Source organism: Nocardia sp. NPDC019395 (assembly GCF_040632335.1).
Classification (GTDB): domain Bacteria; phylum Actinomycetota; class Actinomycetes; order Mycobacteriales; family Mycobacteriaceae; genus Nocardia.
In genome coordinates this window covers 461,009-922,381 of sequence record NZ_JBEYBT010000001.1, presented here as the reverse complement: position 1 = coordinate 922,381, position 461,373 = coordinate 461,009, and the positions used below count along the sequence as shown (strand labels likewise).

The 461,373-nt window shown below is 66.8% G+C and carries 337 protein-coding genes and 4 pseudogenes (2 of these 341 only partly in view); 181 read left to right on the top strand and 160 right to left on the bottom strand.

Going from position 1 to position 461,373, the window contains the following annotated elements; translation table 11 throughout:
* A protein-coding gene (locus ABZ827_RS03825) for an AraC family transcriptional regulator (protein WP_357232434.1) crosses the window boundary here: on the top strand, nucleotides 1-327 show its final stretch. It extends 612 nt beyond the left edge of the window; the window shows 327 of its 939 coding nt (coding positions 613-939); the start codon falls outside the window, past its left edge; it ends in the stop codon at nucleotides 325-327.
* Nucleotides 328-366: 39 nt separating this feature from the next.
* Here the strand turns inward: ABZ827_RS03825 and ABZ827_RS03820 are convergent, their stop codons facing one another.
* From ABZ827_RS03820 to ABZ827_RS03810, 3 genes are all read right to left on the bottom strand, one after another.
* A complete protein-coding gene (locus tag ABZ827_RS03820) occupies nucleotides 367-795 on the bottom strand; it encodes a pyridoxamine 5'-phosphate oxidase family protein (protein WP_357232431.1) in 429 nt (142 codons plus the stop codon).
* Nucleotides 796-914: 119 nt separating this feature from the next.
* Complete coding sequence (locus ABZ827_RS03815; protein WP_357232428.1) at nucleotides 915-1,655, bottom strand: SDR family oxidoreductase; 741 nt, start codon at nucleotides 1,653-1,655, stop codon at nucleotides 915-917.
* 25 nt (nucleotides 1,656-1,680) lie between these two features.
* Nucleotides 1,681-2,553, bottom strand: coding sequence for a TIGR03619 family F420-dependent LLM class oxidoreductase (locus tag ABZ827_RS03810; protein WP_357232425.1), 873 nt, complete (start codon nucleotides 2,551-2,553; stop codon nucleotides 1,681-1,683).
* A 160-nt stretch (nucleotides 2,554-2,713) separates the two neighbouring features.
* Between ABZ827_RS03810 and ABZ827_RS03805 the strand changes: the two genes are divergently transcribed.
* The 4 genes from ABZ827_RS03805 (at nucleotide 2,714) to ABZ827_RS03790 (ending at nucleotide 6,142) form a co-directional block, all read left to right on the top strand.
* Nucleotides 2,714-3,388 carry a hypothetical protein gene (locus tag ABZ827_RS03805; protein ID WP_357232422.1) on the top strand — a complete coding sequence of 225 codons (675 nt, stop codon included), beginning with the start codon at nucleotides 2,714-2,716 and terminating at the stop codon, nucleotides 3,386-3,388.
* Between the two features lie 141 nt (nucleotides 3,389-3,529).
* Entirely contained in the window at nucleotides 3,530-4,384 is an 855-nt protein-coding gene (locus ABZ827_RS03800) for a TauD/TfdA family dioxygenase (RefSeq protein WP_357232419.1), read from the top strand.
* A 186-nt stretch (nucleotides 4,385-4,570) separates the two neighbouring features.
* The gene (locus ABZ827_RS03795) at nucleotides 4,571-4,702 is read left to right on the top strand and encodes a hypothetical protein (protein ID WP_357232416.1); all 132 of its coding nucleotides are present in this window, start codon (nucleotides 4,571-4,573) and stop codon (nucleotides 4,700-4,702) included.
* A gap of 231 nt (nucleotides 4,703-4,933) precedes the next feature.
* Nucleotides 4,934-6,142, top strand: coding sequence for a cytochrome P450 (locus ABZ827_RS03790; protein ID WP_357232413.1), 1,209 nt, complete (start codon nucleotides 4,934-4,936; stop codon nucleotides 6,140-6,142).
* A gap of 54 nt (nucleotides 6,143-6,196) precedes the next feature.
* On the opposite strand, the gene ABZ827_RS03785 is transcribed toward ABZ827_RS03790, so the two are convergent.
* The gene (locus ABZ827_RS03785) at nucleotides 6,197-7,486 is read right to left on the bottom strand and encodes an amidohydrolase family protein (protein ID WP_357232410.1); all 1,290 of its coding nucleotides are present in this window, start codon (nucleotides 7,484-7,486) and stop codon (nucleotides 6,197-6,199) included.
* 526 nt (nucleotides 7,487-8,012) lie between these two features.
* Here ABZ827_RS03785 and ABZ827_RS03780 point away from each other — a divergent pair.
* From ABZ827_RS03780 to ABZ827_RS03750, 7 genes are all read left to right on the top strand, one after another.
* Nucleotides 8,013-8,813, top strand: a complete 801-nt coding sequence (locus tag ABZ827_RS03780) for a CbbQ/NirQ/NorQ/GpvN family protein (protein WP_357234456.1) — start codon at nucleotides 8,013-8,015, stop codon at nucleotides 8,811-8,813.
* Nucleotides 8,814-8,915: 102 nt separating this feature from the next.
* Nucleotides 8,916-10,034 carry an ABC transporter substrate-binding protein gene (locus ABZ827_RS03775; RefSeq protein WP_357232407.1) on the top strand — a complete coding sequence of 373 codons (1,119 nt, stop codon included), beginning with the start codon at nucleotides 8,916-8,918 and terminating at the stop codon, nucleotides 10,032-10,034.
* 98 nt (nucleotides 10,035-10,132) lie between these two features.
* On the top strand, nucleotides 10,133-11,179 hold the full coding sequence (locus ABZ827_RS03770; protein ID WP_357234453.1) for a spirocyclase AveC family protein: 1,047 nt from the start codon (nucleotides 10,133-10,135) through the stop codon (nucleotides 11,177-11,179).
* On the top strand, nucleotides 11,176-12,201 hold the full coding sequence (locus ABZ827_RS03765) for an SDR family NAD(P)-dependent oxidoreductase (RefSeq protein ID WP_357232404.1): 1,026 nt from the start codon (nucleotides 11,176-11,178) through the stop codon (nucleotides 12,199-12,201). Before ABZ827_RS03770 ends, ABZ827_RS03765 begins: the two co-directional genes overlap by 4 nt.
* Nucleotides 12,202-12,213: 12 nt before the next feature.
* Nucleotides 12,214-13,440 carry a cytochrome P450 gene (locus ABZ827_RS03760; RefSeq protein WP_357232401.1) on the top strand — a complete coding sequence of 409 codons (1,227 nt, stop codon included), beginning with the start codon at nucleotides 12,214-12,216 and terminating at the stop codon, nucleotides 13,438-13,440.
* A gap of 44 nt (nucleotides 13,441-13,484) precedes the next feature.
* A complete protein-coding gene (locus ABZ827_RS03755) occupies nucleotides 13,485-14,744 on the top strand; it encodes a cytochrome P450 (RefSeq protein WP_357232398.1) in 1,260 nt (419 codons plus the stop codon).
* A 112-nt stretch (nucleotides 14,745-14,856) separates the two neighbouring features.
* Entirely contained in the window at nucleotides 14,857-16,551 is a 1,695-nt protein-coding gene (locus ABZ827_RS03750; RefSeq protein WP_357232395.1) for a VWA domain-containing protein, read from the top strand.
* A gap of 54 nt (nucleotides 16,552-16,605) precedes the next feature.
* Here ABZ827_RS03750 and ABZ827_RS03745 read toward each other — a convergent pair whose 3' ends face one another.
* The gene (locus ABZ827_RS03745; protein WP_357234450.1) at nucleotides 16,606-17,820 is read right to left on the bottom strand and encodes a TetR/AcrR family transcriptional regulator; all 1,215 of its coding nucleotides are present in this window, start codon (nucleotides 17,818-17,820) and stop codon (nucleotides 16,606-16,608) included.
* A gap of 407 nt (nucleotides 17,821-18,227) precedes the next feature.
* Between ABZ827_RS03745 and ABZ827_RS03740 the strand changes: the two genes are divergently transcribed.
* Nucleotides 18,228-19,421: an FAD-dependent oxidoreductase gene (locus ABZ827_RS03740; RefSeq protein WP_357232392.1), complete on the top strand. Its 1,194-nt coding sequence runs from the start codon at nucleotides 18,228-18,230 to the stop codon at nucleotides 19,419-19,421.
* Nucleotides 19,418-20,335: an RNA polymerase sigma-70 factor gene (locus ABZ827_RS03735; RefSeq protein WP_357232389.1), complete on the top strand. Its 918-nt coding sequence runs from the start codon at nucleotides 19,418-19,420 to the stop codon at nucleotides 20,333-20,335. The genes ABZ827_RS03740 and ABZ827_RS03735 overlap by 4 nt, the downstream gene beginning before the upstream one ends.
* A 162-nt stretch (nucleotides 20,336-20,497) precedes the next feature.
* On the opposite strand, the gene ABZ827_RS03730 is transcribed toward ABZ827_RS03735, so the two are convergent.
* Both ABZ827_RS03730 and ABZ827_RS03725 read right to left on the bottom strand, forming a co-directional pair.
* Nucleotides 20,498-20,833 (bottom strand): YnfA family protein, encoded by a 336-nt coding sequence (locus ABZ827_RS03730; RefSeq protein WP_357232386.1) that lies wholly within the window; start codon nucleotides 20,831-20,833, stop codon nucleotides 20,498-20,500.
* A 158-nt stretch (nucleotides 20,834-20,991) separates the two neighbouring features.
* Nucleotides 20,992-21,591, bottom strand: coding sequence for a hypothetical protein (locus ABZ827_RS03725; protein ID WP_357232384.1), 600 nt, complete (start codon nucleotides 21,589-21,591; stop codon nucleotides 20,992-20,994).
* 154 nt (nucleotides 21,592-21,745) lie between these two features.
* Here ABZ827_RS03725 and ABZ827_RS03720 point away from each other — a divergent pair, with 154 nt between their 5' ends.
* Nucleotides 21,746-22,231: an SgcJ/EcaC family oxidoreductase gene (locus tag ABZ827_RS03720; RefSeq protein WP_357232381.1), complete on the top strand. Its 486-nt coding sequence runs from the start codon at nucleotides 21,746-21,748 to the stop codon at nucleotides 22,229-22,231.
* Nucleotides 22,232-22,352: 121 nt separating this feature from the next.
* Nucleotides 22,353-23,252: a hypothetical protein gene (locus tag ABZ827_RS03715; protein ID WP_357232378.1), complete on the top strand. Its 900-nt coding sequence runs from the start codon at nucleotides 22,353-22,355 to the stop codon at nucleotides 23,250-23,252.
* A gap of 20 nt (nucleotides 23,253-23,272) precedes the next feature.
* Here the strand turns inward: ABZ827_RS03715 and ABZ827_RS03710 are convergent, their stop codons facing one another.
* Genes ABZ827_RS03710 through ABZ827_RS03700 form a run of 3 tightly spaced genes read right to left on the bottom strand, consistent with a single transcriptional unit; the run spans nucleotide 23,273 to nucleotide 25,232 of the window.
* The gene (locus ABZ827_RS03710; protein WP_357232375.1) at nucleotides 23,273-23,686 is read right to left on the bottom strand and encodes a hypothetical protein; all 414 of its coding nucleotides are present in this window, start codon (nucleotides 23,684-23,686) and stop codon (nucleotides 23,273-23,275) included.
* A gap of 14 nt (nucleotides 23,687-23,700) precedes the next feature.
* Nucleotides 23,701-24,765 (bottom strand): ACR3 family arsenite efflux transporter, encoded by a 1,065-nt coding sequence (arsB, locus tag ABZ827_RS03705; protein ID WP_357232372.1) that lies wholly within the window; start codon nucleotides 24,763-24,765, stop codon nucleotides 23,701-23,703.
* Nucleotides 24,762-25,232, bottom strand: coding sequence for an ArsI/CadI family heavy metal resistance metalloenzyme (locus tag ABZ827_RS03700; protein WP_357234448.1), 471 nt, complete (start codon nucleotides 25,230-25,232; stop codon nucleotides 24,762-24,764). Before ABZ827_RS03700 ends, arsB begins: the two co-directional genes overlap by 4 nt.
* Nucleotides 25,233-25,329: 97 nt before the next feature.
* On the opposite strand from ABZ827_RS03700, the gene ABZ827_RS03695 reads away from it, so the two are divergent.
* Nucleotides 25,330-25,689: an Rv2640c family ArsR-like transcriptional regulator gene (locus ABZ827_RS03695; protein WP_357232369.1), complete on the top strand. Its 360-nt coding sequence runs from the start codon at nucleotides 25,330-25,332 to the stop codon at nucleotides 25,687-25,689.
* 116 nt (nucleotides 25,690-25,805) lie between these two features.
* Here ABZ827_RS03695 and ABZ827_RS03690 read toward each other — a convergent pair whose 3' ends face one another.
* The 3 genes from ABZ827_RS03690 to ABZ827_RS03680 all read right to left on the bottom strand — a co-directional run bounded on the left by ABZ827_RS03690 (nucleotide 25,806) and on the right by ABZ827_RS03680 (nucleotide 27,849).
* The gene (locus ABZ827_RS03690; RefSeq protein ID WP_357232366.1) at nucleotides 25,806-26,243 is read right to left on the bottom strand and encodes a DoxX family protein; all 438 of its coding nucleotides are present in this window, start codon (nucleotides 26,241-26,243) and stop codon (nucleotides 25,806-25,808) included.
* A gap of 140 nt (nucleotides 26,244-26,383) precedes the next feature.
* On the bottom strand, nucleotides 26,384-27,193 hold the full coding sequence (locus tag ABZ827_RS03685; protein WP_357232363.1) for an SDR family oxidoreductase: 810 nt from the start codon (nucleotides 27,191-27,193) through the stop codon (nucleotides 26,384-26,386).
* Nucleotides 27,190-27,849 carry a hypothetical protein gene (locus ABZ827_RS03680; protein WP_357232361.1) on the bottom strand — a complete coding sequence of 220 codons (660 nt, stop codon included), beginning with the start codon at nucleotides 27,847-27,849 and terminating at the stop codon, nucleotides 27,190-27,192. Before ABZ827_RS03680 ends, ABZ827_RS03685 begins: the two co-directional genes overlap by 4 nt.
* Nucleotides 27,850-27,960: 111 nt before the next feature.
* Here ABZ827_RS03680 and ABZ827_RS03675 point away from each other — a divergent pair, with 111 nt between their 5' ends.
* The 5 genes from ABZ827_RS03675 (at nucleotide 27,961) to ABZ827_RS03655 (ending at nucleotide 33,303) form a co-directional block, all read left to right on the top strand.
* Complete coding sequence (locus ABZ827_RS03675) at nucleotides 27,961-28,632, top strand: TetR/AcrR family transcriptional regulator (protein WP_357232358.1); 672 nt, start codon at nucleotides 27,961-27,963, stop codon at nucleotides 28,630-28,632.
* Between the two features lie 193 nt (nucleotides 28,633-28,825).
* Complete coding sequence (locus ABZ827_RS03670) at nucleotides 28,826-29,338, top strand: MarR family transcriptional regulator (RefSeq protein ID WP_357232355.1); 513 nt, start codon at nucleotides 28,826-28,828, stop codon at nucleotides 29,336-29,338.
* Nucleotides 29,335-30,576: a Bcr/CflA family efflux MFS transporter gene (locus ABZ827_RS03665; protein ID WP_357232352.1), complete on the top strand. Its 1,242-nt coding sequence runs from the start codon at nucleotides 29,335-29,337 to the stop codon at nucleotides 30,574-30,576. The genes ABZ827_RS03670 and ABZ827_RS03665 overlap by 4 nt, the downstream gene beginning before the upstream one ends.
* A gap of 212 nt (nucleotides 30,577-30,788) precedes the next feature.
* The gene (locus ABZ827_RS03660) at nucleotides 30,789-31,865 is read left to right on the top strand and encodes a hypothetical protein (RefSeq protein WP_357232349.1); all 1,077 of its coding nucleotides are present in this window, start codon (nucleotides 30,789-30,791) and stop codon (nucleotides 31,863-31,865) included.
* Nucleotides 31,866-31,926: 61 nt separating this feature from the next.
* Entirely contained in the window at nucleotides 31,927-33,303 is a 1,377-nt protein-coding gene (locus ABZ827_RS03655) for an NAD-dependent succinate-semialdehyde dehydrogenase (protein WP_357232346.1), read from the top strand.
* Between the two features lie 109 nt (nucleotides 33,304-33,412).
* Here ABZ827_RS03655 and ABZ827_RS03650 read toward each other — a convergent pair whose 3' ends face one another.
* Nucleotides 33,413-35,653, bottom strand: coding sequence for an MMPL family transporter (locus ABZ827_RS03650; protein WP_357234445.1), 2,241 nt, complete (start codon nucleotides 35,651-35,653; stop codon nucleotides 33,413-33,415).
* A 422-nt stretch (nucleotides 35,654-36,075) separates the two neighbouring features.
* Entirely contained in the window at nucleotides 36,076-37,263 is a 1,188-nt protein-coding gene (locus tag ABZ827_RS03645) for a lipase family protein (protein WP_357234442.1), read from the bottom strand.
* Nucleotides 37,264-37,552: 289 nt separating this feature from the next.
* On the opposite strand from ABZ827_RS03645, the gene ABZ827_RS03640 reads away from it, so the two are divergent.
* From ABZ827_RS03640 to ABZ827_RS03620, 5 genes are all read left to right on the top strand, one after another.
* Nucleotides 37,553-37,876 carry a hypothetical protein gene (locus ABZ827_RS03640; protein ID WP_357232343.1) on the top strand — a complete coding sequence of 108 codons (324 nt, stop codon included), beginning with the start codon at nucleotides 37,553-37,555 and terminating at the stop codon, nucleotides 37,874-37,876.
* Between the two features lie 15 nt (nucleotides 37,877-37,891).
* Nucleotides 37,892-38,365, top strand: coding sequence for a YbaB/EbfC family nucleoid-associated protein (locus ABZ827_RS03635; RefSeq protein ID WP_357232340.1), 474 nt, complete (start codon nucleotides 37,892-37,894; stop codon nucleotides 38,363-38,365).
* A 36-nt stretch (nucleotides 38,366-38,401) separates the two neighbouring features.
* Nucleotides 38,402-41,956: a hypothetical protein gene (locus tag ABZ827_RS03630; RefSeq protein ID WP_357232338.1), complete on the top strand. Its 3,555-nt coding sequence runs from the start codon at nucleotides 38,402-38,404 to the stop codon at nucleotides 41,954-41,956.
* An 87-nt stretch (nucleotides 41,957-42,043) separates the two neighbouring features.
* A complete protein-coding gene (locus ABZ827_RS03625; RefSeq protein WP_357232335.1) occupies nucleotides 42,044-43,717 on the top strand; it encodes a hypothetical protein in 1,674 nt (557 codons plus the stop codon).
* A complete protein-coding gene (locus ABZ827_RS03620; protein ID WP_357232332.1) occupies nucleotides 43,714-44,496 on the top strand; it encodes an ESX secretion-associated protein EspG in 783 nt (260 codons plus the stop codon). Before ABZ827_RS03625 ends, ABZ827_RS03620 begins: the two co-directional genes overlap by 4 nt.
* A 172-nt stretch (nucleotides 44,497-44,668) precedes the next feature.
* On the opposite strand, the gene ABZ827_RS03615 is transcribed toward ABZ827_RS03620, so the two are convergent.
* The 8 genes from ABZ827_RS03615 to ABZ827_RS03580 form a co-directional block, all read right to left on the bottom strand.
* On the bottom strand, nucleotides 44,669-44,977 hold the full coding sequence (locus tag ABZ827_RS03615) for a hypothetical protein (RefSeq protein WP_357232329.1): 309 nt from the start codon (nucleotides 44,975-44,977) through the stop codon (nucleotides 44,669-44,671).
* 55 nt (nucleotides 44,978-45,032) lie between these two features.
* Entirely contained in the window at nucleotides 45,033-45,380 is a 348-nt protein-coding gene (locus tag ABZ827_RS03610) for a WXG100 family type VII secretion target (protein WP_357232326.1), read from the bottom strand.
* Nucleotides 45,381-45,517: 137 nt separating this feature from the next.
* Nucleotides 45,518-46,300: an ESX secretion-associated protein EspG gene (locus tag ABZ827_RS03605; RefSeq protein WP_357232323.1), complete on the bottom strand. Its 783-nt coding sequence runs from the start codon at nucleotides 46,298-46,300 to the stop codon at nucleotides 45,518-45,520.
* 34 nt (nucleotides 46,301-46,334) lie between these two features.
* On the bottom strand, nucleotides 46,335-47,297 hold the full coding sequence (locus tag ABZ827_RS03600) for a PPE domain-containing protein (RefSeq protein ID WP_357232320.1): 963 nt from the start codon (nucleotides 47,295-47,297) through the stop codon (nucleotides 46,335-46,337).
* A gap of 15 nt (nucleotides 47,298-47,312) precedes the next feature.
* Nucleotides 47,313-47,609 carry a PE family protein gene (locus ABZ827_RS03595; protein WP_357232317.1) on the bottom strand — a complete coding sequence of 99 codons (297 nt, stop codon included), beginning with the start codon at nucleotides 47,607-47,609 and terminating at the stop codon, nucleotides 47,313-47,315.
* 13 nt (nucleotides 47,610-47,622) lie between these two features.
* A complete protein-coding gene (locus ABZ827_RS03590; RefSeq protein WP_357232314.1) occupies nucleotides 47,623-48,897 on the bottom strand; it encodes a hypothetical protein in 1,275 nt (424 codons plus the stop codon).
* Entirely contained in the window at nucleotides 48,894-49,211 is a 318-nt protein-coding gene (locus tag ABZ827_RS03585) for a hypothetical protein (protein WP_357232312.1), read from the bottom strand. The genes ABZ827_RS03590 and ABZ827_RS03585 overlap by 4 nt, the downstream gene beginning before the upstream one ends.
* Before the next feature lie 161 nt (nucleotides 49,212-49,372).
* On the bottom strand, nucleotides 49,373-49,699 hold the full coding sequence (locus ABZ827_RS03580) for a YbaB/EbfC family nucleoid-associated protein (protein WP_357232309.1): 327 nt from the start codon (nucleotides 49,697-49,699) through the stop codon (nucleotides 49,373-49,375).
* On the opposite strand from ABZ827_RS03580, the gene ABZ827_RS03575 reads away from it, so the two are divergent.
* From ABZ827_RS03575 to ABZ827_RS03565, 3 genes are all read left to right on the top strand, one after another.
* On the top strand, nucleotides 49,661-51,982 hold the full coding sequence (locus ABZ827_RS03575) for a hypothetical protein (RefSeq protein ID WP_357232306.1): 2,322 nt from the start codon (nucleotides 49,661-49,663) through the stop codon (nucleotides 51,980-51,982). The two genes, ABZ827_RS03580 and ABZ827_RS03575, sit on opposite strands and share 39 nt — an antisense overlap.
* Complete coding sequence (locus ABZ827_RS03570; protein WP_357232303.1) at nucleotides 51,979-52,761, top strand: ESX secretion-associated protein EspG; 783 nt, start codon at nucleotides 51,979-51,981, stop codon at nucleotides 52,759-52,761. Before ABZ827_RS03575 ends, ABZ827_RS03570 begins: the two co-directional genes overlap by 4 nt.
* Nucleotides 52,762-53,167: 406 nt before the next feature.
* Entirely contained in the window at nucleotides 53,168-53,428 is a 261-nt protein-coding gene (locus ABZ827_RS03565; protein WP_357232300.1) for an NUDIX domain-containing protein, read from the top strand.
* Here the strand turns inward: ABZ827_RS03565 and ABZ827_RS03560 are convergent.
* The 6 genes from ABZ827_RS03560 to ABZ827_RS03535 all read right to left on the bottom strand — a co-directional run bounded on the left by ABZ827_RS03560 (nucleotide 53,361) and on the right by ABZ827_RS03535 (nucleotide 154,491).
* Nucleotides 53,361-54,458, bottom strand: a complete 1,098-nt coding sequence (locus ABZ827_RS03560; RefSeq protein WP_357232297.1) for a CapA family protein — start codon at nucleotides 54,456-54,458, stop codon at nucleotides 53,361-53,363. The genes ABZ827_RS03565 and ABZ827_RS03560 overlap by 68 nt on opposite strands.
* Nucleotides 54,459-54,681: 223 nt before the next feature.
* Nucleotides 54,682-150,861: a LuxR C-terminal-related transcriptional regulator gene (locus ABZ827_RS03555; RefSeq protein WP_357232294.1), complete on the bottom strand. Its 96,180-nt coding sequence runs from the start codon at nucleotides 150,859-150,861 to the stop codon at nucleotides 54,682-54,684.
* 27 nt (nucleotides 150,862-150,888) lie between these two features.
* The gene (locus ABZ827_RS03550; protein WP_357232291.1) at nucleotides 150,889-151,398 is read right to left on the bottom strand and encodes a YbaB/EbfC family nucleoid-associated protein; all 510 of its coding nucleotides are present in this window, start codon (nucleotides 151,396-151,398) and stop codon (nucleotides 150,889-150,891) included.
* Nucleotides 151,399-151,451: 53 nt separating this feature from the next.
* Nucleotides 151,452-151,793, bottom strand: coding sequence for a hypothetical protein (locus ABZ827_RS03545; protein WP_357232288.1), 342 nt, complete (start codon nucleotides 151,791-151,793; stop codon nucleotides 151,452-151,454).
* Between the two features lie 101 nt (nucleotides 151,794-151,894).
* The gene (locus ABZ827_RS03540; RefSeq protein ID WP_357232285.1) at nucleotides 151,895-153,418 is read right to left on the bottom strand and encodes a hypothetical protein; all 1,524 of its coding nucleotides are present in this window, start codon (nucleotides 153,416-153,418) and stop codon (nucleotides 151,895-151,897) included.
* Nucleotides 153,419-153,483: 65 nt separating this feature from the next.
* Nucleotides 153,484-154,491, bottom strand: coding sequence for a LysR family transcriptional regulator (locus tag ABZ827_RS03535; protein WP_357232282.1), 1,008 nt, complete (start codon nucleotides 154,489-154,491; stop codon nucleotides 153,484-153,486).
* A gap of 71 nt (nucleotides 154,492-154,562) precedes the next feature.
* Here ABZ827_RS03535 and ABZ827_RS03530 point away from each other — a divergent pair, with 71 nt between their 5' ends.
* The 3 genes from ABZ827_RS03530 to ABZ827_RS03520 all read left to right on the top strand — a co-directional run bounded on the left by ABZ827_RS03530 (nucleotide 154,563) and on the right by ABZ827_RS03520 (nucleotide 156,977).
* Nucleotides 154,563-155,849 (top strand): MFS transporter, encoded by a 1,287-nt coding sequence (locus ABZ827_RS03530; RefSeq protein ID WP_357232279.1) that lies wholly within the window; start codon nucleotides 154,563-154,565, stop codon nucleotides 155,847-155,849.
* A 251-nt stretch (nucleotides 155,850-156,100) separates the two neighbouring features.
* On the top strand, nucleotides 156,101-156,511 hold the full coding sequence (locus ABZ827_RS03525; protein ID WP_357234438.1) for an Rpn family recombination-promoting nuclease/putative transposase: 411 nt from the start codon (nucleotides 156,101-156,103) through the stop codon (nucleotides 156,509-156,511).
* Nucleotides 156,459-156,977: a hypothetical protein gene (locus ABZ827_RS03520; protein WP_357232275.1), complete on the top strand. Its 519-nt coding sequence runs from the start codon at nucleotides 156,459-156,461 to the stop codon at nucleotides 156,975-156,977. The genes ABZ827_RS03525 and ABZ827_RS03520 overlap by 53 nt, the downstream gene beginning before the upstream one ends.
* Nucleotides 156,978-156,988: 11 nt before the next feature.
* Here ABZ827_RS03520 and ABZ827_RS03515 read toward each other — a convergent pair whose 3' ends face one another.
* Nucleotides 156,989-158,533, bottom strand: coding sequence for an acyl-CoA carboxylase subunit beta (locus tag ABZ827_RS03515; RefSeq protein ID WP_357232272.1), 1,545 nt, complete (start codon nucleotides 158,531-158,533; stop codon nucleotides 156,989-156,991).
* 301 nt (nucleotides 158,534-158,834) lie between these two features.
* Here ABZ827_RS03515 and ABZ827_RS03510 point away from each other — a divergent pair, with 301 nt between their 5' ends.
* Genes ABZ827_RS03510 through ABZ827_RS03500 form a run of 3 tightly spaced genes read left to right on the top strand, consistent with a single transcriptional unit; the run spans nucleotide 158,835 to nucleotide 162,027 of the window.
* Nucleotides 158,835-159,755: a crotonase/enoyl-CoA hydratase family protein gene (locus ABZ827_RS03510; protein ID WP_357232269.1), complete on the top strand. Its 921-nt coding sequence runs from the start codon at nucleotides 158,835-158,837 to the stop codon at nucleotides 159,753-159,755.
* A complete protein-coding gene (locus tag ABZ827_RS03505; protein ID WP_357232266.1) occupies nucleotides 159,752-161,359 on the top strand; it encodes an AMP-binding protein in 1,608 nt (535 codons plus the stop codon). Before ABZ827_RS03510 ends, ABZ827_RS03505 begins: the two co-directional genes overlap by 4 nt.
* A complete protein-coding gene (locus tag ABZ827_RS03500) occupies nucleotides 161,356-162,027 on the top strand; it encodes a TetR family transcriptional regulator (RefSeq protein ID WP_357232263.1) in 672 nt (223 codons plus the stop codon). Before ABZ827_RS03505 ends, ABZ827_RS03500 begins: the two co-directional genes overlap by 4 nt.
* 3 nt (nucleotides 162,028-162,030) lie before the next feature.
* Here ABZ827_RS03500 and ABZ827_RS03495 read toward each other — a convergent pair whose 3' ends face one another.
* A complete protein-coding gene (locus ABZ827_RS03495; RefSeq protein WP_357232260.1) occupies nucleotides 162,031-163,272 on the bottom strand; it encodes a cytochrome P450 in 1,242 nt (413 codons plus the stop codon).
* A 131-nt stretch (nucleotides 163,273-163,403) separates the two neighbouring features.
* Here ABZ827_RS03495 and ABZ827_RS03490 point away from each other — a divergent pair, with 131 nt between their 5' ends.
* Complete coding sequence (locus ABZ827_RS03490; protein WP_357232257.1) at nucleotides 163,404-164,267, top strand: LLM class F420-dependent oxidoreductase; 864 nt, start codon at nucleotides 163,404-163,406, stop codon at nucleotides 164,265-164,267.
* A 181-nt stretch (nucleotides 164,268-164,448) separates the two neighbouring features.
* On the top strand, nucleotides 164,449-164,757 hold the full coding sequence (locus ABZ827_RS03485) for a hypothetical protein (protein ID WP_357232254.1): 309 nt from the start codon (nucleotides 164,449-164,451) through the stop codon (nucleotides 164,755-164,757).
* 58 nt (nucleotides 164,758-164,815) lie between these two features.
* Here the strand turns inward: ABZ827_RS03485 and ABZ827_RS03480 are convergent, their stop codons facing one another.
* From ABZ827_RS03480 to ABZ827_RS03465, 4 genes are all read right to left on the bottom strand, one after another.
* Nucleotides 164,816-166,762 carry an acyl-CoA dehydrogenase family protein gene (locus ABZ827_RS03480; protein ID WP_357232251.1) on the bottom strand — a complete coding sequence of 649 codons (1,947 nt, stop codon included), beginning with the start codon at nucleotides 166,760-166,762 and terminating at the stop codon, nucleotides 164,816-164,818.
* A gap of 161 nt (nucleotides 166,763-166,923) precedes the next feature.
* Nucleotides 166,924-169,410, bottom strand: coding sequence for a DUF2156 domain-containing protein (locus ABZ827_RS03475; RefSeq protein ID WP_357232248.1), 2,487 nt, complete (start codon nucleotides 169,408-169,410; stop codon nucleotides 166,924-166,926).
* A complete protein-coding gene (locus ABZ827_RS03470; RefSeq protein WP_357232245.1) occupies nucleotides 169,407-170,741 on the bottom strand; it encodes an alpha/beta hydrolase-fold protein in 1,335 nt (444 codons plus the stop codon). Before ABZ827_RS03470 ends, ABZ827_RS03475 begins: the two co-directional genes overlap by 4 nt.
* Before the next feature lie 111 nt (nucleotides 170,742-170,852).
* A complete protein-coding gene (locus ABZ827_RS03465) occupies nucleotides 170,853-171,278 on the bottom strand; it encodes a DUF302 domain-containing protein (RefSeq protein WP_357232242.1) in 426 nt (141 codons plus the stop codon).
* Nucleotides 171,279-171,561: 283 nt separating this feature from the next.
* On the opposite strand from ABZ827_RS03465, the gene ABZ827_RS03460 reads away from it, so the two are divergent.
* Nucleotides 171,562-172,020, top strand: a complete 459-nt coding sequence (locus ABZ827_RS03460; RefSeq protein ID WP_357232239.1) for a hypothetical protein — start codon at nucleotides 171,562-171,564, stop codon at nucleotides 172,018-172,020.
* Nucleotides 172,021-172,201: 181 nt separating this feature from the next.
* Here the strand turns inward: ABZ827_RS03460 and ligA are convergent, their stop codons facing one another.
* Nucleotides 172,202-174,193, bottom strand: a complete 1,992-nt coding sequence (gene ligA, locus ABZ827_RS03455) for an NAD-dependent DNA ligase LigA (RefSeq protein WP_357232236.1) — start codon at nucleotides 174,191-174,193, stop codon at nucleotides 172,202-172,204.
* A gap of 228 nt (nucleotides 174,194-174,421) precedes the next feature.
* Between ligA and hrpB the strand changes: the two genes are divergently transcribed.
* Complete coding sequence (gene hrpB, locus ABZ827_RS03450; protein ID WP_357232234.1) at nucleotides 174,422-176,881, top strand: ATP-dependent helicase HrpB; 2,460 nt, start codon at nucleotides 174,422-174,424, stop codon at nucleotides 176,879-176,881.
* Between the two features lie 67 nt (nucleotides 176,882-176,948).
* Here the strand turns inward: hrpB and ABZ827_RS03445 are convergent, their stop codons facing one another.
* The gene (locus ABZ827_RS03445; protein ID WP_357232231.1) at nucleotides 176,949-178,763 is read right to left on the bottom strand and encodes an MFS transporter; all 1,815 of its coding nucleotides are present in this window, start codon (nucleotides 178,761-178,763) and stop codon (nucleotides 176,949-176,951) included.
* A gap of 73 nt (nucleotides 178,764-178,836) precedes the next feature.
* A complete protein-coding gene (locus tag ABZ827_RS03440; RefSeq protein WP_357232229.1) occupies nucleotides 178,837-179,295 on the bottom strand; it encodes a MarR family transcriptional regulator in 459 nt (152 codons plus the stop codon).
* A gap of 202 nt (nucleotides 179,296-179,497) precedes the next feature.
* On the opposite strand from ABZ827_RS03440, the gene ABZ827_RS03435 reads away from it, so the two are divergent.
* Nucleotides 179,498-180,016 carry a DUF4232 domain-containing protein gene (locus tag ABZ827_RS03435; RefSeq protein WP_357232226.1) on the top strand — a complete coding sequence of 173 codons (519 nt, stop codon included), beginning with the start codon at nucleotides 179,498-179,500 and terminating at the stop codon, nucleotides 180,014-180,016.
* A 182-nt stretch (nucleotides 180,017-180,198) separates the two neighbouring features.
* On the opposite strand, the gene ABZ827_RS03430 is transcribed toward ABZ827_RS03435, so the two are convergent.
* The 5 genes from ABZ827_RS03430 to ABZ827_RS03410 all read right to left on the bottom strand — a co-directional run bounded on the left by ABZ827_RS03430 (nucleotide 180,199) and on the right by ABZ827_RS03410 (nucleotide 185,099).
* Complete coding sequence (locus ABZ827_RS03430; RefSeq protein ID WP_357232223.1) at nucleotides 180,199-181,068, bottom strand: potassium-transporting ATPase subunit C; 870 nt, start codon at nucleotides 181,066-181,068, stop codon at nucleotides 180,199-180,201.
* A 1-nt stretch (nucleotide 181,069) separates the two neighbouring features.
* Nucleotides 181,070-183,130 carry a potassium-transporting ATPase subunit KdpB gene (gene kdpB / locus ABZ827_RS03425; protein ID WP_357234435.1) on the bottom strand — a complete coding sequence of 687 codons (2,061 nt, stop codon included), beginning with the start codon at nucleotides 183,128-183,130 and terminating at the stop codon, nucleotides 181,070-181,072.
* A gap of 115 nt (nucleotides 183,131-183,245) precedes the next feature.
* Complete coding sequence (kdpA, locus tag ABZ827_RS03420; RefSeq protein WP_357232221.1) at nucleotides 183,246-184,916, bottom strand: potassium-transporting ATPase subunit KdpA; 1,671 nt, start codon at nucleotides 184,914-184,916, stop codon at nucleotides 183,246-183,248.
* Nucleotide 184,917: 1 nt separating this feature from the next.
* The gene (locus ABZ827_RS03415) at nucleotides 184,918-185,004 is read right to left on the bottom strand and encodes a potassium-transporting ATPase subunit F (RefSeq protein WP_357234432.1); all 87 of its coding nucleotides are present in this window, start codon (nucleotides 185,002-185,004) and stop codon (nucleotides 184,918-184,920) included.
* Entirely contained in the window at nucleotides 185,001-185,099 is a 99-nt protein-coding gene (locus ABZ827_RS03410; RefSeq protein ID WP_357232218.1) for a potassium-transporting ATPase, read from the bottom strand. The genes ABZ827_RS03415 and ABZ827_RS03410 overlap by 4 nt, the downstream gene beginning before the upstream one ends.
* 305 nt (nucleotides 185,100-185,404) lie before the next feature.
* On the opposite strand from ABZ827_RS03410, the gene ABZ827_RS03405 reads away from it, so the two are divergent.
* The 3 genes from ABZ827_RS03405 (at nucleotide 185,405) to ABZ827_RS03395 (ending at nucleotide 190,165) form a co-directional block, all read left to right on the top strand.
* On the top strand, nucleotides 185,405-187,957 hold the full coding sequence (locus ABZ827_RS03405; protein ID WP_357232215.1) for a sensor histidine kinase KdpD: 2,553 nt from the start codon (nucleotides 185,405-185,407) through the stop codon (nucleotides 187,955-187,957).
* 46 nt (nucleotides 187,958-188,003) lie between these two features.
* Nucleotides 188,004-189,074: a magnesium/cobalt transporter CorA gene (corA, locus tag ABZ827_RS03400; protein ID WP_357232212.1), complete on the top strand. Its 1,071-nt coding sequence runs from the start codon at nucleotides 188,004-188,006 to the stop codon at nucleotides 189,072-189,074.
* 143 nt (nucleotides 189,075-189,217) lie between these two features.
* The gene (locus ABZ827_RS03395; protein WP_357232209.1) at nucleotides 189,218-190,165 is read left to right on the top strand and encodes a peptidase; all 948 of its coding nucleotides are present in this window, start codon (nucleotides 189,218-189,220) and stop codon (nucleotides 190,163-190,165) included.
* A gap of 107 nt (nucleotides 190,166-190,272) precedes the next feature.
* Here the strand turns inward: ABZ827_RS03395 and ABZ827_RS03390 are convergent, their stop codons facing one another.
* Together ABZ827_RS03390 and ABZ827_RS03385 are read right to left on the bottom strand one after the other, a co-directional pair.
* Complete coding sequence (locus ABZ827_RS03390) at nucleotides 190,273-190,701, bottom strand: hypothetical protein (RefSeq protein ID WP_357232206.1); 429 nt, start codon at nucleotides 190,699-190,701, stop codon at nucleotides 190,273-190,275.
* A 171-nt stretch (nucleotides 190,702-190,872) separates the two neighbouring features.
* Nucleotides 190,873-192,198: a DUF2236 domain-containing protein gene (locus ABZ827_RS03385; RefSeq protein WP_357232203.1), complete on the bottom strand. Its 1,326-nt coding sequence runs from the start codon at nucleotides 192,196-192,198 to the stop codon at nucleotides 190,873-190,875.
* A gap of 86 nt (nucleotides 192,199-192,284) precedes the next feature.
* Here ABZ827_RS03385 and ABZ827_RS03380 point away from each other — a divergent pair, with 86 nt between their 5' ends.
* Nucleotides 192,285-192,875, top strand: coding sequence for a TetR/AcrR family transcriptional regulator (locus ABZ827_RS03380; RefSeq protein ID WP_357234429.1), 591 nt, complete (start codon nucleotides 192,285-192,287; stop codon nucleotides 192,873-192,875).
* Between the two features lie 36 nt (nucleotides 192,876-192,911).
* Here ABZ827_RS03380 and ABZ827_RS03375 read toward each other — a convergent pair whose 3' ends face one another.
* Genes ABZ827_RS03375 through ABZ827_RS03360 form a run of 4 tightly spaced genes read right to left on the bottom strand, consistent with a single transcriptional unit; the run spans nucleotide 192,912 to nucleotide 196,462 of the window.
* Nucleotides 192,912-193,712, bottom strand: a complete 801-nt coding sequence (locus ABZ827_RS03375; RefSeq protein ID WP_357232200.1) for an inositol monophosphatase family protein — start codon at nucleotides 193,710-193,712, stop codon at nucleotides 192,912-192,914.
* Between the two features lie 53 nt (nucleotides 193,713-193,765).
* Nucleotides 193,766-195,229, bottom strand: coding sequence for an aldehyde dehydrogenase family protein (locus tag ABZ827_RS03370; protein WP_357232197.1), 1,464 nt, complete (start codon nucleotides 195,227-195,229; stop codon nucleotides 193,766-193,768).
* Nucleotides 195,226-195,618, bottom strand: coding sequence for an AraC family ligand binding domain-containing protein (locus ABZ827_RS03365; RefSeq protein ID WP_357232194.1), 393 nt, complete (start codon nucleotides 195,616-195,618; stop codon nucleotides 195,226-195,228). Before ABZ827_RS03365 ends, ABZ827_RS03370 begins: the two co-directional genes overlap by 4 nt.
* On the bottom strand, nucleotides 195,599-196,462 hold the full coding sequence (locus ABZ827_RS03360; protein WP_357232191.1) for an IclR family transcriptional regulator: 864 nt from the start codon (nucleotides 196,460-196,462) through the stop codon (nucleotides 195,599-195,601). Before ABZ827_RS03360 ends, ABZ827_RS03365 begins: the two co-directional genes overlap by 20 nt.
* A gap of 255 nt (nucleotides 196,463-196,717) precedes the next feature.
* Here ABZ827_RS03360 and ABZ827_RS03355 point away from each other — a divergent pair, with 255 nt between their 5' ends.
* From ABZ827_RS03355 to ABZ827_RS03285, 15 genes are all read left to right on the top strand, one after another.
* Entirely contained in the window at nucleotides 196,718-197,605 is an 888-nt protein-coding gene (locus ABZ827_RS03355) for a DUF6282 family protein (RefSeq protein ID WP_357232188.1), read from the top strand.
* Between the two features lie 65 nt (nucleotides 197,606-197,670).
* Complete coding sequence (locus tag ABZ827_RS03350; protein ID WP_357232185.1) at nucleotides 197,671-198,381, top strand: aldolase/citrate lyase family protein; 711 nt, start codon at nucleotides 197,671-197,673, stop codon at nucleotides 198,379-198,381.
* A complete protein-coding gene (locus ABZ827_RS03345; RefSeq protein ID WP_357232182.1) occupies nucleotides 198,378-199,427 on the top strand; it encodes a hypothetical protein in 1,050 nt (349 codons plus the stop codon). Before ABZ827_RS03350 ends, ABZ827_RS03345 begins: the two co-directional genes overlap by 4 nt.
* A gap of 30 nt (nucleotides 199,428-199,457) precedes the next feature.
* Entirely contained in the window at nucleotides 199,458-200,540 is a 1,083-nt protein-coding gene (locus tag ABZ827_RS03340) for a zinc-binding dehydrogenase (protein WP_357232179.1), read from the top strand.
* A 46-nt stretch (nucleotides 200,541-200,586) separates the two neighbouring features.
* Nucleotides 200,587-201,981, top strand: coding sequence for an MFS transporter (locus tag ABZ827_RS03335; RefSeq protein ID WP_357232176.1), 1,395 nt, complete (start codon nucleotides 200,587-200,589; stop codon nucleotides 201,979-201,981).
* A 237-nt stretch (nucleotides 201,982-202,218) separates the two neighbouring features.
* The gene (locus ABZ827_RS03330; protein ID WP_357232172.1) at nucleotides 202,219-203,532 is read left to right on the top strand and encodes an MFS transporter; all 1,314 of its coding nucleotides are present in this window, start codon (nucleotides 202,219-202,221) and stop codon (nucleotides 203,530-203,532) included.
* A 94-nt stretch (nucleotides 203,533-203,626) separates the two neighbouring features.
* A complete protein-coding gene (locus ABZ827_RS03325; protein ID WP_357232168.1) occupies nucleotides 203,627-204,316 on the top strand; it encodes a GntR family transcriptional regulator in 690 nt (229 codons plus the stop codon).
* The gene (locus ABZ827_RS03320; protein ID WP_357232165.1) at nucleotides 204,313-205,101 is read left to right on the top strand and encodes a 5-oxoprolinase subunit PxpA; all 789 of its coding nucleotides are present in this window, start codon (nucleotides 204,313-204,315) and stop codon (nucleotides 205,099-205,101) included. The genes ABZ827_RS03325 and ABZ827_RS03320 overlap by 4 nt, the downstream gene beginning before the upstream one ends.
* Nucleotides 205,098-205,748, top strand: coding sequence for an allophanate hydrolase subunit 1 (locus ABZ827_RS03315; RefSeq protein ID WP_357232162.1), 651 nt, complete (start codon nucleotides 205,098-205,100; stop codon nucleotides 205,746-205,748). Before ABZ827_RS03320 ends, ABZ827_RS03315 begins: the two co-directional genes overlap by 4 nt.
* Entirely contained in the window at nucleotides 205,745-206,662 is a 918-nt protein-coding gene (locus ABZ827_RS03310) for a biotin-dependent carboxyltransferase family protein (RefSeq protein WP_357232159.1), read from the top strand. Before ABZ827_RS03315 ends, ABZ827_RS03310 begins: the two co-directional genes overlap by 4 nt.
* Nucleotides 206,663-206,923: 261 nt before the next feature.
* Nucleotides 206,924-208,237, top strand: coding sequence for an MFS transporter (locus ABZ827_RS03305; RefSeq protein WP_357232156.1), 1,314 nt, complete (start codon nucleotides 206,924-206,926; stop codon nucleotides 208,235-208,237).
* Nucleotides 208,234-209,010: a DUF1445 domain-containing protein gene (locus ABZ827_RS03300; protein WP_357232153.1), complete on the top strand. Its 777-nt coding sequence runs from the start codon at nucleotides 208,234-208,236 to the stop codon at nucleotides 209,008-209,010. The genes ABZ827_RS03305 and ABZ827_RS03300 overlap by 4 nt, the downstream gene beginning before the upstream one ends.
* Nucleotides 209,007-210,446: an aspartate ammonia-lyase gene (locus ABZ827_RS03295; protein WP_357232150.1), complete on the top strand. Its 1,440-nt coding sequence runs from the start codon at nucleotides 209,007-209,009 to the stop codon at nucleotides 210,444-210,446. Before ABZ827_RS03300 ends, ABZ827_RS03295 begins: the two co-directional genes overlap by 4 nt.
* A 21-nt stretch (nucleotides 210,447-210,467) precedes the next feature.
* On the top strand, nucleotides 210,468-210,917 hold the full coding sequence (locus ABZ827_RS03290; protein WP_357232147.1) for a VOC family protein: 450 nt from the start codon (nucleotides 210,468-210,470) through the stop codon (nucleotides 210,915-210,917).
* Between the two features lie 5 nt (nucleotides 210,918-210,922).
* A complete protein-coding gene (locus ABZ827_RS03285) occupies nucleotides 210,923-211,588 on the top strand; it encodes an XRE family transcriptional regulator (RefSeq protein WP_357232144.1) in 666 nt (221 codons plus the stop codon).
* 64 nt (nucleotides 211,589-211,652) lie between these two features.
* Here the strand turns inward: ABZ827_RS03285 and ABZ827_RS03280 are convergent, their stop codons facing one another.
* The 4 genes from ABZ827_RS03280 to ABZ827_RS03265 are packed head-to-tail and all read right to left on the bottom strand — an operon-like array spanning nucleotide 211,653 to nucleotide 215,526.
* Nucleotides 211,653-212,795: a zinc-binding dehydrogenase gene (locus ABZ827_RS03280; RefSeq protein ID WP_357232141.1), complete on the bottom strand. Its 1,143-nt coding sequence runs from the start codon at nucleotides 212,793-212,795 to the stop codon at nucleotides 211,653-211,655.
* Nucleotides 212,792-213,814 carry an ABC transporter substrate-binding protein gene (locus ABZ827_RS03275; protein ID WP_357232138.1) on the bottom strand — a complete coding sequence of 341 codons (1,023 nt, stop codon included), beginning with the start codon at nucleotides 213,812-213,814 and terminating at the stop codon, nucleotides 212,792-212,794. Before ABZ827_RS03275 ends, ABZ827_RS03280 begins: the two co-directional genes overlap by 4 nt.
* A 22-nt stretch (nucleotides 213,815-213,836) precedes the next feature.
* Nucleotides 213,837-214,688: an ABC transporter permease gene (locus tag ABZ827_RS03270; RefSeq protein WP_357232135.1), complete on the bottom strand. Its 852-nt coding sequence runs from the start codon at nucleotides 214,686-214,688 to the stop codon at nucleotides 213,837-213,839.
* A gap of 10 nt (nucleotides 214,689-214,698) precedes the next feature.
* On the bottom strand, nucleotides 214,699-215,526 hold the full coding sequence (locus ABZ827_RS03265) for an ABC transporter ATP-binding protein (RefSeq protein WP_357232133.1): 828 nt from the start codon (nucleotides 215,524-215,526) through the stop codon (nucleotides 214,699-214,701).
* 230 nt (nucleotides 215,527-215,756) lie between these two features.
* On the opposite strand from ABZ827_RS03265, the gene ABZ827_RS03260 reads away from it, so the two are divergent.
* The 5 genes from ABZ827_RS03260 (at nucleotide 215,757) to ABZ827_RS03240 (ending at nucleotide 219,933) form a co-directional block, all read left to right on the top strand.
* On the top strand, nucleotides 215,757-216,377 hold the full coding sequence (locus ABZ827_RS03260; protein WP_357232130.1) for an amino acid synthesis family protein: 621 nt from the start codon (nucleotides 215,757-215,759) through the stop codon (nucleotides 216,375-216,377).
* Entirely contained in the window at nucleotides 216,374-216,925 is a 552-nt protein-coding gene (locus ABZ827_RS03255) for an amino acid synthesis family protein (protein ID WP_357232127.1), read from the top strand. Before ABZ827_RS03260 ends, ABZ827_RS03255 begins: the two co-directional genes overlap by 4 nt.
* A 12-nt stretch (nucleotides 216,926-216,937) precedes the next feature.
* Nucleotides 216,938-217,669 (top strand): alpha/beta fold hydrolase, encoded by a 732-nt coding sequence (locus tag ABZ827_RS03250; RefSeq protein WP_357232124.1) that lies wholly within the window; start codon nucleotides 216,938-216,940, stop codon nucleotides 217,667-217,669.
* The gene (locus tag ABZ827_RS03245) at nucleotides 217,662-219,152 is read left to right on the top strand and encodes an aldehyde dehydrogenase (RefSeq protein WP_357232122.1); all 1,491 of its coding nucleotides are present in this window, start codon (nucleotides 217,662-217,664) and stop codon (nucleotides 219,150-219,152) included. Before ABZ827_RS03250 ends, ABZ827_RS03245 begins: the two co-directional genes overlap by 8 nt.
* Before the next feature lie 109 nt (nucleotides 219,153-219,261).
* Nucleotides 219,262-219,933, top strand: a complete 672-nt coding sequence (locus ABZ827_RS03240) for a GntR family transcriptional regulator (protein ID WP_357232119.1) — start codon at nucleotides 219,262-219,264, stop codon at nucleotides 219,931-219,933.
* A gap of 109 nt (nucleotides 219,934-220,042) precedes the next feature.
* On the opposite strand, the gene ABZ827_RS03235 is transcribed toward ABZ827_RS03240, so the two are convergent.
* Genes ABZ827_RS03235 through ABZ827_RS03225 form a run of 3 tightly spaced genes read right to left on the bottom strand, consistent with a single transcriptional unit; the run spans nucleotide 220,043 to nucleotide 223,016 of the window.
* Complete coding sequence (locus ABZ827_RS03235) at nucleotides 220,043-220,792, bottom strand: SDR family oxidoreductase (RefSeq protein ID WP_357232116.1); 750 nt, start codon at nucleotides 220,790-220,792, stop codon at nucleotides 220,043-220,045.
* Nucleotides 220,789-221,811 carry a phosphotransferase family protein gene (locus tag ABZ827_RS03230; RefSeq protein ID WP_357232113.1) on the bottom strand — a complete coding sequence of 341 codons (1,023 nt, stop codon included), beginning with the start codon at nucleotides 221,809-221,811 and terminating at the stop codon, nucleotides 220,789-220,791. The genes ABZ827_RS03235 and ABZ827_RS03230 overlap by 4 nt, the downstream gene beginning before the upstream one ends.
* On the bottom strand, nucleotides 221,808-223,016 hold the full coding sequence (locus tag ABZ827_RS03225; RefSeq protein WP_357232110.1) for an acyl-CoA dehydrogenase family protein: 1,209 nt from the start codon (nucleotides 223,014-223,016) through the stop codon (nucleotides 221,808-221,810). The genes ABZ827_RS03230 and ABZ827_RS03225 overlap by 4 nt, the downstream gene beginning before the upstream one ends.
* Before the next feature lie 131 nt (nucleotides 223,017-223,147).
* Between ABZ827_RS03225 and ABZ827_RS03220 the strand changes: the two genes are divergently transcribed.
* Entirely contained in the window at nucleotides 223,148-224,065 is a 918-nt protein-coding gene (locus tag ABZ827_RS03220; protein WP_357232107.1) for a TetR family transcriptional regulator, read from the top strand.
* A gap of 315 nt (nucleotides 224,066-224,380) precedes the next feature.
* On the opposite strand, the gene ABZ827_RS03215 is transcribed toward ABZ827_RS03220, so the two are convergent.
* Together ABZ827_RS03215 and ABZ827_RS03210 are read right to left on the bottom strand one after the other, a co-directional pair.
* Nucleotides 224,381-224,701: a peptidoglycan-binding domain-containing protein gene (locus ABZ827_RS03215; protein WP_357232104.1), complete on the bottom strand. Its 321-nt coding sequence runs from the start codon at nucleotides 224,699-224,701 to the stop codon at nucleotides 224,381-224,383.
* Nucleotides 224,702-224,830: 129 nt separating this feature from the next.
* The gene (locus tag ABZ827_RS03210) at nucleotides 224,831-225,910 is read right to left on the bottom strand and encodes a BTAD domain-containing putative transcriptional regulator (protein WP_357232101.1); all 1,080 of its coding nucleotides are present in this window, start codon (nucleotides 225,908-225,910) and stop codon (nucleotides 224,831-224,833) included.
* Nucleotides 225,911-226,133: 223 nt separating this feature from the next.
* On the opposite strand from ABZ827_RS03210, the gene ABZ827_RS03205 reads away from it, so the two are divergent.
* Nucleotides 226,134-227,459: a serine/threonine-protein kinase gene (locus tag ABZ827_RS03205; protein ID WP_357232098.1), complete on the top strand. Its 1,326-nt coding sequence runs from the start codon at nucleotides 226,134-226,136 to the stop codon at nucleotides 227,457-227,459.
* Between the two features lie 115 nt (nucleotides 227,460-227,574).
* On the opposite strand, the gene ABZ827_RS03200 is transcribed toward ABZ827_RS03205, so the two are convergent.
* Nucleotides 227,575-228,714, bottom strand: coding sequence for an acyl-CoA dehydrogenase family protein (locus ABZ827_RS03200; RefSeq protein WP_357232095.1), 1,140 nt, complete (start codon nucleotides 228,712-228,714; stop codon nucleotides 227,575-227,577).
* Between the two features lie 99 nt (nucleotides 228,715-228,813).
* Between ABZ827_RS03200 and ABZ827_RS03195 the strand changes: the two genes are divergently transcribed.
* Together ABZ827_RS03195 and ABZ827_RS03190 are read left to right on the top strand one after the other, a co-directional pair.
* Nucleotides 228,814-229,392: a TetR/AcrR family transcriptional regulator gene (locus ABZ827_RS03195; protein WP_357232092.1), complete on the top strand. Its 579-nt coding sequence runs from the start codon at nucleotides 228,814-228,816 to the stop codon at nucleotides 229,390-229,392.
* 177 nt (nucleotides 229,393-229,569) lie between these two features.
* On the top strand, nucleotides 229,570-231,684 hold the full coding sequence (locus ABZ827_RS03190) for an FAD-dependent oxidoreductase (protein ID WP_357232089.1): 2,115 nt from the start codon (nucleotides 229,570-229,572) through the stop codon (nucleotides 231,682-231,684).
* A 192-nt stretch (nucleotides 231,685-231,876) separates the two neighbouring features.
* On the opposite strand, the gene ABZ827_RS03185 is transcribed toward ABZ827_RS03190, so the two are convergent.
* Nucleotides 231,877-233,550: a bifunctional 3'-5' exonuclease/DNA polymerase gene (locus ABZ827_RS03185; RefSeq protein ID WP_357232087.1), complete on the bottom strand. Its 1,674-nt coding sequence runs from the start codon at nucleotides 233,548-233,550 to the stop codon at nucleotides 231,877-231,879.
* A gap of 251 nt (nucleotides 233,551-233,801) precedes the next feature.
* Between ABZ827_RS03185 and ABZ827_RS03180 the strand changes: the two genes are divergently transcribed.
* Nucleotides 233,802-235,217: a lipase family protein gene (locus ABZ827_RS03180; RefSeq protein WP_357232084.1), complete on the top strand. Its 1,416-nt coding sequence runs from the start codon at nucleotides 233,802-233,804 to the stop codon at nucleotides 235,215-235,217.
* Nucleotides 235,218-235,269: 52 nt separating this feature from the next.
* On the opposite strand, the gene ABZ827_RS03175 is transcribed toward ABZ827_RS03180, so the two are convergent.
* The 6 genes from ABZ827_RS03175 to ABZ827_RS03150 all read right to left on the bottom strand — a co-directional run bounded on the left by ABZ827_RS03175 (nucleotide 235,270) and on the right by ABZ827_RS03150 (nucleotide 243,637).
* Nucleotides 235,270-235,620 (bottom strand): hypothetical protein, encoded by a 351-nt coding sequence (locus ABZ827_RS03175; protein ID WP_357232081.1) that lies wholly within the window; start codon nucleotides 235,618-235,620, stop codon nucleotides 235,270-235,272.
* Nucleotides 235,621-235,675: 55 nt separating this feature from the next.
* Nucleotides 235,676-236,926 (bottom strand): oxygenase MpaB family protein, encoded by a 1,251-nt coding sequence (locus ABZ827_RS03170; RefSeq protein ID WP_357232078.1) that lies wholly within the window; start codon nucleotides 236,924-236,926, stop codon nucleotides 235,676-235,678.
* A 566-nt stretch (nucleotides 236,927-237,492) separates the two neighbouring features.
* Nucleotides 237,493-239,469 carry a neutral/alkaline ceramidase gene (locus ABZ827_RS03165; RefSeq protein WP_357232075.1) on the bottom strand — a complete coding sequence of 659 codons (1,977 nt, stop codon included), beginning with the start codon at nucleotides 239,467-239,469 and terminating at the stop codon, nucleotides 237,493-237,495.
* Between the two features lie 317 nt (nucleotides 239,470-239,786).
* Entirely contained in the window at nucleotides 239,787-241,004 is a 1,218-nt protein-coding gene (locus tag ABZ827_RS03160) for a cytochrome P450 (protein ID WP_357232072.1), read from the bottom strand.
* 21 nt (nucleotides 241,005-241,025) lie between these two features.
* A complete protein-coding gene (locus ABZ827_RS03155) occupies nucleotides 241,026-242,093 on the bottom strand; it encodes a radical SAM protein (protein ID WP_357232069.1) in 1,068 nt (355 codons plus the stop codon).
* 449 nt (nucleotides 242,094-242,542) lie between these two features.
* On the bottom strand, nucleotides 242,543-243,637 hold the full coding sequence (locus tag ABZ827_RS03150) for a cytochrome P450 (RefSeq protein WP_357232066.1): 1,095 nt from the start codon (nucleotides 243,635-243,637) through the stop codon (nucleotides 242,543-242,545).
* Nucleotides 243,638-244,363: 726 nt separating this feature from the next.
* Between ABZ827_RS03150 and ABZ827_RS03145 the strand changes: the two genes are divergently transcribed.
* Entirely contained in the window at nucleotides 244,364-244,801 is a 438-nt protein-coding gene (locus tag ABZ827_RS03145; protein WP_357232063.1) for a VOC family protein, read from the top strand.
* A gap of 20 nt (nucleotides 244,802-244,821) precedes the next feature.
* On the opposite strand, the gene ABZ827_RS03140 is transcribed toward ABZ827_RS03145, so the two are convergent.
* Together ABZ827_RS03140 and ABZ827_RS03135 are read right to left on the bottom strand one after the other, a co-directional pair.
* A complete protein-coding gene (locus ABZ827_RS03140; RefSeq protein ID WP_357232060.1) occupies nucleotides 244,822-245,277 on the bottom strand; it encodes a VOC family protein in 456 nt (151 codons plus the stop codon).
* Nucleotides 245,278-245,283: 6 nt separating this feature from the next.
* Nucleotides 245,284-247,122 (bottom strand): bifunctional 3-(3-hydroxy-phenyl)propionate/3-hydroxycinnamic acid hydroxylase, encoded by a 1,839-nt coding sequence (locus tag ABZ827_RS03135; protein WP_357232057.1) that lies wholly within the window; start codon nucleotides 247,120-247,122, stop codon nucleotides 245,284-245,286.
* On the opposite strand from ABZ827_RS03135, the gene ABZ827_RS03130 reads away from it, so the two are divergent.
* The 5 genes from ABZ827_RS03130 to ABZ827_RS03110 all read left to right on the top strand — a co-directional run bounded on the left by ABZ827_RS03130 (nucleotide 247,121) and on the right by ABZ827_RS03110 (nucleotide 254,560).
* Nucleotides 247,121-249,220, top strand: a complete 2,100-nt coding sequence (locus ABZ827_RS03130; RefSeq protein ID WP_357232054.1) for a hydantoinase/oxoprolinase family protein — start codon at nucleotides 247,121-247,123, stop codon at nucleotides 249,218-249,220. The two genes, ABZ827_RS03135 and ABZ827_RS03130, sit on opposite strands and share 2 nt — an antisense overlap.
* Nucleotides 249,221-249,283: 63 nt before the next feature.
* Nucleotides 249,284-251,683, top strand: coding sequence for a hydantoinase B/oxoprolinase family protein (locus tag ABZ827_RS03125; RefSeq protein WP_357232051.1), 2,400 nt, complete (start codon nucleotides 249,284-249,286; stop codon nucleotides 251,681-251,683).
* Nucleotides 251,680-252,438, top strand: a complete 759-nt coding sequence (locus tag ABZ827_RS03120) for an SDR family oxidoreductase (protein ID WP_357232048.1) — start codon at nucleotides 251,680-251,682, stop codon at nucleotides 252,436-252,438. The genes ABZ827_RS03125 and ABZ827_RS03120 overlap by 4 nt, the downstream gene beginning before the upstream one ends.
* Nucleotides 252,439-252,476: 38 nt before the next feature.
* On the top strand, nucleotides 252,477-253,316 hold the full coding sequence (locus ABZ827_RS03115; RefSeq protein WP_357232045.1) for a glucose 1-dehydrogenase: 840 nt from the start codon (nucleotides 252,477-252,479) through the stop codon (nucleotides 253,314-253,316).
* A 209-nt stretch (nucleotides 253,317-253,525) separates the two neighbouring features.
* Entirely contained in the window at nucleotides 253,526-254,560 is a 1,035-nt protein-coding gene (locus tag ABZ827_RS03110) for a cytochrome P450 (RefSeq protein WP_357232042.1), read from the top strand.
* Here ABZ827_RS03110 and ABZ827_RS03105 read toward each other — a convergent pair.
* Nucleotides 254,536-256,227: an NAD(P)/FAD-dependent oxidoreductase gene (locus ABZ827_RS03105; RefSeq protein WP_357232039.1), complete on the bottom strand. Its 1,692-nt coding sequence runs from the start codon at nucleotides 256,225-256,227 to the stop codon at nucleotides 254,536-254,538. The two genes, ABZ827_RS03110 and ABZ827_RS03105, sit on opposite strands and share 25 nt — an antisense overlap.
* A 204-nt stretch (nucleotides 256,228-256,431) precedes the next feature.
* The gene (locus ABZ827_RS03100) at nucleotides 256,432-258,255 is read right to left on the bottom strand and encodes an NAD(P)/FAD-dependent oxidoreductase (RefSeq protein ID WP_357232036.1); all 1,824 of its coding nucleotides are present in this window, start codon (nucleotides 258,253-258,255) and stop codon (nucleotides 256,432-256,434) included.
* A 99-nt stretch (nucleotides 258,256-258,354) separates the two neighbouring features.
* On the opposite strand from ABZ827_RS03100, the gene ABZ827_RS03095 reads away from it, so the two are divergent.
* On the top strand, nucleotides 258,355-258,477 hold the full coding sequence (locus tag ABZ827_RS03095; protein ID WP_357232033.1) for a hypothetical protein: 123 nt from the start codon (nucleotides 258,355-258,357) through the stop codon (nucleotides 258,475-258,477).
* Between the two features lie 162 nt (nucleotides 258,478-258,639).
* On the opposite strand, the gene ABZ827_RS03090 is transcribed toward ABZ827_RS03095, so the two are convergent.
* Nucleotides 258,640-259,353 carry a helix-turn-helix domain-containing protein gene (locus ABZ827_RS03090; RefSeq protein WP_357232030.1) on the bottom strand — a complete coding sequence of 238 codons (714 nt, stop codon included), beginning with the start codon at nucleotides 259,351-259,353 and terminating at the stop codon, nucleotides 258,640-258,642.
* Between the two features lie 450 nt (nucleotides 259,354-259,803).
* On the opposite strand from ABZ827_RS03090, the gene ABZ827_RS03085 reads away from it, so the two are divergent.
* Complete coding sequence (locus ABZ827_RS03085) at nucleotides 259,804-261,585, top strand: thiamine pyrophosphate-requiring protein (protein ID WP_357232027.1); 1,782 nt, start codon at nucleotides 259,804-259,806, stop codon at nucleotides 261,583-261,585.
* A 68-nt stretch (nucleotides 261,586-261,653) separates the two neighbouring features.
* Here the strand turns inward: ABZ827_RS03085 and ABZ827_RS03080 are convergent, their stop codons facing one another.
* Entirely contained in the window at nucleotides 261,654-262,064 is a 411-nt protein-coding gene (locus tag ABZ827_RS03080) for a DUF5997 family protein (RefSeq protein ID WP_357232024.1), read from the bottom strand.
* Nucleotides 262,065-262,125: 61 nt separating this feature from the next.
* On the opposite strand from ABZ827_RS03080, the gene ABZ827_RS03075 reads away from it, so the two are divergent.
* Nucleotides 262,126-263,061 carry a LysR substrate-binding domain-containing protein gene (locus ABZ827_RS03075; RefSeq protein ID WP_357232021.1) on the top strand — a complete coding sequence of 312 codons (936 nt, stop codon included), beginning with the start codon at nucleotides 262,126-262,128 and terminating at the stop codon, nucleotides 263,059-263,061.
* Between the two features lie 56 nt (nucleotides 263,062-263,117).
* On the opposite strand, the gene ABZ827_RS03070 is transcribed toward ABZ827_RS03075, so the two are convergent.
* Genes ABZ827_RS03070 through ABZ827_RS03060 form a run of 3 tightly spaced genes read right to left on the bottom strand, consistent with a single transcriptional unit; the run spans nucleotide 263,118 to nucleotide 265,611 of the window.
* On the bottom strand, nucleotides 263,118-263,468 hold the full coding sequence (locus ABZ827_RS03070; protein WP_357232019.1) for an MmcQ/YjbR family DNA-binding protein: 351 nt from the start codon (nucleotides 263,466-263,468) through the stop codon (nucleotides 263,118-263,120).
* 21 nt (nucleotides 263,469-263,489) lie between these two features.
* A complete protein-coding gene (locus ABZ827_RS03065) occupies nucleotides 263,490-264,284 on the bottom strand; it encodes a fumarylacetoacetate hydrolase family protein (RefSeq protein ID WP_357232017.1) in 795 nt (264 codons plus the stop codon).
* A 52-nt stretch (nucleotides 264,285-264,336) separates the two neighbouring features.
* The gene (locus ABZ827_RS03060) at nucleotides 264,337-265,611 is read right to left on the bottom strand and encodes an MFS transporter (RefSeq protein ID WP_357232014.1); all 1,275 of its coding nucleotides are present in this window, start codon (nucleotides 265,609-265,611) and stop codon (nucleotides 264,337-264,339) included.
* A 167-nt stretch (nucleotides 265,612-265,778) separates the two neighbouring features.
* Between ABZ827_RS03060 and ABZ827_RS03055 the strand changes: the two genes are divergently transcribed.
* From ABZ827_RS03055 to ABZ827_RS03045, 3 genes are read left to right on the top strand one after another with little or no spacing between them, the layout of a single operon-like run.
* A complete protein-coding gene (locus ABZ827_RS03055) occupies nucleotides 265,779-266,447 on the top strand; it encodes a hypothetical protein (RefSeq protein WP_357232011.1) in 669 nt (222 codons plus the stop codon).
* Entirely contained in the window at nucleotides 266,440-267,285 is an 846-nt protein-coding gene (locus ABZ827_RS03050) for an IclR family transcriptional regulator (protein ID WP_357232008.1), read from the top strand. Before ABZ827_RS03055 ends, ABZ827_RS03050 begins: the two co-directional genes overlap by 8 nt.
* Before the next feature lie 33 nt (nucleotides 267,286-267,318).
* Nucleotides 267,319-267,504 carry a tautomerase family protein gene (locus ABZ827_RS03045; RefSeq protein ID WP_357232005.1) on the top strand — a complete coding sequence of 62 codons (186 nt, stop codon included), beginning with the start codon at nucleotides 267,319-267,321 and terminating at the stop codon, nucleotides 267,502-267,504.
* A 57-nt stretch (nucleotides 267,505-267,561) separates the two neighbouring features.
* Here ABZ827_RS03045 and ABZ827_RS03040 read toward each other — a convergent pair whose 3' ends face one another.
* Nucleotides 267,562-268,560 (bottom strand): MBL fold metallo-hydrolase, encoded by a 999-nt coding sequence (locus tag ABZ827_RS03040; protein ID WP_357232002.1) that lies wholly within the window; start codon nucleotides 268,558-268,560, stop codon nucleotides 267,562-267,564.
* 171 nt (nucleotides 268,561-268,731) lie between these two features.
* Here ABZ827_RS03040 and poxB point away from each other — a divergent pair, with 171 nt between their 5' ends.
* The gene (gene poxB / locus ABZ827_RS03035; protein WP_357232000.1) at nucleotides 268,732-270,468 is read left to right on the top strand and encodes a ubiquinone-dependent pyruvate dehydrogenase; all 1,737 of its coding nucleotides are present in this window, start codon (nucleotides 268,732-268,734) and stop codon (nucleotides 270,466-270,468) included.
* Between the two features lie 46 nt (nucleotides 270,469-270,514).
* Here the strand turns inward: poxB and ABZ827_RS03030 are convergent, their stop codons facing one another.
* Nucleotides 270,515-271,351: a mycofactocin-coupled SDR family oxidoreductase gene (locus ABZ827_RS03030; protein WP_357231997.1), complete on the bottom strand. Its 837-nt coding sequence runs from the start codon at nucleotides 271,349-271,351 to the stop codon at nucleotides 270,515-270,517.
* A gap of 126 nt (nucleotides 271,352-271,477) precedes the next feature.
* Complete coding sequence (locus ABZ827_RS03025; RefSeq protein WP_357231994.1) at nucleotides 271,478-272,092, bottom strand: TetR/AcrR family transcriptional regulator; 615 nt, start codon at nucleotides 272,090-272,092, stop codon at nucleotides 271,478-271,480.
* A 224-nt stretch (nucleotides 272,093-272,316) separates the two neighbouring features.
* On the opposite strand from ABZ827_RS03025, the gene ABZ827_RS03020 reads away from it, so the two are divergent.
* Nucleotides 272,317-273,588 carry a cytochrome P450 gene (locus ABZ827_RS03020; RefSeq protein ID WP_357231991.1) on the top strand — a complete coding sequence of 424 codons (1,272 nt, stop codon included), beginning with the start codon at nucleotides 272,317-272,319 and terminating at the stop codon, nucleotides 273,586-273,588.
* Nucleotides 273,589-273,714: 126 nt separating this feature from the next.
* On the opposite strand, the gene ABZ827_RS03015 is transcribed toward ABZ827_RS03020, so the two are convergent.
* Entirely contained in the window at nucleotides 273,715-274,392 is a 678-nt protein-coding gene (locus ABZ827_RS03015) for a TetR/AcrR family transcriptional regulator (protein WP_357231988.1), read from the bottom strand.
* Nucleotides 274,393-274,502: 110 nt separating this feature from the next.
* On the opposite strand from ABZ827_RS03015, the gene ABZ827_RS03010 reads away from it, so the two are divergent.
* From ABZ827_RS03010 to ABZ827_RS03000, 3 genes are read left to right on the top strand one after another with little or no spacing between them, the layout of a single operon-like run.
* Complete coding sequence (locus ABZ827_RS03010; protein ID WP_357231985.1) at nucleotides 274,503-275,225, top strand: carboxymuconolactone decarboxylase family protein; 723 nt, start codon at nucleotides 274,503-274,505, stop codon at nucleotides 275,223-275,225.
* A 16-nt stretch (nucleotides 275,226-275,241) separates the two neighbouring features.
* Nucleotides 275,242-276,072 (top strand): mycofactocin-coupled SDR family oxidoreductase, encoded by an 831-nt coding sequence (locus ABZ827_RS03005; protein ID WP_357231983.1) that lies wholly within the window; start codon nucleotides 275,242-275,244, stop codon nucleotides 276,070-276,072.
* 41 nt (nucleotides 276,073-276,113) lie between these two features.
* Nucleotides 276,114-277,592 carry an aldehyde dehydrogenase family protein gene (locus ABZ827_RS03000; RefSeq protein ID WP_357231980.1) on the top strand — a complete coding sequence of 493 codons (1,479 nt, stop codon included), beginning with the start codon at nucleotides 276,114-276,116 and terminating at the stop codon, nucleotides 277,590-277,592.
* 11 nt (nucleotides 277,593-277,603) lie between these two features.
* Here ABZ827_RS03000 and ABZ827_RS02995 read toward each other — a convergent pair whose 3' ends face one another.
* Genes ABZ827_RS02995 through ABZ827_RS02970 form a run of 6 tightly spaced genes read right to left on the bottom strand, consistent with a single transcriptional unit; the run spans nucleotide 277,604 to nucleotide 283,606 of the window.
* Nucleotides 277,604-278,581 (bottom strand): cyclase family protein, encoded by a 978-nt coding sequence (locus ABZ827_RS02995; RefSeq protein ID WP_357231977.1) that lies wholly within the window; start codon nucleotides 278,579-278,581, stop codon nucleotides 277,604-277,606.
* Nucleotides 278,578-279,747, bottom strand: coding sequence for an alpha/beta hydrolase (locus ABZ827_RS02990; RefSeq protein ID WP_357231975.1), 1,170 nt, complete (start codon nucleotides 279,745-279,747; stop codon nucleotides 278,578-278,580). The genes ABZ827_RS02995 and ABZ827_RS02990 overlap by 4 nt, the downstream gene beginning before the upstream one ends.
* Before the next feature lie 12 nt (nucleotides 279,748-279,759).
* Nucleotides 279,760-280,509: an SDR family oxidoreductase gene (locus tag ABZ827_RS02985; protein ID WP_357231972.1), complete on the bottom strand. Its 750-nt coding sequence runs from the start codon at nucleotides 280,507-280,509 to the stop codon at nucleotides 279,760-279,762.
* Nucleotides 280,506-281,489, bottom strand: a complete 984-nt coding sequence (locus ABZ827_RS02980) for a fumarylacetoacetate hydrolase family protein (RefSeq protein WP_357231969.1) — start codon at nucleotides 281,487-281,489, stop codon at nucleotides 280,506-280,508. Before ABZ827_RS02980 ends, ABZ827_RS02985 begins: the two co-directional genes overlap by 4 nt.
* Nucleotides 281,489-282,427, bottom strand: coding sequence for a VOC family protein (locus ABZ827_RS02975; protein ID WP_357231966.1), 939 nt, complete (start codon nucleotides 282,425-282,427; stop codon nucleotides 281,489-281,491). Before ABZ827_RS02975 ends, ABZ827_RS02980 begins: the two co-directional genes overlap by 1 nt.
* A gap of 48 nt (nucleotides 282,428-282,475) precedes the next feature.
* Nucleotides 282,476-283,606 (bottom strand): FAD-dependent monooxygenase, encoded by a 1,131-nt coding sequence (locus ABZ827_RS02970; RefSeq protein WP_357231963.1) that lies wholly within the window; start codon nucleotides 283,604-283,606, stop codon nucleotides 282,476-282,478.
* 136 nt (nucleotides 283,607-283,742) lie between these two features.
* On the opposite strand from ABZ827_RS02970, the gene ABZ827_RS02965 reads away from it, so the two are divergent.
* Entirely contained in the window at nucleotides 283,743-284,663 is a 921-nt protein-coding gene (locus ABZ827_RS02965) for a LysR family transcriptional regulator (protein WP_357231960.1), read from the top strand.
* Nucleotides 284,664-284,819: 156 nt separating this feature from the next.
* Here ABZ827_RS02965 and ABZ827_RS02960 read toward each other — a convergent pair whose 3' ends face one another.
* From ABZ827_RS02960 to ABZ827_RS02940, 5 genes are all read right to left on the bottom strand, one after another.
* Entirely contained in the window at nucleotides 284,820-285,218 is a 399-nt protein-coding gene (locus ABZ827_RS02960) for a cupin domain-containing protein (protein WP_357231957.1), read from the bottom strand.
* 33 nt (nucleotides 285,219-285,251) lie between these two features.
* Nucleotides 285,252-286,136, bottom strand: a complete 885-nt coding sequence (locus tag ABZ827_RS02955; RefSeq protein WP_357234426.1) for an aldo/keto reductase — start codon at nucleotides 286,134-286,136, stop codon at nucleotides 285,252-285,254.
* A 218-nt stretch (nucleotides 286,137-286,354) separates the two neighbouring features.
* A complete protein-coding gene (locus ABZ827_RS02950) occupies nucleotides 286,355-287,341 on the bottom strand; it encodes an aldo/keto reductase (RefSeq protein ID WP_357231954.1) in 987 nt (328 codons plus the stop codon).
* A 163-nt stretch (nucleotides 287,342-287,504) separates the two neighbouring features.
* Nucleotides 287,505-287,660: a hypothetical protein gene (locus ABZ827_RS02945; RefSeq protein WP_357231951.1), complete on the bottom strand. Its 156-nt coding sequence runs from the start codon at nucleotides 287,658-287,660 to the stop codon at nucleotides 287,505-287,507.
* Between the two features lie 40 nt (nucleotides 287,661-287,700).
* The gene (locus tag ABZ827_RS02940) at nucleotides 287,701-288,801 is read right to left on the bottom strand and encodes an NAD-dependent epimerase/dehydratase family protein (protein WP_357231948.1); all 1,101 of its coding nucleotides are present in this window, start codon (nucleotides 288,799-288,801) and stop codon (nucleotides 287,701-287,703) included.
* A 351-nt stretch (nucleotides 288,802-289,152) separates the two neighbouring features.
* On the opposite strand from ABZ827_RS02940, the gene ABZ827_RS02935 reads away from it, so the two are divergent.
* From ABZ827_RS02935 to ABZ827_RS02895, 9 genes are all read left to right on the top strand, one after another.
* Nucleotides 289,153-289,314, top strand: a complete 162-nt coding sequence (locus ABZ827_RS02935) for a hypothetical protein (RefSeq protein WP_357231945.1) — start codon at nucleotides 289,153-289,155, stop codon at nucleotides 289,312-289,314.
* A gap of 159 nt (nucleotides 289,315-289,473) precedes the next feature.
* Nucleotides 289,474-291,120, top strand: a complete 1,647-nt coding sequence (locus tag ABZ827_RS02930; protein ID WP_357231942.1) for an alkaline phosphatase D family protein — start codon at nucleotides 289,474-289,476, stop codon at nucleotides 291,118-291,120.
* A 33-nt stretch (nucleotides 291,121-291,153) separates the two neighbouring features.
* Complete coding sequence (locus tag ABZ827_RS02925) at nucleotides 291,154-291,435, top strand: metalloregulator ArsR/SmtB family transcription factor (RefSeq protein WP_357231939.1); 282 nt, start codon at nucleotides 291,154-291,156, stop codon at nucleotides 291,433-291,435.
* 2 nt (nucleotides 291,436-291,437) lie between these two features.
* Nucleotides 291,438-291,839 (top strand): VOC family protein, encoded by a 402-nt coding sequence (locus ABZ827_RS02920; protein WP_357234423.1) that lies wholly within the window; start codon nucleotides 291,438-291,440, stop codon nucleotides 291,837-291,839.
* Nucleotides 291,840-291,934: 95 nt separating this feature from the next.
* Nucleotides 291,935-293,023, top strand: coding sequence for an ABC transporter substrate-binding protein (locus tag ABZ827_RS02915; protein ID WP_357231936.1), 1,089 nt, complete (start codon nucleotides 291,935-291,937; stop codon nucleotides 293,021-293,023).
* Entirely contained in the window at nucleotides 293,020-293,883 is an 864-nt protein-coding gene (locus tag ABZ827_RS02910; RefSeq protein ID WP_357234421.1) for an ABC transporter permease, read from the top strand. The genes ABZ827_RS02915 and ABZ827_RS02910 overlap by 4 nt, the downstream gene beginning before the upstream one ends.
* Nucleotides 293,859-294,608, top strand: a complete 750-nt coding sequence (locus ABZ827_RS02905; protein WP_357231933.1) for an ABC transporter ATP-binding protein — start codon at nucleotides 293,859-293,861, stop codon at nucleotides 294,606-294,608. Before ABZ827_RS02910 ends, ABZ827_RS02905 begins: the two co-directional genes overlap by 25 nt.
* Entirely contained in the window at nucleotides 294,605-295,951 is a 1,347-nt protein-coding gene (locus tag ABZ827_RS02900; protein WP_357231930.1) for an LLM class flavin-dependent oxidoreductase, read from the top strand. Before ABZ827_RS02905 ends, ABZ827_RS02900 begins: the two co-directional genes overlap by 4 nt.
* Nucleotides 295,952-296,117: 166 nt before the next feature.
* A complete protein-coding gene (locus ABZ827_RS02895) occupies nucleotides 296,118-296,546 on the top strand; it encodes an SDR family oxidoreductase (RefSeq protein ID WP_357231927.1) in 429 nt (142 codons plus the stop codon).
* Between the two features lies 1 nt (nucleotide 296,547).
* Here the strand turns inward: ABZ827_RS02895 and ABZ827_RS02890 are convergent.
* The 3 genes and pseudogenes from ABZ827_RS02890 to ABZ827_RS02880 form a co-directional block, all read right to left on the bottom strand.
* Nucleotides 296,548-296,703: pseudogene (locus ABZ827_RS02890) on the bottom strand (LLM class flavin-dependent oxidoreductase); the annotation flags it as partial.
* 99 nt (nucleotides 296,704-296,802) lie between these two features.
* A pseudogene (locus ABZ827_RS02885) lies at nucleotides 296,803-296,922 on the bottom strand (nuclear transport factor 2 family protein); the annotation flags it as partial.
* Between the two features lie 68 nt (nucleotides 296,923-296,990).
* Nucleotides 296,991-297,659 (bottom strand): nitroreductase family protein, encoded by a 669-nt coding sequence (locus tag ABZ827_RS02880; protein WP_357231924.1) that lies wholly within the window; start codon nucleotides 297,657-297,659, stop codon nucleotides 296,991-296,993.
* A gap of 157 nt (nucleotides 297,660-297,816) precedes the next feature.
* Between ABZ827_RS02880 and ABZ827_RS02875 the strand changes: the two genes are divergently transcribed.
* Nucleotides 297,817-298,797: a hypothetical protein gene (locus ABZ827_RS02875; RefSeq protein ID WP_357231921.1), complete on the top strand. Its 981-nt coding sequence runs from the start codon at nucleotides 297,817-297,819 to the stop codon at nucleotides 298,795-298,797.
* A 163-nt stretch (nucleotides 298,798-298,960) separates the two neighbouring features.
* Nucleotides 298,961-299,686: an alpha/beta hydrolase gene (locus ABZ827_RS02870; RefSeq protein ID WP_357231919.1), complete on the top strand. Its 726-nt coding sequence runs from the start codon at nucleotides 298,961-298,963 to the stop codon at nucleotides 299,684-299,686.
* Between the two features lie 28 nt (nucleotides 299,687-299,714).
* Here the strand turns inward: ABZ827_RS02870 and ABZ827_RS02865 are convergent, their stop codons facing one another.
* Nucleotides 299,715-300,479: a MerR family transcriptional regulator gene (locus ABZ827_RS02865; RefSeq protein WP_357231916.1), complete on the bottom strand. Its 765-nt coding sequence runs from the start codon at nucleotides 300,477-300,479 to the stop codon at nucleotides 299,715-299,717.
* Between the two features lie 158 nt (nucleotides 300,480-300,637).
* Here ABZ827_RS02865 and dinB point away from each other — a divergent pair, with 158 nt between their 5' ends.
* On the top strand, nucleotides 300,638-301,864 hold the full coding sequence (gene dinB, locus ABZ827_RS02860; protein WP_357234418.1) for a DNA polymerase IV: 1,227 nt from the start codon (nucleotides 300,638-300,640) through the stop codon (nucleotides 301,862-301,864).
* 43 nt (nucleotides 301,865-301,907) lie between these two features.
* On the opposite strand, the pseudogene ABZ827_RS02855 reads toward dinB, so the two are convergent.
* Nucleotides 301,908-302,003 (bottom strand): annotated as a pseudogene (locus tag ABZ827_RS02855) (oxidoreductase); the annotation flags it as partial.
* 34 nt (nucleotides 302,004-302,037) lie between these two features.
* Between ABZ827_RS02855 and ABZ827_RS02850 the strand changes: the two are divergent.
* The 5 genes from ABZ827_RS02850 (at nucleotide 302,038) to ABZ827_RS02830 (ending at nucleotide 306,693) form a co-directional block, all read left to right on the top strand.
* Nucleotides 302,038-302,130 (top strand): hypothetical protein, encoded by a 93-nt coding sequence (locus tag ABZ827_RS02850; RefSeq protein WP_357231913.1) that lies wholly within the window; start codon nucleotides 302,038-302,040, stop codon nucleotides 302,128-302,130.
* A gap of 380 nt (nucleotides 302,131-302,510) precedes the next feature.
* Nucleotides 302,511-303,404, top strand: coding sequence for an SDR family NAD(P)-dependent oxidoreductase (locus tag ABZ827_RS02845; protein WP_357231910.1), 894 nt, complete (start codon nucleotides 302,511-302,513; stop codon nucleotides 303,402-303,404).
* A 1-nt stretch (nucleotide 303,405) separates the two neighbouring features.
* Entirely contained in the window at nucleotides 303,406-304,329 is a 924-nt protein-coding gene (locus tag ABZ827_RS02840) for a ferritin-like domain-containing protein (protein WP_357231907.1), read from the top strand.
* Between the two features lie 11 nt (nucleotides 304,330-304,340).
* Nucleotides 304,341-305,849, top strand: coding sequence for an NAD(P)/FAD-dependent oxidoreductase (locus tag ABZ827_RS02835; protein ID WP_357231904.1), 1,509 nt, complete (start codon nucleotides 304,341-304,343; stop codon nucleotides 305,847-305,849).
* A gap of 70 nt (nucleotides 305,850-305,919) precedes the next feature.
* Complete coding sequence (locus ABZ827_RS02830) at nucleotides 305,920-306,693, top strand: MerR family transcriptional regulator (RefSeq protein ID WP_357231902.1); 774 nt, start codon at nucleotides 305,920-305,922, stop codon at nucleotides 306,691-306,693.
* Nucleotides 306,694-306,874: 181 nt separating this feature from the next.
* Here ABZ827_RS02830 and ABZ827_RS02825 read toward each other — a convergent pair whose 3' ends face one another.
* On the bottom strand, nucleotides 306,875-307,186 hold the full coding sequence (locus ABZ827_RS02825) for a DUF202 domain-containing protein (protein ID WP_357234415.1): 312 nt from the start codon (nucleotides 307,184-307,186) through the stop codon (nucleotides 306,875-306,877).
* Between the two features lie 5 nt (nucleotides 307,187-307,191).
* The gene (locus ABZ827_RS02820) at nucleotides 307,192-307,542 is read right to left on the bottom strand and encodes a DUF202 domain-containing protein (RefSeq protein ID WP_357231899.1); all 351 of its coding nucleotides are present in this window, start codon (nucleotides 307,540-307,542) and stop codon (nucleotides 307,192-307,194) included.
* Between the two features lie 256 nt (nucleotides 307,543-307,798).
* Here ABZ827_RS02820 and ABZ827_RS02815 point away from each other — a divergent pair, with 256 nt between their 5' ends.
* The 8 genes from ABZ827_RS02815 (at nucleotide 307,799) to ABZ827_RS02780 (ending at nucleotide 317,388) form a co-directional block, all read left to right on the top strand.
* Nucleotides 307,799-309,988: an arylsulfatase gene (locus ABZ827_RS02815; RefSeq protein ID WP_357231896.1), complete on the top strand. Its 2,190-nt coding sequence runs from the start codon at nucleotides 307,799-307,801 to the stop codon at nucleotides 309,986-309,988.
* 13 nt (nucleotides 309,989-310,001) lie between these two features.
* Entirely contained in the window at nucleotides 310,002-310,829 is an 828-nt protein-coding gene (locus tag ABZ827_RS02810) for an ABC transporter ATP-binding protein (RefSeq protein ID WP_357231893.1), read from the top strand.
* Nucleotides 310,826-311,692 (top strand): ABC transporter permease, encoded by an 867-nt coding sequence (locus ABZ827_RS02805; protein WP_357231890.1) that lies wholly within the window; start codon nucleotides 310,826-310,828, stop codon nucleotides 311,690-311,692. Before ABZ827_RS02810 ends, ABZ827_RS02805 begins: the two co-directional genes overlap by 4 nt.
* A gap of 91 nt (nucleotides 311,693-311,783) precedes the next feature.
* On the top strand, nucleotides 311,784-312,776 hold the full coding sequence (locus ABZ827_RS02800) for an ABC transporter substrate-binding protein (protein ID WP_357231887.1): 993 nt from the start codon (nucleotides 311,784-311,786) through the stop codon (nucleotides 312,774-312,776).
* 99 nt (nucleotides 312,777-312,875) lie between these two features.
* Nucleotides 312,876-314,351, top strand: a complete 1,476-nt coding sequence (locus ABZ827_RS02795) for an aldehyde dehydrogenase family protein (RefSeq protein ID WP_357231884.1) — start codon at nucleotides 312,876-312,878, stop codon at nucleotides 314,349-314,351.
* Nucleotides 314,352-314,358: 7 nt separating this feature from the next.
* Nucleotides 314,359-314,826, top strand: a complete 468-nt coding sequence (locus ABZ827_RS02790; protein WP_357231882.1) for a nuclear transport factor 2 family protein — start codon at nucleotides 314,359-314,361, stop codon at nucleotides 314,824-314,826.
* A complete protein-coding gene (locus ABZ827_RS02785; protein ID WP_357231879.1) occupies nucleotides 314,792-315,130 on the top strand; it encodes an FAD-binding protein in 339 nt (112 codons plus the stop codon). Before ABZ827_RS02790 ends, ABZ827_RS02785 begins: the two co-directional genes overlap by 35 nt.
* Nucleotides 315,131-315,453: 323 nt before the next feature.
* On the top strand, nucleotides 315,454-317,388 hold the full coding sequence (locus tag ABZ827_RS02780) for an FAD-dependent oxidoreductase (RefSeq protein ID WP_357231876.1): 1,935 nt from the start codon (nucleotides 315,454-315,456) through the stop codon (nucleotides 317,386-317,388).
* Between the two features lie 214 nt (nucleotides 317,389-317,602).
* Here the strand turns inward: ABZ827_RS02780 and ABZ827_RS02775 are convergent, their stop codons facing one another.
* From ABZ827_RS02775 to ABZ827_RS02765, 3 genes are read right to left on the bottom strand one after another with little or no spacing between them, the layout of a single operon-like run.
* On the bottom strand, nucleotides 317,603-318,625 hold the full coding sequence (locus ABZ827_RS02775) for an NADP-dependent oxidoreductase (RefSeq protein WP_357231873.1): 1,023 nt from the start codon (nucleotides 318,623-318,625) through the stop codon (nucleotides 317,603-317,605).
* Between the two features lie 28 nt (nucleotides 318,626-318,653).
* Nucleotides 318,654-319,025: a hypothetical protein gene (locus ABZ827_RS02770; RefSeq protein WP_357231871.1), complete on the bottom strand. Its 372-nt coding sequence runs from the start codon at nucleotides 319,023-319,025 to the stop codon at nucleotides 318,654-318,656.
* Nucleotides 319,022-319,405, bottom strand: a complete 384-nt coding sequence (locus tag ABZ827_RS02765) for a nuclear transport factor 2 family protein (RefSeq protein WP_357231868.1) — start codon at nucleotides 319,403-319,405, stop codon at nucleotides 319,022-319,024. The genes ABZ827_RS02770 and ABZ827_RS02765 overlap by 4 nt, the downstream gene beginning before the upstream one ends.
* A 93-nt stretch (nucleotides 319,406-319,498) precedes the next feature.
* Here ABZ827_RS02765 and ABZ827_RS02760 point away from each other — a divergent pair, with 93 nt between their 5' ends.
* The 16 genes from ABZ827_RS02760 (at nucleotide 319,499) to ABZ827_RS02685 (ending at nucleotide 333,341) form a co-directional block, all read left to right on the top strand.
* Nucleotides 319,499-320,641 (top strand): acyl-CoA dehydrogenase family protein, encoded by a 1,143-nt coding sequence (locus tag ABZ827_RS02760; RefSeq protein ID WP_357231865.1) that lies wholly within the window; start codon nucleotides 319,499-319,501, stop codon nucleotides 320,639-320,641.
* A 99-nt stretch (nucleotides 320,642-320,740) separates the two neighbouring features.
* Entirely contained in the window at nucleotides 320,741-321,529 is a 789-nt protein-coding gene (locus tag ABZ827_RS02755) for an enoyl-CoA hydratase/isomerase family protein (RefSeq protein WP_357231862.1), read from the top strand.
* Nucleotides 321,530-321,565: 36 nt separating this feature from the next.
* On the top strand, nucleotides 321,566-321,940 hold the full coding sequence (locus ABZ827_RS02750) for an OB-fold domain-containing protein (RefSeq protein ID WP_357231859.1): 375 nt from the start codon (nucleotides 321,566-321,568) through the stop codon (nucleotides 321,938-321,940).
* Nucleotides 321,937-323,088, top strand: a complete 1,152-nt coding sequence (locus ABZ827_RS02745) for a thiolase family protein (RefSeq protein ID WP_357231856.1) — start codon at nucleotides 321,937-321,939, stop codon at nucleotides 323,086-323,088. Before ABZ827_RS02750 ends, ABZ827_RS02745 begins: the two co-directional genes overlap by 4 nt.
* Before the next feature lie 16 nt (nucleotides 323,089-323,104).
* A complete protein-coding gene (locus tag ABZ827_RS02740) occupies nucleotides 323,105-324,313 on the top strand; it encodes an acyl-CoA dehydrogenase family protein (RefSeq protein ID WP_357231853.1) in 1,209 nt (402 codons plus the stop codon).
* Nucleotides 324,310-325,260 carry a phosphotransferase family protein gene (locus tag ABZ827_RS02735; RefSeq protein WP_357231850.1) on the top strand — a complete coding sequence of 317 codons (951 nt, stop codon included), beginning with the start codon at nucleotides 324,310-324,312 and terminating at the stop codon, nucleotides 325,258-325,260. The genes ABZ827_RS02740 and ABZ827_RS02735 overlap by 4 nt, the downstream gene beginning before the upstream one ends.
* A 30-nt stretch (nucleotides 325,261-325,290) precedes the next feature.
* Nucleotides 325,291-326,493: an acyl-CoA dehydrogenase family protein gene (locus ABZ827_RS02730; protein ID WP_357231847.1), complete on the top strand. Its 1,203-nt coding sequence runs from the start codon at nucleotides 325,291-325,293 to the stop codon at nucleotides 326,491-326,493.
* Nucleotides 326,490-327,245, top strand: a complete 756-nt coding sequence (locus tag ABZ827_RS02725) for a glucose 1-dehydrogenase (RefSeq protein ID WP_357231844.1) — start codon at nucleotides 326,490-326,492, stop codon at nucleotides 327,243-327,245. Before ABZ827_RS02730 ends, ABZ827_RS02725 begins: the two co-directional genes overlap by 4 nt.
* Nucleotides 327,246-327,257: 12 nt before the next feature.
* The gene (locus tag ABZ827_RS02720) at nucleotides 327,258-328,028 is read left to right on the top strand and encodes an SDR family oxidoreductase (protein ID WP_357231841.1); all 771 of its coding nucleotides are present in this window, start codon (nucleotides 327,258-327,260) and stop codon (nucleotides 328,026-328,028) included.
* On the top strand, nucleotides 328,028-329,068 hold the full coding sequence (locus tag ABZ827_RS02715) for an NAD(P)-dependent alcohol dehydrogenase (RefSeq protein ID WP_357231838.1): 1,041 nt from the start codon (nucleotides 328,028-328,030) through the stop codon (nucleotides 329,066-329,068). Before ABZ827_RS02720 ends, ABZ827_RS02715 begins: the two co-directional genes overlap by 1 nt.
* Nucleotides 329,069-329,138: 70 nt before the next feature.
* The gene (locus ABZ827_RS02710; RefSeq protein ID WP_357231835.1) at nucleotides 329,139-330,653 is read left to right on the top strand and encodes a class I adenylate-forming enzyme family protein; all 1,515 of its coding nucleotides are present in this window, start codon (nucleotides 329,139-329,141) and stop codon (nucleotides 330,651-330,653) included.
* Nucleotides 330,654-330,698: 45 nt separating this feature from the next.
* On the top strand, nucleotides 330,699-331,322 hold the full coding sequence (locus tag ABZ827_RS02705) for a TetR/AcrR family transcriptional regulator (RefSeq protein WP_357231832.1): 624 nt from the start codon (nucleotides 330,699-330,701) through the stop codon (nucleotides 331,320-331,322).
* A 128-nt stretch (nucleotides 331,323-331,450) separates the two neighbouring features.
* Complete coding sequence (locus ABZ827_RS02700; RefSeq protein ID WP_357231829.1) at nucleotides 331,451-331,786, top strand: EthD family reductase; 336 nt, start codon at nucleotides 331,451-331,453, stop codon at nucleotides 331,784-331,786.
* Nucleotides 331,783-332,802 carry an MBL fold metallo-hydrolase gene (locus tag ABZ827_RS02695; RefSeq protein ID WP_357231826.1) on the top strand — a complete coding sequence of 340 codons (1,020 nt, stop codon included), beginning with the start codon at nucleotides 331,783-331,785 and terminating at the stop codon, nucleotides 332,800-332,802. The genes ABZ827_RS02700 and ABZ827_RS02695 overlap by 4 nt, the downstream gene beginning before the upstream one ends.
* Before the next feature lie 104 nt (nucleotides 332,803-332,906).
* Nucleotides 332,907-333,068: a hypothetical protein gene (locus ABZ827_RS02690; protein WP_357231823.1), complete on the top strand. Its 162-nt coding sequence runs from the start codon at nucleotides 332,907-332,909 to the stop codon at nucleotides 333,066-333,068.
* Nucleotides 333,069-333,341, top strand: a complete 273-nt coding sequence (locus tag ABZ827_RS02685) for a nuclear transport factor 2 family protein (protein WP_357234412.1) — start codon at nucleotides 333,069-333,071, stop codon at nucleotides 333,339-333,341.
* Nucleotides 333,342-333,417: 76 nt separating this feature from the next.
* Here ABZ827_RS02685 and ABZ827_RS02680 read toward each other — a convergent pair whose 3' ends face one another.
* From ABZ827_RS02680 to ABZ827_RS02645, 8 genes are all read right to left on the bottom strand, one after another.
* Complete coding sequence (locus ABZ827_RS02680; protein ID WP_357231820.1) at nucleotides 333,418-334,182, bottom strand: SDR family oxidoreductase; 765 nt, start codon at nucleotides 334,180-334,182, stop codon at nucleotides 333,418-333,420.
* Between the two features lie 47 nt (nucleotides 334,183-334,229).
* The gene (locus tag ABZ827_RS02675) at nucleotides 334,230-335,927 is read right to left on the bottom strand and encodes an iron ABC transporter permease (RefSeq protein ID WP_357231817.1); all 1,698 of its coding nucleotides are present in this window, start codon (nucleotides 335,925-335,927) and stop codon (nucleotides 334,230-334,232) included.
* Entirely contained in the window at nucleotides 335,927-337,090 is a 1,164-nt protein-coding gene (locus ABZ827_RS02670) for an ABC transporter ATP-binding protein (protein WP_357231814.1), read from the bottom strand. Before ABZ827_RS02670 ends, ABZ827_RS02675 begins: the two co-directional genes overlap by 1 nt.
* Nucleotide 337,091: 1 nt before the next feature.
* The gene (locus ABZ827_RS02665) at nucleotides 337,092-337,874 is read right to left on the bottom strand and encodes an SDR family oxidoreductase (RefSeq protein WP_357231811.1); all 783 of its coding nucleotides are present in this window, start codon (nucleotides 337,872-337,874) and stop codon (nucleotides 337,092-337,094) included.
* Nucleotides 337,875-337,914: 40 nt separating this feature from the next.
* Complete coding sequence (locus tag ABZ827_RS02660) at nucleotides 337,915-338,952, bottom strand: extracellular solute-binding protein (protein WP_357231808.1); 1,038 nt, start codon at nucleotides 338,950-338,952, stop codon at nucleotides 337,915-337,917.
* 259 nt (nucleotides 338,953-339,211) lie between these two features.
* Nucleotides 339,212-340,465 carry an arginine deiminase gene (locus ABZ827_RS02655; protein WP_357231805.1) on the bottom strand — a complete coding sequence of 418 codons (1,254 nt, stop codon included), beginning with the start codon at nucleotides 340,463-340,465 and terminating at the stop codon, nucleotides 339,212-339,214.
* 48 nt (nucleotides 340,466-340,513) lie between these two features.
* On the bottom strand, nucleotides 340,514-341,953 hold the full coding sequence (locus tag ABZ827_RS02650; protein ID WP_357231802.1) for a basic amino acid/polyamine antiporter: 1,440 nt from the start codon (nucleotides 341,951-341,953) through the stop codon (nucleotides 340,514-340,516).
* A 244-nt stretch (nucleotides 341,954-342,197) separates the two neighbouring features.
* Complete coding sequence (locus ABZ827_RS02645) at nucleotides 342,198-343,340, bottom strand: MFS transporter (protein WP_357234409.1); 1,143 nt, start codon at nucleotides 343,338-343,340, stop codon at nucleotides 342,198-342,200.
* A gap of 286 nt (nucleotides 343,341-343,626) precedes the next feature.
* On the opposite strand from ABZ827_RS02645, the gene ABZ827_RS02640 reads away from it, so the two are divergent.
* Nucleotides 343,627-344,457, top strand: a complete 831-nt coding sequence (locus ABZ827_RS02640) for an alpha/beta hydrolase (RefSeq protein ID WP_357231799.1) — start codon at nucleotides 343,627-343,629, stop codon at nucleotides 344,455-344,457.
* A gap of 39 nt (nucleotides 344,458-344,496) precedes the next feature.
* On the opposite strand, the gene ABZ827_RS02635 is transcribed toward ABZ827_RS02640, so the two are convergent.
* From ABZ827_RS02635 to ABZ827_RS02625, 3 genes are all read right to left on the bottom strand, one after another.
* Nucleotides 344,497-345,546 carry a homogentisate 1,2-dioxygenase gene (locus ABZ827_RS02635; protein ID WP_357231796.1) on the bottom strand — a complete coding sequence of 350 codons (1,050 nt, stop codon included), beginning with the start codon at nucleotides 345,544-345,546 and terminating at the stop codon, nucleotides 344,497-344,499.
* A gap of 126 nt (nucleotides 345,547-345,672) precedes the next feature.
* The gene (locus ABZ827_RS02630) at nucleotides 345,673-346,524 is read right to left on the bottom strand and encodes a crotonase/enoyl-CoA hydratase family protein (RefSeq protein WP_357231793.1); all 852 of its coding nucleotides are present in this window, start codon (nucleotides 346,522-346,524) and stop codon (nucleotides 345,673-345,675) included.
* Between the two features lie 25 nt (nucleotides 346,525-346,549).
* A complete protein-coding gene (locus ABZ827_RS02625) occupies nucleotides 346,550-347,455 on the bottom strand; it encodes a LysR family transcriptional regulator (protein WP_357231790.1) in 906 nt (301 codons plus the stop codon).
* Nucleotides 347,456-347,513: 58 nt separating this feature from the next.
* On the opposite strand from ABZ827_RS02625, the gene ABZ827_RS02620 reads away from it, so the two are divergent.
* On the top strand, nucleotides 347,514-348,578 hold the full coding sequence (locus ABZ827_RS02620) for a putative sulfate exporter family transporter (protein ID WP_357231787.1): 1,065 nt from the start codon (nucleotides 347,514-347,516) through the stop codon (nucleotides 348,576-348,578).
* Between the two features lie 389 nt (nucleotides 348,579-348,967).
* Here ABZ827_RS02620 and ABZ827_RS02615 read toward each other — a convergent pair whose 3' ends face one another.
* The 6 genes from ABZ827_RS02615 to ABZ827_RS02590 form a co-directional block, all read right to left on the bottom strand.
* Nucleotides 348,968-349,702, bottom strand: coding sequence for a hypothetical protein (locus ABZ827_RS02615; protein ID WP_357231784.1), 735 nt, complete (start codon nucleotides 349,700-349,702; stop codon nucleotides 348,968-348,970).
* Nucleotides 349,703-349,784: 82 nt separating this feature from the next.
* Entirely contained in the window at nucleotides 349,785-351,038 is a 1,254-nt protein-coding gene (locus tag ABZ827_RS02610; protein WP_357231782.1) for an ABC transporter substrate-binding protein, read from the bottom strand.
* Complete coding sequence (locus tag ABZ827_RS02605) at nucleotides 351,028-352,077, bottom strand: branched-chain amino acid ABC transporter permease (protein ID WP_357231779.1); 1,050 nt, start codon at nucleotides 352,075-352,077, stop codon at nucleotides 351,028-351,030. Before ABZ827_RS02605 ends, ABZ827_RS02610 begins: the two co-directional genes overlap by 11 nt.
* Nucleotides 352,078-352,232: 155 nt before the next feature.
* Complete coding sequence (locus ABZ827_RS02600) at nucleotides 352,233-353,120, bottom strand: branched-chain amino acid ABC transporter permease (protein ID WP_357231776.1); 888 nt, start codon at nucleotides 353,118-353,120, stop codon at nucleotides 352,233-352,235.
* Nucleotides 353,117-353,842 carry an ABC transporter ATP-binding protein gene (locus ABZ827_RS02595; RefSeq protein WP_357231773.1) on the bottom strand — a complete coding sequence of 242 codons (726 nt, stop codon included), beginning with the start codon at nucleotides 353,840-353,842 and terminating at the stop codon, nucleotides 353,117-353,119. Before ABZ827_RS02595 ends, ABZ827_RS02600 begins: the two co-directional genes overlap by 4 nt.
* A 112-nt stretch (nucleotides 353,843-353,954) precedes the next feature.
* Nucleotides 353,955-354,713, bottom strand: coding sequence for an ABC transporter ATP-binding protein (locus ABZ827_RS02590; protein WP_357231770.1), 759 nt, complete (start codon nucleotides 354,711-354,713; stop codon nucleotides 353,955-353,957).
* A gap of 230 nt (nucleotides 354,714-354,943) precedes the next feature.
* Between ABZ827_RS02590 and ABZ827_RS02585 the strand changes: the two genes are divergently transcribed.
* The 4 genes from ABZ827_RS02585 to erm all read left to right on the top strand — a co-directional run bounded on the left by ABZ827_RS02585 (nucleotide 354,944) and on the right by erm (nucleotide 361,263).
* On the top strand, nucleotides 354,944-356,248 hold the full coding sequence (locus ABZ827_RS02585; protein ID WP_357231767.1) for a helix-turn-helix domain-containing protein: 1,305 nt from the start codon (nucleotides 354,944-354,946) through the stop codon (nucleotides 356,246-356,248).
* A gap of 402 nt (nucleotides 356,249-356,650) precedes the next feature.
* Nucleotides 356,651-358,303 (top strand): hypothetical protein, encoded by a 1,653-nt coding sequence (locus tag ABZ827_RS02580; RefSeq protein ID WP_357231764.1) that lies wholly within the window; start codon nucleotides 356,651-356,653, stop codon nucleotides 358,301-358,303.
* A 155-nt stretch (nucleotides 358,304-358,458) separates the two neighbouring features.
* Nucleotides 358,459-359,997 carry an MFS transporter gene (locus ABZ827_RS02575; RefSeq protein WP_357231761.1) on the top strand — a complete coding sequence of 513 codons (1,539 nt, stop codon included), beginning with the start codon at nucleotides 358,459-358,461 and terminating at the stop codon, nucleotides 359,995-359,997.
* Between the two features lie 444 nt (nucleotides 359,998-360,441).
* On the top strand, nucleotides 360,442-361,263 hold the full coding sequence (gene erm, locus ABZ827_RS02570) for a 23S ribosomal RNA methyltransferase Erm (protein WP_357231758.1): 822 nt from the start codon (nucleotides 360,442-360,444) through the stop codon (nucleotides 361,261-361,263).
* A 68-nt stretch (nucleotides 361,264-361,331) separates the two neighbouring features.
* On the opposite strand, the gene thpD is transcribed toward erm, so the two are convergent.
* From thpD to ABZ827_RS02515, 11 genes are all read right to left on the bottom strand, one after another.
* Nucleotides 361,332-362,201 carry an ectoine hydroxylase gene (gene thpD / locus ABZ827_RS02565; RefSeq protein WP_357231755.1) on the bottom strand — a complete coding sequence of 290 codons (870 nt, stop codon included), beginning with the start codon at nucleotides 362,199-362,201 and terminating at the stop codon, nucleotides 361,332-361,334.
* Between the two features lie 18 nt (nucleotides 362,202-362,219).
* Nucleotides 362,220-362,615, bottom strand: coding sequence for an ectoine synthase (locus ABZ827_RS02560; RefSeq protein ID WP_357231751.1), 396 nt, complete (start codon nucleotides 362,613-362,615; stop codon nucleotides 362,220-362,222).
* Nucleotides 362,616-362,629: 14 nt separating this feature from the next.
* Nucleotides 362,630-363,889, bottom strand: a complete 1,260-nt coding sequence (gene ectB, locus ABZ827_RS02555; protein WP_357231748.1) for a diaminobutyrate--2-oxoglutarate transaminase — start codon at nucleotides 363,887-363,889, stop codon at nucleotides 362,630-362,632.
* Nucleotides 363,886-364,524, bottom strand: a complete 639-nt coding sequence (gene ectA / locus ABZ827_RS02550; protein ID WP_357231745.1) for a diaminobutyrate acetyltransferase — start codon at nucleotides 364,522-364,524, stop codon at nucleotides 363,886-363,888. The genes ectB and ectA overlap by 4 nt, the downstream gene beginning before the upstream one ends.
* Nucleotides 364,525-364,602: 78 nt before the next feature.
* The gene (locus ABZ827_RS02545; protein WP_357231742.1) at nucleotides 364,603-365,691 is read right to left on the bottom strand and encodes a HAMP domain-containing sensor histidine kinase; all 1,089 of its coding nucleotides are present in this window, start codon (nucleotides 365,689-365,691) and stop codon (nucleotides 364,603-364,605) included.
* A 3-nt stretch (nucleotides 365,692-365,694) separates the two neighbouring features.
* A complete protein-coding gene (locus tag ABZ827_RS02540) occupies nucleotides 365,695-366,405 on the bottom strand; it encodes a response regulator transcription factor (RefSeq protein WP_357231739.1) in 711 nt (236 codons plus the stop codon).
* Between the two features lie 160 nt (nucleotides 366,406-366,565).
* A complete protein-coding gene (locus tag ABZ827_RS02535) occupies nucleotides 366,566-366,871 on the bottom strand; it encodes a hypothetical protein (protein WP_357231736.1) in 306 nt (101 codons plus the stop codon).
* A 212-nt stretch (nucleotides 366,872-367,083) separates the two neighbouring features.
* Entirely contained in the window at nucleotides 367,084-368,139 is a 1,056-nt protein-coding gene (locus tag ABZ827_RS02530; RefSeq protein ID WP_357231733.1) for a protein phosphatase 2C domain-containing protein, read from the bottom strand.
* 187 nt (nucleotides 368,140-368,326) lie between these two features.
* Nucleotides 368,327-369,700, bottom strand: a complete 1,374-nt coding sequence (locus ABZ827_RS02525; protein ID WP_357231730.1) for an FAD-dependent oxidoreductase — start codon at nucleotides 369,698-369,700, stop codon at nucleotides 368,327-368,329.
* 48 nt (nucleotides 369,701-369,748) lie between these two features.
* Nucleotides 369,749-371,290, bottom strand: coding sequence for an NAD(P)/FAD-dependent oxidoreductase (locus ABZ827_RS02520; RefSeq protein WP_357231727.1), 1,542 nt, complete (start codon nucleotides 371,288-371,290; stop codon nucleotides 369,749-369,751).
* Nucleotides 371,291-371,449: 159 nt separating this feature from the next.
* A complete protein-coding gene (locus tag ABZ827_RS02515) occupies nucleotides 371,450-372,331 on the bottom strand; it encodes a TIGR03621 family F420-dependent LLM class oxidoreductase (RefSeq protein ID WP_357231725.1) in 882 nt (293 codons plus the stop codon).
* Nucleotides 372,332-372,454: 123 nt separating this feature from the next.
* Here ABZ827_RS02515 and ABZ827_RS02510 point away from each other — a divergent pair, with 123 nt between their 5' ends.
* The 6 genes from ABZ827_RS02510 (at nucleotide 372,455) to ABZ827_RS02485 (ending at nucleotide 377,376) form a co-directional block, all read left to right on the top strand.
* Nucleotides 372,455-372,763 (top strand): hypothetical protein, encoded by a 309-nt coding sequence (locus ABZ827_RS02510; RefSeq protein WP_357231722.1) that lies wholly within the window; start codon nucleotides 372,455-372,457, stop codon nucleotides 372,761-372,763.
* A 303-nt stretch (nucleotides 372,764-373,066) separates the two neighbouring features.
* The gene (locus ABZ827_RS02505; RefSeq protein WP_357231719.1) at nucleotides 373,067-373,471 is read left to right on the top strand and encodes a DUF779 domain-containing protein; all 405 of its coding nucleotides are present in this window, start codon (nucleotides 373,067-373,069) and stop codon (nucleotides 373,469-373,471) included.
* A 114-nt stretch (nucleotides 373,472-373,585) separates the two neighbouring features.
* Nucleotides 373,586-375,964: a nitrate- and nitrite sensing domain-containing protein gene (locus ABZ827_RS02500; protein ID WP_357231716.1), complete on the top strand. Its 2,379-nt coding sequence runs from the start codon at nucleotides 373,586-373,588 to the stop codon at nucleotides 375,962-375,964.
* Nucleotides 375,965-376,384, top strand: coding sequence for a roadblock/LC7 domain-containing protein (locus tag ABZ827_RS02495; protein ID WP_357231713.1), 420 nt, complete (start codon nucleotides 375,965-375,967; stop codon nucleotides 376,382-376,384).
* 16 nt (nucleotides 376,385-376,400) lie between these two features.
* Entirely contained in the window at nucleotides 376,401-376,775 is a 375-nt protein-coding gene (locus ABZ827_RS02490) for a DUF742 domain-containing protein (RefSeq protein ID WP_357234406.1), read from the top strand.
* On the top strand, nucleotides 376,756-377,376 hold the full coding sequence (locus ABZ827_RS02485; protein ID WP_357231710.1) for an ATP/GTP-binding protein: 621 nt from the start codon (nucleotides 376,756-376,758) through the stop codon (nucleotides 377,374-377,376). Before ABZ827_RS02490 ends, ABZ827_RS02485 begins: the two co-directional genes overlap by 20 nt.
* Nucleotides 377,377-377,413: 37 nt before the next feature.
* Here the strand turns inward: ABZ827_RS02485 and ABZ827_RS02480 are convergent, their stop codons facing one another.
* A complete protein-coding gene (locus ABZ827_RS02480; RefSeq protein ID WP_357231707.1) occupies nucleotides 377,414-377,818 on the bottom strand; it encodes an NUDIX domain-containing protein in 405 nt (134 codons plus the stop codon).
* A 227-nt stretch (nucleotides 377,819-378,045) separates the two neighbouring features.
* Here ABZ827_RS02480 and ABZ827_RS02475 point away from each other — a divergent pair, with 227 nt between their 5' ends.
* The 17 genes and pseudogenes from ABZ827_RS02475 to ABZ827_RS02395 all read left to right on the top strand — a co-directional run bounded on the left by ABZ827_RS02475 (nucleotide 378,046) and on the right by ABZ827_RS02395 (nucleotide 397,001).
* Entirely contained in the window at nucleotides 378,046-378,381 is a 336-nt protein-coding gene (locus ABZ827_RS02475; RefSeq protein WP_357234403.1) for a hypothetical protein, read from the top strand.
* A gap of 283 nt (nucleotides 378,382-378,664) precedes the next feature.
* Complete coding sequence (locus ABZ827_RS02470) at nucleotides 378,665-379,045, top strand: NADH-quinone oxidoreductase subunit A (protein ID WP_357231704.1); 381 nt, start codon at nucleotides 378,665-378,667, stop codon at nucleotides 379,043-379,045.
* Between the two features lie 68 nt (nucleotides 379,046-379,113).
* On the top strand, nucleotides 379,114-379,668 hold the full coding sequence (locus ABZ827_RS02465; protein WP_357231701.1) for an NADH-quinone oxidoreductase subunit B family protein: 555 nt from the start codon (nucleotides 379,114-379,116) through the stop codon (nucleotides 379,666-379,668).
* A complete protein-coding gene (locus ABZ827_RS02460) occupies nucleotides 379,665-380,390 on the top strand; it encodes an NADH-quinone oxidoreductase subunit C (protein ID WP_357231698.1) in 726 nt (241 codons plus the stop codon). Before ABZ827_RS02465 ends, ABZ827_RS02460 begins: the two co-directional genes overlap by 4 nt.
* Nucleotides 380,390-381,772, top strand: a complete 1,383-nt coding sequence (nuoD, locus tag ABZ827_RS02455; protein WP_357231695.1) for an NADH dehydrogenase (quinone) subunit D — start codon at nucleotides 380,390-380,392, stop codon at nucleotides 381,770-381,772. Before ABZ827_RS02460 ends, nuoD begins: the two co-directional genes overlap by 1 nt.
* On the top strand, nucleotides 381,769-382,485 hold the full coding sequence (gene nuoE, locus ABZ827_RS02450) for an NADH-quinone oxidoreductase subunit NuoE (protein ID WP_357231692.1): 717 nt from the start codon (nucleotides 381,769-381,771) through the stop codon (nucleotides 382,483-382,485). Before nuoD ends, nuoE begins: the two co-directional genes overlap by 4 nt.
* Nucleotides 382,482-383,810, top strand: a complete 1,329-nt coding sequence (nuoF, locus tag ABZ827_RS02445) for an NADH-quinone oxidoreductase subunit NuoF (protein WP_357231689.1) — start codon at nucleotides 382,482-382,484, stop codon at nucleotides 383,808-383,810. Before nuoE ends, nuoF begins: the two co-directional genes overlap by 4 nt.
* On the top strand, nucleotides 383,807-386,290 hold the full coding sequence (locus ABZ827_RS02440) for an NADH-quinone oxidoreductase subunit G (RefSeq protein WP_357231686.1): 2,484 nt from the start codon (nucleotides 383,807-383,809) through the stop codon (nucleotides 386,288-386,290). Before nuoF ends, ABZ827_RS02440 begins: the two co-directional genes overlap by 4 nt.
* Nucleotides 386,283-387,548, top strand: a pseudogene (gene nuoH / locus ABZ827_RS02435) (NADH-quinone oxidoreductase subunit NuoH); the annotation flags it as partial. The gene ABZ827_RS02440 and the pseudogene nuoH, both read left to right, overlap by 8 nt.
* Nucleotides 387,534-388,088, top strand: a complete 555-nt coding sequence (nuoI, locus tag ABZ827_RS02430; protein ID WP_357234400.1) for an NADH-quinone oxidoreductase subunit NuoI — start codon at nucleotides 387,534-387,536, stop codon at nucleotides 388,086-388,088. The pseudogene nuoH and the gene nuoI, both read left to right, overlap by 15 nt.
* Nucleotides 388,085-388,954 carry an NADH-quinone oxidoreductase subunit J gene (locus tag ABZ827_RS02425; RefSeq protein ID WP_357231683.1) on the top strand — a complete coding sequence of 290 codons (870 nt, stop codon included), beginning with the start codon at nucleotides 388,085-388,087 and terminating at the stop codon, nucleotides 388,952-388,954. The genes nuoI and ABZ827_RS02425 overlap by 4 nt, the downstream gene beginning before the upstream one ends.
* Nucleotides 388,951-389,250: an NADH-quinone oxidoreductase subunit NuoK gene (nuoK, locus tag ABZ827_RS02420; protein WP_058855693.1), complete on the top strand. Its 300-nt coding sequence runs from the start codon at nucleotides 388,951-388,953 to the stop codon at nucleotides 389,248-389,250. Before ABZ827_RS02425 ends, nuoK begins: the two co-directional genes overlap by 4 nt.
* A 77-nt stretch (nucleotides 389,251-389,327) precedes the next feature.
* A complete protein-coding gene (nuoL, locus tag ABZ827_RS02415; RefSeq protein ID WP_357231679.1) occupies nucleotides 389,328-391,214 on the top strand; it encodes an NADH-quinone oxidoreductase subunit L in 1,887 nt (628 codons plus the stop codon).
* Nucleotides 391,211-392,833, top strand: coding sequence for an NADH-quinone oxidoreductase subunit M (locus tag ABZ827_RS02410; RefSeq protein ID WP_357231676.1), 1,623 nt, complete (start codon nucleotides 391,211-391,213; stop codon nucleotides 392,831-392,833). Before nuoL ends, ABZ827_RS02410 begins: the two co-directional genes overlap by 4 nt.
* Nucleotides 392,823-394,445, top strand: coding sequence for an NADH-quinone oxidoreductase subunit NuoN (nuoN, locus tag ABZ827_RS02405; protein WP_357231674.1), 1,623 nt, complete (start codon nucleotides 392,823-392,825; stop codon nucleotides 394,443-394,445). Before ABZ827_RS02410 ends, nuoN begins: the two co-directional genes overlap by 11 nt.
* A 389-nt stretch (nucleotides 394,446-394,834) precedes the next feature.
* Nucleotides 394,835-395,329 carry a MarR family transcriptional regulator gene (locus ABZ827_RS02400; protein ID WP_357231671.1) on the top strand — a complete coding sequence of 165 codons (495 nt, stop codon included), beginning with the start codon at nucleotides 394,835-394,837 and terminating at the stop codon, nucleotides 395,327-395,329.
* 34 nt (nucleotides 395,330-395,363) lie between these two features.
* The gene (locus tag ABZ827_RS02395; protein WP_357234398.1) at nucleotides 395,364-397,001 is read left to right on the top strand and encodes an MDR family MFS transporter; all 1,638 of its coding nucleotides are present in this window, start codon (nucleotides 395,364-395,366) and stop codon (nucleotides 396,999-397,001) included.
* A gap of 74 nt (nucleotides 397,002-397,075) precedes the next feature.
* On the opposite strand, the gene ABZ827_RS02390 is transcribed toward ABZ827_RS02395, so the two are convergent.
* Together ABZ827_RS02390 and ABZ827_RS02385 are read right to left on the bottom strand one after the other, a co-directional pair.
* Nucleotides 397,076-397,426: a hypothetical protein gene (locus ABZ827_RS02390; protein WP_357231668.1), complete on the bottom strand. Its 351-nt coding sequence runs from the start codon at nucleotides 397,424-397,426 to the stop codon at nucleotides 397,076-397,078.
* Between the two features lie 359 nt (nucleotides 397,427-397,785).
* Entirely contained in the window at nucleotides 397,786-398,718 is a 933-nt protein-coding gene (locus ABZ827_RS02385) for a zinc-binding dehydrogenase (protein WP_357231666.1), read from the bottom strand.
* 94 nt (nucleotides 398,719-398,812) lie between these two features.
* On the opposite strand from ABZ827_RS02385, the gene ABZ827_RS02380 reads away from it, so the two are divergent.
* The 4 genes from ABZ827_RS02380 (at nucleotide 398,813) to ABZ827_RS02365 (ending at nucleotide 402,832) form a co-directional block, all read left to right on the top strand.
* A complete protein-coding gene (locus ABZ827_RS02380; RefSeq protein ID WP_357231663.1) occupies nucleotides 398,813-399,409 on the top strand; it encodes a TetR family transcriptional regulator in 597 nt (198 codons plus the stop codon).
* Nucleotides 399,410-399,659: 250 nt separating this feature from the next.
* Complete coding sequence (locus tag ABZ827_RS02375; RefSeq protein WP_357231660.1) at nucleotides 399,660-400,523, top strand: helix-turn-helix domain-containing protein; 864 nt, start codon at nucleotides 399,660-399,662, stop codon at nucleotides 400,521-400,523.
* Between the two features lie 910 nt (nucleotides 400,524-401,433).
* Nucleotides 401,434-401,703: a hypothetical protein gene (locus ABZ827_RS02370; protein ID WP_357231657.1), complete on the top strand. Its 270-nt coding sequence runs from the start codon at nucleotides 401,434-401,436 to the stop codon at nucleotides 401,701-401,703.
* Nucleotides 401,704-401,752: 49 nt separating this feature from the next.
* Complete coding sequence (locus ABZ827_RS02365; protein WP_357231654.1) at nucleotides 401,753-402,832, top strand: phosphotransferase; 1,080 nt, start codon at nucleotides 401,753-401,755, stop codon at nucleotides 402,830-402,832.
* 22 nt (nucleotides 402,833-402,854) lie between these two features.
* Here the strand turns inward: ABZ827_RS02365 and ABZ827_RS02360 are convergent, their stop codons facing one another.
* Both ABZ827_RS02360 and ABZ827_RS02355 read right to left on the bottom strand, forming a co-directional pair.
* On the bottom strand, nucleotides 402,855-403,652 hold the full coding sequence (locus ABZ827_RS02360; protein WP_357234395.1) for an SDR family oxidoreductase: 798 nt from the start codon (nucleotides 403,650-403,652) through the stop codon (nucleotides 402,855-402,857).
* A gap of 174 nt (nucleotides 403,653-403,826) precedes the next feature.
* Nucleotides 403,827-405,029 (bottom strand): helix-turn-helix domain-containing protein, encoded by a 1,203-nt coding sequence (locus ABZ827_RS02355; protein WP_357231651.1) that lies wholly within the window; start codon nucleotides 405,027-405,029, stop codon nucleotides 403,827-403,829.
* A 168-nt stretch (nucleotides 405,030-405,197) separates the two neighbouring features.
* On the opposite strand from ABZ827_RS02355, the gene ABZ827_RS02350 reads away from it, so the two are divergent.
* Both ABZ827_RS02350 and ABZ827_RS02345 read left to right on the top strand, forming a co-directional pair.
* The gene (locus ABZ827_RS02350) at nucleotides 405,198-406,913 is read left to right on the top strand and encodes an aldehyde dehydrogenase family protein (protein ID WP_357231648.1); all 1,716 of its coding nucleotides are present in this window, start codon (nucleotides 405,198-405,200) and stop codon (nucleotides 406,911-406,913) included.
* 38 nt (nucleotides 406,914-406,951) lie between these two features.
* Entirely contained in the window at nucleotides 406,952-408,532 is a 1,581-nt protein-coding gene (locus ABZ827_RS02345; protein ID WP_357234392.1) for a GMC family oxidoreductase N-terminal domain-containing protein, read from the top strand.
* Nucleotides 408,533-408,773: 241 nt separating this feature from the next.
* Here ABZ827_RS02345 and ABZ827_RS02340 read toward each other — a convergent pair whose 3' ends face one another.
* The 5 genes from ABZ827_RS02340 to ABZ827_RS02320 all read right to left on the bottom strand — a co-directional run bounded on the left by ABZ827_RS02340 (nucleotide 408,774) and on the right by ABZ827_RS02320 (nucleotide 413,085).
* The gene (locus tag ABZ827_RS02340) at nucleotides 408,774-410,600 is read right to left on the bottom strand and encodes an alpha/beta fold hydrolase (protein ID WP_357231645.1); all 1,827 of its coding nucleotides are present in this window, start codon (nucleotides 410,598-410,600) and stop codon (nucleotides 408,774-408,776) included.
* Complete coding sequence (locus tag ABZ827_RS02335) at nucleotides 410,597-410,764, bottom strand: TetR/AcrR family transcriptional regulator (protein ID WP_357231642.1); 168 nt, start codon at nucleotides 410,762-410,764, stop codon at nucleotides 410,597-410,599. Before ABZ827_RS02335 ends, ABZ827_RS02340 begins: the two co-directional genes overlap by 4 nt.
* Before the next feature lie 80 nt (nucleotides 410,765-410,844).
* On the bottom strand, nucleotides 410,845-411,024 hold the full coding sequence (locus tag ABZ827_RS02330; RefSeq protein WP_357234390.1) for a hypothetical protein: 180 nt from the start codon (nucleotides 411,022-411,024) through the stop codon (nucleotides 410,845-410,847).
* Nucleotides 411,025-411,114: 90 nt separating this feature from the next.
* Nucleotides 411,115-412,212 carry a DUF4185 domain-containing protein gene (locus ABZ827_RS02325; RefSeq protein WP_357231639.1) on the bottom strand — a complete coding sequence of 366 codons (1,098 nt, stop codon included), beginning with the start codon at nucleotides 412,210-412,212 and terminating at the stop codon, nucleotides 411,115-411,117.
* Nucleotides 412,213-412,386: 174 nt separating this feature from the next.
* The gene (locus tag ABZ827_RS02320; RefSeq protein WP_357231636.1) at nucleotides 412,387-413,085 is read right to left on the bottom strand and encodes a class I SAM-dependent methyltransferase; all 699 of its coding nucleotides are present in this window, start codon (nucleotides 413,083-413,085) and stop codon (nucleotides 412,387-412,389) included.
* A gap of 378 nt (nucleotides 413,086-413,463) precedes the next feature.
* Between ABZ827_RS02320 and ABZ827_RS02315 the strand changes: the two genes are divergently transcribed.
* On the top strand, nucleotides 413,464-414,216 hold the full coding sequence (locus ABZ827_RS02315; RefSeq protein ID WP_357231633.1) for an MHYT domain-containing protein: 753 nt from the start codon (nucleotides 413,464-413,466) through the stop codon (nucleotides 414,214-414,216).
* A 65-nt stretch (nucleotides 414,217-414,281) separates the two neighbouring features.
* Here the strand turns inward: ABZ827_RS02315 and ABZ827_RS02310 are convergent, their stop codons facing one another.
* The 7 genes from ABZ827_RS02310 to ABZ827_RS02280 all read right to left on the bottom strand — a co-directional run bounded on the left by ABZ827_RS02310 (nucleotide 414,282) and on the right by ABZ827_RS02280 (nucleotide 419,889).
* Nucleotides 414,282-414,941: a GAP family protein gene (locus tag ABZ827_RS02310; RefSeq protein WP_357231630.1), complete on the bottom strand. Its 660-nt coding sequence runs from the start codon at nucleotides 414,939-414,941 to the stop codon at nucleotides 414,282-414,284.
* Nucleotides 414,942-415,026: 85 nt separating this feature from the next.
* Nucleotides 415,027-415,350, bottom strand: a complete 324-nt coding sequence (locus ABZ827_RS02305; protein ID WP_357231627.1) for an SHOCT domain-containing protein — start codon at nucleotides 415,348-415,350, stop codon at nucleotides 415,027-415,029.
* 11 nt (nucleotides 415,351-415,361) lie between these two features.
* Entirely contained in the window at nucleotides 415,362-415,787 is a 426-nt protein-coding gene (locus ABZ827_RS02300; protein ID WP_357231624.1) for a DUF6325 family protein, read from the bottom strand.
* A gap of 109 nt (nucleotides 415,788-415,896) precedes the next feature.
* A complete protein-coding gene (locus ABZ827_RS02295) occupies nucleotides 415,897-416,310 on the bottom strand; it encodes a hypothetical protein (protein ID WP_357231622.1) in 414 nt (137 codons plus the stop codon).
* A 90-nt stretch (nucleotides 416,311-416,400) separates the two neighbouring features.
* Nucleotides 416,401-417,366 carry a DUF389 domain-containing protein gene (locus tag ABZ827_RS02290; protein WP_357231619.1) on the bottom strand — a complete coding sequence of 322 codons (966 nt, stop codon included), beginning with the start codon at nucleotides 417,364-417,366 and terminating at the stop codon, nucleotides 416,401-416,403.
* Nucleotides 417,367-417,466: 100 nt separating this feature from the next.
* Nucleotides 417,467-418,129, bottom strand: coding sequence for a GAP family protein (locus ABZ827_RS02285; RefSeq protein WP_357231616.1), 663 nt, complete (start codon nucleotides 418,127-418,129; stop codon nucleotides 417,467-417,469).
* Nucleotides 418,130-418,212: 83 nt separating this feature from the next.
* Nucleotides 418,213-419,889: a solute carrier family 23 protein gene (locus tag ABZ827_RS02280; protein ID WP_357231614.1), complete on the bottom strand. Its 1,677-nt coding sequence runs from the start codon at nucleotides 419,887-419,889 to the stop codon at nucleotides 418,213-418,215.
* A gap of 411 nt (nucleotides 419,890-420,300) precedes the next feature.
* Between ABZ827_RS02280 and ABZ827_RS02275 the strand changes: the two genes are divergently transcribed.
* Nucleotides 420,301-420,534: a hypothetical protein gene (locus ABZ827_RS02275; protein ID WP_357231611.1), complete on the top strand. Its 234-nt coding sequence runs from the start codon at nucleotides 420,301-420,303 to the stop codon at nucleotides 420,532-420,534.
* Nucleotides 420,535-420,588: 54 nt separating this feature from the next.
* On the opposite strand, the gene ABZ827_RS02270 is transcribed toward ABZ827_RS02275, so the two are convergent.
* Nucleotides 420,589-421,437, bottom strand: coding sequence for a hypothetical protein (locus ABZ827_RS02270; RefSeq protein ID WP_357231608.1), 849 nt, complete (start codon nucleotides 421,435-421,437; stop codon nucleotides 420,589-420,591).
* 351 nt (nucleotides 421,438-421,788) lie between these two features.
* On the opposite strand from ABZ827_RS02270, the gene ABZ827_RS02265 reads away from it, so the two are divergent.
* Nucleotides 421,789-422,667 (top strand): phosphatase PAP2 family protein, encoded by an 879-nt coding sequence (locus ABZ827_RS02265; protein ID WP_357234388.1) that lies wholly within the window; start codon nucleotides 421,789-421,791, stop codon nucleotides 422,665-422,667.
* A gap of 36 nt (nucleotides 422,668-422,703) precedes the next feature.
* Here the strand turns inward: ABZ827_RS02265 and ABZ827_RS02260 are convergent, their stop codons facing one another.
* Nucleotides 422,704-423,309, bottom strand: a complete 606-nt coding sequence (locus ABZ827_RS02260; RefSeq protein WP_357231605.1) for a TetR family transcriptional regulator — start codon at nucleotides 423,307-423,309, stop codon at nucleotides 422,704-422,706.
* A gap of 103 nt (nucleotides 423,310-423,412) precedes the next feature.
* Here ABZ827_RS02260 and ABZ827_RS02255 point away from each other — a divergent pair, with 103 nt between their 5' ends.
* From ABZ827_RS02255 to ABZ827_RS02245, 3 genes are read left to right on the top strand one after another with little or no spacing between them, the layout of a single operon-like run.
* Nucleotides 423,413-424,225, top strand: coding sequence for an SDR family NAD(P)-dependent oxidoreductase (locus ABZ827_RS02255; RefSeq protein WP_357231602.1), 813 nt, complete (start codon nucleotides 423,413-423,415; stop codon nucleotides 424,223-424,225).
* Nucleotides 424,222-425,049 (top strand): TIGR03619 family F420-dependent LLM class oxidoreductase, encoded by an 828-nt coding sequence (locus tag ABZ827_RS02250; protein ID WP_357231600.1) that lies wholly within the window; start codon nucleotides 424,222-424,224, stop codon nucleotides 425,047-425,049. The genes ABZ827_RS02255 and ABZ827_RS02250 overlap by 4 nt, the downstream gene beginning before the upstream one ends.
* Nucleotides 425,050-425,071: 22 nt before the next feature.
* A complete protein-coding gene (locus ABZ827_RS02245) occupies nucleotides 425,072-425,539 on the top strand; it encodes a nuclear transport factor 2 family protein (protein ID WP_357231597.1) in 468 nt (155 codons plus the stop codon).
* 30 nt (nucleotides 425,540-425,569) lie between these two features.
* On the opposite strand, the gene ABZ827_RS02240 is transcribed toward ABZ827_RS02245, so the two are convergent.
* Nucleotides 425,570-427,117 (bottom strand): acyl-CoA carboxylase subunit beta, encoded by a 1,548-nt coding sequence (locus ABZ827_RS02240; RefSeq protein ID WP_357231594.1) that lies wholly within the window; start codon nucleotides 427,115-427,117, stop codon nucleotides 425,570-425,572.
* Between the two features lie 111 nt (nucleotides 427,118-427,228).
* Between ABZ827_RS02240 and ABZ827_RS02235 the strand changes: the two genes are divergently transcribed.
* From ABZ827_RS02235 to ABZ827_RS02225, 3 genes are all read left to right on the top strand, one after another.
* Entirely contained in the window at nucleotides 427,229-428,914 is a 1,686-nt protein-coding gene (locus tag ABZ827_RS02235) for a hypothetical protein (RefSeq protein ID WP_357231591.1), read from the top strand.
* A gap of 362 nt (nucleotides 428,915-429,276) precedes the next feature.
* Nucleotides 429,277-429,576: a hypothetical protein gene (locus tag ABZ827_RS02230; RefSeq protein WP_357231588.1), complete on the top strand. Its 300-nt coding sequence runs from the start codon at nucleotides 429,277-429,279 to the stop codon at nucleotides 429,574-429,576.
* Nucleotides 429,551-430,252, top strand: coding sequence for a glycosyltransferase family 9 protein (locus tag ABZ827_RS02225; RefSeq protein ID WP_357231585.1), 702 nt, complete (start codon nucleotides 429,551-429,553; stop codon nucleotides 430,250-430,252). The genes ABZ827_RS02230 and ABZ827_RS02225 overlap by 26 nt, the downstream gene beginning before the upstream one ends.
* 21 nt (nucleotides 430,253-430,273) lie before the next feature.
* On the opposite strand, the gene ABZ827_RS02220 is transcribed toward ABZ827_RS02225, so the two are convergent.
* Nucleotides 430,274-430,591, bottom strand: a complete 318-nt coding sequence (locus ABZ827_RS02220) for a metalloregulator ArsR/SmtB family transcription factor (protein WP_357231582.1) — start codon at nucleotides 430,589-430,591, stop codon at nucleotides 430,274-430,276.
* A 185-nt stretch (nucleotides 430,592-430,776) separates the two neighbouring features.
* Here ABZ827_RS02220 and ABZ827_RS02215 point away from each other — a divergent pair, with 185 nt between their 5' ends.
* Together ABZ827_RS02215 and ABZ827_RS02210 are read left to right on the top strand one after the other, a co-directional pair.
* Entirely contained in the window at nucleotides 430,777-431,475 is a 699-nt protein-coding gene (locus ABZ827_RS02215) for a M23 family metallopeptidase (RefSeq protein ID WP_357231579.1), read from the top strand.
* A gap of 108 nt (nucleotides 431,476-431,583) precedes the next feature.
* A complete protein-coding gene (locus ABZ827_RS02210) occupies nucleotides 431,584-432,711 on the top strand; it encodes a hypothetical protein (RefSeq protein ID WP_357231576.1) in 1,128 nt (375 codons plus the stop codon).
* Here the strand turns inward: ABZ827_RS02210 and ABZ827_RS02205 are convergent.
* Nucleotides 432,662-432,985: a hypothetical protein gene (locus ABZ827_RS02205; protein WP_357231573.1), complete on the bottom strand. Its 324-nt coding sequence runs from the start codon at nucleotides 432,983-432,985 to the stop codon at nucleotides 432,662-432,664. The genes ABZ827_RS02210 and ABZ827_RS02205 overlap by 50 nt on opposite strands.
* A 424-nt stretch (nucleotides 432,986-433,409) precedes the next feature.
* On the opposite strand from ABZ827_RS02205, the gene ABZ827_RS02200 reads away from it, so the two are divergent.
* Nucleotides 433,410-433,745 (top strand): RNA polymerase-binding protein RbpA, encoded by a 336-nt coding sequence (locus ABZ827_RS02200; protein WP_357231570.1) that lies wholly within the window; start codon nucleotides 433,410-433,412, stop codon nucleotides 433,743-433,745.
* 103 nt (nucleotides 433,746-433,848) lie between these two features.
* On the opposite strand, the gene ABZ827_RS02195 is transcribed toward ABZ827_RS02200, so the two are convergent.
* The 5 genes from ABZ827_RS02195 to ABZ827_RS02175 form a co-directional block, all read right to left on the bottom strand.
* A complete protein-coding gene (locus tag ABZ827_RS02195) occupies nucleotides 433,849-434,631 on the bottom strand; it encodes an ABC transporter permease (RefSeq protein WP_357234385.1) in 783 nt (260 codons plus the stop codon).
* 122 nt (nucleotides 434,632-434,753) lie between these two features.
* Nucleotides 434,754-435,743: an ATP-binding cassette domain-containing protein gene (locus tag ABZ827_RS02190; protein WP_357231567.1), complete on the bottom strand. Its 990-nt coding sequence runs from the start codon at nucleotides 435,741-435,743 to the stop codon at nucleotides 434,754-434,756.
* Between the two features lie 79 nt (nucleotides 435,744-435,822).
* A complete protein-coding gene (locus ABZ827_RS02185) occupies nucleotides 435,823-449,337 on the bottom strand; it encodes an amino acid adenylation domain-containing protein (RefSeq protein WP_357231564.1) in 13,515 nt (4,504 codons plus the stop codon).
* A 374-nt stretch (nucleotides 449,338-449,711) separates the two neighbouring features.
* Nucleotides 449,712-451,304 carry an apolipoprotein N-acyltransferase gene (gene lnt / locus ABZ827_RS02180; protein WP_357234383.1) on the bottom strand — a complete coding sequence of 531 codons (1,593 nt, stop codon included), beginning with the start codon at nucleotides 451,302-451,304 and terminating at the stop codon, nucleotides 449,712-449,714.
* Between the two features lie 207 nt (nucleotides 451,305-451,511).
* A complete protein-coding gene (locus tag ABZ827_RS02175; protein ID WP_357231561.1) occupies nucleotides 451,512-453,110 on the bottom strand; it encodes an amidohydrolase family protein in 1,599 nt (532 codons plus the stop codon).
* Nucleotides 453,111-453,205: 95 nt separating this feature from the next.
* Here ABZ827_RS02175 and ABZ827_RS02170 point away from each other — a divergent pair, with 95 nt between their 5' ends.
* The gene (locus ABZ827_RS02170; RefSeq protein ID WP_357231558.1) at nucleotides 453,206-453,607 is read left to right on the top strand and encodes a PPOX class F420-dependent oxidoreductase; all 402 of its coding nucleotides are present in this window, start codon (nucleotides 453,206-453,208) and stop codon (nucleotides 453,605-453,607) included.
* A 78-nt stretch (nucleotides 453,608-453,685) separates the two neighbouring features.
* On the opposite strand, the gene ABZ827_RS02165 is transcribed toward ABZ827_RS02170, so the two are convergent.
* The 3 genes from ABZ827_RS02165 to ABZ827_RS02155 all read right to left on the bottom strand — a co-directional run bounded on the left by ABZ827_RS02165 (nucleotide 453,686) and on the right by ABZ827_RS02155 (nucleotide 456,128).
* Nucleotides 453,686-454,207: an FxsA family protein gene (locus ABZ827_RS02165; protein ID WP_357231555.1), complete on the bottom strand. Its 522-nt coding sequence runs from the start codon at nucleotides 454,205-454,207 to the stop codon at nucleotides 453,686-453,688.
* Nucleotides 454,208-454,271: 64 nt separating this feature from the next.
* Entirely contained in the window at nucleotides 454,272-454,931 is a 660-nt protein-coding gene (locus ABZ827_RS02160; RefSeq protein ID WP_357231552.1) for a response regulator transcription factor, read from the bottom strand.
* A 27-nt stretch (nucleotides 454,932-454,958) separates the two neighbouring features.
* Nucleotides 454,959-456,128, bottom strand: coding sequence for a histidine kinase (locus ABZ827_RS02155; protein WP_357231550.1), 1,170 nt, complete (start codon nucleotides 456,126-456,128; stop codon nucleotides 454,959-454,961).
* Nucleotides 456,129-456,215: 87 nt separating this feature from the next.
* Between ABZ827_RS02155 and ABZ827_RS02150 the strand changes: the two genes are divergently transcribed.
* From ABZ827_RS02150 to ABZ827_RS02140, 3 genes are read left to right on the top strand one after another with little or no spacing between them, the layout of a single operon-like run.
* Nucleotides 456,216-456,983: a TSUP family transporter gene (locus ABZ827_RS02150; protein ID WP_357231547.1), complete on the top strand. Its 768-nt coding sequence runs from the start codon at nucleotides 456,216-456,218 to the stop codon at nucleotides 456,981-456,983.
* A gap of 59 nt (nucleotides 456,984-457,042) precedes the next feature.
* Entirely contained in the window at nucleotides 457,043-458,593 is a 1,551-nt protein-coding gene (locus ABZ827_RS02145; RefSeq protein ID WP_357234381.1) for a TldD/PmbA family protein, read from the top strand.
* A complete protein-coding gene (locus tag ABZ827_RS02140) occupies nucleotides 458,590-459,996 on the top strand; it encodes a metallopeptidase TldD-related protein (protein ID WP_357231544.1) in 1,407 nt (468 codons plus the stop codon). Before ABZ827_RS02145 ends, ABZ827_RS02140 begins: the two co-directional genes overlap by 4 nt.
* 7 nt (nucleotides 459,997-460,003) lie before the next feature.
* On the opposite strand, the gene map is transcribed toward ABZ827_RS02140, so the two are convergent.
* Nucleotides 460,004-460,768, bottom strand: a complete 765-nt coding sequence (map, locus tag ABZ827_RS02135; protein WP_357231541.1) for a type I methionyl aminopeptidase — start codon at nucleotides 460,766-460,768, stop codon at nucleotides 460,004-460,006.
* A gap of 74 nt (nucleotides 460,769-460,842) precedes the next feature.
* Between map and ABZ827_RS02130 the strand changes: the two genes are divergently transcribed.
* A complete protein-coding gene (locus tag ABZ827_RS02130; protein ID WP_357231538.1) occupies nucleotides 460,843-461,106 on the top strand; it encodes a helix-turn-helix transcriptional regulator in 264 nt (87 codons plus the stop codon).
* A gap of 78 nt (nucleotides 461,107-461,184) precedes the next feature.
* Here the strand turns inward: ABZ827_RS02130 and ABZ827_RS02125 are convergent, their stop codons facing one another.
* Nucleotides 461,185-461,373 carry the end of a helix-turn-helix domain-containing protein gene (locus ABZ827_RS02125; protein WP_357231535.1) on the bottom strand. It continues 747 nt past the right edge of the window, so the window shows 189 of its 936 coding nt (coding positions 748-936); the start codon falls outside the window, past its right edge — the gene reads right to left on this strand; it ends in the stop codon at nucleotides 461,185-461,187.

Below are 461,373 nucleotides of genomic sequence, written 5' to 3'. Positions count from 1 at the left end.
GTGGTCGGCGGCGCGCTGCGCCTGCTGCACGACGAACCGGCGGCGCCCTGGACGGTCGGCTCGCTGGCCGACCGGGCCGGAGTATCGCGTTCCACGCTGGCGAAACGCTTCGCCGACCTGGTCGGCGAACCGCCGCTGACCTACCTCACCGTCTGGCGCATGACCCTCGCGGCGGACCTGCTCACCGAGCGCGAGTCGGCGACCGTCGCCGAGATCGCCCGCGCCGTGGGTTATTCCGACCCCTTCGCGTTCAGCGTGGCGTTCAAACGGATCCGAGGGGTCAGTCCGAGCGAGTTCCGGCGCACCGGCGCGTTGGTTCGCGCGTGACGACCGCGAACCCTCACCCACTACCGGCCGGACCCCGGATCACAGCGCATAGCGGTGCACTGTGTCCGGGTGGATGACGACACGGAGAAGCTCGCCGGTCAGTATCTCGGCGAGAGTATCGGCCCGGGCCGGGTCGTCGAGATCCCAGTAACGAGCGGCGAGGCGGGAACACAGGTCGTGTGCCCCGTCGGGTTCCACTGTGGAGCGGCCTGCGACGCTCACCCAGCGCTCTCGTTCACCCACCGGGGCCGCGACAACGATCGAGGCGCGGGAGTCGCGGCGCAGGCGTCGTATCTTCGCCGACTCGGGTTCGGTGAAGAACTCGATCGTGCCCGCGGCGGTGGCCTCGAACCACACCGGCCGGGGTTGCGGCGGCTGCGCACCTCCGGCCACGGACAGGAACCCGTGCAGGGGGCGGCCGAGGAATTCGAGATCCGCGGCGGTCAGCAGGCGAGTGTCGTTGCTCATGGCAGTGATTCAACGGCACCCACGCGACCGAATCCATCGGTGAAACGCCGAACCACCTGCGCCATCGTCCAACGTCGACGCCACGCCCGGCCCGCAGCGACTTCGGTGAACCCGGGAAGCTACCCCGCGGTCTTGCCGTTATCGGCCAGATAGACAGCACCGTGGATAGCCGAGGCTTCATCGCCGGCCAGAAACGCGATCACTGTGGCGACTTCCTCCGGCTCGTTCATACCCCGCGGGGCGGCAGCGCGCATGATCAGGTTCGGGTCGGCGCCGTCGGGCAGGGAGAACTCGCTGATCTGCGGGGTGAGCATGCCACCGGGACAGACAGCGTTGACGCGGAGACGATCGGCGGTGAACTCCACGGCCAGTGCCCGTGTCAGACCCACCAGACCGTGCTTGGCGGCGCAGTAGCCCGCCGAGTACGCCTGGCCCTCGACCCCGGCGATGGAAGCGACGTTGACGATGTTGCCGCCGGCCCGCAGCAAATGGGGCAGCGCGGCGCGGCAAAGGTAGAACGGGGCGTTGAGATTCACCGCCAGATCGGCGTCCCAGTCCTCGTCGGCGACCTCACCGGTCCGGCGCATCCGGTGCGAGCCGGCCACATTGACCAGCACGTCGAGGCGCCCGAATTCGGCTACACACCGCTCGACCATCGACCGGCATGCCGCCGACGTGACGATATCGGCGGTGGCGAACCGCCCACCGGGCACATCACCGAACACCTCGGCCAGGCGTTGTTCGTCGCGTGCCACCCCGAAGACCGAGGCTCCGCGCTGGGCGAACAGGCGCGCGACCGCCGCGCCCAGCCCCGACGAGGCACCGGTCACCAGCGCCACTTTGCCCGATAGGCTGCTCATTTCGATTCCTTCACTCTGCTGTCCGCTACTGAGTGCGGGCGATGACCTTGTCCGCGAAACGGGACAGGTTGGCGATCTTGGTGTCCAGGCTCTCGGTATCGGGCTCCCGGCCGTAGGGATAGCGGAAGCCGACGATGACGTCGGTGACTCCCTTGTCCTCCAGCCGCTTCACACCGTCCACGGTGAAACCGTCCAGCGAGATGACGTGCACCTCGAAGTCCTCGCGCGTGCCGTATTCGGCACGCATCGCCGTGAGCTCGGTGAGCAGACGGTCGAGTTCCGCCGGGTCGCCGCCGGCGTGCATCCAGCCGTCACCACGCTGCGCCGCGCGACGCAACGCGGGTTTGCTGTGCCCGCCGATGAGCAGCGGAATCGGCTCGGTGGGCACCGGCGAGATCTTGATCGGCGGCAGATCGTAGAACTCGCCGTGGAACTCGAAATACCCGCCGGCGGTGAGGCCGCGGACGATATCGAGGCATTCGTCCATCCGGCGGCCGCGCTTCTCGAACGGCACACCGAAGATCTCGAAATCGTCCGGCCACGGACTGACGCCCACGCCCAGACCGAGGCGGCCGCCGCTCAGCGCCGCCACCGACGCCGCCTGTTTCGCCACCAGCACCGGCGGCCGGATCGGCAACTTCAGCACGAACGGGGTGAAGCGCAATGTGGTGGTCGCCGCGGCCAGTGCTCCGGCGAGGACGAAGGTTTCGACAAACGGCTTGTCCTCCAGGAACTCCCGGCTACCGTCCGGCGTGTAGGGGTAGGTGGAATCGGAGTCGCGCGGGTAGGCGATGCTGTCGGCGAGCACCATCGAGGTGTACCCGGCGGCCTCGGCGGCCTGCGCCAACGGCACGTAGTAGGACGGGTCGGTCATGGTCTCGGCGTAGGTGAATCTCATCGATCGGCCTTTCTGCGGTTCGGTTTCCAGCGTGCGGCGATCCATGGTCCCAGCCGGAACAGCGCGATCCCGGAGTGTGGCACCGGCTGCATCCGCCCACATTAAGCGCTACTGCTTAATTGGTCGATAGGCGAATCAGAACACGTGCTAGTTTGCGGCCATGACCAAGCTGATCCTCGCCCTGCACGGCACCGGCCTCGGAACCCGGCTCACCGCTCCGGCGTTTCGGGAAACGCTGGCCGCGGGTGGAGCGACCGCGGTCCAGGTGAACCTCGATGATGCCGACGTGGCCTCCGCGATGATGCGGTTCGGCCCCGCCGAACCGATCACCGCGCTCGTCTCGGTGTGGACCGACGGCGACCCGGCCACCGCCGTCGGCATTGTGGCCGAAGCCGCGGACGAACCCGCACCCCACGCCTACCGCGTCTCCGAGCGGGTACGCCTCGACCCGATACCGGTTCCGGACGGCATCCGCTCCGATGCCCTGGTCAATATCGCCCTGCTCCGCAGGCCCGCCTCGATGCCCCGGGACGAGTACCTGCGGTACTGGCAGATCGAGCACACCCCGATCGCTATTCGCACTCAGAACACCGTCGGCTACATACAGAACACGGTCGAAGAAGTGCTGACCCCGGCGGCGCCCGAAGTATCGGCCGTCGTCGAGGAGCATTTCCCCATGGCAGCGATGACCGACCCACATGTCTTCTACGGCAGCCGCGGCGACGGAGCCGAACTCGATCGCCGAATCACCGAACTCCTGGCCAGCGTGGCCCGTTTCGGCGCGGATACCGGCTTGGACCTGGTACCCACCAGCCGCTACCACTGGATTCTCTGAACCTGCCGGCCGCCCGCCGCGCCGGCGCCCCTGTGGCCGATCGCGTACTGCCGCTCGACAAGCGATTCGACCCATTTCACCCGCTACATACGTATCGTTGCTATCGGAAACATCATCGAAGCGGGGGCACCGGGAGAACGTATGGTCGGCGTATCGCAGCACATCACCGAATCCGTGGGACTGGAGATCACGGGGGTGAAACCGGACGATCTGCTCACGCCGCACGCCGCCGGCGAATGCCGCGCGGCACTGGAACGCCACGGCGTGCTCGTGTACCGGGAGATCGGCATCGGCGACGACGATCTGCTCGCCTTCAGCCGGATGCTCGGCACGGTCGTCGTCCAGCCCACCGGCGAACACCGGCTTCCGGAGATCCAGACGATCACGATGAATCCGGCCAAGACCAATGCCGTCATGGCCTCCTATCGCCAGGGGAATTTCCACTGGCATATCGACGGCACCACTTCCGAGATCCCGCAGAAAGCAACCTTGCTCACCGCCCGGCAGATTGACCCGGCCGGCGGGGACACCGAGTTCGCGAGCACCTACGCCGCCTACGACAGGCTCAGCGACTCCGACAAACGAGAAATCGCCACACTGCGGGTACGCCACAGCTTCGCCCACGCGCAGTCACTGGCCAACCCCGATCCGACCGACGCCGAACGCGCGGGCTGGGCACGCGTACCCGAACGGGTGCATCCACTCGTATGGACCCGCCGCAACGGCCGGAAATCTCTATTGCTCGGCGCTACCGCGGCCGAGGTGATCGACTGGCCCGCCGACCGCGGACGCGCGCTCCTCGACCGGCTGCTGGACTGGTCGACCCAGCCCGAATTCACACTCCGCCAGACCTGGCGCGTCGGAGATCTGGTGGTGTGGGACAACACCGGGATGCTGCACCGCGCGCTGCCGTTCGCTCCGACCTCCCTGCGCCTGATGCACCGCACCACCCTCGCCGGTGAAGAGACAGTGGACGGGCAACTCGCGGCCACATAGGCACGCGGCCGCCGCCGGACCGGCTCATTCGGTAACGCATCGGGGCCGGCCGCGGTCCGTATCCCCTGCTCCGGTACCCGGCGACACCACGGATTCCCGGGTCTGCGTTCCGATGAATGCTCGCCGGTGTCGCGTACGGTCGAGGCAAAGGGGCCGCGAGGGTCCCCCCGGCAAAAGGACGCGCCGATGTCCGATAAGTCTCCGCGCAGTTCCACATCGAAAAAGTCCGGAAAGTCCTTGAAGGAGAAGCGGGCCGACAAGAAGGCCAAGGCCGATAAGAAAACAGAGGTCGAGTCCACTCTCGAACCCAAACGCTAGGACCCCATCCACGAGCTCGGGCGGCGACCGCTGCCCGGGCTCGTGCGTTGTGCACGGACTCTGCGCCCCAGCAGGCCGCGGCTCATCTCCGCGCTCGGCAGAGCAACAGCCGATATACAGAAATCCGAGCGCTCCCCGTGCAGCCCATGGTGAAGGTCCGCTCGTTTCTCCCGATAACGGACGCCCTGTGCAAACCTGGAGGCGCACGCCACCGACTTCCAGGGATGGACGATGACCACCAGCCATAACGTTGAGCCGCTGCATCTCGACCGGTCGTTCTACGACGACCCGGCCGCGCTCTACCGCGATCTGCGGGTTGAGCGACCGGTGGCCCGCGCGACCGGCCCGAACGGCCTCCGGTTCTGGATGATCACCCGGTACGCGGACGCCCGGGCCGCCCTCAACGACGCGCGGATGACCAAGGATGCCGAGCGAATCCCGGGATCCATCGCCCGGGACAACGACGTCCCCCAGGCTCGGGTGATCACCGAATCGCTTGTACGGCATATGCTCAACGCCGACCCGCCGGACCACACGAGGTTACGCAAACTGGTCGGGCGAGCCTTCACCATGCGCGCGATCTCCCGGTTACGTCCACGGATCGAGGAGATCGCGACCGAACTCGCCGACGCCATGGCTGCGGCCGGGCCCACGGTCGACCTGCTGGACCATTTCGCCTTCCCGCTGCCGATGACGGTCATCTGTGAGATTCTCGGCGTCCCGCAGAGCCGCCGCGACGAGTTCCGCACGTGGTCGAATACGTTGCTCTCCGGCGAGGCGGACGAAGAACGAGCCGCCGCGGCAGGCGCGATGGCGGCGTTCTTCGCCGATCTCATCGCCGATAAGTCCGCTCACCCCGGCGAGGATATGCTCTCCGATATCGTGCGCGCGGCCGAGGACGGCGATTCGCTCAGCCACTCCGAGACGATGGCGATGGCATTTCTGCTGCTCGTGGCCGGTCACGAGACGACGGTCAACCTGATCGGCAACGGTATGCTCGCGCTGTTGCGGAACCCGGACCAGCACGCCCTGTTACGCGGCGACCCGGACCTGATACCGAACGCGGTCGAGGAGTTCCTCCGTTACGACAGTCCGGTCAACCTGGCGACCATCCGGTTCACCACCGAGCCGGTCGAGTTCTCCGGCACGATCATCCCGGCCGACCAGTACGTGCTCGTATCGCTGATCGGCGCGAACCGCGATCCCGAACGCTTCGCCGACGCCGACCGGCTCGACGTCGAACGAGACGCGTCCGGCCATCTCGCCTTCGGCTACGGCATCCACCATTGTCTCGGCGCACCGCTGGCTCGACTGGAGGGCGAGATCGCCTTCCGTACCCTGCTGGACCGATTCCCGGGTATGACGCTCGACCGCGAGCCCGGCCCACACCGCGTGAGCACGCTGATCCACGGTCTGACCGGGCTTCCGGTCCGGCTCTGATCTATACCGCCCGGCTCGAACGCCGATTTCGCTCCGCCACCGTCCCGGACGGACCTACGGCGTGGCCGTCGGCAATTGCTGGGTCAGGTTCAGCACTGTCACAGTGTCGGTGCCGGTCTTCTTGAGACGCTCGGACGACCGGAACCCCAGATCGACATCGGCGGCCTCGGCGCGCAACGCGCCGACCGTGACGTCCTCCTTCCGCACGTGCTGGAACATATCGAAGGAGTACAGCCGTAGTGCGTTCTCGTGGGTGATCTTGTTGATCTCGTCGTCCGGTACACCGTCGAGCTGGCCGGCCAGCGTCTCCGGCGCCAGCGGCCACGTCGAATCGGAATGCGGGTAGTCGCACTCCCAGTTCACCATGTCGAGGTTGAGCTTGTGCCGGCTCTCGACACCGAAGCCGTCGTCGATGAAACACAGCGCGATACGGTCGAGGAAAACCTCGCTGGGCAGTTTGCCGCCGAAGTTCTGATGGGTCCACGCCCGGTGCATCTTGTACACGCGGTCGATCCGTTCGAGAAAATACGGCACCCAGCCGATCCCGCCCTCGGACAGGGCGAAGGTGAGATCCGGGAACCGTCGCAGTGTGGGCGACCAGATCAGATCCGCGGCTGCCTGCACGATACTCATCGGCTGCAGGGTGATCATCGTGTCGATCGGAGCGTCGACCGAGGTGATCACCACGCTCGACGACGACCCGATATGCAAGTTGACCACGGTGTTCTCATCACTGCACGCCTGCCAGAACGGGTCCCAGTGCGGATCGTGCAGCGACGGATAGTTCAGTTTGGTGGGGTTCTCCGAGAAGCTGACCGCATGGCATCCCTTGGCGGCCACGCGCCGCACTTCGGCGGCCATCGCCTCCGGGTCCCAGATCGGCGGCAGCGCCTGGGGAATCATCCGCCCGGGGTAGGCGCCACACCACTCGTCGATATGCCAGTCGTTGTACGCCCGCAGTACCGCCAGGCCCAGATCCTTGTCCCGGGCGCGTGCGAAATACTGGCCGCAGAACTGGGGATACGACGGAAAGTTCAACGCCGCGGCAACGCCGTTGACGTTCATATCGCGGATGCGCTCGTGGATGTTGTAGCACCCGTCACGGATCTCGCTGAGTTTGGTCGGCTCGGCACCGTACTCGTCCGGCGGACGCCCCGCGACCGCGTTCAGGCCGACGTTGGTGGCTTCCTGCCCTTCGAAAACCCAGGCGTCCGTACCGTCCTCCCGCTGGACAAGTTTGGGCACGTCGTCCTTGTACTTGGCCGGGATGTGCTTATCGAACATATCCGGTGGTTCGACGAGATGATCGTCGACCGAGACGAGTACGAAATCGTTCATGTCCATACCGCGCTCCTTGTCTCAACCGCATGGCACGGCGTCGCCCGTGCGCATACGCCCCGATTTCGCAAAACTGTAGTCCGGAACAGATTTTTGGTCAATATCGGAGAGCAACGCTGGTAGCGTGCGGTGGAAACCACCCGGGTGACTGAAGATCCCCAGCTACAGTGGACATTCGGACATACCGGTGACCACCTGCCCGACCGGCGGATCGACAGAATCCGGGCGACCATTGACCGCGCTCGTCGGGTCCGGCTACGCTCTGAACAAACGTTAGGTTCGCAGCTCGCGAAAGTCGCTGTGGGAGCATTACGCTCATCGCGCACTCCCCGGCCGGTCCCGGTGTCACTGCGCCCGAACGGCCGACCGCCGCAGGAGCAGATCAGGAGGCGTCGCATATGGGGAACGCCCAACCGGCGCCACATCCCGGCCGGCCGGATATGCCGGCCTTCCAGCGTCCGGAGGTCGGCAGAACGACCCACAGAGAGAAAGTGGTGATGCGTGTGATGGGGTGCCGACGTTGAGTACAACAATGGAGTTGGAGACAGCAGAGCCTTACTACCTCCCCGTCGCCAACGAGGTGGCGGTCTTCCGGGCGGCCTATCGCCAGGGGTTGCCGATCATGCTGAAGGGCCCGACCGGCTGCGGTAAGACCCGCTTCGTGGAGGCAATGGCACACCGGCTGGGGCGGCCCCTCGTGACGGTGGCATGTCACGACGACCTCACCGCGGCCGACCTGGTCGGCCGCTATCTGCTGCGCGGTGGTGAAACCGAATGGGTCGACGGGCCGCTGACCCGGGCGGTCCGGGAAGGCGCACTCTGCTATCTCGACGAAGTGGTCGAAGCACGACAGGACACCACTGTCGTCCTGCATCCGCTCGCCGATCACCGCAGGCAGCTGCCGATCGAACGACTGGGCATCACCTTGGACGCGAAACCCGAGTTCGGCCTGGTGGTTTCGTACAATCCCGGATATCAGAGCGTGCTGAAGGATTTGAAGGACTCCACCCGGCAGCGAATGGTGGCGATTTCGTTCGACTATCCGGAACCGGAAACCGAGAAGTCGATCATCGTCGCGGAATCGGGGGTAGATCCGGGCCGCGCGGCCGAGTTGGTGCGTCTGGGGCAGGCGATTCGCAGGCTCGACACCGGAGCACTACGCGAAGTGGCTTCGACCCGTGTCCTGATCGCCACGGCGCGATTGATCACCGAGGGGCTACCGGTCCGCGAGGCGGCGCACGCGGCGGTGGCCGGCCCGCTCACCGATGATCCCTTGACCGCGCGCGGATTACGCGAACTGATCGAGGCCTACGTCTCCGAACTGGCGCCGTAACCGGACTTGCCGACTTCCACGACGAACACAGTCATTTGTTCAGAACAAATATTAGGTTGCACTGCGGCCCTGCTGCTACGAGTGACCAGAGGAAGGCACGCCATGGCCTACGAGAGCACGGCGGAACCGATCAAAATCGGCTATTTGATGGATTTCCGGTTACCGGAGTCCTATCCCACGGAAATGTTCGACGACTTCTCCCGGCCGTTCGAGCTGGTCTTCGACGAAGCACTCCAGGCGGGTGTGATCGACCGGCCCGTTCAGATCGTCTACAAAGAAGTCGAAGGATTACCCAAGGGCAGCGTCAAGGCGGTGATCGATGGCTTCGGTGAGCTCGTCGACGAAGGCTGCGTACTGGTCTTCGGCCCGAATATCACCGATAATTGCGTCGCCGTCAAAGAGGCGATCGAGGATCGGTTCCGTGTTCCCGCCATATCGGTGACCGGTACAGACGATTGGCTCGGTGAATGGACCTTCTCGTTCCCTCAGGGATCGATGACCGACGAGCCGATCTTCTGGGCGGATCTCCTCGCGAAGAAGGGCTATTCGACTGCCGGCATCCTCATCGAGAACTCCCTGATCGGCGAAACATACTCCCGTAACTTCCGCCGCGCGGCCCACGCGAAAGGTATCCGCGTCGTCGCCGAAGCGCCGATCGCACCGACCGCGCAGGATATCTCCGAAGCGGTGAAGACACTGCACAGCGCCGCACCCGACGCGCTCATCCACTGCGGCTTCGGTTTCGGCATCGTCTTCATCAATCCCGCGCTCGAGGCACTCGACTGGGACCCGCACCGGTACACCAGTACTGCCTTCCAGAACGCCTGGGTCGATCCGATCATGTGGAAGGCCTTCACGGGTTGGATCGGGGTCGATCAGTACGACGAGCACAATCCGGTCGGGCAGGCCTACCTGGATCGATACGAGAAACGATTCGGGCGCCGGCCGCAGTACTGCGTTCCGATGGTCAATTACGATGTCGCGCGCACCGTGCTGGCGGCGCTGACCGATGCCCACCCGCTGAGTCCGCGGGGGATCAAAGAGGCGCTCGAGCGAGTGAAGATGCTGCCCGCCGCCTCCGGCGCCCCGGGCACCCGGGTCTCGCTCGGGAAGTACACCCGGCGGGCCTGGATGGGTGCCGGCTACCTCGTCGCCCGGCGCCTCGACCCCGACGGTGTCAATTCCCATCTGGTCGACCGATTCGGCGAGGACCTGCCGTGACCGCGAACGAATCGGTATCCGAGCGGACCGGGGCCGGAAACCCGGCACGCGCCGGCGGTACCGAACCCCCGGTGAAGAAGAACTACCTGCGCTGGAGCCTGTTGGCACTGGCGCTGCTGATCGTCGCGCTGGTCGCCGCGAACGCCCGGCAGGGCGCGGTCTCGGACCGTATCCGCAATCCCGAGGTCACCGGGGCACCGCGTCCGGTGGAGCCGTTGTTCGGTTTCGATCACTGGATGGATGTGATCCATATCGGAACCCTCGTCGCGGTACTGCTGGTGATCGCGATCTGGGTGCGGATGTTCCGCCGCAATCCGCGCGATCCGGTGCTGCTCATGGGCTTCATGACCACCATGATCGTCTGGCAGGACCCGATCATGAACTGGGCGCCGTTCGCGGTCTACAACCCCGAACTCTGGCACTGGCCCGAGGACTGGCCGCTGGTCTCCCTCTCCCCCACCGTCGAACCGTTCGTCGTCTTCGGCTACGTGCTGTTCTACCTGGGCCCGTACTTCCCGGCGATCTGGGTCCTGCGCAAATTACAGGCCCGGCGGACCCCGGATTCGTTCGTGTGGAAACACCCGCTGATCAGTCTCACTCTGCTGATCCTGCCGATCGGCTTCGTATTCGACATGATCCTCGAGGTCTCCCTCGTGCGGACCGGGATGTACATCTATTCACAGGTCATTCCGATCGGGTCGCTCTTCGCCGGCTCGACCTACCAGTTCCCGCTGCTCTGGGAATCGCTGTCGGTGACCTTCGTGATGATCCCGGCGGGCGTCCTGATCTATCGCGACGACACAGGTAAGACGGTCGCCGAGAAACTCGCGCAGCGAGCCGAGATATTCGCCGGGCGGCCGTTCCTCGGCATGGTGCTCGTGATGTTCCTGGTGATGAACCTGTCCTACTTCGTGTACGGCGGCTGGTTCGCCGTTATCAAGTGGACCCGGGTGGCGACGTCGGTCGCCTGTCCTTGGCCCTATCCAGAGGCCAAGGTGTACGACCCCCAGGGGTTCTACGAGGAGAGCGGGGAGCCGGGGCCGTATTCGGCCGGCATCTGGTCGACCTGGATGAGCGCACAGCCCGACGGCCGGCCCGATGTCGAGCCGCCGGCCGATGGCGGACGATGTGGAGCACAACAGTGAGCGAACAGCGCAGTGTCGTCATCACCGGCGCGAGCCGGGGCCTCGGACTGGCGTCCGCCCAGTATCTGTACGCGCGGGGGTGGCGAGTGGTCGCGGCTGTCCGGTCCGTCGATACCGGGCTCGCCGCCCTGCGTGAGGCCACGGGCGCCGACGTGGACGATCCGCGGGTGATCGGGGTCCGGCTGGACCTGCTCGATCCGGACTCGATCACCGCCGCGGCCACCGCGATCCAGAAGGCGGTCGGCGCGCCGGACGCACTGGTACACAACGCCGGTATCGCCGCCGCCGGCATGCTCGAGGAGACGCCGATGGATCTGTGGGAGCGTATGTTCGCGACCCATGTGTTCGGTCCGGTCGCGTTGACCCAGGCACTGCTGCCCGCGATGCGGGCGGCGGGACGCGGACGCGTCGTACTCATCTCGAGTGCCGGCGGTGTCCGCGGTATGCCCGCGATCGCGGCGTACTCCGCGGCGAAAGGTGCCGTGGAACGCTGCGGCGAGGCGCTCGCGGGCGAGATCGCACCATTCGGCCTGGGCGTCACGGTACTGGTCACCGGCGTGTTCGATACCGAGATCATCACCGACAGCGGCGCATACACCTTCCGTGATTTCGACGGGCCCTATGGGCAGCACCACGCCACCATCGACCGCCGGGGCCGGGCGGCGATGAAGATCGCGAGCCCGCCCGCGAAATTCGCCGCCGGTCTGGCCGCCGCGCTCGGCGACCGCGGACCCTACGTCCGGCGCGCGATCGGAATCGATGCTGCGGCACTGCTGGTATCGAACAGGCTGCTCTCGTCCCGGACCATGCACCAGATATCCCGTATCGCCATGGGTCTACCGAGGTTCGGGAGGTTACGGCCTTCCGCCCCGAAGGCGAATCTCACCACCCGCGCCATGATTCGCGGAGCCGAGAGGCTCCCCGAACCGATCATGATGCGAATCCGATCACTGGTCCTGCGATTTCAGAAACCGTCACCCGCCGCATCGGCCGGTGGAACGGAACAGGATCCGGCAATCTAGGAGACCACGCTCATGCAACTATTCGACGACCTGGAAGATTTCGGCGCTTTCGACGATGTCGTCTCCGGCGATGTCCGCGACCCCTACACCGAACTGGCACGATTGCGCCGGGAAGATCCCGTGCAGCGTATCGAGACCTCGACGATGCCGGGCGACGACACGAAACCCCTGTTCATCGCCTATCGTTTCGACGATATCCGCACGATTCTGCGGGACAACGAAACATTCTCGTCCGCGATCATCATCCAGGCGTTCGGCGATGTGCTCGGCAAGCACGTCATGCTGGGCATGGACGAACCCGAACACGGACGCCACCGCGCACTGGTATCGAAAGCGTTCGCGCAGAAGGCACTTCAGAAATGGGAGGACAGTCTCGTCCGCGAGGTAGGCGACGGTCTCATCGACCGTTTCGCCGCCGCGGGCAACGCGGACCTGGTAAAGCAATTCACCTTCCCGTTCCCGACCCAGATCATCGCCGGTCTGCTCGGCCTGCCCAGGGAAGACTACGAGCAGTTCCAGAAATGGTCGATATCGCTGCTGAGCTTCACCATCAACCCCGAACGCGGTAAAGCGGCGTCTATCGCGCTCGAGGAATATTTCACCCCGATCCTGGAGGCCCGGCGCGCCGAACCACGCGACGATCTGATCAGCCGGCTCGCCGTCGCGGAGATCGACGGAGAAAGGCTGTCGGACCCGGAGATCTTCTCCTTCCTGCGACTGCTGCTGCCGGCCGGTGTCGAGACCACCTACCGGTCCCTGGGCAACCTCCTGTTCGGCCTGTTCAGCAATCCCGACCAGCTCGAGGCGGTCCGCGCGGACCGTTCGCTGGTTCCGCAGGCGATCGAGGAAGCGGTCCGCTGGGAACCGCCGCTGCTCACCATCACCCGGGTGGCGACCGCGGAGACCGAACTCAGCGGGGTGCCCATCCCCGCGGGCTCGTCGGTCATGCCGATGCTGGGTGCGGCGAACCGGGAGGAGGACCGCTTCGACGATCCGGATACGTTCGATATCTTCCGCCCGGCCAAACCGAATATCTCCTGGGGCCACGGCGCCCATGTATGCCTCGGTATGCACCTCGCGCGCTTGGAGATGCGGGTCGCGATCAATCTGCTGCTCGACCGGCTACCGGAACTGCGGCTCGACCCCGCTGCCGAGGACCCCCATATCCGCGGTCAGGTCTTCCGCTCCCCGGCTGCCCTGCCGGTGTTGTTCACCGCCGGCGCGCGGGTCGCGTCATAACGGACGTGCCCGAGACGTATCACCGACTCTTCCAGGAGAATCTCGTGTCCGACTTCGAATCCGTCGACTATTTCACCGACGCGTCCCTGATACCCGATCCCTATCCCTATTTCGACCATTTGCGAGACAGATCGCCCGTTCTCCCCGATGGACCGAACGGCGTGGTCACGATCACGGGCCACGCCGAAGCTCTTGCCGCCTACAAGGATCCCGCCTTCTCCTCGTGCAACGCCGTCGTGGGACCTTTCGCGCCGCTGCCGTTCACCCCCGAAGGCGACGACATCACCGAACTGCTCGAACTCCATCGCGACGGCATCCCCATGGCCGAGCATGTGGTCACGATGGACGCCGACCAGCACGTTCGCACCCGGGGCCTGCTCAGCAAGCTGCTGACCCCGAAACGTCTCAGCGAGAACGAAGAGTTCATGCTGAAACTCGCCGACCGGCAACTCGATACATTCACCGGCGCGGGCCGGGTCGAGTTCCTGTCCGGCTACGCCAAACCGTTCGCCACGCTCGTCATCGCCGACCTTCTCGGGGTGCCGGCCGCTGATCACGACGAATTCCGCGCCGTACTGGCCGGCCAGACGGTCGGCGAACTGGGTGGGACGATGGAGCACAATCCACTCGAATGGCTGGACGACAAATTCCGGAACTACATCACCTCGCGACGGGAACGGCCACGAGCCGATGTACTCACCGCGCTCGCCCAGGCGACCTACGCGGACGGCTCCGTCCCCGAGGTCGAGGAGGTCGTCAAACTCGCGACGTTCCTGTTCGCCGCCGGACAGGACACCACAACGAAGCTCCTGACCGCGGCGGTACGTAATCTGGCCGATGATCCCGGCGTGCAGGCCAGGGTGCGGGCGGAGCGCGGCCTGATCCCCACCTTTCTGGAGGAAACGCTGCGTCTCGAAAGCCCCGTCAAGAGTCACTTCCGGATGGCACGGACGACCACCGAGATCGCGGAGTGCCCGGTCGAGGCGGGCACCACCATCATGCTGCTGCCCGGTGCGAGCAACCGCGATCCGCGAAAGTTTCCGGACCCCAACAGGTTCGATGTGGACCGCCGCAATGCGCGCGAGCACATCGCTTTCGGCCGTGGTGCCCATTCGTGTCCGGGAGCGCCACTCGCACGGACCGAAGCGCGTATTTCGATCAACCGCATCCTGGACCGGATCGCCGACCTGCGTATCGACGAATCACAGCACGGGAAGGCCGGGGAGCGCAGATACGACTACGAGCCCACCTTCGTAATGCGCGGTCTGTCGGAACTGTATATCGAGTTCGATACCGCCCTCTGACAGTGACGTGAAGGGTGGGGCGGCTAATGCCGCCGAAATCCTGTCGTGGAACAGATATTTGGTGAACGCACGGCCGAGGTGTCCGGCCGAGTCCCGAGGCAGGAGTGGCAGCATGTCCACCGACGACGAGACAACCGGTGATTCCCCGGACGGTTTGGCGATCCTGGCATCGGCGATCGCGGGCCGGTCGCTGCAGGTCGCGTACGCGCCCAGCGGGGAGCCGACCTGGACCGACGGCCACTGCATCTACCTCGACCCGGCCGCGCCGCTGCCCCAGCAGCGACAGTCCCTGGCACTGCACGCGTCGGTCATCGCCGGCGGCGGCCTGGATCCGGGAATCATGCGTTCCCTGGGCCGTCGAACGTCCCTCGCGGCCCGGTATCTCGCCGTCGAAGGTCACCGCGCGCTGTTCGCCAACGAATCGGTCCTCCCCCGCGAAGCGCTGCTATCGGCCGACCGCGCCGTCGCCGCGATGTCCGATTCCGCCGAGACCTCGCGCGAGATCGCCTCGACACGAGCACAACTACCCGCCGCGCCACCGATCTTCGGCGTCGTACGCCCCCGATCCGTATTGTCGACGCACAGTTCCGCGGAACAGACCGACGCCGCGGCGGCACATCGCCCACGGTCGCGGCGATCGAGCGATCTGGAGGTGCGCAGTGATGACGACACCGTCGAAGACGATCTCCCCGACCTGTTCAGCAGCCCGATCGGCGGCGGGAGCCGGCTCGGCAAATGGCTCCAGAAGTTACTCGGCGCATCACGCAAGGCCGGGGGAAACGGTTCACCCGGAGCCGAATCGGCCGGCTATCTGGGCCGGCAGGGTACCCGCGGAGCCGGCGCTGTCGCTTCCGGTGCGAGCGCCGAGGCGCCGGATTCGGCGGATACCGCCGGCCCACACACCTACCCCGAATGGGATGTGCACCGCCGCCGGTATCGCCGGGAATGGTGTTCCGTAGTCGAGACCGAGCCCGACGCGAACGCCGATCTGTGGATGCCGCACTGGGACAGGACGAGTCTGCGGCAGCCACTCGCCCGGATCGCGACCGCCCCGGCGCTCTTCCGCCGGCAACCACAGGGTGACGACCTCGATATCGACGCTGTCGTCGAAGCACGGGTCGATGTTCTGTCGGGGTCGTCACCGGACGAGACCGTGTATCTCGATACGCTGCGCCGGCGGCGCGACCTGTCGGTGCTGATCCTGCTCGATATCTCCGGATCGGTCGCCGAACCGGGCGGCGGCGGGAAACCGGTCCACGACCAGCAGCGGGCCGCCGCCGCGACGCTCATATCGGCCCTGCACGAGCTCGGCGACCGGGTCGCCCTGTACGCATTCCGCTCCCAGGGCCGGTCCGCCGTCCACGTCGTACCCGTCAAACGTTTCGACGATCGGCTCGGGACACGGGTCCTGCAACGCCTGCACGGTCTGGTGCCCGCCGCGTACTCCCGCCTGGGCGCGGCTATCCGCCACGGCACCTCTGTGCTGCGCACCGATGGCGGGACCTCGCGCCGCCTGCTGTTGGTTCTGTCGGACGGCCTGGCCTACGACCACGGCTACGAACGCGCGTACGGCGCCGCGGACGCCCGCCGCGCGCTGGCCGAAGCACGGCGGGAAGGTATCGGCTGTCTCTGCCTCACCATCGGAGCGCACACCGGTGACACCGACCTCACTACGGTGTTCGGCAGCGCCGCGCACGTCACGATCCCCGATACCGACCATCTGCCGGGCGTCGTCGGGCCGCTGTTCCGCAGCGCGCTGCGCGCGACCCGCACGCGAACTGCACGACGTCCCGGTCCGGCCGGATAGCCGACCGAATCCGGCCGGCCCCCGGTCCCGTCATACCGGGCAAGCCACCGGCGATCAGCCGGGTCGCTGGACCACGCCCCGGAGCATGGTGTCCCGGATGTGGACCTGGGAGGCGCGTGTACCGAGCTCGCGCACTATGTTCTCCGGAAACCAGCCGAGGGCGATCACACAGCGCGCCGACATCTCCTTCGACGGGCCGTCGATGCGGATCTCCCCCGCGCGGACACCTTCCGCGAGGAGAGCCTTCATCTGCCGAATCCGCGTCGTGAACAACCAGCCCGGATTCGGGGTGTCGGGCGGGGACTGCCGCATCCACGCCAGCTGAATGCGGAACTCGTCGCCGAACCGATCCAGCGCATTGGTGTTGATCCAGCTCAGCGCGTCGAGCTTCTCGATCGACGAACCCTCCGACCGCAGCACACTCGTCCAGCCGAGGGCGACCTTCTCCCCGAACGATCGCATGATCGTGGCCAGCAGTTCTTCTTTGGATCCGATGAGCCGGTACACGGTCCCCGTCCCGAAACCGGCCGCCGACGCGATATCGCGCACCGTCGTGCTCTCGTATCCCCGCCGCCCGAACTCCGCCCGTGCGACAGCACGCACATGCGCGGCTTTGTCTCCGGCCTCCTCCGAATTGTCGGTCCAGGTTCGCACTACCTCGTCGGCAGCCCGGAAGGCGACAGAACCGTCGAGTTCGGCATCGGTGGGCGGGCGCGTCGCCAGGCCCTCGAGCAGGATCCGGCACAGCAGAACAGCCACCCGATCGGCAGAAGCGTTGTGCCGGATGACATCCAGGCCCACCTGCAGCATCGATTGACAGATCCGGTCGGCCAGCACCGGCAGATCGACATCCGGGCTCAGGTAGCCGCTCCATTTGGCGGCGCGCAATGTCTCCAGCATCGCCTGCAGCACCGCTGTGGGCTGTTGCCGGGTCATGGCGATGAGGTCCGGGTGAGCGCTGGGCCCCTCGTAGAACGACATCTGCAACGCCGCTCGATGCGCCACCGCGCAGCGCGCGATAGCCGAGCCGAGATCGGCGATCCGATCGAACGCGGCCCGGTTGTCCGGGCCGTTCAGCCGTTCCTGAGCCTGCGCGGCGACCCGGTCCATATCCTCGTGGTACCGGCGCAGCAATTCGACGAGAATCGCTTCTTTCGACGTGAAGTGGTGGTACAAACTACCCGGCAGAATCCCGCACGCGTCGGCGATCTCCTGCAGCGATGTACGCAGCCCCGAACCGGCGATCAGCGTCGCGGCTGTCTGGAGAATCTCGGCGCGCCGAGAACCGGGATCGTCGGTGTGGGCTTTCCCAGCAGCCGGACTCGTCCGTTCTGCACCGCCGTGCTCGAGTGTCACTTGCGCACGTCCCACAACTCCTCCACAGCGCCTGCTCCGCGCGTCGAAATACCCGCCGAGCATCGATACCGCCGATCACCGTGACCACCGGAAGGTACCGCTACCAAGTATTTGTTCAAAATTACCAGAGCACCGGTGCCGCGAACTCGTGCCATCGGTGAGCAGAGAGGAACTGGCCCGGTGTCACGGACCCGGTCCACCACCGTCGAAAGTTCAGTGATGCAGGTCATATCGGCACCGTGTCACGAACGGGAGGGCAGCTTGCGTCTGGTGGTTGTCCGCACGGCGGGAACGACCGACACGAAAGAGACAGCAGAGCGATGAACACAACAGCAGAGCAGCAGCATGAGGTCCTGGTCCTGGGCGCCGGTTACGCCGGGCTCGCCGCCGCGATCCAGCTCGCGGCTCGTACCAGGAAGCGCGGCGACCTGCGAGTGACGCTGGTCAACCCCTACGACACCTTCACCGAGCGGCTCCGACTGCATATGACCGCCACCGGTCAGCAGACGGCCGAAATGAACATCCCGGAGCTGCTCGACGGCACCGAGGCGGGCTTCGTCCGCGGCTGGGTCACTGCCGTCGATACCGAGGCGAAAACCGTCCGGATCGACGACGACCGGGTCCTGCGCTACGACACCCTGGTCTACGGCCTGGGCAGCATCGCGGATACCGTCACCGTCCCCGGCGTGGACGACCACGCCTATACCCTCAACAGCCCGGAGGACGCCGCAGCCCTTGCCGACCGGCTGACCCGGCTCGACGGTGGGACCGTCGTGGTAGGCGGCAGCGGCCTCACCGGTGTCGAGGCCGCCGCGGAGATCGCCGAGCGGCACCCGGAGCTCGAGGTGGTGCTGCTGGGCCGGGGGGAGCCGGGCGCGGGCATGCACCCGAAGGCCAAGGCCTACCTGGACGCGGCGCTCACCCGGCTCGGTGTGCGGGTGCGCAGCGGCGTCGAAGTGGTCAAGGTGCTGCCGGACAGCGTCGAACTCGCGGACGGCGCCGGTATCCCCGCAGCCGCGGTGCTGTGGACCAGCGGCACTCGCGTATCGCCGCTCGCTGCCGCCGCGGGCCTGACCGTCGACGAGCGCGGCCGGGTGGTCACCGACAGCGCGCTGCGTTCGGTCTCGCACCCGGATGTCTATGCCGTGGGTGACGCGGCGGCGATCCGTCAGGGCTACGGCATAATGCACGGGACCTGCCAGGGCGGCATGCCCACCGGCGTGCATGCGGCTGTCTCGATTCTGCGGGTGCTGGCCGGCAAGGAGCCCGAGCCCTTCCGTTTCGGGTACTACCACACGCCCGTCAGCCTGGGCCGCAACGACGCCGTCGTACAGTTCACCCACCCCGACGACAGCCCGCGCCGGATCATGTTGACCGGCAAGCGAGCCGCGAAGTACAAGGAAACGGTTACCGCCGCACCGTGGTCGACCTTCGCCCGCATGAAGAAGATGCCCGCCTCGGGTGCCTTCTGGCCGCGCGGCGGCCGCTACACCCGGATACGGAGCGCCAAGTGACCCAGCCGCGACAGACCGACCCCGACCAGCTGGCCTTCCAGCAGTACCGCACCCTGCTCTTCTCGGTCGCCTACCGGCTCCTCGGCTCCGCCGCCGACGCCGAGGACGTGGTCCAAGACACCTGGCTCAAGTGGTCGGCGGCCGACCGTTCCCAGGTCGCCGACCCCAAGGCCTACCTGACCCGGATCGTCTCGAACCTGGCGATGGAGCGGCTTCGGTCGACCCGCCACCAGCGCGAGACCTACGTCGGGCCGTGGCTGCCCGAACCGATCCTCACCGATCCCGACACCGCGGACGGCGTCGCGGCGGCGGACTCGGTCTCGATGGCCCTGTTGGTCGTCCTGGAGACGTTGAGTCCACTGGAGCGGGCGGTCTTCGTACTCAAGGAGGTCTTCGCGTTCAGCTACGCGGAGATCGCGGACGCGGTGGAACGTTCGGAGCCGGCGGTCCGGCAGGCCGCGCACCGCGCGCGGGAGCACGTCCAGGCCCGGCGGCCTCGTTTCACCGCGGACCGAGCCCGCCAACGCGAGGTCTCCGAGCGTTTCTTCGCGGCGGCGACGGGCGGCGATATCAACACGCTCATGGAACTGCTCTCCCCGGACGTGACGCTGTGGACCGACGGCGGCGGAAAGGTCCGTCAGGCCCTGAAGCCGGTCATCGGCCTCGAGACCGTGGCCGGTTGGTTCGCCACGCTCGGGACCGCGACCTACCAGGGCATCGAGCCTGGACAGATGCGGGCCGAGCTCACCTGGATCAACGGCGGCCCGGGGGTGATCTTCCGTGGCCGGGACCGCGTGATCGCCACGCTGACCTTCGACTTCGACGCGGAAGGACGCATCTCGACCATCCACAACGTGGCCAACCCCGACAAGCTCCATGCCGTCGCCGACGGCACTCGGCACGGCCTCCCCTGAGCCGCCCACCCGATATCGACGCCCGCCGGAACCCCGTGCGCGCCTGGCTCGCCGCCCCCGGCACGGGCCAGGGCGCGGAGGCGGCAGGCCGTGGCCATCGCGATCCACTTCAGCACCAGAATCTGCCACCGACCCCGTCAAGACCGACGGGATCGTCCGGGGTCAGGCCGACCGGGGTGCGTACATGATGACCGCGACACCGATCAAGCAGATCACCGCACCGGTGATATCCCAGCGGTCGGGCCGGAACCCGTCCAGCGCCATCCCCCACAGCAGCGATCCGGCGACGAACACTCCACCGTAGGCGGCGAGGATGCGGCCGAAGTCGGCGTCGGGTTGCAGGGTCGCGACGAACCCGTAGACGCCGAGCGCGATGACACCCGCACCGATCCAGGCCCAGCCGCGCTGTTCGCGCACACCCTGCCAGACCAGCCACGCCCCACCGATTTCGGCGACGGCCGCCAGGACGAACAGCAGGATCGAGCGCAACACAGTCATGCGCAGAGCCTAAAAGACACGGTCACGCGGTGGTCGTGGCATACCCGCAGCGAGGATGCAGCGATTCGTGTTCGAGGTGGCACCGGTTGCCTAACAACGGCTGTGGTCCACCGGAACGCGGCGGGCCACAGTCACCGGAGATGTAGTAGCCGGTTCAGCTACCCGGCGATACGGTGTGACCCGAAGGTGGTGTCCAGGCGCCGCACGCGCTGTGCCACCGTGGGACTATATGCGGCGAGGAAGAGCCGCGCGAGACCGGGAAGCAAGGGGTGGTTGCGGATATCGTGGTCGATCATCACGTCCACGACCGGTCGCCCCATGACCTCGGCCACCCGGTTGTCGACGCGGTAGATAATCCGTCGGGCTCGCAGCGCGAATGTCAGCAGGTGACCGCACACATAGAGCGCCGCGAACACGGACACGACCGCCCATACCGGAATGCCTTGGAAGACAGCGACAACGATCAACGGGTAACCGACGGCTACGAAAGGCAGGCCGAAAGCCAGGGCGGTCTTGGCCTGCCCGGTCCGGACGAGGTCGCCCACCACGATCGCATTCGCGAGCGCACCGTCCTGCTCGGTCGCCGAGAGGTCCTCGAATCCGGCACCGACGGTGAGAACCGGCTGCCGCTTCCGGCCCGAGCACCGCAGCCTCTCGGTCACCCATGCGGGCACTTCTCCCGCCACGACGCGGGGCGCCCGCACCTCGAAACTTGCGGCGAGTTCTGCCGCCCGGGTACTGATTCGATCAAGATCCACGCGTACATGATCACTCACCGGACTCCATAAAAACAGACCAATTGGTACTTCGGGGCTGTCTCACCCCTGTCTCCGATTCGTGGGCGCCGAGATCCGTCCCGCGTTGTCCGACGAGGAACCAAAGGCGGGAACGCGGTCGCGTAGCGTGCGACGAGTGACTTCTCATGAGCACGCCTCGTCCGGCGCCCGTCCCACAGCCGGAATCTCCGACGCCGACCCGGCCACGGTGGCCGAGATCGAAGCCCTGTTCCGGACACTGGAATCCGCGCTGGAAGCCAAAGACGCAGCGGCCTTCGACCAGCCGTTCACCGAAGACGTCGTCTTCATCACCCCGGCGGGCGCGATCTTCCGCGGCTGGCACGAAATGCACGGTTACCATCGCAAACGCCTCGCCGACAGCCCGGACGCCCGTGCCCACTTCGAGCTACTCGCCGTACGTCTCCTGACACCCGAACACGCAGTGGTCAACGTCGAGCAAACACTGCACACCGCGAAGTTCTCCGTCACCAATCGAGGCACCTGGGTCCTGCTCAAACGCAACGAGACATGGTGGGCCTGTTCGGTGCACAACACCAACATCGCTGGTCGGCCGAAGCCTGACCCACTCTCCGACGCCCCACCGGTTCGACTTCTTCGCTGACTCGCCCGCTGATCGAGCCCGAACCGGGGCTTGACAAAGCGTGGGGAGACTTTTACTAGAGGAGCTCGCTCGCCGCTCGGTAGCTTCCGGAGCGACCGCCGCTACCCCGAGGAGCCGAGAGTTGATCCTGCTCACCGCCATGCCCGCTTCCCGAATGCCGGGTGCTGTCCCCACCGTCCCCGTGGTCCGTGCCGCGGCGCACTTGCTCCGCGACCGCGGCGAGCGGGTGCGTGTGCTCGTGCCGGCCGTCGAGTCCTCTGGTTGGCCCGATGATGTGGTCCTGCACATCGGTGCCGTCACCGATCCCAGCGCGTTCGCGGCCGCGGCCGCCGGGGTCGAGCGTGTCTTCCTGGCCGGTCTGGTCGGCACACCCCTCACGGGGCTGCGCGAACTGACCGAGGCGCTGGTGCGGAACCGAGTACGGCGCGTCGTGACCCTCGACTCCCATGGGTCGGACTTCGACGACGGAGTCTCGGAGGAGACATGGCAGTGGGCGGCGTTCGACCAGACTTTGCACCGGCACCAGATCGGGCGGGTGAGCCTGCGCCCCACCGCCGTGATGGCCCATGCGGTGACCGGTGGATACCCGATCCCGGGGTCCGCGGTCGTGGCAGCGATCCGCGAGGGCCGTGAGGTCGCCGAGTATCTTCCTGACGCACCGTATGCCTTTATCCACGAAGACGACCTCGCCGAGATCGCCGCGAATCTGCTGTTCGACGACCGGGTACACGGCACCGTCGACGTGAGCGGTACGACAGTCACTGCCACCGGGCGTCTCACCGAGCTCGGGGCCGCACTGGATACCGAGGTGGCGATGATCGAGCTCACGGCCGAGCAAGCGGTGCACCGTTGGCGAGCAGAGGGCTGGCCGGCCGACACGATCGCGGTGACCCTGTACACCACCGCGGCATTCGCCGCCCACCCCGACAACCCGGCTCTCCGGGAACAGGAGGAAACCGCCCGGAAGCTGCTCGGACGCGAGCCGCGCAGCTTCCGGGAATGGGCGAGCACGCTCCGTTGATGGATACCGCTTTTGCGTGACTAACCCACCGGGGCCACACCGAGTTCGGCGAGTAGACCGCGGACGCGGTGCTCGATATCGTCGCGGATCCGGCGCACTGTCGCGATATCGGCGCCGGCGGGGTCGTCGAGTTGCCAGTCCAGGTAGCGGGTTCCGGGGAAATGGGGGCAGCTGTCGCCGCAACCCATGGTGATCACCACGTCGGAGGCCTCGACTGTTCCGGCAGTCAAGACCGTCGGTGTCCGGGCGGAGATATCGATCCCGGCCTCGCGCATCGCTTCGACCGCGACCGGGTTCGCGGCGGCGGCGGGCGCGGTACCGGCGGAGCGGACCTGAACCCGGTCCGCGGCGAGGTGGGTGAGGAACGCGGCGGCCATCTGGGAGCGCCCGGCGTTGTGGACGCATACGAACAGCACGCTCGGAGCAGAGGACATGGGGCGCAGGCCTTTCAGTGCACCGGCACCGGGGCTAGCCGGCGGCGCAGGGCGAGGGACAGGTAGACGAGGGCGAGTAGGACCGGGACCTCGATCAACGGCCCGACCACACCGGCCAGGGCTTGTCCGGACGTCGCGCCGTAGGTGGCGATCGCGACGGCGATGGCGAGTTCGAAGTTGTTGCCCGCGGCGGTGAACGCCATGGTCACGGTCCGTGCGTATCCGAGCCGCAGTGCGGCGCCGAGGGCGATACCGCCGCCCCACATCAGCGCGAAGTAGATCAGCAGTGGCACCGCGATCCGCACGACATCGAGGGGGCGGCCGGTGATCTGCTCGCCTTGGAGCGCGAACAGGATCACGATCGTGAACAGCAGTCCGTAGAGCGCCCACGGCCCGAGCCTGGGCAGCAGACGGGTTTCATACCAGGCCCGGCCGCGGGCCTTCTCCCCTATCCGGCGGGTGAGATACCCGGCGGCCAGCGGGATCCCGAGGAATACGAGCACCGACACCGCGATATCGACCGGTGAGGCCTCGATCGTGGCCTGCTCGAGGCCCAGCCACCCCGGCAGCACCGACAGGTAGAACCAGCCCAGGACCGCGAACATCAGCACCTGGAACACCGAGTTGATCGCGACCAGCACCGCGGCGGCTTCCCGGTCTCCGCAGGCGAGGTCGTTCCAGATGATGACCATCGCGATACAGCGCGCGAGCCCGACGATGATCAGCCCGGTCCGGTATTCGGGCAGATCCGGCAGCAGCAGCCACGCCAGCGCGAACATCACCGCCGGACCGATCACCCAGTTCAACAGCAGCGAACCCGCGAGCAGGCGCCGGTCGCCGGTGACAGTGCCGAGGCGGTCGTAGCGGACCTTGGCCAGCACCGGATACATCATGATCAGCAGACCGGCCGCGATCGGCAGGGAGATCCCGTCGACCTCGACCGCCGACAGTGCCCCGCCCAGCCCGGGCACGAGTCTGCCGAGCGCCAGCCCCGCGGCCATCGCGATACCGATCCAGACGGGCAACAGCCGGTCCAGTATCGGCAACCGCGCGGCCGGCGCCTCCACAACCGTGCTCACGCCGGGGTGCAGCAGACGGTATCGGTTTCGCCGCGGCCGTCGGTGCCGCAGCAGGCCTGCACGGCCTCATCGTCGGAGAGCTCGGGGGCGGTACCGAAGGACTCCGAATCGGCCAGCACGGTGTACACCTCCCACCGCTCCGCACCGGGCCCGGTCACCCATACCTTGTCCTGCGTGGCGAAACAACACGTCGTCGCGATCTGCTCTTCGGTGAACAACCCCGCCTCCGACAACCGGGCGATCTCCGAACGGACCTTCTCCGAGGACTCGACCTCGACGCCGAGGTGGTTGAGACTGCCGCCGTGACCGGGGTTCTCGATGAGAACCAGCTTCAACGGTGGTTCGGTGACGGCGAAGTTGGCGTAGCCGGGCTTACGCTTCGCCGGTTCGGTGCCGAACAGGGTCGAGTAGAATCCGACCGCGGTTTCCAGATCGTCGACGTTGAGTGCGAGCTGTATCCGAGACATCATGATCACCACCTGTGTGACATATATCGAATATCTGACGGCGGCCAGTCTGCCACCTTTTCGACATAAGTCAATAAGCGCGGGTAGAATCGGATACATGCCGAAAGCACTGCCCGTCCTCGATATCACCGCCCCTGTCTGCTGCGCCCCCGTGGCGGCCGGGCCGGTCGACGACGAGGCCGCCCTGCACGTCGCACTGCGGCTCAAGGCGCTGGCCGACCCGATCCGGGTCAAGCTCATCTCCCTGCTGCTCGCCGACCCGGACACCCGCCGCACCGGCGGCGACCTGGCCGCGACGGTCGGGTTATCGGAATCGACTGTCAGCCACCACCTCACCCAGCTTCGCAAGGCCGGGTTCATCGACTCCGAACGCCACGGGATGAGCGTGCTCCACCAGGCCCGCCGCGATGCCCTCACCGCACTGTGTACCGTCCTCGACCCCAACTGCTGCTGCTGACCACCGCAGACCGCATGGCCGCTGGATCGATTGCCGCCAACCCGACAGGCGATCGATCGAGAACACGCGACCGCGATCGGTGGGAGCCACCGATCGCGGTCGTACTTATGGATTTGTCATCGCGAGAGCGAGTCGCGCAGATCGGTGACGGTGGCGCGGCGCTCGTAGGCGATCCAGGCGAAGATCGCGGCGAGCACCAGGGGGAAGATCGCCATCGCGGGCTTGTCGGCGATAAAAGCCTGCGTCGCGGCGGCGAGCACGGTGAGAACCGACAGTCCCGCGGCAGCAAGGGCACTGAGCCGTGGCACCATCAGGCCGATACCACCCGCGACCTCGACAACTCCGATGAAGATGAGCAGTCCGAAGGGGATGGTCAGATTCTCGGGGGCGTTGTCCGTCAGGGCGTTCGGCATAACGAGCTTGGGCCCGCCGGAGGCGATGATGAAGAAAAGACCGAGCAGGATCTGCAGGGCCCACAGCACGCGGTTGCGGATCTTGCCGGGACGGTAGGTGAGGTCGTCGGAGAAGTCGGCGGTGAGGTCGGCGGTGGTCATCTCGGATCCTTCTGGTCGGTCGCGCCGGGTTGGTAGCGCGTTCAACCGATAGGACGGGGCACCGTCCGAGGAGTAATCGCTGTCCGCGAAGATTTTTCGGCGGGCGCGGTTGCGGGGTCACCGGGCGACCGAGGATCACGTCACCGTTGCTGAACGCGGTCCAGGTAGCCCTTTCGTTCTGCCGCGTCGTATCCGCCGTACTCGGTGCCGCCCACCAGGCGTTTGAGCCACCACAGGACCGGAGTGGGAGTCAGCTCTTCGACCAGACCCATAGGCGCGAGCCATCGGGGCACGGTCACCTCGCCGCGGCCGTGGGAGGCGCTGTCGGCGATGGAGGTCGCGACCTGCCGCGGTGTCAGAGTCGGCTGCAGCCGCAATCGGACGCCGGAGATGAGGTCGGTATGGGTCGCGGCGGGCAGTACCGCGGTCACGGTGACGCCCGAACCTGCGAGTTCGGCTCGTAACGCCCGGGAGAAGGCGACGACACCGAACTTGGACGCGCAGTAGGTGGCGATCCCGGGTGTGGTGATCTTGCCCGCCATGGACGCGAGGTTGACGATATGCCCGTGCCGGCGCCGGCGCATCCCGGGCAGCACCAAGTGCACACCGGTGAGTACAGCCCCGAGATTCACAGCGAGTTCACGGTGCATCGCGGCCAGGTCTTGGTCCGCGAAACCGCCCATGAGCTGGATACCGGCGTTGTTGACCAGCATATCGATCGGGCCGTCTTCTTCCGCGGTGGCCAGGAAGGCGCGGAAGCTGTTCTCGTCGGTGACATCGAGAATATGAGCGGTAGCACCGATTTCGGCAGCCGTCTGTTCGGCGGCGGGTAGATCGCGGTCGCCGATCCATACCCGGGCGCCGCGAGCGATCAGTTCCTCGGCAGTCGCCCGTCCGATCCCGCGCGCCCCGCCGGTGACGCATACCCGGGCGCCGCGCACCTCGATCACAGCGGGCTGCCGATCGGCTCGCGCAGCGCGAAGTAGGCGATCAGCCTGATCGCGCCGCTGTTCATCCGGAGCAGTGCCCGGCCCAGATATACACCGGGGATGATTTCCACGATCTCGTCGCGCGTCCTCCCGATCGGAAAGGTTCGAACGCCGGGGTTGCGGTACTCGGGTACTGCGTAATCCAAGCCACGCACAACCTTGTCCGGTTCGATCCAGCTCGGAGCGAGAGCATGAGCGAAATCGAAACCCTCCATTTCCGCGCCGACTCGGCGTAGACCGAGATAGCCACCGGCGACGACCGGCATCACGAACCGGGCGATCGGTGAAAGCCTGTTCCAGCCGACACCGCCCGCCAGATCGAAGGTTTTGCCCCGCCATGTCGGGTCGATCCGCATCAGTGGGTTCGCCAGCCTTGCTTCAGGGATCCCGAAAAGCTTCCCGACAATCAGGCCCTCCATCTTTCCGTCCGGCCCCTCGGGCGCGACCCCGGCGGCGAACACCTCCGCCAAAGCTGCGTGGTCGTCACGCGCGCCGAGACCTGCGAGGTAATCCCACGCCTGGGCGCGTGCCGAAACCGGATGCGTCGCCGCTCGGTCTTTCAGCTCGTCCGTCATCGCGCGCGGCGCGGACGTCTGTTGTTGCAGTTGCGCTGTCATCACCCTCTCCAATCTGGCACTACTCTGTACCAGTTTATTTGGTACGAGACTGTGCCAGATTGTTGAGGGCTGTGTCAACGGGGGCTGTCCCGGGAATGGGAGGATGACCGCATGTCGACCACCGAACGCAAGTACGCGGGAGATTCCGCCCTTACGCGGACCCTGCGCCGGCGCGCTGCCCTGGTCGACGTCGCACTCGCCGAAATGGCCGAGAACCGCTGGCGCACAGCGACAGTGGAGGCGCTGTGCCGAGCGGCGAAACTCAACAAGCGCTACTTCTACGAAAGTTTCGACAGTCTCGACACCCTCGCGGACGCGGTGATCGAATCGATCGCGACGGAGGTGACCGAGGCGGCAGTCGGCGGCTATCTCCCGCTACTCGATCGACCTGTTCAGGAGCAGGCCCGTGGCGCGATCACCGCCGTCGTCGACGTTCTCGCCGACGATCCACGTAAAGCACTCGTACTCTTCGGCGGCGCCCCCACCACACCGGTGGCGCACGAGAAGCGCACCGCCGTCATCGCCGGACTTACCGCCGCGGTGATCGCACACGCCCGCACAACCCACGACGTGTCACTCGAACAGGACTCCCTCGCCTCCACCGCCCCCGCATTCGTCATCGGCGGCACAGCACAAGCGATCCTGTCCTGGGCCAGTGGAGACCTGTCGGTCACCCGCGAACGCCTCGTCGACGACATCACCGCACTGTGGATGACCATCGAACACGGAGCCACCGAACTGGCCCGTTCACGCCTCTCCGGCTCCGCCACCGAACCGGCGTGAACGCAGTGTTCAGCGGATAGTCGACCGGCGGATATTACATTTCCCGGCCCGTCGACACTTGCCAGCCGCGTGCGGCCTACAGCAGGCGCGGAGCCGCATCGAACCCAGGAACACACAACGAAGCATCCGATTACCAATAAGGACGATAACCCCCTGTTGACACCACAATTTACTACGCTATAGCTTGGTATGTATGGCCGCTGAAGACGTGTACCGTGCAGATGATCTGCTGTTGGCCGAATCGGTGCGGTGGGCGGTATCGCGCTTGTCTTCCCGTCTCCGAGCCGAGCAACCCGGTACCGGCCGGCCGTTGACGCGTCTAGCGGCGTCGGTTCTGGCGAACCTCGCACACAGCGGCCCGCTGACGGCTTCGAAGCTGGCGGCCATCGAAGGGCTACAGGTCCAGTCGCTGACCCGGGTGCTGAACGAGCTCGACGAACTCGGGCGAATCCGCCGCTCACGCAGCGAGATCGATGCCCGGCAGCAGGACATCGTCATCACCGAAGCCGGACGGGACGCCCTGCGCGAGCACGTGCACGACGGCAACGCATGGCTGGCGGCCGCGCTGCGTCACTCGCTGACCGATGCCGAACGCGGGGTTCTCGAGATCGCGGCCGGGCTTCTCGGCACCGTCGCCGCATCGACGGTCACCGGCGATGCGCCACCGGCGCTGTCGCACGACGACGGTGCGGCGCCGGCACTGTGACCACCGGGCGCACCGACAGCGCGGCAGCCCCGAGCCTGGCGGTGCGCCGGGGACGGCTGCTCTCGGTGCTGGCCGGGCTGAGCGGGGCAGCGCCATTGGCCACGGATATGTACGTGCCCGCGCTGCCGGAAATGGCCCGATCGCTGAGTACCGATACCTCCGGTGCCCAGGTGTCGCTGACTGGATTCCTGGCCGGAATGATCGTCGGCCAGTTGATGCTGGGGCCACTCAGTGACGCGAGCGGCCGACGCCCGGTGCTGCTGTCGGGAACGGTCGGATTCGCCGCGTTGTCGGTGGCGTGCGTGCTCGCACCGACCGTGGTGATCCTGGATATCGCGCGTTTCGGCCAAGGCATCGCGGGCGCGGCGGGAATCGTGGTGGCCCGCGCGGTGGTCACCGATATCTTCGACGATCACGAAATCGCGGGTGTGTACTCACGGTTGGGTGCGATCACCGCCGCGGCCCCGGTGCTGGCACCGCTGGCGGGTGGTGCGCTCTTGCTGATCATGCCCTGGCGCGGTGTGTTTCTCGTTCTCGCTGTTGTCGGATTGCTGCTGGCGGTGGGCGTGTGGCGGTGGATTCCGGAGTCGGTCCCGCCGTCCGCGCGGCGCCCGGGCGGCATCGCGGCCGGGCTGCGCTCGATCGGCACACTGGCCGCCCGCGGCGCAGTGCTGGCACCGGTGGCGGCGTTGGCGTTCGGTGGTGCCGCGGTTTTCGCCTATATCGCCGGTACCACCTTTGTGTTCCAGGAGATCTACCACCTCACCGCCACCGCGGCGAGCCTGGTCTATGGCGTCAACGCGATCGGGAACATGCTGGGCAGCCTCGCCTACGGTCGGCTCGTCCGGCACCGGCCCCCGGAAACGCTGCTGTGCGCGAGTGCCGCCGCGGCTCTGGCCGGGCCGGTACTGCTGGTGCCGGTTGCGGTCACTGTCGGCAGTCCGATCATTTGGACCTGGCTGTGTCTGCTGTTGTCGCTCACCGCGTTCGGTGTTTTCTTCCCCGCGGTGGTCACCATCGCTCAACAGCGTGGACGCAGTGCACCGGGCGCAACCTCAGCGTTGCTCGGCGGCGGGCAGTTCCTGCTCGGTGCTACCGTCTCGCCGATCGTCGGCCTGTCCGGCGCTACCAGCCCTGCACCCATGGCAACCGTGATGGCCGTGGCCCTGGCCGCGGCGGTTCTCGCCGCTGTAGCCACCGCGCGCGGCCGCAACCCGAGACCGCCGGGGGTCGTCTGAACCGGGCCGTGGCACCGACACTATGTTGTCCGACCCTGAGCCGATCGGTTACCCGAGTTTCGCCGGATATCGGGTTATGGTCGGCTTCCGGCGCGTATGGCGGTCGTGCGAACGACGAGGTCCGACGACAGGGGCGTGCAGTGGTTCGGGATGGCGGGCAGCGCGACAGTCCGATGTTCGTTCACGTTCCGGGAGACCCCGCGGTGGGTGCGATGCCCGAGACCCGCGCCGCGCGGCACCGCACCGGAATCGTGCGTAACGCCTATGGCAGCGCGTCCGCCGAAACGTTCCTGGTTATCGCGATCATTACCATCCTGGTGACCCGCACGTATCTCGCGATCACCGATTATCCGCAGGTAGGCGGTGGTTCCCTGCATATCGCGCACGCCCTGTACGGCGGTGCGGCGATGATGGTGGCGCTGCTGGTGGGCTGGCTGCTGCTGGGATTCAGCGCGCGGGCGGTTGCCGTGGTGATCGGCGGTATCGGGTTCGGGTTGTTCCTCGACGAAGTCGGCAAATTCGTCACCGCCGACAACGACTATTTCTACGGGCCGGCGGCCGAGATCATGTATGTCCTGGTGCTCGTGATCCTGGTCGCGAACCGGCTGATGCGGGTCCTGCGGGCGCCCACGGTGGACGAATATCTCGCCAATGCCGCGGCGATCGCGGCGACCGGGATGGTCGGCGGGCTGCCCGCCAGGCGGCGGAGTGCCGCGCGGGCCATGCTGGTACGCGCCGAGGAAGGCGGTGCCGACCCGAGCGCTGTGCACGGTGTCCGGCTACTGCTCGACTCGGCCGTTCACAGGGTGGATCGGTTGTATTCGGTCCAGCAGTTCCTGCCGCGTCTGGTGCCCGGCTTCCTGCGCAGCCCACGATGGGTGCCGGTCCTCGGCTGGATGCTGGTGGCGGCCTCGGCGGCGGGCGTGATCGGCGGGATCATCGCGATGCTGGCCGGCGGACTCTCGCTCCGGACCTCCGATACCGATTTCGATATCGACCGGATGGGTATCGCCGAACTCATTCTCTTCGTCAGCGCCTGCCTGACCTTCGTCACCGCGACTCCGGCGATGATCCGCTATCGCCGTACGGGCCCGCTGTGGCCGCTGCAGACGCTGCGTATCGCGGCGCTGATCTTCACCGTTCTGAACGCGTTCGCCGATTTCGCGACCGAGGGGTTCGGCGCATTGGCGGCTGTGGCGGTGGGTGTGTTCACGATGGCCGTCCTGTCCTACCAGATCTCGGTGCGAGTCGGCACTCCCACAATGGCGGGCGGCCACTCGACCGGATGAACGCAGCGAGACCTACCCGGACGAACCACCTGCACCATCCCGGCATCCGTAGCATTGTGGGATGAGTACTTATGTGACGACGAATCCGGCCACAGGTACTACAGAACACGAATTCCCTGGATTGGCCGACGACCAGATTTCCGATATCGCCGAACGTTCCGCCCGGGCATTCGCCACATGGCGACTCACTCCGGTAGCCGAACGCGCCGCCGCGCTCGCGCGCACCGCCGATCTCTACGAAAAACGGTCTGTCGAACTGGCTGCCGCCATCACGAAGGAAATGGGCAAACCCACGAAGCAAGCGGCCGGGGAGGTGCAGCTCGCCGCGGATATCTACCGCTGGTACGCCGAGCACGGTCCCGAATTGGTAACGACCGAACAGCTCGACCCTCAGGGTGCCGACGAATCGGTGGTTCAGAAACTACCGATCGGGCCGCTGGTCGGCGTCATGCCATGGAATTATCCCTACTATCAGGTGGCCCGTTTCGCGGCGCCCAACCTGCTGCTGGGCAATACCGTAATTCTCAAGCACGCCTCCATCTGCGCCGCCTCGTCGAAACTCATGGCCGATATATTGCACGATGCATCGGTTCCCGAGGACGCGTATATCAATGTGTACGCAAATTCCGATCAAGTTGCCGAACTCCTGGCACATCCGGCGATCCGCGGAGTGTCTCTGACAGGTAGCGAACGAGCCGGCGCCGCGGTCGCGGCGGAAGCTGCGAAGAATCTCAAGAAATCCGTCCTCGAACTGGGCGGGTCCGATCCGTTCATCCTGTTGGACACCGACGATATGGCGAAAACGGTCCGGACAGCCGCGCAGGCGCGGCTGGCGAATGCGGGCCAGGCGTGCAACTCACCCAAACGGTTCATCGTCCTCGACGACCTCTACGACGACTTCGTAGCAGGCCTGGTCGGTGAATTCGATCGCGCGGTCGTCGGAGATCCGGCCGACCCCGCGACCGATGTGGGCCCGTTGTCATCCGTTTCGGCACGCGACACCGTTGCCGACCAGATCAGCACCGCCGTTCGGCAGGGAGCGACACTCCACACGGGTGGCTCTCCCATCGAGGGTGCCGGAGCATTCCTCCGACCTGCCGTTCTCACCGGGATCACCCCCGAGATGGACGCCTATTCCGAGGAGATCTTCGGTCCGGCCGCGATGGTCTACAAGGTCTCTTCCGCCGACGAAGCGGTACGCCTCGCCAACGACGTCGACTTCGGCCTGAGTGGGTCGGTCTGGAGCACCGACACCGCTCGGGCAGCGGAAATCGCCGATCGCCTCGAAGTCGGAATGGCCTATATCAACGAACACGGAACGACGCTGCCCGGTCTGCCCTTCGGTGGTGTCAACCACTCCGGTTACGGACGTGAACTGGGACGTTGGGGAGCGGGCGAGTTCGTCAACACCAAACTCCGGCGCACCTCGGCGCACTAGGAACCCGCCCGACCTGCTGACCGACCTCGACCTCGTACCGGGACAGGCCCGGGCCCGCTGCCCACGCCGATACGAGGTCGAGGCCCCGAGAAGAGGTCGAGGACAATGCCTACCGTCGGCCCGCCTCGGCCAGCGGCTGCTCGCTTTCCCCGACGGGTTCCGAGGATCCACCCCGCGGTTCGGCGACCTCGGCAACAGCGCCCGGCGGCTTTTCGCGACGTGCCGTCCGGCGCCCGGGCCAGGGAGCCCACCACGAAACAGCGCCGGATATTTTCATGGCTGCGGGAACCAGCAGCATCCGCAGGATCGTGGCGTCGATGAACAGCGCCGCCACCATGCCGACCGCGATGTACTGCATCATGACCAGGTCGGACAGTGCGAACGCACCACACACCACCAGCAGGACGAGGGCGGCGGCGGTAATGATCCAGCCGGTGCGCGCGATACCGGTGCGCACCGCCTCGGTGGTCGAGGCACCCGCGGTCCGCGCCTCCACGATGCGGGCCAGCAGAAACATCTGGTAGTCGGTGGACAGTCCATAGATCACCGAGATGATCAGCACCAGCACAAGCGCCATGATCGGCTGCGGCGTGAAACCCAGCAGGCCGGCGCCGTGCCCCGCCACGAATATCCACGTGAGGATGCCCAGCGTGGAGCCGAGTCCGAGCAGGTTGAGTAGGCCCGCCTGCAGCGGCAGCACCACCGACCGGAAGGCGAGCACCATCAGTACGGTGGTGATCAGGAAGACCAGCGCGATCATCAGCGGCATCCGGTCCAGCAGCGCGTCGACGCTGTCCCGCTCCACAGCGGACTGCCCGCCGACCAGCACCGTCGTCCCCTTCGGCGCCGGCATGGACCGCAGATAGTCGAGGGTCTCGTCGGCATCGTGCGCGTCCCGCACGGCGGTCGAGGTGGTGAAGACGCCGAGATGCGATTGGGCCTGCAGGGCGGGCGGGAACGGAGCGTTCAGGCCGGGTGCCCCGTTCGCCCCGGCCACCACCCGGTCGATATCTCTGGTGTCGTGCGTGATCACCACCAGATCGACCGGGTTGATCTGGCGCAGCGGGAAGATCTCGTCGAAATGCTGCTGCGCGGTGCGGGTCGGATGCTCCGGCGGCAGGAAGCGTTCCGAGATCCCGCCGAACGCCACATCGCGTACCGGGGCGATCAGCAGCACCAGGACCGCCACCACCGGAACCGCGACGAGCAGCGGCCGGCGCATAACCCACCCGGCGGTACGACCCCACGGATTGTTCCGCTGGTCGGTATCCGCGCGGCGGGAATGGAACCGATTGAATCCCAGCCGGTCCACCCCGCGGCCGAGCACCGCGAGCACGGCGGGCAGCAGGGTGACCGAGACGGCGGCGGCCAGCGCCACCGCCACCATGGCGCCGAGCGCGAACGAACGCAGGAACCCGTGCGGGAACAGCAGAATGGCGCTCGACGCGAGAACCACGATGGTCGCAGAGAACACGACGGTCCGGCCGGCGGTGGCCACCGAGCGGCGTACCGCGTCCGGCACATCGTGCCCCGCGGCCAGTTCCTCGCGGAACCGGCTGACGATGAACAGCCCGTAGTCGATGGCCAGGCCGAGGCCGATCATCGATACCACCGGCGAGACGAACGAATTCACCTCCATGACGTGGGTGAGCAGCCGGACGATTCCCCAGGCCCCGAGCACGGTCAGCCCGCCCACGATGAGCGGCAGCGCGGCGGCCACCACACCGCCGAACAAGAAGAACAGCAGCACCGCTACCGCGGGGACCGCGACCAGCTCCATCCGCCGCTGATCGTGGGCCATGGTGTCGTTGAGGGCGAGCGCGATTGGTTGCCCGCCGGCCACCTCCATATCGATACCCGGGGTCGTGAGCTGCTCCGCGACCTTCCGGTAGTTGCTCAGCACCGCGGTATCGTCGTCGCCGTGGATCGCGACCGAGGCGAAGGCGTGATCCCGCTGCTCGGTGCCGAAGATATCCGGCAGGGCGAGTCCGGTGTCGGTGGGCCAATAGGCGCCGTTGATCCCGGCGATCTCATCCGGGAACCGCTCCGGCAGGCTGTTCAGGTGGCCGGTCACGGTCGCCGAGAATTGTGGATCGTCGACGGTCACGCCCGCTGGGGCGTGGAACAGCAGGATCACGTCGGCGACGTGATTGCGGCCGTAGGCCTCGTCCTTCAACTGGAGGGCACGTGCCGATTCCGAACCCGGGTCGTCCCAGCCGCTGACACTGAGATGATCGTCCAGTCCGAGACCGTATCCGCCGAGCGCCAGCAAACCCGCGACGATCACCCCGATGACGACGAACCGCCGCCGGACGATCAGATCGATCCAGCCGGTGAACGCGCCGGACAAAGCCACCTCCAGCCGATGAAACCTGGTCCCGGCACGGGTCGCCGGACAACCGGACCATAGGCCAAATCCACCGGTTCCACAGACGATACGTACCGCGGTTCGAGATCCCCACAAACAGGCCCGCGATCGGTTGTGAAGTACCCCTGACTGAATGCGCCGAACCGATACGAATCGGACGATGCCTCAGCCGGTCCCGCTCAGCAGGGCACTGTCGACGGCCGCGTGCGCGAACGGGATCGTCAGGGTGCCGGTGAGGTCAGGGAGCAATCGGCGCCGGGTGCGACCGTCACCGTATCGGCCTCGGTCACCGGCCACTGCCCGCAGACACAGCGCTGGTAACGCACCGTGACGTGTCCGGACAACAAGATCCGGGCACGACCCGCATCCCCGTATCGGGCAGGGCGTGAACGCGGAGAACTCCGTCAGCAGTTGGACGGTGCCGGATCGCCGCGGAACCGGCCTTCGAGCCAGATCAGAACCGAGGGGATACCGAGCACCGCCGCGGACATATGTTCCGGTGATAGCGTCCGCTCCGCGTGTAGCGGGACACCGGCATCGCAGTACCGCCGGTTCGTCCGGACAATGGAATCCACCGGAATCAACGGGTCGGACGCCGAATGCCATTCGAATACAGGCATATTCGGCACTCCGTCGAACAGTTCGAGACTGTTCTCCTCCACGACAGCCCGCGCCTCCGGGTCATCGACGAGTGACATGCTCTGCGCGTATTCGGCCACACTGCGTCCCGCCCCGGCGGTCAAGATCTCGTTGGTACAGCCGTTTGCCACGGCTCCACGGGTAACGAGACCCCGGGCGTTCATCGAATCACTGATCGGAAACCGGTCGGGATACTCACGTTCGAGCCCGATCCCGGCGGCCATGACCAGTCCGAATGCCGGATGAGGGTTGGTATCGAGCGCTTGCAGCATCCGCACCAGATTCGCCGGGACCCCGCCCGCCGCGGCGCCGGCGATCTCGAGCTCGGGTGCGTACCGCGGGGCGAGCGCGGCGGCCCAGGCTGTCGCCATCCCGCCACCGGAATACCCGGCCATGGCGATGCGGCTTTCGTGTAATCCGAGTCCGGCGGCCCGCACCGCCCTGATGCCGTCCAGCGTGATCTGACCGCCGAGCCGGGCCGCGCCGTAGGCGAAGGTCGGCCCGAGATGGTCGGGTAGCGCCACACTCCAGCCACGGGCCAGCACCGCGTTCAATGCCACGGCCTCGCGGACCTGCAGGGTCGGGTCGGCGGTGTAGAGCACCCGCGAGACCGCGCAGCGGGGCCCGAGACCGTTGATGATGTGCTGATATGAGAGCAACGGCCCACCAGGGGATCGCCCCGGTGGAGTGAGCACCGTCGAGGTCGCCGCGATCGGCAGACCTTGCGAATTGGTCGATCGGAATTTCACCAGCGTCACGGTGGTCGCGGGGAATATCGCCAGTGGCGGCATTACCCGCGCGGCCAGCACCTCGCCCGGCGATTTCTCCGCGATATCGGCAGGACTGGCGTAGAAGGGATCGGGATCGGGAACGGGATAGAGCGGCCCGGCCGTGGCCGGACCCGTAACAGGGGCGAAAACCGCGGTGGAAATACCCAGAATTGCGGCGCCCATGGCGCGGAGAACAAGATTTCGATCGATCGTCGGAATCTGCACGCGATCAGTATCAGCGTATTTCCCCCGGATCGGCAGAACATCTGCATTCCGGTCGTCTGTGTCGCCGGAACCGGAGAGGCCCGGCCGGCTACACCGGAACCCTGATCTCACCGGCGGCCGCTACACCGCTGCGCGCGGCCCCACGCACAGCCAACGCGTGGGGCCGGCGAGTGTGCGGCCGAAAGTTTGCGCAATCTCACTGCCGCCCAGGTAAACTCCCGCACGGGAGGATACGGGAGGACTCGCCATGGGCAACGACATCGAATTCGATCCCGCACGGATGCGTGAAGCAGCCACGGGTATGGCCGGCGTCGCCGGCCGGATAGACGAGGTGCTGAGCACGCTACGCTCGTCCACCGCGGCGGAAGGGGAACCGTGGGGCACCGGCAAGATCGGCACACAGTTTGCCCACGGTGACGACAAGGGTCCCGGATATCTGGAGGTCCGGGACGGTCTGGACGAGGTAGTCGGTGAGATCTCCACGCTGCTGGACGACTATGCGACCGGACTCGACGACAGTGCGGCACTATTCGAGGACAGCGAACAGGGATCCGCCGCGGAGTTCTCCTGATCAGGGACTGTCGATATGGCGAACGAAGCTGCGAAGGAACGCCTGACCGAGCTGCTGGATACCGTCCAGCGACAGATGCGGGCATTGGCGATCGCACATCAGGAGCGCGCGGCGCTCACCGCGCGGGCGTCCGCCGGTGACGGCCGGGTAACCATCACGGTGAATGCCGACGGTGTCGTGATCGAAACCAGGTTCGCCCCCGATATCGCGGAGCTGACCTACGACGAGATCGAAGAGGCGGTCACCGCGGCCACCCAATCCGCGGCTCAGGAGGTGTCCCGGCGGGCGGCCGAGGTCTTCGCGCCGCTGCACTCCGACTCCACCCGGCGGCCGGACCTCTCGGAGATCGTGCCCGGAATGCCGAACCTGGCCGATCTGCGTGTCACCCCGCCGCCGGTATCGATCCGGCCGCCGGCGCGGCGCGGTGGCCGGAACAGTGGGAGATATCGTGCGGGCGGGAACTCCCCTGTCGCGGACAATGATTGGTGATCCACGCGCGATAGCGCGAACAGGGGGATTACGGCGGTGACGATCGAAATTCCCGGCTACCTGCAGTGGCTGAGTTATGTCGCCGTTGACGAATGGCCGGACGCCGATGAGGACGCGCTGTGGCGGATCGCCGGCCACTGGCGAGACGCCGCGAGCGGCTTGACCGATATCGTTCCGGACTTACGGGGCGTGATCGACCAGGTCGCCGACTGCTATACCGGTGAGGGCGCCGAGGCGATAGCGAAGCAGTTCGCGCCGCTCCTCGACGGCGACTACTCGATCGATACGATCGCCGCCGCGCTGTCCGAGCTCGCCGACAATGTCGAAAGCGCCGGAACCCAAGTCGAATACACCAAGATCCAGATCATCTCGACGCTGGCGATCCTGGCCACCGAGATCACCATAGCGATATCAACCGGGTACGGATCGGCGGCGACGCCGGCATTGGTCGCAGCGAGCCAGGCCACTATCCGTTCCATCGCTCTTGCGCTGCTGCGGAAGCTGGCGTTCACGGTGGCGTTCGAATCCGTCCTCGGGATGGTTCAGGAACTCGGTATTCAGGGATTTCAACAGCTCGCCGGCCATCGCCATATGGACGCGGACGGCGATATGACCACGGATATCAGCTGGGATCAAGTCGGTATGGCCGGTCTGTCCTCGGGGCTGTCGGCGCTGATCGCGTTTCCGGCGGCCAAAGGCCTGGACGCGGGGTTGGGGAAACTGTTCGGGACACCCGGCAACCGGTGGGGCAGGATGGGTCTGGACGTGCTCGCCGATACCGGCGCCGATACCGCCGGGTCGTGGGCTTCCACCGGTCTGCTGACCGGGAACTGGGGCTTCGACCCCCGCATGCTCACCGGAGCGCTCGCAAGTTCCTTGGCCGGTAATGCCTTTCAGCCCAATACATTCCACTCGAACGCCGACGCCATCGCCGGTGACGGTACCGCGGGATGGTCACTGGACAAGCAAGTATTGCCGTCCCAGCAGCAGCACGGTGCCGCCGAACCGCTCGAAGCTGCGGAAGCCGAGTCGGCCCCGCGGGCCGAGCTCGCTTCTGTCCAATCGGATACGGAATCTGTTTCCGAATCCCTGGAGCCATCGCAGACGGACACTTCGCCAGAAGGCCGCGGCAAGAATCAGGCACCGCACGAAGGCCCGGCCGCAGCGGCGGACAGCCCGGACATGGGCCACAAGGATTATGCCGGTGCTTCCACAGCCGGTATAGGTGCCGAGAATTCGCGGGAGGTTCCGCTCGCGGCGCACGGCTCGCCGGAACCGGAAGGCCGGGTCGAACACCCCGCCACAGCCGGTGCCGCAGCGCATGAGTCGATCCGGGCAGAAAACTCCGCCGGTCTCCCGGCCGATGTTCCGGGTCACCGCGGTGACGAGGTATCCACGGGCCTCGCTGCCCATGTCGAGGGTGACCGCAGCGATATCACGGTAGCAACGCCAGCGCAGAATCCTCCAGTATCCAGCCACGCACCGTCGGCACCCGTGACGGCGTCAGTACCCGCGACGGGGTCAGCACCCACCGCGACCTCAACGCCCGCCGCGGCGTCAGCGTCAGCGGCGGCGTCAGCGTCAGCGGCGGCGTCGCCGTCAGCGCAGTCCGCGTCGTCAGCGGCGGCGCCCACGTCCGGGTCATCGTCGGCCGCGGACAGCACCGGACGAACCCGCGGAACTTCCAGCGGTAGCGGGTCGTCCCGTACCGATTCCCCGGGCACGCGGCCACGGTCGAATGTCGAACCCGAAGCCGGCGACGATCTGTCGACCGCGCTGCCGCAGCCCGAATCCGCCGGGCCGAGCCGCGCCGGCACCTCATCGGTGCAGCCGGGATACCACGCCGGAGTGCATGCCGGTGCCACCGACAGCGACGCAGCGCCGACCGCCGACAGAAGGAGTGCAACGCCCGAATCCGAGCCCTCCGGCGAGCAGCCGCTCGTCGGCCCGGGCGGGCCCGGTGATACGGGTGGACCCCCTCCCCCGCCCGTCGGAGGTTTCGCCGACGGCGACGATGCCGATAACGGCGACGGCGACGGCGACGGCGACGTCTGGGCCGAGCCCACCGCTGCGTCGGCTATCGACGCCCCGTCGGGAATTCCGGCACCGACGGACGGGAGCGCCGCGCAGGTGCTGGGCGTTGTCGACGAATCCGCGGTGCTCAGGGATGGGAACGGATTGATCACCCATATCGCCGGGCAGCCGATCGCCGACTACACCGCCCGGCTGGGCAGCGAACGGGCCGAGCAGTATCGCAACGCGGAACAGCTACCGGAACCACGGCAGCTTTCCCGTGACCGGCAGGGCACCTGTATGTCCGTGGGAATCGACCGGCTCACCGGCCGGGTTTATGAGGCCGCCAATGGCAACGCCGATGCTGTGATCCCCGAATCACGGCTGCATCCCACCTTGAAAGCGAACCTGGACCGGATGCGCGCCGAGGGGCCGTACTCACACGGGCCACACCGGGAAAGCACCTACTCGCGCAGTATGGACCGGAGAACCCGGCACGAATTCGAATCGGTACCCGTACATACTCACCCGCATTACGACCAGCCGTTGCGGCACGCCGAGGTGAAAGCCACCGATCTCGCGTTGTGGGACCGTCGCGAAGCCGGTCTCCCCGATGGACCCGAGATGCTGGGGCAGATTGTTCAGGCCCCGCAGTTCCAGTTCGACTCCACCCCGGCCCCGTATTGCGCGAACTGCCATCGGATTCTCGCCGGAACCGAAAGTGCCACCGGTCGTTTGCCGGAGCATCCGTCCACGGTGATCACCGAAGACCGGCTACGCCGCGATCTCGCCCAGATCGCCGGCCGGGAGCCGCCCACGGGAGACTTGACTCCGGAGCAGGTCGAGAACCATTACGGGATCAGCCGGGCAGATCAGGAGAAGATCCGCCACGCGGCCACGGTCCGGCGCCTCATCATCGATGTGCGTGCCGCCAATCCGGACGGCGTTCGCTGGACGGAAACCGGCACAGTGCATCCGAAACCGGAAACCATCAAATACAAGTCGGTCAATCGGCTGGATGTACTCCTCGGCGCGAATCCGGCCAATCTCGGCATCGTCGCGTTGTTCGACCCGGTGCTGCCGGCAAGACCCGACAATGTGCCGGACGCTCATTGGCAGAAGCTGGAGGGGCGTTGGATGCAGCGCGCAAAAGAATGGCACGACAGCGCGGGCGATCGTGCGCAGTGGTCCGCGGACAACGGGAGGATCGACTCCACCGGAGCGGTTTACGATATCGACGCCGACGGCCGGCAGCGCCCGGTGGGTTCCGACTACGACCTCGGCATGTTGTCCGACCTCGAGGGGAATCCGCTCAGCGGCAACACTGCCGAGCAGGTCGTGGAGTACGAGGCGCATATCGACATGCTGCGCCGATATCACGATGTCAGGGTCACGCATGGTGCGACCGTGCATTGGCTGCCGTCGACAGCCAAAGGGCAAGCGCTGCGGAAGCGCCTGCTCGAGCAGTACATCGAGGACGACGAGCCGCTCATCAGGTTCGAGCCGGGAAAGCCCGCGCGGCGGGTCGATTGGCTGCCGCTGAGCGTGACAGCTCATTTGGGGATCAGCGAAATATGAGAGACCCGAATATATGGAAAATATTCTCGGGGCGAACTTTTCCTACCACCACGAGATCGGTAATACAATCGACAAGGGGCAGTACCGATGGCCGATGATTCGGTGACCTGGCAGGCCATCCAGGATCAGGTGAACAATGGTGTGATTCAGGTGCCGCCCGGAGTGGCGGAATCGTGTGCCGAGATGTGCCGTTCCGTGGTCGGCCGGATCATCGCCGTCAAGAACGCAATCGTCGACGACAGTGATGTGACCGAGCGGAGTGGCAAGTACAGGCTCGGTGGCCGTGCGTACGGGGAAGCGCTGGCGATCAAGCTTTCCCGGGGAACCGAATTGTCGGATGTGCTGGATCAGCACCGCGACGTGGTCAATACCATTCAGGATACTTTCATCATGGCCGGAAAGGCTATGGCCTGGGCAGACGGTGATTCGGCGAAGGCCCTCGCACTGGATGAAATCGGACACAATACCGAACCGGGCGCCTGGAATGACAAACTTCCGACCAAAGACGACCTCTACATCGGACCGGAGGTGTTCACACTCGAGGATTCCCACTCGGAGGAGCTGAAGACCTTCCTAGAATACAGCGATTCCTATGCGGATGTTACCGTCGCTCCCGAGGAACTCGCCGGTTATCAAGGGGAACTCGACAGTTCAGTCGTCGGCACGGAGACACCGGAGAGTCTGAGTTACGCCGATTTCTATCAACTGGGTCAGGATATCGATGGGACGTATGTTGCCGATAAGGCCGCACTCTGGCGATTCTGGGCCGGTCAGTTGGGTGACCAGATCGGATTGGTCCGGGCGAAGCTGATCGAATACGCGGAAGACTGGAAAGGGGAAGGCGCCAAAGGCGGTATCACGGCGCTCGGCCAGAGTTACGGTACGGATGCCGATAATCTGGTCGGCAGCATGAACCAGCTCGGCGGTAATCTTCAGTTCACCGCGGGATGGCTGGAGCAGACCAAGATGTTGATGCCCACCTCCGCGGCCCCTGGGGGCTATGAGCCGGCCTCCGCCGATGAAAGTGCCCGTGAACCCTATATCGAGGTGATGCGCACGATCTACAACGGCGGCATGTCGGAATCCGATGTGACGGTGCCGAAACTTCCCATTCCCGAGTATCGTCCCGCCGGCGACGAATCCGGTGGCGGCGGAGGATCCACGAACGACTTCCCGATTAGTTCCGGTCTCCCGGGGGGATCGTCGCTTCCGACGTCCGGCACAGTCGCCCCGGGAACTTCTGCCGCGGACACAGCGGCAGATCCCTCCGCATCGGGAAGTGCCGCGATGCAGGGATTGCAGACGGCCGCGGATGCGGCCAAGGCATTGGCCCCCGGCGGTGAGAACCGATCGGAAACCCGTGGCGCCGGTCCACGGACGACACCCACCGCCGCGAACTCCGGAACCGCGAAAACGGGTGCCGGTGCCGGTGTCGGGGCCGGTGCCAGAAGCGCCGGTGCCCCGAAAGACACGGCACCACAGTCGAAGTTGTTTCCCCGCGCCGGCCTGCCCGGGACGAACGCGTTTCCCGTGGCCGCGGTGCGGGCCACATCGGCGACGCCTGGCGCGGCCGGAACACCGGGCGCGGCGGGAACACCCGGCCGTGGCGGCCAGGGCCAGGACGACGGGGAACGCAAGCGGTCACGTTCACTGAATTCCACCGATCATCTCGACGACGCGATAGGACCGTTGCCCGCCGCGGTGCGGCCGGTTGCCGAACCGGCGCCGGAGCCGCAAACGATGCCGTCGCCGGAACGATGAGCCGCACGTGGTGCCTGACAGATGTCGAATTCGTCGCGCTCTGGGAAGAGCTGCGGGAGGGCCTCGTGCCGCGCCCGTTCGAGTTCACCAGCCGCACGAGCCGCAATGACGAGTATCTCCAGGAAAAAGCAGAAGCCCGGCAACGGGCCCGGGATCGGCACGGCCGTAGTATCGACGAGGTGCTCGAGCTGGTGGCGCGACCGGATATCCGGATCGTCGCACACGGCTGGGACCGCCGGAACCCGGACGATCCCACCACGCGGGTTCGGCTACTCGCGGCACGTCGCGGCGACCGCGGCTATCTGCTGACCCAACTGCCGGGTGAAACCATTTGGCACAGCGGTGGTTACACGATTGTCGAAGTCAGCGCGCGCGGCTTGGCAGACGCCGTGGTGAAAGCTTTGCCGGAATGCGCCACCGGAAGGCTCGGGGAACTCGTGTTCGCCTCCCGCGACGGATCGCGGCTGGACTATTCCTATCAGCAGTCGATCGTCGGCGATCCTGTCGACGATCCGGACCGGGAGCGCGCCCGGCGATTCTCCGCGGCGACGGTGGCAGGGGTCGGGCGGATCCGCCTCAGCCAGGGGTACTCCCGGTTCGGCCCCCGCGGTATCGCAAGTCACGAGCTGCATTGGCGGGACCTGGTGGACGATGGCAGATACGCCATCACCACCGAGAATCCGCCGGTCGCGGTGGGAGTCGGAACCACGGCCCTGACTGCATTACTCAACGACCGGATCGCCGCGATCGTCCGATCCATCAAAGATGAACGTGAATAGCCGATCATCGTGTGGCGGTCTCGTGACCGCTCGGACCGGAAAGACCCGGCCCACCCGATCGGTGATATACCGCCCGGAACCGACGAACCCACCGCTGAAAAACACCGGCGGCAGACGTTCGTCAGTTCCGGGCCGACAAAAATGAGACTGTCCGGCTGTTCTTTCTTCCCATTCAGCCCAGGGAGGCGAAACCGTCACCGATATGCTTATCGGTGCCGAGCGCCCTTTCCAGCGCCTCCTCGACAGCGGCGGCGAGGTTGTTGAGCTTTACCTTCGTATCGCCCAATGCCTCGTCGACGAGCTTCTTATGGGCCTGTGCGATACCGGAAGCCGCGCCCTCGCTGTTCATTGCTACCAGAAGATTGTTCTTCGCGCCCTCGATCGCGTCGATCTCCCGGAAGATATTTCCTGCCTCCGTGTTGAGAGTTTCGAACAACCTCACCATATCGGGGCTGCTATACGTAATCTTGCCGTCGCTCATTTTTCGATTCCTCCTCGAGCGTATTCGTACGAAATGTCGGATTTGGCAACCAGGCTCAGAGGTTGGTGTACGCCGCGTTATCGGTGTAGGTGTTCTGGCCGTTGCTGTAGCCCCCGCCCCCGATGAAGTCGTCTTCATCCATATTGAGGATTTTCTGGGTGGAGTCTTCGACCGTCCTGGTGAACTCGTCCAACTTGTTGTTGACCTGGACGGCTTCGTCCTGCCAATCCGCGGCGGCCTTCTGGTACTGAGTGGCCGCGGCGCCCGTGAACCCTTTGCGTACTTCCTCGCTGGCCATGAGCACCTGGTCCACGGACTTCCGCAGATTCTCGATCGACTGGAAAAGGTCACCGGCGGCAGCCTTGCAGGCTGCCGGATCAGCATCGATACCTTGAGTTGGCATTTCTGGGTCCTTTCATTTATTACGTGTCATCGATTACGTCACAGAGATAGCGCTGTGGACGCCTGCGCCGAGAGGGGGTGATGCATCGAGAGAATTGCGATTCCGGCCGCCCTGGCGCTGTCGGGTCTTTCCGTATTTCAGCGAGGCATCCAGCCTCCTCCCGGCAGGGAGCCGACGAGCGCGGACACCGCCTCGGCGAGGCGGTGATCGGTGCCCGGCGCGAAGGTGGACCAGACACTCGAGTCCGGGGAGACCCCGGGGCTGGCGACGATCCGGCCGCGGTCGGTGTCATACACCGCGACCGCACCGGCGGACCGCTGCTGTATCCCGTCACCGTGGGCGTACGCAACGATCTCGGCGTGGGTGGAACAGGTCGCGATGGCCAGGCCGAACTCGATAGCCGTCCGCTCCTCGATTCCGAGCTCGTACAGGACCTGGGCGTAACCGTCGGCGCCGGCTGCCGCGTCGAGGCGTTCCCGCACGTCCGTGGACGGGGCGCTGAAACTCGTGATCGGCGCCGGTTCCCCGGCGCCGAGAACGGTCAGCAGCGGCCGTGTCAGTGCGGCTGGGTCGTCGTCGGCCCAGGTGGTCCGGATATCGAAGGTGTCGCCGATCCGGGTGGCCACCGCGTGCCCGGCTCCGCGACGCGCCAGGCATACCCGCCGAGCGCCCTCCGCGGTGTACACGCGCGACACCAGTTCACGATCCGGGTTCGACAGGATATACAGCGCCGCGGCGAGATCGGGTTCCACCTCGTCGTAACTGTCCACGAGGCCCACGCCGCGCAGCGCGGCCAGGGCCTCGTCCTGCGCGGCAGTCCAGTCCGCCACCGAATCCTGCTGCGGGCCCACCCCGAGAACCAAGGGCAGTGTCTGCACCCCGAGCAACCCGCTCGCGGCCAGCACCCCGTCATTCGTCATCGCCGGCATAACAGCCCCCTTGATCGAGGCGTTGTCATGATGTACCCGCTTCCGGGACAGACCGCGGCTCGTGGCCACCCAGCACCGCCGGCGCCACCTGGATACCGGCCTCGAGCTGCATTTCGTCGCCACCAACCGATTCGGCGGCTCCGGCCCGAATCGCCCGATCGCCGCCGCCGGCTCCAGCGCCGGCGGGCATTCCGCCGGGCACCATACGTCCTGCGTCCGATTGGGCTCCGGCCGGCGACGACTGGAGGGGCGCGGGTTCCGCGGCAGCGACCGCTGACGGGGCCACCGAGCGAATCTGATACGGCGACATCGCCCGCGGCACCGACGGCACAGCGAATCGGCCGCCCGCAAGGGCAGGCACACCACCGCGGGCGGCCGGCGCGGATTCACGCTGGGCGGCCTGCCGCTCGGCGGCCAAGGCGGTATCCGAAACAATTGTCGGGGGTTGCGGCTGTTGCGGAGGTACCGCCAGCTCGGTCGCCGCGGCCTCATACCCCTGCATAACCCGCGCGGCATCGGCTTTCGCCAGATGCTGTTCGGCGTCCACATCGGCCACCGCGGCCACCAGCGGCGCACCGAGTGCGGCGCCGGCTTGTTCGAGCCCGCGTAACGTCTCGGCAAGCGCCGCGAGATCAGCCGTATGCGGCATGGCCAGCGCCGCTACCTCATAGGCGACCGCGTGACCAGCGGCCAACGAAGCATTACGGCCCGCCTCGGCGGCAACGTCCACCAGCCAATGCCGCAGCGTCGCGAACCGATCGATAACGGGACCGCTCTCGGTCGAACCCCACGCTTCCCGCATCCGGGCGATGATCCGGTCGTAGTCGACAACCGCTGTGCCGAAGGCCGCGGCGATCCGCCCCCATGCGGCCGCGGCGTCCGCCGTGGCACGCACACCAGGCCCGGTGGTGAGGTCGTGCGCCAATTTCTCGGCGGGGCGCGATTCCCAGATCACACCCGTGAATCCCACTACTGGCGGTTCGATCATCTGCTGTCCCGCCTGTCAGTTCCCGGCAGGGAAACCACTGGCGTTATCGCCGTCCATGCGCAGGACCTGATCGCTCTGGGAACGCAATGCCGCGGCCAGTTTCCGGATCTCGTGGACACCCCGGGCGGCGGCATCGTCGTATGAGGACGCGATACCGGTGAGGGTGTCCGCGGCCCGTATCGATACCTCGTCCAGCGCCACCGGCGCGACAGCGAGGGCGGGCGAATTCACCTTCAGCACGTCCTCGAGCCGGCCGGCCAGCGCATCCAGATCGGTGCTGGACCGGTGTGCCTGAATCGGATCGAAATGCATGACCATCTCCCTGTCAGAGGTCGAGCTTCTTGTCCGGCGATATACCGTCCACTGGTTCGGACACTCGCTCGGCCGCGCCTACCACCGGCAGCGACACCCCCGCGATATCACCGACGACCTCCTGGCCGAATTCCGCGTTCACCAAGTGGGAGCGCATCCCGTCAGCGGTCGCGGCGTCCCGCGCACCGGCCATACCCGCACCGGCCATACCGCCGCCCCCCATCGGCATCATTCCCCCGGTCGTGGTGGTCGTCTGGCGCGACGAGCTGCTGTTGTTGCCGTTTGCCGGGGAACTCGCGGGGCTCCCCGCGGCTCCCGCACCGAGACCACCCGTCGCCCGCGTTCCTGGATAGGCTCCCAGTGGTTGCCCAGCCGCAGGGGCTCCAACCGCTCTTGCCCCACCGACCAGCGGCGCACCGCCGGCAGCGGAGGGTGCGCCCCGCCCGGGGCCCGTCTTCTCCTGATCCGCGATCGGTTTCACCGGCTGGAACGTCTCATGGAGCTGGCTGATCGACTGGGCACCGGTGGATACCGCGTTCATCAGACTCGGCACGACCTGCACCAACTGCTGCACGATCTGCATCGGGTCCACGCCCTTCGGCGCGTTGGTGACCGGCACCTTCTGGCCCGTCTCCATCATCTTCGCGCTCTCGATACCGAGCTCGGTGCGGGTCTTTGCGGTGACAGCGGCCGCCTCGGCCAGGGTTTCGGTGGTCATCGCCAGCAGAAAGACCTGGCCGGTGCCGGTCGCCAGGAAGGGCGTCGCGGCGGCCAGCGAGGCCATATATTTCGCGACGATCGCCGACATCAGGGTGGCACCGGTGAAAACGGACGTCGCGGCCGTCGCGGTGCCCACCGACGTTTCGGCACTCTGACTCGATATCGCTGCACCATCACGTTGCGCTTCGCCGGCCTTGTTCCCGGCCTCGGTCGCGCCCATCCCCTGCCACAGGGACATCGCTACCTGGGCTGCCGACGCCCCGATCTGCAGTGCCGACTGCAGTACCGCGGAGACCTGGGAGAACACCTGTGTGGGATCGGCTCCGGCGCCGCCGGGCAGCTGGCCGGTGCCGAAGCTGGAGGCCAGATCGGTGAGTGGTTTGGCCAGCAACGACAGATCCAATGCCGGGAGCGGTGGCAGCTCGGGCAACGGGAACTCGGCCGGGAGTTGCGGTAGCGGGCCCAACCCCATATCCGAGAGCACATCGTTGACCGGCCGGTCCAGTGCCGGGCCCAGCGCACTGTGCCGCAACAGGTCCAGCACGCTCTGGTCTATCGGGGCGTTCATGATTGTGCGCCGAGGGCTCCGAACTCGGCGGCGGTGACGTCCTCGTTCAGGTCGTAGGCCGCGGCCCCTTCGTAGGAGGTCAGCGCGCTACCGGCATGGACGGCGGCGAGTTCCTGGACCGACAGCAGGTTGTTGGCCTGCGCGAACGCGAAGGCGGCCAGGAAATCCTGGCCGATCAACCCGAACACCGGGATCGCGGCAGCCATCATCGCCACTTGGTCCGCGGCGCCGGCCATGGCGGTTTCCACCGCCATGGTGGCCGACGCGTCGCCGTAACGGCGGACGACTTCTGTATTGGCAACAAGATAGGGCATCGAATAACTCCCGGGGCCGGGCGAGGAAAGAGTTCGTGAAGCAAAGGTAGCCAAATACTAGGGAGCTCAACGGATCACGACTTACCCTCGCTGGGAAGCCCTGGACAGAGGCAGTCACCTGCCCGGACTTGCGGATCCACTGACACGCCGCCGGGCCGCGTTCAGTGTCCGGGTTCGACTCCGGGTAGCGATTCGGCGAGTTCACGGTTGAACGCGGTCACCATCTCGCCACGCCGGGCGATCGCTAGATGCGCCGCCCGCCCCGCGGTGGCCACCACAACCGCCTCGAACTCACTCGGCGACATTTTCGAGATCGCCTCGGTGAACGCCAGATCGCACAGCGAACCGTTACCGTCCACCTCGGCGGTCACCGTGCCGTCCGGGGAGGTTTCCCGCACCCGGATCCCCGCGAGCTGGTCACCCAGGTCGCGCATCATATTCAACTGGCGGTGCACCCGCGCCTCGAGCGCGTCCATCGCCTCGTTCATATCGACCTGTCCTCTTCGCTGTATACCGGCCCGGGATTCTACGGCGGACCAGGGATTCGCCCGAATTCCGGCCACCCACGAATGGGAAGCGACAGACCGGCACGCTGCCGGGGTCATGCCACGATTGACCCGATCGGCGATGACGGCAGGAGGCCGGACTCGGGCACTACTCCTCATCGTTGCCGTGAGAAGGAGGCGGAGGCAGCAATGGATCACGACAAACTCGGTGTACACATACCTGTCGATCGAGCCGATCCGGTCGTCAAGGGATCGGGCAAGGATCCATGGACAAAACTCGCGAACCAGGCGCGCAACGGGGACCTCGAATTCGAGCCGTATGCCGCCCTGGACGCCGCGAACGGATGCGCGGATGCGATCCGCAGAATCACCGGGCTCCAGGCCAAGATCGACGATATGGACAACCTCCAGGCCCTGAGTCAGCTCCCCTCCGGCCGCGACCTGGCGGTTCAGTTCAACAAGACGCGCGATGGATTGCGCGATGTACTGGGCAGCCACAAGAACAGGCTGGCTACCATGATGGAAACCTTCAAGGACGCCGGGAGACAGTACGTCAACAGCGAGTGGGATTCGGCGGCCGGCTTCTCCAAGGCAAACCGAGACGACATGCTCGGCAGTTTGAATAAAGTCACTGTGGGAAACAAGGCCCCCAACTTCGACACCGACGCGCCGACGGAAAAAGAAACGAAGATATCGAAGGCGGACGGCAAAGACGAGGTCGATGCGACCATCGCAAGCGGCAGACGCAATTTCACCGACCTCACCGCGGATTCGCCGGACAAACAGACGAATCCGGCGTTCGGCCGGGCGGGCGGCAAAGCGGCTGACCTGCTCGGCCCGGCCTCGCAACTGTACGGCGCCTCGAACTTCCCGGGCCGCGCCCAGACACCTTCCGACTATTTGACATCTGTAACGAACTCGAAGCTGGGAGTCACTCCCTCCCCGGAGAATCCGTACAGTCAGTTGTGGGCCGATCTGCACAAGCTGGGCCTCAGGACCGGGGCTGCGGTCGATCCCGTGGGCCACACGGCCAAAATGTGGGAGTGGATGGCCGGCGAATTGGACGGAGCGACGGGGGAACTGACCAGCAGACTCGTCGATCGGCCCCGTGGGGCATGGAAGGGTGCCGGAGCCGACGACGCCAAGAAAGCGGTCAGAAGCTACGGCACGAAAGCCGATGATCTCCACAAGCAGATGAAAGCCTTCAGCGAGACCCTCGCCGATACCGCGGGGTGGCTGGCGAAAACCAAGAAGCACATGCCCCCAACCGAGAAGCCGCCGAAGCCGGCAGCCTACGGCTACGACATTGATTCGCTACCCGTCGAAGCACAGCCGATGGCGCCGCCCGCCGTCAACGCCAAGGAGGTGAACGACGCACAGAACGAGCGGGATCTGGAGACCTACCGCCAGAACATGGAGAACCTCTACATCGACGGTATTCATAACTCGTCGACGAGGATTCCCGCCTTGGAAGATCTTCCGACGACCGGTTCGAAGAACAAAGGAGGCTCGGACAATCCGGGCGGCGGCGCGGATACTCCGACAGGCGGCGGAACAGGCCCGAGCGCTCCTGGCGCCGGGGCGCCCAACTACTCCACCACCGGCCTCACCGGAGGCGGAATCGCCCCCTCCGCGAGCCCGGGATCAAACCTTCAGGCCGGCTACGACCGACCCGCCGCACCGAGCGTCGGCGCCGGCCCGACCGTCCCCTCGGCAACCGACCCCACTTCCCCCACCGACCCCACGGCCCCCACCGCCCCCGGGGCGGACGGTCTCGGCCAGGCCGCCGGCATGGCCCAGCAGGGGCTCGACGGCGCACAGTCCGCGGCCCAGCAAGCCGCCCAGGCCGCCCAGCAAGCCGCCCAGCAGGCCGCCGGTATCGCCCCCGGCCTCGGTGGCCTACCAAAACCCGGAGACCTCCCCCGCGCGAATACATCCGGGCTCGGCGGCGCCCCGCGAACCGGCGGCGGGATCGGGGCCGGCCAGTCCAGCGCCGCCGCCCAGGCCCCCCTCAAGGGGCCGGACACCTCGCGGCTGTTCCCGCGGGCAAGTATCGCGGGCCCCGCGGCCGCCCCCTCGCTCGGACGGATGGGTGCCCCGATGGCGGGTATGCCAGGATCGCCCGGCCCGGCCGGGGCCGGTGCCGGCAATCAGGGCGGGCAGGAAAAAGACCATAAGCGCGCCACCTACCTCAATTCCAAGGAGCATTTGGAAGAGGCGCTGGGTGAGCCACAGACCACCTCCAAGGCCGTTGTGGAGCAATGACCCGAACCTGGAAATTCACCGATCTCGAGTTCGTCGTCGCATGGAAATCGGTGCAGGCCGATTTCCTGCCGGCCCCGTTCGTCTTCACCAGCCGGACCCCGCTCTACGACGACTACCAGCGGGAGCAGCGAGAGATACGGGCGCAGGTCCGTCCCACGCTGGAGGCGGGGTTCGACCGGGTCCTGGACGTGGTCGCCCAGCCGGATATCCGGATCGAACTACACGGCTGGGGTAAGGACCACGAGGACGCGGAAAGCCAGATCCGGTTGCTCGCGGTACGACGCGACGGGGATGGGTATCTACTCAAACAGTTACCCGGTGAAACCGCCTGGCACAGTGGCGGGTACGTCGTCACCGAATGCCCGCCGCGTGAGCTCGCCGATGCTCTGATCGCCGAGATCCCCGAACTCGAGGCGGGCACCGAAGGCGATGTGGTGCTCGCTCGCGGGTCCGATCGAGTCGAGGTCGACTACGCCTACGGGCGTTCGAAGGTGCACGATTCCCTCGCCGACACCGTCGAACAACAGACCAACCGATTCCTCCGGGCCACGACCGCGGGCCAGGGCCGGATCAAGGTCGCGCAAGGGGTGTCCCGTTTCGGCCCCCGCGGGGTGGTCGCGATACCCCTGCACTGGCGCGATGTCGAGGACGACGGACGCTACGCGATCACCCCCGGCCCGCCACCGGTCGCTGTCCCCGCAAGCAAGCTCCGATTCATCGGTCTGGTGAATGATTCTGTCGCAGAGGTTATTTCCGCTATACGCGACGATCGCCGATAACGGGCTCAGCTGATCGGAGATTTCATGGCCGAACGGACTCGGCACCACCGCCGACCCCGCACCACCGGCCATCACCACATCGACCACTTCGGCGAGTGCGCGCCACTCCCGGCTCACCCACCCATCCCGCGTGCGTAGATGTGGCACAAGGACTGCTTCGGCTTCGTGGTAGACGAATTGCCCCTTGGCGATCATCACCGCCAACTGCGGCACGGTCTATCCGTGACCGCCGTGCAAAATCCGCTCTACGCCAGGCACGCCCTGCACGCGTCGTCAGTGGGGAGTGAACGCCTACGGTGCTCCCGTCTGGCATCTGCGCCGTACCCCCGACTGTGGCACGTTCGAGCCTACACCGACAGTTTCAACGCGGTCTGGGCAACATCCCGGTCGCCGGAGGGGTAATCCGATGGGGCGCAACGAGTTCTACGACGACCCCGCCGCGTCGCAGCCGAACAGTCTCGTGGTCGCTGCTTCCGCCGTGGTGTGCGACGACAGCGGCCACATTCTGCTACAGCGGCGCGCTGACAGCGGTCTGTGGGCGCTTCCCGGAGGCGGAATGGAGATGTCCGACAGTCTCCTTGGCTGCGCCGTGCGAGAGGTCAAAGAGGATGTGCGGTCAAGAGATCGTCGGGCCCGGCGTCGACCCGGGTGCCGAATCGGCGGCTGATTTCGGTGAGGCGGTTTTGTAACCACTCGCACTCCGCGTGGGCCGCGCGCTCCAGCCGCAGGCGACGGATGCGCAGCGGCAGCATGCGTAGCGTGGCCGGGCCGGCAGGGTCGAGGGTTACGAGATACAGCAGCCGGAGGTCGGGCCGGTAGGACTCGTGGCCGCCGATCCCCTCGTAATCGTCGATCACATCACCGCAGCCGTACAGGATGGGTTTGCCCCGGTAGATCTCGATCGGCTGGGGATGGTGCGCGGAATGGCCGTGCACAATATCGATACCGGCGTCGACGAGGTGGTGTGCGAATTGCTGCTCGCTCAGACCGGTTCCGTACCCCCAGTTGGGTCCCCAGTGCACGGAGACGATCGTCAGGTCACCGGACTGCCGATGGACCGAGGTCTGCGCCGCGAGCTCGTCGGCATTTTCCGCGGATGGGTGCGTGATAACCCGGATTCCCGGCCGGTCCACGGTCGCGGCCCAGTCCGGCGAAACTCCGCTGGACAGTGTCGAGACGGAGTGGATCACCACCCGAGACCCGTCCGGCAACGGCACCACAGCGGGCTGCTGCGCCGCGGCGAGATCCCGCCCCGCGCCGGCAGTACGGATATTCGCCTCGGCCAGCGCAGTGAGGGTATCCAGCAGCCCGGTTATACCGAAGTCGAGGGAATGGTTGTTACTCAGTACGCAAACATCGGGGCCGATCGCCGTGAGTGCGGGGAGATTGTCCGGCCGCATCCGGTAGTGCACCGCCTTACGCGGAGCGAAGGAGCTGTCCGTCGTGATTGTGGTTTCCAGGTTGAGCAGTCGAACATCGGGCGCGAGGGTGTCCAGCAGGCCGATGACCTCGCCCCACGGCCAGTCGTAGCCACAGGTCCGCGGTACCGGGCCGCTGACCTGTTCGGCCAGGTCGACGTACCGTCGGGCGTCTCGGACGCATGGTTCCTGCAGCGACGGATTACCCGGGTTCGGCAGGATCTGGTCGACGCCGCGACCCAACATCACGTCGCCACCGAGGAGAACCGTGACCGTCATCGTTCCGCTCTCAGGTCCGGCACCGGTTCACCCCGCATCCCGCGCCGCTGGCCTGATAATGACTGCACCAGGTCTATCGCACATCGTTCGAATCCTTATCGGATCCATAGTTCGACGCTATCACCGCGCACGCGCCGGGGCACAGGTCCCTGTGCCACCGCGAAGAGGATCTCCATGTGCTGTTGGGCCGCCCTGACACTCCCGTACTCCTAGGGTTTCGACGCTAGGCTCGTGTCCCGTTCAGTGAATTTTCACCGACCCGCATCGCCATCACCGATTTTCCCGCCCGTCCGCCGCGGCGACCGACCTTGTCACCGACAGTCTCCAGGGTGTCCGCCACTGCTCTCGGCCGCATAACCAAGATCGCGCCGATCTCTACGTCCGACTTACCTTCGCCGGCGAGAGCCGCCGCGGCACGCTCGACGTCGGTCAGGGGTTCAACCACCGAACACCGTCCGTCCTCACTGATCTCACCAGGTGGTTCCGCACCGGCCAAGGGCAAGTGACCCTCCCGGATCGCCGCTACCGCCATCCCGTCCCGATCGCCCGTACTACCGAGAACCCTCTTCGACGCGATCAAACGATCTTTCACACTGGACACCTCGACCCCCAAGGCAGCCGCGATTTCAGGATTCGTCTTCCCCTCCGCCACCAAACTCACCACCTGCACCTGACGGATACTCAGCCCGCCGCCACGCGACGGGTACGCACCGATCAATTCCTCTCTCAACTGCTCGACCGCGTCCACCTGCCGAGGATTCAGGGCCCGGCCGGCCCACGTGGCACCGATCACCTCGACAAGCGATGCCCGGACGACAGCATCCAGGCGTCCGACGACTCTCACGAACTCCGCATCGGTCAGCCAACCCGATACCAACCTCGCGGGGGCGGACTCCCACACCTCAGAACCGGACCGCAACACCTCCATAATTACCGCCCGCAGTTGTAACAACCGCAACTCGGCAGGAGACCCTGGTGTCCCTCTGAACCGCAACGCATCCATCAAAACCGCCCGGTCACGGACACCGGAACGCTGCACCATATTCTTTACCGCTCCGGATGCGTCGGCCGTTCCGACACCCAGCGCCTCCGCGATCTCCCGGTCCGAGCAGCCCGCTGCCAGCCGCCCGCACACAATCCGGTCGGTATCGGGCAATCGCGGACCGGATGAAGTCGGTACCGCCCCCATCAGTTCAGCGAGGATGTGCCAGTCAGCAGGACCATAACTGGGCGGGATACTGTCCGGCGAAACGTCGCGACTCAGCACCGCCACCACATCATCCGCGATACGCTCGGACAGTCTGCCGATCGTAGCCTCGTGCTGACCCATCTGTGTCGCCGCGTCGTGAACAGACATGCCGAGCAGCAAACGCTTCGTCGCTATCTGCCGCAGCACTTCGGTTTCCAAACCATCGATAGCCCGCACCAGTGCGAGGCGGTCGAACCAACGGACCACTCGCACCACCACCGAAGCCGAAACCTCGCCGGCCACGACCGCACCCGCCGCGACAGCTACGTCGAGTTCCGGGAGTTCGGCAGCCAACAAGATCGCAGCCCGCCGCCGCTGCTCGACCACCTCGTGCTCGGACTTGTCGATTTCCTCCGCGATCTCGGCAGACGACCGGCCGACCGAGAATGCCTTCTCCGCGACCTCGCGCACCTGCGCATCCTCGAGACGTGTGATCGCTTCCTGCAGACGGCCAGGGTCCACACTTCGAGCCACCGCGATGCGGTCTACCGTCACATCGGTATCGACATCGCTTCCGGCCACGGACCCGGAAAGCTGCGCAGCCACGCGCAGAACAGATATCCGCAACCGGCCGTCGACCGTACCCGACTCGATATCGAGCTCCTCCGCGATCTCGGCCACGCTGCGCCCTTGGAACCATCGACCGAACACATTCCGATGCCGCACCGGCAACTGCCCGATGAACAGACGCAACTCCGCCGCACGCTGCACCCGCGCCGTACGCACCACCTCGACCGCAGATCCCAGCACCCCCGCAGACCTGACGAGGGCCTGACCACCACCCGCCGGCAGACCCGCGAGCTCCGCCCCACCCACCGGAAAAAGATCCATCTCCGCGTCCTCGTGTCCCGCACCGGGATCTGCTGAGTCATCGGGAGGGCCCTCGGCCTGTCCGAGTGGGGCGACCCCGGCGCGTGCCGCAGCTACTGTGCGATATACCGCGTAGCCGACACCCAGCTTGCGCCCGGCATCCTCGAGAACGCCCACCACATCGGCCACGGGTATACCCAGTTGTGCCGCTACCTCATCGTTCGACAGCCCACGTACATCCAGATCCAGGACCCGCAGATCGTGCTCCGTCAACTGTGTCAGCTTTGTCAGCACGTGGATATCACCCGACAGCGGCAGATCACGCGAGCGGATCGCCGCCATCACCATCCCGACACGATCACCGACAGCAGCGAGCTTCTTCCCGATCCGCGCAAGGTGGGTGGTCACCGAGGACAGCGAAATACTCAGCGCGGCAGCAATATGATCGTTACGCACGCCTTCCGCTACCAAACTCAGTAACTGGGCCTCACGGTGACTCAACACACCGACGCTCTCCGGATGCGCCTGCACCAATTCCGGAGCCAGCGCACCCACTGCGGCGCTCTCCTCAGGGCTCAACCCGCACCCGGTCCGAACGTGGTTCACAGCCGTGACCACGAGACCCCATACCTCAGTCAATCGATCGGAAACCATCGTCAACTCAGCATCGGTCATCCGCAACACCATCAACCGCGCGGACACCGATTCCGCGACCCCCAGAGCGGCACTCAGTGCTCTCAGTAAGCCCACCCGAGCCCGCAACCCCACCACCTCCTGCTGCGTCGCCGGTATCCCGCGGTACCGCAACACATCCACCAGCACAGTACGATCACCGGCAGCCAGGTCGGTGACAACCTCGCTTACAGCAGCGCGCGCAGCCGCTGAATCCTCCAGTGACGCACCGATCTCCCGATCCGACATACCGCGCGCCAACAGGGGGACTACAGGCTCGACTTCGGACAAACCAGAATCGGGCCGGTCCCACGCCGCCACAATCGTCTCTGCCCACTCATTGCGAACGCTCTCCCCGCCCTGGCCCGGCGGTCCCTCATCAACCGCACCTGACTCCTCGCGCTCAGCGGGCGGGGAACCAGCACCCTGATCCGACATCCCTTTCATGACCGGATCTGATACCTCATGCGGTCTATCAGGCCGCCCTCGGGCGTCCTCACCCGTTGCGCCCACCTCGGGCCCTGTGTCCGCAGCGCCGACAGCCGATCCACGCCCGCCACCCGATCCGCCGGGCCGGCCACCGATCCCTGGTTTCATCCCCTCCGACGGTCCACCGGCATCCGCCGATCGAACGAAACCAGCCGCAACGTCGAGCGACACTATCCCAGCACGTTTCGCAGCCACCATGACTCCAGTTCGCCGGGAAACACCCAGTTTGAGGCCGGTGCGCATAACCCGAGACGCCACGGACGCCTCTTTGATGACCAGTTCCCGGCCGATCTCGGGGTAACTCATTCCACGCCCGAGATAACCGAGCATCTCGGTGTCGGAATCAGTGAGATCACGCGGCCGCCGAACGGGCGTGCCGGCAAGCAGAATCTCACGCTGCGCGATCGCCAGCCGCACCAGATGATCTCGATCCTCGACATCGAGCCGTTTGATCATCCGTTCCAGCGACCGTATGACGGCCTTCCGGGACATACCCAATTCGGCAGCGACTTCATCATCCGTTACGCCTTCCGCGACCGAACTCAACACTCGGACATCCCGGAGCGTCAGCCGGCCCGCAGATACACGCGAATACTCGGCATGCAACAGCTCCACCAATAGCTCAACGGCGGCATGCTCCGGCGACGCCCCCTCAACGAACGCCGGGGCCGCCTCCATCGCCTCGATCAGCGCTCGATCGGCAGCCGGCAGCGAACCGAGAACCTCCTGCAACTCCGTGTCCGAGAGCCGCGTAACGACCAACCGCGCGGCCGCCGACTTCCCCACCCCCACACGAGACCGCAAAACCCCCAACAACCGCGCCCGCTCCCGCAACCGCGACCACTCCGGATCCGACAACAGCCCAGAAGTTTTCCACAACAGGTCCACCAGAACCGCACGTTCACCAGTCCCCGAATCCCGCACCAGATCATCAACCAACTCCCGCACGTCCCCCGCCGGAACTCCCAGCTCGGCCGCGATCACCGCATCTGAAGACCCCGACGCCAACAGACCCAACGCCCACTGCCGGATACCTGCCCGGTGATCGAGGCTCCGCAGCACCAGATCACTCAACCGTCGCGGAACAAGTGACACCGATTCACCATCCTCGATCTCCCCGACGGCGGTACCAACCGACGGTCCACCGCTAGCCACCGCCGTGCCGACGAGATGGTCAGCAAAGTCGAACCACACAAGCCCAGCCCGTATCGCTGCCACACCATCGCTTGCACTGGAACCAGTCCCGATCGCCTCGCTGGCCACCTTCAGACCAGAACGCACAGCATGCAGAGTGATGAGCAGATCATCGGCGATCACTGCGGTCGGTTTACCCTGCGCGAAACGCTCGAGGACTTCGATTTCCCGATTGCCCAGGTCGACCTTTTCCTGCCGCGGTAAGCCGGCAAGGAGGATGTCCCCGGCGCGGATTGCAGCAAACACTTGCTCGCCCCGGCCGGTCACGCCCAGACGCCGTCCAATATTTACCAGCCGAGTCTTCACACCATCGACAGAAAGTCCCAGCACCGTCGCGATCGCCCGGTTGCCCTTTCCTTCTGCGACCAAACTGAGGATTTCAATATCGCGGATATCCAAACGTCCGATAGTCCAACTTTGGCTCAGACCCGTCAACAACTCCGCCAGCGTGCGGGCCACCGCACACTCATCGGAGGTCAAAGCACGCCCCTCCCGCAGCCCCCGCAGCGCCTCGTCGACGAGCCCCCGCTCCGACCCCAAACGACCCAACACAGTGGGCAATACCGAATCATCCAACCGAGCCAACGCCAGCCGCGCCGGCGCCGACTCCCACACCTCCAAACCAGACAACAACACCCCCATCAACCCCACCCGAAGTCGTAACTCCGCCCATTCCCGCGCCGTCTGCGGGACCCCGACAAACCGCAGCACATCTCCGAGTACCGCCCGATCAACAGCACCGAGTTCACCGACCAAACCGTCAACCAACGCACGTGTCTCGGCCGGAGAAATCTCCAACGCCCCCGCTATCCCCCGATCCGAAAAACCAGCCGCCAGCAGCCTCAGAGTCTTCGTTTCACGTTCAGTCGGGTTATGACCTTCACGCTCAGGGTTGTCTTGTACGGTCTGCCCGGTCGACTCTTCACCGCCTCCAGCATCTCCTGCAGCCCTGGGCACATCGCCGGCCACACGGTCCGCCAACTCCCGCAAGATGCCCGGCACCCGCGCTGTCACCGAACTCTCGTCCAGCACGTGGCCGGACTCCTCGTCACGCACCTCGCGCTCGGCAACCACCCTCGCAGACCAACCCTCCATAAACAGCATCAGCAACATCCGCTTCCGCTGCCCGTCCCAACCCCGCACCGCCCCAAGAAACTCCGCATCACTGGCCCCTACCAACACATCTCGCACCGCACCGTCCGCTGCCTCCGCAACCGCCACACGGAACCGCCGATGCCGCTGATACCGCTCGAACCTCACACGACGCTCCACCACCTCATCAACCAACGACTCCAACCACACCGAGATATCAACCCCGTCACGCAACCCACCCACCTCAGCCTCCGCACGCCCGAACACCTCCTCGACCACAGACTGCGCCACCGCCGGGTCCTTCACCGCCGCCCGCACCCGCGCCACCACCATCCCCGCAAAACTCCGCACACCACCCGCCACAACCACCGCATCATCTACCCGCCAATCCAACCGACCGAGACGCATCGCCTCCACCACCAGGCCGGCCCGGCCCGGAAAAGCCCCACCCAGCTTCCTGCGAATCGCATTCAGCCGATCGTTCACGGTAGTTTCGGACTTACCCATACGCGTCGCGATCTGTCTGATGCTCTCGCCGGCTCCCACCAGGCGCAGAACCTCGATATCCTCATCACTCAACTCGAACCACACACCCGCCGAAACCTCACTGGGCATCGGAACCGGTGAGCCTGCGAGAGGAAACACACCCTCACGGATCGCCCCAACCACAATTCCCGTGCCGCCACTGACATCGGCAGCCAGTTTCCCGCCCGAAAAGCTGATGTGCTCGTTCACGCTCGTCGTACCTATCCCAAACTCCACACCTATTTCAGACTGTGACTTTCCCTCCAACACCAAACCGAGCACCCGCGTCTCCATCAACGTCAACCGGCAATCAGCCACACCCTCATACACCCGCTCCAACCCATCCCGGAGCCTTTCCACCGCAGAACGCCAACCAGCCACCGCATCAGCATCCCGGCCGACAATATCGACCGGAGTTTCGATCAACCGCCACTCATCCCCGGAAAGAACCACCCCATGTTCCAACTCCGCATCACTCAACCGAGCCAACACCAACCGCGCCGCTGCCGACTGCCACGCCGGCCCACCCGCCAACAACGCCCCCATCAACACCACACGCCGCCGAAACTCCGCCACCTCCGCATCCGACTCCGGAACCCCCCGAAAACGCGCCACATCCACCAACACCGCACGATCACCAGCCCCCAACTCCACCAACAAATCACCAACCAGCTCCCCCACCTCACCCACCGACACCCCCAACTCCCCCCCGATCACCGCATCTGAAGCCCCCTCCCCCAACAAACCCAACACCCGCCGATCAATATCCGTCAGACGCCCACCTGCCACACCACCATTCCCACCATCGGCTATCCGATCCGCCGGCTCGCGGGCGGCCACCGCCGTGCCCACAATAATTTCATCAAAGTCGAACGACACGATGCCGGCACGTACCGCAGCCACCGCATTACTCCGGCTGTAACCGGTACCGATCACCCTGACGGACTTCCTCAGACGTTTCTTCACCGCGCTCTGCGATATGCGTAGTTCTGTAGCGATCAGCTCGACCGACTTATGCTGCGCTACACGCTCGAGAACTTCAATTTGATTATCGTCCAATGAGAACTGTTCCCGCCGTGGAGAACCAGCGAGGAGAATATCGCCGTCACGCAGTGCCACGAGCAGGTGATCCTCACGGCCGGACACTTCCAGACCCGCCCGGATACGTGTCACTCGATTTTTCACGCCGTCTTCGGTGATACCCAGCGCCACCCCGATCTCGCGGTGTTCATACCCTTCCGCCTGCAGACTGAGCACTTCTATATCGCGGATGGCCAACCGCCCGATACGCTGAAGAACACGGCGATCCAACAACATATCTGCCAATTTGCGGACCACTGCACATTCACCGGAGGTCAAGTCCCGCCCCTCCCGCACCCCTGTTATCGCCGAGTCGACAAGCCCCCGCTCCGACCCCAAACGAACCAGCAGAGTGTGCAACACCGAATCATTGGTCCGACCCAACATCAACCGCGCCGGCGCCGACTCCCACACTTCCAGACCAGCCAGCAAAACCCCCGTCAACCCCACCCGCTGCCGGAAGCCATCGAGCTCTGCCGGAGAATCCGGCACCCGGACGGACCGCACCACATCCACCAGTACGGCCCGATCCCGAGCGCCCCACCTGTCTACCAACTCCTCCACCTGCGTCTGCGCCTCTGCACCGGATATCCCCAGCTCGCTCCCGATGGCAGAATCCGAGGCACCGGTCGCCATCAGACCGAGAATCTTCCTGTCTCGCTCAGACCACACCACCCCCGGCAATGCTCCCTCCCCATCACGGCCCCTACCAGCTTCGGGTTCACCAGCGGCAGTGATGACCGACTCGCCCTCCGAACCACGGCGCCCGGCGTCGTCACCGACCCGCGAACCGATATCAGAGATCAGCGGCGGTGCGCCACCGGCCGGCCGAGCGCCCGGCTCCGCCGAGTGGGACTTTCTGCTGTCCTCAGCGCGCTGGGCCGGCGGGCTACCGCACTCCTGCCGGTCGCCGGACCGATATGGTGCAGAGCCGTCCGACACCGCCGGCGATTCCCTCCCCCCCGAACGCAACTCGAGCCCGATCCGATCCGTCCGCATCGGCTGCTCCAGCGGCGCAAGGACTTCCGGCGGCAATATCAGCCCATACAGACGGGCCGCGGCAGCGATCTTTCTCAGGCTCGTAATGTCGACCGCTCCGCCGTCGAGCGCAATCCGCACCGTCTTGCGATGTACCCCGGCGTTTCGGGCGAATTCACGCCACACGAGTACTGGAGTGAATTCCTGTCGGGGCATCGCTCGTCCGTTCCGAAATTCGACATCCAGCTCATCCAATGCAGCTGCGATCGCCGCCCAGGAAGCCTCGGACACCGGCATTCCGGCAGCCATTCGCTCAACCGTGCCGATTCCTACTCCGGCTACCTTCGCAAGGCCGAAGAAACTCACCGGCCGACGCAACTGCTGTGGTTGTTTGACCTCCGCGCTCAACTCGAACCCGATCCGCGCGGCCGTCGCCACCACCCGCTCATGCTTCTCGGGGGCGACCGCCTTCCTACTCATCACCAAAATCACGATCCGCAGCTCGACACCTGCCGCCCGCGCCAGATCGGTCGCCGTAGGCTCTACACCCGCAGTCGGGTCGAACTCGACCACCTGCCCCCCCGGCAGCTGCGCACCCGGGGCAGCCGCGAGCCGCCGACGGTGTTCGCCCTGATCCTGCTCGGACGGACCAACGGCCTCGAGTAACTGCACCAACCTGGTAGAAGCCCCCGTCCGCATCCGCTGGGCATCAGCCCGCGTGACCATCAACGCACGACTCGCCTCCAACAACGGAACGCCCCGCAGAATCATCAAATAGCACAGCGCCCGCGGCTGCGGATCCAACGACGCGATCGCGCGACCCAGGTCCGCCAAATCTCCGCTGAATACCTCATTCAATGCCGATGAAATCCGGGAACGAACGGCTCCCACCACCCGGTCACGATCCGGCCCGGCCGGCGGGAGCGCATCCAACCACCCCTCGATATCGACCACCGGCTGCTCACGCTCCCCCTGCACCGACAGCATCAATTCATCCTCGACACGCACCTTCAGCGCCGACTCCGCCGCATGATCGATACCCATCAACGCCATGATCTGCGGCCCGGAACGCCCCTGCAGATACCGCAGCGCGCAATACTCCGCCACACGGCCGGTCAAGGAGGCCATCACCGCCCGCAACCTTCCCAGATCACCATCCACAGCAGCCACCACATCCGCCGGAAACCGCCACCGCACCAAAAGACCGAGCAACTCGTACGCCTCGGTCCCCGGCTCCGGCAGGTGATCCAGACTCAACGGATGCACGGCAACGACTGCCGCGGCCATCACCTCGACCGCGGACCGATCGAGGTCCCCGCTTCCCTCGGCCGCACTGCGCCGGCTCGCCCGGCGCTTCGCCGCATCCGGTGGCAAACCCAACCCGAACCGTAACCGCAGCCACTCGCGAGACCGCCCATCGAGACGGTGATTCAGCGCGTTGTACACCACCTCATGCGATGGCGATTCGAGCAGCGAAGCCAGCAGTGCAGCGTCACCGATCCCCTCCTGGCTTTCCGGGCGGTAGGTCCGCAACCGCTCCACGGCCGCTCCCCACACACGCTCGACCACCCGACGTTCGAGAACCTTTCCAGCGATCTCAGCCAACCAGTCATCCAAGCCACGACCATCCGGCACCCGCCAGCCCGCACGCTCCGCCGTCGCACCCACATCATCGGTAACAGCCCGGGCCAGAGCTTTCAAAGCCTCTCGTCCAGCCGGCCCTTCCTCCGCATATCCGAGCGATGCCAGAACATCCAGCAACACACGGCGACCCGCTCCCTCTCCCCAGGCCCGCCGCAGCTCAGCCGACTCCGCACCGGATTCCTCCGGCACAACCACATCATCATCACGGCCAGTAGCAGCCGCGGGTTCACCATCCCCGGGCGAGTCACCCCGATTACCACCATCAGCAAACACACGCCACTGATCCGGCAAGCCACGAACGCCCCGCGGCACCGCCCACCCAGGAACGCCCTCCTCCCCGAACCGCCCCGACCCCTCTTCGAGACGCGACGGTCCTTCGGGTGTGCGCAGTGTCCCCTCCAGCACCGACGCCACCCATGCGCCGATATCCGCTATTTCACGCAACTCACCGATGCGGGCCTCCAACCGACGGAACACCTGCCGCACCAGATCTCGCGCAACCGCCGGATCTTCGGCCACCGCACCGACCCGCTCGGTCACCACCGCCTCGAAACGCGCACGCACAGTATCCGCCAGACCCGCCACCGAGATCTCCCGCAGGAGTTCGCGATCCCACCGGCGGATCGCCTCGATCACCATCAGGCGTTTCTCCGGCAGTACCCATTTCCCGTCGTGCACCCGGTGAACAGTGGGGACAGCGACCCCGGCCCGGTGCGCGATCTCGTACCACGGCCATTGGATCGGTGCGGCCAACACTTGCGCCGACAGCTCGAACCCGATCCGCGCCGCCGCCGAGATAATGCTCCGCCGGGTTCGATACGTCACGGGTTTACATTGCAGGAACGCGCGAACCGTTGCCCTGGACACCTCCGCTGCCTGCGCCAACTCATCGATTCCCGGCGGCTTGACCTTTGCCGGGACACGATCCACCAACCTGCGGGCGACAATTCCGATGGCCTCCACGATCCCCTGATACACCGACGGGCCCACCGGCTCCCCGTCCCGCACCCGTCGCACCGATTCCGGGGCGACTCCGGCCGTCTCGGCAATGACGCCGAGAGGCCACTCGACATCCACCTCGGCAGTCTCGGGCGGCAGCGCGAGCCCTTCTCGTTCGGCCGTATCGAGCATCTTGCTCCACACCGCGTACTCGAGCTTGCCGCCGCCACGGCGGAACAGCTTCCGGACAGAGGCTTCCGAAACACCCATCCGGCGCGCCATTTCCCTCTTACTGAGGACACCGCCCTCCACCACTGCGGTGCGATCAACCGATGCCGGCGACCGATCTTCATCCACGCTCGAACCAGCACTGCCCCGAGGGTGCCGCGGCGCCGTATCCTCGCCACCCTCCGGGGCACCAGACCGGTACGGTGCCGAACCATCCCGACCCGGCCGCTGCCCACGTTGTTCACCCGGCACCGGCAACTGAGGGACAGTCGGCAACTGCGGTCCGGTGTCAATATCATGAGCCGACACTCCGCCGAACGACCCGCCCGGTAGCCGGGGCGCAAATATACCCGCGCGCATCATCGCCAAAACTTGCGCAACCCGACCGCCGACGCCGAGCTCACGATTCATGTGGCGCAGATAAGTTTTCACAGTATCGACCGGCAGCGCCAGCTCCGTATCGATTTCTCTGTTCTGCAGTCCTTGCGCCATCAGAGCGAGAATCTCGGATTCGAGTTCGGTCGGCTCACGCTGCAATCCGGGGGCGGAGCTCGCCAACGGAATATCGCCGCCATGTATCGCAGCCCTCGCCATAGTTACTCGGCCACGCACGCCGAACCTCCGGCTGATATGGGCCAGGTGCGTCTTGACCGAGTTCTGGGACAGCCACAGAGTGGCCCCTATCTCCTTGTTCGACAAACCCTCCGCGAGCATGCACAGAATCTCGACTCTACGGCGAGTCAGACGACGACCCGCACCCGTATACATCCCCCGCAACACGGCCGTCAACTCACCCACCGCGGACTGTTCCCCAGCATCCAGCGCACGACCGCCCTGCACGGTCTCGACCGCCCCCGTGATCAGCTCGGCACCACCCGAAACCGACACCACAACCTCCCGCACCCGCGCATCAGTCATCCCCAACAACACCAACCGCGCCGGCGCCGACTCCCACACCGGCGAACCCACCAACAACAACCGCACCAACCCCACCCGCGTCACGAAGCTCTCCCACCCATCCACCGACGGCGGCACATGCCGCGCCACATCCACCAACACCGCCCGATCCCCCGCCCCACACACCTCAACAATCCTTCCCACCACCCCACGCGCCGCCGCCGCGGACAACCCCAGCGACTCCCCGATCTCAGAATCCGACCACCCAGAACCCAACAGATCAATCACCCGCGAAGCCAACGCATATCGCTCGCCAACCGATGAACCAGTGCGTGCCAACGTCTGCTCCAGCGCTTCGCTCGACATCGCCTCCATGAGGGCACGTTCGACCTTACCCAGCATTTCCCGCGCCTTCGGCCCCACAACCGCCTCCACCACCCGACGCTTCATCTCATCACCCACCCGACCACCCCAGAGGACTCTGTTCACCGTCCTGATCGACACCCCTGCCGTACGCGCCAGATCCGTCGGCGTCGGCGGCCGGTCCAGCTGTGCCAGTACCTCCGGCGGCAATACGAGCCCGTACCGACGCGCGGTGGCAACGATCTTTCTGAGGGTCGTGATATTGACCGCTCCGCCGTTGAGCGCGATCCGCACCGGAGCGAGGCCCGTCCTGGCCTTTCGGGCGAACTCTTGCCAAGGGATTCGAACAGTGAATTCCTGTCGCGGCACGACGCGTCCGTCCCGGAATTCGAAATCCAGCTCATCCAATGCCGCCGTGATCGCCGACCGGGAATCATCGGACACCGGCATTCCCGCTGCCATTCGCTGAACCGTATCGAGTGCGACTCCCGCCCGATGCGCGACCACATAAAAATTCACCCGGCGACGCAACCGCTGTGGTTGCTTGACCGCCTCACGCAACTCGAACCCGATCCGCTCGGCCGTCGCCACCACCCGCTCATGGACCTCGGGATGGACCGCCTTCCTACTCATCACCAGAATCACCGTCCGCAGCTCGACACCCGCCGCCAACGCCAGATCAGTCGCCGTCGGCTCCACCCCCGCAGTGGGATCGAACTCGACCACCTGCCCCGGCGCCGGCGGTATGCCTGGGGCCGCCTCCAGCCGCCGACCGTAACCGTAATAGCTCCACCGTGGGCGCTGAGGTCGGCCAACTGCCTCGATCAACGACACCAGCCGGGTAGAGGCCCCCGTGCGCATCCGCTGGGCATCGGCCCGCGTGACCATCAATGCACGACTCGCCTCCAACAACGAATCGCCCCGCAGAATCATCAAATAGCACAGCGCCCGCGGTTGCGGCTCCAACGACGCAATCGCGTTCGCCAAGCCCGCCAAATCCCCGGTGAAAACCTCATTCAGTGCCGGTGAAAGCCGCGATCGAACGGCTGCCACCACCCGGTCACGGCCCTTCCCGGACGTCGGGAGCGCGTCCAACCAACCCTCGATATCGACCACCGGCTGTGCACACACCCCCTGCAGCGACAGCATCAATTCATCGTCGACACGCACCTTCAGCGCCGACTCCGCCCCATGATCGATACCCATCAACGCCATGATCTGCGGACCGGAACGCCCCTGCAGATACCGCAGTGCGCAATACTCCGCGACACGGCCGGTCAGGGTAGCAATCGCCGCCCGCAACCTTCCCAGATCACCGTCCACAGCAGCCACCACATCCGCCGGGAACCGTCGCCACACCAGCAGACCGAGCAACTCATATGCTTCGGTCCCCGACTCCGGCAGATCATCCAGACTCAACGGAAACACAGCGGCGACTGCCGCCGCCATCGCCTCGACCGCGGACCGATCGAGGCCCTCGACTTCGACCACACCCCGCCGGGGTGTCCGGCGCATCGCCGCCCCCGGCGGCAAACCCAACCCGAACCGCAACCGCAGCCACTCGCGATACCGACCATCGAGACGCTTCTGCACCGCCTCGGCAACCACAGCATGCGACGCCGATTCAAGCAGCGAAGCCAACAGCGCGGCCTCGGCGGTCTCCTCTCGGTAGGTCCGCAACCGCTCCACGGCCGCTCCCCGCACACGTTCGACCACCCGGCGCGCGAGGGCTATTTCGGCAATTCCGGCCAGCCAATGATCCGGATCGCGGCCATCGGGGACCCGCCAGCCGTACTGCTCCGCCGTTGCCTCCACATCATCGGTCACAGCCTTGGCCAGCATCTGCAAAACCTTTTGCGCGACCGGCGCTTCCGCACGGTATCCGAGCGACGTCAGAACACCCCAGAAGATACGGCGACGGTGACCCGTTTCTTCCGCCCACGCTCGCCGCAACTGTTGTGCAGAGGTATTCGACGTCGGCGCGGCGACGGCCGATGACCCGGGTTCGCTCACCGAAGAGCTCCCAGACGAGTCATCCCGGTTATCCCCATCAGCAAACACACGACCATGAGTCCGGCTGTCGTCATCGATCCACGGACCGATATCGGAGAACGGCATATCCCGACCGGCCACACCGACCGACACAGTGTCCGGAAGTACCGGATCCTCGGCCACCCCATCCTCGGTGAGCACAATCGCGTACACACCGGTAACCCGCTGCGGACGCCGCCACAGGCGATATGGGATATCCACACCATTCTGGTGCACGACCACCGGACAGGCGTCACCCTCTTTCACCGACACGGCGAGGGCGCCCACAGTGCCCGGCCGCTCGAAACCCTCGTACTCCACGACCATGATCACCGCCCCTCCCTCGGCGGCCACATGATCGCGTACCGCGTCCATTGCGTCCGGCGCGTCCGGCGCGTCCGGCGCGTCCGGCGCGTCCGGCGATGCGAAACCATGGGTGCGCCAGCGACCACCGGCCAGAAGTGCGGCCCGCACCGGGTCCACTCCTCGTGGTCCGGTAGCGAACTCCGCCAGCTGATGCGGCGCAGTACCCCCGACGGCCGCCCACGCATCCCGAGCTGCCTCGAGGAAACTGTTCTTCGACCCGGGCGAAAGAAGCAACGCCGCCGCCGCATTCACCCCACCCACTGCCCGATCGGAGGAAGCAGCTCTCGCCAGGCGTTCCCATCGACGAGTACGGCCGTCCGCATCCCGGTCGAACCGGAACACCTCGCCTCGACGACCGATCACCAGCAGTTCGGTCAGGTCGGAAAGATTGTTCCGTCGGATCCAGCGAGAGATTTCTTCGAGGTCCATACGATGGCCGGACACATCGAGCACTAATCGGGGACGCCGCTGCACCCAGTCCCGCAATGGATCTGGCACGCCGAGGTCAGCGGCTGTCCTGGTATCGAGCCGCGGCGCGTAGTACTCGTAAGTTTCGTCGCCGATCTCGATCTGCGGCGGGTCATACCGGTGGCGCTTCAGACGGAGCAGCATGGTGAGGCCTGTACCAGCCAAACTCTCGATCGCCGCCAACAGCCGCCAGTGCACGCGCCTCGGTGTGGGCCGATAGTCCACCTCGGCGATCGTTGTCACCGAGGCGTCGTCCCCGCGGACAGGGTAGATACCCACCACCCGGTATCGATGGTTGTGCAACGGGACGAGGCCGATAACCTCGCGGAGGTTCTCGAAGCCCTCAGCGCCACTCAATTCGGCGGCAATGTCTTCCGGCCCTACTTCGCTGTCGGTCAGGTTGAGGACGATCCGCTCGGTCTGTCCCCTCGCGACCTTGGACTCGATCCTCTCCAGGAGCGCGCGAATCGAATAGGTCCATGGTGCATAGCAGTCGAAAATTTCGCCGTCGATCCGGTAATCGGGTCTGAAGACGGAACCGGACACCGTGGGGTTCTGTTCCACGTCGAAACCGGCCCGAGCCAGGATCTGTGCCGAATCGTTCTCCAGGTCCAGCGACCGCAGATTTATCTCGCCATCGTGCAAATCCGCCTCGGTCATCGGGCCTCGCGGACGCCGGAGCGCCGCCACCACGCCCGGTTTCGGCCGTGCCCCGTCACCCTCCTCTGCCTGACCTGCCCCTCCCCGTGGCGACCCCGAACGCGCTGTCGAGCTCCCACCATCGACCGCCCTATCAGCCGGTTGCCGACCGAGTTCCGCCACGCCCCCTACTGGACCGCCCTCGGACGCCACCCCCTGACCATGAGTCCGGCTGTCGTCGACCTCCCAGGAACCGATATCGGAGAACGGCATATCCCGACCGGCCACACCGACCGACACAGTGCCCGGAAGTACCGGATCCTCGGCCACCCCAGCCCTGGTGATGACAACCGCGTACACACCGGTAACCCCCTCCGGACGTCGCCACAAACGGTACGGGGTATCCACACCATTCCGGCGCACCACCACCGGACAATCAACACCCGGCTGCACCGACACCGCGAGAGAGCCCACAGTGCCCGGCCGCTCGAAACCCTCATATTCCACGACCATGATCACCGCGCCGCCCTCGGTGGCCACATGATCACGTACCGCGTCCATTGCATCCATCGGGTCCCGACCGTCCGCCGATGCGAAACCGTCGGTGCGCCAGCGACCACCCGCCAGCAGCGCCGCCCGCACCGGATCCACCCCTTTCTCCCCGGCAACAAACCTCGCCAACGCGGGCGGCGCAGTACCCCCGACGGCCGCCCACGCATCCCGAGCTGCCTCGAGGAAACTGTTCTTCGACCCGGGCGAAAGAAGCAACGCCGCCGCCGCATTCACCCCACCGACCGCCCGAGCGGACGAAGCAGGCCCGGCCAGACGCTCCCACCATCGAGGACTGCCGGGCTCCGCGCTCGGGTCCAACCGGAACACTTCGCCCCGGTCACCGATCACCAGCACATCGCCGAGGCCGGAAAGATAGGGATTGTCGTGAAGCCGGTCAACGATTTCTTCAGGACCGCCACGGACGCCGGACATATCGAATACCACCCGCGCCCCCCGGTTCGCCCACCTCTTCATGGGCATCTGGGCGAGTTCGGCGGAGGTCACCGCATTCGACATTGGCCCCAGGTACTCGTAGGGCTGTCCATCGATCCGGAATCGGTCCCTGTTATCCCCGGTTTCGGCCGGCGGCGTCACGGTGAGTCCCGCACCGGCCAAGCTCTCCATCGCCGACAGTATCCGCCAGTGCACCCGTTTCGGCGTGGGGCGATAGCCGACCTCAGCGAGCGTCGTCATCGAGTCGTCGCCTTCGACTGCCGGATAGATTCGCACCACACGGTATCGGTGATCCGGCGACGGGACGAGGGCGATCACCTCACGGAGCTTCCCGCGGCCCTGACGGCGACGGAATACGGCGGCAAGATCTTCCAGGCGCACCACACTGTCGGTCAGGTTGAGGATGATGCGTCCGGTCTGCCGTTCCGCGAGCTTGTTCTTGAGCTGCTTCGCTACAGCGTGCGCCGAATCGCCCGACAGTACATAGGAGTCGAAGGCCTCACCATCGATCAGGTAGTCCGGCCTGTTGGCGCCGAGCACCACAGGTTTCTGTACCACCGCGAAACCGGCTCGAGCCAAGATCTGTGCCGAATCGTTCGTCACGTCCAGCCGTCTCACGTTGTCGTCGTGGGCGTTCGGATGCGCCACAGCCATCGAGCCGCGCGGCCGCCGAAGCGCCGCCACCACCTCCAAATTCCACTGCACACCATCGACTTCCTCGGCCTGACCCGCCTGGACCAGCGGCGATACCAAAGGCCTTTTCCGGTGGGCCTTGGAACCGCGCACCGCAATCGGATCGACCTGTTCTGTGCCGGGCGGTGTCTCTCTCTGCCGCAGCTGCCGCGCAAAGGTATTCGGAGTTGGTGCGCCGGCCGCCAGGGCCCCAGGCACAACCACATCACGGCCAGTATCAGCGGCGGGTTCACCATCCCCGGACGAGTCACCCCGATTACCACCATCAGCAAACACACGCCACTGATCCGGCAGACCACGAACAGGCCGCGGCACCGCCCACCCCGTGACCCCCTCCTCCGCGAACCGCCCCGGCCGATCCGAGCCGGCCCCGAAATCCGGTGCCCCATGACTCCACGAACTCTCCCACCGGCGACCGGGGTCCGGGGCATTCCTCCTCCGAGCTGCGGTTCCATGAACCCGACCCCGCACAACCGGATCATCCCCAGCATCGGCCGCCTCTACGTCGATGCCGACCGCTTCCCGCGAGCCGCGGAGGGACAGCGGGGGCAGCGCCCAGCCAGGTTCAGCAGCCGCAGTATCCGACTCATTCCCCGGACCGTCTGCCCGAGCGTCGCCACCGCCCCAGGAACTGATATCGGAGAACGGCATATCCCGACCGGCCAGACCGATCGAAACCGTATCCGGACCCACCGGATCCTCAGCCACCCCACCCGCAGTCAACACAATCGCGTACACACCAGCAACCCGCTCCGGACGCCGCCACAAACGATACGGAATATCCACACCGTTCTGGCCCACCACCACCGGACACGTAACACCCCGTTTGAACACCACCGTGCGCGAACCCACAGCACCCGGCCGCTCGAAACCCTCGAACTCGAAAACCACGATCACCGCGCCGCCCTCGACAGCCACATGATCATGCACCGCGTCGAACACATCCGACACGTCCGCATCGTCCGACGCGAAACCGTTGGTGCGCCACCGACCACCGGCCAACAGCGCCGCCCGCACCGGATCCACCCGATCCCCATCGGCCACAAACCCCGCCAACTCCGCCGGCCCAGAACCCCCTACCGCAGCCCACGCATCCCGAACCGCCTCCAGGAAGCTGTTGTGCGGGCCGGGCGTGAGAAGTTGGGCGGCTGCGGCATTCACCCCACCCACCAGCCGGAAGGACGATGTAGCCCTGGTCAGACGTTCCCATCGAGGAGTACCGCCGGGATCTGCACTCGGGGCCAACCGGAACACCTCGCCCCGGTAACCGATCACCAGCAATTCACCGAGGCCGGATTGATCGCGATTCTCTCGAACCCGGCGAGCGACCTCTTCGGGACCGCCACGGAGACCGGATACATCGATCACCGCCCGGGCACCCCGGCGCGCCCACTTGCCCAAGGGCAGCTGGCCGAGATCGGCAGAAGTCCGGGCATGGGACGGCGGCGCGTAATACTCGTACTGTCGTCCATCGATCTGGAATCGAAACTTGTCATCTCCGATTCCGGCCAGCGGCGCCACGGTGAAGCCCGCACCGGCCAAGCTCTCCATCGCCGCCAGTTTCCGCCAGTGCAGCCGTTTCGGTGTGGGGCGATAGTCGACCTCAGCGAGCGTTGTCATCCCGTCGTCGCCATTGCCTGCCGGATAGATTCGCACCACCCGGTATCGATGACCGGGCAACGGGACGAGGGTGATCACCTCACGGAGCCCCCCGAGACCCCGAAGGCGACGCAGTTCGGCGGCAATGTCTTCCGGACTGGCCGTAGTGTCGGTCAGGTTGAGGACAATGCGCTGGATCCGCCGTCTCACGAGCTTGAGCTTGATACCCGCCGAGATGGTGGACACCAAGGAGCTCGACGGTGCGTAGGAATCGAATATCTCGCCGTTGACCAGGTAGTCGGGCCTGCGCGTGGCGCCGGGGATCTCAGGGTTCTGTACCACCTCGAAACCGGCCCGGGCCAAGATCCGTGCCGAATCGTTTTCCAAGTCTCGCTGTCTTACGCTGTTCTCGCTGTCATTCGACGCGCCCTCGGCCATCGGGCCGTGCGGGCGCCGAAGCGCCGCCACCAGGTCGGGTTGCCGCAGTGCCCCGTCGCCCTCATCGGCCTCGCCCGCCTGCCACCGCGGCGACACCAACCGCATGGGCGGATCGGCGGTGAAGCCGGGCATCGCCTTCGGATCGACATGCGGCTTGCTCCGCGGTGCCGGCTTCTTCCGCAATTGCTGCGCAAGGTTATTCGGCGTCGGTGCGCCCGCCGCCGGTGACCCGGCACCGCTCGCCGACACCGACCCGAACACATCCTTCGGCGTCCGCACGGCAGCCGCTTTCCGCGAGCCACCTCCGGGCAGTACCGGGCGGGGTTCAGCAGCCGCAATACCCGACTCACCCGCAAGACCACCTGCCTGGGCGTTGCCCCGGCGCCACGAACTGATATCGGAGAACGGCATATCCCGACCGGCAACCCCAACCGAAACGGTATCCGGACCCACCGGATCCTCAGCCACACCACCCGCAGTGAGGACAATCGTGTACACACCAGCAACCCGCTCCGGACGCCGCCACAAACGATACGGAATATCCACACCGTTCTGCCGCACCACCACCGGACACGTAACACCCTCTTTGAACACCACCGGGCGCGAACCCACAGCACCCGGCCGCTCGAAACCCTCGAACTCGAAAACCACGATCACCGCGCCGCCCTCGACAGCCACATGATCACGCATTGCATCGAACTGATCCAACACGTCCACCGGATCGTCCGACGCGAAACCGTTGGTGCGCCACCGACCACCGGCCAGCAACGCCGCCCGCACCGGATCCACCCGATCCCTACCGCCCACAAACCCCGCCAACTCCGCCGGACCAGAACCCCCTACCGCAGCCCACGCCTCCCGAGCCGCATCCACAAAACCGTTCCGCACCCCAGGCGAGAAAAGCAGCGAAGCAGCAGCATTCACGCCACCCACCGCACGAGCAGACAAGGCAGGCTTCGCCAGACGCTCCCACCGACGAGCACCGCTGGCATCCACACTCCCGTCGAACCGGAACACCTCACCTCGACGACCGATCACCAGCAATTCACCCAAGCCGGAAAGACGCTCCTTCGTCCGGATCCGGTCAGCGATTTCCGCCGGGTTGACCCGGGCACCGGACAGGTCCACCACTACCCGGGCCCCCTCGGATGCCCACTTCGTCAGGCGACCCACCCAGCCGAGACCGGACTTCCCGGAATCGGGCGACGGCGCGTAATAGACGTAACGTCTTTCATCGATGAGGATCTGGGGCCGATCATTCCGATGGCCGACCACACGCGGCGTCATGAGTCCTGCACCGGCCAAGCTTTCCATCGCTGCCAGCACCCGCCAATGCACCCGATTCGGCGTGGGCCGATAATCGACCTCGGCGATCGTTGTCACCCCGGCGTCGTCCTCGCCGACCGGGTGGATACGCACCACCCGGTACCGATGGTTGGGCGACGGAACGAGGCCGATAACCTCGCGGAGCTTCTCGAGCCCCTCAGCGCGACCCAATCCTGCGGCAATGTCTTCCGGCCTGGCCTCATTGTCGGTCAGGTTGAGGATAATGCGCTCGGTCTGTCCACTCGCGAGCTTGGACTCGATTTTGTTCACCATCTGGGATATCGACATGGTCCACGGTGCGTAGCAGTCGAATATCTCGCCGTTGACCAGGTAGTCGGGCCTACGCGTAGTGCCGGATACCTCAGGGTTCTGTACCACTTCGAAACCGGCCCGAGCCAAGATCTGGGCCGAATCGTTCTCCAAGTCCAGCGCTCGCAGCGCATTCTCGCCGACGTGCGGATCGGCCTCGGTCATCGGACCATGTGGACGCCGAAGCGCCGCCACCACGTCGGGTTCCGACAGTGCCCCGTCGCCCTCATCGGCCTCACCCGTCCGCCCCCGCGGCGACACCAACCGCATTGCCGGATCAGCGGTGAAGCCGGGCACCGCCACCGGATCGACATCCGGCGTGCCCGGCGGAGTCCCCGCTTTCCGCAGTTGCTGCGCAAAGGACTTCGGCGTCGGCGCGCCCGCCGTAGCTGACCCGGCACCGCTCGCCGACGCCGGCCTGAACACATCCTTCGGCGTCGGTGCGCCGACCGCTCCTCGCGAGCCCGGCAGGGGCAGCACCGGGCGGGGTTCGGCAGCCGCAGTAACCGACTCGCCCCCCGAACTATCACCCTGGGTGTCCTCACCGCCCCACGAGCTGATATCGGAGAACGGCATATCCCGACCGGCAACCCCGACCGAAACCGTATCCGGACCCACCGGATCCTCAGCCACCCCACCCGCAGTGAGCACAATCGCGTACACACCAGCAACCCGCTCGGGACGCCGCCACAAACGATAAGGAATATCCACACCGTTCTGACGCACCACCACCGGACACGCATCACCCTGTTTGAATGTCACCGCGCGCGAACCCGCGGTACTCGGCCGCTCGAAACCCTCGAACTCGAAAACCACGATCACCGCGCCACCTTCGGCAGCCACATGATCGCGTATCGCATCGAACTGATCCGACACACCCGCCGCATCGTCCGATGCGAACCCACCAGTGCGCCAACGCCCCCCGGCCAGCAACGCCGCCCGCACCGGATCCACCCGACCCCTATCGGCCACAAACCCCGCCAACTCCGCCGGCCCAGAACCCCCTACCGCAGCCCACCCATCCCGAACTGCCTCCACAAAACCATTCCGCACACCAGGCGAGAAAAGCAACGAAGCAGCAGCATTCACCCCACCCACCGCACGAGCGGACAAAGCAGGCCTCGCCAGACGCTCCCCTCGGCGAGTACCGCTGGCATCCACGGTCCCGTCGAACCGGAACACCTCACCTCGACGACCGATCACCAGCAATTCACCCAAGCCGGAAAGATACTCGAGCGACCCGATCCGACGAACGATTTCCGTTGGCCCGACACGGACGCCGGACAGGTCGAGCACTAGCCGGGCGCCCTGGGATGCCCACTTCTTCAGGCGAGGCAACCAGCCGAGACCAGCGGTCTTCTTGGCATCCGACGACGGCGCGTAATACTCGTAACGCCTTTCACCGATCAGGATCTGGGGCTGGCTGTTCCGATCGTTGACCACACGCGGCATCGTGAGTCCTGCACCAGCCAAGCTTTCCATCGCCGCCAGCACCCGCCAATGCACCCGATTCGGCGTGGGCCGATAGCCGACCTCGGCGATCGTTGTCACCCCGGCGTCGTCCTCGCCGACCGGGTGGATACGCACCACCCGGTACCGATGGTTGGGCGACGGAACGAGGCCGATAACCTCGCGGAGCTTCTCGAAACCCTCAGCGCGACCCAATTCCGTGGCAATATCTTCCGGCCTGGCCTCACTGTCGGTCAGGTTGAGGATAATGCGCTCGGTCTGCCCACTCGCGATCTTGGACTTGACTTGTTTCAACAAACTGGACATCGACCCGGACGGTGCATGGCAGTCGGATATCTCGCCGTTGACCAGGTAGTCGGGCGTGCGCGTGGTGCCGGAAACCTCAGGATTCTGTACCACTTCGAAACCGGCCCGAGCCAAGATCTGGGCCGAATCATTCTCCAAGTCCAGCGATCGCAGCGTGTTCCCGTTGAAGTCTCGATCGGCGTCGGTCATCGGGCCGTGCGGCCGCCGAAGCGCCGTCACCACGTCGGGTTCCCGCAGTGCCCCGTCGCCCTCGTCGGCCCGGCCTGTCCGCGGCGACACCAATCGCGTTATCGGATCGGCGGTGAAGCCGGGCACCGCCACCGGATCCACATGCGGCGTGCCCGGCGGTGTCGGCGTCGGCCCCGAAGACGGACGTTCCACACCGCTGCCGGGCTCCGTACCACCACCATCGATATGCGCAACGGTGAGCGTATCGATCAGACCCTGTACCCGCCGCACCGGTTTGCGGGCACGGCCGTACCCGTCATCTCCCGGGATTCCGTCAGGATCGCCCCATCCCGGCGGCGGTGCGCCAGTACCCAGAACCCTGGCCCGTCCGTACCGCGCGGGCCGGTATGGTGCCGAACCATCCGGACCGGGCCGCTGCCCGCGTTGTTCACCCGGCGCTGGTAACCGACGGACAGTCGGCGGCTGCGGTTCGGTTCCGGTACCACGAGCCGACGGTCCGCGAAACGGCCCGCCAAGTGGCTGGAGCGCGAATATACCCGCGCGCATCATCACCACGAATTGCCCCGCCCGACCGCTGACACCGAGCTTACGAGTCAGGAGCTGCAGACGATATTTCACAGAATCGACCGACAGCGCCAGCTCCCTGCCGATTGCTTTATTCTCCATCCCTTGCATCACCCGAGCGAGAATCTCGGATTCCTGTTCGGTCGGCTCACTCTGCAGGCGGAAAGCGGAGCCCGCCAACGGAATATCGCGGCGGTGTATCGCGACCCTCACGATGTTTACTCGGCCACGCGAGTCGACCCGCTGGCTGATGTTGGTCAGGTGCGTCATGACCGTTCTCAGGGGCAGGACCAGAGTGGACGCTATCTCCTTATCCGACAAACCTTCCGCGACCAGGCACAGCACCTCGACTTCACGGACCGTGAACTGATCAGGACTCGAACGCGTGAAGCCCCGTCTCAACACGTCCGCCAACTCGCCCACCGCAGACTGTTCCCCAGAATCCAGCTCACGACCGGCCCGCACAGCCTCGACCGCCCCCGTGATCACCCCGGCACCACCCGCAACCGAGCCCACGACCTCCCGCACCTGCGCATCACTCATCCGCAACAACACCAACCGCGCAGGCGCCGACTTCCACACCTCCACACCCGACCAGCGCGCCAACAGCACCCTTACCAACCCCACCCGAGTCACGAAACGCTCCCACTCACCCACAGACCGCGGAGCGCTCACATGACGCGCCACATCCACCAACACCGCCCGATCCCCCGCCCCACACACCTCCACAAGACTTCCCACCAACCCACGCGCCGCCCCCGCGGACAACCCCAGCGACCGCCCGATCTCCCGATCCGACCACCCAGACCCCAACAGATCAATCGCCCGCAAGCCCAGCGCATCTCGCTCACGAGCCGATGAACCAGTGCGCGCCTTCTGCTCCGGTGCTTCAATCCGCATCCCCTCCATGAGGGCGCGTTCGATCTCCGCCGCCACCGTATCGGGGTTCACCGAGGTCGCGCCGCTCGCATTCCTGCCACGCCCGCGACGGGGAACTGCAGTCGGTGAAAGCGTCAGGGATCGCGTTCCGGCACGTATTGCCGAGAGCCGGACTTCGACCCGGTTTCCCGAGCCACGACGCACAGTCCCGGGCCGGGCCCCCGCAAGCGGAAACTCTGCCGCGCCTATCGCCGCGAGAACCAGATCCGCGCGATCAGTTGTGGTACCGAGCTTCCGCGCAATCCGGTGGATCTGGGTGTTGACTGTTGCCGGGGGCCGCTGCAAGGTGCGGGCGATCTCGCGGTTCGGCATTCCCTCGGCTACCAGGCTCAGCGCTTCGAGCTCCGGGACGCTCAACCGGCCGGCGAATCGCGGCCCCAGTTCGGCCATCAGTTTCCGGACTGCACCGGCCTCCGGCGAGGTCAGATCGCGACCATCCCGGACCGCCCGGATCGCGTCGACGAGGAGCGGCCACTCGTCTTCCACCCGCCCCAAAGCGATCCGCAACCCACTGTCACTCACCCGTCCCAGCGCCAGCCGCGCCGATACCGACTCGTGCGCCCTCATACCCGCGACAAACACCGTCATCAGCTGCACTCGTTGCCGTAGGCGCGCGAATTCGTGGGCAGTCTGCGGTAGGTCGCGGTGCCGCAGAACATCCACCAGCACCGCCCGATCGGCCGTGCCGAGCTCGCTCGAGATGGTGCGCACAAGACCGGCGGCGGCGGCTTCCGAGATCCCCAGCCGCCGTCCGATCAGCCGGTCCGCCCGGCCGGCGGCGAGCAGTTCCAGGATCTGCCGACCGCGATCGGAACATGCCACCGGTGCCGATACGCCAGGGTCCGCGCCCGGACCCGTCGGCGCTCGATGCGCGGCCGGGTTGTCGACGCCGGACAACACCTGGATGACATCCGCCGATATCTGGGCGGCCGTCGCGGCCCGCGCCGCAGCGCCGCGTTCCTTCCCCACAGCGGTATCGCTCGTCGGCCGGCGCCACAGCATCTGTTCGGCGGCCGCCCGGCGCAGATCCGGGGTGTCGAGCTGGTCTATCGCCTCGATCAACCTGGGACGATCCCACCAGCGCACCGCGCGGATCACGGCCAGCGCATCCAACTCACCCACCGCCGCCGCCAGCGCGGCGGTTCGCGTATCGAGGTCGGGCAGTGTGGCAGCCAGTCCCAGGGCCGCGCGGCGACGCCGCGCCACCCAGTCCGAATCCTGATCCGCCGCGACCGGGGGATCTGTCAGGAACATCCGCCGGGCGTCGGTCCGCTGCTCGGCATCCCGCAGCGCGTCGATCGCGGTGGCCAATCCATCCCGGTCGACGCACCGGGTCACCACGATCCGGTCGACCACCGCCTCTACTTCGTCGCCTTCCAGGGCAGCGTCCAGCTGTCCGGTCAGGTGCCTGACGACCGAGCCCAGACGCTTCGCCGCGTGGTCCGTCGTGATCCGGTCGGACTTCGCGATATGCGGTATTTCTTCGCCGCAGTACCAGCGGAGGAAGGTCCGCCGATCCCGATCCGGTAACTGTTCCACCAGAAGCCGAAGCTCGTCGATCCGTTCATCACGTGCCTGCTCCAACGCGGACACCGCCGGTCCGGGCCAATCCCTCGAGCTCTCGGGACCGACGCCACCTCCCGCCAGCAATTGTGCGAGCGCCGAGCCTCGTGACGGATACGACAGCAGGTCGTCGACGGGCTCCACCGGCTCCCCGGTGAGGTCGGCGGCGAGCTCGCGCAGGATATACGGGATCAGGTCTGTCATCTCGTCGTCCGCATGGACGCCGGTCACCCCGGCCACATGCTCGACGGTTGCTCCTTTCCCCATGAACCGCCGGAGCAGCACCTGACGCCAACCGTCCGGAAGATTGCGCACCGCATCCCGGAAGTCGGGATCACTCGCCGCGCTCAAAACCTCCCGCACATACCCCTGCGCCGCCTCTTGTACCGCACGCCGGAACCGTTTGTGCCGCATGAAGGAGTCATTCGCGTGATCGGCCGGTGCCGCCCCATCTACGACGCGGAACCGGTCCGCGAGATCAGGGGCGAATTCCAGCGCTGCCGCCAGCAGGACCGGCCGCCCGATATCGAGTGCTGAACCGATGGCCGCCAGGTAATCAGCGGTGACGCGGTAGTCGTTCTCGGCGAGCCGAATGGTTTCCGTATTTCGGCCTATCCGGGAGGCCAGTTCGCGCTGCTTCAGTCCGTGGTGGTCGCGAACTGCGACCAGCCAGCGACCCAACGAGGTGTACCGGGATTTCTTCGGCGGCGGCAGCACGTCCCCGAAGTGATCGGCGAGTTCCGGCGCGAAGCGTAGGGTCACTTCCAACATCGTCGCCCGCGAAATACCCAGTGCCTCGGCGACTTTCTTCAGATACCACCCAGTCGCCGGCCGCCGATCGATCTCGGTGTGGGAGACCACCGAGATACTCACACCTACCTGAGCGGCCAGCTCCGGCTGCGTCAGCCCCTCACAAATTCGGCGGACCTTCAACCACGCACCCATCGACTGATAGTCGGGGTCGTCCAGATCCGGAACCGACGCACGGAAGTAATCGGCCGATTCGGGCGCGAAACACAGCGTGACCAGACGCAATGTTTCCCGGGAGATTCCCAGTGCTTCCCCGAAAGCCCGCAAATAGTCGACAGTGATGCGGATATCGGATTCCGCGGCGGATACCACGGAGGCAGCCCAGCCCATTCGAGCGGCAAGCTGCTTCTGGTTCAGGTCGTGGCGCGTTCGTACCGCGGCCAACCAGGCACCCATCGAACGATAAGCGGATTCACCGAGACCGGGGATCTGCTCGGCGAGCTGCTGTAACAGCCCACTATCTGGAGAGCCGGCCGCAGCACCCTCCTCCGGACCCGCACCGATCGCCTTGGCGTCCCCACCCGTTCCCGGACCGTCGGCGTAAACCAGCCACGGTTGATCCGTCACCGGCCGATATACGATCGGCGCACCCGCCAGGTCTCTGGCCCGGCCGCGCGGCAGGTCCAGGGATGCGGCGGGGTCGGGCGGCCCACCAGGCAATAGACGAGCGTGCGGGTTCGGTTCGTCGCGGTGCCGGGTGGGCCCGACCGTCGAATCAGCCAGTGCCGCATCGATATCGGAGAGGGCGCCTTCAGGGTCGATCGCGGTCGACCGGCGACCTGGGTGGCGACCGATATCGCGACCGGTGCCATCGGCGATGGCCTCCTGCGGGATATCGAATGCCGCCCAGGTGATCGTGCCCCCGGTGATCGTGCGCCCGCCCCACGACTCCACACCGGCCCGGGTGGCGGCCGTGGAAACGATCAGCTGCTGAGCCCGCCTCTCGGCTGACGGCGTGCACGGCGACCTGTCGGCCACCGCCACCCGGAATTCCAGTCCGCGCGCACCCATCGCAAGCGCCGCCGTGACCACACCGTCCTGGCCGCGGCCCACCGGCAGCACGGCAACCGTGGTGGCCACCAGTTTCCTGGCCCGGGCCAGGATATTCGGTACATCCCGCACCACCTGTCGGACCAACGCATCGATCGACCGCCGGATCGCCGGACGATCGCTCGCCGCGTCAGGGGCGATCGCCCATTCCCGGCGCGCATACACATCGGCTCCACTGAACAGGGTGTCCGCGAGGTAGACCGAGGGATCGACGCCCGCCGAGCGGAACATATCGACCAGCCACCCGTTTCCGAAGAACTCCATCGGCGCACTGGAATCCGGGCGTGCTCCGGCCTGGGTGAGTTCGGCGACGGTGAAGTCCGGTCCGTGACTACCGGCGACACCCGCACCGACGACCAGGGTGCGGGCTCCGGGCTCTCCCGTGACCGTCACCTCCAGCAGTCGTACCCGGTCCGGATTCGCGGCGAGCACCATCCGCAACCGCCAGGCGAGCACGATCTGGGCGGCGTCGAGTTCGGCCGGATCGGTCCAGTCGTCGCGCACCATGTCTGCGCCCCGATCGCATACCTTCGCTATGACCGCGTCGGCCGTATCGTGGTCCACCCCGAACTCGCTGTCGGGCCGGCCCGGCGACCGGACCACGATCCGGTCCGCAGGGGTGGTTTCCACCGGTGGCCCGGCCGTCACCACTTCGCTTCGATCGGGCTCCGGCGCAGGCCCGGTCGCGCCGGGAACTTCGGTTACGACGTGTTCGGTCGACTCATCGGTCCCACGACTGTGGAGCGTGAACTCGACGACCCGGTTGCCCGGCGCACCGCGGGCCACCATCGCCAGCCCGTAGAGGGCGGCCGGCTCATGACTCCACGCCTCTTCCACCGACCGGAACAAGTCTTCCGCGACCTCGGCCGCCGCGGCGCCACGGTCCGCGGGCCATCCGGCCGTCAGTTCCCGCACCACCCGCACCGCACCCACGCGCGCGGTGTCGCGGTGCCGTCCGGAACGCATCGGCAGCGTGACCTTCAGCGGCGCGGCCGCCGGGCCGGGTTCCGGGGCGCCGAGCGACACGTGGAACGTTCCGTCCACCGGGCTGCTCAGCATGCCCCACAGCCGCCGCACACCGTCCCGGTCCCCGCCCGGGGACATCCCGACCTGCAGCTCGCGGTTGTCCGCCGTCGGATCGAGCTGGACCGCTATCGCTTCCAGTACCCGCCCGAAGACCGGATCGTTCGCACCGGAAACCTGGCGGGCGGCGTTCTCGACGAGGTCGCGCAACTCACCGGCATGGTGTGCGAGGCGCCCGATATCCAGGCCCCACCGGCCGGTCGGTCCCACGAATCCCGAGCCGAGCTGGGCGTCGCCGGCCTCCAGCTCGAATCCCATTGCCCGCCCGCGGGGTCCGGCGCTCGGTCGCAAGATCACCCGGCCGCGGCCGATTCCGCCGCCGGTGAGCACGACCATGCCCCGCAGAATCCGTCCGATCGTCGTGACCTGCTCCGGCGACCACCCCGCGGGCAGCGCGGCGTGGAGTATCTCCGCGAGGACTACCTGGACGCGCCGCAGCACCTCGGTGGGTTCGGACTCGAAATCGAATTCGACAAACCGCGTTCCGGATTCACCTGCCGCATCTGCTCCCCCCGCATCGTCCGGCCCCGACGGTAGCGGGCTCCCGAACACCCGGACCCCGGCGAGCGCAACGGGAATATTGCGTGGAGCTTGCCCTGGCTCCAGCGGACGTACGGCACCACCGCCCCGGAACTCCGACCACACCACCTGCCGGGATCCGGCGTCCACCCAGGCCTGCGCCCACGCCCGCACCGCTTCCTCACCGCGGATCTCCCGCCGCCGGCCGGCCACCATCTCGTGCATCACCAGCACACCACCGGACTTGACCAGCGTGAAGGCATGACCGGTCTGCCCGTTCCCGTGCAACACCGCCGCCTGCGCCACCACATGTCCCTCGGTCGCGCACATATGGTCCACCAGCTCGAGCAGCGACCGGTGATTGTCCGGTTCGAGGTCTGCCCCGACTTCCGTCGCCAACGCGGCCAGCGAATCGCCTCGCAACCGGTCTTCCGCCTGGGGCTCGACCGGCGGATCCCCCACCCGGCCATTGGCGTTCCACAACTCGAGCTGCGTCCGGTACGCCGAATACGACGCGCACGCACCCACCAATCCCGGCTCCGCCACGGCACCCCGCTCCGAGTGCGGGTTCGGGGCGGTGCTTACGGGTGCCGGGGAGGCCCCGTCGAGCGGTTTCGCCTGCGCGGTGGTCGCACTACGACTGCGGCCATTGCGGCTCCGCCCGGCGGGGGAGAACTTCTTGGCCACCCACAACAACACTTCATCCGAAACACCCGCCACCTCACAAAAAGCACGCAAATACTCCGGAGAAACAGCCCGACGACCAATCTCGAAATTGCGTACCGCGCTGCTGCTCCACCCCAGACGGGCAGCCAACTCCTCGCGCGTCCACCAGTGATACTTGCGAACCGCAAGCAACCACTCACCCATCGACCGAAACCGATCACTCCCCGGATCCGGAACCGACTCAGCAAAATAATCCACAAGCCCCGGCGCATGACACCCCACCGCCACACGCAACACCTCAACCGAAACACCCGCCACCTCAGCAAAATCACGCAAATACCGCGGAGTAACAGGCCAACGACCATTCTCGAAGTCATCTACCTTGCGCTGGCTTCGATTCAGACGCTCGGCCAACTGCTCCTGCGACCACCAGCGATACTTACGAACCGCAAGCAACCACTCACCCATCGACCGAAACCGATCACTACCCGGATCCGGAACCGACTCAGCAAAATAATCCACAAGCCCCGGCGCATGACACCCCACCGCCACCCGCAACACATCAACCGAAACACCCGCCACCACAGCAAAATCACGCAAATACTTCGGAGAAGCAGGCCGACGACCATTCTCTAGGTTGCGTACCGCGCTGATGCTCCACCCCAGACGGGCAGCCAACTCCTCCTGCGACCACCAGCGATACTTACGAACCGCAAGCAACCACTCACCCATCGACCGAAACCGATCACTACCCGGATCCGGAACCGACTCAGCAAAGTAATCCACAAGCCCCGGCGCATGACACCCCACCGCCACCCGCAACACATCAACCGAAACACCCGCCACCACAGCAAAATCACGCAAATACCGCGGAGTAACAGGCCGACGACCATTCTCGAAGTCAGCTACCTTGCGCTGGCTTCGATTCAGAAGCTCAGCCAGCTGTACCTGCGTCCACTCGCGCCACCGCCGGACAGCTACCAACCACTCCTCCATCGACCGAAGCCGATCTGGAGCCTGCCCGTCGGGCAGCGGCTGCGCCACTTGCTCCGATTCAACCTCGGGCGCACTATGCCCGCGCGCTGCGTCGCGGAGTTCTTCCCGGCCCACCTCTCGCTGCTTCACGGGAGCCCGCTTCGCTGCGCCCACCGCCGGAACCGGTGACGAGTGTCGACCCGGCGCGCAACCCGAATAGTCGACGACAACACCAGATCGGCTCGACCGGTACCCGAGTTTGCGAACAGTGGCCCGCACACGGTCCCGAGTTACGCTGTCGCCTCCCGGATTATCACCGAGTATTTTCGCGACCAGATGTCTCGGGACTTCGCTTTCCCGCGCGACATCGTCGAGTGTGGCCCGGCGCAGCACACCACCGTCGGTGTACCGGTCCGCAGTGCGCGGTGGCAGCATCTCGCCCACCAGGGCGGCAACCTGGGAGATCCAGCGGTCGGCCGTAGACGAGGACTGCAATTCCTCCTGTGCCACCTGGACGGCTGTCTGTCCCTGCACGAAGTAACTGTCGAAAACGCCCAGTCGATCGGGAGCGACCTCGGCCAGCCGATCCCGCCAGCGCGGCAACAGCTGCGGTTCCGCGGACGCGACGGCCTCGACCAATAGAAGGGTGGTCTTATCACCGCTGGGCAGGGAACGCGGCGCGGCAACGGTGACCTGGCGTGCCGAGTTGACCGCCGGGACCGGCGAAGAGCGCGGACCCGGCGCGCAACCCGAATAGTCGACGACAACACCGGAGTGGGTCGACCGGTACCCGAGTCTCCGGGCCACGGCCCGGATTTTTTCCCCAGCTTCGCTGTGGGCTCCCGGCCTGTTGCGAAGATAAGATTTCGGGAACCCGCCTTCCCGTACGACATCGTCGAATGTGGCCCGGCGCAGCACACCACCGTCGGTGTAGCGGTCCGCAGTGCCCGGTGGCAGCATCTCGGCCACCAGGGCAGCGATCTGGGAGATCTGCCGGTCGGCCTCGGTCCGCGTCCGCCGTAGCCCCGACGCCACCTCCTTGACTGTATGCCCCTGCACAAAGTAACTGTCGAATATCGGGAGTCGCTCAGGGTCGGCCTCGGCCAGCCGATCCCGGCAACGCTGCAACAGCTGCGGTTCCGCGACCGCGACCGCCTCGACCAATAGCAACGTGGCCCTGTCGACGCCAGGGGGAGAGGTGGTCTCGCCGCCGCGCTCGGCGCCGCCACCATCGATGTGGGCTACGGCGAACGTGTCGACCAGGTTCTGTACACGTCGCACCGGTTTGCGGGTGTGGCCGTCCCCGACTCCGCCATCTCCCGGGATGCCGGCCCGACCACCCCATCCCGGCGGCGGTGCGACAGTAGAGCGCTGTCTCCGCTGTCTCGCCTCGTAGAAGACATGCGTTTTCGTATCGCGGACCGCGACCTTGGCATGTGTGGCAAAGGGTACGCCGGCCGGAACGTGCGTGAGGATCGCACTCCGGAGCGCCTCCCGGAAGCGCTCGATCAGCTCCGGTACGGGGATCGGGGGATTCCTGACTGCGTATGCGGCGTCGATCGCGATCTGGTCGTGCTCGGCCGCGATCTCGGCCACGATCTCATCCTGCCGGTCCACATCGGCGACGAGCAGCTCCCTGAATTTCGCGTTTTCCGAGCGATCCGTTCTGGGCCTATCGAACCTCGGCGCCAGGAACTTGTACACCGCGGCCCGAACCAAGGCCGGAGGCAGGTCGACAGCGGTCCGCAGCCGACGCAGAAAATCCATGGTCAACGCGCCGCCGGCCTCCGCGCGGACCACAGTCGAGTGGACCCGGCCCATCCGCCGGGCCAGCTCTTCCTGAGTCAACCGGGCATCGAGCCGAACCGCCCGGACCCAGTCTTTCGACGACATACCCAGCGGGTGGGGCGGATCCGGTTCGTGCGCGGTGATCAGCTCCGCAAGCTCATCGGCGCGCGGGGACCCGAAATACCGGGCAGCCGCCGCCATCGTCTTCGGCCGAATGCCCATCGCGCGCGCAAAAGCCTGTAGATAGCCGGTGCTGGCATCGCGTTTGCCGCTTTCCACGTTGGAAACCACCGACTGATCGATCCCGATGAGCTCCGCCAGCTCCACCACACCCAACCTGCGGAACTTCCGGACAGCGGCCAGCCAATCACCGAACTCCGCGTACCGCTTATTCCGGTAACGCGGCCTCGACACCCTGAAGTAATCGGCGAGATCGGGCGCCAATACCAGGGTCACCGCCCGCATTTCGGCGCGCGAAATGCCCAGCACCGCACTGATAGCGATCAGATGCCGTGCGGTCACGCGGCGCCTACCACTCTCGATATCGGAGAGGCCGCGCACACCGCTGCGCCGCATGAGCTCGCTCTGACTCATCCCGTGCAGCTCGCGGGCCGCCGCCAGCCATCGCTCGATCCGTTTGCGTGACGGATCATCAGGGTCGGTGAACGCCGGATCGGTGGGGTCGGGCAGTCCGGGACGGATAGAAGCGATCTCCTGGGTGCCGGTACCTTCCAGCTCCGGCTCCGCTGCAACGATGTCGACAGCTCGGCGCGGGGCGGATCGGACAGCGGCGATACCGTGCGCAACCGCACCATCACCGACCTGCGGAACGTCCTGTTCCTCCCGGCCCGCTATCAGCGCATTCGGCCGCCCGTTGTCCGGCACGCCGACGGCCGAGGAATCCCCGGCCCAGCCGTCCCGGTTACCGCCATCGGCGAACGCACGCCACTGCTCCGGCACGCCGCGCACAGGCCGCGGCACCGCCCACCCAGCGACGCCCTCCTCCGCGAATCGCCCCGGACGATCCAACTCGACCGCACCGCCCGGCACCTCGCGAATCCACGAAAACCGCGGTGCACGCCCGGGTTCCGGGGCATTCCCACCCCGAGATGCGGGTCCCGCACCGGGAAGTTCCCGCATCGCCGAACGTAGCGGCTGTGGTTCGGTTCCGGCACGACGAGCCGACGGTCCATTGAACGACCAGCCAGGTAGCCGGGGCGCGAGGATACCCGCGCGAATCATGACCCAGCACAGCGCCGCCCGACCGTTGACGCCGAGTCTACGACTCACGCCCTGCAGGCAACTTCGCACAGAACTTATCGGTAGAGACAGCTCCGTGGAGATCTCTTCGTCGTCCATTCCTTGCGCCACCAGAGCAAGAACCGCGGTTTCCTGTTCCGTCGGCTCGGGCCGCTGGCGGGGGGTGCAGCCGGCAAACGGAATATCGCCACCCTGGAACAGGGCCGCCACCAGACCCAATCGGCTATCCGCGCCGACACTCCGGCTGATCTGGGCCACGTGTTCTTTGACTGTGGGCACGGACATACCCAGAGTGGAGGCAATGTCCCTGTACAACCAACCCTCCGCGACCAGGCACATGATCTCGACTTTGCGGAGAGTCAGCCGACCATGATCCGAACGCGTGAACCTGCTCCGCAACACAGCCGCCAACTCACCCACCGCGGACTGCTGCCCGGAATCCAGCGCACGACCGGCCTGTACGGTCTCGACCGCACCCATGATCAGCTCAGCACCACCCGCGACCGACCCCACGACTTCCTGCACGTGCGCATCACTCATCCGCAACAACAGCAACCGGGCCGGCGCCGACTGCCACACCGGCAAACCCGCCAGCAACAACCGCACCAACCCCACCCGCGCCCCGAAGCTCTCCCATTCACCCGCCGACCGCGGCCCGCCCACAGACCGCGCCACATCCACCAACACCGCCCGATCCCCCGCCCCGCACACCTCCACAATATTTTCCACCAAGCCCCGCACGGACCCCGGAGGCAACCCGAGCGACTTCCCGATCTCAGAATCCGACCACCCGGCCCCCAACAGATCGATCACCTGCAAACCCAAGGCATATCGCTCACGAGCCGCCGAACCTGTGCGCGCCGACGTCTGCTCGGGTGCTTCGGTCGACATCGCCTCGATGACGATCCGTTCGATATCGGCGGCCAGTTTCGACGCTTTCGGCCCCCCGGCCGGCCGAGGGTCCGGCTCCGCCGAGTCGAACTCAACGCTGTCCCCGGCGTGCTGGACCGCCGGGTGACCGCGATTCTCCTGGTCGCCGGACCGATACGGTGCAGAGCCGTCCCACACCGCCGGTTTTCTCCACCACCCGGAATCGGGCTCCTCGGCCGGCGTCTCACCCACCCCGGCCGGCAACTCGAAACCGATCAGCTCCGCCGCCTCGACCACCCAACGCCGCGTCTCATCACTCACCCCTCTACCACGGAGCATCGTGGACACAGTCCTGAACGACACCCCAGCCGCACGCGCCAGATCCGCCCACGACAGACGAGTAGAAGCCGGCACCTCACCCATCCCGGCCGGCAACTCGAAACCGATCAGCTCCGCCGCCTCGACCACCCGACGCCGCGTTTCATCATTCACCCCCCTGCCACGGAGCATCGTGGACACAGTCTTGATCGACACCCCAGCCGCACGCGCCAGATCCAGCTGCAACGGCCGGTACATCGGCGCGAGAACTTCCGGCGGAAATACCAGCCCCATACGTCTTGCGGCGACGGCTATCTTCTCGAGGCTCGCGGTATGGACCTCTCCACCTTTGAGCGCCATCCGCAGCGTCTCGAAGGTCACCCCGGCACTCTGGATGAATTCATTCATGGTGAGCGCTGGAGTGAGTTCCCGCGGTACCACGCGCCCGTCCCGGAATTCGCAATCCAGCTCATCCAAAGTCCCCGTGACCGCCGCCCGGGCAGCGACGGGCACCGGATTTCCCGCCGCCATTCGCTCCACCGTGCTGACTCGTACTCCAGCCCGGCCCGCGACCTCGGAGAGATTCACCTTCCGAGGCAACCGCTGGGGTTCCTTGACCTCAGCGCTCAACTCGAAACCGATCCGCTCGGCCGTCGCCACCACTCGCTCATGGACCTCGGAGGCGACTACCTTCCGGTTCAGCACGAGGATCACGGTCCAGAGCGTGACCCCCGCCGCCCGTGCCAGATCCGTCGCCGTGGGCTCGGCACCCGAGGTGGGATCGAACTCGACCACCTGCCCCACCGCCACCCGCCCGGCCGGCAACTCGAAACCGATCCGCTTCGCCGCCGCGACCACCCGACGCCGCGTCTCATCACTCACCCGCCCACCCTGGAGCATCGTGTGCACAGTCTGAATCGACACCCCAGCCACACGCGCCAGATCCGCCCGCGACGGACCAGCAGAAGCCGGCACCTCACCCACCCCGGCCGGCAACTCGAAACCGATCAGCTCCGCCGCCTCGACCACCCGACGCCGCGTCTCATCACTCACCCGCCTACCACGGAGCATCGTGGACACAGTCCTGATCGACACCCCAGCCGCACGCGCCAAATCCATCTGCGACGGACCAGCGGAAGCCGGCGCCTCACCCACCCCGGCCGGCAACTCGAAACCGATCAGCTCCGCCGCCTCGACCACCCGACGCCGCGTCTCATCACTCACCCGCCCGCCCCGGAGCATCGTGGACACAGTCCTGATCGACACCCCAGCCGCACGCGCCAGATCCATCTGCGACGGCCCGGACAGCGGCGGCGCGAGAACTTCCGGCGGCAATACCAGTCTCTCCCGGCTCGCGGCGGCGGCGATCTTCTCGAGGCTATCGGCACGGACCACTCCACCGTTGAGCGCAATCCGCAGTGTCCCGAAGGACGCCCCGGCCATCCGGGCGAACGCTCTCATAGAGAGCGCTGGAGTGAGTTCCCGCAGTACCACGCGCCCGTCCCGGAATTCGCAATCCAGCTCATCCAAAGCCGCCGTGACCGCCGCCCGGGCAGCGACGGGCACCGGATTTCCCGCCGCCATTCGCTCCACCGTGCTGACTCGTACTCCAGCCCGGCCCGCGACCTCGGAGAGATTCACCTTCCGAGGCAACCGCTGGGGTTCCTTGACCTCAGCGCTCAACTCGAAACCGATCCGCTCGGCCGTCGCCACCACTCGCTCATGGACCTCGGAGGCGACTACCTTCCGGTTCAGCACGAGGATCACGGTCCAGAGCGTGACCCCCGCCGCCCGTGCCAGATCCGTCGCCGTGGGCTCGGCACCCGAGGTGGGATCGAACTCGACCACCTGCCCCACCGCCACCCGCCCGGCCGGCGCGGCCTCGAGCCGTTGGTTGATATAGCTCTGCGTCTGTTGGGGTAGGCCAGTGGCCTCGAACGACTGCACCAACCGAGCGGAGGCTTCGGCACGAATCCGCTGGGCCTCGGCCCGCGTCATCATCAAGGCACGACTTGCCTCCAGCAATGTGCTGCCCAGCAGAATCGTCAGATAGCACAGCGACCGCGCCCGCGGCTCCAGTTCATCGATCGCGCGACCCAAATCCGCCGGATCTCCGGTGAAAGCCTCATTCAGTGACGGTGAAAGCCGGGAACGGACAGCTGCTGTCACCCGGTCACGCGCGGCTCCGGTCGGCGGAAGCGCGTCCAGCCAGCCCTCGATATCGACCGCCGGCGGCTCCCGGTCCCCCTCCAGCGACAGCATCAGTTCGTCGTCGACACGCATATTCAGGGCCGATTCGGTCCCGTCATCGATATCCATCAGCGCCATGATCTGAGGCGCTGTCCGCCCGTGCAGGTAGCGCAGCGTGCAGTATTCCGCCACAGGTCCGGTCAGGGTGGCGATCGATTCCCGCAACCGGCCCGGATCACCGTCCGCGGCAGCCACCATCTCCGCCGGGAACCGCCGCCGGACGAGGAGGGCGAGCAACTCGTACGCTTCTGTTCCCGATTCCGGTAGGTGATCCAGATTCAACGGATGCACGCCGACGAGTGCCGAGGCCATGGCCTGGACCGCGGACCGGTCCAGATTGTCGGCTACCTCACCCACACCCCGCCGGCCGGACCGGCGGATCGCCGCCACCGGCGGCAAACCCAGGCCATATCGCAGCCGCAACCATTCGCGAGGCCGCCTGCCGAGACGCTGGTTCAGCGCCTCGTGGATCACCGCGTGGGGTGCTGATTCGAGAGCCGCAGCCAGCAGTGGAACGTCGGCGGAGTCCTCCTCGGCCCCCCAGTGGCCGGTCCGCAACCGTTCCACGGCAGCACTCCGCACCCGCTCGCCTATCCGACGGTCCAGGGCTTTTCGAGCGATTTCCCGCAACCAGTCATCCAGCTCGCGGCCATCGGGCACCCGCCAGCCGTAATGCTCCGCCGTCGCCCCCACATCATCGGTAACTTCCCGGGCCAGCAGCTCGAGGGCATTCAGACCGGCCGGCATATTCTCCGCGTATCCGAGCGTGGCCAGAACCTCCCGGAACATCCGCGGACCGGTTTCTGCCACCCACGCTCGCCGCCGCATCTCCGCCGAGCCGGTGCCGGATACCGAGCCGCCGGGCCCCGGGGCGGAGCTGATCGCCTTGGCGTCATCACCCGTGTCGGGAGCGTCGGCGAAACCGAGCCACGGCTTGCCTTCCGGCCGGACCTCGACCGGCGCACCCCCCAGATCTCTGGCCTGCTCCGGCGACATGCCGAGGGCATCGGCGGGGTCGGGCGGCCCATCAGGCAATAGCTGAGGATGCGGGTCCGGTGCGGTGCGATGCCGGGTCGGCGCGGTCCCATCCTCCTCGGGGACAGCGTCTTTCCCGCCGGTCGGCAGCAGCCAGGCCGCCGCCCGGCTCACCGTCCCCTGGAGCACCGCGCGCACCTGTCGCGCCGTGTTGCCGAAAAACTGATCGGCAATGTCCAGCAACTGCTCCCCGGATTCGCCGGGCATCAGGCCGGCGATCCCTTGCACGAGGTCGCTCCCGATATCCAGCGGCAGCTCGGAGCCTGCCTCGAGCAATGTCCGCAGCACATACCGGTCGATGATCGGCAACATGTACTCTTCGGCGGGCCCGCTGCCGATCCTCGACCAGAGGAACGAACTCGAATCCCGCGACAGCAGATAATCGCGCCCCTGCGCTTCCAAACCCCGGCAGCCCGGATAATGGAACGCCGACCACAGGTCGTTCTTCAGCCTCGGTCCCCAGGCCGCATATCTCGCTTTTCCGAGTACCCTGTTCATTTTCCGGTGATCGTCGTACAGAAGCGGCCGAGCCTGCATGTATTGCATCCGGCCCGACGCGATCGCCAGAAGTTGCGGCAGCTCATCCCCCGACGTTCTCCGCAAGAGTTTCGGAAATGCGCCGATCCGCTCCAGGACATCACGGCTACTGGACCGCTGTGGTTCGTCTTTCGGCAGGGTACGGAACTTCCAGATGGTGACCGTCTTCCCTTTGCGAATGATTCTCTGCTGCGTGAAAAGCACAGAATCCCAACTGAACTTACGGAAGTGCACCAGCTGATCGATCGCCAATCCGGCCGTAATGATCAGGGCGGCCGTCACATACAGTGGTGCCCGATTCCGGATACGGCGCAGTTCGAGAAAATCCTTCTCGGTGAACTCCACCTCGCGAAGCTTCTCCCAGTTCCCGGAGAACAACGCATCGAACCATTCCCCCCGGTTGCTGGCCCATTCCGAACCGAACGGTTCCCCCGGCCGCGGCAGCGGTACGCCCGGGATATACCAGAACGCGTTGCGATTGATGTTGTACAACGCCTCCTGTTCCGCCGCGACGTGCACCCAGTACTCCACCCCGGTCTCATCGAGCACGTCGTCGGGCAGGAGGGAAGCGAGCCGCCCCAGATCTTCCCGGCGTCCACTGTCGACGAACGCGAACTGCTGATCGGGGCCTTCACGAACAGGGCGCGGGAGTACCGGCCGCAGCTCCTGCGTCGAACCGTCCGGCGCCACATAGTCAGCGGTGCCGTCTCCCGGCGGATGCACGGTGGGAGATTGCGATAGCGGGAGGGTCAGCTCACCGGCACCGGCGGCCCTCACCACCTGGGCCGCCGTCCGCTTCCCGCTCGTAGGCGGCTGGTCCGGCGCTTGTCCGGAGTCTTCCGGTGCGCCGGCGAGGGGAAGGTCCCCCCTCGTGATCGCCGCGAGCACCATCTCCGCACGCGCCCCGGTGCCGGATTTCTTGCGGATGGTTCGCAGGTGACTCTTGACGGTCTCGCCGGATATTTCCAGCACCCGGCCGATCTCGTCGTTCGTTCTGCCTTCCCTGACCAGACTGAGCACCTGAACCTGACGCTCGGTGAGCCGGCTGCCACCCACGAGCCGATCCACGAACACCAGCTCGGTCGCCAACTCGCCCACCGCGAAACGCTCGCGGTAATCCAGTTCACGACCGACCTGCACGGCACTCATCGCCCGAGCAACCAACCCCCACCGAATCCCCTGCGCTCCGAGCCCCACCCGCAACTGCCTATCGGTCAAGCGCGCCACTGCCACCCGCGCCGCAGCCGATTTCCACCCGCCCAGACCCGCCTGCAATACCCGCACCAACGCCACCCGCTGCAAGAATTCGGTGAACTCCGCCTCGGTCTCCGGCACCCGCTGGAAGCGCGCCACGTCCACCAATACCGCTCGCTCACCGGCGCCCAATGCCACCACCAGATCAGCGACCGACTCTCGCACCTCCCCTACCGGCATATCGAGCTTCTCCCCGATCACCGCATCCGAGGCCCCCTCCGCCAGCAATCCCAGCACCCGCCGCTCGATATCGGTCAGGCGTCCGGATTCCACTGCGGCGACACCCTCAGCCGCAGCGACCGGCTCCGAAGCCGATCGCTCCGCGTCATCGCGCCGGCCGGTACCACCACCATCGATATTGGCCACTGCGATTGTGTCGACCAGGTTCTGCACTGGACGCACTGGTTTGCGGGCACGACCGAACCCGGCCCCGCCGTCATCTCCAGGGATTCCGTCCCGGTCAGCCCATCCGGCCGACCGTGCGACAGCAGGTACCGACCGCACGTCCATCGAGGTCGACCCTGGTGGCGATCCTGCTCCGCCGAGACTCTCAGCGCGATCAGGCGCCAACCCAACGGCCAACTCCCGCAGTATCACTGGAATCAACTCGTCGAATCCGGGCACGGTCAGCCCGGTCGCCTCAGCGACCTCCTCCTTCGACCGGCCGTCCTTGAAGTGCATCAACAACACCTGACGATGCTTCGGATCGGCCAAACCGGCGACAGCAGCCACGAAGTCCCGGTCGACAGCACTCACCAACACCGTTCGTACTCGGCCGTCGGCCGCCGCAGCAACCGCCTTCCGGAATTCCTTGTGCTGCCTGTACCGCTCGAGACGCTCATGATCCGCCAGCACCTCAGCGACCAGCGACTCCACCCAACCCTGTGCATCAGCCGCATCGGCACCCAGCTCGCCCACCCGGACGCCGACACGCCGGAACACCTCGGCGACCAGGTTGTGCACAACTACCGGGTTGCGCGGCAGCTCGCCCTGAACCAGCGCAGTCACCAGCGCCTTGAACCGGGTGCGCACGTCGCCGAGCCGAAGCCGCGCACTGGTCTCGACATCCAAGCCCAGCTCGGCTGGCTCTATGTGGGCTCCTATGGCCTCGAGCTCGACGATCAGATCCACGGCATCCGGCAGGAAAAAATCAACAGCGGCAAGCAACTCATCAGCCGAAACCTCTGGCAAAGCCTGGCGGAGTTCCCGCAGATACCCGGGGGTGACCGCCCGATGACCCAACTCGACCAGCTTGACTCCCGAGAGGGATCTGCCCATCCGACCGGCTAGATCCTCTCTCGACACCCCGTGGTGCTCTCGGACCGCCGCCAACCAGCCACCCAACGAGCCCTGATCGGAATCAGGAAGCGGATTCCCTCCGCCAAGGGACGGGCCATCCAGGGAACCCACTGTGCCATCCCGGATATCGCTGCCGAACACAGTATTCTCTGCGGCATCCCCGGGTAGATTCAGCGCGAGCCTACCCATCCGCGCCGCTACCACTACTTGTCCGGCCCTCGTCGTGCCGCCCAGCCTGCCGCGCAATTCATTGGCCCTATTCCCCACCGTGCGTACCGATACACGCACCTGTGCGGCGATCTGCGGATGCGTCCAGCCTTTCCCGATGAGTTCGAGCATCTGAACATCACGCTCGGTCAGCTCTACCCGCGCGTCAGGGACGGACCCCGCGGCCGGAAGCTCACGCGCGCGCATTGCCGCCCACACCATCTTCTCCCGGATACCGGTACCGAACTGGGAGCTGATGCCGTTCAGGAGTGATCTGGTAGCGCCGATGGAAATCCTCAGGACGGAACCGATGGCCGCGGTCGTCATACCTTCGGCCACCATACTCAGCAGTTCGACCGCCCCCCGGTCCAGCCGACTGCCTCCTTGTGGATGCGCAGCAACCAATTCGGCAGCCAATGCATCGATTGCGGAATGCCCTTCACTGCTCAAACGGTGACCATCACGCACCGCGTCCACCGATTCGGTGACGAGCTGCCACACCGCCCCCATCCGACCGGCAATATCCGCCAACACAGCGTCGGACACCTTCAGTAACGCCAGCCGCGCCCACACCGACTGCCACGCACCCACACCTGAGATCAAGGTCCTCGTCAACCCCGCGCGCAGCCGCAATTGCGCGACTTCTTCCTCGGCAACCGGTATCCCGCGGTACCGCAGGACATCCACCAACACGGCCCGATCGCCCGCGCCGAACTCGTCGATGACCCGGTCCACATGAGCACACGCGTCAGCAATGGGAACTCTGAGCTGCGTCGCTATTATTTGGTCCGGCTCACCGGAGGCCAGCAGTCCGAGGACGATCCGCCCCACACTGGTCTGTACTAGTACGGACGTCCCGTCTGCCGACGGGCCGCCCTCTTCCGCGATATCTGGACTGTCGATCCCGCGATGCTTCCCGTACCGGCCGGCGCCGGGCACTCCACTAGGTGGTGTGTGGTAGTCCACGATACCTTCCGGCAACCCCTGCTTCCGGTACGGCCCCGACCACACCGGGCCGTCCTGCACGGACATCCCGGAACCATCGCCCGACCCGAGATGCCGATGCCTGGGGGCCTCATAGGGCCCGACCACCGAGTGGCGAGTAGGTCCGAGATCCGGGTAGTCGCGCGCGAGCAACGGCAGGAGTAGGGCGCCGACTTGGAACAGGGTGTTGGAGCCGGAAATACTCCGATTCGGCGCACCGCCGAGTATTTCCCCAATCGATTCCATCTGTCGTGCCGTGGCCTCGGCCTGACCACCACTCGACTCGAGCGACTGAAATCCGGGACAGAAACCCGGTCGAGTCTTGGCACGGGCATACTTCGCCTCACCCGTCAGCGTGATCGAGGAGAGCTGCTTCGTCTCCGCATCGAATGTCAGCGCGAACCGGGGTGGATTCCGCGGCTCGGTGAACCCACCGAGAGCGACGAAAGTGAGGCCCGCCATGACACTGAGTTTCTGCGGTGACGAGATCACCGCCCGTTGAATATCGGCCCAGGACATACCTTCGAGCACATCTCGGTGATCACCGAGACTGTCCAGGAAACCCAACAGCACCTGCTGGACACTGGTCATATTGGTGGCTGCGCTGACCACCGACGGATCACCTTTGACCGATGCCACACCGTCGTCGACGAAATGAGCGGGCAGGTCCAGTTCCGCCCGCAGCTGCGGTGGTACCGCGTCGAGGATCGGGGCGCGGTCGGCGGACCGTTCATCCTTGATCGCAGCGATATCACGCCACACCGGATCGAGGCCGTCCCAGCCGGCATTCAGGAAACGTACAGCCGCCTGCATGAACGCATGCTTCCCACTGCCCCTCGGATACCCGTCCCGCGCGTGCATGACATAGTCGTCATCCAGCCAACCGGCCGCGTATTCGGGTTCCCCGTCAGCGTAATCCGCGGCGAGCGACGCCCGGACCTGCTGCGGGTGGCGCAGCATATGGTCCAGCGTCGATTGACCTATTTTGAACTGCACACAACCCGAGGCAATCGAACGTTCCATCGAGTACCGCAGATAAGCGATCTGATCGGGTGGAAACAATCGGGTCAGCGGTGTCGCGATATGGGCACTGCGCCCCTTAACCTTGATCCGAACATCTTCCTCGACGAATCGATGACCCAGCTCCTCGATCACCATTCGCGCGCACGCCGGATCGGCAAGTACCCGTTGCATCCCTTCCTTCTGGAATGCCCGCACCCGGGAGACGATTTCCCGTCGGATATCGGCCGATGGACACCACTGAGTCGGACTCGGATACCCCGCCGCCGATTCTCCGCTCTCATCGGCCGCGTGCTGCGTCGACGAACCGATGCCGGCGCCGGCCACCACGGCAGGATCTGCCGACGACCCACCGTCTCGATGTGAGGTTCCTCCACCGTCCCGCGCGGAGTCGCTGCCGCCCGAATCCGCCCGGCCGGAACCATGGTTCGGTCCGCCGGCACCGATCTGACCATCACCCTCGGAAACAGTGGTGGCGGCTAGGGGAAATGCGGCCCACGTGATCGTGCCGCCACCCCAATGCTCTGCACCCACCCGCTCCGCATCCCCGGTACCGATCAGATTCTCGACTCGCCAATCACCTACTGCACCTGTGGAATTCCGGTCCGCCACCGTCACCCGGAACTCCAGGCCCTGCTCACCCATCGCGACCGCCGCCGACACCACACCGTCGGACTCCGCACCCACCGGCAGGTTCTCGACCAATCCCCGAATCACCCGCTCTGCCCGCAAGCGTGCTTCCGGAATTTCGTGCAGCACATGCCCGACCAGTTCCTGGAGCCTGCCCGACACCACGGCCGGATCCGCGCACGCCCCCGGGGCGATATACCATTCCGCACCCGAGAACACATCGGCGCCGGCGAGCAGATCATGCGCCAGAACTGACGGCTCCACGGCGACGGACCGGAACATGGCGACCAGCCACTGGTTCTCGAAGAACCTCCTGGCAGCAGCCGAGTCCAGCTCTACGCCCTGAGCCGACCGAACCAGCGGAATCTCCGCGTAGTCACTACCGGGCGCCGAGTGCACCGCCTGCTCGTACAGCTCGACCACCGCGGTATTCATCGTCGCGTCGTGGTGTGCTGTCAGGAAAACCTTCACCACCAGCTGATCCGGGATTCCCTGCACCATCGACCACACCGAGCCGACCCGATCACGATGTCCGGCGAGTTCGGTACGCAGCTTCCAGCGCACCACGGTGGCCGCCGCGTCGAGTTCTTCCGGGTCGGTCCAGCCGCGCTGCTCCATCTTGCCCCGCACCTGGCGAGACACGTCCTCCGCCACGGCCTCGTCGGGCTCGCCGGGGCCGACCGGCCTACCGTCGTCGAGCCGGCCCGACGACCGGACCGTTATCCGGTGGTATGACCGCAGCCGGTCGGTGGGATCGGTGCTGTGGAATGTCAAGGTGACCAGCCCTGAGCGGGTCACCGTCACGATCAGCGACCCGCCCTGGTTCGGCCCGGAATCTGCGCCGGTCCGCACCGGCAGCAACTCCCGGGCCGCTGTCTCCACTACCGCCCGATCCGTCTGCCGATGCGGGCCACCGAACTCCGCCAGAATTTCGCCGACCGCGGTGGCCGGGTCACGCGATTCCTGCCGCAGCAGCCCGGGCCGCACCTCTTGCCTGGTCGACACCGGGTCGTCGGCGAGGGGGCGTTCCGCCACCCACACGGTGCCGTCCAGGGATTCGAAATCGAATACCAGGTGACTTCTTCTCGCCCCTGTCTCGATCCGCCAGGTGGTGGTGCCGCGCTCCAGCGCGCCCACCACCTCCGGTGGCATCTCGACATCCCCGTCGATCTCCACACTCACCCGCACGCCGAACTCGGCCCGTTCCACGGTCGCCGATATCCGCCCACGCCGCACCGCGTCAGCGACCACAGTCACCGCGGTATCGGCCGCCGCGGAAATCCCTTCGTCCGTCCACCAACCGGGCGCCAGTGTTTCGATCGCCTGCCGGATCTCCGACCGGCCGTCATCGGAACTACCGGCATCCCGCTCGACCGCCACCGAATCCCCGACCGCATCGAGCACTGCCTGCCGCTCCTGCTGCCAGCTGTGCCGATCGAAGGCGAACTCGTCGGTCCGCTCCGACCGGCCGGAGTCCCCGCGCTCGGCGCCACCCCCCGTCGCCTGGAACTGCGCGAGCTTCTCGATCCCGCGACGTCCGTACGTCCCGTAATCCAACGCCCTCCGCTTACCACCGTCCAAGAGTTCGTCGGGGTCCGGAACGCTCATCCCACTCGGGATGCCCCGCTCGGTGCGGCCCGCCCACGACACTGCCCCGTCACCCGGCTTCGGTAGCAGCGAACGGCGGATCGCCGGGTCCGGCGCTGGGGGCAGGGCCGGCCGGATGGGAGGCCGCGGTGCGGTGGTGAGACGGTCCAGGATGACGCTGTGCCGCTCGGCGTGGCCGGGATCGGCGGATTCCGCTGCCACGGCCTGGATTCGGCGGGCGGCGGCGACCTCCGCGTCGAACGACCGTTGCCGGCTGTCGTCTGTAACGACCTCGGACGGATTCCCGCCAGCCGGGGCCACCTCGCCGCTCTTCAGTGCTTTCGCGATCCTTCGCGCGAGCCCATCCGGGCGGCGTGCGTCCCATCCGGCGAATATCTCCGAGATCACCGCGTCGGTCTCACCGGGATCCCGGTGCCGGGCAACTACGTACCCTTTACCTCCCGGCGCCATCGGCACCGTGATGGAGACGCCGCCCACCTTGATCGTCCTGTCGACGAGGGCGAGGGGCCGGCTCGAATCGCGGCGGCGCCCCAAGTGGGGTTTCGGTCCAGTGAGCAGCTGGTGTACCAGTTCAGGGGCGCTGTCCGGGGCGGGGTCGTCGCCGGCCGGGAACCGCGCGGCCAGGTCGGCGAGCGTAGTGGAGGAGTCGAAACCGCCGAGCGACTGCATCCAGGTGCCGAAGCCCATGGACCCCCGGCCGGCGGAGGTGAGGTAATGCTGCAGGAACAACGCACCGAGTTCGGCATTGCTCGCGATATCGGATATCAGCGGCAAACTCTGATACTGGATCTGCCCGCCGGCCGGAGTAATCCATAGTTCGTATCCGCGAACCTCGTACTCCGAATCCGGATCCAGCACATTCGCGAATTCGGGATTTCCGGCGATCAGTTGTTCCAGTGCCTGCCGATGCCGCGGTCCCTGCCCAGTCGCGAATACGAACAGCCTGGCGGGTGATGAATCGTATGCGGGTTCCAGCAGGATATGCGGGCCGAACCATGTGCCGCGAACAGTTGTCCATTCCTGTTGGAATTTCCGCGACAGCAGGTCATCGAGCATATTCTCCACGGCGTCGATTTCAGCGACGACCGCTGTGAGCGTTATGAGGTCGGCGATTCGGCGAGCGATCTGGTCCCGCCGTTCGGCGAGTGCCGCCGGATCCACCCCGACCGCTCCCGCCAGCGCCACCCAGTCCGCATCGGCCGCGCGCCGGGCCGCCGCCAACTCCGCAGAATCGGGATTCTGCTCGTTCGGACTCAACCGCAGCCGGACAGCGAGCTTCGAACGAATACCGGTCAGGTCGTCGAGCCGCTCGCGGATCAGTTTCGGGTCCGCCGTTGTGGGTCCGTCGGTGGCGACCGGTCCCGGTTCCTCCACTTCCGGGGGCCGGGCGGCGCTGCCATCGCCGTGGACCCCGATCGTTCGCGGAGTCTGCGAATTCGGTGAGTTGACCGAAGACGGCGCAGGTTGCGCGCCCTCATCTCCAGCGGAGTTCCGCCCGGTGCCGCCGCCGTCGATATGCAGCGTTGCGAAGTCCGTGACTGCGTCCTGGCCCGGGCGCACCGGTTTGCGGCCTCGGCGGCCACCGGCATCGTGGCCGGGAATTCCGTCGTCACCCCAGCCGGGCGAAGGCGCGGGTCCGGTGGAGGGCCGTGTTGTGGGCGGTGTCGGATGTTGTTCACCGGTCGGCTGACCCGTCGAAACCAGACCGGACCGCATCTCCTCCGGAGAAGGCCAGATCCGGTTACTCACCGGTGGCGACTCCAGCCCGGCCAGCAGCCCCGGGACGCCCTCGGGCAGATCCGGCAGGTTCATCAGTTGCTGCGCCAGATCCAGCGCATTGTCCACATCACGAATCCGGTCGCCCAACTGTTCCATCGGGGCCACGGTTTCCAACGCGCGCATGAGTGCCCGCAGCCGGTGCACCCGCACCAGGGCGGCGACCGCCTGGACTGTCTCCGCGGATGTGTCGTCGGGCGCGGGGAGACCGGCAGCGGCGAAAACCTCTCCAGGATTGCGGTTTTTGCCTGCATACTCGGGCGCGGCGGCGGCGAGGTCCTCGAAACTGCCCATTCTGGGTCCGGTGAGGATGGGCCCGATATCGAGCGTATCGGCCAGTGGCCGGGTGTATCGCTGGATATCCCAAAGCACTTGGTGATCGCTCCACCGGCCGGTGGTCGCGCACTGCATCAGCAGCCACAGCAGAGCCGGGCGCACCTGCTGGTAGGCCGCCAGTAGCCGCCGGCGGGTATCGCGGAGCTCAGGATCGCCCTCGCCGAAGAATCTCCGGCCGGCCCGAGCGTCGTCGTCCCCGAACAGCGTTTCGGCCGATTCCATCGACCACACCACCGGTGACGCCGTTGTCTCCCGGAACTCCAGCCGATACCGCTGGTAATCCCCTTCGATGTCCAGGGTGGCGCTGCGTCCGCCAGGGGTTCCGATCACGGTGATCATCAGTCGGGCATCGTCGACCGTGGCGATACCGGGTGTGCACCTGGCGATCTCGGCGGTCGCATGCTCGATATGCCCGGGGTTCGCCCATCCCGTCAGTGCCCGGGCGATCAGCTCCCCGGCCGGTATATCGGCCGCCGATCCATCCGCTGCCACCACGGTCCCGGCCAACCACAACTCCGCGACCAGCTCAGGCTGCCCGGTTTCGGTCGCGGTCACCGTGAGCACGGACTCCCGGGTTCCGAGTTCATACAGCTCGTGCACCACCTGCACGGCCGCGGCGTTCTGCGTCACCTGCCGATACGTATCCGCCGACGGCAGCGCCGTGGCCACCGATTCGGCGATCGACTGCAACCACCCGGCCATTGGGCGACCGGGCGCCGAAGCCTCGGGTCGATCGGCGACAGGTTCGTGCGAGTCCAGAGCATCGGCGGCAGGGTCCGGTGAATCAGCCGGACCGGACGCTCGATCGGATAGGTCGGTCTCGGGTCGAGGGTTGCCGGAGGCGGATTCGGTGCGGATCGGGAACGCAGCCCAGGTGATGGTGTACTCACCGCAAGAGTCCGAACCAGCACGCTCCGCGACCCCGTCCTCGACCAGACCTTCGACCCGCCGCTCACCTACCGGGTCTTCCGGATCTCGGTCGGCCACCACGGCCCGGAACTCCACGCCCCGCGCCCCCGTCCCGACCGCTACGGCGATCACGCCGGGTGTCGCACCCCCCACCGGCACCTTGTCGATCAGCGCCTCGACCAGCATCCTGGCCCTGGTGAACGCTTCCGGATGATCCTCGAGAGCCTCCCCGATCGGGCCCTCCTGCCGACCCGTCACGTCGCTCGGGGTGGCAGGCCCGAGCAGTGCGTCGAGATGCGGCGCGACTACCTCGCTGGGCGTGCGGCCCGCCGGATCCGTGCACGCGCCCTCGGCGATGAACCATTCGGCCGCCGAGAACACATCGGATCCGTCGAGGAAGTCGCTGACATAGACGACAGATTCGGTGCCGGCCGACCGGAACGCTGCGGCCAGCCACTGATTGTTATCGAAGAACCGTTTCGCCGCCCCGGAGCCCGATTCCCGGGACCGACGGGCCGAATCGTCGATCTCGACATAGTTGCTGCCGGCGAGGTCACGAGCGGGGGACTCCACGGACTGTTCGGAAAGTTCCAGCACCACGGTCTCGGGCGGCACACCCGGTTCGCGACCGAGCTCGACCCGCACCGCGCGGGAACCCGGCTCGTCGCCGACCACTCGCGCCGCGATCGCGCCGATCCGATCCAGATTCCCGCCCAGCACCGCACGCAGCCTCAGCTCGACCGCCAAGCCGGCCGCACGGGTCTGCGATTCATCGGTCCAGCGGTGCCACCGCATCGCGGCGCGCGCCCGGCGAGATACCTCGGCCACCACCGTGTCGGCGGTGTCGCCGTCGCCGATGACCAACACACCGTCCGGTATATCCGCACTCCGGAACACCACCTCCGGCCCGGGCCCGGTACCGCCCGTCGCGACCTGCAGTATCAGCAACCCGGACCAGGAAACCCGCGCGTTCAGGGTGGCATCCGGATCGCCACGGTGCGGTGCCACCAGCTTCGCTGTCAATGCCGCCACCGCGGCCCGATCCGCCGCCCGGCGCACACCGATCTGCTGTTCGAAGATATCGATGACCCACTGCGTCGGTTCCGTCGATGCCACCTCGGCCGCGCCGAGCGGCAACACCGCAGCGGTTCGATCCGGGCCGCTCTCTCGTTTCCGGTCGGCGACGGCCAGGGCTCGTCCGTGAAGCTCGAAAACGCACACCACGCGCCGTGGCCGGTCCCCCGGACCCCGTTCGACCCACCATGTCGTCGCCCCCGGGCCGACGACCTCGTCCGCGGTGCCGCCGCGCAGACCGCCGTCCAGAACATCCACCGATCCCGGCGGCGGACCGATGGCGGGACCTGCGCTCTCGACGGTCACGCGTAGCGCGGCCCCGGCCGGTTCGATCAGCACGGTGGTGTCGCTACCCGGCATCTCGAAGGCCAGCACGCTCTCCACTGTTTTCGCCACATCAGCCCGCGCGGCGCCGGGCCACCCCGGGAGGGCGTCGTCGATCTTCTCGGCGGTCACCCGGCCTGCTGCCGCGGGATCACCCGGACCGAAGTGCAGCGACTGCCGAATGGCTGCCGGTGTGGGCTCATCCGAGCCGGGCGGCGTAATGGCACGACCGATCAGGGTGGCCGGCTTATCGGCGCCGGGTTCACCGTTGTTCTCGACGTATACAGCCGGCTGACCGTCCGGCACCCAATCGGCGCCATCGGGGTCCTTGATGAAGACATAGGTGGAATCGACCCCCATCCGACGCCGGCCCCACACGTAATCCTGTTCGACCATCGTCGTTTCCGGCCGTTCGAGCGCATCCGCCACCGCTTCCCCGGTATGGAATTGCCGCTCCTTGACGATCGGGCGGCCCACCTTGTCGATGCCCTGGAATTCCATCACCGTGAGGTGCGCACCCACCCCGCCCTGCGAGGTCGCCAGACCGGGGGTTTCGTCGACAACCCACGCCTTGGATCCGGGTCCCAGAGCCACCAGGCGGCCGGCGATCTTGTCCCACGCCGTTCGCCCCGGGACTCGGCGATCGGGCGGTTGGGATTCATCCAGCTCATCGGTGCTGACCCCACCCCTGATCCACACACCGCTCAATGCGCTGCTCAGCTCGTCAGCACCCGGGACCGCGACCGTACGCGGATCCTGCCCCGTGGCCTCGGCGATCTCGTAGATAGCGCAGTCCGCGGCCTGCCCTTCCAACGCATGCTCCAGCAGCGGGCGAATCCGGGACGTATACGGGCCGCGGTAGTCGGCGCTGCCGTCGGAGATGGTGGGGGCCGGCTCCGGGACCGAAGGCAGCCTGCTCACTCCCGGCGCGAGCGTGTCCGCGGCCGGTGAGGGAATCACCGTGTGCAGCGGGGGCAGCGCTCCGCTCTCATCTGGTGGCTCGAAGTATTCGCGCTGTACCCACAGCCGCTCGAGACCCGCTGAACCCCGGTAAGCCGGGTAGTTATTGCGTGTCCGCCGCAATCCGTCGAGCGTCGCACCGAACAGTTCCCGTTCGCCCTCGTCGGCCGGGAGATGTAGGACGAGAGCCGGATTTTCGTCCCCGCCTCGGCGTGCGGTCTCGAGCACGGTCATCTCGAAATGGTCGGCGGCCGGCCCCAACCAGTCCTCGTACGTCCCCCCGGTATCCTGCAGGGATCGATCGGCCGCCAGAGCCCAATCTGCCAGTGGCGCAGCGAATCCCAGTTCCAGCCCGGTGACGTACTCGCTGATGTCGACATCATTGAAAGCGATCACCGGCGAATCGAGCATCAGAAGATGCACCGGGGGATGTCCGGGCAGCCGCACCGCAGTCCGCTCGGCCGCTGCCAGAATGCGCACCAGTTCCGCGGCATCGCCGCCTGCTGCCGTACGGTGGGCCAGTTCGTAGCGGTTGATCCGGTTGCGCCACCGGGCCGGGATCCCGCCGAGATCGGCCGGCGCCGCGTCCGAGAGTCCCCCTTCGGCCAAGGCCCACCGATCGTCGGCACTCAACGAGGCAAAGAATTCACCAACAGTAGAGAATTCGCCATCAGCAATGAGCTCGGCGCCGCGAAGCCAGATCCGGTCGGCCCGTTCACGGGCACCGGGCGGCGGCAGTTCCGGCAGGTTCGGCCGGAGCAGCACCTGCGCCGACAGATCGGCCAATACCCGCTCGTGTTTGTCGGCATCTGCCGCCAGCTTCCGGTAATGCGCGGCCAGCTCACCCAATCCGGTTTCGAGGAAAGTCAGCAGCTCCTGCACAAGCTCGCGCAGATCCTGCTTCGCAGCGTGCTGGAAATCTCGCGCCGGGTTGTCCGGAGACAAGTCCCGCGCCAACCTGTCGGACAGGCCCGCCAACTCCGCGACCGACAGCGTTGCCAGTTCGAACCCATCCCAGGCGAGTCCCCGGAACCCACTGCCGACAGCGAATCGCAGGTATTCGATCCGGTGCTCGACCGCTTCCAGCCAGCCCCGCTTCAGTCGGCGCTGCACAGTCGCCGGATCGCCGTCCCCATGCCGGCCGACCAGACCCAGCTCACGCGACAGCGAACCGTAAGTGGTGAAAATCGCCTCGACCGCGCCGAACCAGTCGTCCAGCTCGATCCGGTTCCTGAGCAGATCGTCCGCCGCCGCGTCCAACAGCCGCGCAATCTCCTGCAGTCGCTCCAGCTCCTCAGCTGCCCGCTGATCATCCGGCCGGGCAGCTGCTACCCGCAACCTGCGTTCGAGTTCGTCGATCCGATCCACAACGACTTCGGTGGCGAGCAACTCGCGCTCACGGGCAATCCGCTCGTCGAGTTCCTCCACCCGGTAGCCGGCCCCCGGGTCCATTCCCCGGCGGACCAACTCGTTGATCTTCTTGCTGACATCCCCCGGAGTCAGCGCGAACCTCCCGGGTTTTGCCTGACGGCCGGGGTTGACAGTCTCCCGCGCATAGCCGGCGAACTCCCCCGCCAAGACCTCCCGCTCGGACAGCAACCGAGCCAGCGTTTCCGAGCCCATCCGCGACCCCCACGCCACGGGACGTCCCTTCTGCCCCGCCATATGCCGGCGAATCTGCTGTGCCTGCCATTCGACCCGCAGCTCGAGCAAATTCCACCCGAGAACGTGCTCGGCCTCGCCCCGGGCCCCGGAGCCCTCCTGACCCCCGCCGCCGGACTCCGCATCCCGCTCGTCAGCACTGCCACGCTCGGGATCCCGGTCACGTCCACTGCCCAGCTCCGATTCACCGGCCGGGAACTGAACCAGCCTCAGCCGAGGCCCCTGATCTCCGGCAGCCGGACCCGCGATATCGCCTAGTTTCGGCCGGCCGGGCGGCGGCACCGTGCCGGTTCCCTCCTTATCGATATCGATGCGATTCACCGGGTTACCTCGGGCGTCGAGTTCGATACCGTGACTGTGCAATACCGTGCCGACTGCGCCTGCCGGGTCGAATTCGCCGAACACATTTCCGGCGAGATCGACCTTCACCAGCACACCGTTGTGGTTCACCACGAAGTAGGCATGGAATCCGGTCAGCGATTCCACCCCGTCGGCGTAGGTATCGATCACCACCATGCCCCGGCCGCTGTTCGCGCGGCGTATCGCCAGATCCTCCTCGGTCGGTTCCGCGACAATCGGAGTGCCCAGCAGTTTTACTGCGATGGCCAGGTGGCCTGCCGCGCCGCTGCCTTGAAAGTCGGTGTGCCCGCCCACGTTCCAGGACAATGCGGCGGCCGGAAAGCCCTTGATCTCACGGCCGTCATCGTCGAACACTTTCGGAAGTTCCACTTCCGGAAGCCGGACAACGGGCTTGCCCCTACGGATGGCGTGGTAGTAGTCGTTGACGGCCAGACCGGTCAGCCACGGGCAGAGATCATGATCGGGGACCTCCGGCGGCACGGTCGCTGCCGGGGGATGCACCGGCCCGGTCTTCCCGCGGCTCCTCTCGATCCGGGCCGCATGGCCCTCGACCGTCTCCCGCATATGTTCCGCACCGAATTCCGCCGCCCGGCTGATCACCCGGCACAGATCGAGGTATTCACCGACCAGATCGGTGAGCTGTTCGACGGTTGCCTCCGCGACCTCGGCCTCGCGCAGCTGATCCCCGACCCGGCGCCGGCTGTCCGCAGGGCCCTCGAAGAGCCGCGGACCGGCCAGTACGGCGTCCGCGACCATTCCAGGGTCCTGAGGCAGTGCGGCCCGCAGCGCCGTGCGCGCTTTTTCGAGCGCAGCCGCCTGCTCGATCCGCAGGTCCAATCGTTCGAGGGGAGTGCGCTGGGCCGGGCCCAGCTCTGTGGAGTCGTAACGCCGGTGCGGCAACAAAGGCTTGCCGGTAACCAGGGTTTCAACACGCCGGCCAGGGACTGCGGTTGCTCGACTCAGCGGCCGGTCGGCACCGTAGTCGAAATCGGGCTCATCGCCCTCCTGTGCCGCCGGCAGCGTCATAGGCGAGACCGGAGGTGGTACCTCGACCAGGGCCGCTATTTCCATCAGCTCCCGGTCGATGTCCGACTGCAGTCTCTCGGCCTTTCGGTCCAACCAGGACCATTCGGGGTCCGAGCGGAGCATTTCGTCCGGATCCTGGTCCAGTTCATCTGCCAAGTCGACGAGGCGTTTGCCGACCTCGGCGCGCTCAGTGACAGTCCTGCGCTGCTGCTCTGCGAACCAGTTGAGCCGGTTACGTCGGTCGCGGAGGGCACGGAGCCGCTTACCCCACCGATCGGAATCCGATATCGCCTCGGCAAGAACCGTGCGCGGCCAGAGCCCGGCCGCATCGCGGCGTATCACCGCTGCCCTGTGCTGTGCCATCCGGCGCTGGGTATCCGCATCAGCGAGCGCGTGCTCGAGCAGTGCGAGCCCACACACCCGGATGGTGTCGGTGTGCCACAGTTCCCGGCCCAGCAGCAGCACCCGGTCGAGAACGGCGAGTTCGGCGATCAGCTGTATCCACCGCGGACGGTTCCCGCCGGGGACCAGATCCGCGGCGAATTCCTCGATGCGTGCCTCGGTCACGTCTTCCGGTGTCCAGCCGAGTAGCCGCGCCAGCTCCCGCGCCCGCGCAGAACGCCCCAACTCCAGATTGTCCAGTGTGTCCTGGTCCAGATCTTCGGGGGCAACTCCGAAGGGGTGACCGAGCTGTCGCAACCCTTCATGCAAAGCCTCGACCCGCTTCGCCGTCCGCGACCGCAGCGCCTCCAGTTCGGCGCCCATTTCAGGGGTGGGCCGTTCCGCGGGTTTCACGGCAGGCCATCGTGCGCAGGCCTCCGCCAGGACGGTATCCAGTTGCTCTTCGCATTCGCGGAGGTCGGCTGCTCGGCGGTCGAGCATGTCGAGCAGCTCCACCAGTGGACGCACCCGCCGGTACCACAGCGCCGCATCCCCGATCACGATCCGTCGAGTGGCATCCGGCTCCAGCTCGAGTTGTCGGTCGACCTGTTCCTCGCTCGATGTCGCGGGATCGATCCCGGGCAGCCAGGACAGCACGTTGCCGGTGGACTCCAGCCGACCCCGCAGCTCCTTTTCCACCTTCCTGGTCGGTCGCAATTCGCCCGGATGCCAACCCAGTTCGGCTGCACCGAATACCTGCGCAGGGAACAACGGCTGATCCTCGAGCCGCTCCCATTCCTGCGCGAGCAGCTTCAGCCTGTCCACCTCCGCGGACAACAGCTGCAGCCGATGTGATCGGGTGTGCTCCGAATAGTGTTCGCGCAAAGCGACTTCCAACCGGTCGAGGCGCTCGACCCGACCGGTGAGCAGGTCGGCTTCCACGAATTTCGCCAGTTCACCACGCACTCGCTCGAACTCGGCCGGCAACTCCGCCGCATCATCGGATATCGCCTGCCCGTCAGGCACCGGATCGGTGCCCGCGGCTGCGTCTGTCAGCTGTCCCGCCGGCAATCCCCACTCGTGCTCCAGAAGACCGCCGAGTACCGAGTGCATATCCTCGAAGAACCCTCGGATCTCAGCGAGGGAGGAGGCTGGACGCGCGGACAACAGTTCCCCGTGCAGCCGCTCCACCCGGCGCTGCATCGTCCGCCGCCATTCGACCAGCTCGCGCGGCAGCTGACCGTCCGGCTCCTCGGGTTCGGGCGAGGGGACCGCGGGCGGGTCGCCGTCGCCGGCACCGCGATCGCCGGCACCGGAATCCCGGTGCCCCCCGGCTTCGTCCGCGCGCTCGCCGGAGCGGTCCCCTTCGCGGTCACGGTTGCCGCCCGAGTTCGCGCTACCGGCCGACGCCTCCACCCCGGTGGACTCCGCGGCGATATGCGTGATCGCACCGTACGCGTCGAGCACGATCACCTCACGCAGCGCCGGGATCGGGGCATTCCCCAACGCAGCGGCCAGCTGGTCCGGCAGCACCATGGAGTCGACCAGATCGATCACCACCCGATCCGCCACCCCGGCCGCGACGGTGTGCTCGATCCAGGATCGCAGCGCCCGCACTCCCCCGGCCGACGGCGCGTAATACCCGAACGGCCGGCCATCGATCCGGAGGGAGTCGCGCCACTCCACCCGGTAACCGGAGCGGGCCAGCACGGCCGAAGAGCCGATCTCCGCGCGCACGCGGGATGCGTCGCGGTCACGACCGGAGATGAGCCGGTCCGCGACGACACCCGGCCACAACCGGTTCGACAACAGCGAAACAAAGTCGACCGTTTCGTGGTCCGCTGTCCGGCCGTCGCCAGCAGCCACGGTAGGCGGGCCGCCTCTTTCGAGTCTGCCTCTCTCCCAGCGATTTCCTACTTCCGAGGGCGCGGATGCAATCCCCGGCTCCAGCAGCGCCCCCGGGCTGCCACGGAACCGGACCCCGGTGAAGGCGGCGGGGATATTCACGGGGCGTACCTTCGGCTCAAGCCCATTCACCGGCCTGCCGTCACAGAACTCGAACCAGACCACCCGCCACGAATACGGATACCCGCGCGCCCACGCCCGGGCCACGACCTCGCCCCGGTGGATCTCCTCCTTCCCGTCTTTCATCTCGTACACCACCACGTCACGCTCGCCCGAGCCGACCACAGTGAACGCGTGCCCCGTACCGTCCCCGTTCAGCACAGCCCCGTGCACCACCATGTGTCCCTGGGCCCGCACAACCCGATCCACCAGCGCCGGTACCGACGTCACCTGGTCGAAATCCGGATGCACATCCGCCCGCAGAACCAACCCGATATCGGACAGCAGGTCACCCTGCAACGGCGCGTCGGCCGCCGGAGGTTCAGGCCGTTCTGGAGGTTCACCCACCTCACCGTTGACCCGCCACAGTTCGAACTGCGTCCGATACACCGAATACGGCGCACACGGCCCCACCAACGCCGGCTCGGCAGTCGCCTCCGGAGCCGGCATCGTCAGGTCGGCAGGGTTCGGCCCCGACTGCTGACTGGTTCCGTCCCCGGCCGGGACTGTTCGGAGGGGCACCGCGATAATGCCGGCACGTGCCGCGGCCACGGTGCGCCCGGTCGGATGGCCGACGCCGAGCTTCTTGCCGCTGTTCTTCAGATGAGATTTCACGGTGTCCACCGAGCAACCGAGCTCTTCGGCGATCGCGGCCCTCGACATACCCCGCGCGTCCAGTTCGACGACTTCGATTTCCCGCTCGGTCAGTGTGCCGGTGGGGCGGAAGGTACCGGCGAGTGGAATCAGACCCGCGCTGAGGGCTACCGACACCATTGCGGTCCGGTCATCCACACCCAGCTTCTTACCTATACCCAACAAGACCTGCTTCACGGTTCCGTGAGGCACTCCCAGACGCTCACCGATATCGGGATTCCGCATGCCCTCCGCGACCTGGCTGAGCACGTCTACCTCGCGCGCGTCCAACACCCCGGAATTCTGCGGCGGATACATTCGGAGCAACTCGGCGGCGAGCACATCGACCGCGAAATTCTCTTCGGCGTTCAGTTCACGGCCGTTCCGAACCGCTTCCACCGCTGCGGCGATGGGTAAATCGGCCCCTGCCAACCGGTCGAGGATCTCCACCAGCTCACCACCACCGGCCCTCGCCACGGCGAGCCGTACTCGCACCGATTCGCTAACCCCCAACCCGGACAACAACACCCGCAGCACACCCACCCGGCGACGCAATCCCGTCCGGTCGGCCGGAGTCGCGGGCACCGTGCGGAACTGCAGGGCATCCACCAGCACATCCCGCCGGCCGGCACCGAACTCGTCGACAAGGCCCGCCACACAGGACTGTGCCTCGTCCTCGGAAACAGCCAGCGCCTCAGCGATGGTCCGATTCGTTTCGCCGAGCGCGAGCATGCCGAGCGCCGTATTTTCCGCATCCGACAGATCACGATCAGGCAATTCCGGTATCCGGCCCACCGCATCGGATGCCTGTCCTGTGTCGTCGGCCACGCTGAAAGGTGGTGTGGGGTTCCGGTCACCCGACAAGGCCGTGATCAACTCACCCCGGAGCCGATCCGCCATTCTTCTGACGACGCCCACGGGATAACCGGCTGCCACGATATCGTCGGGGCTCATCGCCAGCAGGAAGCACTTTATGGCCAGCTCCCGCACAGCGGGTACGGCCAACCGGTCCACGGTAGCTACCAATGCTTCCCGGTCGAACCCTCGAACGACTCGCAGCACCGTCGCGAAGGAAACCTCGTCGGTGGTCGCGGCAACCGCTGCGGCCGCTACGTCCAATACCGGCAGGGCGGGAACGACCAGCCGTACCGCCGCATACTGCTGTTCGGCAATCCATTCCGGCGTTCTGCGCATAGCACTCGCAGCCACCGCCGCCGACCGGCCGCTCAAGAGGGTCTCCCGCGCAACGCGCCGCATCTCGGGGTCTGCGAGGTTCGCGATCGCCGATGCCAAGCCGGGACGGTCGACGGCCCGGGCCACCTCGACCCTGCCCATTGCCATCTCGGAGTCGATCACGCTGACCAGGGATTCGGAAAGCTGGTCGGCCAGCTTCAGGACGGTTCGTCGTACTCGCAATTCTGCCGCGGGCGGAATGATTCCGAGTTCGGCGCCGATATCGGCCGGTGTACGTCCGTGCAACCACAGGCCGAAAGCATTCCTGCGTCGCACCGGCAACTGCTCGACCAGCAACCTCAGTTCTTCCCGGCGCCGCCCCCGAGCCTCCTGGATCGTCGTTACCGCGGATGCCAACGCCCCCTCAGATATCGCAAGAGCCACACTGTCGGCGGACAGCATCTGCGCCACTGCATCCCCACCCACCGGGAAGAGGTCCGGCTCGCCGTCGTCCCGGATACCGGCGAAGCCTGCCTGCGGGCGGCCCGGCCCAGTAGGGACCGAACCATCGGGTGAATCGGGACCTGCCTTCCCCGCGGCAGAGGCCGGGGCCGTCCGTGGAGGCGCGCTCGGCCCCGTCGTGCCGCGGCGGATGAAGGTGCTGGGGCTCGGCGCCGCGTAACCGAGTTCGGCGACAGCCTGCATCACCCGCCGGACCACTTCCGGGTCCGCTCGTTCGTTCCGCAATACATCGCCGGCATACGTGACGCTCACCTCGGCACGCGCAGCTACTGCCGCGAGGGTGGGCCGCGGTTTCTCCCGCACACCGTCGGCACCATCGAGGTCGAACCCGATCCGCTCAGCGGCCTCCCGCAACCGCCGCATGGTCTCCGGGCGGGGCCGCCGTTTACCGGCGAGGATGAGTCTGATGTCCTCGCGTATCATGCCCGATTCTTCCGAAAGATCGGCCAGCGTCACTCTCCGCGGAACACCATCCGGGCGGGGAATCTGCTGACCGACCAGCGGATAGCCGAGTTCCGCAGCGATCTCACGTATCCGGCGGCGGGTTTCGGGGGCCAACCCGACCCGGCGGTCGCGGATGGCTAGATGTGCGGTGGAGATGCTTACTCCGGCGGCGTCGGCGATCTCTTTCAGGGTGACCCGCGATTCCGGGCGGATCGCCTCGGACATCCGCCTGAATCCGCGGCGGTGCAGATCGCTGAGTACGGCGAGTTTGAGGCCCATCACCTCGGCCACGGCGGTCCGTGCCAACCCTGCCCGGTACAACAGCAGCAGCGTCCGTTTCTCGGCCGCGGTCAAGGGCGCCAGCGCGTCCCAGAACTGATCGCAATGCGCGCGGGACAGTGCGGCGGCCTCTCGTTCGTTGGCCGCAGCTGCGACGATCCGATCACGGAACTCGGGGAAGACCCGGCGCAACTGCTGGTAGTCCAACGCTTCCCGGGCCAGCTCCGCCGCGCGAGCACTCAGATCCGCGTCGGCATCCGCATCGGACGCCTCTGCCGCCAACCACTGGAAGGCCTGTTGGACCACATCTTTCAGCAGGGAACGGTCACCCAGTGCACGGGGACCCACCTGGCCCAGCACCACATTCCGGTACCGCGTGAACAACTGGCGGCCCAGGACCTCACGATCGCTCGGGCCGGATGCGTCCGGCACCTGCGCACCCGTGCGCACCCGATCCGCAGGGTCGTCCGAGGCCGCCGTCGGCGTCTTCGAGGTACCCGGGCGGCGTGCTCCGCCGCCCCCGTGAGTGGGCTCCGCCGGGAGGGGCCGGCCTATCCGGGTGGAGGGTTTGTCGGCCCCGGGTTCACCGTTGTCCTCGCGGTATTCGGCGGGACCGTGTTCCGGGGGCAGCCATGCCGTGCCGTCGGCGAAGCGGAACATCGCGTAGGTGTGAGTCACCCCGGGCCGCTCCAGACCCCACACGTAGGCCTTTTCGTGCTTCGTCGTCTCCGGCCGCTCGAGCGCATCGGCCGTGGCCAGACCGCGAGTCCGGTGCCGTTCGATGATGATCGGCCGGTCGAGCTCGTCCGTGCCCTGGTATTCCAGCTCGTAGGCGTGCGCCCCGATATCGTCAGGTGTGTCGGTGAGGGCGGGGGCTTCGTCCACCACGACGGCCACCGATCCGGGGAAGCGCATTCGCACCAGCTGATCGGCGACCTTGTCCCATGCCGTCCGGTTCGCGGCCGTGCGTCCGCGCCGCGTCCACAACTCCGAGTTGTAGCGAACCAGGAGGTCACTGTCGAATCCGTCGGGGAACCACACTCCGGCCAGTGGTCCGCTGAGTTCGTCGGCGGACCGGCCGGGCGTCGATGCGGCCGGAATCGACCGAGGATCCACGCCGGTGGCGGCGGCGATGATCTCGGTGGCGCAATCCGCCGGCTGCCCTTCGAGCGCGTGCTCCAGCAGCGGGCGCAGCCGGGTCCGGTGGGGGCCGCGGTATTCGGTGGTGCCGTCGCTGCCGGATGCTGCTGTCGCCGGGGCGGCGGTGCCGTCGGGTGAGACGAAATCGAGATCGGGGGTCAGCGGGCCGAGCCCGCCCGGCCGGGCATAGACGCCGTAGTGATCGCGCGTGCCGATCAGCCCGAGCAGCTGGTCGTTCAGGCCGTCCGACGAAGCTCCGGCGTAGAGCACCACCGCGGGGTACTCGTCGCCGCGCTCTCGACCCGCTTCCTCCACCAGATCCGTGAAGCGCTGTGCGGCGAGCGGGAATCCGTCGGGCACGGTCGCATTGATGCCCAGGTCGAGGACCGACGCCTGTTCGGTGGTATCGACGTCGCCGATCGCGATCAGCAGCTGATCCAGGGTAAGCAGGTGCACCGGGGGGTGCCCCGGTAGCCGGGCCACGCGCTGTTCGGCCGCGTCCAGAGCGTCCAGCTGCGCAGTGATGTCGTGGCCCGCGGCCTGCCGGTGGACCAGTTCGTAGCGGTTGATCCGGTTGCGCCAGCGCGCCGGAATCCCGGCGAGGGGCAACGAACCGTTCGGAAGCCCCCCTTCGGCCAGTGTCCAGCGGTCCTCCGCGCTCAATGCGGCGAAGAACGCGCCGGCACTGGGGTATTCGCCGGCGCGCAACCAGATTTGATCGGCCCGTTCGTGAGCTCCCGGCAATGGCGGGGTGGGCAGAGCCGGCCGCACCAGCACCTGCGCCGAAAGGTCCGACAACTCCAGGTCGAGTTCGGTCTCCAGTTCGGACCGCCGGCGGTATTCCGCGGCGACGGCATCGGGGTCCAGCTCGAGTAGACCGATCAGCTCCTGGATCTGCCGCTGCAACACATCCCACTCGGGCGGCCGGTGCTGCGCCGCCGAATCCGACAGTTCCCGCAGTTCGTCGAGCGATATCCGCCCGTCGCGGAAGGCGAACTGCCGGAGCAGAAGTCGCCATTGCGCGCCGGCTCCGGACCCGGAGGCTTCGAGCATCTCCGGCAGAACCAACTCGAGATCCCGGATCCGGTCGTGCACCGCCTTCACCCAGCCGGCTCCCAGCCGGCCCTGTGCCATACCCAGTTCCCGGAGCGGCCAGCGGTTCGTGGTGAACAGCTGCTGCACCCTGCCTGCTATGGCATCCAGCCGCGCCGTATTCGCCAGGCGCTGCCGGGCGATATCGGCCAACTGTTCGGCCAGCCTGCCCAAGTACCGTAGCTGTTCCACAGCCCGCTGATAGCGGTGCGCGGCCTCGGTCTCCTCATGCGACCGTGCCGCCGCCGCGTCCCGGCGAGCTGCCTCCGACCGCAGGGCCCGCTCGAGCTCGTCGATCCGGGACAGCACGGGGTCGATGATGTGGTATTCGCGTTCGTAGGCGATCCAGCGGTCGTATCTCTCCACCGCGAGCGCGGTGTCGTCGGGGGCGATACCGCGGCGACTCCGAGCGGTGATCTCCGCGGTCGCCACCTCGGGGGTCAGCCGCGCCACATCCACGAGACCGGCGTCATCGGGGAACTCTTCGACCAGATCGTTGGAGAACTTCAGCGCCAGCCGTTCCCGCTCGGCGCGCATCAGTACCAGCGTGCCCGGTCCGGAGTCCCGGGCCCAGCTCAGCGCCCCGTACAACCGCGTGCGACGGGCCCGCAACGCGGCCCGCAGCTCGAGTAGTTCGGTGCCGAGAACCTGCTCGTCGTCGTCCGGCTCGGGGCCGGCCCCGAGTTCGGGCACCACCCGCAGATGCCGGACTCCGTCCCCCGGCGCCGGCCCCGTGACATCTCCCACCCGCGGCGGCCGGTTCTCCGGCGGAGTCCTTTGCGCGCCGACCGGATTACCGTCCGGGTCGAGTTCGTTCCCCTCGGCATCGAACAGCGGGTCGACCGGGTTGCCTCGAGCGTCGAGTTCCACACCGTGGGTGTAGGCGACGACGCCCTCCGCCCGATCCGGCCGGAACGGGCCGACCAGGTTGCGACTCCGGTCGAAAACCACCAGCTCGCCGTCGTGGTTGACCACCAGATAGGCGTGCGCGCGCGGTGCGCCCCTTCCAGCACGGACGTAGGCGTCGACCACCAGCATGCCGCGGCCGTGGTTTCTCGCGCGCCGCGCTCGGGTGGGCGGACGACCGGGTTCCGCGCCCAGCAGAAGGTCCTGGATCGCTTTGTGGCCCGCGGCCCCGAAACCTCGGTGCTTATTGTGCCCTCCGGCCAGCGAGGACAGTGCGGCGCCGGGGGTGCCGTCGTCATCGACAGCCACCTCCGGGATGGTCATCGCGCGGTTCTGCTCGCGGATAGCGAAGTAGTAGTCGTTCGCGGCCTGGAGCATGAGCGGCACACAGCGACCGTCCTTCTTTTTCGGCTGTACCACGGCCTCAGCCTCTTTCGGCTGTGTCACAGCAGCACCGAGCATGCCCGTGAGACGTTCCGCTCGTATCCGGAGTGAGGCGTCCCGCGCCTCTTTCTGTATCCTCTCAGCGCCCGCCAGATCAGCCTCTGACACCCGTTGGTCGGCGCGTATGAACTCCGCCGTCGCCTGTGTGTCCCGGGCACGTGCCCGTTTGATCTCGAGCGCCAGTCGCGCGCGCCACTCGTCGGCAGGCGGGTGGAACTCCGACGCCCCGTCTGCCGCCTGCTGCCCCGGAGGGGCCGGAGGGCGCGCTGATCGGCTCGGTGAACCCGCCGCCTGGGCCTCCGTGGCCGGGTTCGGGACCGGAGTCGACCGGCCGAACACATCTTTCGGGGTGGGAACGGCAGGTGGCGACGGCGGCGCCACACCGGCCTTCGGTGGCTCGTTCAGCGCGGGATGCTGCGCACCGACCGTTGTGACGCCGTGGCCCGCCGGCTTCCTCCGTCCGGCCGCTCGCGCCGTCTCTCCACCCTGCGGCGTGGCCGTTGTCTCCGGTGCTGTCGTCTCGGAGCGCGCGGCGATCCCGTAGACGCGGCGCCGTCCGGCGGCATCGAGGAAGGAGTGGGTGAGTTCCCAGTCGAGCGCGTCGTGCACTACGAGATAGTTCTGGCCAGAAGCCCACCCGATTCGGGTACTCGCGGGAACCCGCAGGTACTGCAGCGGCTTTCCCGCGAGCCGCGATGATTCTTCCTCCGCTGGATACCACCGGTCGCTGCCCGGATCCAGCGAACCGCCGGATATCTCGGTTCCGAGGTAGTGCGCGGGCAGGGCGCGCACCAATACCAGATCATGCGGCGCCGAGGTCCACTCGCTCTCCGCATACCTGTTGAATTCCCGCTCGAAGTAGGTTCTTGCCGTCCACTCGTCGCTGAACGCCGCTTCCTTCGACGCTATTGCTGCGCCTGCCACCGCCGTCTTGGCGACGCGGAGACCGGCGAAAGTCTCGGCGGATACCGCCGACGGGCCCAGCTCGCCCAGTAGGGTTTCGAGCCTGTCGATCTCCCAGTCGAGCTCCCGGTGGGAGCGCTCGAGCATGGTCTGCTGCGCGTGCAGGAATGCCTCGCACGGGATGATCAATCGGGTCCGTTCCGACAGCTCCATCTCGCTATTGGGCAGCCACTGGAGCCAGTCCGACACCGCGCGAACCTGATTCCCGGTTACCTGTGCGGGTTCCATTCGCAGCAGCTCCGACACCGCTCCCAGGTTCGCGACATCCCGCGCGGCGCTCAGCTCGGTGACCGCGGAAAGTACCTCCCCGGCCAGAGATTCTCGCCTCCGCCGATCATCGATGTCGGTCAGCCACTCGCTGCCGAGTTCGGCGGCGCGGGTGCGTGCGGTGGACAGTTCTTCGAGCGCACTGTCCAGTCGCCGGGCGGTCGCATCCGGGTCTGCCCGATCCGTCAGGTCAACCAATTCCGCGAGCCGCGGTATCAGGTACGCCACCTGGGCCAGCGCGACGAAGTCCGTGTCACCCGCCAGCTCACCGAGCCGGCGAGCCGGATTCTCGTAGTCGATACCTTCGGAACTGCGCCGGACCGTGAACAGTCGGCCGAGCGCGTCCTCCCATTCCCGCCACTTCCACGCTGACAGGTCGGTCGCCTTCCGATCGGCGTAGTCGCGCGAGTGGCCCGGCGGGCCGGCGCTCACACCGAGCTCGAATCCTTCCCGGAGGCAGGTGCGTAGTTCGGCAACCCGCCACGGAGTCGAAATAAGCTGCCACTCGGCCTCATCCATGCTCGACATCGCGGACTCGACCCGCGCGAAGATCTCGGGCACCAGCGTCGGCCTGATCGGATAGTGGGCGGTATCGATGCCCAGCCACCGGGCCAGATCAGCGCGCGCGGTGGTCAGGCGCTCGGCCGCCTGGTCCCAGGGCACACCCAGCTCGGCGGACAACGCATCGCGTCGACGGACAAACTCCTGCGCCGCATCCTCTTTCGATATCTTTCGACCCGCCGGCAGCGCGCTCATCGACCCCGCCGAACGCCGAACGCCCGCAGTACCGTCGTCCGAGCCGATGAACGGGCCGGGGAAGTCCACCGCAACCGAAAGCGACCCGGACCAATAATCCTCGGGCACCGGCCCCTGCAGCGCCGACCAATCCGATACATCGGCCACCGCGGCGTTCATCGCCTCGCCGACCGGTCCCTGAGATCCGGCGAGAGGGGACAGCTCAGCGGCGATGTCGAGCAGTCGCGATCGCCGGTATCCCGGACGCGGCATATCCGACGGTTCCCTCGCCGCCAACGCCTCCAGCCGTCGCGGCTCGAGCAGTTCGGCCACGCGCGCGACGACATCGGAGGTGGCGGTGAACGGCGATCCGAACTCCGAATACATGAAGTATGCGGAGGGCCCCAGGGCCACCACTGACGGACCGGCGCCCTCGTTGCTCACCGGTGTGTTCTCGATCGGCTCCGCGAAGCGGTGGGCCGACCGGAACGCACGTATCAGCGGACTGATTCGAGGGTCGTCCCGCACAGCGGCCGGAAGCTTACTCGGCCAGTAATCAAGGGTGATCCGCCACCTCGCCTGCCCACGCGGGTAGAGGTGTCTCGAAACGGTGGGCAGCAGGCGGTGCAGTGCATAGACCTGATGGATGCACAGCCATTGCAGGGCAGAATCGATCCGCTCCGCCAGGAGGGTGTAATTATCGGCAGCCAGGGCCGGTCCCACGCCGGCGTCGGCACCCCTCTCCTCGATTCCGTCGCGAGTGTCCGAGCCGGCAGCATCGTCCGGCCCGGAGGCCGGTTCCGGGAGTACACCGCGAAGGCCGAGTCGCTCCGCCATGAGCTTCGGCGTCGGGCGGGGCACCGTGCCCGCGGAAGAGCCGTCTACCGATGGATTCGTTCCGGCCGACTCCTCGTGACGCTGCCCGGTCTCATCATCCGCTCGCTCGGCACCGGGTTCCGGCGAAACAGGTGCTTCCGGCTCCTGCGGGCCGTCGGATTCCAGCCGGAACAGGCTGAACCATACCGCCTTCCGGAACGGGTCCCGTTCCCCCGCACGCAGCGGATACGCGCCGAACCGGTCCATATCCGCCTGCACGATCGCCCGGCCACGGCCACGTTGCACCTCCCGCTCGTCGCCCGGCCCGGGCGGGACGGAATCCGGTTCCTCGGCTTGCGCCGCATTCAAGTCGTCCGCGGCGGACAGATCCACGCCGAGAGCGGAAAGATCGAGGTCGTCGGCCGCCGAGAGATCTATATCGGCATCCAGATCGAACCCACCGGAGAGGGTTTCCAGATACCGATCCAGATCCGCGCCCTGCAGCGGCTGCTCACCCTCGAACTCGGCGAGCTGATCCCGCTCCGCAGACTCCGCGCCCGGCGGCAGTGGCGGCGCGAATTCTACGGCGGTATCGAACACCCGGACCAACAGCTGCCGCGGGCCGAACGTCGCTTCGACCAGTACCGGACCGTCGGTGTGATCCAAGGCGTTGCTGCCCCATTCCGAGACTGCCCGCTCCGCATCGGCGATCTGGCCCTCCGGCCACCCATCAGCGGCCATCGCTTCCCGGAGCCATCGGCGGACCTTACCCAGATCCTTGCGGCGCGGATCGGGCCCCTGACCCACCCACAATTCGGCCCGCACCGGCTCGGCGCCATCGACCCCGTCGGAGGGCCGTTCGAAGAACTCCAGACGGGCCGTGCGGGCCCCCTCCAGCACGGTCCGGCCGCTCGGGGTCGCCGGGGTATCGGCCGAGAGCACAACATCGATCAGGCGCTCCTGGCCATCGGCATCGGCAACGCGCATGCCGACCAGGGAAACCACCCCGTCGGCCACGCCGGCGGCGGTCCGAGCCGCGGCTAGGACAGGATGATCGAGTCCGACCCGAGTACCGTCGACGAGCACGTCCACGCTCAGCACCCGGCCGCCCGCCGCCCCGCGCACCCGCGGCCGCAGGGTCACGCGGGCACCCGGTGCCGCCGCGAAGATCCCATCCACCAGAGTGATCAGCGATTCCGCGACACGGTGCGGCACCTCGGGCTCGGTCCAACCATGCCAGCGCAGCAACCGCCCGAGCGGGCCGACCACCTCCGGCCGCCGTTCCTGCCAGCTCGCCAGATCCCGGGAGGGCGGTACCACCGCTTCCACTGCCAGCCGGGCAGCGGAAAGTACCGGCGCCAGGTGCGACGCCGCAAGGTCCTCGTCGACCGTCACCCCGGTCACGGGTCGCAGCAGCTCGGATTCGACCTCGGTGCCCGTTCCGGCGGGCAGCCCGAAAACCTGTTCGTCGACCCACTGCGCCTGCAGTTGCTCCGCCAGGTACTCGGCCGCGGTGGGTTCCCGCATATCCACACCGTCGGCCTCGGCCTGCACCGCGGCCCGCAGCGCTGCCTCGGCCTGCTCCGAATACCGCCGCTGCCAGTACAGCGGCAGGTTCTCGAACCGGGTCCGGCTGAGATCCACCAGCTCACGGTCCGGGGTATCCGACGCGATGGGCGATCCGTCCAGGGTCCGCAGCTGCAACCAATAGCTACCGTCCGGCCGGCGGTACAACTCCCGGAACGCCTCATGAATCCGCTCGGCCAACGTGCGGATATCCGCCTCGGACAAGGAGATCTCGGGTACCGCACCACCGACCGCCTGCACCACCGCGGACAACTCGGCTGCCCGCATCAGTTCCCCGGCACCACCTCGCCCTGGGATTGCGGGGCCGGACGCCGACTCCTCCGGGCCCACGTTGTCCTGGGTGCCGGCCAGCGGAGTGGCCGGATAACTTCCGCTCGGTACCTCGCCACGCGCCAGGGACCGCAGCGGGCGGCGCCGGTCGTCGAACACCATGCCGTACCAGGTGCCTTGCGGTTGTTTCCAATCGGTGAACAGTTCGTCGATCACCTCGTGCCCGCGGCGCTCGTGAACGCGGACTCGGTCGTCGTCGCCTTGATAGAACATGACGACGTGGGCGCCGAACCGTGGGTGGGCGACCGCACCGATCACGGTCTTCCCCTCGGCGGCCAGCGCGCGAATCTGCTCGGGGGAGTCGAAGGGTTTGTGGTGCCAGTGACTGCCGAAAAGTTCGGCGTATTCGACGGGGTCGTAGCCGCGTAGCCGGATCTGCTGATCGAACCGGGAGGGGATTTCTCCGTGCAGTTCGAACCCGAGCAGTTCCGCGAAATGCGCGATTTCCAGCGCGCAGATCTTCGGTATATCGCTCAGCAGGTGCGCGCTCTGCGCCCGGCTCGGTGCCGTGGTGGCGTCGCCGACCTGCGATACCGGCGTCCGCGCCGACCGCCCGAACACATCCCGGCCCGGCGTCGGGGTACCGATACCCGGTTCCGGCTCCGCGGTGAGCCGGGCCGCCGCCGCGAGCCCCCTGTCGAGTTGGCGGAGGTAGTCGGCTCCCGCATCGAACTCATCCAGGATCGTGGCGGATTCATACCGGACTGCCGCCGTGTCGAGCTCGTCGGTGAGCGCCCGCCAGCTCGCGAACCGATCCGCCCACGCGCGATGCTGTTCGGCGAGGGCGCGCAGCTGGTTCAGCTGCCGCACCAGCGCACGCCAGTTCGGTTCCTCTCCCACTACATCGCCGATACGGTCGGCGACCCGATCCGGATCGATCGGATCCGTCGCGACGCCCAGGTACTCCCGCTCGGCGGGGAAGTCCTGGGTGAGCTCGTCGAGCATGGTGAGATAGCGCCGTTTGCTGGTCAGCCGCTGCCGGTGGGCCGTGTGCAGGCCCTTCTGCAGGAGGCTGAGCTGCGCGGTATCGCTGGCAGCCAGTACCCGGGAGATCGTGGCGCCGAGCTCGATCCGCGGGGCCGCGGGTTGTTTCGCCGCCGTATCGGCGAGTTCGGCCAGTAGGCTGCCGAACAGATTGTCCAGCAGGTGCAGCCGCATCTGGTTCTTTTCCGCCGGCACACCGTCGACTCCGTCGGACACATTCAGTTCGAGAGGGATCCGGGAGGAGATCACTCGCCGCGCTACCTCGTCGAGCGTCGTCGCCGACGCCGCAAAATGCAGGTAGGTGTCCCGGGTGTCGAGCTGGTCTCGCATCTGCGTGGCGGATTCGCGCAGCGCCCGTTCCACGGTCACCAGGTTCGCCAGGCGAGTGTCGGCCCGTTCGATGTTCTCCGCCGCGTCCAGAGCCCGGAAAACGGTGACGAGGATGCGATCGTATCCGATCGCATCTCTTTCCTCGGGCGACAACTGATCGGCCTGCGACAGCCGCGTATCCAGGTTGTTCGCCACTTCCTGGTAAGCGTGCGGGGCGGTGATCGGGTCGGTGAACCGGTCAGCGGCGATACCGTGCCGCACCGCTACCTCCGGTATCAGTTCGCGGACGACCATCTGCCATTCCGCACGCCCCGGCGAATCGGCGCGCATCACCTCATCCGGGTCGACCACCAGGTCCCCGGCCGACTTGCGCAGCGTCGCCTTCGCGCGCGCCCGCCGTTCGACCTCCTGGATTGCCGTGATCACCAGGGTTCTTCCGAGGTCCGGATGCTGGGCCGACGGTTCGTCGGCCCCATAGACGGAGATCCCGAGCGGCGGGACCCTTTCCCCATCCACCGACCGTGTTTCCAGCGTCGTGGTGAGACGGTCGAGGAAGGCCGCCAGATCGGTGCCCCGCCACACCAGTGTCGCGACCTCCGGATCGTCCGAATCCTCCGAATGCGCCTTCATCTTGTGCAGTGCGTCGGCCAGACTTTCCTGCAGTGATATCGGGTTCGCGACCCCTACGGTCGCGTGGATGTCGATCCGCTTCGCGGTCGCCGGATCACCCAGCACCACTTCCGCCTGCTGATCCCAGCCGAGCGAGAGCGCGCTCGGCTCCGGGTACTCGTGGGCCTCCTTCGCAAACCACCGCAGGACATCCCGCAACTCCCACAGTTCCGGTTCCCGCTGCGCGCGCGTGGCATCTGTGACAGTCCGCTCGAGGCGTGCCAGCTCCGTTTCGAACTTGTTCAGCCAAGGGTCCTCGAGCTGCGGTTCACCGTCGAATTGCCGCGCCATCGCCGGTATTTCGATTGCGGTGCGCACGACCTCGGCTCCGAGGTCGTAGCCGGAGAGAATCACTCGCGGCCGGTCACCGGTGCGGTCCTCGCAGGCCGCGTTCACCGACGTCACCAGATCCACCAGTGTTTCGGCGTCGGTGGCTGTACGGATTCGCCGGATATCGCTACCGACCGACTCGGTTGTGCTCGGATCGTCGTCGAGTACCAGAACCAGCGCCACCCGTTCGGCCGGGTTCTGCTGCTTCTGCTGCTCGATCTGATGGGCGATCTTCCCGACCCAGGCGTCAACGGTGCCGAGCAGTTCCATGGCCGGCCCGGGCATATGCCAAATCACGGTGTCCGCGCCGGCCAGGTGATCGGCGGAGTCGGCGTCCTCCCCGACGGCGATCACCAGTTGCGCCCGGCCCTCCCCCTGAATCGTCGCGTCATCCGGTTCCCCGTCCGGGACAAAACGGGCTGAGAGGACTTGCAGCCCGAGGCCCTGGGCGCTGGCATGCTCTTCCACCTCGGCCAGCGTCCCGGCCGCCCGCTGCCAGTGCGGCAACTGCGGGTCCTGCTCTCGGCCGTCCGGCGCCGCAGTGGCCCGCGTCCGCAGTTCTTCCCGAGCCCGGCTGTCCAGCTGATCACCAGGGACGGTGGCCACCAGCTCGCCGAGCCGCTGCCCGGCACCACCCGCGTCACCTGAATCGCCCAGTTGTCGGCCGATCAGCTTCGGGGCCGACCTATCCGCGTCGGAATCGTCAGCGACCGGTGCGGTCCCGTTCGCCTCTGTCTCGTCGCCGAGTCCGGGCGGTATCCCCAGCTCGCCGGCCGAAGCGCCGGGATCCGCGATGTCCAGTTCGTCCGCCCAGGCGCTCGGCGGATTCCATTCGCCCAGCAAGGATGCGAGAAAGTCGTCCGGTGCGGTGTCAGCGGCTCCCCCGGCCGTGAGGTCGAACTCGAAGGCGTCCACCAGGTCGGCCAGCTGCTCGTTCTCCAGCGCCTGGTTGATCAGGTCGGCGGCCGCACTGTCGGGCGTGAGCCGGATCGGTATACCGATGTGTGCCTCGGCGAGCCGGCGCAGGTCCCGGGCCAGCCGCGCCGGATCGGTCCCCTGCCAGACGGCGGTGGCGCGCGTTCCGTACTCACCCAGGCCGGTGGCCGCGATCTGCAGGCCGGTGCGCAGGGCTTCCGGGGTGGGTTCGGTCGCGGAGATCGCGACATCCAACGAGTCCGGTGACACCAGATTGCCGAGTACCACGAACGACCGATCGGCGGGACCGGTGAGCAATGGCAACGCCAGCGGCTGGACACCCCACCGCCCGGCAGATTCCCGTTCTGCACTCGACTCATCCGGTACGTTCGGGGGGCGCAGGCGATCGGCCCGGTTCACACATTCCAGCAATCCTTGCACGCGCGCGAGCTCAGGTCCGGAGCCTGCTTCGCGATGCTGCCGCACCGCGTCGGCGAGCAGCTGTAGCCAGGCGACGGCGTGTACGGATGCCCCGATACCGTCCAATTCGACCAGCGTTGCGGGCGCGCCGGCGAGCAACGCGGATTGCTGGGCCGCGGTCAGGCCGGCCCACCCGTTCATCACGTCGATCGGTGACAGCTGCTCGAATCTGCCTCGCAGCGCTGCGGCTTCGGCGCGCACGGCGTCGGTGGGGGCCGGGTGCCGGGACAGGTCGAAGGTGGTGGCTCGGGTGGCCGGCAACTCGCGCAGGTCGGCGACCGCCTCGCCCATGGACCGGTGCGCGGCCCGCGCCGCATCTATTCCGTCGCCCTGGCCGACGATCTCGAACCGGGGCGGCCGGTCCCCAGAGCGCAACCGCGCCACCCGTTGCAGCTCCTGGCTCAGGGCTTCTCCGTCGGCGGCGACGAGATCGAAGGTGTGCGGGGCGCGGCCCACGGCGTCGAGGTCGTCGTCGTGGCGGAATACCGCGATCACGGCGACCGTGCCGCGCCGGCGCGCATCGCTGATCCGGTCGAGGAGCTGTTCCGGTCGGAGCGCCAGTTCACCCATCGTGGTCGTGGTTTCGCTCATCCAGCCGATCACGATGTCGGCGGTGGCCGCATCACCGATTTCGAGGACAGACCGGCCGCGCTGGGTGTCGATATTCGCGCGGTTGAAATCCAGCAGCCGGACCGGGCCGATACCGCGGCCCAATGCCCGCGTATCGGTTTCGACCACGGTTTTCTCGTATACGAAGAGTTCCGTGTGCCGGTCCGGGTCGCCTTCGTCCGGATACCGGTCCAGCTCGCTCTCCAGCGCCGACAGATTGCGGGCATCCCGCTCATCGGAATCTCCCGGAGGCCCGCGGTCGTCGCGGGGCAGTCCGGTGAGGGCGGCCGGCGGGCGATCGTCGTCGACCGCCATCCGTTGCTGCGGCACCAGCGGTATCACGGCCCGACCGTGCTTATCGGCCGCCAGACCGTGGACCTGCAGAATCTTCAGTTCATCGAGTGTGCGCAGCCGTGCCGGCACATCGTCGCCGTACAGGACGACCACCTGGTCGCCGTCCCATTCGTGCAGTACCAGCTCCCCCCGGTCGACCTCCAAAGTGAACATGGTTGCGCCGACCCGGCCGCGGTCGCGGTAGGTGATCGACCCCGCGATCGCGCCTTCGAGGCTGCGCACCTCGGAAACCAGGTCCGCCAGCGAGGTGAACGATTGCCACTCGATATCGGCCGCCGCGGCCACCGGTTCCTGGGTGAGCCCGGACAGCGGACTGGTGGTGAGCAGTTCCAGTCCGGCCGGTACGTGGTCGAGTCCGCCGCGCTCACGGCGGAAGTCCACCAATCGACCGACGGCGACCGATACCGAATTCGGGCGGCCGGCGGGCGGCGAGCTCTCCGGGGCGGCCGCGTCCGGGACGACACGTTCGAATTGTCCGGCGATCTCGGACAGTATGGCCCGGATCTCGGCATCACTGTCCGCGTCACGTTTCCGGGCCAGCGCATCGATCTCGCGCACCTGTGCCACACCGTTCCGGTAGCGGCGGTCCTCGCGCAGGTAGGACTCGATATCGCTGACCAGATCCCGCTGTGCTTCGTACTCCTTGATCAGGTCGCGGAGCTGCGTCTGATTCTTGGCGAGCGTCTTCCGGCGCGCCGACAAGAACCGACTGCTCAGCCGGGAGTCCGGTACGCCGAGAGCCGCGGCCAGATTCCGGTGCAACCGTGCGCGCTCACCGCGGGCCGCGCGCAGGGTCGCCGAGTCCAGGCCGGCGAAGTCCACCCCGCGTTCGTGGAGATCCAGCCGGGCGGCGCGGCGTGCGGTATCGGCGTTACGCAGCTGGTATCGCAGGGCACCCAGGCCACCGACACCGGCCTGGCTGCGGTACTGCGCGATCTCGATATCGGCGACGATGAAATCCAGAATCGCCTCGATCAGGCGGCCGACTCGGTCCTCGTCGCCCGGTCGCGCCACGGCGAGCAGGACGGCGGCCATATCGCGCAACCGGGGTGCGGCCTCCGCGGGGACGATATCGTCCATGGTCAGCGGCAGTCCCAGACGTTCGGCGACATCGGCACGCTCGGCCGGCTCCATTCCGGCGGTGATCTCGGCGTGCAGGTCCTCGACATCGCGGAGCAACTGGATCCCGGCGAGCAACTGCCGAGCCTCTGTGGCGATCAGCGCCCGGGCGGCCTCGGCGGGATCCGCCTTCCAGGAGGTGAAATCGCTGTCTTCGAGATATTCCTCGAACCGCCGGACCTGCGCGTCGGCCAGCACCAGATCCGGGGCGAGGTTCGACAGTCCGGACAGGGTGGCCGCCCGGTTCCCGTGGGCGGGTTCGGCGGCCAGGCCGCGCAGCGTCGCGAATATCTGGCCGGGCAGGAATGCGTACGGGTCGGCCGTTGCCGGGTTCGGGCCGGGGCGCAGCTCGGCGGCGAGCGCGGCGATCCGGCGGGCCACGGCAGCGCGCTCTCCGCGGGACGCCTCGAGCCGGCGCCGGATCTGCCGGCCGGATTCGGTGGGGGCGGCGTCGAGTTCGGCGGTCATCCCGGGCTGCCGGGGCACATCCGTTACCGCACGGGTCGCTGTCGCCATCTCGGCGACAGCGGTGACCGGACGGTGGCCGTGCGGATCACGTTGCCGCCGAACAGCATTGTGCGCGGCGATCCGGCCGGCCATAACCTTCGCGTCCGCGTCGGTATATTCCCCCGGCACCCGCAGCGTGGCGATCAGGGCGGTATCGCCCTCGTCCAGGTCGCGGAACAGTTTCCGGGCGTCCGCGGCCGCAGTCTCGAGGTCGGTGGCTTCGAGCTCTACCCAATGCGCCTGCCCGGCCGCATCCGGGTTCTTCCCCACGGCCACGGTCAATTCCGGCCGATCGACGTCCACGGTGTGGGACAGCAGCCACGTGTCCTGCTGCTCGTCCGCCCGCAAGACCCTCGATATCGCCGCGACGAGCTCCTGCTCGTGCGGTTCGCCCGCGCCTTCATCCCCGAGCGTGAGCCGACCGGCAAAATTGCGCACGGAGACGGGCAGGCCGGGTGCCTCGGCCAGGACCTCCGGGTGTTCCGTCAGCAGGGCGATATGAACATACGAGGGCAGAGTCCGCCAGATCTCATCGTTGGCCCGCGCTATATCCGCCACCGTCGCGGCATCGGCCCCGGCAGGCGGGAGGAAATCCGCGAGGCGGATACCGACCCATTCCAGCGCGGTGATCACCACCAGATGCGAATCGCCGGGCAGTGGCGAATACGCGTCGCCCTCCTCGTCCACGTCGGCCAGGACATCGTTCTCCAGGAAGATCAGCCGGGGTGGCGGGACGGTCTCGGGTCGCTCGGTGAGCAGGGCGCCCACAGCATCCGTATCGGGGGCGCCGTCCCGCCGGTGCCACAACACGGCAGCCACGGACAGGTGCCCCTGTTGGGACGGCAGCAGGCCCATCATCCGGACGAAGTCCGGGTCACCGATGAAACCGGTCGGCTGCAGTGCATCGGGTGCCGGTTCGACTGCGGCGGCAGCGTCGCGGCCGGGAGGTGCCGGTTGCGCCGCGGACAACACCCGGATCTCCTCAGCGATGTCCGGATCGCCGACGACGAGGACGGTGTTTCCCCGCCCGTCCGGCGTGCTGAGCTCGATCAGCAGGACCGGCGGATGTCCGGGCAGCTGGGTGGTCCAGCGTTCCGCGATGATCAACCGGTCGGCCCAGGCCTGGAGTTCGGTCAGGCGGTCGGCCTGGTAGGCGGTCAGGTCGGCCGGATTCAGGTCCTGCAGTTCACCGAGTTCCCGGGCCAGCAGTGCGCGGTTCACCTGGTCCCGCATCGAATACGGCAGATCCTCGGTGGCCAGTAAGTCGGTCCGAGTGTGCAGCAGGATATCCCGGTAGATATCGAGAGTTGCTCTGTTCCAGCGTTCTTCGATCTGTCGCAGCCGGAACCGGCGCAGCGCAGCAGGCCCAGCGGGTCCCCGGTCATCGAACTGTCCCGCGTCCCGCGCCCGCTCGACCTCGGTCTCCACGTCGCCCAACAGCTTCCGCCACTGACGCTCGGCGAACGAGGCCAATGGCGATTCGGGACTCGATCCGAGAGCCGTCAACGCAAGCCGCGGAGGAATATATCCGGGCAGACGTGCGCCGATCAAAACGTTCTTGAAGTCCAAGCCCGCCACCGCGAACGACCGACCGCCCCGCCCGAGCTTACGTCGCGGCTTCCCGTTGGCACGCACCCGCATCCCGTGGATGCTGTCCACACGATCCTGCCGGCCCTGCCACTCCCGGAACGACATCACCTCGCCGTTGTCGTTCACCATGACCACATGCCCGGCCCGGTATACGGCCACCGCATGCGACCCCACCGCGCCCGGATTGTGCATGCCCTGGTACCCGACCACCGCGACCACCCCGTCGCCGGTAGTGCGCACCAGATCGTGCAATTCGTCGAACGAACCCCAGCCGCCGCGTTCCCAGTCGGAACCGACAATGCGCGGTGCGTCGGCGGGATCCACCCCGTTCGGGCCGATAACGATATCCGACCGTTCCGGCGGGGGGTGGCCGAGCGCGGCGTACAGGGCGTCGGTCGCCTCGGGCAGGCAGATATTCAGTGTGCCGCCGGCGATGGGCACCGGACTCGCGAAACCGGGGCGGCGGTAGTCGGCCAGATCCGCGGGCCGGCCGTGCTCCACCAGCCCCCTCAGCTGGCTGTCCAGGCCGGCCGATAACGCCGTATCTATCCGCGCCAGCTGCGCGGTGGTGATATCGATGGTCTCCGAAGCGCTCAGCAGCCCATCCAGTTGCACGAAAGCGGTGGCTGCCGCAGCCCATCCCGTATTTGCCAGCACATCGACGCGATGCTCGAGCGCAGCACGCAGGTGCGCGGCAGCCGTTTCGGTCGGCGATTCCCCGGTCACGTCGGCGACACTCTCGTGGAGTTCGGCGAGCAGCGCCGCCGCGACCCGGTCCCGTTCGGCCCGCACCCGGTCTGTGCGCCCCGCCTCCACCGTCATCCAGGGGAATTCCACAACAGCCGGGGAATCCGCCAGCGTCGTGGCGGCAGTATCCCGTTCACCGGTCACCCGCAGCCGCTCGTTGAACAGCGTGCGCACGCGAACCGTGAGGTCGCCCAGATGCCACGACCGACGCTTCAGCTCGGACCATTCCTCGGCAAGCACCACCAGTTCGTCCAGTGCCGCACGGATCCGGGTAACGGCAACCGATTGGGCGATGCCCTGCGGTGTCCACTCCCCCACGGTCTGCCGCAACTCCCGTAGGAGGTCGAGGTCGGCCACGCCTGCGGTGAGCTGTAATCCGTGCGCGGCCATACTCGATCCGCTGTTGTCACGAAGCCGGACGAAATCCTCGAGGGCCACCTGCATCTGCGCCCTGGTGTGCGCTATCGCGGTGCTCAGCCGGGTCACCGAGTCGATCCGCTCGGTTGCTGCCGCCACCTGCTCCGCGCCGGCGATATCAGCATCCAGTTCCCGGACTGCCACCGCCAGGGTGACAGTTTCGGCCAGGTCGTGCTGCCGGGCCAGCCGGTCGGCGAGCTGGGCGACCCGCACCGGTGTCAAATGATCGACCGACGCCCCGATCAGCAATCCGAGCTGCCGCGCCTTCCGCGACCGCTGGCCCTGGAAAGCCGGCAGTTCCCGGCGGAATTCGTCGATAGAGCCCGAATATCCGCTCAGGTGATACAGCTTCTCCCTGCTCTTGTAATCCGAGTTCGCCATCCCGACCAACGGTGGAGGCGCGGGCATGGCCGCCCGACGCTGTCGGTCGACCAGACCTGCTTCACGAACCAGCCACAGGATCGACAGCAGTTCCTCATCGATTTTCCGCTCGCCGGACTTGACAGCCGCTATCCACTCCCCCCACGCCTCCGAGTCCCACTGGGGGTCCTGTTTTCCGATCAGGGTGTTCTGGCTGCCATCCCGCCGGATCAGGTCGTTCACCTTCGCACACAAAACCAGGTGATCGGTGTCCCACTTCGCCCGTTCCTCACCGGACCCACGATTCGCGTCCACCAGCGCCCAGGACCGGCACAGCGCGGCCTGCACGTGATCGAGCCCCGCAGCCCGCACCACGCCCGGCAGGACAGCAGCTTCATCGGACAGGGCGCCCTCGTGTTCGAGGACCTCATCCACCGTCAGTTCGATGCCACTCTCCAGCGCGGCGGCATACCGGAACCGGTCCAATTCCGGCCCCAGCTCCCGTGGCCCCCCGAATTCGGCCGGCCCGGTTATCCCCGGCACCTGCCCGACGCCCTCCGCGTCGCGCGCGGACCGGGCCCGACGCCCCGGTCGACGCGAGGCGTCCGGCCCCGGCCGGCCAACTGAATCCGAAGCGTCCACGGCGAATTCCCGGCCCTGTACACCAGCGGGCACCGCGCCCGCCGCCGATTCCCAGATCGCGCGTCCGTCACCGCGGTACACCACCTCGACGGTCACCGGTTTCTCATCGGGTGCCCGGAATTCCTGGACCGCGGCACCCGACACGATCAAGTCCGCGAGATCGGCACCGGCCGCCGCGCTGTCCACGGGCCCCAACCGGGCAACCAGGAGCGCGGATACGATGGGACCCGACCGCGATCCGCACCGCACCAGATCCGAAACGGTGTGTACCTGGCCGGACAGCTCCACGGCATCCGCGGCCGCCTCCGGGACGAAAACCTTCGTGTGCTGGGCCGAAACATGCCGGTCGCCGAGTTCGAGCACCAGCAGACCCGCGCCCGAGCTGCGCGGATACGCGAGCAAACGAGCCCGAACCCCGAGGTCGGCGGCTCGGCGGTCCGCTTCGTCCAGCGCAAGCACCAGATCGTCGAGTTCCCGCAGTCGGGCCTGCTCCCCCTCGCCCAGCTCGTCCATCCGGTCGCGCCGGCGCAGTGCATCGTATTCGCGGCGGAGCAGCTCCCTGTTGTGGGCGTCCCGACGACCGGGCGGAACGAACTCGAACGCACCGAAGTACGCGGAGTATTCCGTTCGCAGGATTTCCCGCTCTGTGGCGCCGAGCCCGTCGTCGTCCCAGAACGCGGCGCCGCGGATGACCTGGTTACGGCGGGCATCCACATCGATACCGGGCAGCCGCAACAATTCACCCACATCCAGCAACCCGGCCCGGGTGAGCGCGGGGTATAACAGTTCCCGCCGGGCCGCGGATTCCGCGGCCCGATCGGCTGAGTCCCCGCCGGGTGCGCCGGCCAACGGGGTGCCGGGGAAATCGTGGCCCGGGCGTCCCTTCGGCTTCTCGCCCGGCCGGATCGGCCGCGCCGGCTTCCTGTTGGCGTGAAACACGATGCCGTACAGCCTGCCCGCCGGTATTTTCCACTGCGCGAACGGCTTATCGATCACTTCGTGACCCTTGCGTTCGTGGACCCAGACCTGCCCGTCGTGCCCCTTGTACAGCACGAACGCATGCGCCCCGGCCGCACCGTGGCTCACCGCACCCAGAACCACTTCGCCGCGGGCGGCCCGCTGATACATCTCCTCGATATTGCGGAACCCGCCCCGACGCCAGTTCGCCTTCGCCGCCTTCGCCACCGCGAGTGGGTCGATACCGTTGAGCCAGATGGTGGTATCGAATATGGAGGGCGGGTCCACGTCGATCCCGAGTATCCGGAGGAACCACAACGCGTCCACGGCGCAGATCTTCGGGAGATCCAGCGACACCCGTGCCGGATCGGCCACCGCCGGCGGCTCCGGTATCGACACACCGTCGCCGATACCGGGGACCGGAAGCTTCGTCGCGCGTTTCCGCTGCGGAACCGCCCGGAACCCAGCGGTGCGGGCGGGACGCCGCACGCGGTCGAGGATCTCCGCACCGTGGGCCGTCGCAACGAGTTCGGCCAGTCCCTCGTTCAGCTGGGCGTCCAGCTGGGCCAGGGTCTCGGTGCGTCCGGTCACCGCGCTCATATCGGCGACCAATGTGTCCAGTTCCAGAAATTGTTGCGCGGCAACCCATGCCGGCATCTGATCGATGGACAGGGGCAGCGATCGCACGCGGGCGGCGGTCAGCTTCGCGGCCGGGACGCGCGGCCGCCGGCTGGCCGGAAGGAGTGCGAGCAGCCGCCCGGCCTGTTCGGTGCGCAGGTGCCGGGCCCGGTCCAGTTGCTGTGCGGTATCGCCCAGTTCGGCTACCGTTACTCCGGCTCGGTCGAGCGTGTTGGTGACTTGCGCTATCGAATCGACCAGTTGACGGTCGACCGTGCGCCGCTGCCCCGACAGCTCGTCGAGCTGCCGGGCTTGCGCGTCCAGACGGTCACAGAACTCCGCTGCGCTGTCATAGTTCTCGGCGTCCGTGCACAGCTGGTCGAGCAATCTGTATCGGATCGCCGGTCCGGGCCGGAAGGGGCTGCCCGGGCGGCGCCTGCGCGAGGTGTTCGACGCCTGCCACGCGGATTTCTCCGTCAGCGCCTCGGCGCGCAGTATCCGCAACCGTTCCCGCACATCCGGGCCCGAACCCATGACGTCCGCGTCGGCCGGGAACAACTCGGCGAGGCGGCGACGCCCATCGGCGAGGCGCTGTTTGGCCACCGACCGCCGCCGATGCGCCTGCTCCAATGCTCGGGCCACCGCGTCGATCTGCGCCAGCTGCGCGCTGATCTCGGTATGCGGGCCCGAACCGGCCGGCACTTCCCGGAGCAGCACCGCCGCTGCATTCTCGCCCCTCATCCGAGCCAGGTTGTCGCCCAAATCCACCCGCCGCGCCGAGGATCGCCTGCGCGCCCCGCTCGTGATATCTGCCAATCCGGCGTCCAGCAGGCCCCGCAGCAACTGTGCGCTCGTATCCTCGGCATCCACGCGGGCCACTCGAGTGCGCAGTGCGCGAAGGTCTTCGAACTCTTGCACCAGATGATTGCGGAGCTGGTCCCACGCGAGTTCGGGGGTCGCGCCGGCCGATAGCACCGCGGTGGTATCCAGATCTGCCAGGTCGGCGGCGCTCAGTGCCGCCGGGTCCGCTCCGAGACGGAGGCTCAGCAAGAGCCGGCTGGCGGTGAACTGGTCGGACAACTCCTTCAACGTCGTACTGGTCTGCCGCCGCCGGCCGGTTTCGATGCCATAAGCGGCCATTTCGATCTCACGGCCCCGCACCTCTGCCGGGCGGGGCGTCTCGGCCTCCACATCTTCCAGCGAGATCAGCCGCTCCGCCAGATCGGCCAACTGCTGCGCGGCCGAGGAGTACCGGTCGTACTCGCCTTCTGTATCCGCGCCCTGGTCCGCTTGTTCCTGCGAGTCCCGGAGCACCCGCTCCAGCGTGATCAATCGCGCGAGCCGGCTCTCATCGCGTTCGATCAGATTCACCGCCCGCAGCCGGTCGTACAGCCGCAGGAATTCACGCTGTTCTGCGGACCGGTCGGTCTCTCCCCGGAGGTCCGCGACCACCTGCTGTACCAGCAACCCCTCGGCAGGCCGGGCGGCGGCGGAATCGAGGTGTGCTGCGACCCGTTTCCGCGCGTCCAGATAACTCTCGACCAGTTCGGCACGCGCCGAGGAACGCGGGTCCAGCAGATCGTCGAGGGATCGCGGTGCCACCGAATTCGCCAGCGCGATTCGGTTGAACACAGCGTTCAATGCGGCGCGCAACGCAGCCGATACCAGCGACGGGGGGAGATCTGCTGCCGGGGCCCTCTTCCCCACATCATCGAATGTGTCGTACGTCACCGCCGGCATCGGCGGACCACCGTCGGCTGCGGCTGCGGCGCGCATTTCGAGTACTTCCGCGAGGTGTGCTGCCAGCGTCCTGATTTCGCCACCCCGCCAGATCAGTGTCGCCACCGACGCCGCCGGGTCTTCGCGGAGCTTCTTCCGGAGTGACTCGATCGACTCCTGGCAGAGAGTGTCGAATGACACCGGGTTCGACCGGCCATGGGCCAGATCGATCTTGATGCTCTTCGCGTTCTCGATATCACCGATCACGACGAAATCCGCACCGTCGTACGCGGTCGAATCCACGGACAGCACAGTGATCTCGGGGGAACCGGGCAGACGGTGCGCCGACCGGGCCAGCCGGTTCAAGGCATCGGGTCCGGTGGTGCGCACCGGTTCCGCACCGGCGGCGGCCGGCGCCACTTCGTCGCGCAGCGAACGCTCGTGCAGCAAAATCATATTGGCGATATGACGCAGGAACAGTGGTGCGCCGGCGAGCCCGGCGATCCGTTCCGGCGCGGCGTCGGCGACGACGCCCCGGATATCGGCGTACTGCTCCAGTAGCTCCGCCACCTGCGCAGCGGAGGGATTCGCGCCGAGACCGTCCAGATCGCGAACAAACGCGTCTGCCCGGGACTTCTCGTCGCCGGTCAGCCCCACTCGCGGACGGCTGTCGAGACGCCACGCATTACCGGTATCCGGGATCCCGTCGAATTGCTCGAGCAAAGCAGGGAACCGGCGCACTGCCTCCTCCACGGTGTCCCCGCCTTCGCCGCGGCCGACGAGAACCACCCGGGGCCGGGTGTGGGTGCGGCGACGCATTTCCTGCACCGTATTGGCGGCGGCGATACGTTCTACCAGTCCGGTAACGTCGTGTTTCATCCGTTCGTCGTGAACGCGCCGGCGCGACTTCGGTGGCAGATCGTCGGGCTGCAGGTCGTAATCGACCAGCAGGATCATCGCGACGGTGCCCTTATCCGGCCGCCGGTCGCGCAGCGCGGCCGCCGCGTCATCGACCACCGACCCCAGTTGATCCATCGAGGTCACTCGCTTGGACTGGTACCAGACCACCGTATCGGCGGTGTCCACGTCGCCGACCGACAGCCGCGTCTGGAATCGGCCCCGGGACAGGCCCGAACGGGTGACTATCGAGTCGGGGACGAAATCGGCTGACCGCAGCTGGACCTCCAGCCCGTCCTTCCGCACCTGCTGCGTGGTGAGGTCGGTCAGTTTCTCGATGAGGTCGAGCTCGGCGAATCTCAGATGCTGGATCACCGGATCGGTTGGCTCGCGTGCCGGATCGGTTGGCTCGGGTATGGCCTCCGCAGCGGCACGTTCTGCTTGCCTGACCCGCTTCCGCAAGGGCCTCCGGACCCGGTCCGGCGACAGATGATCCAGCAGAGGCCTGATCACCGGCTCCATCATGGGATAGTCGTCGAGCAGCTTATCCTGCATCCCCGCCTTGCCGGCCCTATCCCAGATCTCGGTGGCCACCCGGGCCCGCCACCGAGCGGATTCGACGATATCGCCCTCGATCTCGGCCGGCGCGAGGAAGAGCGAGTCCAGCCGTCGAGCGCCCACCCCCTGCATAACGTCCCGCAGGATCGCGACCAGCTCCGGCGGCCCGGTATCGATATCCGCCGGCGCCCCGGGGTCCGGCTCACCCGGACTCGCCCCGACCCGGAAATTTTCCTTGTCCTCGCGCAGGGGCACCGCCCCGGCAGCGACGGGGTCTTCGATCGACCTGCCCTCGTCGTCCAGGAACAGTACGAACACCGGACCGCCGGAACCGGGCTCCGGCACCTCGAAATCGTGCTCCACCACGCCGTTGTCGTGCCGTTCGAGCCGTTCGTCACCGTTTTCGTCGAGCCGTCGCACCAGAAGATATGTGTGCCCCAGGCCCCCGTCGTCGTCGGTCGCCTGCACCGTCGGATCGAAGATCACCATACCGATGGGACGGGTCAACCCACGCTTATCGCGTTGCGCACCCCGCTGCCGCAGCAGCGTCACCGCCGTAGCCACGTCAGCAAACCGGCGGGAACGGACGTCGCCGAGTGCTATCTCCAATCCGCTGACGAACACCCCGCCCAGCGGGCTGTATACCCCGGGGTCGGCGACAATACGGTCGAAGACCTGTGTCACCGCCGAACGCAGCGCGACCCCGCACTGGTTCAGCTCGCGAGGCACCGAGCCGCGCGATGTGACCAGCATTCCGGTACCGGGCTTCTGGTAGGGCGCCCCGCTCGACCCCCCGCTGAGCGCTGCCGCCCCGAACACCGCCCGGGCGTCCCCGGGCGCCAAGAGCCGGTCCAGTTGTCCGTCGAGGTGCGTGAGCTCGTCGCTCAGGTCAAGAGACCGCTCAGCGGCTTCGGCCAGGTTCGTCAGCAACGCGATCTTCGCGGTGCCCGGGTCGACCGAGCGCGGAACGTTCTCGGAGAACTCGTCCACCTCATGCTCGGTGAAATACTCCACCCGGGCACGGATCGCCGCATCGCGTATCCGTCGGATCGCGGCGGGGCGCTCTACGATATTCGGGTCCCCATCATTCAGACGCAGGGCCAGCCCGCCATGGAGCACCCTGTCCTTACTGAGAAGATCGAGCTGTCCCCGCACCTGGCGCCGCCGCCCGGCCAGGCTGTCGACTTGCCCGGCCCGCGCCTGCACCCGTGCGGTGAGCGCCGTCCAGTGCCGCAGGAGTTCGCTCGCCGCGAGCAGTTCCGTCCGCGCGTCCCGGCGCCGCCCGGCCGCCGCGGCGCCGGTTGCCCGAGAACCGCCGGTGTCCCGCTGTCCGGCCGTTGTGTGCAGGTCGATCAGCGCATGCAGGGCGTCCAATTGGTGCTGTTCCCCGGTAAGTGCCGCCGAGACTTCGCCGAAATCGGTGAGCTCCGAGTGCATCTGGAGATACTCGGGATCGGCGAGCTCCGGATGCGCATGGAGATACCCGGTTCGCGCGCGGTGATACCGCTCGTCGGCCGCGGAGCGCTGGGCCCGGGCATAGCGGAGTGCCCGGTCGAGTGCGGTGACCCCACGGGCCCGGCTCTCGGCCAGGAGATACTCCGCCGAACGTCTCGTCAGCTCGTCCAGCGAATACAGCGTTTGCGCCAGCTGATGCGCTTCTCCCGGCTCTCGACGGAGAAGTACCTCCTGCGCATCCACTTCGGCCGGAGCGATATCCAGCAGTTCGGCCAGCCGGCGCCGCACCTCGTGTTGCCGGTCGCGCAACCAGGCCGGCTCGGCCGGGTTCATCCCTGAAGTATCGACCGCGATCCGGTCTTCGCCGGCCAGCTCATCGGCTGTCATGGTTATCGAGTCGGCCAGGCCGTACTGCTCGGAGACCATATCTTCACCGAAACGGTTCAGCTCGGCGCGCGCGGCGGAGCGCGCGTCCGGTCCCGGCCCCGGTGTGGCCAGCCAGCCCCGGTCGAACGCTGCCGCGGCTTCCTGGACCCGCCCCACCTTCTCCAAGGCAGTATCGAATGCGCGGATGAGTTCACGCAATTCGGCGCAGCGACGCGCAGATTCGGCTCGCATCGCCGCGGCGGACGCCTCGGCGGGCGACAAATCGGCCGGTATCTGCTGTGTCGGCCGGAAGTGATCTTCGAGCTCAGCGGCGGTGAGATCGGCCGGATCGACATCGACGAGCAACGACAGAACTTCCTGTGCCGCGGCCAGCTCCCCGTGCAACCGCAGGATCGCCAACCGGCCGGGAAGACCGGACACGTGGTCGACAGACAACCCGTAGTCGTCCTCGATGTCGATGTACCGGCCACCCACCCGTTCCATCGTCGACGGCAACTTCCTCGCGTTACCGAACTCCAGCGCCAAGGCGTCGAGCCGGTCGGCCCGTGCGACCAGCGCCCGATAGTCCTCCTCGGCCGCGGCGTTCTGCGTATACCGCGCATGCGCCTGGTGCAGAGAATCGTTCAGCGCTTCGATCTGCCGGGCCCAGTCGCCGAGCCGTCCAGCGTCCTCGACCAGTTTCATCGTCTCGTACAGCCGGGCGAATTCGTCGACCGCCTCAGCGACGGCATCCGGTCGCTCGGTCCACGCCCGGAGGTCGCCGAGTGCCTGCAGTACCTGTGTGTGGTCGGACAGATCCTCGGGCAGGGTGAAATGCTCCCGCCACGAATCGATGCCGGGCACTTCCTCGATCAGTGCGTTCACCGCGTCGCGAGCACGGTCGCGCCGGCTGAGCCACACCGCGCGCGTCGGTAGCCCCGGATCGAGCAGGTCGGCGGCGGTGACCTCGACCTTCCTGACCATATCGTCGAGTTGTTCCACCAGCGTCCGCCGCCAGGCCGGGAACTGCCACCGCGCTCGCTCCAGAGTGGGCGCCAGGTCGGGGCCGATGCCCACACGGTCGGGATCGTCCGGGAGTGGCGGCGCGGGCCGCGGCTCGTCGTATTCGTTGTCCTCGCGGGGGCGCCGCCCCAGCAGTCGGGCGGGGTAATCCCGGCCCGGTACCTGCGGCTCCTGATCCGGCTGCGGCGGATCCACGGGTTCACGGTCGGCGTCGAACAGGACGCCGTACAGCTTGCCCTTCGGCTTCGTCCAGTCGTCGAACCGGAAATCCCGTTGTTTCCCGGGATCCCCCTCGTCCGCCCACGCCTCGCCGTCTTCGGCCAGGTACATATCGAGCCGGGAATCCTCTTCATCCTCGCGACCGCGCTCGTGCACCCACACCTCGCCGTCGGCCAGGTACATGATGAAGACGTGACCGAGGAGGCCGGTGCCGTCCACGGACCCGATCACGTACCCGCCCGCGGCGACGAACGCGTACATCTCGTCGAACGAGCGGAACCCGCGGGTCCGCCAGCGCGCCCCCCGCGCCGCCGACGACAGTTCGAGCGGGTGGCGGTTCTCCAGCCGGCTCGCCGGATTGTACCGGGACGGCGGATCGATCGGCAGCTTCAGGGCTTTCGCGCCGAACCACAGGGTCTCGGCCAGACAGACGGCCAGGGTGTCGTCGCGCAGCGCATACCCGGCCTCGGGTCGCGGTCGCCGCGGCGGCGCGGTCGCATCGCCCACACCCGCCGGTGGCGGTGTGGTGGACAGCCGCCGCGGGGCCACATGCCGGCCCATACCGTCGGTCGGTGCCGTACTGGGCCGGCCGGTATCGGCGCGATCGGTCAGGATCTGTTCGAGTTCCGCGACGAGCCCGGCGAGCTGGGAATCGAAGTCTTCGTACCCGGCCGCGCCGGAACCGGCCGAGTCTTCGCCGGCGGCCCGATCGGTTTCCTTCCGGAGTGCACCGGCCACCTGATCCAGGCGTTCGGTCGCCGTGTCCAGGTACCGGATGGTGTCTGCCCAGCGCTGATGTTCCCGGGCCGCGTCGAGCAGCCGATCCAGTTCCGCGGGCGGCCGGGCATCCCCACTGTCCGGCCGAGCCTGTATCCGGCGCAGCGTCTCGACCCCGGCGAACCAGGAGTCGTCGGACCGCACGGGCCCGTTACCGAGTATCTTCGCGATCCGGGGGTCCACCCGCTCGGACAGATTCTGCAGCAGCTCGCGGAACCGAAACTGCGCCTGGGCGTTCTCGGAGTGGGCGCGCCGCGCTGTCCGGTCCAACCGGTCGAGCTGCCGGATCCGGACGGACGCCGCCACCGCCTGCTCCAGCTGATCGATCGCGGTGTCGTGGTAGAGCAGTGCCCACAGCTGCTCCGTCATCTGCTGGTCTGCGCCCTTGGAACGCAACTGTGCCAGCAGAGCACCGAAATCGGTGCGCAGCCGATCCCAGTTCGGTTCGGGCAGTTCCAGCGTCCGGAACATCTGTCCTGCCGCGACGGTGAGTTCTGCTCGCTGCTCCCGCCAGCGCTCCAGATCGGCGGGCCCGAGCGCGGGTTCACCGTCCTCGCCCACGACGTCCGGAGCGCTGGAATCGGGTAGGGCGATCTGCGCGTACTGCAGCCGGATGGTGGTCGCGGCCAACCGGGCTCGCACGAGTTCCGGGCCGAGTATCCCGCGGCGGTTCGGCGGCCGCGAGCCGGGAGTCCGGACCGCGTCGGCCAGCACCTTATCGAAGAGGCCGTTCAGCATGGTGGCGGTCATGGTGACCTCGTCCAGCTCCCGGAATTCTTGTCGCCGGTCACGCAGCTCGGCGAACTCCTTCGCCAGCTCGGCGCGCCGCTGCAGGAACTCGGCGTCCATCCCGGGGGACTTCTGCTCGAGTGCTGCCGCGAGCTCGTCGCTCGTCATATCCGCCGGGTCGGTTGCGGTGGCCAGCCGGGCGCCCAGCCGCATCCGGGCAGTGTCGTAGGCGTTGTCCACGCGCTGGAATTCGGTGCGGCTGGGCCGGTTCACGGGGGCAGCGAGGTGCGCCGCCACCTGCCGGAGTTCGGTGGCCAGTTCTTCGAGGCGATCCGCCTGCGCCGTCAACCGCTGATATTCGGCGGCGGATTCGCCTCCCAGAACCTGGATCCGCGCGGCGCGCAGTTTGTTCACCAGTTCGGTGCCCCGCCGGTCCCACACCGTCATCCGGTCCAGGCGCTGCAATAACCGGTTCACCTCGTCGCGCCAGCGGAATTCACGCATCGCGGCCGCCACCGCCGCCGATTCTCCGGCCCGCATCCGCAGATCCGCCAGTTCCTGGTCGGCGAGCATATCGTCGGCCAGCACCTCCGGCCGCACCCCGGCCGCCTCGGCCAGCGAGCGCCGGGCAGCGGTGAGATCGGCGTCCCACGTCTCCCGGGCTCGGCGGCGTATCCGCCGGTCCGGCGACCACAACTGCTCGGGTGCCTGTTGTCCGCGCGCCGCCAGATGCAGGCGGATCGAGCGCCGTAGCTCGCGAGCCTCGGTCGCGGCGCCGGCCAGCACCTGCGTCAGCGCAGGCCCGATTTCGGCCGTGGGCGGACCGGCCCGGTCCCGCCGTGCACCCATCGCCGCGACCGAGAAGGCTTTACCGGGCACCCCCCGCGTCCAGCCGTCTTCGCCCAATTCGACCGCGGCCGTCCCGTCGGGCTCGACGGCAAGGCCGTGCCAGCCCACCACACCGGACAGCCCTTGCCGCCATATATCGAAATCTTCCGGTTCCTCGCCGGGCTCCTGGACCAGGATCCGACCATTCTCGCGCCAAGCGGGCACCACATGCGCGCCCACCATTTCGCGACGCTCGAAACCCTCGTACGCGACCGCGATGAGCATCGTGCCCCCCTCGGCGGGGACGGCCTCGGCCAGCGTGTCGAATCCGGTGAACCCGTCCGGATACCAGTCCGCACCGAGCAGATGCGCACCCAGATCGCCGTGCACTCCGCGCTGCACCACACCCACCAGCTGCACCATCGCCAGCCGTTCCCGCAGATCGGCGAGCACCGGATCGGTGGCGGGGTTGATCTCTGGGTTGCGCAGCCGGGCATCGATAGCCCTCTCCAGCACCACCCGCGCGGCCTCCGGGAAACAATCGACCGCCGGAGTGCCCCCCCGTGTTCCCAGCTGCCAGGCAGCGAATCCCGGATGCCGGTCGGCCACTGTGAGCCGATCGCGATACCGCGCCAGCGTCTTATCCGCCCGCGCCGCCGTAACCAGGCTCCTCCGAGTCGCCGGTCGAACCTGCTGGAAAGCCCCGGGGGATATGTGATCCACCAGAACAATATCCGGCGCCGGATGGCCCGGTGTGCCAGAAGTTTCCGCCAATCCCGCCGTATCCCGGGCCAGTGCCCGCGCATCCCCGCCGAACCACACCACCGCCGCGGTTGGCCGGGCGGCCGCCGCCGCATCCCCCACTGCGACAGCCGTCGCCCGGCGCAACGCGGCGGCCGCATCAGGAGCCTGCCGATCCACCACGTGCACGCGGATTTCCGCCGCGTTCGCCGGATCTCCGATCACCAGCACCTTGCCCGCGCGGCCGAGCATATACACCGCGGGATATCCCGGCGCCTGGGCAGCCCACCGCTCCGCCGCCGCCCGCAGATCCGTCCAGAAGGACACTGCCCGTGCATGTTTCGGATCCCGGTCGGCGGCGGACCGGTCGCCCGCCCGGCGCAGCACCATTCCCGACGCCTCATGACGAATATCCAGCGGAATACCATCCGCGCCGGCGAGTACCCCGGGCAGCGCCGCGCGCAGATCCTGTTGGGTCTCCGGATCCGTCCACATCCAGGCGGACCGGACCTCTTCGGACGTTTTCGCCGAACCTCGAATAGTGCGCCACCGCTTCACCGCCCGCTCATACTGCCGCGGGGTGTAACCCGGGTCTTCGCGTGGCAGCGCCGGCCGGAGTCGCACCTGGGGCTTCGCCACACCGCGGGCAGGTTTCCGTTTCGCCGTCGGGGGACGCGGCGTGGATACGACCGGTGCCGGGGCACCGAAGGCGAGGGTGTCGGTCCGGGCCATATGCAACCCAGGAAGCGCGCCCGGCTCCTGCCCCTCGGCGAGAGGATGTTCGAGCGCACCGTCCACCGACTGAATCGAGGTCACCCGGTGTGCTTCGGACCCGAAAAGGCGGACGAAATCCCTGACTTCGGCGAGGCCGGTGTGGACGTACTCTCTTCCGTTGTTGTAGCTGTGTTTGACCACGATCCCGTGCTCCGGGTCGTGGAATACGGCAATGGTGTGGCCGAAACCGTCGGCGTATTCGATCACCGCCAGCAACCGCAACCCCGGAGTGGTCATCACCTTGTGGATCAGCTCCGGCAAGTTCGCGTGGTGTCGCCGGTTCCGATGCCAGTCACCGCGCACATGCTTCGCAATATTGACGGCGGTATCACCACGCAAGGGGTTACCGGCCGGGGGTTTCACCGGCTCCGGGCCGACCCGGCCCGCGGCATCCCAGTTCGCCCATTCGAACTCGTAGGCGGCGTAGGTCGAGCACGCCCCCACCAGTAGCGGCTGATCACCGTCGTCGGAGTCCGGCTCAACTGCCACAGGATCGTCGGGATCGGCGAACGGTTCGTCGTCGACCGTCTCCGAATCAATATCGGTATCCGATTCCGGGGCCGGGGCCGCCAGGGCGGCCGTCACCTGCTGGACGACCGCGATCTCGGCTTCCAGAGTCGCGATCACCGCGGGATTCGCGCCCGGTGCCTCGGGGTTCGCCTGCCGGAAGGCCGGATGGTCCTTCTCGCGTTCGTCGCCGAGTTCGATCCGCCTCCGGTCCAGTGTCGTACGGCCCGCCAGCCCCCGAGCGGCAGCCGGCAGACCGATCGCTCCCAGCACTGTTTCCGGATACGCGGCGATGAACGACGCCTGCTCGTCTTCGCTCAACCGCGGCCACAACTCGGTGAGCTCCCGGGCCCGGGCACGCGCGTCGGACGCCACATTGCGAACCCGGCCCGCACCGGGCACCAGATCCGCGAGGCGTGCCCCTTCCCGCGTGATCGCCTCGGCAACGGTCTCGCGAGCGTGCTGCACCGTCCGCTCCCGTTCGGACCGTGACCGCGCCCGGCGTGCGGCCCGGCCCGCGATACCGGGCACGGTGTGGGCCGACGGTCGTCCGGGACTCGCGCCCGGCCTCGGCACCCGCCCGCTGACGGCGGCCGCAGCGGTTCCGGTGGTGCCGTCGCCGGGGGCTGGAACCGTGCCGGACCGGCTCGCGGCCTGATCGCCGAGCGCGGCGAGCGCCGCTGGATCGGGCGTCGAAATGGTCGTCGGCCCAGTGGATTCGCGGTCGATGACGACCGCCGGGGCCGCGCGATCCACACCGGTCCCCGCGAGCCGGGGTGCGTCCGTATCTGTCCCCGAGTCCACGGGGCCGGAACTGGAATCTGTCGCGGCGGAACTGGAATCCGGTGATTCGATATCCGAGTTCGTCTGTGTGGTCTCAGCCGCAGTCGCCGCATCCGAGCTCGTCGACTCGCTGTCCGCCGAGGGCCGGTCCTCATCGGCCGGCGCGAGCCCCGCCGCGGGTTGGGACGCCGGCGCGCTGTCGAAGTCCGTATTCGGGATGTACTCGGAGGCTGCCTGTAGACCGTCGAAGGCGGGCGCGGTGTCGTCCTCTTGCCAGAAACCCATGAAGTACTGCGGACCGAGACCACCGAGGAACAGATGCGCCTGGCCTCCATCGGGCAGATCCTGGACGAACCGTCCCGGCGCCTGAACCACATACACCCGCACTCGCGTACCCGATGCCGCCGCCACCCGCAGCGCCGTCACAGGCGAATCGAACGCCATCAGCGCGCCTGATTCCGTCGGCGCCACACCGGTGACAAACGGCGCGACCGTGCTCGTCTCCGGCACCGGCACGTACGCCACACCCTGATCGACCCACCGCACCGGCGCCGCCGATTTCCCGAAGCCCGCCAGGAAGCCCGTCGAGTCCACCCTTGCGGTGGACACCGCACCCGCCGTCAGATCCGTCTCGATACTCACCCCGGTCGCGGCTCGGCCTTGATCGATCTCGGCCCCTGTCGGAGGTTCTGCCACGGCCGCTTCGGCTTCCCGAGCTTGATTCCGGCCCCACACCGCGTCCGCGGGGTGCGGTGTCCGGCGCACGCGGTCGATCGCCTCCGCTGTCGACTCCGGCGCGGGCACAGATTCCCGCACCGAGGGTGGGGCCGCCGCCGCGGCGGCGGCCCGCGCCTGTTGCCGGTGCCACGCCGCATCCGCGGGGTGCGGTATCCGCCGCACCCGATCGATCGCCTCCGCCGTCGACTCCGGTTCAGTGTCCGGTTCAGTGTCCGACTCCGCGTCCGGCTCCGGCGCCATGTCCGGCTCCGGTCGCGTCACCCGATTCGGGTCGAACCCCGGGTTCGGCACATACTCCTGTGCGTCCGGCAAACCCTCGAAATCCGGTGCATCGATATCGTTCTGGTAACGCCCCATGAAGTATTGCGGAGCGATACCCCCCATCCACAGATGCGCCTCACCGCCCTCACGCAGCGGCTGCACGAACCGGCCCGGACCCTGAACCACATACAGCCGCACCCGCAGACCGGTCCGCTCCGCGAACCGTCGTGCGGTGGCCGGCGAATCGAAAGCCATCACCACACCGTCGGCTCCCGCGGTCTCCGGATGCAGACCTTCTACGAACGGCGCGGCCGGGTTCCCTTCCGCCACCGCCACATACGAGACCCCGCTCTCCACCCACCGCGGCGGCGTCTCCGATTTACCGAACCCGGCCAGCAACCGCGCCATATCCACCGACGAGCGATCCACTGCCCCCGGCATGGGATTCTTCTCCACCGTCAGCCCGGTGGCCGCCATCCCCCGGCGGATCTCGTCCTCGGTCGGCGCCATGGGCGGTTCGGGCGCGACCGGTTTCGGCTTCGTCTGTCTCGCCGCTCGAGGTGGCTGCCGCACCGGTTCCGCTGCCGGTTTCTGTCGCGGTGTCCTTCCCGCGACGTACCCCGGATTCGCCACGAACACCGATACCGCGTCCGGCCCGTTTCCGGATAGCACGTGCTTGCCCACCACGTAGCCGCCGGCCACGCTGTCCAGGAAGCCGACAATCCCCTCCCCGGGCGACGTCTGCCGCAGGAACCCGCCCGGCGCGTCGACGACGGCCACGGCCTCCGCCCCGAATTCCATCGCCTGATCCAGGGAGGTGAACCCGTGCACCATCCCCGACTCCCCCGACATACCTTCCTCGAACACCCCCTTCCCACCGTCGGCCAGCGGTACGTACACGACAGGGCCGTCCACCGTTCCCTGCCATTGCTCCGGCGCGCCACCGACCACCGGCGCAGCCCACGATGCGGGCACCGCGTCCGGATCGAATCCCGGCCGTTCCGGTACAGCGGCCGGCGCCGGATCCGCATCCACCGGCAACCCCCGCGCCTGCATACCCTGTCGCAGCGCCGCTTCCGAGGGCCGCGGTTGTGCGGCCGTCATCGCCTGCGCCAGCGCGGCCCGCTGCGCGCGCCGGAATGCGCCGTCCGCCGGATGGTCCAGCTGCCGAACCCGGTCGATCTCCTGTTCGGTCGTCGGCTCCGGATCCGGCAGCGTCACGGGTTCCGCGGCCGGCAGGCCGTAACCGGGATTCGCGACATACTCCGGAAACTCCGGATCATCCGTGGCCGGCTGGAAACGGCCCAGTATGTACTCGCCGGCGAATCCGCCGGGAAGCAGAATCGCCTGCCCACCGTCCGCGAGACTCTGGCTGAACCCACCGGGTACTTCGGCCACATACAACCGGACACCCGGCCCGGCCACTCGGGCCGCCGTCTGCGGCGAGTCGAACCCCACCACAACTTCCGCGGCCACACCGTTCACGAACGGTGTCGCCGCACTGCCCTCCGGTACCGGAAGGAAAACCACGCCCCCCTTCGGCCGGAATGTGATCGGCGCATTCTCCGGAGCATTCGCCGCGCCCGCCAGGAACTTCGCCATATCCACCGGCCCGACCGCGGCCGGCGCCGGATTCACTCCTTCCGCCAGCCCGGTAGCGGCCATACCGCGTGCCACCTGCTGCGGCGACACCGGCTCCGGTGCCGGCGGTTTCCCATCCGGTATCGGCTCGACGGCCGTTCCACCTTCCGGCGCGGGCGCCGCGGTCGGTTCCGATGCCGGGACCGGCGGCGCGGACCGGCTGGGATCGAATCCGGGGTTCTCGACATACGTGGTGACCCGTTCCCCCGCACCGCCCACCACATCGTGACGTCCCTGCACGAAGTTGTCCCGGACGCCACCCAGATAGATGACCGTCTCCCCTTGCCCCGGCGAGAGCTCCTGAACGAAGCCGCCACCTCGGGTCTTCACCACATACACGTGCTCGGCACCGGTGGCGAGCGCCTGATCCAGCGAGGTGAAACCGAACGCAATACCCGACTCGTCCTTGGGCAGGATCCCCTGTTCGAATCCGCCCGGATTCCGATCCGGGAAATAGACCACTACCTCACGGTCACCCAGCCACTGTGGCTGTCCGTCGCCCCCGCGCTCCGCCCAAGCCTCGAAGATGCCGGGAACATCGACCTTCGCGACACCCGGCGATACATCCTGCAGGTTCTCCAGCGCGGGCAACCCGGTTTCCGCGCCGCGGCGCACTGCGGCCCGCGCCTGCTCCGCCTGCTCGACGATCTGATCCGGTGATAGCACACCCTGCTGCCCCGCCTCCGCGGGTTTCGACTCCCCTTGTGCCGCAGTCGCATTCTGCGACCCCGCTACCACCTGACCACCGTCCCCGGCACCCGGTGATCCCGCGTCCCGTGCGACCGCACCGTTGTTCGGGCGCGCCACCGGCCCGCCACTCGAATCACCCCGTACCGCAGGCGCCTTCGCGGTACCGTCGATCGCTCCCGCCCGCGGGCCCGCACCCTCGCCCGACCCGCTCCGCGCGACCACACCCCCACCGTCGGCGGCGCTACTTCCGCCCCGGGGATTCGTCGTGGCACCGTCACCGCCGGAACTGCCCGCCGTTTTCGGATGCGCCGCAGTACCGTCCGGCACGGAGTGTCCCCCGGACTGTTCACGGTACACATTCCATTCGTGCCGAATCTGCTTCAGCTCGGCGACATGGCCCTCGCGGTACTGGTTGAATTTGCCGTTCGAATTCGCGTCGTTCTGTACATCGGTGACCTTCTTGTGAAATTCGGCCGCCGTCGCCCGCTCAGGCCCCTCCGGAAACTTGTCCGGATGCGTTTCTTTGACGATTTCGCGAACAAGCCCGCGCCCCTCACTTCGTGTCTGCGCGGTCGATTCCCCCCAGTTCGCGCCCCGGGTCCCCGACCCTACGGACGTTTCCGCCATACCCCCGCCCGCCCCCGCGCGCGCCGCACCCATCGCACCCAGCGCCGCACCCCCCAGCAGATAATGCGGGTCGAGCGCGGTATCGACACCGCTCAACGCCACAGTCCCCGTCCGTGCCGCCTGCACTCCCACCTGGCCGACGATTCCCCCCGCCCACATGCCCATCATCCCCACCGTCCCGGCGACCGTCCCGGTCACCAGACGCTTGGTCAACATCGATGCCGTCCACCCGGACAGCATTCGCGACATCGCATAGGCGGCCGGCCCACCCGCCAACGGCACGCCGGCCCACGCCGCACCCGCCACAACCGCCGACGCCGGATCGAATCCCGCGCCCGCGAGGGCCCCGGCGCCCATATCAATCCCCGCCCCGGTCACACCCGCCTTCAGGGCCGACCCCACCAGTTGCTTGCCGAGCACATTCTCCGCAGGTGCCAACGCCCCGAACCTGGAGAGCAGCGGAAACGCCTTGCCGACCGTATTCGCCAGCGCGACCTCCGCGCCCACCCGCTGCGCCCCGCGGGCCGCGGTGACAGCCACCACCTCGCGCCCCACACTGACGATTCCCGCCTCGACAGCCGGCAATGCGGCCCGCCCCCACAGCGTCACCGACAATATGGCGCGTGCCTGCCACAACGCATACAGCGTGTACGCGGCAAAACCCAGCAGCATCAGCTGGGTTTTCGTAATACCGTCCGCGCTTCTGTCGACCGCACCCCCGAATTCCGCCATGGCATCCGCCATGGCATCCAGCGAATACTTCCCGTCCGCCAGCTTCCCCAGCTGCTTCAGCAGCGGATCGGTTGCCTCCCCCTGGTAGATATCCGCGATATCGCCCATCGTCTCCCGGACGAACGGGGTAATCATGCGCAAATCCGCGGCGGGACCCAGCAGTGATTCCTGGGCGAGGACAGCCATATCCCCTGCACGCGCTTCCGGGAATTCGACGCCGAAATTGAGAACTTCGGCTATTCCGCGCAACCACCCCGGAATGTCGACATTATGAGCCATTACCCACCCCGGCCCACAGTACGGACGTCACCACCGTTTTTCGGTCACCTTGGAAGGCTGAGGATCACGATCGATGTTTTCGGTGCCGGTGAATTCCATGACCTCGGCCTCGCCCGAAAGCCGCTCCGGCGAACCGGGTGCCGCAATGGAGACCTGCGGTGCCGCGGGAACGAGACCGACGATATCCGGAGCGCCGGGCGCCAGCTCCGAGAGACTGCCGATCCGGGCATCGGGCTCCTGCACCGGTGCCATCAATGCCGCTGTTTTCTGCCGCATCTCCGTCATCGCGGCCTGGGCCGCCTCGGTCACCGCGTCGGCTATTTCGGAATAGCTCAGTTCGTCGATCTCGCCCGCGAAACGGGTCTCGATCACCGTGCCTTCGGCATTGATCGACACTGTCACCAGTCCACGCGCCGCTGTCCCGGTCGCCGTCAACAGCGCCCACTCCCGCTGCATTTTCTCGATCGAGCTCATTCCCGCCTGCACGGAATCGAACAGATCCGCCAATTGCGCCATCGAAATATCGGGGTTGGTCATCTCAGCTCTCCTGATTCCGCGAGTTCAGGCCGTATGCCCGGCAGACCAGGCAGCTACTTCCGGCCTCCACCGAATCGAGCTCTGTTGTGTTGCTCCATCGCATGGAGCGCCTTAGTGGCGTCCCGGAACTCAGGCGCGTATCCCTTTTCTCCACTGAGGAATTCCCATGCGGAATCGAGCACCTTGTGGCAATTCTTCGATCCCGCAAGGTATCCATTGCCGTTCTCACCATTTGCGAACTTCTGCCCGGTCTCGTCGCCACCCCAGCACCCCGAACCCGCGGATTCTGCCGCCGACATCCTCGACAGCACCGATCTGATCCGGTCGCCGATCTCGTCCACTTTCCCCGCGACCTCCGCCGCCCGACTACTGTTGAACTCCAGTTTGTCAGCCATACCGCCGCCTCACTTCCGCACCGGGGTATCAGAATTCGCGCGACAAGTGACTCCGCCGCCGCCCCGCCGCACACCCAGGCCGACGACGTGTCGCTGCCGGCTCATACCGTCGCTCCGCGCCGTTCGTGGTAACGCTGCTCGAATCCCTTCACGAACGTCGTGGGCGCCACCGACGAGGACGAATGCTCCAGCACACCGTCGTCGGCGATATAGAAAATGGCCCGGCCGATCGCGATCTCACCGCGCGGCACCGGCACATACACCATCCAGCCACAGCTGAACCGGTCGCCGATCAGCTCGTCCAGCGGGTAACCGGTGGTGTCGAGACCCCGGCCCTCGATATAGCTGCGCACCCGGAACAGGGCTTCCGCCTCCGGCATCTCCGCCGGAATCGACGCCACGACACCGGCCAGTCCCAGCTGGTACAGCGCCCCGTCGATATCGAAACCGTCCTCTTCGTCGAAGAGGGCCTCCACGGTATCCCGTGTCACCACCCCGACCTCCGCGGCCGAGACCAGCGCCGCCGCCGCGGCCCGCTGTTCCGCGCTCGGCGGCTGCGCCGCCAGACCGGCGACGATATCGACGACCGTTTCCGCGGTCCACACACCGGGCACAGCAGTCGCGCATTCGGAAGCATCCGGGGATTCCCCGCGATACCAGCGACCCGCCTCCCACCAGTAGACGAACGACATCAGTCCGGTGGCCGACCGCGGGTTCAAAACCGGGTTCGCGACCCAGTCCGGTGCGCCGGCGAAGAACTCCGGCATCTCGGCGCCGTCGTTGTAGGCCGCGTCCAGATTGGGCGATTCCCACACACCACCGGACAGCACGGCACGCCCACCCGGCAGCGAGTAAAGAGTGGAGCCACCACGCCGGGAGCTCTCGAACCAGCCCAGGGACGGCAGGATGCGGGGCCCCCAGTCGGAGCCCGCCGCGACGAACGCCGCGGAAATACAGGCCCAGCGGGCCCACATCTCCGGGAAGTCCGGGAATTCGTTCTCGGCCATCGCCGGCCAGATCTCGGCCTCCCGATCGGCCCGGGCCTCGATCGCGGCGTCCTGCGGTGTGCGGGTCTGCCGGTCACCATGGCCGATATAGGCCGCGAGCCAGACCGGGAGAACCTCACGCGGGTATTCCTCGAGGTCCGCTCGGTAGGCGTCGGGTTCGAAGAGCTGGCCTTCCGGGAAGGGCTCGTCACCGAAGTCGTAGTCGACCTCGAAATCACCATCGGCGCTGAGGCGCAGCAGCATCCGCCACCACGGCTCCTCATCCAGCTCGGCCACCAGGGCCCGCTGTTCCCGAACCCGGTCGAGCACCGCACCGGAGGGCTCGGTCCGCATGGAGCGTTCGCCGTCCGAATAGATCACTTCGGCGCGCACAGTGGTGGTGGTGAGCGCGAAGACCGCGTCCAGCTGCTTCCAGCCGGACGGACCGGCCTCGCCCAGGGTCGCCCCGATCTCCCGGGCCAGCGCCTGATCCCGGCTCTCGTCGGGCTCGGCCTCCGCCTCGGTATCGCCCGCGGGCTCTACTGCGGTCTCGTCGCCGTCGAGCGAGAGCCGGAAATCGATATCCGGCTGTTCGTCGTCCCCCGCCGCGGCGGGTTCTTCCTTGTTCGGATCAGTCACTGCTTCCGCCGGCTCTTCCTCTTACGCACCATGATTCGACATTGCCGCTGTTCGCTGTGATTTTTTCACGACCCCGGCAGCCCACGCCCCCACATGTGGGAAGGCGCACCCGTGGTCTCGCCCCGTTCGGCCGAAACCCCGAAATGGGCCAGCACAAAACTCCGGAAAGCATGGGACGCTCTGGTGATCCGATGTTCCGCCAACCAGGACAGGACCAGCTGCCGTTCCGCTCGGGCTCCCGATATCGGAATCTCGCGGCATCCCTTGCCCACCGCCACCTCCTGGTCGGAATGCGGGAGTATCGCCACTCCGAGGCCCGCCGCGACGACACCTCGCGCCGTCGTCGTGTCCTGGACCTGGAACCGGGCCTTCGGAGTGAAACCGGCTTGCCGGCACAGCGTGTCTCCCAGTGAGCGGAGACCGACCCCCGGGGTGAAGACGACGAAGTCTTCCTTCTGCATCTCCGACAGGTCGACCGATGATCTGCTCGCGGCCCAGTGGCCTGCCGGAACGGTCAGTAGGAGCTCCTGGGTCTCGATGGTTTTGGATATGTACATCGCCTCGGAAGGGGCCGGGGAGACGAAGGCGAGATCGACTTCGCGGCGGCTGAGCGACCGTAGGCAGTTCTCCCGGTTGTCCTGCATGAGGATGAAATCCACCCCGGGGAAGCCGGTGCGGAATTCTTCGATGAGCTCCGGGACGAATCGCGCGCCGAGGGTGTGCAGGAACGAGAGGGTCACCGTGCCCCGCGATCGTGCGTGTTCGTCGTGCGCTTCGAGAATTCCGTGCTGAAATTCTTCCAGGCAACGCCTGGCGAAGGGAAGCATCCGCAACCCGACGGGTGTGAGGACAATATTGCGGCCTTCCCGCCGAACCAACTCCAATCCCAGTTCCCGCTGGAGCCGGGCCAGCATCCGGCTCGCGGTCGGCTGCCCGATTCGCACCTCTTCGGCGGCGCCGGTCAACGTCGACCAGTCCGCGAGTCCGACGAAAACAGCGAGTTCGGGCATCAATGCTTGCACGCCGTGTTCGAGGATCTCCTCGATATCTTTCCCGCCGCCACCCGGCTCCATGCCGATAAGCATAACTCGCTGTTCATCCATGCAATTGTGCAGAGATCAGTGCTCGTTCTACCTTGGCCGCCGTGAGCACCCTGACCCATACCTCCGAGCCACGGACCGCCGGTATCGCCGCCGGCCCGATGCTCGGACGCGGCGAGGCTCGCTACCGGCTACTGCTGCTGGCGCTTTTCGCGGCCGGCGTCGTCACATTCGCCCAGCTCTACGCTCCTCAGGGCGTGCTGCCCCTCATCCAAGCCGAACGAGGCTGGAACCTTTCGACATCGCAGGCATCGCTGACGATCTCCGCCGCCACCTTCGGCCTCGCGGCATCCGTGCTGGTCTGGGCGGTACTCGCCAAGCGATTCGGCACATTTCCGATCATCTGCGCGTCACTGGCCATCACGACGGTCATGAGTTTTCTCAGCGTCGCGGCACCCAGCTTTGGGGCGTTACTGGTGATCCGGGTCCTGCTCGGGATCGGCGCCGCGGGGATGGCGGCCCTGTCGGTCGCCTACATCGTGGAACGAGTGAACCCCGGCGACGTCCCCGTCGTGGCCGGAATCTACGTATCCGGAACCACGATCGGTGGGCTGTCCGGCCGGGTGGTCGGGGCCGGACTCGCCGGCTTCGGATGGCGAGGCTCCCTGCTCGCCGTCGCCGTGACATCGTTGCTGTTCGCCGCGATTTTCGTCTTCGCCGGCTGGAAATCGCGCCCCCGCCCGGCTCCGCACCGGGACAATTCGGCCGCCGCCCGCACCACCACGGGGATGTCGGATCTCGTCCTGTGCCTGACACACCGGCCGGCCCTCGGCCTGTACGCCCTGATCTTCGTCCTCATGGGCAGTCTCGTAGCGCTGTACAACTACTTCTCGTTCCACCTCACCGACCCCCCGTACGGCCTGTCCACCGCCGCCGTGGGCCTGTTCTACTTCGCCTACCTCGGCGGCACCGTGGGCGCCCGGATCGCCGGATCCGCCGCCGGCCGTTTCGGCCGCGGCAGAACCCTCGGTGTCGCGGTCGCACTGATGCTCGTCGGTGCCTGCCTCACCCTGCAGCGAAACCTGGTCGGACTCGCGGCCGGACTCCTGCTCTTCACCACCGCCTTCTTCGCCGCCCACGCCGTCGCCTCCGGCTGGGTCGGGCAGATCGCGGGCCCGCAGCACAGCGCCACCGCTTCGGCCCTGTACTCACTCTTCTATTACGCGGGCTCGGCGATCCTCGGCTGGCTCCTCGGCTTCCCCTACCAGCATTTCGGCTGGACACCCTTCGTCCTCGCGCTCACGGCCGGTTGCCTCGTAACGGCCACCCTCTCCTGGGCCCTGCTCCGCCGACGGGACAGCACGGCCCATCCGGGGTTGAGGTCCAGATGACCGGAATCCGGCGCTGAGGAGGTGTCGCGATCACCGGGACCGGTGGACGGCTGTGGCATTCGGTCGGCGTCCGGAGTTCGCGGGGTGGCGTGATTGCGTCGTGGCGGCGTGTCTCGTGGCCGGTGTTTTGGGTGTGTCGGTTGTTTGCCTGTAGGTTCCCGAAAATGCTTGTTAAGCAGGGCAATCCGCATGATTCGCTGTTCCGGCTGATTATGTCGGATCCTGTTGCGGCTGCTGGGTAGTTGCGGGCAGTGCTGCCGGCGTGGCTGGTGGCACTGATCGATTGGGATGCGATGGTGCTGGCGTCGGGGGCGTATGTGCTGCCGGATCTGCGGAACCGTGACAGTGATGTGCTGTTCCGGACGAAGCTGGCCGGTCGGGACGGGTTCGTTCATCTGCTGCTCGAGCATCAGAGCATTCCGGATAAACATATGCCGCTGCGGGTGCTCGAATACATGGTGGCGATCTGGGCGAGGTATCTGAAGGAGAATCCGAATGCCGAGTACTACCCGCTGGTGATTCCGGTGGTGGTCGGTCAATTCCGGGCCGAATTCGTGGCGGTGGAGTTACTCGACGGAATTGGCGGATCGGATCGGTACAGACGAGGACGTGCGGGCGCGGTTGGGTGGGTTGGTTCCGCGGTTGCGGATCCTGGTCGATGACCTGGCCGGGGTCGATATCGACCGGCTGTACAAACGGGAGCTGGCTCCCGCGGTGTTGATGATGTGGATTCTGCATCGTCTGGCGCAGGGGAATGCGCATCTGGACCGGGATCTGCAGCCGCATATCGAGGTGTTGCGGGCAGTGGAGGAGTCGGCGAGCGGAGCCGATGATCTGTATGGCCTGCTCGGTTACATTGGTAAAGTGTCAGAGACCAGCGCGCAGGATTTGCAGCGTGTGGTCGATCAGCTGGGTCCGCTGGCGAAGGAGGTCGCGGTGACAACGGCAGAACAACTCCGGGCAGAAGGGCAGGCCGGGACATTGCTGCGTCTACTTGCCCTGAAGTTCGGTCCGCTGCCGGATGCGGTGATTAAGCGGGTGGAGGCCGGTGATCGCACGGAGCTCGAGGTGTGGACGGAGCGGGTGTTGACCGCGGGCAGTCTCGAGGAGTTCTTCGGCGATAGTTGACGACCAGGGTTTCACAGCGGAAGTAGATGATGCTTGCGCGGGTACCGGACGACCTTCTTATCGCGCAACAGGTTCAGGGCCCGCCGGATTTCCAGGCGGGTGGCCGACGGTTCGATCACGCTGTCGATATAGCCGCGCTCGGCCGCGATCCACGGGGTCGCGACGGTCGCGTTGTAGAAGTCGATCATCTGCCGGCGGACCGTGGCCCGCTGGTCTTCGGGGGTGGCGTCGAGGGTTTTGCGCTGGGTCAGGCCGACGGCGCTCTCGGCACCCATGACCGCGATGCGTGCGGTGGGCCAGGCCAGATAGGCGTCGCAGCCGAGGGCTTTGGAACCCATCACTGCCCACCCGCCGCCGTAGGCCTTGCGGATCACCACTGTCACCTTCGGGACGGTGGCCTCCACATAGGCGAACAGGAATCGGCCGCCGCGTTTGATGACGCCGGCCTTCTCCTGGTCGACGCCGGGCAGGAAACCGGGGGTGTCGACCACCAGCACCAGCGGAATCTCGTAGGCATTGCAGATATGGATGAAATGCGCGGCCTTGTCACCGGCTTTGGCGTCGAGCGCGCCCGCCAGCACTGTCGGCTGGTTGGCGACCACACCCACCGGCCTGCCGTCGACGCGGGCGAAACCGGTGATCAGATTCGTGGTGGCGGCCGCTCCGATCTCGTGGAACTCACCGTCGTCGAAGATCCGCAGCAGGACATCGTGCATATCGTAGACAGCATTGTCCGAATCGGGGACGAGCGTATTCAGCGTCAGGTCGGACTCGGTGACCTCCGGCTCCAGGCCGGGATTCACGACCGGCGGTAGCTCGGTACAACTCGACGGCAGGAAGCCCAGGTAGTTGCGGACCCACGCGAAGGCGGCCGCCTCGTCCTTCGCGATGTGGTGGATATTGCCGTAGGCGGCCTGGTTGTAGGCGCCGCCCAGCTCCTCCATATCGACCTTCTCGCCGAGCGCGTCCTCGATGATCTTGGGCCCGGTGACGAACATATGCGCGCTCTCGGTGGCGACCACGACATCGGTGCAGATGGGCTGGTATACCGCACCGGCCGCGCAATTGCCCAGGATGAGCGAGACCATCGGCACCGCGCCGGAAAGCGGTTCCATCATGGTCGCCAGCTCGCCGTACCAGCGCAGCGACGTGACGGCTTCCTGGACGCGCGCCCCGCCGGAATCGTTGATACCGACCAGCGGGCAGCCCATCTTCCCCGCCAGATCCATGATGGCGGCGACCTTGCGGCCGAACATCTCACCGATGGTGCCGCCGTACACCGTCTGATCATGCGAGAACACAGCGACGGGCCGGCCGTCGACCAGACCGCGCCCGGTGACCACGCCGTCACCGTAGAGGGCGTCGGGGTCGGCGGGGTTGCGCACTAGAGCACCGAGTTCGACGAAGGTGCCCGGGTCCAGCAGCATAGCGATGCGGTCGCGGGCGGACGGTATACCCTTACGCGCCCGCTTGGCGGCTCCCGCCTCGCCGGCCGGTTCCTGTGCGACCTCGAGCTTTTTTCGCAGGTCGGCAAGTTTTTCGGCGGTAGAACTCATCGGTTACATCCAGATTTGTCGGGCCGGAACACCGCACCGTGACCGGGTGCGTTCGCCACCGTACCGGGACGCCGGGACCTGCCACAGGTGTCCGGGATTGTGAGCTCTCACCGATTACCGGAGCCTATTCTGCTGGGCGCACAGGGTTCCGGCCGACGAGCAGGCCGCAGCGAAGCCCCCTGCGTGTAGCCGGACCTCGGTGAGGGTTCGTGGCGGCATACCGTGGCGAGGACCCATTGACAGTCCAATCGGACTGTGAAAGCGTCTGCGACACTATCGCCGCCGAGATTGGGACGCCGACATGACTTTCACCGGAAATACGGTCGAGTACGAAGTACGTGACCATCGCGCCTACCTCACTTTGAACCGCCCGGGCAGGCTGAACGCGATCACCGGTGAAATGGCCCGCGAGATCGGCGACGCCGTCGCCGAGGCGAACGCCGACGATTCCGTGCGTGTCATCGTGATCCAAGGAGCGGGGCGCGCGTTCTGTGCGGGCTACGATCTGAAGCTCTACGCGGAGGGCGGCGAGGAGCACCAGGGCACGGTCTGGGATCCGATCAAGGACTTCCGGATGATGAAGTCCAATACCGACCATTTCTTCTCCCTCTGGCGTTCGGCCAAGCCGACCGTTGCGAAGGTGCACGGGTACGCCGTGGCCGGTGGAAGCGATATCGCGCTCTCCTGCGATCTGGTGGTGATGGCCGAGGACGCGCGGATCGGATATATGCCGGCCCGCGTGTGGGGCTGCCCCACGACGGCAATGTGGGTCTATCGTCTCGGTGCCGAACGCGCCAAACGCATGCTGCTCACCGGCGACACCATCGACGGGATACAGGCGCGGGAGTGGGGGCTGGTCATCGACGCGGTACCCGCCGACCGGCTCGACTCCGCGGTCGAGAAGCTCGTCGACCGGATGGCCGGTGTCCCGACCAACCAGCTGGTCATGCAGAAAATGATGATCAACCAGGCGTACGACAATATGGGTCTGCAATCCACCCAGAACCTCGCTGTCCTGTTCGACGGAATCACCCGTCACTCGCCGGAAGGCCGCTGGTTCGTCGACTTCGCGCAGGAACACGGCTTCGGCGCCGCTGTCGAATGGCGCGATACCGGCCGTTTCATCCCCGACGGTGGCGGTGAAATCCCCACCGAGGACGAGATCGCCCGGATGAAACGAGAACTCGAGGAGAAGGCCGCGGCGGCGGAGACGAACCGATGAGGTCGCTCACCGAATCCCTGTGGCCGGTCGATACCAGCCGTCCCGTTCTCGAAATAACGGTGGGCGAGTTGTTACAGCAGGCGGCCGCCGAGGCGCCGGATAAGCTCGCCCTCGTATCGGTCGCTCCGGAACGCGAGGCCCGCACCTGGACCTACGCGCAGCTGCGCGACGACGCCGAGCATGCCGCGGCGTGGCTGCTCGACCGTTTCCGGCCGGGCGAACATATCGCGGTGTGGGCGCCCAATGTCCCCGAATGGCTCGTACTCCAGTACGGCGCCGCACTGGGCGGACTGGTGCTGGTGACGACCAACCCAGCTCTGCGCGGCCCCGAGCTCGAGTACGCGCTGGAGCGATCGCACGCGGCCGGTGTCTTCTTCGTCGACAGCTTCCGCGGCACCGATATGGCCGCACTGATCCGAACCGTCCTGCCCGCAGTGCCCGCGGTGCGCGAGGCCGTCGCGTTCGAGGGCTGGCTCGACGATGTGCGCCGAACCGGGAAACGTGCGCGGTTACCCGCCGTCGATCCCCGGTCCGCCACCCAGATCCAGTTCACCTCCGGCACCACCGGACGCGCGAAGCCGGCGGTGCTCACGCACCGGGCGATGGTCACCAATGCCGCCTTCGTCCGGGAGCGCTGCGGCGCACCCCCGTCCGCGATCTTCGCCACCGCATTGCCGCTGTTCCACACCGCGGGTTGCGGTTTGGCCGGGCTGGGCTCGGTGCACCAGCGGGCCACACTCGTCCTCGGCGAGATCTTCGATCCCACAACGATGCTCACCGCGATACAGGAGTACCGGGCCGAGATCTTCGGTGGCGTGCCCGCGATGCTGCACGCTCTGCTCGCGCACCCCGGGCTCGCCGGCTTCGACCTCGGGGCGCTGCGGGTCGTGATGTCCGGTGGTGACGCCGTCCCGCCCGCGCTGGCCGACGGCTGGGCGAAGGCCTGCGGTGCCGCGACCAGCGCGGTCTACGGCCAGACCGAACTCGCTCCGATCGTCTGCCAGACGAGTCCGTCGGACAGTCGCGACGACAACCTGTTCACCGCGGGCCGGCCCCTCCCGGGCGTCGAAGTATCCATTCGCGAACCCGGCACCGGTGCGGTCCAGCCCCTCGGTGTGGAGGGCGAGATCTGTGCGCGCGGATACCAGCAGATGATCGGCTACCTCGACATGCCGGCCGAAACCGCGCAGGCGGTCGATACCGAGGGCCGGCTGCACACCGGCGATCTCGGGACGATGGACGCACGCGGCTACGTCCGGGTCACCGGGCGGCTGAAAGATATGATCATCCGCGGTGGGGAGAACATCTATCCGCGCGAGATCGAGGAGATCCTGGCCGCGCATCCCGCGATCACCGACGCGGTCGTGCTCGGCCTGCCCGACCCGGTATGGGGCGAGAACATCGCCGCCGTCGTCCGGCCGGACCCGGCACAGCAGGCACCTTCCTCGGAAGAGCTACACGATTACCTGCGGGAACGTCTCGCGCCGCATAAGACCCCCAAGTCCTGGTATATCGCCGAAAGCTTCCCGGTGAACGCGATGGGCAAGCTCCAGAAGTTCCGCCTGCGTGATCAGATCACCAGCGGTGAACTCAGGTCGCTGTGAACCGGGAAGGATCCCGGACGGGTGGCGCCGGCGAACTCGTCGAACAGCGGGGCTCGGCGCCACCCAGACCGCGGCGCGCAGGTCGCCCGACGCGGAAAGAGCAGCACGCGAGAACCCATGAGGCACTTCTCGACGCGACGATCAGATGTCTGGTGGATTACGGTTACGCGGGCACCACCACACAACGGATCCAGGACGAAGCCGGGGTCTCGCGGGGCGCGCTGCTGCACCATTTCGGCTCGAAATCGGAGTTGCTGGTGGCCGCGATCCACCACATCGCCGATATGCGCCTGCGTCACCTCGGCGAACTCGTCGCAGACCTCGGCGACGGGCCCGGGGCCCTGCCCCGGATGGTGCACGCGATCCGGTCGGCGATGGCCGGGCCATCGTTTCAGGCCGCCCTCGAACTGTGGGCCGCCTCCCGCACCGACCCGCAACTACGCGCCGCGCTGCTACCGGCCGAGCAGCGGCTCGGATCCGCACTCCGCGTGCTCTTCCATCAGCATGCGGGTATCCCCGATCCCGAAGCGGCGCGGACGGCGTTCGAATCGCTCATGGCACTCGTCCGCGGGCTCGAGCTGACCCGTATCATGCGAGCCGATCAAACCCTGGCCGACCGGGTGGTCGACGATTGGCTCAACACGATTGCCCGGCAGCGCAATACTTGACCGCTATACCGAGAGCGGCGGGGACGGCGGGAAGACGACGGGCAGATCGGTCAACGCACGATGGAACGCGCCCGTCCGCCAGGTCAGGTCGGCGGCCGGCACCCCGAGCCGGATCTCGGGCAGGCCGTCGAGCAGCTGATCGATGGCATCCTGGGCGATCAGATAAGCCAGTGAACTCGCCGGACACACATGCGGCCCACCGCCGAAAGCCAGATGCGCGCGATTACCCGCGAGCTGATTAGTGCCGATCACCGGATCGGTGTTGCAGGCGGCCAGGCTCACGACGACAGGCTGGTGGGCCGGCAACCAGGCACCCTCGATGAGGATCGGCTGCCTCGGGAAAGTGAAACAGAAGTTGGCCATCGGCGGATCGTTGAACAAGACTTCGTCGAGAGCGTCACGGGTGGACATGCTTCCGTCCAGCGCGCTGTCCCCGAACTGTTCGTCGGTGAGCATCAGGCGCAGCGAATTGACGATCAGGTTCTGCAGCGGTTCGATTCCCGCGCCGTAGAGCGTGGCCACCTGATTCACGATCTCGGGCTCGGTCAGCTCGCTCGGATGCCGCATTATCCGTGTCGTCACATCGTCGCCGGGTTCGACTCGTTTGAGCTCGACCAACTCGAGCAGCGACTCCATGAGTTCCTTGGCTCCGACCTCCGCACCGACCCCCTCGAACATCGCGGCCATCCCGGCCGCGGCCCGCTGCGCGATCTCGGTCGGGCACCCCAGCACCGCGTTCAGCACCGCGAAGGTGAGCGGAAACGCGTACTGCCGGATCAGGTCCGCGGAACCGTCACGGCAGAACGAGTTGATCAGCGGAACAGCAACCTGTGCCACGGTCTCGTGCAACCGGTACGGATCGACCTCGCCGAGCCCCGCGACAATGGCGTGCCGATAGCGCGCGTGTGCGCTGCCGTCGTTACGCCGTGCGTTCGGCCGCCACTGCATGAGCGGAAGGACCGGGCAGTCCGAGGGAATATCGCGCTGCCAGATTCGCGGATCGGCCGGAAAGTGGTCCGGGTCGTTGAAAATCCGTACCGCGGTGTAATAGCCGATCACCAGCGTGGCAGGCACGCCCGGCGCCACCTCCACCGGAGCCAGGGCTCCGTACTGTTTGCGCATCGCCCGATAGGCACTGTGTGGATCGTCCGCGAATTCCGGTGCGTACAACGGAATCCGCGGACCGTCGGTCGTGGTCGGTGAACCGTGCGAGGCCGGGCCCGGTAGGTGGTCGGAAATCGTCATCGGAGGCATCCTAGGTGCAAGGCAGTCGAGCGACGCCCAGAATCTGTCATAAGCTGACGAAAAGATTTTCCCGGCCGACAGGCCGGGATCCGTGTTGCCCTGGAGCGCACTCCAACTTCTAACCTGTCGTCATGCGATTCGCCTTCAAGACTTCACCCCAGGACACCACCTGGGCCGATATGCTGGCCGTCTGGCGTGCCGCCGACGATATCGAGATCTACGAGTCGGGGTGGACCTTCGACCACTTCTACCCGATCTTCTCCGACTCCACCGGGCCGTGCCTGGAGGGCTGGACGACCCTGACCGCGTTGGCCCAGGCGACGAGCAGGCTGCGGCTCGGCACCATGGTGACCGGTGTGCACTACCGGCATCCCGCGGTGCTGGCCAATATGGCCGCCGCCCTCGACATCATCTCCGGCGGCCGCCTCGAACTCGGGATCGGCGCGGGCTGGAACGAGGAGGAATCGGGCGCCTACGGTATAGAGCTGGGCAACGTCACCGACCGCCTCGACCGTTTCGAAGAGGCCTGCCAGGTCCTGATCGGCCTGTTGAGTCAGGAGACAACGGATTTCGACGGCAAGTTCTATCAGTTGTCCGGTGCCCGCAACGAACCCAAGGGGCCGCAACGCCCGCATCCGCCGATCTGCATCGGCGGCAACGGTGAGAAGCGCACCCTCCGGATCACCGCCCGCTACGCCCAGCACTGGAACTTCGTCGCCGGAACCCCCGAGGACTTCGCCCGCAAACGCGATGTGCTGGCAAGCCACTGCGCCGATATCGGCCGCGACCCGAAGGAGATCACGCTCTCGGCGCAGCGGCGGCTGGATCCCGCACTCGGCTACGGGGAGGTCATCGATTGGGCCGCCACGCTCGCCGCCGAGGGCCTGGATCTCGCGATCATCTACCTGCCGCCGCCACACGACCCCGCCGTGCTGGAGCCGCTGGCCGAAGCCATCCGGGATTCCGGGCTCATATCATCGGCCCGCCCAGCGTGATGGATACACCGCCGCCGAGCCGAGCCCGGTAGGACAGCTGACCTATCCGGTTCCGGGGGCGGTCGGGCGGCGGCGAGCCCGGCTGTCGCGGACAACCGCCCGGCCGCACGGCCATCGCCGATACCCGGGCTCCCATCGCAGGGAAGGACGCGGCGGCCGAGCGCGCATTACCATACCGGCCGTGACCAGGGGTCAAGGGTCCGACGACGAGTCCTCATGCGGCGGTGACGGGACCGAACGTAGCCCAGACGGACCGAGCACAGCCGGGCCGGGCCGCCGCGTACCGGAGCCCGGGCTCGACCATGGCCTATCGCCGGAGGAGATAGCCCGCGACGAAGCCGATCAGCTACGTGAGCCGAAAGTCGCACTCGCTGTCGTGGCGGTGATGGCGCTGTTGATCGTTATCGTTCTGCTCGCGACCGATGGCACACACGACAACAGCGAACGTCCCTCGCAGCGGGGCGATCCGGCATCGACAACTCAGCAGTAGCCCGATTCGCCGGCCATCACGGCGGCGCTGACCTCGGCGTCGCAGCCCGCACGACGGATCACCCGGGTGCCCGCACCCGCAGCCACGGCCGCAGCAGGTTCTCCTCGGTGGACGGGCCCGCCTGCCATTCGGCGATCCACGGACCGGTGCCCTCGCTCGAGTCGATAACGCCCTCCTCCAGCCAGCGGTAGCGGCCGTCGAGTACGCGGCGGGTCACGTACACATCCTCGTCGTCGGTGTTGTCCCACAACGAGTCGAACAGTTGCCGTACCCGGACCCGCGCTTGCCGGCAGAACACGTCGGCCAGTTCCTCGGCGGCGGTCCCGTCGGTCGTGGCGTCGCGCCCCTCGGCCCGGGCTCGTACGCACACCGCCGATATCGCGAACAGCTCCGCGCCGATATCGACAATGCGCCCCAGGAACACCTGCCGGTACTCGAGCTTCGCCTGCCAGCGCGCCATACCGTACATCAGCGCGCGCGCCTGTTTGCGTGCCATCCGGTCGACGAAGCGCAGATGCCGGGCCAGCGGCCCGAATTCGCCGAATCCAGCCGGTACCGTGCCCGGGCCGACGGCAAGCTGCGGGAACCATTTGGCGTAGAACCCGCCCGCTCCCACCGCCGCCCTCGCCTTCTCACCGAACTCCGCGTTCCGGTCGACCAGCGCTCCGGCGGCGGCCATATGCGCATCGGCCATCTCCCGGGCGACGAGCAGTCGCATGATCTCGCTGGATCCTTCGAAGATCCGGTTGATACGCAGATCGCGCACCAACTGTTCCGCGCCGACCGCACGTTCTCCCCGGGCCCGCAGCGACGCCGCCGTTTCGTATCCGCGGCCGCCACGGACCTGCACGAGTTCGTCGGCGATCCGGCAGCTCATCTCCGATGCCCACAGCTTGGCCAGTGCCGCCTCGATGCGGATATCGTTGCGGTTCTCGTCGTACATGGTTGCCGAGAGGTCGAGCACCGCTTCCAGGGCATAGGTCGTCGCGGCGATATACGACACTTTGGCGCCCACCGCGGAATGCTCGCCGACCGGCCGTCCCCACTGCACGCGGACAGCACTCCATTCGCGGGCGATCTTGAGCGACCATTTGGCCGCCGCGGTGCACAACGCCGGAATCGCGAGCCGGCCCGCATTGAGCGTGGTGAGGGCGATCTTCAGCCCGTCACCTTCGCGGCCGATCAGGTTCTGCGCCGGGACCCGGACGTTGTACAGCCGGGTGACGCCGTTCTCGAGACCGCGCAGACCCATGAACGAATTGCGCCGCTCCACGGTGATGCCCGGGCTGTCGGCTTCGACGACGAAGGCGGAGATCCCACCGCGGTGACCCTCGCTCTTCGGCACCCGGGCCATCACCACCAGTAGTTCGGCGACCACACCGTTGGTGGTCCACAGTTTGACGCCGTTTATCTCGTAGGCCTCACCGTCGGCCGTGGGTGTCGCGGTACTGGCCATCCGGGCCGGATCGGAGCCGACATCGGGCTCGGTGAGCAGGAAGGCGCTTATCGCGCCCTTCGCGCAGCGCGGCAGGAATCTCTGCTTCTGCTCCGGCGTACCCGCCAGCTTCAGCGGTTCGGGCACACCGATCGACTGGTGCGCGGACAGCAGCGCGCCCACGCTGGGGTGTACCGCGCCGACCAGCATCAGCGCCTTGTTGTAACCGACCTGCGACAGGCCCTGGCCGCCGTATTCGACGGGAATCTTCAGACCGAAACAACCGAGTTCGGCGAGGCCCCGCACGTACTCCTCCGGAATGCGGTCCTGTTCCTCGATCACGCTGCCGTCGAGCGTTTCGCAGTAGTCCCGCAGTCGCGTCAGATAGGCATCGGTCTTTGCGGTGTCTTCCGCGCTGGGGCGCGGAAACGGGTGGATCAGATCCACCCGGAAACGGCCGAGGAACAACTCCTTGGCGAACGAGGGTTTGACCCATCCGGCCTCGCGGGATTCTTCGACCAACTGGCGGGCCTGCTCCTCGGTGGCATCGACCTTCGCGGCAGTTACCATGAAACCCTCCTTGGAGGTGATGGCGATCACAGTCGATAGCTTGCCGCTATGCTACCTGCCGGTAACTCCAGAAGTGAAGGCGTAGCTGCCGAACACTGCGCCGATAGCGGCCGCGAGCCGAAGGAGAGCACACTCCCGGCGCGGCAGCGGCGCATCCTGATTCAGCGGCGCAGCAATTGGGTCAGCAACTGCCCGCTCTCCTCGAGCGACAGGTGGGGTAGGTACGCGCGACTGACGGCGATCCCGATGGTCGGCAGGGCCGCGGAATCGGGAAACACCATGTACATGGGCCGGTGCCGGGGCTGGAACTTCGCTTTGAAGGCGAGCAGCGACCGGAATCCGTAGACCGGTTCGAGGGTGCGGCCCAGCAGATCGAGCAATGCGTCGAGCGGGCCTCGATCGAGGTCTGTTCCGTCGGCATCGGCGGAGGCCAGCGGCGCGCCGGACAGGCTGAGGAACTCGAGACCCTCATCCCGCGCGGACAATGCCGCCGAGGCGATGAGGAACTCCATCGCCGCGCGGAAGCCGTCGGAACGGCGGCGCATGAAATCCAGGGTCAGGCCGACCGGGACACCGTCCCGGAACACCGGCATCCACGAGGTGACGGCATGGATGTGATCGTCGTGGTCGACCGCGAGCAGTAGCCGGACCTCGGGGTCGCGGAGTTCGGCGAGCCCACCCAGGGTGAAACCCATCTCGGGCAGGCCTTTATCGGCCGCCCACTCCTCGGATATGTCGACGATCTGCTCGGTCACCGAGAGCGGGGCGTCGGCGAATGTCGTCCATCTCGCCTCGATCCCGTCTTTGCCCGCGCGGTTCAAGGCGGTCCGCACGTCCTGGAATTTCTTACCTTTGAAGGCCAGGTCGGCGAGGTCGATAAGGGTCTCCTCCGCCACCTGCAGGCAACTCCAGCCGTGCTCGCGGGCGACGGCCGCGGTGTCCTGCCCGACGGAGTAGAAACACGGGGTCCACCCGTTGCCGAGGCAGAAGGCCGCGAATTCGTCGACCGCTTCGGCGCGGTGGGAGCGATCACCGATCGGGTCTGTCGTGGTCAGGGCGACCCCGGAGTGCACCCGGTACGCCACCGCCTGCCGGCCGTCCGCGCTGAACCAGTAGCTGTTGCCCGCCCATGTGCTCATCCACGACAGGGAACCACCACCAGGGGTGTGCAGTAGCTCCCGCACCCGGCGCTCGCCGCCGCGGTCGTACCCCGCCGGCGGGCCGAGGAAGCTGCGCAGCAGCAACAGGCAGAACGCCACCCAGACGACCACGCCGATCCACTCGAACAGCAGCGTCGCGGCCGAACTCAGCGGTAACACCGGCGGATCGACGAGTTGGAGATACACCGGGGGCAGCAGCCGCAGTGGGGCGTCGCGCAGCAGCGTGACCACCCCGGGGTCACGGTCGAATCCGTCGGCGAGCAGCGTCCCCAGCACCATATAGGCCACCAGCGCGATACCGGCGGCCCCGACGGTTCCCAGCCATACTCGCCGATACGTTCCGTGGGCGGCACGCACGTCGAACAGCCGCCGCGTCGCCAGCAGCAGCATGAGCACCGCGATCAGCGCGAGCAGCGGAGCGAGTTCCATATACACCGAGCTGTGCCGGTGGATGCCGTACAGCAGCGAACGCACCTCGTCTTGTTCGCTGATCCGTACGACCACACTCGCAGCCGCGGCGCCGACGAGTACGACGTGACCGCCCACCGAGAGCAGCCAGGCCGCGCGCCGGCCGCGACGCAACCCCTCGGCTCCGATGAGCAGCAGCACCGACGGCATGAGGTTCATCGTCAGCGGCCCGATACCGGACAGGCGCAGTGCCTGTAGCCCCTCGCGGCAGTCGTCGTGCAGATCCGGGTCGGCGCAGACACCGACCAGTTCACGCGGACTGTAGGGCACCTGGTCGAACAGCTCACGCAGCGACGACAGCGGCCCGATGGCATGCGGTGAGAATGCCGCGAGGATCGGGCCGAGGACGCTTGCCGCGACAACGAGAGCGACGAGGGTTCGGCGTTCCCGGATCGTCCCGCCGAGTGCCGGGCGGCGCGCGACCCGGCCGAACAACACCGGCCCGAGGAGCAGACCCGCCACCGCGACGGACAACCTCGTCACATCCTGCAGGTGCCCGGCGAACAGCGCGGTGGTCACGAGAAAAACCAGCAGCAGGGTGCGGATACGCCGGCGCCACAGCGTGTGCATGGCCGCGGTGGCGGCGAGCAACGCACCGAGAACCCAGGGAATAGGGTCCACGGTCAGGTGCCCGTGCAGTTCCAGACCCCACGAGTTCGGTACCTCCGCCGCGAGCTGCGCGATGACGAGCGCCAGCGCGGCCCCGGCTCCCTGGGAGATGAGCACGGCGGTCGCGAACCGCCGGCTGCCGATACGATGCTCGACCGGCACCGCGACCGCGAGGACGAACAGGGTCGACAGCACGTATTCGCCGAACCCGGAGGCGAACAGCCCCGAGGTCCACAGTGTCCACACGCGACCGTCGGCGAAGGTGGGGATTCCGAGGGCGACGTTCGCCGCCAGCTCGCGCGATGGTCCCCGCAGCAGCGAACCGGTGGTCGCGGCGAGGATCCAGATCACCGCCAGCAGCCCGAGAGCCACGGGGGCGCGAACGCTCCACGAGACGATGCGGGTCGTCATGCGGGATCGAGGCCGAGTCGGTGGCCGAGCCACGGCAGCTCCTTCTCGAGACCGGCGGACCACACGGCGAAGCTGTGCGCGCCGGGCACTTCGGTGAGGTGAACATCCATTCCCGCGGCGCGCGCGGCCGCGGCCAGCCGCTCCACGGCACCACGGTATTCGGTGTCGTCGAGGCCCACCACGAACGCGCCCGCCGAGTCGGGGTAGCGGTTATGTGCCAGCAGGTCGGCGGGGTTGTTGCGGGCGAAGGCGGCGGCGTCGCCGCCGAACACCTCCCGGACGGTGGTGTTCCGGTGGCCGAGCGTCGGTTCGGCCTGGCCCGACATATCGAGGAATGTCGGGTAGACCTCGGGACGGGTGGTGGCGAGTTGCAGGGAGCAGGTGCCGCCGTAGGACAGACCGCCCACGGCCCACGCTCGCGGATCCGGGTCGACCTGCAGATGGGATCGCACCCATTCCGGTACATCGACGGTCAAATAGGTCGCGACATTTCCGAGATGCGAATCGACGCACAACGGGTTGGCCAGCTGACTTCCGGTGCCGTCGGCGAGCACGACGATCGGTGCCAGTCCCCGGTGCCCGGCGGCGTAGTCGTCCATGATCTCCGTGAGCCTGCCGCCGACCAGCCAATCGTCGGTGCCGCCGGGCTGCCCGGCCAAGAGCACGAGCACGGGCAGGTCGGGGCGCGGCGAGGCGAAGTACGCCGGTGGCAGATAGATCCGCGCCTCGCGAGCGGAGAACCGGGAGACGGTGCCCGGGATACCGACCTTCGTCACCGCGCCCGTCTCCGGCAGATCGGCCGGGGGAACCCAGCTTCCGGCCGGCGTGTGGCTTTCGCCGGCTCCCGGCTCGGGTGCCAGCGAATCATCGAACGGAACAGTCCGGTAATCACTGATACCGAGGACCGCGCGCACCGTCGGATACGCGTCGTATACCGCGTTGATCCCGCCGGCGGCGCAGAGCACCACCACCACGACCGCACCGAGGAGCCCCGCCGCGGCGCCCGGTCGCGGCCGGTCTCGCCGCCGGACGAACCACCGGCCGACGAACAACGCGACGGCGAGAACCCCCGCCGCCGACCAGGCGTAAACGCTCAGCGGCAGGGGTTCGGGGAAGGGCCGCCACACCTTCTCGATGAGCACAGCGGCGAGCGCCACCGTCGCCACGGTCGCAACCACTGCCGCCGCGAGCCCGGCGAGCAGCCGGCGCCGCTGCCGGCGCGCGGCCAGCGCCACCAGACCCACCACTGTGAGGACAACGAGCACACCCACCGCCGCCGTCGACGTCACATGTCGGGCGAGCACCGAGTCGACGAAGCCGGACCATGACATGACGACCAGTATGCCGGTGCCCCGCCCGCACACCCGGTGGGTGATCCACCGCCACGGCCGCCACCGCTGCCCCGGACATCAGGTCACGAATGGCTCCGCGGACACACCTCGTCAGTGTGCGGTTGCGTGCAAAGAATCGATGGCGGCCCGGAGTTTGGTCGCGGCTTCCCCGGCGACGGGGGCCAGCGCTGGTTCTCCGGTGACCTGAACCATGACGTCCGGGTTCATGGCCTCGACGAATACGTCGGCATCGTTGTCCGGGTCGCGGCGGACGACGACGTTACAGGGCAGCAGGAGCCCGATCTGGCGGTCGATTTCGACGGCACGGTGGGCCAGGGGTGGATTACAGGCGCCGAGGATCAGGTAATCCTCCATCTCGAGGCCGAGTTTGGTTTCGAGGGTGGCGCGCATATCGATTTCGGTCAGGACACCGAATCCCTGTTCGGACAGGGCCGCGCGGGTGCGCGCTACGGCGTCGTCGAAGGTGGTACCGGTCAGCGTGGTCGAAAGCGCCGGGCCGGCGGCGGTGTCGGTCATCGTCTGTCCATCTCCTCTCTCGATCTTTTCCTTGCGTGGTGCCCGGCGGCCGGGTCCAGGCAAGCGCGAGGAACAGCTTCTCCAGCTCGTCGACAATCGACGGGTTGCTGTCCTCGTCCTGGCGATCGAGGCATTCGCGCAGGCAGGTGGCGACAATGCTGCCTCGATCATATCGACCCTGCATCGACTGTGATTCCCCGCGGTCCTGGGGTATAGCGCATACCAACCGAAGCGCGTAGTCACTGTTCACAGGCGACATCATCCACAGACGCAAGGAGTACTCATGGCCACTCTCCACTTCAGCGAAACGGCCGACGCGACACCCGAACAGTTCGTCGCGGCACTCACCGACTTCGGCCCCGGGCGCGAGCAACTGTTCGGGAACAGCACCGACGAATACCTCGAGGTGCACAACCGTGGCCCCACCGACGCCGACGTCACGGAGGGGTCGCACGGTATCTGGGAACGCCTGCACTACGACTGGTCCGACCCCGGCCGCGTCGTCATGACAACGACCGACTCCAACCTGTGGGGTGGTCACTCGGGCCACACCTACACCTTCACCGCCCGCCCCGACGGTAGGACCGAGGTCGACGTCGTGGTGGTGCGCGAGGGCAAGAACCTCAAGGGCCGCGCACTCGGAGCCGTGGTCGGGACCGTCGGCCAAGGCATTCTGCGAAATGCTTTCCGGAAAACGGTCCAGGCCGTAGACGCTCGTGGCAGCGGAACGGACCAGATCTGAGGCCGGACCCCTCCGGAACCGTCCGGCCGACGAAACCGGCCAGGTCCGAACCGGGCTCGCGGGAGCGCGGTCGGTGAAGTCGGCGCCGCGTCTCACCGCTGCCCAGCGCCGGGCTTGGCGTCGCGTTCAGGCCCAGCCGACAGCGCCTGTTCGACCGCCCACCGGACATACTCCGGCTGATCTAGACAACTTTGGCGGAGATCAGCAGATTCCAGATCTCACCCTGGTCGACGACCTCGACGCCGAGTTTCTCCGCCTTGGCCAGCTTGCTGTCGCCGACCCCCGCACCGGTGATCAGCAGGTCGGTATTCGCCGAGACCGAGGATGCCGCCGTCGCGCCCGCCTTCTCACACAGGCGCTGGAACGTGGGGCGAGCGACCTTCTCGCCGGAACGTGGGTCGCTGAGAGCGCCGGTGATCACCACCGTCTTACCGTCCAGCGGCGCACCGGCCGCGACGACCGGCGGCAGGTCTTCCGCACGCACATCCAGGCAGACACCCGCCTGTCGCAACCGCTCCAGTTCCGGGCGCAGGCGGGTGAGGTGTTCGACCAGGGATGCGGCGACCTTCGGCCCGATATCCTCCACCGCCACCAGTCGTTCCTCCCCCGCGTCGGCGACCTCCTCCAGGGAACCGAACCCCGCGCGGGCCAGGCGGGCGGCGGTGCCGTCCGAGGCCATCGGGATCGCCAGGCCGATCAGTGCGCGCCGCAGACCGACCTCGCGGCTGGCGTCGATCGAATCGATCATGCGCGCGGCGGAAACCTCGGCGATGCGGTCGAACTCGAGCAAACGCTCCTTGGTCAGCGTATAGAAGTCCGACGGCCGTTCCAGGATGCCCGCCTCGGCCAGGCGTTCGATCCACACCTGCCCGATGGCGTCGATATCGGCTGCCGCCCGCGAGGCCCAGTGGATGAGCCTGCGCACCGTCTGCGCGGGGCACGAGACGTTGGTGCAGAACAACTCCCGGCTGTTGCCCTGTTCGGTCACCGGTTGCGCGCACGAGGGACAGGCGGTGGGTGGCACGATCTCGCGCTCCTCGCCCGTACGCCGGGAGGCGTCGAGCACGCCGGCCACGAACGGGATCACATCGCCCGCGCGACGCACCAGCACCGTGTCACCGACCTTGATATCGCGCGCGCGGATCACCTGCTGGTTGGCCAGCGTCGCTTTCGTGACGGTCGTGCCGCCCACGAACACCGGCTCCAGCCAGGCGACCGGGACGATCTTGCCCGTTTTACCGACGTCCCAGACCACATCGTTGAGCAATGTGGTCTTCTCCTCGGCGGCGAATTTGAACGCCAGCGCACCGCGCGGACTGCTGGAACGGGTCCCCGCGGCGGCGTAGGCATCGCGGTCGGCCAGCCGCAGCACCGCACCGTCGATATCGTAATCCAGGTCGTTGCGCCCCTGCTCGATCGCGGTTATCGCCGCCTGAGCCTGCTCGGCGCCGGAGCACAACCGCATCTGCGCACCCGCGACCCCCAGCGCCCGCAGGCCCTCCTCGAGATCGACGGCGGCGCCACCGTCCGAGGTGTCCAGGTCGAAGCCGAAGAACTGCAGCCGCCGCTGGGCTACCGTGGCCGGATCCTTGGCCCGCAGTGTGCCCGCGGCGGCGTTGCGCGGGTTGATCAGCGGTTTGTCCGGGTGCGCGGTGTTGTAGGCGAGGAAGGTCGAACGCAACATCACCGCCTCACCACGCAGCTCCACCCGCCCGGGGACGTCGATCCGCTCCGGAACACCGTCGACCAGCGCGCGGACCAGCACGGTCACGTCGTCACCGGTGGTGCCGTCACCGCGAGTCACGGCACGCACCAGCCGGCCGTCCTCGAAGACCACCGACAGCGACAGGCCGTCGAGCTTCGGCATCACCACCACCGGCTGACCGGGGAAGCGGTCGAAGAACGCCGCCACCTGCTCGGACGTGGTCGCCTTCTCGAGCGATAACATCGGCCGGGAGTGCCGGATCGGGGCGTGCAGCACCGCGGGCGCACCGACCTGATCCAGCGGATTCGGGTCGGGCGTGAGATCGGGGTGCGCCTCGATCAGGCCACGCAGCTCGTCCTCGAGCGCGTCGAACTCGGCGTCCGCGACCAGCGGCGAGCCCTGATAGTAGGCGTCACGCAGCACCACCATGCGATCCGCGAGCTCTTGGATATGTTCCCCGATTTCCACAACACAGGACGCTACCGAAGCCCACCGACACCTCCCCACGGCGCGCCGACCGCGGGGTTTCGGCTCCCCGGAGGACCCGCGTTCGTTCACAGGCACCCGGTCGGGTCGCCGAGAACACCTGAAAATTCGCCCGGGTCCGCGGGCCACGGTGGAGAAGTGACGGTAGGCCCCACGGCGCCGGGGCGCTCGGCATCGCCGCTCGAAGCCGAGGCAGCAAAATGGTCGGTGATGAAACTTCCCGAGCTTCCCGATTTGCCCATTCGCGACGTTCTCGAACATGTCGCCGGAACGCTGGCCGAACGCGGGACCGCTGTGCTGGTCGCGCCGCCGGGAACCGGGAAAACGACCCTGGTGCCCTTGGCGCTCGCGGCGGGTGTCGCGGGGCGGGTGCTCGTGGCCGAGCCGCGGCGGCTGGCGGCTCGGGCCGCGGCCGGGCGGATGGCTGCTCTACTGGGCGAGACGGTGGGCGAAACCGTAGGTTACTCGGTCCGCGGGGATCGGAGAGTAGGGCGGAATACCCGGATCGAGGTCGTTACCTCGGGGCTGCTGGTACGGCGGTTACAGGACGATCCCGAGTTGGCGGGGGTCGACGTCGTCCTGCTGGACGAATGCCACGAGCGGCATCTCGACGCGGATCTGCTGCTGGCGTTGCTGCTGGACGCACGGGCCGGGTTGAGGCCGGATCTGCAGGTGCTCGCCACGTCGGCAACTCTTGCGGCTGAACGTCTTTCGAAGATTCTGGGTGGCGATCGGGCGGCGCCGGTGGTGCGGGTCCAGGGTCGCACCCATCCCGTGGACACGACATATGTTCCATCGTTGCCGCGGGAGCGGATCGAAGCGCAGGTCGCGCGCGTAACCCGAACCGCACTCGCCGGAACCGACGGCGATGTACTGGTATTCCTGCCCGGGGCAGCCGAAATCCGCCGGACGGCAGCACTTCTGGCCGATCTGGACGGCACGGATGTCGTTCCGCTGCACGGCCGGCTGTCCACGGTGGGGCAGGATGCGGCATTACGTTCCGGATCTCGCCGGCGAGTGGTGTTGTCCACCGCGGTCGCGGAGTCCAGTCTGACCGTGCCGGGAGTACGGGCGGTGGTGGATTCCGGTATGGCCAGGGTCCCCCGCATCGATCGGGCGCGGGGACTGTCCGGGCTCGCGACAGTCCGCGTCTCGGCGGCGGTGGCAGAGCAGCGGGCCGGGCGGGCCGGGCGTGAGGCTCCGGGTCGGGTCTGGCGGTGCTGGCCGGAGTATGAGCACGCCACACTGCCCGCCTATCCGGAGCCGGAGATCCGGACGGCGGACCTGACGCGGCTGGCGCTCGAACTGGCCTGCTGGGGTACGGCCGATGGACACGGTCTCACCTGGTGGGATCCTCCGCCGTCCGGCGGGCTGAGCGCGGGCCGGGAGGTACTGCGCGGGCTGGGAGCCGTGACGGGAGACGGTGAGGTGACCGGCCGTGGGCGGCGTATCGCCCGGATCGGATTGCACCCCCGGTTGGCACGCGCGTTACTCGACGGCGCGGCCGTGGTCGGCGCAGAGGCGGCCGCGGAGGTCGTCGCCGTCCTCGACGACGACACCCATATGTCCGGTGTCGATCTCACGGCAGGCCTACGGGTTCTGCGGCGCGAGCGGCCGGCACGCTGGCGCCGGGAGGTCGAGCGGCTGGCCCGATCGGTCGAGGGGCCGGAGGGGACCGATGATCCGGCTTTCGTTGTCGCACTTGCTTATCCGGAACGTCTGGCGCGCCGGCGCGGACCGGGTTCGTCCAGCTATCTCATGGTCGGCGGCACCGCGGTGACGCTGCCGCCCGGCTCCGGAACAGGCGACCCGGAGTGGCTGGCGATCGGCGTCGCGACCCGTGATCCGGGTCGTTCCGAGGGATATATACGGTTGGCCGCGGCCGCCGATGAACAGTTGGCGCGACGTGCCGCGTCGAGCCTGCTGACCACCGCCGACGAAATAGATTGGATCGACGGCGATGTGGTCGCCCGGCGGATCGAACGGCTGGGTGCGATCACCTTGTCGGAGAAACCGATTCGCGAACCCGATCGCCGGTTGCTCGGCGCCGCGGTGCGACGCGGGCTCGACTCGACCGGTGTCGGCCTGCTGTCCTGGAATTCGGAGGCGATCGCTTTACGTCAGCGCCTCGACTTCCTGCACCGCACCCTCGGCGACCCGTGGCCGCCTGTGGACGACGAATCGCTGCTCGCTGCCGCCGATACCTGGCTGGGGCCCGAACTCGCCGCCGCCCGCCGCCGCACCGACCTCGAACGCATCGACACCGGACAAGCCCTGCGCCGCCTGCTCCCCTGGCCCGAAGCCGCCCGGATGGACGATATGGCTCCGGAACGTCTGGAGGTCCCCTCCGGGAGCCGTCCGCGCCTCGACTACTCGACCGACCCGCCGGTGCTCGCGGTCAAAGTGCAGGAAGTCTTCGGCTGGGCAGACGCACCGCGCCTGGCCGGCGGCCGCGTCCCGATTTTGCTGCACCTGCTCTCCCCCGCCCAGCGCCCGGTCGCGGTCACCGCGGATCTGGCCTCCTTCTGGCGCACCGGCTGGCCCCGGGTCCGCGCCGACCTCCGCGGCCGCTACCCCAAACATGCTTGGCCGGAAGACCCGACCTCAGTGCCCGCCCATCGGGGCACTGCCCGCAACGCGGGCCGCGACCGGCCGAGCTCCCCGCGGTGACTCCGGCGCCGAGGTTGTGCCGTTCGAACAGCACGACCTCGGTAGCGCGGTGCCTACGGGGCGATCCTCAGCGTCGTACGGGTTCGTCGATCAGTTCGGACGGGGCCTCTCCCGACGCGAACGCGGCCACCGCGGCCAGCTCTGCTCCGACCGACTCATGGGCCTCGTCACCGTCGGCGGACCCGGTTGCCGTCTCCTTCCCGCGACCGTCGGTGAAGAACGAGAAGACCGCACCGAGCACGCAGCAGACGAGCGCGAAGGTGAAGGCGGCGCTGAGGCCGTCGGAGAACGGATCGCTGATCAGGTGCGGGAAGAACTCCAGACCGGTCAGGTGATCGATACCGGCCTGCGGCAGCCCGTGCAGCGCGTCACCACCGACCTGCGCGATGGGGTTGTAGCCGAGGAACGCCGCGAACAGGATGGCGACCGTCGGCAGCTGGGCGATCCCCTGAGCGGATGCGTCCGGCATACCTCCCGCGGTCAGGCCGTCGAACATCGCGGTCGGCAGGTGCGCGCTCAGACCGGCGATCATCAGCGAGAAGAACAACCCGATCGAGAGCACCATCGACGCGTTCTGGAATGTCGTCATCATACCGGCGCCCGACCCGCGTGAGGTGGCCGGCAACGAGTTCATCACCAAGGCGCGGTTCGGTGAAGAGAACAGGCCCTGGCCGATACCGTTGATCAGCAGGATCAGCGCGAACATCCCGTAGGCGAAGTCGACAGGGAGGGCGATCAGGGCACCGAAGGTCGCCGCGGTGATGAGCATTCCGGATGTGGTGAACCATTTGGCACCGAGCCGGTCCGACAGCGCGCCGGAGAGCGGGGCGCTGAGCAGGAAGCCGACTGTCATGGGCAGCATGTAGATACCGGCCCACAGCGGAGTGCGGGAGTAATCGAAGCCGTGCTGCGGCAGCCAGATGCCCTGCAGCCAGATGATCAGGATGAACTGCAGACCGCCGCGGCCGATCGACCCCATCAGGTTGGCGGCGTTACCGAACGCGAACGAGCGGTTCCGGAACAGCGACAACTCGAAGAGCGGACTGTCGACCTTCGTTTCGATGTAGACGAACACGCCCAGCACGACGACACCGCCGATGATCGCGGCCAGCACCCAGGGGTTACCCCAACCCATATCGGAGCTGCCGTAGGGCTGGATGCCGTAGGTGATGCCGACCAGGATCGAGACCAACCCGACCGCGAACGTCAGATTGCCCCACCAGTCCATCTTCGCCTTCTTGCGGACCCCGGTGTCGCGGAGTTTCAGATAGGCCCACACCGTGCCGATGACACCGAACGGGACGGACACCAGGAAGATGTAGTGCCACTGGATAGGCGCCAGCACACCGCCGACCAGCAGACCCAGGAACGAGCCGGAGATAGCCGCGACACCGTTGATACCCATGGCGAGTCCGCGCTGGTGGGCCGGAAACGCGTCGGTGAGGATGGCGGAGCTGTTCGCCATGAGGAAGGCGCCACCGACGCCCTGGATGATCCGCCAGGCGATCAGCCAGATCGCCGCTTCGGAGCCGTCGAACCAGGTGATCGCCAGGAAGATGGAGGAGATGGTGAAGATGGCGAAGCCCATGTTGTACATCCGGGCGCGGCCGAACATATCCCCGAGGCGGCCGAAGCTGACCACGAGCACAGCGGTGACGACCAGGAATCCCATCATCATCCACAGCAGATAGCTGGTGTTCCCCGACTCGAGGGGGTTGAGGCCGATCCCTTTGAAGATATCGGGCAGCGCGATCAGCACGATGGACGAGTTGATCGTGGCGATCAGCATGCCCAGGGTGGTGTTGGAGAGCGCGATCCACTTGTAGTTCGGACCTGGATCCGCGGAATCGGCGGCAGATAATCGTGCGCTGGCAGAGGTCATGGGTGGTTCCTTCGAGCAGGTGGTCCAGTAGTGACTGCAATGCGCGACGCCATTGTCGGCGCGTATCCGGGGGCTAGGTCTTCCCGAGCGCATCGGCCAGGATGGTGAATCCTCGGCTGACCGTCTCCCGGTCCTCCGGCGGGAGGTTCTCGATGGCCGCGGACAGCAACAGTGCTTTCTCGGTCCGGGTATGGGCGATCAATTCGATCCCGACCGGTGTCGGGACCAGCAGGCGGGCGCGCCCGTCGTCGGGGTCGGGGGTGCGCTCGATGTAGCCCCGGTCCTCGAGGACGGTCACGAGACGAGAAATCGTCGGTGCGGAGACAGATTCCCGCTCGGCCAGAGCGGACAGCCGGATCGGCGCGTGGTTGATGATCGTCCACAGCGCCGAGGCGAGACCGGCGCTGAGATTCCGGCTCTGACCGCGGGTGCGCAGCGTTCGGTTGATCCGGGTGAGCAGGTGATACAGGGTCGCGACTTCGGCGGGGGTGCCGAGCTCCTCGGTTGTGGAGGTGTTCTCCATCGCGTCCATCTTTCGTCTGTCCGATCACAAGTGATAGCTGATTCGCCACACAAGAATAGTTGTTTCTACTAAGTAATCAAATAGTACCTCGGCGGCGATCCGCGGATTACGCGTGGTGCCGGCCGCCGCCCCGTGGCGACCCGGTCCACGCCCATCCGGACGAAATTTCTGTTCAAATAGATCGGTGATGTATCGAATTTCGAAGGGAACCATGACGTCTGGAAAATGGCGGGTCGCGGGAGCGGCCGGAGCCGTGGTGGCAGCGCTGGCGGCGGTGATGATCCCGGCGGCGACCAGCTCGGCCCAGCCGGTCCTCTGCACCGCGGAGACGATGAGCCTGAGCACCCGTGAGCGGCCGTCCGACTCTCCCGGCCAGGCCACGCTGGAGCTCATCCTGACCAATACCTCCGCGCAGAGCTGCGCTGTACAGGGATTCCCGGGCGTCGAACTGGCCGGCCCGGACGATCCGACCTTCGGCCCGACCTACCAGCTGCCCCGCCAGGAGGTGAACTTCGCGCCGGCGGTGGTGGCGCCGGGCGCCGCGGTAAGCAGCGTGCTCACCTATCTGCCGGGTCCCCCGGACGGCTGGGTCCCGTCGACGATCACCGTCACCCCGCCGGATACCACCACTCAGCTCCAGGCGCCGTGGCCCGCGGGCGTGAGCGTGCAGCGCCAGGACGGCGCCACCCACCCGGGCACCTATATCGGCCCGCTGCTGCCCGCGGCCTGAATCACCTGTTACACCGCCGCGCCGACCTCGGTCGGCGCGGCGGTTCGCCTTCGGAACCGACGCCCGGTAGCGCCGGATGTGCTCGCGCCGCCCCGTCGCCGACATCGGCGGTCCGGCCGGCAGTGTGAGCGATACTGCGTTCCGCGCGACACGATCCGCCGCAGGCAGGCCGGACCGGAGAGCTATGCCGGGAACGGGTACCGGCTGTCCAGCTCGAGATTCAGCTCCACCACCTGGACGGTCGGCTCGCCGAGGAATCCCAGGGGGCGCTCCGAGGTGTGCACGGAGACGAGTTCGCGCACCTGAGCCTCGGTGATCCCGCGTGCTTCCGCGATCCGCGGTACCTGGATTGCCGCGTATTCCGGCGAGATATGGGGATCCAGACCGCTGCCGCTGGCTGTTACCGCATCCGCGGGGACCTGCGGGTCGGCTGGGGCGTCACCGCGGATGGGCACCATCCGCCCGTGCGAGTAGTCCCCTCCCGGTTCCGCGCATTCGACCCGTACACCGTGGTACACGGACAGGAACGGCCGTGCCGGGCACGCCTCGTTGACGCTGACGACCCGAGTCGGTGCGGTCACCTCACCGCGGGCGTCGCGTGGCCCGTCCACCGAAAGTACCGATCCCACACCACCTTCCGTGCAGAACGGCCGGCCCCCGTCGACTCCTTCCCGCTCCCCGATCTCCTTGCTCCGGGTGCATACAGTGGTCAGCAAACCGGGATCGTCCGGGGCGTCGACGATACTTTCCGGCCCCAGATTGGAGGCGGAGGTGGACAGCGGGTCGTATCCGTCCCCGGCCGCCGACGGCCGACTCTGGAAATACTGCACCAGTGCCGTGCCGTCGGTGCCGGTGAACGACTGGCCGATCAATTCGGAGCCGACCACGGTGTCCCGTGCTTCGATCAACGACCCATCCGCCTTGTCCCGAAGGCCCGGGACTTGCGCGACAGCGAAAACCGCTACGGGATAGACGATTCCGGTGATCACGGTGAGCACGAGCAGCGCGCGTAGCGCGGCCAGATGCTGCCGGACCCAGGTCGATAAACGCATATCAGGACATCCCCGGGAGAAGTTGGACAACGAGGTCGATGAGTTTGATGCCGAGGAACGGCGCGATGAGGCCGCCGAGCCCGTAGATCGTCATATTGCGGCTCAGCAATTTCGACGCATTGGCCGGCGTGTAGTCGACACCGCGCAGCGACAGCGGGATCAGCGCGATGATGACGAGTGCGTTGAATATCACCGCGGACAGGATCGCCGACTGCGGGCTGGCGAGACGCATGATGTTGAGTGCGTCCAGGCCCGGAAATACCGCGATGAACAACGCCGGGATGATCGCGAAATATTTCGCGATATCGTTGGCGATCGAGAATGTGGTGAGCGCACCACGGGTGATGAGCAATTGCTTTCCGATTTCGACGATTTCGATGAGTTTGGTCGGATCGGAGTCGAGGTCGACCATATTGCCGGCCTCTTTGGCGGCGGATGTGCCGGTGTTCATCGCGACACCCACATCGGCCTGGGCCAGCGCGGGGGCGTCGTTGGTACCGTCGCCGGTCATCGCGACCAGACGCCCGCCGTCCTGTTCCTTCTTGATCAATTCGAGCTTGTGTTCCGGCGTCGCCTCCGCCAGGAAATCGTCGACCCCGGCCTCGTCCGCGATGGCCTTGGCGGTCAGCGGATTGTCGCCGGTGATCATGATCGTGCGGATGCCCATCCGGCGCATTTCGTCGAAACGTTCCCGCATCCCCTGTTTGACCACATCTTTGAGGTGGATGACACCGAGCAGCCGGGCGTTACCGTCCGCGATCTCCCCGACCACCAGCGGAGTTCCACCGGCCGCGGAGATGCCGTCGACGGTGACTCCGATATCGTCCGGGACACTGCCGCCGTGACCGCGGACCCATTCGATAACGGCGCCGGCCGCGCCTTTACGCAGCTGATGCCCGTCGGAGAGGTCGACGCCGGACATGCGGGTCTGCGCGGTGAACTCGACCCAGGTGGCGCCGGCGAGTTCGCCCGGGGTGCGTTCGCGTTTGTTGAACGCTTGTTTCGCGTACACGACGATGGAGCGGCCTTCGGGTGTCTCGTCGGCAAGACTGGACAGCTGGGCCGCATCGGCGAGTTCGTCGTCCGGAACACCGGGCGCGGGAACGAATTCCGAGGCCTGACGGTTTCCCAGGGTGATAGTGCCGGTCTTGTCCAGGAGCAGGGTGTTCACGTCACCGGCGGCTTCCACCGCGCGCCCGGACATGGCGAGGACGTTACGTTGCACCAGCCGGTCCATCCCCGCGATACCGATGGCCGACAGCAGCGCCCCGATGGTGGTCGGGATGAGGCAGACCAGCAGCGAGACCATGACGATACCGGTCACACCGTGACCGTCGAGGGCGAGAGTATCCGGCACTCCGGGGTTTTCGGCCTTCGTGAAGATCGCGAGCGGTTGCAGCGTGACGACGGCGAATACGAAGATGATCGTGAGTGAGGCCAGCAGGATGTTCAGCGCGATCTCGTTCGGTGTCTTCTGCCTGCTCGCGCCCTCGACGAGAGCGATCATCTTATCGATGAAACTCGCACCGGGTTCCTGGGTGATCCGGACGACGATCCGATCGGACAATACGGTGGTTCCGCCGGTCACCGCGGAGCGATCACCGCCGGATTCGCGGATCACCGGCGCCGATTCGCCGGTGATAGCCGATTCGTCCACCGAGGCGATCCCCTCCACGACATCGCCGTCCCCGGGAATGACCTGCCCTGCCTCGACCACGACGATATCGCCGCGCCGCAGCTCCGGGGCCGCGACTTCGTGCTCGACGACCGGACCGCCCGGCGTCCAGTCGGTCAGCCGGCGCGCGATGGTATCGGTTTTGGCCTTGCGCAGCGTATCTGCCTGCGCCTTGCCACGACCTTCCGCGACGGCTTCGGCGAGGTTGGCGAAGACGACCGTGAGCCATAACCACACCACGATCGCCCAGCCGAAGAAGCTGGGGTCGGCGACAGCCAGTACCGTCGACCAGACCGCGCCGATCTCGACGACGAACATGACCGGATTGCGCCACATGGTGCGCGGGTCGAGTTTGCGTATCGCGTCCGGCAGCGAGGACAGCAGCATTTTCGGATCGAGCGCGCCCCGGGGCCCCTGCCGTCGGTTTCCGCGGTTCCGGCTTTTCGGCCCCGCATCCACGGCAGTATCGCCGCGGCCGGGAACTTCTGTGTGGCTGGTCATTTCAGTGGATTCCCTCGGCGAGCGGCCCGAGCGCGAGCGCGGGCAGGAAGGTGAGCGCGACCAGGATCACCGTGACACCGACGACCATGCCGACGAACTGCGGCCGGTGCGTCGGCAGGGTGCCGATCGACGCGGGAGTCGTGCCCTGCCGGGCCAGTGAACCGGCCAGCGCGAGAACGAAGATGATCGGGAGAAACCGGCCGAACACCATGGCAAGACCCAATGCGGTGTTGTACCACTCGGTGTTGCCGGTCAGTCCCGCGAACGCGGAACCGTTGTTGTTCGCCGCCGAGGTGAATGCGTAGAGCACCTCGGACAGTCCGTGCGGGCCGGAGTTGAGCATGCCGTCGCGCTGGCCGGGCAACGCCATGGCGATGGCGGTACCGGTCAGCACGATGAGCGGGCTGATCAGGAAGTACGCGGCGGCGAGTTTGATCTGGCGCGGTGTGATCTTCTTGCCCAGATATTCGGGCGTCCGGCCGACCATCAACCCGGCGACGAATACCGTGATCACCGCCAGGACGAGCATCCCGTACAGGCCGGAGCCGACACCGCCGGGCGCGACCTCGCCCAGCTGCATGTTGAACATGGTCATCATGCCGCCGAGGCTGGTGTAGGAGTCGTGGAAGGAGTCGACAGCGCCGGTCGAGGTCAAGGTGGTCGAGGCCGCGAACGTCGCGGAGTCGGCGACGCCGAAACGCTGCTCCACACCCTCCGTGGCCGCGCCGATCGCGGTGGGCACGGTGCCGTGGTGACGCAACTGGAAGAAGTTGGTCAGCGTCACGCTGACCAGCGCGACGGTGGCCATCACCGCCGCGACGGCGTAGCCCTGTCTGCGGTCGCCGACCATTCGGCCGAAGGTGCGCGGCAGCGAGAAGGCGATCACCATGAGCAGGAATATCTCGACCCAGTTCGTCCACGCGGTGGGGTTCTCGAACGGATGAGCGGAGTTGGCGTTGTAGAAGCCGCCGCCGTTGGTACCGAGTTCCTTGATGACCTCCTGGCTCGCCACCGGTCCACCGGTGATGGTCTGTTGACCACCGGTCACCGTCTGTGCGATCCGGTCGTGCAGGTGGAAATTCTGGATGACGCCGCCGGCGACGAGGACGATCGCGAATACGAACGCGATCGGCAGCAGTATGCGGACGGTGCCACGCACCAGATCCACCCAGAAATTGCCCAGATCACCGGTGCGGGTCCGGGCGAATCCGCGCACGAGCGCCACGGCGACGGCCATACCGACCGCCGCGGAGACGAAATTCTGCACGGCGAGCCCGGCCATCTGCACCAGGTGCCCCTGGGTGGATTCGCCGGAATAGTTCTGCCAGTTGGTATTGGTGACGAAACTGACGGCGGTGTTCCAGGCCAGCGCCGGCGTCATCTCCGTACCGGGGTCGCCGAGGTGCAGCGGCAGTTTGCCCTGCACCAGCTGCAAGAAGAACAGGAACAGGATGCTGACCCCGGAGAACGCGAGCACGCTGCGGGCATATATCGCCCAGCTCTGTTCGACCTCCGGGTGCGCGCCGATCACCCGGTAGATCACGCGTTCGGCTCGCGAATGCCTGGTACCGGTGTAGACGCGATACATGTAATCGCCCAGAGGTACGTGCACGAGCACGAGCGCTACCACCAGGGATGCGATGAACACGATCCCCGCTGTTGTCGTATTCAACCTAGAACCTCTCGGGGAAGAGCAATGCCGCGAACATGTAGATCGCGACGGAAACGGCGAGCAGCAGGCCGATCAGATTCGCGATCACAGCTTCTCCACCCCCCGCTGGATCAGGCCCAGCAGCGCGAACACCGCGACGGTAAGCACCGTGAACACCACGACAGACATCTGGCCAACCTCCATCTCACGCCTCGTCGAGCAGGCACCCGGTGAGTCAAGCCGTTACCGGAAGTGCGTCCCAGCGTCTTTACGGGCCTCTAGCGGTTCGCGGCCCCGAATTGACGTTTCGCTGACAGACCGGCCGGTATCGGGTGCAAGAATGCCGTCAGAGCAGGTATTCGCAGCGTCAATACACCGTAAAGAGCGGTTTCCGCATCGCGGGCCGGAGCTACGGTGCGTACAACCGAGAGCCGTGCCGGCGCGCTCCGGCCAGAAAGGATCACGATGGCGGTTGTCACGCGCGGCACCGGCGCCCCGGGGTGATGCCGGTGCCATCGACAGGCGAGGGGGGCAAGCGCGGACAGCTGCGCATCTACCTCGGCGCCGCGCCGGGTGTCGGTAAAACGTACGCGATGCTCGGCGAGGCGCATCGCCGGCTCGGCCGTGGCCGCGACGTGGTAGCCGCGATCGTGGAAACGCACGGCCGGTCCGCGACCGCCGCACTTCTCGACGGTATCGAGCAGATACCACCCCGGACAGTGCGATATCGCGGCACCTGGTTCTCCGAGATCGATATCGCGGCCGTTTTGCGACGCGCCCCGGCGGTTGTCCTGGTCGACGAACTCGCCCATACGAATACGCCCGGCAGCGGTAACGACAAGCGGTGGCAGGACGTCGAAGAACTGCTCTCGGCCGGTATCGAGGTGATATCGACAGTCAACGTTCAGCACCTCGAGAGCCTCAACGACGTCGTCGAGCAGATAACCGGGGTCCGGCAACGCGAGACCGTTCCGGATTCGGTGGTTCGTGCGGCGAACCAGGTGGAACTGGTCGATATAACTCCGGAAGCATTGCGCCGCAGGCTTTCTCATGGTTCTATCTACGCCGCCGACAAGGTCGACGCGGCATTGCGTAACTACTTCCGTCCCGGAAATCTCACCGCGCTGCGCGAGCTCGCCCTGCTCTGGCTGGCCGATCAGGTGGATTCCGCCCTCGCGAAGTACCGATCCGACCACGAGATCACCGAACTGTGGGAGGCACGCGAACGGGTCGTGGTGGCGGTGACCGGCGGGCCGGAGTCGGAAACCGTGATCCGCCGGGCCGGCCGTATCGCGATCAAAGCGAGTGCCGAGCTCGTACTCGTCCATGTCGTACGCGGGGACGGCCTCGCCGGCGTATCCGCCGAACGGCTGTCCCGGCTGCGCGAGCTGGCCGGCAACCTGGGCGCGTCGATGCATACGATCACCGGCACCGACGTGCCGTCCGCACTGCTGGAATTCGCGCGGGAGGTGAACGCGACACAGTTGGTCCTGGGGACCTCCCGGCGCTCCCGGTGGGCACGGATCCTCGACGAGGGAATCGGGGCTGCCGTGGTGCAACAGTCGGGAAAGATCGATGTTCATCTGGTCACCCACGAGGAGGCGAATCGCGGCACCCGGTCGGTACTGAACGTGCCCCGGCGGCGGATTCACGCGTGGATCGCCGCTGTCGTGGTGCCCGCGCTGGTGTGTGGAATCAGCATCCTGCTGTTGGACGGCCCGCTCCAGCTGGGCGGGTTGAGCGCGGTGTTCTTCGTCGGTGTCGTCACCGTGGCATTGCTCGGCGGCGTCGTGCCCGCCGCGGTTTCGGCGATGCTGTCCGGTCTGTTGCTGAACTGGTTCTTCGCCGATCCGCGCTACAGCCTGACGATCGCTCAGCCCGACAGCTTCGTCACCGTGGTCGTATTGCTCTTCGTCGCGGTGGCGGTCGCCGCGCTGGTCGACGCCGCGGCCGAAAGAGCGAGGCAGGCACGCCGGGCCACCCAGCAGGCCGATCTACTGACCCTGTTCTCCGGCGCGGTGCTCTACGGCGCGGATCTGACCAACTTGCTCGAGCAGATCCGGGAAACCTACGGCCTGCGCGCGGTCAGCCTGATTCGTGGTGAGCAGGTGGTCGCGGCGGTGGGTATCGATCCGCCGTCCCGGACCGGCGAGGCGGAGAATTCCGTCCAGGCCGGTGATGCGGCGAGCCGGCTCCTCCTGGCCGGACGCTCCCTGGCCGCGATCGACCGGCCCGTACTCAACGCGGTCGCCAACCAGGCCGCCGGACTGGTCCGGCAGGAGGAACTGGCCGAGGAAGCAAGCGCGGCGGCCGCACTCGTCGAAGCCGACCGGTTGCGTCGCGCGCTGCTCTCCGCGGTCAGCCACGATCTGCGCACTCCCCTGGCGGGCGCGAAAGCCGCGGTGTCGAGCCTGCGCAGCGACGAGGTGGAATTCTCGGCCGACGATACCGCCGAACTGCTCGAGGCCATCGAAGAGTCGGTGGACCAGCTCACCGCACTGGTCGGCAACCTCCTCGATTCCTCGCGACTCGCTGTCGGTGTGGTGACTCCGCAGCTACGGCGTGTGTACCTGGACGAGGTCGTGCACCGGGCACTGGTGAGCGTGGGTATGGGGGCCCGCGGCCCGCGGCGCGCCGAGGTCGATCGGGTGAGAACAGAGGTCGCTGATGTGCACGTGTTCGCCGACGGCGGCCTGTTGGAGCGGGTCATGGCGAATCTGATCGATAACGCGCTGCGGCACGGGTCGCGGCAGGCTCCCGTGCGCGTCGTGGCGGAGCGGCACGGCCGGTACACGTCCATCACGGTCGTCGATCACGGCCCCGGTGTCACACCGGGAACCGAGGACCGATTGTTCGAACCGTTCCAGCACCGCGGCGATCGCGACAACACCAGCGGTGTCGGCCTCGGCCTGTCGGTTGTCAGAGGGTTCGTGGAAGCCATGGGCGGAACGGTTCTCGCGGAACCGACGCCGGGCGGCGGCCTGACCGTCATCGTCGAACTACCCACGGACGATCCAGAACCGGCCGACGACGGTGAGCAGCACTCCCCGCCCTCCGCATGACACCGAGGGGTGGCTGCTGAACGGGTATTGCTTCTAGGCTCGCGGAGTGTTGGTCGAACCGAATCGTCGCAGTAACCGGCCGAAGGTGTCTTTGAAACGGATCCCGGTGCCGGCGGCACGGGCCGTCGTGGACTGCGGCATCTACCGTAACGGGCAACGACTGGCAGGCCGGTTCGGTTTCGCCGAAGCCCTGGCCCGGGTCCGCGACAACGACAGTGGCGAGGGCGGGTTCGTCTGGCTGGGCCTGCACGAACCCGATATCGACCAGATGGATGAAGTCGCCGCGGTGTTCGGGCTGCATCGGCTGGCGGTCGAAGACGCCGTGACGGGGCGGCAACGCCCCAAACTGGAACGCTACGACAACACCCTGGTGCTCGGCCTGCGGACCGTCGCCTATGTCGAACACGATATGCACACCACCAGCGAGATCGTGCTGACCGGAGAGATACTGATCTTCCTCGGCGCCGATTTCGTCATCGCGGTCCGCCACGGCGAGCATTCCGGCTTGCGGGCCGTCCGCGCGGAACTCGAAGCCGACCCCGAACGGCTACACCTCGGGCCCGGTGCGGTGTTGCACGCGATCGCCGACCACGTCGTCGACACCTACCTCGAGGTCGTCCAGGAGATCGAGACCGATGTCGAGGAGATGGAGCAGGAGGTGTTCACCCCACGCTCCCGGCTCACCATCGAATCGATCTATCAGCTCAAACGCGAAATCGTGGAACTGCGCCGCTCGGTGATACCGCTGGCCCTGCCACTACAGATGCTCACCCGGCCCGAATCCGGCCTGAACAAAGAGGTACGCCGCTATCTGCGGGATGTCACCGACCACCACACCACCGCCGCCGAACGCGTCCACGATTTCGACGACGCGCTGTCCGCGCTCATCAACGCGACACTGGCTCGTATCGCGGTGCGGCAGAACACCGATATGCGCAAGATCTCCGCGCTGGTCGCCCTGGCCGCGGTTCCCACCATGATCGCGGGCATCTACGGTATGAACTTCGAACATATGCCCGAACTGAAACAGGTCTGGGGCTACCCCACCGTGCTGGCGGTAATGGTGCTGACCTGCGGCGGGCTGGTCGTGATGTTCCGCCGTAACGGGTGGTTGTAGAAACCGGCCCGCTCCGAGGCAGGGGGCCGGAGCCGGCCGACCGGCCGAGGACATCGGGATAATTGCGCTGTGGTTGCCGGTGCGCGCAGACTCTAGGCCGGCAACGATCGGGTTCAGCTCATACCGGGAGATCAGGGGTGACGATGAATCGCACACTCATGCTCGTCGCAGCCGTGCTGGTCGCCGCGGTGGGCTGCGGTAACGGTACCGGGACCGATGACACCCGATCGCCGGCGGCGCCCCGGCCACCGGCGGCATTCTGGTCGGCACCCGCCGACACCCCGCAGCAGCAGGCGGCCGTCGCCCAGGCGACCCGTGAGATCGATGTCTGCGCGCTACTCCCCCGCGATACCCTGGGCGACCTCGGCCTCGGCGATATCCAGAGCGTTACGGTCGGCCTCGACTCGTGCCGGGCCGGCCTCGGCAACGCGGGCGAGGCGACCACCCTCACCTGGCATACGACTCTGCTGCCCGCTCTCACTCCGAGCCGCGGTATCAGCAGACAACTGGGTGATGTGAGCGCCTTGCTGGTCCCCGGCCGCGACGGCGACCCGCGCGCCTGCGGCGCCACCGTCCGTTTCCCGGCGGGCGCAGCCTTCTACCTCGGCCTATCGGTTCCGAACCGTGATTCGTGCGCGGTCGCCGACGGTTTGCTGCCCGGTATGGTCGACCGCTGGCGGCAGTCGCCACCCCAGGGCACCTCACCCGATACGGTCATCACCGTGCTGCTCGGCGCCGACCCGTGCGCGGTTCGCGCGAAACTGACCGGCACCGCCGACACAGATCAGCGCCGGCTGACCCAATGCCTGTTCCGGTACCGGGACGAAACCGTCACGGTGGCCTACGAGTACCGCGTACCCGAGCAGGTGACAACCCGCGGCACGGAGGAAAAGTTCGGTGACCGCACCGTGTTCCGCTCGACCTCGCTGTACGACAGCAGTATCCCGATCTACTCGGCCATGGTCGGACCTGAATTACCTTCCGGTAGCACTGCTTTCGTCCCACGTGTACCCGTCGCGGAGGTCACCTCGGCCACCGATGACGTCGCCCGCCAGGTGATGTCGGAAGTTCTGACTCTCTTCCCGCAGTGAGTGTCCCGCGTTATCGGCAGGGACGTCCGGGGCCGGCGAGATACCGGCACCGGACGGCACGATCGGCTTCGCCGGTGAGGCACTCCGGCCGTTGCGAGTCAGGCGATTCAGGCGTCCTGTCTGATTTCCGCGAAGCTCGCCCACTGGACTTCGGCGATATCGTTCGCCTCGTCGTTGAACGTCGTATCGATCCACTCGATGATCTCGTCCTCCGCTTTCCGCAACACGGACTCCGGTACATCGACCGGTGAGGTCATCTCGAGGGAGAAATAGGCGCGCTCGCCCGGAGCCTGTCCCGGGTGTTCCTCGGCCCAGGCCAGGTGCAGCCGGTGTTCGCCTTCGACCGTCGTCGCCAGTTCTGTTCTCGCCCCGTCGAATTCGGGTAATTTCGCGAGTTCGGCGGACGCCGCTCTACTGGCGGCGTCTGCCTGCGCGGGTGTGCAGTACAGCTGGACAACCAGATAGCTACTCACGCTACCGGCCACATCCTCTCGGTTGATCGCGTGGCAGTGCCGCGCGTGACGACCCTGCGACATCCGCCGCTCGTTCCGGAGACCCGGTTCGCGGCCACCGCAGCATAGCCCGGCGCCCGCGCGCTGTCCGTGCGGGGTTTTCGGGACAGACTACCGGCCGGCCATTCGTCACCGATCAGAACTACTGTGTACCAATAGCTTCCGATCCGACGTTCGTCTGCTCACCGACGGCGGTCAGCCCGCGACCGGAGTGTATGTGCGGGCGTCGCTGACGAACTCGGGATTGCCGTACTCCGCCAGCCGGCGTTCCACGAGCTTCGTGAGGTAGGGGTCGACGGCCGGTCGCAGCCACGAGATCCGGTACGCGCCTGTGACGATCAGCAGACGCCCGATGATGAAGGGAGCCGTCAGCGCGATCCGCGCCATATCGGCCGCCCCGATGGGTACGCCCATGGCCCGGGCGGTGTGCCGGTTACCGTGGCAGAACGCCGCGATGAAACCGGCCTTGCTGTAGCTCCGCTCGACCGCGTCGGCGATCCGGTCGAATCGGGTGCGGTTCGGCCGGAGATAGGCCGCCATCGTCGACCGGATCAGTTCGCCGCAGGTGGCATCGTCGAAACCGTCGCGCAGAAGTGCCGCGCGGGCATGGAAGGCGTGGATGATGCCCTCGGGTGTGGTCGGCAGCAACTCCTCGGGCAGGCCGAGCAGGAAGCACCGGTAGCGATCGAACTCCACCTCTGCCTGCTCGTCGTCGGTGAATTCCGTACGTCCCTGCCGCTGCACCCGGAGGGAGAGAAGATACAGGTTGATCATGCCGGCGGGCATCTGATCCACCTGCGGCACCGGTATCCCGTAGACGTCCGGATCCCAGCGATCCGAACGCGTGAGGGCGTTGTAGCGGACCATCGAATGCATCAACCGCACCATGGCCGCCGCCTCGAAGCCCGGACCGTAGCGGTCCAGCGCGCCGGGCAGCGTGGTCACCGCGAAGAAGTTCGCCGTCTCGTTGACGCGGCGGGCGGCACGGCGCCCGGACAGCGCGCCGGTCAACGCCATCGGGAGTGCCGCGTAAGTGTTGGTGAATGTGGCGATGAACGCACCCCGAATCACGAACGGCGCCAGCAGGGCCGCGGCGATACGTGACTGCGCGGCCCCCGCACGGACAAGATCCATATCCAGCCACTCCGGGGTCGCTTCCATCGCGGCGATGAGCGATACGAGTTCCGGCGGCGCCTCGGGGACGGCATCGATCCCCTCACGGCAGGCTCGCCGGACCATGGTGACCAGTTCGGTCACGCTGCGTTCCGCGCTGAGGGCGGCGAGCGGGTCCGCGACGGTATCGCCCAGCAGCGTCGCTGTCGTGATCAGCTCGGTGACACGCTCATCGGCCAGGATCGGTTCGCGCGGCGCGACCCATTTCGGCAGGGACGACGAGTCGTCCGGCTCCGTCGCGAGCCGGTAGGGCTGCTTGCCGAAGTCGAAATCTCCGTAGAGACCGGGCTGTAGTTCGCGCTGGCTACGTACGCGCCGCGCCAGCTCCGGGTAGTACGTCGTCGACATCTCGCCCTCCAACTAACAGTGTGTGAGTTAATACTCACGGAGTGTTAGTTATCCTGTCAAGCATGGGGCCGCAGCACCGACGACGCATGACCGCCGAGGCGAGACGCGAGCAGATTCTCGATATCGCGCATACGATCATCACCGCCGAGGGCTTCCACGCGGCGACCCCGAACCGCATCGCGGACGCGGCCGGCGTCAATCGCTCACTGCTCTACCAGCAGTTCGGGGATCTGCCTGGTCTATTCGTCGCCCTGATCAACCGCGAAACCCAGCGGGCGGCATTCCAGTTCGCCGATGCCGTATCCGCGGGGAACGACAGCGATACCGGCGACAGCCCGGCCCTGCATGCGTTCGACAGCCTGCTGCGTGCCGTCGACGCACACCCTGCCACCTGGCGACTGTTCCTTTTCCCACCGCAGGGCGCTCCCCCGGAACTCTACGAACGCCTGGCCGAATCGCAGGACGTGGTCCGCAAGTACTTCGTCGGCCTGCTGCTGGACATCTACCCGGATCTGGAAGACCCCGAGTACACCGCACGAATTCTGCACGCGGCCGGTCAGGAACTACTCCAGCTGCGCCTCACCGACCCCGAGTCGGCAACGCACGAACGCTTGCGCGCGCTGGTGCGCCGGCTCAGCTCCGAACTGGTGCAGCGGATTCGGCCGGGACGCTCGTGAACCGGCCCGCCACGGGTCGGCGGGATCGCGTACACGTCAGTAGCGTTCGTTCAAATACCCGAGCAACTCGTCGTGTAGCAAGCCGTTCGACGCGGCCGCGCTGCCGCCGAGCGGGCCCGGGCTGCCATCGAGGCCGGTGAAGGTACCACCGGCCTCGGTGACGATAACCGCGTTCGCGGCCATCTCCAGCGGTGAGAGTTCCGGGTCGGCGCAGATATCGACCACACCTTCGGCGATCATCATGTAGGGCCAGAAGTCACCGTATGCGCGCGTGCGCCAGACCGTGCGGGCCAAGTCCAGGAAGCCGTTCAGCCGGCCCTGCTCTTCCCAGCCCGCGAGGGACGAGTACCCGAACGAAGCGTCCGCCAGCTTCGATACCCGCGAGACTCGCAGCCGCGAAGCCGAGGAGAGGTTGCGTCCGGTGAAGGCGCCGTGGTCCTTCGCGGCCCACCACCGGCGACCGAGCGCGGGGGCGGAGACGACACCGAGGACAGGCCGTAAACTGCCCGCCGACGCCTCCAGCAGCGAGATCTGCGTGGCCCACACCGGCACACCGCGCGCGAAGTTCTCCAGGCCGTCGACGGCGTCGACCACCCAGCAGCGGGGCCCGGTGCCCTCCAGGCCCTCCCCCTCGCCGAGAACCGCGTCGCGAGGGCGGGAACGCTGGAGCTGACCACGGATGAGCTTTTCCACCTCCGTCTCGGCGTCGCGCACCAGGTCCATGTCCGGCCTCGTCTCGACATCGAGGTCGAGCGCTCTGAAGCGGTCCATGCTCGCCGCGGCGGCGGTGTCCAGGAGGACATGGGCGAAGCGGAGGTCGTCGAGGTGGTCCTGCATGCAACGACGCTATCCGTACCAAACGGACAGTGCCACCGGGCCTGGTCCCGGTGTCAGCTCTGAATCGCCTTGGTGTGCACATACTCGTGCAGTCCGTGAATACCGCGTTCACGCCCGAAACCGGAACCCTTGGTTCCGCCGAAGGGCGCGGATGGGTTGAATTTCCCCGCGTTGATGTAGACGGTGCTGGCATTCACTTTCCGGGCGAATCGTGCTGCGCGGTCGGCGTCTTCGCACCACACCGCCGCATTGAGGCCGTAGGGTGTGCCGTTGGCGATGGCCGCCGCGTCGTCGTCTCCGCCGTCGTAGGTGAGGATGGCGAGTACCGGGCCGAAGGCTTCTTCCTGTCCTATCGTGGACGCGGGGTCGACATCGGTGAAGACGGTCGGCGCGAAGTAGTACCCGCCCGCGAGATCGTCCGGTAGGCCCGCAATGGGAGCGGTTCCGCCGAGCAAAACTTTGCTGCCGTCCTCGTTCGCCCGGGTGACGATGGAGACGAGACGGTCGTGCTGCTGCCGGGAGACCAGCGGCCCCAGCTTGGTGGCGGCGTCGAGAGGGTCGCCGGGAAGGTAGGACTCGGCTTCGGCGACCACCAGTCGTTCGACCTCCGGCAGGATCGAACGGGGCACGATCAGCCGGCTCAGGGCCGCGCAGACTTGGCCGTTGTTGCCGAACGCGCTGCCGACGCTGTAGCGGACGGCCGCTTCGAGATCGTGGTCGTCGAGCAGCACATGCGCGCTCTTACCGCCGAGTTCGAGTGTCACCGGTGTGATGGCGGCTCCGGCGACCTCGGCAACGCGCGCACCGGCCCGGTCGGATCCGGTGAAGGACACCGCATCCACATCGCGGTGACCGGCCAGGTGTTCGCCCACGACCGGGCCGTAACCGGAGACGAGGTTGAACACCCCGGGGGGCAGCCCGGCTTCATCGATGATATCGGCGAGCACATAGGCGGTGAGACCGGCGACTTCACTGGGTTTGAGCACCACCGTGCAACCGACGGCGAGCGCCGGAGCAACCTTCAGCGCGGCCTGATAGAGCGGGAAGTTCCAGGGTGTTATGGCGGCGACCACGCCCCGGGCCTCGACGATGATGTCGGAGTTCCCCAGTTGTGTCGGCGCGAGTGCCGCGTCGAGGTTGTCCGCGGCGTCGTCGAATGTGTGTGCGGCCATACCGATCTGCATCGCGCGCGCCGTACCGCCGATACAGCCGATCTCGTCCGCGACGAGCCGGACGATCATCTCCTCCCGCGCGCGGATACCGTCCGCGACGGCGTGCAGGAAGGCCTTCCGATCCGCGGGAGGCAGCGCTTCCCATGCCGGCTGGGCCGCCCGCGCGGCGGCGACAGCCGAATCGACCTCGGGGTGCCCGCCTTCGGGGACGCGGCCGAGAACGGTTCCGGTCCGTGCACTGTGGATATCGATGAACGACTCCACGGCACTGGGCGTCCATACGCCGCCGATGTAGTGGTTCTCGCGGACCGTTTCGAGGATCGCGGTGCCGGTGGATGTGCTCATGCCGGATCTCCCTGCGCCAGATAGTCGAGCAGATGCGCGTAGTCGCCGCGCGGTGGGCAGAACAGGTCGAGGTTGTGGACTTCGTCCGACAGCGGCTCGATGTAGTGGTAGCTGCCGGCGGGAACCAGCAGAACGGAGCCCTCGACCATGTGGTGCGCCACGTCGCCGATGTAGTAGTTCGCTTCTCCGCGCGTGACCACGGCGAGCTGATCGAAGTCTTCGTGGACGTGTGGCCGGAGTTGCATATCCTTCTTCAGGACGTTCATGACCAGCATGACTTCGTCGGTCGCGTAGCCGGACCGCACCACACCGGGGCGGACGTCCTCCTGTTCGAGGTCGTAGAAATTCACGACCTTGCCGTAGACGTGCTCACTGTAGTTCTGGGGCATGTTCTCTCCTGTTGCCGGCCGGAACCGCGGGCGGTGCGTGGTGGGCCGCCGGTGGTGAGGCAGGGTCCGCGTCAGCGATGAGTTCGGTCAAGGTCTGTCCGGCCGCACGCAGGGCCTGCGCGATCCCGGATTCGATATCGTCGGGAACGGAACTGGTGGTTCCCACGACCGCCAAGGTCGCGCGGATGTTCCCGTCGGAACCCAGGATCGGCACGGCGATGGTGCGCACGCCCTGGACAACTTTCTGGTTCATGGCGATCCGGCGCTGCGCGACCGCGGCCAATTTCCGCTGGAGTTGCTGCTTCTGGTCGTCGCCGAGCCCGGAGAGGACGCGCTGGCGTGCGCGCCCGTCTTTGAGGAATGCCAGAAAAATGAGCCCCTGGGCGGAGTCGACGGGCAGGGTGGCCCCGACGCGCACCGATACGTGCACGGTTTGGCTGGAGTCCTCGCGCACCTGGGTGATCACGGGCTCGCTGCCGCCCCAGACACTGAGTACCGCGGTGTGCTGGGTCGCCGCGGCGAGTTCGTCCATGATCGGACCCGCGGCGTCCTGGATACGCCATCGACCCAGTCCGAGCGAGGCCAGCTGGTCGACCAGCGGCCCGAGTTCGTACCCGCCGTCACCGGTCTTCTTCAGGAAGCCGTGCAGTTCGAGGGACGAGAGATATCGGTGGATGGTGGACCGGCGCATGCCCAGCGCCTCCGCGGCCTGGGTCGGTTTGAGCGTCGGCTGCCTGGGATTGAACAGACGCATGAGGGTCGCTACCCGGGCGACGACCTGCAAGTCGGCTTTGGGTAGGTCCTCGTCGGTAGCGTCGAGGTTGCTCGTTACGTCATCTGTCATGGCCGCCCTTCGGTCCGCGCATTGGATTTGTTCCGATATGCGGGCATCGTATCTAATTTATCGGGACGTCTCGAGTGTGGGCGGTCACAAAATTTTTGTCAAACGCCTTGCTTTTGCATCGGCGATCCCACAAAGTAGAGATGCGGTCCCGGATATCGGCAACCGCATCTACTATTCCGGACACGCGGGTGACGCTTTCCCCGCCACTCCTCAGAGCGACACAACTTCTGCCGACAGAGTTAGGACGACTCCATCATGAACGCCGACGTAGCCGAGGTCCTCGACGGTGCCTGCGACCTGCATGTTCACCCCGGTCCCTCACCGTTTCCCCGCCGCATCGGCATCAAAGAAGCAGCGGAGCAGGCACACGCCGCCGGTTTCCGCGCCATCCTCGTGAAGTCACACCACCACAGCATGCTGCCGGATATCGAGTCCTCCGTGCTGTCCAGCGGCCCGATGCCCATCCCGGTACTCGGTGGCGTGGCACTGAACAACTACGTCGGCGGCGTCAACCCCGTGGCGGTGGAACTCGCGATCCACCGCGGCGGCCGCATCGTCTGGTTCCCGACGATCAGCTCCGACCGCCATATCTGCGCCCACAGCGACGAACTGCGATTCCCGACCACCGACCACGCGCTGACCGTCGGCGCCGCGATCGAGGTTCTCGACGAGAACGGCAAACTGATCCCCGCGGTGCACGACGTGCTCGACCTCATCGCCGAACACGACCTCATTCTCTCGACCGGACATATGGCGCCGAACGAGGTCACCGCCGTGCTCACCGAAGCGAAACAGCGCGGGATCGGCCGCCTCCTGGTCAACCACCCCAATTTCGTCATCGAAGCCGACGAGGACCTGGTTCGCCACTGGATCGCGCTGGGCGCGACCGTCGAGCACTCCCTGTGCATGTACGACGACCGTTCCTCGTTCTGCAACTGGGAACCCGCCGAACTGGTCCGGCTGATCCGGCTGCTCGGCCCGGAGAACACCATCTTCGGCTCCGATCTCGGCCAGCGAGGCAATCCGTTGCCGGTCGAGGGGTACGAGCGTGTCATCGGCGACCTGCTCGCCGCCGGCGTCTCGGTCGCCGACCTGCGAACGATGACCGTCGAGAACACCGCGGCCCTGGCCGGTGTCTCGTGACCGTGCATCCCCCCGGAGAACACCTCCGCTCGCGCCTCGCACGGCAACCCCAGCTCGGAACGTTCGTGAAGATCCCCGGCGGCGAGGTCGTCGACCTGATCGCCCTCGCGGGATTCGATTTCGCTGTACTCGACCTCGAGCACAGCCAGCTCACCTACGCCGAAGCACGCCACGCGCTCACGGCCGCCCGCGCGAACGACCTCCCGATGACCGTGCGGATACCGACCCTGGACACCGGCCTGGTCAACCGGCTCATCGAGGCCGGAGCCGCCGGAATCCAGCTGTCCACGGTGCGGTCCGCGCCGACTGCCTCCGGTTTGCGGCGGGCTCTGCGCTACGGCCCGGGCGGATCGCGCAGCATCAGCCTGTCACAACCCGCTGCCCGGTACGGGGCCCTACCGCTGACCGACTACCTCGAGCGCCACACCCGTCTGCCCCTGGCGATCGGGCAATTGGAAACCGCGGACTTCGACGACTCGGTCGCCGATATCGTCGCCGCACTCGACGTCGCCTTCATCGGCACTCTCGACCTGTCGGTCTCCGCGGGAACACCCGGCGACCAGTCCTCGGCGCCGGTGCGTACGGTCATCGATACCGTCGTCGCCGCCGCGCGGGAAGCCGGCACCACCCTCGGTATCTTCGCCGCGAACCCCGAGGAGACGCTGCACGCGATCGAATCGGGATTCGACTACATCGTCATCGGATCGGACGTGGCGATGTTGCGCGGCGCGGCCTCCCAACTCGCACTGCGGGCCCGGGAAATGAGAGCGCTATGACCCCTTCGAGCACCACCGTCGCCGGACTCGCGACCAAGAACCCGGTCTGGGTCGGATCCTCCGAACTGACCATGACACTGGAAGGCATCTCCGCCTGTGTCGACGCCGGGGCCGGGGCGGTCGTCGCCAAGTCCATCAACGAATCGCAAGCCGCGCGCGACCAGCTCGATATCGCCGACTACGCCTTCCTGACCGAGGATTTTCTGCCCGTCGCCCCACCGGAAGTCCCGGCCGGCGCCGCACTGTTCAATCGCAGCGGACTGGCCCAGGCATCACTCGACGACTGGGTCGCCATGCTCGAATCAGGCCAGGCGTACGCGGCGGCGTCCGGCAGTATGGTGATCGGCAGCATCACCGCCGCCGACCCCCGCGCCGCCGGCGAGCTGGCCCGAGGCCTCAGCGAAGTCGTCCCCGCGGTCGAGGTCAATGTCGGCGCTCCGCACGGCCGCGAAGCCGCCCGCGACGCAGTCCGCCAACTCACCGACAGCGAAGCCGTCGGCCACCTCGTCCGCACCGTGCGCACGGGGCTCGACGTTCCCCTGCTGGTGAAACTGCCGGGTATGGCGTCCGATATCGGCGGGCTCGTCGACGCGGCACGCAACGCGGGAGCCGACGCCATCACGCTGACCGGGCGCTTCAACGGATTCGTCCCGTCGGTGCACACCCACGAACCACTGCTCGGCTCGTGGGGCGCCTACAGCGGACGATGGGCACTGCCCATGAGCCTGTACACCGTGAGCAAGGCGTTCCGCGCCTACGACGGCACGGTCCCACTCATCGGCACCAACGGCGCCCGGACCGCCGACGATATCGTCCGCTTCCTGCTCAGCGGCGCCTCCGCCGTCGAAATGGTGACCCTGCTCTGGATCCACGGGCCGCGGATCGTCACCGAAACCCTCGAGGAACTGGACCGCTACCTCCTCGAACACCGCACCACCGTTTCCGAGCTGTGCGGCAAGAGCGTGGCCGCCGCACGCGGCTACACCGATCTCGAACCCACCACACCGCGACCCGAACCCTGGCGCACCCCCTCACCCCGGCTCTGATCCCACCCACCGACGAGAAAGCAAACGAACATGCGTGCAGCAGTACTCAGCGCCCCCGGCAGCGATAACATCAGCGTCCGGGACGACCTCGATTCCGGCGCGGTGGAAGGTATCTTCGTCAAGGTCCGGATCCGTGCGGCCGGTGTCTGCCACTCCGATCTCTCCGCGGCGTCCGGGCGGCTCGGTTTGCCCACTCCCCTCGTGATCGGGCACGAAGCCGCCGGCGACGTCGTCGAGGTCGGCGCCGACGTCACCGAATTCGCCGCCGGAGACCGCGTCATCATCTCGTGGGTTCCGCAGTGCCAGAACTGCTGGGCATGCACCTCCGGACAACCGCAACTGTGCACCTTCAGCAGCACACCCGGATACACGCACACCCGGTTCCTGCTCGACGGTGAACCGGTCGCGGCGCAGGCAGGATGCGGCGCGTTCGCCGAAGAAGTCATCGTCACCCAGCACAATCTCGTACCGCTGCCCAGCGACGTACCCTACGAGATCGGCGCCCTCGTCGGGTGCGGCGTCACGACCGGAGTCGGGGTGGTCGTCAATACCGCCGGTGTCACCCCCGGTTCCTCGGTCGTCGTCATCGGCTGTGGCGGCGTAGGCCTGTCCGCGGTCCAGGCGGCCGTCGCACAAGGCGCCTCCCGTGTCGTGGCCGTGGACCCGGTCGAGGCCAAGCGGACTCTCGCCCTCGCTCTGGGCGCCACCTCGGCCATCACGCCCGAGGAACTGCCCGACACCGCACTCGCCCTCACCGGTCCCGCCGGCGGATTCGACTTCGCGATCGAAGCAGTGGGTGCCGCCACGACGATCAGGGCGGCCTACGACAGTCTGCGACGTGGCGGAACGCTGGCCATCGCCGGTCTCGGGCCCAAGGACACCGAGGTCGCTTTCACCCCGTTCGAGTTGTATTCCACCGAGAAGCGCATCGCCGGTTCCGTCTTCGGTTCCAGTGATATCCGCCGCGACTTTCCGAAGGTCATCGATATGTGGCGCACGGGCGCCCTCGACCTCGACAAGATCGTCAGCGCACGCATCGGCCTCGACGACGTCCCCGCGGCGCTCGAGCAGCTTCGGTCCGGAACGGCACTGCGATCCGTCGTACTGCTGTAGCCGCCCACCACCTCATCATTCCCTCGGTCCAGCAACGGAGCAGACCATGACCGAACCGGCCACGACACAACGCCGTCCCGCTACCGCTGTCGAGCCCGGCCACGCCGCACAACGCAAGTCGGCGATCCGCGGTGGTGTACTGGGCTATTACGCCGACCAATTCGATATATTCCTGCCGATCATCACGCTGGCGCCGGCGATGATCTACTTTCAATCCGAGACGACGAGCGCGGCGACCGAAGCCGCCATCGCGGCCTTCGTCTTCGCGTCCACCCTCATCGCGCGGCCCCTCGGGTCGGCATTCTTCGGCCAATGGGCGGACCGCGCCGGAAGACGGCGGCCCACCCTCGTCGCCATCGCCGGATTCGGCATCTCGGTCGGCGCGATCGCCCTCCTTCCCGGCTTCCAGCACGTCGGACACTGGGCGATCGCGATGCTGATCGGCCTCCGATTCCTGGGCGGGTTCTTCCTCGGCGGCGAGTACAGCACCGCCGTCCCCCTCGCCATGGAATGGAGCCCCACCCGCAAACGCGGGCTGGTGAGTGGCCTGATCACCTGCACCTCCCCCCTCGCCAACGCGACGATCGCCCTCATCACCCTGATCCTGCTCAACACGATGACGTCCAACGGAATCGACTCCGCCTACGTGCAATGGGGTTGGCGCATACCGTTCCTACTCGGAGGCGTTCTCGCCGCCGCGACATTCGTCTACTACCTCACCCATGTCGAGGAATCACCCGAGTTCGACGACGACAGCGACACTGGCCGGCATTCCGCGCCGACGCGATCGCCGCTGACGCAACTGATACGCGGCGAATACCGGACCACACTCCTGCAGGTGTTCGTGCTCATGAGCGGCGCCTGGCTGCTCACCAATCTGGGCACCGCCGTCCTCCCGTCGACCATGCGCCTGCAACTCGAGGTCCCCAGCACCACGATCACACCGATCATGATGATCTCCGCGCTGATCACCGTCGCCACCTTCATCGGAGCCGCTGTGCTGTCGCAGCGAATAGGCCGGCGGCGCTTCTATATAGGGGCCGGAATCGCGGCAGCGGTGATCACGCCGGCGGCCTTCCTCGTCCTCTCGACCCTCGACGCCCGGAATACCGTAGCGATCGCGCTGTGCGCGTTCACTATTCAGATCAGCACGATCTCGCTCTACGGGCCCATCGCCGCATATCTGACCGAACGCTTCCCCGCCAAAATCCGCGCCACCGGATACGGGGTCGGCTACAGCCTGGCACTCGTTGTCCCGGCCTTCTACGCCTTCTACATCAGCGGACTGTCCGACCTCTTCTCCGAACGAGCAGCGGTACCCATCCTCGCGGTCATCGGCGGCTGCCTCGTCGCCCTCGGGGCCACCTTCGGACCCGAAACCCGCGACGTGGACATGCGGGAAACCGACAGTTCGGCAATGCCGGCCCAGGTCGCTCACTGATCCGAACGGTGAGAGACGGGCCACGGAAGTCGGCGTCTTCAACGACGAGGACGCCGACCCCGAACGTGCCACGGACGGGACCCCGGCCGAGCTGATCGCCGACTCCGGCCCCGCGCCACTCCCCCCGCAGCGGAACTCCGACTCCGGCGCGGGTCACCTCACCAATTCTTGCCGTCATCGTTGCCGGCGGCGGTCGCATCCTGCCGGCCGTTCGACCGCCCCTCTGAAAGAGTCCCTATGCATACCGACCTTTCCACGTCCGAAAAGGCACGCGTCGTCAGACGGCTTTTCTGGCGTCTCATGCCTTTCGTCACGGTGATATACCTCATCGCTATCGTGGACCGGCAGAACGTCGGTTTCGCCAAGCTACAGATGGTGGACCATCTCGGCATCACCGAGACCGCCTACGGGCTGGCGTCGTCCCTGTTCTTCATCGGTTATCTGCTGCTGGAAGTACCCAGCGTGCTCGCACAGAACAGATTCGGCGCCCGGCTCTGGCTGGCCCGGATCCTGGGCAGCTGGGGACTGGTCACCGTGGCGCTGGGGTTCGCGCAATCCGGAACCATGTTCGGGGCGCTACGGTTCCTCCTGGGAGTCGCCGAAGCAGGTGCGTATCCCGGGCTCGTGTTCTATCTGACCCTGTGGTTCCCCCTGGCCTATCGGGTGCGCGCGCTTGCCGTGCTCACGCTCGGGAGTTCGCTGGGCAACGCTATCGGCGCCCTCACCGGGGGGCCACTGCTGGAACTCGACGGCACCTTCGGCCTGCACGGCTGGCAGTGGATCTTCCTCGCCACCGGAGTCCCCGCCGTCGCGATGATGTTCGTCGTCCTGCGCTGGCTCCCCGACACCCCGCACACCGCGAACTTCCTGAACGACCGTGAGCGAGGATGGCTGCTGCGCACACTTGCCGACGAATCCGAACCGAAACAGTCGTCCCACGGCAATGTGCTGTCCGCGTTGATAAACCCCCGGGTGCTGTTCCTGTCCGGTGTCTACACCCTCATCATGATCTCGCTCTACGGGGTGATCTATTGGACCCCCACAGTGGTCAGGGAATTCGGGGTCGGCGGAACGGCCAACGGTGTGCTCAGCGCGACCCCCTGGCTCGTTACCACGGCATTGCTGCTCTGGCTGCCCAAACGTCTGGAGGGACCACGACGCTCGCTGATCGGGATGGCGGTGCTCGCCGGTATCGGATTGCTGGGCTTCGGATGCAGCACCCTGGTCGAGGGCAACGCCCTCCGATTCGTCGCCATCGTTATCGGAACGCCGTGCATATCGCTGCTGATCCCGTGCTTCTGGCCGATGCCGTCGCGAATACTCAGCGGGGCGCGTGCCGCCGGCGGTATCGCCCTGATCTCGACGATCGGCAGTATCGGCGGGTTCATCGCCCAGAACCTCATGCCCTGGATCGCCCACCTCGGCGGTGCACCGGTCTACGCCATGCTCGTGCCCGCGTTCTGCCTGGGCGCCCTTGCCGTCGGCAGCTTCGTCGCACTGGTACAAGGCAGCGGCCGCACTTCGGTCAGCGGGACCGAGCCCGCGTCGTAAGGACCGTGTTACGCCGGAGAACGTCCGCGTAAACGATGCCGCGAACCCGGGTCACCCACTTTCGCTCGCGCTGCATCCAGTGTATACAGAGTATATGTCTCCTGCGTCACACCCGCTCGGTCCGAATGACGACCTCGCCGGCCGGCTGCGCACCGCGATCGTCGAGGGCGTCTATCCGCCCGGGCACCGCCTGGTCCAAGAGGAACTGGCCGACCGTTTCGGCGTATCGCGCATACCGCTGAGAGAAGCGATCCGCACGCTCGTGGGTGAGGGGTTACTTCGATCGGAACCGGGTCGCGGCACCTACGTGACCGCCCTGGACATCAATGAGATCGACGAGATCTACGACCTGCGGCGCCTGATCGAACCGAGCTTCGCGGAGCATGTCACCGAGCGAGTATCGCGACGGGATATCGCGCGTTTCGAATCGATGGCAACCGAGATGGACAGTGTTTCCGATATCGGTGCGGCCGGCTGGTCACGGACCAATCTGGCGTTCCATCTCGATATGTATAGGTTGTCCGGTCTTCCGCTGCGCTACGAATTCATCGCGCAGATGTATCACCGACTGGAACCCTACTCACGCTTCTACGTGCACGGCACCTGCGCGTACGACCGCGTACAGGGTGAGCACAAAGCGATGGTCGCGGCACTCGCCGACGGCGACGCCGCGGCATTGGCCACGCAGATCGTCGCCCATATCGACGGCGGACAGACCGGTCTGCACCGCGCGTGGGAGAACTCCGCGGAGGATATGCGGACGTACTGGGGAAGCAACGTATGAGCGCGCCGTCGGTACACCTCGACACCGATATCGGCGAGGGATTCGGGGTGTGGGGCAACCTCGACGAGGCAGAGCTCATGGGCCATGTGTCGGCGGCCAATATCGCCTGCGGGTTCCATGCCGGCGACCCGGATATCCTCCGGCGTACCACGTCTCTCGCCGCCGAGCGCGGCGTCTCCATCGGCGCCCAGGTGTCCTACCGGGACCTCGCCGGATTCGGCCGCCGCTTCATCGACGTGGACGAGGCGACACTCGTCAACGAGATCGTGTACCAGATCGGCGCGCTGCAGGCGTTCGCCCGGATCGCGGGAACCGAGGTGACCTATGTGAAGGCCCATGGGGCGCTCTACAACGTCGCCGCCGATCACGTGGGGCACGCGGCGGCGATTGTCGAGGCGGTGGCGATCGTCGATCCCGCATTACGTCTGCTGTGCCAGTACCGCACCGAAGTATGGGATCGCGCTGTCGATCGGGGCATCGAGCCGATCGCCGAGGTCTTCGTAGACCGCGGCTATACGTCCGAGGGACGTTTGGTATCTCGGAAGCATCCCGGCGCGCTGCTGACCGATGCCGAAATCGCCGCTCGCCGTGCGGTATCGATGGTGACCCAGCGTGAGGTGACCTCGATCGACGGCGATCGGGTGACGGTGGCACCGCCGGCGGCCACCGCGCTCGCGCTCTGCGTGCACAGCGATACCCCCGGAGCGGTGACGATGGCTCGCGCCACCGAGAAAGCATTGCTGGAGAACGGATTCCGCCTCGCACCGATCGGACGTTCCGAATGATCTCGAACGCGGTCGTTTCCACGCCGATCCACCGTGCGGGTGACCGTGGCTGGCTCATCGATGTCCCGCCCGGGCATATCGCGCCCTTGGTACTCGAATGCCGCCACCGCGCTTGGTTTTCCCTGATACAGGACCTCGTTCCGGCAGCAGCATCCATTCTGGTGACAGCCCACTCGGTCGACGATATGCCGCGGATCCGCACGCTGATCGACGAGCTGCTCAGCGAATTCGACCCGACCACGGCCGGAGATGGTGTCGACGGCGACATCGTGACGGTGCCGGTTGTCTATGACGGGGAGGATCTCGACTACGTGGCCGATGTCCTGCACCTCGACCACGAGCGGATTGTGCGGGCGCATACCGGTGCGACCCATCGCGTCGCGTTCTTCGGCTTCGCCCCGGGGTTCGCTTATATCGATGGAACCGCCGAACAACTGTCGATCCCGCGGCGGTCGTCACCGCGTCCCCGGGTGGACGCGGGAGCGGTTGCCATCGCCGGCACACAAACCGTGGTCTACCCGGGCGGCACCCCCGGAGGATGGCACATCATCGGCCATACGGATGAAGTGCTCTGGAATATCGAGTGGGACCACCCGAGCCGGCTGGCGGTCGGTGACCGCATCATCTTCCAGGAGGTGGCACGATGACCGCGCTGCTCGACTCACGGACTTACGCACCGAGTTCCCCTGACACAGCCACGCGACTGCGGGTCGTCGACCCGGGCCCGTTGACGACGCTGCAGGACGCCGGCCGGGCCGGCCTCGCTCACCTCGGCATCGGGGGATGCGGCCCGGCCGACCGCGCCGCGGCAGCATTGGCCAATCGCTTGGTCGGGAACCCGGAGGGTGCGCCCCTGCTGGAAAATGTCATGGGCGGGCTTACGGTCGCCACCTCCTCGCCCCGGTATGTGTCGGTGACAGGCGCGCCCGCCGAGGTTCGGGTCGACGGCAGTATCGTGGCCGAGCCGCAGCGGCTCTACCTCCACGCCGGGCAGCGGCTGTCCATTGCGCGACCGCCCTGGGGCGTCCGGGTCTATGTCGCGATCGCCGGGGGCCTGGCCGGCCGGCAGGTATTCGGCTCGTGCAGCACCGATTCGCTGTCCGGTCTCGGACCGCCCGCACTGCGAACCGGGGACGAACTCCAGGTCGGAGCCGTCGTATCCGATCCCCCGTCCGCTCGGCTCGAACTGACCGGAACCGCGCTTCCCACCGGCGTGATCGACCTCGGATTCCGCTGGGGGCCACGGGATTCACTGTTCAGCACCGCGGATATGCGCACACTCACGTCGACGACCTGGTCGGTGGGTGCCGACAGCAACCGGGTCGGCGTGCGGTTGACCGGGCCGGCGCTGTCCATCGGTGTGGTGAACCTACCCAGCGAGGGGATGCCGCTCGGGGCGATTCAGGTCCCGCCGTCGGGGCAGCCGATCGTCTTCCTGGCCGACCATCCGGTCACCGGTGGTTATCCGGTCATCGGCGTGGTGACCGAGCCCGACCTCGATCTGCTCGCGCAGGCGCCGCCCGGTGCCCGGGTGTCGTTCTCCGCGATGGCCGGCGGATAGCCGCGGCACCCCCGTGAGCACGCATACCGTTCCGGCTCGACAGGAAAAGGAGACCAGCAGCACCGCTTCGCACGACCATCCCGCGAAGAACAACCGAAGGCATCGCGGACCCCCGCGGCCGAGATGCCATCGGCAGGATTGCCGTCCTGCCGATGGCAGGCAACCTGTTCACAGCGATTCACCAACGTGGCGATCACATCCTGCCCGGACAGTCGACCACGGTGTTGTACATCGACTTCAACCACCGCTTCTGGAGCTACCATGACCACTGTAGCCACCGCCTCATCGCCCCCGGGCCAGGAGGAGCCGAACCGTTTGCGCCCCAGGCGGGCCGCGGTCGCGGCTGCCGCCGGTACGGCTGTCGAATACTACGAGTTCGGCGTCTACGGATACCTGGCCGTCATCATCGGGCCCCTGTTCTTTCCCAGTGATGATCCAACAGCCTCGCTGTTGTCGACGCTGGCGGTATTCGGCAGCGCGTTTCTCATGCGGCCACTGGGCGGACTCGTCCTCGGCCGGCTGGGTGACCGGATCGGACGTAAACCCGTCCTGATCACAACCGTCGCCGGTATGGGAACCGCTACCGCGGCCGTCGGACTCCTTCCGACGGCGGACAGTATCGGCGTTCTCGCGCCACTGGCGCTGCTCCTGGTGCGCTTGGCTCAGGGGTTCTTCGCGGGTGGTGAGGTCACCGGTTCGGCGACATACCTCTCGGAATCCGCCCCCGCGGGGCGTCGTGGTTTCTTCGGTGCCTTCACCCCCGTCGGCGTGGCACTCGGTGGCGGGGCCGCGGCATTGGTGGCCGGTCTCACCACGATGCTGCTCAGTGAGGAACAGCTCCGGGACTTCGGCTGGCGTATCCCATTCCTTCTGGCTCTGCCGCTCATCGCCATCACGTTGATCGCGCGACGGAAACTCGAGGATTCGCACGAGTTCGTTGTCGCCACCGAGACCGACAAACCTGCCAAAGCGCCGCTGCGCGAGGTACTCACCGAACACCGCGGTGCCGTGATGAAGGTCATCCTCCTCTCCATCGGGTCCAACACCGGCTATTGGGTCGGTTTGATCTTCATGAATATCTACCTCACCACGTATCTCGGTTACTCCAAATCGAACACGTTCTGGATCATGGGCGCGATCAGCCTGTTCGTCGCCGTACTGATGCCCTATTTCGGCGCCCTCTCCGACCGGGTCGGCCGCAAGCGCGTGATCACCGGCGGCTTCCTCGGCTACGCCATCCTGGTGCTGCCCATGATGATCGCGATGGATCAGGGCAGTTTCGCGATCGCGGTCGGCGCGATGGTGGTGCTGGCCCTGCCGATGCCGATCGTCCAATCGGTCACCTATCCGACCTACGCCGAACAGTTCCCGACTCGCGTCCGCTATACCGGTCTCTCGCTCGCCTTCAATATCGGCACCATCATCGGCGGCGGATTGACCCCATACCTGGCGACCTATCTGATCGACCGGACCGGTAGCCTGCTCGCTCCCGGATTCCTGCTCATCCTGGCGGTAGTGCTCGCACTCGCCGCACTCACGACCGTTCGTGATCCGGCGAAGGAGACCCGGCAATGACCGAATCCGTCGCTCTCGAGCCGGCGACTCCCGCGGAACTGCGTGGATTGATCGCCGATACCAGGTGGACGGGCCCCACCGCGGGCCTGCTGGACGGGCACCAGCAGGCGAACCTGGTAGTCGTACCGTCCTCGGCCGCGGAAGAATTCACCGAGTACTGCCGGGCGAATCCGTCCGTATGCCCGCTGCTGGCCTCCTCCGCGGCCGGCGATCCGTACCTCACCTACGACGACTGCACAGTCGACATACGCACCATGCTTCCGCGCTACCGCGTCTGGCAGCACGACCGGATCGTCGATGAACCGCACGATCTGACCCCGTGGTGGCGGGAGGATTCGGTCGCCTTCGCCCTGGGCTGCAGTCATACGCTCGACGGGCCGCTGCGGCGAGCCGGTATCCCGGTCGCCACCTCGGCGCCTCCGGTCTATGTCAGCAGCCTCCGCACACTTGGATCGACGAGGTTCGACGGTCCCGTGGCCGTCAGTATGCGGCCCGTTCGTGCCGATTTCGTGGACAGGGCGGTCGACGTGACGGCGGCCCTGCCCACCGGCCACGGCGCGCCGATCCATATCGGCGATCCCTCGGCGATCGGTATCACCGACCTCGGCACGCCCAGCTACGGGGTGTTTCCCGGGGTCCACGCGGATCGCGTCCCGGTGTTCTGGAATTGCGGTGTCACACCACAACTCGCCCTCGCCGCGGCCGGACTCGAATACGCGGCGACCCACTATCCGGGTCATATGCTCGTCCTCGACACGGTGGTCGGCCCGTGACGAAGACCAGGACGGAACATGACCTCATCGGGGAGCGAGAGGTGCCCGACGAGGCCTACTGGGGAATCCATACTCTGCGGGCCCGGGAGAATTTCCCGATCACCGGTACCCCGATATCGCACTATCCCGCTCTGATCCGCGCACTGGCGCTGACGAAATCCGCCGCCGCGGACACCAACAAACGGCTGGGGCTGCTGCCCACCGGTATCGCCGAGGCCATCGTCACCGCCTGCCGGGAGATCGCCGACGGTGCGTGGCACGAGCATTTCGTCGTCGATGTCGTCCAGGGCGGTGCGGGAACCTCGACGAATATGAACGCCAACGAGGTGATCGCCAACCGGGCGTTGGAGCTCATGGGCCGCCGCCGTGGCGAGTACGGGTTCATCCATCCGATCGAACACGTCAACCTGGGGCAGAGCACCAACGACGTGTATCCCACGGCTGTCCGGCTCGCGGCGCGCGCGGTGCTCGGCGAGTTGCGCGGTGCCCTGGCTCATCTCGCCGCGGCGTTCGCCGCCAAGGCTGTCGAGTTCGCCGACCACCTGAAGATGGGCAGAACCCAGCTACAAGACGCGGTGCCGATGACCCTGGGCCAGGAGTTCGGTACCTATGCCGTGATGATCGGCGAGGACATTCAGCGACTCGACGAGGCAGCTCGTCTGATCGACGAGATCAATCTGGGCGGAACCGCTATCGGCACCAGCCTCAATTCCCATCCCGGTTACGCCGAGATGGCGTGCTCGACGCTACGTGCCCTCACCGGGTATCCACTCACGACCGCGACCGATCTGGTCGAGGCCACACAGGATGTCGGCGCGTTCGTGCAGATCTCCGGAACCCTGAAGCGAACTGCCGTGAAGTTGTCGAAAGTGTGCAATGACCTGCGGTTGCTGGCTTCCGGCCCGCGCGCCGGCTTCGGTGAGATCCGCCTGCCGGCCGTGCAGGCCGGCTCGTCGATCATGCCGGGCAAGGTCAACCCGGTCATTCCCGAAGTCGTCTCGCAAGTGGCCTACGAGGTGATCGGCAACGATATCGCGATCACCATGTCCGCCGAGGCAGGCCAGTTGCAACTCAACGCCTTCGAGCCGTTGATCGCCCACAAGGTCCTCGAATCGGCCACACACCTGTCGAATGCCGCCGCGGTGCTGGCCCGGCGATGCGTACCCGGTATCACCGCGGACGTCGAACGTATGCGGACCTACGTCGAGCGATCCGCCGGGCTGATCACGGCCCTGAACCCGCATATCGGATACGAGGCCGCAACAGAACTGGCAGCTCGGGCACTGTCGTCGGACCGCACCGTGGCGGAGCTCGCCGCGGACGCCGGACTCCTGAGCCCGGCGGAAATCGACCTGCTCCTGTCGCCCGCCGCGCTGACCGGTCGTGCGCGGCAACCGATTACCGACCCCACAGTTGAGCATTTGCCTGCCCATTGAATGCGCAGTATAGTTCTCGTCATGACCACAGACGAAGCCACCGCGACCACCCTCCCCCCGTTCCACCTTGCGATCCCCGTCGTCGATATCGAGGCCGCTCGCGACTTCTACGGAAAGGTTCTCGGCTTTCCCCGCGGCCGCTCCGATGAGAAGTGGACCGACTGGAACGTGCGCGGTCATCAGGTCGTCACCCACGAGGTCGGCGGCGATCCCGACGCCAACGTCCGCGGCACCAACCCCGTAGACGGACACCAGGTGCCGGTCCCGCACTTCGGCCTGGTCCTGTCGGTCGAGGAGTTCCAGGAACTGGCCGGGCGGCTGCGCGCCGCCGACACCCAGTTCGTGATCGAGCCCTATGTGCGGTTCGAGGGTGAAACGGGCGAGCAGTGGACGATGTTCTTCCTCGACCCGTCCGGTAACGCACTGGAATTCAAGGCTTTCCGCAATATCGATCAGCTTTTCGCCGTCTGACTCCGATGGCCGGCGATATCGACGAGGCCGCGGGCGGGAACACCACCGAAGAAGGTGTTCTCACCCGCGACTTCCTCCTCAGGGTGGGCGAACGGATCCGGGCGATCCGGATCGATCGCGATATGACCGTTCAGCACCTGGCCGACCTTTCCGGTGTCAGCCGACGCCTGCTCACCCAGATCGAACACGGCCAAGCCAATCCCAGTCTGGTCGCCGTCACCCGGATCGCCCGCAGCCTCGGCACCGAATTCACCGAGCTCATCGGAGAAGCCGGACCCACCGAGCACGCGGTCGAGCGAATACCGGCAGAAAGGTATTCGCTGGTATGGACAACGCCCGCGGGCAGTTCGGCACACCTTCTGGTCTCCACACCCGGGGTACGCACCGCTGATCTCTGGACCTGGACGCTGGCGCCCGGCGACGTCTACAACGGCCTGCCCGACCCTCCCGGATCGTTCGAGCTTTTCCACATCACATCCGGCCGGCTGAGCGTGGCCGCCGACGGCGTCGAAGTCACGATGACGGCCGGTGAATCAGCACGCCTGCGCAGTGACCGCCCCTACAGCTATCGCAACAGCGGCACCGAACCGGTGGTGTTCCTGAGGACGGTCGCTCTGGCGAGTGGAACCCGAAGCGCACGATCCAGGGAACGCGAACAAAGGGACCACTGAGCACCGGACCGACGGTGGTTTCATGTTTCTGCCCGGCGGCCGGCCGCCGGGCAGAAACATTCCGTCAAGAGCTCGGTCCGCGGCTTCTACCGGGAAACACCACGGGCTTGGTTTGCGTCATATCGAGCATCTCCGCCATCGCCCGGTTGATCTCGTCGAGGGAGAATCGCCCGGATACGATCCGGTCGAGTTCGAATCGCTCGCGGTACATATCGATGAAGTCGAGGGCCTGCTTGTAGTACGCCACCGATCCCGAGAAGGCGCCGAGCACGTCGAGGTTCTTCATGGTGATCCGGCTGGGCACGATACTGACAGTGCGGCTCGAGACCTGACCCATCAACACATATCGGGCCCCCTTGGCCGCGAGCTCCAGCCCCTCCCCGAAGGCTGTCGGGCCACCCGACATCTCGAGCAGTAGATCCGGTTGTGCACCGCCGAGCAGTCGGCGCACCTCGGCGTGCCGGGCCTCGACGGTGTCGAACTCGTCGATGGATACCGTTGCCGTGGCGCCGAAATCGCGTGCCATCGCCAACCGCGTCGCGGGACCACCTACGACGACGAGATCACGGGCCGCGGTCAGGGACAGCATGGCGGTAGCGAACAGTCCGACCGGCCCGGAGCCCTGGACCAGAATCCGGGAACCCGACGCAACGGCGCCGAGTTTGTCGACAGCATTGGCCGCTGACCGCACCGCGCAGGCCGCGACACTGGCCAGTTCGTCCGGCACCGAGTCGGGGACCCTGACCCGGCCGCTGGCGGGCAGGACATACGCATGCTGCGCGAATCCGCCCAGCAGGTGCGGGTATTCGTTCACGTCGGCATAGCCGTACATTCTCGGGTTCTCGCACAGCGCCGAATCACGTCCGGTCATACATCCGGGACAGTGCCCGCACGACGCGTGCGTCCAGATGACCCGGTCTCCGATATCCAGCGGTCGCCCGTAGGAGTCGACACGCTCTCCGGCACCGAATTTCACGATGCGGCCGACCATTTCGTGCCCCTGCACGCTGGGCAGATCGGCCGGAATTGTCAGATGCCCCTGCCATCCGTGGACATCGGTTCCACAGATCGAGGTTGCCAGAACCTCGACCAGGAGGGCCCCGTTCTCGATCGTCTCGGGGACCGGGACTTCCCGCAGTTCGATGGGCTCGCCATATGCGCTGGTGACCGCGGCGATGGTGGTCTCGGGTATGCGGTGAGTTGTCATGCCACGTACTCGTTGGTGAACGTTCGGGTCGGTTCCAGATCCTTCAGACCCTGAGAGCGAGTGAGCAATTCGACATTGGCGGCATAACCGTTCTCCGGCATTTTCCCGTCCGTTGTGTACATCGGCAGCGTGCCGTCGAGCACCTTCGTATACATCGCGCGGTCGGTGCCCGTGAGATTCTCCGGCATGAGTTCGGTGATCTCGGCGGCAGTATGCTCCCGCATCCACTGCAGTGCCCGTTTGACCGCGGTCGCGACCTTGCGGGCGTCGTCACCCCGGCTTTCCACCCACGCGGATTTCGCATAGAGGGTCTCCGCCGCATAGCCGCTCTCGCCGAACATCGCCCGGTTGCCCTCGGCTGTCCGGGTGTCGACCAGGGTGCCCGTACCGGGGTTGCGGTCAGCGAACTGGCTGAATGCGGGTTCGTACATCCACCCCGCCGAAACCTGACCGGATTCGAGCGCCGCGACCGCGCTGGCACCGGTCCCGGTACTGACACTGCTCACATCGCTCATCGTCATCCCGGCATGCCCGAGAACAAGGGAGAAGTAGGCATCCTCGGCCGAGCCCGGAGCGGCGACACCGACCGCCTGGCCCTTCAGGTTCTCGACCGACGTGATGCTGCCCGCTTTGGACGGCGGCACGGCCAGCACCGCGCCCGGACTGTCCGTGAGCACCACAAAGGCCTTGTAGTCCTGGCCTTTGGACTGCATCCGCAGCGTGTGGTCGTAGAAACTCGCGGCCGCATCGGCACTGCCCGAGGCGACCGCTTCGAGCGCTTTGGTTCCGGACTGCAGATCGGTGAGAGTGACCTGCACACCCGCTTCCGCGAAGTACCCGAGCCGGTCCGCCACCACCAGCGGCACATTGTGCAGATTCGTCATACCCGCGACCGCGATCATCACCTCGCCGGGCTTACCGGTACCTCCTCCGCTCTGGGCGCAGGCAGCGGTTGTCAACGCGGCCGTGACGCAGAGCGCGACGGCGATCTTCTTCAGACGTGCTCGAGGGCGCATCATCTCTCCTTGCTCCGAAGCTCGACTATTTGTGGCCGACAGCGCGCCAGGCCAGTAGCCGGCGCTCTGCCTTACCGATGAAGAATTCGATGACCAGCACAAACGCCATGAGGGTGATCATCCCGGCGAAAACACCGGTGGTATCGAAAGTTCCCTGCGCCTGCGCGATCACATAGCCGATCCCGCTGAACGCGCCCATGTACTCACCGGTGACCACACCGATGATCGCGAAGCCGATACTCGAATGCAGGCTGGAGAAGATGAGGCCCAGCGCGCTGGGGAGATACACCGTGGTGAGCAACTGCCACTGCGTGGCACCGAGCATCCGGGAGTTGTCGACCAGCGGCTGCGACACACCCTTCATCGCTTCCAGGGTGTTGAAGAAAACGAGGAAGAACACGAGCGTCACACCCAGTGCGATCTTGGATCCGATACCGAGGCCGAACCACAGCAGGAAGATCGGCGCCAGCAGCAGCCGCGGCATCGCGTTGAACATCTTGATGTACGGATCGAACAGCCGCTCCAGGAAATGCACCCGGCCGAGCAGCGTCCCGGCGACCAGACCCAGCACCGCACCGAGCACGAAGCTCACGAGTGTGGCTTCGCCGGTCGCGATGAGGTGCGGGTAGACCGATCCGGAGGTGAACCAATCGATGATCTTCTCGGTGACCGAGACGGGGTCACTGAAGAAGAAGGGATCGAGGAACCCGGCCTTCGCACCGATCTGCCAGAACAACAGAATGGCCACGCCGAGCAGGACCTGGAAGACGGCCATCGTCAACTTGCCGGTCGGCGGGCGGAAGCGGATCGCCTCCCGGGGCGGCTCCGAGGCTCCGGAGGCGCGGCGAGACTGTGGTGTGTCCGTATCGATCGTCATGGCTGTTCCCTTATGCCGATTTCAGGCCGTAGGTGTTCAGGACTTCCTGTTTCAGGCACGACCAGACTTCGTCGTAGATCTCCTGATATTCGGGAAGCCGCTTGATGTCGAGAAGGTCCCTCGGGCGTTCGAGGGGCACATCGAACCGGCCGGCCAAGGTACTGGCGGGCCCGGAACTGAGTACGAAGATCTCATCGGACAGCGAGACCGCTTCGTCGAGATCATGGGTGATGAAAAGCGCTCCGGCACCGGAGGACTGCCACAGCTGCAGTATCTCCTGCTGCATGATGAGGCGAGTCTGGGCGTCGAGCGAGGAGAAGGGCTCGTCCATGAGGATCAGGTCCGGTTCGGTGATCCACATCTGCGCCATCGCGATTCGCCGCCGCTGACCGCCGCTGAGCTGCGCCGGATAACGTTCCTCGAATCCGGCCAGGCCGACCTTCTTCAGCCATTCCCGCGCCTGCTTCCGGGATTCGGCCTTGTCGCCCCGCCGGTAGTCGAGCGATAACGCGACATTGTCGACCGCTTTCCGCCACGGCAGCAGGGTGTCCTGCTGGAACAGGTAGCCCGCGCTCCTGTTCAGTCCCTGCAGCCGGGATCCGTTGACATACACCGCCCCGGCCGAGGGGCGCAGCAGACCCGCCACCATATTGAGGATCGTGGACTTGCCGGACCCGGTGGGGCCGACGACGGAGATCAGCTTGCCCCGCTGCACCGAAAGGCTGATATTGCGGACTGCCGTGTAGGCCCCGGAGCCGGTGTCGGGGAAGGTGACGGTGCAATCGTCGAGTCGAGCGACGGGTACCGCTGCGTCTGTACTCAGATATGGCTCGGCCATCGAGTCGCCATCCTGTTCGTTGTCTCGGGGGTGTCCGTGAGTGGCGCGGACCCGCCACGCTTGCCATGTTGTATGGCAGCTAGGTGCTGCGGAACACATTCGTGCACCGGCAGCGGATTGTCAACAGCGCAATTCGAAAATAACCTCGCCGATCAATACTTGCGCGACCTGCGGCCCTCGCCGAGCCGAGGCATTGACCGGATTCATCGGCTGTGTCTAATGTATGTTGTATGCAAGGGACCAACAGGAGCGTCGCGGCAGGCATCCGAAAGCTGACCCTCTATCGCGAAGAAACCCTCACCGAAGCGGGGGCCGCTCCCGTCCGCCCTGCGTCGCGCGCCAGCGTGGCCGCGGTAGTGCAGAACCCATGGGCCGGAACCGGATCCACCACCGACCTCTCCAACTCGGCCGCCGAGCTCGCTCCCCGGCTCGCGAAGCTGCTGACCGATCGGCTCGTCGCCGCACTCGGTGGAGTACAGCGCATCGAGGCGTTCGGAAAGGCGGCGATCGTCGGCGCCGACGGCGAAATCGAACACGGCGGCGCACTGATCCACACGCCGTACTTCGGAAATCTGGTGCGCGAATTCCTGCAGGGACAGTCCATCATCTGCTTCGCCGATGCCCGTACGGATGCCGGAGCGGAACTCATCGTTCCGATGTGGCACAAGGAGCATGCCGCCACCCGTAGTCACTACCAAACCGTGAGCGCCCGGGTTCCCGACGCGCCGCGGTCCGATGAAATCGTCGTCATCGCGGCCGCGTCGACGGGGCCGCGCCCGCACCCACGCATCGGCGACCGGGCAACCGACCCGGTAGTCACCGCTCAGAATCTGGAGGCAGTCCTTTCATGAACGTCCGCAAGATCGCCACGATTGTCGAAGAGATCCTGCTGGAAGGCGGGCGCCCCGTGGCCCCGGTCGCGCGGGTCGCTGTTGTCGCCGCCGTTATCGAGAACCCTTGGGCAGACAAGGGCTTCGTCGAGGATCTGAGCCCTGGCATCGACGAGAACGCCTCCGATCTGGGTGCGTTGCTGGCGCCCCGGGTGATCGAGGCCCTCGGCGCGACCGCCGAGGCGTACGGCAAGGCCGCGATCGTCGGGCTGGGCGGCGAGATCGAGCACGGATCGGGTCTCATCCATACGCTGAAGTTCGGCGATCACTTCCGCAAGGCCGCCAACGCGACAACCCTGCTGCCCGCGGTCGAAAAGCGTGGCCCGGCGGGAATCGTCTTCGATATCCCGCTCAAGCACATCACCGATGCCACCATCCGTTCGCATCACCAGACGGTCGAGGTGCGGATCCCGGATGCGCCGCATGCGAACGAGATCGTGATCGCGCTCGCCGCCGCCGCCCAGGGCCGGCCGCAACAGCGCCTGGCCGCTCTGTCCACCGAGCAGTAGGGGAACCCACCGATGGGCAAGCCGACCGTAGTGTTGCTCCACGGCGTGGGCCTCGATCACACGATATGGGAGCCGGTCGCCGCGTTACTCACGGACCGGTTCAGCGTGCGTACCCCGGACCTTCCCGGGCACGGTGCGCGGCCGCCGGCCGTCGACGGAGTCTCACTCGCCGATCTGGCGCGAGAAATCGCGGAGGAGATTCCGCCGGGAGCGCATGTGGTCGGTTTCTCACTGGGCGCCCTTATCGCGCAACACCTGGCAGTACACCATCGGGAACATATCGCGACGCTGACCTCGGTGAGTTCGGTGTGCCGGCGCACCGAACAGGAACGGCAGGCTGTCCTGGCACGTCTGGCCCGGGCCGAATCCGACTTCCCGGCCAGTGTCGAGTCGTCGATCGACCGATGGTTCACCGGCACAGATATAGCCGCGGAGTGGGTGAGCAGAACACGGAAGATTCTGCTCGCCAATAATGTTCGCTCCTTTCTCAACTGCTACCGGGTGTTCGCGACGGGAGACGCCGAAATCGGGCCCCACCTCGAATCGATCACCGTCCCCGCTCTCGCGGTGACGGGCGCCGACGATCCGGGGTCGACCCCGGAGATGACGAATCGGCTCGCCGCGGCACTACCCGGCTGCCGCGCCGTCGTCATCCCCGCCACCCGGCATATGCTCCCCCTCGAACGACCCCGGGAGCTCGCCGAAGGCATCACCACTTTTATCGGAGAGGCCACATATGCCTGAGCTCGAACAACTGCACCATTTCATCGGCGGTGAACATGTGGCACCGGAATCCGGCGAGTATTTCGAGAGCACCAACCCGGCCACGCGCCAACCGCTCTATCGGGCAGCCCGAGGCAATGCCGCCGATATCGACCGAGCCGTCGCCGCCGCACAGTCCGCGTTCGCCGATCCCCGATGGCGCGATCTGAGCCAGACCCGCCGTGGTCATCTCCTGCGCCGCCTGGGCGACCTGATCGGCGAGCACTCCGAGGAATTCGCGCGGATGGAGGTGCTGGACAACGGGAAACTACTGCGCGAGATGCGCGGCCAGCTCGCCACCGTGCCGGAGTACTACTATTACTACGCCGGTCTGGCCGACAAGATCCACGGTGAGGTCATCCCCACCTCCGATCGCGCGGTACTCAATTACACCGCGCGCGAACCGCTGGGCGTCGTGGGCGCGATCACGCCGTGGAATTCGCCACTCACCCTCACCACCAGCAAACTCGCCCCCGCTCTCTGCGCCGGCAATACCGTGGTGGTGAAGCCCTCCGAACACACCTCGAGGTCGGCGCTGCTACTGGCCGAACTGGCGCTCGCGGCGGGTTTCCCACCGGGAGCGGTCAATGTGGTCACCGGGTTCGGGTCCGAGGCGGGTCAGGCCCTCGTGGACCACACCGGTCTGGCCAAGATCTCCTTCACCGGCAGCACGGCCACCGGCGCCCGCATCGCGAGCGCCACGGCGAGCCGCTTCATCGGGTCGACCCTCGAGCTGGGCGGAAAGTCCCCCAATATCGTGTTCGACGACGCGAATATCGCCAATGCCGCCATGGGCGTGGTTGCCGGGATCTTCGCGGCGGCGGGCCAGACCTGCATCGCGGGGAGCCGAGTGTTCGTGCACCGCGCGGTCTATGACGAACTCCTCGAACGAGTTGTCCAGCGCGCCGAGTCCATTCGGATCGGCGACCCGCTCGACGAGGAAACCGAACTCGGACCGCTGGCCTTCGCAGACCAGCGTGACAAGGTAGCCGGTTATGTGGACCTCGGACGCTCGGAAGGCGCGCGAGTGATCACCGGCGGCCGCCCCTCCGACGGTGGCGGGCTGGGCGGATACTTCTACGAACCGACGGTTCTCGTGGACGTTAACAACGACATGCGCGTGGTTCGCGAGGAGATCTTCGGCCCGGTGGCGGCCGTTATGCCGTTCGACTCCGAGGACGATGTGGTGCGCCTCGCCAATGACACCGAGTTCGGGCTCGCTGCCGGTGTGTGGACCACGAATCTGTCTCGGGCACACCGGATGGCCGCCCGCCTCGATGCGGGGACCGTATGGGTGAACACCTACCGGGCGATGTCGCCGATGTCGCCTCGCGAGGGTTTCAAAGCCAGTGGCGCAGGCGTGGAACACGGTACCGAGACGATCAAGGAGTACACCCGCCTCAAAAGCGTCTGGATCAACACCAGCGAAGATGCCGTGGCCGATCCCTTCACGATGCGGAGCTGATCGGATCGAGAAGTGGGGGCGACGCCGCCGTGTTGCGGTGGGCCGGTTCGCAGATCGCCCGCAGTACAGTTGACCGATAAATACATGACCTGGAGTCGAAGGAATGACGATGGACGCCGCGACATCGCGCAAGCTTGATACAAGCAATTTCCAAGAACGCGCGGCCGACGGTCTGCGGCAGATGATCATCTCCGGTGAGCTCGAGCCGGGCCTCCCGTTGTCCGAGGTCTCGCTCGCCGAGACCTTCGGGATCAGCCGGACACCGATTCGCGAGGCTCTCAAACAGCTGCAGATCGAAGGTTTGGTCGAGATCCGGCCCCGGGTAGGGACTTTCGTGGTCGTACCGTCACGCCGGGAGCTCAACGAGCTGTTCGAGATGAAACAGCTGCTGGAGGGCGGTGCCGCCCGGCTGATGGCCGCCCGTGGGGAGGTATCCGAGCTCGCCGCGATGCGCGAGAACGTCCGGCAGGCGGACGCCGCGGTCGAAGCCGGCGATACGGCCCGCTACGAGGAACTGGTCCACGATTTCCATGAGATCCTCATCGCGGGCGCCGACAACGGGAAACTCGCGACCCACTACCGGCTCCTGATGAACCAACTGGCCTACGGCCGCCTGGTGCATACGTCACTGTCGCAGCCGGGTCGCTCGATCGCGTCGGAGCACGAGCACCGCACGGTGCTGGAACTCATTGCCGCAAAGGACGGGATCGGCGCGGAAAACTGTATGAGACGCCATGTCCATGCCAGCCAGCAGGCTTTGATGTCGCAGCTCGACAGCTGATACCGCAGCACACCGGTTCCACCGCCGGTAGGAATCGACGCACAGAGGCCTTCGGATTTCCGCCATACGGAGCCCTCGCGATAAGCGGCCCGGCCTCGTAGCTGCTGTGTTACGCGCGATAACCGTCGGTTCCGGCGCGGGACATGACGATATTCGGCACCACGGCACGCGAGGACAATCGCAGCAGACCGTCGACCATCTCGACCACATCACGCACTGCCAGCATCTGTTCGGGCGGGATCCGGTCGTGAATCCACGCGCTCATCTCGGTATCGACGTAGCCGGGTGCGATCGTGGTCGCCGTGACCCCGTTCCCCGATTCCTCGGCATTGAGGGTTGCGATAAGCGAGATGAGCGCCGCCTTCGCCGCGCCGTATACCGCGAGTCCGGCCTCGGCGTACACACCGGAGATAGACGACAGCGCGATCACCTTCGCGCCGCGATCGGGGTCGCTCGCCGCACCGGCCCGCAGCAGCGGAAGAGCACCTTGGATGAGCTGCACCGGTGCGCGCAGGTTCACGGCAAGAGTCTTGTCGAAGCGGCGCATCGAGGAGTCGGCCAGCGCGCCCGCGGTGCCGACTCCGGCGTTGAGGATCAGCGCGGTCATCGTTTCGAAGCGGTCCGCGTGCCCGGTCAGTACCCGTTCGACACCGTCGGCGTCGGCCATATCCGCGGCAACGGTCACGACCTCGGGGGCGCCCGCCGCGCGTAGGTCGGCGGCGACCGTATCGAGACGGCCGGCATCGCGAGCTGTCACGGTCAGCCCGTATCCCTGCTGGGCGAGCATATTCGCGATACCCAGGCCGATACCGCGGGTCGCGCCGCTGATAAGTGCGGTCTTCGTGTTGTCGCCGGTCAATTCCGTCCCTCTTTCAGTGCGCGTAGCCCGGCCGCCATGAATTCCGGAGTCGCCTCGGCAGCGCGTTCGGCAGCGGAACCGGCGTCGGAACCCTGCCGGGCCCGGTAGCTGATGCCTTCGCCGATCACGCCGAGCTTGAAATTGGCCAGTGCGAGGTAGAATCCCCAGTGTCCGAGGTCGCGTCCCGATACGGTGGCATATGTCTGCGCGAGCGCGTCGGGTGTGGGCATCCGGTCGCTGGTCCACGCGGCACGTGCACCGAGCACCAGGTCGAATATCGGTGTCCGGTACACACACATCAGCGCGGCATCGGTGAGCGGATCGCCGAGCGTGGACAGTTCCCAGTCGACGACGGCTCGCACCCGGCCGGGGTCGGCAGAGTCGAGGATCGTGTTGTCGATACGGAAGTCGCCGTGCACGATCGAGCTCGCCGATTCCTGCGGCAGTGCGTCCGACAGCGCCGCGTGCAGAGCCGCGACGTCGGGGAGTTCGCGAGTTTTGACTCGCTCCCATTGGGACGCCCAGAGGTTCACCTGGCGGGCGAGGAATCCGTTCGGCCGGCCGAACTTCTCCAAGCCGACCGCTTCCGGCCGCACCGCGTGCAACTCGGTGAGCACCCGCACCAACTCGGCGGCACTGGTGTTCACCTGCTCGTCGCTGAGTGCGGTGAGGTCGTCCTGATCGCGGATCACGGCCCCGTCGACGAATTCGACCACTGTCATCGGAGCACCGAGAGTGGTGCCCTCCGAATCGAACGCGACCGTTTTCGCCACGGGTACCGCGGATTTCTGCAGCGCGTCGGTCACCGTGTACTCGCGCGCCATATCGTGTGCGGAGGGGGTGAGCCCGGCAACGGGTGGCCGTCGCACAACCCACTTCGACATATCGTCGTATGCGCGGAAGGTGAGGTTCGACCGGCCGCCGCTGATCAGTTCCACCCGTAACTCACCGCGCACATCGATGTCCTGTTCCCGCAGGAACCGCTCCAGTGCGGCCACATCCATGCCCGGTAGGTTCATTTGCTCTCCCGTAGAGCGCGTTTGGCGGCGCCGACCGCGCGCTTGGCGATCGCCCACCGATGGACCTCGGAGGGCCCGTCGTAGATCCGGAACGGGCGCACCTCGCGCGAGAGCCGCGCCAGGGGAAGGTCGCCGGACACGCCGAGACCACCGCACATCTGCATACTCCGGTCGACGATCCGGAAGATCGCCTCCGCGGCGAATGTTTTCGCGATAGAGGTGGCGTTCGCGGCGTGTTCTCCGCGATCGAGTTCCCAGCAGGCGCGGGTCAGCAGGGCGCGGGTGGCGGCGATATCGATCTCGTTGTCGGCGACCATCTTCTGGATCATGCCGAGATCTCCGAGCGTGGAGCCGAAGCCCTGCCGCTCCGCCACCCGGGCCAGCGCCACATCGTGTCCACGACGGGCGGCACCGAGCCATCGCATCACATGCGTCATCCGGGCCGGGCCGAGACGTACCTGCGCGTATTCGAAGCCGCGGTCGACCTCACCCAGCACCGCCGATTCCGGAACCAGCAGATCCTCGAAGAACACCTCGCAGTGGCCGCCGACCATCGAACGATCCAGCGTGTCGAGATGCCGCCCGACCCGGATACCCGGGGCGTCGGCCGGTGCCAGGAACATCGTCGCGCCGCCCCGCTCGCCCGGCTCGCCGGAGGTACGCGCCATGATGATGAAAAAGCCCGCGCCGTCGGCACCGGTGATGAACAGTTTGGTGCCGTTGATCCGCCAGCCGCCCTCGGCCCGGACCGCGCGGGTCGCCAGCGCGGAGGGATCCGACCCCGCACCGGGCGCCGGCTCGGTCATCGCGAATGCCGAGCGCACCTCGCCGTGCGCGAGCGGAGCCAGATACTGCGACTTCTGCTCCGGATTCGCGATATGCGCGAGCATATGCACATTGCCCTCGTCGGGGGCGGCGATATTCAGGGCCGTCGGCCCGAACAGGGAGTATCCCGCTTCCTCGAAGACCGGGGCCCGATCGGACATGTTCAGGCCGTGCCCGCCGTATTCGATCGGCGCGTGCGGCGCGAACACGCCCGCGTCCCGGGCCGCCTGCTGCAGTTCTTCGCGGAATTTGTCGCCACCCGCCACGGCGATATCACCGTCATGCGCATCTTCGAGGGGCAGGACGTGGTCGCGGATGAAGTTCCGGGTGCGGTCGGCCAGAACTTGCACCTCGGGGGGAACGGACAGATCGATGGCCACGGGTTCACTCCTCCATCTCATGTGCCGAGCGATCGCTCGGCCGTCAGTTGATCACCAGACTGACATGCAGTAAAGAACGATGTCAATCGCGGTTCGGTGCCGATAGTACGTGTTCAGCTATGCTGAACCTCATGGGTGACTCCGAACATGACCAACACGCAGTGGGAGCAAGGGTGCGGGAGGCCAGAATCGCGGCGGGTCTCTCGTTGCGCGCGGCCGCGCAGCGGATCACCGTCAGTCCCGCCACCCTCAGCGCCGTGGAGAACGGCAAAACCGGGGTATCGATTCCGCGGCTGCGCTCGCTGGCCACTGCCTTCGGCACCAGCGTGTCCTGGCTGATCGGCGAGCAGGATTCGGCTCCCGCCGGCAACCCGCGACCGCCTGACCGGCACAAGTCCGTCCCCGAACCGAACAGCGATTCACAACCCGGCTGGCGGGAGTTCCCGCCGCTCGATATCGACCCCGTCCTCGCCGCCGCCATCGACTCGTTCGTCGAGACCGGGTACCACGGCGCCACCATGCGTTCGATCGCGCGGCGCGCCGGTATGAGTGTGCCCGGCGTCTATCACCACTACCGCGACAAACAGGAACTACTGGTCCAAGCCCTGGACCTGACAATGGACGAATTGCACTGGCGGGTGCGCGCGGCACGGGGTGGGGCACACAGCGGTCTCGACCGAGTCACCCGCGTCGTGGAAGCGCTCGCCCTGTACCACACCCACCGGCGCGAACTCGCCTTCATCGGAGCCAGTGAGATGCGCAGCCTGACTGATGACAATCGGCTTCGTATCACTTCGTCCCGCAACGCACTCCAGTACCTGCTCGACGAGGATATCGATGCCGCCGTAGCCGAGGAGAACCTGACCGCCAGCGACGCACGGGTCGCCGGCCGGGCCATCGCGACAATGTGCACGTCGCTACCACAGTGGTTCCGGCTCGACGGGCCCGCGACACCCGAACAGATCGCTGCCGAATACGCCGGCTTCGCCCTCCGCCTCCTCGGGATTCGAGACCACGAATCCGGCTCGTCATCCGGCCCCACCAGCTGACCGGGATCGCGGCGCGCCTGTCCACACGACGTCGGACATCGGTTTCCCTGCCGGATACCGCCGGTTCCGGGCAGCCGCACCGGCGAGTTCCACCTCCGGTAGCGGTTCGACGACAACGTTGCCCGGAACGGCCGGACCGGCACCCGGGCAACACCGTCGAACCGACTTGGCCGCAGGATATCGCCGTGCGGGGAATGACGTGTTCGGGGCGTGCCCGGGCGCCGGCACCTGACTCTCGTTACGCCGCTTCGCTTGTGCCGATCAGCGAAGATGCCGATCGCCCGGCGAAATGCGCCTGGAGAACCGGGCCAGGGCTCAGAAGTTGTACAGAACATCCCAGGTCTGCGGGCCGATGATCCCGTCCGTGGCCAGCCCGAACGAGGACTGGATGGCGAGCACCGTTTGCTCGGTCTCCTCGCCGAAGATCCCGTCGGCGTTGATGCCCATCAGGCACTGTGCCTGGCGGACCGCGTCACCGGTGCTCCCCGGCGCGAGGGTGGGTGTCGCGCTGGTGTACGCGCAGCCACTGGACACCGCCTGCAAGTCGGGGGCCGCGGGCGCGGCCACGGCAGGCCCGGCGACGGCGGTGATCGCGGCGGCGGCGAGGGTGGCTGCGATGAGGTTGCGGACAGTCATGATTGCCTCCATATTTCGTGGTGACCGCTGAGCTCTTGCTCGCTGATTCACAACGTACGGAGCGGATCTTCAGGATTTCTGGTGGAATTCTCGACCGCGTATCCAGACCGAACAAGCTGTGCGAACCGGCTATTCGTCGCCGTATTCGAATCCGAACGTGGTAGAGCCGAGCTGAATGACATCGCCGTCGCACAGCAGAGTGTCGGCGCGAATGAGAGTGCCGTTCACGTAGACGCCGTTCGCCGAATCCCGGTCCCGTACGAACACGCCCTCGTCGCGGGGCAGGATCCGGGCATGTTTGCGGCTGACCCGATTGTCGTCGCCGATCACGACATCGTTGCTCGGATCGCGGCCGATCGCCAGCCCCGCGGGCGGGATCGGGATCGGCAGGCCACCGTCGCTACGCATCCAGGCCTGCCGCCGCAACCGAGGCGCGTCTCGTTCGGTGGCACCCGGGGAAGACGGGCCGGCGGTCAGCGGTCGCTGATTGCGGACCGCGTCCTCGAGCGCGACAGTCCGTGGATCGGGATCGACACCCTGCTCCTGCCGCAGGCTCCGGCGCAACCGCAGGCATGCGTCGAGCGCACCCGCCTGACGTCCGGTCAGGTACAGGGCGGTGATCAACAGGCGCCAGAGTTGCTCGTCGAGCGGGTATTCGATGGTGAGCTCGCGCAATTCGCCGATCACCGTCGCAGCGTGTCCGCCGGCGATATCCGCCTCGATCCGGTCGGCGACGGCACTGCGCTTGTGCTCGCCCATCCGCACCGCGAAGTTCGCGGCGAAACGCAACTCCTGCAGGTCGGCGAGCGCGGTGCCACTCCACTCTTGCAGCGCGGCGGAAAGCGATCGCGCGGCGCCGGCGAAATCATCGGCCCGGCGCGCCCGGGCCCCATCGGCAAGAGCGCATTCGAAACGACCCAGATCGCATTGGACCGCATCGATATCGAGCTGGTAACCGCCGGACACCGAGCGCAGCACGCCGTCTGCTCCGGATCCGCGGAGCGCGGCCCGCAGACGCGATACGTAGCCGTACAGATTGTCGACCGACCCGGCCGGCTCGTCGTCCCAGAGTGCCTCGACCAATGTTGTCTTGGTGACCGGGTTACCCCGATTGAGAACCAGGACCGCGAGCAGGGCTCGCACCTTCGTCCCGGACAGATCCACCGCGTGGCCGTCGGAGAACAGACGTACCGGCCCGAGCACGCGCACATCGAGCCGACTCTGTCCACTGTGTGCGGTTTCCAACCGGATAGACCCCCTGAACACTGTGCGCACATCATCAACTTGTGGCGTCCGCTGTCGTGACGAGTGGCTCCAGGATACGCGCGGCCCGATCCGCGACCACACGCAGTGAGCGCGAATCATTCTCGCCCAGAGAGCTTCTCCGCCTCATGCGCTTCAGGTGGGGCGGCAGCTGTGAGAAGGTGGGAGGGTGTCTACCGCGGATCTGACGCCTGGCACCGAAGTCGGGGGCTATGTGATCGAGCGAAAGCTCGGTTCCGGTGGGATGGGGGCGGTCTATCTCGCGTCCCACCCGAATCTGCCGAAACAGGTCGCGCTCAAGGTACTCGCCGAGGCCCACGACGCCGAGGGGTTCGCCGCAGAGGCGCGGCTGGCCGCCCAGCTCGACCATCCGAATATCGTCGACATCCTGGACTTCGGCGAGAGCGACGGCGCACTGTGGATGTCCATGGGGTATGTATCGGGCGGCGATCTCGCCCGGTTGGTCGCTCAGCATCCCGGTGGCGTTCCGCCCGGCCGGGCCGTCCATATACTCACCGAGGTTGCCAAGGCACTCGACTTCGCCCATGCCCGGGGTGTCGTGCACCGGGATATCAAACCTGCCAACGTATTCCTCGCTCCCGGCGACGGAGGCACCGACCGTGTGCTGGTGGGCGACTTCGGCATAGCGCGCAATCTGGACGCCACCGTCGTGACCCGGACCGGGACCGCCAGCCGCACCGACGCGTACGCGCCCCCGGAGCAGCGCGCGGGACGCGCCGTAGACCACCGCGCCGACGTCTACGCACTGAGCGTCACCTGCTACGAACTGCTCACCGGCCATCTGCCCGCCGTCGTGGTGGGGCGTAGGCGTGATCGCCTACCCGCCGCACTCCGGCCCGTTCTGGAGAAAGCGACCGCCGGCGACCCCGACGATCGCTATCCGAGCTGCGGCGCATTCGTCGACGCCGTGACGACGGCGCTCCGGGAACGACCCGCCCGCCGCCTGCCTGCCCGAGGCCGGTTCGCCCTGGCCGGGGTGACAACGATTGTGGCGCTCGGCGCCCTGGCCTGGGCGATACAACCCGATTCGACGCCCCCTCCGGACGTATCCGCCTCTCCCTCGGACAGCCTCGCGACGAGCAGTGTGGACGCTCTGCCCGAACGATGTCACTTCACCACCACCGTGCCCACCGGCGACGGCCGGCACGCGGTACTTCCCAGTACCAGTGACGGCAACAGGCAATGCCTCCTCGCCTTCAACGATTCACATCCCACAGGGGGCCGGGCAGCACCGCCCATCGAAGGCGTGCGAGCGTTACAGGATGCGCTGCGCCGCTGCTACCAGCACGAATTCATCGACGCGGACGGTGTTTATGACCCCGCGACCGCGCAGGCGGTCCTCACTGTCCAGGATCTGCACCGCATCGGCCGGGACGGGATCTTCGGCCCGCAAACCTCCGGTGCCATGAAATGGCCGCAATTCCGCACCACCGACGGCGCCTTCACGACCTGCACCACGGTCGGGCCGCCGTAGGACCCGCACAGCGGGTAGGCCGCGCGCCCGGGCAGGCCCCTCGGCCGGACAGCACGACGCGCTCCGAACCTGTGCGGTGAGAGCTTCGACGACCGTCCGCCTGGATACCCGCGATTCAGTGTGTGAGGTGACGGCTGATGACCAGGCGCTGGATCTGGTTGGTGCCCTCGAAGATCTGGGTGATCTTCGCTTCGCGCATATAACGCTCGACGCGGAAGTCACGGGTGTAGCCGTAACCGCCGAGGACCTGGACGGCGTCGGTGGTGACCTTCATCGCCGCATCGGTGGCGACGAGTTTGGCCACCGACGCATTGCGCGAGTACGGCAGCCCCGCGTCCCGCCGCCGCGCGGCATCGAGATAGGTCGCGCGGGCGGAGTCCACCGCTGCCGCCATATCGGCGAGCAGGAAGCCGAGGCCCTGGTGATCGATGATCTTACGGCCGAACGCCGTGCGTTCCTGGGCGTAGGCCACGGCTTCGTCGAGCGCCGCCTGCGCGAGCCCGACCGCGACCGCGGCGATACCGAGGCGGCCGGAATCGAGTGCGCTGAAGGCGATCTGGAGCCCCTGTCCCTCGGCGCCGATGCGGCGTTCGGCCGGGACGAGGGCGTTGTCGTAGTGCGCGGAGGTGGTCGGCACCGCGTGCAGGCCCATCTTCTCCTCCGGTTTGCCGAAGGTCAGACCGTCGGTGCCCGCGGGCACGAGGAAGCAGGAGATACCGCCGGACCCCTCACCGGTGCGGGCGAAGAGGTTGTAGAAGTCGGCGATTCCGCCGTGGGTGATCCACGCCTTGGCGCCGTTGATCCGGTATCCGCCGTCCTCGGGGGTGGCCTTGCACGCGAGCGCGGCGGCGTCGGAGCCGGCCTGCGGCTCGGACAGGCTGTACGCGCCGATCGTGTTGCCGCCCAGCATCTCCGGCAACCACCGCTGCTTCTGTTCGTCGGTGCCGAAGGCCATCAGCGGATGACATGCCAGGCTGTGCACGCTCACCGCGACCGCCACCGCGGCCCAGCGCGCCGCGATCTCCTCGAGCACCTGCAGGTACACCTCGTACGGCTGTCCCCCGCCGCCCCACTCCTCCGGATACGGCAGGCTCAGCAGTCCGGCCTCTCCCAGTGTGGCGAATACACCCTCCGGGTAGCTCTCCGCCTTCTCGTGCTCGTCCACGATCGGTGCCAGGACCTTATCGGCGATATCGCGGGTGAGCTGGATGAGATCCCGGGCCTCGCCGGTGGGCAGGAGTCGATCGACGGCCACAGGATTCTCCTCGGGATACGGATGACAGTACTGGATCGCCGACTACAGTACTGCTGCCATACCAGTACTGCAAGAGCATCTGCAGTACTGTTTGCATCCATGGAGCAACGCTCGGCCTTCGCGACGGCCCGCCGCACGAAACTGTTCGACGATCTGGTCGATCTTTTCCTCACCGAGGGCTTCGCGCATCTGACCCTCGACGCCGTCGCGGCACGACTCAAATGCTCCAAGTCCACCCTCTACACGCTGGCCGACAGCAAAGAGCAGCTGGTCACCGCGGCGACCGTGCATTTCTTCAAACACGCGACCGAAACGGTCGAGGCGAGCGTCGCCGCGACCACGGGACCGCGCGAACGCATCACCGCCTACCTCACCGCGGTCGGTGCGGCACTGTCGGTGGCCTCCACCCGGTTCATGACCGATCTGGACGCTTTCGCTCCGGCACGCGCGGTCTACGACCGCAACACCCGAATCGCGGCCCGGCGTGTACAGGAACTGATCGACCACGGTGTGGCCGCCGGCGAATTCCGCAGCGTGCACGCGGCATTCGCCGCCGACCTCGTCGCCACCATGATGGTGCGCATCCAGCAGGGCGGGCTGCGTGCGAGTACCGGCCTCGACGATGCCGAGGCCTATCGCGAACTCGCCGCTGTCCTCACCCACGGAATCAGCGCCTGACCGGTACACCCGCTCTGCCGGCCCGGTTCAGGTGATCCGGGAAACCTCGCGGCACAAGACCGCGGCGTCATCGGCCGGGCCGCGGTGTGCCGGACCTTGTTTCCCGGGGCCGTTCGGCCATTTCGGTGATCGAGAATCGGACCGTCGCGATCCCGCCGGGCGGCTTTACTTCTATTCGTGACCCGCACGAAGACCTTCCCGCACCTGCTCGCCCCCGGGACCATCGGCCCGATCTCCCTGGCGAACCGGGTGGTCATGCCCGCGATGGATATGAATCTCTGCGACGACGGTGAGATCGAGAAGGCCGATATCGACCATTTCGCGGCCCGCGCGGCCGGTGGGACCGGGTTGATCATCACCGGCGCCTGTGCCGTCGCCTACCCGATCGGATGCGCGAGTACCAAGGAACCCGGCCTCTCCGAGGACCGGTTCGTCCCCGGGCTGAAAGCACTCGCCGACGCCGTCCACGCCGCGGGCAGCAAGCTGTGCGTGCAGATGACACATCACGGCAAGATCGCCCGGATCGACACCGTCGAGGACCGCCCGCTGCTGGTGCCGTCCACGCCGGGCGGGCCGTCCGACCTGTCCGCGCTGGCCGACAACACACCTGATGAGCTGCGGAAGCTCGGAGCCGTCACGGGCGGCAAGCAGGCGACCTATCACGAGGCCACCCACGACGATATCGACCGGTTGGTGCGTTGCTTCGCCGAAGCCGCCGGGCGGGTGCGCGACGCCGGCGGGGACGCGGTCGAGATTCACGTCGCGCACGGTTACGTGCTCGGTGCTTTCCTGAGCCGGGCGGACAACACCCGCACCGACGAATACGGCGGATCCCTCGAGAACCGCGCGCGATTGGCGGTGGAGGTGATCCGCGCGGTCGACGCCGAGGTCGGGGACTCACTCGCGATACTGGTGCGCGTCGCCGGCCGCGAGTTCGGCGAGGAAGGCGCGCTGACCACCGAGGAGGCCGTGCGGGCGGCGGCGCTGTTCGACGCCGCCGGCGCCGACGCAATCCACGTCACCGGATGGGGTCGCAACCCGTTCTCCAATTTCACCGACGGTCCCCTGCCCGACACGATCGGCGCCTACACGGCGCTCGCGGCCGAAGTGAAGAAGGCCGTATCCATCCCGGTGATCACCGTCGGCCGGGTACTACCGGACATCGGTGAGAAGGCGATCGCCGAAGGCAGAGCCGATTTTGTGGCGATGGGACGGCAACTGCTCGCCGACCCGGAACTGGTGAACAAGCTCCGCGCGGGCACGCCGGAACAAGTCCGGCCCTGCATCAATTGCTATGTGTGCGTGCAGGAGAATTTCTGGGACGCCACTCCCCTCTGCGCCGTGAACCCGGCTCTCGGCAACGAAAAACTGCTTCCGCTGATACCGGCCGCAGCGCGCAAGCACGTCGTCATCGTCGGGGCGGGCCCCGGCGGACTCGAGGCCGCCCGCGTGGCCGCCGAACGTGGACACCGGGTCACCGTGCTGGACAGATCCGATCGGCTCGGCGGCACCCTCTGGTTCTCCAGCCTCACCACACCGGACAACCAGCACCTACTGAACTGGCTGAAGTTGCAGGTCGAACGCCTCGGCATCGATATCCGCCTGAAGACCGAGGCCACCGTACCGTCGATCGCGGCACTGGGCGCCGACGTGGTGGTCGTCGCCACGGGTGCGGTGCGCGGACGGCCGGCGCTACCCGGAAGCGATCTACCGCATGTGCACACCGGTGATACCTTGCGCGCCTTGATGACAGGCACCGGAGATGTCTCGCGGGTGCCCCGACTACTGCGGACGATCGCCCGGCTGGGCAAGCTCTCCGGCGTCACCGGCAACCCGGCCATCATCCGCGCCGTGACCCGCAAGTTCCTGCCGATAGGCAAGGACGTCGTCGTAATAGGTGGCTCCCTCGTCGGACTGGAACTTTCGGTGTTCCTGGCCGAACGTGGGCGCAACGTGACGTTGCTCGAGGAGGGCCGGCACCTCGGCGTGCCGATGGCGATGCCGCGGCGGTGGACCGCTGTCCGGCACGCGAGCGAGGCGGGCGTGCAGATCCACCGCCGTGCCGCGGTGCGGCGAATCACCGAGAAACATGTCGAGTTCCGCGTCGGGGAGGAGACGTCGACCGCGCCGGCGGATATGGTTGTCGTCGCTTCCGAAGTTTCGGCGGCGACACAGCTGGCCGATGCGCTGGCGGGCGTGGTTCCCGAAGTGCATGTGGTCGGAGATGCCGCGAAGGTCGATTACATCCAGGGCGCGATTCATACGGCATGGAAGGTCGCGGCGGAGTTGTGAGTCACGTCGTCCTTCGATCCCCGAGATGCCCTCGATACGATCGCGGCGTGGATGTTTGTGAGGCGGTGGCGAGTAGGCAATCGTGCTGACCGCGGTGCGCGGCCGGCATGGATGCCCTGATTCGATGAGCTCCGCCGACGCCGGGTCCACCGGCCGGCCACGTGGCTCGCGCGGCGGGGCGCATCCGCGTCCCTACTCGGCGTCCCCGTAGCACTCCACCACCGCCGTTGTGAAGGGAAACCGCACCGGTGTCGGCCCGAACACCAGCCGGCCCGCGGTATCGGCCGCGGTGGCGATCATATCGGCGACCGCGCTCGCCTCCGCCGCGGGACAGTGAACGATCACCTCGTCATGCTGGAAGAAAACCAGCTCGGCACGGAGGCCGGCACGGAATATCGCGGAACGCAGACCCGCCAGGACCAGCAGTGCCCAGTCCGCGGCGCTACCCTGCACCACGAAGTTACGAGTGAAACGGCCGCGGGCACGCGCCGTGGCGGCACTGCCGTGATCGCCGGAATCCGACCCGGCCAAATCCGCCTGGTCCGGCGATACCACCGATGCCGGCGGACACGTCCGGCCCAGCCATGTGCGCACCAGGCGACCCTCCTCGCCCGCACGCGCCGCATCGTCTACATAAGCCACCGCGACCGGGTAACGCCGGCGCAGACCGGCCAGATGAGTCAGCGCATCACCGGAAGTCTGGCCGTAGACGGCCCCCAGCAGGGCGAGTTTGGCTTGCGTGCGGTCGCCACCGAACCCGCGGGCCGCCAGATCCGCGTACAGATCCGCACCTCGCCCGGCCACCTCCATCAACCCGGGATCACGAGAGACAGCGGCGAGTACCCGTGGCTCCATCTGGTCGGCGTCGGCGACCACCAGGCACCAGCCCGGGTCGGCGCGTATCGCCCGCCGGATAACCTTCGGGATCTGCAGAGCACCCCCACCGTTGGTGGTCCAGCGGCCCGACACCGTTGCGCCGGGCAGGTATTCGGGACGGAAACGCCCACCGTGCACCCACTGTTCGAGCCAGGACCAGCCGTGGGCGGTATACAAACGGTACAGAGACTTGTAGGCCAACAGTGGCGCCACCGCCGGATGATCGATCTGCTGGAGTTCCCACTTCCGCGTGGAGGACAACTCGATTCCCGCACGGGCGAAGGCCTTGACGATATCGTTGGGCAGATCGGGACGGACCCGCACTCCTCCCCCGAAAGCCCGCGACACTTCATCGGCCAACTCCGCCATCCGGCGCGGCTGCGACCCACCCGGAAAGCGTCCGCCCAGCATCGTGTCCAGCAACTCACGGTGTACGTCCGCGCGCCACGGGATCCCGGACCGCGACATCTCCGCGGCAACCAGCATGCCCGCGGATTCGGCCGCGAGCAGCAGCCGCATCCGCTCCGGGTACTCGGTGGCCGCCGTCCGCGCGACCTGTCCCGCGTAAACCGCGACCAGGGCGGTCAACTCGTCCGTGCCCGGCGGCAGCGGTACCGGGCCCGATTCGAACAACGACGGTTGTACCTCGGCGGCCCGCGCGGGAGCGTCCGGTGGAACCGGCAGGTTGTGCAGGCGAGCCCAGGCGGCCGCCAGGGAACGGGGCTGACCCGATTGCCCCTCCTCGTACCCGATCAGCAATGCCTCCGCCGCCTGCACGTCGTAGCAGCGCTCGACCCGCACGCCCGCCGCCAGCAGGGATCGGTAGACCTCAGGGGTGGACCGCCATACCCACCTCTCGACCTCGGGGCGTGTGCGTACCGCCTCGGCGAGCGAGGGCTCGTAGATTACTTCCGCGGCGGGGCGACCGGCCGCGTCCAGAGGGCACAGATACGCACCACCGTCGCCCGATTCCGCCACCGCCCATCTCACCTGCCCGAGTCTGGCACCAGGGTCCGACATCGATCTCGCCGTTGCCGCTCGGCGGTCCGGAACTCACCGAACGTGGGGTTGTCTCGAAACAGCAGCGGGACGTCTCAATCTTGTGACTCGACACAACAATCCGCTTCCCGTCACGTAGCCTGAGCATATGGCCCCGGGATGACAGGGACCGTTTCGGGTGACGGAAATCCGCAGCTTCTCGGGTGCCAGGTGTATCGACATCGCACCCAGGGGCGTGTGCCATGAGATGTTTGCGTACCGGCCTTCTCGCGTTGCTCGTCATCGTGCCGTTGCTCACCGGGCCGGCCGCCGCCGCGCCTCCCGCGCCACCAGGCCTCCCATTTCCCGGACTACCGGTATCTCCATCGCCCGCGAACGCCGGCGGCGCGATTCTGCCCGGTATTCAGCAGTTCATAGACCGGGTGCTTCCGCCGCCGCCGATCGCGCAGGCGCCGGGGCCGGTGCCGACAGAGGAGACGACCGATATGGCGCCGGGAACGGCGGCGCTGCGTCAGGCGGTGCTGCCCGCGCCGGTCGGTGATCCGATATTCGATCTGTGGCCGTCGAACCTCGCCGATTTCGCCCCGGGTGCGGTGCTCGAGGTCCGTGATGTCACGGCTACGGCCGCCCCGCTGATCGTTGTGCCGATCCGGCAGGCGCTGCTGTTCAAATACCGGACCACCGATGCGCACGGTCGCCCGTCTTTCGCCACGGCCACACTGGTGATTCCGGCGACCACTTCACCGGTGCCCGGAGCGCGTCCTGTGATGGTCAACAACCTCCCGATAGACGCTCTCGGCCGGCAGTGCACGCCGAGTTACACTCTGGCACACGGGTTCTCGCCGGACAGCTCGCTCACCGATTTCGTGCCGCCGACCACCCATCTGGCCGCGCTGCGTGGTTACGCCGTTCTCATTCCCGACCACGAAGGCCCGCTGATGGCCTATGCCGAGCCGTACGTCGCGGGCCACGCGGTGCTGGATGCCGTACGCGCGGTACGTGGCTGGCGGGCGGACGAGTTCGGCGAGAGCAGGTTCGCGATGGCCGGCTACTCCGGCGGCGCGATCGCCACGCACGGCGCGGTGAAACTGATCGAGAGTTACGCACCCGATCTCGCACCGTCACTGGTCGGGGCGGCGCTCGGCGGGGTGCCCGCCGACTACGAGATCCTGGCCCGCAGTATGAACGGGAATCTGGCCTCGGGCGTGTTCATGGCAGCCGTTCTCGGTATCGCGCGCGAACGGCCCGAGATCCTGTCCCGGATGAACCATCTCGCCCAGTGGGTGGCCACCTCACCGATGAAAGACCAATGCGTGAGCACCTTCTCGCTGCCCGGCGTACTCCTGCTGCCGATCGATATCGCCGCGAATATCGCCGACCCACTGCAATCGACGCTGGCACACGATATCTACGAGGTGACCCGGATGGCGGGTCTCGCGTCGGCGACGCCGCTCTACGTCTACAACGGTGAACAAGAGTTCTGGATCCCGGCCGAGGGCGCGCGCAACCTCTACTACGAGCAGTGCTCGCTCGGTGTCCCCGCGGTCTACCGCAGTGTGCTCGGCGAACACGTCGTCGCGGCCGGCCTCGGCTACCCCGAGGCGATAACCTGGCTGGACGAACGCCTGCGTGGCCTGCCGGCAGTAAGCGAATGCTGACGGCCCCTGGAGTCCAGGGGCCACCGCACGCTCGCCACCGAGAAATCCCGGATCAGTTCGGGACGGGTGCCGTCCCCGTGTAGTGTTCCGGGCCCGGGGAACAAGGACTGGGAAGTGCCGAGAGCGTGGCCAGATCGCAGACGCCACTGGTCAACATCTGAAACGGGGTGACGCCGAGAAGGACGATCATCCCGATGATGTCGCCGTTCCCGACGAGAACCCCGGCCGAACGGGCCGCCGCCGAGCCGGAATCCAGCGCCGACGATCCCGTTCCGGATTCGGTATCGGCGACCGGACCGAAAGCCGGAGGCGAGCCCGCTCCGGCCGTCGCCGCCGCGGCGGTGCAAACGAGACCCGCTGTCGCGAGCGAGGCGACGGCAAGACGAAGAATGGTGGGCGTCATCGCGCTCCCCTGTCTGTGGATAGAGAATGAGCTGGTTTCGGCACCGTGCGAGGGATCACCGTGGTGGCACGCTCATATCGCGGTTCATGGTCGGGATTTCGATACTGATCGGCAGCCGCAATTCGGCCAGGTAGATCAGCGCGGCTTTGCGGAGAAATTCGTCGAGAAGCCAGTAGGGATCCCCGACCGGCGGGACAGCGGCGAGTACCCCCTCACGCACCGCGATGAAAGGGCCCCAGCTGAACCGGAGCAGCGGATCCCAGACGGGCTCCCGCGGGATATGCAGACCGTCGGCGATCCGGTCACCGAGCAAGAAGCGGGTGAACGCGCCCAGCACCGGCTTGCTGAGGATCGAGAGGTCGATATTGGCACCCAGTTCCAGCAGCCTGTCGGCCAGCTTCACCCCTTCGGGTGTCGGCGCGAGAATGGGATCGAGAACCTGCGCGGCCTGAGAGTTGGCTTCGGGCCAGGATTTCGGGATGTATTCGTCGCGGACGCCGAGCATATGTGCGGCGACCTGCCAGGAGTGCAGAAAGGCTTCGGATTCGTGCACCGGAATCGGTACGTTCCAGGAGGTCAGGTGCTTCATGACGGTCGTGGGAAGGCTGTGCCAGGTGACCATGATGTCGTTCTGACTGATCGGGATGTCCTCGTCGGCGGAGCTCACCCAGTGGGGCGACTGCGGCAGGAGATGCCGCACTGCCGCGTGCACGAGCCGGGTTTTGACGCAGGTGACCACCATCTCGCCGTCCGGGGCGTAGGCGTTCGAACTGCCGATGTCATAGCCGAGTTTGGCAGTTTTGGAGATGCGGTCCTCGAGGTCGTGACCACCTTTGGAGTAGTAGACCGACCGTGCTTCCTTGGGGATGACGGTGCTCATCATGCCGCTCGCGAACCCGTACAGTACGCCGAGATACAGTCCGCGCTTCTTGTTGAACTCGATGGCCGTGCCCAACTTCGCCTGGTCGGTCCAGTGCGGCAGTTGCCGGGCGTACTCCATGAAATCCCGTAGATCCGGCGGTAACCCGCCGGGCAACGGCTGACCGTTCCTGGTCCAGGTGCGCAACAGGTCGTTGACCCTGGGAACTTCACCCCGATCGATCAGTCCCGCGACCAGCTCGTCCGCCTCGGGATCCCACACCGTCATCGGGTCGGCACCGGCACCGGATCCGGCTACCGAACCCTGCGGTGACCACGTCCACGGCTGCGCCCGCCCCACCGACGTCGCCGCCACCATCGCCAGCGCCCCGGTGGCCCCCGCCACTCCCCCGGCCTTCAACGCGTCACGCCTGCTGAGTCCATCCATGCCGCCACTCCTCATTGAGCTCGATCACCGCGGAACGTGGTAGGTCCGATCACTCCACTGCGGTAGAATACTCAATAACTTACCAGCTGTATCAGACAGTTGTCCAGGATTTCGGGGCCGTCGGCTCGATGGAACATGCACCAAGCCGACACCGTGCACAACAGGAAGCTTCAGCGGGCAATCAGTACACATCGGAAGATCCTCTGGATGACCGAGGCGACCGGACAGCCGACCAACCGACCGGCTGTGTTGCGTTGAAGATCAGAATAGGTAGTCACATCAAGTAGTGATCGCAGTCAGGGTCAGGCATGCCGGTGACTCATCGCGGAAGTCACGACAGGTCGCAGGTGGGTGCCGGACCGAAGATCTCCTCGCGAGCGATACGCATCGGGGAATCCACTCCGTCGAACACGTTCGTCCGGGCATGCCGAGATCACCGTCGTCGAACGTTTCCTCTGCCGAGCCGAAGGCGAGCGGCAGGCAGTTCGCGACCGCGCCGAAACTCGCCATACGCACGGTACGCGAGCGGGTCCGGCCGGGTGCGCGACTATGAGTGTGGGGCCGAGTCAGTTGCCGGAGTCGTCGTTGTGGATCCGGAACTCGGGCGAGGTGCCGGCGATGGGGACGCGGTCGCTGCCGGTCGGCACAGCATCGCCGAAGTAGCGGATCCGGTAGCTGCCGGGTGTTGCGTCGGCCGGGCTGCGCCAAACGATGGTGATCCGCGAACTCGAAGCCGGGCCACGCGACCACCTGAAGGTGGTCGTCCAGTCACTGTCGTCGGCGATCGTTCGCCAGCGGTCCTCGTCACGCCGCTGCACCATCAGATAGGTGCTGCCGCGATGTAGGTCGTGGTTGGGGTGTGCGCCCGCGAAGTCGACTTTCACCTGCTCCCCGGCGCGATATGCCGGTGCGGGCTCGTCGAGTACGTCTCCGAAATCGTGCCCCACCGGCGGAAAGTCCAGCGGTGGGGTTGCTTTCGCAGGCCGCTGCGAACCCGACAGGTCGGGCGCCTTCGTAGCGGACGGTACCGTGGTGCCGTCGCGCATCGCGGTCGCGAGCTGCGCCGCGATCTGCTGCAGGGCGGGCAGCTCCCATCGACCGAACAAGGTACTCGCGCCCTCGTAGCGCTGTTCGTCGTACTCCTCAGGAGTTGTGACGTAATGGATATAGGCGTTGCTGTAGCCGGCGATCAGGACGTTCGCCGGCTCGGCGCCGAGGACGGCCGCCACCGTGCGCCGCAACCGCAGGCCTGCGGTGATCGTCACCTCGCCCGGAACACCGAGCAGGTACAGCTCGCCGATCTGGATGAGTTGTACCGGAACGATCTCTTGCACGTACGGTCCGATCCTGTTGACCAGTCCGCCGGGAACGACGATCGACTTGGGCGCCTGCGCGTCCCGTAGCGACGGCGCGAACCGGTACGCCAGCCTCGACAGGAGATCCCAGCCCGGATTGCGGCCTTCACGAAAGCTCTTCCAGTGGGTGGGCCCGTCGTACCCCGCGCCCGCGAAGGCGGCCGCTCCCCCGGCCGGTCGTCCGGTGCGATGCTCGCGTTCGTCTCCGGTGAACTCCGCGGATACTGTCACCGCGGACAGATCGACATGCACCGAGCGGTAATCGATACTGCCCGCCATCCGAGGCATATACCCGGCGGCGAGTTTCGCCGCGACCTCGTACTGGCGCATTCCGAGGATCCGCGTGTTCTCGAACTCGTCGCCGGTGGGTCCGGCACCGGGCCTACCGTCCAGGTTCGGCGACATATCACCGGCGTTGGTCTGCGCGAAGGCGGCGACGAAGTCGGGATCCGGGTCTGCCAGATAGTTCACACCCTCGACCACATGCTCCCAGTGATAGGCCGCGTAACCCTTGTTGTCGCCGCTGATCAGCGTGTTCCGGTTGCTCATCGATGTGCAATGCGTGGCGAACCAGTTGACGGCACCGATCGGTTCGCCGTCGCGATCGATGCGCAGCAGCGTCGTCTGCGGATCGACGGCATCGGGAAAGAAGTCCTTTTCCTCCCGCGGGTTCCGGTCGAATGCCGCACGCGAGCGGTTGACGCTCGCATCGCGCAGCTCGCCGTGCGCCAGGCGCAAGGTGGCCGGGGCGAGATCCTCATGCGCTCGCTCGACAGCCTCGATGATGCCGTCGACGATCGCCGCGAACGTTTCGGGGCGGAACCCGGTCGAGCCGTTGTACAACCGGTGGTGGGAATAGCCGCCCGGTCCGCAGTGGGTGTGGGTGGCGGTGAGCATCACGTTCGACTCCGTATAGGTGTCGCCGAAGCGCTGAGCCAGGCGGCGCAGCACCTCCTGGGTGATGCTCGAGAAGATCAGCGGCAGCTCGTTCACGACCAGTAGCACCCGCCGGTCGACGAGCGGGTCCGCGAAGACGAAAGCCCGGGAGCGCAGGCGAAGGTGTATTCCGGTGGTCTTCTGATCTGCCTTGCCGTAGCCGAGCATGCCGACCTCGGCCGCTTCCCCGGTGATGTCGGCGATGGCGCGCCCGACCAGATGGCGGTCGGGCGAGGGGTTCGTGTCCGGCATCGACCTCTTCTTCTGTCTTGTTGGAATCAGCCCGCGGCAGCGGTTCGGATGCGGTGCACTGACAAACTAGCAAGGGCAAATTCTGGATTGCATTGCGTAACCCGTGGTTTCACACGGCGCCAGTGCGGTCACCGATCACAACTTCACCGTAGTCAGAACCCCACGGCCCCGGCCTTTCGGGCTCCTCGATTGTGGCCCACGGCACGGGGGCCGATTCGATCTGTCGACTGCGAGCAGGCCAGAGGCGTCGCCTGCTCGGCAACCGTCTTCGCGACGACGCGCCGCGGCCGCCACGAGGTAACGGGACTACAGCGCCATCAGGTCCCGAGGACGACGGGCAGTCGTCGCAAGCCGTGGAGCGCGCGCGATTGCAGCAAGCCGGCCTTTCCCGAGATCTGGGCGTTCGGATACCTTTCGAAGAAGCTCTGGACGGCGGTCACGGCTTCCGCGCGCGCCAGCGCGGCGCCGATACAGAAATGGATCCCGGCACCGAAGGTCAGATGGCGATGAGGTTCCCGGCGGCCGGGATCGAATACGTGTGGGTCGGTGAAAATTTCCGGATCGCGATTCGCCGCGGCCAGGAGCAGCACGACCGGCGTTCCCGCGGTGACGGCCCGGCCGGCGAGCCGGGTATCGGCTTTGGCGACCCGGACGACATACTGAACGGGGGTGTCGTAGCGCAGGGATTCTTCGATCACCGCCGTGTAATCGCCGTCGGCCGGCCGGAGATCAGGCTGCCGCAGCAACGTGTACAGGGTGTTTCCGAGCAGGTGTGTGGTCGTGCCGAAACCACCGACCAGCAGCATGCCGCATGTGGCGATGGCCTCGCGCAAGTTCAACTGTGCCGGGCACTGCTGTGCCAAACCGGCGATGAGCCCGGCGCTCTGCGGGTCGACGTGATTCAGGCGATCCTTGAAATAGGCAGTCATCTCGGTGACGAGGGCCCGGGAACGCTCCCGTTCCTGCGCTGTCCTCGCGCCGTCCAGCAACGAGGCGAGCAGATTTCCCCAAGCGGCGAACCGCGGAGCCTCCGTACTCGGCAGGCCCAGAATCTCGGAGATCATGGCCATGGGAACGGCTTCGGCGTAGTTCGTGATCAGATCGGTGACCTGGCCGTGCGGAAGTTCGTTCAGGCAGTTCCCGACGATCTTCTCGATCCGGGGCCCGAGATCGGTGAGCTCGCGCCGATGGAATGTGGGGGCGACGAGGGAGCGCAGCTCCGTATGCCGGGGTGGTTCCAGCTTGAGAAAGGAGTCGTCGACCGGATGCACGCGCGTAGTGTCTCCGGTTGCGTTGCGACGGCGGGCCGACGCCCCGATGGGCGCCGGACCGAAATCGCCGCTGGTGAGCACCTGGTGACACAGGGCGTGGGATGCTGTGAACAGCAGGCCGCGCCGGCTGGTCGCCAGGGCGCCCCGGGCACGGACCTTCTCGTATTGCCGATGCCGGTCGACCCCGGGCCGGGACCAGAGGATCCGGGCGCCCGGGTCACCACGAAGGACATCCGAGAACAGCCGCGCCTTCTCCAGAGACATAGTTGCCATGGTCGGTAGTCGCTATGCGCCGACCGCCGATTCGGCGGGTGCCTGTCGCGCGGGATGGTAGCTGGACCAGTAGTACTGGCGGTAGAAGTTCTCGGCCATCGTCACCCAGGTGTCCAGCTGATCACGATCGCCCAGGAAACGGTGCATATTGACCAGCAACCAGCTCCACACGGCCTGACTGTCCCGGCAGTTGTCGCAGTCTCCGGTGGTGGCGCAGTACTGAACGCTGTGATCGGTCCGGTACGCGTTGAAGCGACCGACGATCGGATGCCCTTCGGCCAGCCGCTGGGCATGGGCCGGGTGATCGTTGCTGATGCTGGGGCAGGTCTCCGCGCCGAAGGTACCCCAATGCGTACGGCCGGTGACCAGCGTGCGGTAGTAATAGGGGTGCCCGATCACGGTGTCGGGATAGGTTTCGCGCATCCGGGTCATTTCCTGGATCGCGTGCTCTTCGTTGCGTAACCGCGCGGTGGGGTCGGTGCCGTTGTCGCTGTAGTAACCGAAGTTGATCTGATTGCCGTTGTTGGCGATGGCCTCGACGGTTTGTTCGAGGTACGGCATCCCGGCCTCGCTGAGCGTATAGACCCAGGTGGCCCGCGGGTCGTCGGCATAGATGCCCAGCGCTTTACCGAACAACCCGCCGATCCTCCGGCCGTTGGGTCCGTGACCACGCAACTCGTCGTCGACCGGTCCACCGCCCCACAGGGATACAGCGATGCCGACATCTTCGAATCCGTCGTAGGGTATCGGCCGCGTCCCGTTCGTCACCACCTGGACATTGCGAATCGTCTCCGCGAACACTCGGACCCGATCCAGGACCAGTGCCGGTTCACCGCCGATCAGCAGTGTGCTGGTGATCTTCTTGGTATCGCGCAGGTATTCGGCGAACGCGCGGATCGTATCGAGATCACGAATCTCGACGCTCTGCTTGTCCATATCGTGTTCGAAGAACCAGCACCCCTTGCACCGCAGATTGCAAGCGTCGGTGACCCAGACCTCCACCGTTCGTATACCTCGGGCTACTTCGTTCACGCGCAACAACCGTTCGGCCAACGCCGAATCCTCTTGCGCGAGTTCCATTGCTCGGGTTAAAATGCGTTCCTTACTCGGCCTGACGTCCAGAAAAACGGGCTGAGACACGGCATACTCCTCGGTGCGATGCGGCAGGGTTTGCGCGTTGCTGGATGCCACCGGCGAGACGAACAGGTCGGAAACCGACAGTGTTGCCGATGCGTTGCCGGCCGGTGGGCCGACAGGTCGTTGGTGGGAATGCGGATACGGAGCGGTCTAGGGTACTGAGCTCGTTAGCGCTACAAATGATTCTATCGATCGAACCGACTACGGCGCGATCCCCCCGCGTGATCACCGGCGCTTTTTCCATCACACGCCAGTATGCCAGAACTTCTTCCGGCACACCGGTGTTGGATGCATAGATTCTAAGGACCAGTGCATCGAGGGCGCCGGGGGATGTGTTCGCGACAGGGTGAATCACCCACGGTGCGGCCGGATTCGGCCGCACCGTGGCGATATCACAGACCGAGTGGTGGCGAGGGTGGGAACATCACCGGCATCGCCGCGAGTGCGCGATGGAAAGGCCCTGGCCGCCAACGCAGTTGCTCGACCGGGCAGGCGAGCCGCATTTCGGGGAGCGCGTCGAGCAACTGATCGATCGCGTTGTGGGCGACCATATAGGCAATCGACCTGGCCGGACAGGCATGCGGGCCGCCACCCCAGCCCAGGTGCGCATTGTTGTCCGTGTACTGACCGGAGTGAATCGCCGGATCGTTGTTGCAGGCCGACATGCCTATCACAACCGGCTGATCGGCGGGCAACCAGACCCCGTCGAGCATGATCGGCTGCCGGGGGTAGCTGATGCAGTAATTCGCCATCGGCGGGTCGGTATACAGCAGCTCGTTCAGCGCGTCCTGGGTCGTAGGGGCCGCACCGGGTGACAATGCGCCCGTGAACCTGGGGTCGGTGATCATGAGCAGCAGAGTGTTGACCGTCAGATTGGTCAGCGGCTCGATCCCCGCCCCGTAGAGCACGGCCAGCTGGTGCACCATCTCCGAGTCCTGGAGCCCCGCCGGGTGGGCCAGCAGGCGAGAGGTGATGTCGCGGCCGGGTTCGGCGCGCTTGAGCGTGACGAGCTCCAAGAGCGCTTCGTTGATCACGGCGTCCGCGTCGGTGGCGGCGGCGCCGCCTTCGAACATGGCAGCCATGCCGGCGGCGATATGCTGCCCGAGATCCGGTGGGCAACCCAGCATGGCGTTGAGCATCTGGAAGGTCAGCGGGAAGACATACTGGCCGATGACGTCGGCTTCGCCGTCCATGCAGAAGTCGTTGATCAGCGGGGTGGCAATCGCTTCGACGTTCTGGTGCATGGAGAAATGATCGACCCCATCGAGGGCAGCCGCGATTGCCTGCCGGTACCGGGCATGTTCCGATCCGGTACTGCGCATCACATTGGGCCGCCAGCCCATCATGGGCATGAGCGGATGGTCGGCGGGAACGGTCTTCTCCCACGAACGCGCGTCCGCCGGAAAATGTTCGGGGTCATTGAAGATCCGAATCGCGGTGTGATACCCGATTACCAAGGTGGCCGGAACACCAGGTGCCAGCTCCACCGGCGCGAGAGTTTCATGGCGACGGCGCATCTGAGCGAAGACACGATGCGGATCGGCGGCATACTCCTCGGTATACAGAGCATCACGAGCCGGGGCATCAGCTCTGCCTGAGGCGGAGTACGGGCATTCGGCGGTGCCGGTTTCGGGCGACGGTAGGGACATGGTCAATGCCGGGAACTCCAATGAAAGCAACAGCGTCAGATCCGGGAAGTTGTCCGATTTGGGACATCTCCTGTGTCGGAACATTATTGATGTAATGGATCAGCCGCAAGCGCACGGGTAGTGCGATAGACCACTGCGAACTGCGCCGGGCACCTGCGGGGCCGGTCGGCGAACGGGATAGATTCCCCAGAATGCGCAGGCCAGACCGGTGCACGGAGGTGCGGAGTCAATTCCGGATTTCCGCAATGGGTTCCGTGATCCGAGTATCCGCGACGGCAGGGGCTCCGCGTTCTCCAAACGGTGAGCCGGGCAATTTCACCTCGGCAGGCGAAACACGGGCCCGGATAATGTTTTTGTATGTCACATTTCCGCCAAAATAGCGGATGAGGTTGCAGTGCGAATGGATTTGCGTGCACCTTCGCGGTGCAGAAGACCTTCCTGGAGCTGTACAAGCAGCACAAGGGCGAATACTTCGGCCGGGCGAAGCCGTGAAACGTCCGGCCTGATCACACTAGGTGAGCGGATTGATCCAGAATAGGCCGTAACGAACCCGAGGAGATCATCATGACGATCCACCGGATGGATCACGCCGGCATTGTGGTCGAGGATCTCGCGGCCGCTGTCGCGTTCTTCGTCGAACTGGGCCTGGAGCTCGAGGGCGAAGCAACGGTCGGTGGCCCCTGGGCCGACGACCTCCTCGGACTGGACGGCGTGCGCGCGGATATCGCCATGCTCCGGACTCCGGACGGCCACAGCCGGGTCGAAGTCTCGACGTTCCACTCACCGGCAGCCACCGGCACCGCGCCGAACGCGCCGGTGAACACTCCGGGCATCCCTCGCCTGACCTTCGTCGTCGACGATATAGACGATGTCCTCCACCGCCTGCGCTCCCACGGCGCCGAACTCGTGGGCACGGTTGCCCGATACGAAGACATCTACCGATACGGCTACGTCCGCGGCCCCGCCGGCGTCGTCATCGGGCTGGTCGAGGAACTCCACTGAACGACACGCGTGCCGGCGGGTCAACCCGTGATCTGGGCGCCGGTGGTCTGGTCGACGAGTTCGACGAGGACGCCGTCGGGGTCACGGACGGTAGCCATGACCACCGTTATTCCGTCGGTGGACACCTCACCTCTTTTGCCGTCGCCGAAACCCAACCGGGCGAGCCGGGCAAGGGTGCTGTCCACATCGCAGTACAGCGAGATCAGCAGGAGACCGGTGCCCTGGGGTCCGGCAGACTCCGAGCTGTCGGCGGCGCCGGGAATGCGCACGAGCTCGATCGTGCCGGCATGCGGGCTCGCGGGATCGCCCAGCATGATCATCTCCATCGTATCGCCGGGCGCATCGAACAAATGACGCCAAGGTCCTCGGAATTCGCCTTGGACGGTCACCTGCATACCCAGCCCGTCCCGGTAGAAGAGCAGGCTCTTCTCGAGATCGGAAACACGAACGGCGGTGTGGTGGACGACGCTTCCCATCGGATTTCACTTTCCTTCGATGCGGGCGGGTACATCTGCCGGCGCGTCCGGCGCGGTCGCGGCGATGTGTAATGCGCCGAGCAGTCTGCGAGAGGTCTCGGGGGCCTCCTGGGCGAGGCAGGCGGCCGCCACGAACCGGTCCGGTCGGAGGAACAGCACCGATTCGCGATGCCGGTCGAACCAGGACTTGATTCCGCCGGGATCACCCACGAGGCGGACATCCGGTCCGTAGCCGCCATATCCGAGCTGGGCCTGCGGGACGACGGCGATGAAACGTGCCCCGAACGCCCGCCAGGAATCAGCGGCCTCCTTTCCGAGGAGGGTCACCGGGTCGTTGTTCCAGGCCAGGACGGCGAACCAGTTGCCGAGCTCCTCGTCCAGCGGCACCTCGCCTGCCGGAGTCGCCACGGTGGGCTGGATGAACAACCGGCCGACGGGCGAATTTTCCGTCGCCGCGGGCACGACCGCGCCGCTGGTGTATCGCGGCATGGGTTTGAAGCGCATCTCCACGATGTAGCGCTTGAGGGCCGGGAGGATCGATGCTCGTGTCAACAACGTGTCGCGCAGCCGTGCCAGCGGGCGGTTGCGGATCGAGATCACCTTTCCGACCGTCGTCGAGAGGTCGATCATCGCGCGGGCATGGTCCCGCCGCTCCTCGTCGTAGGTCGCCAGCAGGGCTTGGCCGGCCGTGCCGGTCGCGACGGCCGCAAGCTTCCACCCGAGGTTGGCCGCGTCGCGGATCCCGCTGTTGTAGCCCTGGCCCTGCCAGACCGGCATCAGGTGGGCGGCGTCGCCGGCGATCATGATCCGGCCCCGATGGAACGAACTCGCGATCCGGGAATGATGGGTGTAGATCCGCTGCCGGATGATCGCGGCATCCTCGGGGCGAGGGATGTGGCGCCCCAGCAGCCGGTGCACGAAATGTGGCGTATCGACCTGCTCGTCGGTCTCGTGCGCGAAGAGCATGAACTCGAACCGGCGGATGCCGTGGGCGATCGAGATGGACGCATAGGGCCGTGCCGGATCGGCACCCACATAGCTGTTCGGCGTGCCGAGCGGGTCGTTCTCGAGGTCGACCACGATCCATCTCGTCGCCGAGGTCGTGCCTTCGAAATCGACGTCCATCAGCCGACGAGTCCCGCTGCGACCGCCGTCGCAACCCACGACGTAGGGCACGTGAACGCGCCGGGTCTCGCCGTCGGCGTCGGCGAGCGTGACATCGACGCCGTCTCGCGTCTCCGCGAAGTCCTGCATCCGGGTCGACCACGCCACCGTGACCCCCGGGTATCGCTCGAGCCCCCGCAGCAGCTCCGCGTCGACCAGCGGCTGGACGAATCCGTTGCGACGCGGCCACCCGTACTCTCCGGCGCTCGGTGCCATCTCGGCCAGGAGTTTCCCCTCGCCGTTGACGAACCGGAGGATCTGATACGGAATTGTGTGCCGCTGCACCCGATCCGCCAGCCCGATCGACTGGAACGTGCGCAGCGATTCGTCGTCCAGGCCGACTCCGCGCGGGTAGTCGATCAGTTCGGCCCGCTCCTCGACCACCAGTACCCGCAGCCCGCGGGCGCCGAGGATATTGGCCAGGGTCAGCCCTACCGGGCCCGAGCCCACGATGAGTACGTCCGGTCCGTCCTCTGCCCCGTCGGCGTCCACACTGTTCGCCGCGACTCCCGCGTTCTTGTTCACGAACCCACCTTGACTCGGTTGTAGATAACGGCTTCTTGACAGCGCTGGCACTCCCCGCCATGGTGCTACACATAGTGAGCAGTGATGTGCGATACCCGAACAATATCTCGGGATGGTCGGTATCCGCTCCGGGCGACTCGGGAAAGGTTGCGCCATGGCCGCCGCACAGGGACCAGTCGGTTACGTCATCGGGGTCGATATCGGCGGAACCTTCACCGACTGCTCGGTGGTGACACCGGAAGGGCGGGTGTACGCCGGGAAATCGCCTACCACGCCCGATGATCGGTCCCGGGGCTTCTTCGATGCCATCGAGGACGCCGGCCACGGGATCGGACTCGGCCTCGACGAACTGCTGGCGCAGTGTTCGCGTCTCGTCCACGGAACCACGACCGGTACCAATGCGCTGATCACCCGGGACGGGGCGAAGACCGCGCTCGTCACCTCGGCCGGCCACGGCGACATGATCTACCTGATGAAGGGCTCGGGGCGCCTCGCGGGAGTGTCTCCGGAACAGGTCTTCGACCTTCCCGGTACGGATAAGCCGGAGCCGCTGGTGCCCAGATCCCTGGTCGCCGAGGTTTCCGAACGTGTCGATTTCGAAGGCGACGAGATCGTGCCACTCGACACCGAGGCGTTGCGCGAGCACATCCGGCGACTCGTCGGCGAGGGCGTGGATTCCTTCGCCGTCAGCTTCCTGTGGTCCATGCGCGATCCGGCCCACGAGCGAGCCGCGGTGGAGATGATCAGCAAAGAAGCTCCCGACGCGTTCGTCACCTGCGCCTCGGATCTGACCGTGCGTATCGGCGAATACGAGCGCACCAACACCAGCATCATCAACGCGTACATCGGCCCGCTGATGCGCCGGTATATCGGCAATATCGATGCCGGTGCCGCCCGGCGCGGCTATGAGGGCCGTGTCCTCTACGCGCAGTGCGCGGGTGGGGCGATCACCACGGAGGAGGCGCAGCGCGCCCCGATCAAAACCGTCCACTCGGGCCCCGTCAGCGGCACGCTCGGAAGTTCCTATCTCGCATCGCGACTCGGCGAACCGAACGTGATCGTGACCGATATGGGTGGTACGTCCTTCGATGTCAGCATCGTGCGCAAGGCGAGTCCCGACCTGCGCGACGTATCACTGCTCGAACGGTTCGACGTGGCCCTTCCCATGGTCTATCTCGACTCGGTCGGCGCCGGGGGCGGCAGTATCGCCTGGATCGACCCGGCCGGAGGGCTGCAGGTCGGTCCCCGCAGCGCCGGTGCTGTTCCCGGCCCGGCGTGCTACGGGAAGGGGGGCACACAACCCACCGTCACCGACGCCGATGTCGTTCTCGGCATTGTCGATCCGGACAACTTCTTGCACGGTTCGATGCGACTCGACGTCGATGCCGCCCGGGCCGCGGTCCGGCAGGTCGCCGAACCGCTCGGCCTGAGCATCGACGAGGCGGCCGCCGGCATCTCGCGCATCGTCGACAGCCGGATGGCGGATCTGCTTCGCCGCGTCAGTATTCTGCGCGGGCTCGATCCTCGGGACTACGTCTGTTTCGCCTACGGCGGTGGCGGGCCCGTCCACGCCGGGGCGTATGCCCGGGAGGTGGGGTTCAAGAGTCTCATCGTGCCCTTGGCCGAGATGGCCCCGGTCTGGTCGGCGTTCGGCGCGGCAACGGCCGACGTCGTGCACGTCGTGCAGCGTTGGGAGACCGTCGACCTGCCGGCGTCGCCGGACCGTTCGGGTGCGGTTTTCGAGGAGCTCGAGCGCGAGGTGCGCGCCACCCTGGCCGACGAGGGCTTCACCGGTGAGCGCGTCACGATCCAACGCTCCCTGCACATGAAGTACCGGGCACAGGTGTATCAGGTAGAGGTGCCCCTGGCCGCCGGGCCGTTCGCGGCCGGCACTCTGGCCACTGCCGAGAACGACTTCGAACGAATCTACGACGAACTCCACGGCGAGGGCTCCGGATACCGCGAAGGTGGCGTGCAGATCGCGGGATTCAGCATCCATGCCCGTGGATTGGTGGAACCTGTCGAGATCCGGCCCGATACCGATATCGCCGAGGTTGTCAGCACATCGCGTTCCGTCTACTGGTACGAACTCGGACAGCGCGTCGAGACCCCGGTTCTGCGAATGAAGTCGGGGCGGCTGGCAGAAGAACTCGAAGGCCCACTGCTACTGCAGTTCCCGGACACGGTTGTCACCATTCGTCCGGGCCAGCGCGCTCGGTTCGATTCACTCGGAAACCTCGTCCTCGATGTGTGAGCGCGCCGTCGCGGGCGAGACGCCATATTCCCAGACCATTGCGATGAGAAAGCGGGACGCACGGTGACCGGTATCGACGTGACACGCGTGACCGAAGACGGCATTCTGCGCCACCCGCAGGCACAACTCGACCCGGCGTACGGCGGGCCGTGGGACGGTAAACGCCTCGCCTACGCGCCGGCGGACCCTTTCGAAGGAACTCCGTACCTCGATCTGCACGGCGAGTTCGACACCGCTATCGATCCCATCACCTACCAGGTGCTGCGGTCGCGTTTCTGGTTCCTGAATCTCGATCACGGCGAGATCATCCAGCGGGTGTCGGGCTCGTTCGCCGTGGTGTCGACAATGGATTTCGCGGTCAGTCTGCTCACCGAAACCGCCGATATCGTCACGGTGGGCCCCTCGCTGCAGTACTTCTCCACGCTCTCCGATCTGGTGGTGCGCTGGACGATGGAGAACCGGAGCCGGGGCGGTATCACCGACGGTGACGTCTTCATGCAGAACGATCCCTACGTGGGGTGCGCACAGCAGTCCGACAGCGCGATGTATGCCCCGGTGTTCTGGGACGGAAAACTGTTCTGCTGGATCTACAACGCGATGCACGTGGGCGATCTGGGTGGTATCGACCCGGGCGGCTGGTCGATGAACGCCCGGGACATCTACGACGAGGGCCTGGTGCTGCCCCCGGCGATCGTGGCCAGGAACTGGGAATTCGAGCAGGACATCGTCGATCTGTTCGCCCGCTCGGGCCGGGACCCGGGGATGATCACCCTGAACCTCCGGGCGCAGCTCGCCGGCCTGCGCTCCACGCACAAGCGCGTTGTCGAGTTGCTCGAACGCTACGGTCCGCGCACGGTCAAGGGAGTTATGCGGCGCATGATCGCGGATACGTCCCGGGTGGTCAGCGAGCGTTTGAAGAGTATTCCGGACGGACGCTGGAGCGAACGCCTGCAGGTCGTCGGGCTCGAGGGGGACGGCCGCACCATCGCTCCGGAAGTCCTCACCCTGTCGAAACGGGGTGACGAACTGATGTGCACCAACGAGGGGACCGCACCGCAATCGGGCTGGGGTAATGCCACCTACGGTGTGTTGCGCGCCAACGTGATCGCCGCCCTCAATGCGGCGCTCGCCTACGACCAGCTCGGATGTATGGCCGGTGTTGCCAACCACGTCGTTTTCGCGCCCGTACCGGGCACGCGCAATGCCGCCAACCACCCGGCCGCGGTATCCGGCATCTTCAGCTCGATGCTCGGCGGCAACCTTGCCGGGCTCGTGGTCAGCAAGATGGTCATGAGCGGACCGGACGAGCTGCGCAGCCATGCCAACGGTTCCGGCGGACTGGCATCGCCGATGGGCGATTTCCTCATCGGATTCAACGCGGACGGCAGTCTGGTCAGTGTGGACGCCGGAAGTCAGGGCACCGGCGTGATGATCGGCTGCATCGGCGCGTTTCCCCACCGGGACGGGATCGACGCAGGCTCGGCGTGGTGGACGCTGGGAACCACGGCGGGCAACGTCGAGGAGGGCGAAGCCACGGGCGTCGGGCTGGTGATGGCCCGTCAGGAGAATGTGGACAGCGGGGGTCCCGGCCGGTGGCGCGGTGGTAACGGCGCACTGTCGGTGTACATCACGCACAAGGTCGCCGTCGGCGTCGCGCAACTCGCCTACTGCGATCCGTCGTCGAGCGTTTCGGACGGCCTGGGCGGCGGATACTCCGGTATCTCGACCCAGGCCTACCACGTGACCGAGGGCCGGTACGGAAAATTCTTGGAACAGGGGCGGGTTCCGCGGGACATGCGGGAGATCGAGGCCGGCGGCGGGAAGCCGGAGCTGATGCATCCGCGAGCCGTCGTGCCGAACCTCGCACCGGGCGATGCCATCGTGGTGCGCTACAACGGTGGTGGCGGATTCGGCGACCCGCTGGACCGGGAACCGCAGCGTGTTGCCGACGATATTCGCGACGGGCACGTGAGTGCCGCCGCGGCCCGATTGCATTGGGGGGTCGTCCTCGAGGAGTCGGGTGAGCTCGACCCGGCGGCGACGACCCGGCGGCGTGCGGAGATCCGGGAGCGGCGCCGGGCGCGGGCGCGGGTTCCCGATGGCTCGCGGCCCGTCCGTCTTCCGGATGCCGAGATCCTCGTCCGCGGCGCGGCGGGCAATGTCGATGTCGTTCGGGGGGATGATGGTCCGCTCTGGGCGTGCTCGGCATGTCGAACCGGACTCGGACCCGCGGACGGCAACTTCAAGTCGTCGGCCGCGCGGATCGAGGCTCCCGGCCACGAGGTGGACGCCGCGATGTACCCCGATCCCGCGCGATTCGGAGATCCGGACCTACTGCTGCGCCAGTATGTATGTCCCGATTGCGCGACCCTGCTCGCGCAGGAGTTCTGCCATCACGACGACGAACCGTACTGGGATTACCGGATCACCGGCCAGTTGCCGGTAGTGGGAGGACGACAATGAGCACACCCGACCGGAACGACTCGCAACGGTTGCGCGACCGACGGATTCTGATCACCGGAGCGGCGTCCGGAATCGGCCGGGCGACAGCGGAGATCTTCCACCGGGAGGGCGCGCGCCTGGCCCTGATCGACCGGCAGGAGGATGCGCTACAGGAGGTTTCCGGCGAATTGGGTGCGCTCGCCTACCCGCTCGACCTCACCGACCTCGATTCGGTCGAGCCGGGGATCGCCGATATCGAGAAGGCGCTGGGCGGGCTGGACGGGATCGTCAACTGCGCCGGCATCGGCAAGGCGGCCCCGATCGGCGATACCGACCTCGGCTTGCTGATGCAGTTCGCCTCGGTCAATCTGCTTGCGCCCTATCTCATCTGCCGGGCGGCGCTACCCGCCCTGCGGCGCGCCGGCCGCGGCGCCACGATCGTGAATGTGTCCTCGGGTATGGGCGTCTTACCGAATATTCCGAACAACACGGCGTATGCCGCGACCAAGGGCGGGTTGATCGCCTTCACCAAGGGGCTGGCCGCCGAGGTGGGGCCACAGGTCCGGGTCAATGTCGTATGCCCGGGCGCCACCCTCACCCCGATGTCGGCACCGTTCCTCGCCGACGCCGGCAGTGCGGCGACCGACCACCTGGGCTTGAAGCGGGTCGCCGACCCGTCCGAGATCGCGAACGGAATCCTGTTTCTGACCAGCGATGAATCCTCGTATGTCACCGGCTCCACGCTCGCCGTGGACGGCGGGCGTACCTACCACTGATCGAGGTGACAGGGTTCCAACCGAGGAAGGACAAGACAGTGACGGCAGAGTTGTGCGGCAAGGTCGCGATCGTCACCGGCGGCGCCGACGGGCTCGGTGCCGCGACCGTGCGCCGGTTCGTGCGGGCAGGTGCCCGGGTGGTCGTCGCCGATATCGAGCGTGAGCGCGGTGAAGCGCTGGTACGGGAGCTGGGCGCCGACACCTTGTTCGTCCCCACCGATGTCGCGAACTCCGCGGATATCGCTGGCGTCGCCGCCGCCGCGCTCGCGAAGTTCGGGGCGCTGGACATCATGGTCAACAACGCTGGTGTATCCGGGCGGCTGTTCGAACATTTCCTGGACGACGACCTCGCCGACTTCGATCGGGTTCTACGCGTCAATCTCCTGGGCGTGATGGCCGGTACACAGCGGGCCGCGCGGCATATGGCCGATGCCGGGGGCGGATCGATCATCAACATCGCCTCGATCGGCGGCATCCTCGCCGGGCACCGGGTGATGACCTACCGAGCGTCGAAGGCTGCCGTTATTCACTTCACATCCTGCGCGGCAATCGATCTCGGTGGGTACGGGGTCCGGGTGAACTGCATCGCGCCGGGCAATATTCCGACATCGCTCCTGTCCGGTGCGCTCGCCGACAGCGCGGAGGCTCGAGAACGCGTCGTGCAGGTCCGCCGGATGATGGCGGCGAACCGCCCGCTCGATCAGGAGGGCACGGCGCACGACGTGGCCGAGGCCGCGCTCTATCTGGGCAGCGACAGCGCCCGCTACGTCACCGGTGTCACGCTGCGTGTCGACGGTGGCACCGCGGCGGGACACAACGATCCACTGGCCGTCAGAGCAACGACGGCAGCCGCCCACCAGAAGGAGAGCGAGGGATAGCCGTGAACAACTCTTCGGTAACCGGGCAGGGGCCGGAAATATTCGAATTTCCGGCAGCCCGTGACGGGCGGTGCCCGTTCGATGTTCCCGCGAAACTCGTCGATTCGGCAGCGCGGCAACCGATAAGGCGGGTGCGAATCTGGGACGGCAGCACGCCGTGGCTGGTCACCGGCAACCAGGAATTGCGAATGCTTTCGTCGGATCCACGCGTGAGTACGGATGACCGGCTGCCCGGATACCCGCACTGGAACGAGGGCAGGGCCGCCAACGCGGCGAACCAGGCCGATAGCATGCTGAATACCGACGGCCCCGCGCACTTGCGCCTGCGCCGCATGGTTACCCGGTCGTTCGCCTACAAGCGTGTCGAGGCCCAGCGGGAGCGCATCCAGCAGGCCACCGATGAACTGATCGACACCATGCTCGCGGGCCCGAATCCGGTCGATCTGGTCGAGGCCCTGGCGCTCCCGCTGCCGTCCTACATGATCTGCGAGATGCTGGGCACGTCCTACGACGACCACGACTTCTTCCAGCATCATGCGTCGGCTGCGATGGATCGCTATGCGACCCCGGAGGCGCAGATACACGCGTTCGGCGCTCTGCAGGGCTACATCCGCCAGTTGATTGAGGAGCGGGTGGACGCGGGCGAGCCGGGCCCCGGCGTCATCGGTGAGCTCGCCGAGAACGTTCGCGACGACGCGCTCGGACTGGAAGAAGCCGTAGCCCTCGGCAACGCTCTGCTGATCGCGGGCCACGAGACCAGCGCCGGCATGATCGCCCTGGGAACCGCCGCCGTGCTGCACCACCCCGACCAGCTGGCGGTGCTGCGCGATACCGATAACCCGAAGGTTGTCGCGAAGGCCGTCGATGAGCTGCTGCGCTACCTGAGCATCGTGCACAGCGGTCAGCGGCGTATCGCGGTGGGAGATATCGAGATCGGTGAGACCACCATTCGAGCCGGCGAAGGAGTGATCCTGGATTTCGCCGCGGGCAACTGGGATTCCCGCACATTCGAGCAGCCGGAACGGTTCGATCTCGCTCGCGGCGACGTCAGCGCGCAGGTCGCGTTCGGCTTCGGACCGCACGGCTGTATCGGTCAGCAGCTGGCCCGGGTGGAACTCCAGGTCGCTTTCGGCACGATCTTCCGCCGTATCCCGGCCTTGCGGCTCGCGATCCCGTTCGAGGAACTGGAGTTCATGCACGATCGGCTCGCCTACGGCGTCTACTCGCTCCCCGTCACCTGGTGAGCGGTCCGGCTCGGGTTCGCCGCGACACTACCGGCGAAGACGAAGCCGCGGTACGAATGGTCCAGGATATCCGCCGCCATGGTGGAGTACTGCGCGATACCACCCATGTAGACGAGCATCTTCCCGACGCCGTTCGCCACGTTGCCGCCCACGTACCACGCGCCCTCGTGGGCGGGCCCGCTCGCGGCCGCGGCCTCGTAGACATGCTCGGTCCATGCGTCGGCAGCCTCGGCAGTGCAGTCGATCCACCGCGCCCCCGTCGACTCCGTATGCTCCATGATGTCCGCGATCCACGGCGCCTGGTACTCGACGAAGGCGGGACTGTTCGACCCGACTCCGTGGGCACCGGCGTTGAAGAACATATTCGGGAAGCCCGGTGTCGCGACCCCGAGAACCGTGTGCGGGCCGGCCGACCACGCATCCTGTAGCGAGCGCCCGTTCAATCCACGGATATCGATCTGCCTGAGAGCGCCGAGCCATACCTCGAAACCCGTCGCGCAGACGATGATGTCGAACTCGCGCTCCCCCTCGGTGGTCTCGATCCCGGCGCGCGTGATGCGCACGACCGGAGTCTCGGTCATGCTGACGAGATCGACGTGTTCTTCGTTGAAGATCTCGTAATAGCCGGTGTCCTTGGGCGGGCGGAATCGCCCGAAACCGTGATCCTTCGGGATCAGGCGCTCGGCAACCGCTGGATCGTGGACCCGCCCGCGTATCCGTTCTGCCAGGTAATCCGACCACATTCGGTTGGCTTCGCCGTCGCTCATCGCATCGGTGAAGTTCTCGGCCAGGATCCGCAGGCCCATCACCTCGTCGTAGAGGTAATCGAACTTCTGCCGGCGCTCTTTTTCGCTCACCTCCGGCGCTGTCCGGGTCTCCCACTCGTGGAACGCCTGCGCGGCGAGGTTGACCTGCCGGTCTTTGAAGTACTCCGCGAACCGGGCCCGGAAGTCGTCGTTCTCCTTGTCGGTGAGCGGGCGGTTGTTCAGCGGCGTGCTCCAGTGGCCCCGGCGTTGATAGACGGTCAACTGGGCGGCCTCCTTCGCGAGGAAGGGAGCGATCTGGATTCCGGAAGAGCCGGTGCCGATTTGGGCGATGCGCTTACCGGCGAGGTCGAGACCCTCTTCCGGCCACAGCCCGGTGTGCACGAGCGGCCCGTGGAAGTCGTCCTTCCCTTCGAGCGGTGGGAAGATCGGGTGCGAGGTCATCCCGGTGGCCAGGATGAGGTAGCGGGCGGTCAATGTGCGCCCGGTGTCGGTGGTCACGGTCCAGGATCCGGAGGCGTCGTCGAAATGAGCCGCCTCGACGGTGGTGTTCAGCAGCACCTCGTCGCGCGAGCAGAAGCGATCGATGATCCAGTTGTAGTAGCGCTCGAGGTCTTCCTGGCTCGCGAAATGCTCCTTCCAGGTCCACTTCTGCGCGATCTCGGGATCGAAGAAGAACCCGTAGGAGTACGCATCCGAATCGGTGCGTGCGCCCGGATATCGGTTGAAGTGCCAGGTACCGCCCACCCCGCTACCTCGTTCGATCAGGAGCACCTCCAGACCTCGGCGATGCAGCTCGACCAGCTGCCGTACGCCGGCCATCCCCGCGCCGACGATGACGGCATCGAGCCGGTTTTCCCGGGCAGGATCGACGACCTGCCGAGAGTCGAAGAGAGCAGCCATTGATCGTCCTCCATGAATGTCACGTTCCTCGGCGAGACGCGCGGGTCGACAGCGCCGACGATTGCCCATGATCGTACAGATAACGCACTGGCGTGTTCATAAATAGAACTTTCTGACCGGCGAAAGCCGTAATCGGCTCGCGAAACGCAACAGCGCGCCGTGGCGGTTCCGCTGCCGCCACGGCGCGCTGGTGTCAGTGCCCCGTCAGATCTCGACGACCTGCTCGCGAGGTGTGCGGGAGGGATGATCGGGAGCCAGGAACGATTCCGGTACAAGGCCTTTGAGGTGGCCTTGGATCAGCGTAGCCATCAGTGACGAATACCAGCGGGCCTGCGGAATGGCGCCGAGGCCGATCCAGAGGCCCTCCTGGGCCGTCGGCTTCCAGTTGTTGTGGATCTCGCCGTCGGTGCCGAATCCCCAGATAGGACCGAGCTTCTCGGCCACCTCACTACCGAAGTAGTCGGCGATAGCCAGAGAGATGTTCTCGTAACCGGTCGCGAGCACGATAGTGTCGAGCTTCCCACCGGATCCGTCGCGGAGCCGATAGCCGTCCTGCTCGAAGGATTCGATCTCCTCGGTCTGGATCACGCCGATCTCCCCACTGATGATGCGCTCGGAAGCGCCCACCTCGAGGTAGTACCCGCCGCCTTTCTTGAAATATTCGTAGAAGAATCCACACGATTCGGCACCCGACCACACCTTCATTCCGGCCTCACGTAGCTTCGCGCGCAGGTCGGCGTCCCGCTCCTCGGCCATTTTCGTGCTGTCGAGGAAGTTCTGTTTCAGCTGGGGGTAGACGAGGCCCGCGAGGAACCTGATATCGACCAGTTCGGTGGGGATGATTCGCGGGTTGTAATCGGCGTAATGCAGGTTGGCGGTCTCGATATCGACCACGATCGCCGGCGATCGCTGCAAAATAGTGGCGCGGCCACCGTGTTTGGTGACGTCGAGCGCAATATCGTGTCCACTGGTGCCGACGCCGACGACCATGACATTCTTGCCCGTGTAGTCGCGGCCGTCGGAGAACTTGCTGGAGTGGACCACCTCGCCCGTGAAGTCCGAGAGCCCGGGAAGATCGGGGATGCGCGGGTTCTCGGTGCCGCCGGTCGCGATGACGACGTGCTTCGGACGGAATGTGCGCAGCGTGCCGTCACCGCGGCGAACCCGCACGTCCCACGTCTTCGACTCCTCGTCGAAGGTTCCGCCCAGGAACTCTGTCGAGGTCCAGAAGTTGATATCCATGGCCGCGACATACGCCTGGAACCAGTCGGCGAGTTTGTCCTTGGGAATGTACTCGGGGAAGCTCTCGGGGTAGGGCATATAGGGGAAGTGCAGCATCCCGTGCGGCTGGTGCAGGAGCAGCGAGGCATAGCGGTTACGCCAATTGCCACCGACCGAGGAGTTCTTGTCGACCACGAGGTTGTCGACTCCCAGGCGATTGAGCGAGGCCGCGGTCATCACGCCCATCTGCCCGCCACCGACGATGAGAACCTCCGGATCGCGCTCCTCGAAGTCCTGATTGCGGGCGCGGTGCTCGGACCAGCGCACATCGGGGTGGGTGTCGTCGAAGCGGTCTCGGTACGGCCATTGGTTCGGGTGGTCGGTAAAGCCGGTGAGGCGGGTGAGCAGATTGCGGGCTCGCCAGCCGACCGCGGACTGCGGGTCCTCGACGAGGTAGATCATGCCGTCGCCGCTGCCGGCGTCGACGTCGAAGGCAATAAAAGCCTCGACGACCGTCGGATCCTCGCCGACGACGGACGGTTCGGCGGGTTTGGAGTGGTCGAGGCGGAAGTTACGCGGGTGGGTACCTTCGGCGCCCGCCTCGATGAGTCGTAGCGCTCTTTCCTTCTCCGATTCCGAACGAAGGTTCCAGGTGAGCGCGCCCATATCCCGGACATAGCACTCGTCGAGGAAGAGTCCGTCCAAGGCCTCGTGATCGGGCCCGGCGAGGGCTCGATCGAGGGCCTGGAGCCACACGGTTGCCGCATTGCGTGCGACGGTTGCCTGTTCGTTGTCGGTGGCAGTCACGTTTCCTCGCAGTTCTATAAATGCACCTATTTGTGTAGAAAATGAAACGTAACACCGGCTCATGGGGTGGTCAACGTCTCAGTTCGAGGAGAGACGGCAGTGACCAGTCGGGGAGCCGACCGCTGCGGCATCGGCATCACGATCCCCCGGGGGATCGTCACGCGCGGCGTCGTGCCCGATATCGCGGCACACCGGAGAGTCGAGGCATATCTCGCCCCGTGAGTGGTTGTGGCGCAAGAAGACTCGATGAGGCCGCCGGCCGCTCGAAGGGGGGCACAGTGGAGCGGGATGACCTCGCCGCCATCACGTCGACGAAACGGGCCGGGCGATCCGGAGTCGATGCGACGGACCACCCGGCCGATGTTGTCACGGCCCGTTCCGGGCCTACACAGCGCCGGAGGTGAACTCGGCCTCGTGACCGATTCGTTCGGCCGCCTTCAGCAGGGGGTCGCGTGCCGCCAGCACCTGCTCCTCGCGGTGGCTCATCACCGCCAGGCTGGCACGAGGGAGGATATCGGGGATCAGCGCCGCGAGCGCGAATGCTCCCGGCTCCACCTCACCCGCGCTGGTGGCGTAGCCCCGCTCACGTACCTCGGTGACAACTGCCGGTTCACCCGGCCGCTGAGGTTCGGCGGCCATGAGTACGTACCCGGCCGCACCGCGGTCGAGCGGGGTCCGCATACCGGCGCGAAAGGCCAGATGGTGGCTCACCGTCAGCGGTTCGACGAGCTCGACAGACACCGCGTCGAGTCCTTCGGCGACGAAAAGTGAGACCGTGCAACCGAGCTCGTCCGCCAATTCCCGCATCACCGGCAGGGCGTACTCGCGCAGAGCGGGCAGATAGGACCGGGACATGACGGCCAGTCTCGCGCCGGGTAGGTAGCTGCCCGATGCCCCCTGGACGACGAAGCCGTAGTCACTCAGAGTCTGCAGGAGCCGGTAGGCGATCGACCGATGGACGCCGAGATGCGCGGCGATTTCCTGCACGCTCAGCCCCGCCGGCGAGTCGACCACCGCAAGCAGCGCACAGAGACCGCGGGCCAAAGTCTGACTGCCGACCTGCCCCCGTGCCCGCGCCTGGTTATCGCTGGTCGCCATCGTGACACCTCTCCTGTTCGTCACTGCCCTCACCGTCCCGGGCGCACTGTCTCGGCAGGCACCCGGGCGATCCCGTCCACAGGACCGATGCGCTGTTCATATTAGTAATCGAGCTGTTCGGCACGATTATCGAACGCCTCGATGTGGGTCACCGCACATAGGGCGCGGAGCTTCGTCCGCGGCTGACGGTACTCGATTGATATCAGGTCGTGCGAATATAGATCCCGAATGAGCGATAATAGATTACTCGATGATATGTGAATCCCTTGTACGAGATCACCGCCGAGTTCTGGGATATCGGGCACTCCCGCCTCCTCCCGGAAACTCCGTCTCCTCTGGCCGCGCAGCTACGGTGCGGCGCCCGACACACTCGGAAGGCGTGGTTCAACCGGAATCAACCGGGTAGGACGGCGGCAACGGCGCATCACCACCCGGAACACAGGAGGTCTCATGTCGCTGCAGGTCGCCGATTATGTATTGCAACGCCTACGCGAATGGGGAGTCGAGCAGGTGTTCGGCTACCCGGGCGACGGGATCAACGGCCTCGTGGCTGCCTTCGGTCGCGCCGGTAACGACCCGCGCTTCGTACAAGCCCGGCACGAAGAGATGTCGGCGTTCCAGGCCACCGGCTACGCCAAGTTCAGCGGGCAGACCGGGGTATGCGCCGCCACATCCGGGCCCGGCGCCATCCATCTTCTCAACGGCCTCTACGACGCGAAACTCGATCACGTTCCGGTGGTCGCGATCGTCGGGCAGACCGCACGGAGCGCGATGGGCGGCAGCTACCAGCAGGAGGTCGACCTACAGTCCTTGTTCAAGGATGTCGCCTCCGACTATCTGGTCGAGGTGAATGTCGCGAGCCAGCTGCCCAACGCACTGGACCGGGCATTCCGGACCGCGCAGGCACGACGCTCACCGACGGTCGTGATAATCCCCGCCGATCTGCAAGAGGAGCCGTACCGGCCACCGGAACACGAGTTCAAACAGGTACCGTCGAGCCCGCCGAGTAGCCAGCCCACCACCGCGACCCCGCCACGATCGGAAATCGACCGGGCGGCCGAGGTACTCGAGCACGGCTCCCGCGTAGCGATCCTCATCGGGCAAGGGGCACGCGGTGCCGCCGACGAGATCGTCGAGATCGCGGAAATCACCGGCGCCGGTATCGCCAAAGCCCTACTCGGCAAAGACGTTCTCTCCGATGAGCTGCCCTTCGTCACCGGCTCGATCGGCCTGCTGGGAACCCGGCCCAGCTACGAGATGATGCGGGACTGCGACACTTTGCTGATCGTCGGATCCAACTTTCCCTACTCCCAATTCCTCCCGGAGTTCGGCCGGGCCCGCGGGGTGCAGATCGATCTCGACGGAGCGTCGATCGGAATGCGCTACCCCACCGAGGTGAACCTGGTCGGCGACGCGAAAGCGACACTGCGGCAACTGATTCCCCAACTCCAGCGCAAGGCGGACCGTTCCTGGCGCACCACAATCGAGGACAATGTCGCCCGCTGGTGGGAGACCATCGGATATCAGGCGGCGCTGGAGGCGAAGCCGATCAACCCCATGCGGGTGGTTACCGAACTGTCCGAGCGCATTCCCGAGAACGCGATCGTCACCGCCGATTCGGGTTCATCGACCAACTGGTACGCCCGCTGCCTGCGCTTCCGCGGTGAGATGCGCGGATCGCTGTCCGGAACTCTGGCCACGATGGGCCCGGCTGTCCCCTACGCCATCGGCGCGAAATTCGCCCACCCGGACCGGCCGGTGATCGCCCTCGTCGGCGACGGCGCCATGCAGATGAACGGCCTCGGCGAGCTCATGACCGTCGCGCGCTACCAGCACCTGTGGAGCGATCCGCGGCTGATCATCTGCGTATTCCACAACAATGACCTCAACCAGGTGACCTGGGAACTCCGAGCCATGGGCGGAGCACCCAAATTCGAGGAATCGCAGCGCCTGCCCGATGTGCCCTACGCCGACCTCGCACACGAGATGGGACTCGAGGGCATCGCGGTCGATCACCCCGACGATCTCCCGGACATGTGGGACCGAGCCCTGGCCACCCGAAGCCCCATGGTCCTGGACGTCCGCTGCGACCCCGAAATGCCCCCGGTCCCACCCCACGCCAGTTACGAACAGATCAAGGATATGGGCAAATCGATACTGCGCGGGGACCCGGAAGCATGGCATCTCATTGTCCAAGGGGCAAAGACCAAAGCCCAGGAATTCCGTCCATGAGTGACGCGACCGGAACCCACCGGCCCGGTGCCCCGGGAATTGCCCGGAGTCCGGTCGACTCAGAACAGTTAACGGCCCTTGGGGGAGCGATTGGTCGCAGCCCGGCGTTCGGCCTCCTTGGCCTGGGCCCGTTCGTCCTCGGCGCGCACGGCGGCATAGCTTTCGCGTTCGCGGATCAGCCACTCCGGCGGATCCGCGAGGAAAGCGGCGATCTCGTCGGCGGTGAGCGCGTCGGACACTCCGGCTCGGGTCAGGCCGCTATTCGAGACACCGAGCTTGCGGGCCACGATATCGCGCGGGAACGGTCCGGTGCGGCGTAGCTCGGTGAGCCACTGCGGCGGGTTCGTCCGGAGCTCGTCCACCTCGGCTCGCGATATCGGGGCGTTCCGGAACTCTTCGGGAGCCGCCGGCAGATAGATGCCGAGCTTGTTCGCCGCGGTCAGTGGCTTCATCATCTGCGGTTTCTTGTCCGGGCTCACCGGAACAGCGTATCGGGCCGCCGAGCCGGTCCGGACGCCGCCGTGCCATACGCTTGCCGGTATGAGCCGGTTCCCCTCGATCGATGTGCAGCGCCTGCGCTGGTTTGCCGCAGTCGCGGAGGAGCTGCACTTCGCTCGCGCCGCGAAGGCATTGCACATCTCCCGCCAGAAGCTCAGCCATACGGTCATCGAACTGGAAACCGAGCTCGGCACGAAGCTGTTCGTGCCGGGGGCACAACCGACCCAGCTGACCGATGCGGGGCAGGAGTTGCTGCGGGAGGCCCGCGACATCATCGCGCGGACCGAGAACGAAGCAGGCACTGCGGCGGTCGCCACCCCCGCCCCGCTACGAGTCGGGTTCGTGCCCGGTGTCACCGTCACCAAATGGGAGCGGATCTGGGCCCGGCGGTTCCCGGATACCCCGCTCGAGCTGGTCGCTGTCGCCCAGGCCGATCAGGAGGCAGCCCTGCGCGAGGGCCGGGTCGATATGTGCTTCGTCCGCTTGCCGATCGACCGCGACGGTATGAACGCCATCCCGCTCTACCGTGAGTTACCCGTCGTTGTGGCACCCAAGGACCACGCGATTTCACTGTTCGACGAGGTCAGCATGACCGATCTCGCCGACGAGCGCCTGCAGGACACCGCCGACATCGACACCGTCAAGGCCGGCATCGAACTCGTCGCCGCCGGAGTCGGCGTCGCCATCGTGCCCCATTCGATCGCCCGGCTGCACCACCGGCGCGACCTCATCTACCGCACGGTGACCGATACCGGCGATACCGAAATCGCCCTGGCCTGGCCGCAGGCTCGGACCACCGGCTCGCTCGAGGAGTTCATCGGCATCGTGCGTGGGCGCTCGGAAAACAGCTCCCGATCCCCCACCGGGAAGAGCACCGAACCAGAATCGCGGAAACCGCACTCACCGGGGAAGCGACCGCGTCCCGCGAAGAAACCTATCGCCCCGAGGAAAAAGACGGCACGGGGCCGCAAACGCTGACGCACTGCCCCGCAGAACGCACAAACCCCGTGACATGACCGGCAATGCGTAACCGGTCACTCGAGCCGGGTCACGAGCTTCCGGGGGGCGATCATCCGATACGCCTCGACGATCAGCTCCCGGACCTCCACCCAGTCGACTGGTACGTCCAGGTAGACACCGACCCAGGTCGGTCCCACGAAGGGTGGGCGGAAGAACCGCTCGGGATCCCCCGCGACCAGTGCTTCCTGCTCACCGAGCGGCGCCGGGCACCAGAACCCCAGCCGATCCACCGGGTGTCGCGCGGAGTACTGGACCAGCGTCCTGCGGCGAACCGTCCACGACGGCTCCCCGTGATTGAGTCGCTCGGCCACCTCCGGCAAGGCAAGGCAGAGTTCACGCAGCCGGGGCACAGGATCGTCGGCCATGGACCATATTGTGCCGCCGACTCAGGACCCGGCCACCGTGACGCTGCCCAAATTGGTGAATTCGGCGACGATCGGCTTACCGGGCTCGACGAAAACGGCGTCGGTCATACCACCGGTGAGCACGATCCAGCCGGCTTCGAGCGCGAGCCCGCGTTCCGCGAGTGCGTTCGCGGCGAGTGCGAGCGCTTGCGCCGGATGCCCCTGGACGGCCGCGCCGGTCGCCGAATCGACCGCGGTGCCGCCCACATACAGAACACACTCCTCGAGCGCGAGATCGAGGTCTTCCGGGCTCCGCTCGATACCACCGATGACGAATCGCGCCGATGACGCGTTATCGGCAACCACATCGGGTAGCGCGAACCGAAAGTCGGTGAAACGGCTGTCGATCACTTCTATCCCCGCGTACACGGATTCGACGGCGGCCAGCGCGCCGGCCGCCGTTATCCCCGGACCTTCGAGTCGTTCGCCCAGTACGAAAACGATCTCGGGCTCCACCCGGGGATGAATCAGCTCGCCGGTGGGGATCGGCGCGCCCGCCTCGAGCACCATCGCGTCGGTCAGCCATGCGGTCAGTGGCGAGTCGATACCCATCCGCTGCTGTTTCGCCTCCGAGGTCAATCCGAGTTTCACCCCGACGACCTTCTCGCCCGCTGCCACCCTGCGGGCGAGCAGTGCATCCTGGACCCGGTACGCGGTCGCCACATCGAGATCGGGCCAGTCCTCGGTGACGGGATGGCGGTCGGTCCTCGTCCGCTCGGCACGAAGCAGGACCTCGGCAGCGGTTTCGACGCTCCACTCGGTGCTGTGTGCGCTCATGGGAAATTGTTCTCCTTCGGTTGTTGCGCTGCGCTGCAGTCGCATTGTCGGGTCAGTGTGCGAGATCACCGGAGCGCTGCGGATTTCCGGTCCGCAGCTCGCGTCCCTTGGTCTCGGGCAGGAAGAAGAAGACGATGGCGCCGGCCAGGAGGTAGAACAGCGCGGTGCCCATCATCGCGGCGCCGACTCCGGCGGAGTTCGCCATGAATCCGACCATGGCGGGTGCCAGGGCGCTGGCGGCGCGGCCCGCGTTGTAGATGAAACCCTGAGCGAAGGCTCTGATCTCGGTGGGGAACAGCTCCGCGAAAGTCGGGCCGAACCCGGAGTAGAAGCCGGTACCGAACAACGCCATCACCGGACCGAACGCGAAAACGACGATCGGAGCGGACAGGGAGAGGAATATCGGTATGCAGACCACCGCCGCGCCGAAATAGACGATGAAGGCATTGCGCCGGCCGATCCGGTCGGCGACATACCCGAACGAGATGAAGCCGGCGGCGGCCCCGATCTGCATAACGATGATCCACGTGGTCGAGGACAGCATGTCCATCCCTCGTCCGCCTTCGTCGACCGGCGAGGCGAGATAGTTCGGGATCCACGTGAACAGACCCCAATACCCGCACATGGCGGCGGCGGTGAATGCCAGGCAGACGGCGACAGCCCTGGGCTGCTGGGTGAACAACTGCCGCAAGGAGGCGAACGCGCCGAGCCGTGTGCCCGCCTCGAGCCAGATCTTCGGTTCCTTGGTTTCGCGTCGCACCCAGATGGCGAGCACTGCGGGGAAGACACCGACGAAGAACGCCCACCGCCAGCCGAGCGCGGGGACGACGAGGAACGCGATCAACGCGGCGAGACCGTAACCGGTGGCGAAGGCGCTCTGCACCCAGGCCAGGACCTTGCCCCTATGACGGGCGGGCCAGGTTTCGGAAACGAGGGCGGTACCCGCCCCCCATTCCCCGCCGACACCGAGTCCGACGATGACACGAGCTGCCATGAGTGTTCCCATGCCGGTCGAGAAGCCACAGAGCATCGTGCCGATCGAATAGCACAGGATGCTCGCGACCATCGCCTTCGTCCGGCCGAACCGGTCGGCGATATAGCCGAAGATCATGCCGCCGAACGCCGACGCCAGCAGCGTGAACGAAGCGATCATCCCCGCGGTGTCCCGGGCACTGCCGAAGTCGTCGATCACGTACGTCAAGACCATCGAGAAGATGACCAGATCCATGATGTCGAGCACCCACCCGAGGTAGGCACTCCAGAAAGCGCGCCATTGGTCTTTGGTGGCCCCGCGGTACCACCGCGTTTCCGAAGCCGGTGCTGTCATGGGTGATCTCCTTCTGAGAACGCAACCGCGCCACTTGTATCGCTCATCGATACTTGAATTCAGGCTGTCGTGACGCCGGTGTGGCGACCGTAACACGACCTGCGGTACTGTTGCGATGATCAGTACGGACGTATTGGTGAGCGATACAGCGGCGAAAGGTTCCGGTAATGCCACGCACGATGTTTCTTTTCGAGGACCACCTCCCCGCCGGCACCAAACCGGTCTACCTCCCCCGCGAAAACCGCTCGATCTACGTCGTATCCGGCGGACTGGACATCCGCTCCGATGACAGCACCCGGTACCTGCGCGAGGGCTCCGCACTGGTCGCCGACGAGGAACTGGCCCTGCACGCGACAGAAGTCGACTCCATCATCTGGCGATGGGAACTGGCCGGCGCCGCATCCGACGAAGCCGCGCACACCCTCCGTTCCGCCCCGCAGACCACCAGCGAACTGAAGTTGACGGCGACCTTCGAGCTCGACGATCGCTACACCTGGCTCATGCGGTGCGACACCGTGACCTTCCCGCCGGGTGGTATCGCCTGGACCCACCTGCACCAGGGTCCCGGGATTCGCATCACGAGGTCGGGCGAGATCACCATCGAGACCGAGGGCACGACGAAGGTCCACGGTCCGGGGTCGGCCTGGGCGGAAAAGGGAGTCGTGCCGGTGTACGCACCGACCACCGAGAAAGACGGGACGACCTTCGTCCGATGCTTCCTGCTGCCGAAACAGAATATGGGCGCGAGCTCGATCCGTTTTGTCCATCCCGAAGACAACGAGAAGATCAATACGCAGAAGTACCGAGTCCTCATGGAAAGAGTGATCGTTGCCTGACGACGAACCCGAAGACCCTCGCCCCGAACCGACGTCAGCCGTCCCCGGCACGCCGGCACACGCGCAGGCCGATTCCACGTCGGGTGGCCAGCCGGCGCCCACGCTCCTTCCATTACTGATCCTGGAGAAGGTGCTCGAACGCGGCGAGCCGTGGGGCGTCACTGCACTCGCCGCGGCCCTGGACCTGCCCAAGGCTCGAATTCATCGGCACCTCACCAGCCTCAGAGAGTCGGGCTTCCTCTCCCAGGACCCGGCGACACGCGCCTACGAACCGGGCTGGCGCCTATTGCTACTCGGGCAACGAATCAGCAGGCGAGCCGAACTGATCACACTCGCACGCCCCGTCATGACCCGGTTGCGCGACGAGATCGGTCAGACAATCGTGCTGTCTCAACTCACCGAACACGGCGTCACGGTCACAGAAGTCATTCCCGGCGGTTCTCCGATCGATGTGATCCTGAGCCCGGGAACCCAATTCGGATACAACAGCGCGGCACAGGGCAAAGTGGCCCTGGCGTTCGGCTCCCCCGATCAGGTCCGAACCTGGTCGCGGCTGGCCCCGGAGCAGCGCACACCGAGCACGATCATGGATCCGGCCCAGCTCCGTGCGCACGTCGCGACCACCCGCGGACAAGGGTGGGCGACGGCGCCGGAAGAGACGTTCCGCGGGGTCAACGCCATCGCGGCCCCCGTCTTCGCCCACGGTGGAGACCTGATCTGCACATTGGCCGTGATCGCATCCATCCACTACCTGCCCGACCCGCCCTCCCCCGAGGTCGTCGACGCACTCACCAACGCCGCGGACGCACTCTCCGGGGAGCTCGGCTACCAGCGCTGAGGCCCCGAACCACATTGCCCCGAAGGAGTACCCGTGCCGATAGTCCAGATCACGCTAGTCAAAGGACGTCCATCCGAATCAGTGGAAAACTGCGTCCGGCAGGTGGCCAGAACGGTCGCCGAGACGCTCGCGGCCCCCCTCGAAACCGTCCGTGTCGTCGTCCACGAGGTCGAGCCCAGCCGGTTCGCGGTCGGCGACACACTGAAAAGTGATCACTGACGCGCTCGGGCCGATCGCGTGGCCGACGGCGAGCAGGTCACCGTATCCGCGCCGGCCCTACCGGCGGGCGTAGCGGGCCGGCTCATCGCCCGGCACCGGGGCGACCGAATCACGGGCGACCAGATGCCGCAGATGCGCCGCAGCCTCCGACAGCGCCATACTCTTCGCCATGGGCGACAGCGCCGTCCACGGTTTGTACCACTTCATCCGCTCGGCCACCTCCCACACGGTCAGCCGATCGTCACCGAAGGCTTTGTACAGATGTTCCAGTCGCTCTTCATGGTGCTCGATCAACTCGCCGGCGCGGCCCGTCACATCCCCGATCAGGAGCCCGTGAGCGCCCAGACCCCGGGTGACGTTCATCGACTGCACTCGGCGTAGCGACGCCATGAACTGGGCCAGAGGGTCGCGGTCCTCGAGCGGATAGATGTAGTTCCCGATATGCGGCGTCGTCTTCTGCAGAACATGGTCGCCGGTGAACATCACGTCCGCGTCCTCCAGGTAGAAGCACACGTGCCCGGGAGTATGGCCCGGGGTGAACACCGCACGCAGGTCGCGACCGGTCAGCGCGATACGTTCATCGTCGGCGAGAGTGCGATCCGGGGCCGAGCCCTGACCTACGGGAACCTCCTGGCTCGCGGCGTCCCGGTATGCGTCCAGGTCGGCCCGGCCGGCGCCCGCACGGGCCATATTCGCGATCTGAGCCTCCATCCACGCGGCGTCCCGGTCGCCCGACATCTGCGCGAACAGCTCGTGATCGGCTTCGTGCATCGCGATCCACGCACCCGAGGCTTCCCGGACACGACCGCACAGACCGCTGTGGTCCGGGTGGAAATGGGTGAGGACCACCCCTTCGACGTCCGCCACCGAATGGCCGATCGCCGCGAGACCCGAGGTGAGCCCCTCCCAGGCGTTATCGTCATGCCACCCCGCGTCGACGAGCACCAGACCACCCGGCGACTCCAGCGCGTACACCAGGGTGTGCCCGAGTGGGTTGTCCGTGATCGGAACCTGGATCTGGAAGATGCCGTCACCGACCGATATCGCGCTGTTCACACCTTCCACCATATTCCTTAGGTAAGGCAATCACCTCTGGCAGCCCCGCGCAGCGCGCAATTGCAGACCTGCCGTCGCGCGCTACCGGAGCCGACGAAAGGGCGGCGGGCGGCTCGGCGGCATTCGCCTCGCCTCACCGGAGATCGCATTCCGCGCGCGTAGGGTCTGGCCATGGCGACTGTTGCTCAGCACATGATCTCTGCGTTGCAGGTCAGCGGCGTCAGCCGGGTGTATGGGTTGCCCGGTGACAGCCTCAACGGTTTCACCGACGCGATACGCCGATCGGACGGCATCACGTGGGAGCATGTGCGGCACGAGGAGGCCGCCGCGTTCGCCGCGACCGCGGACGCCGCGCTGACGGGCCGGCTCGCCGTCTGCGCGGGGAGCTGCGGGCCCGGCAACCTGCATCTCATCAATGGACTCTACGACGCGCAGCGGACCAGGGTTCCGGTGCTGGCCGTCGCCGCGCACATACCGATCGGCGAGATCGGATCCGGATACTTCCAGGAGACACATCCCGAGGAGTTGTTCCGCGAGTGCAGTGTGTACTGCGAGCTCATCAGCAGCCCGCAGTCCGCCCCGCGCGTCTTCGAGATGGCGATGCGGGCGGCGGTCGAGGAGAACGGGGTCGCCGTCGTAGTGGTCCCCGGCGAGGTGTTCCAGAGCCGCCTGTCCGACGAGCGATGGAGCAGCCGGCCGGTCCTGCCCACCCGCTCGGTGCTGCGACCGGACGATTCCACGCTGCGCCGGGCGGCGGACATCTTGAATGCCGGGTCACGGGTGACGATTCTCGGCGGGGCCGGGACCGGCGGCGCCCACGACCGGGTCATGGCCTTGGCCGCGGCGCTGCAATCGCCGATCGTGCACGCCTTTCGCGGCAAGGAACACTTGGAATACGACAATCCCTACGACGTGGGGATGACGGGATTGCTCGGGTACGCCTCGGGATACAAGGCCATCAAAGAAGCCGACGTGCTGCTGATGCTGGGCACCGACTTCCCGTATACCCAGTTCTATCCCGAGGATGCCGCGATCATCCAGGTCGATATCCGCGGCAGGCATCTCGGCCGGCGTACCCCGATCGACGTGGGCATGGTCGGCAGCGTGCGGGACACGATCGACGCGCTGCTCCCCCTGCTGTCGCACAAGGACGACAGGACACACCTGGACAGGTCGCTGAAACATTACCGGCGCACCCGTAAATCGCTCGACGCGCTGGCGGTCAACGACCGCGACCGCACACCTGTCCGCCCGGAATACGTTGCCGGCCTGGTGAACCGGCTGGCCGACGACGACGCGGTGTTCACCTTCGACGTCGGGTCGCCGACGATCTGGGCGGCACGTTATCTGACCATGAACGGCCGGCGACGTCTGACCGGCTCGTTCACGCACGGCACGATGGCCTGCGCCCTGCCACATGCGATCGGCGCGCAGACGGCCCACCGGGACCGCCAGGTGATCGCCCTCGCCGGTGACGGCGGATTGACGATGCTGTTCGGCGAGCTGATCACGCTGCTGCAGAACGACTTACCGGTCAAGGTGATCGTATTCAACAACTCGTCGCTGAACTTCGTGGAGCTGGAGATGAAGGCGGCCGGGGTGGTGAATTTCGGTACCGGCCTGAACAACCCCGACTTCGGTGCCGTCGCCCGGGCGATGGGCATCTGGGGGCGCCGCGTGGAACAGCCCGGTGACCTGGAGCCGGCCATCGAAGAGGCCTTCGCACACGAGGGACCGGCACTCGTCGATGTCGTGGTGGCCCGGCAGGAACTGACGATTCCGCCCGCGGTCTCCGCCGAGCAGGCCAAGGGTTTCACCATCTACGCCATCCGCACGATCCTCGCCGGACGCGCCGACGAACTGCTCGACCTGGTCACCACGAACGTCGCCCGGCGAATCCTGGACTAGAGCAACCGCTGGCGACCGGCGCGCGGCGATTCCCACAAACGGCTTGCTATTTCAGGAGACTTCCCGCGTCGACGGGGAGCGGAAGTCCGGTGATATAGCGGGCTTCGTCGGAGGCGAGGAACAGGACTGCGTTGCTGATGTCCACCGGTTCCACCCAGCCCACCGGCAGCACGTGCATGAGCTGGGCAACGGGCGCGAAGTCGTCGGGGCCGGGGTTCTCCAGGTCCGGGCGGAACAGTTTCATCGTTCCTTCGTTCATGAACATCGGGGTGTTCACGTTGGTGGGCAGGACCGAGTTGACCCTGATGGAGTGCTGGCCGAGTTCCACCGCGAAGCTGCGCATCAGGCCGATGACTCCGTGCTTGGCGGCGATGTAGTGGCCGGTGTTGGGGTACGCCTTGAGACCGCCGACCGAACTGGTGAGGACGACCGATCCCGCGCCGGCGGTCAACAGGTGGGGCACGCCGGCTTTCACCGTTTTCCACACGCCCGAAAGGTTGATGTCGATCATGGTCTGCCAGTCGGGTTCGGCGGTCTTGTCCAGGGTTTCGCCGCCGTTGCCGATACCGGCGTTGGCCACGATGATATCGAGGCGCCCGAGTTGTTCCACGCCGTTGTCGAGTGCGGTTTTCAGGGCGTCGTAGTCACGGACGTCGACCTGTTCGGTCACGATCCGGCGGCCGTGGTTCTTGACCAGATCGGCGGTCTCGGCCAGATCTTCCGGTGTCGACGGGGCGATATCGTCGCTGCCACTGACCGCCTTACAGACATCTACGGCAATGATGTCGGCGCCTTCCTGCGCCAGCCGGACCGCGTGGCTGCGGCCTTGTCCGCGTGCTGCTCCCGTGATGAAGGCAACCTTGCCTTCGACCCGTCCGGCCATGTTCCACCTCGTTCTATCGCTGTACGGCCACCGCATCGATGCGGCGGCCGCGAAGAAATCGAGCAAAAAATTGATCGATCGATAAAACTGTGACAGCAGCGGTGCGGACTGTCAACGAGAAACCGGCTATTCAGGCCGGCGGACGGCCCCCGTGGCCGCCACCGGCGGACGGTACCGGCTCATCAGATCTTCGACGAACACGCGCAGCTCGTCGTGCCCCTGCCGCATACCCACAGCACCTTCGTTGCAGAGGATTCGAGCCGCACCGGTGAGCAGCATCGACACGACAACGGGTGGGAACTGCGCGAGATCGACTCCGCACGAGCGCAGCACCAGGGTGACCGCGGCGGTTTCGATATCGCGGACACGTTCGGCGAAAACCTTCAGCTCCGCTCCCACCGCCTTGCGATGGTTGGCCAGCGCCATGAACTCGGTGTTCAGCTGGGTGAACCGGGCATCGGTGTTGATCTCCCACAACACCTGCAGCGGATCGTCGGCAGTGAGCGCTTGCCGCATCCGGTCCAGCGCCTTCTCACCACCGGCACGCATCACCGCGACGAACAGGTCGTCCATCGTCGGGAAGTAGTAGTACACCAGGGTCGATTTCACCCCGGCAACGGCCGCGACCCGACGTGAGGTCGCCGCGGCGTAGCCCTCCTCACGGATGATCTGAGCGGTCGCCTCCATAAGCCGCAGCCGAGTCCCGGTGTCGGCGGCTTTGGCAGCACGCTTCGTGGGCATTCAGCGGCACCGCCCGAATGCGCGGCCGACCGGCCCGTTCACGAAGGGGATCGCAATCCTTGACTGCCCGAAATGCCGCATGGTAACCATGGTGCACTCTAACATTTTATCGGTCGATCAACTCTCGACGAGGACTACGAGCGTCTGCCGCGAGCGGATCGACGGGATATCGAACGGCCACCGCGGTATCGCCGCCGTGGCCTGCATCGAAAGGCTGCGAGCCGATGACCGACCTTGCCGCACGGGATTTCTTCTCCGATGAAGCCATCGCCCAGGATCCCTACGCGTACCTCGACCACCTGCGCGGCCGGAACCCGGTCTTCCGCGAACCCCACTACGGCGTGGTCGCGGTAACCGGCTATCAGGAGGTCAACGAAGCCTTCCGCAACACCGCGGACTTCTCGGCGTGCATCTCCATCGGCGGACCGTTCCCGCCGCTGCCGTTCGAGCCGGCCGGCGACGATATCTCCGCGCAGATCGCCGCGCACCGGCATCTGTTTCCGATCTTCGAGCATATGGTGACGATGGACCCGCCGGAGCACACTCGCGCACGGTCGCTGCTCAATCGCCTGCTCACCCCGAAACGGCTGAAGGAGAACGAGGACTACATGTGGCGGCAGGTCGACCGCCAGCTCGACGAGTTCCTCGATACCGGCCGGTGCGAGTTCCTCGGCGATTACGCGAAACCCTTCGCCACCCTGGTGATCACCGACCTGCTGGGCGTCCCCGAAGCCGACCGGGAGCGGTTCCGCGAGACCCTGGCCGGCGACGACCGGTCCGGTAGGCGCCCGGGCGCCCTGGACCACGAACCGGTCGGCCGCAATCCACTGGAGTGGCTCGACGAGACGTTCAGCGCCTATATCGCCGATCGCCGCCACACACCCCGCCCCGATGTCCTCGGCACCCTGGCGACAACTCACTATCCGGACGGCACGCTGCCCGAGATCATCGACGTCGTCCGTCCCGCGACGTTCCTTTTCGCAGCGGGTCAGGAGACAGTGACGAAACTGCTCAGCTCCGCGGTGCGAGTGCTGGCCGAGCGCCCGGATCTCCAGGAGCGGCTCCGCGCCGACCGCAGTCTCGTCGGCAACTTCATGGAGGAAGCACTACGGATCGAAAGCCCGACCAAAGTCGACTTCCGGCTCGCCCGCCGGTCCACCTCGCTCGGCGGTGTCGACATTCCCGCCGGCACCGTGCTCATGCTGTGCATCGGCGCCGCCAACCGTGATCCCCGTAAATTCGACAACCCCGCCGAATTCCGGATCGACCGCGGCAACGCCCGCGAGCACATCGCATTCGGCCGGGGTATCCACACCTGCGCCGGGGCACCGCTGGCCCGGGTGGAGGGTCAGGTCACCCTCAACCGCATGCTCGACCGGATGAGCGATATCGCGATCGACGAGAGCGCGCACGGCTCCACGCACCACTTCGACTACGAGCCGACTTTTCTCCTGCGCGGACTGCGCGACCTCCACATCACCTTCACTGCCGACTGATCCGCGGACCCGCAGGAGCCGCCCCGTCCCGACCGCGGGATGCGGCGGCTCCTGTCAGGACACAGAAACCGTTGCAGTGCAGCGGCCTTCAATTGGTCCAGCAGATATTACGCATCCGAAATGGGATTACAGGAGCGTTCGCAGGGTGGGGCGTTCGGTCCCCGAGGCCTCCAGCGCGGCCAGCGTCTCGGCGGACGGCGGCGTGGCCAGTTGGGCCACCAGCGTATCCAGCAGCTGGCCGATATGAACCGCGAACGGCGCGACAACCGAACCCATCCGGCGCATCCGGTGACGATCCGCGCAGACATGCAGGCAGATCGCCGAAGCCTGATGAATCCGGATATCCCGCAAGGGCTGCGGAACATGATCGATCAGAGCCCCGATACGTGCGTAGTAGGCACGTTCGGATTCGCGGTGGGTGGTGGGCAGTTTGTCCAGCGGGTGCATCTCGCGCACGAGCTGTTCGAGGAACGACAGGTAATAGCAGTCGTCGTCCTCGGCCAGTTCCATCAACGGCAGCTGATGGGCCTCGACGACGCGCCGCAGATCACCCGGCGGCACCCGGGCTTCCAGCAGCCGCCGGCGGCGCGTCAGATCCTCGACTCGATTCAGCAGGATCGCATCGATCAAGCCCTGCTTCGACCCGAAGTGGTACTGCACCGCCGATTTGTTACCCATACCGGCTTCGTCCCCGATCCGGCGCAACGGCACTCCGTCGAGGCCGTGGATCGCATAGAGCCGTTCCGCGGTGAGCACGAGTTGCTGTTTGGCGGAGAGGCCAACGGGGAGTTCCGACTCGGTCATGGGTTCATCAAACCACCCCTGGACTTTCTAAGTCGTGGGCCTTAATGTCATGTCACTCACATTAATTTTAAGTAGATAGGTAGGGCACTATGGGGAGCTACCGATCCGTGATGACCGTCGATCCACCCGAAGCAGGCACCCCTTTCGAGCGGGCGGCCCGCGATTTCGTCATCGATCAGGTGTGGTCACGACCCGGGTTGTCGCGCCGCGAACGGCGCTGGGTCACCCTGACCTGTGTCGGCGCGGCGGACGCGCCGCAACCGATCGAGGACCAGGTCTTCGCCGCCCTCAACAGCGACGATCTGACCATCGACGAGATGCTGGAATTCGTCCTGCATTTCGCGGTCTACAACGGCTGGCCCAAGGCGTCGCATCTGGAAGGCGTGATCCGCAGGCAGTGGGCCCGAGTGCAGAGCGAGCGGGGGCTCGATGCCGCGATCCGGCCGCCGGACAACGCGACCCTCGGCCCGACCGACTGGGCCGAACGTATCGCGGAAGGCACCCGGGAATTCATCGACGTCAACCTGATCGAGGCCCCCACGCCGGAGACCCCCTACATCCACGCCGGGATCCTGAACTTCGTTTTCGGCCATGTCTGGCAGCGGCCCGGCCTGAGCCGGCGTGACCGCCGGTTCATCACCGTCGCCTCTGTCGCCGTCTGCGATGCCGCGGTGCCGCTGGCTTCCCATGTCGGCTCCGCACTGGAATCCGGCGATATCACCAAGGCCGAGATGGACGAAGTCGTCCTGCAGCTCGCGGCCTACTCCGGTTTCGCCAAAGGCGAGGCCCTGCACGCCACGGCCGAAACCGCCTGGGCCCGGCTGGGTCACTGAGAAAAGGAACAGCAGCATGTCAGGACTGAACGGACGCGTCGCGTTCATCACCGGCGCCGGCCGCGGCCAAGGCCGGGCCCACGCCCTACGCCTCGCCCGCGAAGGCGCCGATATCATCGGCATCGATATCTGCGAGAACGTCGCCTCGATGACCTACCCCAACGCGAGCGAAGCCGACCTCGCCGAAACCGAGAAAATGGTCCGGGACCTGGGCCGCACCATGATCACCCGAAAGGCCGACGTCCGCGATTACCAGGCCGTCTGCGCGGCATTCGAGGACGCGCACCGGCACTTCGGCCGTCTCGACATCATCGTCGCCAATGCCGGAATCATCCGGATGGGCCCGGAATCCGACGATTTCCTGGCCGACTGGAACGACGTCATCGACACCAACCTCACCGGCGTCTACCACACGATCCGCGCCGCGCTACCGGCCCTGCGCGAGGGCGGTCGCGGCGGATCCATCGTCATCACCAGCTCCACCGCCGGACTCAAGGCCTCCCCCTCACTCAACGCCAGCGGCAACGCCTACGCCGCCGCCAAACGCGGTGTGGTCGCACTGATGCAGGGACTCGCCGGATACCTCGCACCCGAATGGATCCGCGTGAACACCATCCACCCCACCGGCGTCGCCAGCGGTATGACCCTCAACGACGCCATGCGCGAACTGATGGAACAAGCCGCCGCCGGCGGCCAGAACTCGATCTCCGGTATGCAGAACGCACTCCCGCTGCAGATGCTCGAAGCCGAGGACGTCGCGAACGCCGTCGCCTACCTCGTCTCCGACGAAGCGAAATTCATCACCGGCGTCCAATGGCCCCTGGACGCGGGATTCATGATCCGCTGACCACACGGCCGGGCACGCACACCGACAGATCAGAGACAGCCATGACTTCCAGCCCCACAACACCCGAGCCACCGGAGACCCTGCCCACCGGCTTGCTCATCGCGGGCGAATGGGCCCGCAGTGCTGCCGGCGGCACCCACCAACACATCTACCCCGCGAACGGCAGACCCAACGCAACCATCGACATGGCCGGCGCCACCGATATCGACCGCGCGGTCCGGTCTGCCGCCGATGCGCAACGCGAATGGATCTCCTACACCCCCGAGCGACGACGCGACCTCATGATCGCCCTCGCCGACGCGGTGCGCGCCGACACCGAACTCCTGGGCCGGCTGAATGTGCACGACTTCGCGGTCCCGATCACGATGAGCCCCGGTCACGCCGCGCTCGCCGAGAAATTCATCCGCTACTACGCCGGCTACATCGACAAAGCCAACGGCTCGAGCACACCGGTCTCCGATAAATTCGATATCAACCTGATCGAACGCGAGCCCTACGGCGTGGTCGGCGTCATCGCACCATGGAACGGGCCACTGGTCGTGATCGGCCTCGAGGTCGCGGCCGCACTCGCCGCCGGGAACGCCGTCGTACTCAAACCCTCGGAATACGCGCCGTTCACACCGCTACGGTTCGGACAGCTCTGCCTCGACGCCGGCATGCCACCCGGACTGGTGAACGTGGTGCCCTCGGGCCCCGAAGGCGGCGAAGCACTCGTCCGTCACCCCGGCGTCGGCAAGATCCACTTCACCGGCGGCGGGCACACCGCACGCACAATTCTGGCCGCCGCCGCACACAACCTCACCCCGGTCGCCACCGAACTGGGTGGCAAATCGGCAAACCTGGTCTTCGCCGACGCCGACCTCGACCGAGCCGCGCAACTGGCCGCATTCCAGGGACCACTCGGCCAATCCGGGCAGAGCTGCGCCTGCGGCAGCCGAATTCTGGTGCAGAACGCAATCTATGACACGTTCATGGAAAAGTTCCTGGCAGTGGTCACCTCCGCCCCGGTCGGCGACCCCTTCGACCCCCAGATCCTCGTCGGTCCCGTGATCAGCCAGGCCGCCACCGACCGGATACTGCAAACCATCGACGACGCTCGCACCGGGAAAATGGGTGCACTGGTCACCGGCGGCCACCGCCTCGGCGGCGACCTCGCTGCCGGCTACTACCTCGAACCCACCGTCTTCGCCGACGTCGACAACCGGTCACCACTGGCCCGGAACGAAACCTTCGGCCCCGTCGTCTCCGTCATGCGATTCGACGACGAAGACCACGCCATCGATCTCGCCAACGACACCACCTACGGACTCAACGCCTACATCCAGACCCGCGACCTCGCCCGCGCCCACGGAGTCGCCCGCCGTCTCGCCGCCGGATCGGTCTGGATCAACCGCAACAGCGATCTCTCACCCCAGAGCCCATACGGTGGATACAAACACAGCGGCTCCGGCCGGGCCGGCGGACTCGAAGGACTACACGAATTCCAGCAGGTCAAGAACATCCGCGTAGCCATGCCGTAAAGCCCGGCCGCTCATCGAACGGCTATCGGGTTGACGGGTGAGCCGACCGCGCCGGTGATCTTGATCGGGGCGGCGGTGAGGAAGAAATCGTAGTTGCCGTCGTCCACGCAAGCCTGCGCGAGCGCGTCTAGGTCCCACATCTCGCCCAGGAAGAGACCGATATTCGGGATCGCGACCTGGTGCAGGGGCTGGAAGGCCACGTCGAATTCGTTCGGCCGCACTTCGAAACCCCACGTGTCCGTGGCAATCGCCGCGATCTCGGTGCCGTGTAACCAATCGGCGGTGGTGAAGGACAGGCCCGGCGCGGGGCCGCCGGCGTACTCACCCCAGCCCTCGCGGCGCGCGCGGGTCAACTGGCCGGTGCGCACAACGACGATATCCCCGCGACGCACCTCCGAGGTCGGTCCCTGCGCCGCGATGGTCAGTTCGAGATGTGCCTGTGTGATCGCGAAACCGTCCGGGAGTTCACCGTTCTCCCCGATCGCCCGGCCCACATCCAGCAGGACGCCGCGCCCGCAGACGATATCGGCGGCGGTTTCGATTCCGGTCACCTGGTCGCCGAGGCTGGTCACCACCTCGCCGGCCGGGCGGCCGTTCCAGGCCCGCCCGTGATCGAAGATATGGCCGAGCCCGTCCCACTGAGTGGAGCACTGCAGGGGCATGGCGATCACATCGTCGGCACCGCCCAGCCCATGCGGGAAGCCCTGGATTCCGGCCACGGCGTCGGTGCCGGTATCCAGCATGGTGTGCACGGGGTTGGTGCGCCGGCGCCAGCCTTTCTGCGGACCGTCCATATCGAAGGATTGGGACAGCGAGAAGGAGCGGCCGGTGCGGATCGCGGCTGCCGCGGCGCGACGGGTCGCGTCGTCGAGGAAATTCATGGTGCCCAGGACGTCGTCCGGCCCCCAGCGGCCCCAGTTGGAGACCCGGGCGGCCGCGGCGGCGATGGCGCCCTCGGGGTCGGTGCGGTCAAGTTCTTCGGGGGTCATGACAACGCGCCTCCGTCGAGTTCGGTGAAGGTGTCGCGCACCCAATCGGCGATATAGGTGGTGACGTGCGGCAGGTGGTCGAGGCCGATATGTTCGGTCGCGCCTTCTTCCGGGGTGAAGAGGCGCAGTTCCCGCTTGGGGCTGTTGACAGCCTGGTCGTAGGACCGGTGCGCGTATTCGAGCGGGATCTGCCGGTCCTTCTCGCCGTGCGCGACGAGGAACGGCACGGTGATCTTCTCGACCACTCCGTCGAGGTGGATATCCTCGGCGAATTCGATGAAGGTCGCGATATCGGGCTGCCCCCACACCCACAGCACGTGATCCCAGTAGTGCGGGACCGGGTTCTCGCCCTCGCGGTCGAGCCGCCGTTTCTGCACCGCGCCCCAGTTGTGGTTGGCGCCCCAGGCCACGCACAGAGCGAGACGCTTCTCGAACGCGGCGGCGCGCGGGACGTAGTAGCCGCCGAGCGACCAGCCGGCCAGCCCGATCCGGTCGTTACGGATATCGGGGCGGGCCTCGAGCCAGTCGACACAGGCGGCCGCCCACACCTCGGTATCGATCCGGGCGGTGAGCCCCTGCAACCGCAACGCCTCACCGCTGCCGGGGCAGTCGACCATCAGCGTGGAGATACCGCGGGCGGCCAGTTCGGTATGGATCCCGGCACCGACCATCATCTCCTTGGTGGAGTCCAAGCCGTTCCACATGATGATCACCGGGGTCGGGGAGCCGTCGGCCGAGGCGTTGTGGAAGTACGCCGGAAGCGTGGTGTCCTCGTAGGGAATCGCGACCTTGGTGGTCGCGGGGTCGATCAGCGCGCACGATTTCAGCAGCAGATCCACACTGCGCTGGTATTCGGCATTACGACTCGGGTCCTTGGCACTCTGCATCCGCTCCGCCTGCGCGACATACACCGACGCGCGGAAATACGCCTGCCCGGCGGTGCGTGTGTGCCCGGACTTCTCCGCCTCCACGGCCTGCTGTTCGAGCCGGTCGGCCACGGCCCGCCAGGCGGCCATGAATTCGGCGGTGCCCACATCGGCGCCCTGGGCGGCGAGTTCGCGAATAGGGCGGCAGGCGCGGTCGACCTCGTCGATCAGTCCGCCACTGTTGAGTGTCGCGACGACGCCGAGGTTCCAGATGTAGTTGCCAGGAAAGTATTCGAACATGATTTCCTCTGCTCAGTGGGTGGGGTGTGGGGGCTGGTAGAGCGGGCGCAGGGCATCGGAGACGGGTTTCGCGCCCGCGTGGGAGGCGGCACCGCCGTCGACGGGGATTTCGGCGCCGGTCACATACGAGGCCCCGTCGCCGAGCAGGAACACGACAACGGAGGCGATCTCCTCCGGGCTGCCCGCCCGGCCCAGTGGCGCGGCCGCGATCGAGGCCTCGCGGAATTCCGCGGGCGCCGAAGCGGTCATCGGGGTCTCGATGAAACCGGGATGCACGGTGTTGACCCGGATTCCGCGTTCACCGAGTTCCATCGCGGCAGTGCGGGTAAGCCCGCGGACCGCCCATTTACTTGTCGTGTAGGCCAGCGGATAGTGCGCTTGGTAGCCGGCCAGTGAACCGATCAGGACGATCGAGCCGCCCGCAGGCATCAACGGCGACAGCGCCTGGATCGCCTGTAACGGACCGCCGACGTTCACCGCGTGCGTATCGGCGAGGGCGTCCGGGGTGACGTCCCCGAGCCGTGCGCGCCAGGTGACGCCCGCACAGTTGACCAGGCCGTGGACCGGTTCACCGGCCAGATCGGCGACCAGCGCCGACCAGTCCCGCGGGTCGCGCACGTCGAGCTGGCGGATTCCGTCCCCGGCGACCCGGTCGACCGCGATCGCGCGACCACCGGCAGCGCTGACCGCGGCCGTTACCGCGGCACCGATTCCGGACCCGGCCCCGGTGACGACCACACTGCGTCCGGTGAGCGTGCTCATACCGGACCTCTCCGGAAGGCCGCATAGTCGCGGCGCCGCACGGGGCGCAGCGGTGGTGCGGGATCGGCGATTCCGATCCGGCCGCTCAGCACGCCGATGCCTTCGACGGTGAGCGTCACGATATCGCCCGGTTGCAGCGGCGGCGGATCCTGTTCGCCGCGACGGCCCCAGAGTTCACCGAGGCAGCCGCCGTTGCCGACGGTGCCCGAGCCGATCACATCCCCGGGTACGACCCCGCTGTCGCGGGAGGCGTAGGCGATCATCGATTCGAACGTCCAGCCCGCGTTGCTCAGCACATCGCGGCCGATTTCGTCCCCGTTCACCGTGACCGAGCACGCGAGGTCGAGGAACCCGTCCGCGTCGCGGTACGGGTCGAGTTCGTCGGCAGTGACGATCCACGGCCCCAGGCTCGTCGCGAAATCCTTGCCTTTGGCAGGTCCCAGCGACACCTGCATCTCCCGGCTCTGCAGATCCCGCGCCGACCAGTCGTTCATGATCGTGTACCCGAAGATCGCCTGACCCGCCTGCTCCTCGGTGAGCGACCGGCCGGCCCGGCCCACCACCACGGCGACCTCGAGTTCGAAATCGCGCACCGCGCAGGTCGCCGGGAACAGCGCCTCGTCGTCCGGTCCGAGGACGGCGTGCGGGTTGGTGAAGTAGAACGTCGGCGCGTCGTACCAGGCCTCCGGCACCCCGGACCTGCCGTCCACGCTGCGGCGCACGCCTTCGACATGTTCCTCGAATGCCACACTGTCGCGGATGGATGCCGGGCGCAAAGGTGCCAGCAGCCGCACCTCGCCCAGCACTCGCCCGGCCTCCGGGGTGCGGGCGTCTCGTGCCAGCCGATGCGCGTCGGGCAGGCCGGCATCGATCACGTCGCGCATACTCAGGCCCTCGGGAAACGGGTACACCGTGTCACCGTCTACGACTCCGACCCGGGTTTCCGCAAGGTCGGGCGCGGTGAAGGTCGCGAGCCGCATCAGACCGGAGGCGCGACGAAGCAGCCGCGGTCGGGGTCGTTGAACGATTTCTTCGCCACGAATTCCTCCATCGGGTTCGCGGTACCCCACTGGTCGCTCACCGTCGGGTCGGAGAAGTCGTACAGGTGCGGATGCCAGGTGTCCTCGTCGAGTTCCTCCAGTTCGGTGGTGTATTCGACGGTGTTGCCGTGCGGGTCGAGGAAGTAGCTGAAGGTGTTGTTACCGGCCATATGCCGGCCCGGCCCCCACACCTTCTCGACTCCACCGCGCAGCAGCCGGCCGGTGCCGCGCATGTATTCGTCGATACCGCGCATCTCGAACGAGGCGTGATGCAGCGAAACGTGCGGACATCGTGCGATAGCGATGCTGTGATGGAACCGGTTCGTGCGCAGGAACCACATCATCTCCCCCATATGCGGGTGGAAGAGGGTATCGGACAGCGCGAAGGACAAGTGCTTCTGGTAGAAGGCAACGGTCGCTTCGGGATTCGGTGAATTGATCACGACATGTGACAGCTTGACCGGCACCGACTCCCCCTCCTCGACTTTGCGGTGCTGCCGCACGGCCACATCCGCCGATACCTCGAGCGTGCGGCCGTCGTTGTCGAAGAACCTGAACCCGTAACCACCACCGGGGGTTTGGAGTTCACCGGGTCGGCTCACCAGCTTCACCCCGTCGGCTGCCAACCGTTCCGCCATGGTGTCCACATCGGCCGGGGTCGCGGCGCCGAACGAGATGAGGTCCAGTCGCTTCTCCTCCGCCTTGCGCAAGCGCACCGAATACTGTTCCGGCGAGCCGGCCGCGGCGAGGAAGGCGAGGCCGTTCTCGGTCGTCTGCGGTTGCAGCCCCCACATATTCGTGTAGAACTCGAACTGCTTGTCGTAGTCGGGGACGGCCAGATCGACATGCCGTAAATGGGTGATCAATCGTTCGTTCATGCTCTTGTCCTTCATTTCGAGTGCCCGCGTTGCCGGAGAAAGCGCTGCTCACGCGGGCTCGGCGACCATGTGCGAGATACGGGTCATCAGGCCGGCGACATCGCCCTGTTCACCGTCGAGCAGCCATTGCCCGAGCCGCACCGAGGATTCGACGACGTCCTTCGCCCGGGGTAGCCGACGATCGGTGAACTCGCACCACAGGTCCTCGGAAACTGTGTGGTGCGCGATCAGCAGTTCGGCCAGCACGGCGGCGTCCTCCAGCGCTTGGGCGCACCCCTGTGCAAGGGTCGGCGGGCAGCTGTGGGCGGCATCGCCGATCAGTACCACCCGGCCGCGGTTCCACGGCCCGTCGATCACATGGCTTTCGAATTTCGCGTAGTTGATGCGGTCCGGATCGGTCATCGAGGCCCGCACCTCGTCCCACGGACCGTGATAGGCGGCCGCCAGCTCCAGCATCGCGGACAGACCTTGTTCCGGTGTCGGCCGGGCATCGTCGCGGGCATCTTCCACCAGATAGGCGTAGAGGGTGTCCGGGCCGGTCGGGCAGTATCCGGCGATATACGCCGGGCCACCGTAATACAGATCGGTGCGGGTGATCGACGCGGGCCGGGGCGCGAACAGCCGCCAGATACCCATCCCGGTCGGCCGCGGCTCGAGATCGATACCGAGTGTGCGCCGCGTCCACGAGTGGATCCCGTCCGCACCGACGACGAGGTCGTAGCGGCCGGTGGATCCATCCGAGAAATCGATGTCCACGCTCTGCTCGCCGGCCACCAGACCGGTGGGTGCGATACCGAAGCGGACCTTCGCGCCCGCCGCCACGGCCCGGTCGACGAGGATCCGGGCCAGGTCGGGGCGGAACATTCCCATATTGGCCGGCAGGTCCGGGCCGCCGGAGCGCAATTCGTCGAGCTCGACCAGCAGGGTGCCCGCGGCGTCCGGTGCGCGCAGACCCAAGGTGTCGTAGGCGTAGCCCTTCGCACGCACCTCGTCCCAGACCCCCAATCGCCGCAGAACACGTAAGGCATTGCCCTGCAAGGTGATACCCGATCCCAAGGCGGCGATATCGGGCTTGGCCTCGACGAGATCGACCGTTACCCCGGTCTCGGCGAGCAGGATCGCGGCGGCGGCACCGGCGGAACCGGCGCCGATCACCAACACATTCCGGACAGCAGACACAACAGACTCCAGTGGCTCTCGTAACCTCGCCGGACCCTCCGCGACGAGGTGGTAGCGACCACTCTGCGACCCAGATCACCATTACGGAAGAGCGTATTGCTTATGCTCACCATTCACACGGTTTATGGTTCGAGGTATGACCGCCGGATCGCTGCGAAATCTGGATCTGAACCTCTTGACGACGCTCGACGCACTGCTCACCGAACGCAATGTCACCCGGGCTGCCGAGACCCTGGGCCTGAGCCAGCCCGCGGTATCGGCCGCGCTGCGCCGGCTGCGCCGCCATTTCCACGACGAACTCCTGCATCGCAGCGGCAACCGCTACGAACTCACCCCCTTGGCAGAGCAACTCCGCGAGCCGGCCACCGCGGCGATCGCCGGGATCCAGCGCGTTTTCGATGCGGTCCCCGTCTTCGACCCCGCCACCTCCAGCCGCGAATTCACCGTGCTGGTCTCCGACTATGCGGCCACGGTCTTCTGCGACCAGCTCGCGACCGTCCTCGCCGAACGGGCGCCGGGCGTGCGATTACGCCTGGACCAGCAGACCGGCGCCCATATCGACCAGGCCCCCGAATCGCTGCGCACCGCCGACGGCACCTTCCTGCCGCACGGCTTCCTCACCGATATGCCGTCCCTCGATATGTTCACCGACAGCTGGGTACTCATCGTGTCGGCGGACAACGACGAGGTCGGGGACACGGTCACGCTCGAACAGCTCGCCGAATTGCCCTGGGTGGTCACCTATCACGCGCCGACCGCCTTCACTCCCGCGGCCCGGCAGCTGCGAATGATCGGGATCGAACCCGACATACGGGTGGTGGTGCAGAGTTTCCTCGCGGTGCCGTTCATGGTCACCGGCACCCGCTGCGTCGCGCTCCTGCAACGCCGGCTGGCGGACCGGCTGGCCGCCGCCGCGAACGTCCGGATTCTCCCCTGCCCCTGGGAGGTCGTGCCGCTCGTGGAGGCGTTCTGGTGGCATCCCACCCATCGCGCCGACCCGGCCCACCAGTGGTTGCGTTCGGTACTGGCCGAGGTGAGCGCGCAGGTGTCGCGCTGACCTCGGGCAGCGTCAGAGCAACGCGGCGCCCCACCTCCCGTGATGTGTGGGTGGTGGGGCGCCGCTGTTGGATCCGGCGCCGGACCGATCTGCTGCCGGGCCTCACCGGGGCCGGTGGTCCGGCTACCGCGTTATGAGCGCCCTCATGCGCCGCAGTCAGCCCAGATATTCCTCATCGGTGACGTGCTCGAGCCAGGTGGTAGTGGTGGCCGGGTCGTCGGCGGTGTCGAGCATGGCCAGATGTTCCATGAAGGAATCCGCCGAGGCTCCGTGCCAATGCTCCTCCCCCGGTGGACAGTAGAGAGTCTGGCCCGGATACGCCTCCACCTTGGCGCCACCGCGCGACTGCACCCATGCCACGCCTTGTGTGATGTGCAGTGTCTGCCCCAGCGCATGGGAATGCCAGGCCGTGCGGGCGCCGGGCGCGAAACGAACCTTCGCCACCACCATCCGCTGGCCCGCTTCCCGCGGCGACGCGATCGGGTCGAGCCATACGTCACCGGTGAACTGCTCGGGTGGATTCTTGGTTGTCGGAACGCGGGGAACGACATCCACTGTGTACTCCTCTATCGCAGCAACCGGACGGGGTCAGGGTTCGGGAATCTCGATGCCGAAGTTCTCGCGGGTGATCTGTTCCGGTTCGGGACCGCCGCGCACGCCGGTGTCCAGCGCGTCGATGGCGGCCAACTGGTCGGCGCTGAGTTCGAAGTCGAACACCGCGAAGTTCTCCGCGATCCGCGACGGAGTCACCGATTTCGGGATCACCTGACGACCCTGCTGAATATGCCAGCGCAGCATCACCTGAGCCGGTGACTTACCGTGTGCGGCCGCGATCTCCCCGATCACCGGATCCTCCAGAGTGGAACCGTGGGAGCCGTCGCGGTAGAAGGTGATACCACCGATCGGCGACCACGCCTGGTTCACGATGCCGTGCTCGCTGTCGACCGCGAGCAGCTCGGACTGGCGGAAATACGGGTGCACCTCGATCTGGTTGACCGCCGGAACCACCGAGGTGGCGTCCAAGAGCCGAGCCAGGTGATCGGGCATGAAATTGGAGACACCGATGGCACGAACCTTGCCATCGGCCAGCAGCGTCTCGAGCGCCTTGTAGGCCTGGACGGTGAGGTCGAATTCGTCCGGTAGCGCCTGGTGCAGGATCAACAGGTCGAGCTGTTCCACCCCCAGCTTCCCGGCACTCTTTGTGAACGCGTGCAGCGTGGAGTCGTAGCCGTAGTCGGTGATCCAGATCTTCGTCTCCACGAACACCTCGTCACGCGACAGCTCCGAACGCCGGATCGCTTCCCCGACCTCGCGTTCGTTACCGTAGGCGGCGGCGGTATCGATATGCCGGTAGCCGGTCGACAACGCGGAACCGACCGCCGCGATCGTCTCGTCCGGCGGCGTCTGATACACACCGAACCCGAGAACCGGGATCGTCACTCCATTGTTCAGCTCCATCGAGGGGATACTCATACCGGCCAGGCTAGGTGCGCCGGCACTGTTCGAGGTATCACTCACCAGCGGGCCTCCTTTCTCGTTTTCGAGTCGATACGGTCACATTTCGGTCGCCGCCGGGGCGGTATTCACTTCCGCCTTCGCGGCAGGTACGCGTGGATCGCGCATACCCGATCGAGCCCAGATCACCCACCGCCTGGAAAGCCGCTGATTCCGGGTACTTGCGATGCGTTGTGTCAGAGCCCGACCATCGCCATACCGGCGTCGTTGTAGCGGTTTCCCGCGACGCGAACGCGTGTCGTCAGGGTGTCCGGCTCGGCGATATCGTCGGCGGACAGTGTCACTGCTGTCGATCCGGCGTTCTCGTCGATTCGTTCGCGCCGGCGGGTACCGGGAATCGGCACAACCCAGGGCTGCTGCGCAAGCAACCAGGCGAGCGCGACCTGCCCCGGCGTCGAGTTACGCTCGGCGGCCAGTAGCCGTACTTGCTCGATCAGAGCCTCGTTGGCCCGGCGGTTCTCTTCGGCGAAACGCGGGATCGTCCGGCGGATATCGCCCTCGCCGAAGGTGCTCCGCTGATCGACGGTCCCGGTCAGAAACCCCTTCCCGAGCGGGCTGAACGGTACGAAACCGATCCCGAGTTCCGCGCAGACCGGCAGGACCTCGGGCTCGGGGTCACGGGTCCACAGTGAATACTCGCTCTGCACGGCCGTCACGGGATGTACTCGATGCGCGCGGCGAATCGTTTCCGCACCGGCCTCGGAGAGGCCGAAATGCTTCACTTTGCCCGCCGCGACCAGCTCACCGACCGCGCCCGCGACCTCCTCGATCGGCACATTCGGATCGACACGGTGCTGATAGAACAGGTCGAGAGTTTCCACGCCCAAACGCCGTAGGGAAGCATCTGCCACCCGCTTGATCTGCTCCGGGCGCGAATCGGTGCCCTGCATCTTGCCGTCGCGGATATTCCAGCCGAACTTCGTGGCGACGACCACGTCGTCCCTGATCGGCGCGATCGCTTCACCGACGAGCTCCTCGTTCACATAAGGTCCGTAGACCTCGGCGGTGTCGATGAAGGTCACGCCCTTCTCGACCGCGTATCGAAGCACACCGATCATGTCGTCGCGGTCTCCGGGGTTGGGACCATAGCTCTGCGACATCCCCATGGCACCCAGCCCGATGGCCGATACTTCGAGGCCCTGGCCCAGCTTTCTCGTATGCATACGCTCACCTCTCAGGTCACCGTCCGGACGTTTCGAGTCCAGTCAACTCCGCTGCGGTCGATGACGGGAGTCTCTGGTGTGCCGGGTACCAGCAGTACCTCCCTCCGGATACAACAATCCGGCAACCAGCCGAAACGAGGGAAGTTGTCAACTCCCACGTATGTCAGATGAGTTCCAGCATCGGAACTTCGTGAACCGCATCGTAGATTCTGTTTCGAATGGCATTTGCCTGCACCGAGGTGAGCGTTCGGTCGACCGGGCGTAGCACGGTTCGCAAAAGCAGCGAATTCGCCTCGGTGATCTGCTTTTTCGCGATCAACTCGGCGAGCTGACCGCGAAAGGACAGAGCGGACCTGCGGTCAGCTCCGGTCGTTGCCGTCCCTCGGGCCGGTCTCGTGTTCGGTCGAAGCCGGCCGGCCGAGTGTCTCGGCAGTGGTGCCCCCGCCGCGACGGCGGGTGGTGAAGAAGAGCGCGGCTTCGCGGATCGCGTTCTCGATGGGCCTCGGCTGCCAGCCGAGGTCCCGCTCGGCCTTCCGATGATCGAGCGGGGTCATGATGTGCATCAGACGCATCGTCTCCCGGGTGATCCGACTGTCCCGGCCGCGGATGCGCGCGACCAACTCGCCCAGGATTCCGGCTACCGGCAGCACCGCGCGCGGTATCCCGTACTTCGGCGGAGCCGCCCCGGTGACCGACGCGGCGATCTCGAGCAGTTCGTGAGTACTCCGGAAACCCGCGGAAACGATATAGCGCTCCCCGACTCTTCCGCGCTCCCCCGCCAGCACCAAAGCCTCGGCCGCGTCGCGAATTCCGACGACCTCCGCGCCCACATCCCGGAAGTAGTACGGGATCTTCCCGCGCGCGGCCATGGCGATGAAGGCACCGTGCGGTGTGGGCAGATAGTCCCCCGCGCCGTAGGTGTTCGCGACACACATGGCGACGGCGGGCAACCCGCGCTCGCGTGCGTATCGCAGCACGAGTTCCTCTGCCCGGACCCGCGACTGCACATAGGCGCCACCGGCACGCGTCCAGTTGTGCGGCCCGGCCGCTTCGTCGAGCACGCCGTCACCGATGGGCAGCGTGGTCACGGAACTGGTGAATACGAAGCGCCGCAGGCCGGCCTCGAGCGCCACCTCCAGTACCGTGTTCAGACTCGTGACATTGGTGTGGAACAGTGGCGCCGGGTCGCGTAACCAGGGCCGGGCGTCGACGACGCAGTAGTACACGGTGTCGCAGCCCCGCATGGCGGACCGCAACGACTCCGCGTCCTCGATATTTCCGGTGACGACCTCCACGTCCAGGTCCTCCAGGGCGCGCAGCGAGCTGGTCTCACGGACCATTACGCGGACATGCTCACCCTTTTCGACCAGCCGGCGGGTCACATGCGAACCGAGGAAACCACTCGCGCCGATCACCAGCTTGCGGGCTACCGGATCCCGGTCATCGCCACCCGTTGTCACTGGATCTCCGATCGAATCCCGCCCAACGTCCCCCACGGGCAATGCCCCCGCCACACTACGAATCCGGTCACCGTCGACCACCTCAGTTCGCTTTCCCACGCTCGGCGGGCCAGCGCCGATCGGAGCCCCGCCGGGAACAGTACGAAAATACTGGACACCTGTCGATGCTACTGTCCATCAGGGGTGGCACACGGACTGTATCCGGCGACCCTCGGCAATCGCCGACCGCCGAGGGCATCTCGGCAAGTGGGAAAATCCCAGGAGAAATTCCGCCGCGCACGCAATGATCGATCGCATGACCGACTCCGACGCAGACAACCGGCCCTTCTCCCGTACCGTCTCGGAGTCTCGATGAGCACCCACGACAAAACCGAACGCCCGGACCTCACCGGCTGGCGACGGCGGCAGCAGCTGCGCCGATCCAGTGCCGCCCAGCCGATCCCCTCCGGTAAGACCTACCGGCGCAAGCCGAAACATACTCGGGCGCACGAGGTCCGAAACTCCTACCGCTGAGCGCGATATCGCAGCACCGGCGAAAACACTGTGGTTCCCCCGGTTGGGTAGACAACCGATGCGCCCGGCCACGACCCGGTGACTTCGTATCGAATCGCCGCGCCCACGTCCCGCGATTCGAGTTGCCGATCCGGTCCCCGTCGGCTGTGATCGGTGCCCGTGAGCGGAAACAGCTTCGTTTCGAAACCTGCCGGTTCCGGCGCGCTGGGCCGGCGGGCGCTACTGCGGGCCGGCGCCGTCGCCGCGACAGCGGGCGTACTACCGGCCGGCACGGCCCGCGCGGCGGTGCCGGTGTTCGGCCACGGCGTCGCCTCGGGTGACCCGCTGCCCGACGGTGTCATCATCTGGACCCGGGTGACCGTGAGCCCAGCGGCAGTGCCCGGATCGGGATACGGGGAACCCGCGAACGTGCGCTGGGAGGTGGCCGAGGACGACGGTTTCGCCACGATCGTGGCGGCCGGCACCGTGACCGCGGTCGCGGACAGCGATCACACAGTGAAGGTGGACGTGCGCGGACTCGCGCCCGCCCGCGAATACCACTACCGATTCGCGTCCTCGGGCGAGGTATCCGCGGCCGGCCGGACCCGAACCGCACCGGAACTCTCGGCCGCGCCCGCACGATTGCGCTTCGGTGTCGTCTCGTGTTCGAACTGGGAGGCCGGCTGGTTCGCCGCGTACCGGCATCTGGCGGCCCGCGACGATCTCGACGCCGTCATCCATCTCGGCGACTATCTCTACGAGGGCGCTGCGGGATCCGGCAAGAGCCGGGCCGGTTCGGTGCGATGGCACGAGCCGGCACATGAGATCGTCTCGCTCGCCGATTACCGTATCCGCCACGCGCAGTACAAGACCGATCCCGATCTGCTGGCTCTGCATGCCCGGGTTCCGTTCATCTGTACCTGGGACGACCACGAATCGGCCAACAACTCCTGGTCCGGCGGCGCGGAGAACCATGATCCGGCCACCGAAGGCGCCTGGTCCGACAGACAGGCCGCCTCCGTGCGCGCCTATCTGGAGTGGATGCCGGTCCGCGCCGAGGGGACAGCCGCCGCCCCGCGGATCTATCGGCGGTTGCGGTTCGGCACGCTCGCCGAGCTGTCCATGCTGGATCTGCGGAGTTACCGGGACGCGCAGCCGGGCCCGGTCTCCCGCGGCGCCGACGATCCCGGCCGCACCATCACCGGCGCCCCACAGATGGAATGGCTCACCGCAGGTCTGGTGTCGGGTTCGGCGCGCTGGCAGCTGGTCGGGAATTCCGTGATGATCTCCCCGCTGGCGTTCCCGCCGCTGAATCCGGCCACGACGGCCGCGGTCACGGAGGTGCTCGGAATACCGCGCGAGGGCGTATCGCCCAACGTCGACCAGTGGGACGGCTACACCGCCGACCGGCACCGGCTGCTCACCACCCTGGCCGGCCGGAATCTGGCGAATACCGTCTACCTGACCGGCGATATCCACAGTTCGTGGGCGGCGGATGTCCCCGTCGAGGCGGCCGCCTATCCGGGTGGCCGCACCGTCGGGGCGGAGTTCGTGGTGCCGTCGGTGACCTCCGCCGGTATCGGAGACCTGCTGCCGGGCCCACCGCGGACGTCGTCGGTGGCGCTCGAGAAATCGGTCGAGGCGCTGAACCCGCATATCCGCTACGCCGAGCTCGATTCACACGGCTACGGCGTGGTCGATATCGCGCCCGGCAGCGTGGCGATGCGGTGGTATTACGTGGTGGACGTCACCGACCCGAGGACCGATATCCGGCCCGGACCGGCCTGGGTGATGCCGCACGGAGGCCGTCTCCACACCGCGACTTGATAGGCAAGTAATTACTTGCCTATAGTGGTGTGCGTGCAGCCCGACCCAGGCCCGGTCTTCAAAGCACTCGCCGATCCGACCCGCCGGGCAATACTCGACGAACTGGCCGACCGCGACGGACAGACCCTGTTCGAACTGTGCGGGCGGCTCACCATGAGGCGCGGCCTGTCGTCCACCCGGCAGGCGATCTCCCAGCATCTCGACCTGCTCACCGCCGCGGGGCTGGTCCGCACACATCGCGACGGGCGGCACAAATTCCATCATCTCGAGCGCGAACCACTGCGAAATCTCACCGACCGCTGGCTGGAGGAATAATGCTGCGAATCAATGTCACGAGCGTGTACGTCGACGATCAGCGCAAGGCGCTGCGCTTCTACACCGAGATCCTCGGATTCCAGAAGAAAACAGACGTCCCGGTCGGCGACGCGTCCTGGCTCACCGTTGTCTCGCCACTGGATCCCGACGGCGTCGAGCTCCTGCTCGAACCGGTCGGGCACCCCGCGGCCGAGGTCTACAAAAAGGCCCTCGTCGAAGACGGGATACCGTTCACCTCGTTCGCCGTCACCGATCTGCACGCCGAATACGAGCGGCTGCGCGGGCTCGGGGTGACCTTCACCCAGGAACCGGTCGATTACGGCACGGCGATCACCGCGGTATTCGACGACACCTGCGGCAACCTCATCCAGATCGCCCAGGAAACTCCGGGGCAGGCCGGATAGCACCGCGCCGCCGCGGCCGAGATCTTCGCACCAGGGTTCGGATCAGCGCTCACCAAACCATTACGGTGCGGGGCCCGCCTTGCTCTAATGCGGCTATGCGCCAACCCCGTTCCCTGTACCGGCGATTCCGCGACCGTTCGGTCGCCGTGTTCGCCGCCGTCGCCACTGCCTGCACGGTCCTGACGGGGTGCGCGGCAGGAAGCGGAACGGACAAGCCTGCCGCCGATACACCGCTACCCACCGAGGTCCCTCCCGGCACCACCCTGGTGATCGCCGATCAGCAGGAACGGTTCCAGACCGCACTGCGGGCCTCGGGTGAACTCGAAAAGCTCCCCTTCACAGTGGAGTTCGCCAATTTCATCGGCGGGCCGGAGATCCTGGAGTCGTTCCGGGCCGGCGCCGCCGATGTGGCGCCGGTCGGCGATGTCCCGCCGATTCACGCCTTGGCCGCCGGGGAGGACGTCCCCATCGTCGCCGCTTATCAAACCGACCCCCTGGGCATCAAACTCGCTGTCGCCCCGAATGTTCCAGTGCGAACCCTGGCCGATCTGAAAGGTAGGAAGATCGCCTACGCGGACGGAACGGCCCAGCAGGCCGCCGTCCTGCGCGCGCTGGACAAGGCCGGCCTGTCCACCTCCGATGTGGAACTCGTCCGGCTGCAGCTGGCCGACTTCAACGACGCCGTACGCACCGGGCAGGTCGATATCGCACCGTTGAACGAGCCCCGGCTCACCCGTTTTCTGCGTACCCCGGGCGCCACCGTCATCCCGGATTCGGAAACGCGCGATATCTACTCCGGGCTCGGCTATCTCTACGCCCGCCGCTCCGCGGTCCAGGAGCCGGACAAGGCCGCCGCGCTCCGGGCACTGGTCGCCGCGTTCGTCCGCGCGTTCCATTGGACCAACACCCACCGCGACGAATGGGCCCGTATCTACTACGTGGAGAACCAGAAACTCAGCCCGGACGATGCCGGCCGCATCGTGGACTCGCTCGGGGAGTTCACCTTCCCGCGCCTGGACCAGCAGCTCGTCGCCCGGCAACAGAAAACCATCGATGTCATCGACGCCGCCGGTGAACTACCGCGCGAGGCCCGGGCCGCCGACGGATTCGATCTGCGTTTCGACGAGGTGATCGCGCAGACCGTCACCGCGGCGGGCGCACGATTCGAACGGGAGAAGCAATAATGGCGACCATCGACCTGCCCGCGACTGCGCGGACGGATACCCCTCCCCTGCCGGACGCGCCCAAAGCCCGCCGCGCGAGCGCCCGCGTCCGGCTGGGCCCCGGCCGGCCCATACCGTTCGGGATCGCCATCGGACCGGTCCTGCTGCTGGGCGCCTGGATCGTGGGTTCGGTCTCCGGCGCACTCGACCCTGAAACCCTACCCGCACCGTGGGATGTCGCGCGCACCGCGGCCGACCTGGCAGCCGAGGGCACCCTGCAGTCCAATCTGCTCACCTCGCTGCGGCGGGCAGTTTCCGGGCTGGCGCTGGGGGTTTCGATCGGAGTGATACTCGCACTGGTCGCCGGGCTGAGCCGGGTCGGTGAGGCCCTCGTGGACGGACCGGTGCAGATCAAACGCTCCATTCCCACCCTCGCCCTGATCCCGCTGTTCATCGTGTGGTTCGGGATCGGTGAGGAGATGAAGCTCATCGTCATCACCGCCAGCGTGCTGGTGCCGATCTACATCAACACACACGCCCATCTGCGCGGGGTCGACGCACGGTATGTCGAGCTCGCGCAGACCGTGGGCCTGTCGCGGTGGGGTTTCGTCCGCAAGGTGGCGCTGCCCGGTTCACTGCCGGGCTTTTTCACCGGTCTGCGGCTGGCGGTGACCATTTCGTGGCTGGCCCTGGTCGTAGTGGAGCAGGTCAACGCCACCAGCGGGATCGGCTATCTGATGACGCAGGCCCGCACCTACGGCCAGATCGATGTGATCGTGGTCGGGCTCGTGATCTACGGCCTGCTCGGTCTGTTCGGCGATCTCGCCGTCCGGGCACTGGAGAGGAGGGCACTGGCGTGGCGACAGACACTCGCGGACTGAACGTCGTGGAGGTGCGTGCGCTGCGCCGCGGATTCGGCGAGCGAATCGTGCTGCGGGGTGTGGATCTGGATATCGCGCGCGGCGAATTCGTGGCACTGCTCGGGCGCAGCGGTTCCGGTAAGAGCACCCTGCTGCGGGCACTCGGCGAGCTGGACCAGGGCGTCGCCGGCGACGGTGACCTGACCGTCCCGCACGAGCGCGCGGTGGTTTTCCAGGACTCCCGGTTACTGCCGTGGCTCGAGGTGCTCGACAATGTCACGCTCGGGCTCAACGGTGCCGGCGCGGCGGATCGCGGCCGCGAGGCACTGGCGGAAGTGGGTCTGGCCGGTCGCGAGAAGGCCTGGCCGCGCGAGTTGTCCGGCGGTGAACAGCAGCGGGTGGCACTCGCCCGATCACTGGTCCGGGAACCGTCGCTACTGCTGGCCGACGAGCCGTTCGGTGCCCTCGACGCGCTCACCCGGATCCGGATGCACCGCCTGCTGGAGGATCTGTGCGCCCGGCACCGGCCCGCCGTGCTGCTGGTCACCCATGACGTCGACGAGGCCGTGCTGCTCGCCGACCGAGTGCTGGTTCTCGACGACGGCCGGATCGCCGTCGATCTGGTGGTCGAACAGCCCCGGCCGCGCCGGCACGGCGACCCCGCCCTCATCCGGTACCGCGAACAACTCCTGGCCGCGCTCGGCGTCACCGGCGACTCGGCCCAGTACGAGAAAGATGTGTCATGACCGAATCCCGCCGGCTGAGCCTCAACGCGTTCATCTATCCGGCCGGCCACCACGAGGCCGCCTGGCGGCATCCCGAAAGCCGGCCGGACCGCATCTACGATGTCACCTACTACCAGGAGATCGCGCGGACCGCGGAGGCCGCGACCTTCGACGCGGTGTTCTTCGCCGACGGTCCGGCGCTGCGCACGAATGTCGCTTACAACGCCGCACCCGGCCTGGAACCGATAACGCTGCTCACCGCGATCGCCGCGGCGACAACGCATCTCGGGCTGATCGCGACCGCGTCCACCACCTATTACGAGCCGTACAATCTGGCCCGGCTGTTCTCCTCACTGGACCATATCTCCGGCGGCCGGGCCGGCTGGAATATCGTCACCACCGGAACTGACTTGGCGGCCGCCAATTTCGGTCTCGACCGGCATCCCGATCACGCCGAACGCTACGGCCGGGCCCGCGAATTCGTCGAGGCGGTCACCGCGCTGTGGGACAGCTGGGAAGACGACGCGATTCTGCTGGACCGGGCTGCCGGCCGGTACGCGGATCCGGCGAAAATCCATCCGATCGATTTCGCGGGCGAGCACCTGCGCGTGCGCGGACCGTTCAACGCCGCCCGCACCCCGCAGGGTTACCCCGTACTGGTCCAAGCGGGCGCCTCCAATGACGGCCGTGCGTTCGCCGGCCGCTACGCCGAGGCGATATTCACGGCCCATCAACGCCTCTCCGACGCCCAGGCCTTCTACACCGATATCAAACGCCGGGCGCAGGAGTTCGGCCGCGCCCCGGAGCATGTGCGGGTCCTGCCCGGGATCAGCCCGTTCATCGGTGGTACCGAGGCCGAGGCCAGAGAATTGGAGCGGGAATTCAACGAACTCACCGTCCCCGAATACGGTATCGGGCAGCTGGAATCGATCACCGGCGAATCGCTGCGCGCGCTCCGGCTCGACGAGCCGGTTCCGGCCGAATTGTTTGCCGGCGCCGGCGATGTCACCGATAATGCGGCGAGCCGGCGGCAGGTCGTGGCGGGGATCGTCGAGCGCGAAAACCCGACGCTGCGGGGTCTGCTGCACCGTCTGGCGGGCGCGCGGGGACATCGGGTTTTCGCGGGAACACCGGAACAGGTGGCCGACACCATCGAGGAATGGTTCCGCACCGGGGCGGCCGACGGTTTCAACGTGATGCCGCCCTACTACCCCGGCGGCCTGGAAGTCTTCACCGAGACGGTGGTACCGATCCTGCGCCGGCGCGGCCTGTTCCGCACCGAGTACACCGGCACCACATTACGCGACCACCTCGGCCTGCCCACCCCGGCAAGCCGCTTCGCGCCACAGCCCGTCGCGGGGTAGCGCGGCATATCGCGGAGCGGTCGAGCCACGTGTACGGATCCATAGGGTCTGCCGTCGACGCCGTGTCGGCTGCTGTGGGCAACCGTCCCGCTCAGCTCGAGGCAGCCGGGTTCGACAGCATCCGCGTCACCGCGGCTACTGCCCGGGTATCCGCGGTGGCCGGCCGATGCGCTGCCAGCCTTTCCGCTACTGCCCGTCGGATGTCCTGTCCGATCGCGTGCCCCGGCGCGGTCAGCGCGACCCGGCTGACCCGGCGATCCGCCGGGTCGTGTTCCCGGGTCAAGTACCCGCGCAGATACGGTTCCTGTTCGATTCCGCGGGGGAACGATTCGGGGCACCGGATATCGTGGTGAACAATGCCGGCGCAGCGCGTTTCGCGCCCATCGCGATCGCTACCGACGACGATTTCGAGCGGATGGTGGCGGTCAATGCGAAGGCGGCCTTCGTCACCCTCCGGGAAGCCGCCAACCGCGTCCGCGACGGCGGCCGGATCGCCGAACCCGCCGATATCGCGGATATCGTCGCCTTTCTCTCCTCGGATGATGCCCGCTGGGTCACCGGTGCGTCGTTGCCCGCAGGCGGGGGTCTGTTCTGAACTACGCGGCGCAGGCGCGCCGCAAACCCCATTCCCGGGTCAAGAAGCGATGTGAGGCGTCCTCGTGGCGGTGCGTAACACTCGTCATGACCAGTTCGGCGGCTCCGGTCAGCTGCTGGAGCGCTTCGAGCCGCGTGGCCACGGCATCCGGTGCACCGAACGTGCACCAACTGCCGGTGCGCCACGGGCCGGGCAGTCCTGGATCACCGGCCAGGCGCAAGGGGTCACCGGCCAGAAGCACTGTTTCGAGCTTTGGGACGAGATCGATGTCGTTGCGGTCGCAGCCGCGCGCATGACCCGCTACGCAATCGAGGATCGCGGTCCGGTCCATCGAGTATCGGACGTCTCGCCGCAGCACTTCCAGAGCCTTTGTGATCGGTGATATTTCTCCTCGGATTCGACGTCCACACGCATCAGCGGCAGGGCCACGTGAGGCGATAAGAGCTAGCCTCGGGGCCGGGCACCCCTGCCGAAGGTGATATCGGCGTGCTCCGGATCCCAGCGGTTGCGGAACACCACATCGGTGAGCGGCCGCCGCCGCACCGGTCCGTGACTGCCTCGCGGCCAGCCGATGACGATATGCCCGGCCAGAAACCATTCGTCGGGAATGCCGACCGACTCGCGCAGAACCTGACCGCCGTCATAGGACGCCCAGCTCGTCAGACAGGCACCCAGCCCCTGCGCGCGCGCCGCGAGATAGAAGTTCTGCAGCGCCGGATAGATCGAGCCGCCCTGCAGGAACTCCGAGGAGAAATCGTTTTTGAACGCCGTGAACAGCACCGAGGTGTATTCACCGGCCCGATCGTGTAGCTCGTAGGTGGCCCGGTTGTTGCGTGCGGGGCGGCTCTGGTCATCGTCGGAGGGCCTGCTCATCCCGTAGATCGATTCGATGGACCGCAAGGCGATCTGGGCGGCCTGCGCCACGGCGGCCCGCTGCTCGGGCGCATCGAGCACGATGAAACGCCACAGTTGCGCGTTGGCCCCGTTCGGAGCCCACGTCGCGGCTTGCAGGCAACGCTCGAGCGTGGCGTCGTCGACCGGCTCGTCGGTGAACCGGCGAATCGACCGTGCGGTGGACAGCACTTCCCAGACATCGTCACTCGCATGGGGCATTCCATTGGTCTACTCGACGGGTGCTGCGATGTCGATAGCCCACCGGCAGCCCTCGTCCGAAGCCGCAAACCCACCACCACATAAATCACACCGCATGTAATGGGCCGTTATTCAGCGGTATATTTATGGCGCCCAAGGGAATCGGGAGAGGACGCCCATGAACACTGCCGGACCTGCGGAGTTGTTCTGCCGCGCCACATCGCAACTGGCCACCGAGGTCCGCGCGGTGCAGAGCACCTACGGGAAACATCTCAGGGCAGCCGTTGCCGGGGTACGCGCACAGATCCGGGATATGCCCGAGGTCGACCGAGCCGGCGCGCTCCGGATCACACCGCCCTCCCCCGAGAACGTGGTGTGGCTGCCCGGCCGAGTCTGGCCGGGGGAAGCCGAACGTGCCGCGCTGCCGGCTCGCGGGGAACGCCCGCCACGCGTGTGGTTCCGGTCCGATGCCGTCGACTACGACATCCTGCCCGACGCCGACGGCCTGCCCTGTGGCCTGTCCTTCACCGCAATGGAGCCCGACCTGGCCCGGCGCACCCATTGGGCTCGCGCGACGGACCGACGTGGCGACCGCGAATACGAAAAGGCGACGGCTGATGCGATCCGCGGTCGCGTCGGGTACCAGTGGGTGGATCGTTCGGACACCGAACACGTTCCGGCGCCGTGGCACCATCCCGGCGAGGATGAGCAGATGTTCTCCGTCAGCCCGCACGGCACCCCGCAGTACCACGAGATCAATGTGAAGGTAGGGCACGATTCCGCGGGAAGCCCCGTCTACGAGACGGTCGCTGTCGACGGCTGGGCGTTCGGCACCTATCTGTCGACCAATCCCGATTTCTGGCGCATCGCCGAGCGGCGGGGCGGCGATCTGGTCGTCACCGGATGCGATATCGGCGGCACTCCGGCGCGATCCACCGCTCGAATCCTGTACAGCAACGGTTTCGAGCGGCCCGTCCACGGCGCCACCGGCGGCGTCTGGATGCAGGCGCACCATCCTGACGGACGCCTGCAGGCCATCGAAGTACCCGGGAAATTCGACCCGCAATGGGACCCCCACCCCACTCTTTCGTCCTTGGTCGTCATCGACGGCGAATTCGTCACCCTGCATCCGTCTGATTTCTCCACCCCGGCCGGATGATCATCAGCTGGGCCGGGGCGGCTCAGTTGACCGGACCGAGGTCCGCGACCACCGGCGATGTTCCGGGCGACGATAATCGGTGATGTGATGTCGGCACCGCCCCGGACGGGCGATCCCGGCCGACGTGATCAGCGGTGGCGGTAGTGGCCACTCGGACGGAGATGTGGTTTCTGTGTTCGTCGACAACGGCGCGGTGCGCCTGTATGTACTCGACAACGGCCGAGAATCGAGCGTGCGGTCGCCGGTGCTGGTGGTGCCCGGAATGGGCGAGCGCGCCGAAGAATACGCGTGGCTGCTCGACCGGCTCGGCGATCGACGGGTCCTCGTGGTGGATGTGCGCGGGCGGGGTCGCAGTGACGCACCGCGTAGTGGCTACACCTGGGAGGACCACATCGGCGATCTGCGCGCGGTGGTCGACGCCGCCGGGCTGGAACGACCTGTCCTCGTGGCGTTCTCCCGCGGTTCGTCCTACGCGCTCGGCTACGCGCTCCAGTTCCCCGACCACGTCGCCGGTCTCGTCGTCGGGGATTACCAGGCCCGGCATGCCGGGCTGCCCATGGAATTCCTCGGCAAGCAGCTCGAAATGACCATCCGCGGTGTCCCGGTCACCCAGCGCATGCCCGAGCACGCCGTCCGCGGGGTGATCGCCGAGAGCCGTGAGGTGCCGCTGTGGGATCGGCTGTCCGAGTTACGCTGTCCGGTACTCGTGGTGCGGGGCGGCCGGCGCGGCGCGATCGTGACCGAGGACGTTGCCGCACGGTGGCAGACGGCATTGCCCTCGGTCGAGACAGCGACCATCGCCGACGCCCGGCACGATCTGTGGAGCCGCGACCCCGACAGTTACCTCTCGGTCCTTCTACCGTTCCTGGAGCGGCAACGCCCCCGCTGACCCGAAATCGAGCGCCTGCCGAAGCCGCTTATCCGCGTGCCTCGTTCGCGGCCGTGATGAACGCGATCTGGGCGGGTGACGGTCCGCAGAACTCGCCCTCGATACGGTCGGCCTCGCCGGCCTGCATCCGATACATGCTGTCGCGCAGGCCGGCGTCACCACCATGGAACCCTTCCAAGAGCTCCATCCACCGCGCCGCCAACTTCCGCGCCGCCGGTGCGGCCGGGTCCATTCCCACTGCGATCGCCGCATCGACCTCGGGGATGAGTTCACCCCATTCCGCTTCGGCTCGCCGGATCTGCTGTTCGCCGAGATCCTCCCGACGCTGCGCGAGCTGCGTCAGCTGCCCCTCGGTGAAATACTCCTTGAATGTGTCGTCGACCATGACGGTCCTCCTGATCAATTCCAGGAAGCGATCGACGGATGCGTCCGGCCTGCTCTCCGCCGTAGCGGCCAGCGCCGCGACCAAGGCATGTAGTTCCTGGGTCGCGGCCAGTTGCGCGGCCAGATAGTCGCGATGAGCGGACAGCACCTGCGGCGTTGCCACCGTCCCCGCGAGCACGTCCGCGATCCGATCCAGGCCCAGGCCCAACTGACGCAGGGCCAGCACCTGATACAGACGCTGGACATCACTCGCGGTGTAGAGCCGGTGTCCGGTACCGGTCCGCTCCGCCGGATGCACCAACCCGATACGGTCGTAATGATGCAGGGTCCGCACGGTCAGCCCGGCCTCGGCCGCGAGCTCACCGACCTTCCATACCCGCTCGGTTCCGCGCTGGTCCATCCGTTTCATCCCACTTCCACCGGCGCACCGTGCGCCGGCACCGCCGACGTTAGAACCTGACCTTACGTCAGGTGCAAACCGAAGAACGCCCTCCGAATCCAGCGGTCACAACCTGCTAATGTGAACATATGTTCGAATCCGTCGAGGGTGCGCCGCCGGTCGCCCGTATGCGCCGCTCCCCCGGCCGGCGGCCGGGGATTGCCGCGCGCCCGCAGGCGTCGATCCTGCACGCGGACCTGGATTCGTTCTATGCCTCCGTCGAGCAGCGGGACCGGCCGGATCTTCGCGGTAGACCCGTGCTGGTGGGCGGCGGTGTCGTCCTGGCCGCGAGCTACGAAGCCAAGTCCCGTGGGGTGCGGACCCCGATGAATATCGGCCGGGCGCTGCAGTTGTGCCCGTCCGCGATCGTGGTCCAGCCACGGATGTCGGTGTACGCACAGGCCAGCAAGGACGTTTTCGCGATCTTCGCCGATACGACCCCCGTCGTGGAGGGGATCTCCATCGACGAGGCCTTCCTCGACGTCGCGGGATTGCGGCGGATCGCCGGGGAGCCGCACGCTATCGCAGAGGTGCTGCGCGCCCGGGTGCGGCGAGAGGTCGGCCTGCCCATTTCCGTCGGTATCGCCGGCACGAAGTTCCTGGCCAAGGTCGCGAGTGCCGTCTCGAAACCGGACGGACTACTGGTGGTCGAGCACGGCGGGGAGCTCGATTTCCTGCATCCGCTTCCGGTGCAACGGCTCTGGGGCGTCGGCCCGGTGACGGCGGAAGCACTGCGGGTGCACGGTGTCGAGCGGATCGGGCAACTGGCCGAACTCGGCGAACAGGGGCTGCGACCGATCGTCGGCCGGGCCGCGGCCCGGCATCTGCACGCCCTGGCCTGGGCACGGGATCCGCGCCGGGTCGAGACCGGGCGGCGGCGCCGGTCGATCGGCGCCCAGCGCGCGCTCGGCCGCCGGCCACACACACCGGCCGAGGTCGAAGCGTATCTGCACGGTCTCACCGATCGCCTCGCGCGCCGGCTCCGGACCGCGGACAGGATCTGCCGAACCGTGGTGCTGCGCCTGCGTTTCGACGATTTCACCCGCGCGACCCGATCCCATACCTTGCCGGAGTCCACCGACCACACCGAAACCATCCTGCGCACCGCGCGCGGTCTGCTCACCGCCGCGATGCCGCTGATCGACGAGCGCGGGCTCACGCTGATCGGATTGGCACTGACCAACCTCGACGACGCGGACCCCCGGCAACTCACCCTGCCGTTCGACGACGGCCCCCGCCCGGAGTTGGATACAGCACTCGACGAGGTACGCACCCGGTTCGGTTCGACCGCCGTCACCCGCGCCGCCCTCCTCCACCACGGCGAGGGTTTATCGGTCCCCCTCCTACCGGACTGACCGGCCGGCGATCTCTGCTACCGCGGGCCCGGACCGCGCACGGTCAGGGCAGGATCGAATCGATATAGCCGCCGTCGACGCGCACCGCGCCGCCCGTGGTCGCCGAGGCGAGGTCCGAGCCCAGATAGACCACCATATTCTTCGCCGGCCTGGAGATTCTGGATCCGGGAGTCGTGGCCTCCAACCAGCGGCGCCCGGCCGGGGAGTCACCCGGCTGGCTCGACGCCCAGGTCAACTGCTGGGCGGGCGTCGCGCGCAAGCAATAGTCACCGGTGCGAACTGCTGGCGTGATCTGTGGTGTCCTCGTCATGAGGTATACACGCGACACCACCCCGGAGCGATAGGCAGTACGCCCCGACGTCGCGCAGGCCGCGGACCAGGGAATACGGTCCGGTTTCTATTCGCCATTGACAAATGGCACATTTCTGAATGATTCTTACGGGTATGAACAGGTCGACGAAGACCTCACCGCCGGTATCACCGGTCCCGCCGCCGTGGGATGCGGCCGGCCGCGCGGGAGATCGGCCCCGCCGAATCAGCCATAGCATGGGATTCGTGCTCGCAGAGCACCCCGCGACGGTGCACCGGGTCGCTGATTCCGCCGGCCCGGCGTCGCGGCAATCCACACCACGAAAGGCGCGCTGACATGCTGGGACTCGATAACCTCTGGCCGTTCGGCACCCCACCCCGCTCCCGCGGCGCCCGCGCCGTCGTCACCGGCGCGGGAAGCGGGATCGGCCGGGCCTTCGCCCGCGAACTGGCCGCCCGCGACGGCCGGGTCGTCTGCGCCGATATCGACGAAGAGCGCGCCGCGGAAACAGTGGCCGCGATCGAGCGCGAGTACCCGGGCGTTGCTTATGCGTTCCGCTGCGATGTGGCGCGGCGCGACGACGTCGAGGTCCTCGCCCGCTACGCGGAGTCCGTCTTCGACGGTCCCCCCACCCTGGTGATCAACAATGCCGGGGTCGGGTCGGGCGGAGCGCAGGTCGGCGAGATCGGTCTCGCCGAATGGGAGCGCACCCTCGGTATCAACCTGTGGGGCGTGATCTACGGCTGTGAGATCTTCGCGCCGCGACTGCGCGCCGTGGGTCACGGCGGCATCATCAATGTGGCCTCCGCCGCCGCATTCGGCACGGCACCGCGAATGGGCGCCTACAACACCGGAAAGGCCGGGGTGCTCGCGCTCTCGGAAACAATGTCCGCCGAGTTCGCCGGTACCGATATCGCGGTGACAGTTCTGTGCCCCACGTTCGTCCGCACGAATATCGCACAGGATGCACCGGTCCCCGCGGGGGCACGCGAAATCGCCGACACCCTGATGCGGTGGACCGGGTTCTCCCCCGAACGCATCGCCCGCACCACCCTCGACGCCCATGACCGCGGCCGGCTGCATGTCGTCCCGCAACCCGACGCACAAGTCCTCTGGTTGCTGAAACGGCTGTTCCCCGGCCAGTACACGGCCGTGGCCGGTCTGCTCGCACGACTGCTGCCCGACGAGGAAGCGGCCGCGTCCCCCACCCCGGAAAGAACAGGAGTCTGAGATGGCGACCATGGACTTCGACGATATGCTCGGCAAAATCAAGGATCGGCAGTGGGCGCTGGCCGATATCGACTGGGACGCCCCGGGTGCCGAAACCCTCACGCCCGAACAGCACGAGCGGCTGAAACCGTTCATGGCGGATCTGATGTGGATCGAGAACGTGGGTGCGCGCGGTTTCGCCGCGATGGCGAAAAAGGCGCCCACCGATACCCTGCGGGAGATATACCGCTGGTTCCACGCCGAAGAGCAGCGGCACGCCAATGCCGAACTCGCCTTGATGCGACGCTGGGGAATGCTGGACGGCGACGAGATCCCGCAGCCGAATATCAACGTCAAATTGGTGATCGACTTCCTGGACAAGTACTCCGACGATATGTCGCTGTCGTTCCTGGGCACGGTCATCCCGATGCTCGAGGTCGCCTTGGACGGCGCCCTGGTCAAATTCATCATGGACGAGATCGACGATCCGGTCTGCCAGGAGACGTTCCGTCGTATCAATGCCGACGAATCCCGGCATCTCGCCGTCGATTTCGCGGTGATGGACGTGCTGGGCCATGCGGAGCTGCGCAAACTGTTCATAGAACTGGTCGGTGGCTGGGTGAAACCGACCTTCCTCGTCGGCGTGCTCAGCTATGTGCCACTCCTGAACAAGATGCGCGACAATATCGTCGCGATGGGCGTGGACGAGCAGAAGCTCTACACAGCCATGGAGCGCTACCGCAAGGTGGGCGAGCGTAGCGAATTCGTGCGCCGGCTTCCGATGTATCAGATCGTCAAACTGCAGGCGAACTGGGTCGTCGACCGCGGTCACCCTTACCATCTGCTCGCCGACGCGCTGGTGAAGATCACCGGGGCCATCCCGCGGCAGCTGCTGCGCAAGGACCCGACCTGGTCGAAGGAACTCACCTACACGCCCGCCGCATAACGAGGAACACCATGACGACACACAATGCGGCGCCGCTGGACGTCGCGGTGATCGGTGCCGGATTCGCCGGTATCGGCGCCGCAATCCGATTACGCCAGAACGGTATCGGCAACTTCGCCGTATTCGAACGGGGGTCCGCGATCGGCGGTACCTGGCGCGACAATACCTACCCCGGTGCCGCCTGCGATATTCCGTCCCGGCTGTACTCCTACAGTTTCGCGCCGAACCCCGACTGGTCACACACCTACTCCGGTAGCTCGGAAATCCTCGGCTATATCGATTCGATCGCGGCGAAAGCGGGCGTTACACCGCATATCCGCCTGCGACACAACGTGACCGGTATGTCCTTCGACGAAAACGCCGGAATATGGGATATCGAGTTCGAGGGCCGGGCGCCTGTCCGAGCCCGGGCAGTGGTGCTGGCTTCCGGGCCGCTGACCGAACCCGGTTTTCCCGATATCCCGGGTATCGACACCTTCACCGGCCACAGAATCCACAGCGCGCGGTGGGATCACGACTACGACTTCTCCGGTAAGCGGGTGGCGGTGATCGGCACCGGCGCCAGCGCGGTCCAGATCATCCCCGAGTTGGTGCGGAAGGCTGAGGCGGTCAAGGTTTTCCAGCGCACCCCGGGCTGGGTCCTGCCGCGGGTCAACCGCCGGACGGGCACGCTGGCGAAGGAGATCTACCGACAGGTGCCGGGCGCGGAAGCCCTGGCGCGGCAGGCCTGGTTCTACGGCCACGAATCGGTGGCGCTCGGCGTCGTGTGGAATACGCCGCTCACCCGGGTGGTCGAAATGGTCGGCCGGGCTCAGTTACGCCGCCAGGTGAAAGATCCGTGGCTGCGCCGTCAGCTCACACCGGATTTCCGGGCCGGCTGTAAACGCCTGCTCATGTCCGACGACTACTATCCGGCACTGCAGCGCGACAATTGCAAGCTGATCACCTGGCCGATCGCGCGAATAGCCCCGGACGGTATCCGGACGGCCGAAGGGATCGAGCACCAGGCCGATTGCCTCGTATTCGCCACCGGTTTCGATGTCTCCAAGAAAGGCACCCCGATCCCGATCACCGGACGGGACGGGCGGGTACTCGCCGATGAATGGCGCCGCGGCGCATTCGCGTATCGCAGTGTCACAGTGTCGGGGTACCCGAATCTCTTCCTCACCTTCGGCCCCAATTCCGGGCCCGGCCACAATTCGGCACTGGTGTACATGGAGTCGCAGATCGACTATCTGGTGCGCGCCGTTCGCATCATCCTGGACCGCGACCTGCGAATGCTCGATGTCCGCCCGGACCGCCAGGAGCGCTACAACGCCGCCATCCAGCGCCGGCTCGGGGCGACCACCTGGAATTCGGGCTGCCGGAGCTGGTATCTCACCGAGGACGGTTTCAACCCGACCATGTACCCGGGGTTCGCCACCCAGTACCGTCACCAGCTGCGCGAGGTCGACCTCGACGACTACACGGTGGCGACGGCCGAATCGAGTATTCCGCGCAGGTCGGTCCCCGCGTCGTGACCGGCGGCTAGACTCGATCACTCGAGCCGGGGGCAACCGGGCGGCTGGCGGGCGAGGAGGTGCGGAGAACATGCCGAGGTACCGGATCGACGATCTGGCCCGGGCGGCGGGCACCACCTCCCGCAATGTCCGCGCCTACCAGGAACGCGGCCTGCTCCCACCGCCCGCGGCCAGGGACGGCCGCGCCAGTATCTACGACGATTCCCACCTCGAGCGGCTACGCCTCATCGACGCCCTGCTGCAGCGCGGGTTCACCACCGCGCATATCTCCGATTTCATAACCAGCTGGGAAACGGGCAAGGACCTCACCGAGGTCCTCGGCCTGCAGCACGCGGTCACCGCGAACTGGTCCCAGGAGGAGCCGTTCGAGGTCTCCCGGGAACTGCTCGCCACCATCCTCGGCGGGCGATCCGACGAGCTGGTGGAGAAAATGCGCCGCATGGATCTGGTCCGGATCGACGGCGACACCGTGGTGATCACCGATACCCAGCTGCTCACCTCGTTCACCGAACTCCACGAGTACGGAATCGACCTGGGCACGCTCATCTCGGTATACGCCGAGGTGGCGACCCGGATCGACGATATCAGCGGCATTCTGATCCGCGCGGCGAAAAAACATATCGTCGACGAGCACGGCCCGGGCTGGCTACCCGACACCAACGAGGAGATCGCCGAAACCACCCGGATGCTGAACACGATGCGCGAACTCGGTGTCGCCGCCGTACACACCAGCCTGGCTCGTTCCCTGGACGCCACCCTCGCCCGCGAACTCGGTGACTATCTCGCCGCCGCGGCCGAGCGGGAACGCGAACGCAAAGCGGGACGGGCCGAACGCGGCCGCTGACCGCACTCAACGAATTGCCGACCGAGCGGTTTTCCGGGCTGTCCGGTGTCGGAGTTGTCACGCAGCAGCATCCCCGACGGCTCCAGCTTCGGCATTACCGACAAACCGACCCAGGATCCGGGCCGGACGGTCCGAGGAGAACATGCCGTTTCCGGGCGCAGCGATGATGCACACGAGCTACTCAGACTCTCGACACGAATGCCAGCGCGAGGAATATGACGCACAATGTGGCGCCCGCCACTATCGTGATGTGTAGTCCGTCCGCTGTCGCACTGTCGCCTTTGGACCGAGTCAGGAGTATCAACGTCGGCATCCCGACTGCAGCAGCGGCCGGCCAGAGCGCCGCGCCGGCCCCCCCACCCTCGTACAACACACGTAGCATCATCGCACCCGCCGCGAGAACCGAGAGTGCCGTGCGGAATCGGGCAAGGCGGGTGCGTTCCGGCTGCAGGCCCGAATCCCTTTCGGGGTGTTCCGAATCCGGGAAGCCCATGTGCGTCAACTGGCGAGGAGCAGGGCCACGCAGACCGCGATAACGCACAGACCGATCGGAGCGGTCGTGGTAGCGGCCGGCAAAGGCTTGCCCAGTCGTATCGCGCGCTCGGAACGCGCCCACCGAAGCCAGCCGATCGCGACAGCTGCCGCGGCCAGGCAAAGTAGGCCGGTAGACGCCAGGTGGCGAGTAGTGGCCGGGAGATGCGCCGTGAGGGCGCCGGTGGCCACGCCTGCAGCAGCCAGCGCCAACGCCGTCCTGATCCAGGCGAGAAATGTTCGTTCATTCGCCAAGGTGAACCGGTAGTCCGGCTCATTGCCCTGGCCGTATACCCATCGGGGCGCCCGTGTGGGCATATGTGGTCACCTTCTGTGCCTTACGCCGGTCCGGTGCTGCTCGACCCGCCCGTCTACCTACCTGAATTCACTTTATGTCTACCGTATCACCGGACAACCTCTGCGGAGATGACCGGGAGGCGCCCGCCGCCGACTACTGGCGACACATGCCCCACTCACGGCACAGAAAGCCCCCACAGACCCCTTGACGGTGTGACAGGCGACACGTATGGTCTCAGAAGTGAAGTCAGTTCAGTTTTTATAATGAGGAGCAAGAGTGCAGGTGCGGAAGCCCCCGAACGTGGTTGTCGTCCTATTGGACGACTGCGGATTCGCCCAGTTGGGATGCTTCGGCGCCCCCTTCGGTACGCCGAACATTGATTCACTCGCGGAAGGGGGCATCCGGCACAATGCCTTTCACGTCACCGCGCTCTGTTCGCCCTCGCGTGCAGCTCTGCTGACAGGGCGAAACCACCACGCAGTCGGCATGGGACTGTTTCCGGAGACACCGACCAATCGACCCGGATACTCGGGCCGCATTCCCGGCGGAATCGATACACTTCCCGGCCTACTCCGGACCGCTGGATACAGCACCTTCGCCGTGGGTAAATGGCATCTGACTCCGCGTGGCGAGCAAAGCTCGGCCGGGCCGCACACGCGGTGGCCGCTGGGAATGGGATTCGACCGCTACTACGGCTTCCTCGGATCCGAGGCCAATATGTGGGCGCCGAATCTCACGGTCGACAATCACCACATCCCTTCGCCGGGTGGCGCCACACAGGAGTACCACCTCACCGAGGACCTTGCCGACCAGGCGATTCGGATGATTACCGATCAACAGCAAGGCAATCCCGACCGGCCGTTCTTCCTGTACTTCACGCCGGCCGCGCCGCATGCACCCCACCACGTCGCCGACGAATGGAGTGATCAGTATCGCGGCGCCTTCGACGAAGGCTGGGATGTTATGCGCCAACGCGTATTCGAGCGCCAGATCGCGCTCGGTGTCGTGCCCGAGGGCACGACACCGACATCGCGGCCGTCGTGGGTACCGGCATGGGAAGACCTGAACGATACGCAGCGAGCGCTGTACGCCCGAATGCAGGAAGTGTTCGCCGGGCTGGTCTCGCACACCGATCATCAGATCGGCCGATTGGTGCGGCATCTCGAAGAGCTCGGCATCCGTGACGATACGGTGATCATGGTTCTATCGGATAACGGTGCAAGCGCAGAAGGCGGCCCGGACGGCACGCTCAACGAAACCGGCTTCGCACTCGGCGTGGACTCGAACGTCGAGGAAATGGCCGAGCACATCTCGGGTATCGGCAGCGCCGATTGGTACAACCATTATTCGTGGGGCTGGGCCTGGGCAGGCAATACACCATTTCACCTGTGGAAGCGATATTCCTGGCTGGGCGGCACTCGGGTGCCGTTCGTCGTCAATTGGCGGGCCGGGCTCCCCGTCGGTCGCGGCGAGGTCGCTTCCGGCTTCAACCATATGGTCGACATCCTGCCGACGATCTGCGAAATGGCCGGTGTGGACGTCGGCGATATCGAACTCGATGGACGCTCTTTTCTTCCGGTCCTCAGGCATGAGGCCGATTCGATCGAGCGAACGCAGTACTTCGAAATGGTCGGCACCCGCTCGCTCTACAAGAACGGCTGGAAGGCGACCACCGACCACGTGATCACCGGGGCGGGAGCCGAATCCGAGCTGGTCGAGGGCAGCCGCTCCTACGAGACCGATACATGGCACCTTTTCGACCTGACCACGGACTTCTCCGAGGCGCGTGATGTCGCGGACAGCCACCCGGAGATCGTTGCCGACCTCGAGCACACCTGGTGGGAAGAGGCACGACGCAACAACGTCCTCCCCCTCATCGAGGGTTCGTTCGTCGATCTCATCGCAGAGGCGTCGGGGTCCGGACCGCAGCGGACGCACTTCGTCTACCGACCGGGCACGAGCCCGATACACGAACATTGCGGTCCGGTATTGAGCGATGGCTTCACCCTCCGCATGAACGGTTCTTTCGGCGCGGCGGACACCGGAGTGATCTGCGCGCAAGGGGACTGGAACAACGGATGGGCCGTGGTCGCCGAGACCGGGCGACTCCACTTCGTGATGAGCCGAGTCGGCGTCGAGCACCTGCTGTCGTGGGATCGCATCGAAGAAATCGGCAACCTACAACTTACGTACACGCCGAACACGGAGCGAACAGGCGGCGAGATGAGCCTCCACGCCGACGGTGTAGAGATCGAAACGTACCGCCTCACGTCCGGAATCCCGCCCCTGTGGCAGTACTACGGAGCAAACCTCTGCGTCGGCTACGACGAGGGAATCCCGGTCTCGCGCCGCTATTCCGTTCCGCACCGATTCACGGGCCGTCTCGACCGCATAACCATAGACACCAAACCACTCAGCGCTGCACATGTCTCCGCCATGACCGAAGCAGTAGCACGAGGAGACTGAAGGTATTCGATCGATGCGAGACATGGTAATGACGACCACGACAGCCGACCGCGATGGAGCGGGTACGCACGGCGTGGACATCGCGAATCTGAATCACACGTTCATCAGTGCGGACGGTATACCCGTACCGGCCGTCGACAACTTCTCCTTGACCGTCCGCGCAGGGGAATTCATCAGCATCATCGGCCCGAGCGGATGCGGTAAAACCACGGTCTTGAATATTGTCGCAGGGCTCGAGGAAATCCAGTCCGGTCGCGTCAGTGTGCTGGGCCGGCCCGCCAAAGCGGGGCGCCCGGAGGTTTCGACTTCATTCGCCAGGGATGCTCTGCTCCCGTGGCGTAGCGCGAGGGAGAACGTTGCCCTGCCGCTCGAGCTCCGCGGGGTCCCGAAGGCCGAACGTCTCCAGCGCGCAGACGAGTTACTCGCCAAAGTGGGCCTGAGCCATGCCGCCGGTAACTACCGCGGTCAGCTTTCACAGGGTATGCGACAGCGCGTCGCCCTGGCCAGGGCACTGGTGGTCGAACCCGAATTGCTACTACTCGATGAGCCTTTCGCCGCGCTCGACTCGCAGACGCGCGTCCTGGTCCAGGGCGAACTGCTCCGGTTACTGCAAACCGGCGCGAATGCCGTGACCACGTTGATGGTCACCCACGACCTGGCGGAGGCCATTGCTCTTTCCGACACCATCGTCCTGATGGGACGTCGGCCGGGAACTGTGAAGGAGACCTTCCAGGTCGACCTCCCGCGCCCGCGAGACGCCGTCGCGCTGCGGTCGAACCACCAGTTCACGGAGCTCCACGAACGTATTTGGGAATCGCTTGCTCAGGAGGTCGAACTATGAGCGCACCGGTCAAGGCCACCACCCCGGCAAGTGGGGTCGAGCGGCCCGGCCATCCCCCGGCATTCGATGCGGCTGGAAAGAAGCGGAAGCCGGAAGGTCGAGCCCTGGTCTGGAGCCTCCGGCTGGGAACGATCGCCCTGATCCTGGGATCCTGGGAGTTGTGCGCCTCTATGGGGGTGGTGGATGAGCTCTTCACGAGCAAGCCTTCCGCCATCGCGGTAGCCTTTTGGAACCTTCTGCCGAACGGCCAGATCTGGCAGGATACATTCGTCACGGTGACAGAAGTGCTGCTGGGGTTCAGCCTCTCGGCAGTCGCGGGGATACTTGTAGGTTTGGTCCTCAGTTCGATCAGGGTCCTCGCCGATGCACTCGAGCCCATTCTGAACGCGCTGAACACTGTGCCCCGAATCGCGTTGATCCCGCTGTTCGTGGCCTGGTTCGGTCTCGGCGTGACGCCCCGCATAGTCCTGGCCTTCACCATCGCCTTTTTCATCATGGCGACCACGGTGACGGCAGCGCTGGCCAGCCCGAACAAGGACCTGCAACTTCTGGCGAAAAGCCTGGGCGCGACGCGCCGGCAAACCATGCTGAAATTCGTCCTGCCGGGCGCTACACCGGTGATCGCTTCGGGCCTGCAACTGTCCCTGATCTATTCGTTCCTGGGCGTCATCGCAGCAGAAATCGTGTCGGGCAGCGCTGGCTTGGGAACACGGATGACGGCCTACGCGAATTCGTTCCAAGCGGCGAGTTACTTTGCTGTCCTCGTAATCCTCACGATCGTCTCAACGATCCTGACGACGGCCATTCGCCGAACGGAGAAGCGCCTCCTCCGGTGGCACGCCTACGAATCGGCTGGAAACTGACCTCCTACCAATCCCGTGCGCGGGTTCTTACCCTCTCTACTTCAGGAGAACAGCGTTGTTCAAAACCGGACGTATCGGCGGAAATCGGATCGTGTCGCTCATTGCTGCTGCCGTGGCGGTATCCGCCGCCACGACGCTGTCCGCATGTGTAAGCAGCTCACCCACCACCGTCAACGGTGTCACCGCCATCACCGTCGGAGCGTTCGCCAACGCCCTGCCCACCCTGCCGATTCAGGTTGCACAGAATCAGGGCTTCTTCGAGCAGAACAAGCTCGAGGTCGACGTCGAAACTGCCTCGTCGATGCCTAGCCTGCTGCAGGCGGCGGTCGCACGCCAGATCGACGTCGCCGCGATAACCGGAACCGTCGCGGCCACGGCCATCAGGGAGGGCGCACCGCTGAAGGCGATCATCGGACAGGGCGGAGGAAGTACGGTCGTAGTTTCGAACAGCGTCCACGACACCGGCGCCACATATCCGGATTCCGCTCGGGCCCTCGCCGATAGGACGATAGGAGTGACCGCTCCCGGCGGTTACAGCGATCAGATCTTCAAATATATCGAAAAAGAGGCAGACGTCCCGGGCATGAAATATGTCACGGTTACCGGTGTTGCAGAGAATATTTCGGCTCTTCAGAGTGGCCGCGTCCAGGCAGTCAATCTCGATCCGATCTCGGCGATCCGCGTTCAGCGAATGAACCTGGGAAGAATTCTCTACGACTTCCAGCACACCGGGCCGACCGAAATGCTGAACGTACCCACCACGTATGGGTTTGCCAACGTGTCCTTCGCCGGCAATCCCGCAGCTCCAGCGTTCGCGCGAGCCATCGCGCAGGCTATCGACTGGATCAAGAATCCGGCCAACTCCGGTGCGTTGCAAGTCGAACTCACGAATCTTCTCGGCCAGGAGGTGAACTACTCGCCGGACGAACTCGATCTGGTGCGGGGTAGCTTCGTGGCCCATATCGACCCGGCCGGGCTCGCGGCGAACTTCGCCGTAGCGGGCGTGGACGCCGACCCCCAGGCGGTCGTCGGCCCGGACGCCCCGACGACCGAAGCCGGTGCCGCAGATCTCATCGGTAGTTGACCGTCCACGTATCTCGACGTTCCCGCCGGGCATGGTCCAGCGATTGGAAATCCACGCGAACCCTTCGCAGGATCGCAGCCCCTTCATCCAGGAGAATCCGTGAATAAATACCCACTTTCCGAAGCAACCCGTAATCGACTACAGCAAACATTCGGACATTTCATCGACGGTGAAATCGTCCCGTCGATCAACGGTGAGACAATGGACGTGCTCGATCCGGCTTCCGGCGAGCGCATTGCCCGGGCCTCGGCGGGTGCCCGCGCAGATGTCGACCGTGCGGTCCGGTCAGCTCGTCGATCATTCGACGACCGGTCGTGGCGTTCGATCGATCCGCTGGAGCGAGAGCGGCGCATCCGCACAATGAGTCGGCTGCTGCTCGATCAGAAAAGCATGATCACCGAACTGGACGTTCTGGATTCCGGTCTGATCAGCTGGTATGTCGACTTCTGCGTGGATTTCGCCGCCAACGGAATCGACTATTATGCCGGTTGGCCCAGCAAAATCGAAGGTTCGATTCCCCCTGCGCCGGAAGGGTTCTCGGTGCGCGTGGAACGTGAGCCGATCGGCGTCATCGGTCTCATCACGCCGTGGAACGGTCCGATCACGGTCTTCGGCTCGGTAGCGGCCGCCTTGGCCACCGGCAACTCGGTCATCCTGAAGCCGGCCGAACAGACTCCCATGACCGCGGTGCTGATGGCGGAGATCGCGGCCGAGGCAGGTATCCCCCCGGGTGTCTTCAACGTGCTGCAAGGTCGGGGTCAAGAGGTCGGTGCAGGTTTGGTCGAGCACCCAGGGGTCGATGCGATCTCGTTCACCGGGTCCGTGGCCACCGGGAAAGCGATCCAGGCAGCGGCAGCGGGACAGGTCAAGCGAGTGACTCTGGAGCTGGGCGGAAAGAGTCCGTTCATCGTATTCCCCGATGCCGACCTCGAGGCCGCTGCCGCAGCAGCCAGGATGGCGGTGTGGGGCGCATCCGGTCAGGTGTGTACCGCGGGGTCGCGCGTCCTCGTGCACCGATCCGTTCAGGCCGAGTTCACGAAGCTGGTCATCGAGGGGACCGAGGGAATGACACTCGGTGACGGCTTCGACGCGGCCACCCAAGTCGGACCGCTGGTCTCGTCCGAACAGCTCGAGCGAGTGCGGAAGTACATCGCGATCGGCCGGGACGAAGGGGCCACCCTTGCAGTCGGTGGCGCCTCGCCCGACCGGTCCGGCTATTTCATCGAACCGACCGTTTTCACCGACGTGAAGAACGAGATGCGTATTGCGCAGGAGGAGATCTTCGGGCCGGTGATGTCGATCCTGCCGTTCGATACCGAAGCCGAAGCAGTCCGGATAGCGAACGACAGCCTATACGGCCTCGCCGCCGGCGTATGGACCACCGACCTCGATACGGCCGGCCGAATGACATCGGCACTGCGCACCGGGACCGTGTGGATCAACAGCTACCAGATGGTGTACCCCTCGATCCCTTACGGGGGAGTCAAGCTCTCGGGGCACGGCCGCAATCTCGGCGCCGCATCCATCGAGGAGCTGACCCAACTGAAAACAGTCTGGACCAAGGTCGGAGAGTGAAAGTCGAATGACAACCGCCGAAGAGCGTGTGGCTATCGAAGATGTCATCTATCGCTACGCATCGCATATCGATTCCGGACGCGTCGGAGATCTGGAGCAGGTACTACATACGGACCTTTGGGCGCAGTACGGCAATGCCGAGCCCATCGCCGGCCGGGACCGGGTGATCTCCTGGATCCGAGAGGCCACCAGCACCTGTATCTGGCAGCACCACTTCCTCCGGACGTATCACGTCGACGTTCGCGATGACCGGGCGACCGCGCTGGTTTACCACACCTCCTACCAAGCTTTCGCCGGGGACAAGGATGTCTGCCAACTCGTCGGCCGCTACCACCAGGAGCTGACCCGGGTCGACGGTCGATGGGTCATTTCCCGGCTCGTCTTCGAGATCGTATGGGGCGAACGGCGCACGGACAGCCTCGGCTACCTCGCTTCGGTCGGTGGCCGCGGGCCGGAGGTGCCCGGGTGGCCGTAACAGCCATCGATGGCTCGACGGGAGTCGAACAGGATCTGCTCGTAGTCTCGAGAAGGCCCCCTACTATGCGATACCGGTACACAGCGGGACGCTGGGCACCACGGGCGGACCCAGGACGAACACCGATGCCCAGGTCGTGAATGCCTACGGCCACTCCATCGAAGGCCTGTATGCCGCGGGCAATGTCATGGCCGGAGTGACCGGAATGTTCTACGACGGAGCAGGCGGAACCCTCTCCCCTGCACTCACTTTCGGGTATATCGCCGGAAGCCACGCTGCCGCATCGTCCGCAAGCGCGGCGTGACGGCGACCGTTTCAGGAACTCCTGCTCGGCATCCGTACGCATCGAGATGTCGGGTAGGAGTCACCCGCCCCCGGAGACCTGGTACCCGCGCTTCCCGCGGGCACGCCGTGTCGCCCCGCAAGGAAGGTTCTGTCATGGCCGCGACCGGAGAAGTGCCGTTGGCTGACCGGATGCTGCCGGTTCGACGGCCTCGATCGGCTACAGAACGCGGTATGCGACCAAGTCGCTGCGTACAGCAACGGCGGAACGGGCGCTGAACAGATGACAGTGCAGTCGAGTTACGGACGGCCGAGTTCGGCCGGACAGTCGGAAAGACAAGGATCATGAGTACGGACTTTCCCCATCTCTTCACTCCATTCGACGTCGGTGGTATGACGATCAGAAATCGCCTGGTTGCGTTACCGGCCGGGACGAGTATGGCCGAACGCGGCGTGCCCACACACGGAGATGTCGAGCATTTCGAACGACTCGCGGCGGGGGGCGTCGGGATGATCATCGGCGGCGCCACAGTGGTTCACCCTACGACCACTCTTCGGTCACGACGCCTCGTCGAGGCCTACATCGATGAGTTCGTGCCGGCCACAGCCGAGAAGGTCGCGGTAATCCATAGGCACGGTTCCCGTTTCATCGGCCAGCTCTGCCATCTCGGGCGTGAGTTCATCGGCGGTGAATCGGATGCGCCCCCGTCGGCGCCTTCGGCGATCAAAACCGTCCGCGACGCCTATCCGCCACACGAACTGACGATCCCGGAGATCGAGGATATCGTCGAGGGCTGGCGGACCTCGACCGCCAATCTGGTCGCGGCCGGCGCCGACGGAGCAGAGTTGCATGCGGCGCACGGCTATCTCCCGGCCCAATTCCTCTCCCCCCTGACGAACCAGCGCACCGACTCCTTCGGCGGATCATTCGAGAACCGGATGCGTTTCACCCGGCTGATCATCGAAGCGATGAAGTCGGTGATACCCGCCGGATTCGTCCTGGGGGTCCGCCTCAGCGGTGAGGAAGAAATCCGGGGCGGTATGGGAATCGACGACTGCGTGCGTATCGCCGAGAACCTGACCGATCTGGGGATCGACTACTTCAGTATCACCCACGGCACTCGGGGCAAGTACGTGAAGGACTCCACCAACGAGGACGCGGTCGCGATCCCCTCCGCTTCCGCGGTCAGAGCCGCCACCGGCGTGGCCACTCTGGTCGGCCAGCGGATTCGCGATGCCGGCACCGCCGAATATGCCGTGAAATCCGGCCACGCCGACATGGTGGGGATGGCGCGGGCACTGATTGCCGACCCCGATCTGCCGATCAAATCACAGACAGGGCGGCTGGACGAGATTCGCGGGTGTTTGGGTATCAATCAGGACTGCCGAGCCTTCGACCCGCACCTGCACTGCGCGGTCAACGCCGAGATAGGGCGGGGTCGCCATCCAGGTGTCGGCATCGCGGCCCCACGGCGGAAAGAAGTGTTCGTCATAGGAGGAGGTCCGGCGGGTATGGAGGCCGCCCGCGTCGCAGCCGGCCGCGGACATCGGGTGACCTTGTTCGAGAAGGACCCAGTACTCGGCGGCGCGGTCCGGGTAGCCGCTGCCGCGCCACACCGAGCAACCCTCATCGATGTGGTGGACTATCTGCAACGCGAACTCCGCCGCTTGAAAGTCGATGTGAACCTTTCCGCGGGAATCGAACTCGACGACCTCGCAGACCTGCGCGAGGCCGCGGACCATATCGTCGTGGCCACCGGCTCCCGCCCCTCGGAGCTTCCGGCCGGCCTGCGGGATCGGCCGTCCGCCACAGTCGATGACGTACTTCTGGGCAGGCTGCCCGCGGCCGAGAATCAGCGGGCCCTGGTCTATGACGAGAGCGATGGATTCTGGCCTGCCTACAGTGCCGCTGAAGCACTGGCGCAGCACGGCTGGCAGGTCACGATCGCCACGCCACTCATGGGACCGGCATCGCGGATACCCCATGAGAGTGTCGGGCCGCTTCTCGGGCGGCTCGGTGCGGCCGGAGTCGAGTTCATCACCGGTCACTCACTCGTGCCCCCTGTGGACCCGGGCGATCCACTTTTGCTGCGGCCGGCCTTCGGTCACGGGGACGTGGCCCTCGACGATGCCCTCATCGTATGGCATCGACCGCGTATGTCGCGTTCTCGGCTCGGACTGGAGTCCGGCGGCGCAGTCAGCGCCATCGGCGACTGCGTTACCCCGCGCCGGATCAGCCACGCCATCGCCGAGGGCTACCGCACAGGCGCCGAGCTCTGAGCGAGGCGGGCTTTCGCCGAGGGCACTACCCCACAACTCGGTGCTCGACACCCGGTAGGGGGTCTCCGACCTGCCGGCGGCCCCGGTCCTCGTCGATGTGCACGGCAATCGACAAGAGCCGGACCAGCTCGAGCGTTGAGGAAACCAGGACGGACTTCGAAATATCGCTCGGCGCGGCGGCACTGACCCGAGCCCGCCCCCGGCGCCCGCGGCTCTACGAGGCGAGGCGGCAGAGCGTCTTGCCGACGGTCGCACCCGACAGCAGCGCCACCAGGGCGGCAGGAGCTTCGGCTATCCCGTGGAAAACCGATTCCCGATATGCCAGCCGGCCGTCCGCAAGGTAACCGGCCACCTCCCGGCGCATCGGTTCCTCGAGGTGCGTGAACGAACCGGCCCGGAAACCGCGCATCCGCAGCCCTTTCGAGACCATGGTGAACAGATTCGGTGGGCCGGCCGGAGCGGCGCCGTCGTAGCCGGAGACCGCACCGCAGAGCGCGATCCGGCCCGCCGGGCGAAGGGCGTCCAAAGCGGCCGTGAGGTGGTCGCCACCGACATTGTCGAAGTAGGCATCGATACCGCCGGGTGCGAGCGCTGCCAGCGACTCCGGCAGCGCTCCATCACGGTAATCGAACGCGGGGATGCCGAGTTCGTCCCGCAGGAACGCGACTTTCGCCGGACTGCCGACGGAACCGATCACCGTCGCCCCCCGGATATGCGCGAGTTGCGCGGCCAGGGCGCCGACCGCGCCGGCGGCGGACGAAACCCACAGCGTGTCCCCCGGAGCAACGGCCAGGATTTCGAACAACCCCACATACGCGGTGAGCCCAGCGCTGCCGAGCGGACCGAGAAACCATTGGGGCGGTAGCTCACCGGCATCGATCCGGGCCGGGGCGCCGTATCCGCCGATGGTCTGAACCCGGGTGCCGACGAGCGCATACTCCCGATAGCCGAGAGTGTGGGATACCAGGTCGCCGACGGCGAAATCCGGGCTCCGGGATTCGATTACCCTCCCCAGAGCCAGCCCGGAGAGTTCATCGCCGGGCCGCAGCGGCGGCAGATATCCGTCGGGCGTGGTCTCGGCGAGCCGGATCCGGATCGACGGGTCGATCGACAACCAAGTGTTGCGGATGAGCACCTCCCCCGGCCCCGGCTCCGGGACCGGCACCTCGACCAGCTCGAGGTCGGTGGTGGTCAGTTTCCCGACCGGACGGCGGGCCAGCCGCACGTGATGGTTCAACGTTGGTTCCTTCACTCGGCGATCCGGTTCAGCGCGCGAACGCGACTTCGGGAGTCCGCGCGATCAGCAGGCGGCGGACGGCGCCGGTGGGGTCGAGCTGTGCGGTCGCGTTGAACGAGGCCTCGAAGACCCCCTCTCGGGTGGTACGACCGAGAACCAGCTCGTATTCGCCAGCCACCGCGCCGACATCGATGTGGTGGATCAGTGTGCTCTTCTCGCGCTGCGCCAGATAGCGGATCAACCCGTCACGGTCGCCTACGAATTCGGCGCTCTGACCGTCGCCTTTCGAGAACTGAACGGACATGGTGAAATCATCGGCGATCATCCCGAGCACCCGGTCCGGGTCGCTGGAATCCATGCAGTCGAACCACCGGGTGAGCACCGGGACCGTCGTTGTCATGCCCGCGCTCCTTCGTTCGAGGACTGCTCCGGCAGTAGCGCGAAATCGGTGCTGAAGCAGACCTGATACCGGTCGATGCGGCCGTCGGCGCCGATATGCATCGCGGCGACGAACCAGCCGGTGGTCACGGAGTCGTTCTCGGTGACCGCGCCGTGCGCGAACTGCATATCACCGTCGGCGGCGACGCGCAGTAGACGATGTTTGCGGTTCACCTTCGGCCTGCCGCTGAGGTAGTCGAACATGGCGGCGCGACCGTGGTCCCGGTTGATGCCTGTGGGCAGGACCATCGCGAATTCGACACCCTCGGCCAGCAGGGCCGTCGCGTCCTGCAATCTGCCGCTGTCGACCGTCGCGTAGTAGTCCTCGATCAGGTGGGTCATGAAATGAACTTAGTTCAGCCAAGCTCTTCTTGTCGAGAGGTTCAGCCGGTACGCTCGGCAATATCGAATTGAACTCAACTCAAGGGGAGAACTATGTCTCCGACCTCGGCAGCCGCCACCGAAAGTCCCTGGCCACGTTCGGAACCGGCGGGACTCACTCCCGCCCCCGAACAGTTACAGCTGCGCGAATCACTACGGGGGCTACTCGGAAAGCACAGCGGTATCGAACAGGTCCGCGCGGCAGCCGATACCGGCCCCGGCTACTCACCCCGACTGTGGCAAATGCTCGTCGACGAGATGTCGGTGACCACCCTGGCCGTGCCGGAGCACAACGGGGGGCTCGGTTACGGGACCGCCGAGCTGGCGATAGTCCTCGAGGAATGCGGACGGGCGCTGGCGTGTGAGCCTGTGTACAGCTCAGCAGTCCTCGGCGCCCACGCCCTGCTGGCGGCCCCGGAAGCCGAAGACACTCCACTGGCAGAGGTACTCGCCGGGAAACTCATCGCCACAGTGAGCGCACTCGACCCGACCACGGACGACCTCCGCGCCACGACGGGGCCGCTCGGTTGGCGTATCGACGGCACGGTCACAGACCTGGTCGGCGGCGGGAGCGCCGATGTCGTCGTCGCCTCGGCCGCGACGGCCGACGGCCTCCTGCTGTTCGCATTACGGCCGCCGGAGAACACCCGGCGCACCGAACGCCGCGTTCTCGACTCGACCAGACGTCGAGCTGACGTGACCGTGCACGACTGTCCAGCCGTGCCACTCACCGCACCGGACACCACCGCGACGACGCGCACACGCCTGCGCGACCTGGCAACCCTTGCGCTGGCCTGCGAAAACACCGGGATCATCGATCACCTGCTCGAAATGACCATCGAGTACACCGGGACCCGGCAGCAATTCGGCCGGCCCATCGGGTCATTTCAAGTGGTCAAACATCGACTTGCCGATCTGCTGGTATCGCTGGAGCGCGCGCGATCGGCATCGCGGTACGCGGCCGCACTCTTTGCCCAGGATCCCGATTCCGCCCGGCTGGCCGTGGCCGTGGCCGGCGCGGTCTGCACGGAGGCCGCCGTGCACGCGGCCGAAGAGGCAGTGCAACTGCACGGCGGAGTCGGGTTCACCTGGGAGCATCCGGCGCATTCCTACTTCCGCCGGGCACTGGGAAACGAAGCGGCACAGGGTGATGCGCGCACCCATCGCGCCCGCGTCGCCGCACTGATCGGCGTGTGACCGGAACCGGACCTTCCGGAAAATCCGTATTGACGCGCTTCCCGTCGTCCAGTAGAACTGAAGTGAATCCAGTTCAGGAACTCAGCGAAAGAGGCTTCGATGATCGACACCGACCACATCATCTTGGAGAAAGACGGCGAGATCGCCCGTGTCTGGCTCAACCGCCCGCACAAGAAGAACGCGGTCACAGTGGAACTGCTGCACCGGCTCGACGAGATCATCGCCGAGGTCGACAACGATCCCGAACTCAAGGTGCTGGTGCTGCGCGGACGCGACAACACCTTCAGCTCCGGCTTCGACCTCGACGATCTGCGCGAGAACTATGTCGGGAAAACCAACGCCATGGACGTCGCAGTACTCTCCGCGAAGGTCTGCGACCGGCTCTACTCGATGAACACCCCGTCGGTCGCCGTGCTCGAGGGCTATGTCACCGCCGGTGGCTTCGAGCTGATGATCTCCTGCGATTTCGCGGTCGCGGCCGACGATGCCAAGATCGGTGACTTCCATATTCGGCGGGCCTTGTTCGGCGGCGCCGGCCCGATCTACCGGCTGCCCCGGATGATCGGTATCCGCAAGACCAAAGAACTGATGCTCACCGGCAAATTGCTCAATGGCCGGGAAGCCGCCGACTTCGATCTGATCAACGCGTCGGCGCCCGCCGGGGAATTGGATCAGCTCGTCGCCGACTTCATCGCCCCGATCGTGGACAAGAGCCCGTTCGCCATGAAGCTCACCAAGATGACCATCGACCGCGGCCTGGATGCCGATATCCAGTCGCTGATGGTGATGGAACACCTCGCCGTCGGCAACGCCCTGCAGTCCGAGGATGCGCGCGAGGGTGTGAATGCCTTCCTGGAGAAGCGCGAGCCGAAGTGGGTCGGTCGCTGAATTCCGGATAGGCAGCCACGAATCGGAAGGGACGACATGGGCGAGCAGGTGAGTCCGGTACTCGAGGGCAGTAGGTGCGCGGTATGCGGCACGGTGGGTTATCCGGCGAGTGCGAACTGTGCGCGCTGCGCCGCACCCACCGCCGAACCGCTGGAACTGAGTACCGAAGGCGTGGTGTGGGCGCACACCGTGCAGCGGTTCGCACCGAAATCGCCGCCGTATGTCGTTCCCGCCGAGGGCTTCACACCGTACGCGGTGGGCTACGTCGAACTCCCCGAGGGAATCAAGGTCGAGGCGATTCTCGACTGCGACGATTTCGCCGGCCTGGACCGGGCACCGGTGCGACTCGTCGCCGTGACGCCGGTGCCGCGGTTCGCCACCATATCCCTTCAGCAGAGCGAGGTCCGGTGACCCAGCAGGTTTCGATCATCGGCAGCGGCCTGTCCCGCTTCGGCCGTCAGCCCGGGGTCACCGGACGCCAACTCGCTGTCCAGGCGATCGGCAACGCACTGGCCGACGCCGGTCTGACCTGGCCCGATATCCAGGTCGCCTACGGCGGCAGCGACGGGTCCGGATTGGCCGACACCCTGGTGGCCGAACTCGGCTTCACCGGGATCCCGTTCACCAATGTCAAAAACGGGTGCGCCACGGGTGGTAGCGCGCTGTTCTCCGCCGTCAACGCGGTCCGCTCCGGCGCCGCCGAGATCGCCCTGGCCGTCGGTTTCGACAAGCACCCGCGTGGCGCATTCGATCCGGACCCCGCCGACTGGGGACTGCCCGAGGGGTACGGTTCGGCCGGTCTCATGGTGACCACGCAGTTCTTCGGCGCCAAGATCGGCCGCTATATGCGCGAACACGGTATCTCCGCGGCCACGCTGGCCAAGGTCGCCGAGAAGGCGTACCGCAACGGTAGCCGCAACCCGAATGCCTGGCGGCGCGAACCGGTTTCGGCCGAGCAGATCCTGGCCGCGGAGATGGTCAACGATCCGCTCACCAAATTCATGTTCTGTTCGCCGGGCGAGGGCGGGGCGGCTGTCGTTGTCGCGGGGGAAGCCGCCGTCCGCCGCCTAGGTGGACGGCCGGTGCGGTTGCGTGCCATCAGCCATCGCACCCGCCGGTTCGGATCCTTCGAAGTGTTCAGTCCCGCCGTCCAGGGCACCGGCGAACCGACCAGTGTCAGCGCGGATGCCGCGGCCGCGGCGTTCGAGCAGGCCGGGATCGGGCCGGACGAGATCGGCGTCGCGCAACTCCAGGACACCGAGAGCGGCGCGGAGATCATGCATATGGCCGAATGCGGTTTCTGTGCTCCCGGGGCGCAGGAGGAGATGATCGCGGCGGGCGCCACCGAGATCGACGGCCGGCTGCCGATCAATACCGACGGCGGCTGTATCGCCAACGGCGAACCCATCGGCGCCTCGGGGCTGCGGCAGGTGCACGAGATCGTCACCCAGTTGCGCGGCGAAGCGGGTGATCGGCAGGTGCCCGGCGCGCCGAAAACCGGATTCACCCATGTCTACGGCGCTCCGGGTATCAGCGCCTGCACCGTTCTATCGGTCTGAGAGCGAAGTGAGCACAGTGAGCACACAGCAACTTCCCGACTTCGCCGAATTCACCGAGCAGGCCCGCGCCTGGCTCGGCGGCACGGCCGCGCCGCGCACCGAATCCGCCTGGGGCGACGGGGACGATTCGGTGGCGGTCTTCGAGAACTGGACCGCCGCGGAAGAACGGCGGAACACCGACACCATCCGCGCCTATGAGCAAGCCAAGTTCGATGCCGGATGGGGCGCGCTGACCTGGCCCGCAGAATACGGCGGCCGGGGGCTGCCGATGTCCTATGCGCTGGCGTTCCGGCGCACGGAGGAAGAATTCGATGTGCCGCGGCGCACCGAAATGTTCTCGGTCACCCAGCAATTGGTGGCGCCGACCATCGAGCAGTGGGGTACCGAGGAGCAGCGGGCCCGCTATGTGCGGGCGATGCTGCGCACCGACGTCATCGCCTGCCAGCTCTTCTCCGAAACCGAGGCCGGGTCGGATCTGGCGGCGGTGCGGACCCGTGCCGCCCGCAATGCCGACGGCACCTGGACCCTCGACGGGCACAAAGTGTGGACCTCCGGGGCGCGGGTCGCCGACCTCGGGGTCGCGGTATGCCGCACCGACCCCGCGGTGGCCAAACACGCGGGACTCACCGTTTTCCTCGTCCCGATGGACGCGCCGGGGGTCACCGTCCGGCCGATCCGGCAGATGACCGGCGGTAGCTCGTTCAACGAGGTCTACCTCGACGGCGTGGTACTCGACGACGGGATGCGGCTCGGACCGGCCGGCAAAGGCTGGCCGGTGGCACTCACCGTGCTCGCCGCCGAACGGCTCGACGGCGCCGGTCTCGGCCTCGCGAACGCGGACCGGGCAGTGGCGCTGGCGCGCAATCTGGGCCGCGAACTGACGGAACTGGAACGCGACAGGGTCGCGGATCTGGTGACGCGCAGCTATGTGCAGCGGATCGCGGGGATGCGGGTCGCCGCGGCGGTGGTCGCGGGTTCCGATCCCGGACCGGAGGCGTCGGTGGGCAAACTGCTCGCCACCGACACCATGGCCAGGACCTCCGAGGTGGCGCGGCTGCTGCTCGGCCGGGAGCTGGCCGCGGATTCCGGGCGCTGGGGCACGTACGCGTGGACCGAACATGTGCTGGGCGCGCCCGGCTACCGGATCGCCGGCGGTACCGACGAGATCCAGCACAACATCATCGCCGAGCGGGTGCTCGGCCTACCCAAGGAGCCGCGGCCATGACGCTGGAACAGCGGGTGCGCGACCGGCTGCGCACCGACTTGGATATCGAGGTCACCGGTTTCGAGACGCTGCCCGGCGGCCACTCGGGTCTCACCTACCGGATCTCCACCACCGGCCCCACGTTCGTGGTGAAGGCGGTACCGGAGGGCCGCAAGCCGATCGGCCGCCACGATATGTTGCGGCAGGCCCGGGTGATGGGCGCCCTTGCCGGGACCGATGTCCCGGTGCCCCGGATCGTGGCCGTCGACGAGGGCGAACCCGCCTGGTTCGCCATGGAATTCGTGGCCGGGGAATCGCTCGAGCCGGTCCTGGACGATCCGGCCGTCGAACCCGCCCTCGCGGCGGCACGGATGCGGCGGGCGGCCGAGGTGCTACCCCGGCTGCATGCGATCGATCCGGACTCGATCCCCGGCGTCGAAGCCGCGCTGACACCGGCCGACGAACTCGCCCGCTGGGCGCGCACACTCCGTGCGGTGCCGCCCGAACTGGTCGCGGGCGCCGATCGGCTGCTGGACCTGCTGGGCCGCCGGATCCCCGACCCGGTAACTCCCACGCTCGTGCACGGCGATTACCGGCTCGGCAATATCATCGCCGCCGGCACCGAACCGATCGCCCTGATCGACTGGGAGATCTGGAGCGCGGGCGATCCACGGGTGGAACTCGGCTGGTTCCTGGTCTTCGCCGACGGCACGAATTTCCCGGAAGTAGGCCGCACGGTCCCGGGCCTTCCCGACTCCGCCGAACTCGTGGACCGCTACCGCGCGGGCGGCCCGGAACTGACCGATCTGCCCTGGTTCGACGCGCTCGGGCGGCTCAAGATGGCCGCCATCATGGGACACAATCTGCGGCGGCACCGGGAAGGCCGGCACCACGACCCGGATCAGGAAAAGCTGCCCGCCACCATCACCCGCCTCATCGAGACCGGCACCGCGCTCCTCGCCGGTTGAGGTCCACTCCCCCGATTCAGGAGCCGCACCGTGGATTTCTCCTACTCCGCCCGCACTCGAGAGCTGCTCGACCGGCTCGAACACTTCATGGAGCAGTACGTCTACCCCGCCGAACGGGTCTACGACGAACAGGTCGCCGCCGCGGACAACCCGCACGACCAGCCGCCGATCATGCGGGAACTGCAGGCCGAGGCCCGGCGGCAGGGCCTGTGGAATCTGTTCATGACCCACGACGGCCTCGGCGCCGGGCTCACCAATCTCGAATACGCCCCGCTGGCCGAAACGGTGGGCCGGTCCATCATCGGAAACGAGACAATCAACTGTTCGGCCCCGGATACCGGCAATATGGAGATTCTGGCCATGTTCGGGACCGAACAGCAGAAAGCGCAGTGGTTGAAACCGCTGCTGGACTGCGAGATCCGCTCGGCCTTCGCCATGACCGAACCGGCCGTCGCCAGTTCCGACGCCACCAATATCACCTCGACCATCCGGCGCGACGGTGACCACTACGTGCTCAACGGCCGCAAATGGTACATCTCCGGAATCCTGGATCCGGACTGCAAACTGATCATCTTCATGGGTAAATCCGATCCGGACGCCCCCGCCTACCGCCGGCAGAGCATGATCCTGGTACCGGCCGACGCACCAGGTATCGAGGTGCTGCGGGATCTGCCGATGTTCGGGTTCCACGACCGGCTGGGTCACGGCGAGGTGCAGTTCACCGATGTGCGGGTCCCGGCGGAGAACATGCTCGGCGCCGAGGGCGACGGTTTCGCGATCGCCCAGGGCCGGCTCGGTCCCGGACGGATGCATTACGCCATGCGGGCCATCGGAATGGCGGAACGCGCCCTGGATCTCATGTGCCGGCGGGCACTGGAACGGACCGCTTTCGGCGGGCCACTGTCCGACCGCGGGGTCGTGCGGGAATGGATCGCGCGCAGCCGGATGGAGATCGACCAGATCCGGCTGCTCACCCTGCAGGCCTCCTGGCTGATGGACACGCAAGGGAACGCCGCGGCGCGCTCGGAGGTCGCGGCGATCAAGGTCGCGGCCATGGAGGTCGCGCATACCGTCGTCGATCGGGCGGTGCAGACATACGGTGCGGCGGGGGTCAGCAACGACACCGTCCTCGCACGGATGCACGCCATCACCCGCGCCCTGCAGATCGCCGACGGCCCCAACGAAGTCCATCTGCGCACCATCGCGCGTCTCGAGGTGAAGAAGTACCGATGAGCACAACCGATCTGAGCGGGAAGGTGGCGCTGGTGACCGGCGCCAGCCGCGGACTGGGCCTGGCCATTGCGCGTGGACTACGCGATGCGGGCGCCACCGTGATCGTCTCCAGCCGCAAACTCGCGGCCTGTGAAACCGCGGTCGCCGCGCTCGGCGACGGGCCGGGCAGCGCGTACCCACTGGAATTGCACGTGGGCCGGTGGGACACCCTGGAAACCGCCGTCGACGGGATCATCGAGCGCTTCGGCAGCCTCGACATCCTCGTCAACAACGCCGGAATCGCCCCGCTCGCCGAAAATCTGGCGTCGGTCACCGAAGGCCTGTGGGACAAGACCATCGAAGTGAATCTGAAGGGCCCGTTCCGCCTCATGGCGGTCGCCGGGGCGCGGATGGCCGCCGCCGGCGGGGGTTCGATCATCAATATATCGAGTATCGGCGCGGTGCGGCCGAGCCCGCCGGAAGCGATGTACGCCGCGGCCAAGAACGGACTCAACGCGCTCACCATGGCCTTCGCCCAGGAGTACGCACCGGCGGTGCGGGTGAACTGTGTGATGCCGGGTGGATTCGCCACCGATATGTCCGAGCACTGGGACGACGAGTTCATCGGCAAGATCGTCGACCGGCTGCCCGCCGGACGGCTCGGCGATCCGGCCGAGATCACCGGGCTGGTGACCCATCTCGCGAGCGATGCCGCCGGTTATACGACCGGTGCGCTGATCCCGGTCGACGGCGGCCGTACCGCGGTGTACTGAGAGGCGGCACAGATGAATACACCGGCATTGCACGACCTGTTCGGACTGGACGGCCGGGTCGCCGTCGTCACCGGCGCGTCCTCCGGCCTCGGGGCCGGTTTCGCGCGGGCGCTCGCCGGGGCCGGAGCCACCGTCTACGCGGCCGCCCGCCGGATGGACCGGATACAGGAACTCGCCGCAGCCGAACCACGAATCATCCCGGTTCGCTGCGATGTCACGGAACCCGACGACCGCGCCGCACTGGTGGACCGCTGTTACGAGCAATCCGGCCGTCTGGACATCCTGGTCAACAACGCGGGCCGGCCCGGGCCGCCGAATGCGGAGCAGGAGACCGACGCGGAATTCCGCGCCATCCTCGATCTGAACCTGCTCGCCGGATTCCACCTGGCCACCTACGCGGCGAGCCGGCTACCCGACGGGGAACGCGCGTCGTATATCAACATCTCCTCGGTGATCGGCCTGGTCTCGACCGCGCCGATCGGTGGCGCCAGTTATGCCGCGTCGAAAGCCGGAGTACTGGGGCTCACCCGCGAACTGGCCGGCCAGTGGGGCCGCCGGGGTATCCGGGTGAACGCGGTGGTGCCCGGCTGGTTCGATACCGAGATGACCGACGGCCTGTTCAGCAATGACAAATCGGCGGGCTGGGTCCGCCGCAACACCATGCTCGGGCGGGGCGGCCACACCGGTGAGGTGGACGGGGCCGTGGTGTTCCTCGCCTCGGACGCCTCCTCGTATATGACCGGACAGGCGCTCGTCGTCGACGGCGGCTGGACCGCGCGCTGATGCTGGCCGTTCAACTCACCACATGGGGCGCCGAACCGGAACTCCGGGAAATCCCCACGCCGCGGCCCCGGGGCGAAGAACTGCTCGTCCAGGTGACGGCGGCCGGGCTGTGCCGCTCCGATCTGCACGTCATGGATGCCGCCGCGGGTAGTTTCGACTATCCGCTGCCGCTCACGCTCGGTCATGAGGTGGCGGGGACCGTCGTGGATGCCGGACCGTCGGCCGAGGCAGGCTGGCTCGGGGAACAGGTTGTCGTGCACGGTATCTGGGGTTGCGGCGGCTGCCGCAACTGTCTGCGGGGCCGGGAGAACTACTGTCCGCGCCTGCGCCCGCGGGAAGGTCGCGGGGCACCGATCGGCAACGGGCTCGGCTATCCGGGCGGCCTGGCCGAAGCGGTGCTCGTTCCCGCATCCCGCTTCCTGGTGCGCTCGGCCGGTGTCGATCCGGTGCTCTGCGCACCGCTCGCGGACGCCGGTCTCACCGCCTATCACGCGGTCCGCGAACACCGCGATCTCGTCGACTCGCAGAGTGTCTGCGTGGTGATCGGTGTCGGCGGCCTCGGTCATCTCGCCCTTCAGGTACTGCGCGATTTCGGTGCCGGCCGCATCGTCGCGGTGGACACCCGTCCGGACGCGCGGGATATGGCTCACCGGCTGGGGGCGGACGCCGTGTTCGGCGATCTCGGTTCCGCGGCCGGCGCACTGGGCGAGGGCGCGGATCTGATTCTGGATTTCGCCGGCGCACCGGACACGGTCGCCCCGGCCGCCGCCGCGCTGGCGCCCGGCGGGCGATTGTCGGTGGTCGGCAGCGCGGGCGGACGTCTCGAGGCCGGTAAAGACGTGGGGCTGGCGGCAGGCTGGGGAATCACCGCGCCGTTCTGGGGACCGCGCGAGGATCTGGCGGCCGTGGTCGATATGGCGCGACGGGGGGCGCTGCACGTCACCGCGCAGACCTATCCGCTCACTGCGGCGGTCGAGGTCTACCGGCAGCTGCGGTCCGGAGCGATCACCGGCCGCGCCGTCCTGGTCCCGCCGCCGTGAACGGATCGAACCGCCCCGCCGCGGCCCCGCGGCGAGTAAACAGAGAGCACAGCGGCCCGAGGAACGGTAGATGAAAGCACTGGCGCAGGAGATGGTCGAGCGAGCCCGGCGGGCTCCGGCGGAGATCGCCGTGATCGACGAGTTCGGACAGCACACCGTGGGCGAGATCATGGCGACGGCGACCGCGCTCGCCGACCGCATCGCGGCCATCGACCTCCGCGGGCCGACGGTGATCATCCAGGCCGACAACACCTGGCACACGCTCGCCGCGGCCCTGGCAGTCGGTCTGCGGGGCGGGGTCGTGGCCGTGGTGAGCCCCCACGCCACCGAATCGGAATTCCGGCTCGCGCTCGCGGATATCGACCCGGATCTGGTGGTCGGCGAGCCCGCGGCCTTGCGGCACTGGGACGTGCCCGACACCGAGTTCCCGTCTGCGGTCCCCGCCTTCGGTGATCATCTGCTGCGGGCGCGCGCCGTGCCGTTCGGCCCGGTGCGGCGGTGGCGCGGCGGCAGCGCTATCGCCATGACCTCCGGATCCACCGGCCGGCCCAAATGCGTGGTCCAATCCGAGGACGCCATCCGGTACGCCTGCCGCAGTACCATCGACGCCGTCGGCCTGCGCCCGGGCGAATCGGTGGGCGCGTTCGTGCCCTTGTCGTCGGTGGCGGCGTTCTGCTTCGGTATGTATCTCCCGGCCTTCCTGGGCGGCACCATGGTCACCCTCGGCAGGTGGTCACCGGGGGCGGCGCTCGAGACGATGGCCGAGCACCGGGTCGCGTGGACGATGCTGGTACCGACCATGGCCCTGCAGCTCTCGGTCACCGATAACAGTGCCGGACGGCTGGCGGGTCTGCGCGCCATGACTGTGGGCGGTGGTCCGATGAACCAGCGGGCCCTGGCCGAGGCCGAAACGAAGCTGGGCACCACCTTCCTCCGGGTGTTCGGGATGTCGGAATGCCTCGGCCACACGACCCCGCGACTGGACGATCCCCCCGAAATCCGGCTGGGCCGCGACGGGCGGCCCTTCCCGGGCACCGTCGTCCGCGCGGTCGGCGAATCGGCAACGCGGCTACCCGCCGGTGCGATCGGTGACGCCCAAGTGAAGGGTCCCTCGCTGTTCGTGGGCTATGCCCGCGGTGGCGTCCCGGTCCCGCCCGACCTGACCCCGGACGGATTCCTGCCCACCGGCGATCTCGTGGAGGTGGCCGCGGACGGTTCCATCCGGGTGATGGGCCGCCAGAAACAGATCATCATCCGGGGTGGGCGCAATATCGATATCAACGAAATGGAGTCGGCGATCGCGGCACTGCCCGGAATCGTGCAGGTCTGCGTGGTCCCGGTGCCCGACGAACTACTGGGCGAACGTGCGGCGGCACTGGTTGTCGCCGACGGTGCACAGCCGACGCTGGCCACGATTACCGACCAGCTCGCGGCGGCGGACTTTCCCAAATTCAAATGGCCGGAATACCTGTTCAGTGTCGCGGACCTGCCACAGAACCGGGTGGGGAAACTGTCCCGGCCCGATGCGATCCAGCTCGCCACGCGACTCGCGGCAGCCGATTCGAATTCATATCAGGTGGGGTAGAGTTGACGAATCCGCGCACAGTCGATAATTGGGGGCACACCACTCATGACCGTTGACACCGGGAGCCGCAGGGAAAGCCCGCGGTCCAAACGCAGCAATATCCTGACGGCCGCTATCGAGCAGTTCGGGCGTATCGGCTACGAGCATACGAAGTGGGCCTCCATCGCCGACGAGGTCGGAATCGGCCAGACCGCCCTGTACCACTATTTCGAATCGAAGGCGCACTGCCTGCTCACGATCATGCGCCTGGAACTGGCCGATTCGGTCGACCGTTTCGTCTCGGCGACCGAGAACGAAGCCGATCCCGAAAAGGCCCTGCGGGCCGCGGTGGCCGCCGCCCTGCGGGCCGAGCCGATCGACGCGTTGCAGCGCCGCATTCTGCAGAACCATATGGACATGCTGGCCCAGCCGCGCCAATCCACGAAAGAAGAAGCCGAACGGCTGCGGTCACGTGAACTCGTCCAGGAGATCGAGCAGAACTGGACCGAACTGATCGCCCGCGGGATCGAGGCGGGCATATTCACCGGCGGCGATCCCAAGATTCTGGGCCGGATGGTCCTGGCCGTGGTGATCAGTGTCTGGCGGTGGTATCGCCCCGACGGCACGCTCACCCTGGCCGAGATCACCGAAACCGTGACCGATACCGCGGTACGCATGGTGCGCGCCTGACAGGCGGAGCCGAGCGGCGTCGCACCACCCAGCTTGTCCCACCCGGAGCGCGTCAGCCCCGGGCACGACAACTCCACGGCGGCGCCGTCTGTCCACCCAACCAGAACAGAATTCAGTTAGGAGAACCGATGTACAACCTCATCGTGCTGGCCTCCCGGCCCAGCGATTGGTCGCACGACCGATTCATCGAATGGTGGCGTGGCGAACACGCCGAGGTGACCTATCCACTGCCCGGGCTGCTGCGCTGGCAGCACACCGAACTCCTCGACACCGCCGACGAGAAATCGGCCGGCTGGGACGGCCTGTCGATTCTCAGCTTCGAATCGCGCGAGGCGCTCGATGCCGCGCTGGCCAGCCCCGAATGGAAGGCCGCCGTACAGCATGTCGGCGCGATGCGCGGCCGCCGGATGATCTGGTTCGGCGAAGAGCAGACCATGGTGCCCCTGGCCGGCAGCGGCGAATGAGCACGCAGTGGGCCGAGCCCGGCTGCTATCCGGTCGCCGACGGTATCCACCGCATCCCGCTGCAGCTACCGCAGGACGGATTGCGCGCGGTGAACGTCTACGCCCTGGAAACCAGCACCGGGCTCGTCCTGATCGACGGCGGCTGGCACCGCCCGGACACCTATCGAGAACTCGCCGCCGGGCTCGCGCTGATCGGCCGCTCCCCCGCCGATATCCACGATGTACTGGTCACCCATATCCACCGCGACCACTACACGTTCGCGGTGGAACTGCGGCGGCGCCACGGCAGCCGGGTGCACCTCGGCGCCGGTGAATCCGCGGGCCTGCACGCGATCCGAGAACTCGGCAACAACGTGCCGGACAGTTCGCTACGCGAACTCCGCCGCGCGGGGGCCGCCGGGCTCGCCGACCAGGTCCACATCGACAGCATCGACGAACCGTTCGATCCCACCGACTGGGAAGCCCCGGACCACTGGCTACGCCCGGGAGCACTGACACTCGGTGGCCACACGCTGGAAATCCTGCCCACCCCCGGCCACACCAAGGGACACTTGGTATTCCGCGATCCGGCACGCCGCTTGCTGTTCACCGGAGACCATCTACTCCCCACCATCACCCCGTCCATCGGCTTCGAACTCGGCACCTGGGAACTACCGCTGGACAATTTCCTGCGGTCACTCACACTGCTCGGCGATGCCGACGAGCAGACCATGCTGCCCGCGCACGGCCCCGACGGTGGTAGCGCCGGCGGACGAGCGCGTGAATTATTGGCCCACCACGAGCGCCGGTTCGACCAGATCCGCTCCGCGGTCATCGATCTCGCGCCCTGTACGGGATTCGACGTTGCCCGGGCGTTGAACTGGACCCGCCGCGAGCGGGCGTTCTCGTCCCTGGACACCTTCAACCAGATGGTGGCGACATGCGAGACCCTCGCGCACCTCGATGTGCTCGTTGCGCGGAACTGTCTGGCTACCGAGGACCACGACGGAGTCGACCTCTTCACGCTCTGCCGGTGAACCGGCAGAGCCATAGTCTCTGCCCGTGAGCCGGGCCCGGTAGCCCAGAGCATTACCTTCGAGGTAATCGACGAAACGTACCGGCCCCCGCCAGGATCGGGGTCGTGAACGATATTGCCACGAGCGCCACCCGCACGGTCGCCGAAGAGCTGCTCCGCCGCATCGGTGTGGGCGATCCCGACTCGATCGCCGCCCTCTACGCACCGGATATCGATTGGAAACTGGACTGGCCCGATGACGAGCACGGCCGTACCCCGACACCCTGAATACGGCAACGCGCCACTCGTGCCGACGCCGCCGCACACTATCGCGAACTCGCCCGCCACCACGTACCCGACGAAGCCGGCACGGTCATCGAACGCATTCTGGTCGACGGCCCGGACGCGGTGATACTGGGCGAAATCCGGCAGACCGCGCGCTCCACCGGGCGACCCTATCGCTCCCGCTTCGCGCTGCACCTCACAGTCGCCGGCGACCTGATCACCCGCCATCATGTATACGAGGACAGCCTCGCGGTCGCCCGGGCGTTCGACGCGTGACAGCCGGCGAGATACACCGGCGTGGATGTCTCGACCCTCATCCGGTGGAGACATCCACGCCGGATCGCACCGGTACTCAGGCGCAGGTCCAGCCACCGTCCACATAGAGCTCGGTACCGGTGACGAAGGTCGAATCGTCACCGGCCAGGAACGCGACCGCGGCGGCCACCTCGTCGGCCCGGCCGAGGCGCCCCATCGGGGTGTGCGCGAGCATGGCGCGATGCCGTTCGCTGCCTTCGTAGCGCGCGAGCAGCTGCTCGGTTTCGATGAACCCGGGGTGGATCGAGTTCACCCGCACACCTTTCGTGGACCAATGCAGGGCGGCGTTCTTCGTCATCGTCCGCACCGCGCCCTTGGCGGCCGCGTAGGCGAGACTGTTCCCCAAACCGCCCACGCTGCCCAGGATCGAGCAGAGGTTGACGATCGCGCCGCCGCCGCTCCGCTCGATCAGGGCACCCGCGTGCTTCATACCCAGCCAAGTTCCGGTCTGGCTCACCTCGACCACCCGGTTGTAGCGTTCCAGGTCTTCGTCGACCACCGAGGCCAGGCTGCCGATCGCGGCATTGTTGACCAGCGCGTCCAACCGTCCGTACCGGTCGTCCACCGCGGACACCACCGCACGCCAGTCATCCTCGCCCGCGATATCGAGGGGCCGGGGCAGATGCCGGTCCGGCCCGTCGAGAGTGCCCACGAGTTCGGTACAGGCCGCCTCGCCGAGGTCGGTCACCACGAGCGTGGCGCCTTCCGCGGCGAGCCGGCGCACGATCTCCACGCCGATACCGCCGGTCGAGCCGGTCACCAGGACAACCTTGTCGTTCAGCCTCGAGGGACCCGTTGGCATGGCAGGCCTTTCGTGTTTCGACGGAGATACCGTGAGCAGATCGCGGCTCACAGTTTGTTCAGCACATTCCGGCCACCGATCAGCATCGCGACCCCCACTCCGGCGGTCGTCACGGCGGTCATCAGCAGCGCCATCGCCGCGACCAGCGGATAGGACCCGTTCTGCCACAGATCGAACAGCAGGGTGCCCATCACCTGGGTCGTCGAGGCACGCACCAGTAGTGATGCGGCAAATTCGTGGGTGAGCAGGATGAACATCAGGGCGACGGCGCTGAGAATGGTGGGCCGCATCAGCGGCAGCATCACCCGCAGATTCGTCACCAGCGGGGACGCGCCGCTGGTTGCCGACGCCTCCCTGTAGGTGTTGCCGAGCGAGAGCATGGCGGTCATCTGCATGCGGGTCGCGTACGGCAGCATCAACACGATGTAGACCAGGATGATCACGGTTTTGGTCCCGTACAGGATCAGCGGTGGCTCCGTATAGGTGAGCAGGAAGCCGACACCGAAGATGACCGCCGGAATGCCCAGGGGCAGTGCGGTGATCAGATCCGCGAGCAACGCCATGATCTTGAACTGCCGGCCGCGCACCAGCAGCGTGGCCATCAGATAGCCCAGCGGAACACAGATCACCACAGCGGCCAGCGAGGTCGACACACTGGTGAACACCGAATCCACGATGGCGCTGTCGGCGGCCAGGGCACGGAAGCTGTCCAGGGTGAGCAGATCCCAGGACAGCGAGCCGGACCAGTACGGGGTCAGTGAGACGATGATCAGCCCGAGCATGGGGATGATCAGCGCGAACAGGGCGTAGACGATAATCGTCACCGTGGCCCACAGTGAACGGCCCGCCGCCGGCGCGAAGGCCTTGCCGCCGTGGGTGACGAAACGGGACTGATTGCCCAGCAGACCTTTCTGGATCAGCACCAGCACCAGGCCGAAGATCACCAGTGGCGAACCGGCGGCGGCCGCCGCGGCGAAATCCGACGGCGATTCCGAGACCCGGCGATACATCTCGGTCGTCAGCACCTTCACGCCGTAGTTCTGTCCGAGCAGCAGCGGGCCGGTGAACTGGCCGAGCCCCAGCAGCAGCGCGATACCGCCGCCGTAGATGAGCGACGGCCGCAGCAGCGGCAGCACCACCCGGAAGAACACCCCGACGGTGGAGGAGCCGCTGATCTGCGCCGCCTCCAGATGTTCGGCGCCGATATTCTGCATTCCGGCACTGACGAACAGGTACACGAACGATGTCAGCCCGAAGCCGGTGAGGATGATGATCCAGGGCACCGTGTACACATCGATCGGCCCGGAATCCGAACCGCTCCACCAGGGCAGCTTCCGCAGCAGGACATTCAGGTAGCCCGGCCCCGGTGAGAGCAGGAACGCCCAGCCGACGATATTGGCGACCGCGGGCATCACGATCGGCAGGATCGGGATGATCCGCAGGAACCCCAGACGGTCCGGCAGCCGGCTCGCCGCGAAGGCCAGCAGAGTACCGAGCACCATGGCGATCACCAGCGAACCCAGCGCGAGCGCGACGGTGGTCCCGATCGTTTCGGCGATATCGAAGCGGGTGTACTGCGCCCGGTAGCCGCGGGCACCGTCTTCGAATGCCAGCGACTGCAACCGGATCATCGGTAGCACCACGAGATACGCGAGAACGGCCAGCAGCGCCAGATAGCCGGCCCGGGTCCGCCATTGCGCGGGCAGCGCGAAGGGACGGCTCACGGCGGCGGTCACGGTAGCCATCAGGCGTGCCCTCCCGCGCCCACGGCGACCGGTTCTGGGGTTTCGGCGTGCTCCTCACCCGGAGTCGCGAAGACCCGCAGGCTCGCCGGCGAGAAACTGACGACCAGCGGCGCCCCTGGACGGCTGCCGCGGAGCGCCGCACTGTGCTGGGCGGCCGGCGCCCGCAGGATCAGCTGTTCACCGCCGGTTTCGACGGTGACATCGAAGTACCGTCCGCCGTATTCGTAGGTCACCAGTTCGGCGTGCAGGGCGACATTGCCCAGCGGCACATCGTCGGCGGTGGCGTGCAACAGCACATCGTCGGGGCGCAGCCGGGCCACCGCGGTGGTGTGCCGATCGGCAGAGTCGCGCACCACGGCATGGGTGAGGTCGATCGAGTCACCGGCGGCGGTCGACCAGCCGTCGTGTCCGCGGCGCAGCGACAACCGGTTGCTCATCCCGATGAAGGCGGCGACATAATCCGATACCGGGTTCTCGAAGACCCGCTCGGGCGCATCGTACTGTTCGATCTTGCCCGCCTTCATGATGGCGAGCCGGTCGCCCAGGGCGAAGGCCTCGGACTGGTCGTGGGTGACGAATACGGCCGTGAATCCGAGCTGCTGGTGCAGCTGGTGGATCTGTGTCCGCACCTGATCGCGCAGGCGGGCGTCGAGATTGCTCAGCGGTTCGTCGAACAGCACCAGATCCGGCCGGGCGACCAGACCGCGGGCGACGGCCACCCGCTGCTGCTGCCCGCCGCTGAGCTGCGAGGGATACCGGTCGAGCAACTGTCCGCAATCGACCATCTCGGCCGCGGCCTCCACCGCCCCCTCGGCGACGGCCTCTTTCATCTTCCGCACCTTCAGCGGATAGCGGATATTGTTGCGGACGGTCATATGCGGCCACAGCGCGTACGACTGGAAAACCATCCCGATATTGCGTTTGTGCGCGGGAACATTCAGGCGTGCGTTCGCATCGAATACGTTCCGGTCCTTGAATGTGATCGTCCCGCCCTGTGGTGTTTCCAGCCCCGCGAGACAGCGCAGAGTCGTCGTTTTCCCGCAACCGCTCGGTCCGAGGAGAACCAGGAACTCCCCCTCCTCGATCGTGAGGTCGAGCTGATCGACGACGACGTTGCTGCCATAGGTTTTGGTGAGGCCGGAAACGGTGAATTGCGACGTCATCTCATGCCTTCTGGGTCGGGAATTTCGGAGTGCGCACGCCGGCGGCGGTTCCGCCGTCGACGAGAAGATCGGTTCCGGTGACATAGCTGCTGCCGGCGCCCGCCAGAAATGCGATCACCGACGCCACTTCCGCCGGGGCGCCGCGGCGCTGCATCGGAATACTCCGGACGTAGGCCTCCACATCGTCGGCCGCGAAACCGGGTGCCGCGGTGATCTCGGTGGTGATACTGCCGGGACATACCGAATTCACCCGGATGCCCTGTTCGGCCAATTCCAGTGCGGCGACTCTGGTCAGCGCGCGCACCCCGGATTTCGCCGCCCCGTAGGCGCCGAGCTCGGCGGTGGCCAGCACCCCGCGCAGCGACGAGATGTTCACGACGGAACCACCGGCGGTCATCGCCGCGGCGGCCGCCCGCAGGCCGAGGAAGGTCCCGACCAGATGCTGATCGATCATGCGGCGGAACTGGTCGAGCGCGGTGTGTGCCAGCGGCGCTTTCACCGCGGTACCGGCGCTGTTGACCAGCACATTCATTAGGTGGCCGGCCTGTTCCATTTCGGCGGTGACCGCCTGCCAGCCGGTTTCGTCGGTGACGTCGAGGCGGCGGTAGTGGGCGCGCGATCCCAGCTCCAGCGCCCGTTTCCGGCCGCCGATATCGTCGATATCGGTGAGATAGACCGTTGCACCCTTCGCAACGAACAGTTCGGCGGTCGCTCCGCCTATCCCCCCGGATGCCCCGGTCACCAGTACGTGGGTGCCGTGCCAGGGCTCGGCCATATCGTCCATGCCTGTCCTTCGTCGATCTCTTCGGAACTGTGGAGCCTGATCAGCTCTGGAAACGCCGGGCCCATTCCTGGGAGTACTGCGCGACCTTGTCCGGTGTGAGGTCGCGGGTATCCGGCGCGGCGATATCCTGCGCTTGTACGACGGCGCCCGGAATATCGGGCAGCGCCGCGGCATAGCCGTCGTTCAGCGCGGCCTGCCCTTCCCGGGTGGCCATGAAGTCGACCAGTACCTGGGCGGCATTCGGGTGCGGTGCGACACTCGTGACGTGGCTGTACCAGGGCGTTCCCCATGGCTCCGGCGGGAGCGACCAGTCGACCGGCGCCCCCGCGGCCACCTCGGTGACCAGTGGTTGCACCGAAGGGGTGACAGCGATTTCCCCCGATGTCAGCGCCTGGGCGATCCCGAGCGCGCTCGGATATATTCGCGGTTTCAGCCCGGCCAGCCGCTCCCAGTAATCCGCGCCGTAGGCTTCGGCGTAGTAGCGGTAGAGATCGACATACGAGGCGATACCGGTGGGGTTGACGATGCCGATCTTGCCGGCGAATTTCGGGTCGAGAATGTCACGCGGTGAAGTCAGCCCGTCGGGCGCAACATCGGTGTTCCAGCCCAGCGCGAAAACCGCTGCACTGCTGAGCGCAAAACGATTTTCCAGCACACTGATCTCCGGCCGGTATTCCGGTGCCCGCAGATTCGGGCCGACCAACTCGGACGAATAGCTGCCGGATTGGGCCGCATTGGCGATCCAGGTCGGGTCGGTGAGCATATGAACATCCGCAGTGCCGCGGCCGGTCCGGTTCTCGGTCTCCACCCGCGGATTGATATCGGCATCGGTGCCGCGGACGAACTCCAAGTCGATGCGCGGGTGCGCCGATTCGAACGCTGTTTCCAGCCGCTCGAGATTGGCGGGTTTCTGGCTTGAATAGAGCAGTACAGTGCCCTCGTTTTCGGCTGCAGCGACCACTTCGTCCCATGTGCCCGATACCGGAGCCGTGGCCCCCGGACTGGCCCCACAGGCGGTGAGGACGGAAGTGACAGCGAGGGCCGCGCCGGCCGCCGCGGCCTGGAACAACAACTTCATGGTGCGAATACCCACATCCCGCCGAACTGAACTGATGTCAGTTTGAAACTATGCCATCCCCATTGTGGTGTCAATCACCTTGGGCCAACAATATGAAGTGAATCCAGTTCAATGCAGACAGCCGCCTCTGCGATCCACTGGTGATGTGGCCGGGTTCGGCAGCGTCGCCACGAGCACCGGACGAGTTCGCCGGCGGTCACGGCGACGACTTCGCGACCGCCGGATATCTGCTGCAGAAGCCCCCGGGGACCCCGGCCGCTCAGTCGATCGGGTCGCGGGCGATCGGGCAGGTCATACAGTGCCCCCCGCCGCGGCCGCGGCCGAGTTCGGCGCCGACGATCGTGATGACCTCGACCCCGGCCCGGCGCAGCGCCGCATTGGTCTGGGTGTTGCGGTCGTAGGTGAACACCACACCCGGTGCCAAGGCGACCGCGTTGTTTCCGGAATCCCATTGCTGGCGCTCGGAGGCGTACAGGTCGCCGGCGGTCTCGACGATCCGCAGAGCGGGGAAGCCGAGTGCCCGCGCCACGACATCCACGAATGGGGTTCCCTGCTCGTCGGTGATCTCCACGCCCGGTGCTTTATCGGAGGGGCGCAGTGTGAACGGGTGGATTCCGTCGACGATCCGGGGATGCACGGTGACGAGGTCGCGGTCGGCGAAGGTGAAGACGGTGTCCAGGTGCATCGCGGCCCGGAGTTTGGGCATTCCGGCGACGATAACGGTATCCGCGGCCTGCGCATCGAACAGCGACTTCGCGAGCTGGGTGATCGCCTGCCTGGAGGTGCGCTCACTCATCCCCACCAGAACCGTACGATTACCGACCGGCATGACATCGCCGCCTTCGAGAGTGGCCTGCCCCCAATCGTTTTCGGGGTCGCCCCACCACACGGTCGAATCGGCGTAGTCGGCATGGAATCGGTAGATGGCCTTCATCAGCAGGGTTTCGTCGTGCCGGGCCGGCCAGTACAGGGGGTTGAGCGTCAAACCGCCGTAGATCCAGCAGGTGGTATCGCGGGTGTAGAGAGTATTGGGCAGCGGCGGTAGCAGATACTCGGGCGTGCCGACGGATTCGCGAGCCAGCCCGATATAAGGGGTGCGGTAGTCGGCGGGTAGGTCCGCGGTCGACAAGCCACCGATCAGGTACCGGGACAATTCGCGCGGCGTCAGCGAATCGAGATAGGCCCGGGTCGCTTCGAGCAGACCCAGCCCCACCCGGTTCACGATGACCTTACGGTCGAGCAGCCACGCGCGGGCCTCGGGAGCGGTCATGGTTTCGGTCAGCAGATCGTGCAGTTCGACGACTTCCACCCCACGGTTGGTCAGCTTGTTGACGAAATCGAGGTGGTCGCGCTGGGCCGCTTCCACCCACATCACGTCGTCGAACAGCAGTTCGTCGGAATTGGTGGGGGTCAGCCGTTCGTGCGCCAGACCGGGCGCGCAGACCAGCACCTTGCGCAACTGCCCGACCTCCGAGTGGACACCGTGCCGGGCACGGGGCGAGTTCACGGTCATAGCGCTACCTTCCGTCGTCGGAACCGAGAGCACGGCAAGCGGTATCTTTCACAGGCTCACCCACCCCGCGGCGAGAGCGATGACACCGAGTACCGCACCCGCCGCGATCAGGGCGAACCCCATGGCCTCGCGGGGCGAGAAAACCCGGCGCCCCTGTTCGCGGCGGGCGAGGACGAACAGGGCGGTCGCGGGCGCGTAGAAGATCAGTGAGACGAGCACGAATTTCAGATCCGCCGCATACAGCAGGAACGCCGTGTAGAGCGTGGCGAGGACGGCGACGAGCAGATCCCCGCGCCATACCGCGGGACGGGCATCGGCATAGGTCTCCCGGGTCAGGCAGAGTTTCAGTGCGTAGACCGCAGCGAGCAGGAACGGGATCAGCGTGAGGGCGGCGGTCAGATCGAGCGCGAAATCGAACGCGTCCTGCGAGAACATGGTGATGATCAGGATCGTCTGCGATAGCGCGGTACTCAGCAGCAGCGCGTTGACCGGGACATCACGGTCGGTGGACCGCCCCAGGAAGGCCGGCATATCGTCGTCACCGGCCGCGACGAACAGCACTTCCGCAGCCATCAGCGCCCAGGCCAGATAGGCACCCAGCACCGAGATGATCAGGCCTGCGCTGACGAAGGCGGTGCCCCACGAGCCGACTGCCGAATCCAGCACACCCGCCATCGACGGCTGCCGCAGTTCGGCGATCTGGCTGCTCGGCATGATCCCGTAGGACACCACCGTCACCGAGGCGAAGATCGCCAGCACACTGAGGAACCCGAGGATTGTCGCCCGCCCGACATCCTCCCGGCGCCGGGCGTGCCGCGAATACACGCTCGCGCCCTCGACCCCGAGAAAGACGAAGACCGTCACCAGCATGGTGTCGCTCACCTGCTCGAACAGCGAACCCCCGTAGTCCGCGCCGCGGAAATTGTCCGCGAACACCGCCGGATCCAGCAGGAAGACGGCGAGCAGTACGAACACGATGATCGGGACGAGCTTCGCGACCGTGACGATCCGGTTGATGGCGGCGGCCTCTTTGGTGCCGCGCCGGATCAGCAGGAAGAATCCCCACAGGCCCACCGAGGACAGTGCCACCGCGATCAGGGTATCCCCCGAGCCGAGGGCCGGAATCCATTCGCCGAGGGTGGACATGATGAGCACCCAGTAGGTCACATTGCCCACGCACGCACTCGCCCAGTAGCCGGCCGCGGAGTAGAAGCCGATGAATTCACCGAACCCGGCTTTGGCGTAGGCGTAGACACCGGCGTCCAGATCGGGTTTTCGCACGGCGAGCCGCTGGAACACCAGCGCCAGCATGAGCATGCCGGTACCGGCGACCGCCCAGGCGATGAGCGCGCCACCGACACCGGTTTCCTGGGCGAATCGCCGCGGTAGTGAGAAAACCCCCGCGCCCACCATGGACCCGACAACCATGGCCGTGAGCGTGAGGACCGTGACCTTCACCGCCTGCTCAGGCGCCTGCTGCTGGGCCATCCACACGACCTCTCCGCTCGCCCCGCTACCGAGTACCACCGCAGATCATTCGTCGACGCTCGTCCCGATGATGCCTCACGGGGCCGGGCACCAGGATGAACCGGCCGTTGTTCACGTCCGGCGTGCCGCCTCCGCTCCGGCCGGAGACTCGACCAGCGGCTGAGCGGGGCGTACGAGCGGCCGTATCAGCGAACGGATAGCGGCTCGAATCGAATGAGGCAGCCGGTGCCGGGGCGTTGTGCCGTCAGGCGCGCCGGGCAGCCCATACCGTGACGGTGAAGAGCAGCACGCCGGCGAGTGCGAGGCCCGCACCGACCAGCGCCGGGGCCGTATATCCATAACCCGCGGCGATCACGAGGCCACCGAGCCAGGCCCCGGCCGCGTTCGCGATATTGAGGGCGGCGTGGTTGAGCGCCGCGGCCAGGGTCTGGGCATCGGCGGCCACATCCATGAGCCGGGTCTGTAACCCGGGGGCCAGCGCGGCACCCGCCGCACCGACGAGCAGGGCGCCCACGGCCGCGGTGACCGGGTTGTGCGCGGCGGCCACGAACACCAGCAGAATCACCATCATCGCGCCCATGGCCAGGAAGATCGATCGGTCCACGCCACGGTCGGCGAGGACGCCGCCGATAATATTGCCCAGCACCATGCCCACCCCGAAGAGCATGAGTACCACCGGCACCAGGCCCGCACCCATACCCGCGACATCGGTGAGCGTCGTGCTCACATACGTGTAGACCGCGAACATACCGCCGAAGCCGATAGCGCCCACCGCCAGCGTGAGCAGCACCTGCGGCCGGCGCAGCGCGCCCAGCTCGGTCAGCGGGTTGGTGATGGCTATCCCGGTGAGCGGCGGTACGAAGCGCAGCAGCGCGGCCACCGTGGCCACACCGATCACCCCCACGACGACGAAGGCACTACGCCAGCCGAGATGCTGCCCGAGCCAGGTCGCCGCCGGCACACCGACGACATTGGCGGTACTCAGCCCGAGCATCACCGCCGCCACCGCCTTGGCACGCTGCCCCGCCGGCGCCAGCGTCGCGGCGGCCAGCGACGCGACCCCGAAATAGGCACCGTGCGGTAATCCGGCCACGAAACGCGCTGCCACCAGGGCCGCGAAGTTCGGCGCGAACGCCGAGGCCAGATTGCCGACGGTGAACGCGATCATCAGGAAGACCAGCAGCCGTTTCCGCGCCACCGTGGCGCATGCCGCGGCGATCACGGGCGCACCGACCACCACCCCCAGGGCATAGGCCGAGACCGCGTGCCCGGCGGTCGGCTCGGAGACCGTGAACGCGCCGGCGATATCGGGCAGCAGCCCCATCGTGACGAACTCCGTGGTGCCGATGCCGAACCCGCCCAGCGCCAGCGCCAGCATCGCCGGGATATGCCAGCTGGTGCGGGCAGCGGAAGCCGGGGTCGTGGCTGTGGCCGTAGCGGTTGAAGTCACGCTTCGGTGTAACAGCCCGCCACCGGATAGGGTTCCGTTCGCGGCTGTGAGTTCGCGCACCCGGTACGACGCGCCGCCGCGACCGCGCCGAATCGCCGTTACCCTTCCGGTGGTTTGCGACGCGACCCCATCGCTGTCCGCGGCCGGCCGGTGAATATCGTCTCGAACCGCCGAGTCGACCGGATTATCGACGGCGCGCAGCGACACGGGAAGGATGGGGCGAATGAACGAACCGCAGGTCCGTGACGAGGAGCTGAGCGGGCTCCGCGGCCCCGTGCCGATCCGGGAGTACTTTCCCGCGGTACCCGATCCGGCGGCGGCGCCACTGCTCTGGGTCCATGGTGGCGCGTTCGTCGGTGGGGGCCTCGATCAGCTCGAATCGCATGCGGTGGCGTTACGGATCGCGGCGGTCGGCAGGCGGGTGCGCACGGTCGACTACGCGCTGGTTCCGCGGTTCCGGATCTGGGGGCCGCCGAAACTGCGGCCGTCGGACAATCGCTATCCGGCGCCGCTGGACGATGTCATGACCGCCGCGACAGATCTCATGGCCGGCGATCCGCGGATCGTTCTGGGCGGCGCCAGCGCCGGCGCCTGCCTGGCCGCGTCTGCCACGCTACGGCTGCGGGACCGGGACGCCCGACTGCCGATCGGGCTCGTGCTCGCCTACGCGACCCTGCACGCCGAGCTGCCACCGCTACCGGATGCGGTACGGGCGCGGATACGCGGCCGGCATCGGATCGGCACCTACAACCCACATATGGTCCGCCGGATGAATCTCAACTATGCCGGATCGCGGCAACTACTCGAGAATCCGGAGGTATTTCCCGGGGGCGGCAAATTGAGCGGACTCCCACCGGTGCTGCTACTCGACGCCGCCCACGACACCTTGAGCGCCTCGAGCACGACCTTCGCCGATGAACTCACCGAGGCCGGGGTCGATACCGATCACCGTATCGTCCCCGGTACTCGGCACGGGTTTCTGAACCGCCCCCGCTCCCGGGGGTTCCGGGACGGCCTCGACGCTCTGTTCGACTGGCTCGAACAGCTGGCGTAATTCCTGCACCGACCCGACGGACGTTCACCGCCACCGCGATCAGCGCGCCGGCACCCGCTGCTCCTCGGCCGGATGGACTCCGTATTGATCGGTTTCCATCAGATGCGCGATATCCCGGCCCGCCGGGGTCATCGTGAGCGACGACCTGGTTTCCAGCAGCCAGGCGCGGTAGCCGGGCTGGACGTTCTCTTCCGGTCCCTGGTGCAGGATGCCCTTGGGTGTCCACGTGACCGTTCCGGGGGTATCGACCGAACCCCAGGGTGAGGGGCCCATCCCGTAGCAGATGACCTCGTCGAAGTCGGCGTTGTGATGCACCGGCGGGCGAGCGCTGCGCCGGCTGCCGACACCGAAAACGAGATCGTGGCCGGATGTACTGCTCATCAGCCGGGCAGGCGGTAACCCGCCGTCGGCGATACCGAGTCCCTGGACGTTCTCGATATTGAACCGGACGACCAGTGGGGCGCCGAGCACATCGAGGCACGGGATCGGGTCCACATCGTAGAAGTACGAGGTGAACCTGTCGCCGGTGCGCACGACCACCTCGTATTCGTCGTCCACCGGTGGGCCGGGCCGCCCGTGCGGGACCGGCCGGTCCAGGTGGAGATCGGGGTTGAAGGTTCCGGGCGCGCCTTCGGGGTCGAGATGCAACTCGCTGGTTGTCACCACGATGAACTCGTTGATCTCCTCGGCGATCGCGCCCCAGCGATAGGTCACGGCGCGCGGGATGAGCACGAAATCACCGGCACGAACTTCCAGCGTGCCGACCTCGGTATCGAGTTCACCCCGCCCGGAAACGATGTAGTGCAGTTCATCGGCCCAGACGTTGACATACCCGAATGTCATGGCGGCGGCGCGGCGGTTCAATTCGAAACTGATGCCCTCGCCCTCGAGGATCGATACGGGGAGCGCTTTCGGCTCGGCGAACACCGCGGCCGGTAGATCCCAGGTGTGGAATCGCCGCGGCACGTACTCGCCGCGGGCGCGTAGGAAACGAGGCCGGTACTGGGCCCGCACGATGGATGTGTTCGGGCCTGCGAAACCGTTACGGGAGAAGAGCTCGATATGTGGCGCCAGGACTTCGTCCGGCATGCAGCACCTCCGAAAATCGTTGTGCCACAGATCCTAGACACACCGGCACCGGGGATGCGCACTTTTGCGATCTCACAAGTGAGGTATTATGTGTCACCGAAAGTACACTCCCCGTGGTGAATCGGATCAGTTCCGGAACGGTGGTACCGGAAGATCGGCGCCGAAGATCTCCGGCATATCCCACGCCACGCTGTCCGGAAAATGGGCCGGACGCTTTTCCAGGAATGACGAAACACCTTCCGCCGCATCGGCGGCGGCGCCGCGACTGCGAATACCCCGCGATTCCACCCGGTGCGCGATCATCGGATGATCGGCGCCCAGCCCGCGCCACAGCATCTGCCGCGACAGCGCGACCGAGACGGGAGCGGAGTGCTCGGTGATCCGGCGAGCCAGCGCACCGGCCTCGTCCAGCAGGGTTTCCGGCGAATACAGTCCGTAGAAGAGACCGGCCTCGTAGGCTTCGGCCGCGTCGACGAGGCGGCCGGAATACACCCAGTCCAGCGCCTTCTGCATCGATACCAGCCGGGGCAGGAACCAGCTGGAACACGATTCCGGGACGATCCCGCGCCGGTTGAACACGAATCCGATCCGGGCGCCCTCCACCGCCAGCCGGAAATCGGCGGCCAGGGTCATGGTGATACCCACCCCCACGGCGGGCCCGTTGACGGCGGCGATAATCGGTTTACGCGATTCGAACATCCGCAGAACCACTTCACCACCACCGTCCCGGAACGATTCCGGTTCCCCGTCCTCGGGTGCGACGAATGTCTCGGCTCCGGCCGAAAGGTCGGCTCCCGCGCAGAAGGCACGTCCGGCTCCGGTGATGATGACGGCCCGCACCGAATCGTCACGGTCGCAGGTATCGAACGCTTCGATCAGTTCCTCACCCATCGCGGTGGTGAACGCGTTCAGCGCGGCGGGGCGGTCCAGGGTGATGGTGGCAACGGATTCCGAGACATCCAGGCGAATATCGACCATAGAGGACAGCATGCCACTGCCGGAGTCAGGTGTTCGTCGCACACCGCACGAGTAGTTCCGCCGGCCCCGCCGGGGGTGTGCCGCGTCGCCAGATGACCCGGAACTTCCGGTTCAGCACCACCGAATCCGATAGGGCGACGCGGACCAGCGCACCGGCGGCGAGCTCGGGCGCGGCGACGAGAGTACTGAGCACCGCCGGGGCCACTCCGGCACGGGCAGCCGCCACGATAGCGATCGCGGAGCCGAGTTCGGCCGCGGGCGGGGCCGGCGGGCCTTCGGCGCCGAGGATCTCCCAGACCGTATCGCGGGTCCCGGAGCCCGGTTCGCGCCACAGCAACGGCGTCGCGGCGAGCTCACCCGACGTCACCGGGTCGGTTCGGCCGGCCCATGGATGCGTGGGTCCCACCACCAGTAAGAGTTCGTCGGCACCGAGGACTCGGCCCCCGAGGTCCGGGGGCGGGTGCGGGCCCTCCACGAAACCGAGATCGGCATCGCCGGCCCGGACCATGGCCTCCACGTGCGCGGTGTTGTCCACCTCGAGGGATACCGCGATATCGGGGCGCAGCCTGCGCAGCTCCGCGAGCCACTGGGGAATCCGGTGGTCGGCGATGGTTTTCGAGGCCGCGATGCGCAGCCGCGGAGCCGCCGCGCTGTGCAGGGCCGAGACGGTTTCGTTGAACGACCTCGCCGCTTCGAGGACCGTCCGCGCCGCGGCGACCACGGCGCCGCCGGCGTCGGTGAGGGTGGAACCGGTGGGTCCGCGATCGAGCAGCCGCAACCGCATCCGCCGCTCGAGCGCACTGATCCGCATACTCGCCGCGGGCTGGCTCATCCCGTGACGACGGGCGGCGGCACCCAGACTGCCCGTATCCGCGACGGAGACCAGCAGGTCGAGGACCGCGAGGTCGGGGGTTCCGGGTGGCAGGGTCACAAGTGTCGATTATGGGTGTTCGGCTCGCCGCCCACGCACCGCCCCATCAGCCCCGCTTATGACCTCCTCCCTTTTCTCCGGCTACCGGTGCGGGCATCCGTTCACCAAGGTCGAAGTGGTGAACGAGGTGTATCGCAGAATTCCGGGTCTCGTCCTCGCCGCGGGACTCGCGACGACGGCGACGCTGCTCGCCACTGTCCTACCGGTCGCGGGCGCACCGGTACTGGCTCTGGTCGCCGGAGCCGCCGCCGGTATGCGCGCAGAAACGCAGATGGTGGATTCGGGCCGGTTCGGGCCGGGATTGGCATGGGTACGGCAGCATCTACTGGGGGCGGCCATCGTACTGCTCGGTCTCGGTCTTCCGATGCACGCGGTGGTCACGGTCGGCCGCGAAACCGCCGTGGTCCTGCTCGGCACGCTCTGCGCGGGCGCGGTTGCCGCGGTGATCGTCGGCCGATTACTGGGGATGCACCGCGAATCGACGATCCTGATCGCTGCCGGGACCACGATCTGCGGCGCCTCCGCCATCGCCGCGGCCACGGCGGTGATGAAGCCCGATCGCGAACGTGTCGCCTACGCGCTCGGCACGATTTTCGTCTTCAATGTCACCGCGGTGCTCGCCTACCCCCCGCTGGGCCGGGCACTCGGGATGTCCGAGGAGGCATTCGGCTTGTGGGCCGGTACCGCGATCAACGACACCTCGTCCGTATTCGCCGCCGGTATCGCGTTCGGGCCCGTCGCCGCGAGTTTCGCGGTGATCGTGAAATTGGTTCGCAGTCTGATGATCGTCCCGCTGTGCGTCGGACTGCACTACGCGGGCAGCCGCCCTGCCGCCGGAAGTTACGCGCAAGCTCCACTGTGGCGGAGCATTCCGCTGTTCGTCGTCCTTTTCCTCGCCGCCTCCGTTGTCGCCGGAACCGGAGTTCTGCCGCCGGCCTGGACCACGCACCTGACCACGCTCAGCTCATGGCTCGTCGCCGCCGTACTCGCCGCGATCGGCACCTCACTCACCTGGCGGAGGCTGCGAGCTGCCGGCTCACGCCCCCTGCTCTTCGGCGGGATCCTCGCGGCGGTCCTCGCGCTCTCGGCACTGACCCTGCAACTGCTGACAGGCTGGCGATGACCGATCGAATACGGCGCCGACGCAACACTTCGCATCCGGCACCGGGAGATTCCGGCTTGTCTCCGGCATTCTCCGCTACCGGACGGCGCGGCCCGTCAGGCTGCCGCGGCCCGCAACAGCCTTTCGTGGCCCCGGACCGCCCCGTCTCCGACGACCGTCCGAAACACCCGTTGCACCTCCTCACCTTCACGTCGCCCTCTCCCCCGTCGGTCAACCTTTTGCGGTCGGGGCCCGCCCCGTGTCTGCAGCGACAGAGCGAAGGAGCGCAGCGACTGAGCGCCGGAGTGAAGACACGGGGTTAATAGGGCCCCGATCTCGAGGCGCGGAGCGCCTCCAAATAACACAGCCCGCCCCGGTTTTCCGGGGCGGGCTGTGTGGAACAGCGGAGGTTACGGGGTCGTGGGCCGGCACGCCGGGTGTTCCGGCGGGCAGGGCGACAAGATCGTCGAGAAGTACTGGAACGCCGCGAAAACAGCGACCGGTCCGCCGATCAGGAAGGCGCCGATGATTCCGCCGGCGGCACCCAGCGTCGCGGCGCCCGCGACACAGCCGCCGATCGTGGCACCGACGAACGGGACCAGCAGCAGGGCGATCGGGCTGGAGACCAGTGCTCCGGTCGCCGCACCGAGCACACAACCGAGACTGCCGCCGATCACCGCGCCGACCGCGCCGGCGATCGCCGCGCTCATGGTCGCCCGCTGGGTGAACACACCCAGTGCCTGCATATCGCGCGGGGTGAACTGCTCGGCGACCTCCTTGCCCGCCTGTTCCGGAGTGATCACCGGGGCGTTCACCGGGGCGACCGGCACACCGCCGGTACGCTGCGGGGTCAGTACCGCGGTGCCGCCGTCGATCGCCGCGGCGATCGGGAACGCCATATTGTCCTTTCGATAGGTCAGCGGAACCGTGCTGAGCGGGGTGTCGTCGATCGCCTTCAGGATGAGCTGGTCTCCCGCGACCTGCCATTTGCCGTTGGTCTCCACGACGGCGGTCTCACCGGTACGGGTGATCTCGTAGGTGAGTTCCTTCGGAACGGGGGCGGGTTGCGCGTTCGCCGGGGCGACGGTCGCGCCGAGTGCGGCCACCGCTATCACGGCGGTGACTACGCTGGTTCGGAGTTTCATGGTTGTGTCCTCATCATTCGATATCGAGGCAGCCGCCGGCACCGGTTTGCGCCGCGGACGTGGTTCGGGGTTCGGGGTTCGGTCACCGGCCGGAGGTGTCGACGAGATCCCCGGCGAGCACCCAGCGTTCGCCTTCGAACCGCTGGATCTGCATGGCTTCCATGGGGTAGCCGTCGCCTTCACCGGTCTGCAGGGTGATTCCGGGCAGCAGCAGATCGATCTCGACGTTGTCGAGCGACCGCATCGCGTCGCGCAGACCTTCTCGCGTCTTGCAGGTCGCCGCGTCGAACGTCTTGTGGAAGCTCTGTGCCATGGCCCAGCCGACGAGTGTGTATCCGTCGGCCGGATCGGCGCCGGGTACGTACTGGGCGACCTTGTCGCGGTAGAGCTTCATTCCGGGATCGTCGGTCCACTGCGGGTCGGCCGGATCCTTCACGAAGACCGAGGTGACGACGTTCTGCACATTCGGGAAGCCGACCGGCGCCAATACGCTCATGGTGCTGGAGACCTGGGACAGGATGTGCAGCGGATTCCATTCGGGATTGCGTGCGTCGGCCGCCAACGTCTGGGCCGCGAACTTCGGGGTCGCGAAGTTCAGCAGCACATCGGCTTTCGAGTTCGCCAGATTGCGCAGCTGGGGGTCGACCGTGGGATCGGTGACCTCGTAACTCTGTTCGGCGATCACCCGCACACCGCTGCCCGCGGTGGCCTCGGTGAAACTGGCCAGCAGATCCTTGCCGAAATCGTCGTTCTGATAGAGGACGGCGACGGTGGCATCGGGTTTCTGTTCCTTGACGTACCGCGCGAACACCTGACCCTCGGAGTGGTAGCTGGGCTGCCATCCGATGGTCCACGGATGCCCGTCGCCGATCCCCCACTGGGTGGCGCCGCCGGCGACGAAGATCTGCGGTACCTCGCGCTGGTTCACGTAGTCCCAGACCGCCGCCGAGGTAGGAGTGCCGAGGGTGGACAGGAGAGCGAACACCTGGTCCTGTTCGACCAGCCGGCGTGTCTCCTCCACGGTTTTCGGGGGTTGGTAGCCGTCGTCGCGCAGCAGGTACTCGACCTTGCGGCCGTCGATACCGCCCTGTTCGTTGTTGACATACTCGAAATAGGCCTGCATCCCTTTCGGGAGTTCGGCGTAGGCGGAGGCCGGACCGGACAGAGGGAATATCCCGCCCAGTTTCATACTGGTGTCGGTGAGCCCTGTCGTCTGCTGACCTTGGCAGTCGCCGGAGGCGACCGCGTCGTCCGCCTCGTCGCGGCCCCCGCAGCCGCCGACGACGAGTACGACAGCGGCGGCCGCGATCACCGCCTGTATCGCTCTAGTGCGCATCGGTTCTTCCTTTCCGGGCTCGGTGTCCGAGCCAGTGCGCCGCCCGGCCGACGAGTCCGGCCAATCCATTCGGCGCTAGGTACATGACCGCGATGATCAGGAGCCCGAAGATGACTCCCGGTGCGGCCTGGTTGATGTCCTGGGCGAAACTCGGCACGTACATGACGAACAGGCCGCCCAGCAGCGGTCCCCACTGTCCGCCGAGGCCCCCGACGACCAGTCCGGCCAGCAGGGTGACGGACAGGGTGAGGGTGAAGGAATCCGGTGAGACGTAACCGATCACCCAGATGTAGACGCAGCCCGCGACGCCGGCGAACATGGCGCCCCAGGCGAATGCCAGCGTCTTGTAGAACGCGGGCCGTACCCCGGTCACCTCGGCGGCTGTCTCGTTGTCCCGCACAGCGTGTAGCGCGCGACCTACCCGGGATCGCAGTATTCCGGCGACCAGCAGATAGCTCACCGCGGTGACCACGAGTGCCAGGAAGTACAGCCACTGGTCCTCGGCCAGCCCGCTCCATGCGGGTGGCTCCGGTTTGTCCAGCGTCAGCCCCATCGATCCGCCGGTCACCGATTCGAAGCGTTTGAGCAGCGGCACCAGGAATATCGCGATGGCGAGGGTGACGAGCGCCAGATACAGTCCCCGCAGCCGGAGCGCCGGAATACCCAGACCCAGCCCGAGAACGAATGCGACTGCCGCCGCGGCCGGCAGGGTCACCGGATACGGTGTATCCCAGCGGTCCATCATGATTGCCGTGGTGTAGGCCCCGACCGCGAAGAACGCGCCGTGCCCGAGCGATATCTGCCCGGTATGACCCACCAGCAGGTTCAACCCCAGCAACGCGACCGCGTAGATCATGGCCAGCGCCAGCTGGAAGGTGCGGAAGGGCGCCAGTTCGAACGGCGCCCAGCAGGCCACGACGAGCAGGATGACCACCACGAGCCACGACCAGTTGAGCCGGCGGGTCCGGCTCCGTGAGCGTGCCGTCTCGGATACGGGCAGCCCGTGCTCCGGCGCCACCGTGGTATTCGGGATTCCCATATCGCTCCTGCTGTATCTATGGGGTATGGACGGGGGCCCTACGTGGTTACGCTCCGCTGCCGCCTCCGGGCCTGACCCGCTCATACCCGATCTATGGGGTATGGACGAGGGCCCTACGTGGTTACGCTCCGCTGCCGCCTCCGGGCCTGACCCGCTCATACCCGCTCCACCACGGGGGTGCCGAACAGGCCCTGTGGGCGAACCAGTAGCACGCCGAGGATGATCACCAGTGGCACGCCGATTTTGAGTTCGGTGCCGATGAAGTCGAGATAAGCGCCGGCCAGGGTTTCCGCGACACCGACGATGAGGCCCCCGGCCACCGCTCCACCGGGGCTGTCGAAGCCGCCGAGGGTGGCGGCGGCGAAGGCATAGATGAGGACCCCGCCCATCATGTTGGGTTCCAGGAACAGCAGCGGCGCCGACAGGACCCCGGATACCGCGCCGACGGCGGCGGCCAGCCCCCAGCCGAGCGCGAGGACACCGCCCACACCGATTCCCACCAGCCGCGCCGACTGCGGATTCGCGGCCACCGCGCGCATCGCCAAACCCGTTCTGGTGTAACGGAAGAGCAGGTACAGCAGCGCCATCACCACCGCGACCACCGCGAGAATGCCGAGGTTTCCGTACCCGGCCGTGACGCCGCCCACCCGCAGCGCGCCCTCCGGGAAGGGGTTCGGGAAGGATTTCAGCTGATACGACCAGATCCAGCCGGCCGCGGCATTGACGAAGAAGAACAACCCCACCGTCACGATCACCAGGGTGAGCTCGGGAGCGCCTTCGACCGGCCGGATCACGATCCGTTCGATCAGCATGCCGCCGGCGAAGGAAATGGCGATGGTAACCGGGAGTGCCAGCCAGAACGGTGTTCCGCTCTGGACCAGCTGCCAGGCCAGGAACGCCGAGAACATGGCCAGCTCCCCCTGGGCGAAGTTGACGATCCCGGTGAACCGATAGATGAGAACCAGGGCGAGGGCCAGCCCGGCGTAGAGGGCCCCGGCACTCAGGCCTTCGATGATCTGCTGCGCGAATCCGGTCACGATCACACCCGGTATCCGAGGTAGGACTGCGCGACCTGCTCATCGGCGGCGATATCGGCCGCGGTCCCGGACAGGACGATCTGCCCGCTTTCCAGTACATGGGCCTGCTGCGCTGCGCGCAGCGCCAGATGCGCGTTCTGCTCGACGACGATCACTGTGGTGCGTTCCTCTTTGTTGATGGTCTGCACAATGCGGAAGAGTTCCTGGGTCACCAGCGGTGCGAGCCCGAGTGACGGTTCGTCCAGGAGCAGGAGCCGGGGCCGCGACATGAGGGCCCGGCCGAGTGCCAGCATCTGCTGCTGGCCGCCGGACAACTGACCGGCCGTTTCGCGCAGTTTCTCGCGCAGGATCGGGAAATAGTCGTACACCCGGCGCAGATCGGCCTCGATACTGCCGCGAGCTCGGCGGGAGTACGCGCCGAGGCGGAGGTTCTCCTCGACGGTCAGCGGCGCGAAGGTTCCGCGGCCCTCGGGGACATGCGCGACCCCCATCCGGGCGATCTTTTCCGATGCCCGCCCGGCGATTTCGATCCCGGCCAGCCGCACCGACCCACCCACCCGGATCATGCCGCTGAGCGCACGCAGCAGGGTCGTCTTACCGGCACCGTTGGGTCCGAGCACCGCGCACACCTCCCCGGCGGCGACGGAGAAATCGATACCGTGCAGTACCTCGCCGGCACCGTACCCGGCGGTGAGACCGGTAACGCTCAGGAAGGGCTCGTTGCTCATTCACTGTCCTCTCGGGGGGCAGGGTGTAGCCAGACGTGCCGTACTTCCCTGTGACACAGGTCTTTACGGTCGTGCTGCCGGTCGTCCGATGCCGCGCGGCGGGGTCGGCGGTTCATGCCGCGGTTCCCAGGTAGGCCTCGATGACGGCGGGGTCCCGCTGCACCTCTTCGGGCACGCCGTCGGCGATGACACGGCCGAATTCGAGGCATACGACGCGATCGCAGATGCCCATGACGAACCCCATATGGTGTTCGACCACGACAACGGTCAGATCGAAATCGAGGCGCAGGCCCGCGAGAAGTCCGGCGAACTCGTCGACCTCTCCGTGACTGAGCCCGTTGACCGGCTCGTCCAGCAGCAGCAGCCGGGGTCCGGACGCCAGTGCCCGGGCCAATTCGATCCGTTTGAGCGTGCCGAACGGCAGACCGGCGGCGAGGTGGTCGGCGACATCGGTCAGGTCGAGACGTTCGAGCAGACCGTCGACCTGGGCGCGCAGCCGGCGTTCCTCGGCGCGGACCGGCGGCAGGAACAGGCCCGACCCCAGGAAACCAGCCCGCGCACGGTGATGGGCACCGACCAGTACGTTGTCCCGCACGGACATACGGGTGAACAGGCCGAGGTTCTGGAAGGTCCGGGCAATGCCCAGCCGGGCCATGAGGTCCGGCCGTACGGTGGACAGATCCGTACCGAGGTAGCGCAGGGTGCCGGCCGTCGGTGCGGATCGCCTGGTGAGGCAGTTGAACAGAGTTGTCTTCCCCGCTCCGTTAGGGCCGATGAGACCGACCATCTCGCCGGTCGCCACCGCGAATCCGACATCGTCGAGGGCCGTGATACCGCCGAATCGAACGGTCAGGCCGGATATCTCGAGCATGGGTCCTCCGGGTCGCGTGGTCGCGGTCGAAATCCTGTGGGGCAGCGCACAGTCCGCCGGACCGGCTATGGGTCAGGCCAGCGTAAGAGCGGCCAGAATGAAACACATCAGCCTTTGCGTCCCAATTATCGGGCACGGCTTTGTCCGCAACGGACAACCGAGCTGCGCATAATTTGATACATTCCCCGGAGAATGTTGACATTCACATCGGGGCCGTGGACCATCCGAATATGTCAGCTGGATCACATACGGTCGCCGCGTCGCTTCCCGAACCGGTGCAGCTCGCGCGCACCCGGATCGTCGGCACCATCTACGACCGCGCCGACGAGATCGCCGAGCGAGGCAGCAGTGCGATAATCGCCCAGGTCCCGGGATATGCCGACCGCGACGGCGAGTTCCGCGCCGATGTACACGACCAGGTCGCCCGGTTGTGCCGCACAGGCCTCGGCGCGCTACTCGACAAGCGGCGGGTCACCGCCGCGGATCTCGCCTACACCCGCCGGGCAGCGGTCCGGCGGGCCCAATCGGGGCTCCCGCTCACCGATTACATCACCGCGTTCCGGCTGGGCCAGCAGGCGTTCTGGAAGACGCTGGTCTCCCACGCCGGCGATTCACCGGCCGCCCGGGAGGCGACGCTGTCCATGGTGCTACCGCTGACCCGATACTGCGATCTGATCAGCAGCCAGGCGACCCACGCCTACCTGGAGTTCCAGCAGTATCAGGCCGCCGAAGCCGGCCGGGACGGCCGCGATCTGATCGAATCCCTGCTCGGTGGCACACTCCCGGAGCGAGGACCGCTTCCGGCCGCCGCGGCCGCGCACGGGATCGGCACCGCACACGACGAACGCCTGGTCGTCATCGCGGCGGAGGTCCTGAACTCCCATGGGCGCGGCTCGGCCGTGCGTTCCGATACCGAAGCCCCGCATATCGTTTCGGCCGCGCTGGCGCGTACCGGTGTCAACGGGCACCGCACGCTGGCGGTCGTCCGCGATTCCGTTGTCGTCGCCGTCGCCGGGCTGGGACGTGGCAGCATCGAGGAGCTGTGCGCGCGACTGCAGCGCACCCGCGACGCTCTCGTAGCGGAAGGAATCACCCCGGCCCTCGGCGTCAGCACGGTGATCGCCGGGATCGAGCAGATTCCGCGCGGCTGGCACGAGGCCCGTTCGGCGCTGGATCTCCTCCCCGACAGCGGTGGAATCATGGCCCTCCCGAAGCTCACCCCGTTCCGCTACCTGGTGCTGAGCTCGGACGATACCGTGCGCAATCTCGTCGACCCGCGAATCGCCCGCGCCCTCACCGAGGATCAGGCCAAGGGCGCGGTCCTCGCCGACACCATCCGGGCGTTCGTCGCCGCCGATATGAATCTGCGCGAGGCGGCCGATGCGCTGCGTATCCACCACAACACCGCGAAGTATCGATTACGCCGGATCCAGCAACTCACCGGACGCAATATCCGCACGGTGACCGATCTTGTAGAACTGCTGGTCGCCATCGAACTCCGGCATATCCCGCGCGCCGAACGTCACGGCCGCTGAACTTCAGCGTGCGTCACCGGGGTCGCGGCCCGGCAGCCCGGGGTCTGCCCCCGGATGGCACCGCGACGTCCATCGGCGAGCGTTACCGATCGGCAGGGCACTCCGACCCCGGACTCAGCAGTGTTCGCTGCGATGCCCTGGTGTACGGTTACGAAGAGCGCCGTCCGATCGGCGCATTCTCGAACGTTCTCGAATTTATCTGTAACCGTAAGTTACAGATAAATCCTGTGATGGGCCTGTCAGCGCTACACCCGCTCTTCCGGACGCTGGAACGCGATATCGCCACCGTCGAACGTATGACCACCCGCGGAATCTGCCCCCGCGCGGTGGATCCGACTAGTACGGTATAGCCACCGCATTGCTGCGGGGTGAGTCGGAGCGGTGGGAAAGGCGGGGCAGGATATGCACGATCCGGTATCGTCGGTGACCGGATTCATTCCGTCGCAGGCCGATAGGCCCGAACCGGCGGCGGGGGCCGGTCAGCTACCCAGGTACCTCCGGGGCGGACGGCACTATGCCACATCGTTGCTGACGACCAGTACCCGGGAGAATTCCGCGCCCGGACACGACCCGGATCGCATATCTCGGCGGCCCACCCTGGCCGCCCGCTATCTCAGCGCCGACCCGATCGACTTCGACGGCGCGATGGTCTATCCGATGTACAGCGAACAGCTGCCGACCCCCGCGTCGGCGCTGACCATGACACTGCTCTCGGCCACCCCGCCCGCCGGGCTGGGCAGTGTCGGTATCGGCCTGTCGGTGGTCGACGGCTATATCGACCTCGACCACCGGCACGTGGCCGGCGTCGATATCTGGCGTGACGCACTGGAGCGCGGTATCACTTTCGATCTGGCCGCGAACGCGCCGGGCGCCCTGTTCGCGCTGACGCCGGTCTGGACGAATTCCGCAGGCGAACCCCAATCGTGGTCGGGTAATTACGGCATCGTGGTCGAACGGACGGAGACCGGCCGCACCGTGTTGTGGTGCAGTATGGGCGAGGGACCGCCCCATTTCGCCGATCTCGTGGTGGAGGTCCGGAGTACGTCGCTGGATCCGCATCCACAGCTCTTCATGTCCGGGTCCGTTCCGGCCGTGTCCATCCCGGCAGCCCCGGCCCCGGACGCCGCCCCTCATCGATACCTGCGCGTCGACCCACCCGCGACGGAAGCGGACGACGACAGTCCGGACCCGTGGGCAGCGCACTACGAGCCGGCCGCCGACGAAGTCGAAATACAGGGCTACCCCTGCAGTTTCGCCGATATCGTCCTGCCCACACCGGACGGCGGTGCCGGACCGGACGATCTCGAGCTCCCCGGCACGATGGTGCCGCCCGACGGGGCCGATGGCGATTTCTCCGGTTACGACGATCCGCTCGCCGCACCGGTTGTGATGCACGAATTCCCGGCCGGCGCCGATCCGGAGACATACCCCCGGACCGGGCGGCACGCATGGGTGGAGAACCCGGAAATGACGGGTCTGGTTCCGGTCGTTCGCGATACGGCGCTCACGGACTACGGCCCGGAACCGCCCCGTACCGCAGGCACCGCATCCGACCCCGGCCCGGACGCCACCCCGCTACTCTGCGGACTCGAGACAACGCCGGTGCTCGTACCGAGCGGCAGCGATCACTCCCTGGTCGACACCCTCGCCGACGATTCACTCGCTCCGGTTCCGCCCGGGAACGAAACGCAACCGGCGGACGAACTCGACGCCGACCGCCTGCACACACTCGGCGCGATCGCAGCTGCCCAGGGCGACGATGATCGGGCCTATCTGCTGTGGACGCGGGCCGCCCGCGCCGGGCACCTGGGCGCCGCCTACGAACTGGGCCTATTGCATATGCGCCGGGACGAACCCGAGGCCGCGGAACGGTGGTTGCGCGCCGCCGCCGGGCGCCGGCTGATCGCGGCCATGGCGGATCTGTCGATCCTGCTCGAGCATCGTGGCGTCGTCGCCGAGGCGCGAATGTGGCGCACCCAGGCCGTCGCCGAAGAGGTGATCGCCACTGCCACGCGTGCGCCGGCCGGCGAATCCCTTACCGGAGCACAACGCTGACCCACGGTTACAGCGGGAAAACCGGTGGAAACCGAGGCGGGTCACGGTGAGGATAGCGGTGTTCCGATGAATTTCGGGTGCCGCACCGGTCCGAGATGGTGATGCACCCGCCAGGTCAGCCCTTGACCTAAACCATTGTCGAGGTTGTTGAGTTCATGAGTATGGAAGCCCCGAACCGCACCGCTGCCGAGGCGCCTCCCCGCCTCGACCTCGCCGACCCCACGGTCCGGACCTTCGCGCAATTGCTGCTGAACGTCCTGCTCGTATCGTTCATCAACTTCACCATCTGGTTCGCCATCACGTTCTTCGTCTACCTGCAGACCCACTCCGTGTTCGCGACCGGCATGATCGCCGGGATCTTCCTGGTCGCCATGGCCGGAACGGGAGTGTGGTTCGGCAGTATCGTCGACCACCACCGCAAGAAGGCGGTGATGCAGGCGTCCGCACTCATCTCCCTGGCGATCTACGCGGTCGCGCTGACGTTCTACCTGATCACCCCCGCAGCGGAATGGCGGGATCCGGCGAGCGTACGTCTGTGGGTTCTCATCGTGCTGCTGATGGCCGGTGTGATCGCCGGTGGCCTGCGCACGATCGCCCTGCCGACCGTGGTCACCGCGATGTTCGACGCGCACGTCCGGGACCGGGCCAACGGTCTGGTCGGCACAACGACCGGGATATCGCAATTGGCGACCTCGGTCGCCAGCGCACTGCTCGTGGGCTGGAACGGGATGCTGGGTGTGCTGGTGATGGCTGTTGTCGTTCTCACCGGAGCCGTCCTGCACCTACAGCCCCTCGCGCTGCCGGAGGCGCTGGCCCGTGCTGCCGCCGAGGGAGAATCCAAACGCATCGACCTGCGCGGGACGGTCCGCATCGTGCGCGGTATCCCGGGGATGATCCCGCTCATCGCGTTCTCCGCGCTGAACAATCTGCTTTTCGGTGGGCTGATGGCGCTCATGGACCCGTACGCCTTGTCGATGATGTCGGTACAGGCCTGGGGCATCATCTGGGGCGGGCTGAGCGGGGTGATGATCGCCGGCGGTCTGCTCGTGGCCAGGGCCGGCACTTCGTCGAACCCGGTACGGCTGATCCTGCTGATCAATCTGGCGCTGTGGGCCGTGATGCTGATTTTCCCGATGCGGGATTCGGTGTTGTTACTGGTGGGCGGAATGGCCGTGTTCATGGTGCTCATGCCGTTCGCGGAAGCGGCGGAACAGACCGTGTTGCAGAAGGTGGTGCCGTACCAGCGCCAGGGCCGGGTCTTCGGCTTCGCGCAGAGCGTCGAACAGGCGGCCTCTCCACTCACCGCGTTCCTGATCAGTCCGCTCGCGCAGTTCTTCTTCATTCCGTTCATGTCCGACGGTTCGGGCGCCCGGTGGATCGGCGGCTGGTTCGGTACCGGCGAAGCCCGGGGTATGGCCCTGGTGTTCGTACTGCTCGGCGTCCTCGGCCTGTTGTTCACCGGATACGCGCTCGGCAGCAAGCACTATCGCAATCTCAGCCGCAGCTACCGCGCGGGCTCGACCGAACCACCCGCGACGAATCCGAGCACCACAGCGGACGATGACACCCCGGCTCGCGGCGCCGATGAGCAGATGACGGTCGAACCCGGTACCGATCTCGCTGCCACGTTCGCCGAACTGGTGACGGACGAGCAGCGCGGCGATCCGGGTCGCGAGCCGGCCGGGGCCTGCTGAACCCCACCGCACAGCGTTGTCCGCCGGTCCTGGACCGGTGATCGGCGTTGTCCCCGCCATGACGGGCTGTCCCGCGAATGCCGGGCTCATGCGAGGCCGTAAACCCTTGGACGGAGTCTCGGGGCCCGCCCTAGAGTGGCCGCCATGGGAACTTTGTGCTCCAGCGGAGCGTGCGCGGGCGTCGCGCATTACATCCGCCTGCGCACGGCAGCTCGGACTCTGCCGGCGCCCTCCACACTCCGCTGACCGGACGGTTCGTCCCCGAAACGGGACTTCCCGGCCGTGCGTGATACCGGCTCATCCAGCCGGTATCACATCGCGATCACTCGGCGCTCCGGCGCCGCTCACAAGCCCCGGCATGGGTCCGGGCGAATCAGTGCACCTCGATTCGGCCCGCTTCCTCCGGAGGACCCCATGTCCCGCTCCAGCACACGTCGTTCCGGCGTGTCCGCGACACGAAAGTTGTTGTCCCAGAACTTCCTGACCGAACCCGCGACGGCCCGCCGCATCGTGGCGGCCGCCGGGATCGGCCGAGACGATCTCGTCCTCGAGATAGGCCCGGGCGACGGCATGCTCACCCACCATCTCCTGCATCGCGCCGAGCGGGTGGTGGCCTATGAAAAAGACCCGCGCTATGCCCGCAGGCTCGCCGCCCGGTATTCCGGCGACGACCGAATCAGTATCGTATGTAAGGATTTTCGTATCGTCGAGCCACCGGCGGACCCATTCGCCGTCGTCGCCAATATCCCCTTCGCGGCGAGTACGGATATTCTGCGCTGGTGCCTGGCCGCTCCGCGGCTCACCGCGGCCACACTGCTCACCCAATACGAATTCGCCCGTAAGCACAGCGGCGATTACGGACGCTGGACAAAGTTGACCATCACCCACTGGCCGGATTCGGTACCGGCTCTGGGTGAACGGGTCGGCCGTCACGAATTCTTCCCGGTGCCCCGCGTCGACGGCGCGGTATTGCGTATCGTCCGCCGCCCGGTCCCATTGCTTCCGGCTGGTGCCCGCGCCGATTATCGGCGCATGGTGGAACTGGGTTTCTCGGGACTCGGCGGATCACTCGCCGCCTCCCTGCGGCGGGTCCACTCCGCCCGGGCGGTAGGCGCGGCCTGCGTGGCGGCCGGTATCGCGACCGGCCTCCCGGTGGGGCTGGTCGCGCCCGAGGCCTGGATCACGTTGTACCACCGTCTGCACGATTCTGCCTCCCCCAGCGGGCCGGCACAGACCGCGCGCAGGAAGCCCCGGCGACGACGCTGACCCCGGATACGACGACGGGGACGAACCCACGATGGATTCGTCCCCGTCGCCCTGGGCGACTGTCCCGCCTACACCGGCGTGTACTCGCGGGCGGCGATATATTCCGGCCGCCGCGCCGGTGCGGCGAACGGTTCCTCCAAAGTGTTCTCCACACTGTTGAACACCAGGAAGATATTCGACCGCGGGAACGGCGTGATGTTGTTCGCCGACGCGTGCATGATGTTCGAATCGAACAGCAGCGCCGAACCGGCCGGGCCGGTGAACTGCTCTATCCCGTATTTATGGGCCATTTCGGTGATATCGGATTTGCCCGGTACCCCGATTTCCTGCTCACGCAGGGACTCCCGATAATTATCCGCCGGCGTTTCGCCCTGGCAGGGCACAAACGACCAGTGTGAGCCGGGCATCAGCATCAGACTGCCGTTGTACGGGTAGTTGTCCGTCAACGCGATCGACAGACTCACCGCCCGTGGCGCGGGCATACCGTCCTCCGCGTGCCAGGTCTCGAAATCGGAATGCCAGTAGAAACCCGTGCCGAACCCGGGCAGATAGTTGACCCGGCTCTGGTGGATGTACACATCCGATCCCAGAACCTGCCGGGCCAGGTCTACCACCCGTGATTCGCCCACCAACTCCGCAACCGCCGGGCTCAGCCGGTGCACATCGAATACCGAGCGCACCTGCTGCGACGATTTCTCCACGATGAGCCGGTCGTCACCCCGCAGTTCCGGAGCGCTTGCCAGCCGGTCGATCTCGGTGGCGAACTCGGCCACCTCCTCGGGGCTGAGCAAGCGCTCCAGAATTGCGTAACCGTCGGCATCGAACGCAGCCAGCTCCGCGTTGCCGATCCGACCCCACACAGTAGCGTCGTGCCGCTCCTGCTGCGGCGCGCGCTCAGCGGTTCTGGTCGGATAGCGATCGATCCGATTGTCTACCAACGTCGTTCGTCCTTCCTCTCAGGTGGTCGGAACGGCGATCAACGGATAAACGCCGTTCTCGTCGTGAACCTCCTGTCCCACGACCGGAGGGTTGAACACGCACAGCATGCGCATCCGTGTCCGCGCCTGCACCTGGTGCTTCTCGTGCCCGTTCAGCAGGTACATGCTGCCCGGGGCGAGTGGGTAGGTGCGGTCGTTGTCCAGATCGGTGAGGGTGCCTTCACCCTCGACCAACCAGACCGCTTCCACGTGGTTCTGGTAGTGGAAGACGTGGGTGGTGCCGGCATCGATGGTGGTCTCGTGGAACGAGAACCCGACCAGATCACCGCCCAGCACGATTCGCTTGCTCCGCCACCCATCGGCAACGATATCGCGGTCGGTGCCGGTGATCTCTTCGGTGGTGCGCACGATCATTCTGGTATTTCCTTTCAGCTGCAGACAGTTTGGACGGAATCGCTCAGGATGCGAAGACCGTGGTCGAGTTCGTCGTCGGTGACGGTGAGCGGCGGCAACAGTTTGACAACTTCGTCCGATGCTCCCGAGGTCTCGGCGAGCAGGCCACGTTCGAACGCGACCCGGCAGACCTTGTTGGCCTGGGAGGCGTCGTCGAAGACCAGGCCGTGCACCAGGCCGCGGCCCCGAGTGGTTATTCCCGGTACGGCCACGGCGATATCGTTCAGCGCCGTGGCCACCCGCTTACCCTTGGCGACGGTGGACTTCTCCAGAACATCATCGGACCAGAAGTGCTCGAGCGCCACCTGCGCCGTCACGAAAGACGGATTGTTACCACGGAAGGTGCCGTTGTGTTCGCCCGGTGACCACACATCGTGCTCCGGCTTGAACAACACCAGCGCCATCGGCAGGCCGTAACCACCGATCGACTTGGACAGGGTCACGATATCGGGGGTGATCCCGGCCGTTTCGAAGGAGAAGAACGGACCGGTGCGCCCGCAACCCATCTGGACATCGTCGACGATGAGCAGGATCCCGCGCGCCGAGCACAGGCTGGCCAGATGCCGCAGCCATTCGGCCCGCGCGAGGTTCACCCCGCCTTCACCCTGCACCGTTTCCACGATCACGGCGGCCGGACGGTCCAGCCCGGACGAGGAATCGTCGAGCACCCGCTCCATCCACTGGAAATCCGCGGTGGTGCCGTCGAAGTAGCCGTCGTAGGGCATCGGCGTCGCATGGTTGAGCGGCACACCGGCACCGGCCCGCTTCATGGCGTTACCGGTCACCGACAGCGCCCCCAGCGTCATACCGTGGAACGCGTTGGTGAAGCTGAGGATGGTCTGGCGGCCGGTGATCTTGCGGGCCAGCTTCAGGGCCGCTTCCACCGCGTTGGCGCCGGTCGGGCCGGGGAACTGCACCTTGTAATCCAGGCCACGCGGCGCCAGCAGGGTGTCGCGCACGGTTTCCAGTAGCTTGCGCTTGGCGACCGTGGACATATCCAGGCCGTGGGTGATGCCGTCACCTGCGATGTAATCGATCAACGCCGACTTCAGCAGCGGATGGTTGTGGCCGTAGTTCAGTGCGCCCGCACCGGCGAAGAAATCGAGGAAATCCCGGCCGTTCTCGTCGCGGAGCCAGGTCCCCTGGGCGGTCTCGAACACCGTCGGCCAGGAGCGGCAGTATCCGCGGACATTCGATTCCAGGTCGTCGAAGATCGTCGTTTCAGGGGTAATCATGTGTGAACCCTTTCGTTCTCACGGGCGATCGGGGAGATGGTGTAGAGGTCCTCGGCGGCGTGACTGTCCGGGAACACATCGGGTTCGAACAGTTCGCTGCGCACCATTTCGGCGCCGCGGCGACGGGCCAGCGAGGCGAACATGGCAATCGAGGCGGGGTTATCGGGGGATACGGTGGTCTCCAGCGCGTCCACGGCACCGCCGACCGGATGGTCGGGGGCGGTGACGGTGGCGACCAGCCAATCCAGCATGGCGACCCCGGTACCGCGGCCACGCTGGTCGGCGTCCACGGCGACCTGCCATACGAACAGGGTTCCGGGCGCCTCGGGTCTCAAATAGCCGGTGACGAAGCCGACGACACGGCCGTCGCTCTCGGCGACCACCGATGTGGCGGCGAAATCTCGGCACCACAGAAGATACGAATAACTCGAATTGACGTCCAAGACCTGCGACTCGTCGGCGATCTGCCACAACCGCGCGGCGTCCGTGATCCGCGGCGCGCGCAGAGTCACGCCGGTACTGGCGGGCTCCGCATCGGTCGCGGCGGACGAAGAGGTCGAGCCGGTGCCGGTGGAACCGGCGGTCTGCGCGCCGGTCGAACCGGCGGTCTGCGTGGACTCAGTTTGTAAAGACATACAACTCCGATGTCTGCTTGCAGTACTTTCCCAGGCTTACGAATGAACTTTGAGGTGGCCTGGTCGAGTTCTTTACGATTACGTTACGAGCTTGTGACGCCCCTCTCGATCGATAACAGGAAGCCGGATCACGAAACGGGCGCCCCCACCGGGACGTTCCGTGCATTCGACCCGGCCGTGATGAGTGGCCACGGTTTCGGCGACCAGCGCGAGACCGATACCCGTTCCACCGGTGGTGGAACGCCGGCCCGCACGTGAGGTCGCGAAACGTTCGAAAATTCGGTCGCGGTCGGTGGACGCGACACCGGGGCCGGCATCGTCCACCTCGATCACCGCCTCCGCACCGTCTCGGCGGACTGTTACAGCGACAGCTCCCCCGCCGTGCCGGTCAGCGTTCTTCAGCAGGTTCACAACGGCGCGCTCGAGTTCCAGTTTACGGCCCAGCACGGTGACCTCGTCGGCGACTGTGAGCAGTTCGGCAGGCCGATGACTGTCCCGCAACGTGTGGACGAGCAGGTCAGCCACCGAAACCGGGTCGGCATCCCCGTGATGCATACCCGCCTCCACACGCGCCAGAGCGAGCAGATCGTCGAGCAGACGGCGCAAATGCTCCACCTCGGCGGTCACCAGGTCCAGCGCCTGACGCGACCGTGCGGGGAGATCCTCGCGATGGCGCTCCAGTACACCCACCGCCGTGGTCAGCGTGGTCAACGGGGTGCGAAGTTCGTGACTCACATCACCGAAGAGCCGATGTTCCCGCTCGATCCGGCGCTGCAGCGAATCGACCATTCGATTGAACGATGCGACGGTGCTGGACAGGTCCTGGTCGTTGCTGTCCGGCAGTCGGGTATCGAGTTCGCCCTCGGCGATGAGTGCGGCCGCCTCGGCGACGTCCCGCAGCGGTTTGAGCATCCGCCGGCTGACCCAGACCCCCACCGTCGCACCGACCAGCGCCGCCACGAAGGCGCAACTCGCCAGCAGCGCCGGTCGATGATGCAGCCGTTCGCCGAAAGTACGGTTCTCATCACCGACCACGGCGAATACCGCCAGCACCAGAACCAGCGCCATCAGGCCGGAGGACGCCGCGAACGCGGTCGTCACCCGGCTGCGCAGGCTCCAGGGTCCCGGATCGCGCGCGACCCGGGCCGTACTCGCTACGTTGATCATCGCTCAGCGCTGCACGTCCAGCCGGTACCCGAGACCGCGGACGGTGACCACGATCTGCGGATCGGAGGGATCTCGCTCGATTTTGGTGCGCAACCGGCGCATATGCACATCCACGATTCGTTCGTCGCCGAAGAAACCCCGGTCCCAGACCCGCTCGAGCAGCACATCGCGGCTCAGCACCCGGCCCGGTGCATCGGCCAGCTCGCACAGCAGCCGGAATTCGGTGATGGTGAGATTGATTTCCTCGTCGCCACGGCGGACCGCTCCGCCGTCCGGGGACAGGATCAGCGGTTCGACGGGATCGGCGTCCAGAACGACCTCGATCGGCGCCTCGCGTTCCACGGACAGCCGGGCACGGCGGCGCAGTGCGCGCATCCGTGCCGTGATCTCTTTGACCTCGAAAGGCTTTGTCACGAAATCATCGGCGCCGGCCTCCAGCGCGGCCACCACGTCGTGGGTATCGTCGCGAGCGCTGACCACGATGATCGGGACATCGTGATCACGACGGATCTCCCGGATACAGGTGAATCCGTCCATACCGCCGAGCATCAGATCGACGATCATGACATCGGGCACGCCGATGGTTCGCAGATGGGTGAGCGCGGCCTCGGCTTCCTCGGCCTCCGCGACGTCGTAGCCCTCGTCCTCCATGGCCAGGCGCAATGCGCCCCGGACCCGGTCGTCGTCTTCCACGATCATCAGGTTCGCGCTCAATATTCAATCCCTTGCAGACGCACGTGGCGTGCCGCGACGCGGGTTTCGCATCCCCAAACCGACGCGACAGCCCGCTACTCAGTTTACTCGAGCAACCTTCCGGTTATACGGGTAGCCGCAACGTCCGCGAAGTAAACCCCCGCAGTGAAATACCTCACTGTCAGATATCGCGCGTATGCTCCAGGCGGAAGAAATTGCTCGGGGTACCGTCTGCGCGAAGTTCCTGGTACCGGAAGCTCAGTTTGCGTGCGTCGAACGTCGCGAACCAGTCGGCCCAGCTGACCGGCTGGAGTACCGCGCCGCCGTAGTGCGGGAAGTCCAGGCGCAGGACCCCGACCTCACCGTCGTACTGGCTGCCGGGCGTGGTCGCCGGGTTCGCACCGCGCCGCTGTGCCCACTGGCGGATGACCTCGTGATTCGTGGTGACCATGGTTGTTCCGGGAGCGGCGGACAGGCCACCCTTCATGACGAACCTCCTTGCGGTAGGTGCGTGCGTCCTCACCCGCATGACCCTCGGTGGTCACACCGGCTTTCGGAACTTGTACCCGGCTTCGCACTTTTGCAAACACAGCGGACATACAGATGTCCGGGTGTCAGGCACGCACGACCCGATCCGACCGAAGCGAACGGATGATCACGCCTACGGTTGCCCGCGGTTCGCCCGAATCGGGCGACGGGTCACCGGCCGCCGGATATCGGGGCCAGGGCCACCGTGATGTTATCGCTGCCACCACAGACGACCGCGTAGTCGACGAGTGATCTGGCGCCTTCGGCGGTAGGGACACCGAGCACCCGCCGGGCCAGGTCCACCGGCCCCGGCAGGTAGTTCCACAACCCGTCGGTGCACAACAGGAGCGCACCCGGCCCCTCTACGAAATAGGTGCGGATACTGTCACCGGACCAGGGCTGCTGCCCGGCATCGGCGCCCAGCCAGCGCATCAGGGTATGGGCGCGTGGATCGGCCATAGCGGTCTGTTCGTCCATCGCGCCGGCCTCGATGAGCGTCTGCGCCCAGGAGTCGTCCACGGTGAGTTTCTGCGGCCCGGTCAGGTGCCCGGGGTATCCGGGGCGGGCCGGCAGTTCGGCGGGAGTATCCCCGGACGCCAGCCAGTAGGCGCGACTGTCGCCGATATTCGACACGGTAACCGAGATACGGCCGTCCGGCTCGGAGCGCACGATCGCCGATACATAGGTGCACGACGGCGCGTCCCCGTCCGGCCCCACCAGATTGCGCACCGCCTCCGACGCGGCCGCCATTCCCGCGGCGGTTGCCTCTTCGGCCGTACGATCGCCGGCCAGTGCCGCCAGGCAGGCATCGACTCCGGTCCGGACAGCGGATCCGGAGGCCGCCTGAGGATCCGGCGAGGACGAGACACCGTCGCACACCACCAGCACAATGGTCTGCGGTTGCCCACTGTCGTCGGGAACCACCGCGGCGGCCACCGCGTCCTCGTTGCGCGCGTGCAGGATTCCGCGATCGGTGACCAGGCCCGCCACCCCGAGATCGGCTTCGAATCGGTCCTGGACACGATGCGGCTGATCACAGGACGGGCAGCGCGGGCCCCGGCCCTGGGTGCCGCAGTGCACGCACACCACCTCGGCGAGACCGTCGTCCGGTAAGGCCACGCGATGGATACCGGGTGTGACCAGCTGGCGTGGGACGGTCCGCTCCGCGGCCGCGGCCCGGCGCCGAGTGTCTATCGTGTCCTTGACCGCCGGCATGGGTTCGGTCACCGCATCGAGAATGTCAGCGGACTCCGTCCGCCCGGCGTTCGGATCCGGATTCATCCAGCTGCCACATTCCCGAGTAGTTTCCGGTGCACCCCGACCCGGGTACCGCGAGTCCGCACACCGCCCCCCTTCATTCGACCCGATCCGTACTGACGATCGACGATAGTACGCGGTCGCCGGGCGGGCGAGTTCATCCGCGCTCCCCTACTGCCCGGACCGCTTTGCGCGCTGCCACCAGCACCGGATCCCAGACCGGCGAGAAGGGCGGCGCATAGCCGAGATCGAGTGTGGTCATCCGGTCCACCGTCATCCCCGCGGTGAGCGCGACCGCCGCGATATCCACCCGTTTACCCGCGCCCTCCCGGCCCACGATCTGCACTCCCAGCAGCCGCCCGGTGAGCCGTTCGGCCAGCATTTTCACCGTCATCGGCGCCGCATCCGGGTAATACCCGGCGCGACTGGTGGATTCGATCGTCGCGGTGACGTATTGCAGACCCGCCAGCCGGGCGTCCTTCTCGCGCAATCCGGTTCGGGCGACTTCCAGATCACATACCTTGCTCACCGCGGTGCCGACCACGCCGGGAAAGGTCGCGTAACCGCCGCCGATATTGGCGCCGATGATCTGACCGTGCTTGTTGGCGTGGGTGCCGAGCGCGATATGGCGGCGCATACCGGAGACCAGATCCAGCACCTCCACACAATCGCCCCCGGCCCAGATGTTGTCGTGGCCGAGCACGCGCATGGCCGAATCGGTCAGCAGCCCACCGTGTCCGCCGAGCCGCAATCCGGCCGCACGAGCCAGTTCGGTCTCCGGGGCGACCCCGATTCCGAGTACCACCACATCGGCCGGATACTCCCGGTCACCGGCCACCACAGCGCGGACCCGGCCGTCGCCGCCGGTCCGGATCTCGGAGACCTCGCTGTCGCCGGCCACGGTGACGTCCAGCCCGCCCAGCGCCGCGCGCACGAGCGCGCCCATATCGGGGTCCAGGGTCGACATCGGCTCGGTTCCCCGGTGCACGATGGTGACGTCGAAACCCCGGCGGATCAACGCCTCCGCCATCTCGACCCCGATATAGCCCGCACCGACCACCACCGCACGGCGGCCGGTGGTGGCGGCCAATGTCGCGATCAGGGACTCGCCGTCGTCCAGGGTCTGTACCCCGTGCACGCCCGGTGCGTCGATTCCGGGTAGCGCCGGCCGGATCGGACGGGCGCCGGTGGCGAGAACGAGTTCGTCGTAATCGGTCCAGGTTTCGGCGCCGGTCGCCAGATCCCGGGAACGGATCCGGGATCCGGGGATATCGAGTTCGACGACCTCGCAGCGCAACCGGACGTCGATCTGCCGGGAGCGATGCTCCGCCGGCGTCCGCGCGATCAGCTCATCCCGATCCCGGACGTGCCCACCGACCCAATAGGGGATACCGCAGGCCGAATACGAGGTGAAATGACCTCGCTCGAACACCACGATCTCCAGGTCGTCCGCGGCCCGGTAGCGGCGTGCCTGCGAAGCCGCCGACATACCCGTCGCATCGCCACCGACGATCACCAACCGCTCGGTCATACGTTCAAAGTACTCAGCAGTCGGCGGTACCGGGTCGAGGCTGTCCGCTCAGGCCGAACGGGAGCCGATCAGTGGCAGGCGGCTCACGCCGGTGCGCCCCGGCCGCCGGGAACCGGTGGTCTGCTCGCCCGCCCGGTCGGTGAAGGTCAAGATTCCATCCTCGATCGGGCTTCTGCGCAGGTAGGAACGGTCCCGGAAGTAACTGTTGACCACCTTCCAGGGGCCACCGGTACCCTGCCGCGGCATCACCGCGTCGCCGCGCTGGATATAGCCCGAACTGAGCGCACCACCCATTACCGAGACCTCGGAGCGATCACTGTCCCGTGCGGCGACCGCGAACCGCGTGTATCCGTGATCCCGCATCCGGTTCAGCACCCGGCAGAAGTACTCCGCGGCCAGGTCGGCCTTCAGGGTCCAGGAGGCGTTGGTGTAGCCGAGAACCATCAACGCGTTCGGCACACCGTCGAGCAGCGACCCCTTGTACATGACGCGGTCCCGGGTCACGACCGGCTCCCCGTCCACGTCGAGTGTGGCGCCGCCCAGGATCTGAATGGTCAGCCCGGTCGCGGTGACGACGATATCGGCCTCGATCTCCTCCCCGGAGCTGACGCGGATACCGGTTTCGGTGAAGGTGTCGATGGTATCGGTGACGATGGATGCCTGACCACGCCGCAGCGCCTTGAACAGATCACCGTCCGGCACCACGCACAGCCGCTGATCCCACGGTGCGTAATTCGGGCTGAAATGCCGCATCTCGACCGCGGTGCCGACCGCCATCCGCACCCAGTTCAGGAACAGTTTCCGGGCCAGGGCCGGTTGTTTACGCGACAGCTGATAGCTCGCCTGCTGGACCGCGATATTGCGCGCGCGGCCGACCTGGTAGGTGAGTCCGGCCGGGGATTTGACCTTCGTCAGCCCGACGGCAACCGGATCTTCCGCCGGGATCGAGGCGATATAGGTGGGTGAACGCTGCACCATCGTCACATGGGCGGCGTCGCCGACCATCGAGGGCACGAGGGTGATGGCGGTGGCACCGCTGCCGATCACCACGACTTTCTTCCCGCGGTAATCCAGATCTTCGGGCCAGTGCTGTGGGTGCACGATCTGCCCGGTGAAGTTCTCCTCCCCCGGGAAGGACGGACGGTGACCGTTGTCGTAGTCGTAGTACCCGGTGCATCCGACCAGGAAGTTACTGGTCCAGAGTTCCTCGGCGCCGGTCGCTTCGTCGATCGCGCGGACGGTCCACTGATTCTCCTGACCGGACCAGCTCGCCGAGACGACCCGCCGCCCGAACCGGATATGCGGGGTGACCCCGTACTCGTCGGCGGTTTCCTCGATATAGCGGCGGATGCCGGCACCGTCGGCGAGCATTTTCGTACCGCGCCAGGGGCGGAAGCCGTAGCCGAAGGAGTACATATCGGAGTCGGACCGGATCCCGGGGTACCGGAACAGGTCCCAGGTCCCGCCGATGGCCGACCGCCGTTCCAGGATCGCGTAGCTGCGTCCCGTCTTCTCCTTCTCGAGATGACAGGCCACGTCGATACCGGACAGCCCGGCTCCGATGATCAGTACGTCGATATGCCGCGTCATTGCGTTCCTCGTCTGTTCGTGCCCGGGTCGTCGTCGATCATGACAGATACCTTTATATGTAACCCACAGTACTTGATACTCCCGCGGAGCCTCACCCGCATACTGCGCCACCACCGGACCGGCGCCCCACCGTGTATCGATCCGCGTCACCGCGGGTGATCACCGGAACTCGGCGATCACCTCGGCGAATGCCTCCAGGTCCGGTTCCAGAACGGTCACGTAGCCGAAGCCGAACCGTTCACGGTTCGCCCGCAACCGTTCGGCCAGCTCTGCCGGGCTACCGATCAGGATCGTGGGCAACTCGTCCACGGCGGCCAGCACCTCGGGTTCCAGAACCGACCGATACTTGTCGAGCACTTCGGCCCGCCGCGCGGTGGGTGCCACAGCCTGAACCAGGATGTTCAGTTCCACCTCCGGGGCACGCTCGCCCAGCGCAGCACGAACGAACGCGACCCGCTCGTCGATATCGGCGGGCCCGGCCAGCCGCAGCGGCCCGGCCGCGGTGGTCGAAGCACCGGTCAGGGCCACAACGGCGGCGTGACGAGCCGCCAGGCGCAGGATCCGGTCGCCCCAGCCGCCGATCAGCAGCGGCGGACCGCCGGGTTGCGCCGGCCGCGGCTGGTACGTGTCATCGGCGAACAACTCACGCAGTGTCCGGACGGTCTGCTCCAGCTGCGCGACCCGGCTCGCACCCGTACCGAACGGGATGCCCGCGGTATCGAACTCGTCGCGCACATACCCGGCCCCCAGCCCGAGTTCGAGCCGCCCTCGCACGAACTGATCGGTCCCGGCGACATCCCGGGCCAGAAGTACGGGGTTGTAGAAGGGCGCGTTCAGCACGAACGTGTTCAACCGCACCCGCTCGGTGTTCTCGGCCGCCAGGACCAGAGCCGGAAACGGTGACGCCAGGCCGAGATGATCGGCCACGCCGATGACGTCGTAGCCGAGTTCCTCGGCCCGGCGGCATTTGCGAACCCACTCGTCGCGCGCCTGCGGGACCCCCATATTCACGCCGAATCGGAATTCCGTCGGTGAACTCATCCCTCCTGCATACCCCGGCAAGGTCCGATCCGCCGCCTGCTCACCGGCGAGTCACCGGACCTTAGGGTGGGTACAACTCGGGCAGGCGCGGCGCCCGCCCGAGCCGACCAGGAGGATTTACCGATGAACGCCACGAAAGCCCGGTTCGGACTCATGATCGCGACGGCCGCGATAGTGCTGTCGGGTTGCACCGAGATCGAGCAGGCGCTCAACAAGGGCGGCGACACCCCCTGCCGCGAATACGTCGGACAGGACCAGAAGACGAAACGCGTCACCATTACCAAGTTCCTCGAGGAACAGCACGGGCAGGACCCCACCGGCACGAATGTGGACCTGTCCATGGCCGCCGTCGACGGATTGTGCACCGTCCAGGCGAATGCCGATACCCCGATCGAGCGGGCCGATGTCGCGGGGATATTCATCCGGAAGTAGGCGATTACCAGGCCTTTCCGGCCATCCCGCCCACCGGGCCCGGCGGCGTTGCGCGCCGGTCACAGTCGCACATCGCATACCACAACCGATTTCGCGGGACAACCGACTCCCCCTCGCTCCGGGAATCACCATACGCAAGAATGTGTTCGCAAAAGTGCTGGCGAAGAATCGATCCGGAGACCGGGTCGCGTCGAGCCGGAGTCGGCGCGCCCGGACAGGGCGGAGACCATGTGCGAGGAGCGAAATGTTTCATCGGATCAATTCGGTAGCGCTGTGGTGTCGCGGCGCGGCGCGGAGTTCCTGATGGCGTATCGCAGCGATCGCGTCGCGGTCACCGATCGGGCCCGCAACGCATTACGCGAATTGATCGAACAGCACGGCCCCATCCTGCTCTATCTGCCCGATCACGACACCGGCAAGCCGGCCCCGGAATGGCTGCCCATCCGTGATTTCCGTGCGGCCGAGGGCGATACACTCTTCGGTCGCCTGGCCTGGCACACCGAGCTGTGGATGAGCGCGGAGGCGTACACACATTTCGAACGCGACCACCTCACGGTGGATGTACCCCCCGATGCCGGCCCGGCCCTCGGTGCCGAACCGGGTGACGGCCGGGAGGCCGCGGACGCGGCGGTCTTCCTGCTGCGCGCCCGCCGGCTCAGCGCAACGGAAACGGCCGCGCTCGACGCTCGCAAACGCAGCCGGGGCTGATACCGGCACGCACAGCACCCCGGATCGCTGCATATGCCCGCAGCCACGTCAAAGGGAGTCCTGTTCAATGGGATTCGAGGTGCTGAATGGGGCACGAAAGGTTACTTTGTGGCGATGTTCAGAGCGAGGCTCGGTGTCCGCGCCCGGATCCTGGCCATCGCGCTCATCCCGAGTCTCACCCTGTTGGTGGCCGGTGTGGGCGCGACAGGCTATCTGATCGACCAGGGGCAGCACGACCGCCAAGTGACCGAAGCGATGCGTGCGGCATCCGCCCCCACCCGCGCGGTATACGAGATCGTCCAGAACGAACGCCGGCTGACCCTCACCTACCTGGCCGGTGATCCAGCCGCGGCCGACGCACTCGCCGCTGTCCGCCCCAACAGCGAGCAGGCATTACGCGATCTCGTCACCACTTCCGAGCGGCTACGCGATCTGCAGCCCGACGAGATCGGGGACCAGGTCGGGTCGTTCGCCACACTCACCCAGCAACTGGGCAATATCCGCAGCGCCGTCGACAATCGTTCGGTGTCTGCCGGTGACGCCTACACGTTCTACGCGCGTCTGCTGGACGCGCTCACATCCGGTGCTCAACTTTCGCAGTCCTTCGCGCCGGACGCGCAATCGGCCACCGAGCTGACACTGACCACACGAATCATGCATATGCTCGAGGCCACCTCACGCAGCTATGCCCTGGCCGGCGCCGCGCAGCGCACCGGACGGCCGGTGGCCCTGCCGGAGGAGTACATCCAGCAGACCGGCTACTACCACACCGAAGCCGCCCTGCTGGGTGCCGAACTCCAGCCGGAGGTCGGGGAACGGCTGAACAATCTGCTCAGCAGCCCGGAATGGCAGCTGCTCACCCGTGCCGAGAACACCCTCATCGCCCGCAGCCTCCCGGGCGCGGCAACCGGCAGCGAGCCCTCCGGTCTGCCCCCGGCCCAGCTCGCCGCCTGGCACGCGGCGGCCGATCACGTCGAACACGAACTGCTCGAATTGTGGGACGCGCAGAACCTGGTGATGCAGCAGGCGTCGTTGGACGCGGCGGCGCGCACCACGACACAGTCACTCTTGATCGGCCTCGCCGTACTGGTGATCTCGGCAGCGGGGTTCGGTATCTCGCTGGTCCTGGCCAACCGGTTCATCCACCGGCTGGTGCGGTTGCGCGACCATACGCTGGCCCTGGCCGACGAGCGGCTGCCGGATATGCTCGACCGGCTCCGCGCCGGCGAGGACATCGACGAATCCGAGGCCGCGGCGAACCTCGACTTCGGCCACGACGAACTCGGGGCCGTGGCCACCGCGTTCGAACACGCCCACGCGGTCGCGGTGACCGCCGCCGTCACCGAAGCCCGCACTCAGGAAGGCGTCAAATCGATCTTCCTGAACATCGCGCATCGCAGCCAGATCGTGGTGCACAAACAGCTGGAGATCCTGGACGAGGCCGAACGGCGCGAAGAGGATCCGGCGATGCTGGACGTCCTGTTCAAACTCGACCACCTGGCCACCCGGGAACGTCGCAACGCCGAGAACCTCATCGTTCTCGGCGGCGGTAAACCCGGCCGGCAATGGCGCGCCCCGGTACCGCTGGTGGATCTCGTGCGCAGCGCAGTGGGCGAAACCCAGGACTACCCCCGGGTGCGGCTGGCCAGACTGCCGGAACTGCGGGTGTCCGGCAACGCCGTCGGTGATCTCATCCACCTGCTCGCCGAACTCGTCGACAACGCGACCTCGTTCTCACCGCCACAGTCGCGGGTCCAGGTCACCGGATCGGTCATCGGTAAGGGTGTGGCCGTGGAGATCACCGACCAAGGTATGGGTATCACCGCCGAAAGCCGCGACCGGCTCAACGATATTCTGCAGACACCCCCGAACTTCGAGGTCACTTCGCTGCAGCGTGATTCGCGGCTGGGCATCTTCGTGGTCGCCCAGCTGGCCGCGCGGCACGGTATCTCGGTACGTCTGTGGGAGTCGGAGTACGGCGGCGTCCGTGCTGTGGTCATAATCCCGTCGCCCCTGCTCACCGACCCTGCGGAGGAAACCACACCGCTGCCCGGCCTGCCGCGGCAGGCGGTGCCGGCACCGGAAACGGCGCCGGAGGAACGCGCCGAAGCCGCGCCCGCACCGTCCGGTACGGCGACCCTGCTCGAGGACCGGCCGAACCTCGGCGGCCATCCTGCTCCGAGCCCGCCGGACACCCCGGCGCAGACCACCTCGGCCGGCCCCGGCGCGACCGCCGCCGAACCGGAGCTGCTCCCCGACGGCCGGCCAGCTTTACCACGTCGCAGCAGGCAGGCTAAAGTCGCACCGCGGCCGGAAGATTCGGGCGCCCAGCAGGCCGCAACGGCGCGGCCGCGCTCGGCCGAACAGGCCCGAGACCTGATGGCGTCGATCGAGAACGGCACCCGGCAGGGCCGCAAGCCTTTGCCCGCCACGGATTCCGGCGCCGCGAACCCGGCGTCGGACGGCGCATCCCCGGATGAACAGGAAGGCTAAGTGTCCACTTCCACTCAAGGTGATCTGAACTGGCTGCTCGACGACCTCGTCGAGCGACTCGCGGGGGTCCGGCTGGCGGTCGTGCTGTCCACCGACGGAATGCTGCTCGGGCACTCCACGAAAATGGACCGCACCGAGGCCGAGCATTTCGCGGCCATGTCGTCGACCCTGCACGGCCTGGCGCGTAGCGCGGGCGCCCGATTCGAGGGCGGCGGCGTCCGGCAGGCGGTGATCGAACTCGACCATGCGGTTCTCTTCGTCACCTCGGCGGGCGCCAACGCCTGCATCGCGGTACAGGCGGCCGCGGATGCCAACCTCGGCATGGTGGCCTATGAGATGAATCTGACGGTTCAGCGCGTCGGCAGCCATCTCTCGACCAGTTCCCGCAGCGGGACCGGGGCCGACCCACAGCAACCGTGAGAACAGTGACTCGGTGATGACCGGTATGCGGGACTCCTGGTTCGACGACGACGCCGGACCGCTGGTGCGGCCGTATGCGATCACCCGGGGCCGGACTGTCGGCGCCGGACACGATCTGGATATGCTCACTATCGTGGTCGAAGCCCGTGGAGCCCCGCCACTGCGCCGGACCGAACCCGAATACCTCGATATCGTGCAGCTGTGCACGGAATCACAGACAGTGGCGGAGGTGGCAGCCGCCTTGAAACTGCCGCTGGCGGTGACCAAGATTCTCGTCGGAGATCTGATCGGTGACGGCCATCTGATCTTCCGGGCTCCAGTGCAGATGGAGTCCGGTCCCGGCGACTTCAACATATTGCGAGCGGTACTGGATGGAATCCGAAAAATTTGACCCTGCCCGAATCGACCCCGCGGCGCCGGCTCTGGCCGCGTCGGTCAAGGTCCTCATCGCCGGCGGCTTCGGTGTCGGCAAGACCACGATGGTGGCCTCCATCAGTGAGATACCGCCGCTGCGTACCGAGGAGATGATCACCGAACTCAGTACGGGGATCGACGATCTGTCCGGTGTCGAATCCAAGACGACCACCACGGTGGCACTGGACTTCGGCCGGATCACCATCGACAAGGATCTCGTGCTGTACCTGTTCGGTACGCCGGGCCAGGATCGATTCTGGTTCCTCTGGGACGAACTCGCCCGCGGTGCGCTCGGTGCGGTGGTCCTGGCCGATACCAGGCGACTCGGTAACTCCTTCGCCGCCATCGACTATTTCGAACGCCGGGGCCTGCCGTTCCTCGTCGCGGTGAACTGTTTCGACGGAGCACCGCGCTACACCATCGACGAGGTCCGTGATGCCCTCGATCTCGAGGCAAAGATCCCGGTGATGCTCTGCGATGCCCGGGACCGGGTGTCGGCGAAGAACACATTGCTCAGTTTGATCGAGCATCTCATCGACCGGGCCACCCGGCCCGATCTCACGGCCAATCAGGGCTGAGCGGGTGGCGGAGCCGGAAGCCGGCTCCGCCACCCGCTCACCGCAGCGAACCCGCCGCGTGCAGTTCGTCGAACAGCAATTGGTCCACCGGCGGCACCTGCGCGCGGTCGCGGTAGCCGAACCACGCGAGTTCGTCGATCTCACTGCTCGCGGCCAGCTTCCCCCGGTAGTCTGCGCGGTAACAGCTCATCCGGACTCGTGCGCCGCCGTCGTCGGCCTCGTAGACACCCACCGGTACCACGGTTTCGGTGACCAGTGCGACGGTGAGTTCCTCGGCGATCTCGCGCACCAAGGTCTGCTCATCGGATTCGCCCGCTTCGCGCTTTCCGCCCGGGATGTAGAAGATCTCTTTGCCGCGCGGGCGCGCACACAGGATCCGTCCGTCCACGATCAGCACCCAGGCGACCGTATCGATGAGTTCACCGACCAATTCGTCCGTCACGCCGGCAGCTTAAGCGGACTTCCCGGATTCGCTCCAGTCACCTCTCCCGGACCGGCCGGCCCACGCCCGGGTCCCCGGCCTCGCCACGCGATAGACGACCCATCTCGGCCAAGGTGGCCCCTGCGGTATGTCCGCGGACGTACCATGCGAACGTGGCCGATGCGAATCCTCCCGCCGTGCTGCGGGTCCTGGTTTACAGCAACGACGCCGACACCCGGAGCCAGGTGATGCTGGCGCTCGGACGCCGTCCACATCCGGATCTACCGCCGCTCGACTACCTCGAGGTGGCCACCGCCCCGGTGGTTCTGGAGCGGATGGATGCCGGGGCGGCCGATCTGGCGATCCTGGACGGTGAGTCCGCGCCGGGCGGTGGTATGGGCGTGGCCAAACAGCTCAAGGACGAAATCGACAACTGCCCGCCGCTGATCGTGCTCACCGGCCGCGCCGACGATGCCTGGCTGGCGAACTGGTCCCGCGCGGAGGCGGTCGCGTCCCATCCGATCGACCCGCTGCGACTCACCGAGATCGTGGTCGAACTACTCCGGCGGCGCCCGGCCGCCTGACGGCGATTAGGTTCGTTTACTCATAAATCTCAGTTTCGAATTCGATCAAACCGGTCCATGAATCCGCGTTCGCGCTGGCGTAACAGTTGTAGGCTGTGCTGTAGCTCACATGAGCGCGGGAGATGATATATAACCCGCGCCGCCGAATTCTTCCCCCAGCCCACTCTCGAATCCGGGGACCGATCCGACGGCGCGGGCCGTACCCATCGACCGCCCGACCCCGTTCGCGGGATCCGTCGGCACAACCGCCGGGTCCCAGTTCGCAAGGAGGGGAAGCGCAGTCGTGAACACCGAACTGCCGATACTGGTCCTCGGCGCGGTTGCCGCCGCGTTCGCGGTCATCTCGGTCCTGATCGCCGGCCTCATCGGCCCCAAACGCTACAACCGCGCCAAACTGCAGGCCTACGAATGCGGTATCGAGCCGACACCGCATGCGACCGCCGGCGGCGCGGGAAGTGTTACCGGACAACGCTTTCCGGTGAAGTACTACCTCACCGCGATGCTGTTCATCATTTTCGATATCGAGATCGTGTTCCTCTACCCGTGGGCGGTCCATATCGATGCGCTCGGGGTTTTCGGCCTGCTGGCGATGGCACTGTTCATCGTCAATGTCTCGGTCGCCTACGCCTACGAATGGCGGCGTGGCGGCCTCAGCTGGGACTGAGCCGCGAACCTCCGATCAGCCGCAGCCCGCGCACCGGCGCGGGCCATAGCCCCAGGGAGTAGTCGGACATGGGTTTGGAAGAAAAACTGCCCAGCGGTTTCGTCCTCAGCACGGTCGAGGCCATGGCGGGATATATGCGTAAGGGGTCGGTGTGGCCGGCCACCTTCGGCTTGGCCTGCTGCGCGATCGAGATGATGGCCACCGGTGGCGGACGTTTCGATTCGGCGCGCTTCGGCATGGAGGTTTTCCGCGCATCCCCACGCCAGGCCGATCTGATGATCGTCGCCGGACGGGTCAGTCAGAAGATGGCACCGGTGCTGCGGCAGGTATACGACCAGATGACCGAGCCGAAATGGGTTCTGGCCATGGGCGTCTGCGCCTCCTCGGGCGGGATGTTCAACAACTACGCCATCGTGCAGGGCGTCGACCATGTGGTCCCGGTCGATATCTACCTACCGGGCTGCCCACCGCGGCCGGAGATGCTGCTCAACGCGATTCTCGCCCTGCACGCCAAGATCCAGGAGACGCCGATGGGGGTGAATCGCGTCGAGGCGATCCGGGCCGCGGAGCAGGCCGCCCTGGCCGCGACCCCGACGATCCGGATGGAGGGGTTGCTGCGATGACCACCGAACGACCGGAATCCACCGACAGCCGCGCCGTCGAACCGGAACAGCCGATCGGCCCGCGCGACGAGGTGATCGCGAGCCGCCGGGGTATGTTCGGGATCTCCGGCAGCGGAGACACATCCGGCTACGGCCGCCTCGTCCACGAGGTCGCCCTTCCCGGTGGCAGCCCGCCGCCCTACGGCGGCTACTTCGATACCGTCGTCGAACTGCTGCGCGCGGCACTCGCCGGCGATACCGATTTCGATACGGCGATAGACAAGGTCGTGGTGGACCGCGGCGAACTCACCCTGCACGTCCACCGGGACCATCTGGTGCCGGTAGCGCGGGCGTTACGCGACGACCCCGCGCTGCGTTTCGAACTGTGCCTCGGCGTGAGCGGGGTGCACTACCCCGACGAGACCGGTCGCGAACTGCGCGCCGTCTACCACCTGAACTCGATCACGCACGGGCGCCGGGTACGCCTCGAAGTGGCCGCGCCCGATGACGATCCCCATATCCCGTCCCTGTACCGCGTGTATCCGACCTGCGATTGGCACGAGCGGGAAACCTACGACTTCTTCGGAATCCGATTCGACGGGCATCCCTCGCTGACACGCATCACCATGCCCGACGACTGGCGCGGTCACCCGCAGCGCAAGGACTACCCGCTCGGCGGGATACCGGTCGAATACAAGGGCGCGCGGATACCGCCGCCCGATGAGCGGAGGGCGTACAGCTGATGAGTGAGATCGATATCCGGCCCGGGGTTTCCGGCGGGCCGGACCACGACGACTCCGGAACCGGCACTCCCCCGGCGGCGCCGGGCGGGGTGTCCGGCGAACAGGTCCTCACCGTCGCGGGCCAGGACTGGGACGAGGTCGCCGACGCCTTACGCGGTGCCGGCGAGGAACGCATCGTCGTCAATATGGGCCCCCAGCATCCGTCCACCCACGGCGTCCTGCGGCTCATCCTGGAGATCGAGGGCGAAACCGTGGTCGAGGCCCGCTGCGGTATCGGCTACCTGCACACCGGGATCGAGAAGAACCTCGAATTCCGCAACTGGGCACAGGGCGTCACTTTCGTCACCCGGATGGACTATCTGTCCCCGTTCTTCAACGAGACAGCCTTCTGCCTCGGCGTGGAGCGTCTGCTGGGGATCACCGACGATATTCCCGAGCGCGCCACCGTGATCCGGGTGCTGCTGATGGAACTCAACCGTATTTCCTCGCATCTGGTGGCACTTGCCACCGGGGGGATGGAGCTCGGCGCCCTCACCCCGATGCTGTTCGGTTTCCGGGAACGGGAGCTGATTCTGGACGTTTTCGAGACGATTACCGGCCTGCGGATGAACCATGCGTATATCCGTCCGGGCGGGATCGCCCAGGACCTGCCCGACAACGGGGTCACCAAGGTGCGGGAACTGCTCGAGCTGATGCCGAAGCGACTGCGCGATATGGAGCATCTGCTCACCCACAACCCGATTTTCCGGGCCCGCACCCAGAATATCGGCTACCTCGATCTCACCGGATGTATCGCGCTCGGCGTCACCGGTCCGGTGCTGCGTTCGACCGGTCTACCGCATGACCTGCGCAAGGCCATGCCGTACTGCGGTTACGAGAACTACGAATTCGACGTCCCCACCACCGACGCCTGCGATTGCTACGGCCGATACCTCATCCGGATCGAGGAGATGAAGGAATCGCTGAAGATCGTGGAGCAATGTCTGGACCGGCTCCGGCCCGGACCGGTGATGGTGGCGGACAAGAAGATCGCCTGGCCCGCGGACCTGACAGTGGGCGAGGACGGGCTCGGGAACTCCCCACGCCATATCGGCAAGATCATGGGTACTTCCATGGAGGGCCTCATCCACCATTTCAAGCTGGTCACCGAGGGTATCCGGGTACCGCCGGGCCAGGTCTACGAGGCGGTGGAATCACCCCGCGGCGAACTCGGGGTGCATATGGTCAGCGACGGCGGCACCCGGCCGTACCGCGTGCACTACCGCGACCCCTCCTTCACGAATCTGCAGGCGGTGGCCGCGATGTGCGAGGGCGGCATGGTCGCCGATGTGATCGCCGCCGTCGCCAGTATCGACCCTGTGATGGGCGGTGTGGACCGATGAGCGAGATCCTGTTGCGGCTGAGCAGTCGGCCGGAGCCGTTCCCGGAGGAAGTCCGGGCGCGCCTGGAACCGGATGCGAAGGAAATCATCGGCCGCTACCCGCAGCCCCGGTCCGCGCTGCTCCCGCTGCTGCATCTGGTGCAGTCGGAGGAGAGCTACGTCAGCAGTGCCGGAATCGAATTCTGCGCCGAGATGCTGGGACTCACCGGCGCCGAGGTGACCGCGGTCGCCACGTTCTACTCCATGTACCGGCGCACCCCCACGGGCGATTATCACGTGGGAGTCTGCACCAACACCCTGTGCGCGGTGCTCGGCGGCGACGCCATCCTCGCGACACTGCGCGAGCATCTGGGTATCGCACACGGCGAGACCACGCGGGACGGCACGGTCACCCTCGAACACATCGAATGCAACGCGGCCTGTGATTACGCGCCCGTCGTGATGGTGAACTGGGAGTTCTTCGACAATCAGACCCCGGAATCGGCTCGGGCACTGGTGGACGATCTACTTGCCGGGCAACCGGTCACCCCTACCCGCGGCGCCCCGCTGTGCACCTTCCGTGAGACCGCGCGCGTGCTGGCGGGTTTCCCGGATCAGCGGCCCGGCGTTCTCGACGGTGATCCGGGCGGTCCCACGCTCGCGGGCCTCGAGGTCGCCAGGGAGAACGCGATGCGGGCCCCCGAGCCGACGGACGACGAGGGCGGCGCACGATGACATTGACGCCGGTCCTGAGCAGATACTGGAATCTGCCGAATTCCTGGACCTTGGATACCTACCGCGCCCACGACGGGTATGCCGCCCTGCCGATCGCCTTCGGTATGGCACCGGACGATGTCATCGCCACCGTCAAGGACGCCGGACTACGCGGGCGGGGCGGGGCCGGGTTCCCGACCGGGATGAAATGGGGTTTCATCCCGCAGGGCCCCGAACCCGACGGCCACGTGAAACCGCATTATCTGGTGGTCAACGCCGACGAGTCCGAACCGGGCACCTGCAAGGACATCCCGCTCATGCTCGCCGCCCCGCACTCACTGATCGAGGGTGTGATCATCGCGGCCTATGCCATCCGCGCCGCGCACGCGTTCATCTATCTCCGTGGTGAGGTGGTGCCGGTACTGCGCCGGCTGCAGGCAGCGGTCGCCGAGGCATACGCCGCCGGCCTCCTCGGACACGATATCCTCGGCTCCGGGTACGATCTGGAACTCACCGTCCACGCGGGGGCCGGCGCCTATATCTGCGGCGAGGAGACCGCGCTGCTGGACTCGCTGGAGGGACGGCGTGGCCAGCCCCGCTTGCGGCCACCGTTTCCCGCGGTCGCCGGTCTCTATGCCAGCCCGACCGTGGTCAACAATGTCGAATCGATCGCCAGTGTGCCGCCGATTCTCCGTAACGGCCCCACCTGGTTCCGTTCCATGGGCAGTGAGAAATCGCCCGGCTTCACGCTGTATTCGCTATCGGGTCATATCGCCCGGCCGGGCCAGTACGAAGCGCCACTCGGCGTAACCCTGCGAGAACTGCTCGACTGCGCCGGCGGCGTCCGCGCCGGACACGATCTGAAATTCTGGACACCGGGCGGATCCTCCACCCCGCTGTTCACCGCCGAACATCTCGACGTCCCCCTGGACTACGAGAACGTCATGGCGCACGGGTCGATGCTGGGAACCAAGGCGCTGCAGATATTCGACGACACCACCTGCGTCGTACGGGCTGTTCTGCGGTGGACCGAGTTCTACGCGCACGAATCCTGCGGGAAGTGCACACCCTGCCGGGAGGGTACGTATTGGCTGGTCCAGCTGCTCACCCGATTGGAGGCGGGGCTCGGCACTCCCGCCGACCTGGACAAACTCCTGGATATCGCCGACACCATCAACGGTAAATCGTTCTGCGCGCTCGGCGACGGTGCCGCCAGCCCGATCGTGTCGTCGGTGAAGTACTTCCGCGACGAGTACATCGCCCATCTGGAACAGGGTGGCTGCCCCTTCGACCCGGCGCGTGCCACCGCCTGGGCCCCGACCGCGGCCGGAGAGGTAATCCGATGACAGCCACCGTCCGTTCCGATTCCGCCGATCTGCAGCCCGCCGATCTGGTCACCCTCACCATCGACGGCACCACGGTCAGTGTCCCGGCCGGCACGCTGCTCATCCGGGCGGCCGAGCTGATCGGCGTCCAGATCCCGCGGTTCTGCGATCATCCGTTGCTCTCTCCGGTGGGTGCCTGCCGGCAGTGCCTGGTGGAAGTGGAGGGTCAGCGCAAACCGGTGGCCTCGTGCACCATGGCGGTCGCCGAGGGCATGGTGGCCCGTACCCAGCTGAGTTCGCCGGACGCGGAGAAGGCGCAGCGGGGCGTGATGGAACTGCTGCTGATCAACCATCCGCTGGACTGCCCGGTCTGCGATAAGGGCGGCGAATGCCCGCTGCAGAACCAGGCCATGTCCACCGGGCGGGTCGAGACCCGCTTCGAAGGTGTCAAACGGACTTTCCCCAAACCGATTCCGCTGTCCAGCGCGGTCCTGCTGGATCGTGAACGCTGTGTGCTGTGCGCGCGCTGCACCCGCTTCTCCCAGCAGATCGCCGGTGATCCGTTCATCGAACTGCTCGACCGCGGCGCGCTCCAGCAGGTCGGCACCGCCGAACACGAACCGCTGGATTCGTACTTCTCCGGGAACACCGTGCAGATCTGCCCGGTCGGCGCCCTCACCGGTACCAGCTACCGCTTCCGGGCCAGGCCCTTCGATCTGGTGTCCAGCCCCAGCGTCTGCGAACACTGCGCCTCGGGCTGCGCGCAACGCACCGATCATCGCCGCGGCAAGGTGATGCGCCGCTTGGCGGGCGACGACCCGCAGGTCAACGAGGAATGGAACTGCGATAAGGGCCGCTGGGCCTTCACCTACGCCACCGAACCCGATCGGATCACCACGCCGCTGCTGCGGGGATCCGACGGCGAGCTGGCACCGTGCTCATGGTCCGAGGCGCTGGCCGCCGCGGCCCGCGGACTCCGCACCGGGGTGGGGAACGCGGCGGTGCTGACCGGTGGCCGGGTCACCGAGGAGGAGGCCTACGCCTACGCCAAATTCGCCCGGGCGGTGCTGGGCACCAACGATATCGATTTCCGCGCACGCGCCCATTCCGCCGAGGAGGCCGAATTCCTCGGCGCCTGGGTCGCCGGCCACACCGACTCCGTCACCTACGAAAGCCTCACGACCGCACCGGTGGTGCTGCTCGCGGGTTTCGAACCGGAGGAGGAATCGCCCATCGTCTATTTGCGGCTGCGCAAGGCCGCCCGCACCCGCAATGTACCGGTCTATTCCATCGCTGCCTACGCCTCGCGGGGTCTGGAGCGGATGTCCGGCACTCTGCTCCCGACGGTCCCCGGTGCCGAACCGGACGCTCTCGCCGCACTGTACGGTGCGCCGAGCGGATCGGATTCCACCGTCCCCGCGGCTGTATCGGAAAGGCTGGCGCAACTCCTGCGCGAACCCGGTGCGGTGATCCTCGCGGGCGAACGGCTGGCCGCGATCCCGGGGGCGTTGTCGGCGACCGTCCGGTTGGCCGCCGAGACCGGAGCCGCACTCGCCTGGGTGCCGCGCCGGGCAGGCGAACGCGGCGCGGTGGAAGCGGGCGCGCTACCGGGCCTGCTCCCGGGCGGCCGGCCGCTGACCGACCCCGAGGCCCGGCGGCAGGCCTGCGAGATATGGAATATCGCCGAACTTCCCGCCGCTCCGGGACGCGATACCGGCACCGTTCTCGATGGAACGAGCAGTGGCGGGGCGCTGGTCGTCGGCGGTGTCGAACTCGCCGATCTCCCCGACCCCGTCGCCGCGCGTGCGACACTCGCCGCCGCGGATTTCGTCATCTCCCTCGAACAACGCCGCAGCGAGGTGACCGCCCACGCAGACGTGGTGTTCCCGGTGGCGACGGCTATGGAGAAATCCGGCACGTTCCGCACCTGGGAGGGACGGCCGCGCCTGTTCGCGGCGGCCCTGACCGAGAGCACCGTACGCCGCACCGCCGCACCGATGTCCGATCAGCGGGTACTGCACAGCCTCGCCGCGGAACTGGGTGTACCGCTCGGCCTGCCGGACACCGCGGCGGCCCGTGCCGAACTCGATCGCTTCACCACTTGGACCGGGTCCACCCCCGCGCCGCCGGTCCATCCGGCGGCCACTCCCGCCGCGCCCGGACCGGGAACCGCGATCCTGGCCGGCTGGCGCATGCTGCTCGACCGCGGCCGGATGCAGGACGGTGAACAGAACCTGGCCGGAATAGCCCGGCCGGCAGTAGCCCGGCTCTCCGCCGCGACCGCCGCGGAAGCCGGTGCGGCCGACGGTGATCCGGTGACCGTGGGCACCGCACAGGGCACCGTCACCCTCCCGCTGGCCGTCACCGAGATGCCCGACCGGGTGGTGTGGCTGCCGATGAACTCACCCGGCTGCTCGATCCACAGCGACCTGGGCGCCGGCCCGGGCAGCGTCGTATCCGTGCGGCGCGCCGAACGGACGGAGGCATCCGACCATGACTGATCTGTCCCTCTTCGGTCTCGACCCGCTGTGGCTGGTCGCCGCCAAAGCCGTCGCTATCTTCGTATTCCTGCTCCTGACCGTCTTGTTCGGTGTCCTGATCGAACGCAAGGTGGTCGCCTGGATGCAGATGCGGGTCGGGCCCAACCGGGTCGGGCCCAAGGGTCTGTTGCAGAGCGCGGCCGACGGGGTGAAGATGGCGTTCAAAGAGGACATCGTCCCCGCGATCGTCGATAAACCCATTTTCGTTCTCGCCCCGATTATTTCGGTGATCGCCGCGGTGATGGCGTTCGCGGTGATTCCGTTCGGGCCGCAGGTCTCGATCCTCGGGCAGAACACGGCCCTGCAGCTCACCGATCTGCCCGTGGGTGTGCTCTACATCCTGGCTATCACCTCGATCGGGGTGTACGGCATCGTCCTGGCAGGCTGGGCCTCGGGGTCCACGTATCCGCTGCTCGGCGGTCTGCGTTCCACCGCGCAGGTGATCTCGTACGAGATCGCCATGGCGTTGTGTTTCGCGGCGGTGTTCCTGCTCGGCGGCACCATGTCGACCTCGGGCATCATCGCCGCCCAGCAACCCACCTGGTACGTGTTCCTGCTGCTGCCGTCGTTCCTGATCTATTGCATATCGATGGTCGGCGAGACCAATCGCGCACCGTTCGACCTTCCCGAAGCCGAGGGTGAACTCGTCGGTGGTTTCCATACCGAGTACTCATCGCTGAAGTTCGCGATGTTCATGCTCGCGGAGTATGTGAACATGGCGACGGTATCCGCCCTGGCCACCACGATGTTCCTGGGCGGCTGGCGCGCACCGTTCCCGATCAACCTCTGGGAGGGCGCGAATTCCGGTTGGTGGCCGCTGCTGTGGTTCACCGCCAAGGTGTGGATGTTCCTGTTCGTATTCATCTGGTTGCGCGGCACTCTGCCGCGGCTGCGTTACGACCAGTTCATGAATCTCGGCTGGAAACTGCTCATTCCGACGTCGCTGGCGTGGGTGATGGTGGTGGCCACGGCCCGGGTCCTCGACCTCGAGGGTTATCCGGTGGGCACCCCCATCCTGGTGGTCGGCGGTCTGCTGCTCACCGGCCTGCTGATCGGGTTGTTCCTGCGAGCCGGCAACGCGCCCGCGACCGCCCCCGAATTCACACCGGAGGACGATATTCTGACGCCGTCCTCGGGGCAGCCGAGCGGTACCGAGGTATTCCTCGGTTTCCCGACCCCGCCGCTACCGGAGCGGACCTCCACCATCACGTCCTCTCCCGGTCTGTTCGAACCGCTGGCGGGTTTCGGGGTCACCGCCGCCACCATGTTCAAGAAGCCCAATACCGAGTTCTATCCCGAGGAGAAGGTTCCCACCGCACCGCGCTACCACGGCCGGCATCAGCTCAACCGGCATGCCGACGGGCTGGAGAAATGCATCGGCTGCGAACTGTGCGCCTGGGCCTGCCCCGCCGACGCGATCTACGTCGAAGGCGCCGATAACACCGAGGACGAGCGGTATTCGCCCGGTGAACGGTACGGCCGGGTCTATCAGATCAACTATCTGCGCTGTATCGGCTGCGGCCTGTGCATCGAGGCCTGCCCGACCCGGGCCCTGACGATGACCAACGACTACGAGATGACCGACGATAATCGCGCCGACCTCATCTACGAAAAGGATCGGCTGCTCGCGCCGCTGGAACCGGATATGCAGGCACCACCGCATGCGATGCAGGCGGGCACCACCGAGGCCGACTACTACCTCGGCCGGGTGACCGGCGATTCCGAGCGACCCACCGCGGCCACGGGGAGCTCCCGATGAGCCCCGTGAACGCGGTGCTGGCGGCCGCTCCCCTCACCGAGACCGGAACCGGCGAAGCCGTGCAGTTCTGGATCCTGGCTCCGCTGGCAGTGATCGGCGCGCTGGGGATGGTCTTCGCGGCGAAAGCGGTCCATTCGGCGATCTGCCTGGCCGCCACCATGATCACGCTGGCGGTGTTCTACATCGCCCAGGACGCATTGTTCCTCGGCGTGGTGCAGATCGTCGTCTACACCGGCGCGGTCATGATGCTGTTCCTGTTCGTGCTCATGCTGGTCGGTGTCGATTCGGCGGAATCACTGCGGGAAACGCTGCGGGGGCAGCGGATCGCCGCCGGGGTGGTCGGCGTCGGATTCGGAATTCTGCTGTGCACCGGGATCGCGCACGGTATCCGGCGCTCCGATATCGCTTTTCCAGCCACCGGGTTCCCCGGACAGGATGTGATCGGCGCGCTGGCGGAATTGATCTTCGTTCGTTACGTGTGGGCGTTCGAACTCACCGGAGCCCTGCTCATCGCCGCCACCATCGGCGCCATGCTGCTGGCGCACCGCGAACATTTCGGGCCGAAACTGGGCCAGCGAGAGCTGTCCCGGCGCCGGTTCCGCGATCCGGGACACCGGCCGACACCGCTGCCCACCCCCGGTGTCTACGCCCGGCACAACGCCGTCGATATCCCGGCCCGGCTCCCGGACGGCTCCTTCGAGGAACTGTCGGTCTCGACCATCCTGCGGCATCGCCGCACCCAGGCGCTCACCGATGCCGCTGTCCTCTCGGTCGGCACATCCGCGACGCCCGGCGGCGAACACGATACGGCGACCGGCACCGGCAGTACCCCCGCTCGCCCGGCCGATGAGGAAGGTATCCGGTGAATCCCGAGAACTATCTGTTCCTATCCGCGCTACTGTTCACCATCGGCGCCGCGGGAGTCCTGCTGCGGCGTAACGCGATCATCGTGTTCATGTGCATCGAGCTGATGCTCAACGCGGTCAATCTCGCGTTCGTCACCTTCGCCCGGATGCACGCGAACCTGGACGGTCAAGTCTTCGCGTTCTTCACGATGGTGGTCGCCGCGGCCGAGGTCGTGGTCGGTCTGGCCATCATCATCACCATCTTCCGCGCCCGCCGCTCGACCTCGGTCGACGATGCCAACCTGTTGAAGTTCTGACATGGTCGGGTCGAGCGCGGAGCAGGCAGCGCAGCGTAACCACGCAGCGCTCCCGACCATGTCGAAAGGGCACTGACGTGGATACCGCAACGTTGTGGCTGCTACCCGCCCTGCCCCTGGCCGGCGCCACCGTACTACTACTCACCGGACGCCGGGCGGACGCGTGGGGTCATCTGCTCGCGACCGTCGCCGCGCTGGTCTCGTTCGTCGTCGCCGTCGTGGCTTTTCTCGGCATGCTGGGCCGGGCGGACGCCGACCGCGCAATTGCCGCGGACCTGTTCAGCTGGGTCCCCGTCGCCGGCCTGCAGGTCGACTTCGGGCTGGCACTGGACCAGCTGTCGATCTGTTTCGCACTGCTCATCACCGGTGTCGGGTCGCTCATCCACATCTACTCGATCGGGTACATGAGCGAGGACCCCGGTCGCCGCCGGTTCTTCGCCTACCTGAACCTGTTCCTGGCCGCCATGCTGCTGCTGGTGCTGGCGAACAACTATCTGGTGCTGTACCTGGGCTGGGAGGGTGTCGGGCTGGCCTCGTATCTGCTGATCGGGTTCTGGTACCACAAACCGACCGCGGCGACAGCGGCCAAAAAAGCATTCGTGGTGAACCGGGTCGGCGATATGGGCCTGGCACTGGCCATGATGGTCATGTTCGCCACCTTCGGCTCCCTCGATTTCACCGCGGTCTTCGGGGCGGCCTCCGGGGCGAGCGACGGAACCCTCACCGCGATAGGGCTTTTCCTACTGCTCGCCGCATGCGGTAAATCCGCCCAGGTCCCGCTGCAATCCTGGCTCGGGGACGCGATGGAGGGCCCCACCCCGGTCTCCGCGCTCATCCACGCCGCCACCATGGTGACCGCCGGTGTCTACCTGATCGCGCGCTCGAACCCGATCTACGATCTCGCTCCCACCGCGCAGGTCGCGGTGGTGCTGGTCGGCGCGGTAACCCTGCTGTTCGGGGCGATCATCGGCTGCGCGAAGGATGACATCAAGAAGGCCCTCGCCGCGTCCACCATGAGCCAGATCGGCTATATGGTGCTGGCCGTCGGCCTCGGACCCGCCGGATACGCGGTGGCCATCATGCATCTGCTGACCCACGGCTTCTTCAAGGCCGGTCTGTTCCTGGGCGCCGGTTCGGTGATGCACGCGATGGACGACGAAACCGATATGCGCCGGTACGGTGGCCTGCGCAAGCTGCTACCGATCACCTATGTCACTTTCGGGCTGGGATATCTCGCGATCATCGGCGTCCCGCCCTTCGCCGGGTTCTTCTCCAAGGACCGCATCATCGAGGCGGCGTTCGCCGAAGAAGGGATCGCGGGGCCGATCCTGGGCACCGTCACCCTGATCGGCGCCGGTCTCACGGCCTTCTACATGACCCGGGTCATGCTGCTCACCTTCTTCGGCGAACGTCGCTGGAAACCGGACACCCACCCGCACGAATCCCCCGGCACGATGACCGGCCCGATGATCCTGCTGGCTCTCGGTTCCGTCGGCGCCGGCGCGGTGTTCGTCTGGGGATCCTCGCTCCAGCACTGGCTCGCCCCGGTCGTCGGCGAACACCACGGCGAGCCCGCGCTGCCGGTCCCGGTGATCACCGCGCTGGCGCTGGGAGTGGTCGCGGTCGGCGGCGCATTCGCCTACCGGCAGTACGGCCGCGCCCAGGTTCCCGAGACCGCACCCGAGCCGGTATCCGCGCTGACCGTCGCCGCCCGCCGTGACCTCTACGGCGACGCGGTCAACGAGGCAGCCTTCATGCGCCCCGGCCGCCATCTGACCCGGGCCCTGGTCTTCCTCGACAACCGCGGTATCGACGGTCTCGTCAACGGCGCCGCCGCGCTGATCGGCGGGCTGTCCGCCCGGGCCCGCAAGGTCCAGACCGGGTTCGTGCGTTCGTATGCCCTGTCCATGTTCGCCGGCGCGGCCCTGGTGGCCGCCGCCCTGCTGGCCGTAAGGATCTGGTGAGCGCCGTGCCCTGGTTGACCGTGCTCTGGCTGCTTCCCCTGGTGGGTGCGGCGGTCGTTCTCCTACTGCCCGCCGCCCAGCGGCTCGCCGCCCGCTGGGTCGGGCTGATATTCGCGGTGGCGACATTCGGGGTGGCGCTGGGCGTCGCCGCGGCCTTCCAGCCCGGCGGGGAACAGTTCCAGTTCGTCGAATCGCATACCTGGATACCGGCTTTCGGTGCCGGCTACACCCTCGGGGTCGACGGAATCGCGCTGGTGCTCGTGCTGCTCACCGCCGGACTGGTTCCGTTGCTGATCGTCGCGGGCTGGCACGACGACCGCGAAGCCGGTTCCGGAAAGCGGGTGGCGCATACGTATATCGCCCTCACCCTGCTGGTCGAGGCGATGGTCCTGATCTCGTTCCTGTCCCTCGATATCCTGCTGTTCTACGTGTTCTTCGAGGCCATGCTCATTCCGATGTACTTCCTCATCGGCGGGTTCGGACCACGCACGGACAATGCGCACCTCCGGCAGCAGCGGTCACGCGCCGCGGTGAAATTCCTGCTGTACAACCTCTTCGGCGGACTGATCATGCTGGCAGCGGTGATCGGGCTGTATGTACTCACCGTCCAGGAGAATCTCGGCGCCGAGGGGACAGGCACCTTCGATCTGCGTCTCGTGGTGGAGGCGGCCAACTCCGGTCAGCTCGGTGCCGGCCCCGCGGTGCTCAACGCCTTGTTCCTCGGATTCATGTTCGCGTTCGCGGTAAAGGCACCGCTGTGGCCGCTGCACACCTGGTTGCCGGACGCCGCGGTGGCCGCGACACCGTCGAGCGCGGTGCTGATGATGGCGGTGGTCGACAAGGTCGGCACCTTCGGCATGCTGCGCTATTGCCTGCTGTTGTTCCCCGCCGCCGCGGACACCTACGCGCCCCTGGTGATCGCCCTGGCCGTGGTCGGCATCCTATACGGCGCGCTGCTGGCCATCGGGCAGACCGATGTCATGCGGCTGATCGCCTATACGTCGATCTCCCATTTCGGGTTCATCGTGCTGGGTATCTTCGCAATGACCAGTCAGGCCCAGACCGGCGCCACCCTGTACATGGTCAATCACGGACTGTCCACGGCGGCCCTTTTCCTGATCGCGGGATTCCTGGTGTCGCGCCGGGGCAGCCGGCTCATCGCCGATTACGGCGGTGTCCAGAAAGTGGCTCCGGTACTGGCCGGCACCTTCTTCATCGCCGGCCTCGCCACCCTCTCGCTGCCCGGGCTCGCACCGTTCGTCAGTGAATTCCTGGTACTCGTCGGTACTTTCAGCCGCTACCAGGTGGCGGCGGTGCTGGCCACCGGCGCCCTGGTACTGGCCGCGATCTATGTGCTGTGGCTGTACCAGCGGATGATGACGGGGCCGGTTACCAAGGGTAACGAGGGGCTTCGAGATCTGGTGCCCCGTGAACTCGTCGTGGTGGTGCCGCTGATCGGCGCCCTGATCTTCTTCGGGGTGTATCCGAAGCCCGTCCTCGAATTCGTCGATCCCGCGGTGAATCAGACCCTCACCACCATCGGCAGTGTCGATCCACCACCGCCGGTCCCGGCAGAACAGGAAGCGGCGAACCCCGGAGGTGTGCGTTATGAGCGCTGAACTGCGCGGCGGTGAGATCCTGGCCGCATCGATACCAGCGCCGAGTATCGAATACCACGTGCTGGCACCGATTCTCATCGTTTTCGGGGCGGCCGTGCTGGGCGTACTCGTGGATGCGTTCTTTCCACGCTCCCGCCGGTATCCGGCTCAGCTGGCGCTCGCCCTCGCCGCTCTGCTCGCCGCATTGGTCGCGGTGTTCCTGCTGTCCGGAACCAGGACCACCGCCGTGGCCGGCGCGGTCGCCGTGGACGGGGTCACCCTGTTCCTGCAGGGCACACTGCTGGTGGTGGGTCTCCTCGCCGTCCTGTTTGTCGCCGAACGGGGGCCGCTGCCCAGACCACGGTCGGGCCCCGGTACCTGGAGTCGTGCCGCCGCGGTCCCCGACTACGGGATGGACGCCTTCACCCCGCAGGCGTCCGCGGTTCCCGGCAGCGCCGCCGAACGCTCCGCGTCGACAGCGGGGGTCACCCCCACCGAGGTCTTCCCGCTGCTGCTCCTCGCATTGGGCGGACTGCTGCTGTTCCCCGCGGCCAACGATCTACTGACCATGTTCGTCGCGCTCGAGGTGCTCTCGCTGCCGCTGTACCTGCTGTGCGGGCTGGCCCGCCGCCGCCGGCTGCTCTCCCAGGAAGCGGCACTCAAGTACTTCCTGCTCGGGGCCTTCTCCTCGGCGTTCTTCCTATACGGCGTCGCATTGCTCTACGGCCAAACCGGTACGGTGCGCCTCGCCGGTATCGCCGACGCGCTCGCCGCCGAATCCGGGCCGCCCACACTGGCACTGCTGGGTGTGGCCATGCTGGCGGTCGGACTGCTGTTCAAGATCGGCGCGGTCCCGTTCCAGGCCTGGGTTCCCGATGTGTACCAGGGCGCACCCACCCCTGTTACCGGGTTCATGGCGGCGGCCACCAAGATCGCCGCCATCGGTGCGCTGCTGCGGGTCCTGCAGGTCGGTGTCGCCGATATCGCCGACGATTGGCGTCCGGTTCTCGCTGCTGTCGCCGTGGCCACCATGGTGGTCGGTGCCGTACTGGCGATAACTCAGACCGATATGAAGCGAATGCTCGCGTATTCGTCCATCGCGCATACCGGATTCCTGCTCACCGCACTGGTCGCGGCGAACGACCGCGGTATTTCGGCGACGCTGTTCTACCTGTTCGTCTACGGCCTCGGCACTCTCGGCGCGTTCGCGGTCGTGAGCATGGTGCGTGAACCCGACGGTAACGAGGCCACCGCGCTGTCGCGCTGGGCCGGCCTCGGCCGCCGCGCCCCGTGGCTCGCGACGGTATTCGCACTGCTGTTGTTGTCGTTCGCCGGTATCCCGGTCACCGCGGGTTTCGTCGCGAAGTTCGCGGTCTTCCAGGCGGCGGCATCCGGTGACGCCGGGTTCCTGGTGATCGTCGGTGTACTGGCCAGCGCTGTCGCCGCGTTCTTCTATGTCCGGGTGATCGTGCTGATGTTCTTCACCGATCCCCCCGACGATCCGCCGGTCGTTGTCGGCCCGCCCGCCGGCGTCGCGGTAACCGCGGTGACCGCCGCGGCGACCTTGATACTGGGTATCGCGCCGCAACCGCTGCTGGATGTTGCCGGCCGCGCTGCCGAATTCGTCCGCTGACCCGGGGCCGGCCGGGTCAGGGGCGAATACCGCACGACGGCGATATGGTTCGGCTCCAACCAGTTGTCGGCGTCGAGAAAGCAGAAGCCAGCGCATTCCGCGCTGATGGCCAGAAGCGCGCCGAGGGTACGTGGCGTGTTGCCGTAGTCGCCGTGGCAACGGTCGAGCCGTCAAGCTACAGCTGCGCGGTAAATGGCGCTTTGACAGCCCGTAGCCCGGGGGAAACGTACTCATGTCCGGCCAGAAGGCGAACATTCCCGGCCCTCGGATCATCGCGCCACCTCCCCAGCTGGGATGTGGTCATCGGCACAGCCCCATTTTGTTGCTTAGGTTAAGCAACAAAACTAAAGTTGATGACTGCAAGCAACTATGAGCCAGCTGGAGTCAGCATGGGAGTTTCGCCCGATACCGCACAGAATCTGCTCGACGAGCTGTTCCTGATCAGTCGTGCGCTGCGCCGCACCCTGGCACAGCCCGAGGAAAGCAGCCTGCTACCGGGCGGAATCAGTGTCCTGGTCAATCTGGAATCGGCCGGTCCGTGCCGCCAGGTGGATCTCGCCGCGCAGATCGGTATCAGCGCCTCCGCCATGAGCCGTCATATCACCGAACTGGTCACCGACGGCTACGTCCTGCGCAATGCCGACCCGGACGACGGCCGTGCCATTCGTGTCGAGGTGTCACCCACAGGGCATGAGCTCCTGGGCCGGATTCGCGAATCCCGGGTCCGCGGTGTGCAGGAAGTCCTGGCCGATTGGTCCCAGACCGACGCCGAACACGCCTGCTACATCATGCACAAACTCCGCAGCGATCTCATCGCCCGCGACAGCCGCAGCGCCGCGGCCGCCCCGCAAAAGAATTCGGAAGAGAGAAGAAATGCCCACTGATACCGCGGCGCGCATATCCGGGAAACCGGTCGCGATGACTCATCGCCAGATCCTCGAAGCGATGACCGGCCTGCTGGCCGCGCTGTTCACCGCGCTGCTCAGCACCACCATCGTCGCCAACGCCCTACCCACCATCATCGCCGACCTCCAGGGATCCCAGACGGCCTACGCGTGGGTGATCACGACGGCCCTGCTCGCGAACGCCGCCTCGACCCCGATCTGGGGCAAACTCGCCGATCTGTTCAACAAGAAGACCCTGGTCCAATCGGCCATCGTCATCTTCGTGGCCGGATCGGTGATCGCCGGCCTCGCACACAACATCGGCCTGCTGCTCGCCGCCCGCGCGCTGCAGGGCATCGGGATGGGTGGCCTGACCGCACTGGTGGTCGCGATCATCGGCAGTATCGTCGCCCCGCGCGAACGTGGCAGGTACTCCGGATACATGGGTGCCGTGATGGCGGTATCGATGACCGGTGGACCGATCCTCGGCGGCATTATCGTCGACAGCGCGCTGGGCTGGCGCTGGTGCTTCTACATCTGCATCCCGCTCGCGGTGATCGCCCTGTTCCTGCTGCAGCGCACGCTGAAACTGCCCACCGTTCGCAAGGACAACGTCTCCATCGACTGGCTCGGCGCCACTCTCCTGACCGCCGGGGTGTCCGTACTGCTGATCTGGGTCTCGTTCGCCGGTAAAGCCGGCTACTACGACTGGATCTCGCGGGAGACCGCGCTGTACGTCGGCGCCGGACTGCTCCTGCTCGCGGCGACCGTCGTCGTGGAATCCCGGGCCGAGTCGCCGATCATCCCGCTGAAGATCGTCACCGAACGCACCACCGCATTGGCCATCATCGCCTCGATCGCCGTCGGTGTGGGCATGTTCGGCGCCACCACCTTCCTCGGCCAGTACTTCCAAACCGCCCGGGGCTACTCCCCCACGGCCGCCGGCCTGCTGTCCGCACCGATGGTCGCCGGAATGCTGGTCGCCTCGGTGACCTCCGGCGCGCTGATCACCCGGTTCGGCAAATGGAAGCCGTTCGTCGTCTCCGGCGCCGCACTGCTGGTCATCGGCTTCTCCTTACTGTCGACCGTCGACCACAGCACACATATCTGGCTCATCGGTGGTTTCATCACCATCACCGGCCTCGGTGTCGGCATGATGATGCAGAATCTCGTGCTGGCCGTACAGAACACCGTCAGCGTGCACAATATCGGCGCAGCCTCCAGCAGCGTCGCGTTCTTCCGCACCTTCGGCGGTGCCATCGGAGTCTCGGTACTCGGTTCGGTACTGGCCACCCGCGTCAGCGATCTATCCACCGCCCGCTTCACCGAACTCGGCGTTCCGGCCGGATCGACCTCCGGTGGTGGCAATCTCGATATCGGTGCCCTGCCGGCTCCGATCGCCGAGATCGTGCGCTTCGCCTACGGCGATGCCACCGGACGGATCTTCCTGATCGCGGCGGCAGCCACCGCGGTCGCGCTCATCGCCGCGGTCTTACTGCCCAACCGTCCGCTGCGGCAGACGATCGATATCGAAGACGGCGATCGGGGAACCCCCGCGGGACAGACGGCGGGCAGTACCGAACGCCTGGATATCATCGCCGCGGAACAGGTTCCGGATGATCTCGCCGAACTCGACGTGCCGGAACCGGTCACCGGAACCGTCCGGATCTGACCGCCCGAACGACCGATGCCCGCCGGTCACCGACCACTCGGTGACCGGCGGGCGTCGCCGTCAGCCGAACAGGTTCAGGTCCACAGCGCCGCGATGAGCACATTGACGATCGCCAATCCACCTGCCGCATCGGGCATCCAGGCCGGGTCCTTGCCACGTTTGGTATCGGCGCGGGCCATCTCCGCGAACGCGGCGACCAACACCGAGATGACGAGTTTGACCCCGATCTTCACCATGTTCAGGTCTTTGTCCAGTGAGGTCACCGATTCGGCCAGTCCGACGAGAATCACGCCGGTGATGATCTGCGCCCGCGCCCCCCACACCATCACTTCGTTGACAGCGGGCCGCCCGGCGGCGTATCCGCCGACCACGGCCGCCATCCCGAGCAGATGGGTGACGACCACAACGTTGTAGACGATTTCCATGAGCCAGACGCTACTCGATCTCCGAGTCGACTACTACACAGAGTCGTAAAACGCCGGTTCCTCGAATCCGGAGCGGCTTCGCGCCCGAATCGGGATGTATCCGCATGGGTGTCCATGAGACCGGAACTCCCCCTTGCCGGTTTCGAGCCGAGGAAATCCTCCATCCTCACGGATATACGAGTCGAGGACGAGCACTCCAGGGGAACACCGCACCTCTGCACGGCCGGGTTGTTGGCCGCGGTGACAGACCAGGCCAGGGCCAGATCGACGGCTGGCCACGACCACCAACGCGCAGCGAGGCCTTATCGCACCACTCGCCTGCCACAGCCGGCTACATCGCGCAGCGGATGGCAGGCAGGTCAGCCGATTTCCAATACCGCCTTCCCGTGTAAGCGGCGGCCGATGAGAGCTTGCACCGCTTCGTCGTAGTGGGTCCACGAGCCACGCCACCTGATTCCGGGGTCGAGGCGGCCGGCGGCGACCTCGGCGGACAGCCAGGCCAGGTCGGTGGAGAAGTCCGTGGCCGGATTGCCGAACAGGAAGAATGTACGGATAGCCCGGTCGTGGCGGCCGCCGTCGCCCTGCAATATCTCGGGCGGGAAGACTGCGTCGGCCTCGGACGACCGGCCCACGCTCACCAGTGTGCCGTGGGCCTGCAGAGTAGCGAAGGCGTCCACCAGCTGCCGACCACCGACGTTGTCCAGCACCGCATGTACAGGCCGGGCCACGGCGGCCGGATCAGTGTGGATTTCGTGCGCACCCAGTGATCGCAGATCGTCCGCTTGCGCGGGATTCCGGCTGATCGCCACGACTTCGGCCCCGGCGCGGGCGGCGAGTTGCACTGCGTAGCGGCCGACCCCTCCGGAAGCTCCGGTGACCATCACCCGGCTGCCCAGGAGCGGGCCCAGACGGCGCAGCACATGCAGGGCACTGAGCCCGGCGACCGGGACGGTACTGACGGCGCCGAGGTCGGCATCCTCCGGTACCGCACCGAGCAGGGCAGCCGGGACCGCACGCAGTTCCGCCCAGCCCGCCTCGCCCAGGGTGACGACGCGCGTCCCCTCGGCCGGCCCCGATCCGTCGGCCGCCGCCTCGACCACCACACCCGCCGCGTCCCAGCCGATCACGGTGCCATCCGGCGTTTTCGGATCGGCGGCACCTTTGACTTCGCCGTAGTTCAGCGAGACCGCTTCGACCCGCACCAAGGCCTCACCCGGTGCGGGTATCGGATCGGCCGTCTCGACCAGCGAGAGGTGCGCTGTCGTGCTGTGGTCAACGGCGATTGCACGCATAGAACTTTCTCCCTATTTTTAAAGTGCCACACTGTGGCGTTTGCTCCACTGAAGCATACGCTCCATGCGGGCCCCGTCCGTTAACCTGGTGTCGATGACTACCGCCCAACAGCCCACCTCGCTGCGTGAGCGCAAGAAGCTGCGCACACGCCGAACCCTGGCCGAAACGGCCGTCTCGCTGTTCACCGAGCGAGGCTTCGACAACACACCGCTCGATGCCCTCCTCGAGACAGTGGAGGTATCGAGGCGGACCTTCTTCCGCAACTTCCGCTCCAAAGAGGATGTGGCCCTCACCGCCGTCAAACAGCTCTGGAGCACCTACCTGCTGACCCTGGAGGAGACCGAGAAGTCCGGGCCATTGGCCGACGTATTCCGAGATACGATGCTGACCACCCTCGACCGCATGGACGAGGACTGGTATCCGCGCTTCGCGGCCACCCTGAAACTGATCGAGCAGTCACCGTCGCTGAACGGACACTCCCTCCAGCACTGTGCCGAGATCCAGACCGAGGTCACCCGCCGACTGGGTGCCCCGGACAGTCTCGAGGCCCGCCTGCTCATCGAGTTCTGCGTGGCCACCTGGCGCTGCGCCCTGGACGAGTGGCTGCCCCGATGCGACCCCGGTGAACTTCCCCGGCACGTACACCACGCCTTCGCTGCCATGCGTCAGAGCCTGGACACAGCGGTCTAGCCCGCGCGAAATCCGCCGAATCGGCGTACAGGTATAGGCAGTGCACGACGCATGCGATCGGACCGGAGCGCCGTCCGAGCGGAACATCCGCGTCACGCACAGCGTAGAAGCAGCGGATATGAGGGATCGGCCGGAAATGCACTCCACAGGAACGGATTCGGACGCGTCGCGAGGGACCCTTCCCCTGGACTCCACACCTCCGGGTGCAGCGGGCGGATTCGACGCTTTCCGGCGTGAGTGGGAGGCGCAGGTGGGCGACCGATTCCCACTGTCGAACTACAGCCCCGAAACGGTCGGCGACTTCCGGGCCGAGGTCCGGCTCCGCCGGGTAGGCGACCTGGCGACGACCGATGTTCGCAGTGCGTCGGCAATCCGGCAGGTCGACGGCGTCGCGGATTGGACCCATCTGTGCATCCTGTCGCGCGGCGCCTGGACCGTGGGTGACCCGTCCGGCCGCGGCGAACAGACCGTGCCGGCCGGACAGTTCATGCTCCGGCACCAAGAGAGACTGGTCCCTTGGGAAATGGCACCGGATACGACGATCAAGATCGTTATCCTCCCGTCGGCCTCCACCCTCGAACCACTGCTCGGGAACCGGATCATCCGCGGACCGGCGGACGCGGCCGAGATCCGCCTGCTGGTGGCCCACACGAACATGATCCATGCGACGATGGCCGACCTCGGCCCGTCCGGTGTACAGGCCGCCCGCAACACCCTGCTCGAACTGGTCAAGGCGGTCGCATTGGGTCGCTTCGACGACGCCGAACCCCAGCTGGCTCCCGCACTCGTCCATGCCGCGAAGGAACTCGCCGACCGCCGGCTCGCCGACCCGGAGCTATCCCCCACCGTGCTGGCGCGTGAACTCAACGTCTCCGTCCGTACTCTGCACCGGGCGTTCGCGACGGCGGGAGCCTCGGTGACCACCTACATCCGCTCCCGGCGCTTGGACGAAGCCCGGCTCGCCCTGACAGCACCACACAGCCCACTGAGCATCTCCGAACTCGCCGCCTACTGGCAATTCGCGGACAGCAGCCACTTCGCCAAGGCCTTCAAGAAGGCCTACGGTCACACCCCCGCCGAATACGCCCGCTCCAGCAAATCGAACGGAACATGAACAAGCGGCCGATCCTCATCCGCTCGGCACCGGCGCCACCGGATGTGTCGGCAGCGCCGGCACATTCACGCAGATCCGTTCCCGCGGCGGCCGACAGCATCGACCACATCTCCGGGTTGCGGAGGCTCGTGCGTTTCACCACACGAGCTTCTCGAACCGGCCCCAGGTTCGGAAGGCCGGCTCCGGTAAAGGGTCATAGCCGCAACACATGGCGAGAACAGCTCCCGGCATCCACGCGGCAGAACCCGTTGTCTCAACCAGCTGCCATACCAGGCTGTTGCGTAGCGCGGCATCCAGCGAACAGTGACGCGGACAGACTGCTCACGCCGATCGTCTGTTGCAGGAATCCGAGCGGCCCGTAGAGCAGCGCACACTCCGGGCTCGGTGGTCCGGGTGCCGGGGTGGCTTGCGCGACCCCCGCACCGCCGAGCAGAAAACCGGCCACCAGCGTTACCGTTGCTATAGAGCGCTTCAAAGTTCTATCCCTTCCCCAGCGACCGAATACCACATCGGGCGCGAGTTCTGTTCATCCACAAGCTATCTCACCATCCGTACACAAGGACAGCAGCCGTATGCCGACTCGGGCGCAGGGTGCGGCAGCACCTACGGCGTGACGCCGAGGGTGGATTCGCTCACCGGAAGAGCCGAGATGGCAGACCTGGATCGCCACGCTGCGCCCGAGCGGACACGGACATTGCCGGGTCGGGAACCTTCGAGACCACGACGAGATCGCGGACGCTCGGGGTGCACCTCACCGACGACTCGGCATGCAGTTTCTCGACCTCGCCCACGCCACCGGTGGCGTGGGCTGTTTGCTCGAGGTCATCGCTGTCCGGCCGAGCTGTTTTCGAGTCTATGGCGGTTGGCGCCACCCGGACGCGTAACGCAGCGCCATCCGGACAGAACCTCCGTGCCATCACTGGCAGCTGCCGAGCTGACCGCTTCCTCGATCGCGGAGCAGCCGGGCGGGCCGCCGCCGTTCGGCGTCGGCGACACCCGGTCGCGGGCGGATCGAGTCGAGCTCCACGCAGTGGCCACCCGTTACGACGAACTCGCTGACCCGCCGGTCCTGGCGCCCGGGGTATCGGATGGCATCTACAGCCGGGCCCGGGCCGATCCTTCATTTCTGGGCACAAGCCTTCCGCCGAAATCCGTCCGATTGCAGTTGTATCAACAGTAATGTTTTCGCAACGACTCGGCGCGGGCTTGCCGCGCGGTAGCGTTCATCCATGGAGGATCCTGTTGATGTCGCGGTCATCGCCGGACCGGACGACCTCACCGCAGAGTGGCTGACGGCGACGCTGGGCACCACCGTCCTGGGCTTCCGGTCCGAGCGCATCGGAACAGGCCAGGTCAGCGACTGCTACCGAGTCACCGTCGATCGAGCCCCCGGCTCCACCGGTCCTCGATCGGTGATCCTGAAGGTCGCATCGGCCGATCCGACCAGCAGGCAGACCGGATCGGCCATGGGGTTGTACGAAAGCGAAGTACGGTTCTACCGCGAGCTGGTGCCGCATCTGCGCGGAGGCCCGATCCCGGCCTGTTACCACGCCGCCATCGATACCGATTCCGGCGCATTCGATCTCGTACTCGAGGATGCCGCACCGGCCGTCGTGGGCGATGAGATCCTCGGCGCCACCGCGGAGCAGGCCTTTCTCGCCGCAGCCGAACTCGGACGGCTCCACCGCCGGGCCGGCGCCCTGCCGTCGCTGACCGAGGCGGCCTGGCTCGATCGCAGTTCACTGTTGAACGCCGCCCTCTTCGAGCAGCTCTACACACTGTTCCTCGATCGATATCGCGAATACCTGACCGGGGCCCAGCGTTCGGTATGCGATGCGCTGGTCGCCGGCTTCGACCATTACCTCGAACTGGTGAGCGGCGACCGCCGGGGCCTGGTGCACGGCGACTACCGCCTGGACAATATGTTGTTCGGCGCACCGGATGCGGGCAGGTCGCTGACAGTTGTGGATTGGCAGGGGGTCATGGCCGGACCGGCACTCACGGATCTCGCCTATTTCCTGGGTGGCGCACTCACCACCGGACTACGCCGGACGCACTACGCCGATCTGCTGCGGTCCTATCATGCGGCACTGGGCCCGAACCCGCCGATCACCCTCGCCCAGGTCCGGGAATCGGTTCGACGGCAGAGCTTCATGGGCGTGATCATGTCGATCGCGGCCTCGGTCGTCGTCGAGCGAACCGAACGCGGCGACGAACTCTTCATGACCACACTGTCCCGGCACTGCGATCACGTGACCGACACCGGCGCACCGGATCTGCTCGCACCGGCCGACGATATCTCGGGATGACCGAGGACCGGCCGCCCGATCCTCAGACGAAGTCCGATCCGCCGTCGACGTTGACATTGGCACCGGTCATATAGGAGTTGCGGCGTGAAGCCAGGAAGGCGGCAACCGGTCCGATCTCCTCGGGCAGGCCCGCTCTCGGCAACTGCGCGGGGTGGCCGTAATGGGTGTCTATCGCTTCCATCAGACGGTAGGGATCGTCGCTCTCGACGCCCACCGACCGGGCCCAGCCGGCGAGTGCGGGGGTCACGACAGTTCCCGGTGAGACCACATTGACCAGGATCTCGTCCTTCGCCAACAGCAGCGACAGATTCTTGGACACACTGGCGACCATCGCCTTGGCGGCCGTATACGCGGCCAGCGATACGGTTTGACGTTGCGTCGACTGCGCGGAGAAGTTGACGATCCGCGCCCACTGCGCGGCTCGTAACAGCGGCAGCGCCGCATTGACACTGTGCACGATGGAGAGCACGCCGTGGTCGACGGCCTCGTGCCATTGCGTGTCGGACAATTCCTCGACCGTTCCGTGCACATTCGGCCCGACCGTATTGATCAGCGCGTTGAGCTCACCGCCCCAGCGCCGGCGCAGCTCGGCGAATATCTCGTCCACTCGCCCGGCATCGCGTGCATCGGCGACCAGGCCGACGGCATCCGGGCTGCCCCGGCCGGCGAGTTCACCGGCCGCGCGCTCGACATCGCCCCGGCCACGGCCGACGACCGCCACCCGGGCGCCCTCGTCCGCCAGACAGCGGGCGGTGGCCAGGCCCATACCTCGGCTGCCGCCCACTACCACTGTCGCCGCACCGCGTAATCCCAAATCCACTCGTGCCACCACCTCACCGCTGCGAAACCCGTAATCCGATCGAATCCGGCACTCACTGCAGTGTTCATTACTGTAATCATTTCGACAAGGCATGCTGCGGGACACAGCGTTCACACCCACCCAGCACCTGTTCGAATGAAAGCGCTCTCGCCACCACCACTTCCAGCTTCAGAGTTACCCGTCGGCCGCGGCGGTACCGAGGAGGGTCAGGGCCTCCAGGGCGAGGTACAACTCGGCGGATTGGCGCGGATCGGTGGTATCGCGGCCGGTGAGATCGCGAATCTTGCGCAGCCGGTACCGGACCGTATTGCGGTGGCAGTGCATCGTTTCCGCGACGGCCGCGGCCGAACCCCCACACCGGTACCAGGCGTCGAGCACCTCTATCAGATCTCCGCGCTCGGTGCCGGAGAGCTTCAGGACCGGACCCAGAATCTGGGCCGCGGCCCGGCGACCGGCATCGGGAACGGCAACCAGCAGGTGGCCGACAGGTTCGTCGCCGAACCGGACCGCACCACCCGACCCCGGGTGCGCGGACCGCGACGCGAGACGGGCCTCGGCGAGCGCCGCGACGATATCCCGCGGCGCCGAGAACGCTGTACTGATCCCGACCCTGTCGGCGACGAACGTGGCAATCTCGGCGGCGGCGCGGTCGATCGCGGCCGGCACCACCGCGGACAACAGGCCGATATGCGCATCGACCTGCGCGTCCCACACGGACCGGACACCGAGACCCTCCAGCGCGACCGTGAGTTTCGCGGGCAACGGCGCGGTCGGTTCGGTATCGATCGCGACGACGGCGAAGGTACCGCGCTCCGGCAATCCCAATGTGCGCAACGCATCGAGCACTCGGGCCGGATTGCCGGAATGATCGTCGAACAGGGTCCGGATGAGCCGGCTCTGGAACTGCGCGTCGGAATGGGCGAGCAGGACTTCGGTGTCACGGTATGCCTCGACAGCCGCATCGGAATAGAGGTCGATGAGTTCCCAGAGGTGCGTGGCCAGGTCGTGCAGGCGCGGATCGCCGGGCCCGGTGGATCGTTTGGTCAATTCTTCCCAGATGAGCCGCCCGCCCAGCCGGTAGGCGTGCAGCAGCGCGGCGATCGGGACGCCCTGCTCCGCCTTCAGCCGCCCCGCCGCACGGGCCGGTTGCAGCCGCAACGGGTGGGTGCCGGCCAGCGCCCCGATCACCGAGGTCAGATTTTCCCGGCAGGTGGTCTGCAACTGATCCTCGGTCAGCAACCCGGACTCGCCGTAGGACGGGTCGGCGACGGAGATCCGGCCCGCCAGGATATCGGTGAGTACCTCGACATCATCCGACAGACAGGCGGCCAAGGCGGACGCCGCGGGCGTCGGTGTCACTGGTGCGGGCGTGGTCATACCGGGGAGTGTACCCAGCGAGCGTGATCCACACCACGCCGAAATTGTGCACGGGCACAAACGGGGCCAGAAAGTCCGCAACGGTGACACATTTCGCTCGGTCGTGAGCACAGTCACACTCGGTAGTGTCCGGATTCCCGCGTGATTCTCATCAACGGAGTGTGCCCCGTGCAGACAGAACAGGCCATCGCGGCCGATACGGTCATCGACGCCGCCATATCCGACCTGGCCGAGGGCGAAAAGAAGTGGTCGCGACTGCCGATACCCGGTAGACGAGCCCTACTCGACCGGATGCGGGCCCTCACCGGGCAGTATGCACAGGACTGGGTCGACGCCGCCGTACAGATCAAAGGTCTCGATGCCTCCTCACCGCTGGTCGGTGAGGAATGGATGTCCGGGCCCTATGCCTTCGCGACGAGTCTCGCCGCCGTTTCCCGCACCCTCGAATCGCTGGAGCGGGGTGTCAGCCCCCTCGCGAAGGCGAAGTTCGGCGCCGCCGGCGATCGGGTGACTGTGCGGGCGCTGCCCACGGGCCTGTACGACGAACTGCTGCTCAGCGGCTTCAGCGCCGAGGTATGGCTGCAGCGAGGCGTCAGCTCGGCGGCCGCGAAGGCCAACGCGGGGCTGGCTCAGCTCGATCCCGCCCGCACACACGGGATCGGGGCGGTACTCGGCGCGGGCAATATCACCTCGATCGCACCGCTGGACACCACCTACGAACTGATCGCGCACAACCGGGTCGTGGCGCTCAAACTGAACCCGGTCACTGATCCGCTGCGCCCGGTATTCGAGAAGATCTTCGCGCCCCTGATCGAGCTCGGGGTGGTGCGAGTGCTCACCGGCGGCGCCGATATCGGCGGGAAGCTGGTCCGGCACGAGCGGGTCGCGCACGTTCATATGACCGGAAGCGCCGCCACCCACGACGCGATCGTCTGGGGCACCGGCCCGGACGCCGCGGCCCGGAAGGACGCGGGGACGCCACTGCTCGACAAACCGATCAGCAGTGAGCTCGGGGGTGTGTCCCCGACAATCGTGCTGCCCGGCCGGTGGAGTACCGCGGATCTGGAATTCCAGGCCGAACACCTCGCGACCCAGCGACTGCACAACGGCGGCTACAACTGTGTCGCGGCACAAGCGGTGATCATCTCCGCCGACTGGCCGCAGAAGGCTCAGTTCCTGGCGGCATTGGCCGCGGCGATCGATCGGACACCCGGCCGCCGGGCCTACTACCCGGGTAGTGACGACCGCGTGGCCGCCGCGCACACCAGCTACCCGGACGCCCGGCGCCTGGGTGCTCACGGTGAACGGCTCCTCGTGACCGGGCTGGATCCGGCGGCTGCGGAAACGCTGTACTCGACCGAGTATTTCGCGCCCGTTCTCGGAGTCGTGGAGCTGCCCGGTACCGGCGCGGCCTTCGCCCGCGCCGCGGTGGATACCGCGAACGAACGCCTCACCGGCACACTCGGTGCCAACATCGTGGCGCACCCGGACACCATCGGTGCGCTGGGCGCGGAATTCGACGCGCTGATCGAACGGCTGCATTACGGCACGATCGCGATCAATGCGTGGACGGCAGTGGGTTATCTGACCCCGACCGCGAGCTGGGGCGCCTATCCCGGGCATACCCTCGACGATGTACAGAGCGGTATCGGCGTCGTGCACAACGCCTGGTTGATCGACCGCATCGAGCGCACGGTCGTGCGGGGCCCGTTCCGCCCCGCGCCACGTTCGGTGCTGCACCGCGAATGGGCCCTCTCCCCCAAACCGCCCTGGTTCGTCACCAACCGGACCGCCGCCGAGACCGGCCGCCGGCTCGCCGGCTTCGGCGCCGACCCACGCTGGTCCCGTCTGCCCGCCATCTTCGCCTCCGCCCTCCGCGGCTGAACCACGTCTGGAGCACACCGATGAATGCCGATGCAGCCATGCCGTCCACCGTCGACTACGTCGTTGTCGGCACCGGCTCGGCCGGCGCGGTCCTCGCCGCCCGGCTCAGCGAGAAACCCGGTGATCAGGTCGCGGCGCTCGAGGCCGGCCCCGAGGACATCAACCGTTTCGCCCATATCCCGGCCGCTTTCTCCAAGCTCTTCCAGAGTGAATGCGACTGGGGATATCTGACCACCCCGCAGGCCGAGCTGGGCGACCGCCAGATCCTGTATCCGCGGGGAAAGCTGCTCGGTGGTTCGTCCTCGATGAACGCGATGATGTGGGTGCGCGGATTCGCCGCCGACTACGACGAATGGGCACAGGCGGCCGGCGATTCCTGGTCGTTCGCCAATATCGTCGAGTATTTCAAGAAGATCGAATCCGTCGAGGGTGCGCGCGAACCCGAGGAGGGCCGCAGCGGTCCGCTGCGGATCTCGCACCAGCGCAGCGCGAGCTCGTGGACACGCGACTTCCTGGCGGCCGCCGAACTCGCCGGTTTCAAGAACGAACGGGCCAATTCCGCGCAGCCGGAGGGCTTCTGCCAGACCATGGTCACGCAGAAGCGCGGCGCGCGGTGGAGCACCGCGGACGCCTACCTGAAGCCGGCGCGGCGACGTGAGAACCTGACCGTCGTCACCGGCGCACACGCGAGCCGGGTACTGTTCGACGGTAGCCGTGCCGTGGGTGTCGAATACCGCAAGGACAACAGGGTTTTCACCATCCGCGCGCGCAAGGAGGTCGTGCTGTGCGGGGGTGCGATCAATACGCCGCAGCTGCTCATGCTCTCCGGTATCGGAGACGAACAACAGCTGCGCTCGCACGGCATCCCGGTCCTGCGCCATACTCCCGACGTCGGCCGCAACCTCATCGACCACCTGGTCTCGCTGATCGGGTTCGCAGTGGATTCCGGCACCCTCTTCGACGCCGAGACGCCTAGCCAGCTCCTCGATTATCTGCTGCGCCGCCGCGGCATGCTCACCTCGAATGTCGGCGAGGCCTACGGTTTCGTGCGCAGCCGCCCCGAACTCGAACTGCCCGATCTCGAGATCATCTTCGGCCCCGCGCCGTTCTTCGACGAGGGAATCGGTATCGCACCGGGCCACGCCGTCGCGCTCGGTCCGATCCTGCTGCGCCCGCGCAGCCGCGGTACCGTCACCCTCACGGGAGCCGACGCCACCGCGAAGGCTCTCGTGGACCCGAATTACCTGTCCGATAGCGAGGGCGCCGACCGCGCCGCCATGCTGGAGGGCCTGCGGATCTCGCACCGGATCGCCACCACCCGGCCGCTGGGCCCCGCGCTCGGTGGCTTCTTGCAACCGAAACGGGAACTGGACACCCTGGACGAAACCCTCGAGGACGCGCTGACCTGGCATTCGCATACGCTGTACCATCCGGTGGGCACATGCCGGATGGGCTCTGACCCCGGAAGTGTCGTCACTCCCGAACTGAAGGTCCGCGGCGTCGAGGGTCTGCGCGTGGCCGACGCGTCGGTGATGCCGAACATCATCCGCGGCCACACCCACGCGCCCGCGGTGGTTATCGGCGAGAAAGCAGCCGACCTACTGGCCGCAGATCGCTGAGGTCCGGGGCAGGTCGCGCCCCGCTGCCCGGGCAAGGGCGCGACCACCGTCCATCTGCGGATCAGGCCGGAGTTCGGGCCCGAGCAGGGGTCCCGGGCCGGCAGGGACCGGTATTCGAGTAGTCGGAATTCGGATGCGTTGGGCCTGGCTACATCGGTGAACCGTGATGTCGATCGTCGAAGACTCTCCGACGCCGCGGGCGCTGCCATGATCGTGCGGCGCAAACCCGTTCCACCGGAGGTTATCGAGTCGTTTCAGCGTAGACATCGAGCGAGGTCTGAAGGACGTGTGCGAGGTGGTCGGGGTGGGTCAGCTGGGGATGGTGTCCCGCCCCATCGATCGTGGTTATCCGCACCCGCTCCCCGAGCACTTCGATCACTTCGGATGCCTCCGGGGCCAAGGGGTCATTCGAACCCACGATGAGGTGGACGGCGCCGTCGAATTCGGTGAGCTGCCGAATCAGGCTCGCGCGCCACCGGCGGTCGGTCGTCGCACGCAGCAGACGCGCCACCCGGCGGGCTGTCCCGGCCCGGCGCAGATCGGCGACGCTGGTCCGTAGATCCTCGGCTCTGTTCGTGTCCCCGGTGAGCTGCCGGGACAGGGCTTCGGCGCCCATGCGGCGAAGGACGATCGCGGTCAGGAAGCTGAACCGAGTACTTGCCGGGGCGGAAGGTTGAAGGAAGAACGGGGACACGAGCGTCAATTGCCGCACGCTGCCGCGGTTTCGGCTCGCCGCCTCGACGGCCGCGGCCGCACCGATGGAATGCCCGACCAGGTGCTGACTTCCCCTGCTCGACACCAGGTCATCGAGCCATTCCGGCCACATCCCGCTGTTACCGCCACTCATCCCCAGTCCGGGGAGGTCGGCCACCATCGTCTGGCCGAGGGTTTCCGCGACGTCGCCCCACGTTTCGGCGTTGACCGGGAGACCTGGTAGCACGATGGTCGACGCGCGATCAGGTCCCAGGTGGAATGTGCGCACCCCGGCATGTTCGGAGAACCCCCGAGCGAGGCTCGAAACGGGCGCTTCGCCGAAGCGGTGTGCCGCGAGGTGATCGGCCCATCGCTGGATCGCGGGCACCGATTCCGGTAGTGCCACACCGCGCCGAGCGGCGAATTCTCGCGCCGAGGCGGTGGGATATCGGTCGGTCGACATGAAGCCGATCGTTTCCGGGTCGGCCTTGGTCAGCGCGCGGGGCAGCAGTTTCAGAAGTGCGACCGGAATACCGAGGGCCGGAATCTTGACTCGGTAGTGCCGGCCCACGGTGCGGAAGAGTTCCGGTAGGGCCGGTGTCTCCTCGTCGAGGAGCCAGTAGGCGCGACCCTCGGTGCCCGGATCGAGGGGCAGCAGAGTCATGAACCGCGCCAGATAGTCCACGGGGACAACGGGAACGAAGGTGTCCTTGTTGCCGGGCAGGGCCGCCAGCGTGCCGTTCCACAGCTGGTGGAAGCTTTCCGCCAGGCCCAGGTATTGATCGGTTTCACCGGTCGCGCCGATCCCGCTGACGCTCGCGGGGTTGACGATGCTCCACGGGACACCCAAGCGGGCGGCCTCTGCCTGAAAGACCGCGTCGGACTCCATCTTCGACGCTTCGTAGGAGCCCAGTGCCCGATGGGTGCGCTGAATACGTTCGGGACTCCACGGCACCTGGGCCGGATCCTGGCCACCGGTCCGGTATCCCGAGAGCAGCACCAGCCGCCGCAGCCCGGAGACTTCGGAAGCCAGGGCGACGATCGCACGCACACTGTCCACATTGGCCTTGCGGGCCTCGTGCTCGGACATTCCGAACCGGTACGCGCCCGCGCAGTTGTAGATCTCCGAGACATCGGCCAGCTCATCGACTGCGCTCAATCCGAGCCTGGGGGCATCGAAATCGACCAGCACCTGCTTCGGCAGCGTCCGGCATCCGTGCGCGGTCAGCCAGTCGGCCAGACTCTGATACGACTTCTCGGTGCGGCAGCCCGCCAGCACGGAGACGCCGGCGGCGTCGAGGGCCAGAATCAGGTGCCTGCCCACGAAGCCGGTGGCGCCGAAGACGAGCGCTTGACGATTCTGTGTCGAATTCATTTGTTCTCCAGCGGGAAGTGGAAGTACATGGAACCTCGCGGCGCGCGCGCCTGTACGAGCACCGTGGCGATGCCAGTGCCGGCATAGCCGTGCGACTGGATCAGATCCAGCATCGCGTCAACGATGCGGGCGCTGGCCGCTTCGTCCTTGGGTACTGATGACATGCGAGTAATAATAGACCGGTCCACATATTTTGCCAACCGCCGCCTACCGGGATGCCGAGGGCATCGGCGATGACCGGCGCTCAACGGGATCGACCCGTCGGCGAGGCCGTGAAGGAAGCGCGGGACGTAGGGGGTAGAGCCAGTTCAGCCCAGTTCCCGCGTTCTCCATCGTGGGCCGCGCGCGGGCCCGGCCGGTAGAGGGTGATGCGGCCCAGGTCGCGGATTCTGGGGGAGAGCTGCATGCCGAGCAGGTCGAACAGGCGGAAGTTGACCAGGGCCCCCCGAGCAGGCCGGTATTCCGGCCGGCTGGTCGGGTGCTGACGCCGGGCCCGGAGCGACCGGGTCGGCCATCAGGCCGACAGGCCGGTCCACTGGGTGGCGGTGTAGGGGCGCGCGCCTTCGGTGCCGTTCCATCGGCTGATCACCAGGGTCAGGTTCGAGGGCGACGGTGACCCCGGGTGGATATAACCCCCATAGGGCGTAGGCAATCGGGGCAGGCCCTCATGTGACGGCGGCTGCGTATTGTCGTGCACCACTTGAATCTTCTCGGCCGACCACACCGCGTCCGGGCGGGGTGCGGTCCGGGTCTTGATGCTCAGCTCGGCGCAGTCGAAATACGCCATCACATAGGTGGTGCCGATACGTTTCACGGAGAGCTCACCGAGACCGTTGCCCGGGCCGAAGATCGGGGTCGCGGGATACCGGCCCGCCGGGTGCCAGCCCCATTCTCCGCCGGCATAGGCCCAATTCTGCTGGGCCGCGAAATCGCCGTGGAAGAAATCGGCGGGCTCGTATCGGAAGAGCTGGATACAGCCGCCGTCGTGGCGGTAGTTGTGGCTGCCGTTCCAGCGTTTGGCGAAGATATAGAGATAGCCATCGGGATCGATACCGGCGAACGTCCACATTCCGTAGGGATTTCCGTCGCTACCGAGCGCTTGACCTTCCCAATGATGGTCGAAATCGCGCCAGGTGGCGCCCTGGTCGTCGGAGTAGGCGATACCGGAGAACGCGGAACCGTCGACCTCGGAACCCGGGGAAATCCAGGCATGCACCGAGGTGTATTGGACGAAGGTCCGGCCGTCGATCTCGATCGCGTCGTTCGGGATACGCGAAACCTCCGTGACGCCGAATCCGTTGTCCGCGTTGTGCTCGTAGTCGAACAATTGCCGGGCCGGCCCCGCATCGGGGACCGGCCGGGCGAATTCGATGGGACGGGCACCGGATGCGTCGAAGTTGTCCTGGGCCAGGATCAGCGGGGAGCCGAGGTAGCTGCCGGTCTGTCCGGGGCCTCGCCAGCAGTCGCCCCAGAGGTAACCCCAGGTGCCGTCGTGGGCGCGGTGGTACGGGATACAGAGATCCCCCGACCCGATACCGCAGGCACTCGCCGAGTCGGCGGGGTTGTCGCACAGCAGGGTGCCGTTCTGCGGGAACTGTTCGGCAATCGGCATCACTTCGAGCGTACGCGTGGGCCGGACGGGAGATCCGCTACACCGTCGCCTCGCCCGCCGACTTCGCCGACGAGGTTATCCACTACCCGGCATCGCGACTCGCTCACCGCCCTGTTCGCCGGCTGCGCGTAACGATCACCACCGCCGCCTCCCGGGTACACGCAGTCCGGCGATTCAGTCCAGGTGCGCCGAGAGCAACCAGGCCGGTATCGATTTGCGCCCGTTCGGCTCGTCGCGCAGGCCCTCGAACCGGAGCAGAGGACTGTCCACCAGGGCATCGAGGCCGGCGGGCAGTTTGCCGTGGATCCGCGCCGGCTCGATATCGTCGATCACCCAGTACTTCGACACCACCTCGCGGAGCTCGTCGGCGGTCACCGGCGACGGCCCCGGTCCGGGGGTTTCCGGCATCGCGGCCCGGTCGAAGACCAGGGCGAAATACGAGGCTTCCGGTGCGGCCGCGCGCACGATGGATCGCAGATAGCCCTCCCGGGATTCGACCGGAATCGAATGGAACAGCGTGCTGTCGACGATGGTGCCGAAGCGGCCGTCGTAACCGGTGAACGAGGTGATATCGGCGACCTCGAAGGATGCGTTGGCCACCCCGCGGCGGGCGGCTTCGGCACGCGCCGACTCGATCGCGGTCGGTGCGAGATCCAGGCCCACCGTGGTGAAACCCCGCTCGGCGAGAAACAGGGAGATCGCGCCTTCGCCGCAGCCGGCGTCGAGGATTTCGCCGTGGAATCTGCCCTGCTCGATCAGCTCCGCGAGCGCCGGCTGGGGTTCTCCGATACTCCACGGTGCGGTGGCGCCCGGCCCGAACGGGCCGCCGCCACGATAGACGTCTTCGAATTGGAACTCACCCGGTGTGGTCATCCCCCACGAGTATCAGCCGGATCGGCTCATGTACATGTAACCGGAGGCCGAGTCATCGTCGGGCCGACGTCCGGTGATCGACCGGCAGAATCGGTCCCGGACCTGCCGCCACATCGATCAGGCCGGCGAGCGATTCGACGACCGTATCCCCGGAGACGGGCACAGTTATATATCGGTTACACAGGATCCAGACCCTCCACCGACCCCCGTCTCGGATACCGGCCGAGGAGAACGCACGATTGCGTAATCACATTGCCGCACAACGTGAATGTGATCGAAACCACGAGGATTCGGGCAAATGATCAGCACACATCGCCGATCTGCCTGTCGTACTGTCTATCTCGACGAACTGGCTCCGGATCCCCGGCACGACCTTGGATGGACATGCTTCACCTCGAACATTTCGCGCTGGGCTGGCTGACACCCGCGCTGGCGTACTTCCTCTCGGCCACCGGATGTGCCATCGGACTGCAGTGCACCAAACAAGCGCGCCGTGGACGGCGCCGGCTGGGCTGGCTGGCCATGGCCTCGATCGCGCTCGGCGGTACCGGTATCTGGGTCATGCATTTCGTTGCGATGCTCGGGTTCTCGATCGAAGGCGCGCAGATTCGATTCGATGTGCCGCTCACCGTCCTGAGCGCCGCCATCGCGATCGCGGTGGTCGGTATCGGCCTGTACCTGGTGAGCTCCCCCGGTTCGGGGCGGGTGTCGCTGATCATCGGAGGTGTGATCACCGGCCTGGGAATCGGGGCCATGCATTACACAGGTATGTCCGCGATGCAGACCGACGCACATATCGCCTATGACCCGGCACGCGTCGCGTTGTCATTGGTGATCGCCACCGTCGTGGCAACGGCGACCCTGTGGTTCAGCCTGCGCTCCTGGGGAGTCGCGTCGACCCTCGGCGCCGCGTTCGTCCTGGCCGGGGCGGTGGCGACCATGCACTACACGGGGATGTCCGCGATGCACGCCCACGCCGTTCCCGATGCCGCGCAACCGCGGGGCGCCGAGGCATTGGAGGTACTGGGGCCACTGCTCGGCGCGCTGAGCGTCGTCACCGTCGGCCTCCTCATCGGCATCAGTATGACGCTGACGAACCCGCACCGATCGATGCCGGAAGGGTCACACTGACGGCCCGTGCTCCGCGATCACGGCCGTGACCGGCCGGGCACGACGAACGTTCCCGCGACTGACGATCACCCGAGCCCACCGACACCTTTTCCGAGTACGGCCGCCCCCATGATCAGCAGGACGATCGCCATGACCAGGTGATTATTGGCTTGTAGCCAGTTCTTGGCCGTGTCGAGGGTGCCGGATACGCGATCCGCCGCGAGCAGGTACCCGAATACCGGCACCAGCACCGAGACCGCGGCGAGCACCGTGAATACCAGCAACGCCACGATATCGCCGCCGGCGCCGAGTCCGCCCGTCCCGATCGTGATCCCCGCGGATACGCACAGCAGCAGATTCTTCGGGTTGACGGCCGACAGCATCACCCCCAGACTCGCCGCCTTCTCGAAGGTGAACTCATCGATGGCCCGCATCCATTGCGGCGTGGCGGTATCGGCGCGGGAACGCCACTGCGTGAACGCCAGCGCGATCAGCACGACGCCCAGGACGACCTCGAACCAGGAGGCAACCGTCCCACCGCCGCCGGACCCGGACCCGAACAGCCCCGAGGCCGCGGTGACCACTGCCGTCACCGCGAGAATGCCCACCGCCCACCCGGTTCCGAAACCGATCCCGGTGACCCGGGCATTGCGGGACAACAGCATCAAGATGACCGCGACAATGGGAATCGGCGAGATCGCCACGCCGACCGCCAGCGGTAACAGATCACCGATCACCGCGCCCATAACGGAACCTCCCCTGATCGGTGGGGCCGCTCCCCGTTGTTACCTGCTGCGCACGCCCGGTACCGCGGCTCGATCACCTGGCCGGTCAACCGAGGAGTTGCCGTTTCGCCGCGGTGAATTCGTCATCCGACAAGACACCGGAGGAATGCAGTTCGCCCAGCTTGTGCAGTTTGTCCACAAGATCCTCCGGTTCCGCCGCCGGGGCGGGGGGCGGTGGGGCGTACTGCTGTGGAGGTGGTGGTGGCGGCGGAGCTTGTTGCGCCGCGTAGGCCTGACTCTCCGCCGCGCGGCGTTGTGCGCGGCGGTCGACGGCGTTCGACGTCGCGCGCGCCGTGCCCGCGACCACCGCGGTGCGGGCGACCGTGCCGAGCAGCCCCGGCCTGCCTATACGTCCTGCGCGGAACACCATGGGAGTCCTCCTTACCGAGTCGCCGACAATGCCGCCGCGACGGCATCCCGGGGTATCTGCACGTGCAGGGCGACCTCGCCGCCGGCGCCCCGCACCTTCCCCGCCAGCGAACGGGCCCAGGTTTCCTCGTAGGCGATCACGACGGCGGAAGTCCCCGGGTCCATGGCGGCCCGCACGATATCGAGGTCTTCATCGCTGACCAGGCCCCGTGAATCCACGGTGAGCCCGTCGAGTCCGATATCGGTCAGCGATTCGTCGACTTCGACCTGGCGCAGGCCCCCGCTGTCGTCCATCGTCAGATAGATGAGGTCGAGCACGGTGACGTAGCCGCGGTCCACCACATCTGCCAGTGCGGCCGTGATCGACCGGTCGATCCGCGTGCCTGGGAAGGAGAGAACGACCAGTTCTACCGGGCCGAGATCCGATGCGTAGGTCATACGGCCATCGTGCGGGCGGGCGCACCTGTTTCGCATCACCCGCCGCGGATGAGGTCACATGCGGCGCCGGCCGGGCCGCGGCGGATTCGAATTCGCCGCCGCCCGTATCTCATCGCGGAGCCGGACTCCAGGTGGTCACCGCCCAGATCACCACAATGTCCAAGGCGATCACCAGGATCGACCACCACGGGTAGTAGGGAAGCCACAGGAAGTTGCCGATAATCGACAGCGCCGCGAGGAAGACCGCGGTGACCCGCGCCCAGACCGCACCTGCCAGCAGCCCGATAGCGGCGACCACGATCAGCGCGCCCACCACGATGTGCACCCAGCCCCAGGTCGTGGTGTCCAATTCGTAGAGGTAGTCGGGTCCATCGACGAACAGGTCGTCGGCGGCCACTGCGGAACCACCGGCGAGAATGGACAGAACGCCTACCGTGAGCAGCAGAACGGCCACCCCGATCGAGGTCACCGCCGCCACTCCCTGCGAGACCGGGTTACGTGGCGATGCTGTGGTATCGGTCATCAGCTCTCCTCATCCGTTTGCTGGTGGACCACATATGCCCTATCCGCGGCACCGGCCGCGTCACCCGAATCGGATGAAGTCACCGGGGCGCTAGTTCGCGATACGACTGCCGACCGTATGCACGATGACGACCTGGGGATGCCAGGGCACCAGATCGTGCACCGATTGTTCGAGACTGCCGACCGGTGGCAGATCACCCGGTGACAGCACCTGGATCGTGGCGGTATCGGATTGCAGCGTGACATCGGTGACCTGGGCGCCGGGCACTTCCGCGAGCCAGTTACGGGTGGCGTCGGCGATCTGGCCCGCCCAGAGCGAGGACAGTGAGTTCACCACCATGGGGATGGCCACGACGATCAGCCCGACAGCCAGGATCGCATAGGCACGGCCGCGCCGTCGCGCACCCGCGCCGGCTTCGGCCGGATAGCCGGTGATCACCAGAACCACGGTCGCGGTAATGATCATGGCGACCATATTCGACGCGAACAGGACGAACGCGCCCAGCGCCAATCCCGGTGCACTCGAACCCAGGCAGACCCCCACCACCGCCAACGGCGGAACGAGCGAGATCGCGATGGCCACACCGGGAAGGACATCGCCGACATCGCGCCGGATAATGGCGACAACGCCCACCAGCCCGGTGGCCAGTGCCGCGGTGAGATCCATCAGTTTCGGTGAGGTCCGGCCGATCACCTGGGAATTCGTCAGCACATTCGTCGGATTGGGCAGCACCTGCGCGAAAAGGAACCCCACCAGTACGACCAGCAGGATGCCCGCCACCACGAGTAGTAAGCTCCGCGCGACGAGTTCCGCGCGCCCCGCGGCGATCCCCAGTCCCACACCGAGTATCGGCACCGACAGCGGCGCAACGATCATCGCGCCGATCACCGTCGCGGTCGAATCCCCGACCACCCCGGACGCGGCGATGATGCCGGAAAGAGTCAGCATGATCCAGAAGGCGGACCGTTTCGTGGTCGTATCACCGATTCCCAGATCGAGCCGGTCGGTGAGCTCATCGAGCGTCCGTCGTTGATTTATGGGGACCAGCAGTGACATAGGCCTGTCCTCGATCCGGTTCGAGTATCCGTCGATTGTGCCGCCCGGATGCCCTGAACAGCCTCATCCCCGGCGGGTGAACCGGGCGCGGGACGGTCGGCTACCACAGATCGCCGAGCCCGCGCACGGTGAACAGAGCTCCGAAGCCGAACAGGACTGCCAGCGACAGCCCCCGCGTATGCCGCATCACCCATCCCTCGAGGACACCCAGCCGAGTGCGGGCACGGCTACCGAGAGCGGTGTAGACGCCCACGGGCACCAGGAAATCGAGCGACGCCGAGCCGAGCAGCAGCACAGTGGCCAGCAGCGCCCACACCGGGCCCACCGGCGAGCTGGCGATATAGCTCATTCCGGAGATCATGAGGAACAGGTTCGGGTTGATCACCGCCAGCGCGATACCGACAAAGAAAGCCCGGCGCGGCCCACTGTCCTCCAGCTCCTGGAGCAGTTTCGGTGGCCCCTGACGCCGGCCGGCCGGGCGCCGGAACAGGATCCACAGTCCCCCGAGCAAGAACAGTAATCCGACGAACAGACCGGCACCTCCGGAAGTATCCGGCGATACGGCCTCCGGATCCGAAGCACCGCCCAGCAGCGCAGACAGTGCGATCAGCGTGTAGACGAGGACGAACGCGCCACCGAAGGCGAGTGCGCTGGGGACCGGGGTGCGCGACCGCAACAGCAACAGCACACATCCGGCGATGGCACCGGGCGTGATGATCAGCCCGACCATTTCCGGCACCAGAACCACCAGCAGATCACCCATGACCGGCTCCTCATCGCAGTACGAACGCAGATCAGCGGGACGGACGAACCATCGGCCGGCGATCGTGTTCGCCGGCCTCCCGCTCAGATATCCGGTTCGCGGAGCCGCACCCTGGCCTGTGCGTAGGCGGCCAGCGTCGATTCCCCGATCGTCGCGGTAGCCGGGAAGAATTCGACTCGCACCCCCTGCCGGTCGAGCAGGTCGTCGGTCCACCGCTCCCGGATCCGCGGATCGACTCCGCTGAGGTACAGCGCGCCGCCGGCCAGGTCGAGGCGGCGCATATAGTCGGCGACCACCGCGAGGAACGTGGCGCTCGCCGACGTTCTGCCACGCAGCCGCAGGATGACGATCGGGGCATGGGCTCCCGTGGGATCGGGCAGATTCGCCTGCAACGTCCGGGCACCGGCGTAGAAGAGACTGCCGTACACATCGAGGATGACGATCTCGCGATCGGCGAGCCGGACGGGTGCGGGAACCTCCACCAGACGCCCGTTCTCGACCCGCAGCCGGACCACTTTCAGGTCCAGCGCCTCGCGGTTCAACTGCAGGACCAGCGATAGCGCCACCCCGATACCCACCGCCGCGGTCACCGGGAGCAGCAGCGTGGCCAGGAACGTCGCCCCGAGTGCGATGCGCGAGGTCGAACCGCTGCTCCAGATCGCGGAAAGCCCCGTCGGTTCCAGCGCGCCGGATGCCGCCACGATCAGGATCGCCGCCAGCGTCGGCATCGGCACCTTGCCGACCAGCGGGGCGAAGGCGACGAGAATCCCCAGTAACCACACTCCGGACAGGATCCCGCCCCAGCGAGTACGCGCCCCGGCGGTGGAGTTCAACGCCGTCTGCCCGAGCGAACCCCCGACCGGCATCCCGCGGAACAGGGCCGCCGCGATACTTCCGATACCTTGGGCGGCGAAATCGCGGTTCGGGTCGGAGTGTGAACCGTCTCGGTTCGGGACAGCCTGGGCAACGCCGGCACCCTGGACCAGGACGATGACACTGACCGCGGCGGCGCCACCGACCAATGAGGGGGTCAGCGTGGCGAGATCGGGAATATGCGGCCACGGAAACCCACTCGGAATCGCACCGACATCGGATACCCGGGTCACCGAATCCCAGCCGAAACCGATCATGAGCGCGGTCGGGAACACCAGCGCGGCGAGCGCGGCGAACAACCGCAGCCGGGTCCGGGCCAGCACGAGAAGGAGCCCCAGCGAGAACAGGCCGACCACAAGGGAGGGAAGGTCTATCTCGCGCGGGTGGGTGACGACGTGGACCGCCTTCAGCAACGCGATCGACGAATCGGCCGCGACCCCGGTCAGCTGCGCCAGCTGACCGAAGACGATATTCGCCGCGATCCCGGCCAGGAACCCGGTCATCACCGAATGTGAGACGAACCGCGTATAGCGGCCCAGCCGCAGTACCGAGGCGGCGAGCATGACACAGCCCGCGAACAGCGTCAGCAGAACGAGCGCGGCGGACCGCTGCTCTGGCGCGACCCCGGTCAACGCCGATCCCGCGGCCAGCGCCGACGCGCTCGTCGCCGTCACCACCATCAACCGGGTACTGGTGGCGAAACTGCCGAACAGCCGGCCCCCCATACTGGCGTACAGCCCGTGAACCGGGCTCACCCCGGCCAGCGCCCCCGCTGCCATCCCGTCCGGCACGCTTGCCACCGCACCGGACAACCCGGCGATCACATCGGCTCGCTGGATCCGCTCATCGGGCAGGACCCGGCGAATCCGCTGAAGTACGCGTTTCATGGCGGAACGACCCCGCGGCCCGCCGAGCCGGGGACGCCCGTCCTCACCTTCGGGGACACCAGGGTCCACCTATCCGGACAACCGGTGCCAGGCCACCGGATACACAGGCGGCCACCGCGCCGGACAACGGCACCGCAGCGCCGGCTCCGCAGCGCCCGGACGCTGACGGCACGGTCCGCGCCGCTACTTCCCGACGATGCATGACGTCACCTTCGCGTACCGGACAGCGCCGTCGCATCACCCGATCAGGGTGATCACAACCTTTCGGCGGACACGACACGACCGCTGCTACCCGATCCCGCCCACACGCCGGGCGGCGTTTACGCGATCCCGCCCCGGGTACGGCATCCGGTGACACCGGATCGGCGGCACAGCGACGGCGCCGATCGGAGCAACGGGAGGTGTGAAGCTATGGCAATCTGCGATACCTGCGGCAACGACTACGCCGGGACCTTCACCGTGAGTCGTGACGGACAGTCGTGGACCTTCGACAGCTTCGAATGCGCGGCGAACGAACTCGCCCCGGTCTGCGCGCACTGCAGCTGCCGCATACTCGGCCACGGTGTCGAGGCGGGCGCACAGATATTCTGCTGTGCGCATTGCGCCCGGCGAGCGGGGCACGAATCCCTTGCCGATCACGCCTAGCCGAGACACCCGAGAGAGGACAGGCGGGATCGCACCGCGTGCCGGCCGGGATATTCACTCCAGCCGCCGACGCGCCCGTTCCAGTTCGGTTGTGGCGGCGCGGAACGCCCGGCGCGCGGCGCGTTCGGCATTACGAGCGAAACGGAGCCGGTCCTCGGCCGCGACGAGCTCGGCACGTAGTTGCGCGAGCCGCTCCTCACTGCGCCGGAGATCTTCACCGGCCTGCCGTGCTTCCGCTTCGGCGGCATCCGATATGGCCTGTGCCCGATCCCTCGCTGCCCGTAGTTCTTCTTGCCGCACGCGCTCCCGGGACTCGTCGTCATCCGTCCGCCCGCTCACCGGCCGTTTCGCGGGCACCGCGGGCGCACTCGAGCTGCTTTGTGTCGCAGCGGAATCCGTTGTCTCCCGGACTACCGTCAGACCGGGCTCCACCGGCCCGAAACCGGCGTAACTCGCCGCCGAGGCGAGTGTCGCGGTGCGCACCTTCCCGGCTACTTCCGGGTCCGCGAGGGCGGCGGTCAGGGTCTCGCCGACCTGCCTCAGTACGGCATCGGTCACCTGCTGCCCGTACTGCGCGGCCACCGTACGGGCACGTTCGGCCAGCGCGTCGACCACCTGCCGGCGCTGCCGTGTCAACAGACGTAGTTGTTCTCCGGATAATTCTCGCTGGGCGGTGCGCAGATCGTCGCCCAGCAGCAGCAATGCCTCCACCTCGCCGGGTGCCGCGCGTACCAGCATATTGACCACCCAGGCCGCCACTGTCGGCTTGCGCAGTGCCGCGATTTCCGCGCCGAGCGCCTTGTCCCCCGCTCTCCTGGCGGCCCGCGCCTGTTCGTCGCGGGCGGCGACGAACTCTCCCGGAGCTCGGCCGTACAGGTCCGCGGCCACCTCGGCCAATGTCATGCTGCCGGCACCCGGCTGAACAATCCGGCAGGTGCCGCTGCGGGCGGACGTACCTCGGCCATCCGGGAAGATTAGGCATTTCGCCCGGCATTTTCGACCGGTACGGCAGGCTCTGGTCCATAAATTTTCCCAATCGGAATCCGCGGCACAACGCATTGCCGCGATATGCACCTGGACAGGCGTCGGTGTGCGAGATCTCGACGGCCGGAGCCGCTCGGCCTGTCGTTTCGATGTCACTATCCGGTAGTCGGCCGTTCACCGGAAGGCCGACTGATGGAAACTGGGGAGATGGGTGCCCCCACTGTCGAGGCGCCGACCCGGCAACGGCCTCGCCGGCTGCTGCGCAGTAGCGTGTGGTCGGCCTATCTGCTGGCGCTGGCGGTGGTCACAGTCCTGTTCGGACTGCCGACCGACAGGATCTACCAGGCGCTGTGGATCGTCGCCGGTATCGCCGCGTTCAATCCCGATCGCCCGTGGCGCGAGCATATGCGCACCCTGATCGATTGGATCCCGCTGATCGCCGCGCTGGTGGTCTACGACCACACCCGCGGTATCGCCAACACCCTCGGTATGCCGGTACGGGTGGAAGAACTGGTCACGGTGGAAAGCTGGTTGTTCGGCGGGACCATTCCGACGGTATGGCTGCAGGAGCACCTCACTCCGAACGGTGAGCACCCCTGGTGGACCTTGTTGACAGGAATGGTCTATACCAGCCATTTCGTGGTGCCGTGGCTGATCGCCGCGATTTTCTATGTGCAGTCCAGGGAGCGCTGGTCCAAGTACATGCGCCGGGTCATCCTGCTGTCCTGTCTCGGTCTGCTGACCTATGTCCTGCTGCCCGCCGCTCCCCCGTGGTTCGCGGCCCGCGCGGGGGTGATCCCGGTCGAGGTCCATCGGGGTACCGGATTCGGCTTCCGCCTGGTATCGGTGGATATCGTCGGGGACTGGCTGGCCGCACAGGGCAATCCGGTCGCCGCGATGCCGTCGCTGCACGCCGCGTTCGCGCTGCTCGTATCGGTCGCCCTGTGGCCGTTGGCCCGGCGGTGGTGGTGGCGGGTCCCGCTGGCACTGTTCCCGCTCGCGATGGCATTCACGCTGGTCTACGGGGGCGAACACTATGTCGTGGACGTTGTGGCCGGTTGGGCATACGTCGGGTTGACGATCCTGCTCGCCCGGGCGTGGGAGCGCCGGAGACGCCCCACCGGGCCGGACCCGGAACCGGCGCCATAGCCGCTTGCGGCGAGAAGCGGACCGGCCGCGCACACGCTATCTCTCGTCGTCGCGGCGCTCGCCCCACGGAGCGAGCAGCAGATCGCAGGCCCGGCGCATATCGGCCGCGGCTTCCGCCGCGCCCAGCTGACCGGCCGTCGCCCACGTCATGATCCCGTAGGCACACTGTTCGGCCAGCCGGGCCAGCTGATGATCCCCGGCGTCCGGTTCGGCGATACCGGCGACGGCGATGATCCGATCGCGCATCGTGGTATCGGCCGCGACCGTCCCGGCGGACCGGACGGCATTCACCGATACCACCATGGCCCGGCCGAGCAGCGGACGCCGCAGTAACTGGGTGACGGCATTCTCCAGGAAGTCCGCCACCGCACCCACTGGATCGCCGGGGCGCCCCGCGGGCGGCGGCAACTCCGTGACCGCGGCCTCCAGCACTCCCGAATACAGGTGATGTTTGGACGGGTAGTAGCGGTACAGCGTGCCGAGCGCGACCCCCGCCGCCGTGGCGACATCGGACATCTGGACCCGTTCGAGGCCCAGATCCGCACCGAGGCGTGCGGCGGCGCGCAGGATGGCCCGCCGCCGTGCGTGCTGACTCGTGGTGGTCGGGCGGCCGGGTTCACGCGGCTGCGCTATCCGTGGCACTGTGCACCTCCTTGGGAAAACTAGAATTCACTCTAGTAATTTTCCGGATCCGGTTGTAGAACTGGGTGAGGCCGGATCGCGGACCTCGAACGGAGACAGAGCAATGACGAACATCGACCCCGCGCGCTACGGCCCCTGGGCGGTGATCACCGGCGGATCCGAAGGAGTCGGACGGGCCATGGCACTGCGGCTCGCACACACCGGTATCCACCTCCTGCTGGTGGCCCGCCGGGCAGGCCCGCTGGAGGATACGGCCGCGGAATGCCGTGCCCTGGGCGTCCGGGTCCGCACCCTCGCGACTGATCTGAGCAGCCCGGACGCGGCAGCGGCGGTGCAGGCCGCGGTATCCGATATCGAGGTCGGGTTGCTGGTGCACAACGCCGGCGCCAACACGCACAGCGCCGATTTCCTGGACGGCGATCTCGCCGCCTTCCAGCAGGTGATCGATCTCAACATCACCACTCCGCTGGCCCTGATCTCCGGATTCGGTGCGGCGATGCGGGACCGGGGCCGGGGCGGCATCGTGCTGGTGGGTTCGCTGGCCGGATATCTGGGCTCGCGGCGGCACACGGTGTACGGAGGGGTGAAGGCCTTCGGGCGGATTTTCGCCGAAAGCCTCTGGCTCGAACTGCGCGAATACGGCGTCGATGTCCTCGAACTGGTACTCGGAGTGACCCGGACACCGGCGATGGAGCGGGTCGGTCTCGATTTCGATATTCCTGGCATGCCCGTGTCCGAACCCGACGAGGTCGCCGCCGAGGGACTCGCGGCACTCGGGCAGGGCCCGGTACATATCGTGGCCGCTCACGAAAAGCTGGCGATCCGCCGCGGCGACCCCGATCGCGCGGCCGCGGTGCTGGGTGCCGACCGGATGATGCGGCGGCTCATCGGGGCGGTCGAGGAGCGGGATCGGTGAGGATCGGACTGTCCACCCCTATCGTGGTCCAGGTTCCCGGCGTCGCTTCGCCCTGGGAATCCGATGCCGGCCCGGCCGAACTCGCCCGGGTCGCCGAAACAGCCGACGCACTCGGTTTCGACCATCTGACCTGCTCCGAACATATCGTCGTACCCGCCGCGGACGCACCGGTCCGCGGCGCCACCTATTGGGACCCGCTGGCCACACTGTCGTACCTGGCCGCGCGGACCACGCGGATCAGATTGGCGACTTCGGTCGTTGTGCTGGGCTACCACCATCCGCTCGCACTGGCCAAGCGCTACGGAACACTCGACCGGCTCAGCGGTGGGCGGGTGGTTCTGGGTGTGGGCGTCGGATCGTTACGCGCCGAATTCGACCTGCTCGATGCCGAATGGCCGGAACGCGGTGCCGCCGCCGACCGCGGCCTCGCCGGGTTACGCGCCGCGTGGGGTCGCCGCGAAGTCGGCGAGTTCGTCATCGACCCGCACGCGGTATCGACGGCCGCACCCATCTGGGTGGGCGGCCGCACCCGCCGCTCGCTGCGCCGCGCCGTCGAATTGGGCACCGGCTGGGTCCCGTTCGGTCTGTCGGCCGCCGATACGGCCGACTATCTGCGGCAAGTGAATCCGCCGCCCGGTTTCGAAGTGGTGCTGAACCCGGGTCGCGCACTCGATCCGACCGGCGATCCGGAAGGCACCCGGCGCCGGCTGAGCCGGCTGCGCGACAGCGGTGCCACCGTCGTCAATTGTTCCCTGCGCGCCACCGATATCGACCACTACTGCACGCAACTCGCGGCCCTGTACACCACGGCCGCGCGACTCTGATGGATACGACGGAAGGACGGCCATGGACGACGAACGACTGACCCGCTTGGAGCAACGGGTCCGCCGCCTGGAGGACGAGGTGGAAATCACCCGGCTGGTGGCCGCCTACGGTCCGTTCGTCGACGCCGGCGCGGCCGCGGCAGTGGCGGAACTGTGGACCGAGGACGGCGAATACGACGTCGAAGGCTGGCATATGCGCAACCGCGCGGAGATCCGGGCGATGGTCGAATCCGACGCGCATCAGTCGCTGATCGAGGCCGGATGCACCCATTTCCTCGGTCCGGCGCACGTCGTCGTCGACGGCGACGAGGCGCTGGCTGTCTGCGAATCACTGCTGGTGCGCCGCCGCGACGACGGATACCGGGTGTGGCGTGCGGGCGCGAACAGGTTCGAACTCGCCCGCACGCCACAGGGCTGGAAGATCACCCGGCGCGTCACTCGCGCCCTGAACGGTGCGGCGGAGGCCCGCGATCTGCTGAGTCCGGCATAACCGGGAGCCGGCGCACAGCGAACGCGGCAGCTACAGCGGCATGAGGTGATGTTTGCGCGGACCGTGCCGAACGGACTTGTCCCGCAGCAGGCGTAGCGCTTTACGGAGCTCCAGCCTGGTCTGCGACGGTTCGATCACCGCGTCGATATACCCGCGTTCGGCGGCCGTCCACGGTGTGGCGACCGCGGCATTGTAGAAATCGACCATCTGCTGCCGCAGCGCCGGCCGTGCTTCGTCCGATACGGCGGCGAGCTGCCGGCGCTGGGTGAGTCCGACGGCGGCTTCGGCGCCCATAACGGCGATACGAGCGGTCGGCCAGGCCAGATTGATATCGCCGCCGAGCTGTTTACAGCCCATCACCGCATAACCGCCCCCGTAGGCTTTGCGCACCACGACGGTGACGATCGGAACCGTCGCCTCGACAACGGCATAGAAGAACCGGCCGCCACGTTTGATGACACCGATCTTCTCCTCTTCGACTCCGGGCAGAACGCCCGGCGTATCGACCACGAACACCAGCGGGATCCCGAATGCGTTGCAGAGCCGGATGAAATGTGCCGCTTTGTCCGAGCTGCGGGCATCGATAGCACCGCTGTACACCTGCGGCTGATTAGCGACGACGCCGACGCTGCGGCCGTCGACGCGGGCGAATCCGGTGATCATATTGCGCGCTGCGCTGTCACCCATCTCATGGAATTCGCCGTCGTCGAAGATCCGCAGCAGAACCTCGTACATGTCGTAGCCGGCCCTGTCGGAATCCGGTATGAGGGTATCGAGTTCGCGATCGGAGGCGGTGATCTCGGGTTCGAGGCCGGGGTTGATCAGCGGCGGCTGTTCGAAGCAGTTCGACGGCATGAAGCTCAGATACGCTCGCGCCCAAGCGAACGCCGCCGCCTCGTCCCGCGCGACGTGATGGATATTGCCGTTACGGGCCTGGTTGAACGCGCCGCCGAGCTCCTCGGGCGTGATCTCCTCGCCGGTGGTCTCGCGGATGATCTCGGGACCGGTCACGAACATATAGGCGGATTCGGTGGCGATCAGGACATCGGTGTTGATCGGGGAGTACACGGCACCGGCCGCGCATTTGCCGAGCATCACCGATACCTGCGGCACCACCCCGGACAATCCCAGCTGCCGCCGGCTCATGGCGGCATACCAGGCGAGTGAGGTCACCGCATCCTGTACCCGGGCGCCGCCGGAATCGTTGATGGCCACGAACGGGCATCCGATCTCGGCGGCCAGGTCCATGGCCGCGGCGACCTTACGGCCGAACATCTCGCCCACCGACCCGCCGAATACCGTCTGGTCGTGGGCGATCACCACCGCCGGGCGGCCGTCGACCGTGCCACGACCGGTGACCACACCGTCGCCGTAGAGGCTGTCATCGGCGCCGGGTTGCCTGACCAATGCCCCGATTTCGATAAAACTGCCCTTGTCCAGGAGCATGGCGATACGTTCGCGGGGGCTGGGGATTCCTTTCGCCGCACGTTTGGCGACACCTGCCGAGCCCGCCGGTTCCTGCGCGACTGTCAGATTCTCCCGCAGTTGCTTCAGTTTCGCAGCGGTCGTCGTCTCCACGTATGCACGCCCTTCGTCGTCTCGGCCGAGCTCTCGATTTCGCTGTATCGAAGCGACATTAGCTCGAAGAGACGAGTACACAACGATGTGCACCGCAATAGACTCCCGGGCATGTCGTCTACTGCAATACATCGCGCACCGGAATCGAGCTATCAGCAGCGAAGTGGCCGTGCGCTCGAAGAACGGACGAAAGCGATGATCGTAGCGGCCGCCGAGCAACTGATGACAGCCCGGATTGCCGAGACGGGTACCGAGGACGCGCTCACGCATATGACGACAGCCGATATCTGCGCGCACGCACGCGGATATATCCGGCGCGACGGCAGCGAGGGCCCGATTCCGAAGGCCACCATGTGGAAGCATTTCAAGACCGTCGAAACGCTCGCGGCCGCGGTGATCGACACCATGACCGCCGCGAACAGACCGGTCCCGGAGCAGATCGTCGCCTTGGCCGCGGGCTCCGGAACGCCCCGGAGCCCACGGGACAGCGTGGATACGAAACGACTCGAAGCACGTTTCGCCGGCCGGCACTACGACCTCGGTCAGCTGGAGGAACAGTTCGACCGAGCGGCCTCCCGTGACGAACGCGCCGATATGCTCTACTGGGCAGCCGAACTCGCCGATCGCGGACTGCGAGACCGTCGGCGTGGTGATCGAGCCCGGGTGGCCGCCGCCCGAGACTGGGCGCAACGCGGAATGCGGCTGGTCGATCTCGGCTCGCGCCTCGACTGCATGGTGGGGATCCGCTGTGCCCGCGCGGCAGCCACGGCCGAAGCGGTGCTCTCGCGAAAACCGGATTACGAGCCCACCGGTCTCAGCCGGATCCGCTCGATCAAGGAAAGGGAACTCGCGTTCGCCGATGCTCTCGGCTGGGACCTCCACAGCCTGCTGGCCCGTTTCCGAATCGACCACGCCCGTGCCCTCACCGAGGAAGATCCGGAGCGTGAAATGCAGTCCTTGCACGATATCGCCACGGCGCTACCGGCACTGGGTGGTACGGATTCCCCACGCACCCGGGAAGCCCCGGATCGCGTACAGGCCGACGAACTCGCCGAGATCATCGCCGGGCTCTGCCGTATCGATATGGCCTACGCCGGCGACTCCGAGCACGGCCACCTGTTCGCCGCCCTGTTCGGCGAGAGTGCCACCACCCTGGCCCAGGGCCTGATTGCCTGTTTCCCGGCGTCGACCGGTGAACGCCGGCGACACGCCGGCAATGCCCGCGCGCTCCTGCGCCTCCGTGAATTCGCTCGCCGGACCGACCGTGCGGCCGACGCGACCGGGATCGCCGCGGACGTTGCGAGCTACCGGAAGGCCGCCGTCGACCTGCTCCGTACCGCGGAATTCGGGCCCCTGCGCGATATTCTGGTCGCGCAGTACCTCACCGCGAAAGCGCGGTCTCTCGCGCTGCCGGACAGTGGACCGCACGATGCGAGCGGCGAGGCGGCGCACAGCTCGATCGTCCACCCGAAGCCGGCCAGTCTGATTCAGGCCGCCGTTCAGTTCTACGACCATGCCGCCGGCGTGACCAGTCCGCGCGGGTCCGCCGGAATCCTGCGTCACCGGGCCGCTCGGGCCGGCGCGGAACTGCGACGATCGATCCCGTCGGTACCCGGCCCGCAAACCACCGGCACCCCGTGCCCGGCCGACAGCGAATTCGACAGTATCGCCAAAGCGATCAACGATCTCGTGCTCATCATCATCAGCCGCCGGAGCAGATTCACCGATGCCGAGGTCGCGCAACTGCTCGAGATGGTCGACCCGATGTACTACTACATCACCGCCGGCCGGAACTGAACGCGGCGCCGGAGAGGTCCGCAGCACCCGGCGCAGAACGAGTCACGCTCATCGGTGAAGTACCGGAATCGCGCCGGTCTTCCCTGCGGGCATCGCAGACATTACCGGACAAACCGGGCAACGACACCCTCCGGATTCGCACCACCGACCGGCAGCGAACCCGGCTCCGTTCCGATCCGACACGACAGCTCACACCTGCAACATGTGAATCGCACGGTGTGATCCAGCCCGCGATCGGCCAACGTTTGCCCACGAAGCCCACGGGTAGTCATCCAAAGGAATGCTCTCGTCGTAGTCGGGCCCTCCGGGTCGTGTGCGGGGAGGGGGCGGCAGGACGGGTAACAGGTGGCTAGGAGAGTTGGGTGTCGGTAGTTCTCGTGCTTCAGGCACGCGGTCTCGGTGAGCTGCTCACCGCTGTTCCGGCGTTGCGTGCCCTGCGACGGGCCCGGCGAAACGATCACCTCGTGCTCGCCACCCCGCATCGGCTGCGGCCCATCGTCGATGTGATCGCGCTGGTGGACGAGATGATCCCCATTGCCGACCCGCAGGGGCTGCGCTGGGACGGGCCGCCGCCGAAGCTCGCCGTCAATCTGCACGGCGCCGAGGCCACGCCGATCGTAGAACTCACCAAGACGGGTGCAGCGGATCCTCACCTACCGTAATCCGGCGTTCCCGGAAATCCCCGGACCGGATTGGCACGAGGACCGGCATCCGATCGACCGCTGGTGTCATCTACTGGAATTCGACGGGATCGGGGCGGATCGGCGGAACCTCGGCCTGGTCCCGCCCGTGGCCACCACCAGCCACCGCGAATCCGTGGTCGTGCACGTCGGCGCGGGCGCTGCCGCGCGCCGCTGGCCCGCCGACCGGTTCGCGGCGGTTATCCGGCATCTACTGGTGCTGGGTCACGAGGTGGTGCTCACCGGTGACGACGGCGATCGCGAGCGCGCTCTCGGTATCGCGGCCCGGGCCGGGCTGGGGAGTCACCGGGTGCTGGCCGGAAACCAGAATCTCATCGAACTGTCGGCCACCGTCGCCGAAGCGTCGGTGGTGCTGTGCGGAGACACCGGTGTCGCCCATCTCGCGACCGCTTTCGGTACCCGCACGGTGCAACTGTTCGGCCCTACCTCGCCGGCGGAGGGCGGACCGCCCGGGCATCTGCTCAACCGGCACGAGGTCCTGTGGGCGGGCCGCACCGGCGACCGCGAGGCCGCCACGCCCGATCCCGGTCTGCTGCAGATCGGCGCCACCGAGGTGGTCGCGGCGCTGGACCGGCAGTTGGGTAAACGGCGGGGCGAGGCCGGGGTCACCAGTTCGGCGTACCGCCGCGTGGGCTGATCCGCGGATGGCCGAGCCGGCTCATTCGCGGCGACGGGCATCGGTCAGCGCGGCGTTATAGGCGGCGAGGGCGCTCGGCCAGAACTGTTCCAGGTAGTCACGGGCGTCGCCGAGACCGCGGGGGTCCAGCGAGTAGAGCCGCCGGTTGCCTACCGCGCGCACCATCACCAGACGCGCTTCCCGGAGCACTCGCAGATGCTGCGATACGGCCGAACTGCTGATCCCCACCCGTTTCGCCAACTCCCCCACTGATCGCGGCCCGGACGGCAACGCTTCGAAAATCGCCCGCCGGGTGGGGTCGGCCAGGGCGATCAGCGGCGCAGCTCTGTTAGCGACCACTCATACAGTGTCTCCATTGGGACGACACCCGGTCAAACCCTGGCAAATGTCTCATTTGTGCAGCTAGAACCCCGGAACTTCCGATTTCGTTACCGTTCGGTAATAAGCGACCTGGGCTTTTGGACCCCCGTGACGGTAACCACAGGATTGCTGCGAGTGCGTTACGGTCCCCTAGCTTGTTAAGCATGCCCGTGACCCTTCCGTTACCTTTCCGCAAGCTCACGGTGCCGTCGATCGGCCGTCGTCGCGTAACGACGCAGGTTGTCGCCACCACGACCGCGCTCTGCGCCGGATTCGGCCTCTTCGCCGCAGGAGCCGATTCCGATAACGAAAAGATCAACCCCGTAGCCGCGACCTCGTCCGCGCAACCGGCTGCCCAGGTGCCCGGCGAACAGCAGGCACCCGCTCCTGCCCCCGCGGCCGCGGCGCCGAACGCGCCTACCGCGGAACCTGTCGCGTTCCCGTTCCCCGAGCCGCCCCGGCCCACCACCGTACGCCCCGTCGACGCCGTCGTGAGCTCAGGTTTCGGCGCGCGCTGGGGTACGGCCCACAACGGGATCGACTTCGCCGGCCAGATGGGCGCACCGATCAAATCGGTGACCGACGGCGTGGTGATCGAGGCCGGTCCGGCCACCGGATTCGGCCTGTGGGTCCGCGTCCAGCAGGACGACGGCACCGTCGGCGTGTACGGCCATATGCAGGACATCCTGGCGCAGGTCGGACAGCCGGTCCGCGCCGGTGATGTGATCGCGACGGTCGGCGCCCGCGGCCAGTCCACCGGACCGCACCTGCACTACGAGGTCCACGATCCCGGCCTCGGCAAAATCGACCCGGCGCCGTGGTTCGCCGCGCGCGGTATGGATGTGAACAACTTCCCCGGCTAGACCCTACCCACGGCCCATCCCGACGGCCGGTGACGGTACCGGGGTACCGCAGGTACCCCGGTCCGGAGCGGGACGCCTCGAACGGGTTCCCGTTCCTACCGTCGGTCCATGCCCGAAATCTTCCTTCCCGGTGTGCCGGAACATCCCGGCCGCCCCACAGTCTCCGATCTTCGTCGGGTGATCGGAAGCCTGCACCGGCCATTGCTGCTCTGTTCCGCGGCAATGGCCGGTCTGGTGCTTTTCGGCCTGGTCGCCATGGTTTTCGACCACCGGCAACTACTCGGCGAATCGGTATGGCTCAAACCGGCGAAGTTCGGGCTGGCCTTCTTCCTGTATTCGCTCACCCTGGCGTGGCTACTGTCGCTACCCCATCCGGGCCGGCGCTTCACCTGGTGGCTCGGACTGGTTTTCGCTGTCACCGGAATCGTGGACGTGGGATTCGTGGTGCTGCAGGCCGCACGGGGAACCTTCAGCCATTTCAACACCGAGACAGACACGGTGAACGAAATCGGGCAGATGGTATTCGCTTCGGGTGTGCCCGGCCTGTTCGTTGCGAATCTGTTGATCGCCGTAATCGTTTCGATACGCCCGGGCGCGGATCGGCCGACTGTGTGGGCAATTCGCGGCGGGCTGATACTCGCCGTCGTCTCGATGGCACTCGGGTACCTCATGGGCTTCACCGGCACCCAGCTCACCCGCACTGCGGACGGCCGGCTGGTGGAGTTGGCCGCCGGGCACACCGTCGTCGACGCGGACACCCGGCAGGCCGTGGCGGCACCCGACGCGGTCGCCGGTATGCCGATCACCCACTGGAGCACTCTCGGCGGGGATCTGCGGATCCCGCATTTCGTGGGGTTGCACGGAATCCAGATCCTCCTGACGGCCGTCGTACTGCTGGCCTGGGCCGCGACACGCTACCCGCGGCTGCGCCCGCCGCGCACGCGGAGCCGGCTGATCGGGGCGACGATACTCGGCTGGGGCGGGCTCCAGGCGATCACCTTCTGGCAGGCGATGCGCGGACAGCCACTCATATATCCCGATACCGCCACGATGCTCGCGCTGCTCACGCTGATCGTGCTGGTCACAGGCTGTGTCGCGGCCACCCTGTGGGCTACACGGACGGCGCGATCCGAGCCGATGAAAAATGGCCCGGCGCAGCTCGTGGTGCCGGATCGTCCGGCACCGCTCACCGAAACCGTTCCGCGTCCCGGGCGAGTTCGACCAGAACTGCGCTGAGGCGCGCGAGCTCGGCGCCGTCGGCACCTTCGTCGACAGCCGTCGCCACATCTTCGGCGGCGCAGCGCGCGGCGAACCAGCGGTCCGCGAGAGACGCGGCCTCGGCGGCACTCAGCACCACCGAATCGGCGGGGATTCCAGTGCCCTTCACATTGTTGCGATGCTCATAGGCACGCTGGCGGCAGGACTGCCGGCAGTACCGGCGCCGCCGCCCCGCTTCCGTATCAACGATTTCCCGACCACACCACAGACAGGACTGCAACCGGCGCGACATGACCCGACACCCTAATAGGCCCTCTCGCAGCAGCACACACCGCACACCGCGCAGCGCCCGGCGGGCGACGCCGTACAATTACAAGGCTCTCCCGAACTGGGAACGGATCGACCCTCGCGAACGTTGACAAGAAACAGGGCGCGCGGCCGGGACCGGCACGAATGCGGATTCGTGTCACCGGGAACGGCTTGCACACGTGACCCGAACGGTCGGCGGAAGGCAACAGCCGGCGAAACGCGAACCCACGAGGTTGGCGATAGAGAAGCACGGGGTCAACCCACCGGTCCGCTCCGGCTCGGGTTCCGGTGCACCGCAGCGGATACGCCTCCCGGCGTATCCGATCCGGTGATCCGGGGCCGAACAGCCGGGAACCCACGGACCCGCGCGCGGTAACGCGCCGACAACACAGAGAGGACCTGTACAGATGGCAGATCGCGTACTCCGGGGCAGCCGGCTCGGAGCGGTGAGCTACGAAACCGACCGCGACCATGATCTGGCTCCGCGCCGGATCGCCCGGTACCGGACCGATAATGGTGAAGAGTTCGATGTCCCGTTCGCCGACGAGGCCGAGATCCCGCCGACCTGGCTGTGCCGGAACGGCCAGGAGGGTGTGCTGCTCGAAGGCAGCACCGTGGAGGCGAAGAAGGTGAAGCCGCCGCGCACGCATTGGGACATGCTGCTGGAACGGCGCAGTAAAGAGGAGCTCGAGGAACTACTCAAGGAGCGGCTGGAACTGCTCAAGACCCGCCGCCGGGGCTGAATCACAGCTCCTGGTCACAGCTCGGGACACCCCGGGCACCGGCTGACAAGGCCGTACCCGCCGGATGATCCGGCGGGTACGGCCTTTGTCGTTTTCGCCGGATTCAGCGGCTGGCGACGCGGCGATACCGCAGCAGCGCCAGCGGCATGGCGATCAACAGGATCACCACCGAGCAGATGATGGCGTATTCGACACAGTGTTCGGCCGGCCAGCCTGTCGGCGCCGCGAACGAGGGTGGCGCGCTGTTGTCGAAAAGTTTCCGGCCGGTCGCGGCGACAGCGGTGATCGGATTCCATTCGGCGATGGTGCGCAGCGGTCCCGGCAGGGTCTGCGCCGATATGAACGCCGAGGAGATGAACGACAGCGGGAACAGCCAGATCAGCCCGGCACTCTGGGCGACCTCGACGTTCGGCGCGAGCAGGCCGGTGAGCGCGCCGACCCACGACATGGCGAATGCGAACAGCAGGATCACTCCATAGGCCAGCAGGGCATCGGCCACGCCGCCTTCGATACTCCAGCCGACGATGTACCCGCAGACGGTCATCACCAGCAGGCTGATCATGCTCACCACCAGATCGGACAGTGTGCGCCCCATCAGCACCGCCAGCCGTGACATGGGCAGTGCGCGCATCCGGTCGATAATGCCCTTCTCCAGATCGCCGGCCAGGCCGACCGTGGTGAACGCGGCACTGAATGCGACGGTCTGCGCCATGATCCCGGCGATCAGGAACTCCCGGTATTCGCCGCCGCCGAGCGAGGCACCGAAGACATAGGCGAACAGGAAGACGAACATCAACGGCTGCACCGTGGCGGTGACCAGCAGTGTGGGCACCCGCATGATGGTGAGCAGGTTGCGGTGCGCCACGATCGCGCTGTCACGAAAGATCCGCAGCCGGGGCTCGGTAGATTTCGGCACCCGGTGCGAAGCGGGCGCGTGGTCCGTATCCGCGGCTTCCTCCTCGGTCCGATCGGTGGTTTCGGGTTCTTCGACCGCGACTTCTGCGGTGCTCACGACATGATCTCCTCAGGTACATCGCTGGTTTCCGATTCGGTATCCGGCAGTGCCGGAGTACCGGTGAGAGAAAGGAAAACGTCGTCCAGGCTCGGGCGGTGTACCCGGGCATCGACGGCCTGTACATCCGCGTCGTCGAGCCGGCGCAATGCTTCGACCATCGTGCGGGAGCCGTCCCCGACCACCACCGACACCTCGTGGACACTCGCCTCGTGCGCGGGTTCGCCGAGGCCGACATCGGCGAGCACCCGCAGAGCGGGCGCCGGATCCTGTCCGGCATCCAGAGTGACGGTGAGCCGGTCCCCGCCGATCGAGGATTTGAGTTCGTCGGACGAACCACGCGCGATGACCCGGCCTTTGTCGATCACCGTGATCTGGTCGGCGAGCCGGTCGGCTTCCTCGAGATACTGGGTGGTCAGCAACACCGTGGTGCCGTCGCGCACGAGATCACCGATAACCCCCCACATATCGGTCCGGGCCCGCGGGTCCAGGCCGGTGGTCGGTTCGTCGAGCACCACCACCGGGGGGCGGGCGATCAGCGCGCCGGCCAGGTCGAGGCGCCGGGTCATACCACCCGAATATGTGCCGGCCCGGCGGTCGGCCGCGTCCTCGAGCCCGAAATCGCGCAGGAGTTCGCGCGCCCGCTCGGCGGCACTGTCCCGGGGCATGCCGTACAGACGCGCGACCATGCGCAGGTTCTCGTAGCCGGTGAGATTGGCGTCCACCGCCGCGTACTGGCCGGAGAGCCCGATCAGGCGCCGGGCAGCCGCCGGATCGTGCAGCACATCGACCCCGGCGACGTGCACCGTTCCGGCGTTGGGACGCAACAGGGTCGTCACGATACGAACGGTGGTGGTCTTACCGGCACCGTTGGGTCCGAGTAGACCCATCACGGTGCCGGCGGGTATTTCGAGATCCACATCATCCAATACACAGATCCGGCCGTAATTCTTCACCAGGCCGGTGATCTGCACCGCGGGCTTCACTGAGCGTTCTCCTTCGTTTCGATACCGGGCTGGGGTCGCGCTCTGGGCGCGCGGAGGAATACGCGCTCTCCGCGCCGAGTCATGGGCGCGGCCCCGCATGGAGTTGTTCGCGCAGCACAGGTCCGATCACCGCGAGGGATTGCGCCGTGGTCATCTCCGCGTGCGTGCATTCCACGTCGTGGGCGATCACCTTGCCGGTGACGTACTGCTGCCACGCGTCGGGGCGCCGGTCGGGCGCGGCGCGGTTCACCGGATCGGTGGCGGCAGCGAAGAACAGGAGATCGCCGTCGAAAACACCGGGCCGGAATCCGTTGGCCTGAACTGTGCCGTCGGCATAGCCGGCGTACAGCCGTTCCAGATGTTCGAGGGTGAGCGCCGCGAACGGTCCCGGCCGGGACCGCAGGATTTCGGCGGCCTCGGCAAGGGTCGGTTCGGCACCGTCGACGACGAGTTCACCACCGAATTCGCCGAGGATCTCGGCCACCGACGGCATCGCATGCTCGGCCAGATCATCGGAGAGCCGGTAGCTGTCCAGCAGCGTCAGCGAACCGACTTCCTCCCCGGCCGCCTGCAACCGGACGGCGATCTCGTGTGCGATCAGACCGCCCAGGGACCAACCGAGCAATTGGTAGGGACCGTGCGGCTGCACCTCCCGGATCCGGTTCAGATAATGCTCGGCGACCTCGGCGATCGACCCGAAACCGGGTTCACCCGCCGCCTGCGGCGCCTGCAGCCCGTACACCGGCTGATCGGCGGGGAGTTCGGCGAGCAGCCCGGCATAGCACCAGGACAGGCCGATGGCCGGATGCACACAGAACAGCGGGGTTCGACCCGATTCCGTAGCCGGGCGCAGGGGCAGTATCGGCGCGAGGGCGAGATCCATCGCGTCGCCCGCGGTGCCGTCGCCGAGTCGCGCGGCGAGCGCGGCCGGGGTGGACTCACCGAACAGCAACTGCATCGGCAGTTCGAGGCCGGCCTCGCGCGCCTGGGCGACGACCTTGGTGGCGAGCAGGGAATTACCGCCCAATTCGAAGAATCCGTCGCCCGCGCCGACCCGTTCGACCCCGAGCACATCCGCGAATATCTCGCACAAGGCCGCCTCGATCGGATCGGCCGGTGCCCGGTACCCCTCGACGGCGCCGAAAACCGGCTCGGGCAGGGCAGCCCGGTCGAGTTTGCCCACCGGGGTGAGCGGCAGCCGGTCGATCAGCATGATCGACTGCGGGACCATGTAGTTGGGGACCAGTTCGGACAGGTGCGCGGTCAGTTCGGCCGCGGTGGTGCCCGGGGCGGCCTTCACATACGACACCAGAGCGGTGGCCCCCGCCGGAGTGTGATGCCCCGCGGTGTGGGTGAACTCCACCGCCGGATGCCGGCTCAGCGCGGCGTCGATTTCGCCGAGTTCGATCCGGAATCCACGGATCTTCACCTGGTGATCCGTCCGGCCGACGTACTCGATATCGCCGGGACGGCCGTCGGTGCCGGTGCGGACCCGCACCAAGTCGCCGGTGCGGTACATCCGTTCGCCCGGCTTTCCGAACGGATTGGCCACGAACCGCTGCGCGGTGAGCCCGGGGCGATCGTGGTAGCCGCGGGCGAGCGCGCCACCCGCCAGATACAACTCGCCGGTGACCCCGAGGGGCACCGGCCGCAGCCGGGAATCGAGCACCGCCGCGGCCACCCCGCGGATCGGTTCGCCGATCGGGATCGGGCCGCCCGGTACCAGGGGCGGCGACATCACCGTGACGATGGTGGTCTCGGTGGGACCGTAGACGTTGTGCAGATCGCGGCCCGGCGCCCAACGCGCGACCACCTCCGCCGGCAGCGCTTCACCACCGACCAGCACATGCTGGAAATCGGTGATACCCGCCGGGTCCACTGTGGCCAGCGCGGCCGTAGTGATGAAGGCGTGGGTGATCCGTTCGGCGATCAAGACCCTGGCCAGCTCCGTCCCGCCGACCACACCGGGCGGTGTGAGCACCAGGGTCGCGGCCCCGCCCAGGGCGAACAGCAGATCCAGCATGGCGGCATCGAAACTCGGCGTCGCGAAATGCAGGATGCGGCTACCGGGCCGGACATCGAATCGGTGCGCGGTTTCCGCCGCGAAGTTCGACAGCCCGCGATGGGTGACGACCACGCCCTTCGGCGTACCGGTGGATCCGGAGGTGTAGATGACGTAGGCCGGATTGTCCATCCGCAGCGGCCCGTTCCGATCCACATCGGCGAGCGGGGCGCTCGACGCGTGCAGCACCTCCTCCCGGACTCCCGGATCGTCGAGGGCCAGCCAGCTCACCTCACCTCCCAGCTGCGACCGGTATTCGGCGAGGGTGAGCCCGAGTGCGGCACCGGAATCGGCGAGCATATGGCTGATCCGGGCGGCCGGATAGCCCGGATCGACCGGGACGAAGGCGGCACCTGTCTTGGTGACGGCGAGAACCGTCGCCACCGATTCCACAGTTCGCGGAATACCGAGTGCTACAAGAGTTTCCGGTCCCACACCGTAGCCGACGAGGACCCGGGCCAGCCGGTTGCTCCAGCGATCGAGCGCGTCGTAGGTGATCTCGACACCCGCACCGGCCAAGGCCACCGCGCGCCGGTCGGCCGACGCCGCCGCGGCGAAGACCTCGGGCAGTGTCGCCGGAGTATCCGCATCGGCCCGGCGCAGCGGGGCCAGCGCCGAACATTCCTCGGGTTCCAGCAACTCCAGCTCGCCGACGACCACATCCGGGTCGGCGGCGATCGCGCCGAGCAGCCGCACCAGCCGCCGCCCCAGCCGCGCAGCGGTCGGGGCGTCGAACAGATCGGCGCTGTAGTTCACCGCGACAGCGATCCCGTCGGGCGCGCGGTCCACATCACGGTGTTCGGTCAGCGTGAACTGCAGATCGAATTTCGCGATACCGGTATCGATATCCATCGCCTCGATACTCAATCCGGGCAGTTCCAGTGCCCGGACGGGTTCGTCGCGGACCGAGAGCATCACCTGGAACAGCGGGTGGTGCGATTGGGATCGCACCGGGTTGAGGACTTCGACGAGCCGTTCGAAGGGCAGTTCCGCATGCGCGAACGCATCGAGATCGGTATCCCGCACGGTGCCGAGAAGCTCGGTGAACCGGTCGCCGGGGTCGACCGGGGTCCGCAGGACCAGAGTATTGACGAACATACCGATCATCCGGTCGAGTTCGGGGTGACCGCGTCCCGCCACCGGCGTACCGACGGCGATATCGTCCACTCCGGTCAGCCGGTGCAGCAGTACCGCCAGCGCCGTATGCAACACCATGAACACGCTGACGTTGTGGCGGGCCGCCAGCTCCCGCAGGCCGCGATGGGCCCGGGCGTCGAGCCGTTCCTCCACGGTGCCGCCGCGGTAGGAGGGAACGGGCGGCCGGGGCCGGTCGGCCGGGACCGCGAGAAGTTCGGGCAGCCCATCGAGGGTTTTTCGCCAGTAGTCGAGCCTGCCGCGGATCATCGACTGCGGATCGTCCTCGTCGCCGAGCAGTTCCCGCTGCCACAGGGTGTAGTCGATGTACTGCAGTTGCTCGGTATCGGTTCGCGGATCGGCGCCGAGCCGTATCGCCCGATAGGCCGCGGCCACACCGGCGGCCAGCGGCTCCAGCGACCAGCCGTCCATCGCGATGTGATGAACGACCAGCACCAGAACGTGATCATCTGGTCCGACTTCGAAAACCCCTGCACGCAATGGTATTTCGGTGGCCAGATCGAAACCGGGTGCGATGAAACCGCCGATGGCGGCATGCGGATCGCCGGTTTCCGCCGCCGGGGCGTGCAGGACGACCGCCGCGTCGGCGAGCGGACGCACCATCTGGACCGGCTCCCCGTCGACCTCCGGGAACACCGTGCGCAGGGTTTCGTGCTGTTGCTGCACCGTATGCAGCGCGGTCGCCAGCGCGTCACGATCCAGCGGGCCGCGCAACCGCAGCACCACGGGAACGTTGTAGGCGCCCGGGGTCGAGGCCGGGTCGCCACCGCCGAACCGGTTGAGGAACCACAGCCGGTGCTGGGCCGGTGACAGCGGAATCCGCGCCGGCCGCTCCCGGCGCACCAGGGCGGGCCCGATATCCCCGGCGTTCTCGCCGTCGAGGCGGGCCGCCAGCTCGGCGACAGTCGGGGCCGCGAACACCGTGCGCACCGCCAGGCGGACTCCGGTGGCCGCTTCCAGACGCCCGACCAGCTGGGTCGCCAGCAGGGAATTCCCGCCGATATCGAAGAAACTGTCGCCCGTATCGGTGACCGAGGCATCCACCAGCTCACCCATCACCTGGGCGACCAGGCGTTCGGTGGCGGTATGTGGCGCGCGTCCCGGCGAGCCCGGCGCCGGCGCCTGTGGTTCGGGTAGGGCGGCGATATCGAGCTTCCCGACCGGGGTCAGCGGAATCTCGTCCAGCACAGTGAACGATGTCGGCACCATATGCCGGGGAAGTCGCTGTGCCAGATGCTCACGCAACTCCTCTGGTTCGGGCCGGCGGTCCGGATCGGCGGGATGCACATAGGCGATCAGCCGGTCCATCCCGGCGAGCGGACGCACCTCGGTGTGGGCGAAATGTACGGCCGGATGGGCGGCCAGCGCCCCGGTGATCTCGCCGAGTTCGATCCGGAACCCACGCATCTTCACCTGGTTGTCACTGCGACCCAGATACCGCAGATCACCATCCACGGTCCAGCGGACCACATCGCCCGTGCGGTACATCCGGGCACCGGCGGGGCCGTACGGGTCGGCGACGAAGCGGGCCGCGGTGAGCCCGAAACGTTCGTGATAGCCCCGCGCCAGTCCGGGCCCGCCGAGGTAGAGCTCGCCGGGGACGCCGGTGGGTACCGGCCGCAGGCGTTCGTCGAGAACCACGGCCCGGACTCCGCGGATCAAGGAGCCCAGCCCGGCGGGACGGTCCACGGCCACCGGTGTCACCGAGACGACCACAGTGGTCTCGGTGGGGCCGTAGGCATTGAACATCCGCCGGCCGGGCGCCCACCGCGCGACCAATTCCGGACCGAGATGTTCACCGCCGACCATCAGGCCGCGCAGCCGGGGCAACGGCCAGCGGGCCGGGTCGATGGTGGCAAGGGCAGCCGGGGTGATGAAGGTGTGCGTGACTTCGGCGCGGGTCATGAGCTCGGCCAGTTCGTCCCCGCCGTACACCTCGGGTGGCACGATCACCATGGCCGCGCCGGCACCTACCGCGAGCAGCAGGTCCAGTACCGCCGCGTCGAAACTCGGCGACGAGAAATGCAGCGTGCGCGCGCCCGGGTTGACGGCCAGCCGATCACGGAACTCGTCGGCGAGATCGGCGACCGCCCCGTGGGTCGCGGTCACCCCCTTGGGTTTACCCGTGGACCCGGAGGTGTAGATCAGATACGCCGGATCGGTGATCCGCAGCGGCCGCACCCGGTCGGCGTCGGTGACCGGTTCGGCCGAAAGCCCGGTTTCGCGCCGCCCGGCGGGAGTGTCGAGCAGCAGCCAGTCGATATGGTCGCCACCGGCGGCGCGCAGTGCCTCCGCATGCCCGGTACGGCTGATCCCGACCCGGCAGCCGGAATCGGTGAGCATATGAGCCACCCGTTCGACGGGATAGTTCGGGTCCACCGGAACGAACGCAGCGCCCGATTTCGCGATCGCCAGCATCGCTGTCACCGAATGCGCGGATCGCGTCAGCCCGAGCGCGACCCGGTCTCCCGTGCCCAGGCCACGCTGGATCAGCGCGCGTGCCAGCCGGTTGGCCCGGCGGTCCAGTTCCGCGTAGGTGAGTGTGCTGTCCTCGGAAAACAGTGCCGGACGGGGGCCGTGCGCGAGCACGGTGGCGGCGAACAGTCCGGCCAGGGTCCGGGGGATCCCTGGCGCCGGACCGCGTGCGGGACTCAGGGTGCGTCGCTCGGTCTCGGTGCGCGTATCGATATCGCCGACCGGTACGCCCGGATGCGCGGCGACTGTGGCGAGTACCCGCAGGAACCGGTCGGCCAGAGTCTGCACCGTCGCGCCGTCGAACAATTCGTCGGCATAGACGAACTCGAGGTCACCGTCGCCGAGATCGCCGGCGCGCAACTCGAGGTCGAACTTCGCGCGGGCGATATCCAGCGCGGCCGCCTCCACCGTGAGCCCCGGCAGTTCCAATGCCGGCACCGGTGTGTCCTGCACGGTGAGCGCCACCTGGAACAGCGGATGCCGGCCGGTGGCACGCGGATCGTTCCCCAGGGCCGAGACGACCTGTTCGAACGGGATATCGGCATGGGCGAGGGCGGCGAGTTCGGTATCGCGATCGGCCCGCAGGAGCTCGGTGAACGCCCGAGCCGGGTCGACATCGGAACGCAGCACCAGAGTGTTGACGAACATGCCGACCAAATCGTCGAGCCGGCGATCGGACCGCCCGGCGACCGGTGTGCCGATCGCGATATCGCGGCCGCCGGTGACCGCGCGCAACAGCACCGCCAGCGCCGACCGCAGCAGCATGAACGGGCTCACCCCCTGGGCGCGGGCCAGTTCCGCGAGCGCCTGCCGCACCGGCACCGGAATACTGCGGCGAACGGTGCCCGCGGTCTGGTGCGGCGTCGCCGGCCGGGGCCGGTCGTAGGGCAGCGGCAGTTCCTCGGGCAGCCCGGCGAGCTGATCGCGCCAGTAGCCGAGTTGCCGGGAGGTGAGACTGTCCGGATCGGTACCGGCACCGAGATGCTCGCGCTGCCACAGCCCGAAATCGGCGTACTGCACCGTGAGCGGGGTCCACTCGGGAGCGCCGCCCGCGCACCGGGCCTGGTAGGCGAGGGCGAGATCGCGGATGAGGGGGGCCATCGACCAGCCGTCCGCGGCGATGTGGTGTACCACCACACCGAGCCGGTACCGGTTCGCGCCGATACCCAGCAGGGCGGCCCGCAACGGGGTTCCGGTGGTGAGATCGTAACCGGTGGTTGCCATTTCGTGCAGTACGGCATCGGCGCCGGCGGGGTCGGTTTCGCGGAGTTCCAGGGCGGGCAGGGCCCACACCGCGGGCAGGATCCGCTGCTGGGCACCATCACCGTCATCGGGATAAACGGTGCGCAGGACCTCGTGCCGTTCGACGATATCGCCCAGCGCGGCGCGCAACGCGGGGACGTCCAGGACACCGTCGATATCGAGAACGAAGGCGATGTTGTAGGCGCTGGATTCCGGCGCGAACCTGTTCAGGAACCACAGGCGCTGCTGCGGCAGCGACAGCGGGAGGCGCTCCGGCCGCGGATCGTAGGCGGCCAGTGCGACCCGGGCCGACGCCGGGGTCCGAACCACCTGCTCGGCCAGGGCGGCCACGGTCGGAGCCTCGAAGACGATCCGGACCGGGAGGTCCACACCGAAGCGGTCGTACAGTCCGCCGACCAGGCGGGTCGCGAGCAGGGAATTACCACCGAGGTCGAAGAATCCGTCCTCGGCCCCGATGACGTCGCGTCCCAGCACCTCGGCGAATACCTCCGCCACCCGCCGTTCGGTATCGGTCGCCGGTGGGCGGGAGGTGGCTGTCGCGCTGACGAATTCGGGTTCCGGGAGCGCCTTGCGGTCGAGCTTTCCCGAGGGGGCCGTCGGAAATTCCGGCAGAACGGTGATGGCGTCGGGAACCATATAGCCGGGCAGCCGGCCGCGGACCGTGGCCCGCACCGCGGCCGGGTCGAGGGCGGAATCGCCGACGATATAGGCGGCCAGGCGCTGCCGGGCCTGCGCGTCGGTGTGCACGACCGTCAGCGCCCGCCGGACCCCGGGGTGCGTCCGCAGCACATGGTCGATCTCGGACAGTTCGATCCGGAACCCGCGCAGTTTCACCTGATCGTCGGCTCGGCCCAGGAACCGCAGCCGGCCCGCCCGGTCGGCCACGACCAGATCGCCGGTGCGGTACATCCGCTCCCCGCGCCGGCCGTAGGGGTTGGCGGAGAACCGGGCGGCGGTCAGTGCGTGCCGCCCGTGATACCCCCGGGCCAGCCCCGGCCCCGACAGGTACAGCTCGCCGGGAGTACCGGGAGGTACGGGACGCAACCGCGAGTCCAGAACGAACAGTCGCATACCGCGTACCGGATGGCCGAGCGGTACCGCACGACCGGCACGCATCGGCCCGGACATGGTGGCGGCCACGGTGGCCTCGGACGGGCCGTACATATTGTGCATGCGGTAGCGGTCCGCCCAGGTCGCCACCAGATCGGGTCCGCAGGCCTCGCCGCCGACCATAACCGTGTGCAACCGGTCCAGGCCGGCCGGATCGACAGTGGCGAGCGCCGCCGGGGTGATGAACGCATGGCTGACGCGTTCGACACGCAGGAAGGTGGCGAGTTCGCTGCCGCCGTAGATCTCCGGCGGCGCGATGACCACTGTCGCGCCGCAGGCGAAGCCCAGCAGCAATTCGAGTACCGAGGCGTCGAAACTCGGCGACGAGAAATGCAGCGTACGCGCGGCCGGAGTTACGCCGAACAGGTAACGCTGTTCGGCGGCGAACGAGGCCAGCCCGGCATGGGTGACGACAACGGCCTTCGGAGTGCCGGTGGAGCCGGAGGTATAGATGAGGTAGGCGGGGTGGGTGGTATGCAGCGTCCGGATCCGGTCGGCGTCGGTGACGGGCGCGGACGATGCTGCCGCGCAGGCCGTTTCGAATCCCGGATCACCCAGGACGAGCCAGGTCCGGACGGCGCTCGGGCGTTCGGCCACCACCGCGAGCTGATCCGGACCGGTGATCCCGAGCCGCGCACCGGAATCGGTGAGCATATGCGCGATTCGATCCCCGGGGTACCCGGGATCGACCGGGAGGTAGGCCGCACCGGACTTGGCCACCGCCCAGATCGCGGTGATCATGTCCAGACCGCGCGGCAAGGCGAGCGCGACCACCGTTTCCGGACCGGCGCCCCGCTCGATCAGCAACCGCGCCAGCCGGTTCGCCCGCTCGTCCAGTTCCCGGTAGCTGGTATCGCGCCCGCGGTAGCGCACCGCGATACCGTCCGGATCGCGCACCGCGGACCGGCCGAGGAGTTCGGACAGGGAGACCGGCGGTTCCGCGGGCCCCCCGGCCAGGGGCACCAGATTCGCGTATTCGCGCCGCTCCAGGACCTCGATATCGCCGACCGGCCGGCGCGGAGCCCCTACCGCGGCATCCAGCACCGTGACGAACCGGCGCGCCACCGCCACAATCGTGCGCTCATCGAAAACATCGGTGGCATAGCCGAACTCGGCATGCAGTTCACCACCGGAGTTGTCATCGTGCACCTCGAGCTGGAGATCGAATTTCGCGATATCGGCGTCCAGCGCGAGAACCTCGGTCCGCACTCCCGGCAGATCCAGTTCCAGTTCACCGGCGTTGTCGTAGGTCAGCATCACCTGGAACAGCGGATGGCGCGCACCGGAGCGTTCCGGGTTCACCACCTCGACGAGCCGTTCGAACGGTACATCGGCATTGGCGAAGGCGTTGAGGTCGGTTTCCCGGACGATATCGAGCATCCGGTCGAAATCGGCGGTGGGATCCACCTCGGTGCGCAGGACCAATGTGTTGACGAACATCCCGACCAGCTCGTCCAGCGCGGGATCGGTACGACCCGCGATCGGGGTGCCGATCACGATATCGGTGCTACCGCAGATCCGGGACAGCAGCGTCGCCAGCGCGGCGTGTACCACCATGAACATGCTCGCGCCGCGGGACGCCGCCAGTTCGGCCGCGGCGCGGCGGGTATCGGCCGGGATGGTGAAGGTGTATCGCCCGCCCTGTGTGGAGCGCTGTGCGGGGCGCGGCCGATCGAGCGGGAGGTCGAGCTGATCGGGCAGGCCGGCGAGTTCGGCCCGCCAATGGGTGATCTGGCGGCTGAGCGCGCTCGCCGGATCGGATTCCTCGCCGAGCAGCTCACGCTGCCAGAGGGCGAAATCGGCGTACTGCACCGGCAGCGGTGTCCACTCGGGCGCCCGGCCCGCCGTGCGCGCGGTCACCGCGTCGGTCAGGTCGCGGACCAGCGGCGCCACCGACCATCCGTCACCGCAGATATGGTGCAGCACCAGAACCAGGACATGGGAGTCGGTATCGGTGGCGTACAGCGCGATCCGGAACGGGAATTCGGTCCGCAGATCGAACGGCCGGGATACGAATTCGGCGGCCTGCCCGGCGACCTCGGCGGCGGGTACCCGCACCGGGTCGAGCGATACGGGAACCTCGGCCACCGGATGCACGAGTTGCTGCGGGCCCGCCCCGAGATCCGGGAACGTTGTGCGCAGGCTTTCGTGCCGCTCCAGCACATCACGCAGCCCGGCCCGCAGTGCGCCGATATCCAGGTTGCCGTCCACCTGCACGGCCAGCGGCATATTGTAGGCGGCGGCGTGTTCGGCGAACCGGTTCAGGATCCACAGGCGCTGCTGTGCGGGAGAGAGCGGGATCCGCTCGGGCCGCGCGACCGGAACCAATTGCGGGGAGGTGAGATCCGGTTCGTGCACGGTGAATCGTGCGGTGAGCGCGGCGATACTGCCGGCCTCGAACAGATCGCGAATCGTCAGGGCAGTGCCGAGCGCGGTATTGATCCGCGCGACGGCACGGGCCGCGACCAGCGAATTGCCGCCCAGTTCGAAGAACCCGTCCTCGATACCGACCTCGGGCACACCGAGTAGTTCGGCGAAGATCGCGGCCAGCACCTCTTCGACCTCGGTGCGCGGCGCCGTCCGCCCCCGGTCACCGGTGGGGACGGGAGCGGGCAAGGCGGCCCGATCGATTTTGCCGTTGCTGTTCAGTGGTAGTTCCGGCAGCACGGTGACCGTGGCGGGAACCATATATCCCGGCAGCGAACGCGCCAGCCGGGCCCGCAACTCCACCGTATCGAGTCCGGCCTCACCGCGAACGACCACATAGGCAGCGAGCTGATCACCCGCGGGGGTGGCGTGGGCGATACAGACCGCCCGGGCGATCCGCTCGTCCGCCAGCATCGCCGACTCGATCTCGCCGAGCTCGATCCGCAGACCGCGGATCTTCACCTGGAAATCGGTGCGTCCGAGATATTCCAGGACGCCCTGCCGGGCGGTGCCGCCGTCGATCTGCCAGCGGGCCAGATCGCCCGTGCGATACATCCGCATCCCGGGGGTGAACGGGTCGGCGACGAACCGTTCGGCGGTCAGCGGCGCCTGTCCGAAATAGCCGCGGGCCAGCTGCACACCCGACAGATACAGTTCGCCTACCGCGCCGGGCGGCACCGGTCGCAGCGCGTCGTCCAGAACGTATGTCCGGGTATTCCAGACCGGTGCGCCGATCGGTACGGTGGCCGGATCCGGCGGGCACTCCCAATAGGTCACATCCACCGCGGCCTCGGTGGGCCCGTACAGGTTGTGCAGTTGCGGGGCCGGCAGTGCGGTGCGGAAAGCACGGACAGTCGCGGGCGGCAGCGCCTCACCACTGCAGAAGACCCGGCGCAGCGAAACACAATCGCCCACTTCGGTATCGGTGACGAACACCGAGAGCATGGACGGAACGAAATGCGCGGTGGTGACGCCTTCCTCCCGGATGAGCCGGGCGAGGTAGGCCGGATCACGATGGCCTTCCGGACGCGCCACCAGCAGCCGCGCCCCGGTCTGCAAGGGCCAGAAGAACTCCCAGACCGAGACGTCGAAGGTCGCCGGGGTCTTCTGCAACACCGTATCGGTGTGGTCGAGCCGGTATTCGTGCTGCATCCAGCGCAACCGGTTCACGATCGCCCGGTGGGTGACACCGACGCCCTTCGGTGTTCCGGTCGAACCCGAGGTGAACAGCAGATAGGCGAGATGGTCGGCACGCAGCGGGGCGATCCGGTCGGTATCGGTGACCGGCGCCGGGTCCAGGGCGGACAGCTCCACCGTATCGACGGCCAGGGCCGCGGCATTACCCGGCAGTTCGAGTTCGTCTCGCGCGGCGACCAGAAGCGCGACGGGCCCGACCCGGCCGACGATCTGCTCCAACCGCCGCACCGGGTGGTCCGGATCCAGTGGGAGATAGGCGGCACCGGTTTTGATCACGGCATAGATCGCGACCACCAGGTCGAGGCTGCGGCGCAGGCACAGCGCCACCACCCGCTCCGGGCCGGCGCCTTCGGCGATCAGCAGACGGGCCAGCTGGTTGGCGCGGGCATCGAGTTCCCGGTACGTCAGCGTCGCACCTTCGTAGCTCAGTGCCACCGCATCGGGGCACTGTTGCGCCCGGTCGGCGAAAATACTTGCCAGTGTGCCGGATTCGACCGCGGTGGCGGTGTCGTTCCAGGTGTGCAGGACCTGGCGGTGTTCGGCCTCGGTCAGTGTGGGCACATCCCGGACGAGGGTGTCGGCATCGGTGGTCAGGAAACGGTCCAGGAAATCCAGGAAGCGCCGGTGGTGTATCCGGAGCTCGTTCTCGCTGTAGAGCTGCGGGTTGGCCTCGAAATCCAGGTGGTTCCGGCCGCCGTCGCCGTCACCGTTGTAGAGATTCACCGAGAGATCTTCGACGGGGCCGGTGGCCAGGACATGGACGGATACGTCGAGGCCGGCGAACCGCAGCGGCCGGTTGAACAGCATGATGTTGATCATCGGGCCGAAGAAGCCGCGGGTGTCCCGGTCGTATCCGCAGTCGCGGCGAATATCGTCGTGACGGTAGCGCTGATGCCGCAGCGCACCGGTGATCTGGCGGGAGACGGCACTCACGACGTCGTCGATGGTGGTTCCGGCGTCGAACCGGATCCGCAGTGGCACCACATTCGACACCACGCCCGCGGATCGGCGCAGCGAGACCGTGGTACGCGCGGATACCGGCAGGCTCAGTACGACATCGTTCTCCCCGGTCATCGACCGGACGTAACAAGCCATGGCCGCGGCGAAGAGCACCGGATTCGACGTGTCCGATTGTCCCGCGGCCGCGGCGACGGCGGCCTCGGTGGCATCGCTCAGGGTGGCGGTCGACAGCCGGCGACCCGCGACCGCCGTGGTCGGCACGTTGGCCACCGAGGACAGGCTGACAACCTCTCCGACACCGTCGAGGATTTCGCGCCAGTACGTACGATCTCCCGCGCAGCGTGCCGAATTCCGGTATTCGGTCTCGCCCGCGTACAACTCGGCCAGCGGTGTGGCGCGCGATACCGAGGGTTCCCGTTCCTCGACGTAGGCGGTGTAGATCTCGGCTGTGCGGACCAGTCCGTTCATCGCGGCATAGCCGTCGATAACGATGTGGTGGACCCTCGAGTACCAGATGTAATCGCGCTCGCCCGTGCGCAGTACAGCGTTGAAGACCAGCGGATCGTGGTCGAAATCGGTCGGTGTCCGGGCGTCTTCGTGCATCCAGCGCAGTGCCGCGGCATGTGGATCGGCCTCGTGGCGCAGATCCAGCCGGGCCCAGCCCGGACGCTGGGTGGGATCGACTACCTGGTGGGGAACTCCGTCTATCTGCACAATGCGCTGCAGCCCCACCTCCGTCTCGACACCGAAGCGTTCGATCGCGTACAGCAGCAGACCCGAGTCCAGATCACCGTGGAACTCCACGTACTCGGCGATGATGAGAGGAATTTCCGGCTGAATCCGCTGGGCGTACCACATCGCGGTCTGCGCCGGTGTAAGCGGAAAGGCTTCGGCCGAAATCTCTGCCGACGAACCGCTCTCGACCCCGGTGGCCGACGATCTCATCAATCACTCCGTTCTACAGCTAGACACTCCCCGAACAGCCCACGGCCGACCGATACCGGTCGTGGGGTGTGATTCACGACTGGTTATTCGGAGCATCACCATGAATGGATTGGCATTCGAAACCGAATGGTTATCTGGTGCCGGAAAAACTTTCGGACCACGATGTCCGAAACCCGGCACACTCATACACTTCGAGGCGGAATACTGCCTCACTTCATGCCCGGCAGCCCGGGCGCTGCCTAGATACTACGCACAAAGAGCGAGTCTGTTTACCCTCCACGAGCAAAAAATAAACCGGTCACTTACGGCTACCGCATCGCCGTTCGGCGAACAACTGGCAAACCCGCCTTCGACGGCTGCCGACGCAATCTCGATCAGCCGTGAACGGTGGCCGCGAGGTTGTCGGACGACCGCCGATCCACCCGCCGGCGCACCACCGCGACAACCACGCCGACCACCGTCACGAACACGACGGCCAGCTCCGGCCACGGCCCCAGAGCCGTCGCCGGAGTGGTCGAACTCCGTAGCGGAACCTCCGCGACAAGCGCTTCCGGCACGAACTGCGCACTTTCCTGCCGGACACTCCCGTCGGCGGCGATGATCGCACTGACGCCCGAGGTCGCGGCGACGACCAACGACCGTCCGTGTTCCACCGCCCGCACCCTGGACATCGCAAGTTGCTGGTAAGTCATTTCACTGTCACCGAAAGTCGCATTATTTGTCGGCACGGCCAGCAATTGCGCGCCCGACTGCATAGAATCCCGGAACGCCCGGTCGAAAGCTACTTCGTAACAGGTTGCTATACCGATTTCCGTACCTGAAGCCCGAATTGTTCCGTCACCGTTACCCGGCACGAAGTACCCGGCCTTGTCCGCATAGTCCGAAAAAAGCCGGAAAAATCCGCGCATCGGCAGGTATTCACCGAAAGGCTGTACTATTTTTTTGTCGTGCCGGTCGCCCGGACCGCCCTCTGCGGTCCAGACCATTACTGAATTGGTTGTGGTCCGGTCACCGTTCACCAGCACAGCACCCACCAGAATCGGCGCGGAGATCCGGCGCGCGGCCTCCGAGATCAACGCGGCGGCGTCGGGATTGCGCAACGGGTCGATATCGGAAGAGTTCTCGGGCCATACGACCACATCCGGGGCCGGAAACCGACCGGCCGCCACCTCATCGGCCAACTGTTCGGTCCGGCGGACATGATTGTCGAGCACGGCCCGGCGCTGAGCGTTGAAATCCAGGCCCAATCGCGGCACGCTGCCCTGGATCGCGGCCACCGTGATCGTGCTGTCACCTTCCAGCGGCCCCGGCAGCGCGGCCCGCAGACCGAGTCCGGCAAGCGGGAGCAGCAGGCACGTCAGCCCGGCTGCGACCGGAACGACCCAGCGCCCACGCGCCGTCGGGCCCGGCGCGCCGGAGACCCCCGGCTTCCGGCCCTTTCCGAGGCGGTCACGCCGGACCGCGAGCAGAACCGCCGCGGCGCAGGTACCGCTGAGTGCGACGGCGAAACTCACCAGGGGTGCACCACCCAGCATCGCCAGCGGCAGAAACCACCCGTCCGCCTGCCCGAAAGCCAACCGGCCCCACGGGAACCCGCCGAACGGAAAACTCGACCTACCCCATTCGGCCGCCGTCCAGGCGAACGCCAGCCATATCGGCCATCCGGGGAGCCGGCCGAGTACCCGCCCGAGCACCCCGAACAAACCCAGGTACACCGCACACACCGTGGACAGCGCGAGCCACGGCACGGGACCCACGTAGATCCCCGTCCAGGGCAGCAGCGGTAGGAAGAATCCCAGCCCGGCCAGGAAGCCGTAACCGAATCCGGAACGCAGCCCGGCCCCCGTACGCAGCACCAGGGTCAGCAGGGCGATACCGAGCGGCGCGAGGAACCACCAGGGCCGCGGCGGAAAACTGCCGAACAGCAGCAGTCCCGCCACTATCGCGGACAGCGACCGCGCCGCCACCGGATAGCGGGTGAGCCGATCGGACCACCGGCTCGCCGTCCTGTCACCCTGCTCCACAGCTGTATCCTGTCGTTCCATCGGATCCGGACCCCGCACATGTCCGAACCGCCGTAGTTCGGCGCGGTGTGAAATGTGGATCGGCCGCGACAACCGGTGAGAGGGATCGGGCTCGGTGTCCATCCGCCGACCCGCCGGCTGCCGCGGCGATCACGCGGCGTAGATCGTCGTTCCCCTGTGCACTGTTCGCAGACAACGTGGCAACTCGGCGTCCGGGGTCAGCGGCGGCAACCCCGGAACCCGGGACCGCGGATCGGTGGACCAGCGCTGCACAGTATCCGCGGGCGCGGCGACCACGAGATCATCGGCCTCCCACACCGCGTACGAGGCGGGCGCGCCGGGCACCAGAGTGCCGGCCATACCGTCACGGACGCCCCCCGCACGCCAGGCACCCCGGGTCGCGGCGGCAAAGGCGGCCCGGGGCGAGAGACCGTGCCCGGGTGTGCGGTGATGCACCGCGGCCCGGACCGCCGCCCACGGGTCGAGCGCCGTGACCGGGGCGTCCGACCCGATGGCCAGCGAGATCCCGGCTGCCGCCATGGCGGCGAACGGGTTGAGAGCGGCGGCACGCGTCGCACCGAGTCGTTCTGCGTACATTCCGCCCGGGCCGCCCCATTCCCGGTCGAACGCGGGCTGCACGCTGGCGATCAGCCCCCAGGTGGCCATCGCCTCGATATGGGAACTGTCGAGCAGTTCCGCGTGTTCGACGCGGTGTCCGCATGCCGCCACGGCCGGGCCGCCGAGGTCCGCCACGACCCGGCCGACCCCGGCCACCACCGCATCGACGGCCGCGTCACCGATGGCATGGAATCCGGCCTGGACACCGGCTTCGGTACAGGCCCGCACATGGTCGGCGATCTGCGCGGCGTCCAGATAGGAAACGCCGGTTCCGGGATCGTCCGAGTAGGGGTCACGCAGGCAGGCGGTATGCGATCCGAGGGATCCGTCGACGAAAAGATCGCCCCCCAGAGCGTGCGCGCCGAGGTCGTGCAGCAGCTCCTTCGCCTCGCCGGCCGTCCGCACCGGCTGTCCCCAATAGGCCCGCACCTGCACGCCGTGCTCGAAGGCGAGCAGCTCCCGCAGATCGGTCTCTCCTTCTATATCCGGCCCCGCGCATTCGTGAACCGCGACTACCCCGTGCGCGGCCGCGATATCCAGCGCCGTCCGGCGCGCGGCCGCGCGCTGTTCGCCGGTGAGCAGGGCACGTGCCGCCGCCCGCACCAGATGGTGGGCACCCGCCCGTACCGGTTCACCGGCCCGGTAACCGGCCGTACCGGTCAGGCCCGCGATCGTGTCGAGCAGCGCCGAGGATGCCACCGCCGAATGACTGTCGACGCGCGCCAGGTACACCGGCCGTCCGGGCTGCAACACCGAATCGATCTCCGCGACGGTCGGTGGCCGGCCTTCCGGCCAGCGCGTTTCGTCCCAGCCGTCGGCCAGTATCACCCCATCCGGATGCCGCGTGGCGAACGCACCCACCAGTTCCAGGCAGTGCGCCAGGGAGTTCGCCGCGGACAGATCCAGACCGGACCGCTGCAGGCCGAACGCGGTGGTGTGCAGATGGGGCTCGACGAACGCCGGGGTCACCAGCGCACCCGCGAGGTCGATGATCTCGGCATCGGGATGCAGTGCCCGGCCCACATGATCGGCGCCCAGCCAGACCACCACTCCGTCGGTGACCGCGAGCGCCGTGGCATCGGGTGCACTCGAACTGTAGATCCGACCTCCGACCAGCAGCTGCGTACTCACGGGGAACCAGTCTGCCGCACCCGCCCACACGGCGCGCGACCGGTCGCGCCTGTCCTCGGATCACCTGTGCTCCGCACCCGAATTACGCTGCCTACATGACCAACTCGCTCGGTGCGGTCGGCACCGCCGACTATGTCCTGCTCACCACGTTCCGCAAGGACGGCACCCCGGTACCGACCCCGCTGTGGGCGGTCGCCGAAGAGGGCAAGCTGTACGTCTGGACCGTGACCGACTCCTGGAAGGTCAAACGGCTGCGCCGCAACCCCGAGGTGACCCTGCAGCCCTGCGATTACAAAGGCACCCCGCGCGGCGAGGTCCTGCACGGCACCGGCCGGATACTCGACGCGACGGGCAGCGGGCACGTGCGCAAGCTGATCCGGCGTAAGTACCGGGTGTCGGGTCCACTGGTCGTATTCGGCAGTATTCTGCGCCGCGGGAAAGCGGGCACCGTCGGAATCGAACTCACGGTTCGGCCCGAGTCAACCGATCCTGAATAGCGGCCACCGCAAGCCGGCCGGTTCCGGCCCACCACCTGGCGCCGACCGGAACCAGTGAGCCGATGGTTTCCGGGCCGGTCAGCCTCGCGGGCCGGCGTCGAACCCCTCGGCGGAAACCGAACGCTTCTCCAACGCGACCGCGGACCGCGGGGGCTCATCGGTGTACCACTCGTCCACCACGACCCCGTCGACGATATCGGCGTCGACGACCGTCACCGACTGCCGCGGCATCGTCGCGGCGATCTTCGCGACCCGGCGGGCGGCGAGCCCGGCGAGTACCGGGCGGAACAGCGCACGAGTCGGCGGGAGGAGCATCAGCAAGCCCACAACGGAGGACACCAGGCCGGGGACGAACATGAGCACGCTGCCCAGGGCCACCAGCGCGCCGTCGGCGACCGCGGCACCCGGGGTGATCTCGCCGCGAGAGGCACGGCGGAACTGCTCCGATACCCGCCGCCACTGCGAGCCGAGCAGCAGCATCCCCGCGGCGGAGCTGGCGATGAGCAGCAGGATCGCCGGGACAGCGCCGAGCCAGGCGACGGCGGCGGCGAAGGTGGCGATCTCGACTACCAGGTAGGCGAGGAAACCGAGGACGGGCATGGGCGAACCTTTCGGGTCGGACTACCCATACAACGCACGAGATGTCCGATTTGCTCCCGGACCCTCATCCACCCGGCCGGACCAGCCCCGTTTCGTAGGCCAGCACCACCGCCTGTACCCGGTCCCGCAGGTCCAGTTTGGTCAGCACCCGGCCGACATGGGTTTTGACCGTCGCCTCGGAGAGGAACAGCCGCCCGGCGATCTCCGCGTTCGACCGGCCCGCGGCGATCTCCTCCAGGACTTCCCGCTCCCGCGCGGTGAGGACATCGAGGATCGCGGGGTCGCGGGAAGGAGCGGGTTGCTCGGCGATCAGGCGGTCGAGCAGGCGTTTGGTGACCTTCGGCGATACCACCGCGTCACCGGCCGCGACACTGCGGATGGCCGAGATCAGATCTTCCGGCGGGGTGTCCTTGAGCAGGAAACCGCTCGCCCCCGCCCGCAGCGCGCCCAGCGCGTGTTCGTCCAGATCGAAGGTCGTCATCACCAGGACCCGGGTGCCGTGGCCGGATTCGAGGATGCGGCCGGTGGCGGTGACCCCGTCGACCACCGGCATCCGCACATCCATCAGCACCACATCGGGTTTCAGATCGGCGGCCTGGCTGATCGCGGTCGAGCCGTTGTCGGCCTCGCCGACCACCTCGATATCGGGATGCGCGCCGAGCACCATCTTCAGACCTACACGCATCAGTTCCTGATCGTCGACAACGAGCACAGTGATCGGCACGGCCTCCAATGTAGTGGCGGCTGTGCGCTATTCCCCATCCGGTGATGCCAGCGGTATCCGCGCGTACACCCGCCAGATCCCCTCCGGCGTCCGCCCGGCTTCCAGGCTGCCCCCGAGCACCGCCATCCGTTCCCGCATTCCGGCCAGCCCGAGACCGCTACCCTCGATCCGGGCCTCCGGGTGTACCGGCACACCGCCGGAGTCGGTGACCTCGATCTCGACATCGTGAGAGTGCCGGTGCACCCGTACCCACGACTTCGGATGAGCGCCGGCATGCCGCAGGGTGTTGGTGAGTGCCTCCTGCACGATGCGGTGCACCCCGAGTCCGACTTCCGGCGCGAGCTCGTCCAGTTCCCCGGACAGTTCCAGCTCTACCGCCAGGCCCGCATCGCGCATCAGCTGCGCTACCTGGGCCAGCCCGGCGGTGCCGTACCGCGGCACCTGGTCGGTCGCGTGTTCGGTGCGCAGCAGCGCGACCGTGCGGCGGAGTTCGCGCAGCGCTTCCCGTCCGGTGCCGGCGATGGTGACCAGCGCCTGCTCGGTGGTTTCCGGGTCGGCGCGCAGCGCGTACCGGGCGCCGTCGGCCTGAACGATCATCACACTCACCGCGTGCGCGACCACATCGTGCAGTTCCCGGGCGATGCGGGTGCGCTCGGCCGAGACGGCGTCGTGCGCTCGGCGTTCCCGATCGGATTCGGCGACAGCGTGCCGGGCCGCTACTTCCGCGTCGTAAGCGCGGCGGGCACCCGCGAACTCGGCCAGCACCCAGCAGAAGGCAAAGTAGATCCCGACGAATGCCAGGTCACCGGTTTTGAAGCCGGTCAGCACCGCCATCCCGTAGACCGTATCCGCGACGAGCGCCAGCGCGTACCAGAGCCCCTCCCGGCGCCCGAGATAGGCGACCAGCGTGTACAGCATGATCCCGTGCCCGAGCAGCGCGGCGTGCACGGTGGGATCGCCGACGATGTAGCCGATCGTGCTGGCGCAGAACGAGAGCACCATGAAGGTCACGGCCATCGCCCGTGGATAGACCCGCCGCAATGCGATCGGCAGTGGGATCAGCACCGAGAACACCAGGAACGCGGCCGGATTCCCACTGTCGCGGGCGATGACCAGATCGAGGAACAGCAGCAGCAGCGCCAGCGTGGTGTCGGCGACGATCGGGTTGTCTCGGAGCCACAGACTGAATCGGCGCACGTGCCCAGCCTAATTCCGCGGCTGCGAGGTGAGCCGAGCGCAGCACACCGGCACCGCGGTCCGCGGGCCGTCTGGTTTGCTGTGCGAATGGATCCGACCGATTGGCTGGTGCTGCTCTCGGCCGCGACGGCTGCCGGCTGGGTCGACGCGGTGGTGGGCGGTGGCGGTTTGATCGTGCTGCCCACCCTGCTGCTGGTTTCTCCCGGTATCGCGCCGCAGACCGCGCTGGGTACCAACAAACTGGCCGCGGTCGCCGGCACCGCGACCGCGACGGTCACGTTCGCCCGCAAGGTTCCGCTGCGGTGGCGGTTGCTGATCCCCGCCGCGACCTTGGCGGCAGTCACCGCGGCGGCCGGCGCGGCAGCGGTATCACTCATCGACCGCGACCTGTTCATTCCGATCGTGCTCGTGGTGCTGGTGGGGGTGGCGGTTTTCGTCACGGCACGGCCGTCGATCGGGATCACCCTGGCCACCCATCCCCCGTCGCGCCGCAAGGTCGTGCTGGTCGTGGCACTGGCGGCCGGTCTGATCGGCGCCTATGACGGCCTGCTGGGGCCCGGTACCGGCACCTTCCTCATCATCACGTTCGCGACCCTGCTGGGTACGGAATTCGTGCGGGCGGCCGCTATGGCCAAGGTGATCAACTGCGGGTCCAATATCGGCGCGCTCGCCTTCTTCGGCCTCACCGGGCATGTGCTGTGGGCGCTGGGCGCGGCCATGGCCGTCGCCAATATCGCCGGGGCGGTGGTGGGCTCGCGGATGGCGCTGGCCCGGGGCGCGGAGTTCGTGCGCGTGGTGCTGCTCGTGGTCGTGGTGGCGATGGTGATCCGGCTGGGCTGGCAGCAGTTCGGCTGATCCCCGCCGGCCGACTCACCCGGAATCGCCCGTGGCGGACTAAGTTGGTCGGGGTGAGCATGGCGACGTCCACCGAACCCGGCGGGCAACCTCCCGGGCACGATATCGATCCCGAATTCGCGGATCTACCGCTGAAGACGCTGGCCGACGCGGCCCTGACCGCGGCGCGCGCGGCCGGCGCCGAACACGCCGATCTGCGAGTACACCGGTTGTGTACGCAGTCGATCCGGTTGCGCGACGGCGGGGTGGAGGCGCTGACCGATACCGTCGAACTGGGGTTCGCGGTCCGGGTCATCGTCGACGGCACCTGGGGTTTCGCGTCACACGCCGCACTGAACCCGGAGACGGCGGCCGAGGTCGCGCGTTCCGCGGTGGCCGTGGCCACGAGCCTGCGGGCGCTGAACCGGGAACGTGTCGAACTGGCGGCCGAACCCCGCTACGACAACGCCCGCTGGGTATCGGATTATCTGATCGACCCGTTCACGATCCCCGCCGCCGACAAAGTGGCCTTGCTACAGGACTATTCGGGCCGGCTCTCGGCTGCCGACGGCGTCGATCATGTCACCGCGACTCTGCTGCAGGTCAAGGAACAGACCTATTACGCCGACACCGCGGGGTCGGCGATCATCCAGCAGCGGGTGCGGCTGCAACCGCAACTGGAGGCGATCACCGTCGATACCGCCTCGGGCGTTTTCGAGAGCATGCGTACGCTGGCGCCGCCGGTCGGGCGGGGCTGGGAGTACGTCACCGGCGCCGACGGCGTGTGGGACTGGAACAACGAACTCACCCGGATACCGGAATGGCTGGCCGAGAAGGTGAAGGCACCGAGCGTGGCGCCCGGCCCGACGGATCTGGTGATCGACCCCACCAACCTGTGGCTCACCATCCACGAGTCCATCGGTCACGCCACCGAATACGACCGCGCCATCGGCTACGAATCCGCCTATGCCGGAACCTCGTTCGCGACCCCGGATCTCCTCGGCACCCTCCGGTACGGGACCCCCGTCATGCACGTCACCGCCGACCGCGTGCAGCGGCACGGTCTGGCGACCGTCGGGTACGACGACGACGGGGTGGCCGGGCAGCGCTGGGATCTGGTGCGCGACGGCGTCCTGGTGGGGTATCAGCTGGACCGGGTGTTCGCGCCCCGGCTCGGTCTCGGCCGTTCCAACGGCTGCTCCTATGCCGACTCCCCGCACCACGTCCCCATCCAGCGGATGGCCAATGTGTCGCTGCAACCGGACCCCGCGGCCGATACCAGCACCGCGGAGCTGATCTCGCGGGTCTCCGACGGTATCTATATCGTCGGCGACAAGAGCTGGTCGATCGATATGCAGCGCTACAACTTCCAGTTCACCGGCCAGCGATTCTTCCGGATCCGCGACGGTGAACTCGCCGGACAGTTGCGCGATGTGGCCTATCAGGCGACCACCACGGATTTCTGGGGTTCGATGGAAGCCGTCGGCGGCCCGTCCACCTGGCAGCTGGGCGGGGCGTTCAACTGCGGGAAAGCGCAGCCCGGACAGGTCGCGGCGGTCAGTCACGGCTGCCCGTCGGTGCTCGTGCGCGGCGTGAATGTGCTCAACACCCGGACGGAAGCGGGGCAATGATGACAGCGACGGGTGCGGGCGTGCTGCCCGCGAGTGCGGTGGTCGAGCGGGCACTCGGGTTGTCCCGGGCCGATGAGGCCGTGGTGATCGTCACCGACGAATACGATGCGTCGCTGCGCTGGGCCGGTAACTCTATGACCACCAACGGCGCCTCGGTCGCGCGGCGGTGGTCGGTGGTGTCGGTACTGCGCGAGGGGCCCCGGTCCGCGCGGGTCGGCAGTGTCGCTTCGACCAGTGTCGACCCCGCCGATATCGAAGCCGTTGTCCGGGCGAGCGAGGATGCCGCCGCGGCCGCCGAACCGGCCCGCGACGCGATGCCGCTCCTGGACGCGCAGACGGTCGCGGTGGCGCCGGATTGGGAGCAGGCGGCCGCCACCACCGGTATCGAGGTGTTCTCCGGGCTGGTCGCCGATCTGTCCACCGGTTTCGACGGTGCCGACCGTCTCTACGGTTTCGCGCATCACCAGGTGCACACCACCTGGCTCGGCACCTCCACCGGCGTCCGGCGCCGCTACACCCAGCCCACCGGATCGGTGGAGATCAACGGTAAACGCGGAGAGGGCACGGAACTGTCCAGCGCCTGGGTGGGCGCGGGAACCACGGATTTCACCGATGTGGACATTCCCGGACTGCTCGCCGAAGTCTCCCGGCGTCTCGATTGGTCCGCGCGCCGGGTCGACCTGCCCGCCGGACGCTACGAAACCCTGCTGCCACCGTCGACCGTCGCCGATCTGCTGATCTATATGTACTGGTCGATGGAGGGCCGGGCCGCACAGGAGGGCCATACGGCGTTCTCCGCCCCGGGCGGCACCCGGATCGGGGAGAAACTCACCGATATCCCGCTGACCCTGTCCTCCGACCCCACCGCGCCCGGACTCGAATGCCTGCCGTTCGTGGCGACCCAGGCCTCCTCGGAGACGGTATCCGTCTTCGACAACGGTATGCCCGCCCAGCGGGTCGACTGGCTGCGCGACGGGACCATCGCCGATCTGGCGTATCCGCGCGCCACCGCGGCCGATTACGGCGTCTCGCCCACAGTCCCGGTGCAGAACCTACTGCTCACCGGCGGTTCTTCGGCCACTCTCGACGAGATGATCGCCCGCACCGAACGCGGCCTGCTGCTCACCACCCTCTGGTATATCCGCGAAGTCGACCCCGCCACCCTGCTGCTCACCGGCCTCACCCGCGACGGTGTGTTCCTGGTGGAGGACGGTGCGGTCACCGCCGCGGTGAACAACTTCCGGTTCAACGAGAGCCCCCTGGATCTGCTGCGCAGGATCGGTGAAGCCGGTGCGACCGAACAGACGCTGCCCCGCGAGTGGAAGGACTGGTTCACCCGCACAGCCATGCCGCCGCTGCGGATCCCGGACTTCCATATGTCCTCGGTGAGCCGAGCGACCTGATTCCCGCTCAGACCACGGTGAGTATCCGCGGTCCGTCCGGGGTGATCGCGATGGTGTGTTCGGAGTGCGCTGTTCGCGATCCGTCCGCCGAGCGGATGGTCCAGCCGTCCGGGTCGGTGACGATCCGGTCGGTGGTTTTGGCGAACCACGGTTCCACCGCGATGGTCAGCCCCGGGCGGAGTGGGAAACCGCGCCCCGGTTTCCCGTGGTTGGCGATGTGCGGATCCTCGTGCATGGTCCGCCCGAGCCCGTGACCACCGAATTCGGTGTTCACCGGATAGCCGTGGGAGCGGGCCACCGCCGAGATCGCCGCCGAAATATCGCCGACCCGGTTTCCCGGCTGGGCCGCCTCGATCGCCGACGCGAGCGCCTCTTCGGTGGCACGGACCAGGCGCTGGTCCTCGGGGTCGGGTGTGCCGACGATCACGGTGGTGGCGGCATCGGCGACCCAGCCGTCGATACTCAATGCCAGATCCATGGTCAGCACGTCGCCGTCGCATAATGCGTAGTCGAAGGGCAGCCCGTGCAGTACGGCGTCGTTCACCGACAGGCAGACCGTATTGCGGAACGGTCCGCGCCCGAACGACGGCGCGTAGCCCCAGTAGCACGACTGCGCGCCCCGCCGCCGGATCTTCTCCCGCACAATCATTTCCAGCTCGAGCAGGTTCACCCCCACTGCGGCCTTCTCCCGTAGTTCCGCCAGGATCTCGGCCACGAACGCCCCGGCGATACGCATCCGCTCGATCTCGCCGGGCGTTTTCAGTTCGACCATCACAACCTCCACCAGTAACCGGTATTTCAATACCATTCTTGCGGTACTTTAATACCACTCTTAAGCTGGGGCCCATGGTCCGCCTCCCCCTGACCCCCGCCCAGATCGAATCCGGCCGCCGCCTCGGCATCCGGATCCGGGCCGCCCGCGCCGACCGGGACCTCGCCGAGGTCGCCCGTTCGGCCGGTATCTCGCCGGAAACCCTCCGCAAGATCGAAACCGGGCGCCTGCCCTCGCCCAGCTTCGGCACGGTCGTCTCGCTGAGCCGCGCACTCGCGCTCCCCCTGGACGATCTCGCCGAGATCTGGACCACGGACAAACTCGCCGAATCCGCCTGATCGACCCCCGACGAGATTCCGGCGGCTGCCGCCCGGACATATCGGCGCGGTTCACCGCCCCGCCGGAATACGAAGAGGTCAGGCGACTCGGAATGCCCGGCGGTAGGCACCTGGAGTAGTGCCGAGGTGTGCGCGGAAGCGGCGGCGCAGATTGACCGACGAGGTGAGGCCGACACGGACGGCTATCGCCTCCACCGGGAGATCTGTGTCCTCGAGCAGGGTGCGCGCCTCGGCCACCCGGCGAGCCAGCAGCCACGCACCAGGACT

Excerpts from the sequence above, each read along its gene's own strand:
- ABZ827_RS03820 (WP_357232431.1), bottom strand. The coding sequence starts at position 795 with ATGAGCAACGACACTCGCCTGCTGACCGCCGCGGATCTCGAATTCCTC.
- ABZ827_RS03815 (WP_357232428.1), bottom strand. The coding sequence starts at position 1,655 with ATGAGCAGCCTATCGGGCAAAGTGGCGCTGGTGACCGGTGCCTCGTCG.
- ABZ827_RS03810 (WP_357232425.1), bottom strand. The coding sequence starts at position 2,553 with ATGAGATTCACCTACGCCGAGACCATGACCGACCCGTCCTACTACGTG.
- ABZ827_RS03805 (WP_357232422.1), top strand. The coding sequence starts at position 2,714 with ATGACCAAGCTGATCCTCGCCCTGCACGGCACCGGCCTCGGAACCCGG.
- ABZ827_RS03800 (WP_357232419.1), top strand. The coding sequence starts at position 3,530 with ATGGTCGGCGTATCGCAGCACATCACCGAATCCGTGGGACTGGAGATC.
- ABZ827_RS03795 (WP_357232416.1), top strand. The coding sequence starts at position 4,571 with ATGTCCGATAAGTCTCCGCGCAGTTCCACATCGAAAAAGTCCGGAAAG.
- ABZ827_RS03790 (WP_357232413.1), top strand. The coding sequence starts at position 4,934 with ATGACCACCAGCCATAACGTTGAGCCGCTGCATCTCGACCGGTCGTTC.
- ABZ827_RS03785 (WP_357232410.1), bottom strand. The coding sequence starts at position 7,486 with ATGGACATGAACGATTTCGTACTCGTCTCGGTCGACGATCATCTCGTC.
- ABZ827_RS03780 (WP_357234456.1), top strand. The coding sequence starts at position 8,013 with ATGGAGTTGGAGACAGCAGAGCCTTACTACCTCCCCGTCGCCAACGAG.
- ABZ827_RS03775 (WP_357232407.1), top strand. The coding sequence starts at position 8,916 with ATGGCCTACGAGAGCACGGCGGAACCGATCAAAATCGGCTATTTGATG.
- ABZ827_RS03760 (WP_357232401.1), top strand. The coding sequence starts at position 12,214 with ATGCAACTATTCGACGACCTGGAAGATTTCGGCGCTTTCGACGATGTC.
- ABZ827_RS03750 (WP_357232395.1), top strand. The coding sequence starts at position 14,857 with ATGTCCACCGACGACGAGACAACCGGTGATTCCCCGGACGGTTTGGCG.
- ABZ827_RS03740 (WP_357232392.1), top strand. The coding sequence starts at position 18,228 with ATGAACACAACAGCAGAGCAGCAGCATGAGGTCCTGGTCCTGGGCGCC.
- ABZ827_RS03730 (WP_357232386.1), bottom strand. The coding sequence starts at position 20,833 with ATGACTGTGTTGCGCTCGATCCTGCTGTTCGTCCTGGCGGCCGTCGCC.
- ABZ827_RS03710 (WP_357232375.1), bottom strand. The coding sequence starts at position 23,686 with ATGTCCTCTGCTCCGAGCGTGCTGTTCGTATGCGTCCACAACGCCGGG.
- ABZ827_RS03700 (WP_357234448.1), bottom strand. The coding sequence starts at position 25,232 with ATGTCTCGGATACAGCTCGCACTCAACGTCGACGATCTGGAAACCGCG.
- ABZ827_RS03695 (WP_357232369.1), top strand. The coding sequence starts at position 25,330 with ATGCCGAAAGCACTGCCCGTCCTCGATATCACCGCCCCTGTCTGCTGC.
- ABZ827_RS03690 (WP_357232366.1), bottom strand. The coding sequence starts at position 26,243 with ATGACCACCGCCGACCTCACCGCCGACTTCTCCGACGACCTCACCTAC.
- ABZ827_RS03680 (WP_357232361.1), bottom strand. The coding sequence starts at position 27,849 with ATGACAGCGCAACTGCAACAACAGACGTCCGCGCCGCGCGCGATGACG.
- ABZ827_RS03675 (WP_357232358.1), top strand. The coding sequence starts at position 27,961 with ATGTCGACCACCGAACGCAAGTACGCGGGAGATTCCGCCCTTACGCGG.
- ABZ827_RS03670 (WP_357232355.1), top strand. The coding sequence starts at position 28,826 with ATGGCCGCTGAAGACGTGTACCGTGCAGATGATCTGCTGTTGGCCGAA.
- ABZ827_RS03660 (WP_357232349.1), top strand. The coding sequence starts at position 30,789 with ATGCCCGAGACCCGCGCCGCGCGGCACCGCACCGGAATCGTGCGTAAC.
- ABZ827_RS03655 (WP_357232346.1), top strand. The coding sequence starts at position 31,927 with ATGAGTACTTATGTGACGACGAATCCGGCCACAGGTACTACAGAACAC.
- ABZ827_RS03645 (WP_357234442.1), bottom strand. The coding sequence starts at position 37,263 with ATGGGCGCCGCAATTCTGGGTATTTCCACCGCGGTTTTCGCCCCTGTT.
- ABZ827_RS03640 (WP_357232343.1), top strand. The coding sequence starts at position 37,553 with ATGGGCAACGACATCGAATTCGATCCCGCACGGATGCGTGAAGCAGCC.
- ABZ827_RS03635 (WP_357232340.1), top strand. The coding sequence starts at position 37,892 with ATGGCGAACGAAGCTGCGAAGGAACGCCTGACCGAGCTGCTGGATACC.
- ABZ827_RS03625 (WP_357232335.1), top strand. The coding sequence starts at position 42,044 with ATGGCCGATGATTCGGTGACCTGGCAGGCCATCCAGGATCAGGTGAAC.
- ABZ827_RS03620 (WP_357232332.1), top strand. The coding sequence starts at position 43,714 with ATGAGCCGCACGTGGTGCCTGACAGATGTCGAATTCGTCGCGCTCTGG.
- ABZ827_RS03615 (WP_357232329.1), bottom strand. The coding sequence starts at position 44,977 with ATGAGCGACGGCAAGATTACGTATAGCAGCCCCGATATGGTGAGGTTG.
- ABZ827_RS03610 (WP_357232326.1), bottom strand. The coding sequence starts at position 45,380 with ATGCCAACTCAAGGTATCGATGCTGATCCGGCAGCCTGCAAGGCTGCC.
- ABZ827_RS03605 (WP_357232323.1), bottom strand. The coding sequence starts at position 46,300 with ATGACGAATGACGGGGTGCTGGCCGCGAGCGGGTTGCTCGGGGTGCAG.
- ABZ827_RS03600 (WP_357232320.1), bottom strand. The coding sequence starts at position 47,297 with ATGATCGAACCGCCAGTAGTGGGATTCACGGGTGTGATCTGGGAATCG.
- ABZ827_RS03595 (WP_357232317.1), bottom strand. The coding sequence starts at position 47,609 with ATGCATTTCGATCCGATTCAGGCACACCGGTCCAGCACCGATCTGGAT.
- ABZ827_RS03590 (WP_357232314.1), bottom strand. The coding sequence starts at position 48,897 with ATGAACGCCCCGATAGACCAGAGCGTGCTGGACCTGTTGCGGCACAGT.
- ABZ827_RS03585 (WP_357232312.1), bottom strand. The coding sequence starts at position 49,211 with ATGCCCTATCTTGTTGCCAATACAGAAGTCGTCCGCCGTTACGGCGAC.
- ABZ827_RS03580 (WP_357232309.1), bottom strand. The coding sequence starts at position 49,699 with ATGAACGAGGCGATGGACGCGCTCGAGGCGCGGGTGCACCGCCAGTTG.
- ABZ827_RS03570 (WP_357232303.1), top strand. The coding sequence starts at position 51,979 with ATGACCCGAACCTGGAAATTCACCGATCTCGAGTTCGTCGTCGCATGG.
- ABZ827_RS03565 (WP_357232300.1), top strand. The coding sequence starts at position 53,168 with ATGGGGCGCAACGAGTTCTACGACGACCCCGCCGCGTCGCAGCCGAAC.
- ABZ827_RS03560 (WP_357232297.1), bottom strand. The coding sequence starts at position 54,458 with ATGACGGTCACGGTTCTCCTCGGTGGCGACGTGATGTTGGGTCGCGGC.
- ABZ827_RS03555 (WP_357232294.1), bottom strand. The coding sequence starts at position 150,861 with ATGGCTCATAATGTCGACATTCCGGGGTGGTTGCGCGGAATAGCCGAA.
- ABZ827_RS03550 (WP_357232291.1), bottom strand. The coding sequence starts at position 151,398 with ATGACCAACCCCGATATTTCGATGGCGCAATTGGCGGATCTGTTCGAT.
- ABZ827_RS03545 (WP_357232288.1), bottom strand. The coding sequence starts at position 151,793 with ATGGCTGACAAACTGGAGTTCAACAGTAGTCGGGCGGCGGAGGTCGCG.
- ABZ827_RS03535 (WP_357232282.1), bottom strand. The coding sequence starts at position 154,491 with ATGGAGCCGGGTGGCGGCGGGAAAGATATCGAGGAGATCCTCGAACAC.
- ABZ827_RS03515 (WP_357232272.1), bottom strand. The coding sequence starts at position 158,533 with ATGAGTTCTACCGCCGAAAAACTTGCCGACCTGCGAAAAAAGCTCGAG.
- ABZ827_RS03510 (WP_357232269.1), top strand. The coding sequence starts at position 158,835 with ATGACTTTCACCGGAAATACGGTCGAGTACGAAGTACGTGACCATCGC.
- ABZ827_RS03505 (WP_357232266.1), top strand. The coding sequence starts at position 159,752 with ATGAGGTCGCTCACCGAATCCCTGTGGCCGGTCGATACCAGCCGTCCC.
- ABZ827_RS03495 (WP_357232260.1), bottom strand. The coding sequence starts at position 163,272 with ATGACGATTTCCGACCACCTACCGGGCCCGGCCTCGCACGGTTCACCG.
- ABZ827_RS03490 (WP_357232257.1), top strand. The coding sequence starts at position 163,404 with ATGCGATTCGCCTTCAAGACTTCACCCCAGGACACCACCTGGGCCGAT.
- ABZ827_RS03480 (WP_357232251.1), bottom strand. The coding sequence starts at position 166,762 with ATGGTAACTGCCGCGAAGGTCGATGCCACCGAGGAGCAGGCCCGCCAG.
- ABZ827_RS03475 (WP_357232248.1), bottom strand. The coding sequence starts at position 169,410 with ATGACGACCCGCATCGTCTCGTGGAGCGTTCGCGCCCCCGTGGCTCTC.
- ABZ827_RS03470 (WP_357232245.1), bottom strand. The coding sequence starts at position 170,741 with ATGTCATGGTCCGGCTTCGTCGACTCGGTGCTCGCCCGACATGTGACG.
- ABZ827_RS03465 (WP_357232242.1), bottom strand. The coding sequence starts at position 171,278 with ATGACCGACACCGCCGCCGGCCCGGCGCTTTCGACCACGCTGACCGGT.
- ABZ827_RS03460 (WP_357232239.1), top strand. The coding sequence starts at position 171,562 with ATGGCCACTCTCCACTTCAGCGAAACGGCCGACGCGACACCCGAACAG.
- hrpB (WP_357232234.1), top strand. The coding sequence starts at position 174,422 with ATGAAACTTCCCGAGCTTCCCGATTTGCCCATTCGCGACGTTCTCGAA.
- ABZ827_RS03445 (WP_357232231.1), bottom strand. The coding sequence starts at position 178,763 with ATGACCTCTGCCAGCGCACGATTATCTGCCGCCGATTCCGCGGATCCA.
- ABZ827_RS03440 (WP_357232229.1), bottom strand. The coding sequence starts at position 179,295 with ATGGACGCGATGGAGAACACCTCCACAACCGAGGAGCTCGGCACCCCC.
- ABZ827_RS03435 (WP_357232226.1), top strand. The coding sequence starts at position 179,498 with ATGACGTCTGGAAAATGGCGGGTCGCGGGAGCGGCCGGAGCCGTGGTG.
- ABZ827_RS03430 (WP_357232223.1), bottom strand. The coding sequence starts at position 181,068 with ATGCGTTTATCGACCTGGGTCCGGCAGCATCTGGCCGCGCTACGCGCG.
- kdpB (WP_357234435.1), bottom strand. The coding sequence starts at position 183,130 with ATGCTGCTGTCCTCGCTGCCGGACGCGATACGCAAACTCGACCCGCGC.
- ABZ827_RS03410 (WP_357232218.1), bottom strand. The coding sequence starts at position 185,099 with ATGGAGGTTGGCCAGATGTCTGTCGTGGTGTTCACGGTGCTTACCGTC.
- ABZ827_RS03395 (WP_357232209.1), top strand. The coding sequence starts at position 189,218 with ATGAATCGCACACTCATGCTCGTCGCAGCCGTGCTGGTCGCCGCGGTG.
- ABZ827_RS03390 (WP_357232206.1), bottom strand. The coding sequence starts at position 190,701 with ATGTCGCAGGGTCGTCACGCGCGGCACTGCCACGCGATCAACCGAGAG.
- ABZ827_RS03385 (WP_357232203.1), bottom strand. The coding sequence starts at position 192,198 with ATGTCGACGACGTACTACCCGGAGCTGGCGCGGCGCGTACGTAGCCAG.
- ABZ827_RS03380 (WP_357234429.1), top strand. The coding sequence starts at position 192,285 with ATGACCGCCGAGGCGAGACGCGAGCAGATTCTCGATATCGCGCATACG.
- ABZ827_RS03375 (WP_357232200.1), bottom strand. The coding sequence starts at position 193,712 with ATGCAGGACCACCTCGACGACCTCCGCTTCGCCCATGTCCTCCTGGAC.
- ABZ827_RS03370 (WP_357232197.1), bottom strand. The coding sequence starts at position 195,229 with ATGAGCACATCCACCGGCACCGCGATCCTCGAAACGGTCCGCGAGAAC.
- ABZ827_RS03365 (WP_357232194.1), bottom strand. The coding sequence starts at position 195,618 with ATGCCCCAGAACTACAGTGAGCACGTCTACGGCAAGGTCGTGAATTTC.
- ABZ827_RS03360 (WP_357232191.1), bottom strand. The coding sequence starts at position 196,462 with ATGACAGATGACGTAACGAGCAACCTCGACGCTACCGACGAGGACCTA.
- ABZ827_RS03355 (WP_357232188.1), top strand. The coding sequence starts at position 196,718 with ATGAACGCCGACGTAGCCGAGGTCCTCGACGGTGCCTGCGACCTGCAT.
- ABZ827_RS03345 (WP_357232182.1), top strand. The coding sequence starts at position 198,378 with ATGACCCCTTCGAGCACCACCGTCGCCGGACTCGCGACCAAGAACCCG.
- ABZ827_RS03340 (WP_357232179.1), top strand. The coding sequence starts at position 199,458 with ATGCGTGCAGCAGTACTCAGCGCCCCCGGCAGCGATAACATCAGCGTC.
- ABZ827_RS03335 (WP_357232176.1), top strand. The coding sequence starts at position 200,587 with ATGACCGAACCGGCCACGACACAACGCCGTCCCGCTACCGCTGTCGAG.
- ABZ827_RS03330 (WP_357232172.1), top strand. The coding sequence starts at position 202,219 with ATGCATACCGACCTTTCCACGTCCGAAAAGGCACGCGTCGTCAGACGG.
- ABZ827_RS03325 (WP_357232168.1), top strand. The coding sequence starts at position 203,627 with ATGTCTCCTGCGTCACACCCGCTCGGTCCGAATGACGACCTCGCCGGC.
- ABZ827_RS03320 (WP_357232165.1), top strand. The coding sequence starts at position 204,313 with ATGAGCGCGCCGTCGGTACACCTCGACACCGATATCGGCGAGGGATTC.
- ABZ827_RS03315 (WP_357232162.1), top strand. The coding sequence starts at position 205,098 with ATGATCTCGAACGCGGTCGTTTCCACGCCGATCCACCGTGCGGGTGAC.
- ABZ827_RS03310 (WP_357232159.1), top strand. The coding sequence starts at position 205,745 with ATGACCGCGCTGCTCGACTCACGGACTTACGCACCGAGTTCCCCTGAC.
- ABZ827_RS03305 (WP_357232156.1), top strand. The coding sequence starts at position 206,924 with ATGACCACTGTAGCCACCGCCTCATCGCCCCCGGGCCAGGAGGAGCCG.
- ABZ827_RS03300 (WP_357232153.1), top strand. The coding sequence starts at position 208,234 with ATGACCGAATCCGTCGCTCTCGAGCCGGCGACTCCCGCGGAACTGCGT.
- ABZ827_RS03290 (WP_357232147.1), top strand. The coding sequence starts at position 210,468 with ATGACCACAGACGAAGCCACCGCGACCACCCTCCCCCCGTTCCACCTT.
- ABZ827_RS03285 (WP_357232144.1), top strand. The coding sequence starts at position 210,923 with ATGGCCGGCGATATCGACGAGGCCGCGGGCGGGAACACCACCGAAGAA.
- ABZ827_RS03280 (WP_357232141.1), bottom strand. The coding sequence starts at position 212,795 with ATGACAACTCACCGCATACCCGAGACCACCATCGCCGCGGTCACCAGC.
- ABZ827_RS03275 (WP_357232138.1), bottom strand. The coding sequence starts at position 213,814 with ATGATGCGCCCTCGAGCACGTCTGAAGAAGATCGCCGTCGCGCTCTGC.
- ABZ827_RS03270 (WP_357232135.1), bottom strand. The coding sequence starts at position 214,688 with ATGACGATCGATACGGACACACCACAGTCTCGCCGCGCCTCCGGAGCC.
- ABZ827_RS03265 (WP_357232133.1), bottom strand. The coding sequence starts at position 215,526 with ATGGCCGAGCCATATCTGAGTACAGACGCAGCGGTACCCGTCGCTCGA.
- ABZ827_RS03260 (WP_357232130.1), top strand. The coding sequence starts at position 215,757 with ATGCAAGGGACCAACAGGAGCGTCGCGGCAGGCATCCGAAAGCTGACC.
- ABZ827_RS03255 (WP_357232127.1), top strand. The coding sequence starts at position 216,374 with ATGAACGTCCGCAAGATCGCCACGATTGTCGAAGAGATCCTGCTGGAA.
- ABZ827_RS03250 (WP_357232124.1), top strand. The coding sequence starts at position 216,938 with ATGGGCAAGCCGACCGTAGTGTTGCTCCACGGCGTGGGCCTCGATCAC.
- ABZ827_RS03245 (WP_357232122.1), top strand. The coding sequence starts at position 217,662 with ATGCCTGAGCTCGAACAACTGCACCATTTCATCGGCGGTGAACATGTG.
- ABZ827_RS03240 (WP_357232119.1), top strand. The coding sequence starts at position 219,262 with ATGGACGCCGCGACATCGCGCAAGCTTGATACAAGCAATTTCCAAGAA.
- ABZ827_RS03230 (WP_357232113.1), bottom strand. The coding sequence starts at position 221,811 with ATGAACCTACCGGGCATGGATGTGGCCGCACTGGAGCGGTTCCTGCGG.
- ABZ827_RS03220 (WP_357232107.1), top strand. The coding sequence starts at position 223,148 with ATGGGTGACTCCGAACATGACCAACACGCAGTGGGAGCAAGGGTGCGG.
- ABZ827_RS03215 (WP_357232104.1), bottom strand. The coding sequence starts at position 224,701 with ATGACTGTCCGCAACCTCATCGCAGCCACCCTCGCCGCCGCCGCGATC.
- ABZ827_RS03195 (WP_357232092.1), top strand. The coding sequence starts at position 228,814 with ATGGAGCAACGCTCGGCCTTCGCGACGGCCCGCCGCACGAAACTGTTC.
- ABZ827_RS03180 (WP_357232084.1), top strand. The coding sequence starts at position 233,802 with ATGAGATGTTTGCGTACCGGCCTTCTCGCGTTGCTCGTCATCGTGCCG.
- ABZ827_RS03175 (WP_357232081.1), bottom strand. The coding sequence starts at position 235,620 with ATGACGCCCACCATTCTTCGTCTTGCCGTCGCCTCGCTCGCGACAGCG.
- ABZ827_RS03170 (WP_357232078.1), bottom strand. The coding sequence starts at position 236,926 with ATGGATGGACTCAGCAGGCGTGACGCGTTGAAGGCCGGGGGAGTGGCG.
- ABZ827_RS03165 (WP_357232075.1), bottom strand. The coding sequence starts at position 239,469 with ATGCCGGACACGAACCCCTCGCCCGACCGCCATCTGGTCGGGCGCGCC.
- ABZ827_RS03160 (WP_357232072.1), bottom strand. The coding sequence starts at position 241,004 with ATGTCTCTGGAGAAGGCGCGGCTGTTCTCGGATGTCCTTCGTGGTGAC.
- ABZ827_RS03155 (WP_357232069.1), bottom strand. The coding sequence starts at position 242,093 with ATGGAACTCGCGCAAGAGGATTCGGCGTTGGCCGAACGGTTGTTGCGC.
- ABZ827_RS03145 (WP_357232063.1), top strand. The coding sequence starts at position 244,364 with ATGACGATCCACCGGATGGATCACGCCGGCATTGTGGTCGAGGATCTC.
- ABZ827_RS03140 (WP_357232060.1), bottom strand. The coding sequence starts at position 245,277 with ATGGGAAGCGTCGTCCACCACACCGCCGTTCGTGTTTCCGATCTCGAG.
- ABZ827_RS03130 (WP_357232054.1), top strand. The coding sequence starts at position 247,121 with ATGGCCGCCGCACAGGGACCAGTCGGTTACGTCATCGGGGTCGATATC.
- ABZ827_RS03135 (WP_357232057.1), bottom strand. The coding sequence starts at position 247,122 with ATGGCGCAACCTTTCCCGAGTCGCCCGGAGCGGATACCGACCATCCCG.
- ABZ827_RS03120 (WP_357232048.1), top strand. The coding sequence starts at position 251,680 with ATGAGCACACCCGACCGGAACGACTCGCAACGGTTGCGCGACCGACGG.
- ABZ827_RS03105 (WP_357232039.1), bottom strand. The coding sequence starts at position 256,227 with ATGGCTGCTCTCTTCGACTCTCGGCAGGTCGTCGATCCTGCCCGGGAA.
- ABZ827_RS03090 (WP_357232030.1), bottom strand. The coding sequence starts at position 259,353 with ATGGCGACCAGCGATAACCAGGCGCGGGCACGGGGGCAGGTCGGCAGT.
- ABZ827_RS03085 (WP_357232027.1), top strand. The coding sequence starts at position 259,804 with ATGTCGCTGCAGGTCGCCGATTATGTATTGCAACGCCTACGCGAATGG.
- ABZ827_RS03075 (WP_357232021.1), top strand. The coding sequence starts at position 262,126 with ATGAGCCGGTTCCCCTCGATCGATGTGCAGCGCCTGCGCTGGTTTGCC.
- ABZ827_RS03070 (WP_357232019.1), bottom strand. The coding sequence starts at position 263,468 with ATGGCCGACGATCCTGTGCCCCGGCTGCGTGAACTCTGCCTTGCCTTG.
- ABZ827_RS03065 (WP_357232017.1), bottom strand. The coding sequence starts at position 264,284 with ATGAGCGCACACAGCACCGAGTGGAGCGTCGAAACCGCTGCCGAGGTC.
- ABZ827_RS03060 (WP_357232014.1), bottom strand. The coding sequence starts at position 265,611 with ATGACAGCACCGGCTTCGGAAACGCGGTGGTACCGCGGGGCCACCAAA.
- ABZ827_RS03055 (WP_357232011.1), top strand. The coding sequence starts at position 265,779 with ATGCCACGCACGATGTTTCTTTTCGAGGACCACCTCCCCGCCGGCACC.
- poxB (WP_357232000.1), top strand. The coding sequence starts at position 268,732 with ATGGCGACTGTTGCTCAGCACATGATCTCTGCGTTGCAGGTCAGCGGC.
- ABZ827_RS03030 (WP_357231997.1), bottom strand. The coding sequence starts at position 271,351 with ATGGCCGGACGGGTCGAAGGCAAGGTTGCCTTCATCACGGGAGCAGCA.
- ABZ827_RS03025 (WP_357231994.1), bottom strand. The coding sequence starts at position 272,092 with ATGCCCACGAAGCGTGCTGCCAAAGCCGCCGACACCGGGACTCGGCTG.
- ABZ827_RS03020 (WP_357231991.1), top strand. The coding sequence starts at position 272,317 with ATGACCGACCTTGCCGCACGGGATTTCTTCTCCGATGAAGCCATCGCC.
- ABZ827_RS03015 (WP_357231988.1), bottom strand. The coding sequence starts at position 274,392 with ATGACCGAGTCGGAACTCCCCGTTGGCCTCTCCGCCAAACAGCAACTC.
- ABZ827_RS03010 (WP_357231985.1), top strand. The coding sequence starts at position 274,503 with ATGACCGTCGATCCACCCGAAGCAGGCACCCCTTTCGAGCGGGCGGCC.
- ABZ827_RS03005 (WP_357231983.1), top strand. The coding sequence starts at position 275,242 with ATGTCAGGACTGAACGGACGCGTCGCGTTCATCACCGGCGCCGGCCGC.
- ABZ827_RS03000 (WP_357231980.1), top strand. The coding sequence starts at position 276,114 with ATGACTTCCAGCCCCACAACACCCGAGCCACCGGAGACCCTGCCCACC.
- ABZ827_RS02995 (WP_357231977.1), bottom strand. The coding sequence starts at position 278,581 with ATGACCCCCGAAGAACTTGACCGCACCGACCCCGAGGGCGCCATCGCC.
- ABZ827_RS02990 (WP_357231975.1), bottom strand. The coding sequence starts at position 279,747 with ATGTTCGAATACTTTCCTGGCAACTACATCTGGAACCTCGGCGTCGTC.
- ABZ827_RS02985 (WP_357231972.1), bottom strand. The coding sequence starts at position 280,509 with ATGAGCACGCTCACCGGACGCAGTGTGGTCGTCACCGGGGCCGGGTCC.
- ABZ827_RS02980 (WP_357231969.1), bottom strand. The coding sequence starts at position 281,489 with ATGCGGCTCGCGACCTTCACCGCGCCCGACCTTGCGGAAACCCGGGTC.
- ABZ827_RS02975 (WP_357231966.1), bottom strand. The coding sequence starts at position 282,427 with ATGAACGAACGATTGATCACCCATTTACGGCATGTCGATCTGGCCGTC.
- ABZ827_RS02965 (WP_357231960.1), top strand. The coding sequence starts at position 283,743 with ATGACCGCCGGATCGCTGCGAAATCTGGATCTGAACCTCTTGACGACG.
- ABZ827_RS02955 (WP_357234426.1), bottom strand. The coding sequence starts at position 286,136 with ATGAGTATCCCCTCGATGGAGCTGAACAATGGAGTGACGATCCCGGTT.
- ABZ827_RS02950 (WP_357231954.1), bottom strand. The coding sequence starts at position 287,341 with ATGCATACGAGAAAGCTGGGCCAGGGCCTCGAAGTATCGGCCATCGGG.
- ABZ827_RS02935 (WP_357231945.1), top strand. The coding sequence starts at position 289,153 with ATGAGCACCCACGACAAAACCGAACGCCCGGACCTCACCGGCTGGCGA.
- ABZ827_RS02915 (WP_357231936.1), top strand. The coding sequence starts at position 291,935 with ATGCGCCAACCCCGTTCCCTGTACCGGCGATTCCGCGACCGTTCGGTC.
- ABZ827_RS02900 (WP_357231930.1), top strand. The coding sequence starts at position 294,605 with ATGACCGAATCCCGCCGGCTGAGCCTCAACGCGTTCATCTATCCGGCC.
- ABZ827_RS02895 (WP_357231927.1), top strand. The coding sequence starts at position 296,118 with ATGCGCTGCCAGCCTTTCCGCTACTGCCCGTCGGATGTCCTGTCCGAT.
- ABZ827_RS02880 (WP_357231924.1), bottom strand. The coding sequence starts at position 297,659 with ATGCCCCATGCGAGTGACGATGTCTGGGAAGTGCTGTCCACCGCACGG.
- ABZ827_RS02875 (WP_357231921.1), top strand. The coding sequence starts at position 297,817 with ATGAACACTGCCGGACCTGCGGAGTTGTTCTGCCGCGCCACATCGCAA.
- ABZ827_RS02865 (WP_357231916.1), bottom strand. The coding sequence starts at position 300,479 with ATGAAACGGATGGACCAGCGCGGAACCGAGCGGGTATGGAAGGTCGGT.
- dinB (WP_357234418.1), top strand. The coding sequence starts at position 300,638 with ATGCGCCGCTCCCCCGGCCGGCGGCCGGGGATTGCCGCGCGCCCGCAG.
- ABZ827_RS02845 (WP_357231910.1), top strand. The coding sequence starts at position 302,511 with ATGCTGGGACTCGATAACCTCTGGCCGTTCGGCACCCCACCCCGCTCC.
- ABZ827_RS02840 (WP_357231907.1), top strand. The coding sequence starts at position 303,406 with ATGGCGACCATGGACTTCGACGATATGCTCGGCAAAATCAAGGATCGG.
- ABZ827_RS02835 (WP_357231904.1), top strand. The coding sequence starts at position 304,341 with ATGACGACACACAATGCGGCGCCGCTGGACGTCGCGGTGATCGGTGCC.
- ABZ827_RS02830 (WP_357231902.1), top strand. The coding sequence starts at position 305,920 with ATGCCGAGGTACCGGATCGACGATCTGGCCCGGGCGGCGGGCACCACC.
- ABZ827_RS02825 (WP_357234415.1), bottom strand. The coding sequence starts at position 307,186 with ATGGGCTTCCCGGATTCGGAACACCCCGAAAGGGATTCGGGCCTGCAG.
- ABZ827_RS02820 (WP_357231899.1), bottom strand. The coding sequence starts at position 307,542 with ATGCCCACACGGGCGCCCCGATGGGTATACGGCCAGGGCAATGAGCCG.
- ABZ827_RS02810 (WP_357231893.1), top strand. The coding sequence starts at position 310,002 with ATGCGAGACATGGTAATGACGACCACGACAGCCGACCGCGATGGAGCG.
- ABZ827_RS02805 (WP_357231890.1), top strand. The coding sequence starts at position 310,826 with ATGAGCGCACCGGTCAAGGCCACCACCCCGGCAAGTGGGGTCGAGCGG.
- ABZ827_RS02790 (WP_357231882.1), top strand. The coding sequence starts at position 314,359 with ATGACAACCGCCGAAGAGCGTGTGGCTATCGAAGATGTCATCTATCGC.
- ABZ827_RS02780 (WP_357231876.1), top strand. The coding sequence starts at position 315,454 with ATGAGTACGGACTTTCCCCATCTCTTCACTCCATTCGACGTCGGTGGT.
- ABZ827_RS02770 (WP_357231871.1), bottom strand. The coding sequence starts at position 319,025 with ATGACAACGACGGTCCCGGTGCTCACCCGGTGGTTCGACTGCATGGAT.
- ABZ827_RS02765 (WP_357231868.1), bottom strand. The coding sequence starts at position 319,405 with ATGACCCACCTGATCGAGGACTACTACGCGACGGTCGACAGCGGCAGA.
- ABZ827_RS02760 (WP_357231865.1), top strand. The coding sequence starts at position 319,499 with ATGTCTCCGACCTCGGCAGCCGCCACCGAAAGTCCCTGGCCACGTTCG.
- ABZ827_RS02755 (WP_357231862.1), top strand. The coding sequence starts at position 320,741 with ATGATCGACACCGACCACATCATCTTGGAGAAAGACGGCGAGATCGCC.
- ABZ827_RS02750 (WP_357231859.1), top strand. The coding sequence starts at position 321,566 with ATGGGCGAGCAGGTGAGTCCGGTACTCGAGGGCAGTAGGTGCGCGGTA.
- ABZ827_RS02735 (WP_357231850.1), top strand. The coding sequence starts at position 324,310 with ATGACGCTGGAACAGCGGGTGCGCGACCGGCTGCGCACCGACTTGGAT.
- ABZ827_RS02725 (WP_357231844.1), top strand. The coding sequence starts at position 326,490 with ATGAGCACAACCGATCTGAGCGGGAAGGTGGCGCTGGTGACCGGCGCC.
- ABZ827_RS02720 (WP_357231841.1), top strand. The coding sequence starts at position 327,258 with ATGAATACACCGGCATTGCACGACCTGTTCGGACTGGACGGCCGGGTC.
- ABZ827_RS02715 (WP_357231838.1), top strand. The coding sequence starts at position 328,028 with ATGCTGGCCGTTCAACTCACCACATGGGGCGCCGAACCGGAACTCCGG.
- ABZ827_RS02710 (WP_357231835.1), top strand. The coding sequence starts at position 329,139 with ATGAAAGCACTGGCGCAGGAGATGGTCGAGCGAGCCCGGCGGGCTCCG.
- ABZ827_RS02705 (WP_357231832.1), top strand. The coding sequence starts at position 330,699 with ATGACCGTTGACACCGGGAGCCGCAGGGAAAGCCCGCGGTCCAAACGC.
- ABZ827_RS02700 (WP_357231829.1), top strand. The coding sequence starts at position 331,451 with ATGTACAACCTCATCGTGCTGGCCTCCCGGCCCAGCGATTGGTCGCAC.
- ABZ827_RS02695 (WP_357231826.1), top strand. The coding sequence starts at position 331,783 with ATGAGCACGCAGTGGGCCGAGCCCGGCTGCTATCCGGTCGCCGACGGT.
- ABZ827_RS02680 (WP_357231820.1), bottom strand. The coding sequence starts at position 334,182 with ATGCCAACGGGTCCCTCGAGGCTGAACGACAAGGTTGTCCTGGTGACC.
- ABZ827_RS02675 (WP_357231817.1), bottom strand. The coding sequence starts at position 335,927 with ATGGCTACCGTGACCGCCGCCGTGAGCCGTCCCTTCGCGCTGCCCGCG.
- ABZ827_RS02670 (WP_357231814.1), bottom strand. The coding sequence starts at position 337,090 with ATGACGTCGCAATTCACCGTTTCCGGCCTCACCAAAACCTATGGCAGC.
- ABZ827_RS02665 (WP_357231811.1), bottom strand. The coding sequence starts at position 337,874 with ATGGACGATATGGCCGAGCCCTGGCACGGCACCCACGTACTGGTGACC.
- ABZ827_RS02660 (WP_357231808.1), bottom strand. The coding sequence starts at position 338,952 with ATGAAGTTGTTGTTCCAGGCCGCGGCGGCCGGCGCGGCCCTCGCTGTC.
- ABZ827_RS02655 (WP_357231805.1), bottom strand. The coding sequence starts at position 340,465 with ATGACCGTGAACTCGCCCCGTGCCCGGCACGGTGTCCACTCGGAGGTC.
- ABZ827_RS02650 (WP_357231802.1), bottom strand. The coding sequence starts at position 341,953 with ATGGCCCAGCAGCAGGCGCCTGAGCAGGCGGTGAAGGTCACGGTCCTC.
- ABZ827_RS02640 (WP_357231799.1), top strand. The coding sequence starts at position 343,627 with ATGAACGAACCGCAGGTCCGTGACGAGGAGCTGAGCGGGCTCCGCGGC.
- ABZ827_RS02635 (WP_357231796.1), bottom strand. The coding sequence starts at position 345,546 with ATGCCGGACGAAGTCCTGGCGCCACATATCGAGCTCTTCTCCCGTAAC.
- ABZ827_RS02630 (WP_357231793.1), bottom strand. The coding sequence starts at position 346,524 with ATGGTCGATATTCGCCTGGATGTCTCGGAATCCGTTGCCACCATCACC.
- ABZ827_RS02620 (WP_357231787.1), top strand. The coding sequence starts at position 347,514 with ATGACCTCCTCCCTTTTCTCCGGCTACCGGTGCGGGCATCCGTTCACC.
- ABZ827_RS02615 (WP_357231784.1), bottom strand. The coding sequence starts at position 349,702 with ATGAAACTCCGAACCAGCGTAGTCACCGCCGTGATAGCGGTGGCCGCA.
- ABZ827_RS02610 (WP_357231782.1), bottom strand. The coding sequence starts at position 351,038 with ATGCGCACTAGAGCGATACAGGCGGTGATCGCGGCCGCCGCTGTCGTA.
- ABZ827_RS02605 (WP_357231779.1), bottom strand. The coding sequence starts at position 352,077 with ATGGGAATCCCGAATACCACGGTGGCGCCGGAGCACGGGCTGCCCGTA.
- ABZ827_RS02595 (WP_357231773.1), bottom strand. The coding sequence starts at position 353,842 with ATGAGCAACGAGCCCTTCCTGAGCGTTACCGGTCTCACCGCCGGGTAC.
- ABZ827_RS02590 (WP_357231770.1), bottom strand. The coding sequence starts at position 354,713 with ATGCTCGAGATATCCGGCCTGACCGTTCGATTCGGCGGTATCACGGCC.
- ABZ827_RS02585 (WP_357231767.1), top strand. The coding sequence starts at position 354,944 with ATGTCAGCTGGATCACATACGGTCGCCGCGTCGCTTCCCGAACCGGTG.
- ABZ827_RS02580 (WP_357231764.1), top strand. The coding sequence starts at position 356,651 with ATGCACGATCCGGTATCGTCGGTGACCGGATTCATTCCGTCGCAGGCC.
- ABZ827_RS02575 (WP_357231761.1), top strand. The coding sequence starts at position 358,459 with ATGAGTATGGAAGCCCCGAACCGCACCGCTGCCGAGGCGCCTCCCCGC.
- ABZ827_RS02560 (WP_357231751.1), bottom strand. The coding sequence starts at position 362,615 with ATGATCGTGCGCACCACCGAAGAGATCACCGGCACCGACCGCGATATC.
- ectB (WP_357231748.1), bottom strand. The coding sequence starts at position 363,889 with ATGATTACCCCTGAAACGACGATCTTCGACGACCTGGAATCGAATGTC.
- ectA (WP_357231745.1), bottom strand. The coding sequence starts at position 364,524 with ATGTCTTTACAAACTGAGTCCACGCAGACCGCCGGTTCGACCGGCGCG.
- ABZ827_RS02545 (WP_357231742.1), bottom strand. The coding sequence starts at position 365,691 with ATGATCAACGTAGCGAGTACGGCCCGGGTCGCGCGCGATCCGGGACCC.
- ABZ827_RS02535 (WP_357231736.1), bottom strand. The coding sequence starts at position 366,871 with ATGAAGGGTGGCCTGTCCGCCGCTCCCGGAACAACCATGGTCACCACG.
- ABZ827_RS02525 (WP_357231730.1), bottom strand. The coding sequence starts at position 369,700 with ATGACCGAGCGGTTGGTGATCGTCGGTGGCGATGCGACGGGTATGTCG.
- ABZ827_RS02520 (WP_357231727.1), bottom strand. The coding sequence starts at position 371,290 with ATGACGCGGCATATCGACGTACTGATCATCGGAGCCGGGCTGTCCGGT.
- ABZ827_RS02515 (WP_357231725.1), bottom strand. The coding sequence starts at position 372,331 with ATGAGTTCACCGACGGAATTCCGATTCGGCGTGAATATGGGGGTCCCG.
- ABZ827_RS02510 (WP_357231722.1), top strand. The coding sequence starts at position 372,455 with ATGAACGCCACGAAAGCCCGGTTCGGACTCATGATCGCGACGGCCGCG.
- ABZ827_RS02505 (WP_357231719.1), top strand. The coding sequence starts at position 373,067 with ATGGCGTATCGCAGCGATCGCGTCGCGGTCACCGATCGGGCCCGCAAC.
- ABZ827_RS02500 (WP_357231716.1), top strand. The coding sequence starts at position 373,586 with ATGTTCAGAGCGAGGCTCGGTGTCCGCGCCCGGATCCTGGCCATCGCG.
- ABZ827_RS02490 (WP_357234406.1), top strand. The coding sequence starts at position 376,401 with ATGACCGGTATGCGGGACTCCTGGTTCGACGACGACGCCGGACCGCTG.
- ABZ827_RS02485 (WP_357231710.1), top strand. The coding sequence starts at position 376,756 with ATGGAATCCGAAAAATTTGACCCTGCCCGAATCGACCCCGCGGCGCCG.
- ABZ827_RS02475 (WP_357234403.1), top strand. The coding sequence starts at position 378,046 with ATGCTGGCGCTCGGACGCCGTCCACATCCGGATCTACCGCCGCTCGAC.
- ABZ827_RS02465 (WP_357231701.1), top strand. The coding sequence starts at position 379,114 with ATGGGTTTGGAAGAAAAACTGCCCAGCGGTTTCGTCCTCAGCACGGTC.
- ABZ827_RS02460 (WP_357231698.1), top strand. The coding sequence starts at position 379,665 with ATGACCACCGAACGACCGGAATCCACCGACAGCCGCGCCGTCGAACCG.
- nuoD (WP_357231695.1), top strand. The coding sequence starts at position 380,390 with ATGAGTGAGATCGATATCCGGCCCGGGGTTTCCGGCGGGCCGGACCAC.
- nuoE (WP_357231692.1), top strand. The coding sequence starts at position 381,769 with ATGAGCGAGATCCTGTTGCGGCTGAGCAGTCGGCCGGAGCCGTTCCCG.
- nuoF (WP_357231689.1), top strand. The coding sequence starts at position 382,482 with ATGACATTGACGCCGGTCCTGAGCAGATACTGGAATCTGCCGAATTCC.
- ABZ827_RS02440 (WP_357231686.1), top strand. The coding sequence starts at position 383,807 with ATGACAGCCACCGTCCGTTCCGATTCCGCCGATCTGCAGCCCGCCGAT.
- ABZ827_RS02425 (WP_357231683.1), top strand. The coding sequence starts at position 388,085 with ATGAGCCCCGTGAACGCGGTGCTGGCGGCCGCTCCCCTCACCGAGACC.
- nuoN (WP_357231674.1), top strand. The coding sequence starts at position 392,823 with ATGAGCGCTGAACTGCGCGGCGGTGAGATCCTGGCCGCATCGATACCA.
- ABZ827_RS02400 (WP_357231671.1), top strand. The coding sequence starts at position 394,835 with ATGGGAGTTTCGCCCGATACCGCACAGAATCTGCTCGACGAGCTGTTC.
- ABZ827_RS02395 (WP_357234398.1), top strand. The coding sequence starts at position 395,364 with ATGACTCATCGCCAGATCCTCGAAGCGATGACCGGCCTGCTGGCCGCG.
- ABZ827_RS02390 (WP_357231668.1), bottom strand. The coding sequence starts at position 397,426 with ATGGAAATCGTCTACAACGTTGTGGTCGTCACCCATCTGCTCGGGATG.
- ABZ827_RS02385 (WP_357231666.1), bottom strand. The coding sequence starts at position 398,718 with ATGCGTGCAATCGCCGTTGACCACAGCACGACAGCGCACCTCTCGCTG.
- ABZ827_RS02380 (WP_357231663.1), top strand. The coding sequence starts at position 398,813 with ATGACTACCGCCCAACAGCCCACCTCGCTGCGTGAGCGCAAGAAGCTG.
- ABZ827_RS02365 (WP_357231654.1), top strand. The coding sequence starts at position 401,753 with ATGGAGGATCCTGTTGATGTCGCGGTCATCGCCGGACCGGACGACCTC.
- ABZ827_RS02355 (WP_357231651.1), bottom strand. The coding sequence starts at position 405,029 with ATGACCACGCCCGCACCAGTGACACCGACGCCCGCGGCGTCCGCCTTG.
- ABZ827_RS02345 (WP_357234392.1), top strand. The coding sequence starts at position 406,952 with ATGCCGTCCACCGTCGACTACGTCGTTGTCGGCACCGGCTCGGCCGGC.
- ABZ827_RS02340 (WP_357231645.1), bottom strand. The coding sequence starts at position 410,600 with ATGAATTCGACACAGAATCGTCAAGCGCTCGTCTTCGGCGCCACCGGC.
- ABZ827_RS02335 (WP_357231642.1), bottom strand. The coding sequence starts at position 410,764 with ATGTCATCAGTACCCAAGGACGAAGCGGCCAGCGCCCGCATCGTTGAC.
- ABZ827_RS02325 (WP_357231639.1), bottom strand. The coding sequence starts at position 412,212 with ATGCCGATTGCCGAACAGTTCCCGCAGAACGGCACCCTGCTGTGCGAC.
- ABZ827_RS02320 (WP_357231636.1), bottom strand. The coding sequence starts at position 413,085 with ATGACCACACCGGGTGAGTTCCAATTCGAAGACGTCTATCGTGGCGGC.
- ABZ827_RS02315 (WP_357231633.1), top strand. The coding sequence starts at position 413,464 with ATGGACATGCTTCACCTCGAACATTTCGCGCTGGGCTGGCTGACACCC.
- ABZ827_RS02310 (WP_357231630.1), bottom strand. The coding sequence starts at position 414,941 with ATGGGCGCGGTGATCGGTGATCTGTTACCGCTGGCGGTCGGCGTGGCG.
- ABZ827_RS02305 (WP_357231627.1), bottom strand. The coding sequence starts at position 415,350 with ATGGTGTTCCGCGCAGGACGTATAGGCAGGCCGGGGCTGCTCGGCACG.
- ABZ827_RS02300 (WP_357231624.1), bottom strand. The coding sequence starts at position 415,787 with ATGACCTACGCATCGGATCTCGGCCCGGTAGAACTGGTCGTTCTCTCC.
- ABZ827_RS02295 (WP_357231622.1), bottom strand. The coding sequence starts at position 416,310 with ATGACCGATACCACAGCATCGCCACGTAACCCGGTCTCGCAGGGAGTG.
- ABZ827_RS02290 (WP_357231619.1), bottom strand. The coding sequence starts at position 417,366 with ATGTCACTGCTGGTCCCCATAAATCAACGACGGACGCTCGATGAGCTC.
- ABZ827_RS02285 (WP_357231616.1), bottom strand. The coding sequence starts at position 418,129 with ATGGGTGATCTGCTGGTGGTTCTGGTGCCGGAAATGGTCGGGCTGATC.
- ABZ827_RS02280 (WP_357231614.1), bottom strand. The coding sequence starts at position 419,889 with ATGAAACGCGTACTTCAGCGGATTCGCCGGGTCCTGCCCGATGAGCGG.
- ABZ827_RS02275 (WP_357231611.1), top strand. The coding sequence starts at position 420,301 with ATGGCAATCTGCGATACCTGCGGCAACGACTACGCCGGGACCTTCACC.
- ABZ827_RS02270 (WP_357231608.1), bottom strand. The coding sequence starts at position 421,437 with ATGACATTGGCCGAGGTGGCCGCGGACCTGTACGGCCGAGCTCCGGGA.
- ABZ827_RS02255 (WP_357231602.1), top strand. The coding sequence starts at position 423,413 with ATGACGAACATCGACCCCGCGCGCTACGGCCCCTGGGCGGTGATCACC.
- ABZ827_RS02245 (WP_357231597.1), top strand. The coding sequence starts at position 425,072 with ATGGACGACGAACGACTGACCCGCTTGGAGCAACGGGTCCGCCGCCTG.
- ABZ827_RS02235 (WP_357231591.1), top strand. The coding sequence starts at position 427,229 with ATGTCGTCTACTGCAATACATCGCGCACCGGAATCGAGCTATCAGCAG.
- ABZ827_RS02215 (WP_357231579.1), top strand. The coding sequence starts at position 430,777 with ATGCCCGTGACCCTTCCGTTACCTTTCCGCAAGCTCACGGTGCCGTCG.
- ABZ827_RS02210 (WP_357231576.1), top strand. The coding sequence starts at position 431,584 with ATGCCCGAAATCTTCCTTCCCGGTGTGCCGGAACATCCCGGCCGCCCC.
- ABZ827_RS02205 (WP_357231573.1), bottom strand. The coding sequence starts at position 432,985 with ATGTCGCGCCGGTTGCAGTCCTGTCTGTGGTGTGGTCGGGAAATCGTT.
- ABZ827_RS02200 (WP_357231570.1), top strand. The coding sequence starts at position 433,410 with ATGGCAGATCGCGTACTCCGGGGCAGCCGGCTCGGAGCGGTGAGCTAC.
- ABZ827_RS02185 (WP_357231564.1), bottom strand. The coding sequence starts at position 449,337 with ATGAGATCGTCGGCCACCGGGGTCGAGAGCGGTTCGTCGGCAGAGATT.
- ABZ827_RS02170 (WP_357231558.1), top strand. The coding sequence starts at position 453,206 with ATGACCAACTCGCTCGGTGCGGTCGGCACCGCCGACTATGTCCTGCTC.
- ABZ827_RS02165 (WP_357231555.1), bottom strand. The coding sequence starts at position 454,207 with ATGCCCGTCCTCGGTTTCCTCGCCTACCTGGTAGTCGAGATCGCCACC.
- ABZ827_RS02150 (WP_357231547.1), top strand. The coding sequence starts at position 456,216 with ATGGATCCGACCGATTGGCTGGTGCTGCTCTCGGCCGCGACGGCTGCC.
- ABZ827_RS02145 (WP_357234381.1), top strand. The coding sequence starts at position 457,043 with ATGGCGACGTCCACCGAACCCGGCGGGCAACCTCCCGGGCACGATATC.
- ABZ827_RS02140 (WP_357231544.1), top strand. The coding sequence starts at position 458,590 with ATGATGACAGCGACGGGTGCGGGCGTGCTGCCCGCGAGTGCGGTGGTC.
- map (WP_357231541.1), bottom strand. The coding sequence starts at position 460,768 with ATGGTCGAACTGAAAACGCCCGGCGAGATCGAGCGGATGCGTATCGCC.
- ABZ827_RS02130 (WP_357231538.1), top strand. The coding sequence starts at position 460,843 with ATGGTCCGCCTCCCCCTGACCCCCGCCCAGATCGAATCCGGCCGCCGC.